The 381,873-nt window shown below is 63.1% G+C and carries 391 protein-coding genes, 8 tRNA genes and 2 pseudogenes (1 of these 401 running past the window's edge); 186 read left to right on the top strand and 215 right to left on the bottom strand.

Annotated features, from left to right (window positions below; all coding sequences use genetic code 11):
* Positions 1-135: 135 nt before the first annotated feature.
* Positions 136-1,191, top strand: a complete 1,056-nt coding sequence (locus tag ACY9XZ_RS09685; RefSeq protein WP_463456842.1) for a glycosyltransferase family 4 protein — start codon at positions 136-138, stop codon at positions 1,189-1,191.
* Positions 1,192-1,206: 15 nt separating this feature from the next.
* Here the strand turns inward: ACY9XZ_RS09685 and ACY9XZ_RS09680 are convergent, their stop codons facing one another.
* The 4 genes from ACY9XZ_RS09680 to malA all read right to left on the bottom strand — a co-directional run bounded on the left by ACY9XZ_RS09680 (position 1,207) and on the right by malA (position 9,312).
* Positions 1,207-1,557, bottom strand: a complete 351-nt coding sequence (locus ACY9XZ_RS09680) for a DUF7510 family protein (RefSeq protein ID WP_463456820.1) — start codon at positions 1,555-1,557, stop codon at positions 1,207-1,209.
* A gap of 104 nt (positions 1,558-1,661) precedes the next feature.
* On the bottom strand, positions 1,662-2,609 hold the full coding sequence (locus ACY9XZ_RS09675; protein WP_463456819.1) for a sugar phosphate nucleotidyltransferase: 948 nt from the start codon (positions 2,607-2,609) through the stop codon (positions 1,662-1,664).
* A 50-nt stretch (positions 2,610-2,659) separates the two neighbouring features.
* Positions 2,660-7,195 (bottom strand): glycoside hydrolase family 15 protein, encoded by a 4,536-nt coding sequence (locus ACY9XZ_RS09670; RefSeq protein WP_463456818.1) that lies wholly within the window; start codon positions 7,193-7,195, stop codon positions 2,660-2,662.
* A gap of 122 nt (positions 7,196-7,317) precedes the next feature.
* Positions 7,318-9,312, bottom strand: coding sequence for an alpha-amylase MalA (gene malA, locus ACY9XZ_RS09665; RefSeq protein WP_463456817.1), 1,995 nt, complete (start codon positions 9,310-9,312; stop codon positions 7,318-7,320).
* A gap of 96 nt (positions 9,313-9,408) precedes the next feature.
* On the opposite strand from malA, the gene ACY9XZ_RS09660 reads away from it, so the two are divergent.
* Entirely contained in the window at positions 9,409-9,744 is a 336-nt protein-coding gene (locus ACY9XZ_RS09660) for a hypothetical protein (protein WP_463456816.1), read from the top strand.
* Positions 9,745-10,722: 978 nt separating this feature from the next.
* Here the strand turns inward: ACY9XZ_RS09660 and ACY9XZ_RS09655 are convergent.
* From ACY9XZ_RS09655 to ACY9XZ_RS09630, 6 genes are all read right to left on the bottom strand, one after another.
* Positions 10,723-11,043 (bottom strand): hypothetical protein, encoded by a 321-nt coding sequence (locus ACY9XZ_RS09655; protein WP_463456815.1) that lies wholly within the window; start codon positions 11,041-11,043, stop codon positions 10,723-10,725.
* Positions 11,044-11,188: 145 nt separating this feature from the next.
* Entirely contained in the window at positions 11,189-11,587 is a 399-nt protein-coding gene (locus ACY9XZ_RS09650; protein ID WP_463456814.1) for a diol dehydratase small subunit, read from the bottom strand.
* Positions 11,588-11,589: 2 nt separating this feature from the next.
* Positions 11,590-12,162 (bottom strand): propanediol/glycerol family dehydratase medium subunit, encoded by a 573-nt coding sequence (locus ACY9XZ_RS09645; RefSeq protein ID WP_463456813.1) that lies wholly within the window; start codon positions 12,160-12,162, stop codon positions 11,590-11,592.
* A gap of 2 nt (positions 12,163-12,164) precedes the next feature.
* Entirely contained in the window at positions 12,165-13,892 is a 1,728-nt protein-coding gene (locus tag ACY9XZ_RS09640; protein WP_463456812.1) for a propanediol/glycerol family dehydratase large subunit, read from the bottom strand.
* A gap of 226 nt (positions 13,893-14,118) precedes the next feature.
* The gene (locus ACY9XZ_RS09635) at positions 14,119-14,529 is read right to left on the bottom strand and encodes a GlcG/HbpS family heme-binding protein (protein ID WP_463456811.1); all 411 of its coding nucleotides are present in this window, start codon (positions 14,527-14,529) and stop codon (positions 14,119-14,121) included.
* Between the two features lie 98 nt (positions 14,530-14,627).
* Positions 14,628-15,053, bottom strand: a complete 426-nt coding sequence (locus ACY9XZ_RS09630; RefSeq protein ID WP_463456810.1) for an OsmC family protein — start codon at positions 15,051-15,053, stop codon at positions 14,628-14,630.
* A 126-nt stretch (positions 15,054-15,179) separates the two neighbouring features.
* Between ACY9XZ_RS09630 and ACY9XZ_RS09625 the strand changes: the two genes are divergently transcribed.
* The 8 genes from ACY9XZ_RS09625 (at position 15,180) to ACY9XZ_RS09590 (ending at position 23,205) form a co-directional block, all read left to right on the top strand.
* Positions 15,180-16,016 carry a universal stress protein gene (locus ACY9XZ_RS09625; protein WP_463456809.1) on the top strand — a complete coding sequence of 279 codons (837 nt, stop codon included), beginning with the start codon at positions 15,180-15,182 and terminating at the stop codon, positions 16,014-16,016.
* Positions 16,017-16,306: 290 nt separating this feature from the next.
* Positions 16,307-18,202 (top strand): diol dehydratase reactivase subunit alpha, encoded by a 1,896-nt coding sequence (locus ACY9XZ_RS09620; protein ID WP_463456808.1) that lies wholly within the window; start codon positions 16,307-16,309, stop codon positions 18,200-18,202.
* Positions 18,203-18,248: 46 nt separating this feature from the next.
* Positions 18,249-18,620: a glycerol dehydratase reactivase beta/small subunit family protein gene (locus ACY9XZ_RS09615; protein ID WP_463456807.1), complete on the top strand. Its 372-nt coding sequence runs from the start codon at positions 18,249-18,251 to the stop codon at positions 18,618-18,620.
* 54 nt (positions 18,621-18,674) lie between these two features.
* Positions 18,675-18,845, top strand: coding sequence for a hypothetical protein (locus ACY9XZ_RS09610; RefSeq protein WP_158600442.1), 171 nt, complete (start codon positions 18,675-18,677; stop codon positions 18,843-18,845).
* Positions 18,846-18,853: 8 nt separating this feature from the next.
* Positions 18,854-19,390 (top strand): cob(I)yrinic acid a,c-diamide adenosyltransferase, encoded by a 537-nt coding sequence (locus ACY9XZ_RS09605; RefSeq protein ID WP_463456806.1) that lies wholly within the window; start codon positions 18,854-18,856, stop codon positions 19,388-19,390.
* Between the two features lie 101 nt (positions 19,391-19,491).
* Positions 19,492-20,433 (top strand): alpha/beta hydrolase, encoded by a 942-nt coding sequence (locus tag ACY9XZ_RS09600; RefSeq protein WP_463456805.1) that lies wholly within the window; start codon positions 19,492-19,494, stop codon positions 20,431-20,433.
* 185 nt (positions 20,434-20,618) lie between these two features.
* A complete protein-coding gene (locus ACY9XZ_RS09595; protein ID WP_463456804.1) occupies positions 20,619-22,004 on the top strand; it encodes an E3 binding domain-containing protein in 1,386 nt (461 codons plus the stop codon).
* Between the two features lie 121 nt (positions 22,005-22,125).
* Positions 22,126-23,205 (top strand): 2,3-butanediol dehydrogenase, encoded by a 1,080-nt coding sequence (locus ACY9XZ_RS09590; protein ID WP_463456803.1) that lies wholly within the window; start codon positions 22,126-22,128, stop codon positions 23,203-23,205.
* 40 nt (positions 23,206-23,245) lie between these two features.
* On the opposite strand, the gene ACY9XZ_RS09585 is transcribed toward ACY9XZ_RS09590, so the two are convergent.
* The 5 genes from ACY9XZ_RS09585 to ACY9XZ_RS09565 form a co-directional block, all read right to left on the bottom strand.
* Entirely contained in the window at positions 23,246-24,265 is a 1,020-nt protein-coding gene (locus tag ACY9XZ_RS09585) for an NAD(+)/NADH kinase (protein ID WP_463456802.1), read from the bottom strand.
* Positions 24,266-24,269: 4 nt separating this feature from the next.
* Positions 24,270-25,274, bottom strand: coding sequence for an alpha-ketoacid dehydrogenase subunit beta (locus tag ACY9XZ_RS09580; protein WP_463456801.1), 1,005 nt, complete (start codon positions 25,272-25,274; stop codon positions 24,270-24,272).
* On the bottom strand, positions 25,271-26,317 hold the full coding sequence (locus tag ACY9XZ_RS09575) for a thiamine pyrophosphate-dependent dehydrogenase E1 component subunit alpha (RefSeq protein WP_463456800.1): 1,047 nt from the start codon (positions 26,315-26,317) through the stop codon (positions 25,271-25,273). The genes ACY9XZ_RS09580 and ACY9XZ_RS09575 overlap by 4 nt, the downstream gene beginning before the upstream one ends.
* A gap of 93 nt (positions 26,318-26,410) precedes the next feature.
* Entirely contained in the window at positions 26,411-26,830 is a 420-nt protein-coding gene (locus ACY9XZ_RS09570) for a hypothetical protein (protein ID WP_463456799.1), read from the bottom strand.
* Positions 26,831-27,224: 394 nt separating this feature from the next.
* Positions 27,225-27,989, bottom strand: coding sequence for an IclR family transcriptional regulator (locus ACY9XZ_RS09565; protein ID WP_463456798.1), 765 nt, complete (start codon positions 27,987-27,989; stop codon positions 27,225-27,227).
* Between the two features lie 412 nt (positions 27,990-28,401).
* On the opposite strand from ACY9XZ_RS09565, the gene aceB reads away from it, so the two are divergent.
* On the top strand, positions 28,402-29,709 hold the full coding sequence (gene aceB, locus ACY9XZ_RS09560; RefSeq protein ID WP_463456797.1) for a malate synthase AceB: 1,308 nt from the start codon (positions 28,402-28,404) through the stop codon (positions 29,707-29,709).
* A 77-nt stretch (positions 29,710-29,786) separates the two neighbouring features.
* Here the strand turns inward: aceB and ACY9XZ_RS09555 are convergent, their stop codons facing one another.
* The gene (locus ACY9XZ_RS09555) at positions 29,787-30,167 is read right to left on the bottom strand and encodes a VOC family protein (RefSeq protein WP_463456796.1); all 381 of its coding nucleotides are present in this window, start codon (positions 30,165-30,167) and stop codon (positions 29,787-29,789) included.
* 100 nt (positions 30,168-30,267) lie between these two features.
* Here ACY9XZ_RS09555 and ACY9XZ_RS09550 point away from each other — a divergent pair, with 100 nt between their 5' ends.
* Together ACY9XZ_RS09550 and ACY9XZ_RS09545 are read left to right on the top strand one after the other, a co-directional pair.
* Positions 30,268-33,291, top strand: coding sequence for an FAD-binding and (Fe-S)-binding domain-containing protein (locus ACY9XZ_RS09550; protein WP_463456795.1), 3,024 nt, complete (start codon positions 30,268-30,270; stop codon positions 33,289-33,291).
* 120 nt (positions 33,292-33,411) lie between these two features.
* On the top strand, positions 33,412-34,296 hold the full coding sequence (locus ACY9XZ_RS09545; RefSeq protein WP_463456794.1) for a VOC family protein: 885 nt from the start codon (positions 33,412-33,414) through the stop codon (positions 34,294-34,296).
* 419 nt (positions 34,297-34,715) lie between these two features.
* Here the strand turns inward: ACY9XZ_RS09545 and ACY9XZ_RS09540 are convergent, their stop codons facing one another.
* From ACY9XZ_RS09540 to ACY9XZ_RS09530, 3 genes are all read right to left on the bottom strand, one after another.
* Positions 34,716-36,014, bottom strand: a complete 1,299-nt coding sequence (locus tag ACY9XZ_RS09540) for a nickel pincer cofactor-dependent isomerase, group 22 (RefSeq protein ID WP_463456793.1) — start codon at positions 36,012-36,014, stop codon at positions 34,716-34,718.
* Between the two features lie 83 nt (positions 36,015-36,097).
* Positions 36,098-37,231 carry a serine hydrolase domain-containing protein gene (locus ACY9XZ_RS09535; RefSeq protein ID WP_463456792.1) on the bottom strand — a complete coding sequence of 378 codons (1,134 nt, stop codon included), beginning with the start codon at positions 37,229-37,231 and terminating at the stop codon, positions 36,098-36,100.
* Between the two features lie 125 nt (positions 37,232-37,356).
* Positions 37,357-38,520 (bottom strand): acyl-CoA dehydrogenase family protein, encoded by a 1,164-nt coding sequence (locus tag ACY9XZ_RS09530; protein ID WP_463456791.1) that lies wholly within the window; start codon positions 38,518-38,520, stop codon positions 37,357-37,359.
* A 682-nt stretch (positions 38,521-39,202) separates the two neighbouring features.
* On the opposite strand from ACY9XZ_RS09530, the gene ACY9XZ_RS09525 reads away from it, so the two are divergent.
* Positions 39,203-39,538 carry a hypothetical protein gene (locus ACY9XZ_RS09525; protein WP_463456790.1) on the top strand — a complete coding sequence of 112 codons (336 nt, stop codon included), beginning with the start codon at positions 39,203-39,205 and terminating at the stop codon, positions 39,536-39,538.
* A 423-nt stretch (positions 39,539-39,961) separates the two neighbouring features.
* On the opposite strand, the gene ACY9XZ_RS09520 is transcribed toward ACY9XZ_RS09525, so the two are convergent.
* The 4 genes from ACY9XZ_RS09520 to ACY9XZ_RS09505 form a co-directional block, all read right to left on the bottom strand.
* Positions 39,962-40,210, bottom strand: coding sequence for a PRC-barrel domain containing protein (locus ACY9XZ_RS09520; protein WP_463456789.1), 249 nt, complete (start codon positions 40,208-40,210; stop codon positions 39,962-39,964).
* A gap of 117 nt (positions 40,211-40,327) precedes the next feature.
* Entirely contained in the window at positions 40,328-41,086 is a 759-nt protein-coding gene (locus tag ACY9XZ_RS09515; RefSeq protein WP_463456788.1) for a YihY/virulence factor BrkB family protein, read from the bottom strand.
* 145 nt (positions 41,087-41,231) lie between these two features.
* Entirely contained in the window at positions 41,232-42,221 is a 990-nt protein-coding gene (locus ACY9XZ_RS09510; protein WP_463456787.1) for an aldo/keto reductase, read from the bottom strand.
* A gap of 119 nt (positions 42,222-42,340) precedes the next feature.
* Positions 42,341-42,490 carry a hypothetical protein gene (locus tag ACY9XZ_RS09505; protein ID WP_463456786.1) on the bottom strand — a complete coding sequence of 50 codons (150 nt, stop codon included), beginning with the start codon at positions 42,488-42,490 and terminating at the stop codon, positions 42,341-42,343.
* A 258-nt stretch (positions 42,491-42,748) separates the two neighbouring features.
* On the opposite strand from ACY9XZ_RS09505, the gene ACY9XZ_RS09500 reads away from it, so the two are divergent.
* Together ACY9XZ_RS09500 and ACY9XZ_RS09495 are read left to right on the top strand one after the other, a co-directional pair.
* Entirely contained in the window at positions 42,749-43,930 is a 1,182-nt protein-coding gene (locus ACY9XZ_RS09500) for a pyridoxal-phosphate-dependent aminotransferase family protein (protein WP_463456785.1), read from the top strand.
* Positions 43,931-44,172: 242 nt separating this feature from the next.
* Positions 44,173-44,991: a universal stress protein gene (locus ACY9XZ_RS09495; protein ID WP_463456784.1), complete on the top strand. Its 819-nt coding sequence runs from the start codon at positions 44,173-44,175 to the stop codon at positions 44,989-44,991.
* 149 nt (positions 44,992-45,140) lie between these two features.
* Here the strand turns inward: ACY9XZ_RS09495 and ACY9XZ_RS09490 are convergent, their stop codons facing one another.
* Entirely contained in the window at positions 45,141-45,647 is a 507-nt protein-coding gene (locus tag ACY9XZ_RS09490; protein ID WP_463456783.1) for a hypothetical protein, read from the bottom strand.
* A gap of 440 nt (positions 45,648-46,087) precedes the next feature.
* Positions 46,088-46,161: transfer RNA gene (locus tag ACY9XZ_RS09485), tRNA-Tyr, on the bottom strand.
* Between the two features lie 265 nt (positions 46,162-46,426).
* Here ACY9XZ_RS09485 and ACY9XZ_RS09480 point away from each other — a divergent pair.
* The 3 genes from ACY9XZ_RS09480 to ftsZ all read left to right on the top strand — a co-directional run bounded on the left by ACY9XZ_RS09480 (position 46,427) and on the right by ftsZ (position 48,702).
* Positions 46,427-47,050, top strand: coding sequence for a double zinc ribbon domain-containing protein (locus ACY9XZ_RS09480; protein ID WP_463456782.1), 624 nt, complete (start codon positions 46,427-46,429; stop codon positions 47,048-47,050).
* Between the two features lie 237 nt (positions 47,051-47,287).
* A complete protein-coding gene (locus tag ACY9XZ_RS09475; RefSeq protein WP_137683894.1) occupies positions 47,288-47,464 on the top strand; it encodes a ribbon-helix-helix domain-containing protein in 177 nt (58 codons plus the stop codon).
* 2 nt (positions 47,465-47,466) lie between these two features.
* Positions 47,467-48,702 carry a cell division protein FtsZ gene (gene ftsZ / locus ACY9XZ_RS09470; protein WP_463456781.1) on the top strand — a complete coding sequence of 412 codons (1,236 nt, stop codon included), beginning with the start codon at positions 47,467-47,469 and terminating at the stop codon, positions 48,700-48,702.
* Between the two features lie 117 nt (positions 48,703-48,819).
* Here ftsZ and ncsA read toward each other — a convergent pair whose 3' ends face one another.
* Positions 48,820-49,815 (bottom strand): tRNA 2-thiolation protein NcsA, encoded by a 996-nt coding sequence (ncsA, locus tag ACY9XZ_RS09465; protein ID WP_463456780.1) that lies wholly within the window; start codon positions 49,813-49,815, stop codon positions 48,820-48,822.
* A 121-nt stretch (positions 49,816-49,936) separates the two neighbouring features.
* Complete coding sequence (locus ACY9XZ_RS09460) at positions 49,937-50,962, bottom strand: DUF2332 domain-containing protein (RefSeq protein WP_463456779.1); 1,026 nt, start codon at positions 50,960-50,962, stop codon at positions 49,937-49,939.
* 88 nt (positions 50,963-51,050) lie between these two features.
* On the opposite strand from ACY9XZ_RS09460, the gene ACY9XZ_RS09455 reads away from it, so the two are divergent.
* From ACY9XZ_RS09455 to ACY9XZ_RS09440, 4 genes are all read left to right on the top strand, one after another.
* A complete protein-coding gene (locus tag ACY9XZ_RS09455) occupies positions 51,051-51,695 on the top strand; it encodes a DUF7095 family protein (protein WP_463456841.1) in 645 nt (214 codons plus the stop codon).
* 348 nt (positions 51,696-52,043) lie between these two features.
* On the top strand, positions 52,044-52,832 hold the full coding sequence (locus tag ACY9XZ_RS09450; RefSeq protein ID WP_463456778.1) for a hypothetical protein: 789 nt from the start codon (positions 52,044-52,046) through the stop codon (positions 52,830-52,832).
* A gap of 39 nt (positions 52,833-52,871) precedes the next feature.
* Positions 52,872-53,300, top strand: coding sequence for a CopD family protein (locus ACY9XZ_RS09445; protein ID WP_463456777.1), 429 nt, complete (start codon positions 52,872-52,874; stop codon positions 53,298-53,300).
* Entirely contained in the window at positions 53,293-53,877 is a 585-nt protein-coding gene (locus ACY9XZ_RS09440; RefSeq protein ID WP_463456776.1) for a hypothetical protein, read from the top strand. Before ACY9XZ_RS09445 ends, ACY9XZ_RS09440 begins: the two co-directional genes overlap by 8 nt.
* Here the strand turns inward: ACY9XZ_RS09440 and ACY9XZ_RS09435 are convergent.
* The 3 genes from ACY9XZ_RS09435 to ACY9XZ_RS09425 form a co-directional block, all read right to left on the bottom strand.
* On the bottom strand, positions 53,855-54,601 hold the full coding sequence (locus tag ACY9XZ_RS09435; RefSeq protein WP_463456840.1) for a class I SAM-dependent methyltransferase: 747 nt from the start codon (positions 54,599-54,601) through the stop codon (positions 53,855-53,857). The two genes, ACY9XZ_RS09440 and ACY9XZ_RS09435, sit on opposite strands and share 23 nt — an antisense overlap.
* 148 nt (positions 54,602-54,749) lie before the next feature.
* Positions 54,750-55,583, bottom strand: coding sequence for a deoxyribonuclease IV (locus ACY9XZ_RS09430; protein WP_463456775.1), 834 nt, complete (start codon positions 55,581-55,583; stop codon positions 54,750-54,752).
* Between the two features lie 40 nt (positions 55,584-55,623).
* Entirely contained in the window at positions 55,624-55,938 is a 315-nt protein-coding gene (locus ACY9XZ_RS09425) for a hypothetical protein (RefSeq protein ID WP_463456774.1), read from the bottom strand.
* Between the two features lie 211 nt (positions 55,939-56,149).
* On the opposite strand from ACY9XZ_RS09425, the gene ACY9XZ_RS09420 reads away from it, so the two are divergent.
* The gene (locus tag ACY9XZ_RS09420; RefSeq protein WP_463456773.1) at positions 56,150-56,899 is read left to right on the top strand and encodes a helix-turn-helix domain-containing protein; all 750 of its coding nucleotides are present in this window, start codon (positions 56,150-56,152) and stop codon (positions 56,897-56,899) included.
* A 75-nt stretch (positions 56,900-56,974) separates the two neighbouring features.
* Here the strand turns inward: ACY9XZ_RS09420 and ACY9XZ_RS09415 are convergent, their stop codons facing one another.
* From ACY9XZ_RS09415 to ACY9XZ_RS09405, 3 genes are all read right to left on the bottom strand, one after another.
* Positions 56,975-57,769: a lipoate--protein ligase family protein gene (locus tag ACY9XZ_RS09415; RefSeq protein ID WP_463456772.1), complete on the bottom strand. Its 795-nt coding sequence runs from the start codon at positions 57,767-57,769 to the stop codon at positions 56,975-56,977.
* Between the two features lie 343 nt (positions 57,770-58,112).
* The gene (locus ACY9XZ_RS09410) at positions 58,113-58,589 is read right to left on the bottom strand and encodes a cupin domain-containing protein (RefSeq protein ID WP_463456771.1); all 477 of its coding nucleotides are present in this window, start codon (positions 58,587-58,589) and stop codon (positions 58,113-58,115) included.
* Between the two features lie 131 nt (positions 58,590-58,720).
* A complete protein-coding gene (locus tag ACY9XZ_RS09405) occupies positions 58,721-59,398 on the bottom strand; it encodes a helix-turn-helix domain-containing protein (protein WP_463456770.1) in 678 nt (225 codons plus the stop codon).
* Positions 59,399-59,487: 89 nt separating this feature from the next.
* Here ACY9XZ_RS09405 and ACY9XZ_RS09400 point away from each other — a divergent pair, with 89 nt between their 5' ends.
* From ACY9XZ_RS09400 to ACY9XZ_RS09385, 4 genes are all read left to right on the top strand, one after another.
* Complete coding sequence (locus ACY9XZ_RS09400) at positions 59,488-61,125, top strand: NADH-quinone oxidoreductase subunit D (protein WP_463456769.1); 1,638 nt, start codon at positions 59,488-59,490, stop codon at positions 61,123-61,125.
* Between the two features lie 64 nt (positions 61,126-61,189).
* Positions 61,190-61,714, top strand: coding sequence for a peptide-methionine (S)-S-oxide reductase MsrA (gene msrA, locus ACY9XZ_RS09395; RefSeq protein WP_463456768.1), 525 nt, complete (start codon positions 61,190-61,192; stop codon positions 61,712-61,714).
* On the top strand, positions 61,711-62,130 hold the full coding sequence (locus ACY9XZ_RS09390) for an acyl-CoA thioesterase (RefSeq protein WP_463456767.1): 420 nt from the start codon (positions 61,711-61,713) through the stop codon (positions 62,128-62,130). The genes msrA and ACY9XZ_RS09390 overlap by 4 nt, the downstream gene beginning before the upstream one ends.
* Before the next feature lie 94 nt (positions 62,131-62,224).
* Positions 62,225-63,409 carry an AI-2E family transporter gene (locus ACY9XZ_RS09385; protein WP_463456766.1) on the top strand — a complete coding sequence of 395 codons (1,185 nt, stop codon included), beginning with the start codon at positions 62,225-62,227 and terminating at the stop codon, positions 63,407-63,409.
* A 4-nt stretch (positions 63,410-63,413) separates the two neighbouring features.
* Here ACY9XZ_RS09385 and ACY9XZ_RS09380 read toward each other — a convergent pair whose 3' ends face one another.
* Entirely contained in the window at positions 63,414-64,646 is a 1,233-nt protein-coding gene (locus ACY9XZ_RS09380; RefSeq protein WP_463456839.1) for a DolP-mannose mannosyltransferase, read from the bottom strand.
* An 839-nt stretch (positions 64,647-65,485) separates the two neighbouring features.
* Here ACY9XZ_RS09380 and ACY9XZ_RS09375 point away from each other — a divergent pair.
* The 3 genes from ACY9XZ_RS09375 (at position 65,486) to ACY9XZ_RS09365 (ending at position 68,014) form a co-directional block, all read left to right on the top strand.
* Positions 65,486-66,394 (top strand): serine/threonine-protein kinase RIO2, encoded by a 909-nt coding sequence (locus ACY9XZ_RS09375; protein ID WP_463456765.1) that lies wholly within the window; start codon positions 65,486-65,488, stop codon positions 66,392-66,394.
* A gap of 702 nt (positions 66,395-67,096) precedes the next feature.
* Complete coding sequence (locus ACY9XZ_RS09370; protein ID WP_463456764.1) at positions 67,097-67,519, top strand: metal-dependent transcriptional regulator; 423 nt, start codon at positions 67,097-67,099, stop codon at positions 67,517-67,519.
* A gap of 168 nt (positions 67,520-67,687) precedes the next feature.
* Positions 67,688-68,014 (top strand): NifU family protein, encoded by a 327-nt coding sequence (locus ACY9XZ_RS09365; protein WP_463456763.1) that lies wholly within the window; start codon positions 67,688-67,690, stop codon positions 68,012-68,014.
* A 155-nt stretch (positions 68,015-68,169) separates the two neighbouring features.
* On the opposite strand, the gene ACY9XZ_RS09360 is transcribed toward ACY9XZ_RS09365, so the two are convergent.
* On the bottom strand, positions 68,170-69,831 hold the full coding sequence (locus ACY9XZ_RS09360; RefSeq protein WP_463456762.1) for an aldehyde ferredoxin oxidoreductase family protein: 1,662 nt from the start codon (positions 69,829-69,831) through the stop codon (positions 68,170-68,172).
* A gap of 331 nt (positions 69,832-70,162) precedes the next feature.
* Here ACY9XZ_RS09360 and ACY9XZ_RS09355 point away from each other — a divergent pair, with 331 nt between their 5' ends.
* The 6 genes from ACY9XZ_RS09355 (at position 70,163) to ACY9XZ_RS09330 (ending at position 77,034) form a co-directional block, all read left to right on the top strand.
* The gene (locus tag ACY9XZ_RS09355) at positions 70,163-72,115 is read left to right on the top strand and encodes an ABC transporter substrate-binding protein (protein WP_463456761.1); all 1,953 of its coding nucleotides are present in this window, start codon (positions 70,163-70,165) and stop codon (positions 72,113-72,115) included.
* Positions 72,112-73,065 (top strand): ABC transporter permease, encoded by a 954-nt coding sequence (locus tag ACY9XZ_RS09350; RefSeq protein WP_463456760.1) that lies wholly within the window; start codon positions 72,112-72,114, stop codon positions 73,063-73,065. The genes ACY9XZ_RS09355 and ACY9XZ_RS09350 overlap by 4 nt, the downstream gene beginning before the upstream one ends.
* A gap of 3 nt (positions 73,066-73,068) precedes the next feature.
* Positions 73,069-74,106 carry an ABC transporter permease gene (locus ACY9XZ_RS09345; RefSeq protein WP_463456759.1) on the top strand — a complete coding sequence of 346 codons (1,038 nt, stop codon included), beginning with the start codon at positions 73,069-73,071 and terminating at the stop codon, positions 74,104-74,106.
* Positions 74,106-75,281, top strand: coding sequence for an ABC transporter ATP-binding protein (locus ACY9XZ_RS09340; protein ID WP_463456758.1), 1,176 nt, complete (start codon positions 74,106-74,108; stop codon positions 75,279-75,281). Before ACY9XZ_RS09345 ends, ACY9XZ_RS09340 begins: the two co-directional genes overlap by 1 nt.
* Entirely contained in the window at positions 75,274-76,590 is a 1,317-nt protein-coding gene (locus ACY9XZ_RS09335; RefSeq protein WP_463456757.1) for an ABC transporter ATP-binding protein, read from the top strand. The genes ACY9XZ_RS09340 and ACY9XZ_RS09335 overlap by 8 nt, the downstream gene beginning before the upstream one ends.
* A 156-nt stretch (positions 76,591-76,746) precedes the next feature.
* On the top strand, positions 76,747-77,034 hold the full coding sequence (locus tag ACY9XZ_RS09330; protein WP_463456756.1) for a HalOD1 output domain-containing protein: 288 nt from the start codon (positions 76,747-76,749) through the stop codon (positions 77,032-77,034).
* Positions 77,035-77,192: 158 nt separating this feature from the next.
* Here the strand turns inward: ACY9XZ_RS09330 and ACY9XZ_RS09325 are convergent, their stop codons facing one another.
* Entirely contained in the window at positions 77,193-79,544 is a 2,352-nt protein-coding gene (locus tag ACY9XZ_RS09325) for a PAS domain-containing protein (RefSeq protein WP_463456755.1), read from the bottom strand.
* 207 nt (positions 79,545-79,751) lie between these two features.
* On the opposite strand from ACY9XZ_RS09325, the gene ACY9XZ_RS09320 reads away from it, so the two are divergent.
* Complete coding sequence (locus tag ACY9XZ_RS09320) at positions 79,752-80,282, top strand: hypothetical protein (protein WP_463456754.1); 531 nt, start codon at positions 79,752-79,754, stop codon at positions 80,280-80,282.
* 33 nt (positions 80,283-80,315) lie between these two features.
* Here ACY9XZ_RS09320 and ACY9XZ_RS09315 read toward each other — a convergent pair whose 3' ends face one another.
* Together ACY9XZ_RS09315 and ACY9XZ_RS09310 are read right to left on the bottom strand one after the other, a co-directional pair.
* Positions 80,316-81,371, bottom strand: coding sequence for a DUF4350 domain-containing protein (locus ACY9XZ_RS09315; protein ID WP_463456753.1), 1,056 nt, complete (start codon positions 81,369-81,371; stop codon positions 80,316-80,318).
* A complete protein-coding gene (locus ACY9XZ_RS09310; RefSeq protein WP_463456752.1) occupies positions 81,364-82,323 on the bottom strand; it encodes a S49 family peptidase in 960 nt (319 codons plus the stop codon). Before ACY9XZ_RS09310 ends, ACY9XZ_RS09315 begins: the two co-directional genes overlap by 8 nt.
* Positions 82,324-82,448: 125 nt before the next feature.
* Between ACY9XZ_RS09310 and ACY9XZ_RS09305 the strand changes: the two genes are divergently transcribed.
* The 4 genes from ACY9XZ_RS09305 to ACY9XZ_RS09290 all read left to right on the top strand — a co-directional run bounded on the left by ACY9XZ_RS09305 (position 82,449) and on the right by ACY9XZ_RS09290 (position 85,386).
* Positions 82,449-83,333, top strand: coding sequence for an aldo/keto reductase (locus ACY9XZ_RS09305; RefSeq protein WP_463456751.1), 885 nt, complete (start codon positions 82,449-82,451; stop codon positions 83,331-83,333).
* On the top strand, positions 83,330-84,064 hold the full coding sequence (locus tag ACY9XZ_RS09300; protein ID WP_463456838.1) for a class I SAM-dependent methyltransferase: 735 nt from the start codon (positions 83,330-83,332) through the stop codon (positions 84,062-84,064). Before ACY9XZ_RS09305 ends, ACY9XZ_RS09300 begins: the two co-directional genes overlap by 4 nt.
* Positions 84,065-84,187: 123 nt before the next feature.
* Positions 84,188-84,514, top strand: coding sequence for a cupin domain-containing protein (locus ACY9XZ_RS09295; protein ID WP_463456750.1), 327 nt, complete (start codon positions 84,188-84,190; stop codon positions 84,512-84,514).
* 77 nt (positions 84,515-84,591) lie between these two features.
* Entirely contained in the window at positions 84,592-85,386 is a 795-nt protein-coding gene (locus tag ACY9XZ_RS09290; RefSeq protein WP_463456749.1) for an HpcH/HpaI aldolase family protein, read from the top strand.
* A 30-nt stretch (positions 85,387-85,416) separates the two neighbouring features.
* Here ACY9XZ_RS09290 and ACY9XZ_RS09285 read toward each other — a convergent pair whose 3' ends face one another.
* Together ACY9XZ_RS09285 and ACY9XZ_RS09280 are read right to left on the bottom strand one after the other, a co-directional pair.
* A complete protein-coding gene (locus ACY9XZ_RS09285) occupies positions 85,417-86,436 on the bottom strand; it encodes a transcription initiation factor IIB (RefSeq protein ID WP_463456748.1) in 1,020 nt (339 codons plus the stop codon).
* Between the two features lie 147 nt (positions 86,437-86,583).
* The gene (locus ACY9XZ_RS09280) at positions 86,584-87,369 is read right to left on the bottom strand and encodes a helix-turn-helix domain-containing protein (RefSeq protein ID WP_463456747.1); all 786 of its coding nucleotides are present in this window, start codon (positions 87,367-87,369) and stop codon (positions 86,584-86,586) included.
* A gap of 95 nt (positions 87,370-87,464) precedes the next feature.
* On the opposite strand from ACY9XZ_RS09280, the gene ACY9XZ_RS09275 reads away from it, so the two are divergent.
* Entirely contained in the window at positions 87,465-87,866 is a 402-nt protein-coding gene (locus tag ACY9XZ_RS09275; protein WP_463456746.1) for a hypothetical protein, read from the top strand.
* Positions 87,867-87,929: 63 nt separating this feature from the next.
* On the opposite strand, the gene ACY9XZ_RS09270 is transcribed toward ACY9XZ_RS09275, so the two are convergent.
* A complete protein-coding gene (locus ACY9XZ_RS09270; protein WP_463456745.1) occupies positions 87,930-88,892 on the bottom strand; it encodes a C-terminal binding protein in 963 nt (320 codons plus the stop codon).
* Between the two features lie 164 nt (positions 88,893-89,056).
* Between ACY9XZ_RS09270 and ACY9XZ_RS09265 the strand changes: the two genes are divergently transcribed.
* Complete coding sequence (locus ACY9XZ_RS09265; RefSeq protein WP_463456744.1) at positions 89,057-89,329, top strand: ubiquitin-like small modifier protein 1; 273 nt, start codon at positions 89,057-89,059, stop codon at positions 89,327-89,329.
* 16 nt (positions 89,330-89,345) lie between these two features.
* On the opposite strand, the gene ACY9XZ_RS09260 is transcribed toward ACY9XZ_RS09265, so the two are convergent.
* Positions 89,346-89,747 (bottom strand): ubiquitin family protein, encoded by a 402-nt coding sequence (locus ACY9XZ_RS09260; RefSeq protein ID WP_463456743.1) that lies wholly within the window; start codon positions 89,745-89,747, stop codon positions 89,346-89,348.
* A 91-nt stretch (positions 89,748-89,838) separates the two neighbouring features.
* On the opposite strand from ACY9XZ_RS09260, the gene ACY9XZ_RS09255 reads away from it, so the two are divergent.
* From ACY9XZ_RS09255 to ACY9XZ_RS09245, 3 genes are all read left to right on the top strand, one after another.
* Positions 89,839-90,207 (top strand): hypothetical protein, encoded by a 369-nt coding sequence (locus tag ACY9XZ_RS09255; RefSeq protein WP_463456742.1) that lies wholly within the window; start codon positions 89,839-89,841, stop codon positions 90,205-90,207.
* A gap of 68 nt (positions 90,208-90,275) precedes the next feature.
* Entirely contained in the window at positions 90,276-90,530 is a 255-nt protein-coding gene (locus tag ACY9XZ_RS09250) for a hypothetical protein (RefSeq protein WP_463456741.1), read from the top strand.
* A 6-nt stretch (positions 90,531-90,536) separates the two neighbouring features.
* Positions 90,537-90,905, top strand: a complete 369-nt coding sequence (locus tag ACY9XZ_RS09245; protein WP_463456740.1) for a hypothetical protein — start codon at positions 90,537-90,539, stop codon at positions 90,903-90,905.
* On the opposite strand, the gene ACY9XZ_RS09240 is transcribed toward ACY9XZ_RS09245, so the two are convergent.
* Positions 90,889-91,254, bottom strand: coding sequence for a hypothetical protein (locus ACY9XZ_RS09240; protein ID WP_463456739.1), 366 nt, complete (start codon positions 91,252-91,254; stop codon positions 90,889-90,891). The two genes, ACY9XZ_RS09245 and ACY9XZ_RS09240, sit on opposite strands and share 17 nt — an antisense overlap.
* Positions 91,255-91,285: 31 nt before the next feature.
* On the bottom strand, positions 91,286-93,232 hold the full coding sequence (locus ACY9XZ_RS09235; RefSeq protein WP_463456738.1) for an aldehyde ferredoxin oxidoreductase family protein: 1,947 nt from the start codon (positions 93,230-93,232) through the stop codon (positions 91,286-91,288).
* 256 nt (positions 93,233-93,488) lie between these two features.
* Between ACY9XZ_RS09235 and ACY9XZ_RS09230 the strand changes: the two genes are divergently transcribed.
* Positions 93,489-94,079 carry a 50S ribosomal protein L15e gene (locus tag ACY9XZ_RS09230; protein WP_463456737.1) on the top strand — a complete coding sequence of 197 codons (591 nt, stop codon included), beginning with the start codon at positions 93,489-93,491 and terminating at the stop codon, positions 94,077-94,079.
* Between the two features lie 180 nt (positions 94,080-94,259).
* Positions 94,260-94,520 carry a hypothetical protein gene (locus ACY9XZ_RS09225; RefSeq protein WP_463456736.1) on the top strand — a complete coding sequence of 87 codons (261 nt, stop codon included), beginning with the start codon at positions 94,260-94,262 and terminating at the stop codon, positions 94,518-94,520.
* Positions 94,521-94,546: 26 nt separating this feature from the next.
* Here ACY9XZ_RS09225 and ACY9XZ_RS09220 read toward each other — a convergent pair whose 3' ends face one another.
* The 4 genes from ACY9XZ_RS09220 to ACY9XZ_RS09205 all read right to left on the bottom strand — a co-directional run bounded on the left by ACY9XZ_RS09220 (position 94,547) and on the right by ACY9XZ_RS09205 (position 99,159).
* Positions 94,547-95,587: a Brp/Blh family beta-carotene 15,15'-dioxygenase gene (locus ACY9XZ_RS09220; protein WP_463456735.1), complete on the bottom strand. Its 1,041-nt coding sequence runs from the start codon at positions 95,585-95,587 to the stop codon at positions 94,547-94,549.
* Positions 95,578-96,303 (bottom strand): lycopene cyclase domain-containing protein, encoded by a 726-nt coding sequence (locus ACY9XZ_RS09215; RefSeq protein WP_463456734.1) that lies wholly within the window; start codon positions 96,301-96,303, stop codon positions 95,578-95,580. Before ACY9XZ_RS09215 ends, ACY9XZ_RS09220 begins: the two co-directional genes overlap by 10 nt.
* A gap of 48 nt (positions 96,304-96,351) precedes the next feature.
* Positions 96,352-97,323, bottom strand: coding sequence for a phytoene/squalene synthase family protein (locus tag ACY9XZ_RS09210; RefSeq protein WP_463456733.1), 972 nt, complete (start codon positions 97,321-97,323; stop codon positions 96,352-96,354).
* Positions 97,324-97,578: 255 nt separating this feature from the next.
* Entirely contained in the window at positions 97,579-99,159 is a 1,581-nt protein-coding gene (locus tag ACY9XZ_RS09205) for a bacterio-opsin activator domain-containing protein (protein ID WP_463456732.1), read from the bottom strand.
* Between the two features lie 128 nt (positions 99,160-99,287).
* On the opposite strand from ACY9XZ_RS09205, the gene ACY9XZ_RS09200 reads away from it, so the two are divergent.
* From ACY9XZ_RS09200 to ACY9XZ_RS09185, 4 genes are all read left to right on the top strand, one after another.
* Positions 99,288-99,572, top strand: coding sequence for a DUF7562 family protein (locus tag ACY9XZ_RS09200; protein ID WP_463456731.1), 285 nt, complete (start codon positions 99,288-99,290; stop codon positions 99,570-99,572).
* A 66-nt stretch (positions 99,573-99,638) separates the two neighbouring features.
* A complete protein-coding gene (locus ACY9XZ_RS09195) occupies positions 99,639-101,009 on the top strand; it encodes an RNB domain-containing ribonuclease (protein ID WP_463456730.1) in 1,371 nt (456 codons plus the stop codon).
* Between the two features lie 305 nt (positions 101,010-101,314).
* Positions 101,315-102,055, top strand: a complete 741-nt coding sequence (locus ACY9XZ_RS09190; RefSeq protein WP_463456729.1) for an ABC transporter ATP-binding protein — start codon at positions 101,315-101,317, stop codon at positions 102,053-102,055.
* Positions 102,052-103,662 (top strand): hypothetical protein, encoded by a 1,611-nt coding sequence (locus tag ACY9XZ_RS09185; RefSeq protein ID WP_463456728.1) that lies wholly within the window; start codon positions 102,052-102,054, stop codon positions 103,660-103,662. The genes ACY9XZ_RS09190 and ACY9XZ_RS09185 overlap by 4 nt, the downstream gene beginning before the upstream one ends.
* On the opposite strand, the gene ACY9XZ_RS09180 is transcribed toward ACY9XZ_RS09185, so the two are convergent.
* Positions 103,659-104,261, bottom strand: coding sequence for a transcription antitermination protein (locus ACY9XZ_RS09180; RefSeq protein ID WP_463456727.1), 603 nt, complete (start codon positions 104,259-104,261; stop codon positions 103,659-103,661). The two genes, ACY9XZ_RS09185 and ACY9XZ_RS09180, sit on opposite strands and share 4 nt — an antisense overlap.
* A 70-nt stretch (positions 104,262-104,331) precedes the next feature.
* On the opposite strand from ACY9XZ_RS09180, the gene ACY9XZ_RS09175 reads away from it, so the two are divergent.
* A complete protein-coding gene (locus ACY9XZ_RS09175; protein WP_463456726.1) occupies positions 104,332-105,510 on the top strand; it encodes an MBL fold metallo-hydrolase in 1,179 nt (392 codons plus the stop codon).
* Positions 105,511-105,532: 22 nt separating this feature from the next.
* Here ACY9XZ_RS09175 and ACY9XZ_RS09170 read toward each other — a convergent pair whose 3' ends face one another.
* The 4 genes from ACY9XZ_RS09170 to ACY9XZ_RS09155 all read right to left on the bottom strand — a co-directional run bounded on the left by ACY9XZ_RS09170 (position 105,533) and on the right by ACY9XZ_RS09155 (position 108,523).
* Positions 105,533-105,826 (bottom strand): DUF6432 family protein, encoded by a 294-nt coding sequence (locus ACY9XZ_RS09170; RefSeq protein WP_463456725.1) that lies wholly within the window; start codon positions 105,824-105,826, stop codon positions 105,533-105,535.
* Between the two features lie 248 nt (positions 105,827-106,074).
* Positions 106,075-106,755 (bottom strand): hypothetical protein, encoded by a 681-nt coding sequence (locus tag ACY9XZ_RS09165; RefSeq protein ID WP_463456724.1) that lies wholly within the window; start codon positions 106,753-106,755, stop codon positions 106,075-106,077.
* The gene (locus ACY9XZ_RS09160; RefSeq protein WP_463456723.1) at positions 106,752-107,159 is read right to left on the bottom strand and encodes a hypothetical protein; all 408 of its coding nucleotides are present in this window, start codon (positions 107,157-107,159) and stop codon (positions 106,752-106,754) included. The genes ACY9XZ_RS09165 and ACY9XZ_RS09160 overlap by 4 nt, the downstream gene beginning before the upstream one ends.
* Positions 107,160-107,218: 59 nt before the next feature.
* Positions 107,219-108,523, bottom strand: coding sequence for a PKD domain-containing protein (locus tag ACY9XZ_RS09155; protein WP_463456722.1), 1,305 nt, complete (start codon positions 108,521-108,523; stop codon positions 107,219-107,221).
* A gap of 148 nt (positions 108,524-108,671) precedes the next feature.
* Between ACY9XZ_RS09155 and ACY9XZ_RS09150 the strand changes: the two genes are divergently transcribed.
* Both ACY9XZ_RS09150 and ACY9XZ_RS09145 read left to right on the top strand, forming a co-directional pair.
* Positions 108,672-109,529, top strand: coding sequence for a DUF7093 family protein (locus ACY9XZ_RS09150; protein WP_463456721.1), 858 nt, complete (start codon positions 108,672-108,674; stop codon positions 109,527-109,529).
* Between the two features lie 38 nt (positions 109,530-109,567).
* On the top strand, positions 109,568-109,960 hold the full coding sequence (locus tag ACY9XZ_RS09145) for a DUF5611 family protein (RefSeq protein WP_137683842.1): 393 nt from the start codon (positions 109,568-109,570) through the stop codon (positions 109,958-109,960).
* A gap of 404 nt (positions 109,961-110,364) precedes the next feature.
* Here the strand turns inward: ACY9XZ_RS09145 and ACY9XZ_RS09140 are convergent, their stop codons facing one another.
* The 3 genes from ACY9XZ_RS09140 to ACY9XZ_RS09130 all read right to left on the bottom strand — a co-directional run bounded on the left by ACY9XZ_RS09140 (position 110,365) and on the right by ACY9XZ_RS09130 (position 112,545).
* The gene (locus ACY9XZ_RS09140) at positions 110,365-111,132 is read right to left on the bottom strand and encodes an ABC transporter permease (protein ID WP_463456720.1); all 768 of its coding nucleotides are present in this window, start codon (positions 111,130-111,132) and stop codon (positions 110,365-110,367) included.
* Entirely contained in the window at positions 111,129-112,073 is a 945-nt protein-coding gene (locus tag ACY9XZ_RS09135) for an ABC transporter ATP-binding protein (protein WP_463456719.1), read from the bottom strand. The genes ACY9XZ_RS09140 and ACY9XZ_RS09135 overlap by 4 nt, the downstream gene beginning before the upstream one ends.
* Positions 112,074-112,185: 112 nt before the next feature.
* The gene (locus tag ACY9XZ_RS09130; protein ID WP_463456718.1) at positions 112,186-112,545 is read right to left on the bottom strand and encodes a cell division protein SepF; all 360 of its coding nucleotides are present in this window, start codon (positions 112,543-112,545) and stop codon (positions 112,186-112,188) included.
* Positions 112,546-112,688: 143 nt separating this feature from the next.
* Here ACY9XZ_RS09130 and ACY9XZ_RS09125 point away from each other — a divergent pair, with 143 nt between their 5' ends.
* A complete protein-coding gene (locus ACY9XZ_RS09125) occupies positions 112,689-113,108 on the top strand; it encodes a hypothetical protein (RefSeq protein ID WP_463456717.1) in 420 nt (139 codons plus the stop codon).
* Between the two features lie 40 nt (positions 113,109-113,148).
* Here ACY9XZ_RS09125 and ACY9XZ_RS09120 read toward each other — a convergent pair whose 3' ends face one another.
* Positions 113,149-113,628, bottom strand: coding sequence for an RNA-binding protein (locus ACY9XZ_RS09120; protein ID WP_463456716.1), 480 nt, complete (start codon positions 113,626-113,628; stop codon positions 113,149-113,151).
* A gap of 95 nt (positions 113,629-113,723) precedes the next feature.
* On the opposite strand from ACY9XZ_RS09120, the gene ACY9XZ_RS09115 reads away from it, so the two are divergent.
* Positions 113,724-114,635 (top strand): cobalamin-binding protein, encoded by a 912-nt coding sequence (locus tag ACY9XZ_RS09115; RefSeq protein WP_463456715.1) that lies wholly within the window; start codon positions 113,724-113,726, stop codon positions 114,633-114,635.
* Here ACY9XZ_RS09115 and ACY9XZ_RS09110 read toward each other — a convergent pair.
* The 6 genes from ACY9XZ_RS09110 to ACY9XZ_RS09085 form a co-directional block, all read right to left on the bottom strand.
* Positions 114,632-115,003, bottom strand: a complete 372-nt coding sequence (locus ACY9XZ_RS09110; RefSeq protein ID WP_463456714.1) for a DUF5658 family protein — start codon at positions 115,001-115,003, stop codon at positions 114,632-114,634. The genes ACY9XZ_RS09115 and ACY9XZ_RS09110 overlap by 4 nt on opposite strands.
* Positions 115,004-115,097: 94 nt before the next feature.
* Positions 115,098-115,913 (bottom strand): SAMP-activating enzyme E1, encoded by an 816-nt coding sequence (gene ubaA / locus ACY9XZ_RS09105; RefSeq protein ID WP_463456713.1) that lies wholly within the window; start codon positions 115,911-115,913, stop codon positions 115,098-115,100.
* A gap of 94 nt (positions 115,914-116,007) precedes the next feature.
* Complete coding sequence (locus ACY9XZ_RS09100; protein ID WP_463456837.1) at positions 116,008-116,760, bottom strand: methyl-accepting chemotaxis protein; 753 nt, start codon at positions 116,758-116,760, stop codon at positions 116,008-116,010.
* Between the two features lie 324 nt (positions 116,761-117,084).
* Positions 117,085-118,587: a carboxypeptidase M32 gene (locus ACY9XZ_RS09095; protein WP_463456712.1), complete on the bottom strand. Its 1,503-nt coding sequence runs from the start codon at positions 118,585-118,587 to the stop codon at positions 117,085-117,087.
* Between the two features lie 108 nt (positions 118,588-118,695).
* On the bottom strand, positions 118,696-119,871 hold the full coding sequence (locus ACY9XZ_RS09090; RefSeq protein ID WP_463456711.1) for an acetamidase/formamidase family protein: 1,176 nt from the start codon (positions 119,869-119,871) through the stop codon (positions 118,696-118,698).
* Between the two features lie 230 nt (positions 119,872-120,101).
* The gene (locus tag ACY9XZ_RS09085; protein WP_463456710.1) at positions 120,102-121,184 is read right to left on the bottom strand and encodes a M20 family metallopeptidase; all 1,083 of its coding nucleotides are present in this window, start codon (positions 121,182-121,184) and stop codon (positions 120,102-120,104) included.
* 137 nt (positions 121,185-121,321) lie between these two features.
* Between ACY9XZ_RS09085 and ACY9XZ_RS09080 the strand changes: the two genes are divergently transcribed.
* Both ACY9XZ_RS09080 and ACY9XZ_RS09075 read left to right on the top strand, forming a co-directional pair.
* On the top strand, positions 121,322-121,576 hold the full coding sequence (locus ACY9XZ_RS09080; protein WP_463456709.1) for a hypothetical protein: 255 nt from the start codon (positions 121,322-121,324) through the stop codon (positions 121,574-121,576).
* Between the two features lie 105 nt (positions 121,577-121,681).
* Positions 121,682-123,559, top strand: coding sequence for an ATPase, T2SS/T4P/T4SS family (locus tag ACY9XZ_RS09075; RefSeq protein ID WP_463456708.1), 1,878 nt, complete (start codon positions 121,682-121,684; stop codon positions 123,557-123,559).
* 138 nt (positions 123,560-123,697) lie between these two features.
* On the opposite strand, the gene ACY9XZ_RS09070 is transcribed toward ACY9XZ_RS09075, so the two are convergent.
* On the bottom strand, positions 123,698-123,961 hold the full coding sequence (locus ACY9XZ_RS09070; protein ID WP_004514919.1) for a winged helix-turn-helix domain-containing protein: 264 nt from the start codon (positions 123,959-123,961) through the stop codon (positions 123,698-123,700).
* 125 nt (positions 123,962-124,086) lie between these two features.
* Between ACY9XZ_RS09070 and ACY9XZ_RS09065 the strand changes: the two genes are divergently transcribed.
* Together ACY9XZ_RS09065 and ACY9XZ_RS09060 are read left to right on the top strand one after the other, a co-directional pair.
* The gene (locus ACY9XZ_RS09065) at positions 124,087-124,383 is read left to right on the top strand and encodes an EMC6-like membrane protein (RefSeq protein ID WP_463456707.1); all 297 of its coding nucleotides are present in this window, start codon (positions 124,087-124,089) and stop codon (positions 124,381-124,383) included.
* A gap of 2 nt (positions 124,384-124,385) precedes the next feature.
* Entirely contained in the window at positions 124,386-126,215 is a 1,830-nt protein-coding gene (locus ACY9XZ_RS09060) for a ribosome biogenesis/translation initiation ATPase RLI (protein ID WP_463456706.1), read from the top strand.
* Positions 126,216-126,238: 23 nt separating this feature from the next.
* Here the strand turns inward: ACY9XZ_RS09060 and ACY9XZ_RS09055 are convergent, their stop codons facing one another.
* The 3 genes from ACY9XZ_RS09055 to ACY9XZ_RS09045 form a co-directional block, all read right to left on the bottom strand.
* On the bottom strand, positions 126,239-127,222 hold the full coding sequence (locus tag ACY9XZ_RS09055; protein ID WP_463456705.1) for a hypothetical protein: 984 nt from the start codon (positions 127,220-127,222) through the stop codon (positions 126,239-126,241).
* 106 nt (positions 127,223-127,328) lie between these two features.
* Complete coding sequence (locus tag ACY9XZ_RS09050) at positions 127,329-127,544, bottom strand: hypothetical protein (protein ID WP_463456704.1); 216 nt, start codon at positions 127,542-127,544, stop codon at positions 127,329-127,331.
* A gap of 68 nt (positions 127,545-127,612) precedes the next feature.
* Positions 127,613-128,134: an archaemetzincin family Zn-dependent metalloprotease gene (locus ACY9XZ_RS09045; RefSeq protein WP_004514915.1), complete on the bottom strand. Its 522-nt coding sequence runs from the start codon at positions 128,132-128,134 to the stop codon at positions 127,613-127,615.
* A 30-nt stretch (positions 128,135-128,164) separates the two neighbouring features.
* On the opposite strand from ACY9XZ_RS09045, the gene ACY9XZ_RS09040 reads away from it, so the two are divergent.
* From ACY9XZ_RS09040 to ACY9XZ_RS09020, 5 genes are all read left to right on the top strand, one after another.
* Entirely contained in the window at positions 128,165-128,578 is a 414-nt protein-coding gene (locus ACY9XZ_RS09040) for a UPF0146 family protein (protein ID WP_463456703.1), read from the top strand.
* Between the two features lie 19 nt (positions 128,579-128,597).
* Positions 128,598-129,470, top strand: a complete 873-nt coding sequence (locus tag ACY9XZ_RS09035) for a TIGR01548 family HAD-type hydrolase (protein ID WP_463456702.1) — start codon at positions 128,598-128,600, stop codon at positions 129,468-129,470.
* 78 nt (positions 129,471-129,548) lie between these two features.
* Positions 129,549-129,938, top strand: a complete 390-nt coding sequence (locus ACY9XZ_RS09030; RefSeq protein WP_463456701.1) for a hypothetical protein — start codon at positions 129,549-129,551, stop codon at positions 129,936-129,938.
* Positions 129,939-129,991: 53 nt separating this feature from the next.
* Positions 129,992-130,660 (top strand): NADPH-dependent F420 reductase, encoded by a 669-nt coding sequence (gene npdG / locus ACY9XZ_RS09025; protein WP_463456700.1) that lies wholly within the window; start codon positions 129,992-129,994, stop codon positions 130,658-130,660.
* Positions 130,661-131,027: 367 nt separating this feature from the next.
* Positions 131,028-131,780: a response regulator gene (locus ACY9XZ_RS09020; RefSeq protein ID WP_463456699.1), complete on the top strand. Its 753-nt coding sequence runs from the start codon at positions 131,028-131,030 to the stop codon at positions 131,778-131,780.
* A 45-nt stretch (positions 131,781-131,825) separates the two neighbouring features.
* Here the strand turns inward: ACY9XZ_RS09020 and ACY9XZ_RS09015 are convergent, their stop codons facing one another.
* Positions 131,826-132,092: a thioredoxin domain-containing protein gene (locus ACY9XZ_RS09015; protein ID WP_121511428.1), complete on the bottom strand. Its 267-nt coding sequence runs from the start codon at positions 132,090-132,092 to the stop codon at positions 131,826-131,828.
* A gap of 115 nt (positions 132,093-132,207) precedes the next feature.
* On the opposite strand from ACY9XZ_RS09015, the gene ACY9XZ_RS09010 reads away from it, so the two are divergent.
* From ACY9XZ_RS09010 to ACY9XZ_RS09000, 3 genes are read left to right on the top strand one after another with little or no spacing between them, the layout of a single operon-like run.
* The gene (locus tag ACY9XZ_RS09010) at positions 132,208-132,369 is read left to right on the top strand and encodes a preprotein translocase subunit Sec61beta (RefSeq protein WP_463456698.1); all 162 of its coding nucleotides are present in this window, start codon (positions 132,208-132,210) and stop codon (positions 132,367-132,369) included.
* Between the two features lie 44 nt (positions 132,370-132,413).
* Positions 132,414-132,788 carry a DUF7532 family protein gene (locus tag ACY9XZ_RS09005; RefSeq protein WP_463456697.1) on the top strand — a complete coding sequence of 125 codons (375 nt, stop codon included), beginning with the start codon at positions 132,414-132,416 and terminating at the stop codon, positions 132,786-132,788.
* The gene (locus ACY9XZ_RS09000; protein WP_463456696.1) at positions 132,785-134,188 is read left to right on the top strand and encodes a ribonuclease FAU-1 family protein; all 1,404 of its coding nucleotides are present in this window, start codon (positions 132,785-132,787) and stop codon (positions 134,186-134,188) included. The genes ACY9XZ_RS09005 and ACY9XZ_RS09000 overlap by 4 nt, the downstream gene beginning before the upstream one ends.
* Positions 134,189-134,217: 29 nt before the next feature.
* Here ACY9XZ_RS09000 and ACY9XZ_RS08995 read toward each other — a convergent pair whose 3' ends face one another.
* Together ACY9XZ_RS08995 and ACY9XZ_RS08990 are read right to left on the bottom strand one after the other, a co-directional pair.
* The gene (locus ACY9XZ_RS08995; RefSeq protein WP_463456695.1) at positions 134,218-135,621 is read right to left on the bottom strand and encodes an LVIVD repeat-containing protein; all 1,404 of its coding nucleotides are present in this window, start codon (positions 135,619-135,621) and stop codon (positions 134,218-134,220) included.
* Between the two features lie 372 nt (positions 135,622-135,993).
* On the bottom strand, positions 135,994-136,575 hold the full coding sequence (locus ACY9XZ_RS08990; RefSeq protein WP_463456694.1) for an LURP-one-related/scramblase family protein: 582 nt from the start codon (positions 136,573-136,575) through the stop codon (positions 135,994-135,996).
* Between the two features lie 115 nt (positions 136,576-136,690).
* Here ACY9XZ_RS08990 and uvrA point away from each other — a divergent pair, with 115 nt between their 5' ends.
* Positions 136,691-139,663: an excinuclease ABC subunit UvrA gene (uvrA, locus tag ACY9XZ_RS08985; RefSeq protein WP_463456693.1), complete on the top strand. Its 2,973-nt coding sequence runs from the start codon at positions 136,691-136,693 to the stop codon at positions 139,661-139,663.
* Here the strand turns inward: uvrA and ACY9XZ_RS08980 are convergent.
* Both ACY9XZ_RS08980 and ACY9XZ_RS08975 read right to left on the bottom strand, forming a co-directional pair.
* On the bottom strand, positions 139,660-140,187 hold the full coding sequence (locus ACY9XZ_RS08980) for a DUF3368 domain-containing protein (RefSeq protein WP_463456692.1): 528 nt from the start codon (positions 140,185-140,187) through the stop codon (positions 139,660-139,662). The genes uvrA and ACY9XZ_RS08980 overlap by 4 nt on opposite strands.
* Positions 140,184-140,480, bottom strand: a complete 297-nt coding sequence (locus ACY9XZ_RS08975; RefSeq protein WP_463456691.1) for a UPF0175 family protein — start codon at positions 140,478-140,480, stop codon at positions 140,184-140,186. Before ACY9XZ_RS08975 ends, ACY9XZ_RS08980 begins: the two co-directional genes overlap by 4 nt.
* A 122-nt stretch (positions 140,481-140,602) precedes the next feature.
* On the opposite strand from ACY9XZ_RS08975, the gene ACY9XZ_RS08970 reads away from it, so the two are divergent.
* From ACY9XZ_RS08970 to ACY9XZ_RS08960, 3 genes are all read left to right on the top strand, one after another.
* Positions 140,603-141,370 (top strand): hypothetical protein, encoded by a 768-nt coding sequence (locus ACY9XZ_RS08970; RefSeq protein ID WP_463456690.1) that lies wholly within the window; start codon positions 140,603-140,605, stop codon positions 141,368-141,370.
* Between the two features lie 67 nt (positions 141,371-141,437).
* Positions 141,438-143,567 carry a pentapeptide repeat-containing protein gene (locus tag ACY9XZ_RS08965; protein WP_463456689.1) on the top strand — a complete coding sequence of 710 codons (2,130 nt, stop codon included), beginning with the start codon at positions 141,438-141,440 and terminating at the stop codon, positions 143,565-143,567.
* A 40-nt stretch (positions 143,568-143,607) separates the two neighbouring features.
* Positions 143,608-144,582, top strand: a complete 975-nt coding sequence (locus ACY9XZ_RS08960; RefSeq protein WP_463456688.1) for a hypothetical protein — start codon at positions 143,608-143,610, stop codon at positions 144,580-144,582.
* 42 nt (positions 144,583-144,624) lie between these two features.
* Here ACY9XZ_RS08960 and ACY9XZ_RS08955 read toward each other — a convergent pair whose 3' ends face one another.
* Entirely contained in the window at positions 144,625-145,011 is a 387-nt protein-coding gene (locus ACY9XZ_RS08955) for a hypothetical protein (protein ID WP_463456687.1), read from the bottom strand.
* 123 nt (positions 145,012-145,134) lie between these two features.
* Between ACY9XZ_RS08955 and ACY9XZ_RS08950 the strand changes: the two genes are divergently transcribed.
* The 3 genes from ACY9XZ_RS08950 to ACY9XZ_RS08940 all read left to right on the top strand — a co-directional run bounded on the left by ACY9XZ_RS08950 (position 145,135) and on the right by ACY9XZ_RS08940 (position 147,787).
* Positions 145,135-145,560 carry a DUF5518 domain-containing protein gene (locus tag ACY9XZ_RS08950; RefSeq protein WP_463456686.1) on the top strand — a complete coding sequence of 142 codons (426 nt, stop codon included), beginning with the start codon at positions 145,135-145,137 and terminating at the stop codon, positions 145,558-145,560.
* Between the two features lie 77 nt (positions 145,561-145,637).
* Complete coding sequence (locus ACY9XZ_RS08945; protein ID WP_463456685.1) at positions 145,638-146,720, top strand: geranylgeranyl reductase family protein; 1,083 nt, start codon at positions 145,638-145,640, stop codon at positions 146,718-146,720.
* Between the two features lie 62 nt (positions 146,721-146,782).
* Entirely contained in the window at positions 146,783-147,787 is a 1,005-nt protein-coding gene (locus tag ACY9XZ_RS08940) for an AI-2E family transporter (RefSeq protein ID WP_463456684.1), read from the top strand.
* 34 nt (positions 147,788-147,821) lie between these two features.
* Here ACY9XZ_RS08940 and ACY9XZ_RS08935 read toward each other — a convergent pair whose 3' ends face one another.
* Complete coding sequence (locus ACY9XZ_RS08935) at positions 147,822-148,616, bottom strand: sulfurtransferase (RefSeq protein WP_463456683.1); 795 nt, start codon at positions 148,614-148,616, stop codon at positions 147,822-147,824.
* Between the two features lie 264 nt (positions 148,617-148,880).
* Here ACY9XZ_RS08935 and ACY9XZ_RS08930 point away from each other — a divergent pair, with 264 nt between their 5' ends.
* Both ACY9XZ_RS08930 and ACY9XZ_RS08925 read left to right on the top strand, forming a co-directional pair.
* On the top strand, positions 148,881-149,741 hold the full coding sequence (locus tag ACY9XZ_RS08930) for a sulfurtransferase (RefSeq protein ID WP_463456682.1): 861 nt from the start codon (positions 148,881-148,883) through the stop codon (positions 149,739-149,741).
* A gap of 305 nt (positions 149,742-150,046) precedes the next feature.
* Entirely contained in the window at positions 150,047-150,352 is a 306-nt protein-coding gene (locus ACY9XZ_RS08925) for a hypothetical protein (RefSeq protein WP_463456681.1), read from the top strand.
* A gap of 529 nt (positions 150,353-150,881) precedes the next feature.
* On the opposite strand, the gene ACY9XZ_RS08920 is transcribed toward ACY9XZ_RS08925, so the two are convergent.
* Positions 150,882-151,922 carry a proline racemase family protein gene (locus ACY9XZ_RS08920; protein WP_463456680.1) on the bottom strand — a complete coding sequence of 347 codons (1,041 nt, stop codon included), beginning with the start codon at positions 151,920-151,922 and terminating at the stop codon, positions 150,882-150,884.
* Between the two features lie 292 nt (positions 151,923-152,214).
* On the opposite strand from ACY9XZ_RS08920, the gene ACY9XZ_RS08915 reads away from it, so the two are divergent.
* On the top strand, positions 152,215-153,447 hold the full coding sequence (locus tag ACY9XZ_RS08915; protein WP_463456679.1) for an MBL fold metallo-hydrolase: 1,233 nt from the start codon (positions 152,215-152,217) through the stop codon (positions 153,445-153,447).
* A 20-nt stretch (positions 153,448-153,467) separates the two neighbouring features.
* On the opposite strand, the gene ACY9XZ_RS08910 is transcribed toward ACY9XZ_RS08915, so the two are convergent.
* Complete coding sequence (locus ACY9XZ_RS08910; RefSeq protein ID WP_004514885.1) at positions 153,468-153,647, bottom strand: ribbon-helix-helix protein, CopG family; 180 nt, start codon at positions 153,645-153,647, stop codon at positions 153,468-153,470.
* A gap of 179 nt (positions 153,648-153,826) precedes the next feature.
* Here ACY9XZ_RS08910 and ACY9XZ_RS08905 point away from each other — a divergent pair, with 179 nt between their 5' ends.
* The gene (locus ACY9XZ_RS08905; RefSeq protein ID WP_463456678.1) at positions 153,827-154,129 is read left to right on the top strand and encodes a cupin domain-containing protein; all 303 of its coding nucleotides are present in this window, start codon (positions 153,827-153,829) and stop codon (positions 154,127-154,129) included.
* 5 nt (positions 154,130-154,134) lie between these two features.
* Here ACY9XZ_RS08905 and ACY9XZ_RS08900 read toward each other — a convergent pair whose 3' ends face one another.
* From ACY9XZ_RS08900 to ACY9XZ_RS08890, 3 genes are all read right to left on the bottom strand, one after another.
* The gene (locus tag ACY9XZ_RS08900) at positions 154,135-154,914 is read right to left on the bottom strand and encodes a hypothetical protein (protein ID WP_463456677.1); all 780 of its coding nucleotides are present in this window, start codon (positions 154,912-154,914) and stop codon (positions 154,135-154,137) included.
* A 39-nt stretch (positions 154,915-154,953) separates the two neighbouring features.
* Positions 154,954-156,030, bottom strand: coding sequence for a CNNM domain-containing protein (locus ACY9XZ_RS08895; protein ID WP_463456676.1), 1,077 nt, complete (start codon positions 156,028-156,030; stop codon positions 154,954-154,956).
* Between the two features lie 82 nt (positions 156,031-156,112).
* Positions 156,113-157,054, bottom strand: coding sequence for an oxidoreductase (locus ACY9XZ_RS08890; RefSeq protein ID WP_463456675.1), 942 nt, complete (start codon positions 157,052-157,054; stop codon positions 156,113-156,115).
* A gap of 85 nt (positions 157,055-157,139) precedes the next feature.
* On the opposite strand from ACY9XZ_RS08890, the gene ACY9XZ_RS08885 reads away from it, so the two are divergent.
* On the top strand, positions 157,140-157,394 hold the full coding sequence (locus ACY9XZ_RS08885; RefSeq protein ID WP_463456674.1) for a glutaredoxin family protein: 255 nt from the start codon (positions 157,140-157,142) through the stop codon (positions 157,392-157,394).
* Here ACY9XZ_RS08885 and ACY9XZ_RS08880 read toward each other — a convergent pair whose 3' ends face one another.
* From ACY9XZ_RS08880 to ACY9XZ_RS08840, 9 genes are all read right to left on the bottom strand, one after another.
* Positions 157,395-157,676: a hypothetical protein gene (locus tag ACY9XZ_RS08880; RefSeq protein WP_463456673.1), complete on the bottom strand. Its 282-nt coding sequence runs from the start codon at positions 157,674-157,676 to the stop codon at positions 157,395-157,397. It lies immediately after the preceding gene.
* A gap of 10 nt (positions 157,677-157,686) precedes the next feature.
* Positions 157,687-158,061 (bottom strand): ArsR/SmtB family transcription factor, encoded by a 375-nt coding sequence (locus tag ACY9XZ_RS08875; protein ID WP_463456672.1) that lies wholly within the window; start codon positions 158,059-158,061, stop codon positions 157,687-157,689.
* 124 nt (positions 158,062-158,185) lie between these two features.
* Entirely contained in the window at positions 158,186-158,821 is a 636-nt protein-coding gene (gene thiE / locus ACY9XZ_RS08870; protein WP_463456671.1) for a thiamine phosphate synthase, read from the bottom strand.
* Positions 158,822-158,859: 38 nt separating this feature from the next.
* Positions 158,860-159,921, bottom strand: coding sequence for a PhoU domain-containing protein (locus ACY9XZ_RS08865; protein WP_463456670.1), 1,062 nt, complete (start codon positions 159,919-159,921; stop codon positions 158,860-158,862).
* A 2-nt stretch (positions 159,922-159,923) separates the two neighbouring features.
* Complete coding sequence (gene phoU / locus ACY9XZ_RS08860) at positions 159,924-160,601, bottom strand: phosphate signaling complex protein PhoU (RefSeq protein WP_463456669.1); 678 nt, start codon at positions 160,599-160,601, stop codon at positions 159,924-159,926.
* Positions 160,602-160,604: 3 nt separating this feature from the next.
* A complete protein-coding gene (pstB, locus tag ACY9XZ_RS08855) occupies positions 160,605-161,477 on the bottom strand; it encodes a phosphate ABC transporter ATP-binding protein PstB (protein WP_463456668.1) in 873 nt (290 codons plus the stop codon).
* Positions 161,477-163,087, bottom strand: coding sequence for a phosphate ABC transporter permease PstA (gene pstA / locus ACY9XZ_RS08850; RefSeq protein WP_463456667.1), 1,611 nt, complete (start codon positions 163,085-163,087; stop codon positions 161,477-161,479). The genes pstB and pstA overlap by 1 nt, the downstream gene beginning before the upstream one ends.
* Positions 163,087-164,025: a phosphate ABC transporter permease subunit PstC gene (gene pstC / locus ACY9XZ_RS08845; RefSeq protein ID WP_463456666.1), complete on the bottom strand. Its 939-nt coding sequence runs from the start codon at positions 164,023-164,025 to the stop codon at positions 163,087-163,089. The genes pstA and pstC overlap by 1 nt, the downstream gene beginning before the upstream one ends.
* Positions 164,026-164,064: 39 nt before the next feature.
* Positions 164,065-165,162, bottom strand: coding sequence for a PstS family phosphate ABC transporter substrate-binding protein (locus ACY9XZ_RS08840; RefSeq protein ID WP_463456665.1), 1,098 nt, complete (start codon positions 165,160-165,162; stop codon positions 164,065-164,067).
* Between the two features lie 330 nt (positions 165,163-165,492).
* Here ACY9XZ_RS08840 and ACY9XZ_RS08835 point away from each other — a divergent pair, with 330 nt between their 5' ends.
* A complete protein-coding gene (locus ACY9XZ_RS08835; RefSeq protein WP_463456664.1) occupies positions 165,493-166,497 on the top strand; it encodes a PhoU domain-containing protein in 1,005 nt (334 codons plus the stop codon).
* 37 nt (positions 166,498-166,534) lie between these two features.
* On the opposite strand, the gene ACY9XZ_RS08830 is transcribed toward ACY9XZ_RS08835, so the two are convergent.
* The 3 genes and pseudogenes from ACY9XZ_RS08830 to ACY9XZ_RS08820 form a co-directional block, all read right to left on the bottom strand.
* The gene (locus ACY9XZ_RS08830; RefSeq protein WP_463456663.1) at positions 166,535-167,320 is read right to left on the bottom strand and encodes a DUF7260 family protein; all 786 of its coding nucleotides are present in this window, start codon (positions 167,318-167,320) and stop codon (positions 166,535-166,537) included.
* Positions 167,321-167,524: 204 nt separating this feature from the next.
* Positions 167,525-168,013 (bottom strand): annotated as a pseudogene (locus ACY9XZ_RS08825) (hypothetical protein).
* The gene (locus ACY9XZ_RS08820; protein ID WP_463456662.1) at positions 168,006-168,689 is read right to left on the bottom strand and encodes a nucleotidyltransferase domain-containing protein; all 684 of its coding nucleotides are present in this window, start codon (positions 168,687-168,689) and stop codon (positions 168,006-168,008) included. Before ACY9XZ_RS08820 ends, ACY9XZ_RS08825 begins: the two are co-directional and overlap by 8 nt.
* 653 nt (positions 168,690-169,342) lie before the next feature.
* Between ACY9XZ_RS08820 and ACY9XZ_RS08815 the strand changes: the two genes are divergently transcribed.
* The gene (locus ACY9XZ_RS08815; RefSeq protein ID WP_463456661.1) at positions 169,343-170,536 is read left to right on the top strand and encodes a pentapeptide repeat-containing protein; all 1,194 of its coding nucleotides are present in this window, start codon (positions 169,343-169,345) and stop codon (positions 170,534-170,536) included.
* A 176-nt stretch (positions 170,537-170,712) separates the two neighbouring features.
* On the opposite strand, the gene ACY9XZ_RS08810 is transcribed toward ACY9XZ_RS08815, so the two are convergent.
* The 3 genes from ACY9XZ_RS08810 to ACY9XZ_RS08800 form a co-directional block, all read right to left on the bottom strand.
* Entirely contained in the window at positions 170,713-171,597 is an 885-nt protein-coding gene (locus ACY9XZ_RS08810) for a DNA adenine methylase (protein WP_463456660.1), read from the bottom strand.
* A gap of 59 nt (positions 171,598-171,656) precedes the next feature.
* Positions 171,657-173,525 (bottom strand): ATP-binding protein, encoded by a 1,869-nt coding sequence (locus ACY9XZ_RS08805; RefSeq protein ID WP_463456659.1) that lies wholly within the window; start codon positions 173,523-173,525, stop codon positions 171,657-171,659.
* Positions 173,526-173,611: 86 nt separating this feature from the next.
* Positions 173,612-174,610 (bottom strand): DNA adenine methylase, encoded by a 999-nt coding sequence (locus ACY9XZ_RS08800; RefSeq protein WP_463456658.1) that lies wholly within the window; start codon positions 174,608-174,610, stop codon positions 173,612-173,614.
* Between the two features lie 252 nt (positions 174,611-174,862).
* On the opposite strand from ACY9XZ_RS08800, the gene dptF reads away from it, so the two are divergent.
* The 3 genes from dptF to ACY9XZ_RS08785 are packed head-to-tail and all read left to right on the top strand — an operon-like array spanning position 174,863 to position 183,454.
* Positions 174,863-176,560, top strand: a complete 1,698-nt coding sequence (gene dptF / locus ACY9XZ_RS08795; protein ID WP_463456657.1) for a DNA phosphorothioation-dependent restriction protein DptF — start codon at positions 174,863-174,865, stop codon at positions 176,558-176,560.
* Positions 176,557-177,987, top strand: a complete 1,431-nt coding sequence (gene dptG, locus ACY9XZ_RS08790) for a DNA phosphorothioation-dependent restriction protein DptG (RefSeq protein WP_463456656.1) — start codon at positions 176,557-176,559, stop codon at positions 177,985-177,987. The genes dptF and dptG overlap by 4 nt, the downstream gene beginning before the upstream one ends.
* Complete coding sequence (locus ACY9XZ_RS08785) at positions 177,971-183,454, top strand: FtsK/SpoIIIE domain-containing protein (RefSeq protein ID WP_463456655.1); 5,484 nt, start codon at positions 177,971-177,973, stop codon at positions 183,452-183,454. The genes dptG and ACY9XZ_RS08785 overlap by 17 nt, the downstream gene beginning before the upstream one ends.
* Before the next feature lie 88 nt (positions 183,455-183,542).
* Here ACY9XZ_RS08785 and ACY9XZ_RS08780 read toward each other — a convergent pair.
* Positions 183,543-184,190: pseudogene (locus ACY9XZ_RS08780) on the bottom strand (transposase); the annotation flags it as partial.
* Positions 184,191-184,328: 138 nt separating this feature from the next.
* Positions 184,329-185,837 carry an AIPR family protein gene (locus ACY9XZ_RS08775; protein ID WP_463456654.1) on the bottom strand — a complete coding sequence of 503 codons (1,509 nt, stop codon included), beginning with the start codon at positions 185,835-185,837 and terminating at the stop codon, positions 184,329-184,331.
* Between the two features lie 133 nt (positions 185,838-185,970).
* Between ACY9XZ_RS08775 and ACY9XZ_RS08770 the strand changes: the two genes are divergently transcribed.
* The gene (locus ACY9XZ_RS08770) at positions 185,971-188,076 is read left to right on the top strand and encodes an AAA family ATPase (RefSeq protein ID WP_463456653.1); all 2,106 of its coding nucleotides are present in this window, start codon (positions 185,971-185,973) and stop codon (positions 188,074-188,076) included.
* Positions 188,077-188,963: 887 nt separating this feature from the next.
* Here ACY9XZ_RS08770 and ACY9XZ_RS08765 read toward each other — a convergent pair.
* Positions 188,964-189,578: a hypothetical protein gene (locus tag ACY9XZ_RS08765; protein ID WP_463456652.1), complete on the bottom strand. Its 615-nt coding sequence runs from the start codon at positions 189,576-189,578 to the stop codon at positions 188,964-188,966.
* Between the two features lie 258 nt (positions 189,579-189,836).
* On the opposite strand from ACY9XZ_RS08765, the gene ACY9XZ_RS08760 reads away from it, so the two are divergent.
* The gene (locus ACY9XZ_RS08760) at positions 189,837-190,709 is read left to right on the top strand and encodes a rhomboid family intramembrane serine protease (RefSeq protein WP_463456651.1); all 873 of its coding nucleotides are present in this window, start codon (positions 189,837-189,839) and stop codon (positions 190,707-190,709) included.
* On the opposite strand, the gene ACY9XZ_RS08755 is transcribed toward ACY9XZ_RS08760, so the two are convergent.
* Positions 190,710-191,294 carry a hypothetical protein gene (locus ACY9XZ_RS08755; RefSeq protein ID WP_463456650.1) on the bottom strand — a complete coding sequence of 195 codons (585 nt, stop codon included), beginning with the start codon at positions 191,292-191,294 and terminating at the stop codon, positions 190,710-190,712. It lies immediately after the preceding gene.
* 209 nt (positions 191,295-191,503) lie between these two features.
* On the opposite strand from ACY9XZ_RS08755, the gene ACY9XZ_RS08750 reads away from it, so the two are divergent.
* Entirely contained in the window at positions 191,504-191,905 is a 402-nt protein-coding gene (locus ACY9XZ_RS08750) for a hypothetical protein (RefSeq protein ID WP_463456649.1), read from the top strand.
* A 708-nt stretch (positions 191,906-192,613) separates the two neighbouring features.
* On the opposite strand, the gene ACY9XZ_RS08745 is transcribed toward ACY9XZ_RS08750, so the two are convergent.
* The 7 genes from ACY9XZ_RS08745 to ACY9XZ_RS08715 all read right to left on the bottom strand — a co-directional run bounded on the left by ACY9XZ_RS08745 (position 192,614) and on the right by ACY9XZ_RS08715 (position 197,970).
* The gene (locus tag ACY9XZ_RS08745) at positions 192,614-193,000 is read right to left on the bottom strand and encodes a rhodanese-like domain-containing protein (protein ID WP_463456648.1); all 387 of its coding nucleotides are present in this window, start codon (positions 192,998-193,000) and stop codon (positions 192,614-192,616) included.
* Positions 193,001-193,038: 38 nt separating this feature from the next.
* Positions 193,039-193,581 carry an NUDIX hydrolase gene (locus ACY9XZ_RS08740; protein WP_463456647.1) on the bottom strand — a complete coding sequence of 181 codons (543 nt, stop codon included), beginning with the start codon at positions 193,579-193,581 and terminating at the stop codon, positions 193,039-193,041.
* On the bottom strand, positions 193,578-193,991 hold the full coding sequence (locus ACY9XZ_RS08735) for a hypothetical protein (protein WP_463456646.1): 414 nt from the start codon (positions 193,989-193,991) through the stop codon (positions 193,578-193,580). The genes ACY9XZ_RS08740 and ACY9XZ_RS08735 overlap by 4 nt, the downstream gene beginning before the upstream one ends.
* The gene (locus ACY9XZ_RS08730; RefSeq protein ID WP_463456645.1) at positions 193,991-194,404 is read right to left on the bottom strand and encodes a DUF5809 family protein; all 414 of its coding nucleotides are present in this window, start codon (positions 194,402-194,404) and stop codon (positions 193,991-193,993) included. The genes ACY9XZ_RS08735 and ACY9XZ_RS08730 overlap by 1 nt, the downstream gene beginning before the upstream one ends.
* 23 nt (positions 194,405-194,427) lie before the next feature.
* Positions 194,428-194,895 (bottom strand): DUF5810 domain-containing protein, encoded by a 468-nt coding sequence (locus ACY9XZ_RS08725; RefSeq protein ID WP_463456644.1) that lies wholly within the window; start codon positions 194,893-194,895, stop codon positions 194,428-194,430.
* A 47-nt stretch (positions 194,896-194,942) separates the two neighbouring features.
* Positions 194,943-195,440, bottom strand: a complete 498-nt coding sequence (rimI, locus tag ACY9XZ_RS08720) for a ribosomal protein S18-alanine N-acetyltransferase (protein ID WP_463456643.1) — start codon at positions 195,438-195,440, stop codon at positions 194,943-194,945.
* Positions 195,441-195,996: 556 nt separating this feature from the next.
* Positions 195,997-197,970, bottom strand: coding sequence for an aconitate hydratase (locus ACY9XZ_RS08715; protein WP_463456642.1), 1,974 nt, complete (start codon positions 197,968-197,970; stop codon positions 195,997-195,999).
* 158 nt (positions 197,971-198,128) lie between these two features.
* Between ACY9XZ_RS08715 and ACY9XZ_RS08710 the strand changes: the two genes are divergently transcribed.
* The 4 genes from ACY9XZ_RS08710 to ACY9XZ_RS08695 all read left to right on the top strand — a co-directional run bounded on the left by ACY9XZ_RS08710 (position 198,129) and on the right by ACY9XZ_RS08695 (position 200,412).
* Complete coding sequence (locus ACY9XZ_RS08710; protein ID WP_463456641.1) at positions 198,129-198,590, top strand: deoxyuridine 5'-triphosphate nucleotidohydrolase; 462 nt, start codon at positions 198,129-198,131, stop codon at positions 198,588-198,590.
* Positions 198,591-198,812: 222 nt separating this feature from the next.
* Positions 198,813-199,472 carry a helix-turn-helix domain-containing protein gene (locus tag ACY9XZ_RS08705; RefSeq protein ID WP_463456640.1) on the top strand — a complete coding sequence of 220 codons (660 nt, stop codon included), beginning with the start codon at positions 198,813-198,815 and terminating at the stop codon, positions 199,470-199,472.
* Between the two features lie 219 nt (positions 199,473-199,691).
* A complete protein-coding gene (locus ACY9XZ_RS08700; RefSeq protein WP_463456639.1) occupies positions 199,692-199,970 on the top strand; it encodes a HalOD1 output domain-containing protein in 279 nt (92 codons plus the stop codon).
* A gap of 58 nt (positions 199,971-200,028) precedes the next feature.
* The gene (locus tag ACY9XZ_RS08695) at positions 200,029-200,412 is read left to right on the top strand and encodes a methylglyoxal synthase (protein WP_463456638.1); all 384 of its coding nucleotides are present in this window, start codon (positions 200,029-200,031) and stop codon (positions 200,410-200,412) included.
* 7 nt (positions 200,413-200,419) lie between these two features.
* On the opposite strand, the gene queC is transcribed toward ACY9XZ_RS08695, so the two are convergent.
* The 4 genes from queC to ACY9XZ_RS08675 form a co-directional block, all read right to left on the bottom strand.
* Positions 200,420-201,118, bottom strand: a complete 699-nt coding sequence (gene queC / locus ACY9XZ_RS08690; RefSeq protein ID WP_463456637.1) for a 7-cyano-7-deazaguanine synthase QueC — start codon at positions 201,116-201,118, stop codon at positions 200,420-200,422.
* Between the two features lie 17 nt (positions 201,119-201,135).
* Positions 201,136-201,918, bottom strand: coding sequence for a 7-carboxy-7-deazaguanine synthase QueE (locus tag ACY9XZ_RS08685; protein ID WP_463456636.1), 783 nt, complete (start codon positions 201,916-201,918; stop codon positions 201,136-201,138).
* Entirely contained in the window at positions 201,918-202,367 is a 450-nt protein-coding gene (locus ACY9XZ_RS08680; protein ID WP_463456635.1) for a 6-pyruvoyl trahydropterin synthase family protein, read from the bottom strand. Before ACY9XZ_RS08680 ends, ACY9XZ_RS08685 begins: the two co-directional genes overlap by 1 nt.
* Before the next feature lie 96 nt (positions 202,368-202,463).
* A complete protein-coding gene (locus tag ACY9XZ_RS08675; RefSeq protein WP_463456634.1) occupies positions 202,464-202,742 on the bottom strand; it encodes a hypothetical protein in 279 nt (92 codons plus the stop codon).
* A gap of 142 nt (positions 202,743-202,884) precedes the next feature.
* Between ACY9XZ_RS08675 and ACY9XZ_RS08670 the strand changes: the two genes are divergently transcribed.
* A complete protein-coding gene (locus ACY9XZ_RS08670) occupies positions 202,885-203,568 on the top strand; it encodes a hypothetical protein (protein ID WP_463456633.1) in 684 nt (227 codons plus the stop codon).
* Positions 203,569-204,029: 461 nt separating this feature from the next.
* On the opposite strand, the gene ACY9XZ_RS08665 is transcribed toward ACY9XZ_RS08670, so the two are convergent.
* Positions 204,030-205,358 carry a M28 family peptidase gene (locus ACY9XZ_RS08665; RefSeq protein ID WP_463456632.1) on the bottom strand — a complete coding sequence of 443 codons (1,329 nt, stop codon included), beginning with the start codon at positions 205,356-205,358 and terminating at the stop codon, positions 204,030-204,032.
* A 60-nt stretch (positions 205,359-205,418) separates the two neighbouring features.
* Positions 205,419-205,751 (bottom strand): hypothetical protein, encoded by a 333-nt coding sequence (locus ACY9XZ_RS08660; protein WP_463456631.1) that lies wholly within the window; start codon positions 205,749-205,751, stop codon positions 205,419-205,421.
* Positions 205,752-205,863: 112 nt separating this feature from the next.
* On the opposite strand from ACY9XZ_RS08660, the gene ACY9XZ_RS08655 reads away from it, so the two are divergent.
* Together ACY9XZ_RS08655 and ACY9XZ_RS08650 are read left to right on the top strand one after the other, a co-directional pair.
* Complete coding sequence (locus tag ACY9XZ_RS08655) at positions 205,864-206,931, top strand: zinc-dependent alcohol dehydrogenase family protein (RefSeq protein WP_463456630.1); 1,068 nt, start codon at positions 205,864-205,866, stop codon at positions 206,929-206,931.
* 38 nt (positions 206,932-206,969) lie between these two features.
* Positions 206,970-207,206, top strand: coding sequence for a hypothetical protein (locus tag ACY9XZ_RS08650; protein WP_463456629.1), 237 nt, complete (start codon positions 206,970-206,972; stop codon positions 207,204-207,206).
* A 10-nt stretch (positions 207,207-207,216) separates the two neighbouring features.
* Here the strand turns inward: ACY9XZ_RS08650 and ACY9XZ_RS08645 are convergent, their stop codons facing one another.
* The 7 genes from ACY9XZ_RS08645 to gnd form a co-directional block, all read right to left on the bottom strand.
* A complete protein-coding gene (locus tag ACY9XZ_RS08645) occupies positions 207,217-207,534 on the bottom strand; it encodes a 2Fe-2S iron-sulfur cluster-binding protein (protein ID WP_463456628.1) in 318 nt (105 codons plus the stop codon).
* Between the two features lie 22 nt (positions 207,535-207,556).
* Positions 207,557-208,954, bottom strand: coding sequence for a selenium-binding family protein (locus tag ACY9XZ_RS08640; RefSeq protein ID WP_463456627.1), 1,398 nt, complete (start codon positions 208,952-208,954; stop codon positions 207,557-207,559).
* 113 nt (positions 208,955-209,067) lie between these two features.
* Positions 209,068-209,967 carry an NAD-dependent epimerase/dehydratase family protein gene (locus ACY9XZ_RS08635; RefSeq protein WP_463456626.1) on the bottom strand — a complete coding sequence of 300 codons (900 nt, stop codon included), beginning with the start codon at positions 209,965-209,967 and terminating at the stop codon, positions 209,068-209,070.
* Between the two features lie 63 nt (positions 209,968-210,030).
* Positions 210,031-210,915 carry an NAD(P)H-binding protein gene (locus ACY9XZ_RS08630; RefSeq protein WP_463456625.1) on the bottom strand — a complete coding sequence of 295 codons (885 nt, stop codon included), beginning with the start codon at positions 210,913-210,915 and terminating at the stop codon, positions 210,031-210,033.
* Between the two features lie 316 nt (positions 210,916-211,231).
* Positions 211,232-211,304, bottom strand: a tRNA-Arg gene (locus ACY9XZ_RS08625).
* 49 nt (positions 211,305-211,353) lie between these two features.
* Positions 211,354-211,938, bottom strand: coding sequence for a 2Fe-2S iron-sulfur cluster-binding protein (locus tag ACY9XZ_RS08620; protein ID WP_463456624.1), 585 nt, complete (start codon positions 211,936-211,938; stop codon positions 211,354-211,356).
* Positions 211,939-212,067: 129 nt separating this feature from the next.
* Positions 212,068-212,967, bottom strand: a complete 900-nt coding sequence (gnd, locus tag ACY9XZ_RS08615) for a phosphogluconate dehydrogenase (NAD(+)-dependent, decarboxylating) (RefSeq protein ID WP_463456623.1) — start codon at positions 212,965-212,967, stop codon at positions 212,068-212,070.
* 317 nt (positions 212,968-213,284) lie between these two features.
* Here gnd and ACY9XZ_RS08610 point away from each other — a divergent pair, with 317 nt between their 5' ends.
* Positions 213,285-214,382: an aminopeptidase gene (locus ACY9XZ_RS08610; RefSeq protein WP_463456622.1), complete on the top strand. Its 1,098-nt coding sequence runs from the start codon at positions 213,285-213,287 to the stop codon at positions 214,380-214,382.
* A gap of 275 nt (positions 214,383-214,657) precedes the next feature.
* Here the strand turns inward: ACY9XZ_RS08610 and flaJ are convergent, their stop codons facing one another.
* The 17 genes from flaJ to ACY9XZ_RS08525 form a co-directional block, all read right to left on the bottom strand.
* The gene (gene flaJ, locus ACY9XZ_RS08605) at positions 214,658-216,406 is read right to left on the bottom strand and encodes an archaellar assembly protein FlaJ (protein ID WP_463456621.1); all 1,749 of its coding nucleotides are present in this window, start codon (positions 216,404-216,406) and stop codon (positions 214,658-214,660) included.
* A 2-nt stretch (positions 216,407-216,408) separates the two neighbouring features.
* On the bottom strand, positions 216,409-218,082 hold the full coding sequence (locus ACY9XZ_RS08600; protein WP_463456620.1) for a type II/IV secretion system ATPase subunit: 1,674 nt from the start codon (positions 218,080-218,082) through the stop codon (positions 216,409-216,411).
* 14 nt (positions 218,083-218,096) lie between these two features.
* Entirely contained in the window at positions 218,097-218,858 is a 762-nt protein-coding gene (gene arlH / locus ACY9XZ_RS08595) for an archaellum protein ArlH (protein WP_463456619.1), read from the bottom strand.
* Complete coding sequence (arlG, locus tag ACY9XZ_RS08590) at positions 218,855-219,310, bottom strand: archaellum stator protein ArlG (RefSeq protein WP_463456618.1); 456 nt, start codon at positions 219,308-219,310, stop codon at positions 218,855-218,857. Before arlG ends, arlH begins: the two co-directional genes overlap by 4 nt.
* A gap of 1 nt (position 219,311) precedes the next feature.
* Complete coding sequence (gene arlF / locus ACY9XZ_RS08585; protein WP_463456617.1) at positions 219,312-219,749, bottom strand: archaellum stator protein ArlF; 438 nt, start codon at positions 219,747-219,749, stop codon at positions 219,312-219,314.
* Positions 219,733-221,403: a FlaD/FlaE family flagellar protein gene (locus tag ACY9XZ_RS08580; RefSeq protein WP_463456616.1), complete on the bottom strand. Its 1,671-nt coding sequence runs from the start codon at positions 221,401-221,403 to the stop codon at positions 219,733-219,735. The genes arlF and ACY9XZ_RS08580 overlap by 17 nt, the downstream gene beginning before the upstream one ends.
* A 271-nt stretch (positions 221,404-221,674) precedes the next feature.
* Positions 221,675-222,196, bottom strand: a complete 522-nt coding sequence (locus ACY9XZ_RS08575) for a chemotaxis protein CheD (RefSeq protein WP_463456615.1) — start codon at positions 222,194-222,196, stop codon at positions 221,675-221,677.
* Positions 222,196-223,413: a chemotaxis protein CheC gene (locus ACY9XZ_RS08570; protein ID WP_463456614.1), complete on the bottom strand. Its 1,218-nt coding sequence runs from the start codon at positions 223,411-223,413 to the stop codon at positions 222,196-222,198. The genes ACY9XZ_RS08575 and ACY9XZ_RS08570 overlap by 1 nt, the downstream gene beginning before the upstream one ends.
* Entirely contained in the window at positions 223,414-223,773 is a 360-nt protein-coding gene (gene cheY / locus ACY9XZ_RS08565; RefSeq protein ID WP_463456613.1) for a chemotaxis protein CheY, read from the bottom strand. It lies immediately after the preceding gene.
* A gap of 86 nt (positions 223,774-223,859) precedes the next feature.
* Positions 223,860-225,905, bottom strand: coding sequence for a hypothetical protein (locus ACY9XZ_RS08560; RefSeq protein ID WP_463456612.1), 2,046 nt, complete (start codon positions 225,903-225,905; stop codon positions 223,860-223,862).
* On the bottom strand, positions 225,902-226,384 hold the full coding sequence (locus ACY9XZ_RS08555; protein WP_463456611.1) for a hypothetical protein: 483 nt from the start codon (positions 226,382-226,384) through the stop codon (positions 225,902-225,904). Before ACY9XZ_RS08555 ends, ACY9XZ_RS08560 begins: the two co-directional genes overlap by 4 nt.
* A 129-nt stretch (positions 226,385-226,513) precedes the next feature.
* Positions 226,514-227,089, bottom strand: coding sequence for a DUF7500 family protein (locus ACY9XZ_RS08550; RefSeq protein ID WP_463456610.1), 576 nt, complete (start codon positions 227,087-227,089; stop codon positions 226,514-226,516).
* A gap of 90 nt (positions 227,090-227,179) precedes the next feature.
* A complete protein-coding gene (locus tag ACY9XZ_RS08545) occupies positions 227,180-227,785 on the bottom strand; it encodes an archaellin/type IV pilin N-terminal domain-containing protein (protein WP_463456609.1) in 606 nt (201 codons plus the stop codon).
* A gap of 312 nt (positions 227,786-228,097) precedes the next feature.
* On the bottom strand, positions 228,098-228,373 hold the full coding sequence (locus ACY9XZ_RS08540) for a DUF7521 family protein (RefSeq protein WP_008307830.1): 276 nt from the start codon (positions 228,371-228,373) through the stop codon (positions 228,098-228,100).
* An 83-nt stretch (positions 228,374-228,456) separates the two neighbouring features.
* A complete protein-coding gene (locus ACY9XZ_RS08535; protein ID WP_004515272.1) occupies positions 228,457-228,792 on the bottom strand; it encodes an ArsR/SmtB family transcription factor in 336 nt (111 codons plus the stop codon).
* Between the two features lie 156 nt (positions 228,793-228,948).
* On the bottom strand, positions 228,949-229,674 hold the full coding sequence (locus ACY9XZ_RS08530) for an RAD55 family ATPase (RefSeq protein ID WP_463456608.1): 726 nt from the start codon (positions 229,672-229,674) through the stop codon (positions 228,949-228,951).
* A gap of 88 nt (positions 229,675-229,762) precedes the next feature.
* The gene (locus ACY9XZ_RS08525; protein ID WP_463456607.1) at positions 229,763-230,197 is read right to left on the bottom strand and encodes a chemotaxis protein CheW; all 435 of its coding nucleotides are present in this window, start codon (positions 230,195-230,197) and stop codon (positions 229,763-229,765) included.
* A gap of 170 nt (positions 230,198-230,367) precedes the next feature.
* Between ACY9XZ_RS08525 and cheB the strand changes: the two genes are divergently transcribed.
* From cheB to ACY9XZ_RS08470, 11 genes are all read left to right on the top strand, one after another.
* Positions 230,368-231,495: a chemotaxis-specific protein-glutamate methyltransferase CheB gene (gene cheB, locus ACY9XZ_RS08520; RefSeq protein ID WP_463456606.1), complete on the top strand. Its 1,128-nt coding sequence runs from the start codon at positions 230,368-230,370 to the stop codon at positions 231,493-231,495.
* Positions 231,496-231,497: 2 nt separating this feature from the next.
* Complete coding sequence (gene cheA, locus ACY9XZ_RS08515) at positions 231,498-233,489, top strand: chemotaxis protein CheA (protein ID WP_463456605.1); 1,992 nt, start codon at positions 231,498-231,500, stop codon at positions 233,487-233,489.
* Complete coding sequence (locus ACY9XZ_RS08510) at positions 233,486-234,295, top strand: CheR family methyltransferase (protein WP_463456604.1); 810 nt, start codon at positions 233,486-233,488, stop codon at positions 234,293-234,295. The genes cheA and ACY9XZ_RS08510 overlap by 4 nt, the downstream gene beginning before the upstream one ends.
* A 6-nt stretch (positions 234,296-234,301) precedes the next feature.
* Complete coding sequence (locus ACY9XZ_RS08505; RefSeq protein ID WP_463456603.1) at positions 234,302-235,534, top strand: HEAT repeat domain-containing protein; 1,233 nt, start codon at positions 234,302-234,304, stop codon at positions 235,532-235,534.
* A gap of 59 nt (positions 235,535-235,593) precedes the next feature.
* Positions 235,594-236,457, top strand: coding sequence for a CheF family chemotaxis protein (locus ACY9XZ_RS08500; protein ID WP_463456602.1), 864 nt, complete (start codon positions 235,594-235,596; stop codon positions 236,455-236,457).
* Between the two features lie 82 nt (positions 236,458-236,539).
* The gene (locus tag ACY9XZ_RS08495; RefSeq protein WP_463456601.1) at positions 236,540-237,814 is read left to right on the top strand and encodes a response regulator; all 1,275 of its coding nucleotides are present in this window, start codon (positions 236,540-236,542) and stop codon (positions 237,812-237,814) included.
* 69 nt (positions 237,815-237,883) lie between these two features.
* A complete protein-coding gene (locus tag ACY9XZ_RS08490; protein WP_463456600.1) occupies positions 237,884-238,273 on the top strand; it encodes a 30S ribosomal protein S6e in 390 nt (129 codons plus the stop codon).
* A gap of 5 nt (positions 238,274-238,278) precedes the next feature.
* Positions 238,279-238,707: a DUF7112 family protein gene (locus ACY9XZ_RS08485; protein ID WP_463456599.1), complete on the top strand. Its 429-nt coding sequence runs from the start codon at positions 238,279-238,281 to the stop codon at positions 238,705-238,707.
* A gap of 100 nt (positions 238,708-238,807) precedes the next feature.
* Complete coding sequence (locus ACY9XZ_RS08480; protein ID WP_463456598.1) at positions 238,808-239,686, top strand: CheF family chemotaxis protein; 879 nt, start codon at positions 238,808-238,810, stop codon at positions 239,684-239,686.
* 105 nt (positions 239,687-239,791) lie between these two features.
* Complete coding sequence (locus ACY9XZ_RS08475; RefSeq protein WP_463456597.1) at positions 239,792-240,274, top strand: hypothetical protein; 483 nt, start codon at positions 239,792-239,794, stop codon at positions 240,272-240,274.
* Positions 240,271-242,184: a hypothetical protein gene (locus ACY9XZ_RS08470; RefSeq protein ID WP_463456596.1), complete on the top strand. Its 1,914-nt coding sequence runs from the start codon at positions 240,271-240,273 to the stop codon at positions 242,182-242,184. Before ACY9XZ_RS08475 ends, ACY9XZ_RS08470 begins: the two co-directional genes overlap by 4 nt.
* 28 nt (positions 242,185-242,212) lie before the next feature.
* Here ACY9XZ_RS08470 and ACY9XZ_RS08465 read toward each other — a convergent pair whose 3' ends face one another.
* Positions 242,213-242,647: a dCTP deaminase/dUTPase family protein gene (locus ACY9XZ_RS08465; RefSeq protein ID WP_463456595.1), complete on the bottom strand. Its 435-nt coding sequence runs from the start codon at positions 242,645-242,647 to the stop codon at positions 242,213-242,215.
* A gap of 86 nt (positions 242,648-242,733) precedes the next feature.
* Here ACY9XZ_RS08465 and ACY9XZ_RS08460 point away from each other — a divergent pair, with 86 nt between their 5' ends.
* Together ACY9XZ_RS08460 and ACY9XZ_RS08455 are read left to right on the top strand one after the other, a co-directional pair.
* Positions 242,734-244,197, top strand: a complete 1,464-nt coding sequence (locus ACY9XZ_RS08460) for a hypothetical protein (protein WP_463456594.1) — start codon at positions 242,734-242,736, stop codon at positions 244,195-244,197.
* Between the two features lie 49 nt (positions 244,198-244,246).
* Positions 244,247-244,678, top strand: coding sequence for a DUF5807 family protein (locus ACY9XZ_RS08455; protein ID WP_463456593.1), 432 nt, complete (start codon positions 244,247-244,249; stop codon positions 244,676-244,678).
* Between the two features lie 47 nt (positions 244,679-244,725).
* On the opposite strand, the gene ACY9XZ_RS08450 is transcribed toward ACY9XZ_RS08455, so the two are convergent.
* Together ACY9XZ_RS08450 and ACY9XZ_RS08445 are read right to left on the bottom strand one after the other, a co-directional pair.
* Positions 244,726-245,817, bottom strand: a complete 1,092-nt coding sequence (locus ACY9XZ_RS08450; protein WP_463456592.1) for a DHH family phosphoesterase — start codon at positions 245,815-245,817, stop codon at positions 244,726-244,728.
* Positions 245,818-245,860: 43 nt separating this feature from the next.
* Positions 245,861-246,325 carry a universal stress protein gene (locus ACY9XZ_RS08445; RefSeq protein WP_463456591.1) on the bottom strand — a complete coding sequence of 155 codons (465 nt, stop codon included), beginning with the start codon at positions 246,323-246,325 and terminating at the stop codon, positions 245,861-245,863.
* A 124-nt stretch (positions 246,326-246,449) separates the two neighbouring features.
* Between ACY9XZ_RS08445 and ACY9XZ_RS08440 the strand changes: the two genes are divergently transcribed.
* Positions 246,450-246,884, top strand: coding sequence for a universal stress protein (locus ACY9XZ_RS08440; protein WP_463456590.1), 435 nt, complete (start codon positions 246,450-246,452; stop codon positions 246,882-246,884).
* Here the strand turns inward: ACY9XZ_RS08440 and ACY9XZ_RS08435 are convergent.
* On the bottom strand, positions 246,881-247,402 hold the full coding sequence (locus ACY9XZ_RS08435) for an N-acetyltransferase family protein (protein WP_463456589.1): 522 nt from the start codon (positions 247,400-247,402) through the stop codon (positions 246,881-246,883). The two genes, ACY9XZ_RS08440 and ACY9XZ_RS08435, sit on opposite strands and share 4 nt — an antisense overlap.
* Positions 247,399-247,770 carry a universal stress protein gene (locus ACY9XZ_RS08430; RefSeq protein ID WP_463456588.1) on the bottom strand — a complete coding sequence of 124 codons (372 nt, stop codon included), beginning with the start codon at positions 247,768-247,770 and terminating at the stop codon, positions 247,399-247,401. The genes ACY9XZ_RS08435 and ACY9XZ_RS08430 overlap by 4 nt, the downstream gene beginning before the upstream one ends.
* Positions 247,771-247,884: 114 nt before the next feature.
* Here ACY9XZ_RS08430 and ACY9XZ_RS08425 point away from each other — a divergent pair, with 114 nt between their 5' ends.
* On the top strand, positions 247,885-248,637 hold the full coding sequence (locus ACY9XZ_RS08425) for a DUF5806 family protein (RefSeq protein ID WP_463456587.1): 753 nt from the start codon (positions 247,885-247,887) through the stop codon (positions 248,635-248,637).
* Between the two features lie 12 nt (positions 248,638-248,649).
* Complete coding sequence (locus ACY9XZ_RS08420; protein ID WP_463456586.1) at positions 248,650-249,075, top strand: hypothetical protein; 426 nt, start codon at positions 248,650-248,652, stop codon at positions 249,073-249,075.
* Positions 249,076-249,108: 33 nt separating this feature from the next.
* On the opposite strand, the gene ACY9XZ_RS08415 is transcribed toward ACY9XZ_RS08420, so the two are convergent.
* Positions 249,109-249,627, bottom strand: a complete 519-nt coding sequence (locus ACY9XZ_RS08415) for a DUF7529 family protein (protein ID WP_463456585.1) — start codon at positions 249,625-249,627, stop codon at positions 249,109-249,111.
* A gap of 86 nt (positions 249,628-249,713) precedes the next feature.
* Here ACY9XZ_RS08415 and ACY9XZ_RS08410 point away from each other — a divergent pair, with 86 nt between their 5' ends.
* The 5 genes from ACY9XZ_RS08410 (at position 249,714) to ACY9XZ_RS08390 (ending at position 256,598) form a co-directional block, all read left to right on the top strand.
* Entirely contained in the window at positions 249,714-252,386 is a 2,673-nt protein-coding gene (locus ACY9XZ_RS08410; protein ID WP_463456584.1) for a dipeptide ABC transporter ATP-binding protein, read from the top strand.
* A 97-nt stretch (positions 252,387-252,483) separates the two neighbouring features.
* Positions 252,484-254,205 carry an ABC transporter substrate-binding protein gene (locus ACY9XZ_RS08405; protein ID WP_463456583.1) on the top strand — a complete coding sequence of 574 codons (1,722 nt, stop codon included), beginning with the start codon at positions 252,484-252,486 and terminating at the stop codon, positions 254,203-254,205.
* Positions 254,206-254,224: 19 nt separating this feature from the next.
* Complete coding sequence (locus tag ACY9XZ_RS08400) at positions 254,225-255,307, top strand: ABC transporter permease (protein WP_463456582.1); 1,083 nt, start codon at positions 254,225-254,227, stop codon at positions 255,305-255,307.
* Positions 255,304-256,233: an ABC transporter permease gene (locus ACY9XZ_RS08395; protein WP_463456581.1), complete on the top strand. Its 930-nt coding sequence runs from the start codon at positions 255,304-255,306 to the stop codon at positions 256,231-256,233. Before ACY9XZ_RS08400 ends, ACY9XZ_RS08395 begins: the two co-directional genes overlap by 4 nt.
* Positions 256,233-256,598: a DUF7268 family protein gene (locus ACY9XZ_RS08390; protein ID WP_463456580.1), complete on the top strand. Its 366-nt coding sequence runs from the start codon at positions 256,233-256,235 to the stop codon at positions 256,596-256,598. Before ACY9XZ_RS08395 ends, ACY9XZ_RS08390 begins: the two co-directional genes overlap by 1 nt.
* Here the strand turns inward: ACY9XZ_RS08390 and ACY9XZ_RS08385 are convergent.
* Both ACY9XZ_RS08385 and ACY9XZ_RS08380 read right to left on the bottom strand, forming a co-directional pair.
* Positions 256,590-257,918 carry a dihydroorotase gene (locus ACY9XZ_RS08385; RefSeq protein WP_463456579.1) on the bottom strand — a complete coding sequence of 443 codons (1,329 nt, stop codon included), beginning with the start codon at positions 257,916-257,918 and terminating at the stop codon, positions 256,590-256,592. The two genes, ACY9XZ_RS08390 and ACY9XZ_RS08385, sit on opposite strands and share 9 nt — an antisense overlap.
* Positions 257,919-257,942: 24 nt before the next feature.
* Entirely contained in the window at positions 257,943-258,626 is a 684-nt protein-coding gene (locus ACY9XZ_RS08380; protein ID WP_463456578.1) for a lipoate--protein ligase family protein, read from the bottom strand.
* A gap of 499 nt (positions 258,627-259,125) precedes the next feature.
* On the opposite strand from ACY9XZ_RS08380, the gene ACY9XZ_RS08375 reads away from it, so the two are divergent.
* On the top strand, positions 259,126-259,968 hold the full coding sequence (locus ACY9XZ_RS08375) for a hypothetical protein (protein WP_463456577.1): 843 nt from the start codon (positions 259,126-259,128) through the stop codon (positions 259,966-259,968).
* A 14-nt stretch (positions 259,969-259,982) separates the two neighbouring features.
* Here ACY9XZ_RS08375 and ACY9XZ_RS08370 read toward each other — a convergent pair whose 3' ends face one another.
* Together ACY9XZ_RS08370 and ACY9XZ_RS08365 are read right to left on the bottom strand one after the other, a co-directional pair.
* Positions 259,983-260,459, bottom strand: coding sequence for a DUF4385 family protein (locus ACY9XZ_RS08370; RefSeq protein ID WP_463456576.1), 477 nt, complete (start codon positions 260,457-260,459; stop codon positions 259,983-259,985).
* A 9-nt stretch (positions 260,460-260,468) separates the two neighbouring features.
* Positions 260,469-261,041, bottom strand: a complete 573-nt coding sequence (locus ACY9XZ_RS08365) for a cysteine hydrolase family protein (protein WP_463456575.1) — start codon at positions 261,039-261,041, stop codon at positions 260,469-260,471.
* Between the two features lie 77 nt (positions 261,042-261,118).
* Here ACY9XZ_RS08365 and ACY9XZ_RS08360 point away from each other — a divergent pair, with 77 nt between their 5' ends.
* The 5 genes from ACY9XZ_RS08360 to ACY9XZ_RS08340 all read left to right on the top strand — a co-directional run bounded on the left by ACY9XZ_RS08360 (position 261,119) and on the right by ACY9XZ_RS08340 (position 265,858).
* Entirely contained in the window at positions 261,119-262,579 is a 1,461-nt protein-coding gene (locus ACY9XZ_RS08360; RefSeq protein ID WP_463456574.1) for an Hvo_1808 family surface protein, read from the top strand.
* Positions 262,572-263,933: an Hvo_1808 family surface protein gene (locus ACY9XZ_RS08355; RefSeq protein WP_463456573.1), complete on the top strand. Its 1,362-nt coding sequence runs from the start codon at positions 262,572-262,574 to the stop codon at positions 263,931-263,933. Before ACY9XZ_RS08360 ends, ACY9XZ_RS08355 begins: the two co-directional genes overlap by 8 nt.
* A gap of 66 nt (positions 263,934-263,999) precedes the next feature.
* A complete protein-coding gene (locus ACY9XZ_RS08350; protein ID WP_463456572.1) occupies positions 264,000-265,163 on the top strand; it encodes a nicotinate phosphoribosyltransferase in 1,164 nt (387 codons plus the stop codon).
* 34 nt (positions 265,164-265,197) lie between these two features.
* Entirely contained in the window at positions 265,198-265,482 is a 285-nt protein-coding gene (locus ACY9XZ_RS08345) for a DUF6360 family protein (RefSeq protein ID WP_463456571.1), read from the top strand.
* Between the two features lie 76 nt (positions 265,483-265,558).
* Positions 265,559-265,858: a CPCC family cysteine-rich protein gene (locus ACY9XZ_RS08340; protein ID WP_463456570.1), complete on the top strand. Its 300-nt coding sequence runs from the start codon at positions 265,559-265,561 to the stop codon at positions 265,856-265,858.
* 9 nt (positions 265,859-265,867) lie between these two features.
* Here the strand turns inward: ACY9XZ_RS08340 and ACY9XZ_RS08335 are convergent, their stop codons facing one another.
* Positions 265,868-266,722 (bottom strand): ZIP family metal transporter, encoded by an 855-nt coding sequence (locus tag ACY9XZ_RS08335; protein WP_463456569.1) that lies wholly within the window; start codon positions 266,720-266,722, stop codon positions 265,868-265,870.
* Between the two features lie 166 nt (positions 266,723-266,888).
* Positions 266,889-268,025, bottom strand: a complete 1,137-nt coding sequence (locus tag ACY9XZ_RS08330) for a site-2 protease family protein (protein WP_463456568.1) — start codon at positions 268,023-268,025, stop codon at positions 266,889-266,891.
* A 94-nt stretch (positions 268,026-268,119) separates the two neighbouring features.
* Here ACY9XZ_RS08330 and ACY9XZ_RS08325 point away from each other — a divergent pair, with 94 nt between their 5' ends.
* Complete coding sequence (locus ACY9XZ_RS08325; RefSeq protein WP_463456567.1) at positions 268,120-268,866, top strand: MBL fold metallo-hydrolase; 747 nt, start codon at positions 268,120-268,122, stop codon at positions 268,864-268,866.
* 24 nt (positions 268,867-268,890) lie between these two features.
* On the opposite strand, the gene ACY9XZ_RS08320 is transcribed toward ACY9XZ_RS08325, so the two are convergent.
* The 4 genes from ACY9XZ_RS08320 to ACY9XZ_RS08305 form a co-directional block, all read right to left on the bottom strand.
* On the bottom strand, positions 268,891-270,186 hold the full coding sequence (locus tag ACY9XZ_RS08320) for an NUDIX domain-containing protein (protein ID WP_463456566.1): 1,296 nt from the start codon (positions 270,184-270,186) through the stop codon (positions 268,891-268,893).
* A gap of 79 nt (positions 270,187-270,265) precedes the next feature.
* Positions 270,266-271,369, bottom strand: a complete 1,104-nt coding sequence (locus ACY9XZ_RS08315) for an aminotransferase class V-fold PLP-dependent enzyme (protein WP_463456565.1) — start codon at positions 271,367-271,369, stop codon at positions 270,266-270,268.
* A 219-nt stretch (positions 271,370-271,588) separates the two neighbouring features.
* On the bottom strand, positions 271,589-272,206 hold the full coding sequence (gene rdfA, locus ACY9XZ_RS08310; RefSeq protein WP_463456564.1) for a rod-determining factor RdfA: 618 nt from the start codon (positions 272,204-272,206) through the stop codon (positions 271,589-271,591).
* Between the two features lie 44 nt (positions 272,207-272,250).
* Positions 272,251-274,212 (bottom strand): archaea-specific SMC-related protein, encoded by a 1,962-nt coding sequence (locus ACY9XZ_RS08305; protein ID WP_463456563.1) that lies wholly within the window; start codon positions 274,210-274,212, stop codon positions 272,251-272,253.
* A gap of 305 nt (positions 274,213-274,517) precedes the next feature.
* Between ACY9XZ_RS08305 and ACY9XZ_RS08300 the strand changes: the two genes are divergently transcribed.
* From ACY9XZ_RS08300 to crcB, 3 genes are read left to right on the top strand one after another with little or no spacing between them, the layout of a single operon-like run.
* Entirely contained in the window at positions 274,518-274,865 is a 348-nt protein-coding gene (locus ACY9XZ_RS08300; protein ID WP_463456562.1) for a hypothetical protein, read from the top strand.
* Between the two features lie 2 nt (positions 274,866-274,867).
* Positions 274,868-275,251: a fluoride efflux transporter FluC gene (locus ACY9XZ_RS08295; RefSeq protein WP_463456561.1), complete on the top strand. Its 384-nt coding sequence runs from the start codon at positions 274,868-274,870 to the stop codon at positions 275,249-275,251.
* Complete coding sequence (gene crcB / locus ACY9XZ_RS08290; RefSeq protein WP_463456560.1) at positions 275,251-275,610, top strand: fluoride efflux transporter CrcB; 360 nt, start codon at positions 275,251-275,253, stop codon at positions 275,608-275,610. The genes ACY9XZ_RS08295 and crcB overlap by 1 nt, the downstream gene beginning before the upstream one ends.
* A 32-nt stretch (positions 275,611-275,642) precedes the next feature.
* Here crcB and ACY9XZ_RS08285 read toward each other — a convergent pair whose 3' ends face one another.
* Positions 275,643-276,698, bottom strand: coding sequence for an ATP-binding protein (locus ACY9XZ_RS08285; RefSeq protein WP_463456559.1), 1,056 nt, complete (start codon positions 276,696-276,698; stop codon positions 275,643-275,645).
* 75 nt (positions 276,699-276,773) lie between these two features.
* Between ACY9XZ_RS08285 and ACY9XZ_RS08280 the strand changes: the two genes are divergently transcribed.
* Positions 276,774-277,220: a DUF7382 domain-containing protein gene (locus ACY9XZ_RS08280; RefSeq protein ID WP_463456558.1), complete on the top strand. Its 447-nt coding sequence runs from the start codon at positions 276,774-276,776 to the stop codon at positions 277,218-277,220.
* On the opposite strand, the gene ACY9XZ_RS08275 is transcribed toward ACY9XZ_RS08280, so the two are convergent.
* From ACY9XZ_RS08275 to ACY9XZ_RS08265, 3 genes are all read right to left on the bottom strand, one after another.
* Positions 277,217-277,948 (bottom strand): protein-L-isoaspartate O-methyltransferase family protein, encoded by a 732-nt coding sequence (locus ACY9XZ_RS08275; RefSeq protein WP_463456557.1) that lies wholly within the window; start codon positions 277,946-277,948, stop codon positions 277,217-277,219. The two genes, ACY9XZ_RS08280 and ACY9XZ_RS08275, sit on opposite strands and share 4 nt — an antisense overlap.
* A 61-nt stretch (positions 277,949-278,009) precedes the next feature.
* Positions 278,010-278,633 (bottom strand): protein-L-isoaspartate(D-aspartate) O-methyltransferase, encoded by a 624-nt coding sequence (locus tag ACY9XZ_RS08270; protein WP_463456556.1) that lies wholly within the window; start codon positions 278,631-278,633, stop codon positions 278,010-278,012.
* A 1-nt stretch (position 278,634) separates the two neighbouring features.
* Positions 278,635-279,288 carry an HVO_0476 family zinc finger protein gene (locus tag ACY9XZ_RS08265; RefSeq protein WP_463456555.1) on the bottom strand — a complete coding sequence of 218 codons (654 nt, stop codon included), beginning with the start codon at positions 279,286-279,288 and terminating at the stop codon, positions 278,635-278,637.
* Between the two features lie 110 nt (positions 279,289-279,398).
* Here ACY9XZ_RS08265 and ACY9XZ_RS08260 point away from each other — a divergent pair, with 110 nt between their 5' ends.
* Entirely contained in the window at positions 279,399-279,815 is a 417-nt protein-coding gene (locus tag ACY9XZ_RS08260) for a DUF1648 domain-containing protein (RefSeq protein ID WP_463456554.1), read from the top strand.
* Positions 279,816-279,891: 76 nt separating this feature from the next.
* Here ACY9XZ_RS08260 and ACY9XZ_RS08255 read toward each other — a convergent pair whose 3' ends face one another.
* The gene (locus ACY9XZ_RS08255) at positions 279,892-280,845 is read right to left on the bottom strand and encodes an aminopeptidase (protein WP_463456553.1); all 954 of its coding nucleotides are present in this window, start codon (positions 280,843-280,845) and stop codon (positions 279,892-279,894) included.
* A gap of 192 nt (positions 280,846-281,037) precedes the next feature.
* Here ACY9XZ_RS08255 and ACY9XZ_RS08250 point away from each other — a divergent pair, with 192 nt between their 5' ends.
* Positions 281,038-282,102, top strand: a complete 1,065-nt coding sequence (locus ACY9XZ_RS08250; protein ID WP_463456552.1) for a type II glyceraldehyde-3-phosphate dehydrogenase — start codon at positions 281,038-281,040, stop codon at positions 282,100-282,102.
* A gap of 2 nt (positions 282,103-282,104) precedes the next feature.
* Here the strand turns inward: ACY9XZ_RS08250 and ACY9XZ_RS08245 are convergent, their stop codons facing one another.
* The gene (locus ACY9XZ_RS08245) at positions 282,105-282,596 is read right to left on the bottom strand and encodes a metallophosphoesterase (RefSeq protein ID WP_463456551.1); all 492 of its coding nucleotides are present in this window, start codon (positions 282,594-282,596) and stop codon (positions 282,105-282,107) included.
* A 105-nt stretch (positions 282,597-282,701) separates the two neighbouring features.
* On the opposite strand from ACY9XZ_RS08245, the gene ACY9XZ_RS08240 reads away from it, so the two are divergent.
* Entirely contained in the window at positions 282,702-282,953 is a 252-nt protein-coding gene (locus ACY9XZ_RS08240; protein ID WP_463456550.1) for a DUF7533 family protein, read from the top strand.
* Here ACY9XZ_RS08240 and ACY9XZ_RS08235 read toward each other — a convergent pair.
* A complete protein-coding gene (locus ACY9XZ_RS08235; protein ID WP_463456549.1) occupies positions 282,950-283,624 on the bottom strand; it encodes an RNA ligase partner protein in 675 nt (224 codons plus the stop codon). The genes ACY9XZ_RS08240 and ACY9XZ_RS08235 overlap by 4 nt on opposite strands.
* 96 nt (positions 283,625-283,720) lie before the next feature.
* Here ACY9XZ_RS08235 and ACY9XZ_RS08230 point away from each other — a divergent pair, with 96 nt between their 5' ends.
* Positions 283,721-284,833, top strand: coding sequence for an RNA ligase (locus tag ACY9XZ_RS08230; protein ID WP_463456548.1), 1,113 nt, complete (start codon positions 283,721-283,723; stop codon positions 284,831-284,833).
* Positions 284,834-284,847: 14 nt separating this feature from the next.
* Here ACY9XZ_RS08230 and ACY9XZ_RS08225 read toward each other — a convergent pair whose 3' ends face one another.
* The 3 genes from ACY9XZ_RS08225 to ACY9XZ_RS08215 all read right to left on the bottom strand — a co-directional run bounded on the left by ACY9XZ_RS08225 (position 284,848) and on the right by ACY9XZ_RS08215 (position 287,449).
* Positions 284,848-286,689, bottom strand: a complete 1,842-nt coding sequence (locus tag ACY9XZ_RS08225; RefSeq protein ID WP_463456547.1) for a UvrD-helicase domain-containing protein — start codon at positions 286,687-286,689, stop codon at positions 284,848-284,850.
* Between the two features lie 81 nt (positions 286,690-286,770).
* Complete coding sequence (locus ACY9XZ_RS08220) at positions 286,771-287,070, bottom strand: DUF7521 family protein (protein WP_463456546.1); 300 nt, start codon at positions 287,068-287,070, stop codon at positions 286,771-286,773.
* 28 nt (positions 287,071-287,098) lie between these two features.
* Complete coding sequence (locus ACY9XZ_RS08215) at positions 287,099-287,449, bottom strand: ArsR/SmtB family transcription factor (protein ID WP_463456545.1); 351 nt, start codon at positions 287,447-287,449, stop codon at positions 287,099-287,101.
* Positions 287,450-287,581: 132 nt separating this feature from the next.
* On the opposite strand from ACY9XZ_RS08215, the gene ACY9XZ_RS08210 reads away from it, so the two are divergent.
* Positions 287,582-288,079, top strand: coding sequence for a PadR family transcriptional regulator (locus ACY9XZ_RS08210; protein WP_463456544.1), 498 nt, complete (start codon positions 287,582-287,584; stop codon positions 288,077-288,079).
* Positions 288,080-288,311: 232 nt separating this feature from the next.
* Here the strand turns inward: ACY9XZ_RS08210 and ACY9XZ_RS08205 are convergent, their stop codons facing one another.
* Together ACY9XZ_RS08205 and ACY9XZ_RS08200 are read right to left on the bottom strand one after the other, a co-directional pair.
* Entirely contained in the window at positions 288,312-288,491 is a 180-nt protein-coding gene (locus tag ACY9XZ_RS08205; RefSeq protein ID WP_004515335.1) for an HVO_0416 family zinc finger protein, read from the bottom strand.
* Positions 288,492-288,677: 186 nt separating this feature from the next.
* On the bottom strand, positions 288,678-289,250 hold the full coding sequence (locus tag ACY9XZ_RS08200; RefSeq protein WP_463456543.1) for a YbhB/YbcL family Raf kinase inhibitor-like protein: 573 nt from the start codon (positions 289,248-289,250) through the stop codon (positions 288,678-288,680).
* 175 nt (positions 289,251-289,425) lie between these two features.
* Here ACY9XZ_RS08200 and ACY9XZ_RS08195 point away from each other — a divergent pair, with 175 nt between their 5' ends.
* A complete protein-coding gene (locus ACY9XZ_RS08195) occupies positions 289,426-291,708 on the top strand; it encodes a nitric-oxide reductase large subunit (protein ID WP_463456542.1) in 2,283 nt (760 codons plus the stop codon).
* Positions 291,709-291,744: 36 nt separating this feature from the next.
* Here the strand turns inward: ACY9XZ_RS08195 and ACY9XZ_RS08190 are convergent, their stop codons facing one another.
* Together ACY9XZ_RS08190 and ACY9XZ_RS08185 are read right to left on the bottom strand one after the other, a co-directional pair.
* On the bottom strand, positions 291,745-292,116 hold the full coding sequence (locus ACY9XZ_RS08190; protein WP_463456541.1) for a hypothetical protein: 372 nt from the start codon (positions 292,114-292,116) through the stop codon (positions 291,745-291,747).
* A gap of 82 nt (positions 292,117-292,198) precedes the next feature.
* Entirely contained in the window at positions 292,199-293,185 is a 987-nt protein-coding gene (locus ACY9XZ_RS08185; protein ID WP_463456540.1) for a ring-cleaving dioxygenase, read from the bottom strand.
* Positions 293,186-293,322: 137 nt separating this feature from the next.
* Here ACY9XZ_RS08185 and ACY9XZ_RS08180 point away from each other — a divergent pair, with 137 nt between their 5' ends.
* Positions 293,323-293,850, top strand: coding sequence for a phosphopantetheine adenylyltransferase (locus ACY9XZ_RS08180; protein WP_463456539.1), 528 nt, complete (start codon positions 293,323-293,325; stop codon positions 293,848-293,850).
* Positions 293,851-293,885: 35 nt separating this feature from the next.
* Here the strand turns inward: ACY9XZ_RS08180 and ACY9XZ_RS08175 are convergent, their stop codons facing one another.
* The 4 genes from ACY9XZ_RS08175 to ACY9XZ_RS08160 are packed head-to-tail and all read right to left on the bottom strand — an operon-like array spanning position 293,886 to position 296,442.
* Positions 293,886-294,698, bottom strand: a complete 813-nt coding sequence (locus ACY9XZ_RS08175; protein WP_463456538.1) for an energy-coupling factor ABC transporter ATP-binding protein — start codon at positions 294,696-294,698, stop codon at positions 293,886-293,888.
* Complete coding sequence (gene cbiQ / locus ACY9XZ_RS08170; RefSeq protein ID WP_463456537.1) at positions 294,695-295,486, bottom strand: cobalt ECF transporter T component CbiQ; 792 nt, start codon at positions 295,484-295,486, stop codon at positions 294,695-294,697. Before cbiQ ends, ACY9XZ_RS08175 begins: the two co-directional genes overlap by 4 nt.
* Before the next feature lie 3 nt (positions 295,487-295,489).
* Positions 295,490-295,804 carry a PDGLE domain-containing protein gene (locus tag ACY9XZ_RS08165; protein ID WP_463456536.1) on the bottom strand — a complete coding sequence of 105 codons (315 nt, stop codon included), beginning with the start codon at positions 295,802-295,804 and terminating at the stop codon, positions 295,490-295,492.
* Positions 295,804-296,442: an energy-coupling factor ABC transporter permease gene (locus tag ACY9XZ_RS08160; protein WP_463456535.1), complete on the bottom strand. Its 639-nt coding sequence runs from the start codon at positions 296,440-296,442 to the stop codon at positions 295,804-295,806. The genes ACY9XZ_RS08165 and ACY9XZ_RS08160 overlap by 1 nt, the downstream gene beginning before the upstream one ends.
* Before the next feature lie 120 nt (positions 296,443-296,562).
* Between ACY9XZ_RS08160 and nikR the strand changes: the two genes are divergently transcribed.
* Positions 296,563-296,973 (top strand): nickel-responsive transcriptional regulator NikR, encoded by a 411-nt coding sequence (nikR, locus tag ACY9XZ_RS08155; protein ID WP_463456534.1) that lies wholly within the window; start codon positions 296,563-296,565, stop codon positions 296,971-296,973.
* A gap of 236 nt (positions 296,974-297,209) precedes the next feature.
* Here nikR and ACY9XZ_RS08150 read toward each other — a convergent pair whose 3' ends face one another.
* The 4 genes from ACY9XZ_RS08150 to ACY9XZ_RS08135 all read right to left on the bottom strand — a co-directional run bounded on the left by ACY9XZ_RS08150 (position 297,210) and on the right by ACY9XZ_RS08135 (position 302,159).
* Complete coding sequence (locus ACY9XZ_RS08150; protein ID WP_463456533.1) at positions 297,210-299,150, bottom strand: COG1361 S-layer family protein; 1,941 nt, start codon at positions 299,148-299,150, stop codon at positions 297,210-297,212.
* 102 nt (positions 299,151-299,252) lie between these two features.
* A complete protein-coding gene (locus ACY9XZ_RS08145; RefSeq protein WP_463456532.1) occupies positions 299,253-300,053 on the bottom strand; it encodes an ABC transporter permease in 801 nt (266 codons plus the stop codon).
* Entirely contained in the window at positions 300,053-300,931 is an 879-nt protein-coding gene (locus ACY9XZ_RS08140) for an ABC transporter ATP-binding protein (protein WP_463456531.1), read from the bottom strand. Before ACY9XZ_RS08140 ends, ACY9XZ_RS08145 begins: the two co-directional genes overlap by 1 nt.
* Before the next feature lie 235 nt (positions 300,932-301,166).
* Complete coding sequence (locus ACY9XZ_RS08135) at positions 301,167-302,159, bottom strand: tyrosine-type recombinase/integrase (RefSeq protein WP_463456836.1); 993 nt, start codon at positions 302,157-302,159, stop codon at positions 301,167-301,169.
* A gap of 460 nt (positions 302,160-302,619) precedes the next feature.
* Between ACY9XZ_RS08135 and ACY9XZ_RS08130 the strand changes: the two genes are divergently transcribed.
* Positions 302,620-302,946, top strand: a complete 327-nt coding sequence (locus ACY9XZ_RS08130; RefSeq protein ID WP_463456530.1) for a MarR family transcriptional regulator — start codon at positions 302,620-302,622, stop codon at positions 302,944-302,946.
* A 664-nt stretch (positions 302,947-303,610) separates the two neighbouring features.
* On the opposite strand, the gene ACY9XZ_RS08125 is transcribed toward ACY9XZ_RS08130, so the two are convergent.
* From ACY9XZ_RS08125 to ACY9XZ_RS08115, 3 genes are all read right to left on the bottom strand, one after another.
* Entirely contained in the window at positions 303,611-304,852 is a 1,242-nt protein-coding gene (locus tag ACY9XZ_RS08125; RefSeq protein WP_463456529.1) for a hypothetical protein, read from the bottom strand.
* Between the two features lie 235 nt (positions 304,853-305,087).
* Entirely contained in the window at positions 305,088-305,342 is a 255-nt protein-coding gene (locus ACY9XZ_RS08120; protein ID WP_463456528.1) for a DUF7692 domain-containing protein, read from the bottom strand.
* Positions 305,343-305,371: 29 nt separating this feature from the next.
* On the bottom strand, positions 305,372-305,899 hold the full coding sequence (locus ACY9XZ_RS08115) for a hypothetical protein (RefSeq protein WP_463456527.1): 528 nt from the start codon (positions 305,897-305,899) through the stop codon (positions 305,372-305,374).
* Between the two features lie 200 nt (positions 305,900-306,099).
* Here ACY9XZ_RS08115 and ACY9XZ_RS08110 point away from each other — a divergent pair, with 200 nt between their 5' ends.
* The 8 genes from ACY9XZ_RS08110 to ACY9XZ_RS08075 all read left to right on the top strand — a co-directional run bounded on the left by ACY9XZ_RS08110 (position 306,100) and on the right by ACY9XZ_RS08075 (position 312,179).
* Positions 306,100-306,345, top strand: coding sequence for a hypothetical protein (locus ACY9XZ_RS08110; RefSeq protein WP_463456526.1), 246 nt, complete (start codon positions 306,100-306,102; stop codon positions 306,343-306,345).
* A gap of 280 nt (positions 306,346-306,625) precedes the next feature.
* Positions 306,626-307,057 (top strand): hypothetical protein, encoded by a 432-nt coding sequence (locus tag ACY9XZ_RS08105; RefSeq protein WP_463456835.1) that lies wholly within the window; start codon positions 306,626-306,628, stop codon positions 307,055-307,057.
* Between the two features lie 3 nt (positions 307,058-307,060).
* Positions 307,061-307,288 (top strand): hypothetical protein, encoded by a 228-nt coding sequence (locus ACY9XZ_RS08100; RefSeq protein WP_463456525.1) that lies wholly within the window; start codon positions 307,061-307,063, stop codon positions 307,286-307,288.
* The gene (locus ACY9XZ_RS08095) at positions 307,285-309,099 is read left to right on the top strand and encodes a hypothetical protein (RefSeq protein ID WP_463456524.1); all 1,815 of its coding nucleotides are present in this window, start codon (positions 307,285-307,287) and stop codon (positions 309,097-309,099) included. Before ACY9XZ_RS08100 ends, ACY9XZ_RS08095 begins: the two co-directional genes overlap by 4 nt.
* A gap of 7 nt (positions 309,100-309,106) precedes the next feature.
* Positions 309,107-309,682 (top strand): hypothetical protein, encoded by a 576-nt coding sequence (locus ACY9XZ_RS08090; RefSeq protein WP_463456523.1) that lies wholly within the window; start codon positions 309,107-309,109, stop codon positions 309,680-309,682.
* Complete coding sequence (locus tag ACY9XZ_RS08085) at positions 309,679-310,473, top strand: hypothetical protein (RefSeq protein WP_463456522.1); 795 nt, start codon at positions 309,679-309,681, stop codon at positions 310,471-310,473. Before ACY9XZ_RS08090 ends, ACY9XZ_RS08085 begins: the two co-directional genes overlap by 4 nt.
* Complete coding sequence (locus tag ACY9XZ_RS08080; protein ID WP_463456521.1) at positions 310,466-311,638, top strand: hypothetical protein; 1,173 nt, start codon at positions 310,466-310,468, stop codon at positions 311,636-311,638. Before ACY9XZ_RS08085 ends, ACY9XZ_RS08080 begins: the two co-directional genes overlap by 8 nt.
* Before the next feature lie 160 nt (positions 311,639-311,798).
* Positions 311,799-312,179, top strand: coding sequence for a hypothetical protein (locus ACY9XZ_RS08075; RefSeq protein ID WP_463456520.1), 381 nt, complete (start codon positions 311,799-311,801; stop codon positions 312,177-312,179).
* A gap of 66 nt (positions 312,180-312,245) precedes the next feature.
* Here the strand turns inward: ACY9XZ_RS08075 and ACY9XZ_RS08070 are convergent, their stop codons facing one another.
* The 6 genes from ACY9XZ_RS08070 to ACY9XZ_RS08045 all read right to left on the bottom strand — a co-directional run bounded on the left by ACY9XZ_RS08070 (position 312,246) and on the right by ACY9XZ_RS08045 (position 317,084).
* Positions 312,246-313,778: a hypothetical protein gene (locus ACY9XZ_RS08070; protein ID WP_463456519.1), complete on the bottom strand. Its 1,533-nt coding sequence runs from the start codon at positions 313,776-313,778 to the stop codon at positions 312,246-312,248.
* Positions 313,779-314,270: 492 nt separating this feature from the next.
* Positions 314,271-316,034, bottom strand: a complete 1,764-nt coding sequence (locus ACY9XZ_RS08065) for a DUF7845 domain-containing protein (protein WP_463456518.1) — start codon at positions 316,032-316,034, stop codon at positions 314,271-314,273.
* Between the two features lie 2 nt (positions 316,035-316,036).
* Positions 316,037-316,180 (bottom strand): hypothetical protein, encoded by a 144-nt coding sequence (locus ACY9XZ_RS08060; protein WP_463456517.1) that lies wholly within the window; start codon positions 316,178-316,180, stop codon positions 316,037-316,039.
* Positions 316,177-316,374, bottom strand: a complete 198-nt coding sequence (locus tag ACY9XZ_RS08055) for a helix-turn-helix transcriptional regulator (protein WP_463456516.1) — start codon at positions 316,372-316,374, stop codon at positions 316,177-316,179. Before ACY9XZ_RS08055 ends, ACY9XZ_RS08060 begins: the two co-directional genes overlap by 4 nt.
* 399 nt (positions 316,375-316,773) lie before the next feature.
* Positions 316,774-316,848: transfer RNA gene (locus ACY9XZ_RS08050), tRNA-Ile, on the bottom strand.
* A gap of 163 nt (positions 316,849-317,011) precedes the next feature.
* A tRNA-Asn gene (locus ACY9XZ_RS08045) sits at positions 317,012-317,084 on the bottom strand.
* 95 nt (positions 317,085-317,179) lie between these two features.
* Between ACY9XZ_RS08045 and cca the strand changes: the two genes are divergently transcribed.
* Positions 317,180-318,610: a CCA tRNA nucleotidyltransferase gene (cca, locus tag ACY9XZ_RS08040; protein ID WP_463456515.1), complete on the top strand. Its 1,431-nt coding sequence runs from the start codon at positions 317,180-317,182 to the stop codon at positions 318,608-318,610.
* Here the strand turns inward: cca and ACY9XZ_RS08035 are convergent.
* From ACY9XZ_RS08035 to ACY9XZ_RS08025, 3 genes are read right to left on the bottom strand one after another with little or no spacing between them, the layout of a single operon-like run.
* Positions 318,589-319,596 carry a histone deacetylase family protein gene (locus ACY9XZ_RS08035; RefSeq protein WP_463456514.1) on the bottom strand — a complete coding sequence of 336 codons (1,008 nt, stop codon included), beginning with the start codon at positions 319,594-319,596 and terminating at the stop codon, positions 318,589-318,591. The two genes, cca and ACY9XZ_RS08035, sit on opposite strands and share 22 nt — an antisense overlap.
* Positions 319,597-320,034, bottom strand: coding sequence for a histone (locus ACY9XZ_RS08030; protein WP_463456513.1), 438 nt, complete (start codon positions 320,032-320,034; stop codon positions 319,597-319,599).
* 55 nt (positions 320,035-320,089) lie between these two features.
* Complete coding sequence (locus ACY9XZ_RS08025) at positions 320,090-321,556, bottom strand: single-stranded DNA binding protein (RefSeq protein WP_463456512.1); 1,467 nt, start codon at positions 321,554-321,556, stop codon at positions 320,090-320,092.
* A gap of 385 nt (positions 321,557-321,941) precedes the next feature.
* On the opposite strand from ACY9XZ_RS08025, the gene ACY9XZ_RS08020 reads away from it, so the two are divergent.
* The 4 genes from ACY9XZ_RS08020 (at position 321,942) to ACY9XZ_RS08005 (ending at position 323,956) form a co-directional block, all read left to right on the top strand.
* Positions 321,942-322,014: transfer RNA gene (locus tag ACY9XZ_RS08020), tRNA-Arg, on the top strand.
* Between the two features lie 327 nt (positions 322,015-322,341).
* Complete coding sequence (locus tag ACY9XZ_RS08015) at positions 322,342-322,953, top strand: DUF309 domain-containing protein (protein WP_463456511.1); 612 nt, start codon at positions 322,342-322,344, stop codon at positions 322,951-322,953.
* Positions 322,954-323,057: 104 nt separating this feature from the next.
* A complete protein-coding gene (locus ACY9XZ_RS08010) occupies positions 323,058-323,618 on the top strand; it encodes a diadenylate cyclase (RefSeq protein WP_463456510.1) in 561 nt (186 codons plus the stop codon).
* A gap of 113 nt (positions 323,619-323,731) precedes the next feature.
* Positions 323,732-323,956, top strand: coding sequence for a hypothetical protein (locus ACY9XZ_RS08005; RefSeq protein WP_463456509.1), 225 nt, complete (start codon positions 323,732-323,734; stop codon positions 323,954-323,956).
* Positions 323,957-324,076: 120 nt separating this feature from the next.
* Here ACY9XZ_RS08005 and azf read toward each other — a convergent pair whose 3' ends face one another.
* Positions 324,077-324,850 (bottom strand): NAD-dependent glucose-6-phosphate dehydrogenase Azf, encoded by a 774-nt coding sequence (gene azf / locus ACY9XZ_RS08000; protein WP_463456508.1) that lies wholly within the window; start codon positions 324,848-324,850, stop codon positions 324,077-324,079.
* Between the two features lie 74 nt (positions 324,851-324,924).
* Here azf and ACY9XZ_RS07995 point away from each other — a divergent pair, with 74 nt between their 5' ends.
* From ACY9XZ_RS07995 to ACY9XZ_RS07985, 3 genes are all read left to right on the top strand, one after another.
* Complete coding sequence (locus ACY9XZ_RS07995; protein WP_463456507.1) at positions 324,925-325,272, top strand: dihydroneopterin aldolase family protein; 348 nt, start codon at positions 324,925-324,927, stop codon at positions 325,270-325,272.
* 73 nt (positions 325,273-325,345) lie between these two features.
* Positions 325,346-326,452: a DUF7544 domain-containing protein gene (locus ACY9XZ_RS07990; RefSeq protein ID WP_463456506.1), complete on the top strand. Its 1,107-nt coding sequence runs from the start codon at positions 325,346-325,348 to the stop codon at positions 326,450-326,452.
* 105 nt (positions 326,453-326,557) lie between these two features.
* Positions 326,558-327,004, top strand: a complete 447-nt coding sequence (locus ACY9XZ_RS07985) for a DUF5790 family protein (RefSeq protein WP_463456505.1) — start codon at positions 326,558-326,560, stop codon at positions 327,002-327,004.
* 201 nt (positions 327,005-327,205) lie between these two features.
* Here the strand turns inward: ACY9XZ_RS07985 and ACY9XZ_RS07980 are convergent, their stop codons facing one another.
* Positions 327,206-327,730: a DUF6789 family protein gene (locus ACY9XZ_RS07980; RefSeq protein ID WP_463456504.1), complete on the bottom strand. Its 525-nt coding sequence runs from the start codon at positions 327,728-327,730 to the stop codon at positions 327,206-327,208.
* A 109-nt stretch (positions 327,731-327,839) separates the two neighbouring features.
* Here ACY9XZ_RS07980 and coxB point away from each other — a divergent pair, with 109 nt between their 5' ends.
* The 3 genes from coxB to ACY9XZ_RS07965 are packed head-to-tail and all read left to right on the top strand — an operon-like array spanning position 327,840 to position 331,499.
* Complete coding sequence (gene coxB, locus ACY9XZ_RS07975) at positions 327,840-328,661, top strand: cytochrome c oxidase subunit II (protein WP_463456503.1); 822 nt, start codon at positions 327,840-327,842, stop codon at positions 328,659-328,661.
* Positions 328,658-331,228: a cbb3-type cytochrome c oxidase subunit I gene (locus ACY9XZ_RS07970; protein ID WP_463456502.1), complete on the top strand. Its 2,571-nt coding sequence runs from the start codon at positions 328,658-328,660 to the stop codon at positions 331,226-331,228. The genes coxB and ACY9XZ_RS07970 overlap by 4 nt, the downstream gene beginning before the upstream one ends.
* A 4-nt stretch (positions 331,229-331,232) precedes the next feature.
* Entirely contained in the window at positions 331,233-331,499 is a 267-nt protein-coding gene (locus tag ACY9XZ_RS07965) for a cytochrome C oxidase subunit IV family protein (RefSeq protein ID WP_463456501.1), read from the top strand.
* 16 nt (positions 331,500-331,515) lie between these two features.
* Here the strand turns inward: ACY9XZ_RS07965 and ACY9XZ_RS07960 are convergent, their stop codons facing one another.
* The 3 genes from ACY9XZ_RS07960 to ACY9XZ_RS07950 form a co-directional block, all read right to left on the bottom strand.
* Positions 331,516-331,956 carry a hypothetical protein gene (locus ACY9XZ_RS07960; protein WP_463456500.1) on the bottom strand — a complete coding sequence of 147 codons (441 nt, stop codon included), beginning with the start codon at positions 331,954-331,956 and terminating at the stop codon, positions 331,516-331,518.
* 127 nt (positions 331,957-332,083) lie between these two features.
* Positions 332,084-334,006, bottom strand: a complete 1,923-nt coding sequence (locus ACY9XZ_RS07955; protein WP_463456499.1) for an ABC transporter ATP-binding protein — start codon at positions 334,004-334,006, stop codon at positions 332,084-332,086.
* Positions 334,007-334,045: 39 nt separating this feature from the next.
* Positions 334,046-334,633, bottom strand: a complete 588-nt coding sequence (locus ACY9XZ_RS07950) for a DUF192 domain-containing protein (RefSeq protein ID WP_463456498.1) — start codon at positions 334,631-334,633, stop codon at positions 334,046-334,048.
* A gap of 97 nt (positions 334,634-334,730) precedes the next feature.
* Between ACY9XZ_RS07950 and ACY9XZ_RS07945 the strand changes: the two genes are divergently transcribed.
* The 6 genes from ACY9XZ_RS07945 to ACY9XZ_RS07920 all read left to right on the top strand — a co-directional run bounded on the left by ACY9XZ_RS07945 (position 334,731) and on the right by ACY9XZ_RS07920 (position 337,969).
* A tRNA-Val gene (locus tag ACY9XZ_RS07945) sits at positions 334,731-334,804 on the top strand.
* 399 nt (positions 334,805-335,203) lie between these two features.
* On the top strand, positions 335,204-335,323 hold the full coding sequence (locus tag ACY9XZ_RS07940; protein WP_463456497.1) for a transposase family protein: 120 nt from the start codon (positions 335,204-335,206) through the stop codon (positions 335,321-335,323).
* An 89-nt stretch (positions 335,324-335,412) separates the two neighbouring features.
* Positions 335,413-335,486: transfer RNA gene (locus tag ACY9XZ_RS07935), tRNA-Phe, on the top strand.
* Between the two features lie 364 nt (positions 335,487-335,850).
* Positions 335,851-336,114 (top strand): hypothetical protein, encoded by a 264-nt coding sequence (locus tag ACY9XZ_RS07930; RefSeq protein ID WP_463456496.1) that lies wholly within the window; start codon positions 335,851-335,853, stop codon positions 336,112-336,114.
* A 497-nt stretch (positions 336,115-336,611) separates the two neighbouring features.
* Positions 336,612-337,175, top strand: coding sequence for a hypothetical protein (locus ACY9XZ_RS07925; RefSeq protein ID WP_463456495.1), 564 nt, complete (start codon positions 336,612-336,614; stop codon positions 337,173-337,175).
* Positions 337,176-337,240: 65 nt separating this feature from the next.
* Positions 337,241-337,969, top strand: a complete 729-nt coding sequence (locus ACY9XZ_RS07920) for an N-acetyltransferase family protein (protein ID WP_463456494.1) — start codon at positions 337,241-337,243, stop codon at positions 337,967-337,969.
* 7 nt (positions 337,970-337,976) lie between these two features.
* On the opposite strand, the gene ACY9XZ_RS07915 is transcribed toward ACY9XZ_RS07920, so the two are convergent.
* Positions 337,977-338,645, bottom strand: a complete 669-nt coding sequence (locus ACY9XZ_RS07915; protein ID WP_463456493.1) for a class I SAM-dependent methyltransferase — start codon at positions 338,643-338,645, stop codon at positions 337,977-337,979.
* A gap of 127 nt (positions 338,646-338,772) precedes the next feature.
* On the bottom strand, positions 338,773-339,273 hold the full coding sequence (locus tag ACY9XZ_RS07910; RefSeq protein ID WP_463456492.1) for an Hsp20/alpha crystallin family protein: 501 nt from the start codon (positions 339,271-339,273) through the stop codon (positions 338,773-338,775).
* 222 nt (positions 339,274-339,495) lie between these two features.
* Between ACY9XZ_RS07910 and ACY9XZ_RS07905 the strand changes: the two genes are divergently transcribed.
* On the top strand, positions 339,496-342,561 hold the full coding sequence (locus tag ACY9XZ_RS07905) for an FAD-binding and (Fe-S)-binding domain-containing protein (protein ID WP_463456491.1): 3,066 nt from the start codon (positions 339,496-339,498) through the stop codon (positions 342,559-342,561).
* On the opposite strand, the gene ACY9XZ_RS07900 is transcribed toward ACY9XZ_RS07905, so the two are convergent.
* Together ACY9XZ_RS07900 and ACY9XZ_RS07895 are read right to left on the bottom strand one after the other, a co-directional pair.
* Complete coding sequence (locus ACY9XZ_RS07900) at positions 342,553-343,080, bottom strand: hypothetical protein (protein WP_463456490.1); 528 nt, start codon at positions 343,078-343,080, stop codon at positions 342,553-342,555. The genes ACY9XZ_RS07905 and ACY9XZ_RS07900 overlap by 9 nt on opposite strands.
* A gap of 52 nt (positions 343,081-343,132) precedes the next feature.
* Positions 343,133-344,329 carry an ATP-binding protein gene (locus ACY9XZ_RS07895; RefSeq protein ID WP_463456489.1) on the bottom strand — a complete coding sequence of 399 codons (1,197 nt, stop codon included), beginning with the start codon at positions 344,327-344,329 and terminating at the stop codon, positions 343,133-343,135.
* A 222-nt stretch (positions 344,330-344,551) separates the two neighbouring features.
* Here ACY9XZ_RS07895 and ACY9XZ_RS07890 point away from each other — a divergent pair, with 222 nt between their 5' ends.
* A complete protein-coding gene (locus tag ACY9XZ_RS07890; RefSeq protein ID WP_004515390.1) occupies positions 344,552-344,746 on the top strand; it encodes a cold-shock protein in 195 nt (64 codons plus the stop codon).
* Between the two features lie 2 nt (positions 344,747-344,748).
* Positions 344,749-344,943, top strand: a complete 195-nt coding sequence (locus ACY9XZ_RS07885) for a cold-shock protein (RefSeq protein WP_004515391.1) — start codon at positions 344,749-344,751, stop codon at positions 344,941-344,943.
* Between the two features lie 128 nt (positions 344,944-345,071).
* Here ACY9XZ_RS07885 and ACY9XZ_RS07880 read toward each other — a convergent pair whose 3' ends face one another.
* The 3 genes from ACY9XZ_RS07880 to ACY9XZ_RS07870 form a co-directional block, all read right to left on the bottom strand.
* Positions 345,072-345,812, bottom strand: a complete 741-nt coding sequence (locus ACY9XZ_RS07880; RefSeq protein ID WP_463456488.1) for a DUF429 domain-containing protein — start codon at positions 345,810-345,812, stop codon at positions 345,072-345,074.
* Between the two features lie 126 nt (positions 345,813-345,938).
* On the bottom strand, positions 345,939-346,124 hold the full coding sequence (locus tag ACY9XZ_RS07875; RefSeq protein WP_463456487.1) for a hypothetical protein: 186 nt from the start codon (positions 346,122-346,124) through the stop codon (positions 345,939-345,941).
* A 41-nt stretch (positions 346,125-346,165) separates the two neighbouring features.
* Positions 346,166-346,324 (bottom strand): hypothetical protein, encoded by a 159-nt coding sequence (locus ACY9XZ_RS07870; RefSeq protein ID WP_463456486.1) that lies wholly within the window; start codon positions 346,322-346,324, stop codon positions 346,166-346,168.
* Positions 346,325-346,399: 75 nt separating this feature from the next.
* Between ACY9XZ_RS07870 and ACY9XZ_RS07865 the strand changes: the two genes are divergently transcribed.
* Positions 346,400-347,122, top strand: coding sequence for a sugar phosphate nucleotidyltransferase (locus ACY9XZ_RS07865; RefSeq protein WP_463456485.1), 723 nt, complete (start codon positions 346,400-346,402; stop codon positions 347,120-347,122).
* A gap of 65 nt (positions 347,123-347,187) precedes the next feature.
* Positions 347,188-347,790 (top strand): DUF4864 domain-containing protein, encoded by a 603-nt coding sequence (locus ACY9XZ_RS07860; RefSeq protein ID WP_463456484.1) that lies wholly within the window; start codon positions 347,188-347,190, stop codon positions 347,788-347,790.
* Here the strand turns inward: ACY9XZ_RS07860 and ACY9XZ_RS07855 are convergent.
* Genes ACY9XZ_RS07855 through ACY9XZ_RS07845 form a run of 3 tightly spaced genes read right to left on the bottom strand, consistent with a single transcriptional unit; the run spans position 347,787 to position 351,118 of the window.
* The gene (locus ACY9XZ_RS07855; protein WP_463456483.1) at positions 347,787-348,866 is read right to left on the bottom strand and encodes a sugar ABC transporter permease; all 1,080 of its coding nucleotides are present in this window, start codon (positions 348,864-348,866) and stop codon (positions 347,787-347,789) included. The two genes, ACY9XZ_RS07860 and ACY9XZ_RS07855, sit on opposite strands and share 4 nt — an antisense overlap.
* The gene (locus ACY9XZ_RS07850) at positions 348,866-349,828 is read right to left on the bottom strand and encodes a carbohydrate ABC transporter permease (RefSeq protein WP_463456482.1); all 963 of its coding nucleotides are present in this window, start codon (positions 349,826-349,828) and stop codon (positions 348,866-348,868) included. Before ACY9XZ_RS07850 ends, ACY9XZ_RS07855 begins: the two co-directional genes overlap by 1 nt.
* A 9-nt stretch (positions 349,829-349,837) precedes the next feature.
* Complete coding sequence (locus ACY9XZ_RS07845; protein ID WP_463456481.1) at positions 349,838-351,118, bottom strand: extracellular solute-binding protein; 1,281 nt, start codon at positions 351,116-351,118, stop codon at positions 349,838-349,840.
* Positions 351,119-351,330: 212 nt separating this feature from the next.
* Between ACY9XZ_RS07845 and ACY9XZ_RS07840 the strand changes: the two genes are divergently transcribed.
* Together ACY9XZ_RS07840 and ACY9XZ_RS07835 are read left to right on the top strand one after the other, a co-directional pair.
* Positions 351,331-353,424: an alpha-amylase family glycosyl hydrolase gene (locus tag ACY9XZ_RS07840; protein ID WP_463456480.1), complete on the top strand. Its 2,094-nt coding sequence runs from the start codon at positions 351,331-351,333 to the stop codon at positions 353,422-353,424.
* Positions 353,425-353,523: 99 nt separating this feature from the next.
* Positions 353,524-354,690 (top strand): ABC transporter ATP-binding protein, encoded by a 1,167-nt coding sequence (locus tag ACY9XZ_RS07835; RefSeq protein WP_463456479.1) that lies wholly within the window; start codon positions 353,524-353,526, stop codon positions 354,688-354,690.
* Between the two features lie 133 nt (positions 354,691-354,823).
* On the opposite strand, the gene ACY9XZ_RS07830 is transcribed toward ACY9XZ_RS07835, so the two are convergent.
* On the bottom strand, positions 354,824-356,842 hold the full coding sequence (locus ACY9XZ_RS07830; RefSeq protein WP_463456478.1) for a glycoside hydrolase family 15 protein: 2,019 nt from the start codon (positions 356,840-356,842) through the stop codon (positions 354,824-354,826).
* A gap of 174 nt (positions 356,843-357,016) precedes the next feature.
* On the opposite strand from ACY9XZ_RS07830, the gene ACY9XZ_RS07825 reads away from it, so the two are divergent.
* Positions 357,017-358,069 (top strand): TrmB family transcriptional regulator, encoded by a 1,053-nt coding sequence (locus ACY9XZ_RS07825; protein ID WP_463456477.1) that lies wholly within the window; start codon positions 357,017-357,019, stop codon positions 358,067-358,069.
* A gap of 41 nt (positions 358,070-358,110) precedes the next feature.
* Here ACY9XZ_RS07825 and ACY9XZ_RS07820 read toward each other — a convergent pair whose 3' ends face one another.
* Both ACY9XZ_RS07820 and ACY9XZ_RS07815 read right to left on the bottom strand, forming a co-directional pair.
* Entirely contained in the window at positions 358,111-358,614 is a 504-nt protein-coding gene (locus ACY9XZ_RS07820) for a type IV pilin domain-containing protein (protein ID WP_463456476.1), read from the bottom strand.
* Between the two features lie 77 nt (positions 358,615-358,691).
* The gene (locus ACY9XZ_RS07815) at positions 358,692-359,690 is read right to left on the bottom strand and encodes a glutathione S-transferase family protein (protein WP_463456475.1); all 999 of its coding nucleotides are present in this window, start codon (positions 359,688-359,690) and stop codon (positions 358,692-358,694) included.
* A 221-nt stretch (positions 359,691-359,911) separates the two neighbouring features.
* Here ACY9XZ_RS07815 and ACY9XZ_RS07810 point away from each other — a divergent pair, with 221 nt between their 5' ends.
* Positions 359,912-360,445 (top strand): 50S ribosomal protein L16, encoded by a 534-nt coding sequence (locus ACY9XZ_RS07810; RefSeq protein ID WP_007189393.1) that lies wholly within the window; start codon positions 359,912-359,914, stop codon positions 360,443-360,445.
* Between the two features lie 249 nt (positions 360,446-360,694).
* A complete protein-coding gene (locus ACY9XZ_RS07805; RefSeq protein ID WP_463456474.1) occupies positions 360,695-360,892 on the top strand; it encodes a hypothetical protein in 198 nt (65 codons plus the stop codon).
* A 54-nt stretch (positions 360,893-360,946) separates the two neighbouring features.
* Here ACY9XZ_RS07805 and ACY9XZ_RS07800 read toward each other — a convergent pair whose 3' ends face one another.
* A complete protein-coding gene (locus ACY9XZ_RS07800; protein WP_463456473.1) occupies positions 360,947-361,378 on the bottom strand; it encodes a universal stress protein in 432 nt (143 codons plus the stop codon).
* A 188-nt stretch (positions 361,379-361,566) separates the two neighbouring features.
* Here ACY9XZ_RS07800 and ACY9XZ_RS07795 point away from each other — a divergent pair, with 188 nt between their 5' ends.
* Complete coding sequence (locus ACY9XZ_RS07795) at positions 361,567-362,430, top strand: ATP-grasp domain-containing protein (RefSeq protein ID WP_463456472.1); 864 nt, start codon at positions 361,567-361,569, stop codon at positions 362,428-362,430.
* Positions 362,431-362,486: 56 nt separating this feature from the next.
* Here the strand turns inward: ACY9XZ_RS07795 and ACY9XZ_RS07790 are convergent, their stop codons facing one another.
* Positions 362,487-362,873, bottom strand: coding sequence for an Hsp20/alpha crystallin family protein (locus tag ACY9XZ_RS07790; protein WP_463456471.1), 387 nt, complete (start codon positions 362,871-362,873; stop codon positions 362,487-362,489).
* Between the two features lie 188 nt (positions 362,874-363,061).
* Here ACY9XZ_RS07790 and gap point away from each other — a divergent pair, with 188 nt between their 5' ends.
* The gene (gene gap, locus ACY9XZ_RS07785; RefSeq protein WP_463456470.1) at positions 363,062-364,066 is read left to right on the top strand and encodes a type I glyceraldehyde-3-phosphate dehydrogenase; all 1,005 of its coding nucleotides are present in this window, start codon (positions 363,062-363,064) and stop codon (positions 364,064-364,066) included.
* A gap of 334 nt (positions 364,067-364,400) precedes the next feature.
* Positions 364,401-365,606 carry a phosphoglycerate kinase gene (locus tag ACY9XZ_RS07780; RefSeq protein ID WP_463456469.1) on the top strand — a complete coding sequence of 402 codons (1,206 nt, stop codon included), beginning with the start codon at positions 364,401-364,403 and terminating at the stop codon, positions 365,604-365,606.
* On the opposite strand, the gene ACY9XZ_RS07775 is transcribed toward ACY9XZ_RS07780, so the two are convergent.
* Entirely contained in the window at positions 365,603-365,746 is a 144-nt protein-coding gene (locus tag ACY9XZ_RS07775; protein WP_463456468.1) for a hypothetical protein, read from the bottom strand. The two genes, ACY9XZ_RS07780 and ACY9XZ_RS07775, sit on opposite strands and share 4 nt — an antisense overlap.
* Positions 365,747-365,874: 128 nt before the next feature.
* Between ACY9XZ_RS07775 and ACY9XZ_RS07770 the strand changes: the two genes are divergently transcribed.
* Positions 365,875-366,453 carry a riboflavin synthase gene (locus ACY9XZ_RS07770; RefSeq protein ID WP_463456467.1) on the top strand — a complete coding sequence of 193 codons (579 nt, stop codon included), beginning with the start codon at positions 365,875-365,877 and terminating at the stop codon, positions 366,451-366,453.
* Here the strand turns inward: ACY9XZ_RS07770 and ACY9XZ_RS07765 are convergent.
* Complete coding sequence (locus ACY9XZ_RS07765; protein WP_463456466.1) at positions 366,450-367,484, bottom strand: PrsW family intramembrane metalloprotease; 1,035 nt, start codon at positions 367,482-367,484, stop codon at positions 366,450-366,452. The genes ACY9XZ_RS07770 and ACY9XZ_RS07765 overlap by 4 nt on opposite strands.
* A gap of 161 nt (positions 367,485-367,645) precedes the next feature.
* Between ACY9XZ_RS07765 and pdxT the strand changes: the two genes are divergently transcribed.
* Positions 367,646-368,239 carry a pyridoxal 5'-phosphate synthase glutaminase subunit PdxT gene (pdxT, locus tag ACY9XZ_RS07760; RefSeq protein WP_463456465.1) on the top strand — a complete coding sequence of 198 codons (594 nt, stop codon included), beginning with the start codon at positions 367,646-367,648 and terminating at the stop codon, positions 368,237-368,239.
* 36 nt (positions 368,240-368,275) lie between these two features.
* The gene (hisE, locus tag ACY9XZ_RS07755; RefSeq protein WP_127014065.1) at positions 368,276-368,572 is read left to right on the top strand and encodes a phosphoribosyl-ATP diphosphatase; all 297 of its coding nucleotides are present in this window, start codon (positions 368,276-368,278) and stop codon (positions 368,570-368,572) included.
* Positions 368,573-368,690: 118 nt separating this feature from the next.
* Here the strand turns inward: hisE and ACY9XZ_RS07750 are convergent, their stop codons facing one another.
* The gene (locus ACY9XZ_RS07750; protein ID WP_463456464.1) at positions 368,691-368,837 is read right to left on the bottom strand and encodes a hypothetical protein; all 147 of its coding nucleotides are present in this window, start codon (positions 368,835-368,837) and stop codon (positions 368,691-368,693) included.
* Between the two features lie 133 nt (positions 368,838-368,970).
* Here ACY9XZ_RS07750 and ACY9XZ_RS07745 point away from each other — a divergent pair, with 133 nt between their 5' ends.
* The gene (locus tag ACY9XZ_RS07745) at positions 368,971-370,158 is read left to right on the top strand and encodes an ATP-binding protein (protein ID WP_463456463.1); all 1,188 of its coding nucleotides are present in this window, start codon (positions 368,971-368,973) and stop codon (positions 370,156-370,158) included.
* A 14-nt stretch (positions 370,159-370,172) separates the two neighbouring features.
* Here ACY9XZ_RS07745 and ACY9XZ_RS07740 read toward each other — a convergent pair whose 3' ends face one another.
* Complete coding sequence (locus ACY9XZ_RS07740) at positions 370,173-370,490, bottom strand: ASCH domain-containing protein (protein ID WP_463456462.1); 318 nt, start codon at positions 370,488-370,490, stop codon at positions 370,173-370,175.
* A 96-nt stretch (positions 370,491-370,586) separates the two neighbouring features.
* Between ACY9XZ_RS07740 and ACY9XZ_RS07735 the strand changes: the two genes are divergently transcribed.
* Positions 370,587-371,582, top strand: coding sequence for an NOG1 family protein (locus ACY9XZ_RS07735; protein WP_463456461.1), 996 nt, complete (start codon positions 370,587-370,589; stop codon positions 371,580-371,582).
* 212 nt (positions 371,583-371,794) lie between these two features.
* On the opposite strand, the gene ACY9XZ_RS07730 is transcribed toward ACY9XZ_RS07735, so the two are convergent.
* Positions 371,795-372,508 carry an SIMPL domain-containing protein gene (locus tag ACY9XZ_RS07730; protein ID WP_463456460.1) on the bottom strand — a complete coding sequence of 238 codons (714 nt, stop codon included), beginning with the start codon at positions 372,506-372,508 and terminating at the stop codon, positions 371,795-371,797.
* A 61-nt stretch (positions 372,509-372,569) separates the two neighbouring features.
* The gene (locus ACY9XZ_RS07725) at positions 372,570-373,850 is read right to left on the bottom strand and encodes a TIGR00341 family protein (RefSeq protein ID WP_463456459.1); all 1,281 of its coding nucleotides are present in this window, start codon (positions 373,848-373,850) and stop codon (positions 372,570-372,572) included.
* A 146-nt stretch (positions 373,851-373,996) separates the two neighbouring features.
* On the opposite strand from ACY9XZ_RS07725, the gene engB reads away from it, so the two are divergent.
* From engB to ACY9XZ_RS07705, 4 genes are all read left to right on the top strand, one after another.
* Complete coding sequence (engB, locus tag ACY9XZ_RS07720) at positions 373,997-374,614, top strand: GTP-binding protein EngB (protein WP_463456458.1); 618 nt, start codon at positions 373,997-373,999, stop codon at positions 374,612-374,614.
* Positions 374,615-374,863: 249 nt separating this feature from the next.
* The gene (locus ACY9XZ_RS07715) at positions 374,864-376,000 is read left to right on the top strand and encodes a hypothetical protein (protein WP_463456457.1); all 1,137 of its coding nucleotides are present in this window, start codon (positions 374,864-374,866) and stop codon (positions 375,998-376,000) included.
* A gap of 345 nt (positions 376,001-376,345) precedes the next feature.
* A complete protein-coding gene (locus tag ACY9XZ_RS07710; RefSeq protein WP_463456456.1) occupies positions 376,346-378,190 on the top strand; it encodes a DNRLRE domain-containing protein in 1,845 nt (614 codons plus the stop codon).
* Complete coding sequence (locus ACY9XZ_RS07705; protein WP_463456455.1) at positions 378,187-379,608, top strand: cohesin domain-containing protein; 1,422 nt, start codon at positions 378,187-378,189, stop codon at positions 379,606-379,608. Before ACY9XZ_RS07710 ends, ACY9XZ_RS07705 begins: the two co-directional genes overlap by 4 nt.
* Before the next feature lie 127 nt (positions 379,609-379,735).
* On the opposite strand, the gene ACY9XZ_RS07700 is transcribed toward ACY9XZ_RS07705, so the two are convergent.
* The 4 genes from ACY9XZ_RS07700 to tuf form a co-directional block, all read right to left on the bottom strand.
* On the bottom strand, positions 379,736-380,185 hold the full coding sequence (locus tag ACY9XZ_RS07700; RefSeq protein WP_463456454.1) for a hypothetical protein: 450 nt from the start codon (positions 380,183-380,185) through the stop codon (positions 379,736-379,738).
* A gap of 339 nt (positions 380,186-380,524) precedes the next feature.
* Positions 380,525-380,596 (bottom strand) — tRNA-Ala (locus tag ACY9XZ_RS07695).
* A 137-nt stretch (positions 380,597-380,733) separates the two neighbouring features.
* Positions 380,734-381,045, bottom strand: coding sequence for a 30S ribosomal protein S10 (gene rpsJ / locus ACY9XZ_RS07690; protein ID WP_004515425.1), 312 nt, complete (start codon positions 381,043-381,045; stop codon positions 380,734-380,736).
* 3 nt (positions 381,046-381,048) lie between these two features.
* Positions 381,049-381,873, bottom strand: the 3' portion of a protein-coding gene (gene tuf, locus ACY9XZ_RS07685; protein ID WP_312616528.1) for a translation elongation factor EF-1 subunit alpha. 441 nt of this gene lie beyond the right edge of the window; the window shows 825 of its 1,266 coding nt (coding positions 442-1,266); its start codon lies off the right edge, out of view; the stop codon is at positions 381,049-381,051.

Below are 381,873 nucleotides of genomic sequence, written 5' to 3'. Positions count from 1 at the left end.
TGAGCGGCCCTCGGCAAAGCGAGCGGGGAGGAACGACCCGTGAGCAGTGAGCGGCCCTCGGCAAAGCGAGCGGGGAGTACGCAAACATATATATTGTATCCATTTGATGCTACGATGAGTGAGCCAGTTCCAGAGATGCCACCGAACGTGCTGATGCTTGGCTGGGGGTTCCCACCCAACATCACCGGCGGGCTTGATACCGCTATCGGGGAGCTGTTCGAGCAGCTCGAACCGAGAGACGACGTCGAGTTCGAGTTGGTGTTGCCCGCGGAGTACGCGCCGCCGGACCGCGACGGCATCCACGGCGTCTCGACGGGCAGCGGCGACATCATCACGCGTATCGGCCGGCTGGCCGGGGAGTTCGCCGACAGGGCGGCCGACGCCGACATCATCCACACGAACGACTGGTTCGGCTACAACCCCGGGTCACGGGCCAAGTCATCCCACGACGTGGAGTGGATCTCGACGTTCCACTCGCTGTCGGCGGACCGGAATGTGACGCCGCCACAGCGGGAAGTCGAAACCGAACAGCGGGTCGCCAACCGCTCGGACCACATCGTCGCGGTGAGCAAGTTCACGCAACGACGGATCCGCGAGCAGTACGACGCCGATTCGACGGTCATCTACAACGGGTTCTCGTCGGTGGAGCCGACGGGCCGGGACATCAAATCGGAACTGGGTATCGACGGAAAGATGCTGTTTTTCGTCGGCCGACACACCGACCAGAAGGGGCTCTCGTACCTGCTGTACGCGCTCTCGAAGCTCGGTCGGGACGACGTCAGCCTGGTGCTCGGTGGCTCGGGCCACCTCACCGAACAGCTCGAACGGTTCGCCGAACTGTTGGGCATCGAAGACCGGGTCTATTTCCCGGGGTATCTCCCACAAGCAGAACTCGGGGACTACTACAACAGCGCGGACCTGTTCGTCTCGCCGTCGCTGGCGGAACCCTTTGGCATCACCATCGTCGAAGCGCTTTCCGTCGGGACGCGCGTCGTCGCCTGCGAGAGCGGGGCCGCGGAACTGCTGAACGAGGACTGCGTTATCGAGGTCGAACCCGATTCGGACTCGATTGCCGACGGGATCGAGCACGCGCTGTCGCTGTCGACGCCCATCGAGTACGACGTGCGAACCTGGGGGGAGGTCGCCGACGAACACGTCGAGTTCTACCACGACGTTCTCACGGAAGCCTGACGGGCGGAGGAACCCTCAGCGGAGAAAGCGAACGTCCGTGACCGGTTCCGGGTGGACGATCAGATACCCGTCGGCGGTCGGCTCCAGACCAGTCACCGATGTGGTGTCGGTCCGGGTCCGGTACGGGCTGTCGGCAGTCCCATCGGCCGACTGGTAGGGACTGTCGTAGGGCGTCTGTCTGTCCTCCGGCGGCCGGTCGAAGTCCTCGGGCGGCAGGTAGATCTTCTCGCCCGATGCCGAACGGACGACGACAGCAGTATCACGGTCGCCCGAGACGTCGATCCTGGTTCGCCCGTCGTCGATTGTCATCTCGAACGTGACTTGCTCAGCCTCCGATTGGCTCGTGTTGTCAGATGACTTGCTCATGGCGAGTAGACGGCGCTGTGTCACTTAGTCCTTCGCCAGCGGTCCGGTGACCGACGGCAGGCCGGGTCGGATCCCACGGCCGAGCGGGAGCGCGGATTACCGACCTAGTTGCGGTTGATGATGAGCGACCCCGACATGTCGAACCCCTCGACGGCCACATCCTCGCCGAGAATCGTCTCGTCGAGGTCGCAGTCGTGGACCTCGGCGTCAGGGAAGACGATAGTCCGGTCGAGGCTGCTGTCGGTCACCTCTGCACCGGCCATCACGTGGACGGTGTCACCGATCTCGGAGTTCTCGACGGTCGCGTCGGGGTGGATGAGCGACCCGCCGTCGAGTTTCCACTCGACGGTTTCGAAATACGACTCGGGCGTCCCGATGTCGAACCAGACGTCGTCGAAGGTGAAGGCGGACACCGGTTCCTGCTGTTGCAGCCAGTCGATGTACCAGCCCGGTTCGTCGGGGTTGTTGTCGCCCGAGAGGTACTCCTCGAAGCGGAGCGACTCGGCCGGGAACGCGTAGCAGGCAATCGACACGAGCGTGCTCTTGGGATGGTCGGGCTTCTCCTGGAAGTCGACGACGCGCTCGCCGTCGAGTTCGACCAGCCCGTAGGACTTGGCTTTCTCCCGTGAGCCGACATCGTAGGCGGCGAGTGCCGGCCCGTCGCGCTCCTCGAAGAAGTCAAGGAACTCCGAGGGGTCGAAGCCGATGAGGTTGTCGCCGCCGATGACGAACAGGTCGTCGTCGATGCCCTCGCGGTCGATGAGTTGCGCGAGCGCGCCGACGACGCCGAACTTCTCGTCTTCGTCCGCCGTGCTCTCGACGGAGAGTTGCACCTTCTCGTACCCCATTTCGTCGACGTGCGCCTCGAACTCGTCGGCGAATGCCTCGTTGGTGCTCAGATACGTCGTCCCGATGCGGTCGTCGTCCTCGAGCGACTGGAGGATCCTGTCGATAACAGTCGTCTCACCGACCGGGAGCAGCATCTTCGGCCGACGCCGAGTGATCGGCCACAGTCGCGTCGCGTAGCCGCCAGCTAGAACTATCGCGTCCATACCCCCACATCAAACCCGAATTATAAAGTGGTTCTCACTTATAAGTGGTGCTACAGGTTGAGCCGCCAGACAGTCGTCCCGGCGGTGACCAGATCCTCGTCGTCCGCGGCGGCGACGATCACCTGATTCTCACCGGGGTCGACGTCGACCGCGACCTCGAACTCGCGGTCTTCGACGGGGATGTACACTATGTCGGCGGGGGTCTTGACGACGACACAGACACCGGTCGTCTCGCCGGAGACGACCAGTTCGTTCCCGCGGAACTGGGTATCGACGCGTAGCGCCGGGCTACGGTCGGGCGTGTGCGCACGCCGCTCGCGGTACCGCTCGTCGACGAACGCGGGCGTCTCGACCGGTTCGCCGGCGCTGATGCCGTGGGCCAGCCGTACGTACTGGGCCATCGACCACGCCAACGGCGTCGCCGAGCCGGTCCCTTCGGCGAACTCCCAGTCGTAGTCGGTCGCGTGGCCGCGGTCCCAGATCTGTTCGGCGATCATCCGCCCCGAGTTCGCCACGTCCTCCATCATCCGGAGGCAGTTCTCGGGCGCGATGTCCGGGTCGTCGCGGTGGAGTTCGTACTCGGCGCGCTCGCCGGTGAGCAGCGGCCAGAGGCGGCCTTTCCCCTTGTGTTCGACCGTCCACGGCGCGCCCTGGTCGTCCCGGCCGCGCTCGCCGTAGCCGTCGCCGTTGTACCGGTAGAACCCGGGCGCGTACTCCGTGTCGACGCTGATCGTGTCGTCGACTTCGACGAGCGAGTTCCGGATGGCTTCGTCGTCGTCCGGCTTGATACCCAGCCGAACGAGTTCGAGGAAGCCGCCGTCGATGATGTTCCGTTCGTCGAGCGTCGGGCCGTCGTTGGCAAGCGTGCGGAGGTGCCCCGTCTCGGGGTTCCCATCGAGCGTGATGCGCGTGTAGTAGGGCGTGTTGGTGTGGCGCTCGGTCCCGGTCTCGGTCGCGGTCCAGGCCTCGACGTTGTTCGCCCACTGGTCGGCAAGCGCCAGCCAGACGAGCGCGTCGGCCTCGTGGCCGGTGTCGAGCGCGAGCTTCGCCGCACACGCGAGGCCGGCGATCTCGGCCGCAATCGAGGACGGCGAGAAGCCCGCTTCCTCCTCCCAGCGCTCCTGAGCGGTCTCGGGGCCGTGGCGGACGACGTACTCGGCCGACCGCCGGACGTTCTCGTAGCTGTATTCCACGTCGTCGAAGCCGACGCCGTTCTCGGCGAGGCGATAGGCCATCACCTGCGGGAACGAGATGTTGTCCATCTGCTCGCCGCCCCAGCGGGTCGTCCCGTTGACGTAGGTGTTCTGTGGAATGAAGCCGGCCTCGTCCTGCTGGTAGTTGTAGATGTACTCCAGTTGGGCGGCGGCGATATCCCAGGAATCGACCGCGTCGAAGACGCTGAACACCTGATAGAGGTCCCGGGACCAGACGAAGTTGTAGCCGTAGCCCTTGGGCTCCTCGGCGTGGACGGCCTCGCCCCACGGCACGGACGGCGAGGCGATGGACGCGCCGCGGTAGGTCTTGTCCTCCACAGCCAGGAGCGTCATCAGCGCGGTTCGGTACTGGTTCGCCAGGTCCTCGTCGTCGGCGACCGACGCCGGGAGTTGCTTGTCCGAGAGGAAGTCGGCCCAGCTGTCGGCGTACTCCGCGCTGACCGTCTCGTAGCCCCGGTCGAGCGCGCCGTCGGCCTCGCCCAGTGCGGCGGCGGTGTCAGCCTGCCGCGCGAAACCGAGCGCGACCGTGTCGCTAACTCTGGTGCCCGAGTCCAGCCGCCCGATGAGGACGAGGTTCGTCCCGTCGAGGGATTCGACCGGGTCCGGAAGCTCGCCGTCGGAGTACAGCGCGTCCAGGCGGGCGCTGCCGGCCGCGCCGACGGTGGCCCAGTCGAAGCGCCCGGCCGCGGCCATCGCCACGGCGATGGAGTAGGCGTCGCCGTTCTCGTCGACGAGCAGGTCGTTGTCCGTCTGGTCGGTGTACGCGCGGGGGTTTCGGCCGACGAGGTGGTAGCTCCCGGGCTGGCCGTATCTGATGGCGCGGTCCTCGGTCACCGTGCTGGTGAGCGCAATGTCGGCGACGGAGAACACGTCGTAGGACTTGCCGTCGTCGGCACTGAACGACACGTCGGCGACGATGGCGTCGTGTTCGGGATCGGTCGCGTAGTCGACGGTCAGCGTCCACTCGTGGCCCCGGCCGTCGCCGGTCTCGGTGAAGACGTGGCGATAGCGGAGCGCCTCGTCGTCGACCGGTTCGACGCGACGCCTGACGGTGTCGTCGGCCCGCCGGTTTTCTCGATGGGTCCGGACGGCGTAGTCCGTCTCGTCCGTACACCGAACCAGGAAATCGAGCGTTCGCAGATTCATCAGATCGACCTGCGGATAGCGGGCCTCCGTCAGCGCGCCCTCGGTGAGCGTGAACCACACGCGCGAGGGATCCTGCTCGTCGTGGTCGGCGACGGTGCCGACGCCGTATTTTTCCCCGGTCGTCCACGTCGGGCGCTCGCTCGGCCCCTCGGTGCCGGCCGATGTCGTCGGGAGCGCGTTCAGTTCACCCAGACGGGCAGTCGCGTGGAGCCGCAGCGCGTGCGACCAGCCAAGCGGCGTCGCGCTGTCGAGGTCCCCGTCGTCGAAGGCCTGTTCGGCGAGGTAGCCGGCGTCGGTCGCGAGCGGGCCGTCGTCGGCAAGCAGTTCGTACAGGTCGCTCGCGCGGTCGAGGTAGGCGTCGCCGCTCTCACCGCGCTCGTTCAGCATGTCGCCGACGCGGGCGGCGGCGAGGGCCCCCATCGCCGTCGTGACGGTCCAGATCTTCTCGCTGTCCTGGTGGCCGGTCCGCCAGCGGTCGCCCTCGTAGCGGGCCAACCCCGCGACCCGGCTTTCGGTGGGGTTCCGGAAGAGCGTATCGAGCGTCGTGCTCACGTGGTCAGCCAGGCGAGTGAGTTGCCGGTCAGTCAGCGCAGTCGACTCGACGCTGTCGTACTCCTGGAAGGCGTCCGCGAGGTGGAGCGCCGCGGCGTCGATGCGGTGATCCGGCGTCCCGTTCGTCAGTCCCATCACGTACACGCTGAGATCCTCGTCCCAGAGCGTCTCCAGCCCGTCGAGCAACTGGTCAGCCGCTTCGAGGCTTCGCTCCCGGACCGACTCACCCATCGGGGCGCGGCCCACCGCGGCGAAGGCCTCGATGAACGTCGCAGTGGTGTGCGTGAACTGGCCGATGGAGTCCTCCCAGACGTTCTGGCAGGGCTCTGGGAGGTTGTTGGCCGCGATGTCTTCGATGAGCGTCTCGACGGCGGCCTCGATGGTCTCCCGAACTGTTGCCGTCAGTTCGGTGTCCATCTTCCCCCGATGTGTTCGCAACAGCGTCGCGAGGAAGGCGGTGACGGTCGCGCTCTGGTCGGCCTGGTACTCCGGCGACTCGGTGTTGTGCTCGACTCTGGCGTTGGCCCAGCCCGGTGCGATGTCCCCGCTGTCGGCCCAGACGCGGTGGGGCCACCGGCCGTCGGAAAGCTGGCTGTCACAGAGGAACTCTGCGCTCTCGGTCAACACGTCCGCGGTGTCGATATCGAGCCGGGACCCGGCTTCGAGCAGGTGGCGAGAGACGGAGGCGTCGTCGCGGAACCAGACGTAGCCGTAGCCGCCGGAGTTCGAGTAGAACGGGTCGAACTCCGGGGCGGCGATGCGACCGCCGGTCGGCGAGGACAGCAGGTCAAGCACCCGCAGATCCATCCGTATCGAGTCCGAACGCGGCATCGACTCGGCCACGTCGATACGCGTTCGCTCCCGCCCGGCCTCCCGGAGGTCGTCAGACGTCGTATGTTCCCGCACGCAGTCGGCGAGATCGAGCAGCGCCGTCTCCCGGTCGACCTCGTCGTGGTTCGAGAGCTGGCTGACGAGCGTCGTGTCCTTGCTGCGCCCGGACCGGTCCAGCGGCGCGGTCACGAGGAAGTCACCGGTGAGCCGCGTTTGATCGCGTCGCTCGACCGGTGCCGACCGCGGGAACGCTATCGGGCTATCTTCGAGTATCTCTGCGAGGCGCTCCGGCCGCTGCCCGGCGACGGCGTCCAGCCCGGTCGACGAGGCGAGGTAATCGTGCTCTCGTCGATGGTACACCTCCAGCACGCGCGAGTCGTCGGGGCCGGCGTCCTCGTGAATCAGCGAGCCGACGCCGCTGTCGCTGCTGTCGGGGGCTAGCGTGACGAACGCCACGAGTTTGGCGTTCTGTGGCACGGCCCCGCGCATCGCGACGTGCGTGACGTGTGCTCGCCCTAGTGTGAGGTCGTACTGGTGGACCGTGAACGACCCCGCGTCGTACTCGGTCTCCACCAGCCGCGTCTCGCGGTAGTAGTGCTGTCTGATTGTCTCCAGGTCGCTGAACCACCGTGTTTCGTCCCCAAGCATAACCCCGAGTCGGGAGCGGTCGATACCGGAGAGCCCGGAGAGCGAATCGGAATAATCTTTCAGCGTGCCGTCTTCGCCGACGTGGACGAGGCGATCACCATGCCCGGAGAAAGAGCCTGAAACAGTCCTGCGTTCCTCTGGAAAGCGCTCATGACGAGTCCGCTTGTAATCGTTGAGCGCTGTCGAAAGCCGCATACATATCAAAGCAGACCAATCTCTATAAACTCCTGTGGTTCGTACAAATTAGTGATATCTCGGTGGCGTGACCGGACACCCGAAGCGAGCAGCGTCACTCCACCGAAACACCCTCCCCGCAACTACTGACGCAGGTCGCTATCGGTGGCCGGGAACACCCCGACGCTGTCGACCGTGACGGTCGTGTTCCCGTCGCCAGCGGCCCCGCGAGATTCGCCGGAGACGAGGTCGGTTTCGCCGGTCTCGGCCGACAGTTCGACCGTCGTCGGCTCGCTGCCGAAGTTGAGCACCACGACGGCCGCCTCGTTCTCGGTCGTCCGCGCGTACGCGACGACACGGTCGGACGGCCCGTCCCGGACCTCGTACGGGATTCGGACGAGGTCCGCCGCAGCCGACAGCGCCGGCTGGTCGTGTCTGACCGCCGAGAGGTCGCTGACGAACGACTGGAGCGACTCGTCGGCGTGGTCCCACGCGAGGTCGTCGCGCCGGCCGCGCTGGCCGAACTCCTGGCCGGCGTACAGCAGCGGCGCGCCGGGGAGCGTGAACAGCGCGCCCGCGGCGGCTTCGGCGGCCTCGCGACCGTAGTCGACGATGTACCGCGTCTCGTCGTGGTTCTCCGCGTACAACATGAACGACGCGTGCTCCGGGAAGCCGATCTCCGCCCGGCCCTCGATAGCACCGAGGACGGCCTCGGCGTCGGCACCGCCACCGACCTGTCGGAGCGCGGCGTAGGTCGTCGAATCGAAGTGCATATCGAACAGCCCGGCCTGGAAGTCGGGGATGTACGGGATAGTCTCATCCAGCAGCAGGAACTCGCTGTCGCGGCCCTTGCAGTAGTCGTGGATCTCGCGCCAGAAGCTGTTCGGGACGGCCCAGGCCATGTCACACCGGAACCCGTCGACCAGTTCGGCCCACTGGGCGACCGCATCGAGTAGATGCCGGCGGACCGGGAGGTGGTCGAAGTCGAAGTTCGCGATGTGCTCCCAGTCGAAGTACGTCTCCGGTTCGGTGTCGGTCCGCCACGCGTACCAGTCCCGGTACTCGCTGTCGGGGTCGTCGACCGCGGCCTCGAAGTAGGGGTGGGTCCGCGCCGAGTGGTTGCAGACGAGGTCGAACAGGACCTTGAACCCACGGTCGTGGGCCGCCTCGATGAACCGCTCGTAGTCCGCGCGGGTCCCGAGGTCCGACGCGATCTCGAAGAAGTCAGTGATGTTGTACCCGTGGGGCGCGTGGTCGTTCTGTAACACCGGCGTGAGCCAGATGACGTCGACGCCGAGCGAGTCGAGGTAGTCCAGGCGGTCGACGATCGCGTCGAAGGGCGATTCGTCGCTGTCGCCGGCGAAGGTGCGGACGTATATCTCGTAGATAACCGAGTCCTCGGCCCAGGCCGGCGCGTCGTAGGGCCGTTCGGCGGCGACGCCCCCGCCGCTCGCGACCGTCTCGACACCGTCCCCGTCGCGAACGAACTCGACGGCGTCGGGCACGCTGTAGCCGTGATCCCCGACCGCAACGGCGTGGATGCGAGCGCGCTCGGGGAGCGCCTCCAGTGGAATCCGGAGGTCTGTCCCGTCCCGGGTCACCGCGTCGCTGTCGATGTCGTCGCGGTCGTCCAGCAGGAACTCGACGGCGAGGTCGGCGGCGGTCTCGGTCCCTTCAGGATGGGGGCTGGAGTCCGCCCGAACCACGGCCTCGTCACCCTCGATTGCCGGCCGCAGGGTCAGCCGCGGGCGGCCGCCACCACCGCTGCCGTCACCGCCGCCCCCTGCCTGGGTGTACTCGCCGCTCCCGCTCCGCCCGGGGCCGCTTTGCCCGCCGGAGACGCCGCCGCTCTGCCCGCCGGAACGCCCCGAGGTCCCCGTTCCACTCGATTCGAGGGTCCCCGGGAACGCGCGGACAGTGAGGTCGTGCTTGCCGTCCGGTGCGCTGAGCCGGACAATGTATCTGCCCGGTGTATCGGGGACGAAGTGTTCGACGGGATCGTCGCCGAGCGTGGCAGTGGACTGTACCGGTGCGCGTGCGACGTGCCAACTGTACGTCGCTGTCGGGTCCGGGTCCCGGGGTGCGAGTTCGATCTCGTCACCCGTCGCCACGAACCGCGGGGGTCCAGGATGGTGCATAGCTTCACTGCGACTGACAGTGTCTTTGTATTTGGGGTCGCGAGCGGGTGCCGCCGCCGGCAGCATCGCTTTCCGGTTGCGGCGCGTACCACTCCTGTGCCCGACTACCGACGCGACGCCGGGTTTGCTCTGCTCTGTGGACTGGCGCTCGTCGTGTATCTGCGGTGGGCCGGTGCAGTCGACACGCTCTGGTCCGCGTCCGCCATCGCCGTCGGCGTGGCCGGCGCACTGGGTGTCGAGGCACTGTTCGTTCTCGATACGCCCGTCGCGTCGCTGTGGGACCGTCGTGGCGTGCGGACGGCCGCGGCAATCACGCTCTTCGTTTGCGCTGTTGGACTCGCAGTCCTCCTGGGTCCGGTTGTCGCCGCCGCTGCGTGCTGGGGGCTCGGAACCTACTTCGTCATGCTCGCTATCGGTCTGTTCTACTGGTAACGGTCCGCCCACAGCGTGAACAGTATCGCCGGATAGACTGAGAGCAGGCGATTCTCCTGGTCTCGCTCCCGTCAACCCAGATATCTGTACTTGAAGTAGCCACACACAGCGGTACAGGTAAATAAACCGCATCTATCTCTTCTGACAGAAAGTGCAAATATCGAAGCCATATATGGGATCTATAACCGCTATAAGGATTTTAATACAGCGAATACGATATTTATCTCCAATTTTTGGTTCCGCTTATAGAAATACAAGATTAGATATTAAATATCGACCAATATAACTGACATAGATGCCACGAAACCGTCATTGTAGAACGGGCCTGAAATTACAGGGGACCCTCAAAAATAGGGTAAAGCGCCCATCAGGACACGTCTCAACCCGGCTTCCGTTGATAGCTCCGGATACAGAAGACGAACTGTGAGTGTACTTCTGATGGCCAGAGGTACTACTCTCACGTTGTACCTTTGTGTGCCGACGGTTCCGCGCGTTCACATCTCAGTCCGGATAACAATCGTACGGCTATTATCCAATCGGGTCGAGATATCACTATGCCCGGTGCCTGGCTATCGAGCCGTTTATTTGGGGTCTTAGGGCTAAAAACAGCAACAGACCTGTGATTAGTTTGTGATGATTCGGTAGTCTCGGTGATTACATTGGCGTCTCAATCGATTGTCGGATCAAATCAATGGATTTTCCGCTACCCGCCTGTATTGCATAATTAATCATGTTTATTTCTGCTATATTTGGCACTCTCTATCAGAAGCCACGGCGAAACATCGTACGAAGGCAATCAGTAAAGAAACGGTTGTTCCGGGGCTTCTCGTGCTGTTGGCTGTAACTTTGTGAAGACAGTCGCTACTCCGATGTGGCAATGCTCTTTACCGACGGTATCAGTACAATCGGTCTCGCAGTCACTCGTGGCCAGGTCAGCCGCCGCCCGCTCGTGCGTGGGCCGAATCAGACAGTGTGCCCTCACAGTCGTGGGTGTGCATCGACCGCGCGCATGTGTCGACAGGACTGCCGGTCGAACGGCCGCTGTGCGACGTGGCAGTTGCAGTCGACGGCCGTCCCGCCGTCGACAGTGACCGTGTGGGTCACTTCCCGCTCGACTGCGGACTCTGTCGTGTCCCCCTCATCGGCCGGTGAGAGCGCCACCGTCCCGTCATCGACGACGGTAAAGGAGAACCGCTCGCGGTAGTCCGCCCAGCCGCGGTCCCGGTTGCGGTCGACCGTCTCCCTGAGCACCTCGATGTGTTCCCGACCCCGGTCGGGGTCCGTGTCTGTATCGGTCATACGCCGCAGTAGGCGAATCCGAGATTTAGGTGTTTTCCCGCCGCTATCAGAACGGAGAAGCGTCGTTTGGCGGGAGCGAGGACCCAGTGGTTTCGACGGCTGGACTGGTAGCGGCGCAGTCCGCGACCGCCGGCAACGGGCCGTCTCAGACGAGGCCGCGCTCCTCGTACACTTCGGCGGCCTCGCGGACGTGTTCGGCGTTGATCTCGGCACCGTACTCGGTCTCCAGTTCGTCCGCGATCTCCTGTAGCGTCTCCTTGTCGGCCCCGCTGGGCCGGAGCGCGTTGTATATTTCGAGAATGCGGTCGTCTGGAACCTCGGTCAGTTCGGCCGCGCGTCGGAAGTTCCGCGCGACCTGGGGTCGCCCCTCTTGTTCGGCGATCTGGGCCTGCTTTTCCAGCGTCTCCGGCGAGATGACGAGCTCTTCGCCGTCGATCTCGCCCTCGACGACCTTTTCGAGGGAGATCTCGGAGAGTTTCGTTCCCTCGGGCGTTTCGACGTCGTCCGGGTTGTCTGCCAGTGGGTAGTGCGTGTCGTCGCTCATTGTTACTCGAAAGTGACTGCCATCTCCATGGGCTCCTTGTCTTCGTCCTTGTACCCCATCTCCTTGATGTGCCACAGGGCCGCGAGCGCCTGGTATTTCGGCCGGGCCATCGGGTCGTTCCCGACCGGGACCGGTTCCGGCGTCTCGCCTTTGGCGTACAGCGCCGCGTTCCTGCCGATTGCGCGGTACGTTTCGAGGTCGATCAGCGGGGCCTGGGGGAACAGCTCCAGGTTGCTGAGCGGGACCAGATCCTCCTGGTGGATGAGCGTCGTCCCGCGGGTCTGGATGCCGATAGAGATGCCTGACCCACAGAGCTTTGCGCCCCTGAGCCCGATGACGCCGAGATCGAGGTTGTCAGTGAAGCGGACCACACGGGCCGTGAGCCCTTCCTCCTCGATGCCGGCCATCATCTCGCGGAGGACCTCGGCGAGTTTGACGCCCGCGAGCGTCTCGTCTTTCATCTCGTTGAACCCCGCGCTGATCGAGATGACGACCTCGTCCGTGTCCGTACCCTCCTGGGCGGGGCCTTTCTCTGTCAGCACCAGTGTCCGCTCCTGCTGTTGTGCTTGTGCCATCGTCAGATGTCCTCCGGGTCGACCGCGAACCGAACCTGTTTCTTTTCCTCCCAGTCCTCACCTTCGAGTCGGTGACCTGTGCCCGGCCCTTCGTAGTCGTTGGGGTCGTTGACGGCGCTGACGACGTCGAAGTCGCCGTCGCCCTCGAAGATACCTGAGGTCTGGATGTAGTCGCCGGCCACGCGGCCTTTGAGGATGCCAAGCAGGTTCTCGGCGATGTCCTCGAAGCCGTTGTCGGCCAGTATCTTCACGATCTCCGCGCCGTTTAGGTCCTCCTCCATCATCTCCTCGGCGGCCTTGATGTCCTCGGCCGTGCTGCGGTCGGGCATGTCCTTGCTGCCGTCGGCGTAGACGGCGGCTTCGACCTCCTCGTCGGAGATCGGTGGGAAGCCGAGTTCCTCGAAGACGGACTGGACGGCCTTGGCGGCCCGCTCGCGGTACTCAAGCACCGTCTCCTCGTCGACGGGTTTCGTGCCGCCTTCGACCTGCAGGTCCCGCTGCATGATGTTGTACTCGTCGAAGTCGTAGGAGTCGAACGTCGACCCGGCGAACATGTTGTCGTAGTTCGGGACGGCGCTGTACCCTGAGAAGATGAAGTCCGTGCCGGCGAGGAACTGCGGCATCATCCGGGCGGTGCGGCGCTTGTCCGAGTGGGTGAACGTCTGGTCGTTCCCGGAGGCGACTTCGAGATCGGCCATCATCGTGATGAGGTTCTCGGCGGCGACCTCTTTGACGCCAGCCGGAACGGACGTCGGGATGGCGATACAACTGATACCGCCGTTCTGGAGGCCCTGGACGCCACAGCCTTTCGTGACGAGGATACACCGGCTCTCCAGGTACAGCATCGACTTGCCTTCGGCCTGGCCCATGTTGAGTTCCGACCCGGCCCCCGACGTGTACCGCATCTTCAGGCCGCGGGAGGCGTACCCCGAGGCGAGGAACGCCTTGGACCACGGCGTGTCGTCGCCGTCCTTGAACACGTCTTCGGTGCCGTAGACGGAGACGGTCTCGGCGTAGCCGGTCATCCCGCGCATGCCGAGTTCGAGTTCGGTCGCCTCCTCGACGGCACACTGGGTGATGACGCCGCCACGGCCACACTGGGCCCCGATCTGCTGGGCGAGGGCGGTCAGCGGGGCCATCCGCGCGACCCCGACTGTGTTCTCGATCTCGTAGAACCCACGGAGCGCGGCCTCCGCGGCGTCCGCGGCGATCTGTGCCACGTTGTCCTCGACGCTAGTGACGTGACACTGGTTGCCCGGCGTCCGGCGCGTCCGCATCTTCTTCATCGCCATGATGATCTCGGCGGTGTCGAGGTGGTTGACGACCGCCGAGAGCTTCGCCGGCGTCATCGCGGTCGTCAGCTCGACGATCTCCTCGCGTGGCACGTTGATGTCGACGAGGTCGCGGGCGACCTGTTCGGAGTCGGTCGCCATCGCCTCCTCGGCCTTCTCGACGTTGATGGCGTAATCGGCGATGAACCGGTCGATGAAGTCGAACTCCTCGCGGTCTTTCCCGTCCATCTCGACGATCTCCCCGTCCTCGACGGTGATGCTCGGATCGGGGTCGTTCGGGCTCTCCATCGCGACGAAACCGACCTCCGGCCACTCGTTGACGAACCCGTCCTCCGTGACGGCCCGTTCGTCCAGCGCCTCGAAACGTTTCGACCGTTTGGGCGCTGCCTCTTCGAGTTCGCCTGAGCCGTCGGCTACAGGTGTGTCATCATCTGTCATACACATATTTCATTGGAGAGTTAGGTTATATAATTTGGTGTTTTTATTACCCGAGAATATAAAGAAAGTATAAGTAAGGCAACTACAGTTGTATTGCAGGTTCGGGACGGCGCTACCGTTCGACTAGCAATAGCGGACAGTGTTGGGGACTAACGAACCGCTGACCGAAGTTACAGCTATGTCGGGGTACTGATGTATCGCTGGCACCGATGACTCATAGCTGGTATTAGCCTTCGAAGGCGTCGACGCCAGCCTGTGCGACTTCCATGTCCTCTTCGGCGCTGCCGCCCGAGACACCGACGCCGCCGACGACGGTTCCGTCGGCGTCCTCCAGCGGGAAGCCACCCCCGAAGGTGACGATGCGCCCGTCGTTCGTGGTTCCCAGTCCGTACAGCGACTCTCCGGGCTGTGACACCTCGTGGATCGTCTTCGTATCCAGTTTCAGCGACACCGACGAGTAGGCCTTGTTCTGTGCGATGTCGATGCTCGCTAGGAGCGCCCCATCCATCCGGTGGAACCCGACGAGGTTCGCCCCCCCGTCCATCACCGCGATGCACATGGGGACGTCTATCTCCCGGGCTTTCTCTTCTGCCGCTGCGATGATCGTCTTTGCGACGTCGAGTGTTACCGCTGTCATGGTGACATCCGTCCGCACAGTCGTCGTGACAGAAAATAAAACTATCCCCGAGATCGGAGTTCTTCCTTCGAACGGAACGTTTCGCTGCCCAGGCACACTCAGGCCGAGATAACCTCGTACTCGACCGAGACCGGGAAATCGACGGACTGGAGGATGAAACAGCGCTCCTGAGTGCGTTTCAACAGCACCTCGGCTTTCCTGCTAGCGGACTCAACATGAAGGCTCACTGTGAGATCGAAGGAGTCGATGGCAGTCGAACCATCGTCCGGTCGCAGTCGGAGCGTCCCGTCGGCGTTCACTTCCTGAAACGAGAAATCGGAGTTGTCGGCCATGACGGTGAAGGTCGCGACGTAGCAGTTCGTGAGCGCGATGGCGTAGTAGTTCTCGGGCGCCGGGCCGTCGAACGACCCACCGAACTCCTGTGGGATGCCGACCTCGAACTGCCCGCGGGATTCAGTCGTCCAGCGGTCGGTGTCGTCCGTCGCCGTGGCCTGTGCGTGGTAGTCTTCGGAGTACTCGACCATACGCTGGCTGAGGACTGTATGGAAAAAAGCGTATGCACGGCAGGGAGACCATCTCTCCAGTTCGAGTATCGGCCCACAGGTCACCGCCGCCAACGGTATATGCCAGTGGCGTGTTATTGACACACAGTGACATACAATCGGGTACTCGTTCTAACAGGGGACGACGCGGTCGCGGCGCGAAACGCCGAGGCGGGCGTCGCGCTCGCGAGGCGGCTGGACGCCGACGTCCACCTCCTGCGCGTCGTCGAGACGGAGTCCTCCCGCCTCTCGCCGGGCGCGAGGGTATCGTCGGCCGCAGCCGAGCAAGTGGTTCCGTCGGACACCGAGGAGCGAGTCTCGGAGACAGCAGTCGACGGACGGATACACACCGGCGACGGTCCCCTGCGGGAACAGGTCCGTGACTACGTGACCGAAGCGGACATCGACCTCGTCGTCATCGGGTCACAGGCGAGCAACAGCGCGTTCGACCGCCTCGTCGAGGGCGTGGGACATGTGGCCGACATACCGATTCTCGCGGTCCCCGACGACACGGCACAGGTCCGGCTCGATCAGTTGGTCGTGCTCAATCTGGAGACGGTCCCCAGCGAAGCGGCGGCCGAACACGCTGTGGCGGTCGCCGAGGCACATGGAGCGACGGTGTGTGTCGTCACCGTCATCGATCTCCAGCGGGCGGCAGGCCCGTTCAACGCCGGCGGAGTCTCGGAAGCGTTCATCGAGCGCAAAGAACGGGAACTGCGGTCGCCGGTCGAAGCCGTGGCCGACACCGACGGCGACCTGACGTTCGAAACGCTCGTCGGGTCCGGCCAGCCAGGTGAGGCGCTCGACGAGTTCGTCGCCGATGCCGGTGCGGACGCCCTGGTCGTCGGCCACGACGAGAGCCCCGCGCTATTCGGGCGACTCCGCCCGACCAGCGTCAGCCGCATTCGGCGGACAGTCGACGTCCCGCTACTGGTCGTCCCGTGAGCGCATCTATTACCGACACGGGCTCCGGACTCACTCGGATAGCCCTTGGCCGTCAGCCCTCACCAGACAGACCCGAATCGCAGGGGACGACCGGCCCGATCCGCGCCGTCCTCGGCCGATAGCTGTTCGAGAGCGCGGTGCCTCACGACTTCGGTGTGAATCACGTCAGTGAGCCGTTCGTGTGCGCCGATGGGCACCGGTGTCACCCTGGGCTGAGTACGCCGAGACCGCCGTTCGGTGGCTATCACCAGCAGGGAAAGCTATTTCATATTTCCCTCGATAGCAGGGGTATGGCGTATCTCGCAGGTGTCGATATCGGTAATTCCAGTACGGAGGTCGCGCTGTTGCGCCAGCGGGACGGGCACCGCCCGGAGTTCTGTGCCAGTGCCCTCTACAGGACGACCGGGCTGAAAGGGACAAAAAAGAACGTCCCGGGCGTGGTGAGCGCGCTCTCCCGGGCCGCGACCGATGCGGGTATCGACGTAGCTGATATCGAGACGGTGCTTCTCAACGAAGCCGCACCTGTCATCGGCGACGTGGCGATGGAGACGATCACCGAGACTGTCATCACGGAGTCGACGATGATCGGCCACGACCCGTCGACGCCGGGCGGTGTCGGTCTCGGGAAAGGGACGGGCATCGAGATAACGGCGGAAATGGACGGCCACGACCCGGACGAACCCGTCGTCTTTCTGGTTCCCGAAACGGTCGATTTCGCCGTCGCTGCCGAAATCATCAACGAGTGGACCGAAGCGGGGTACGAGGTTGCCGGCGCTATCGTTCAGCGGGACGACGCCGTCCTCATCCACAACCGGATCGACATCGACATCCCGATCATCGACGAGGTGTCTGATCTGGGGAAGGTCCCGCGGGGACAGCCCACAGCCGTGGAAGTCGCACCCGAAGCGACGGGCCGGACCATCGACGAACTGTCGAACCCCTACGGCATCGCGACCGTGTTCGATCTCTCGTCCGAGGAGACCCAGAAGATAATCCCCGTCGCTCGTGCCCTCGTGGGTAATAAATCGGCAGTGGTCATCAAGACGCCGGCGGGCGACGTCGAGGAGCGGACGATACCCGCCGGCGAACTCCGTATCATCGACGAGCGCGGGACCACAACCGAGGTGCCGGTCGACGAAGGGGCAAACGTCATCATGGATGCGGTGATGGACAGCTGGCCGATTTCGGACGTGCAGGGTGAGAGCGGGTCGAACATCAGCGGCATGCTGAATCGGGCACGGAGCCAGATGGCCGAAGTCACCGGCCAGTCGGTCGACTCTATCGAGATCCGGGATATCATGGCGGTCGACACGCTCGTCCCGCAGAAAGTCGAGGGCGGGGTAGCCGACGAACACAGTATGGAAAGTGCGGTCGCCCTGGCCGCGATGGTGAAGACCCAGCAGCTCCCGATGCAACAGATCGCGGACGGCATCGAGGACGAGATCGGCGCGGAGGTCATCATCCAGGGCGTCGAGGCGAACATGGCGGTGCTGGGCTCGCTCACGACGCCGGGGACGGACCATCCGTTCGCGATTCTCGACATGGGCGGCGGATCGACCGACGCGGCGTACATGGACGACGACAGGGGTATCGAATCGATCCACCTCTCCGGTGCCGGCGACCTGGTCACGATGCTCATCGACTCCGAACTCGGGCTTGACGACCGCGACCTGGCGGAGGCGATCAAAAAGTACCCCTCGGCGAAGGTCCAGTCCCTCTACAGCATCCGCGAGGAGGACGGGACGGTCGACTTCTTCGACGACCCTGTCGACCCGAGCCTCTACGGCCGGACGGTCGTCCTCGAAGACGGCGGGAGCATGCGACCGGTGCCGGTCGACAAATCCCCCGAGGAGATACGCCGCGTCCGGCGGCGGGCCAAGCGGAACGTATTCGTCGAGAACGCAGAGCGCGCCCTCAATATCATCACGCCGACGGAGAGCATCCGGCAGCTCCCGTTCGTCGTCATGACCGGCCGCTCCGCGCTCGACTTCGAGATCCCGGAGATGATCTCCGACGCGATGGCCGAGTACGGCATCGTCTGCGGTCGGGCGAACGTCCGCGGCGAGATGGGGCCGCGAAACGCCGTCGCGACCGGACTCGTCCTTTCACACGTCGGCGGCGAGGGCTATCTGGACCTGGAGATCCCGTCCGGGCTCTCGACGTCGCTGGAACGGTCCACGGTCTGATACCGCAGCACCTGATTTTATAGTTGTGAGCGCACAAGACAAGCGCATGAGTGGCTGCCGCGGCCCAGTCGATCAGAACGACCAGATCCCGCGCGTGTTCGTGTGGTGCATCGGCGAGGAGCTGTCGGACCCGGTGGAGTACATCGAGCACGGCCTGGAAGAGGAGGGGGTCTCGTGGGCGGTCCAGTCGGGCTTCGATGGCGACAGCGTCCCGGTCGCCTACGACGCCTCTGTCAGTTCCCCCCTAAAAATCGGTGTGAGCGTGACGCCGGACGGGCGAGTGGTCGTCCACCACAAGCAACTGCCCGACGATGACCCACTGTTCGACGTCTCCCGTGTAACGGCCGAGACCGCCCGGAAACTCGGCTCGAACGCCGCTCGGCTCGCGAAGGGGACGCCCCTCAAAACGGTTACCTGACGGGCCGGTCCGGAGACAGTATTTTTTATCAGGGGGTCGCAATCGGGAGCGTGTATGGCACCGGAACACACGGCCTACATCGAGACGTTAGCACACGTGAACTGCGGCGCGTGTGACGGCTACTGGGGACTGAGCGACATCACCAGGACAGACCTGACAGACCGTGACTGGACCTGTCCCCACTGCGGGACGGAGAACCGGATCGGCGAACTCGTCGAGGAGTGACCCCGAGTATGAAAATCTACACCGGACGCGGCGACGAGGGACAGACCGACCTGCGGGACATGAGCCGAGTCTCGAAGGGGAGCCCCCGTATCGAGGCGTACGGCAACGCGGACGAACTGAACTCGCTCATCGGGACGATCCGGCCGACGGGCTACGCGGACATCGACGAGAACCTGGCGGCGATACAGAACCACCTCCATATCGTCCAGGCCGATTTCGCCAACCCAGACCCGGGCCCCGACGACCCGGTCATCGAGGAGCGTCACGTAGACCAGTTAGAGACGTGGATCGACGAGGCGTCGGCGGAGCTCGACCCGCTCGAATCGTTCATCCTCCCCGGCGGGAGCGACGCCGGGGCGGCGCTCCACCACGCGCGCTCGGTCTGCCGCCGCGCCGAGCGGCGAGCGGTCGCGTTCCAGGCCGAGGCTGACGAGGTCAACAAGCAGGCGGTCGCCTATCTGAACCGGCTCTCGGACCTACTGTTCACGCTGGCCCGACTTGTCAACGAGCGCGAGGGCGTCGGTGAGGCACATCCGACGTACTGACCGGCGGATCGTCACTCAGTTTCTGGGCAGTGAGAGCCGGACGCTCGGGCCGTCCGGAGATAGAACTATACGTTCGTGCCGAGATAGCACGGACTGAACCGATGGCGTCGACACTCAATCCGCAAGTCCAGGAGTACCTCCACGGGCTCTCGGAACAGGGGCTGCCGCCGCTGTATCGGTTGCCCCTCGCCGAGGCCCGTGAGACCTACCGCGACCTGAGCGTGTCCGACGAGCCGCCGGAGCCCGTCGGGTCGGTCACGGACAGGACCGTCCCCGGCCCGGACGGTGACGTTCCGATCCGTATCTACCGGCCGACGGCCGAGGGACCGCGACCGGCGCTCGCGTTCTTCCACGGCGGCGGCTGGATGCTCGGCGGCATCGACACCCACGACGCGCTGTGTCGCGCCCTCACCAACGCGAGCGACTGCGTCGTCGTCGCCGTGGACTACCGGCTGGCACCGGAACACCGGTTCCCTGACGGGCTGGAGGACTGCTACGCCGCGACGCAGTGGCTCGCGGAAAACGCCGAGGAGATCGGTGCGACGCCCGGCACGCTGGCCGTCGCCGGGGACAGCGCCGGCGCGACGCTCGCACTCGGCGTGAGCCTCCTTGCCCGCGACAGGGGCGGCCCGTCCATCGACTACCAGGTGCTCGCCTATCCGCCGGCAGCGTTCTCCTTCGAGACGGACTCCTACGAGGAGAACGCACAGGGATACTTCCTGACGCGGAAGGACATGGAGCGGTTCTGGAACGGCTACGTCCGGAGTGAACTGGACGGCGACCACCCGTATGCCGCCCCGCTGCAGGCCGACCGGCTGGAGGGGGTGCCATCCACCTTCCTGCTCACTTGCGGGTTCGACCCGCTCCGCGACGACGGCCGCGCGCTCGCGGACCGCCTCGACGCCGCGGGCGTCCCGACCCGCCACGTCCAGTACGACGACATGATCCACGGGTTCCTGACGATGCTCGCCGACCCGGAACTCGACCGTGCGCGGGAAGCCATCGACGAGATCGGCGACGCGGTTCGGTCGGAGCTGGGGTGAGGCCGTTCGCGGCGTCGCTCCGGGAGTCGTCGGGACGCTGTCGCGGGCAGTCGGGGACAGCGATATCTCGTGGAAGGTCATCTAGGATGAAGCATCGTGACTCAACACCGCCACGGCCGGTCCCGCCACATATTTTTTAGTAACCGCGCAGCGATATGCAGCGTACCGTGTCATATATTATCAAGATGCCGAAGCTCGGACTGGAGATGGAGCAGGGAACGGTGCTCGAATGGACCGTCGAGCAAGGCGACGAAGTCTCTGAGGGAGAGATGATCGCCGAGGTCGAGTCCGAGAAGAGCATCGGGGAAGTCGAGGCGCGCGAGGACGGGACAGTTCGGCGCGTCTACGCCGAAGTGGGAGACGCCGTCCCGCCGGGAACGCCGATCGGAATTTTCGCAGCGCCGGACGCCGATATCGCTGACCTGGAGGCGGAGGCCGAGGCCGAACTGGAGGGTGACGCCGCAGACGAGGCCGAAACAGCCGAAGCGGAATCAGCCGAGGCGGAATCAGCCGAGGCGACCGAAGCGGTCGCCGCAACTCCCGAAACGGCAGGGGGTGGCGGTGACGACGGGGGCCAGGTGGGCGGCGCTGGGGGAAGCAGCGGGGACGTGAAAGCCTCGCCGCGTGCACAGAAGCGCGCCGAGGAACTGGGCGTCGACCTGGCGACCGTCGAGGGGACCGGGTTCGACGGCGCGATCACGGAGGACGACGTCGAAGCGGCAGCCGACGCGGTCGAGAGTGACACGGAGACAGCAGAAGCCACAGAATCGGTGAAGGCCTCACCGCGTGCAGAGCAGCGTGCAGAGGAACTGGGCGTCGACCTGACCACCGTCGACGGGACTGGCTTCGAGGGTGCGATTACCGAGAGTGACGTCGAGGCCGCCGCCGAGGCGGAACCGCCCGTCAAGCGGGCCGAGCGACAGCGCGGTGGCATGGAGTGGCTCCCGGCCGAACGGCCGGAACTGGACCGGTACGAACGGGTCACGGCCACCGCGGACCCGTCCGCCGGCGAGGCGCTGTTCGAGACGATGGAGGCGGTCCGGACGGCCTTCGAGCAGCGCGTGACGATGACCGACGTGGCGCTCGTCCTGGCCTCGGCGACGCTCACCGAATATCCAGTGCTGAACGGCACCTTCACCGAGTCGACCCACCAGGTCACGGAGCCACAGCACATCGCCCTCGTCGCCGACATCAACGGCTCAGTTTCGGGGGTCATCCCCGACGCTGCGAACAAGTCCCTCACCGAGATCGTCGACATCCGCCAGTCGGTCGACGGCGAGAGCGAGCCGTCCCACCAGGCCACCTTCACCGTCACGAACGCCGCCGAGACCGACGGCAGCGGTCGGCTGATCAATCCGCCGGCCGTCGCGGCGCTCGAACTAGATCCGACCGGTGAACGAGCCGTCCCGACGGAGAACGGCGTCACCATCCAGCCGCTCGTGACGGCTAGCCTCACGTACGACACGCGCGCGGTCGGTGCCGGGGAGGCACAGGCGTTCCTCGATGAGTTCTTCGAGCGGGCCGAGCGTGCGTCGGACCTCGTGCTCGGGTCCTATCGCGGGCGGGAGTGAGTGAGAGGGGAGCGTCGCCGACTCCGTGCTTCTGCGGTAGGCTATCGCGGCCGCCAACGGTGTTGCCGATCTACAAAAGAGCTGTACATTCATATACAATGAAAAGAAATCCTAGAAGGCCATGCAAGCCGCAACCTACCACGGCCGGAAAGACATCCGCGTCGAAGAGGTAGAGGAAAGGAGCATAGACGCGGGCGCGGTGCGAATCGACATCAACGCCTGTGGGATCTGTGGGTCTGATCTCCACGAGTACACCGCCGGCCCCATCTTCGTCCCGGAGGGAGAGCCACACCCTGTCTCGGGAGAGCAAGCGCCGATCCGGATGGGACACGAGTACAGCGGCACAGTCACGGAAGTCGGGGAAGGTGTGACAGATCTAGCCGTCGGGGATGCCGTCGCTATCAATCCCATCCTCTACTGCGGCGAGTGTCGGCAGTGTCACGAGGGGAACTACCACATCTGCGAATCGATCGGATTCATCGGCCTCTCCGGCGGAGACGGTGGGTTCGCCGAGAGTGCCGTCGTCGACGCTGAGCGGGCTGTCCCGCTGGGAGACGACGTTCCCGTCGAACACGGTGCGTTGGTCGAGCCGTTGAGCGTCGGCCTCCATGCGGTTCGTCGGTCGGGACTCCAGGCCGGCGACGCGGTCGCCGTGTTCGGGAGCGGCCCCATCGGGCTCTCGGTGATTCAGTGTGCTCGCGCCGCCGGTGCGGGACGGATCTTCGTCTCCGAACCGCGCGACGCCAGACGGGACCGCGCCGCGGATTGCGGTGCCGAGGAACTCATCGATCCGACGACGACCGACCCCGTCGAGCACATCCAGTCGCAGACGGACGGCGGAGCCGACGTTACGTTCGAAGTCGCCGGCGTCGAACCCTCGTTCAACGCGGCGGTCGAGAGCACAGCCCCGAGTGGCCGGACGACCATCGTCAGTATCTGGGAAGAGGAGGTGAGCACCCATCCGAACAGTCTCGTCCTCGGCGAGCGGACGGTGACCGGAACGCTCGCCTACCTCGGCGGGCCGCGGGCGGGCGAGGAGTACGGGATGGTGATCGATATGCTCGCTGACGGTCGCCTGGACCCCGAACCGTTCATCACTGGCCGGATCGGCCTGGAAGAGATCGTCGAGGAAGGGTTCGACCGGCTCATCGACCCCGAGAGCGACCACGTGAAAATCCTGGTCAAACCCGACATGGCGTAGCGGCTCCGGCCGCACTGCCGGGGAAATATTGGTCCACCGATCAGGGGTTCTCGACCGTCGTCGCGTCCTGATGTAACACGCCCGCGTCGGCCGCGGCACCGAGCGCGGCGTCGACTGCCACCAGTCGCGGTCCGTCAGCGACGGGCGTGATCTCGACGGTCGCGTCGGCCAGTTCGAGTTCCCGCTCGCCGTCCGCGCCGACGACACCGTCCTCAACGGCGAACGTCGCGGACTCGTCCCAGTCCAGTGGGTCGTGATCGACGATCCCGACCTCGGTCGTCATCCCCGGTGCGAGGATTCCCCGGACCGTCCGGGACGCGTCCGCGGGGTCGCCCAGGCGGAGCGCCGCGCCACCCGGTTCGTCGGGGGCCAGCGGCTCCAGGCACCCGGCGACGCAACTGAGGCCGATTTCGGACGGGTGCGCCCGCGAGACGACACCGCCCAGCAGTTCCGAGGGGTCGATGACGGCGCGGGTCCCGACGAACGGGCGGTCCGTGATTTCGACGGCGGCCAGTCCCGTGAGCCGCTTCGTGCCGTTGATATCGTCGGCCACCACATCTATTTTTCCGTGGCGGGAGGTGACGGCGTCGGCGTCGACGGCGTCGCTCGCAACGACTGCCGCGGCCGCGCCAGCGGTCGTTCCGTCGACGGGCGTCGGCACGACGTTGTTCGTCCCCGTCGAGACGGAGACGAGCGACACGTCGCCGAGTTCCATCGCCGCGTCGCGGGTGGTCCCGTCGCCGCCCAGCACGACCACGGCGTCGGCGTGCTCGCGGAAGTGGGCGGCCGCGCGCCGCGTGTCAGCCGCCGACTTCTCGACGGGCATGTCCACCTGTTCGATCGCGACGCCGTCGGGAGCCTCCGAAACCGCGTGGGCCGCGATCCCGGCGTTGTCCGGCATGACCGCGACGCTCGGGGTGTCGGGAACGATGGTTAGGCCCGCCAGAACGCACTCGGCGACGCGGCGCTTGGCGTAGTTGTCGACGACGCTCGCGCCGCCGGTGAGACGGCGGATATCGCGACCGGCGGCCGGATTGACGACCAAGCCTACGCGAGCCACGTGTTCAGGTGATCCGCTCGATTGCGTGCTGGACCTCGTCCCCGTCGGGCAGGACCTCCTGTTCGAGCGGCGGGCTGAACGGCATGTGCGTGTCCGGCGTACCGACCCGCTGTATCGGCGCGTCGAGGCTGAAAAAGGCCTCCTCCTGCGCTCTGGCGGCGACTTCGGCGTGGATGCCGTAGGAGAGGGGGCTCTCGTCGGCGACGACGAGGCGACCCGTCTTCTCGACGCTCTCGACGATGGTGTCGGTATCGAGCGGGTACAGCGACCGGGCGTCGATGACCTCGACGTCGACGTCGCCGTCCAGGGTCTCGGCCACGTCCAGGGACTCGCCGACGAGGCGCTGGGTCGCGACGACAGTGACGTCGTCGCCCTCCTGTTCGATGCTCGCCTCGCCGATAGGGACGGTGAAGTCCTCGTCGGTCGGGACCGACCCCTTCTGCTCGTAGATCATCTTGTTCTCGAAGACGAACACGGGATCGTCCGAGCGGATGGCGGCCTTGGTGAGGCCTTTCGCGCTGGCCGCCGTTCCGGGGGCGACCGCTTTCAGGCCGGGGAAGTGAGCGATCCAGGCGTGGACCGTCCCGGAGTGCTGGCTGGCGGCCCCCATACCACCGCCTTCGGTCGTCCGGACGGTGACGGGCATCTCCGTCTTCCCGCCGAACATGTAGCGCATCTTCGCCATCTGGTTCATGATCTGTTCCATCGAGACGCCCATGAAATCGCTGAACATGAGTTCGACGACCGGGCGCGTGCCGGTCGCGGCCGCGCCCGTCGCAGCGCCCATGAACCCCGCCTCGGCGATTGGCGTGTCCCGAACGCGCTCCTCGCCGAACTCCTCGAAGAGGTCACCTGTCACTTCCAGGACGCCACCGAACAGGCCGACGTCTTCGCCCATGACGTACACGTCTTCGTCGCGTTCCATCTCCTCGCGGAGGGCCTGTCTGATGGCCTCCCGAACGGTCATCGTCTCGGTCTGTTCCGCATCGATCTGGGCCTGTGCAGTCATTGTGAGTCACCTCCGCGCGTGCCCCCGTCGGCACGCGGACTGGCCGCGAACTGTTCGATTTCGGGGACTGGTTCGCCGAACATGTCCTCGTAGGCCTCGGACGGGTCGGGCATGTCCGCGTCCTGAGCGTAGTCGACGGCGTCGGCGATAGTCGCCTCGACCTCGGACTGCAGCTCTTCGAACTCCGATTCGGTGAGCTCGCCGCGGTCGATGAGGCGATCCTTGAACGACTCGATGGCGTCGCGCTCCTTCCACTGCTCGATCTCCTCTTTCGTGCGGTAGGGCTGTTCGTCGCCCTCGTAGTGGCCGCGGTAGCGGTACGTCTCGGCTTCGATAAACGTCGGCCCGTCGCCCGCCCGGGCGCGCTTCCGGGCTTCCTCGACGGCCTCGGCGACGGCAGTGACGTCCATCCCGTCGACGGTGACGCCGGGGATGTCGTAGGCCTGGGCCGTGTCGCTGAGGTGCTCGACGTTGTGCTGTTTGTCGACCGGCGTGGCCTCGCCGTACTGGTTGTTCTCGACGAGGAAGATGGCCGGGAGGTCCCACGTCGAGGCCATGTTGATCGCCTCGTGGACCTGCCCCTGTGCGACGGCTCCGTCGCCGAGGAAGCCCAGGGCGACCTTGTCAAGGTCCTTGTAGTCGATGGTGAGCGCCGCACCGGTCGCCATGGGCGGCCCGGCACCGACGATGCCGTTTGCGCCGAGCATCCCGGAGTCGACGTCGGCGATGTGCATCGAGCCCCCCTTGCCGTTGCAGTAGCCGTCCTGCTTGCCGAACAGTTCGGCCATCATCAACTCGGGATCGAGTCCCTTCGCGATGCAGTGGCCGTGACCGCGGTGCGTGCTGGCGATGTAGTCGTCCGGGTCGAGCGCCGCACAGGCACCGACGCCGACCGCCTCCTCACCGATGTACAGGTGGACGAACCCCGGGATTTCCCCGTCGGCGAAGTACTCGCCTGCGGTCGTGTCGAACTCCCGTATCAGGAGCATCCGACGCAGGGCTTCGAGCCGTCCGTCGTCCGTGGCTAGTGTATAGTCTGCCATACTACGTTAACTGATGACACTTAACACGATATTAGTAGTATCGGTATTCTCCGGTGGTATCATCGCATATATACCTTCGACGGTAAGTTCCGGCTATCGGATGAAAACCGAGAGCAGTTCCTCGGGCGTCGGATCGCGAAACCGGTACCGCGTCGGTGCTCGTCGGACCGCAAACAGGTCCAGACGAACGACCAGTCGCCGGCCGTCGCTGAGCGTGCCGCGACAGATCGGGCCGCGGCTCGTGACGGCGAGGTACGGCGGGGCCGGGATCGGTCTGCCCTGTACGTTCTCGTCTATCGCTGCCGTCCCTGTCCGCAGTATTTCGAGGAGGTCCGCCGTCAGTCCCCGCTCTCGAAGAAGGTGCTCCAGCGGTTCCGTCACTGCGCCCGATTCCCGCACGTCGTCGGTGGGCCAGGCGGTGGCTACTGAGCGGCCGGCGTCGATAACCGACTGCAGGGTCTCGCGATGCGATTCGAGGAGCCGCGTTCGAATCGTCGACTCCGGGTGTGTCACAGGCGTGTATTGGAGCGGTACATCTAAAAAGCACACTGATCTATCAGGAATGGCCGACCGAACGAGCTTTCGGCACGGTATTGTCCAATTCGGTGATATTTTCATCCGTTCCAGTGACATATGGAACCGATAGTTGCTCACCTGTCAGCGATAGTTGATAGATGACATAAATCAATCAATAATAATGTGCTATTTGTCAACAGTTGGCGCTTGCATGGAGGGAGATGGGTCGGTGAACACCCTGCTGTCCGTTCAAAGCCAGCAACGGCAACCACCACAGGCAGTGGGTACCCGGCCCGTGAATAACAACTGTACTGGTATTAGATCGCACGTGATACCGGGCAACCGTCCGCGATTGCTCTCGGCTGATCTGTCGATAAAACAAACAGCGCTGTCACTCGTGGGCCAGGTTGACCTCGATGACGTTGGCAGCCTGTTGCACCGTGTCGATGAGGTGCGCTCTGCGGCCCGGCGACTGCAACCGGTTGATGGGTGCGGTGATGCTGATCGCGGCCTCGCGGCGGTCGCCGGTGTCGATGGGGACCCCGACACAGCCGGTGCCGTCGACCCGCTCCTCGGTGTCATCGGCGACGCCGCGCTCCCGGATCGTCTCGAGCTCCGCGAACAGCGTCTCGCGGTCGGTGATGGTGTTCTCCGTCTCGGCCGGTAGCCCGCGGGTGTCGATGATTTCCGCGACCCGGTCGTCATCGAAACTGGACAGGAGCGCCTTGCCGATGGCGGTTTTGTGGAGGTGGATGCGCTTCCCCAGGCGCGTATCGAGCGCGACTGCCTGGTCGCCGCTGGTCGTGTGGATGTAGATGCCGTAGCCCTGCTCTTCGATCATCAGGTTCGCCAGTTCGCCGGTCTCGACGGCCATGCGTCTGACCTCTGGTTTGGCGACTTCGTAGATGCCGTCGTACCGCTGTGCGATGCCGCCGAACTCCAGCCACCGGAGCCCGATCCGGTACTCGCCGTCACGCTCGACCACCAGCCCCTCGTCTTCCAGTGTCACCAGGTGCTTGTATATCGTGCTCTTTGCGGGCTCCAGCGAGTCGGCGAGTTCGACCAGCGTCGCACTTCCACCGAGTTCCTTGATCCCCGAGAGTACCGCCAGCGAAGTCTGTGTCGCCCGGACCGAGTCCGTTTTTGCCCGTGTCATTGGATACCGGTTCTACTGCCGCTCGAATAAAATTGCCGTATCGACTGTGTCACGGCCCCTGATCGGCTGCTGAGACTGAGCGTGCTGCCGGACTTGCGTCACACGTTCCATTGGCCGACGCAGCTATTCGAAAATACGAAACGGAACACCGGCCGCTTGGCACGAAAGCGACAGTCGAAATCGTCGGGACTGCCGTGGCGCGGCGACCGACCAGTCCCGAGATACCGACAGAACGGGACCTCCGGCTAGCCGCTACAGAGCCCGGATGGTCACGGGCTAAAAAGTAATATCGACGATACGTTTCATATATTCGAACACCCGGTAAGACAGTGGAACGGCGATGCTCGCTGGCGTTTCGACAGGCCGTGGACGGTAGATTTAAGCGGGTCCGTCGGGATTTTTGAAACGAGTTATGAGTGTGACGCGACACTACGACCGCGAGTTCGTCAGAACGTTCTTTACCTCGCCGACAGCCGTCGACGGGGAGGACGATTCCGCGAAGATGCTGCGGAGCGCGGGCCAGCTCCGTGGCCTGCAGGCACCGGACGTCTGGGTCCCGGACAACGAGGACGCGACGGCGCCGAACATGCGCGACGAGGGCGTCCAGAACATCATCGAAGTCGTCGCCGAGCATGGCGCCGAGTTCCCCGGCGAGATCCACCCGCGCGTCGTCTGGCACCGCGAATCGCCGACGACCCGCTATCAGGGGTTCCAGCAGATGCTCGAGATCACCGACCCCGACAACGGCGCGGTCGACTACATCGACGGGTTCGTCATTCCGGAGGTCGGCGACATCGACGACTGGAAGAAGGCCGACGAGTTCTTCACCATCATCGAGCACGAGCATGGCCTCGAAGAGGGGAGCCTCTCCATGTCGGTCATCGTCGAGAGCGGCGAGGCCGAACTGGCGATGGGTGACCTGCGCGAGGAGATGGGCAAGCCCTCGAACAACCTTGAACGCATGTTCCTGCTCGTCGACGGCGAGGTCGACTACACGAAGGACATGCGCGCGATGACGCCCACCGGCGAACTGCCGCCGTGGCCCGAACTCCGGCACAACACCTCCCGCGGGGCCAGCGCCGCGGGCCTCATCGCCGTCGACGGCCCCTACGACGACATCCGCGACGTCGAAGGCTACCGCGAGCGGATGAAGGACAACCGTGCGAAGGGGATGACCGGCATCTGGTCGCTGACGCCGGGCCAGGTCGTGGAGGCGAACACGGCCCCGCTCCCGCCCAAAACCGGGAGCTGGCTCCTCGAAGTCGGCGGCCGGGAGGTCGAACTCGAAGCACAGGACGGCACGCAGGTGTACGATGGCGACGACCTCTCGCTGGAAACGGACGGCGATGGCGGCTACGTTCTGCAGGCAGGTGGCGAGCGACTGGAACTGGACGAGGAGGAACTCACCGAGGAACTGCTCGACCGCACCGCGTACATCCCCAGCATGACCGACATCGTCGACTCCATGGAGGAGTTCGAGGCCGCGAAGGAGGCCGGGAAAGGTGCCATCGCGATGACCCAGGCCGCGACGCTGGTCATCGACGGCGTCGAAGTCGACATCAGCAAGGACCGGATGTGGGACGAAGCGACCTACCAGGCCGCCCAGACGCCCATCACGCTGTTCCAGGACGTGTACGAGCACCGCCCGGACCAGCACGAAGAGTTAGAGGAGATGTACGGCGCTGACATCGTCGAACGCGCAACTGCCGTCGGGAACTGACAGTCGGAACCGGTATTTCGTTATTCGAAACACCGTGGGCGCGGTTCGGTTTACGAGTCCTGCAGGCTTCGAATTTTTCAGTCTTCCAGCGGTTCGATGAGTTCGACGTGGTGGCCGTCTGGGTCCGCGACGAAGGCCGTGTACGCGCCGGCTTCCGGCTGTTGCCCCGGCTCTTTGACGACGCCGTGGTGGTCGATACGCTCGACCGTCGCGTCGACGTCGTCCACGCCGAGTGCGAGGTGGTCCCAGCCGGTCCCCATCTCGAAGCTCGTCTCCCCCTCCGTCTCCGAGAGCTGCAGTTCGACGCCGTCGTCGTCGGCCACGTAGTAGTTGGTCGTCTCGCCGTCGGGCGTGGTGAACTGCCAGGACTCCTCGAAGCCGAACTGTTCGTAGAACGCGATCGATTCCGCCTCGTCGGCGACGTTCAGACACATGTGGAGTACGCTTGCGCTGCCCATACACCGCATCAGACGCCCCGTGGCAAATAGCTGGTGGGCCGTCGCGGAAACCGATGGCCGCATGCACAGATTTTAATGATTATTACTCCTGAATACCCGTATGGCCATCGAAAACGTCGAGGATGCCTGGTCAGCAGAGGAACTGGACCTCGACCGACCGGACGTGGACGCGTATCGAGATCTGGCGGAAGCGCTCCGTTCGCGGGTCTCGGGTGGGGTCGAGTTCGACGAGTACGCGCGGGTGCTGTACGCGACGGACGGGAGCGTCTACCGCGCCGAGCCGGCCGGGGTCGTGTATCCGACCGACATCGACGACGTACAGGCGGCCGTCGAGGTGGCGACTGATCACGGCGTCCCGATCATGCCCCGCGGGACCGGATCGTCGCTCGCTGGACAGGCCATCGGGCCGGGCTGTGTCGTCCTGGACATGTCCCGGCACATGGACGGCATTCTCGATGTTCGGCCCGACGAGCAGACGGCGCACATCCAGCCCGGCGTGGTGCAGGACGACCTTGACGACGCGCTGGCCGACTATGGGCTCAAATTCGCCCCGGACCCGGCGTCGTCGAACCGGGCGTCGGTCGGCGGCGGCATCGGGAACAACTCCACCGGCGCACACTCGGTCAGGTACGGCATCACCGACGCCTACACCGACGCCGTGAAAGCCGTCCTCTCGGACGGGTCGCTCATCCACGCCCGCGAGGTCGTCATCGACTCCCCGGAGTGGGACGACATCGTGAACAAGGACGACCGGGAAGCCGACATCTACCGGACGGTCCGCGAGATCGTCGAGGAGAACGCCGAAGAAATCGAAGCGCGGTATCCGGACCTCAAGCGTCGGGTGTCGGGCTACAACCTCGACCGCGTCGTCTACGAGAACGACGACGGGGAACGAGTCATGAACCTCGCGAAGCTGTTCGTCGGCAGCGAGGGTACCCTGGGCGTCATCGTCGAGGCCGAGCTCTCGCTCGTGACCGTCCCCGAGGAGACCGCGCTGGCGCTGTACTGCTTCGACAACCTCACTGACGCGATGAAAGCCGTCCCGGTCGCCCTTGAGTACGACGTCAGCGCGGTGGAGTTGATGGACGACGAGGTGTTCAGGCTCGCGGCCGGCTCCGACGGCTACGCCGAGTACGTCGAGCCGATTCCCGACCGGGCGGCGGCCGCGCTGATGCTGGAATACGACTCGGAACTGCACGACGACTTCGAGGCGGCCATCGCCCGGACCACCGAGCGGTTCGTGGACGAGGGGGCGGCCTTCGAGGTGGTCGAGGCCTACACCGACGCCGACCAGGCCGACCTCTGGAAGCTCCGGAAGGCGGCGATCCCGCTCCTGATGTCCATGGACGGCGACCCCAAGCCGTACCCGTTCATCGAGGACGCGACGGTCCCGCCGGCGGAACTCGCCGAATATGTCGAGAAGTTCGAAGAAGTGCTGGCCGACCACGACACCTCGGCCGCGTACTTCGCCCACGCCGGCTCCGGGACGCTCCACATCCGCCCGATCCTCAATCTGAAGGAAGAGTCGGGCATCGAGGACATGCACTCTATCACCGACGACGTGACCGACCTCGTGCTGGAACACAACGGGTCCTTCTCCGGCGAGCACGGCGATGGGATGGCCCGGACGGAGTTCACTCCCAAGATGTACGGCGAAGATCTCTGGGACGCGTTCAAGCAGGTCAAGACGGCCTTCGATCCGCAGTGGTGGATGCACCCGGGCAACGTCGTCTACCGCGAAGGCCCAGCGGATATCGGCCCCGACGCCGACCGCGGCGTCGGCGCGGACATGCGCGAGAACCTCCGGTACGGCCCGGACTACCAGTCTTTGGAGCCTCAGACGACGCTGGACTTCGAGGACGAGGGCGGCTTCTCGCACCTCGTCGAGCTGTGTAACGGCTGTGGGACCTGCCGCCAGACCGACGGGGACGTGATGTGTCCCACCTACCGCGCCTCGAAGGAGGAGGTGCAGGCGACGCGGGGCCGGGCGAACCTCCTCCGGTCGGCCATCAGCGGCGATCTGGACGAAGAGGAGATCCACTCCGAGCGCTTCCAGCAGGAGGTGCTCGACCTCTGTGTCGGCTGCAAGGGCTGCAAGAGCGACTGCCCGACCGGCGTCGACATGGCGAAGCTCAAGACCGAGCTGAAACACCAGCACCACGAGAAGGATGGAACGAGCCGCCGGGAGCGCCTGTTCGCCAACATCGACACCGCCTCGAAGATCGGGTCGGCGCTGGCTCCGGTTTCGAACTGGGGGACGGACCTCCCGGGCGCGCGGGTCGTCATGCAGAAGCTGTTCGGCATCGCGCCGGAGCGCGACCTCCCCACCTTCCGCCGCGAGACGCTCCAGGACTGGTTCGACGCCCGCGGGGGCTCGGCCGTCTCACCGGGCGAGGCCGACCGGAAGGTCCTGCTGTTCCCCGACACGTACACGAACTACTCGTATCCGGCCGCCGGCAAGGCCGCCGTGGAAACGCTCGAAGCCGCAGGCGTCCACGTGAGTATTCCCGACGACACCGCGCCGTCCGGGCGGGCGGCGTACTCCACCGGCATGCTGGACCTGGCTCGCGAGCGGGCAGCAACGAACGCGACCCGGCTCTCGGGCCGCGTGGCGGACGGCTGGGACGTCGTGTTCGTCGAACCCTCCGACGCGGTGATGTTCCAGGACGAGTACCGCGACCTGCTCGACGGCCCCGAGGTCTCGCAAGTGGCCGACAGCGCCTACGGCGTCCTGGAGTACCTCGACACGTACCGGCTCGACGACGCGCTGCCGATCACGGACCGCTCGTTGGGGGCCGCTGGGTCGGTCAGCTACCACGGCCACTGCAACCAGAAGGGGACCAACAAGGACCACCACGCCGTCGGCGTGATGCGCCGCGTCGGCTACGAGGTGGACCCGCTTGACTCGACGTGCTGTGGCATGGCGGGGAGCTTCGGGTACCACGACGAGCACTACGACCTCTCGAAGATCATCGGCCGCCTGTTGTTCGACAAGGTCGACGAGAGCGACGGCGACCGCGTCGTCGCACCGGGCGGGTCCTGCCGCTCGCAGTTGGGCGACCGCGAGGGCACCGATGAAATCCCGCCCCACCCCATCGAGGTCGTCGCCGAGCGAGTGTCGTAGACGAGAGCCGTCACACGGTTGGTGTGACAGGCGCGGCGACGACGCTCTCGAACGGTTGTACTCCATTTGTATCAAAAAATTATGAAAAATACTATATATAATCTCCTCGTCCATTCGGCCATGGCAGAGAAGAGGATCGTCGACTGCGCGCACCTGCGTGTGCCGGATCTGGAGCGTGGCGTGGGGTTCTACACGGAGACGCTGGGATTCGTCGAGCGGTCCCGAACAGCAGGGCTGAGCCGTCTCGCGACGCCGACACGGCGGGGCAGTCGGTGTGCGCTCACGCTCAGTGAAGGCCAGCGCGGACTCGACCGGCTCGCTATCGGCGTCAGCGAGGCTGAGTTTCGCGATATCGAATCCCGGCTCACCGGACGGGAGACCGACTTCACCCGCCGAAACGGGACCGAGACAGCCGAAGGACGGACGCTACGGGTCACGCTCCCCGGCGGCCTGCCAATCGAGATCCGTAGCCGGGCCTCCGGACAGGCGCGGGGGCAGGCGTCGGTGCCGTCAACGGAAGCGTCGTGTGTGCCACACGGGATCGACCACGTGACACTCACAGCGGCCGATGTGAAAGCTGACGCCGAGTTCCTGCGGGACGAACTCGGCTTCCGGCTGTCGGATATCGCGATGGCTGGACCCGATATATGGGGGCGTGCGTTCGCCCACCGGGGAGACGGGACACACGACGTGGCGCTGGTGATGGAACCGCTGGCACCGTCGACGCGGTTGCACCACGTCGCCTGGCGGACCCCCGATGTCGACAGCCTGACGCGGCTCATCGAACGGGTTCGGACGGCCGGACACGAGGTGGATGTCGACGTGCAGACGGGGATGCACGGCACGCGTGCCGCTGTGTACGTCCGCGACCCTGCCGGAACCCGGCTGGAACTCACGACAGCAGCCACGAGCCAGACACCTACCGCACCGATTGCGCTGTCCCGGGCGGACCCCGACGACATCGATGCCCTCTGGCCGGAGACACACCCACGGCGGACCGGGTAGACCAGACCATCGAGGGGCCCGAGTTCGAGCGGTGGCCGGGCTATCGCTGCCGCAGCAGACCCGTGCTTTTACCATGACCGTCGTCGTCATGTTTCAAATAATGCTAGATATATCCATATATGACATTTTTGTAGTTCACTGTATTTTTCTGTGCTTAAACTCTGACTCATCGTATTTATCATTCGAAATTTAGTAAAGTAAAACGTCAATATGATACTAGAACAATAAATACAGTCAGATACCATCCAGAGCTGGAATATGATTGCACAACCAAGTCACGTTCAGCTTTTGTCCCAGTTCGGACCGGAGCGGCTTCTGTTACTCATTCGAACTCGCCGACACAGCTCGGTCAGAGAAACGAATGTACAGTTGTTAGAAATTGTTCCAGTTACATGACGAGTCCCGTCGGCACCCGAACGTCAGTTTCGGGTGAACGACGCCGTGCCGTCGGTGAACGTCAGCGATTCGCGGTCGGTGACTTCGGCGGCGGTCGGCAGGTCCTCGACGACCGGCTCGGAGACGTGGAGCGGGGACAGGTCCTGCGTGTTCTGGACCCACACGATTCGCACGGTCTCGGGGTCGTAGCCACCGAGCGCGGACAGCGCCGTCCGGACGGCGAACTCGTCGTCCGGCGCGACGAGCGGGAGCTTCGCCTTCGCCGTCGACCCGCTGGTGAGCGCGTTCGCGTACGTTTTCTGGAGGTCCAGTTGATCAACCGCGGCCCGGCGAGTGATGTCCGCCAGGCCGATGCCGTTGCCGTTGCCCTTCGTCGCCTCGGTGAGCCCGCGGGCGTACAGCAGCTTGATCGACGGCTCATCGGGGTCCGGGGCGTTGAGGACGCGGTAGCGGCCGATGACGTTCGTGTCCATCCCCGCGCCGGAGACGTCCTTGCCGAGTTCGTCGACGACGAGCAGGTCGATGTCGTCGACCGGGAGCGTCGCCATCTCGTCGTAAGCTCGCTCCAGCAGGGCTGGTTCGCGGTCGGTGAACGACCCCGCCGGAATCGCTTCGACGCGGGCCGTCTCCTCGTGGAAGTTCTCGACCAGCGCGACACCGCCGACGAGCGGCAGCACCGCATCGGCGACCGGGAGCGCGGCTTCGAGCGTCTCGACGTAGCCCTCCTTGATGGCCGTCGAGTGGAACGCCTTCGCACCGTGTTGCTTGCCCAGCCCGACGACGGTCATCTTCGTCAGGCCGCTCTCGATGCGCCCGCTGTAGTTGGTATGGGGCTTCACTCGATTCACGACGATCACGGCATCCGCATCCAGTGCCGCCGTCGAGACGTGGACCGAAAACTCGGTGTCACCGACGGTGACCGTGTCGACCTGCGTGGTGTCCATCCGGGCGTCGATGGGTGCATCGAGGCGCGGTTCCGTGATGCCTAAACTCTTTAGGACCTCGCGCTGGCCCGCCGGTGTCGCCCCGCCGTGGCTCCCCATCGCCGGGACGACGACCGGCTCGAAGCCCCGGTCGCGAATCGCTGCGACGACAGCCTCGGCGATGTCGTCGATGCGGTGGATGCCGCGGCTGCCGACGGCGACGGCGACAGTCCCACCCGGTTCCAGCCCGTCGAAGTCGAGCCGGTCGAGTTCGGCCCGCGCCGCGGCCGACGGGTCGTCGACGGACTCAGTCTCCGGCTCGTACCGGACGCGAGCGAAGCCCGGCAGCGGTTGTGGGTCGATGAGGTGATCCACGTCACCTCGGTCGGGGAAGTTCATACCGGAGGATGAGGGGCGAGGCATACAAAAACCGGGGTCGCTGGCGACGGTGACAATCGAACCACTCTTCTGAAATTCTGCGCTCACTCCTGTAACAACAGCCGGACCGCATCCGAGAGCTGGCCAACGCGAGCGGGGTGTTCGAAGGACTCCTCGCGGATACCGTTCGTGACGAGCGCGAACCCGACGTTCAGCTCGGGGTCGCCCCAGCCGAACGAACTCCCGAGACCGGCGTGGCCGAACATGCGCTCGCGGCTCGCGGCCCCGAACATGTCGGCGGCCAGCCCGCCGGTCCAGACGCCGAGTCCGTAGCGGGCCGGGCGCGACAGCGTGCCGTCGGACTCAGTTTCGGCGTGGGTCGTGGTCGCCTCGTCGACAGTCGCCTCGGTCAGCAGTTGCGTTCCGTCCAGTGACCCGCCGTTTGCGAGACAGGCGTAGAACCGGGCCATGTCTCGGGCGGTGCCGATACCGTTGGCCGCGGGAATCACCGCTCGGTGAGTCGCTTCCTGATTGAACGCCGCAGCGTACGCTGCGGCGGGGTCTTCGAGCCCTTCGTCGATTTCGCGACAGCGCTCGAACGCCTCGTAGCCCGCCAGGGTCGCCACGTCGTCGGGTTCGTCGTCGCGGAGCCCGATACCGGTGTGGTCCATCCCGAGCGGCTCGAACACGTTCTCCGCGACGTACTCCTCGACCGGCTGGCCGCTACAGCGTCGGATGAGTTCACCGACCAGCCACCCGTAGTTGAGCGTGTGATACGCCGGCGTCGTTCCGGGCTCGAAGACGGGGTCGATGTCTTCCATCGCCGCAACGACGGCGTCCCAGTCGCCCCATCTCTCGGGCTGGTCGTCGAACTCACCGAACGGGATACCGGCGGTGTGGCTGAGCACCTGCTGAACGGTGATTTGTGCCTTTGCCGTGCCGTCGTCGGCAAACTCCGGCCAGTGCTCGACGACGGGATCGTCGTAGTCGAGTTTCCCCTGTTCGACGAGCTGATGCAAGCCTGCACCGACGAACGGCTTCGTACAGGAAAAGAGGAGGTGGCGCGTCTCGGATGTCGTCTCGTCACCGTCGGGACCTGTGGAACCGCCGGCGAAATCGACGACCAGGTCGCCGTCGACGTACACCGCCAACTGTGCGCCGTGATGCAGTCCGACGTCGAGTTGTCGGTCGAACTGCGCCCGGAGCTCATCGATGTCAGCGGGGGTTAGCTGTGGCATGCCCTGCCCTGTGTCCGGCTGCGTAATAGAAGTTAGGCTCGGGTCGAAAAGATCGGCCTTCTGTGCGGTTGCGCAGCGCGGCCTCACGGCGGCGAAACCGTTCTTTGACTTGTCGAACAGCCGCCCTACTCGAATGCCGGAATACCGGTCAGGTCGTGCCCGAGGATTAGCGAGTGGATGTCGTGCGTTCCCTCGTACGTGTAGACGGTTTCGAGGTTCGTCAGGTGCCGCATCGGGGAGTAATCGGCCGTGATGCCGTTGCCGCCGAGCATCTCGCGGGCCACCCGTGACTGCTCGCGGGCCATCCGCGCGTTGTTGCGCTTGGCCATCGACACCTGTTCCGGGCGGAGGTCCCCGCGTTCCTTCAGGTCAGCGAGCCGGTGGGCGAGCAACTGCCCAAGCGATATCTGGGTGGCCATCTCCGCGAGCTTCTCCTGTTGGAGCTGAAAGCCGGCGATGGGCTTGCCGAACTGGTCGCGGTCGGTGGCGTACTCGCGGGCGGTCTCGAAGCAGTCCATCGCGGCCCCGACCGTCCCCCAGGCGATGCCGTAGCGGGCCTGCGTGAGACAGGACAGCGGCCCCTTCATTCCCTCGACGCCCGGCAGGACGTTCTCTTCGGGGACGCGGGCGTTCTGCAGGCTGATCTCGCCCGTGATGGACGCGCGCAGCGAGAGCTTCTCGTCGATCTTGTTCGTCGTGATGCCGTCGCGGTCAGTCTCGACCAGAAAACCCCGAACGGGATTGCCGTTGGCGGAGGTGACCGTCGCCCAGACCAGCGCGAGGTCGCTGATGGGTGCGTTCGTGATCCAGGTCTTCGAGCCGTTCAGGACGTGGCCGTCGGCGTCCCGTTCGGCCGTCGTCTCCATCGCCGAGGGATTCGACCCGTGTTCGGGCTCGGTCAGGCCGAAACAGCCCACCTGCTCGCCGCTGCCCAGCGCCGGCAGCCACTCCTCTTTCTGGGCGTCGCTGCCGTAGGCGTGAATCGGGTACATGACGAGTGCGCCCTGGACGCTTGCCATCGAGCGCAGGCCGCTGTCGCCGGCCTCCAGTTCCTGCATCAGGAGGCCGTACGCCGTTTCGCTGAGCCCCGGCAGCCCGTATCCATCGAGGTTCGGCGCGTAAAAGCCGAGTTCGCCCATCTGGGTGATGAGCTCCGTCGGGAACGTGCCGTCGATCCAGTGCTGTCCGACATCCGGCTTGACTTCCTTCTCGACGAACTCCCGAGCCGTGTCCCGAACCATCCGCTCTTCCTCGCCGAGGTCACCTTCGAGACCGAGGTAATCAATCATATAGGATCTGAGACCGGGATTTAATTAAGCGTTTGCCCGTGCCAAACGGCAGTACTGTGATCGCTGCGGAATGTGGTCCTCAATCCGGGAGAGAGCGGAAACGGTCGCGACGACGATGGGAGTACCACCGACTGGCCGTCGAAGCCGTCACTAAGCGGATGCCGGCCTCGGGAGCACCTGAGTCTGTGAACGGAAAGCCGTGAAATCCGGCGTTCCGTACACTGAAACGAGCGTCCCATCGCACCACCTGGGAGACTCGCAGCGTGTCCGTTCATCTTAGCGGATCCGGAGTCGAGAAGCAGAGTAACCGTCCATCTGCTACCAGTAGTCAGCAGCGTGACCGGCGGTCAATCTGGCTGTGCCCACATACTGAGTCACACGAAGAACAGCGCTCACTGACAGGCAGGAAGGGGTTCAACAACCCTTCAAAAATGAAACCATATCTAAGATTTGAATTCTAAAATTAGTCCATTAAACAAAGAGAATCCGAATTTCTATTCTTATTTTCCCCATTATAGATTTACTTATAGAAACTTCAGATATTTAGTCGCCGCTTTAATCTCTTTTTCGCCATATTTGTAGATATCTGCTGTTCCCTATTTTGAAGAGAAACAACCACCAGATACACACGTTGTTCCATATATGGAAACATATTTCTATAAGTGTGCACATATTCTCTCCTATGGGAGACGAAGAAGACATCGAAGACGAAGCCGTGTCCGTATCGATGGAGATTTCGGGGAATTACGACGAAGTCATGTCGAAACTGGCGACAGAGGACGAGGGGTCGACGTCGCTCGTCTCGCTGCTTGACGACCTCGAACAGTTACTCGACACAGTGGTCCGAATGGACGGTGGGACACGCAGTGCAATCGCCCAGCAACTGCCCGAGGATATGACCGTCTCCTTCGACGCGCAGGCGGTCGTCGACACGCTCCAGGTGCTCGAACGCTACGACCTCGTTATCCTCGAAGGCAACACCTGGAAGCCCGGGCCGAAACTCACGACAGAGGAATAAGCGCCGCCGCGGCACGTCCGCTGTGGGCCGACGCATCCTGTGCCGGGAGAGTGTAGTGGTATCTCACACTGGTGTAGTCCGGTTAGTAGCGGCTGGCTAGGGCGTTGCAAACGGACAGTAACGGCCGACGGTCGACGGACAGCACCCGCCAAAGCACCGGTTGCGGTGTTCAACGGCGATGTACTTCTGTCCTCCGCGAACTGAGTTGGTAGTTTCCGCTTGCCACCCACTCCCTCGAAAGCCACCACGTAAAGAGCTGTATAACAAACATCGGGTAGCTCGGAGCACTGTATGCGAGCACAGTGCGTGCTCGTACTCTCCCGACGTCTACCGTCCCTTGCTCCCCTGTCCGGGACGGTTTCACGCCGGGTTTGCCCACCCGGCATCGGTCCTCGATACGTTCGTCCGACAGCCACAGATCCCTTACAGGCCCGAACTGAGCTGTATCTTGTCTTCGGTGATCGTCTCGACGGCGTCGGCCTGCAGCGGATACCCGTCATCCTCGTCGGTGTCTTCCCAGCCGAGCTTCGTCATGAGTGTCGTCTTCAGTCCAGGGTCCGGGTCGACGTGAGCGGTGCCGTATCTGTACCCGCTAACGATGCCGACCTCGTCGCCGGTACTCGTGACAACTGTCTTGCCGACATCGTCGTCGGTCAGTTGGATCGTTGACATTGCAGTCGTCGCTACCGGCGCGACGGGTATCACCACTATGCTTGCATACACAACAGCCGCGACGGACTCACGACCCAAATGCAAGATCCGACGTGTGACGGGGCCGACCCACCGACGCTACCAGTCCAGCGTCGTATTGACGACGACACCGAGCAGCAACACGACAGCGGCCAGATACAGCGCCGTGACGAACAGGAGCAGCGCGCCGAGGTAGCCGTAGGCCGCGTATCGACCGGCAGCGCCCGTGTAGTAGAAGAACCCGACCTGAATAGTGATCCAGCCCGCTGCGGCTACCAGTGTGCCCGGCACGACGTGCATGAGTGAAATGTCGACCGGCGGCAGCACGTAGTAGATGGGGACGAACGCGACGACGAGAGCGACAAACGCGGCGAGGTTGCCGACCAGCGTCGGATACGGGATCCGAAACTCGACGTACGTGAGCGTGACGCTAGTGGCCGACAGCAGGACGATAGCGCCGAAGAGCATCCCCATCACGACTGCGCTGCGGGCGAGTTGGGCCGGCAACGAGATCTCGGCCACCTCGCCATACACCTCGGTAAAGGCGATTGAAAGGCCACGGAACACCTTGCTGCCGCTCCAGACCACGAACACTAAACTCAGGGTTCCGGTCGCCCCGTGGCCGCGCGTGTTCTCCAGCAGTTCCGTCAGAATCACCTGTCCGTTCTCGGAGAGGACCGCCCGAAGCAGGTCCAGCAGTGTGGCGGTGCCCCCGAACGTCGAGAGCACGGCGAGCGAGAGCGCGAGCAATGGAACGATAGACGCGATCGCATAATAGGCGATACTGGCCGCCATGAACGGCACGTTTTCGTCGCGGACCGTCCGGACGATTTCGCGTCCGGTCGCGACACCACTCATCGACCTCGGGGGCGCGTTCCGGTGACGCGGGTTGTACCCGATAGCTGAACGTGACTCACAATGGCAGGTCACGAGCCACGGGAATAGAACGCCCGCCTGCGATGGCAGGTCCACAAGGGTGGACTACCGACGAGAGACTTGACGACTACCAGCGATGGTGGACGTCGTCGAAGACGTACTCCTCGTAGATGTCACGCACCGCGCCGTGGACCTGATTCGAGAGCGGGTCCATGTCGCTGACCGCTGCGTTCGCTCGGACGTGCTCCGGGTTGGTCGAGCCAGGGATAACCGTCGACACCGCGTCGTGGTCCAGAATCCAGCGCAGCGCCGCCTGGGCCATCGTCATCCGCTCGGGGACGTGGTCCCGGAGTTCGTCGACAGCATCGAAGCCCGCGTCGACCGGGAGGCCGGCGAAGGTCTCGCCGCGGTCAAAGGCCTCGCCCTCGATGTTGAAGTTCCGGTGGTCGTTCTCGGGGAACTCCATGTCCCGAGAGAGCTTGCCCGTCAGGAGCCCGGAGGCCAGCGGGACGCGGACGATGACGCCGATGTCGCGGCGCTTTGCCTCCTCGAAGAACAGCTCCGCGGGTCGCTGGCGGAACATGTTGAAGATTATCTGGACGGTCTCGACCGCCGGGTACTCGATGGCTTTCAGCGCTTCCTCGACGCGTTCGACGCTGACACCGCAGTGAGCCACCTTCCCCTCGTCTTTCAGCCGCGCCAGGGCGTCGAACGTCTCCGGCTGGTAGTAGGCGTCAGTCGGCGGACAGTGCAGTTGCAGGAGTTCGAGCGTGTCGACCCCGAGGTACTCCCGCGAGCGGTCGACGTGTTCGGAGAGGTTGTCGTAGTTGTAGCGCTCGGCCGTATGGGGATCGAGTCGGCGGCCGGCCTTCGTCGCGACGGTCACCTCGTCTCGGACCTCGCGCTCGTCGAGCACTTCGGCGATGCGTTGTTCGCTGAAGCCGTCGCCGTACACGTCGGCGGTGTCGATGAAGTCGACGCCCGCATCGAGCGCGGTCCGGACCGTCTCGCGGCCCTCCTCCTCGGAGACGTCACCCCAGTCACCACCGATGTTCCAGGTGCCCAGTCCGACATCTGTCACGTCATACCCCGTCGTTCCTAGCTGTCGTCGGTTCACAGACGGCTGTACCATCGGCGGTCACTTGGTGGCTGTGGTACGCGGCAACACCTCGAAAAAAGGGCAGTGTAGCCCGATAGCAGGCAGCCCGATGGACGTGCCAACGTGGACGCCGGGGGCTACGTGAGCCACTTCGTCCGGCGGATGTCGTACGCACCGCAGTCCGGACAGGAGTGGTACTGAACGTCGAACGACGCCCGACACACCAGACAGGTGTATCGGCCGCTCGGTTCCTCCCCAGGGGACACGGCGTTATCGAACAATCCCATCGACGACCACACGCTCCCTTGGCAGTACGAGAGTAAAAACAGGGCAGATCGTTCACGCGCTCCGTATCGACGCCGTCTTGCGATTGTGATTATGGGTAGGGGAGATGCCTACTGGTGCCTGATGGAAGGGAATGAAGATTCGTTTATACTTTCGGAGCCGGAGAACTGCCATCCTAGTGGAGCCGTGGGACCGCCCTCGAACTGACCAGAGAGCCCTGACCGCGGCATTTAAAACCCAGTCACCGGGTAACACACGGTATGGACGAACCACCTGCTGTCGGTGAGTTGACACCGCCGGACCGAACGCTGATGGGTCCTGGCCCGAGCGATGTACACCCGCGCGTACTCAAGGCGATGAGCACGCCGCTGGTCGGCCACCTCGACCCCTCGTTCATCGAGATCATGGACGAGGTCCAGGACCTCCTCCGGTACACGTTCCGGACGGACAACAAGTGGACGATTCCGGTTTCGGGCACCGGCTCCGCGGCGATGGAGGCGGCCATCGGCAACGTCGTCGAACCGGGCGATACGATGCTCGTCCCGACGAACGGCTACTTCGGCGACCGGATGGCGAGCATGGCCCGGCGTGCTGGCGGCGACGTGGTCACCGTCGACGCGGCGTGGGGCCAGCCGCTCGATCCCGCGGCGGTCGAAGATGCATTCGCCCAGCACAGCCCGGACGTGTTCGGGTTCGTTCACGCCGAGACCAGCACCGGCGTCCTCCAGCCGTCCGTTCCCGAACTGACGGACATCGCCCACGCGAACGACGCACTGGTCATCGCCGACAGCGTCACCTCGCTGGGCGGCGTCGAACTCCGCGTCGACGAGTGGGGCATCGACGTGGCCTACTCCGGCCCCCAGAAGTGCCTCTCCTGTCCGCCCGGCGCGAGCCCGCTCACGCTCAACGACGACGCGATGGACAAAGTCCTCTCCCGTGAGTCCGAGGCTCGCTCGTGGTATCTGGATATCTCGCTGCTGGAGGGGTACTGGGGTGACGAGCGCGCCTACCACCACACCGCACCCATCACGAACGTCTACGCGCTCCGTGAGGCGCTTCGTCTCGTCGCCGAGGAAGGCATCGAAGACCGCTGGGACCGCCACCTGCACGTCGCTGGCGCGCTGAAAGCCGGCGTCGAGGGGATGGGACTGGAGATGAACGCCCCCGATGACTTCTGGCTCCCGAGCCTGAACACCGTCCGCGTGCCCGACGGCGTCGACGACGGCGCGGTCATCCAGCACTTGCTTGAGGAGTACGACCTCGAAATCGCTAGCGGGCTGGGCGCGCTGGAGGGCGACATCTGGCGCATCGGTTGCATGGGCCACTCGGCCCGACGACAGAACGTCAGCTACCTGCTCGCGGCGCTGGGCAACGCGCTGCGCGAGCAGGGTGCGGCCGTTGACGTGGACGCCGGACTGGCGGCGATGAGCGAGCGGTTCTGACGCCACGCTGAGCCGACACCGGCGGTCCGGTTCGAGACCCTGCCGGGGCCATCGGCAACGGACATCGCACCCCCGTCGCTTCCGCTTTGTTTCGAGAGCCGTGGCATCGACTGCTCCGGACCCGTTCCAGCGGGACGAACCCTGCCGTCCGGGCAGTCGACGTGGCCTGCCGAAGTTGGGTTCTTATTCCGCGGGAATGTATGTCATGCTTTAATTCACTTCAGATAACACTTCCACATGTGATGTACAGTGTACTCATACCCGTTGATAGAGACGAAGCGCGCGCCACGAGTCAGGCGAGATACGTCTCGCGGCTCCCGGATGCCAGTGACACTGTCGAGGCGACGGTCCTCTACGTGATGCCGCCCGACGAATTCGCCGATGCCGACGAGGTGGAGTTCGGTGACGTAGACGCCGCCGTCCAGGCGGCCGACCAACTGGCGGAAGCCGGCGTTCCGGTGACTCGGATGGTTGACGACGGCGGCGTTGCCCAACAGATCGTCCGGACCGCGACTGAACTGGACAGTGATGAGATCGTCGTCGGCGGACGCAAGCGGTCGGGCGTCTCGAAAGTCCTGCTCGGGAGCACTGCACAGGACGTGCTGCTCTCGGCCGACAGGCCGGTCACGATCACGGGCGAGAGCGTCGTGCTCGGGGAGGGGACACGGCAGGTGCTCGTCCCGGTCGATGCGAGCGAAGAGCGAGCACGAAACCAGGCTGAGTACCTGGCCTCTCTTCCCAACGCGCCCGAGTCAGTCGAGGCGACGGTTCTCTTCGTGTTCCCACATCAGGATTACAAAGGGGCACCACCGCACGAGTTCGAGGACGTCGACGCCGCTGTCACTGCCGCCGAGCAACTGGAAGCGGAGGGGATTCCCGTCGAACGCGTCGCTGTCGGCGGCGAGGTCGGACGGAAGATACTCGATGCCGCAACTGACCGCGATGCCGACAGCATCGTCATGGGCGGACGCAAGCGGTCGGGTATCGCGAGTGTCCTCCTCGGGAGCACCACGCAGGACATCATGCTCGCTTCCGACCGCCCGGTCACGCTCACCGGCTGACCGTCTCCAGTCGTCCGGGTTGTGCGGGTCTGAAAACCAGGTCCGTCCTCCCCGATTTGAATGCACAGTACTCTAGTCGGGATATCTCTCGGAGTGGGTCGCTCAAGAAAAGCCCCGAGCGGACGGAGCGCCGACACGCACTCTCACCGTCAGTAGTTACTTCCGTCCTCGTCGGCTTTCTTCGCGGCCTCCTCCCCGGCCTTTTCCGTCGCTTCGGCGGCCTCCTCGCCCTTCATCTGGAGCTCCTTTCCGGCTTCCTGTGACCCCTCCTCGACACGCTCGGCCACCGCCTCGCCGCCTTCCTGGATCGTCTCGGCGGCCTGTTCGGACATCTCTTCGGTCCGATTAGCAGCTCGTTCGGACATCTCTTCGGTCCGATCTGCGGCCTGTTCGGATATCTCCTCGGTCCGACCGGCGGTCTTGTTTTTTGCTCTCCGGAATATCTCCTTTGGCTTCTGTGACTTCCGCATCCAGTAGCTAAGCCCGATCGCAGCGCCGACGAACAACAGCACCCGTGATATCCCCCCGCCTTTCGACTTGTCCGCTGGCCTGATCTCGATGGTCTTGTCGTTTGACTCCTTGATCGCCTCTATCACCGCCTCCTCGACTCGGTCGCTTTCGAATCGTTCCGAGGACTCAGACGTCCCTTTCGGCATTGGAATCTTCATTGTAACCCGGTTTTAGAGTCGGACGACACGGGGAAGTGTATTATCCTTGTGATAGAAAGTGCAGGGGGGTCGTCCGGCACAGACATTTCTTACCTGGACAGCGGAGAAGCCGTGGACAGTGTGCTTTGGACTGTCGTCTCTCGATCGCTGGAAGGGCAAGTCCGCCTTCCCCGATTTGAACGGAGAAAAACGGTCGGCCTCGCCTTGCTCGGCCGCTACGACTTCCAGGCTCAAATCGGCTCAGTTGGCGTGCTTACCGCTCACGGTCTCGTTCGAAGATTCGCGGAAAACCAAGTCCCCTCCCCGATTTGAACGCCGGAAGACGGGCTCGCTCCGATGCGCGCGCCTTCCGAGCCCTCGTTCGCTTCGCTCACGAGGACGGGGGACAAGTCGATCTACAGTCGACTACGATTCGGCTGAAAACCAAGTCCGCCCTCCCCGATTTGAACGGGGGACAAGTCGATCTACAGTCGACTGCTCTACCAGTCTGAGCTAAGGGCGGTCGACACCCGAAAATACCCCGCCGTCCAGACTTAAGGATTGTTATTCGCAGAGGGTGCGCCGGACGGTCACACGACGCGGAGTGACACACCGGCCGGTGTCAGACACGTCTGACCCCCGCTTTCGGTGGTCGATAGACGGGTCAGGGCGGCCTACGGGCGATATTCGACCGGGAAGAGATTGTCGCGTCATGCCGGTAGCTGACGGGCGTCAGACAGCGCGGGAAGATTAAAATACCATCATGTATAATACCTTCACCGAGCCCGATGAGTAAAATAACGTTCCGTGCTGACGATGACCTCATCGACCAACTGGAGGCGTTCGACGCCTCGAAGAGCGAGGTCATGCGCGAGGCGCTCCGGGAGTATCTCGGAGACGCGTCACCGTCAGCGTCGGAATCACCGGCGGCGTCGGAGACCGTGACCGACGCCGAGACGATCGACGAGCTCATCGAGGAACGTGTCGACAGCATCATCGCCGACCGGCTGCAAACGCGACAACGCCGTTCGCAACCGCAGGATGTCAACGTAAACATCTCGTTAGACGGCGTAGGTGCGGGAGCAGCGAACGCCGAAACCGACCGTCAGCGCGCTGCTGACCGTGGGACAAGCGCTGAGGGCGGGCAGACCCGAGCAGACAGTCAAACAGCTGACACGGAACGGCGTAAGACAGAGGCGGAAACACCGGATCGAACCGACACGGAGGAACGTAAGACGTGCGCGCAATGTGGTGAAAACCTGGGATCTGACCACGTTTACTGCCCGAACTGCGGTGAGAAAGCGTCCCGCCGAGTGTTCTGTGACTGCGGCGATGAACTCCGGTCGGACTGGGGGTTCTGCCCCAGTTGTGGCAGACGGACCCCAGCAGCGGATGTGCTCGATCAGACCTAAAGTGGCGTTTACACGCCATACACACCCTGAAACGGAGTAAACGGGCGAGTGTATGACACTGCCCGTAAGTTTTAATACATCAGGGTCAGTGGTTTATTCTGCGTAAGACGGTCGTCTTACACAGCGGCGAACGCGAGGGGATGCCCCCTTCGTACTGCGGTTTCGCTGTGTAAACACTCGGGCGGGTCGTAAACAGCTCCCGTCCGGGCCGTCTTACCCAAGGGGAAACTACCAAACATGGAGCGTGTGACACTACGGATTCCGAAGCAGCAGATTGAAGAGGTCGAACAGATGGTCGAGACGGGCGAGTACCCCAATCGGAGCGAAGCGATTCGCTCGGCGGTTCGGGAGATGCTCGCCGAGGAAGGCTCCGAGCAAACCTCCGAGAAGAAGCGGTCCTGGGCCAAGGTGTAACGATGCAGGATATCGTCAACGAGGCCCTCGAACGCGACGAGCAGGAACAGCAGAAGATGTCCGACGAGGACGTCGACGGGTTCGGAGACCCCCGCATCGTCATCGTCGGCTGTGGTGGCGCCGGCAACAACACGGTCAACCGCCTGTACAACATCGGCGTCGAGGGCGCCGACACCGTGGCCATCAACACGGACAAACAGCACCTCAAGATGATCGAAGCCGACACGAAGATTCTGGTCGGCAAGTCCCTTACCAACGGCCTCGGTGCCGGTGGCGACCCATCCATGGGCGAGCGCGCCACGGAGATGGCACAGGGCACTATCAAGGAAGTGCTGGGCGACGCTGACCTCGTGTTCGTCACCGCCGGTATGGGTGGCGGGACCGGGACGGGTGCCGCCCCCGTCGTCTCGAAGATCGCCAAGGAGCAGGGCGCAATCGTCGTCGGCATGGTGTCGACGCCGTTCAACGTCGAGCGGGCCCGCACGGTCAAGGCCGAGGAAGGCCTGGAGAAGCTCCGCAACGAAGCGGACTCCATCATCGTGCTGGACAACAACCGCCTGCTCGATTACGTCCCGAACCTGCCCATCGGCAAGGCGTTCTCCGTGATGGACCAGATCATCGCCGAGACCGTCAAGGGCATTTCCGAGACCATCACCCAGCCGAGCCTCATCAACCTCGACTACGCCGACATGACATCCATCATGAACCAGGGCGGCGTCGCGGTGATGCTGGTCGGCGAGACCCAGGACAAGAACAAGACCGAAGAGGTCGTCAAGGACGCGATGAACCACCCGCTGCTCGACGTGGACTACCGCGGCGCGAGCGGCGGCCTGGTCCACATCACCGGCGGCCCGGACCTCACACTGAAGGAGGCCGAGGGCATCGCCCAGAACATCACCGAGCGGCTTGAGGCCAACGCCAACGTCATCTGGGGCGCACGGATTCAGGAAGAGTACAAGGGCAAGGTGCGGGTCATGGCCATCATGACCGGCGTCCAGTCCGCTCAGGTGCTCGGTCCGACGACCCAGAAGCAGGCCAACAAGTCCCGCGAGGCGATCCAGGAAGTCGGCGACGACACGTCCTTCGACGCCTCGGACAACGTCGAGAGCTTCGACAGTCCCGATCCGAGCGGCGGTCGGAACAGCGGCGGTCGCAACGCCGGCTACAGCGAGACCGACGGCGGGCAGGACCAGCGCGAGAAGAACAACGGACTCGACGTCATCCGGACGAACAAGTAGCGACGTCCGCGGTTTTTCTTTCGGTTTCTACAGCCACGAGCGACGCGAGACGTGCGCGGTGTGTCCGGTGCGATGGCGGGCAGAACAGATTCGTCGCAGTGTCAGACAACGTACGCGTCAGACCGCTTCCAGCGCGTCCAGCAGATTGCACTTCCGACAGAGGTCCCGCGCCGTCGGCGCGCCGCAGTTGTCACACTCGCCGTAGTCGGTGTCGCTGTTCTCGCCACCGTAGGTGTCGGCGGCCAGCGCAGCGAGCTTCTCGTATCCGGCCATAATCGAGTGGCGCGTGCCGGGGTGATTCTCCTCCAGCCCGAGCATGAGTTCCTGTATCTCCCCGCGGTAGGCCTCCTCGGCGTGGGGACATTCGGTGATGTGTGCCGGGAGGTCCTGAAAGCGGGCGTACAGCGCGACCTCCTTCTCGGGGATGTCACGGAGGGGCTTCGCCCGCGGGATGTGGTGATCCTGAGCATCGCGGGTTTGTTCCGTAGGCGCGTCGGCAGCGGAGTCGAACGGCCCGAGCGACGCCTCGAAGTGTTTGGCGATCTGTGAGATATCGCCTTCGAGGAAGTTCATCAGCGCCGTCTCGGCCTCGTCATCGAGGTTGTGGCCGGTCAGCAGTTTGTCGGCGTCGAGTTCCTCGGCGTACTTCGAGAGCAGATCGCGGCGGAACACGCCGCAGTAGGCGCAGGCGGCCATCCCCTCCGGGTCGTCCTCGACGACATCGTCCATCTGGACGCCGAACTCGTCGGCGTAGGAGACGGTGACGTGTTCGATGCCGAGGTCGTCGGTCAGTTCCTCGCAGGCCTCCAGACTCGCGTCTCGGTAGCCCTCGATACCCTCGTGAATAGAAAGCGCAACCAGTTCGATACGGGGGTCCTCGGCGAACGTGTCATACAGAATCTGCGTGAGGACGACGCTGTCTTTCCCGCCCGAAAGGCCGATGACCCACGTCTCGGGGTCCTCGACAGTGGCGTCGTCGGACACGAGGCCGTCCTCGCGGATGCGACGACGAACCCGTTTCGTGACCGCTCGGCAGAGATGGGACTCACAGAGGTGAAGCCCGGAATAGGCCGCGTGTAACACCGCGTTCTCGCCGCATTTGTCGCACTCCATCGTGACGAGTAGTCGTGGCCGCAGTGGTGAAGGGGTTTCGTCTCGGCTCCGGGACGACAAGTCATAGCGACGCTGTCAGAGGCGGCATCGAGTCGTAACCATCGATGGCTTGGCCGCGAACTCAGGGCCGCCACGACAGCCACGCACCGTGGGGCTCGTAGTCGACGAGGTGTGTCGTCTCGATGTCGTCGCCGGTCCGGCGGTTCCAGTCCAGCGCCACCGACTCGCCGCCGGAGAGATCCCGACGGCCGGTGAGCCAGTGCAGCGGCCGCTCGGCCATCTGGTCTTCGAGGAACGCTGATAACGCTTCGCTCAGTTGCTCCGGCACCTGATAGCGGACGAGCGTATTGAATACGCAGACCGGCACGTCGTCCGGGATACCATCGAGCACCGCCGGCAAGTCATCGAGCATATCGCCCTCGATCAACCGCGGCGGGTCGTCCCGGGCGATTGACAACGCACCGTCCAGCACGGCGCGACGCTCCTCGTGTTCCGGCCAGATGAGCGCGCGGAGCCAGCCACGGTCGCCGTCGTCTGTTACGTCCAGCGGATTGCGGTCGATACCGACCCGAGAGCGAATCTCGGACGGTGTCTCCGGCAGCGGCGGGTCGCCGCCCCGGACGCTGCTCTCGATGATGACCGGCGAGCCGCTGTCGCCGACTACGCGGCCGTCGTAGTCGTAGCGGTAGCGGTCGAACAGGAGATTCAGGCCGGCACTGGGGCCGAGTTCCACCAGCGCGAGCGGCCCGTCAGCGGCGCGGGCCACCTGCGTGATGGCCGGATAGAGGACTGCGCTGCGCCGCACCGCGTTCGTCTGCGTGCGCCGAGTCCGCAGGAGCGGCCGGATGTCGTCGGCGTGGTCGAGACAAAACTCCCGGAAGGCAGGGAGGCACTCGTCATCCGGTTCTCGCGGGTCTCCGACGATGCTCGGGTAGTACTTGGCCAACCGATGGTCGGGGTTCCGGTCGAGCAAATAGTGAACCGCCGCCAGCAGGAGATGGGGTGCCTGGCGACCCTCGGGAACGGTCGCCGCGAGGTCGAGAAGAGCGGGGTCTTCAGCAGCTTCCCGGCAGAGGAGGGCGTACAGCGGGGAGGTGTCTTCGGCCCACGTCGCCAGGTCCCGGAACTGCGTCTGGAGGGCGGGCATGTCGGTCCAGAGACAGCACGACGCCATCAGTGTTTGCCTCCGGAGAGTCAGTGTTTAGGCCGCTCGACTGGTAGAGACGGCAATGAGTATGGACCGTCCGGAGGCAGTCGAGCGGGTCGAAGAAATCGTCACGACGGTCGAGGAGGAGACGATGCCGGTCCCGGTCCGGGAGGTGTGGGTGTACGGCGACGCCGCGCTCGGGCTAGACCCGGTCGAACGACTGGACGTGTACGTCACCAAGGACATCCTGTTCAAGGACGCCCCGGAGCGCGCCGCGGAGTTCCAGCGCAGTCACGGCGTCGACGGCGTCGGCAAGACCGTCCGCGCCGCGTGGGCCGACGAGCATCCCGAGTACATCCGCGCGAACGCCAACGGCCACGCCGCGCCCGAGAAGTGCCTGGCCGCCCACCTCCTGGAGGACGACGAGCCGGTCCATCTGGAAGTGTGCAACGCCTCCTTCGAGGACAACGTCACCCAGCGGCTCAAGGGGGCGAAGCTGCGAAACGACTACGAGCAGATACTGGACCCGCGCGGGGCCTGCCTGTGGATCGACGGCGAGCGGTCGCCGGAGGCCTTCCGGAAACTCCGGGACAACGAGTTCATCTTCCCGACGCTGACCCAGTCGCTGTCGATGCTCGGGATGGACGAGACGGAGGCCGGCGACGCCGCCGACGCGGTCAAGGCGTACCGGGCACAGCAGGAGGGGGCGACGGTTCGAGGCGACGTGGTGTAGGCAGTCACACGCGGAAGCCGGCAGGCCGACCTACTGCAGCCAGGGCGCGTCGACCGTGGCAAACCGGTGTCCGCAGGCGGGACACTCGACGAGCCGCGAGCCACTTTTACCGTCATCCACGGCGGCGAACCGACGGCTCCAGGTCACGTGTCGACATTCGGGACAGCGGCGGACGAGCGGTGGTATCATAGGGAAGCGTGAGTCCGCACGTGTCTTCGTAGCCGCTCCCCTTGCAAGGGTCTGTCGGGGGCGTGGGGCGTTACCTGCGGCGGTTCCACCCGGTGGGCAACTACAACGATGTTTTGAGCGTACAGAAGGGCTACACCCTCGCCAGGAGAAGGCAGTCGTATGAAACGAACGCGACGAGCGACCCTGGGGCTGGTCGGCAGCGTGACGATGGGGGCGCTGACTGGCTGTCTCGCACCGGGTAGGAACGGCAGCGGCGACGGCGGCTCGGAAACACGCACGCATCCGTCGCCCGGAACCGATACCGGCACCGAGACGGAGACGGCCACCGATGACGAAACGCCGACGGACACGCCGGACGGGCTGCCCGACGACCTGGATCGGGTCGATACGCCACCGTACGATATCGAGGACATCGAGTGCGACGTCGACGGCTCCGGCGAGGGCGACCGCGACCCGCTGTATCTCTGTGCGAACATGCCCGCCGAGCCGTCGCTGTCGTTCGAGCAGGTGTCGACCCGAGGGACGCTGTTCGCCGACGAGGGGCTGGAGTTCGCCGACGACAACACCGACGACCAGCTCTACGCGACGCTGCTGACGGACGCCGACGACATCGACCGGTTCGAGGACGACAGCGGTGACGCCTACAGCCTCGCCGCCGACACCGACTTCGGGAGCCACGCCGTCCTCGTCGTCCAGACCGGCTGGGGCTCCGGGTCGATCGTCCCCCACCTGAAACGCATCGAGGAGACAGCGGACGGCGTCCACGCGTTCGGCTGTTACACGCAGCCCTGCGTATACACGGAGGACTTCACCGCCCGGTCGACGGTCACCAGGTTCGAGCGGCCGGCCGCGCTCGACAGCGGCGTCGTCAGCCTGACCGTCGACCCGTCGACGCGGTACAACGTGGCGACGGGCGAGGGCGTCGTGACAATCGACCAGTCTGGCTGACCCCCGTATTCTTTGCGACCTGCGGGTGAAGCGACAGCTATGGCGGCCCTCCCGATTCGGACCCTCCACGTGCTCGCGATGGCAGCCCTCGTCGGCGGCACGACCGTCCTCTGGTACAGTTATCGGAACGGCGCTATCGTCTCGCTCGCGCCCGCGCGACAGTTCGAGTGGCTGTTCTGGGGCGGCGTCGGCGTGCTCGTGTTCACCGGCGTCGGGAACCTCGGCGCGCTCGGGCCACCGGGTCCCGGAACCGACTGGGGACGGACCCTGCTGGTGAAACTCACCGTCGTCGTCGCCCTCGTCGTCGGGTCGGTCGTCCGCACGCTCCTCCTCGTTCAGGCCAGCGACCGCGAGGCGTCCGGCGACCTCTCCGCGGCCCTTCGGCGAACGCTTTCGCGGGCATACGGCGCGACAGCGGCCGTCCTCCTGGGCATCGTCGTCCTCGCGGAGGTTCTCGCACATGGCTGAAGACCGGCGTGATGAAACAGCGGTTAGCAAGCCGGCGACCGAGAGCGAGCCAGTGCGTGACGCCGAACTGGCCGCCACGCGACCGGTGTCGCTCGTGACGTGGACGCTCGCCACGTTCGACACCGCCCTGTTCGTCCTCTTCGGCGTTCTCGCCGCCCACGCGAGCGGTAGCCTCGCCGACCTGCTCGACGGGCTGAACACCCTCGTCGGGGTGGCCGTCTTCTGCTATCTCTGGGCGCTGTTCGTCCTCGCGGTCCGGTGGGTCAACAGCCGGGTCGCACTCGGGGACGCCCCGCTACGGACCCTCGTGCTCCACGGAGTTGCGGCCGGCTGTGTCACCGGCGTCGCGTTCCTGCTGGGACTGTTCGCGGTGGCGCTCGTGCCGACGATCCAGAGCGGCGGGGTCCGTCTCCAGGCGGTGGTCCTCGTCGCGCTCATCGGGGCCGGTGTCGCCGCTGTCGTCGGCGGCGTCGTCGGACTGGTCGCCAGCCTGCTGGATATCGTGGTGTACGGATTGGCGGGCCATCTGCTCCCCGAAGTCGAGACCGAGCGCGTCACGGAACCGCACCAACGGTGACGAAGAACGGTACCGTCTCGCGGCGCTCGTAAGATTCGTCCTGCATCTGCTCGATCACGTCCCGGCCCATCGACCGCCAGCGCTCCCGGAGCGCGTCGTACTCGGCGGGCGTGGCCTCGCCGTTGAGAATCGTCTCGCGGTCGTGGGCCAGCCCGGTCCCGGTCGCTTTCCGCTGGGCGGCCTGCATCGCCGCGTCGTCGTAGGGCGGCTCGATGCGTTGCTCCTGGTCGTACTGCGCCGTCGAGACGACGGACAGCCCCGCGTCGCGGAACACGTCGGCGGCGTCGCTGCCGAGGGTGACGTCCGTCCGGACGCCGTCGAGGAACAGCCGGCGAGCGCGGCGGGCCAGTACCGGCTCCGCGTCGACGGTCGACTCGACGGTGACGGCGGCGTTGTTCGGCTCGATGGCGGCCACCCGGTCGGTGGCGACGCGAGCGAACTCCCGAACCGCGACCTCGGGGTCAGGGAGGTTGATGAGCAGCGCCTGACACACCACCAGGTCGAAGCTGTCGTCGGCAAAGGGGAGCCGCGTGGCGTCGCCGCAGACGGTCGGACCGCCGGCGGCGGCCAGTAGGTCCGTATCGGCGTCGAGACCGACGACGGTCCCGTCGGTCTCCTCGCGGAGGACGCGTGTCAGTTCGCCGGTCCCACAGCCCACGTCGAGGACCCGCTCGCACTCGCCCAGCTGCAGGTCCGAGAGCGCCGCGCGGGAGTCGGCCCACATCCCCCGGCGAGTCGTTTCGAGATAGTCGGCGGAGAACCTGCGCACAGTTCCTCAGAGTCGAGTCGTCCCCAAAAGTACCGCGGTCGAACGCGCTCGAACTTCCCTACAGAGTCGAGAAGATCGGCTACGCCGCAGTTGGTAGCGACGGCTATTCGTCGCGTAGCTCTTTGACGCGCTCGATGTTCCAGGCGAAGCTCTTGCCATTCTCGGTCGGCGTCTCGAGCACCAGCGGCACGTCGCGGATTGCGTCGTGGTTGACGAACGCGCGCATGCCGTCCTCGCCGATCTGGCCCTCGCCGATGTGGGCGTGTTCGTCCTTGTTCGTGCCACACTCGTGTTTGGAGTCGTTGAGGTGGACGCAGGCCAGGTCTTCGAAGCCGACGACCTCGTCGAACGCCGCGAGCGTCTCGTCGACGGCTTCGGGCGTCGAGAGGTCATAGCCCGCGGCGAACATGTGGGCCGTGTCGAGACAGAACTCGATGTCCTGGTCAGTTCGTTCCCGAACCGTCGCCAGGTGCTCGAACTGGCCGCCGAGTTTCGTCCCGCTGCCGGCGTCGGACTCGACCAGCACGGTGACGCCCTCGGGGATGTCGAGGTCGTCCAGCACGCTTGCCGCGTTGTCCAGGCCGCCGTCGACGCCCGCGCCGGTGTGGGCGCCGAGGTGGACGTTGACGTACTCGATGCCCAGCTTCGCGGCGGCGTCGACCTCCTTTTGCATCGAATCGAGGGACTTCTCGCGGAGGTCGTCTTTGGGCGTACAGAGGTTGACCAGGTACGACGAGTGGATGACCCACGGGCCGACGCCGTGGTCGGCCGCGAGGTCACGGAACTGCTCGGCCTCGTCGTCGTCGATGTTCGGGTCCTGCCAGACCTGCGGCGAGTGGGAGAATATCTGCCCGCAGTTGCCGCTGTACTCGACCTGTTCCTCGACGGCGTTGTAGACGCCGCCGGCGATAGAGGTGTGTGCCCCGACTCGTACCATGCACACCGGTCAGTGATGCCCGACAAAAGAGGTTCCGGAGTCAGAGCCACTCGCGGGCGGGCGGAATCACGCCGAGACTCGACGCGACGAGATACGTGCCGAAGCCGATGACCACAACGGAGACGAGCACCGTGACTGGTGTCACAGCCGCCAGCAGCGCGGACGCACCGGTGGCAATCAGAACGAGTCCGATGCCGACCAGCATGAGCGTGCCGAGCGCACCGAGCACCGCGTCCTCGGCTGCGATACGGACAATCGCGTACAGTTCTTCCTCGGAAAGCTGTGCGACGCGGCCGTCGGTTGCCCGGGGGTCGGCGGCGTCGGCAGGGCTGTCATCAGCGGGGGACGAGACCATGTCACTGCTTGGCCGGGTCCCCACAAAACGATGACGTAGCTCTGTTGTCAGGACTGGCCGCTAGTCCGCTTCCGTAGCCCCATTATTAGCGGCGTGCGGTCACAGTCGATCGACTACTGTCGCTTAATCAAAAGCCAACTAAGAAAAGTCGAGTGAACTTGGTGGGCCAGTAACCGACTTATAGCGAGTCTACTAAATTAGTACTAGCCAAATGACTGAGACACAGGCCGCAGTAGACGAAACGCGCGAGTTCGAGTTCGTCTTGGAGTTCGACGCAGGTGCCGATAGCCTGATGGACGTGTTCCGGCAGCACGAAAGTCTCTCCGTGTGGTCGTCGGCCATCTTCGTCGGTGACGACCACATGTGGCGACTCGACCACGCGAAAGGGACGCCCGAGGCCCTGCGTGCGTTCGACGAGGTCTTTCTGGACGAGGACCGCTGTAACGAGTGTTTCGACGTCGTGAGCTGTGAGACGACGCGGACGTACCACGTGCTGGATCGCACAGAGACGTCGCGGACGGTGTACACGCTACGGCGTGAGATCAGCGGCTGTCAGTCACTACCGAGTTTCCTTCACCGGCACGTCAGCGAAGGGACGATCTTCGAATCCCGGCGGACCGGCGATGAGTACCGCTGGCGCGTTCTCTATCCGGGGTCCAATCCCATCGGCGAGGTGTACGATAGAATCGAATCGAGCCTCCGCGATGGCGTCACGCTCTCGGTTTCTCACATCACCAGCGCTGGAAACTGGAAGGCCACCGAACGGGTTGCGACGGACTTCTCACCCCAGCAGTGGCGGGTGCTCAAGGCCGCTGTGACACATGGCTACTACGAGCGGCCCCGAGCGGTCTCGGTCAAGGACCTCGCATCGATACTGGACGAGCCCCGGTCGACCGTGCAGTATCAACTCCGGACTGCCGAGGACCGCATCGTCTCGCAGTTCATCGAGGAAACGCTCTGAAGGCCGATATTTCAGGTTAGTACGCGGCTCGTGGCGGGCCGGTGTGCCCGTCAACGCAGGACCGCACCGCCAGCGTCAGGGCGACCGTCGAATCCACTCGTCTGCGTCGTATCTCTCCCTCGCGTGCTCGCGTGCGCGGGGGAGTTCGTCGTCCGTCCACGAGCCCTCCGTCGCATCGACCCACTCCGCCAGTGTTGAGCGGAGCGTCTCGACGGCCTCGGCGCGGTCGATATCGGCGTACTCGTCTATCGCCCCGACGCGCTCCGCGAACCGCTCCGGATCGGGATCGGCAGTGAAACAGCCGCAGTGCCGCTCCGGGCGTAGCGAAACGGACAACGAACCGTGCTGGATGACAGCGTCTTTCTGGCGGTACTGGGCGTTCCCGCTCAGCTTGCGGCCGTCGGGGCCGACGATATCGTGGGCCGGATGGAGTTGCCGCAGGTAACAGGCCGGCTGGTGGATCGCTGCCCGCTCGTCGTCGGCGAAGGAGGCGTCGACACCCATGCGCTCGAACGCGTCGAGCACCGGCTCGCAGAACTGTTCGTAGCACTCCATGAGGTCGCCCGGAACCGCGTCAGCCGGTGCGATGATGCCGTAGGAGATGTCGGCCACGCTGTCGTGGTAGATCGCACCGCCCCCCGTGGGCCGGCGCGTCACCCCGATGTCCTCGCACTCGCAGAACGCCCAGTCGATCGTGTCCGGGTCCTGTCCGTAGCCAAGCGACAGCGTGTCGGGCCAGGTGTACACCCGCACCGTCGCCGGACCGCCCGCAGCGACGGTTTCGGCAGCGGCCGCTTCCAGCGCCATGGTCATCGGTCCGGGCTGTGTTTCCTCGCCGATGACGCGCCACTCCAGATCGGCCAGTGACATACCCGGGCTTCGTGACGCGATGCGATATGAATTGCGGGCTAGCAGTGGTTGGGATGGCTGACGGCGTTGTTGGTTGTGCCAAGAGCCAGAAAGCCCCGACCGGCTGAACGAAGGCGGGCGACGCAAGCACCACAGGAACGAGCGGAGAGAGTGACGAGGAGCGCAGCGAGCCCCCCGAGTTCAGCCGCCCACCGGGAGACCTGCGGTCTCCCGAGCAGTCGGCGCACAGCGCCGACAACGCCCCTTTCAGTCCCGCCCAACGTTGTTTGCGAAACCGGCTACGGGTGGGGATTTCTGGCCGTTCTCACTCGCCGTTACTTTGCCAAAAACGACCGACTAACTGCTATCCCTGAACGTGCCCGCAGTCGGTACAGGTGAGTTCGAACCGGCCGTCGGCGATGGCGACGCTCTGGGTCGTCTCCGCGTCACACTCCGGGCAGTGCGCTCTCGATTCCAGATCGTCCCAGTCGTGGCTCGCCCCGGGCGCGCCGAAGGCCCAGCCGACGACGCGCTCGTCGCCGGCGTTGTACCCCTGCTGGAACTCGCCGGGCTCGAAGCGAATGAGCTCGCCGCCCGAAACGTCGACCTCCTCGCGGTCGAGGCCGACCTCGAAGGTGGTCTGTCCCTGCTCGATGTAGAACACCTCTTCCTGGTCGTGGTGGCGATGGAGGGCTCCCGAGAAGGAGTCCCCGGGTTCGAGTTCGAAGTAGTTCGCCGCGAAATGCTCGGTCCCGAGTTCGCGGGAAACGGGCTTGCGGATGTCGTGTACCTGCATCGGGTTCCGTTCGATCGGTACGTCGTCGAGAGTTACTGTGTCCATTGTCAGTGTCGTCCTGGGTCGGGCCACAGCGGCCCTGTGGTGTGTTCCCAATCCAGCGTTAAGTGACACTGTTCCGGAGTTTATAGTTTTTCGGGAAGGCAGCCGCGTCGCCGATTCCCGGTGAGTCAGGACTACGCCACTGATACGTTGTGCTGGTCAAGCAAGTCAGCCATCACGCGAGCTTCAGCCTTCCGGAGGTGCTGGGCGGCGGTTCCGGGCGCACAGCCGAGTACGTCGGCGACATCGTCGACACTGCCCTCGCGGGGGTCGCCGTAGTAGCCACAGTCGACGGCCGCGGCGACGGCCTCGAACTGGCGGTCGGTGAGCGCGGCCCCGGTGTCGAGCCGTCGGCTGTCGTACTCGCCGACCTCGCGGACATCGACGGAGACGCTGTCTGGGGCCGTCTCGACGGCCTCCTGAACTGTCTCGCCTGGGCCGACCAGCGTGAGGCCGACCGTTCCGTCGTCGCGGTAGGCGACCGGCGAGACGATGACCAGACCGGCCTGCGTGAACGCGTCGATGAGGTCCGTATCGGAGTCCGTCGGTCGGCCACACACGTACAGGTAAAACGAGTCGTCAGGGCAGGGAGAGAGGGCGTACTCCGTGACCCTCGGGGCGTGTTCCAGGGCTTCCCGGTACGGTTCGACCGGCCAGCCGTCGACGTGAAAGAGGAGGGTCTGGACCGCGGCACCCATGTCGTTCCACCGGAGGAGATAGCTCGCCTCGTAGCCGTCGTGGTCCATCACGAACTGGTGCATCGGGTGGCGTATCTCGGGACCCATCCACAGCGAGAGCGTGACGTATTTCATACCGGACGGGTTCCAGTGGGTATTTAAAATAACCTCGGCCGTGAGGGCACAGGCCGAGGCACCCGGACGGCGAACACGCGGCCACGGAGATGGCCGAGACAGTCCACCGCACCGACGACACCCATCCGCTGATCGAGCCGATTGCCGACCACGTCCTCTCCACCGAGCGCCACGAGAACGCCCCGGCCGTCGTCATCCGTGCCGACGAGGTACAGAACGTCCTCTCGATGCTCCGGAGCGAGGCCGGGCTGGACCACTGTGCCTGTGTCACGGCCCAGGAGTACGCCGACCGGTTCGAGACGATATATCATCTGCGGCGCTACGCCGATCCGACCCAGGAGCTCTCGGTCGTCGTCCCGACACCACGGGAGTCGCCGACCAGCGAGTCGGCCGCATCCGTCTATCCGACCGCGGCGTGGCACGAGCGGGAGGCCTACGACCTGGTCGGTATCGAGTACGAGGACCATCCGGACCTGCGGCGCATCCTCCTGCCCGAGACGTGGCAGGGCCACCCGCTGGGCCGGGACTACAATCAGGACCAGCCACAGATCGTCTCGTTTCGCGAACACGAGCGACTGCTCGAAGACCACCGTGAGGGACCGGAGACGATGCACCTCAACATGGGGCCACACCACCCCTCGACCCACGGCGTCCTCCATCTGAACGTCCAACTGGACGGCGAGCAGGTGGCGGCGGTCGATCCCGATATCGGCTACATCCACCGGTGTGAGGAACAGATGTGCCAGAGGGGCACCTACCGCCACCAGATCATGCCGTACCCGGACCGCTGGGACTGGGGCGGGGCCGGCCTGCTGAACGAGTGGGCCTACGCCCGCGCGGCCGAGGACCTCGCCGACATCGAGGTGCCCGAGTACGCGCAGGTCATCCGGACGATGGGCGGCGAACTCTCGCGCATCCTCTCGCACATGCTCGCGGTCGCGACCTACGCGCTGGACGTGGTCGGGGAGTTCACCGCCACCTTCCAGTGGGGGGTCCGGGATCGCGAACTCGTCCAGGACATCCTCGAAGACCTCACCGGCCAGCGGCTGATGTTCAACTATCTCCGGCTGGGCGGCGTCGCCTGGGACCTGCCCGAGCCTCGCGAGGCGTTCTTCGAGAAGATACGCTCCTTTCTCGACGACCTCCCCCACAAACTCACGGAGTACCACGACATGCTCACCGGCAACGAGATCCTCCAACTGCGGACGGTCGACACGGGCCACCTCTCGGCAGAGACCGCGAAGGCCTACGGCTGTACCGGCCCGGTCGCGCGGGCCTCCGGCATCGACTACGATCTCCGGCGCGACGACCCCTACGGCTACTACGACGAACTCGACTGGTCAGTCGTCACCGAAGAGGGCGGCGACAACTTCGCGCGCCTGCTCGTGCGCCTGCGCGAAGTGGAGGAATCGGCGAAGATCATCGGCCAGTGCGTCGACTTGCTGGAGGACTGGCCGGAGGACGACCGGGAGATACAGGCGAACGTCCCCCGCACGCTCCGGCCCGACGCCGACAAGGAGATCTACCGCGCCGTCGAAGCCGCGAAGGGCGAACTCGGCATCTACATTCGCTCGGACGAGACGGACTCCCCCGCGCGGTTCAAGATCCGCGGCCCCTCCTTCTCGCACGTCCAGGCGCTTTCCGAGATGGCCCGCGGTGAGTACGTTCCAGACCTCGTGGCGACGATAGGCAGTCTGGACACCATCATGGGTGAGGTCGACCGGTAGGCGCAGGGCCGTCCGCGCCACACTCGGCCAGTGAGTTTTGTACGCCGGGCACGTACGTCCGGTGATGACTGAACAAGCGACATTCGCGGGCGGCTGTTTCTGGTGTACGGAATCAGTGTTCAAGCAGATCGACGGCGTGACCGAGGTGGTGTCGGGCTACGCCGGCGGCCACGCCGCCGACCCCAGCTACGAGGCGGTTTGCCGCGAGGAGACAGGCCACGCAGAGTGCGTACAGCTCACCTACGACCCGGATAAAGTGAGCTACGAGGACCTGCTCGCGGTTCATTTCACGACGCACAACCCCACGACGAAGGACCGGCAGGGCAACGACGTTGGCACGCAGTACCGCTCGGCCGTGTTCTACCACGACGAGACCCAGCGCGAAACCGTCGAGGCGCTCATCGAGGAGATCCAGCCCGGCTACGACAGTGACATCGTCACCGAAGTCGAGCCACTGGAGGCGTTCTACCCCGCCGAGGAGTACCACCAGGACTACTTCGAGAAGAACCCGAACCAGAGCTACTGTCAAATGACCATCCCGCCGAAAATCGAGAAGCTCAAACAGAAACACGCGGAGTTGCTCGGATGAGCTTCGAGTACACGACCGACGTCGAGGTCCGGTACACGGACATCGATACGTACGGCCACGTCAACAACGCGACGTACGCGACCTACTTCGAGGAGGCTCGTATCGACTACCTGGACGACGTGGTCAATGCCGGCGAAGCGCTGCTCTCGGGCAGCGAGTCGGGCACAGGCATCGTCATCGCGAACCTCGAAGTCGATTACATCCAGCCGGTCCATATCAGCGACTCCGTCGCCGTTGCTGTCCGAGTCCCCCGTCTGGGCGAGAAGAGCTTCCCCTTCGAGTACGAGGTCCGGACCGAGAACGGTGTGGCTGCGGCCGGTGAGACGACCGTCGTCACGTACGACCGCGACGCGGAATCCTCGCGCCCGATTCCCGAAGACTGGCGGAGCGCGATCACGCAGTTCGAAGGGCTGTAACGGTAGTTCCCGGATACTGACAGCCGGTCTGTCCCGAAATGCACCGCCCTGACCGGTGGTTTTATTTTTCATCCAAATGTTGTATTGAAAACATATGGAATATAGTACCGACCTCGGGCGGCGTGTTCTCCTTGCCCTCGCGGGCGTGGGACTCCTCCTCGTGGTCGGACTCGTCCTGTCCGAGTTCCTCCCGACGCTCGTGTTTACCGTCTTCCTGTACTACGCCAGCCGACCGATTTACCGACGGCTCGCGAAGCTTCCGCTACCCGAGCCACTCGCCAAGCGGGCCCTGCCCTACAAGAAGCAGGTCCACGCGGCCGCGACGATATTCTTTTTCCTGCTGCCGTTCGTCCTCCTGGTGGGCTATACGTTCTTCCTCGTCGTCCCGGAACTGCAGGATTTCTTCGGCGAGGGCGGCCTGGGCGCGGCGTACCTCTCCCAGTTCCAGGACCTTCCGGGAGAGGGGCCGCCCGGACCACTGGCGGGCCTCGGCCTCGGGGACCTGCTGACGATGGGACCGGCCGAGCTGTTCGAGTTGCTGCGAAACGAGACGGTGCAGTCGTGGCTGGGGCGTGTCTCCGATACGCTCGTCGGCTCACTCAGTCTGCTCACGACCGTGCTGTTGCGCGTGTTCATCATGTTCGCCGGAACGTACTACCTGCTCACCGACGGACCGCGGCTCGTCGGCTGGTTCCTCGACACCTTCGACGGGTCGGGTGTCCTCCGTGAGTACGCGGCGGTGGTCGACGATGAACTCTCCTCGATACTGTTCGGCAACATCCTGAACGCCCTGGTAACAGGGGTCATCGGCATCCTCGTGTTCTCGCTGTATAATCTGGTCGCCCCCGACTCGGTACAGATCCCCTTCGCTCCACTCGTCGGCGCGCTGACCGGTGTCGGCAGCCTGATTCCCGTCGTCGGGATGAAGATCGTCTACGTCCCCGTGGCCGCGCTGCTCGCGGTGTCGGCAATCGTCGCGGGACAGACGGTCGCGCTGGTGTGGGTCCTCGCATTCCTCCTTGTCACGCTGGTCGTCGTCGACACGATTCCGGACTTCGTGATTCGACCCTACGTCAGCGGCGATCTGACCCACGTCGGGCTGTTGATGTTCGCGTACATCCTCGGCCCTATCGCGTTCGGGTTCTACGGCATCTTCCTGGGCCCGATTCTGCTGGTGCTGGTCGTTCAGTTCTTCTACATCGTCGTCCCCTACATCATTACGGGCTCGGTCGAAACGACGCAGACGTCGCTCTCCGAATACGACTCCCCGGAGTCGTAACGGGCTACCCGTTCCCAAGTCGGGTTCTGGCGGTCCCGAAGTCGAGGCAGCGACTATCCGGTGTCGCATCGATCCGGTCGAGCCATCGCAGTTCCATCACCGAGAGCCGGTAGTGACACGTCGACGGTTCGATCTGTTGCCAGTAGACGTACCGGACATCGGGTACCGGCTCGATCTCGTCGTAGGCCTGTGGGAGGTCGTGGGTTTCGAGATCCGACATCGGCACCGGCCCCGGCGTCTCCACGGGCGTGAAGACAGCGCCGACGCTGCCGAGGAAGGCGACGTTCACGACGAGAACCAGCGCGAGGGCGGTGCCGAGATACTGCTTCATTCGCCGCTCGCGGAGCGTCGCGGCAGTTATACCGAGACCGATTGCGACGAACGCGAGCCCCGGAATGAGGTCAGTGTAACCGCCGGTCTCGAAATCAACGAAGAGTATCAGAAACGCGAACCACGCCCCACCGACCGGAATCCACCACTCGGTGGGTCCGACAACGTCGTCACGGCCCGTGAGCCAACACCGAGCAGTGTGAGCGAGGCCGAGTCCACCGAGCAAGACGAACGGTGACGCCCATTTGAAGTGGACGACGCCGGCGACGAGGCGAGCGAACAACGACGCCTGCTCCTCCGTTTGTAACGGCACGAGGAAAACCTGAACCAACATCTCCGAGGCCGAGTGCCAGAGGAGAAACACCGGCATCAACATGACGACGGTGAAACCGAGGCCGCCGGCGACGACGCGTTCGAGCGCCCGCGTGTCGCGCTGTTGGATCGCCAGCCCGACCACGATCAGCGGGAAGATGGCCGCGGCCTGCCAGTATCCCACGCTGGCCGCCGCAGCAACACCGCTCAGTGCCGGATACCCGTGCGTATACAGATAGATAGCCAGCAACCCACAGAGGAGAAGGAGATATTTCGCTTTGAATCCATACGCCGGCCGGACGGCGAATCCCGGCAACAGGAACATGGAGAGACCGGCCAGCGGCGCGGCGAAATCGTCGCCAGTGATGTCGTAAACGAGTATCACGACGAGTCCGACGGCTGCACACACCGCAGCGATCATTAGCACAACACTGAGAAGGTGAAGTCGGTACATATCGCCGCCAGACAGCAGTGCCAGTAACCCGGTCGTCTCGTAGGACAACGGGAACTTCGGTTCCCAGGCGTCGGCGTACAACCGACCGCCTCGCGTCAAATACCAGCCGAGATGCTGGAAAATACCGGCGTCGGGCGCCATCGGCGGTCGAGCGAAATCGAGTGTGATCGTCAGGAAAAAGTACAGTTCTGTGCCGACGGCAAACAATACCGGAAACGCGAGCCGTCGATCGCGGGGATGGAGGGCAAGCGAGCGAAGCAGATCTCTGAGTCGGTCTTTATGTCGTCTGCTCACGCGACATGTTTGTGTGCAGGTGACCAAAAGTAGAGAGTAATTTAGAACACATACCGTATTTGAAAGGATTTGCCGTCCGCATTACATATACAGTCACCGTGGTTAGGACCGTGTTTTCAGATTGAGGCTAAACTTACCACACCTTTCAGATACACCGTATGGGGAGGACACAATTGAGGCGTTCGAATCCCGGTTTCCTGCTTAATCAATCGTGTTTTGAGCTACGGAAGCAGCGGTACAACAGTGATACCCAACCAATAATATCACTACAGCAATGTGTGAATATGTGGGTAAATTGTTCCTACTGACCGGGATATCGAGGCGGAACCGATTTTGCCGCGAAATAGCGGAAACACACGGTGCCGAAGTAGTAGTTCGGCTATCCCGCATAGGTTTTGAGTGAAACAGCACCGCAGAAACGTGTGAAATCCGCTCCACTCTACTCAGTGCAACCATACCCGAACCGTGTTCGGAAACGGCAGATCGGCACGAGTAGCTATACGGCCCAAACACCGTCCAGAGCCCGACCCGTTTGACCAGTAGGCATGGGTCGGCACAGTTAGACTCCGAAGCAAATCGACCAACGGCGGAACCGATACAGTAGTTTCGTATAGCGATCACTGATTTATTACTGCCAGCCACCGAACGCGTCGGCCTTTTACCAGTCGGCCGAGTAGAGAAGCCTAATGGTCCAGAACGTGGCTTCAGTGATGGCGGAGCTGGAACCCGAGGACTTCCATCTGCTCTCTGGCGTCGAACAGGGAATGCGGTTCTCGGAGTACGTCGCCCGCGAGAAGTTGACCGAGTTCTCCCGGCTGACGACGGAAGACGTCGACTACCGGCTCGACCGGTGTGCGGACCGGGGGCTGGTCGAACGAAAGACCATCCAGTACGAGGGCTTCAAACTCACTTTCGAGGGGTACGATACGCTCGCGCTGCATACCTTCGCCGAGCGAGACACTATCGAAGGAGTCGGCTCGCCGCTGGGCGTGGGCAAAGAGAGCGACGTGTACGAGGCCCAGTCGTACAAGCCGGTGGCGCTGAAATACCACCGCGAGGGGTACACCAACTTCCGCGAAGTGATGAAAGAGCGGGAGTACACCGCCGACCGCGACCACGTCTCCTGGCTCTACACTGCTCGGAAGGCCGCAGAGCGGGAGTACGACGCCCTCGAAACCCTGTATCCGGACGTATCGGTCCCCCAACCCATCGACACGAACCGGCATGCCATCGTAATGGAGAAAATCGATGGCGTCGAGCTCTCCCGGACGAAACTCGAATCGGAACAGGTGCTACCGATTCTGGATCTCGTGCTCGACGAGATGCAGACGGCCTACCGAGAGGGGTACGTCCACGCGGACATGAGCGAGTACAACGTCTTCGTCACGAACGAGGGCGTGGTCGTCTTCGACTGGCCACAGGCTGTCCCGACCGACCACGAAAACGCCAGGGAACTGTTGACCAGGGACGTCGAGAACATCCTGAGCTATTTCGAGCGGAAGTACCCGCAAGACATCAGGAATGTTGACAGGAAGGCGGTCGCCGAGCGGCTGGCGGCCGACTCGTTCGATTCTATCACTGAATTCGTTGAGTAGTGGCGTGTTAGCCGCTACGGATCGCTTTTTCGCTGTTCGGAACTGAGCCGGGGCTATCCCAGCATTCCAGTCGTAAATCATATATCGCGATATCAAATCCAGTAAATCAGCGTCGGGTACTCCAAAGCAGGGGTGGCGAGGGCGTCTCTGCCAACGGGAAAGCCGACTGTCCGCGTTCTGGGGTCAGTTCACCGGCACACCACGCTGTTCCCGGACCACGGACAGCTCACCTTTCGAATTAGGTCATCCTAAAAATCGCAGGGGTTTTGTATTGTTAGGCAGGCCTAAATCATATGGCAGACGACGGTACTGTGTACAGGACACAGACACGGCGAGCTTCCTATCAGGGACCGGTAATGAACCAGTCCTTTCCCGGGTTGACTACCGATCGACCGTCTCCAGCACGTTCGGGAAACGGCCGCCAGACGCTAGCGGGCCGTCTCCGGAACTGTCCGACGGCATGTAACTGTCCGACCGCTAGTGCGTTGTGGACGACAGTCACGGGGACCGCTGAGTGATGCCCATCAACATCCCGCTGACACGGCAGGAGAGTCCGACGATGGCTGACAGCCCACCACAGGCACGCGCTCAACTGTGGACCTGGGCCGACACGGTAGCCTTCGGCGCCGGCAGGTGCTCGACAGTGGAAGCGACGAGCGATACCGGGTCACGCGGCGGAGACGGCACAGGTGCACCGGAGCGATGAGTTCGGCTCCGCAGTACCTGTTGGCGATCTACATCGCCCAGCACCGGGACGAACCGCCTGTCTCGCCCGGGGACCTGGGAGGGATGGTCGACCGGTCGCCGGCGGCAGTAACAGAGATGTGTCAGCGGCTCGCAGACGAGGGTCTCGTCTCCTACGAGCCATACGAGGGGGTGACGCTGACCGAATCTGGGCGCGAGGAGGCCGCGGAGTTACACGAGACCTACGTGACTGTCTCGTGGTTCTTTCGGGGTGTGCTGGACCTCGACGATCACGAGTCGGAAGCGATGGAGCTGGCCGGTCTGGTCAGCCCGGTGGTCGCAGAGCGGCTAGCGGCTACGCTGCCGTGTGAAGGCGGAGCGGAGAGTATACAGGAGGCTGCCGGTTCAGGTTCGAGACCCGGCGATGGGGACACCGCTTGAACGGGGTGCCCGAGCATGGCCTGTTTTAGGCTATGCGAAAAATACCAGAAGAAGTATACTAAACATTCGGTTGGCCAAAAAATAGGCTTCCTACGGCCTAGATGCCGATATTTTAGGCCCTCCGAAAACCACAGATTTATGATATGATGGCGCGTAGATGGAACTGTCATGAGCGCTGAAAGCCTCGAACGACAGACGCGGAATTACTTGAGCAACAACGTCCCGCAGATCCAGCAGCACGGCGGCAACTTCGAAGTGCGTGAGGTTGACGAGAGCGACGGCACAGCTACCGTTGCTATCGGCGGTGCGTGTTCGGGGTGTGGCATCGCGCCGATGACGATGAAGGCGATCAAGCGACAGCTCCCCGAGAGCGTTGACGGGCTTGAAAACGTGGAAGTGGTCCGATCCGGTGGCCCCCGTGCCGCTGTCATGCCCTCGAAGACCGAGGACATGGAAGAGATGGACGAGTACGAGGATTACAGCCCGCCGTTCTGAAGCCCCCTCGTCACGGAGGTCACCGTTGTAGCCCCGTTTTCCCGATGTCTTGACCGGGACTTCTCGGCCCACCGACCACACTCCCTGTCAGTCCAAAGTGGTCTAATGCTCGAATCGAGCCACGCAGCTCCCCCGAGCGAGTTCCGACACCGAAATTAGACCGGTAGCGCACTCTCGGGAACGACGCCGTCCGCGGACCAGCCCCGCGCGTCGTAGTACTCGTCCAGCGCTGCCTCGAACGACGGGAGATCGTACGGCAGCGTGTCGTCCCCCCGGTCGAAGCCGCGCTGATTGTTGAAGTGGCGTTCGAGCGTCACGGTGCGAGCGCCGACGGCCAGCAGGTCCCTGAAATCGGCATCGAAGAGCTGCTCGTAGCGCTCGGGCGTCATGAAGTCCCGGGAGAACTTGCAGACGACGCCGCTGTCGTTCAGTGCCATCAGGTTCTCCCGCTCGACCAGTACGTCGGCTTTCCCGAGCGTCCCCTCCGGAGCGACCGCCTGATCGTCGGGGACGAGCGGATACTCGACGGAGTAAAACGTCGCGTACATGTGGTCTGCGCCGCGGTTGGCGACGGCATAGGAGAGGCCCTGCCCGTGGAGCACCCGGCCCTCGTGGGCCGCGAAGTCCATCCCCTTGACCGTCCAGTTCTCGACGCCGAGGTCGTCGTAACAGCGGTCGATGCCCTCGGCGAGCGTGTCGCCGATGCCCTCCCGGTGAGCGATTTTCTCGACGGTCTCGTGAATCATCTCGGTGTCGCCGAAAGCGTCCGCGCTGTCGAGGTAGGCCGCGACGGTGTTGCCGGCGGAGATGGCGTCCATCCCGAGGCGGTCACACAGTTCGTTTGACTGCATCACGTCCACGATGTCGTCGACGCCGGCGTTCGAGCCAAAGGCCATCGCCACTTCGAACTCGGGACCCTCAGTTTCGACGCCGCGCTCCTCGTCCCGCGTCGGAAGCTTGCAGGCGAAGGCACACGCCGAGCAGGTCCCTTTCTTGTACTTCTTCGATTCGACGGCGTCGCCGTTGATCCCCTCGACACCGTCGAAGGACTGCTCGGAGAAGTAGTAGGAGGGGAGGCCGTTGACCTCGTTGGCGAGGTCCATCACCGAGACAGTGCCCTGTCGCTTCATGATGTGGTCCTCCGTCGCGGCCTCCCGGTGGATGTCCATCTGCATCGCCGAGATCTCGATGTCCGGCGGGGAGTCGCCCGCGAACGTGAGTCCCTTGACGTTTTTCGCACCCATGACCGCGCCGAGGCCGCCGCGGCCGAAGGCCCGCTCCGCGCTCGTCATGATGGACGCGAATCGAACTTGGTTCTCGCCGGCCGGACCGATAACGGCCGTCTGATCCGACTCGATACCGTGTTCAGCGTCGAGGTAGTCCAGCGTCTCGGGGACGGTCGCGCCGGCAAGGTCCGGGACGGCCTCGAACTCGACCCCGTCGTCGCGCACGTGGACGATGACGAGGTCGTCGCTCTGGCCGGTGAGTTCGACGGCACTGTACCCCGTGTCGGCGAAGTTCCGGGACATGAAGCCGCCGGCGTTCGAGGAGAGCAAGCCGTCGGTCAGCGGCGAGACGCCGGTGCAGTTCATCCGACCGGTGAAGCTCATCTGTGCGGCCTGCATCGGCCCCGTGGAGAACACCAGTCGGTTCTCCGCACCCAGCGGATCCACGTCGAAGGGGATACGCTCGTGGGCCAGCCGCGTGCCGACGCCGCGGCCGCCGAGATACTGTTCGAGGATGCTGTCGATTTCCGCCGTGGTGGCTTCGCCGGCAGTGAGGTCAACCGTCAACAGCGGCCCCGCTGAATGTATCATTAACATTTCTCATGCATACACGGACTTAGCGGTTGTGCCGGCTGCCGGTACCGGCGGATTAATCAAGGGACGGCGACGGGATATTGCTATGGTTTCACTGCGGCCGATACCGCCGAGTGTGCGCGGCTGGCTGGATTTGCGCTCTCCGACTGAGAGCGCCCGCGTTTCCGGTCAGTCGAGCAGGGACAGATCCCCACGTGGACAGTCGACCGAAAACCACACACAGACCGCCGCTGTCCGGTGGTACCGCCGAGTTTCTGAACCACCGGCGTCGTCATGCTATAAGTGTGTGGGAAGCCAACACAGTACATAAGTTTCGAGGTAGATGTGAATGTCTGATGACGCAGATGCCGATACGGGTACAGTATCGCGACGCCGCGTCCTCAAGACGGCGGGCGCGTCGACGGTAGTGGCGCTCGCCGGCTGTAACACCGGAAGCGACGGTACAGGGGACGGCGAAAGCGGAGGCGGCCAGAGCCTCGACCCGGTTCGAGAACGGGCGGAGGTCGCCGTCGACGACATTCAGGAGGGTGGGACACTCAGGTTCGGCCTCGGCGCGGGCATCGACTCCTTCGACCCGTCCTACAGCACCAGCGCGCCGGCCGGGAACGTCCACGGGCTTATCTACGAGAGCATTATCACGCAGGACGCAGCGGGGACCGTGTACCCGTGGCTGGCGCGAACGTGGGAGCGGGTAGACGTTCAGGAGGTCGAGGACGGAGCCTACGAGCCGTACATGGTGTCGGCGGAGACGGACGACGAGGGGAACCTCGTCGCCGACGACCAGATCATCATCAGGAACCCCGAGGCCGGCGAAGTGCTGACCGTCAACGAAGCGCCCGATGCCGTCGAAGACGGAACCTACGGGATTCAGTATCAGGCCGAACTCCACGAGGGTGTCACGTTCCACAACGGGGAGGAGATGACCGCAGAGCACGTCGCCCGCTCCTACGAAGTGCTTGAGAACTCCGCCATCTCCGCACAGACCTTCGACTCCTTTCTCTATGCCGAAGCGGTCGACGAGTACACCGTCAACATCTACGGGCAGGAGCCCGACGCCGAGGCCGACAGTCAGCTCCCGACGACGGTGTACCCGATGGAGCACATCGAGGGGTACCCCGACAGCGGCGCGGACCCGCGCAACGACCTGACGCCCATCGGGACCGGCCCCTTCGAGTTCGAGTCCTACGAGGCCGAACAGCGCGCCCAGTTCAGCACGTTCGACAACTACTGGCTGGACGACCTGGGCCTCGACGCCTTGGAGTGGTGGGACGGGCCCGAGGGATTCCCGACGAGCCCGGTCGTCGACGAGGTCACTGTCTCCATCGTCACCGACGACGCGACCCGCGCGGCCGCGCTCAACAACAACGAGATCGACCTCACCTACGGGCTCACGAGCGACACGTACAGCGAGTACCGGAGTTCGGAGGACTACCGGCTCAGCGTGACCAACGCCGGGGCGTACAACTTCCTCCAGTACCCCGTCACAGTCCCGCCGTGGGACGACCCGCGCATCCGCCGGGGGGTCAATCAGCTGATTCCCCGCGCACAGATCGCGGAGAACATCTACAACGGGTACCGGAACCCGGCCTACACGCCGCTGCCCGAACTGGCCGCCGAAGAGGGGTCAGCGGACTACGAGGCGCTGGTCGAGGAACTGCGCCCGCAAACGGAACAGGACACCGAGGCCGCGACCGAACTGCTGGGGGAGGCCGTCGACGACCTCGGCGTCGAGACGCCCATCGAGGCGACCATCGAGACCAACACCTCCGACGACCGCGTGCGCGAGGCCGAACTCATCGCGCAGGTGATGAGCAACACGGAGTTTTTCGACATCGACGTCGAGACCTTCGAGTTCACGACCTTCATCCAGCGCATTCTCGGCCCGGAGTACTACCAGCAGGGCAACATCGTCCTCATCGGCCTCTCGGGGACGTTCAACCCCGGGAGCTTCTACGACGCCGTGAACTCCATCGACAACTTCGGCCAGTGCTGTAACTTCCAGCGGGTCGACACGCCCGACTTGGACGAAATCGCGACGGAGGCGCGGTTCTCGGTCGAGGCCGTCGAGGACCCGCAGTTCCGCGGCGAGCAGTACGACCAGGTATGGCGCGGGCTCGTCGAGCAGGCCCCCAACAGCTACACCGTCTTCGGGACGAACGTGTCGTCGCTGTCGACCGACTACGTCGGGCACAACACGTACACGTTCTCCAGCGGGATTCTCCCGTACGGCCTTCACGACCCGACGGACCAGCAGGTCGCGTACCTGGACCGGGAGTCATGAGCCTCAGACGCTTCATCGCAGTTCGCGTGGCCGCGACGGTGCCGATACTGTTCGGCGTCTCGGTGTTCACCTTCGCGCTGGTCCACCTGACGCCGGGGGACCCCATCGACCAGATGGTCGCGCTGAACCCGCAGATCTCGGCGGCCGAGGAGGCGGCGATACGCGCCAGGTACGGCCTCGATGGCCCCGTCTGGCAGCAGTACCTCACGTGGATGGGCAACGTCCTGCAGGGCGACCTCGGCACGGTCATCAGCGTCGACCAGCCGGTCCTGCCCTACATCATGGCCCGGCTGCCCGAAACCGTCGCGCTGGGGCTGTTCGGCTGGGCTGTGGCGCTGCTCATCGCCATCCCGACCGGCATCTACGCCGCGGTGAACAAGGACACGCTGGGCGACGACCTCTCGCGGGTGTTCGCCCTCTCGGGCATCTCCCTGCCGAACTTCTGGCTCGGCCTGATGCTCATCCTCGTGTTCGCGCTCTGGCTGGACCTGTGGCCGGTGCTGGCCCCGGACAAGCCGCTGCTCTCGGCCGAGATGCTGTGGTATCTCGTCCTCCCGGGCGTCACCATCGGGACGGCGTCGTCGGCGACGCTGATGCGCGTGATGCGGTCGTCGATGGCCGAGGAGATGAACAAGGAGTACGTCACGGCGGCGCGGGCGAAGGGGCTGCCAGAGCGGACGGTCGTGTTGAAACACGTCCTGCGGAACTCGCTCATCTCGGTGACCACCATCGCCGCGTTCCTGACCGCGAGTATCTTCGCCGGGGCCGTCGTCGTCGAGCAGGTGTTCGCCTGGCCCGGGCTGGGGCGGGCCTTCGTCGGCGCTATCGTCGGCCGCGAGGTCGATCTGATTATGGCGATCACGCTGTTTACCGGCGTGACGATCATCCTCGCGAACCTACTCGCAGACATCATGTACGCCGTGTTAGATCCGCGGATCCGCTATGACTAATCTATGAGCACTGACCGAGGACGCATCCGGATAACGGGGTTCGACGCCGACGCCGTCGAGCGCCGCGAACCGCTGTCTGACTGGACAGAGACGAGAGACACCGAGACCGAGCGCCGCTGGGAGCGCGCCTGGGGCGAGTTCCGCCGGAACCGCAGCGCGATGCTCGGGCTGTACGTCGTCGCCGCGATGTCGCTGCTGGCGCTGTTCGCTCGCCCGGTCACGATTGCGGGCGTGACGGTCCAGCCGTTCTCGCTCGCGCCGTACGACCCGAGTGCGATCCTGTACGCCCAGGGCCTGGACGTGAGCGCCTACGAGGCCCCGTCGCTGGCCCACCCTTTTGGCACCGACGGCTCCGCGCGGGACGTGTTCTCCCGCGTGCTGTACGGCGGCCGGTTCAGCCTCTCTATCGGCTTCATCGTCGTCTTCGTCACCGCCGCAATCGGCCTCGTGTACGGCGCGATTGCCGGCTACTACGGCGGCTGGGTCGACGAGGTGATGATGCGGCTACTGGACCTCATCTTCGCGTTCCCCGGCCTCCTGCTGGCGCTGATTATCGTCGCCGTGCTCGGGAAGGGGTACTGGGAGCTGGTGCTCGCCTTTACCGCCATCGGCTGGGCGGGCTACGCCCGGCTGATACGCGGCGAGGTTCTCAAAGTCAAGGAAAACGAGTACGTGATGGCGGCGAAGGCACTGGGGGCGCGGGACCGCCGTGTCATCTTCAGGCACGTCGTGCCAAACGCCATCGCGCCGCTCATCGTCCAGGCCTCGCTCTCCATCGGCACCGTCGTCATCGGCGTGGCGGCGCTTGGCTTCCTGGGTCTGGGCCTCCCGCCCAGTTCCGCCGAGTGGGGCACGATGCTGGACCAGACCCGCGAGACCATCGTTCAGGGGCCGGGCGGGTCGATCCCCTGGTGGGTCACCGTCTTCCCCGGCGGCGCCATCTTCCTGTTCGTGATGTCGATGAACCTCATCGGCGACGGCATCAACGACGCACTCAACGCACAGGAGGGCGAGGACGTGGCCCGCGGGGGCGAGGTCTGATGGCCCTGCTCGAAGTCGAGGACCTCACGGTGAATTTCTACACGGAGGAGGGCGTCGTCACCGCCGTCGACGACCTCTCCTTTCGCATCGAACGCGGCGAGAAGTTCGGCGTCGTCGGCGAGAGCGGGGCGGGCAAGAGCGTCACCGCGCTGTCGGTGATGGGCCTCATCGAGGAGCCCGGTCGCATCGAGAGCGGGACCGTCCGGTTCGACGGCCAGGACCTGCTGTCGATGTCCGAGTCCGACGTGCGCGACGTGCGGGGTAACGACATCGCGATGATCTTCCAGGACGCGGGGACCGCGCTCAACCCCGTCTACACCGTCGGCGAGCAGATCGCCGAGGCGATCCGCCACCACCTCGACTACGGCGACGCGGCCGCCCGCGAGCGGGCTATCCGCCTGCTCGACGACGTGGGTATCCCGGAACCGGCGGCCCGCTACGACGACTACCCCCACGAGTTCTCCGGCGGCATGCAACAGCGGGTCGTCATCGCGATGGCGCTGTCCTGTGACCCCGACCTCCTCATCGCCGACGAGCCGACGACGGCGCTCGACGTGACCATCGAGGCGAAGATCCTGGACCGCCTCGAACGCCTCGCCGACGAGTACGACACGGCGATTCAACTCATCACCCACGACCTGGGGGTCATCGCGGAGCTATGTGACCGAGTGATGGTGATGTACGCCGGCCGCGCCGTCGAGAAGGCGTCCGTCGAGGAGCTGTACTACGACCCGAAACATCCCTACACCGTCGGGCTGATGAGCGCTATCCCCCGTATCGGCGACGGGCAGGACCGGCTCCAGACGATTCCGGGGACCATGCCGGACCTCGTCGAGGTCCCCTCTGGCTGTAGCTTCCACCCGCGGTGTCCCTTCGCCGAAGAGGTGTGTACGCGCAAGCAGCCGCCGCTCGTCGACCCCGACACCGGCGACGGCGTTGGCCTCTCCGACCGAGCGGCGGCCTGTCTGGCATACACCGGCGACCTCGACGGCGATCTGGATTACGAGGTCGAGGTGCGGGGTCGCGACGCGCCGCCTGACAACAGCCAGCCCGACCCCCGCAGCGGGCGCACAGATTCGGAACCGCTCCGCGCTGACTCGGACCCACTCCAGACCGACGCAGACCTGCTGGATCAGGACGACAGCGACGATACGGGAGGGCAACAGGATGGCTAAACCGGCCGACTCCCCGATTCTGGCGGTCGAGAACCTCACGAAGTACTACGAGTCCGGCGGGAGCATCGTCGATACGTTGCTGGGCCGGAGCCGGGAAGTCAAGGCGCTCGACGGCGTCGATCTGGAACTGTACCCTGGCGAGACACTTGGCATCGTCGGCGAATCCGGCTGTGGCAAGACCACGCTCGCCCAGACACTGCTCCGGCTCATCGAACCGACTGCCGGAACGGTCCGCTACAAGGGGGAGGACCTGACGGCGGCCTCCGACAGCCGACTGCGGGCGCTCCGGAAAGACATCCAGTACATCTTTCAGGACCCCTTCGCCAGCCTCAACCCGCGGCTGACGGTCGGCGACATCGTCGGCGAGCCGCTGGATATCCACGACATCGCCGAGGGCGAGGCCCGGACCGAACGGGTCAAAGACCTGCTGGAAACCGTGGGACTCAACCAACGGCACGCCCACCGCTACCCCCACGAGTTCTCCGGCGGCCAGCGCCAGCGCATCGGCATCGCCCGCGCGCTCGCCGTCAACCCCGAAGTCATCGTCTGTGACGAACCCGTCTCGGCGCTTGACGTGAGCGTCCAGGCCCAGATTCTGAACCTGCTGGAGGACCTGCAGGACGAGTTCGGCCTCTCGTACATCGTCATCGCTCACGACCTCTCCGTCGTCGAACACATCTCCGACCGCGTGGGCGTCCTCTACTTAGGTGAGTTCGCCGAGGTCGGTCCCACTGAGGACGTGTTCCAGCCGCCGTACCACCCCTACGCCGAGGCACTGCTGTCGGCCATCCCGGAACCGGACCCCGGCTGGGAGGGCGACCGGATCTTCCTCTCCGGCGAGGTCCCGTCGCCGCTTGACCCCCCGTCCGGCTGTCGGTTCCACACCCGCTGTCCCGAAATCATCCAGCCTGAAGGGACTGATATGGCCCAGTCGGAGTGGCGCGCGCTCATGGACCTGAAACAGCGGCTCCGGAGCGCCGACTCGCTGAAAGCGGTGACCGCAGTGCAGGAGGGCGTCGAGGACGAGGACCTCGGCCAACTCTCGCGGTCGGCCCTCGACACGCGGGTCCGCGCGGAGTTCGGCCTCCCGGATCCGATCGGCGACCCTGGGGCCGAAGAAGTGTTCGGGACGGTGATCGACCGCCTCCGCGACGACGCCTTCGAGGCTGCGCGGGCGGCGCTGGACGATGCCTTCGAATCCCCCTGTGAGCGGACCGACCCCGCGTTGTTCGACGTCGGCGAGGGCCACCGCATCGCCTGCCTGCTGTACGATGATGCCCACCCGGATTCGCCGACGCGGGGCCACTAGTCGGTGGCAGCTTCGAGTCCCCGAGGCCGCTTCCGAGTCGTGTCGCGTGGACAGTATCGAAAGGTCCGCTCCGCCGCTTTTTGCGTTATAATTTACATACTAACTACATATGTCTGACGTAAATTTATTTGCGTTTAGTTACCAGATGCAAAGGAAATGTCATCACAGGGGGAGGATATGTCCGCCGGACTGACCACGCAGTCTCAGTTAGGGGAACCGAATGAAACTGTTCTGACGGTTATAAAAGCGGTCGCTGCCGCGACCGAGACAGCGCCGGCGGAACTGCCACCGTTGGCCGACGCTGTCGACCCGGATGCACTGGACGCGCTCTTTGCGGGCCGCCAGACGAGCGGACGAGTCAGTTTCCTGTACGCGGGCCGGTCCGTGACTATCGCCACGGACGGGACGGTGACAGTCTCACCGAGCGGTGACCCGTCCGTGTGAGTTACGGCCCACAGGGCTACGGCGGTACCACGTGATACCGGAGGGAGTCGCGTCCGTTGGCGGTGGCGAGTCGACCGTCGACGTTTGTCGCCGTGGCGCGACCGGTGCCGGAACCGGTCCCTGTGAGCCGCGCCAGAGGCGGCACGTCCGCGGTCCAGTCACTCGAACTCGACGCCGGTAATCTCGAAGCGTGCGCCGCCGTCGGCGCTTTCTGCCACGTCGACCGACCAGCCGTGGGCCGCTGCGATGCGGTCGACGATCGCCAGCCCGAACCCGGAGCCGTCCTCGGAAGTCGAGTAGCCCGCCTCGAACAGCGACTCGCGCTCGTCGGCCGGAATCCCGGGACCGTCGTCGGCGACGTAGAAGCCGTCCGCCGTGGCCCCGACGGTGACGGTCACGCCCTCCTCATTGGCGGCATCAGCGTCCCCCGGCTTCGTCTGGCTGCTCGTCACACCGTGGTTCACGCTCGGTTGTGCCTGCGAACCCGACTCCGTCGATCGGTGTTCGACACTGTTGTCGGCCCCCGTCCGACTGTCCGTGGAACCGTGTTCCACACTGTTCCGGAGCAGGTTCTCGAGCAGTTGCAGCAGGCGCGGCCGGTCGGCGATAATCGTCACGTCCCGGTCGCCGGTGCCGGCGAAGGTGAGTTCCCCGTCCGGGGTGTCCTGAGACACCATCTCCCAGGCATCCGCGACTGCGTCACGGAGCGAGACCGGTTCCGTCTCCTGGATGTCCCGTCCCTGGCGTGCCAGGAGTAACACGTCGTCGATGATGCGCTCCATCCGGTCGAGCGCGGTTTCGATCTGTTCCAGATGGCTCTCGTCACCGGTCGTACGGGCGAGTTTCAGTCGCCCCTGTGCTACGCTCAGGGGACTGCGGAGATCGTGGCTGACGACGCTCGCAAACTCCGCAAGCCGGTCGCGCTCGCGCTGTAGTTCCTGCTCCTGATTGCGGATGTCGGTGATATCGCTTGCGACGCCGAACACGGCGACCGGGCTGTCCGGGTCAGACCGTTCGCCGGTATCGTGTATCGGGACCTTCGTCGAGAGGTATTGGTGTGGCTCGCCGTCAATGACGATTCGCTCCTCGACCTCCAGCGGTTGCCCGGTTTGTATGACGGCACGGTCGTTCGCCCACACCGTGTCAGCCATCTCTTCGGGGAACAACTCGTAGTCGGTTCGGCCAACGACGTCCTCGTCCGCGAGCCCGAACAACTCCCGGTAGCCATTGTTCACAAATATGTACCGCCCCTCGCAGTCTTTCATGAACATCGGGGTCGTGGTGTTTTCCAGGATCGCGTCGAGCCGCCGCTCCATCGCCTCCAGATCGCGTTCGCGTTCCTTCCGCTCAGTGATATCGTGATGGACGCCGACCATCAGCGTACTGCCGTCGTACTCGACGGGCTGCCCTCGAACGGAGCCCCACTGCACGTTGCCGTCACGATCAATGAACCGGAACTCCCCGTCGTAGATGCTGTCCGTCTCAACTGCGCGCTCTATCTGCTCACGGACTTCGGGAAGGTCTTCCGGATGAATCAGGTCGAACACGGCCGACAGCGTGCCGTCGAACTCCCCGGGCTCGAACCCCATGAGCCGTTCGAGCGTGTCGCTCCAGATGACCTCGTTCGTCTCGCAGTTCCACTCCCAGACACCTGTTTCGCTGGCCTCAAGCGCCAGTTGCAGTCGCCGCTCGATTTCCTGTAGATCGCGTTTCCGTTCGCGCTGCCCGGTGATGTCTGTCAGCGTGAACACGACGCTCTCGACAGCGCCGTCGTCGTCGAACAACGGCGCGCCGTTTACCGAGAGCACCTTCTCGGTGCCGTCCGGCCAGCGGATCTTGTGTCGGATGTCGTATAGGGTCTCACCGGTGTCTAACACCTGCCGAAAGGGGAGTTCCGCGTCCGGTATCGGGTCGCCATCGAGGTCGCGAATTTCCCACGCTGGGTCGTTGTACGCGCGGTCTTTCACCTCCGATTGCGACAGGCCGAGGACGTCCACGGCGCGCTGGTTGGCGAAGATGAACTGTCCGTCGCGATCGAGTTGTACGACACACGATGGGACGGTCTTGAGGATCTGTTCGAGGCGATGCCGCCGCCGCTTGGCCTCAGTCGCCGACTGCCTCGCCGACACCGCGTTTTCGATTCGATTGGCAAGCAGTGTGTACTGGTCCGTCCCGCCTTCCTTCTGCAGGTAGTCGGTAACACCGGCCGAGATGGCGTCACTCGCGACTTCTTCGCTCCCTTTCCCGGTGAACAGAATGAGCGGGAGGTCGGGGTACTCCTCGCGGACGGCTTCAAGGAACTCGATGCCGTCGCGGCCGGGCATGTCGTAGTCCGACACGATGCAGTCAAACCCTGACGCTTCGAGCCGGTCCAGCGCCTCGTCCGCGTTCGACGCCGTCTCAACGCAGAGACAGTCGTTCTCGCGTTCGAGGAACGCGGCAGCCGTCTCCGCGAAGTCCGGCTCGTCGTCGACGTGCAGCAGCCGAATCGTGTCGCTTGTCGAGGTCATCGGGACAGATGGCTTGCTGATATCTCAGGGGGCAGGCCACTTATGATGTTTGGCTGTGTGTCACATGCACGGTGTAGTACCGACAGACGAACGGGAACGGTCCGTCGATTCTCACCGCTCTACTGCCTGCTCCGCATGGCCAAACACGACAGCACAGTCGTACCGGCCCAGACAACACTTTTGAGCGCGCCAGCCCATCGTCAGACAATGCGTCGCATCTACGAGTCGGGGGCGCTCCACCGCGACGACGAGGAGCCACAGGCCCCCACAGAGCACGGGGCGCAGCCACAGGCCGCACGCAGCATCGACGGCGGGGCCTGGAGCGACCTGCTGGTGCCGACGTGGCTCCGCTATCGCGCCGTGTCGGTCGATATCGAGGTCCCGCAGACGGTATCTCCGGCGGGAACCGCGGTGCCGTTCGTCGTGACGATGAAAAACGCCCTCCCGGTACCGATAACGCTACCGACGGACTCGCCGCGGCCGTGGACGTGGTACGTCGACGGCGTGCCCGAGGCGTCCCACGTCGACAGCGTCCCCAGCGAGGACGGCAGCCTGCGGTTCGACCGGGGCGAGCGAAAGCGGTTCAGGCGGCGGTGGAACCGGATGTTCCGGGTCAGCGACGACGAGTGGGAGCCCGCGCCGGCCGGGGAGTACACCATCGGTGCGGGGCTGAGTGTGGCCGACGCCGCCGAGCGTGGCCTGTACAGCGAGACGACGGTCAGCATTAGCGATCAGTGAAGACGCGAGCGATCACGTGCCGCGCGGTCCCGGTCAGGACCCGGTCGGGGTGGGAGCAGGCGTCGGCGTGGGAGTCGGGGTCGACTCCGACGGTGTTTCGGCCGGGGTGTCGGGACTACTGCCGGTCCCGAATCCGGCGTCTGGGGTCGCGCCACCGCCCGGATCGGGAGCCTCACCGTCGAGCAGGAACGAGAGCAGGTTCCCGATGAACACCTCGTTGTCGGCGTCGTACACCTCGGAACTCCCGATGAACGTCGCGTCGGTGACAAACACCATGTTGTCGTTGCGGACGACCGTCGGATACGTGCCGGTGCGCCGCGTCTCCAGCGTCCGGGTGCCCTCGGCGGCAGTGAACTTCGTCTCGGCGTCACCGTTCACGACCGCGTAGCCGGCGGTGTCGAACGTGATCGTCTCGACGCCGTCGGTCAGTTCGCCGTCGTCGCTGGGCGACGCGTAGATGGCTTTGAAGTTGTTGTCGTTGGCCGCGTCATCGATATTGTACAGCTGTTCGGCCCCCATCCGGACACCGTAGCGCTCGGTGGCGTTGTTGGCCCCGAACGACACTGTCGTCGTCGACTGGGTGAACCCGGTCGAGAGGCGGGTCTGTGTCGGTTCGGCGAGGATGACAACGCGCCCGCCGTCCTCGGTGTATTCCTGCAGCGCTTCGCGTTCCGCCGGCGAATAGCTTCCGAGCGGCTGGACGATGAGCACACCGTCGTACTGGCCCAGCGAATCGGCGAACGCGCCGGTGCTGGACGTGCCGTACTCGATGGTGTGGCCCGCCTCGAACACCGCCTCGGTAATCGGTTCGAGTTCGGATTCGGACACCTGATTCCCGTGGCTCGTGTCGACGAGGATCCGCTTGTCACTCCCGTCGGTGTCGATCGATATCTCCCCGTCCTCCGGATCGACGGGTGCGTTGACGGCGTCGGGCTGGTACTGCGACGGCGACTGGCCGTCGATAGACTGGCCGTCGGGCGGCCCCGACGACCCGGGATTGACGACTGCGAGGAGGAACGTCCCGCCCAGTATCACGACGAGAACGACGATGAACACGGCGAGCGGCTTGACGATGCGACCCTCAGTCATTGCGGATCACCGTCGCGTTGTTGCCTTCGGCGGGAATTCCCCAGACGGCGTAGTACTTCACCGGCTCCCGGAACGTCGTCTCGCTGTCGTCGGGGTGGACGAGATAGGTCACGTTGTTCGCACCCTGGACGGTTTCAGCGCCAGCAGGGACGATGATGACGTTGAACTCTGCACCGCCGCTGCCCAGATACGCCACGTCGTACTCGTCGCCCTCGATTCCCTCCGAGAGCGCGGCGGCCCGCTCGATGGCCAGTTCGGTGTCGCCGATACGGTCGGCGAAGCCGTTCTGGGTCGCCTCTGCCCCGAGATACGTGTTTCCGTTAGCGACTTCCTCGCGGGAGATATCCAGGTCATCGCCACGGTGGCGCATGACCGTCCCGACGAAGGAGCGCTGGAGCACCTCGATGTCCTCGCGGAGGCCGTCCTTGCTTACCTGTGCCTTGTCCGGCCCCGAGCGGACGAACGTCTCGCCCTGTCGTTCGACCTGTTCGATGAGGCTCAGCGGGGCCTGGACGATGACGCCGATGCTGCCGACGTTGGAACTGGGCTTGACGACGATCTCGTCGGCCGGCGTGATGCCGTAGTAGCCGCCCGAGGCCGCGGTCCCCTCGACGTAGGCCACGACTGGCATCTCGCTGGCGGTCCGGTTGACTTCGAGGTAGAACTCCTCGCTTGCGTCGACGGGACCGCCGGGGCTGTCGACCCGGAGGACGACCGCCTCGATGGACTCGTTGTTGCGTGCCTCGCGGAGGTCCTGTTTGACGGCGTTGACGTTGGCGTCGGTCGTCCCGCCGCGAAGGGTGACGACGGCGACGCTCGGATCGTCGTCGCCGGCGCTTGGCACGCCGTTCCAGATGACCGGCGCGAATATTGCGGCGATGACGAGGGCGAGCGTGACCGCGATCACGTACGACGCCGTCATCGCCGAGAACAGTTGTTCTCTCCCAAACATCTATACGCCCCGTTCGGACTGAGAGAGTAATAAACCCCGGTCGGCTCCCTGTCGCAGTCCGGTGCAGTGGGTTGACTGGGGCAGCAGCGACCAACGGTTATTGGGCTCCGAGCAGTACACCCAATATGGAAACCCGAGCGCTGGGCGACACTGGACAGGAGAGCACGGTGCTGACGTTCGGCTCGATAGCACTCAACTGGCTCGAACAGGAGGGAGCGAACCAGCTTGTCGAACTCGTGTTGGACCACGGGGTCAACCACTTCGACGTGGCACCGACCTACGGCGACGCGGAGCTGAAACTGGGGCCGAAGCTGCGTCAGTACCGCGAGGAGATCTTCCTCGGCTGTAAGACCCAGGAGCGCGAGTACGAGGGAGCCGCCCGGAAGATCGACCGGTCGCTGGACCGACTGGGCATCGACACCATCGACCTCTACCAGATCCACGGCCTGGAGTACGAGGACGAACTGGACACCATCACCGCCGACGGCGGCGCGCTGGACGCGATACGGGAGGCGAAGGCGGCGGGGAAAATCGACCACATCGGGCTGACGAGCCACGGCAACCCCCAACTGATTCTCGACGCCATCGACCGCATCGATGACCTGGAGACGGTGATGTTCCCGCTCAACCCCGTCGTCGCCGGCAAGGACGGCGACGAGTACGACTACGAGGCCGTGCTGGAACGCTGCGAGGCGGAAGACATCGGTACGCTGGGCATCAAGGCGTTCGCGAAAGGGTCGTGGCCGCCGACCGACGAACTGGCCGAAGCTGACCGCCCGTACGCGAACTGGTACGAGCCGGTCGACACGCCGGAGGGCATCCGCGAGCGGTTCGACTTCGCCGCCGCCCAGGGCCTCGACACCGTCGTCAGCCCCGGCGACCCGAAGCTCGTCAAAATGGTGCTCGACGCCGCCAGCCGCGCTGCGGGAATGGACGAGGCCCGCCAGCGCGCGCTCATCGAGGAAGCGCGACACGACGATAGCCCGGTACCCGAGCAGCTCCACCACTGAGTGTGGACACAGACGTTCCGGAGACGGTGGCGGCCGCCCTCGCCGACCGGCAGGTCGAGGGGCAGGCCTGTCTCGAAGCCGGAGCCGGCGTCGGCAACACGACGGCCGGGCTGCTAGCCGCGGGGGCGAAGCGGGTGTACGCGGTGACGAACGACGCCGACCACGCCGCGACGGTCCGCGAGCGCGTCGGCGACGGGAACGCCGACCGGCTGGTCGTCGTTGAGGCCGACCTCCGGGCGACGCCGCTTGCGACCGACAGCGTCGACCTCGTCACCGCCCACGGGCTCTGTAACGTCCTGCCGCCTGCCGACTTGGACGCCATCGCGGCCGAACTGGCACGGGTGGCGAAACCCGGTGGGCGTCTCGTTGTCGACGACTACGCGGTGCCACCAGCCGGTGCAGCAGTCACCCGACTGTTCGCCCTAGAGAACGCCGCCGCGCGGGTGGTCGACGGTCGACCGGCGCTAACGTTCTACCCCGCCGCCGTACTGGCTGCGGTGTTCGCCGACCACGGTTGGATTGTCGAGCGAAAGAAGCCGCTGCTCGATCCCGTTCCTTGGACCGAGGCGCATCTGGCGGCACATGGCGATGTGGTGCGTGGGTACGCAGACGAACTTCCAGACGTGGTTGGGGGACCGCTGGCCGCGATGGCTGACGACCTCGTTTCTGCTATCGGCTCCGAGCGAACCGGGTCTATGTACAGTCTCGCGTTCCGGCTAGCAGATGGGTGAGACGTTTAGAGACACTGCAGCGCGAGTGCGTAGTCTAACAGCCACACGTACTCACAAGACTCCAACGAGCACATCTGTTCATAACAACCGAACGGCTAAGGACGCCCCGACCCACGAGCAAATATGACACTCGACCGCTTGTCCGAGTTCGATGCCGAGCCGACAGAGGGCGAAGTCATCGACGGGGAACTGGCAGTAACCGACGACGTACTCGTAAAGGCGTTCGCGCTGGGGCCGGACGCGAGGATCGACCCGCACGAGCACGACGACGCGACGAACGTGTTCCACGTCATCAGTGGCGAGGTGACGGTCCAGCAGGACGACACCGAGGAAGTCATCACTGCGCCGGGGGTCGCCCTCAACGAGCGGGGGCAGGCCCACGGCGCGCACAACCACACCGACGAAGTCGCCGTCTTGACCGCGAGCCTCTGTCCGCTGCCGGGACAGTAAGGGTTGCCGCCGAGACAGCAGTGCCAGCCAGACGGTTCCGCACCACGCTTATCGGTGTTGCAGTTCACTGACATGCTATGGCCGAACCACTGCCGACGAATGGCCTTCGCAAGAGAGTCGATAGCGGGGGCGTCGCGCTGGGCGTCCTCGACAACACGTACAGTCCGACGCTAGTAGAGTTCTACGGCGACCTCGGCGTCGATTTCGTTTGGCTCGATTTCGAACACGGCGGGCCGGACCCGTGGGACGCGGCGACAGTCGAGAACCTCCTGCGGGCGGCCGACGGCACCGGGACGGAGCTACTGGTTCGCCTGCCGGATACGTCGCCGACGCTGGTGCGGAAGGCGCTGGACCTGGGGGTCAAGAACGTCTTCCTGCCGCGGGTCGAGAGTGCCGAGGAGGTCCGGGAGGCTGTCAAGTCCGGCCGGTTCCGGTACGACGGCGAGGCGGGCGACCGGGGACTGGCCGCGCCCCGAGCGCGTCGCTGGGGCCTGGGCGAGAACTACATCGATGCGTCGGACGAGGAGACGTTGATCGGGACCACTATCGAGACGAAAGCGGCGGTCGAGAACATCGACGCCATCCTGGACGTGCCCGAGCTCGGCTTCGTGTTCATCGGGCCCTTTGACCTCTCGGTGTCGCTGGGTCATCCCGGCGAAATCGACCATCCAGAAGTGGAGGAGGCGGTGGAGACGGTCCGCTCGGCGGCCGTCGAGGCGGGCGTCACCGTCGGCGGGCTCGGCTTCGGGATGGACGACGTAAACGAGAAGGCCGAGTCGGGGTACCAGATACTGCACGTCGGGAGTACGACCGGCGCGGTACAGAGCGCCGTGCGTGAGTGGCTGGAGAACTTCGACGGGGAACGGAGCTAAGACGGAGAACGGAAGCGCCAGCGTGGCCGCTCAGGCGCTCGCGCCGGATTCAGGACAGTTCGTCGCGTCGACGGCGCTGTCGTCGAGTTCCGCCTCGGCTTCCAGCAGTTCGCGGTAGCGCTCGCGGATGGTCACGGTGCTGATGTCGGTCGCCTCGCTGACGGTCTCCTGGGTCATCTCCTCGCCGAGCAGCAGGCCGGCGGCGTAGATGGCCGCGGCGGCGAGGCCGACGGGGCTCTTGCCGCTGTGGACGTTCGCTTCCTTCCCCGCCTCGATGAGGGCGCGGGCCTGGCGTTCCAGCGCGTCGTCGGCATCGAGTTCGGAGATGAACTTGCTGAGGTAGGTCGCGGGGTCCGGCGGGCCGACCTGCAGGGAGAGTTCGCGGTTGAGATAGCGGTACGCGCGGGTGAACTCCATCTCGTCGACGCGGCTGACGACGGCCATGTCGTCGAGCGTCTGCGGGAGGTTCGCCTGCCTGACGGCGGCGTACAGCGCGGCCGTCGCCATCCCTTCGATGGAGCGGCCGGGCAGCATCCCCTCGTCGAGCGCGCGGCGGTAGATGACGCTGGCCGTCTCGCGGGCGCTCTCGGGAACGCCGAGGGCACTGCCCATCCGGTCGATCTCGCCCAGCGCCTGCTTGAGGTTGCGCTCGGCGTGGTCGCGGGTGCGGAACCGCTCGTCCCAGGTGCGCAGGCGCTGCATCTTCTCGCGCTGGCGGGTCGACAGGGAGTTGCCGTAGGCGTCCTTGTTCTGCCAGCCGATGTTGGTCGAGAGGCCCTTGTCGTGTTTCATTTCGGTCGTCGGCGCGCCGACGCGGCGCTTGGCGTCCCGTTCCTGGCTGTCGAAGGCGCGCCACTCCGGCCCGTGGTCGATCTCGTCCTCGTCGACGACGAGGCCGCAGGATTCACAGACCGTTTCGCCGCGGCTGTCGTCGGTGACGAGGCTTCCGCCACAGTCCGGACAGGCGTGGCCGGTACTCGCCTCGGAGTCGGCCTGTTCGTCCACACTGTCACCGCGTTCGTCGGGGGAATAGATGCTGCGTGTCGTCATAGTGTGTGTGCGAGCGCGTGGGACGCCCGCGGTCGTACCCAATTGTAGGGGTGCATCCTGCATGAGAACTCGTTTGGCATATGCCGAACTTCGCTCAGTGAGTCCGTGGCAGCAGCGGCGAATCGGCTAAAAAGCGCCCCTTAGCGGTTATACGCCCGACCGACCGATGCGGAGCCGTCCGCCCTCGGCGACCTCCTCGTCGGCCTGGACCGGTCCCATCGACCGCGTGACGAACGACCGGACGATCCACGCTTCGGCCCGCTGGAGGCGGTACTGGAGCGTCGACCGCGACACGTCGAGCGTCTCTGCGAGGTCGGTGAGTGAGGTGTCCCGGGGCGTCCGGTAGTAGCCGTGTTCGACGGCGGCCTCGACGGCGGCCTGTTGCTCGGGGGGGAGCTCCGCCAGCGTCACCGCCTCGTCGACCCAGTACGACGGCGAACTGAGCTGCCGGAACTCCACGGTGAGTCCCTCCCGGAGTTCGGATTTCATCTCCTCGAACAGCCCGTCGACGCCGGCGTCGCTGCACAGGAGCAGCCGCCACTCACACCGGCTTCCGCGGCGCTCGGTCTCGACGAGGACGCCGCGGCCGACGTGGTCGATCGCCAGCCGCGGAATCGAGTGACAGTCGCCGGCTTCGGACCGGTAGCTGTACACCGTCCGGACGCCGGGGTCCGAGCCAATGACCTCGTAGGTCCAGTCGGTCTTGCAGTTTCGGGTCCCGATGCACTCGGTGCACTGGACCGGATCGTCGTACACGTCGTCAAGCTGTTCGAGGGCCGCCTCCGGGCCAGCGACCCGTTCGAGCCGCCACATCCCGTCTCGGGTGACGTTACACGCGATTGTCCGGGAGTGCGTCTCCGGATAGTCGATGAACACGTCCATCACGGGGTCGACGTTGCGCTCGTAGTCGATAGTGAAGATGAACTCTCGCATATGCGTCCCGTTGCGTGTCGAGCGGCTTATACGCACTGTCTCGTTCGGCGTATGCCAAACCAGCCGTGATTATGACGGGAGGCCACGGAAAGCGTATGTCCTGTCCCGTTTCTCCATCTACTGCTGAGTCGCCCGACGGCGCAGCCACCGGCGACACGCCGGACGACGCGTCATCGGGTGCCCGCGGATACGGATTGCCGGCGCACAACTGGCGACACACCGTCGTCTACGGGGTGGTGTCCTGGACGGTCGTGACCGCCGCGTGGCTCACCGTGCCGGCCGGCCACCCGTTCCAGTTGGGTATCACGCTCTCCGGCCTGTTCGCGGCCCCGCTGTTGCCGGTCGCGCTCTGCTGTGATTACCGCCAGGCCAGGCGTGTCGGGACATGTGACCCCGGACCCCGCGCGTATTGCTCGAATCTCGTCCGGGACATCAAAACGGCAGTCATCGGTCAGAGCGCCCTCGGCGACCAGCGTCGGGAGTTCATCCGCTGTTGAGATCGGTTACGCCACCCGCCGGAAACGGTTTGCCGGCAGCAGTGACCGAGTGTCACTGCCTATTTACAGCCAGTCCGTCTCGGGGTCGATCCGGTTCGGCGGCGTCTCACCGGCCAGCCCGGCCTCGACGCTCGCGGCGACGGCGGCGTTCAGGTCGTCGCGGGCCTCCTCGGAGTACCACGCCGCATGCGGCGTGACGATACAGTTGTCGAGCCCGATCAGCGGGTGGTCCGCCGTCGGCGGCTCCTCGGCCAGGACGTCGAGGCCGGCGGCCGCAATCGTTCCGTCGGCAAGCGCCGCCCGAAGCGCCCCCTCGTCGACGAGGCCGCCGCGGCCGGTGTTGACGAGGATAGCGTCGTCACGCATCGCCGCCAGCGCGTCAGCGTCTATCATCTCCGCCGTGCTCTCGGTCAACGGCGCGTGGAGGGAGACGTAGTCGGCCCGCTCGTACAGCGTCTCCAGCGTGACCTTCTCGACATCGGCGTCAGCCATCTCCTCGGCGTCGACATAGGGGTCGTAGGCGATCACGTCCAGATCGAAGCCCCGTAGCTGGTCGCGGACTCGCTGCGCGATGGGGCCGAAGGAGACGAGGCCCAGCGTCCCGCCGCGGACGCGGTGCACCGGGCGGGTCCGCTCCCAGCCCCAGCCGCCGTCACGAACGTCGCGGTCGTAAGCGGTGAGCGTCCGAACGCAGTCCAGCAGTAGCGTCACCGTGTGGGTGGCGACCTCGTCCGTGCAGTACTCGGGGACGTTCGTGACGGCCACACCGTTGTCCGCCGCCGCGGACACGTCGATGTTGTCGATACCGACACCCGCTCGCGCGACGATCTGAAGGTCGTCCAGCGCGTCGAGCACCGCGGCAGTGACCGGCGTGTTCACGTCTACGACAAGCGCCGCTGCACCGGCGGCAGCCTCCCGGAGCGCCTCCTCGTCGCCCGTCTCCGCGACAACGACATCGGCGTCGAGTTCCGCCCGCAGCCGGTCGACATCTATCATCGGGTCATCGCTCGCGACTACACGTTTCATATCCGGAGTGAGGGACTGGGACGGTAAAACCGGTCGAAGCCGTTCCCGCCGAATAGGAATTCGAGGTCAATGATAGATTGAATACAACGTGCAAACCCGCTGGCTGTTCGAGCCACGGTGTCCGAGCGCTGTGATTTAAGCCGCTCGACCGCCAACCCAGCGGTATGCAAATCGAACTGCGGTTTTTCGCCAACTTCCGGGAAGCCGTAGGGCAGAAAACGGTCCAGCGCGAGTACGAAAGCGGCCTGCAGGCGGGTGACCTGCTCCGACAACTCTCCGAGGAGTTCACCGAGATGGACCTGTTCGAGGACGGCGAACTGCGGGAGTACCTGACGATTCTCCTCAACGGCACGGATATCACGCATCTCGACGGACTGGAGACCCCACTGGAAGACGGGGACGAACTCAGCGTGTTCCCGCCGGTCGCCGGGGGGTAGGTCCCGCCGGACCGACTCAGCAACAGAAGATGAACGGGAACATCAGGCCGACACGGTCGCCGGCTTCCAGTTGCGTGTCCAGTCCGTCGAGGTGTTCGTTGAATTCGCCGTTGACCGCGACTCGCGCGTAGCACCTGGTCTGCTCGCCCTCGGGGTTTTTCGCCCAGTCGCCCGGCAGATCAGCCATCTCCGGGGCCCAGCCCTCGGTGGTGGCGTCGGCTTCGGTTTCCGCGATGAGCATGTCGCTCACGTCGTACTCCCGGAAGAACGCATCGAGGAAGTCACGCAGCGTGTCCCCTTCGAACGTGTATGACAGCGACGGCTCGCCGACGACCCGGCGAACGTGGCCGGTACACCTGACCTCGACAGTGGTCAGGTCCGGAGCCGACGACTGTCGCTCTACTGTCTCACTGCTCATACGGACACTACAACCCGCCGACACAAATCAGTAGAGACGAACATGTTCGCCCACCGCTGGGGTTTATTGGCTGCGAACTCTGTGTGGCGGTATGGACAACATCGAACTGGGGATTCCGTCCGGGATCGTCGACTCGCTGCCGCCGGACAGCGAGGACACGAAACGCGACATGGAACAGGCCGTCGGCGGTTGGGAGCGGGAGCTCAACGCCGCACTCGATTCCGAGGAACCGGCCAGCGCCGTCGTCGACCGCATCGAACAGTTCGAGAACCGGTGGGAGGCCTACGACGAGTACGTCGTCGAACTCCGGGCCTGGGGCCAATCGCCCATCTACGCGATGGCCTGGCGCGACCTCCACGCCGCCGTTATCGCCCAGATATACGACCACGGGGACTTAGACGAGCGCATCAACCGCGAACGCAACGCCCGTATCGTCGATGACGGTATCCGGCCCGGCTAAGGCGGTTGTGCCGACCGAGCGTCGGACCGCCGATAGGTTTAGACGACAGCACCCGTAACACCCACGCAATGGAGCGTGAACGGAGTTTTCGCGGCATCTCGGTGCGGGCTGCTATCGGCTACCTAGAGAACCTCGGTGGCGAGCAACGCGGCGAAGCGACCGTCGAAGGCGACGGCTGGGCGGCGACGCTCTCAGAGGAAAAAGTCGCAATCGGCCCCAGCCTCCAGCTCAACGAGGTGACGATCCGGTTCGACGGCGAGCCGGAGACGCTGGAGCCGCTCATCGAGCAGTTTGCACAGAAAGCGATGCGGGCGGGCGGCTGACCGGGGATGGCCGACCCGGAGTACCCCATCGAGGGACAGATCGTCCTGCTGGCCGGCACGCAGGCCAGCGTCCCGCTCGACCAACTCCCCGATCTGCTCGGACAGGTCCAGAGGTATCTCCACGCGAATCGTGCGACCTACGACAGGGAGTACGAGCGCATTGACGGCCCCAGAGCGGCCGATTACGTCTGTGCCGAGGCGGGCCACTGGGACAGTATCGGGGCGGAACTGGGACTGAGCGACCGCGAACAGGACGCGGTTCGGCGGGCCCACGCCGCCCAGTTCGAGCGCGACGGCCGGCGGCTGGACAGGAGCGAAGAGTTCGAAGCGACGCTCGAAATCAGGGACGTGCTGGCGGTCAGCTCCGAACCGTGATCGTCTCGATGACGCGTTGAGAGAAGGCCGTCTCCGAGAGGTCGCCGTTTTCGAGGTCGTCGATCCACTCGCTGTCGACCGACCAGTAGCCGAGTTCGGTGCCCTCGAGGTCCGTCACGGTCGCCTCGACGTCGACCCCGGACCAGTCGTCGGCGTGGAGGTCCCGGAAGACGTTGATCACGCGGCCGATCTCCCGGTGGGGGATGACGGCCGCCTCGTCGGCCGAGATCGATTCGTAGGTGAGCCGGTACGTATCGCCCTCGTCGTCGAACTCGGTGACGTACACGCCGTGGCTGGTCAGTCGGGACTCTACCTGGAATTCGAAGTCGTCGATGTCTTGCTTGCGCATTAGAAAATTGGAGTCGGCAGTCGGCGCTGTCTCAGTCGTCGCTCGGTGCCGCTGCGCCGCCGGAACTGACGCCGGTACCGGGGCCAATGTCGATACCCAGTTCGTCGAGCTTTTCGTCGGTGACGACGCCGTCCTCCCAGTCGCGCACCTCGTAGTACTCCGCTTTCATCTTCGAGAGCTCCGCGAGTTCGCCCTCGGAGCCACCCTGGGCCGGCATCGCGTGTTCGTCGCCCTCCACGAACCGGTTCGGGAGGTCGTCGTCGCTCCCGTCGAAGCCCGCGAGGTTGTTGTAGTACCGTTCGAGGTTGTAGATGCGCTCGCCGGCTTCCATCAGTTCCTCCTCACTCACGTCCAGTCCGGTCATGCCGTTGTACTGCAGGACGTACTCCTCGATGCCCTCCGCGAAGGCGTTGAACTTGCAGATGTCGAAGGAGTCGCTGATGGCGTGGAGGTCCTGGAAGGTGGCACACAGCTCGCCTTTGCCCTCCCACTCTCGCGGGTCGACCTTCTCCGGAATGCCCAGAATCTCGGCCGCCGGCGTGTACCCGCGCAGGTGGCACGCGCCGCGGTTCGAGGTGGCGTACCCGATTGCCATCCCCTTCATGCAGCGGGGGTCGTAGGCGGCCATCGTCTGGCCCTTGACGGCGAGGGAGTTGGTGTGGGCGTCGAACTCCTCGGCGAGGTGGTCCGGCCCCTCGGCGAGGTGGTCCGCGAGCTCCGTCTCGCGGGTGGCGATCATGTCGATCATGTCGATCATCTCGTCGGCGTCGCCCCAGTCGATGCCGTCGCCGAGGTCGTCGAACTTGCCCTCCTCGGTCATCTCCATCGCCATCGCCATGGTGTTACCCACGTCGATGGTGTCGACGCCGACGTCGTTGCACCGTTCGAGCATCACGGCGATCTTGTCCCGTTCGACGTGGCCGGAGTTCGGTCCCAGCGCCCACGCGGACTCGTACTCGTAGGATTCGGTGCGGACGTTCATCTCCTCGCCCTTGTGCATGGCCTGCACTTCGACTTCCTTCTTGCAGGCGACCGGACAGGAGTGACAGGTCGGCTCGTCGACCAGGATGTTCTCCCGGACGTTCTCGCCCGAGACGTTCTCCGAGTCGATGATGCGCTCGCCGTCGCCCTCGGCGTCGGACATCGACCGCGTCGAGGAGTACTTCGCGTTCTTGGTCGGGAGGCCGTCCATCTCCTCCGTGAGGTTCATCAGGACGTTGGTCCCGTACATCGAGAGCCCGCCCTCGTTAGGCGCGGTCACGTCGGACTCTTGGATGACCTGCATCGCCTGCTTGTGGCCCTCCTGGAACGTCTCCTGATCCTTCGGTTTGGGCATCCGGGTGCTGGACTTGACGACGACGGCTTTGAGGTTCTTGTTGCCCATCACACAGCCGGTGCCACCGCGACCCGACGCGCGGTCGTCTTCGTTGATGATACAGGCGTACTTGACCTCGTTTTCCCCGCCCTGTCCGATGGCCATCACCGAGAGGTTCTTGCCCAGCGAGCCGCCCTCGATCTCGCCTTCGAGGTCGTCGATGGTGTCGTGGACGCCCTGGCCCCAGAGATGGGAGGCATCGCGGAGTTCCACTTCGCCGTCTTCGACGAGCGCGTACACCGGCTCGTCGGCCTGCCCCTCGAAGAGGAGGCCGTCGAAGCCCGACCACTTCAGCCGCGCACCCGACCAGCCGCCGTGGTGGGAGTCCGTGACCGTCCCCGTCAGCGGCGACTTCGTGCAGATGGCGATACGACCGCTCATCGTCACCTGCGTCCCCGTCAGCGGCCCGTTCATGAACGCCAGCAGGTTGTCCGGTCCCAGCGGGTCCACGTCCGGCCCCTGATCGAAGACGTACTTCACGCCGAGTCCGCGCGCACCGATGTACTTTTTCGCGTCTTCCTCGTCAATACCTTCGTAGGCTACGTCCCCGTCCCCAAGGTCGATTCGCGCCACGTGGTCCTGAAAACCACCAAGGTCTGTCATGGTAATACATGACTCTCCGGCTGGGAACAACTTAACGATTTGTGTTGGATACCCCAGATACCCGAGGTGTTTCATCGGGCACTGTCCCCGCGTGAGCGGGTCACACTCACGAGTCTGGTCCGAACCGCTTAAGAGTCCGAACGGCAAACTCCGGGTAACTCGCTGGACGACGGGCACCAGCGGGCACCTGCGTGTGCAGGTCGGGATGTGAGTTACGCGCGTGACTTGAACCACGCAACGCCCGTGGTGAATACATATGGCACGAAGCGCATATTCGTACATTCGAGACGCCTGGAAGAACCCAGGTGACGGACAGCTCGCAGAACTACAGTGGCAGCGCCAGCAGGAATGGCGCGACGAAGGGGCCGTCGAGCGCATCGAGCGCCCGACCCGCCTCGACAAGGCCCGTTCGCAGGGCTACAAGGCGAAACAGGGCGTCGTCGTCGCTCGCGTCTCCGTCCGCAAGGGCAGCGCGCGCAAGCGCCGACACAAGGCCGGCCGCCGCTCCAAGCGCCAGGGCGTCACGCGCATCACCCGCCGGAAGGACATCCAGCGCGTCGCCGAGGAACGCGCCTCCCGCACCTTCCCGAACCTGCGCGTGCTCAACAGCTACTCCGTCGGCCAGGACGGCCGCCAGAAGTGGCACGAGGTCATCCTCATCGACCCGAACCACCCGGCCATCCAGAACGACGACGACCTGTCGTGGATCTGTGCCGACGACCAGGCCGACCGCGTCTTCCGCGGTCTGACCGGTGCCGGCCGCCGCAACCGCGGCCTCGGCGGCAAGGGCAAGGGCAGTGAGAAGACCCGGCCGTCGCTGCGCAGCAACCGCGGCAAGGGCAAGTAACGCCGACATAGCGGTTCTAACCGACATTTTTGCGGCTAGGGGTTCGTTCCGAAGAACAGTGAGTCCGGCAGGACCGGATGGGTCCAACCACAGGCCGAGAAAAGGACTAATGCCGTCCGTGTCTCCGACTCTCGCCGTTCGGAACAGAACGGTCTTATCACTGTAGTGTCACCCGGAGGTATGGACGCGTCGCGACTCCACCACTTCTCGTTGCTGCTCATCGGCATCTCGCTGGGAGTCAGTGGGTTCACCACGATACGGACCGCCGGTAGTGCTGTCGGTGGGGTCGCCATGGCAGCCGGTGGAGCACTCCTGGCTGGCGTGAGCGTTTACAGTCTCGTGACCGGCACGGCGTCGGACATCAAAAAACGGGTCGCGATGTTCACCGCCTTCGGCGCGGTACTCGCGGTTTCCGGAACACTACTCCTGCTTTTCACGTAACGCCAGCAACGCCGACCGTCGAGAGATTACACCCAGACGCCCTGTTCGCGGTCCATGATGCTGACGACGACGACGTGGGGCAGCGTGACGACGGCGATGAACACCAGATACAGCGCGACCCACTCCGGCACCGTTCCGGGCGGGTTCGGAACCACGAAATACAGCCCGCCGAGCAGGGCGAGCGAGGCGACAGTCAGCGGTGCGGCGTCGCGGGCGAACCGCGCCAGGGCGGCTGTCGAGTCACGATTTTCGAGCGCGGCAGTGGCGTCGTCGTCGACCAGCAAGAGGCGGGCGACGTGGCGCAGCGAGTGCCACAGACAGAAGTAGACGCCGATAGCGAGTACCGGCGGGACGAGGGCGAAGTACGCAAGCAGCCCCAGCGTCTCACCGGCGTCGAGCAGCCACGGTCGGCGGGCGTCAGCGCGGGTGAACCCCACGGCCAGCGTCACCACGACGAGCGCGCCGTAGGCGATTGCGAGCGCGGTTCGCACGTCTGTCCGGAACGCCCAGCCGATAGCGGCCACGGCGTCGGGCGCGAACAGCGAGACGAGGTCCGTCGCCACGCGGCGGTACCAGTCGGGGAACGCGAGCAGCGGGACCAGCATCGGCATGCCGCCGCGAACGAGGACGGTCCCGACTCGCTGGGGGAGCGACCGGAGGTGGTCGGCGTCGGCCAGCGCACGCAGCGCGTACAGGTCGCCCTGGCCCCAGTGGAACCACGTTACCGCGATGAACAGGACGAAGGCCGCCGCGGGCGCGAGGAACCAGGCGACGGCGTAGGCTCCGCCGACGACGCCGTAGAGCGCAAAGATTCGGGCGATAGCGGCCAGGTCCGGGCGCTCGCCCCGTGTGCGTGCGACCGCGAGGTGGTCGACCGCGCCGTGGGGGAGGCCGAGCAGGACGGCGCTGACGACCAGCGGCGCGTACTGGAGCGCGGGGGGTATCGAAACCCCGGCGAGGAACGGAGCGACGACGACGGCACTGGCGACCCAGCCGGGGGCCAGCGCAACGCGATAGAGGGTCGCGCGAACCGACGGCTCGGCGGCACTGCGGTAGCTCACTCCCATCTGTCCATGAGCCAGACGTATAACACGACCCCTTGCACGACGAACAGCGTCGTCAGGAAGAAGAACACGGCTTCCTCTATCGGCAGGTCGAGCAGGGGAATCGCGTAGCCGGTCGTGTACTGTTTCGAGATGGTCCAGACACCGAGTCGGATGGCGACGCTATCGATACCACAGAGATACAGCGTCGGGACCAGCGTCGCGCCGCCGACGGTTCGCCACTCCCCGACGAGGAACTGCCAGCCGAACAGCCACTGAATGGCGAGGATCGGCCCGCTCCAGACCAGCAGTGACCCGAGGTACAGCCCCGAGTCGGAGCGAAGGAGCGCGAGGCCAGCGAGGACAACGATGAGCGCGGCGGCAAGCCCGACGAGCCGCGTTCGTAACGGCGTCGCCAGTGGCCGGTCCGTGTCCACCCGAAACCGGGCCACCCACAGCCCCACCATCGCGGTCTGCAGGAGGAAAAAAAGGTACTCGCCGAGGGGGATCGACCAGAACCGCGCCAGCACGGTGCCGTCGCCGTACCACCAGACACCGCGTCGGATGAGCGCACCGTCCCACGGCGTCGTGTAGACGAGCGCCAGCCCCGCGAGGATTGCCGTCCCTGTAAGGACATCGCGGCGGCTCCCGAGGCGGTAGGTGGCCGTCAGCGCCAGTCCAGCCACGACCGGCACCACGAACAGGGCGTGGAACTGGAGATACGTGAGCGTGGGCAACATTAGTTCAGGTACGACAGGGGGTCAGAAACGGTGCCCGACCCGTGGCTGTCATCCACGCCACGCAGGCTGGCCGTGGCCGTGTGCGTCTGTCGGCGTCTCACCGGGGCCGCGCTCGGAGACGGCACTCACAGTGTAGAACGTCGCCTCCGGGTCGCCGTTGCGCCGCCAGTGCCACCACGTGCGGGCGAGGAGCCACAGCCGCCGGCGTCGAGTGAGCTCCGGCGTCTCCGTCAGCACGTCGTAGCCGCTGTCGCGGATAAGTCGGTGGTGGTCGGCGTACAGGACTGCGGCCAGCAGCACGCCGAACTGGCAGTCCTCGGGGAGATACCGGATGCCGGCGACCCCCTCGCGGTACAGTTCGTCGGTCCGGGCCAGTTCCTCCTGCATCACCGCGCGGAACGCGTCGTCGACCTCGGCGTCGGCCAGTTGCGCCTCGGTGACGCCGTGGCGGTCGAGCGTCTCCTGTGGGAGGTACACCCGCCCGTAGTCGTGGATGTCCTCGCGGACGTCCCGCAGGAAATTCGAGAGCTGGAACGCTTCGGCCAGTGCCGTCGCGTGGGGCAGGGCCTCCGCCTTCTGTGGCGGGTCCATCACCTCGGTCATCATGTGGCCGACGGCGACCGCGGAGCCGCGCATGTACTCACGGAGGTCCTCGAAGGTCTCGTAGCGGGCCTGTGCGATGTCCATCTCCATCGCGTCGATGAAGACGTTGATCGTCTCCTCGGAGATGTCGTGGCGCTCGGCGAGGTCCTGAAACGCCGCCAGAACAGCCTCGTGGTCGGTTTCGGCGGGGTCGACGTTGCCGAGCGCGGCCTCACGGATCACCTCCAGTTGCTCGTGCTGGACGGTCGGCGGTGGCCCGTCCGTCTGGTCGACGACCTCGTCTGCCACCCGAAAAAACGCGTACATGACGTACGTCGGGTGGCGGATACGCTCCGGAAGCAGACGTGTCGCGAGATGGAACGTCCGTCCGGTCTCCTGCTGTATCGATTTGCTGGTTTGGATGTTATCGGAGTGCATTGAAAGCTATCGGGCGGTCATTCGGCGGGCGATGCGTCGCGCGTTTGCCGGCAGGCTGTCCGTATCGTCCGGTTGACCCGTGGGTGCGCCGCTGTCATGGGGGCCTGTGTCCCGTCGGTTCGCCGGCACCAAACGGGACACTGGTTCCGTATCACTACATGAATATACGGTTGTTATCGGGATAAGCGGACTACCAAACTGCTTCGGGAACCGCGCCAGGCATCCGCTGCCGGCAAGGGGGTTCGCAAGCACTGGTTACCAGTTTTCGAACACTTCTTCCAATAACTTTCGCTCACCCGCACGGAGGTGCTGGTGGAACGTCGACGGGCAGATATCCATCGACTCGGCCAGTTGCTCGCCGGACACGTCGCGGGGCCAGTCGAAGAAGCCGCCGAGAAACCCCTTCCGGAGGGCCGTTAGCTGGCGGTTGGTCAATCGGTCCTCGACGTTCGCGATAAAGGCCTGCCGGGAGACGGGCGGTTCGTCCCGTTCCCGCACGGAGAGCAGTTCCGTCTCCGGATACCGGTCGCGGACCTGCTCGACTACGCTTCGGGTCTCCATCGAGGCCGGGAGCGCGACAGTAACCGTCGCCTGCCCCGGTTCGACGAGAATATCGCCCGTCTGGGCCCCGCGGTCGGCGACGACGGAGACGACCGGCGGGTCCGAGACGGTGAACTCGAACAGGGCCGAGGAGTCCGCCGTCGAGACGTGCGAGACGCCCGAAACCTGGGGGTGGTCGGCGGCGACGGCACAGACCGCCGAGGGGTCGTCCGTCTCGACGAGGAAGAACATCACCGTCTCCTCGCCGTCGGGGACACTCCCGCCGTACTCCATCGAGCAGCCGAGTTCGCTCGCCACGTCGATGTAGAACACGTCGGGGTCTGTGACCTGTAGTTCGAGCTCGGTGACGTTGTCCGCGGTCAACAGCCGGCTGGTCTCGCGGGCGTCGATAGCCGCCGCGGTCGCCCGGCCGATGGTCCCCAGCACCGCCTGCTCGCGGGGGTCGAACACGTCGTCGCTGTCGGCGTAGACGGTGAGGACGCCATACAGCGACTCGCCGGAGACGAGCGGGACTGCCGCGACCGACGCGACATCGGAGTCGGCGAGTCGGCTGTGTTGCTCGTCGATGTCACCGGTCACGACCTGCATCTCCTCGGTGCGGGCCGCCTCAGCGACCGGGTCGTCGGCGTCAAGCGGGATGGACAGCGTGGTCGGGTGGTCGGCGGACAGCGCCGTCGACGACAGCGTCTCGTCGCGCAGGTCCAGTTCGGACACCCAGGCGAACTGGTAGGAATCGACCGTGGCCAGCCGGTCACAGACGGTCTGTTGGATCGCCTCGCGCGAGTCGACGGTCAGCACGTCGCCCATCACCGCCTTCAGCAGGCCGTCGACCCGGTCGACGAGCTGTTTGAGGTTCTGGCGCTCGGCCTTGAGTTCCTCGCTCCGGCGCTCGGCCGCCAGTTCGGCGAGCTTCCGCTGGGTGATATCGATGTGTGCGACCACGGCGCTCCCGGCCTCGTCCTCCGGAAGCGGCGCGACCCGCATCATGAACCACTGTTTCTCCTCCGGTGAGTGACACGGGTACTCCATCGTAAACAGGTCCTGCTCACCGTCGATAACCGACTCGATGCCGCCGAGCGCCTGCCCGGCGTACTCGTCGGCGTCGACGTCGGTCGTCGCGAAGTAGTTCGTCCCCTCCATCTCCCCGTCCTCGTCGCCCGCGAACTCCCGCCAGGCGCGGTTGGTAAACAGGATCGTCCCCTCGTCGTCGAGGACAGCGATATTGATGGGCAGCGTGTCCAACGTCGAGTGAGCGAGTGTCTCTGGTGGCTTCATTCAGTGTCCCTGGCTCCGAATAGCCGATACCCTGTGTAATAGCGGCTGGTGAATAAACGTGTGGCCCGGAACGGAGAACTGTTGCCTGTGCGAAAACCTCTAAACGCTGTCGTCCGCAATCGGTAGGTATGTTCGGGTCCCGGCGTTCCCGGGGGGAATCGGTCACCTGTATCGCGTGTGGCGAGTCCATCCCACGCTCCGAGGCCCGCGAGTACGACAAACACGGCGACCGGTGGGACCGCCGGAACAAGACGTTCGAACACTTCTGTAAGGACTGCTTTGCCGAACTGTGCCGGCAGCCCCGCGACGGCCTCGAAACGACGCTCGACGCGGCCGGGGCCGGCGAGGCCGACCGAGAGACCTTTCTGAGGCGGTTCCGGGAGCTCTCCGAAGGCGGCGCTCGCGGGGAGTGAGACGGGACAGACACGGTCCGATCCCACCCCGACAGCCCTAACTACGCCCTGTTCGTACCGGGTGACATGACTACAGAGGACGCGCAAGCGGCCGCCGGGACCGCCGAGGGGCAAGGCCCCGTCGAGATCGACCCGGAGATGGCGCGACATCTGGAGAACAAGCGCGAGGAACTGTTCGAGAAGTTCGGCATCCCCGACGAGTTCCCGCCGGAGGTACTGGAGGAGGCCAAGGAGCGCACGCAGGGCGTCCAGGCCGAAATCGAGGACGAGGTCGACGAGCGGCGGGACCTCCGGGAGATGACGACCTGGACGACCGACCCCATCGACGCCCAGGACTTCGACGACGCCATCTCCATCGAGGAGCGCGAGGACGAGATCGTCCTCTGGGTCCACATCGCCGACGTGACTCACTACGTCAACCCCGACACGAAGATGTGGGAGCAGGCCGTCGAGCGCGGGAACACCGTCTATCTCCCGGCCTACACCGTCCACATGCTGCCGCCCGTCCTCGCCGAGACCGTCTGTTCGCTGGTCCCCAACGAGGACCGCCTGGCCCACACCGTCGAGATGCACCTCGACAAGGAGAACCTCGGCTACGAGGAGATCAACATCTACAAGTCGGTCATCCGCTCTGACGCCCGGCTGACCTACACCGAGGCCGAGCGCCTGCTGGACGAGCCAGAGACCGCCGAAGACGTGCTGGAGGACCAGAGTGTCGACCTCGCGGAGAAGACCGAGCGGGTCTGGGAGCTGGCCGACCGGATGCACGAACAGCGCAAGGAGGAGGGGTCGCTCGTCCTCAACCCCGCCCGGGACCGCGCTCACACCATCATCGAGGAGTGCATGCTGAAGGCCAACAAGGCCGTCACGCACGAGCTGATGTGGAACCGCGGCGTCGAGGCGATGTACCGGGTCCACCCACAGCCAAGCCCCGACGAGTGGGACGAGGCCCTCGTGGAGATCCAGGAACTGGACGGCGTGTCCATCCCCGGCGACGCCTGGGACGACCCGCGGAAGGCCGTCAACGCAACGCTCGAACAGGCCCCCGGTCGCCAGCTCGATAAGATCCAGTGGGCCGTGATGAAGGTGATGCCCCGCGCGAAGTACATGAACGACCCGTTCGGCGGCCACCACGCCCTGAACTTCGAGATTTACGGGCACTTCACCTCGCCGATCCGCCGCCTGTCGGACCTCATTAACCACTGGATCGTCTACACCAACGACGTGCCCGAGGACCTCGTCGCGCTGTGTGATCGCGCCAGCGACCGCCAGAAAGACGCCGAGCAATGCGAACGGGAGTACAAGAACTTCCTGCAGGAGGTCGGGCTGGACCCGTCGGCGGTCAACAACCGCGGCATCGAAGTGGTGGAGAATCCTGACGACGATGACGAGGACGATGCCGACGTGGATGCGGCTGACGCAGCGGTCGAGGAGTAACGGCTAGTCCGTTTTTCTGCGAGTGGTTCAGCAGTTACCGTCACAAACAGCCAGAAAGCCCCCGCGTTCTCAGCTCCCACGATTCGCTGCGCCCTTCACTCACTCCGTTCGCTCCAGTGCTTGCGTCGTCGAGGGTCGCTGAGAACGCGGCCCCTTTCAGTCCCACCCAGCCTGGATTGGGCAACCGGCCGGGGCTTTCTGGCTGTTCAAACTCCAGCTCCAAGTCGAAACAGTACCAGCCGACCATCCCAGAGGGTCGCGTATCAACAGGAAGACCTTTTCCCAATCGGCGTGGCAGTGCCCGTATGTGCCCTCCAGCACCCGCAATCGTCACCGAGGGGTTGACGAAACGCTACGGCGGCGTCTCGGCGATAGAGGACCTCGACCTGACGGTCCCACGTGGCAGCGTTTTCGGCTTTCTCGGCCCGAACGGCGCGGGCAAGACATCGACGATTCGTATTCTGACGACGCTGACGAACCCAACACGCGGCACCGCGAGGGTCGCGGGCGAGTCGGTCGCCGACCGAGCCGCGGTGGTCGAACACATCGGCTTCCTCCCCGAAGAGCCGCCGCTGTACGACGAACTCACCGGTCGGGAGCAACTGGAGTACGTCGCCGGCCTGCGCGGCCACAAGGACTGGGGCCGCGTGGAATCGCTGCTTGACCGGTTCGACCTCGACAAGGATGCCGACCGGCGCGTCGAGACGTACTCGAAAGGGATGAAACAGAAGCTCGGGCTGGTCCAGGCGCTGTTGCACGACCCCGACGTGCTCTTTCTGGACGAACCGACCTCGGGGCTGGACCCGCGGGCGGCCCGGACGGTGCGTGACACCATCAGCGAGGTCGCGGCCGCGGAGACGACGGTCTTTCTCTCGACACACATCTTGCCTGTCGTCGAGGAGTTGGCCGACACCGTCGGCGTCCTGTACGACGGGGACCTCGTCGCAGAGGGGTCGCCGGCCGAACTGACAGAGGGCGTCGAGACGGGGAGCACGCTCGAAGACGTGTTCCTCGACGTGACCAGCGAGCAGCCGGAAGCACCATGAGGCGGCCGGACGGAGGGCGAACGCGCCTGATAGCCCGGACGGAACTGCGGCGCACCTGGCGCAGACTCATGGGCACGACGCGCGGGACGCTCATGCTGGTCGGCGGCGGGTTGGGGATCATGATCTACAGTCTCGCTATCGGCGCAGCGGCCTTCTTTCTCGGCGGTGTCCTGGCCGACAGCGACCCGCACACGGTCAGGCTTGCGACGACGGCAGGCATCGTCGGGCTGCTCGGGCTCGTCGGTTTCTTCACGCTCCAGCACACGGTGAAGTCGGCCGGCGAGCCCGACGCTGCAGACGGCCTGCTGACGACGGTCCCCTACGAGGACGCGGCGGCCGGGCTGTTGGTCGCTGAGGCCGGTCGCGTGTCACTCGCGCTCGCCGGCCCGATTCTGGCGCTGGTGGGCGGGCTCGCAGCCGGTAGCGCCGGGGTACTCGTCGCTGTCGTGGCCCTCGTCGGGTCAGTGGCGACTGCCCTGCTCGGGACGGTCCTCGGCTTCGGTCTGGGGCTGGTGACGAAACTGGTGGCGAACCGCTCGGCCTTCGTCGCCAGTCACCGCGCAAGCGTCGGGGCCGCCGTCTCGCTCATACTCCCGATTGGCTGGGTCGCGATAACGGTCGTTCCGACGATACAGCTCCGCGTGCTCCAGTTGGCGACCCAGTCCCCGCTCTCGTGGCCCGCCGACGTGGTCCTGCTCGTGCTGGGGAACGGCGGCAATCCGGTCGCGGCCGCCGTCGCCACAGTGGGACTCCTCGCAGCGTTCCCGGTGGGCGCAGTCGCGTGTCTGTGGCTGGCCGGCCGGGCCTGGTATGCCGATCCGGTCCAGCCCGACCACGAGTTCGACGCCGACGAGCGAACGCTTTCGGACCGCCTCCTGGCTGGACGGGTCCCAACCGCGACCCGCGTGGTCGCACAGAAGTCCTGGCTCCGGGCCAAGCGAGCCCCCGTCACTGTCCAGTTCGCGGTTATGCCGTTTTTCTTCCTCGTGTATCACCTCCAGATCGTTATTCTGGAGCGGGTGGTGCCGCCGACGCTCCCGCTCACCGCCGGCCTCGCCAGCGCGGCGGCGTTCGGTGCCGCGTTCTCGCTCAATCCGCTCGGGGGCGAGGAGGGCGTACTGCCACTGACGCTGACTGCCAACGTCTCCGGCCGGGCGTTCGTCACCGGGCTCGTCCTCGCGGGCGCGCTCCCCGGTGTCGTTGTCACGACGCTACTGGTCGTCGGCCTCGGCGTCGCGGCCGGGACACCGCCGGTCACGCTCGCCGCCGGACTCACAATCGCACTCGTCGCAACCGTCACCGCGCCGGCGGTCGCCGTCGGAACCGGCGTCGTGTTCCCGAAGTTCGAGTCCTCGTCGGTGCAGGGCCACGAAGTTGTGGTCCCCAGCGGCTGGGCGTTCGGGCTGTACTTCCTCGTCTTCGGTGTGGCCGTCGCCCCGGCCAGTCTGGCGTACCTGCTCGCCGTCCGTGACCTGTTCTCGCTCCCGGTCGACACAGCGTGGCTCCTCGGCGGCGGGCTGGTGACGACCGTCGGGATCGCCGTCGCTGGCGCTGTCGCCGGCTTCCTCTATGCCGCCAACCGCGTGGCGACCTACCGGCTCGACTAGCAGATGGGCTTCGGGTCCAGTCCCATCGCCTCCAGCGTTTCCGCGTAGTCGTCGTACGCCGCTTCGATGGCCTCGGTGGCGGCCGCCGCTGCCGTCTCACGCTCGGATTCCGAGAGGCGTTCGAGTGCGGTTTCGCCATCGGCGAGCGCAGACGCCTCCTGTCGAATCTCTCGGAACGTGTCGGCCCGCCCTTCGTCCGCCTCGTTGATGAAGAAGCTCACCACCTGCAGGTAGAACCGGTCGGCGACCAGCGGCGCGGCGACGAGGCCGGCACCCACCCGCCGGGCGGTTCCATCGACGGTTTCGAGGTAGCCGATGAAACCATCGGCGTCCCCAGCGGCCACGTCGAGACGGTCCGCCCGCTCCGCCGCAGCCGTAGCGGCCGCCTCGAACTGCGTCGCCACGTCGCTGCCAGCCTCGGTGGCCCACTGATCGAGAGTGGTCGCGACCCCGGACTCGCGCGCCGCGGCCGCCGCGAGCACTGCGTCCGCCTCCAATGTCGCATCCGTCGCTGCGATGAGTGCCTTGTCCGAGCCCAGTCTGTTCCGTTCTGTCTCGGTTCGGTCGCGGACGGCGTCGATAGTGGCTCCAGCGTCCATACGTCCGCTGGGCGCGGCACGGGCTTGAAATCCCCGCCCGACTTATCCGCCGGGCAGCGCTACAGCCAGTATGGCCGAGGACTACCCCGAACCGCCGACGGACCCGCCCTCCCTGTCTGTGGCAGCGTTGCAGGCGAAACTGGACGACAACGAGTCGCTCCGGTTGCTCGACGTTCGCGACCGCGACGAGTACGAGCAGTGGCGGATTCGCGGCGAGTCGGTGACGGCGACACAGCTCCCATTTACGAAGTTCCTCCAGGCGAAGGTGACCGGCGAGGTGGACGACATCGTCGCCGACGTGGCCGGCACCGGCCCGATAACGGTCGTCTGTGGCCGCGGCGAGGCCAGCGCCTTCGTCGCCGGCTTGCTGACTGAACACGGCTTCGAGGCACGGAACCTCAGCGACGGCATGGAGGGGTGGGCGCGGCTCTACGAGGCCCAAGAGATCACCTGCGACGCCGCGACCGTCCTCCAGTACCGCCGCCCGTCGTCGGGCTGTCTCGGCTACATGGTCGTCAGCGACGGTTCGGCCGCCGTCGTCGACCCGCTCCGAGCGTTTACCGACCGGTACGTCGCCGACGCCGCCGACCGCGACGCCTCGCTCACGTACGCCATCGACACGCACGTCCACGCCGACCACGTCAGCGGAATCCGCCGCCTCGCCGCCGAGACCGACGCCGAACCGGTTCTCTCCGAACAGGCGGCCGCACGCGGCGTCGACGACGTAACCGAACTGGCTGACAGCGAGACGCTACGGGTCGGGTCGGCCACGCTGGAGCCCCACCCGCTGCCCGGCCACACGACCGGCATGACGGGCTTCACTGTCGGCGACGTGCTCCTAGCCGGCGACAGCGTCTTCCTCGACAGCGTCGCCCGCCCGGATCTGGAAGCCGGCGCCGACGGCGCTCGTGATCTCGCCCGCGACCTCCACCGCACGCTGACTGACCGACTCAGAGCACTCCCCGACGAGACACGCGTCGCACCGGGTCACTACAGCGAATCGACCACACCGGCAAACGATGGGACGTTCACAGCCACCCTCGGTACCCTCCGCGACCGACTCCCGGGGTTCGGGATGGACCGCGAGGCGTTTGTCGAGTACGTCTGTGACGACATCCCGCCGCGCCCAGCTAACTTCGAGCGGATACTTGCGATCAATCTCGGAACAGCGACGGTCGAAGACGATACCGCGTTCGAACTCGAACTCGGCCCGAACAACTGTGCGGCTGCGCCATCGGACGTGGCGTGACGACGCTACGGAACCCGCTCCGTTAAAACGGGAGCCGTTTTCGAATCTGATCGAGAATCGATTCGTCTTCGTCCGGTTTTGACTCTCCCACCACGCCCTCTCCCGGGAGGATGACGGTCCGCTCCCCGTTGTCCTCGACCTCGATGAGGCCGTCCGCCTTGAGAGCGGCGAGCGCGTCCTCAATCCGGTCGATGTTCTCCTCCGTCCGCGACCGAAGCTCGAAGACGGTCATCCCCTCATCGCGGCGGTCAGCGAGCGCATCGAGCACCGCAACCTCCGTGTCGTCCCGGTCGCGATACTCCGGCTTCGCTCTCATATGTCCCCCTAAAACCGGCTGGGTCTAATCTTTGTCCCTCGGAATTCTGATATGTACGCCCCGTGCAGCGAATTGTACAACAACGGTGTCGAGGACAGGACGTGCCGGTTCGCTCGACCGTTCTTCTTAGAGTCTGTAACCGGCTCTGTCTGACAATCGTCGACAGAAATACATCTAACTGATTCCTAGGCGGTGTGGTCGTCACCGACAACTGCGCTGTCGCTCCTAATATTGAAATGGCTGACCCTCTATTTCCACTTTTCATGGTAGCCAGGACCCTTCTCGACGGTCCCGGCATATTTTCCGGCATACACCATCATCGACCAATCACCAGTGGAATACTTCCACGCCCAGACGTACTTGATGTACCGCGTCTCGAACACCTCACCGTCCTCTGTAACGAACGTAACGTTGACCGTATTAGGTATGTACGTATGGTCCTCTTCTTCAAACCCTCTTGTGTTCTCATTGTAATTAGCCACAAGGGCATAATAATTCAAGAGCGGGTCACGCCGGTCGGTTACGGTTTTAGTCCGGTTCGTGGTATCCCGCATTTCAACAGTCATATGATAAGTGCCGTTCTCAGGGAAGGTTTCGGTTTCTTCAAGCGCGCCGCTTCTATTAGTTACACGATATATTCGGTGCATATCCTCATCGAACTCTGCAAACTTCTCTGCCTTCGTTAGCTCTTCCCTATCGGATTCGGTTTCTATTGGCTCAGGCTTTGAGGTTTCAGTAGCTTCGGCCGCTGGCTCGGACGTTAGCGTTTCAGTAGCCTCGGGAGTTGGATCAGGAGTAGCTTCTGGCGTCTGGGTTGGTACAGCTGTCTGTTCGGTTGGCCCACTCCCTCCCAGGAAGCCGGAACATCCGGCAGACATAATCAGGAGAGCGATGGCGGCAACACTATATGGTGTGTTAGTTTTTATCATGCATACTGAATCTCGTTGTTGGGGTCTGTATCCCTGTCATCTTCCTCAACGGGCAGAAGGATCGGGATTTCAGTCGAGGTCGGCATTAGTTTTGAAGTCGAACTAACTGCTGACCCGGTATCGTCCAATTTCGCTGACGAGGCACACCCGGTCCCACTGCCAGAGGTGAAAATCGAAATAGCACGAATAGGGGCAACGAAGATAACCACGAAAATAAATGGAGTCAAGCCGCTGGCAAGTTCATTACAAGATTGCATATCGGACAGCCATGGGTCTTTGTCTGTATAACCATGCCCGTTCCTCCACATGAAAGTCGGCGCAACGACTGGAAGCAGGAGAGCGCCTGCGACTGTCGTTAGTATGTAAATAACAATCTCCCCACCCTTGTGCTTTCGGTTCATCACATCTTGAAATCAACTGCTATTTCTTATAAATCCTATGTTAAAAGGAAAGACTATAACGCCTACCAAAGACTCCAGCCGTCATCGTCATCGCTACCATCGTCACTACTGTCATCGTCGCTTCCACCGCCAAACCAACCGCCGCTGTCATCTTCATCATCACCCCCACCACCGAACCAACCACCGTCGTTATCATCATCGTCGTTACTAGAACTACTGTCATCGTCACTACTTCCGCTATCGTCATCATCATAGCTCCAGTCATAGCCACCATCATCATCGTCATTACTACTGGAACCTCCACCTAGACCGTTAGGTACGCTAGAGCCTGGACGAGTACTACCGCCGGAATTAGAGTTACTGGCAGTGCTATCGGTGCTGCAGTAACTGCATTCATCATTATTACTACCGTTACCACCGCCAACATCGTCATCATCAGAAACTGAGCGTTTCCTCTCTTCCGCCTCATCCGTTAGCTCATCAACAGTCTCCTTGCTGAACACTCCACCATAACCGTCTTCGGAGAGCGAGTTCAGTTCATCTTCGTCTGCTATCTTAGTGAGTTCATTATCAACGTACACATGCAGACCATCTCGACCATCAGTATCGACGAAAGTGTCGTCGATCCGCATGGCAGCGCTCGTACAGCCCTGGTTCTGACCGTCCACGTAGTAGTTCCCGCTGTTTGCCCCACAGCTATTCCCACCACCGCCACCACCGTTGCCGGACGAGTCGACGACCCGAACCGTCTGATTAGAGACGCCACGCCGTCCAGCGGCGTCGTAGGCGACTGCACGCACGGACACGGAGCCGGAGTCGTTGAACGCGTGCGTGATAGTCGAGGTCCCGTTCTCGCCAGTGAGCCGCGTCTGATTCCGCGTGGTGCCGTTGACGACCCAGGCGAGCGTTCGGAGGTCGGCATCGCCGGCGGTCGCGTTGGCAGTCAGATTCCGCCGGGAGTCAGTTGGGAGCGCGGTCGGGGCCGACACCGAGACTGACGGCCCGCCAGCCGCGACCACGTCGACCTGGAGCGTGTCCGATCGCGACACGCCGGCGTCGTCAGTAACGGTAACCGTGACGTTGTACTGGCCGGTCTCTGTCGGTGAGAACGTCGTCTGGACGCAGGTGGGGCAATCGGGCGTGCGTGTCGAGCCGTCCGGGGTTTCGATAGCCCACTCGACGCGCTCGACCGTGCCGTCCGGGTCGCGCGAGCCGTTGGCGTCCAACTGGACCATCGCCCCTCGCTCGACGGACTGGTCCAGCCCGGCATCGGCAAGCGGCGGCTGGTTCCCGGTCGCCACCGCTGTCCCACCGAGAAGCGCCGAGAGGGCAAGGACCGACACCACGAGCGTCGTCGTCCGCTGCATTGGCGTAGCGTAGCACCGGTACTGGTTATAAAATTTCGTAAACCGAAGTGAAATTAATAACGTGGCGTCGCGAAACAGGTGGCTGCCTGTCACGAATCGTCGAGCCAACGGGCAGGGTTTAAGTACGCCACGGTGGGAAGTTCTGGCAATGGGTCTCAAATGTTCCGTCCTCGGGCACAAGTACGGTGAGACCACCGTCGAGCGCGAGCGCGAAGAGCAGGGTAGCGAAGTCGTCATCACCATCCAGGAACGGGAGACCTGTGAGCGGTGTGGAAATACGCGGATCGTCTCGGAAAACAAGGAGGTCACGGCTATCGAGACGCCGTCGGATATCGCTAGCGACCTCGTCGACGACGAGTCCGAATCCGAGTCCGAAACGCCGGCGACAGCGTCGACGCCGGAAGACGAACCGACCCCCGGCACAGCCGAGCCCACTGACGAGGGAACGGACCGGTCGGACGGCTGGGACAGCGTCGACGACCCGGTCGAAACGCCGGACGACGCGGGAATCGGCGACGACAGTGTCGACGACGGGGAACCGGTCGATCCGTCGGCCGACGACGCCGAGATTATCGACGACAGCGACGAGAGGGAAGAAGAAAGCGGCGACGTGGAACTGGACGAGCCGACGACGACAGTCGACGTCCCCGATGCCGAAGGCGAGGAGCCGGTAACCGAAGACGAGACCGATCCGGAGAAAGACGACGGACTCATTCTCGGCGAGGAAGCGGAGTCAGAGTCGACCGGCGACGACCGCCAGCCCGGCGAGTGGCCCGATGAGCCGGGAGACGACGGGGACGACTGGTCGCCGGAGACGATGCCAGTCGACACCGACGACGATTCGAGTGTCGAGCCGACCAGCGACAGCGCCGTGACGGTTCCGGAAGGCGAGTTCGCCTGTCCGGAGTGCGGATTCACCACCGAGGTGGAGTCGACCTCCTTGCGCGAGGGTGACTTCTGTCCGGAGTGTCACAAGGGGTCACTTATCACCCGCGGCGAGGAGTGAACGCAAAGGGTAAGACAGCCCCTCGCAAAAACTCGCCCATGCGAGAGTACAAGATGCGACGGGGCGAGCATCTCGAGGACCGCGTCCCTGACATGGAAGCGTTCGTCGAGGAGTACTTCGGCGAAGTAACGGACACAGAAGAGTACGAAGGCAACGACCTGCTAGTCGTCGACGACCCCGACAACCCCGTGTTCGACCGGGTCGTCGCGGGCCGCGTCGAGTACGGTTCGAAAAAGGACAAGCTCGCGCTCCACATCGACGAGCGACCGGCAGAGGATGTCATCGCCGAGGGCAACGTCGACGCCGCCGAAGACGCCGTCGCCATCAAGAACGACTTCCTAGAGGAAGCGACCGACCGCGACGCGAAGGCGCGACGTGACTCGCTGAAGCGCTCAGTCGAGGACGACGCCGACGCCCCGGACAACGTCTAACGACGGCCATCGGGCGCGCGCAGTCCGTGAGCGCCGGCAGACAGAGACGGCGCTCCCGTCTTCGGCACGGCCCGCGTAGCCGTTCGGAAATGATTCGACACCGACACAGAACCGCCAGTATCACGCAGCGTCAGACGGGCGTCACATCTAAATACGCTTGTGGCATACATTCACATACGCCTCGCCCGGAGGCGCGCACAAGTATCCGGGGCACGAGACACCCCTCGTGTTGCCACGGAGCCAGCTCCGGGGCAGCCTGTCATAGTTTGTCCGCCCGCCGGAGCGGATCCAATCCGGCATTCGGACCGCGGCCAGGGCAGTTACCGAGCCAGCAGTCCCGTTTTACCGGCGTGATATTGCCAATAAATACCGCCAGTGACTGGAAAGTCGAGATCCAGAGGGCGTTATTCGGCGAGGCCGTAGCCGCGCTTGAACAGCACGTAGTCGACTGACAGCACGACAATGGTCGTCCCGGTCAGGACAGCCAGCGACGTGTTCGGGTCGATCTCGGTAACGCCGATCATGCCGTAGCGGACGCCGTTAACCATGTACACCATGGGATTGAGCAGCGAGACGTTCCGCCAGAACGCCGGCAGGACTTCGAGTGAGTAGAACACTGCGCCGAAAAACACCAGCGGCCGGAGGATGAACTGGTTCATCACCGTCAGGTAGTCGAAGTCACTCGCCCAGAGACCGCCGATGACGCCGAGGCCGCCAAACAGCGTAGTAATCACCAGTAGGAACGAGACGAGATACAGGGGGTTAGCGACGGGGACCGAGGTAAATATCAGCCCCACGCCGACGATAAGCAGCGACGTGACGATTCCCCGGAGTGCGCTTGCAGAGACGTAGGCGGCCACCATACTCCGGTTCGACATCGGCGAGGTGAGGACGGCCTGGATGTAGTCGTTCCAACGGCCGTGGAAGATGGTGAAGGAGGCGTTCTCGAAGCTGTCGGAGATGGCCCCCAGGACGACCAGGCCGGGCAGGACGAACTGGAGATAGCTCACGCCAGCGATCTCGCCGATTCGGCTCCCCAGAATCACGCCGAACACGGAGAAATACAGCGCGTTCGTGATGATCGGCGGGAGGAAGGTGTTGTACGGCCGGCGAACGAACCGGAGGATTTCCCGCCGGACGAGCGTCAGGAACTGCGTCGCGTTCGCGTTCATGCGGACACCTCCGCGTACTCGCGATCGTCGCGGGTCATGTCGACGAACACCTCTTCGAGGGACGCACGGCGGATATCCAGCGAGGTGACGGTGTGGCCCTGTGCTTCGAGCTCGCGCATGATCGCCGGTGCGGTCTGGCTCCCACCCATCGCGGTGACGGCCAGCCCCTCGTCGGTCAGTTCGACGTCGGTGATCCCCTCCACGTCGAGTCGCGGGGCCGTTCGCGGCATCTCGGCGAGGTCGAGAACGATGGTGTCCGTGCCGCGGGCCATCAGGTCGTCGGGGGTCGCCACCTCGACCTTCTGCCCGTCGTCCATGATGGCGACCCGGTCACAGAGGCGTTCGGCCTCCTCGATGTAGTGGGTCGTCAGCAGGATCGTCGTCCCGGCGTCGTTCATCCGGTTGATAATCTCCCAGAGGTCGTGGCGGAGTTGAACGTCGACCCCGGCTGTCGGCTCGTCGAGAATGAGCAGGTCCGGGTCGGAGACGAGCGCACGCGCGAGGACGAACCGCCGTTTCATGCCGCCGGAGAGCCAGTCGAAGCGCGTGTCGCGCTTGTCCCAGATACCGACCGTCTTCAGCGCGTCTTCGGCACGCTCTCTAGCTTCAGCCCTGCCAATGCCATGGTAGCCCGCCTTGTGTTCCAGCACCTCGATGATCGGGAAGAAGCGGTCGACGTTGAACTCCTGGGGCGCGACGCCGATGCGGTCGCGGGCCTCCCGGTAGTCCTCTTCGACGTCGAAGCCGAACACCTCGGCGGTTCCCCGGTCCTTGTGGACGAGGCCGACCAGCGTGTTGATAAACGTCGTCTTGCCGGCCCCGTTTGGCCCGAGCAGCCCGAAGAACTCGCCCTGCTGGACTGTCAGTTCCAGGTCCTCAAGCGCCTGGACGTCGCCGTAGCGCTTCCCTAACCCACTGGCACGTATCGCCGGTTCAGTCATTGCCGCCCTTAGCGTGGCGACACCGAAAAACGCATTGAAGCCCCCGAAAACCGGCAGTTAGACTGATACAGACTGACACGATCGACCGGACAGCGAGGTCCCTAGTCAGGCCCTACCGACCGAGGCGTTCCCGGGCGATGCCGACGCCAGCCGGCGTGATGATGAGCTGGTCGTCGTCCTTCTGGACGATGTCGCCGCCGACCTCGTTGGCGACCTGCTTGAGTTCGTCGCTGATGTGTTCCATCGTGCGGTCCTGCGTGGAGTGGCGCGTGATATCCGCGACGACCACGTCACCGTCGTAGACGGCGTCTTTGATCTCGATGACGTCCTGTTTGTCGCTGATACGGGCGATCCGGACCTGGCGTTCGAGTTCCGTCCCGGTCATCTCGAATTCGTTCGCGTCCAGTTCGACGTAATCCTCGGTGTTCCGAGAGGATCCAGACTCCCCGAGGATCTTGCTCATCAGTCCCATGTCACTCACGGCGTGCGCTACCCGTTTCAACTTTTCGTCCATCGAATGTATCGCCGCGCACGCCCTGCCCAGTCGTGGTGGCGGTCGGACACAGCGTGTACTGCACAAAGCATTATTCAGCGGCAGAACAAGTATCGATAGCGATGCGCCCGCCCTCCGTCAGGACGACTTCCAGCACCGTCGCGGCCGTCGGCGGCGTCCTCTATGCCCTCGGCGTGCTGTCGTGGCTGTTCACGAACGGCGTCCACTTCACGTCCGAAGAGCCGGCGACCGTCGCGTTCGGAGCCACCTACGCCGTCGTCGGAATGTTTCTCGTCGCCGCCGTCCCGCTGTATCTCTGTAGCCGACTCTCACTGGTCACGCCAGTGTTCGTGACGCTCTGGCTGCTCGGCGACACGGTGTACGAGTGGCTGTACGGGACGCATCTCCACCCGCTGTCGTCGTATCTCATCGTCTGGCCACTGCTCCTCGGGGTTGCCGTCGGAGCAGGCGTCATCGAAGCGGCAATCAGAATCGGTTTGGACCGCGGCGTCGGCCGGTTCGGTCTCCGACCGCTGGTGTGAAGTCACGAACTCACAGCACGGACAGCGGACACCGTCGATCCTACACCGAGAACTCGAACAGATCGTCGCCGACGTGATGGAGCGATTTGACGACTTTCCCGCTGTCGCCGACCATGTCGTCGCCGTCGGTCTGTGCGCGGCCGACGGCGAGGAACTTCCCATGGGACTCCTCGTTGATGACGACGAGGTCGCCCTCGCTGATGTCGTCGTCGGCCTCGGTGATGCCCGGCCGCATGATGTCAGCGCCGTCCGAGACAAAGGAGACGGCCCCGGCGTCGACGGTGACGATGTGTTTCTGGGGCGGGTACTGATTGGCTCCCTGGACGGTCAGGAACGGTTCGCCATTCAAATACAGGACGAGCGGGTCGCCATCGACGAGAACGACGTCCCAGTCGCTGTCGTCGAACTCGACCTTCTCGAAGCTGTCCGCGTCGAGTTCGACACCGAGGTTGTCCGCCAGCGCCGTCGTGATGGTGTCGACCTCGTCCGAACGGAGGTGGTGTCGCGACTTGACTTCCATACCCGCGTCTCCTCGGCGACAGAGGGTAAGCGTAACGAAGCGTCCGGGCGGTGTGGCGGACGCAGGTTTTTGTCCGCGCGGGCCAAGGTCGGGGTATGCGAGTCGTCACGCTGCTGCCCTCGGCGACGGAAATCGTCTACGCGCTCGGCGTCGAGCCGGTCGGCGTCTCACACGAGTGTGACCATCCGCCGGCGGCCCGCGAGAAGGCGTCAGTCAACCGCTCGCGCGTCGATCCGACAGCGTCAAGCGGCGAGATCAACGAGCAGGTCGCGGCCGCCGAGGAGAGCGACGGCGTCTACGCCATCGACCGCGAGACGCTGGCGGCGCTTGACCCGGACCTCATCGTCACCCAGGGTGTCTGTGACGTGTGTGCCGTCGACCACGTGCTGGTCGCCGACGCCGTCGCGGAACTGGGGCTGGACGCCGACGTGCTGACGCTCGATGTCCACAGCCTCGATGACTTGTTCGAGTCCATCCACCGGGTCGGCGCGGCGGTCGGGCACGACGACCGCGCCGCCGAACTCGTCGCGGACCTCCGGGACCGCGTCGCGGCGGTTGAGACAACGGCGGCGCGGGCCGAGACGACGCCCCGCGTGGCGGTGCTTGACTGGCTCGATCCGGTGATGGTCGCCGGGCACTGGGTCCCCGAGATGGTCGAGACGGCCGGCGGTACCTACGGGATGGAAGCGCCGGGCGCACACTCCCGCCCTCGCGAGTGGGAGGAGGTCCGCGAATACGACCCCGAGGTACTGGTCGCCGCACCCTGTGGCTTCGACGTGGCACAGACCCGCAAGAACCTCGCCGACCTGACCGGACGACCGGGCTTCGACGATCTGACTGCGGTCCGTGAGGGACGGGCGTACGTGATGGACGGCCACCACTACGTCAACCGGTCGGGGCCGCGGCTGGTGGACACACTGGAGTTCCTGGCGGCGCTGTGCCATCCGGACTTGTTCGAGACGCCGCCGCGGGACGCTGTGGTCGAACTCGGGACCGTTCGGGCCTAAGCGGCGGCCGCAGCCAGGCCGACGTAGGTGTTGCCGACCACGACTGCCGCACCGAGCGCGACGACCAACAGGAGCCAGGCCCGCCACAGCGGGACCCGCTCGACGAGGTCGCGACACTCAAGCAGGACGACGCCGACGTAGAGGACGACGGCCATCTTCAGTGCAATCACGAGCAGTGGCTCGTGGATAAGGAGCGTCCGTATCCAGGGATTCGCTTCCAGCCCGGGGCCGGCGAACCGGGCGGCAAACAGCGTCGACAGCGCGTCGCCGAAGCCCCAGACGAGCACCAGCGAGAACACCAGTTCGACGTAGCCGGGCTTCTGGAGGCGAATCGAGAGGAGATGAGGGGCGTGGTCAGGGCGTGGCATGCGAGACGATACCGTTACTCTCGGCTGTTGGTGCATAAAGCTCGGTTCCACAGTATCAGCCGTGAAAATTGACCGGCGGTCCGGAGCGAACCGGTCAGTCCTCGGCGAGCGAGCAGCGCCCCTCGTAGCTGGCGTCGGCGACGTTCGCGATGGCCGGGTCCTCGCCACAGACCGGACAGTCGGGGCTGGCGGCGACGGGGATTTCCTCGAAGGACATCTCTGCGGCGTCGTAGGCGATGAGCCGCCCCTCCAGCGTCTCGCCGTAGTCCATGGCGAGCTTGACGACTTCTGTCGCTTGCATGCAGCCGATGGTGCCCGGCAACACGCCGAGGACGCCCGCGGTCGCGCAATCGGGGACGGTCCCCTCCGGCGGCGCTTCGGGGAACAGACAGCGGTAACACGGGCTGTCGCCCGAAAAGGTCGTCACCTGCCCCTCGAACTGGAAGATCGCGCCGTGCGAAAAGGGCGTGCCCGAGAGCGTGCAGGCGTCGTTGACGAGGAACCGCGTGGCGAAGTTGTCGGAGGCGTCGACGACGATGTCGTAGTCGGCCACCAGGTCAGTCGCGTTCTCCCGCGCCAGCCGCAGTTCGTGGCGGTCGACGGTCACGTCGGGATTGAGGCCAGTGACGAACTCGGCGGCGCTGTCGACCTTCGGTCGCCCGATGTCGTCGTCGCGGTGAATGACCTGTCGCTGGAGGTTCGACCGCTCGACCACGTCGTCGTCGACGATGCCGAGTCGCCCGATGCCCGCGGCCGCGAGGTACTGGAGCACCGGTGCGCCGAGGCCGCCGGCCCCGACGACCAGCACGTCGGTGTCGAGCAGGGCCGCCTGGCCCTCCGGCCCCACGTCGTTCATGATGATGTGCCGGGAGTACCGGTCGAGCTGTTCGGGATCCAGATCCGGTCGCATAGTGGCCGTACGTTACCCGGAGAAATAAACGGCGGGTTCGTCTCGGGCGTTTCAGGCCGGGTAGCCGAGACGAACGGGCGGCCGGTCGGGCCGCTCAACTGTTGCGCTGGAGATCCGCAACGAGGTCGTCTATCGCCTGGTTGATATCGCTGAGCAGGTCTGTTTGCTGGTCCGACTCGTCGGCGATGTCAGCCGTGCTGTCAGCGATCTCCTTGGCCGCATCCGTGGACTGGTCGATCATACTGGCCACTTCCTCGGTCGAAGCGGCCTGCTGGTCCGTGGCCGTGGCGACCTCCTCGATACCGTTGTTGACCTCGCGGACGGTGTCGTCGATCTCTTCGAGGATCTCGGTCGACTCCTCGACGGTGTCGATCCCCTCGTCGATCTCCTCGTTGCTCTCTTCGAGGCTTTCGACGGCGTTTTCGGTGTCGTCCTGGATGCCGTCGATCATCCCCTCGATGGTCGTCGCCTGCTCCTGTGACTCCTCGGCGAGGCTCTTGACCTCGTCGGCGACGACGGCGAACCCTTCACCCGCTTCACCCGCGCGGGCGGCCTCGATAGACGCGTTCAGCGCCAGCATGTTCGTCTGGTCGGCGATGTCGTTGATCACGTCGACGATCTCGTCGATCTCCTCGACGCTTTGCTGGATCGTCTTGACGTCCTCGGCGACGCTGTCGGCCGCCTGCTGGATGTTCTCCATCGCCTCGTGGACCTCGTCGGCGTTGCCTTGCCCGCGTTCGGCGAGTTCCTTCGCTTCGCGGGAGGCCGCGGAGACCTCCTCGGACGACGAGGCGATCTGCTCGACAGATGCCGAGAGGTTCGACACCTCGTTGGCGATGTCCGTCATCCCCTCGTACTGCTCGGCGGCCTGCTCGCGGATGTCGTCAGTCTCCTCGGCGATCCCGACCGACGAGTCCTCCAGTTCGGCCAGCATCGTCTGAATCTCGCTCGCCACGTCGTGGCTGTAGCCGGCCTCCGTGTCGATGTTCTCCGCGATGTCGTCCTCGATATCCGCATCGATATCGTCGTCGATACCCGTTCCTGTTTGATCCGCGACGTTCTCTACCGGTCTCTCGGCCATAGTAGTCACAAAATTGGGACGGGGATATAAAAACGGGATACCCAATAGTATCACAGACGATAGCTGGATCAGGGGCCGCCGGCAGTCGTGTTAGCAGTCGTACAGCGCGCGGTACTTCTCGTCCACATAATCGAGGAAGTGGGCTGCGGTGAACGACTCGCCAGTCGCTTCCCGAACGAGGTCGTCAGTCCGGTATCGAGCGCCGTGCTGGTGGACGTGCTCGGTGAGCCAGTCGTGGATCGGGTCGAACTCGCCGGCGCGGACGTGGTCGTCGAAGCCGTCGATATCCTGGCGAGCGTGGTGGTCCAGTTGCGCGGCCAGCACCGAGCCGAGCGTGTAGGTCGGGAAGTAGCCGAAAGCCCCGTTCGTCCAGTGGATGTCCTGCAGACAGCCCTCGGCGTCGGTGTCGGGACGGATACCGAGATACTCCTCCATCTTGTCGTTCCAGACCCCTGGCACGTCCGCCACGTCGAGGTCGCCGCGGATGAGGTCCCGCTCAATCTCGAAACGGACGATGATATGCATGTGATACGTTAGCTCGTCCGCTTCGACCCGGATGAGGTTGTCGTCGTACACTTTGTTGGACGCTTCGTAGAACTGCTGGGCGGTGGCGTCGGTCCCGAGGTGGTCGTTGGCCGTCTCAGTGAAGAAGTCCCAGAACGGACGCGAGCGGCCCACGTGGTTCTCCCAGAAGCGGGACTGTGACTCGTGGACCGAAAGGTCGCGGTTGTCGCCAAGCGGCGTGCCGTAGTGGTCCTGCGGGAGGCCGAGCGTGTACGTCGCGTGGCCGAACTCGTGGATGGTCGACCCCAGCGCGTCCAGCGGATCCTCGGGGGTGAAGCGGGTGGTGACGCGGGCGTCGAACTGCGTCCCCATCGAGAACGGATGGGGCGCGGTATCGAGGCGGCCGCGGTCCCAGTCATAGCCCAGCGTGTCAAGCGCCGTCTCGACGAGGGCGTGCTGGGTGTCGTCGTCGTACGTGCCCTCGAACGGATCGGCGAGCGTCACGTCGCTGTCGGCGATATCGTCGATGAGCGGGACGAGCGCGTCGCGGAGTTCTGTCAGTACTTCCTCGGCGGTGTCGATACCGAGATACGGCTCGTACTCCTCGAACAGCACCTCGTAGGGATCGCGGTCGGGGTCGATGGCCTCGGCGTACTCCCGGCGGAGTTCCACGAGTTCTTCGAGCGTGTCGGCGAAGGCGTCGAAGTCGTCCTCGGCCTTGGCCTCCTTCCAGACCGGCAGCGCGTTCGAGGATGCTTCGGAGAGTCGTTCGACGAGGTCGGCGGGGACCCTGGTCGCCCGCTCGTGGTCCCGCCGGACCTCCCGAACGACGGCCTCCTGTTCGGGATCGAGGTCGGCGTCGTCGAGTTCGTCCAGCCAGTCGGCTAAGTCGTCGTCGGTCAGCAGTTCGTGATGGAGCGTCGAGATGGCGGAGGTCTGCTTCGCCCGGGCGGGCGTCCCGGCGTCGGGCATCATCACCTGCTGGTCCCAGTTGAGGACGCCACCGGCGTCCCCGACGTAGTGGAGGCGGCGGACGTGATCCAGGAACTGCTCGTACGTGGACTCGGTGTCCTCGCTCGCTGTTGCCATACGGCGTGGTTAGGCCGGCGACCCTAAAGGCCCGATGCCGCCGGTAAGGAATGCAACGGGTGGCCGGACCGACCCGTCGACGGTGCTACTGACGTGGGCAGTGCCCCTTCAGAAGCTTTCTCCGAGGGTCTGTGGGTCGATTTCGAACCCGTCGGTGAAGATTCCCTTCGGGATTTTGCCGTGAATCCCCTTGTTGATGTCGACGATCTGTGAGACGTTGAAGTCGCCGGCGAGACTCAGCAGCCGGTAGGCCTCCGTCGGCGTCATGTCTTTCTGGTGGACGAGCAAGGAGATCGCCTCACGAAGGGCCTGCTCCATCGCGTTGTCGAGGTCGTCGTTGATGCCCATGACGTAGACGTCCTCGTCTGTCTCGGCGATGGGCCAGTCCATCTGCTGGGCGTCCTTGTGCAGGGTGAACCGGAACGTCGGCGTCAGCGACGTCTCCAGCGCGGTGAGGTCAACCTCGCCGTTGCCCTGCAATGCATGCCCGTCGCCGGTGAAAAACAGCGCACCCGGGGCGAACACCGGGAAGTAGACTGTCGTACCGATTCCGGTCCCCTGGATATCGATGTTGCCGCCGAACGGCCCCGGCGGGACCGAGTTTACTCGGCCTGTCGTCGCCGTCGGGCCGACAGCCATGATTCCCTGGAACGGTTCCAGCGGTATCTCAGTCGTCTCGCTGAGTTCGGCCACGCCCCGGTCAAGGTCGAACTCGATCACCTCGCTGTCGTTCCAGGTGAACTCCGAGGGGAGGCCACCTTTCCGCTGTCGCATCGTGTTCGCACCGTAGGGAACGCGGAAGTCGATATCCAGCACTTCGACCTCCAGTACGTCGCCTGGTTCGGCGTCCTCGATGTACACCGGCCCGGTGACGACGTGTGGCCCGGCCCCGTCGTGGGGGACCTCCTCGTAGACTCTGACCTGGTCCTCCAGAATTTCGGATTCCGGAATTCCAGCGTTTGTGAAGAACTCCTCGGGCCCCGGTTGGTCCTCCAGGATTCCTTCGTGTGATATCGTCTCGATCTGGACGACCGAATCGGACTCAACGCGCTCTACCGGTTCCTTCGTCGGGTCGATTGCGCCCCAGACCACGTTCTCGGGCGTCGATTCGACGACCGTATCGACTTCGTAGGAGTCAGTAGAATCGTCCTCTTGTCCGTTCTCTGTTTCTCCGTCTTCCTGTGCTGCCGCAAGGTCGATGTTTTCGCCGAGGAACTGTGAGCCAGCTCCGGCACCCAGGACACCTAATGCGCCTGCCGCTTTCATGAGTCGTCTTCGTTTCATCGCTCCACGTCTCCCGATGTGTCAGATTGGAATAAGCATAGATGAATATACAATTATTTCGTGTTTTCTATATAAATACCTACTACTGATAGATTAGTTTGTACGTGTATATTTTTTACTGAGGTATTTTCTAAATATCATCATCAGTTTTTCCGGGCCCTTTGTGGGAACTCCGGGCGGACAGTTCGGTCAACAATACAGCGGCTGTAAAAGTGTGTGACGTGGGATACTCAGCGCGACGGCCACGCTTCGGTGACGCGCCCGTAGATGTCCCGACACCGCTCTAGGACGGCCAGCGACACGCTCTCGTCAGCCGTATGTGCCTCGCCGGGTTCGGCTGCGCCGACGATAACGCAGTCCGTGCCAGCCTGGGCGAGCCACCCGGCGTCGGTCGCGTGCGGTTTGACGACCTGCTCCGGAGTGCTGTCCTGAGCTGCCGTCGCCGCGTCCAGCACCGCATTCGCGAAATCGGCGTCGCCACAGGCCATCGGTGGGAGGTCCTGGTCGACGCGCCAAGTCACACCGTCGATGGCTTCGGTTCTATCCAGCGGCGCGCGCTCGCCCGGGACCGTCCGCTCGTCGACGGTGACCTCGCATCGCTCGGGGATGACGTTCCAGGCCGAGCCGCCGTCGATTTCCGTGACGGCGACGCTCCCGCTCAATTCGTGACCGAGAACTGTAGTCTCAGGGAAATCGAGGTCCCGAACCACGTCGACGGCGTCGGTCGCGCGGTAGATGGCGTTCGCGCCGGCACCGGGCTCGCTGGCGTGGGCCGCCGCGCCCTCGGCGACCAGCGTCGACCCGCGCCGGCCCTTGTGAGCGACGGCCACGTCCGTCGTTCCGGGCGCGGAGTAGCCGGTTGATCCCTCGCCGACGACGGCGTAGTCGGGCGCGAAGCCGTCCGCGATGGCGGCCTGGCAGCCGATCCCGCCCTGTTCCTCGCCGACGAAGGAGGCGAAGACGAGTTCACCAGCGGAGTCGGCGTCCCGGAAGGCCAGCATCGCCGCGGCGACACAGCCCTTCATGTCCGCCGTCCCGCGGCCGTAGAGGCGGCCGTCGCGTTCCTCGACGACATACTCGCCGTCGGCGTCGACCTGCGACTCGTCCGGCGGGACCACGTCGTGGTGGCCGACGAGTGCGAGCGACTTCTCACCCCGCCCTTTGCGAGCGATGACGTTCCCGTGGTCGTCGCGAGTGACCCGCGCGTCGGTGTCGGTTTCGAGCCACTGTCGGATGTGATCCCCCGCGGTCGCTTCGTCGTCGTGACTGGCTATCGAAACGAGGTCGCGGGTCAGCGACGCGAGCGTGTCCATACCGAAAGTCGGGAACCGGGACGGCAAAAAATCCGGGGCGGGCTCGCTGGTCCGTGTCTCAGAGCGGGGAAACAGGCAGAAAATACCGAAACAGTTCGGTAGTGCCCCAATACATTCCAAATACGTATCTATAGGTGATGCGTTCCGAAATAGCGGTCGAAGCGGCCACAGCCGAGGAAGTTAGCGAGCTACGGCGGGCACTGCGGGGTAACCGGCGCGTCGACCTCGTTGCGACGAACGCCGAAACGGTCGAACTCACCGGCGAGCGGCGCGGCCTCCGAGAGCTGACCCGGACGCTCCTGGTTCGCGAACGGAGCGCGCGGCAGTTCGGCCAGACGGCGCTCGCCGCAGCCGACCGGAATGTCCGAACGCGGTTACAAAAGGCCGTCTGAGGCGGTTGCAGTACAGCGTTTGTCCGTATTCGCAGTGTCGGTGAACGGAGATAGGGAGCGTGCGGACTCCACACCCTTATCAACGCCAGTCTCCAACGGTCAGATATGGAAATCGTACCGGACACGAGCGTGGTCATCGACGGCCGCGTGTCCGACCAAGTGAAGGCCGATGCCGACCCCGACACGGACGTCGACGGTATGGGCTTTGCCGGCGCGACGGTCGTCGTTCCCGAAGCCGTCGTCGGCGAACTCGAAGCACAGGCGAACGACGGCCGCGAGACGGGGTGGGAGGGGCTCGAAGAGCTCCAGACCCTCGTCGACCTGGCCGAGGAAGGGACAATCGACGTGGAGTACGTGGGCCGGCGGCCGGACGCCATCGAGAAGCGCGAGGCCGGCGAAGGCCAGATCGACGCGCTCATCCGAGATATCGCCGGTGACCGCGACGCCACGCTCGTGACCAGCGACGACGTGCAGGCACAGGTAGCCCGCGCGAAGGGGCTCAAAGTTGAGTTCGTCGAGCCGATCAAACGGACCGTCGACCGCCTCCAGATCGAGAACTTCTTCGACGAGGGGACGATGAGCGTCCACCTCAAGGTCGGCGTCCAGCCCTACGCCAAGAAGGGCTCTATCGGCGACATGCAGTACACGCCGATCCGCGACGACCCCGCGACCGAGAGCGAACTCCGTGAGTACGCCGCCGACATCGAGGAGAGCGCTCGCGACTCGCCGGACGGGTTCCTCGAACTCGACGAGCCCGGGATGACCATCACCCAGTTCCGGGACTTCCGGATCGCCATCGCACGGCCGCCCTTTTCCGACGCACTCGAAATCACGGCCGTCCGACCTATCGTCAAGACCGATCTGGACGACTACGAGTACGCCGACCAGCTTCGGGACCGCTTCACCGAACACCAGCGCGGCGTCCTCATCTCCGGTTCACCCGGGGCCGGGAAGTCGACGTTCGCCCAGGCCGTCGGGGAGTTCCTCGTCGACGCCGACTACGCGGTCAAGACGATGGAGAAGCCCCGGGACCTCCAGGTCGGCCCGAACATCACGCAGTACACCGAACTCGGCGGCTCGATGGAGAAGACCGCCGACTCGCTGCTGATGGTCCGACCGGACTACACCATCTACGACGAGGTGCGCAAGACCGACGACTTCGAGGTGTTCGCCGACATGCGCCTGGCCGGCGTCGGCATGGTCGGCGTCGTCCACGCGACCCGCGCCATCGACGCGCTCCAGCGGCTCATCGGTCGCGTCGAGCTGGGACTCATCCCACAGATCGTCGACACCGTCGTCTACATCGAAGCCGGGGAGGTCGACACGGTCTACGACGTGACGACCGAAGTCAAGGTCCCGCAGGGACTCATGGAAGAGGACCTCGCGCGACCGGTGATCATGGTCAAAGACTTCGAGACCGGGCGGCCGGAGTTCGAGATCTACACGTTCAACAACCAGGTCGTCACGGTGCCGCTTGGCGACGACGAGGACGAGCAGGACTCCGGCGTCGACCGTCTCGCCAAGCAGGAGGTCGAACGCGAGATCCGCTCCATCGCCCGCGGCCACGTCGAGGTCGAACTCCGCGGCCCGAACACCGCCGTGGTCTGGGTCGAGGACGACGACATCTCGCAGGTCATCGGCAAGGGCGGCGGCCGCATCTCAGACGTGGAAAACCGCCTCGGCATCGATATCGACGTGCGGACTTTCGAGGAGCGACCCTCCGGACCGTCGGGCGGCCCCCAGACCGAATCCGGCGGCAAGCAGGGCGAGATCGTCCAGCCGGAAGTCACCTCACGACACGTCATCGTGCCGCTCGACGGGCACGCCGGGGATACCGTCGAACTCCAAGCCGACGGCGAATACCTCTTTACCGCGACGGTGTCACGGGGCGGCGAGATTCAGGTCTCGCGCGGATCGGGTATCGCCGAGGAACTAGAGCGAGCAATCGACCGTGGCAGCACGATTACCGTCGTACCGTCGTAATCCGAACGCGAGCGAAGCGAGCGTCTTTTTCCCCAGTCGCGGGCGGATTGTCCTACGGCGTTCCGACGACAACAGATGTGTCACAGGCAGCGGTAGCTATCTGACCGCGGTTGCTACACAGCCGAGAGAGAAGGCGAATCAGTCCGAGACGGCGGCGTCCGCTTCGGCCGGTTGGTCGATGATCTCGTAGAGGTTCTGCCGTGCGTCGGCGAAGTACACGTCTTCTTCGATGACACCGACCTCGTCGAGTCGTTCCAGAGCGTAGCGAACGGTCCGTGCCGAGAGCATCGACTCCTCGACGATGCCTTTCTGTGTCAGCGGGCCGTCGTACTCCAGAACCTTGTATACGAGCTTTGCGCTCGGCGGAAGGTCTGCGATGGCCTCCCCATCAGAGTCCGTCATTACCCGTAATCACAAGCGCCGGGCGCATAAAGATTGAGGAGTCCGTCTCGCCGGCGCACGCGCTCGCGGCCGCGTCACAGTACCGAACCGCGCACCTTTTGGTTGCGGGTAGTGGAACGTGTGGTATGGCTACGGAAACGGCGGACGGGATGAGCTCCCATATGCGAGGGCTCACTGTCACGACGCTGACGGCCGTCGCTGGCATCGCCGCCGCGTTCGGTTCCAACGCGTTAGCGGCCGCGCCGAACGACCCGCAAGGCGTGCTGGTCGTCGCGGTCGCGATTGCAGCACAGTTCCCGATTCTGCGGGTGATCGGCATCGACACGGACGACCTCTCGGCGAAGGACGTGCTCTACATCGGCTTCATGACCTTCTCGCTGTGGTTCGTCTCGTGGGGCATTCTTCTCACGGCGGGAGCGTAACAATGGCCGAAGACAGTATCGCCGTCGTCGACCTGGAGCGGTGCCAGCCCGACCGCTGTAACTACGAGTGCATGAACTACTGCCCGCCCAACCGCAGCGGGAAGGAGTGCATCGTCAAGCGGGAAGACGAGTACGAAGAGGACGAACCCTTCGAGGGCCAGCCCGACCAGGTCCGCATCTCCGAGGAGATCTGTCTGGGCGAGTCCTGTGGGATCTGCGTGAACAAATGCCCGTTCGACGCGATCGAGATTATCAATCTCCCACAAGAGCTGACTGACGAACCGGTCCACCGCTACGGGGAGAACGCCTTCGCGCTGTACGGGCTGCCCAGTCCCGCCGAGGGCCAAGTCACCGGGATTCTCGGCCCGAACGGCATCGGGAAGACAACGGCCGTCCGTATCCTCGCCGACGAGATGCAGCCCAACCTGGGCCGCTACGACGAGGAACCGGACTGGGACGAAATCTTAGACGAGTACCGCGGGACCGCCCTGCAGGAGTACCTCGAACAGATGCGCGACGGCGACGTGACCGTCGCTCGCAAGCCCCAGTACGTCGACCGGATCCCGGACCAGTTCGACGGGAAAGCCATCGAACTGCTGGACCGGACCGACGAACGCGGGGACCTCGATTACCTCATCGAGCGGACGGGGATCGAACCGGTCGTGGACAACCACATCGACGACCTCTCTGGGGGAGAGCTCCAGCGGGTCGCGCTCGTCGCCACGCTGGCGCGGGACGCGGACTTCTACTTCCTCGACGAGATCACGCCGTATCTGGACATCGGCCAGCGGATGACCGCCGCGCGGCTCATCCGTGAACTCGCCGAAGAAGAGGACCGCTCGATGCTCGTCGTCGAGCACGATCTCGCCATCCTGGACCTGCTCGCCGACAACATCAACGTCGCCTACGGGACCCCCGGCGCGTTCGGTATCATCACGCCGCCCAAGTCGACGAAGAAGGGCATCAACGAGTACCTCTCGGGCTACCTCGAGAACGAGAACATGCGGGTCCGCCAGACGGAAATCGAGTTCGAGGAACACGCGCCACGCAGCGCCTCGAATGGCGACGTGGTCATCGAGTACCCCGAACTACAGAAGAGCTACGGCGACGGCGAGTTCTCGCTTGACGTCGAGGCCGGCACGATCCGCGAGAGCGAAGTCCTGGGCGTCGTCGGCCCGAACGGCATCGGGAAGTCGACGTTCGCCAAGATGCTCGCCGGGCGGCTGGAACCGACCGCCGGCGACATCGACACGAGCCTCGACATCGCTTACAAGCCACAGTACATCGAGATCGACCAGCCGATGCGGGTCGACGCCTTCCTCGCGTCGATCACGGACGACTTCGGCAGTTCCTACTGGAACACCGAGATCGCACAGCCGCTCCAGCTCGAATCGGTGATGGAGCAGCAGCTCACCGACCTCTCCGGCGGGGAGCGCCAGCGAGTCGCCATCGCGGCCTGTCTCTCGAAGGACGCCGACCTCTACCTGCTGGACGAGCCCTCGGCCCACCTGGACGTCGAACAGCGCGTCATGGCGACCTCCGCCATCCGGCGCTACGCCGAGAACCACGACGCGACGGCGATGGTCATCGACCACGACATCTACATGATCGATCTGCTGGCCGACCGGCTGCTCGTCTTCGACGGCGAGCCCGCCCGGAACGGCCACGCCGCGCCGCCACAGGGCATGCGCGAGGGGATGAACGAGTTCCTCCAGAACCTCGACATCACCTTCCGCCGCGACGAGCGAACCTCCCGTCCCCGCATCAACAAGCCCGACTCGCAACTGGACCGCGAACAGAAGAACGCCGGCGAGTACTACTACGCGCCGTAAGCGCAGGCGGAAACGCGGGCGTGCTACACCGGCAGTGCCGCCGGCGAGAGCCGGACGGCGAGCGCCTGTCCGCCGAGTACCATCGCGAGTCCGAGGCCACCGACGACGAAGAGTCGCTTTTTCAAGAGCCACCGAGCCTCGTCGACGGTCCCACGGACCAGAATCGGCTCAGTCTCGTCAGCCTCCGTCCGGCTGTGGTCCGTATGGGTTCCGAACACCCGGTCTGGCGGGGCGTCGGCGATCCGGACCTGGCCGGGACGTTCGCCCTGAGCCGGCTCGCCGACGACGGTAACCGGGTCCGAACTGGGGATGGACTCCTCGATGAATCGCATTCTGGAGTCACGCGTCTCGGGGTCGGGCAGGGCCGGATCGTTCCGCATGAACTCGGCTACAGCGCCCGGGAGCGGGTCGTCTGCGCCAACGGTCATGTGGCGCTCGGCGTTCGAGAACACGCGGTGGCGGCCCGAGTCGACCGCCACGGCACCCTCGCCGAGCGTGAACGGGACGCTCTCGACGCCGGTGGCCACATTGGACCAGACTTTGCGGAACCCGACCCTGGTTCGTTGCTGTGCAATCCAGTCCGTGTGGACCGACGGCTCGCCTGAAATCGGGGCCACCGCTGCATCCGGGTCGGCCACAGTCGGAACCCCTGACGTTGCGACGACACCGTCAGCGGTGTGTGCCGACAGGTCCGCCGGCGGGACGGCCGTAGCACCGGAGAGAATCCGGTACTCGTCCAGTGAGGTGAGTGCGATAGTCACGAGGTAGCAGCCGACGCCGCTGATAGCCGCACCGATGACCCACGGATGCCCGTCACCGACCGGTGCGCCGGCCAATACGGGGAGAAACATCCAGGCGAGCGCGACCAGCAGTACCGCCCAGCCGCGGGCACCAGTGAGCCCCGTCCGGCGTGACAGTTGCGCCACGATTGCGGGGTCGAACCACTTGATGCCAACCGCGACAGCGACCGATAATCCAAGGAACCCGACGTAGCCGACAACACCCATACGCCCGGATTCACGTCGGTTTTGAAAAGTCCACGGGTCGGTTCAGTCACCGATACGCACGGAGACAGAAACGACTCGAACTGCGCTGTCGGGACAATGTAGCGATTCAGGCCGCGGGGTCACCGCTTGTTCCGGTTTCGGACCCGGCGACGGCGTCGTCGAGGCCGTCGGCGACTTCCTCGGGGTCGAACTCCTCGTTGGGGTCGAGTTCGCGGTCGGTCTGGTCGTCGGCCTGGGATTCGGTGATCGATTCGTCGCCGGTGACCGTCACGAAGATGTCTCGCAGTTCCGCGACGCGCTCGGGGGACTCACTCTTGCTCATCGCGTATGTGGACAAGTACCACAGAAGAATGTGCTTCGTTCCCAAACAGTTTGGTATCCGTTCGCAAACTACAGCACGTTTCGCTGGCAGGAACCACACAGCGAGACTTCCTTTACGTCGACCTGTCGGACGGTGGGGGAGAAGTTCATCACGCAGCGCTTGTTGTCACAGTGTTCGAGACCGAGCGTGTGGCCGACCTCGTGGACGACCTCCTTGCGGACCCGCTGTGAGAAGATTTCGCCGGCCGAGCGGTTCGAGAACCCGCCGTCGGAGGATGTCTGGAGCCGGTACGTGGAGATGACGCTGCCGGAGCCACCGAGGTACGCGAGCCCGAAAACGTAGTTCCGGCGGCGGTAAAAGAGATCTTTCGGCGTGATAGCGATGTTCTTGCCACCGGAGCCGACACGGCGGGCCAGGTCGATAAACTCCTCTGCGCGGTACTGGTCGCGGTCCCCATCGTACGCGCCGGCGGGAATGGACTGTGGCTCGTGCATCGAGACCTCACAGTCGTAGACGGAGCGAAGCCCGTCCGAGGCCTCGCGTTTGACCTGGGCCGAGACCTCGCCCACCGGCACGATGTCGACGTGCATGGGAACGCATATGCGCCCGCATCTCATAAATTGTACGACGTGACCGACACCACCGACCCGCTCGTCGACCGACTGGCGTCCGTCGATTCTGTCGTCGAGGTCGGCGTCGGAAACCACCCTGACATAGCCGGCCGACTGGCCGAACGGGGCGTGGATGTGACCGCGACGGACATCGTCGAACGGGAGGTCCCCGAGGGCGTGCGGTTCGTCGTCGACGATATCCTCAACCCCGATGAATCCGTGTATGCAGAAGCGGATATCGTATTCGCCCGGAACCTCCCGCCGGAACTACACCGACCGGCGCTGGCTGTTGCCGACGCCGTCGGTGCAGCCCTCTGGTTCACGACGCTTGGCGGCGATCAGCCGACGGTCGGCGTCGACCGGGAACAGCTCCCGGGCGGGGAGACGCTGTACCGGGCGAAAGATAGCAAAGCGCTTGAATGAGGACCCCTTTCGCTCGCTCATGCAAGTCGACGCGGTCGTCCTCGACATCGACGGCGTGCTGGTGGACGTGGCCGACTCCTATCGCCGAGCCATCGTCGAATCAATCGACCGGGTGTACGGCGACACGATTTCGAAGTCGGCGGTCCAGCAGTTCAAGGACGCCGGCGGGTTCAACAACGACTGGGAGCTGACGTACGCAGCGGCGCTGTTCGTCCTCAGTAGTCGTGAGTCCGCCGTCTCCGATCTGGCGGCCTTTACCGACGCCATCGGCGAGCGCGGCGGCGGCCTCGACGCGGCCGAAGCAGTGGTTCGCGACCTACTCGATGAGCCGGCCGAAAAACGGGTGTTCGATTTCTGGGACCGTGAACAGCTCCGGGACGTGTTCCAGGCGCTGTATCTCGGCACAGACCTCTACCGTGATATCGAAGGCGGCGAACCGCCGTTTGACGCGCCGGGATACATCCACGATGAACCGCTGCTTGTCGACGACGAAACGCTGTCAGCCCTGCGTGAGCGCTTCGCCGTCGGCGTCGTCACCGGCCGCCCCGCCGCTGAGGCCGACATCGCGCTGGAGCGCGTCGGCCTCGACCTGTCGCCGGAACACCGCTTCACCATGGACGACTGGGAGGAGGGCAAGCCCCACCCCGCCGCCCTGCGGACGCTGGCCGAGCGGTTCGACGCCGAGCGGATCGCCTTCGCCGGGGACACCCTCGACGACGTGGCGACGGCGGTCAACGCCGACGCGGCCGACGACGACCGCGTGTACTACGGCATCGGCGTCTTGACCGGCGGGCTGACCGGGGACGCCGGCCGCCGGACGTTCGCTAACAACGGCGCGAGCGCCGTCATCGAGTCGGTCACCGATCTCCCCGAGCTGCTCGACACTGCGTAGTCGACATGAGCGGATCGCCAGCAGCGCCCGCCGACCGCAAGCGGCAACGGTTTCACCGCCGGGACAGAGACCCCGAGTATGCGACGACTGCCGACGTTTGGCTGGGCCTTCCTCGTGAGCATCTGGGCCGGGCTCGTCGGGGGCGCGATCATCCGCGAGCCGTCGGTCGACCTGGTGCCGCTGTACGCCATCACCTGCCAGCTAATCGGCCTGGGCGCGACGTACTGGACGATGCGGGAGTACAGCGAGGTCCTCGACGCCTCGCATCGGCCGGGCCGCGTCGGGATGTTCATCATCGTCCTGTTTTTCGTGACGGTCCCGCTCTCGACGGTGTTCGACCTCGCGCTCGGGCACACGTCCCCACTCGGCATCGGCACCCAGTGGCTCAGCTATCTGGCGGGGCTCGGCGGTGCACTGTATGTCACCTTCGCCGGCGGGTTCGACCGGGCCTGGGAAAAGTACACCTGAGCGGGTGAACCTGTCACACAACGTTTATTCAGTGGTCGGCCTACGCCGTAGATATGGACATCGCGTTGCTTGGCGGTACCGGAGACATCGGCCAAGGCCTCGCCCTCCGCTGGGCCGACGACACGAACCACACGATCATCATCGGCTCGCGGAAAGCCGAGAAGGCCGCGAACAAGGCCGAGGAGTACGAGGCGGAACTGCGCAGCCGCGGCCACGACGACGTAGACATCGCCGGCCTGGCGAACGAGGACGCCGCCGCCCGCGCCGACGTGGTCGTCGCCGCCGTCCCGGCCTACCACCTCACGGACACCATCGACGCCGTCGCGGACGAACTCGACGACACCACGCTCGTCGCCCCCGCCGTCGGGATGCAGCGCGACGAGGACGGTTTCCACTACAACCGCCCCGGAGCCGGCAGCGTCACGCAACTGGCCGCCAACGCCGCCCCCGACGACACCCCCGTCGTCGGCGCGTTCCACAACCTCGCGGCCGGTCGCCTCGCCAACCTCGATGCCGACCTCGACTGGGACACCATCGTCGTCGGCGACGACACCGACGCCAAGGACACCGTCTGTGAACTCGCCGAAGGCATCGAGGGGCTTCGTGCGCTGGACGGCGGTCCGCTCGCTAACGCCGCCGAAATCGAGGGACTGACGCCGCTGCTCATCAACGTCGCCCGGCACAACGACGGCCTGCACGACCTGGGCGTCCGCTTCCAATAGTACCTTTTTACGTCACCCCCTCTCCTCGCGCGCTCACAGAGCGCGCTGCGGGGAGCGGGTTCGCAAAAATCTACGCTAAAAACGACCGCCGAGTCGCGCTCTGCGAGCGCGCTCGGAGTGAAACCGCTCGCCGACGGCGAGCGGTATGCCTGCCGCGACCGCTCAACCGCCGACAGTCATACCGCGACTGCCCAACCGCCGACAGTAACATTCGTACTGATCTTGCGTCGGCGGCAGCCCTGCCCTTCCCCGACGCCAGCGACGAGACGCTGGCGCGGCCCGGCGTGGGGGGTGGAATTCCAGGTAGTTATCAGATAGCTCCAAACGGTGGCAAAATACTTGCGTACTCCAGCCGTAACAACGCAGGATGGAGACGGAAGATTTACTCTCAATACTCCATGTCGACGACGACGCGGCGTTGGGAGCCCTCGTCGAATTATATCTCGAACGGGAAGACAGCGGCCTCGATTGTACCGTCACGACGGAGACGAACCCCGAAACCGCGCTCACGATGATCCGGTCGTCGGAAACGGACTTCGACTGTGTCGTCAGCGACTACAACATGCCGGAGATGAGCGGCATCGACTTCCTCGAAGCGATCCGTGAGACTCACCAGGAGCTGCCGGTGTTACTGTTCTCCGGGGAGGAGACCGGCGACGTCGCCGCCGAAATCATTCAGGCGGGCGTGACCGACTATCTCAAGAAATCCGTCGGGACGGACCAGTACACGTCGCTCATCCGCCGGGTCGAACACGCCGTCGATTCGGACGGCAGTTTCGAGACGGGCAACGAGGTCAAACTCAGTGGTGTCGGCGTCATCGGTACGGACGAACGCTTCGAGCGGGTCGACGAGACTTACGCCTCGTATTACGGCTACGAGTCGGAGGAACTCGTGGGCAAGCACTGGTCGGAACTCCACCCGAGCGACGAGGTCCAGCACATCAGAACGCACGTCATCCCCGTCGTCGAACGCGGCGGGAAGTGGACCGGCCAGAGTGAGGGGCTGCGGGCCGACGAAACCACCTTCACCGAGTCGAAGATGGTGACGGCGCTCGACGGCGGACGGATGCTGATCGCTGTCGACGAAATAGACGACTCCGGACTGGCCGGGCAAAAGTGAGCCAGCGGCCGCTACTGGCCGGTGTGACGAACCGCGAAAACCGCGTTACGCCGAGGCCTGCTGCAGCGCGTCGTCGATATCGTCGGCCTGTGTGACGCCGACGAAGCGCTCGACGATGCCGTCGTCGTTCTCGATGATGAGCGTCGGCAGGGAGCGTACCTGGTACTCGTTGGCGACATCCTGTTCCTCGTCGACGTTGATCTTCTCGAACTCGACGTCGGTCCACTCCTCTTCGAGGTCTTCGAGGATCGGGTCCTGCGTTTTGCAAGGGCCGCACCAGTCCGCGTAGAAGTCCTTCAGTGTAACCGTCATAGTACTCTGTTCGTGTTAGCCCGCGGTATCTGATAAGGGTTATCCATGTGTACTCGGCGCATGCAACCGCGGGCGACCCGAAAGGCTTACTGTCGGTGGTACGCCACCCTGAAGTATGAGTGGCAGCGACAGCGGCGGACTGATGTCCAGTGCGGGACTGGTCCGGTATTTCGACGCTGAAGACCAGAACACGATCCGTATCGACCCGCGAACAATCGTCGCCACCGGCGTCCTGTTCGGGCTGTTGATGCTCGTGCTGAACGCGATGATCGTGTAGGCGATTCCGCACTGTTTTCCTCTCCCCGCCACTGACTCGCGGGTATGCACTTCACGCAACGCGAACAGCAGGCGCTGCGCGACGCCGGCGTCGACCAGGACACCATCGAAGTAGCCTCCGAGGCGGTCGTCGCGGCCACCGACGACGCGGCCGCAGAGTTAGAAGCCTTCTTCGACGGCCACGAGACGGTGTACTCGGATATGGACATCGCCCACAGTTCCAGCGAGATTCAGGAACACACCGTCGAGTACTGCGACCTGTTCACCCACGCTGACGACATCCGGGGCTATCTCCGGTTTGATACCTGGGGCGTCCCCGTCGAGGGCGGGCGGGTCCTGACCGACGAGAAAGTCGAGTTGTCGCTGGGGCCGACGGTTCACGGTCGGGTCCGCTTTGCCGCCGACGAGGACGCGCTATGACCGTCCGGGTCAGGGGCATCTACGCGACGGCGCTGACCCAGTTACTACGCGGGGCGGGCCACGAGGTCGTCCAGGCGTCGGGTCCAATCGAGGACCGCTTCGACGGCGAGTTCGCCGACGAGCGGGCGGCGGTCACCGTGGCGACGACGGACGACCAGCAGGGCGTCGGCGTCGTCGGCGATCACGAGGTTGCCGAACCGATCACCGACCGCCTGACCGAAATCAGTCGGGACACGCTCCGCTGGGACGACCCGACGCCAGAAGGTGCTGTCTACGCTGGTACGGTGACCGAGGCGCTGGGCAGCGGAGCCGTCGTCGACCTCGGCGACAGCGAGGGGTTTCTCCCGTATTCGTCATCGGACGAGCGCGTCGAGACGGGCGACACAGTTCGAGTCCAGGTCGTCGAAGCGAGCGCGCCGTGGACCGACGGCCGGCCCGTGCTGGATACCACCGTCGCGGTCCGCGGGTCGCTGCTGACACTGATCCGTGGTAGGAGCGCCAGCTCGCCCGGAACCGGCGGCCCGGCGATGCTGGACCTCATCGCCGCGGACCCGCGAGAGGGCTGGGGCGTCTCGTGGGAGTCGGCGAGCGAGGACGCGAGCTTCGACGCGCTAGCCGAGGCCCTCGACGCCGCCAACGACCGGGCAGCGGTCATCGACGACGCGCTTGCGGGAGCCGACGCCCCCGCGGACTGCGCCCCCACCCGCTACGACGAGGGGATTTCGACGGCATGGCTGTGGTTCGGCCGCGAAAGCCGCTTCGCGCTCGACGAGGTCCGCCGCGAGGTGACGGCGACGATGCCGGGTCACCACCGCGTGAAGGCTGGGGACCGCGCGGCCAGCGCCGCCGTCGACTACGTCGAGGCGCTGTGTGACGACGTCGCGGCCGACGGCGAGACGGATTTCCCCTTTGCCGTGACGGCCCGGCAGTTCGGCCCGCATGTCGGCGGGTCGCTCTCGCTTGGCCACGGCAAGCCAGATGGGCGGCTCATCACGCTGGGCGACGGCGAGGTCCAGTCGGTCGACGACGACGGGACGGTGACCATCGAGCGAGAGATGTCCGCCGGCGGTTCTTACGACGCCCTCGGCGTCCCGAAGGAGGCCGGCGACATCGCGGAGACGAAGGTCAAGGAGGGGCGCTGGTGGTATCCGACGGTGTACCGCGACAGCGACGGCGAAAAGAAGGGAACGTACGTCAACGTCTGCACGCCCGTCGAGATATTCCCCGATACCGCCCGGTACGTCGACCTCCACGTCGACGTGGTGAAACACGCGGACGGGACCGTCGAGCGGGTCGACGACGACGAACTCGACGCGGCCGTCGAACGCGGTCACGTCCCCGAACAACTGGCCGAGCGCGCCCGGAGCGTCGCCGCCGCCGTCCAGAGCGCATTGGAGTGACCGAGTGAGGGCAGTCACGCTGTGCGGCGTCAGTCCTGTCGGTGGCGGGCGCGCCAGGCTGCCAGCCCGACCGCTACGACCGCCGAGCCGATGCCGAAGCCGGGACCGCCGACGCCGAGTGACGTCCCGTCAGTTCCGTTAGCGCTGGCTTCGTCGTCCGTGGCCGTCGGCGTCCGTATCTGCGGGTCCGGGAACGTGTACAGCCCGGGCTGGACATCCGTCCCCTGGCTCGCGTTCGTGCTCCCGGCGACGAAACAGCCGGCGGCCCGCTGTGCGGTCCAGAACGAGGTCGCTTCGGTGTCGCGCCACTCGAAGGCGAGATCGGGTGCGGCCGGGTCCGTCAGGTCGTGGACCCGGACGCCGCCGTTGTACCACGCCGAGTAACAGCGGTTGTCGGTCAGTTCGAAGTTGTGCGCCGTCGTGAGGATCCCGCCCGGCGACGGGTCCGAGGTCGGCGGCGGGTCGAGCGTGGACAGCAGTTCGGCGTCGGTCGGGTCGCTGATGTCGTACAGTTCGATGCCGCTCGGACCGCCGCTGTCGTCGTCAGCGAGGTCCCACGATTCGCCGCCGACGCCCAGCAGCGACGCGTCCTCGTCGACCGTCACGAAGTGGTCGTTGCCTGGCGGTTCGCTCCGTTCGGTGCCGGGGTCCTCGACGGCGGCCAGTTCCTCTGGAGCGCGTCCGCGCACCTTCGCCACCAACGAGATGTCACTCGGGTCCGACACGTCGACGATCCACGTCCCGCCGTCCCAGTAGGCCAGATACGCCCGGTCGTCCTGGACCCACACGTCGTGCAGCGGCCAAAGGCTCGTCGGCACGTCGGTCCAGGCGTCGCCGGCGTCGAGCAGCGACCACTCGCCGACCTCCTGCTCGGCGTCGACATCAACGACGAGCAGGGGGTTGCCGTCGCGGTCGTTCGCGGTCAGGTAGGCGTAACGGCCGTCGAAGTGGCAGTTGTGGATGCGCGTGTCCAGTTCGACGCCTGCAATTCGCTCCGGGTCCTGGCGGTCGCGCACGTCGAAGACGACGAGGCCGTGGGCCCCGTCGGCGGGGTGGGCCGGCCCGGCGGCCAGCAGTCGGCCGTCGCTGACGGCGAGGTCTTGCACGCGCTGTATCGGTCCGCTGTCGCTCTCAGCAAGCAGGTCCGTCCGCCGGCTGAGCAGCCGCGGACTGGTCGGCGTGACGAGATCGACGAGCGCGATACCGTCCCCCGTTGCGACGTAGGCCGTGTGTCCGTCGGGGCTGGTGACGACCTCGTACACCGTCTCCATCTCCAGCACGCCAAGCGGGTCCCCGCCGGTCGGCGTGTCGGAGGCCGCGGGCTCGGCCGTTCCGTCACCCGTCGGGGTCGGGTGGCCGTGGGCTGCCCCCGTCGCCAGCCCGACACCTGTGCCTGCGAGGACGAATCGTCGGAGGACCGTCCGGCGGCGCATAGCGGTCCCTGGGGGAGCCAGGGCAAGAAGGATTCCGGTGCCCCAATGGGTGGTGTTTAGTTGGTGTGCAGAATCCCAGAACAGCCAGAAAGCCCCCGCGTTCTCAGCTCCCGCGGCTCGCTGTGCTCCAGTAGGTGCTTGCGTCGCCGGGGTTCGCTGAGAACGCGGCCCCTTTCAGTCCCACCTAATGTCGCTTGTCCAACCAGCTACGGGCGGGACTGAAAGGGGCGGCTGGCTGAACGATGGCGGACGACGCAAGGACCGCAACGTAGTGAGGACCGCAGCGAGTCCCCCGAGTTCAGCCAGCCGGGGCTTTCTGGCTCTCTGCATTGCGTTCATGCTTGTCAAACAGTATCCCAATTATGAAGTCGGTCAGTTCCCCTGGATGGCGTCGATGACCATCGCCGCGGCGATGATCGGCTCCTTGGGGACCGTGGTGGCGTCGTCGATGGTGATCTCGTAGCGGTCTTTCAGGGAGAACTGGCCGTCGATGTTGCCGACGTGGTTGCCGTCCTGGTCGGTGATCTCGTACTTGTGGGGAATCCACCCGCCAAAGGGGACGACGTTGCGGGCGATGGTCACGAGCGCGCCCTGGGAGTTGATCTCGGCGATTTTCGCTTCAGTGCTGGCGTCCCGAATCTTCCACGTGTCCTGGAAGATGGAGTAGTCGTTGTCGAGGATGACGATATCCTCGCCGGTCTCAGAGTCGCTGAGGACGTAGTTGCCGGCCACGTCGATGATGCCGCCGGCCTTGACCTCGAACACCTCGTCGCCGTTCGCGTCGACGAACGGGAACTGCTCTTTCATCTTCAGCATCTTCTGTTTCCCGCGGAGGACGACGTTCCCGGCGGCGTCCATCGCCTTGTACTTGTTGCGGACCAGACTCTGTTCGACGGTGTAGCTGTCATCAGAGAGGTCGATCCCCTTGATATCGTACGTGGAGGGCGTACTCATATTATTTACCATAGAATACGCCGTAATCAAGCTTTCGACAGACCAGTACCAGTCAGGCACGGCGTCGAACACAACCGACAGGGTTTCCCCCCTGCCGGCCAAGTAAAACCCAAGGATGAGCAAGGATATAATCGAGGTCCGAGGGGCCGAGGAACACAACCTCAAGGACGTCGACGTGGAGATTCCACGCGAGGAACTGACAGTCGTCACCGGGCTGTCGGGGTCGGGCAAATCCTCGCTCGCATTCGAGACGGTGTACGCCGAGGGCCAGCGGCGCTACATCGAATCGCTCTCCGCCTACGCACGGAACTTCCTGGGGCAGATGGACAAGCCACAGGTCGAGAACGTCGAGGGGCTCTCCCCGGCGATCTCTATCGACCAGAAGAACGCCGCCAACAACCCCCGCTCGACGGTCGGGACCGTCACCGAACTGCACGACTACCTCCGCCTGCTGTACGCCCGCGTCGGCACGCCACACTGCCCGGAGTGTGGCCGCGAGGTCGGCGAGCAGTCCGCTCAGAACATGGTCTCCCGGCTGCTGGAACTCCCCGAGGGGACCCGCGCCAAGCTGTGTGCGCCGGTCGTCCGCGACCAGAAGGGGGCCTTCGAGGACCTCTTCGACGACCTCGTGGGCGAGGGGTACAGCCGCGTCGAGGTCGACGGCGAGGAGTTCGACCTCACGCTGGACCGCCCCGACCTGGACGAGAACTACGACCACACCGTCGACGTGGTCGTGGACCGCGTGAAGATCTCGCCGGACGCCCGCTCGCGCATCACAGATTCCGTCGAGACCGCGCTCGACGAGGCCGACGGAACGCTGAAGGTCATCCTGCCGGACCCGCCCGAGGGTGCAGCCGAGACACTCGGTGGGTCGGACGCCCGGGCAACCGGAGACCTCGCCGACGGAGACGAGGACGACGGTGCCGCCACGGACCGCCTCGTCGTCGAGCTCTCCGAGGACCTCGCCTGTACCCACTGTGGCATCGACATCTCCGAGATCGAAACGCGGTCGTTCTCGTTCAATTCACCCCACGGGGCCTGCCCGGAGTGTGAGGGACTGGGCGAGACGAAGGAGGTCAGCGAGGACCTGGTCATTACCGACCCGACGAAGCCGCTCAAGCACGTCTTCGAGCCTTGGAGCTACGACCGGACGTACTACTCGCGGCAACTGGACAACGTCGCCGAGCACTTCGGCGTGGACCTCTCGACGCCGTTCGAGGAACTGGACGAGTCCATCCAGCGGCAGTTCCTCTACGGCACCGACCGCATCGTCGACTTCCAGTGGCGGACCAAGAACGGGACCCGCGAGAAGAGCGAGCGCTTCGAGGGCGTCATCCCCAACCTGGAACGGCGACACGTCGAGACGGATTCGGACCGCGCCCGCGAGCATATCGAGGAGTTCATGGCCACGACGACGTGTCCGGCCTGTGAGGGGACGCGACTCAAGGCGGAGTCGCGGGCGGTGCTCGTCGACGGCACCTCGATCACCGAGGTCAACGAGATGTCCATCAGCGACGCGCTGGCCCACTTCGAGGGGATGGAGGAGAACCTCTCGGCCCGCGACCGGAAGATCGCCGAGGAGATCCTCAAGGAGATCCGGGCCCGCCTGGGCTTCATGACAGAGGTCGGTCTGGACTACCTGACGCTGGACCGCGAGGCCTCGACACTGTCGGGCGGGGAGAGCCAGCGGATTCGCCTGGCGACCCAAATCGGTAGCGGTCTGGTCGGTGTTCTCTACGTCCTCGACGAGCCCTCCATCGGCCTCCACCAGCGGGACAACGACCGCCTCCTCAACACGCTCGAAGAGCTCCGTGACCTCGGGAACACCCTGCTCGTCGTCGAACACGACACCGAGACGATGCGCCGGGCCGATCAGATAATCGACATGGGGCCCGGGCCGGGCAAGCGCGGCGGCGAGGTCGTCGTCAACGGCCCGATGGACGAGGTCATCGATACCGAGGCGTCGGTGACCGGGGAGTACCTCTCGGGCGAGCGGACGATTCCGGTGCCCGACAGCCGCCGCGAGGCCGACGGCGAACTCACGGTTCGGGGCGCTCGCCAGCACAACCTCGCCGATTTGGACGTGTCCATCCCGCTGGGGACCTTCACCGCCATCACGGGCGTCTCCGGCTCCGGGAAGTCGACGCTGATGCACGACGTGCTGTACAAGGGGCTGGTCCGGCGGATGAACGACACCGACGTCAACCCCGGCAAGCACGACGCCATCGACGGCCTCGACGACATCGAGACGGTGCGGCTCATCGACCAGTCGCCCATCGGTCGCACCCCCCGCTCGAACCCGGCGACCTACACCAACGTCTTCGACCACATCCGCGAGCTGTTCGCCGAGACGAGCCTCTCGAAACAGCGCGGCTACGAGGTCGGCCGGTTCTCGTTCAACGTCAAGGGCGGGCGCTGTGAGGGCTGTGGCGGCCAGGGAACGGTCACCATCGACATGAACTTCCTCTCGGACGTAACCGTGCCCTGCGAGGAGTGTGGCGGCGCACGCTACAACGACGAGACGCTGGACGTGACCTACAAGGGCGCGACCATCGCCGACGTGCTCGACATGACCGTCGAGGAAGCATACGACTTCTTCGAGAGCCACGGCGGCATCCGCCGCCGGCTGGAACTCCTGAAGGACGTGGGCCTTGACTACATGCGCCTCGGCCAGCCCTCGACCACCCTGTCGGGCGGCGAGGCCCAGCGCGTCAAGCTCGCCGAGGAACTGGGTAAGAAAGACTCCGGCGAGACGCTGTACCTGCTGGACGAGCCGACGACCGGGCTCCACCCCGAGGACGAGCGCAAGCTCATCGACGTGCTCCACCGGCTCACCGACGACGGCAACACCGTGGTCGTCATCGAGCACGAACTCGACCTGGTGAAAAACGCCGACCACATCATCGACCTCGGGCCGGAGGGCGGCGAGAACGGCGGCGAACTCGTCGCCGAGGGGACGCCGGAGAACGTGGCCCGGACTGAGGCCTCCTACACCGGGCAGTACCTCCGTGACCTGCTGCCGAACGTCGAGCTGGAGGGGCCGCGAGCGGACCGCGACGTGGCACAGCCGGCCGCTGACGACGACTAATCGGCCGCATCGTCGATTAGCCGTTCCGCTTTTCTCACGAGACTCGCACTGAATCGCGCGCCGACTTCGTCCATTGCGTAGAGTGTGTCCGTCGCGTCAGCAGGGTCAATATCGCCCCGCTCGACGGCCCGTACGAGAACGCCAATCGATCCAGATACCGGTATCGACAGCGCCTTACAGGTCTGTCTGAGGGGTTTGTCGTCGGTGATAACGACGGGGTCATCCGCAACCAGCGCGTGAGCCAACAACACAGCATCCCCCCGAAATTCGTCGTCAGATCGGCCGAGGTGGCTGGCCGCATCTTCGACGGCAGTATCGGGGACACTCTGTGGGCAAGTGACCCAGCCGTCAGCGATGGCGTCGGACAGCGTTTTCGCTGCCGGGTCGCTGGTAATCTCTCGGCGAACGAGGTCGGGAACAACAACCGAGCCGTCGAGTCCGGTGAGCAGGTCGGCACTCCCGGTATCGGCCAGCGTGATGAAGACGCTCGCGTCTACCAGGACCGTTCGGTCGTCGCCGGTCATCGAAGCGCGTCGACGTCGTCGGCCAGGTCGGCCTCGTCGTAGTTCGTCATGACGCCGCGCTCGTTCGCCTCGGCCATCATCTCCGCGATGGTGAGGCCGGCGATGTCGGCAGCCCCACGCATCCCGACCTCTCCCTCTCGATACCGTTGGAGTGCAGTCCGAATCAGCTCCTCTCTGGCCCCCCGTTGGATGGCCTGTCGGATTGCATCACTGCGGCTCGCCCCAGTGACATCGGCGAGTCGCGCCACCAGATCGAGTTCCTCGTCGCTCATGCGAGTGGTGACGTTTTCCATGTGTAATACAACGCATTGCAATGCATTAAACGTGCGGTCGAGCGAATCGGTTCACAGTTTTGCGGCGATATCCGAAGCAGCCACCAACGCTTTTGATGCTAGCGAAACCTGATATAGCAGACATGGCGCAGTCGACAGCGGACCGCATCGAGCGGAAACGGGGTATCGGTGGGCTGGCGAAGCAGGCGAACCCGGCCTTTGCGGTGGGCGCGGTCGCCGTCCCGCTCATCGCCTTTGCGGGGGCACTCGCCAGTGGCAACATCCGGGCGCTGACCTACGTCCACGTGATGGCCGGGGTGCTGTGGACCGGCATCGACCTGTTTATGGGGCTCGTGCTGGGGCCGGTGCTTGGCGGCCAAAAACCAGAGGCACGGGCCGACTTCTTCGCGTCGTTCACGCCCAAGATGACGTTCCTGATGCCGACGCTAGCGACGGTGACCATCGCCGGCGGCATCCTGCTGGCGCTTCGCCTCGGGAAGTTCCCGAACGCCGACCCATGGCTGGCGATCCTGACCGCCGTGACGCTCATCCCCGTTATTCTCCTCATCGGCTATCAGTTCGACGCGCTGACCGACCCGAAGACGCTGGGCGTCCTCGGCGTGGCCGTCCTCGGCTCCGGCGCGTACCTCGCCACGACGCTGCCGGCCTTCGCGATGACCACGTGGTGGATCGTCGCCACGCTCGCCATCGTGACGTTGCTTTCGGTCCAGGGCTTCGGCGTCATCCTCCCGGGCGAGGTCCGAATCTACCGGCAAGTCGTCTCCGAGAACCCGGACGTGGACCTCGTCTCCGACATCGGGATGCGAAACGCCAAACTCGGGGGCCTGCAGGGGCTGATGCAACTGGCCATCGTGTTCGTGATGGTCGGGCTGCGCTGGTGGACGCCGTAGGACGTATCACGACGGCAGCGGGTGTAGAAGCGCTTATCACCCTACCTGTCGACCGGTTCTGGTAACGATGGGCTGGTCGGGGCGCGCCGAGAGCCGCTGTACGTTCACGTACGACCCCAGAGAGTGGGACGGCGAGCCCGAACAGGAGTGGCACTGTCCACACGAGGCACTCGAAGACAGAGACCGCTGTCCGTTCCACTGCCAGCCCGAGGACGTCCCCGACGGCGTGAACGTGTCCGAAGCGTTTCTGGACGCGGTAGCCGGTGACACTGCCGAGAGCCGAGAGGACCGCAAGCGGTCGAAGCAGTTCCTCGGAGCCACGTTCGACACCCTCGACCTGTCGAACGCGGTCGTCGACAGCGCCGACAACCATCCAGTCGACCTTCGGAGCGCGACAATCGCTCGGTTAGACTGCACTGACAGCGAGTTCGGCCAGCGCCTCGACCTCCGGGGCGCGACAGTCACGGGGACCGCGCGGTTCGATGGCGCGTACCACGATATTGATGCGAGGGACGCGACGATTGCCGAGGCGGTGTTCACTGGGGTGACAGCGGATCGAGTCGACCTCCGAGAGGCCCAGGTGGACGCTGCCGAGTTCGAGAGCGCGGTGCTCTCGGAGATTGATGCGCGTGACGCGACCGTCGGAACCGCGAACTTCGACCGGGCGTCGGTCACCGACGCCGCCTTCGACCGGGCGACCGTCGACGACGGGTCGTTCCAGCACGCCACGCTGGAGATGGCCGACTTCGACGACGCGACGTTCGGAACAGGGGACTTCTACCACGCGACTTTCGACGAGGCGGACTTCCGGTGGGCGGCGTTCGGGACGGCGCGGTTCTACGGAGCGACGTTCAGCGGCGGCTACTTCAACGAAACCAGCTACGACGAGGCCGTCTTCGAGCGGGTCGAGGCCGAGCGGCTCTACCTCCCGGACGTGCGGTTCACCGACGCGACGTTCGCCGACGCGGCCGTCTCGATGAAGCTGGTGGTCCACGACTCGGTGTTCGTCGACACCGACTTCTCGGGGGCGGACATCGAGCGACTCGACGCCACGGACACGACGATGATCGGCTCGTCGTTCGTCGACGCAGATGTCGCGGACCTCCAGCTGGACGGGGCGACGTTAGCGAGCCCGCGCTTCGAGGACAGCGCAATCGAGCGGCTACGCGCGGCGGACGTGACCTGTCTTGGCACTGTCCGAATCCGCGACTGTACCGTCGGCACGGTCGACCTGCGACCGGCAGCCGTCGGGCCGGCCGAAGCCGCAGTCGTCTCGCTCGCCGAGACGACGGTCGAGGACGGCGTGTTCGGCCAGCCGAACGCGGGAGCCGCCGTGTACGACCTGGTACGGGCGACGCTGGGAACGGTCCGGTTCGAGGGCAACGCAGACAGCGTCCTCGACAGGGTCGCGTTCTACCGGACGCGGTTCGCCGGGTTCGACTTCCGTGACGACGACGACCTCGACCTGGAGGGGGCGAACTACCGCCTGCACGAACTCGACAGCGCGCTGCGGAGCGGACTGCGGACGGCACTGGCGTACCCGGCCGCACTCGACGACGCGGTCGAAACCGTAGCCGACAGCGCGGACCCGTTGGTCGACGAAACGCCGACAGCAACCGATATTGTGGCCGAACAGGCCAATGACCGAGCGCTCGAACCGGACGCCGACGCGACCTTCGAGCGCCTGTCGACAGCCACGAAGGGGCGAATCGAGGCCGCCGCCGGCGAGGTGACGTACCTCCGGGCGAAAAACGGCGCGAACGACATCGCCGACAACACCGCGGCCTCGGAGTTCTTCATGTCGCAGTTGGCGTACCGGCGGCGCTGTCAGTCCAGGCGGGTCCGCGACAGCGACGCGTCCCTATGGGAGCGCGGCCGGGCGCTCGCCCGCTGGAGCATGAACGCCTTCCTGTTCGTGACGACCGGCTACGGCGAGCGGGCGTCGTACACGCTCGCGGCGTCGGCGGTACTCATCGCCGCCTACGCGGGCCTGTACTTCGCTATCGCGCCGGACCTGTTCGGGAGCGTGGGCCAGTACGCCCAGCTCAGCCTCGGGTCGTTCATCGCCTTCTTCCTCGGCGGCGTCGGCAAGGTGAGCGATCCGACCGTGAGCCTTCTCGCCCAGTCCGAGGCGTTCCTCGGCGGCTTCTTCGTCGCGCTGTACGTCTTCGCACTGACGCGCTCGGTCAGTCGCTGACACCGGTATCTTTCTTCGCCCGGACGACGTACCACCAGCCATGCACACCGTCTACGCTGCGCTCGGTGACCGCATCCTCGTCGGGGACAGCGACAGCGGCTGGGAGGACCGCTTGCTCGGCCACGACATCGAGTGCGTCGCCGCGGGAGCGGCCGAACCGGAGCGTGCCTTCGTGGGAACCGTGGACGCTGGCCTCCAGCGGACGACCGACGGCGGCGCGACGTGGGAGGAAGTCCTCGATGCCGGGAACCGCGTGACGAGCGTCACGGTCAGCCCCCAGAACGCCGACGTGGTCTGGGCCGGGACCGAGCCGAGTTCTGTCTACCGGTCGAACGACGGCGGGAAGACGTGGACGGAACGGCCGGGACTGACCGATCTGAACTCGGCGTCGCGGTGGTCGTTCCCGCCGCGGCCCCATACTCACCACGTCCGCTGGATCGCCCTCGCGCCGGACGACCCCGAGCAGGTGTACGTCGCCATCGAGGCCGGCGCGTTCGTCCGCAGTCCCGACGGCGGCGAGACGTGGGTCGACCACCCCGCCGGCGCACGGCGGGACAACCACACGCTGGCAACCCACCCCGACGCCCCGGACCGGGTGTACTCTGCTGCCGGCGACGGCTACGCGCTGTCGACCGACCGCGGTGAGACGTGGACGCACCCGCAGGAGGGACTGAAGCATCGGTACGTCTGGGGGCTGGCCGTCCATCCCGACGACCCGAATCGTGTACTCGTCTCGGCGGCCAGCGGGCCGCGGTCGGCACACAGCACCAGCGGCGAGAGCTATGTATACCGGTGGGACGGCGACCGGTGGAGACAGTCGATGGACGGCCTGCCGGGACCGGCAGGGCTGGCCCGGCCAGTTCTCGCCGCCGGCCCAGATGGCGGCTTCCTCGCGCTGACGAACCACAGCCTGTTCCAGTCGAAGCGCGGGGAGACGTGGACCCGGAACGTACCCGTCGACGGGGACTGGTCGGCCGACTACGAGCAGGTCCCGAGCGGGCTAGCTGTCGTGTGAGATGCGGCCGAGCGGGTGGCCGGCGTCGGAGTCCGTCCGCAGCTACGCCAGTCGGAGCAAAACGGCTCCAAGGCCGCTCGTCAGGGCCGTCCCAACGGCCGCGAGCAAGAGAATCTTCGCCGCCTGTCGCCGGTCGGCGCGGACAGCCTCGGTCGCGTCGACGCGCCCGCTTCCCCCACCGGACCCGGAGAGGTCGTAGCGGGCGAGCGCACCGAAGGCGACGCAGAACCGGAAGTAGTCCTGCAGCGTCCCGACCCAGCCACCGAAGACGAACGGGACGGTCGCCCACAGCGACAGACCGGGGACCGCGCCGACCGCCACAGCGAGCGCGATACCGATAGCGACTGCGAACGAGGCGAGAGCCGACAGTCTGCGGGCACGGCGCTGGTTCGCACCGATGTTACACACTCCTGGCTGGTACTCTGCCATAGCCGTCTAGAGGGGCGACACCGACAAATGAATCCTGATTGGATCATCGGTACGGCGACCGCTGGTGGCTGGTTGTGTCATCAAGGATCCATTTTTTTCAGTCCGGCGACCCACAGCCCGACTATGTCCCTCCAGTTCGAGTTATCGAAGACGTGGAAGTACGCCCTCATCGGCGGCCTCGTCCCCGCACTGTTCACGATTGCGGAAGTGTTGCGGTCGTCATCAAACATCACGTTTCACGGGTTGTTCCTCGGCGGCGCCATCGCGGGGTATCTGATCAAGCGTCACGGTGGAACGGGGACCGCCGCCGGGGTCAGAGCCGGACTCATCGGCGGCATCCCGGCGCTCTGGTCGCTCAAAGAGCTGCTGGTGGCTATTCCGACGGTGCCGAACCCGCTGTGGTTCAAGGTCGTCGGCGTCGGTATGGCGCTGGTGGTGGGTGTACTACTGTTAGTGCTCCCGATGGTGGTCGGTGGCCTGGCCGGCCGTTTCGGCGGCTGGCTGGCCGAGCGACAGGGCCACCCGCGAGTTCCTGCTGCGGGTAGCTGACTCGGCAGTCGTCGGAATATCACAGCGGCCCGCCTGAATCGAGAAGCTATTTGGTTCGTGACACCGAGAGAACGTGTATGCACGACGTTGTGGTGGTCGGCGCGGGTCCGGCTGGGTCCCGGTATGCGCGCCGGGCGGCGAGTCGGGGGCTTGACGTGGTGGTGTTCGAGCAGGGGGAGATCGGGAAGCCGCTGGCCTGCTCGGGCCACGTGAGCACAGATATCTGGGTGTTCACCGAGGACGCCCGCGAGGAGCTGTTCCAGAACGAGATTTCGGGCGCGCGGTTCCACACGGGCGGTCCCGGCAGCCAGGACCACCCCTTCTACAAGGACGAGGTCATCTCGAACGTCATCGACCGCGTCGGGCTGGACAAACACCTCGCGGGGCTGGCCCGCGACGCCGGTGCAGACGTTCGCGAGGGGCACTCGGTCGTCGGCGTCACCGAGGACAGGGACGGCGTCACCGTGGAGGTCCGGGGCGACGACGGCGTCGAGACGCACCGAGCGAAGATGGTCGCGGGCTGTGACGGCCCCAAAAGCCGCGTCCGGCGGGAGCTGGACCTCCCGGAGCCCGACGAACTGCTCCACGGCGTCCTCGGGTTCAGCGACGAGGTAGACCACGGCGACTTCGTCGACGTGCACCTCACCGTCCCGCGGTTTTTCGCCTGGCGCATCCCGCGGGGCGAGGCCGGCGTCGAGTACGGGCTGGCCGTACCGCCGGGGGACGACGCCCGCGGTCGCTTCGAAGAATTCGTCGACGGCTACGGGGTCGAAACCGACCGTCGCTGTTCGGGGCTCATCCCGATCGGTCCGCCGAAGCGGGTCACCGGCCGACGGTCGTTCCTCGTCGGCGACGCCGCGGCCCAGACCAAGCCCTTCACCGGCGGCGGCATCCGCTACGGCATGACCGCGGCCGACCACGCAGCCCGAGAGATCGACCCCGAGGACCCGGCGACGCTGGGCGAGTACGAGCGAGCGTGGCGCGACGACCTCCGGCAGGAGATCCGCCTGGGCCACGCGGTTCGAGCGGGCTACTCCGCGCCGGAGCCGATACAGAAAGCCGGGATGAAAGCCTTCGAGGGCGAGATCGGCGTCCACATGGACCGGCCGACGACGCTGTTCTCCCGCGAGCAGTTGGCGGCGCTGTTCTCCCGGTCGTAGGGACGTGTTAGCTGCCTGGCGTGTGCAGGTAACGTTTTTACCGGCCGACGGAAAGGACGAGCGTGATGACACGTCGACGGACCTACGTCCTCGCTGGCCTGCTCGTTCTCACCGGCTGCCTGACGACAGTGCTGCTGGCGCGGGTCCTGTCGACGATTTTCTTCGCGATCACGGTCGCGTACGTGCTGTTTCCCGTCTCGGAGTGGCTCGGACACCACGGGCTCAACAAGCGGCTGTCAGCGGCGTTGACGACGGGTATCGCCTTTATCAGCGGGACGCTCATCGTCATCCCGCTCGGGGCCGTGCTGTACCTGCGTCGCCGCGATCTGTTTACGTTCTTCCAGCAGCTTCCGTCCACGGTGACCGTCGAACTAGGTGAGTTCAGCTACCTGATCGAAATCGACCCCACACTGGCGGCCGCACGGGAGACGGTCACCGCCGTTGCGGTGGGTCTGGCCGCTGAATCGCCAGTGCTCGCGTTGAAAGCGGTGCTGTTTACGATTCTCGTCTACGCGATGCTCTGGCAGCCACAGGCTCCGAAGAAAGCCGTCTATCGGACGGTGCCGGCGTCGTATCACGAGGTCGTCAACCGCCTGCACCAGCGGCTCCGGGGAACGCTGTACGCGATTTACGTGCTCCAGGCGGCGACGGCGTTCGGGACCTTCCTCGTGGCGTGGGTCGTGTTCTGGCTACTGGGCTACCAGGGAGCGTTCGCGCTGGCGGTGCTCGCCGGCGTCCTGCAGTTCGTCCCAGTCATCGGTCCAAGCGTCGTCGTCCTCACCATCGCTGTCGCGGACGTCATCAACGGCGACATCACCGGGGCGATACTGGTCACCGTGTTCGGCCTCGTCTTCGTCGGTTTCCTCCCCGACGCGGTCATCAGACCGAAGCTCGCCCGCTACACCACTGGGCTCCCGGCCAGTCTCTACTTCGTCGGGTTCACCGGCGGGGTGTTGACCCTGGGCGTCATCGGCTTCATCGCCGGCCCGGTCGTTATCGCGTTGCTGGTCGAGCTGTCGTCGTTGCTGACAAGCGAGCGGCTGGGGGACCAACAGAAACTGAGCTGAGACAGCGGTCCGTCTGTCGGCGGAGTTGCACGGTTCAGTTCGTCTCCAGCGGCCGCCCCTGTGCCTCCCATTCGGTGAGACTCCCCTCGTAGAAGTCCACCCGCTCGAAGCCGAGATGCCGGAGAACGACGTACGTGTGGCTGATTCGCCGGGCGGTGTTACAGTAGAGAACGATGCGTTTCTCGGGGACGATCCCCGCGTCTTCGAGAACGGACAGCGCCTCGTCCCGGGGCAACAGGCCCCGAGTCTCGTCGTCGACGAGGTCCCGCCAGTCCAGCAGAACTGCTCCGGGGATGTGACCTGCGTCGTACTCCTCGTCCTCACGGGTGTCCACCAGCACCGCGTCGGGATCGTCCGCCGCGTCGGCGACCGCGTCCGGGCCGACCAGCGGCGTCGAAGCGGGACGGCGAACCTCGTAGTCGGTCGGCTCGACGGCCGGCACTTCGCCCGTCGTCTCCCGTTCGAGCTGCCAACTGGAGAAGTCGCCGTCCAGCAGGTGGAGCCGGTCGGGGTCGTGGCCGAACAGTTCCGCGGTGACCAGGAACCGCGCGGCGAAGACGCCGTGGTGGTCGTCGTAGGCGACGATCTCGCTCTCCGGCGTGATGCCGGCCGCCGAGAGCAACCCCGCCCACTCGTCCTCGTCGGGGAGCATCCCCTCGCCAGCATCGGACTCAGCGCCGTGTTCGTCCGCCCGGAACGAATCGAAGGGGACGTTCACCGCGCCCGGGAGGTGTCCGAGGCCGTCGTACTCCCACGCGTCCCGCACGTCGACCAGACCGAGGTCGTCACCCCGGCTCGACACCCACTCCGCAGAAACGAAATCAGTCATCGTGCTGGCGTTACCGCTCCGCCCGCTTGAAAACTCCCATCGCGCCCGGTCGAAGGTGGTTGCAAATACTGCCGATTCTCGTGAGCGAGCGCCCCGGCTCACATCCAGACATGGCACACCATGGCCCGTGTCCGCCCGGCTGCTGAAGCAGTGTCTATCGATACGTTCCAGTAGAGGCAACATATGCCGCCACGGTGGACGAGTGGCCGAACATGCCGAAAGTCGTGGTAATATATGTTTGGTAGACTTACGCTTCGATGCATTATGACTGAATACGCTAACGACGTGCTCGTCTCGGCCGATTGGGTCAGCGAGCACCTGGACGAGTTCCAGAGCGACGACCCCGCCCACCGACTGGTAGAGGTGGACGTCGACACGGAACTGTACGACGAGAGCCACGCGCCCGGCGCGATCGGCTTCAACTGGGAGACGGACCTGCAGGACCAGACCACGCGGGACATCCTCGACAAGGACGACTTCGAGGACCTGCTCGGGTCACACGGCATCAGCGAGGACTCGACGGTCGTCCTCTACGGTGACAACTCCAACTGGTTCGCCGCCTACACATACTGGCAGTTCAAGTACTACGGCCACGACGACGTGAAGCTGCTCGACGGCGGCCGCGAGTACTGGGTCGAAAACGACTACGAACTCACCGACGAAGTCCCCGAGTTCTCCGCCGTCGACTACGAGGCCTCCGGCCCGCGCGAGTCCATCCGCGCCTACCGCGAGGACGTCGAGAACGCCATCGAGCGCGAACTGCCGCTCGTCGACGTTCGCTCGCCCGAGGAGTTCTCCGGCGAGATCCTCGCACCCCCTGGACTCCAGGAGACGGCCCAGCGCGGCGGCCACGTGCCCGGCGCACAGAACATCTCCTGGGCGGCCGTCACCAACGACGACGGCACCTTCAAGGATTACGACGAACTCGAAGAGCTCTACGCCGAGTACGGCATCGACGGCGACTCCACGACGGTCGCCTACTGCCGCATTGGCGAGCGCTCCTCTGTCGCCTGGTTCGCCCTGCACGAACTGCTGGGCTACGACGACACCATCAACTACGACGGCTCCTGGACCGAATGGGGTAATCTGGTTGGTGCGCCCATCGAGAAGGGCGAAGCTGAGTAAGCGCAGTGCACGAAGCTTCGAATCGGAGCGGGGAGGCATAGCCGACCCGCGGAGAAGGGCGAGGCCGAGTAAGCGGTAGCGCACGAGGCCTCGAATCGAAGCGGCGACCGCACGGGAGCCGCAGAGAAAGGCGAAGCTGAGTAAGCGCAGCGCACGAAACTCCGCTTCGGAGCGGCGACGGCCTACATTCGACTTTTTCAGCACTGTTCGGGAACGATAGCAGAGCCGGGACAGTGGCCACCGTTCCGAACAGCTGTCTTCTGCCTCCGGAATCGACGTTGTCCCCAACCGTACATTCAAGTCAGATGCGGGTCGTACACCCGGATGTGGACCGAAAGGAACTCGAACGGGAACTCCGCGATGCCTTCGACGCCGACCCCGACATCGTCACGGTCGTGGCCAGACAGGCGCGGGACCTCTCGGAATCAGACCAGTTCGTGACCGACTTCGGGGCGGAGCTAACGGTGGGGGACGTCATCGACAACCTCGCGGACGCGCCCGAGGACTATCAGCTCGCCGAGCGATGGAACTGGTGGCTGGGGGCACTCGATCTCTCACACGGCGGCTACGCGCGGTTCAGCGTGCGACAGGACATCGATAAGACATCCTGATCTGCCGCTGTTGGAGTCTCAAAGCGCGAAAACCGGGGGCGACGCCAGTCAGTGTACGCTAAGCCCGTGTGCCTCTCGTGCGTGTTCGAGGAGTTCCTCCGTCGTGTCGAACTCCTCACCGCAACTGCACGTGTGGTACGTCGTCGGGGTTTGCTGGCGTGTCGCCATGACATCTGAACTATGGGTGCCGAGTATAATAATTGTTTATGCTAGCATGGTAACACTGCTCAGTAGATGTGTTAGCTACACACAACACAGAAGCCGTAACTGGCGAGTTAGCCCCCCACAGCAGCTAACGCTTCGAGTCTCGTCGTGTTCCAGTCTGTAGATTTTCTCTCGACCATACTGCGGTCGGGATATCAGCCGTTCGCGGCGTGAGTCCGTCATCCCCGTTTGCGACACCGTTTCACAGGGCCCGCTAGTCACGGTGCAGTCGGTTTCGAACACCGAAGGTTCGCTGGTTTGAACAGCGGACGACAGTGAGGCGAGGGTCCTCGGAACAGGTGGCGGCTGCAGCGTCTCTCGCTCGTCAGGACCGGAGCGAGAACCCGCCAAGGTCGTCGCGTTCGTCGCGCATGAACGTGTGGCGACCGGTGATGTACGCCGACCCGGTCACCTCCGGCGTCCCGACGTCGATACCGTTGCGCCGCTCGATATCGACCAGTCGACCGGTGAAGCGCGTGCCGATGACGCTCTCGTAGCGGTACGGCTCGTCGACACCGAGGTCGCCCTCGCGGTGCAGCAGCATCATCTTCGCACAGGTGCCGGTGCCACAGGGGGAACGGTCGACCTGTCCGTCGCCGAAAACGACGACGTTGCGGTCGGCCTCGGCACCGTGCTCGTAGAACTCGACAATCGAAACCGCTCTCGCCTCGTCAGTGAAGGGGTCGACAACGTCGAATCGCTCGTTGACCGCGCGCCGGATGGCTCTGCCGTACTCGACAAACGCGTCGACCGACGCCGTCCCGACCGACAGGCCGACCGCGTCGGCCTCGACCATCGCGAAGACGTTGCCGGCCGAAACGATATCCACCGGCACCGAGAGCGAATCGTCGGTCGGGTCGGCAGCGTCGAGTGAGGTGACACCGCCGGGACGGTGGTCGATGGAGACAGTCACTGTGTCACAGACGAACGATTCGACGTTTCGAACCGTGACGGCTTCGACACGACCGTCAGAAACGGTCGGGCGGGTTTCGACAAGCCCGGCCGGCGTCTCGACGACGACGGTCTCCGCGGGCGAGAGCTGGCCCGTCTCGATCAGGGCGGTTACGGCACCGATAGTCCCGTGGCCGCACATATCGAGGTAGCCTCGGCTGTCCATGAAGAACAGCCCGAGGTCGGCGTTGTCAGCGGCCGGTTCGACCGGCACAGCGCCGAACATATCGTCGTGGCCGCGCGGTTCACAGAGGAGCAGTTCGCGCAACCAGTCCAGCGCGTCGGCGAACCGGTCGCGCTGGGCGGCGACGCTGCCGCCCCGGATCGTCGAACGGTCGAACCCGCTGGTAACGATTCTGGTCGGTTCGCCGGCGGTGTGGGTATCGAGTGTCTCGACGAGGGTGTCAGTTGGCATCGGTGAGCGGATATGGTGCGAGTGACTGCACTACAGTCGTTCTAGTTCTTCTATCTGTTGCTCGCTCCAGTCGTAAAACGGTTCGTCGATCTCCCGGAGCGTGTCGACACAGTCGTTGTATCGTTCCGAGACCGAGCGTGAACACGACGGGGAACCGCTCGCTCGTGATGGTCCACTAGTCTGTCCATCAGGGGCCACCCGGAACGGGGATAGCATCAGCAGCAGGGTACTCCGTCGGGTCCGGTGTCCGCGAACCGACGACGGAAAGCGTCTGCGGATTCTACCCTCGACAATGAACGTTCAGTTTCTCGGCGGCGCTCGTGAGATCGGTCGGAGTGCCGTGCTCGTAAACGATTCCCTGCTTCTTGATTTCGGGTTGCTAACGGACAACCCACCCCAGTTTCCGGTCGAGACGCCGGAACCCGATGCGGTCGTCGTCTCCCATGGCCACCTCGACCACGTCGGCACGGTTCCGTCGCTCCTCTCGGGTGACGCTCGGCCCCCGATTCACTGGACGCCACCGACCTACGAGTTGGCCCTCACGCTCGCACGGGACACGCTCAAGCTTCACGGCGGGTCATACGGCTGTCCGTTCACCGAAACCGACCTCAAGCGAGTTACGGAGGTCTCAGAGACCCACGGGTACCGGGAGACGTTCGAGGCCGCGGGCCATACAGTCACCTTCTACAACGCCGGCCACATCCCGGGGAGCGCGCACGTCCTCGTCGACGACGGCGACACCCGCCTCCTCTACACAGGTGACTTCCACACCGAGGACCAGCGCCTCGTCTCGGGGACGACGGCTCGCCCCGACGCGGACGCGCTCATCTGCGAGAGTACCTACGCCGATGTCGACCACGAACCGCGAGCGACAGTCGAGGAGCGGTTCGCCGAGAGCGTCGAGACGACACTCTGGGAGGGTGGGACAGTGGTCGTGCCCGCCTTCGCTATCGGTCGAACGCAGGAGATGCTGCTCATCTGTGAAGCACACGACATCCCCTGTTACGTCGACGGGATGGGGAAGCAAGTCACGGAGATGCTCGGGCAGTACCCCGAGTTCGTCCGCGACGCGGACGCGCTCCAGCGGGCGAAGTCCCACGCGCGGTTCGTCACCGGCAAGGACGGCCAGCGCAAGCGCATCACCGACCAGAAGGCGGCTATCGTCACCACCAGCGGGATGCTCTCCGGCGGTCCCGCGATGACGTACATCCCCGAGATCCGCGGGAATCCGATGAACAAGATCACCATGACCGGCTACCAGGTCGAAGGGACGCCGGGACGGGACCTCATCGAGACTGGCAGCGCCGAGATAGACGGCCGGATTATGCCGGTCAGCGCACGCGTCGAGCAGTACGACTTCTCGGCACACGCCGACCGCGATGGGCTGTTTTCATACCTCGACAGCTATCGTGACACGCCGGTACTGGTCAACCACGGCGACCGCTGTGAGGCCTTTGCAACCACGCTCCGCGAGGACGGCTACGACGCAACAGCGCCCGAATTAGGCGCGACCGTTACCGTTTGATAGGCGATGAGCGAGCGGTCTCAGCCGCTCTCGTCCGTGTCCTCGGCGGCACGCTGTTTCAGCCACTCGTCGAGCAGATCACGGATCGCGGCGTCCCGGTTGTCGCGGTGGTCGGCGAACGCTTTGTCGTCAATCGCGTCGAGCAGCTCCTCGTCCAGTTCGACCTCAATCGATTCGAGGTCCAGAAACGCTTCGTCCATTGATTACGGGAAGTGGGGCAGCCAGAGAAATATATCCTCGTCAGACGGCCGTCAGTCACCCGCGTGACAGGGGGTCGCGACGGCGTCTCGGCGCGATGTGGGAGAACCGGAACGCCGGCAGTCCGGGGCTGGGCGGCTCTGCCCGAAAACGACTCGGAGGCACGGCCAGATGGATACGTATGGAGCGGGCACAGCTCGGTTTCGACCGCTACTTCGAAGTCGTCATGGAGACCGAAGCGGCGCAGGCCGCGGAGATGACCGTCGAGTCGGGCCGGTCCGTCGGCGGGCCGGAGAACTACCACGCCGACAGCGACCAGTGGCTGTTCGTGGTCAGCGGTACCGGCGTCGTCACTGTCGACGGTGACACACACCGTGTCAACGCTGGCGATCTCGTCCGCATCGAGGCTGGCGAGCGACACGGCATCGAAAACGACGGCGACGAGCCGCTAGAAACAGTCAACTTCTACACGCCGCCGCGGTAGCCAGCTCAGCTTTCGGTCCCGTCGGTCGGGGTGGTCAGTTCGTAGCAGTCCCCGTCCCGGATGACGTATCCCGCGTCCGATTCGGTCAGCATACGGGCCGCCGTACCGGTGACAGTCGACCCCTCGCCCGACCGGAGCGCCGAATCGAGCGCCTCGGCCTGCTCGTCGTCGAGCGACAGCGGTTCGAGCGTCACACACCGGTCGCCGTCCGTCGTTTCGACCGCATACGTCACCGCGACGGGTTTGTCAGCATGGACTTCCCACGAGAACACGTAGTACGACCCGTTGTAGACGTACACCGAGCTATTCGGCTCGAAGCCGCCCGCGTCGGAGTCGTATCTGTGTTCGCCCGCCGCTATCGCGTCGATGACAGCGCGTCGGTCGCTGTCGGGGAGGTCGGCGACCCGTACCGTCGACTCGTTTCCGGGCTCGTCGACTTCGCTCACGCTGTACTCGTTGACGTACCCGCCAGACCCGCTCGTTTGCTCGGCAATTTCGTACGTCGCGCCGTCGAACGCGAAACAGTCGAATTCGTGAACGACGTGGGCCCACTCGTAGTTAGTCACATCTGTCGAGTCGTCACGGAGAGCCGCTTTGAGTTGGTCGACTGCCCCGGAAGGGAGGCCGACGGTCGCCGTTTCGGGCACCGCCGCAGCGTCGACCGGTGACAGCACTACCGGGGTCGGACTCGGCGTAACCGCCGTCGAAGGGTCGTCGCTGAATCCGGCACAGCCGGCAGTGAGCGTACAGGCAACGGTACCGAGGACGGTCCGGCGGGAGGGCATAGTCGCCGGTTTCCGGCCGAGCGGTAAATGCTTTCAGCGTCAGGCGACGCCGGCCGCGGCGTCCATCGGGTCCTGGATGTCGCCGACGACCTCTTCGAGCAGGTCCGTGACCGTCACCAGCCCGACGACTGCGCCGTCATCAAACACGAGCGCGAGTTCCTGACGCTCGGCCTGAAACTGGTCGATAGCGTCGCTGACGGTCGTGTCAGGGGACATCGTCATCGGCGGCGAGGCGACGGTTTCGAGATCGATACCGTCAAGCAGACCGCCGCTACCGGCCTGTTCCTCGCGCTCGTCGACGAGGGCGGGGATGTAGACGATGCCGAGGAACTCTTCGAGCGTCTCGCCGACGAGCGGGTAGCGGGTGTGGGGCGTCTCGGCGATTCGCTCGGCGTTGGTCGCATCGTCGTCGGTCGGCGACAGCGCGACGATATCCGCCCGGGGCACCATCACCTCGCCGACCTCGCGGTCGCCAACCCGAAACGCAGCGAGCACCTCCTCGCGGCGCTCGTCGGACACGTCACCGCGGTCCAAGACAGAGCCGAGTTCGTTGCGCAGTTCCGCGCGGGACTCGATGCTATCGACTTCGGTTTCGAGCCACGCGCCGGACATCTCGACGCCAAACAGCCCAAGCGTCCACTTGGCGACTCCGTCGCCGACGGCGATAATCGGCGAGATGAGCCACGCGAAGTAGTACAGCGGCGTCGCGCCGTATCGACAGACGAACTTCGCACGCTCGACGCCGAGGTACGTCGGCGTCTGCTCGCCGTGGGTCAGGTGGACGAGGTTGATGAGGAGGAAGGCGATAGCGCCGCCGAGGCCGACGCCGGCCAAGACCGACGACTCGAAGTAGGGCTCGAAGATGGCTGCCAGCGCCGGCTCGGCGATGATACCGACGGCGATGCTGGAAGCCGTAATTCCCACCTGACAGCTCGTCAGGTAGATCTCGAGGTCGTCGGTCATCTCCCAGGCGCGCCGGAGGCCGGGCTCGTCGAACTCCGACTCCGTGTACTGTCTGGCTCGCGTCAGCGCGAACTCGATGGCGACGAAGAAGCCGTTCGCGAGGATCAGGGCGAGTCCTGCAAGCAGCCTGACCGCGATCTCGACTGGTTGCATGTGCCGGCGAGGTTCACGTTCCGGCGGTGAAAAAGTGGGGATCGCAGGCCCCGCTCGTGTCGCGACAGCACCGTGGTCGTTCTCAGATGCTCTCGAAGTCGTACTCCACGCCGGTGAGGTCGGTCGAGACCGCCCAGAGCCGTTCGGCGGTTTCCTCGTCCCGGGAGGCCTCGTTCGACTGCTGGAACTCGGGCGAGCCGCGCATGTCGAACAGCCCGCCGGGGCCGACGTACTCGCCGCCGATGACGTCGTCGGCGGTGGCGGCGTACAGCATCGGGAGCGCACCTCGTTCAGCAGATTGGGCGAGCACGGCGTTGGCGATGCCCATCGCCGCGGTTCGCAGCGTCGACCCCATCTCTCGGGGGCCACGGAACTGGAGGTCCGTGTCGGCGTAGCCGGGATGGCAGGCGACGCTTATCACGTCGTCCCAGCCGTGGTTACCGAGGCGGCGCTGGAGTTCGTAGGCGAAGAGGAGGTTGGCGAGCTTGCTCTGGCCGTAGGCGGACCACTTCCCGTAGGAGCGCTCGCCCTGGAGGTCGTCGAAGTCGATCTCGCCCATTTCGTGGGCGCCGCTGGACTGCGTGACGATTCGGGACTCGCCCTCAGCGGCCCCGAGCAGGTCAAGCAGGTGTCCGGTCAGGGCGAAATGGCCCAGATGGTTGACGCCGAACTGCGTCTCGAAGCCGTCGGCCGTCTCGCTCCGGGGAATCGCCATGACGCCGGCGTTGTTACAGAGGACATCGACGGCGTCGTAGTCCTCGTGGAGGCCCTCGGCGAACGACGCGACGTTCGACAGATCGGCCAGGTCACACTCGCGGACATCGAGCGTCGCGTTCGGAACGGCTTCGCGGATCTCCGCGGCGGCCGATTCGCCCCGCTCGACGCTCCGGCACGCCATTACCACCGTCGCGGCCCTGCGAGCGAACGCCTTCGAGCCTTCGAGTCCCAGTCCGCTGTTCGCACCAGTCACGACCACGGTTCGGTCCGTCAGCGGGGGCATGTCTTCGATAGTCCAGCCTGGCATTGGCGCGGTTACGGGCGCGAGACACTGAAACCCATCGACAGCGAGAGAGTGAGAGTCTTATGCCGTCGCCCCCGTGGTTCCGGTGATGAGCGACGTGTCGGTCACCGTGTACACGCGCGAGGACTGCCATCTCTGTGAACAGGCCATCGGGACAATCGAGCAGGTCGCCGACGACGAGGGGGTCGCCGTCGCGCTGGACCTCGTCGACGTCGACGAGGACCCGGCCCTCCGCGAGGAGTACGGCGAGCGCGTTCCGTACGTCTTCATCGAGGGGTCGCCGGCGTTCAAGTATCACGTCGACGAGCGGCAGTTGCGCGAGAAATTACAGCAGTCGTCGTAGTCAGTTCGGGTGCTCGACCTGACGAATCGTGATGCTGACGCTCCCGAACGGTCTGAGCGTGAGGGCGTCGCAGGCGTAGAAACAGCGCCGCAGTCTCGCGGCCCGTCTCGCACTGACGACCAGACCAGCGAGCGCCGCGAGCGCACCGAGACCGACCAGCGGCTGGCTGATCGCCCACAGCAGCAGGAAAAACGCGAGCACCAGCGCGTAGCTCGCCGCGATTCGCCGCCACGTGGGATTCAGACCGGCGCGGTCACGCGGAGCGGATGGTGGTTGTTGCATTGACTTCGTATCAGTCGCTCGCTACCGCTCTCGTCCCGTCGAGGACTTCGAGGAGTCGGTCGGCACGCGGCGTCGCGGTGTAGTACCGCCAGCGGCCCTCCTTCCGTCGCTCGACCAGGCCTGCGCTGAACAGCCGCGAGAGCGCCTGGCTGACCGCACCCTGGCTCACGCCGAGAGCCGGTTCGAGCTCGCAGACGCACACTGCCTCGTCGGCGTCGGCGATGAGCCGGAGCGCCTCGTAGCGGGTATCGGTTCCGAGCGTCGCAAGCGTCTGTACGTCCGCGGCGAGTTCGGCTTCCGACAGGGACTGGCTGACTGACGGACAGCAGTCCGATTGCGGGCCGTCCCCCTCTGGTGGTCGTGTCTCTGACTGGTCTGAAGACATATTAGTGTATTCTAATATTAGCGTGTGCTAATATAATACTTTCGCACCGACCAGTCAGTGTCAGCATTCCGCGGGAGAGATGTGCGAAGGCGTGAGCCGCGTAGTCCGAGCGAAATAAAACCGGTTAGCGCCCGTGCTCGACAGCATCGGCCAGCGCCGCCGTCGCCGCTTCCGGGTCGTCGGCACGCGTGATAGCGGTGATAACAGCGACACCGTCGGCTCCCGCCTGGACGACTTCAGCGGCGTTTTCGGCCGTGATGCCGCCGATTCCGACGAAGGGAATGTCCACGGCCTCAGCGATGGCGGCGACGCGGTCGGTACCGACGGCGTACTCCTCGTCGTCGATGTCGTCTTTCGACCCGGTGGCGAACACCGCGCCGACGCCGAGGTAGTCCGCACCGGCTGCCTCGGCCGCTTCGGCGTCTTCGACGGTCGAAACAGAGCGGCCGATGAGCGCGTCGTCGCCCAGAAGGTCCCGAGCGACAGAAACGGGGAGGTCGTCGTCGCCGAGGTGGACCCCGTCGGCATCGAGTGCCTGCGCCAGATCAACGCGGTCGTTGACGACGAACGTGACGCCGGCCTCACGGGTCAGTTCCCGTAGGTCCCGGCCGAGTTCGTAGCGTTCGCGCGCGGTCCGGTCCTTCTCGCGGAGTTGGACGACGCCGACGCCGCCGTCGATTGCGTCCCCGACGATGTCGTCGGTCGTCCGGCCCGCCGAGAGCGACGCCTGCGTGACGAGATATACGTCCCAGTCGACCATAGCGGGTCTCCGGACCGACGGGTCTTGTGTGCTGTGCGTTACGACTCCGTCTCGGCCGCCGACCCCGCTGTATCCGCGTCGTCGGTGCCGGTGCTGGCGTCGGCCAGCACGCCGTCGCGGACGGCCATCCGAAGGCCGAACTCGGCGATGTTGCCGCCGTGTTCGGCGGTTCTGGAGAGACTGTCGAGGGCGCGCGTGAGCCGGTAGTCGGCGTCACCGGCTTCGAACAGCTGTCGGTCGAGGTCAGTTATCCGCTGGCGCACGGCTCGGCGCTTGGCGAGGGTCTCTCGGGCGGTCGTGACGCAGGCATCGCCGATGATGACGCGGACGGCGTCCTCGACGACAGTGCGGACCTCATCGGCGATGTCGTCGAGATCTGTAACGATGGCGCTGGGAGGCTGGCCGTCGAGCCGGTCGGCGACGGTACCGATGCGCTCGGCGTGGTCGGCCACGCGTTCGAGTTCGTTCGCGGTCACCCAGAGGCTGAACAGTTCGGGCCGTGTCAGCCCGAGGGCGTCGATCTCGTCGAGCCGCGCCAGCCCGCGCTCGAAGTAGCGGTCGATCATGGCGTACAGCCGGTCTGCCTGGTCGTCCCGGTCGGCCCACCGGTCGCTGGTCGTCCCGTTCGTGAGCGCGGCCATCGCGTCCCGGTGCATCGACAGCGCGACGAACTGGAGCTGGCGAACCGACTGCCTGACGGACACCTCGCCGGCGTCGAGCAGCGTCTGAACCGTCACCTGCGAGTCGGTCTCCTCGGCGACAGTCACGCCAGTCAGGTTCCGGGTGACCCGCTCGATGGCCCGGTGTTGCTCGTCGGAGTAGCCGTCGGGGACTTCGAGGACGACGGACTCGACGCCGGCGGCGTATGCCGCCCGGAGCAACTGCTCTATCTCCGCCGGGTCGTCGTTTCCGACTGCCAGTGTGACGCGGTTCCGCGGCGTCGTCCGGGAGTCGGGGGTCTGAATCACCAGCAGGCCGTCGATGTGCGTGTGGAGGTTGACCGTCGTCCCGGCCGTACAGCCCTCCGATTCGGCCCACTCTTTCGGCAGCGAAACGGTGTAGGTCCCGCCGCCGACGGTCTGTATCTTTCGGGTGTCCATGCTTAGTAGATGAGCTCCGAGTCGGTTTCGACCATGTACAGCGTCCGCGCTGCGATGTTGACGGCGTGGTCGCCGACGCGTTCGAGGTCCCGAACCGTCAACAGGAGCCGGGACACGTCGTCGAGAAGCCCCTCGACCGCCCAACCGTCGTCGGTGTCGGCCTCCCGTTCGATGAGGTCCCGAGCGACGGTCTCGCTGGCCCGCTGACAGAGCGCGTCGAGCGCGTCGTCGTCGGCCGCGATGGCGCGACACTCCGCGATGTCCGCCCGCTCGTAGGCGTCGATGCTGCGCTCGACCATCTCGGTGGCTTCCCGGCCGATCGTGTCGACGTCGATCTCGGGACCGAGTCGCTGGTCGGCCGACTGTGCGTAGGCTGCGAGGTTCGTCGCGAGGTCGCCGATGCGTTCGAGGTCGGTGATGATTTTGAACGAGGCCGCGACGAATCTGAGGTCGCTCGCGACCGGCTGCTGGAGGGCAAAGAGGTGGATACAGTCTGTTTCGAGCGCCAGATACAGCTCGTTTATGTCGTCGTCGCCGTCGATGACCGCCTGCGCCATGTCCTGGTCGACGGTCCGGAGCGCGGTCAGCGCGGCTTCGAGTCGCTCGACGACGAGGTCGCCCATCTCGACGACGTTCTCCCGGAGTTCGTCCAGTTGTTGCTGGTACGACTCGCGTGACATAGGTCACCCGAACTTGCCGGTGATGTAGTCCTCGACGCGTTGACTCTCGGGGTTCTCGAAGATCTTGTCCGTATCGTCGAACTCGACGAGTTCGCCGCCGGTGAGGAACACGGCCGTCTTGTCGGAGATGCGAGCCGCCTGCTGCATGTTGTGGGTGACGATGACGACCGTGTACTCCTCGGCCAGTTCCTCGATGAGGTCCTCGATCTGGGAGGTGGCGATGGGGTCCAGCGCCGAGGCCGGCTCGTCCATCAGGATGACTTCGGGGTCGACAGCGATGGCGCGGGCGATGCAGAGCCGCTGTTGCTGACCGCCCGAGAGGTCAAGCGCGGAGTCATCCAGGCGGTCCTTGACTTCGTCCCACAGGGCGGCCCGTTTCAGCGACTGCTCGACTTTTGCGTCTAAATTCTCGGTGTTACCCTGGATTCGGAGCCCGTAGGCGACGTTGTCGTAGATGCTCTTCGGGAAGGGGTTGGGGTGCTGGAACACCATCCCGATGCGTCGCCGAAGCGCGACAGGGTCGACGTAGTCGTCGTAGACGTTCTGGCCGTGGAAGTACAGATCCCCTTCGACGCGGGCGATATCGACGAGATCGTTCATCCGGTTGATACACCGGAGGAACGTCGACTTCCCACAGCCCGACGGACCGATCATCGCGGTGACGCGGTTCGAGGGAATCTCTATCGTGATCTCCTGCAGCGCCTGCGTATCGCCGTAGTATACATCTAGACTCTGGGATTGAACCACCGACTCAGTCTCGGAATCCGCTAATTGGGTGTCGGATCGTTCCGAGAGACCACCACCACCGGGGTCCGTCGAGATGAGCTGGTCAGTGTCGCTTTGCTGTGCCGTCGCGGATTGGTTTTCGTTTGCCATTATAGCTCCTCCGTTTCGAACTTGTTTCGCAGTAGAATGGCGATAGAGTTCATCGTCAGTAGGACGACGAGCAGCGTCACGACGCCCGCCGCGACGACGCCGTGCTGGAACTCCGCCGACGGGTACGACGACCACGCGAAGATCTGCATCGGCATCGCCGTCGTCTTGCTGAACAGGCCCGAGGGCGGACTGAACTTCGTCGTTGCGACCCCGATCATGATCAGCGGGGCCGTCTCGCCGATAGCCCGGCCGAGCGCCAGAATCGTCCCGGTCAAAATTCCGGGAATCGCGCGCGGCAACACGATGTTTCGCGTCGTCTGCCACTTGGTCGCCCCCATGCCGTAGGACGCCTTCCTGATCGAATCCGGGACCGCGCGGATCGCCTCGCGGGCGGAGATGATGACAATCGGGAGGATGAGTAGCGAAAGCGTCAGCGCGGCAGTGATGACGGTCCCGAAGCCCAGCCCGACGAGGTTCGCGAACACGGCCAGGCCGAGGATGCCGTACACCACCGACGGAACGCCGGCGAGGTTCGAGATATTGATCCGGATGAGTCGAGCGACCGAACCGCCGAGTCCGCTGTCCGGCGCGTATTCTTCGAGGAAGACCGCCGCTCCCACACCCAGCAGGAGAGTCAGGAGCGCCACCAGTACGATCATGAACACGGACCCGATAATCGCCGGGTACAGGCCGGCCTGTTCGGCGGTCTGGGACGGAGCCGACGTGAGATACTGCCAGTCGAACCACGGTGTCGGCCCGTTCAGGCCAAGCAGGTCAGTCACGATCAGCAACAGCGCAACGCCGCCGACGAAGACGCCGGGTCCGACGAACCCGACCCGGTTTTCGGGGATAGCGAGATTCTTCCAGACGATGACGCCGAGCGGGGCAAACAGCGTCGAGAGGAAGATCAGCCAGACGGAGCGGCTGACCAGCGGCAGCGAATCGACGAGCGGGACAACGGCAAAGGCAACGGCGATAAGCAGGCCGGCGGCGAAGTTCCCGTTGCCCAGTTCTAGATAGTCCTCGACGACGTACCGGACCACTATCGCGGTCGGGACGACCATCGAGAACAGATAGACGAACGGGCCACCGATGACGGCCTCTATCTGTGAGAGCGTGTCCAGCGTCAGCGTGCCGACCGCTGGCCCGAGGAACATCACCCCGAGCATGGCCAGTCCGATCCAGGCGGCCTCGGAGTACACGCGACCGTAAAAATACAGGCCAGCCAGCGGCACGACGACCGTGAGGAAGTACGCGAACCAGACCGCCGGTCCGGCGATGACCTCGACGACCGCGACGATACCGAACCCGGCGAGGACACCGCCCATCACCGTCGACGCCAGTTCAAGCGCAACCGTTCCGGCGACGGTGTTCCGGCGAGCATAGGCGATGAATCCAAGCGTCGGAACGACGACACAGACCACCAGTGCGCCATACCACGCGAGTTCGGCCGAGGCGAGGCCGAAGGCGTCCCAGAAGACGTACAGCAATAGGACGCCCAGCGCGACCAGGCCAAAGAGCGATGCGCCCAGCGTCAGATACTCGAAGACGGCCCCTTTCGTCCGGCTAACGGATTCGAATGCAGTGTCTCCCGATGTCGGTGTCGCCATTACTCGTAATCCTCCTGGTATCGCAGCGTAATCGCATCGCTCACGAGGTTCAGCGCGAACGTCATCACGAACAGCGTCAGGCCGATGGCGAACAGCGCCCGGTAGGCGGTCGTCCCGCCGGCGAGGTCGCTGGTGCCTAACTGCACAATCGCCGACGTCATCGTCTGTGTCGACTGGAAGAAACTCGTCAGCAGGTCCGGGACGGTGTCAGGAAAGCGAGCCGTCTGGCCGGCCGCCACAACGACGATCATCGTCTCACCGATGGCGCGGGACAGCGCGAGGATGTACGACGACGCGATGCCCGACACCGCCGACGGGACGACGACGCTCGTCGACACCCGGTACTTCGTCGCACCGAGGCCGTACGCCGCGTTCCGTATCGAGTCGGGGACGGCGCTCATACTGTCCTCGCTGATGGAGGACACCATCGGGATGATCATGATGCCCATCACCAGCGAGGCCGAGAGGGCGTTGAACGTCCCGAGATCCAGCCCCGGAATCGCATCGAGCAGCGGCGTCACGTAGACGAGCGCGAAGTAGCCGTACACGACTGTCGGCACGCCAGCGAGGACCTCCAGCAACGGCTTGAGTACTGCACGCCGTCGCTGGCTCGCGTACTCGCTCAGATAGATTGCGGTGAGCAGTCCCACGGGGAGAGCCACCGCCGCTGCACCCACCGTGATCAGAATCGTTCCGAACACGAGCGGGAGCACGCCGAAGACGGTTGGCTGGATGGCTGGGCTGAACTGCGTCCCCAAGAGGAATTCACTGAACGAGATGTCGTTGAAAAACGTAAACGTCGGGAGAACCAGCGCGAGGATGATGCCGGCCGTCGTGAGGACCGAGATCGCTGCACAGACGAAAAAGACGACCCCGTAGATGGACTCACGGATGTCTTGGAAGCCTCGGTCCCCGGATAAATCAACTGTATTTGACATGTGTGGTCTGTGTAGCGTATAAAAACGGTAACGTGGGGTCTACGCGTTCGCCTCTTCGATTGCGGCGTTGAGGTCTTCGAGGGCCGTCTCCATCTGCTCCTGCGTCCGCGGAACGTAGCCGACCTGCCCAGCGACGACGTCCTCGTTTCCGGACTGTTCGACGAAGTACCGGCAGAACTCGGCGATGTGGTCCTGTTCGAGCGCGCTCATCGCCGGGTAAGTGTAGAGGTCACGCGCCAGCGGGGTGTACTCGCCGTTGGCTGCCGTATCGAGGCCTGGTTCGACCGGCCCGTCGCCGTCGTCGACAGCGACAGCCGTCACGGCATCGGGGTTGTTGTAGTAGTAGGAGAACCCGAAGTAGCCGATGGCGTACTGGCTGCCCTGCACACCCTGAACGATTGTCCGGTCGTTCTCGGTGGGCTCGTAGTCCTGCGTGTGAGCGCCCTCCTCACCCATGATGTTCTCGGTGAAGTAGTCGAAGGTTCCGGAGGTTTCGGCCGCACCGAAGCGCTCGATCTCCTCGTCGGGCCACTCGGAGTTGATGTCGGCCCAGGTCTGTCCGGATTCCGCTTCCGGACCCCAGATCTGTGCGAGCTCGTCGACGGTCATCTCGGTCGCCCAGTCGTTCTCGTTGTTGATGACGACCGTCAGCGCGTCAGTTGCGACCGTGATTTCGTGGGCGGTGATACCCTGGTCGGCACAGTTCTCCTTCTCGCCGTCCTTCATCGGGCGCGAGGCGTTGTTGATGTCGGACTCGCCGGGACAGAAGAAGTTCTCGAAGCCGCCACCGGAGCCGGTCGACTGGATGCTGATATCGACATCACCGTGCATCTTCTGGAACTCTTCCGCAACAGCTGTCGCGAGCGGGAACACCGTCGACGAACCCGTAATGTCGATCGTACCCGAGAGGCTCTGGCTCTCCGTTGCGGTGTCCTCGGACATCCCGTCGCTGCTCTCGCCGTCACTCCCTCCACTGCTTCCGTCACCGCTGCTTCCGTCGCCGCTTCCCCCGTCACTGTCACCACTGCTACTGCCCTCGCTGCACCCGGCGATTGCAGCGATGCCGGTCGCGCCTGTCGTTGCGATAAATTTCCGCCGCGATACGCGGTCTGACAGCCCGTTTGAGTCGTGCGCCATCACCAGAGTCCAGCGGGACAGCCAATAAGTAACCTGCTAAGAGAGATATATCGTCTGTGGTATTACTATATAGATATAGTGTGGTAAACACCCGCAAACGAGCGGACATATATCAACATAACCGTCGATTTGAGCCGCCAAAGCTCCGAATACGTTACGTATGAATACCTGCTCAGGTACAGGTGTTTTAGCCGTCTGTACTACCTATACTCACGAATACCGTCGCCGAGTTGTCGTTTATCCGGCGAATATGTCCCCGAATATTAGACATCCAATATAGTATATAGATATGAGTGGATTTATATCATCCCGTGAAAGAGTGCCAGTCACATGGAGACACGCAAGGTCCAGGTGACGGGCGGGTCGACATACACTGTCTCACTACCCAAAGAGTGGGCGACAGAGAACGACGTGAGCGCGGGCAGCGTCGTCGAGTTCCACGCCGAGCGGGACCTGCTGTTGCTCGCTCCACAGCGTGACAACGGCCGCGTGGAGGGGTGTCTCGACGTGGAGGGACTGGAAAACAGGCACGAACTCACGCGGGCCGTGATGACGATGTACGTCAGCGGCTTCGACATCATCCAGCTCGAAGCCTCGCGGATCACGGCTGAACAGCGACGGATCATCCGCGACGCGACGCAGGGACTGGTCGGCCTGGAGATGATCGAGGAGACGACCGACCGGGTCGTCCTGCAGGACTTGCTAGATTCGTCGGAGCTGTCGGTCCACAACGCCATCACGCGCATGCGACTGGTCTCGCTGACGATGCTTTCCGACGCCGTCGAGGCGCTCATCGAGGACGACGACGACCTCGCAGCGGACGTGATGCAACGCGACGACGACGTGGACCGCCTCTGGTACATGGTCTCGCGCGTGTTCCGAACCGTCCTCCGCAATCCGACGGCTGCCAACGAGATCGGCTTCCCGCGTGAGACCGTGTTCGATTTCCAGTCCAGCGCCCGCCAGCTCGAACGCATCGCCGACCACGCCACCAAGATCGCCAGCCTCTCCCAGGAGATCGGGGAGATCACCGGCGAAACCGCCGACCTGCTCGACCAACTGGAATCCGAGGCCGTCGCCGTCCCCGAAACCGCCATGGACGCCCTGTTGACCGAGGACTCCGACGAGGCCGTCGAACTGGCAAACGAGGCCCGCAGCCAGATTCCCGACGTGGACGGGACCGCCCGCGAAGTCGACGGCCAGATCCGCGAGTTCGACCCACAGAGTGCGCAGGTACTGGGCCTCGTTGTTGACTCGCTGTCACGGACCGCCGACTACGGCGGCAACATCGCCGAGAGCGCGCTCCAGAAAGCCGCGCCGCGACCACAGTCCTGACAACAGGAGAAGAACGCTAGACAGTCGTCCTGCGACCTCAGCTCGTCGACACCAGACAGTGACGGCGGTGTCGCCTGATCGTGTCGAGGCAGGCGACGATGTCGGCAAGCGCCGGACACGTCACTGAACAGTCTCCGTAGAGATACCGGACGAGACTGGTCCCGTCGATGCCCGAGAGAGCAGCGGCCGACCGGCTGTGGAGTTGGCGTTGGCGGGTCGCTGCCACCGCCTCGCAATCGGCTTCGATTTCGGCTAACTGGTCGTCGATGCTGTCGAGACGAGCGGGATCGGTCGTCCGGCGTGCGTTCGCACCGAGTGCGGCCCCGCGGCGTTCACAGTCGTCAAGCGTTGCTCGTACTGACTGTAGCGACTCCTGCTCGCGTTCGAGTTCCGGGAGCAGCGTCTCGCGTTCGTCGCGTGCCCCCTCGCTCGCAGTCAGGAGTGCCTCGTACAACTGCGGCGTCAGGCGCGTGCCCGTGGCGATCTGGGTGCCGAGTTCCGGCCCGAACTCCATCGACATGTTCGCTTCCAGCGAATCGTCGTACTCGGCTTCGAAGTGTGGCACAGCCATGACTGTCTCTCGGTAGGCCTCCCGGACGGCACGCAGGCTGGTATCGGGTTTCGGCTGCCGCGCGCTGAGCACTGACGCCCCACCCGCTGACGTGTCGACGGTGCCCGCGGGCTGTGCCGTCGGTTCGATAGACACGATGCGGGCCCGAAAGCGTCTGAAGGCCGTCAGTTCGGCCTCGATACAGTCCCTCTCTCGCTGGACGACGGCGAGTGCCTGCTCGACTCGCGGCTGGCTTGTCTCGGTGTCAGACACGGGATGTTCGACCGGAGAATCGGAGATCGTCGTATAGGTATTTTATATGTTCGATATATAGTCGACTGTACCGCTACCGTCGAATGAACAGCATCGTCAACGGATGCACTTTGATAGGGGTGCGAGTACCGCTCGGTGGTGGCAATGACGAGATGGTGCCCCCGCTGAGTCTAATAATACCTGTGCCGAAGGATAGCGGCCGCTCTACTCACACAGACACTCGTGTCCCTGTGAAGACCGACCGACGACGAATGCATGGAGCTCCTGTGCGAGTTCGTACATCGTCTCGGCACGTTCCCCAGCGGCGAGTCCATCCTGATAGTACGTCTTTGCACGGTGGTCGCGCCACAGTTCCGCGAGGTCGTCCGCTATCGATTCCGAAAAGATACCCGCCGTCGCTGCTTCTCGATAGACGCCCGGATGCGTCCCGGGCAGGTCAGCCGGATCCATCGTCCCTCGTTCGAGGAGTCTGAACTCGACTGTCCGTTCTATCGCGACGAACGACGCTTCGATGACGAGCGTGTAGTAGCTCTGCTCTCGAAGCGACCTCCCACCGGCAAGTAATCGACACGCCTTCCGAAGCTGGAGCAGAGCGGCGTCGGACACGTTGAGCCCCGTTTCGATGTCGGTCGGACGCCGGTCGAACGCGGCCTGTGCGTCGTTGAGGAGTTACTCGATACGCGTACTACTCATCGGCAAACACCGCCTTGCGAATCGACTGGAGTCGCTCGCCACCAACCACGGTGATACCCTCTTCGAATATCTCTCTCAACTTCGATCCCGCTCGGGTTGCACTGTCGACGGATTCGACGTAGGGCTCGAACGCGAAACGGTCGCCGTCGAAGCGCTCCTTGGAGAGATCAGCCACCACGTCGGTCACGAGTCTTCTGGCTGTCGTTCGATCACCGTCGACGACGACGAACAGGTCGATGTCGCTCCGTCTATCTGCCTCGCCACGAGCGACACTACCGAAAACGAGGATGCCGACGAGGTCCTGAACGTCGTCGCTCTCGCCGATTTTGTCCCGGACGCGCTCGACGAACGCACGGACCGGATCGTGAAACTCGGTCTGTTCGATAGTCAGTACCGGGTCGTTCTTCTGCAGGCGCTCGGGGTCGATAGAGACGTAGTTGCGCTGTGGCGTCTCGCGCACTCGAACGACGCCGAGGCTATCGAGCAGGTCGACTGCACGCCAAACCGTCGAGCGGGCGGCACCCGTCGTATCGACGAGTTCGGGAATCGTAAACTCCGTCTCGTGGGCGTCAACCAACAGGTCGAGTATATCGTCGGCCGCACTGATACGGAACGTGTCGGTCCCAGTATCGACGTCGATACAGACCGTGGTTCGCTGTTTCGTTACCTCGGACACTGTCCGATAGTGCGCAACGAGGTATAAAATAAGTTGTGCAACTGTCAGCCCATGGCTGTCTGAGTTACTGGCTGGATCAACGTCTGTCCCACTCGTCCGTCAACAAACGAGTTTTTCACAGAGAGGAGTCTACACCGTGATGGTGGCGATGACGAGATGTTACCCCCGCTGAGCCCCGGTTTCTATTAATAGATTAGCAACCTGTCGAAACCGTGGGCACTACTGGCTATGCAGACTCGCGGCCAAACCTAATTGAGAGTGGTGATGGAACCGCCTGTTGATATTGTAGGCATCTGCTGAATATCCGTCTCAATTTAGTACTCCACTCAGAATCCGCGTGACTTGATCTGAACTGACATAAGAATAATACTGAAGGCAAGTTAGCTTGGAATTGATATCGTGTGTGAATTTGTCTTTGATCCCAAGCTCTGGCCGAAACAGGTAGAAATGATGGATGAGCCGTGGGAATGCCCTTATCCTGAGTTGGATGGATTTGACTATTGCGTCTTCCATATCCACCCACTAACAAGAGAGCTTATTTTGACACACAAACCGAGGTGAGGATTGAGCAGGTTAGAGCGGTCAGATCAACTGGCTTAGTCCAAATCATATGTACCGCACTCAGAAGCATAGACCTATCTATACTCTCGAAGATGGTCTTGGAAAATTCTCAGATTCAAATTGGATATTCGACCATAGGACAAGTCAACGCCTCCAAATCCACATTTACTAATTATATTGCAATTGAAGACTGTCGCGTGAGCCAGTTTGTATCTGATTATTCTACCTTCAATTCTGGATTGAGAATTCAAGAATCTGCCATATCAGACTTTCAACTGTCGGAAGCCGAAATCAATCGAAAAGCAACATTTGCTGGTACGATGTTTCGAGAAAGTAAGTTTACAGATACTTGTTTTAATGAAACAGTTTCATTCTGCGAAAGAATTCCTGATGAAACACCATTGATTGAAGCTAATGATTTTCTTGGAAAACAAGCCTGTGTGTTCCTGACCACGCCACTATTTATGGGAACTGAATTTAACGCAGGAGCCATATTCAATAAGGTTAAATTCCAGACTGGGGCCAATTTTAATCATGCTGAATTCAATAGTGGCTGTTCATTTGAGGATGCCGAGTTTCAGATTGGATGCCACTTCGGATTTGCAGAATTCAACGAGGAAACGTCTTTTGTAGGTGCTGAACTGGGGACGGCAAATTTCGAAAAGACAGACTTTCACGGTCCAGCAATCTTTGACCAAGCGAGTATCGGTTCTGGCCGGACCTACTCTAAGCGACACAACGTTCGAAACCACGCATTAGCCGAAGGTGTTTCATCAAACGAAGTAGAGTGTAGCTCAAATCTATTAGATGATTTTGTGTTTGGCGATGGAATCGTATCTGTAGCTGGCAAAGCAGCCTCTTTCGACAACACACAAGCTGAAGATCTGATGAAAGCCCGTAAGGTGGATTCCGAAGGCATGATCACCGCGTTTAGCGCCCATTTCTATTTTCTCAACTTAGGTTTGATATTTGAATCTTCGTCACCCACAATCAGTTTCTATGGCTCAGAAATCGATGGCGGAATAATCCGTATTTCTGATGAAAGCAGCTTCTATGAATGGGTCAATACAACTGTGGGTGATGTCTCTATAGTGTCTAGTATTGACAAGAATCCATTTAAAAACATCCTAATTGAGAATACCCGATTCAACGGGTTTGAGTTCTCAGACTATCGGGAGGAACTGAGAGACCTGGACTGGAATATCGATGGCTACGTTCACGATGGTGAACATGAGCATTCTGATCGGAGGGAAACAACATACGCCAAAGCCAAGTCTGGTGCTTGAAATCCGGGAAATGTTGCAACAACTCAGAAGCAGCAATAACGAATCTCTCAGTCGATATCAGAGAACCATGCCAACCGTTCTATGACACCCTGAGTATTGGCTGTCAATGCAGTGTATTCTGGGAAGTTGTTTACATATATAGAAACGGGTAACTAAACTGCGCCCATTTATTAATTCTACAATAAATCAAGGATATTGTCTTCATCTAAATCAAAGGGAGATATGTTAGTCACTATAATCTCAGAAGCAACGGTTCGGTGTGCTGAGTCACTGTTGATTACTCTATCTGCGGTCACATCTATGACCCGAAATGACTCTGGGACCTTGTCATCATTATACAACGATTTAGCTGTTCTTGAATTCGTGATTAAGAGATTTACTCCTTTTTTATCGAGTCGGACTGCAAGATTACGAAGGTCATCTTGTTCTTCGGACTCATATGGTTTCTTATTGTATTTATTAAAGCTTTGAGCCCCAGACAATTTCTGATACGGTGGATCAAAGTATACCAGATCGTTCTGCTCTACGATACTCTCGATGTGCATAAAGTCATCTGCAGCAAGCGTTGCTGATTGTAAGACCTCATATGTACGACGGATATGATCTGGTTCTACGCTTGGATCTGTTTTTTGTCGTCCATATGGAACGTTGAAATCGCCTTGTTCATTTTCTCGATATAGGCCATTGAAGCAAGTCTGATTCAAATAATAAAAGAGCCCGGCTTCCCTGAGTAAAGAGCCTGTAATCTCATCGTTGTTCCGTATATCATTAAATTCCTCTCGGCGTTGGTAGTATAGTTCCTCGGAATGGTTGCGAACTAATTCGCCGATGACCCCAATCAGCTCTTCCGGTCGTTGTTGTACTTGGGTATAGAAGTTGATCAGCCGTTCATTGACATCACTAATATAGGCCTCAGTGGGTTCAAGTTCGAAGAATACTGCACCCCCTCCGACAAACGGTTCGAAGTAACGGTTATATTGAGATTCTTTAGGTATCCGATCCAGAATTTTGTCCAGTATCTGTCTCTTCCCCCCCGCCCATTTCAATATTGGTGTAACCATGATTTAGGTTTGATTTTGAAGTACAATCTTTTGTTGTAAGAGTCAAAAATAGCGATCTATTATTCGTCGACGAGAGACTCGAGATGATCTTTGAGTTCTTCCCAGACGACCTCGTCTGCGGTGTCTGATGACAAATCTAAGCCTTTGCTAATCACTCTTCGTTCACACTCCATGAGTTTTGCAACTTTCTGTTCATCGGTATCTCGACCGAGTACTAAATAGATCTCTGCTTTATCATCGGTTCGTTCCTTCGAGACTGTCTTCTTCGATGTCGCTACCGTACTCGAATAATTACTGGACAAGCTTTCTTGATCATCAGAAGTACTGAGTTTTTCAAATGTACCCGGGACTTCCTCTGGGAGTGTACCTACCTTTTCTAAGCTCTTCTCCGTATTTTGTTCGATGTACTGCTTGTATATCGGTTCCTCCCAGTCTTCCAACTCCTCAGTATAGACAAGACCCGCACTGATGTGGGTCCGTGCAAGTTCTTTGATTTTACCGATTGTTTGGAATGGCTCACTAACGACCTCATCTGGTGGCGTCGACGCCGGAGTGAGTGTATCCGTATCTGTTTCACATTCCGTCTGTAGCTGCAATTCGTAAGCTGGTAATTGCCATTCCTCGAATGAATCTTCGCAATTGATTCGTAGGGCAGCATGTGCAATAGCAGCATCAATCGTCGATTGAATTTCTGGAAGATCTGTGTTCGGCTTATGATTTGTCCCCACCTGCTTTCGATCCTCGTAATTGTGGACGATCGGGGACCCACCATTCGGTGCCTGAGTATGATCCGAGTGATACGGTTCAACAAAGGCTCTTGGCACCTTATCTGCATCCAAGATGTAATAGGGTTCAACGGTACGGCGCAGCCAATTGTATACTCCACGCGTAGATTCTGTCCCCCGCATAATCGGATTATATCTGTCTATTGCAGACTTTTGAGTATCCCAGGGGAGCAAGCGGCCGTCTGCTTCTGTTTTGAGTTCTACGATTACTTTCAAACGTTCATGTCGGGCCATAAACTTCCCAATGCCTTCGGGTCCGGTTCCAAACCCACCCACTTCATTGCGAAGACCAGATGCAATTTTCCGTTGCTGAATATAGATATCTGTACCGACGTTATCTGCTGTTTTCTTCCTAAGAAGACCAACAGTGATCGACAGAGAAATTGGCTCATTCGATTCGGGATGCTCAATTTTGATGTCCTCGTAGCGTCGAGGTGCCAGCCCGTCAAATGGAGTGTATGACCACTCTGGGAGACCCTCTGCCTCGACAGGCTTTCCATTGACTGTTATGTCGAGATCATATGTTGTCCCTCGAATTTGCTGGAGCTCATCACTTAAAAAGAAGTTATAAGCTCTACCCAACGCTGAACACAAACTATCTGTATTTTTTTCAGTCCAATTATAATTCAAATCCTCAATTCGAATCTCAGTCGTCCCTGACTCTATGTCTTCATCTTCATAAATTGGCACAGACCAATCAGTATCGTTTTCGAACCACTCTTCCGTGATCCTATACATCCAGCCCTCATTCTCATCTATATGACGAGAGCGGATCCGAAACGGAATTCCAAGATTAACTAAACTCTTCTTTGCGCCTACACCAAACGTACCAATAAGTCCTTGTGAATTATTTTTAGCTGTTTGGCCTAAGCCAAAGAGCATCGATGACTCGTCACGTGGCACTCCACCAGTATCGTCTCGTATGACTAATTCCGTCCTGTCGCCGTCTTCTACAGTGAAAATCTCAAGATTGGCTTGTCCAGACTGATTATTATTTCTCTTCCACGCATCAATCGAGTTATCGCAAAGCTCCAGGCAGGCCGATTCCAAAGTAACATCTGATTTCAACGCTTTCAGAGTGTCTTTTGTCGGAAGAAGTTGTGCTCGTTCCCGACTTAGGTCCTGCGCTGTCTGCTGAGTCACGTACTATCTGCTCGATCCTAGGCAAATAAATATATCGGGGTAGAGTAAGCCCTATACTAGAACATTGTATAATATTACCCCAGTGGTTACGTGGGAGTGAATATATCGACTGTGTCTGACTGCTCGTAATTTGTTAGGATGATATCTGTGTCACCAATATCTGTGCGTTCATCAAATGTACTACTTATCATTCGAGCTCCCTCGAGATTGTATTGCTCAAACTCTTCTGAGACACCTACCTCGTCATAGATGTCTATAATTTCATCTGAAGGCTCATTTGTTATCACAACGTAAGCACCCTTAGAATCTAATTCGACTGCTAATTCGGCTAGCTCTCGTTGTTGATCCAAGCTAAACCGACTCGGATGATAGTCTTGGAAACTATCTTTCTCTGGGCCTGCAGGATATGGTGGATCAAGAAATACCAAGTCGTTTTCACCCGCCGATTCTAGACAGTCTCTATAATCTCCTACATCCAGCTCTGCATTAGTCAAGCATTTTTGTGCCTCATGGATTCGTCTCTCGAGGATTCGCATTTTTGTCCATTGGCGACCAATTGGAACATTAAAATCTCCATCCTGATTGGTTCTATATAATCCATTCCAGCAGGTTCGATTAAGGAAAAAGAAGAGAATAGCTTCACGTTCGAGATCCGAACAATTCCCTTCCGAATCTCGGAGGCTATTGAATTCCTCCCGCTTGCGCTCGTAGAACTCGACTCGCAACTTATCAGTGTTTTTAGGATCCTCTGGAATTTGATCTAAGCTCTCCTTGTGATCAAAGTTTTTAAACTCGCTGAGCTTACGCTGTTGTTGGGATACAATCCCTTCGAGCTGTTTATCGAGTTCCTTGTTTCGGTTTATAATTCTGTTTGGGTTGTCTCTTAGCTGTCGATAGAAATTAATCAGTTTAGGATTAATGTCACTAATTTTAGCTTGTTGTGGCTCATAAGCAAAGAAGACACTCCCGCCTCCGAAGAATGGCTCGTAATATGTGTCTATTTCAGATTTGGGTGGGATATGTTGGTATATTTCATCCAAATGCTGTCTTTTCCCACCTGCCCATCTTAGGACGGGTTCAGCCATAAGTGACGATTAGAGGCCAGCAGTAAAACTCGTCTGTTGTAAGATTTATTGTGTAGTTGTACCATGACTACGATTTTCAGTACTCGACATACTATGTCGTAATTGTTGTCTGAGTTTTGATTTATTATGCCCTGCTATTTTCCATAATGCGCTAAGTTTATTGAGTTCGGATCCACTTATTGACTTAGTTACTACCACATGGTTTCAGTGGATTCCAGTCACACTCTGTTTGAACTTCTTCGGTCATGTAAGATGGGGGAAGCAGGAGCAATTGTTGGTGGCCACATCGATCGCAATGACCTCCGTCAGGGGCTTTATATCTCTACAGAAGAAGATGATTTTGTCAATTCTTTCTTCGTGGATGATTACGCCAAAGATGGAAAATTATTGCTCATTACGGGGAGTGCAGGTGATGGAAAAAGTGCTCTTCTCTCTCGTGCGTTTTTAGAAGCACAGCAACAGGGGATAAACTCGCTAACGGAAGACCAAATTCACATGGATGCTACTGCATCCACAGAGAAAACAGAGACCTACGATAAGACTCTCGACCAGTTCTTTGATCGCGTCAAGGCAAATCTGGACTCGGGGACTGGCCCTCGCTCCGGTGTCGCGATCAATCTCGGTCTCGCTATCGACTTCTTCGAACGGAAGGGATACAAGCAAAAATACCCTGATCTGTGGGATGCTATCGAGCACGCAAAGTCACGGGGGAAGTATGAGACTGAATCGATAAAAGTGCTTAATCTTAGTCATCGGACTCTCTTTGAGACACATCCTGATCACTTCGGAGATGGCTTGCTTCGAGATATCGTCGACAAATTTGACGCAAGCGATCCTAAAAGCCCCTTCCACGAAGCGTATCAGAGTGAGAAAGAGGCCTGTCCGGCGGGTATGAAGTGTCCTTTACATTATAATGTCGCGCGGTTCACCGACGATAACGTTCGGAAACATGTTACACAACTCCTTGCAGCCAAGAGTATCATAGAAAATTCATACCTGAACCCTCGACGAATCCTTGATCATTTAGCCTCTATACTACTTCCTGTCCCCCTAGAAAAGGCTGCAAAGACGGACTCTGCTTGTCCTATCGGGGCTGCTGTACAATCTAACAAAAAAATAACTGCTGAGATGTTGCTCTGGAATAGTGCGTTCGAAATTATTGACAACCACGATAGTGATCACAGCGGCAACCTGGATCCTTCAGCGCAAGCAAACCGAGAGATTGATCTCGAAATTCTTGAATGGGTTGCTAACCCTACGACGATGGACGAATTGATCGGCGAGCATCCTCAGCTCCACAATTTCGAGAGAGAAACAAAAGTCCAAACGACCCTTCGAAAGCTGTATTTGGAAGGTGACAAACGCAATGATATTCGAACAGCTATCGACTGGTCTTGGTTCAATGACTTCTTAGGTGCCTATACATTCTTCAACCGGGGTGACGTATCTGATGGCCCAGTCGATGAAGCGTTGCGAGAGAGCGCACGCAGTATGAATTCCACTCTAAAACAGGCTCTCAAATCCTGGAGCGGAAGACATGCCGACGGAGAGTTCATAGAGTTCATAGATGGGATCAAAACCCCAGAGTACCGGTTTCTCGCTCAGTGGTCGAATCCATCGCCTGACTTGGAAAAGTCCCGCAAGAGAACAAAACGCGAAACACTACCGGGACAGCTTTGGTTTGTTCTGCAACCCCAACAATCAGATAACGAGGTACCAGTACCCATATCCTTCGAACTGTATATCCTTATGAAACGTATTAGTAAAGGTTACAATCCAAACGTCAGAGATCTCGAGCGATCAGAGGGAATTCGACTCATCCACTCTCGACTCTCCGAGTTCACTAAAAAAGAGAAGTCGGTAAAAGTAATCGACAAGAATGGTTCAACGCTACTCACCGTGACAGAAGATGCATTCGATGGAATCAGCGTGAAAGGGGGCAACCAATGACTGACCGATCGATTCGTGAGATTCCATCGATCGAATCAACCAGTAGTCGCGTGATTCAAGATGGACTGTTTCCGACTTCACCCGCCCCAACTGTCCGTGAGACCATCTTCTCCGAAATCCTAGCGAATGTATTGGGTGCTAATCCACCGATTGATACGGTCGATGAATTCCACAATAATGTCCAGGAGTATGGACCATTTGACTCTGAGCAAGATGTCGAAACTGCATGGAATATCTTTACTTCAACGTACACAACGACCGGAAAGCAAGGCTCTAACCGTGGAAAGAAGGCAAAACAGTATATGGTCCCTTTTCACCCATCTATCGCGAAATGCATCAAGCCCAAGGAGTCTCGAAATTGGGGTAAATGGTACACGATGTTGATGACAACGGAGGATGGTAGCTTCAATTCCTCACTACATGAGTCATTCGTCAACCGACTCAATCAACAGTCACCTTCGAATATATTTGAGCAGGTGTTTGTCGACGTCGCGGATAAAATCACTGAAGACTCAGAAAACACGGGCGAACCAGATCCTATTCGGCCCTATGTCGCAGACCTATCTGACTCGTTCCAAGAGGATCTACAGGCTTGGCTGACTGACGAACATGACTCGCCGTCTAACTGGTTGCAGTCCGCTCGTGATCTTTTTAGTTTGCACTTCATGAACTACTACTTGCAACTTGCAGTCAATCTCAGGAAGGAATTCTCACAATTAGGAGATGATCCAGAGAACTCGTTTACTCCGGAGATTGTCGATATTCATTTTGGATTGTGGAATGAGACCGCCAGCCAAGATCGCCGCTTTACCAAGGAGTATAGAGAGCGTGACGGTGATGGGATCGAACGGGATATCTATGATTCGTGGGGTCGACTTACAGCACTTAGTATCATTGCCAAGACTGTTGAAGAGAGTGAATACGAATACTCAAAGAAAGCCTACACGCTGTCCGAAGCAGTACAGCTACCAGATGACATCAAACAGCAATGTGTTGAAAACATAGAGGCCCACTTTCCTGAAAGCGAGCGCAACTTAGAGGTCGACCTCGTTACTTCTGCCCGACGACTTGCTATGGGTGTTCAGCAACACTACGAGGAAAGGCCTCGATCGAATCAAACTCCTATCACTGCCGGTATTAATGTTATCCGGCAGTTGGGTGATGGTAAAGAGCGAAAATACTGGAGAACTCAGCGAGGGATTGGCCCAACTCTGCGCCTAAATCAAGCCGCATTGCGTTTCCTCGCACGGCTCTTCATACTTGCCGAAAACGATAATCACTACGATATGTTCATACAATATTTAAAAAACCGTGGTATATACCTCGATTCAGAAAGCCAGAGCATCGCACTCAATGAACTCGAAGACATGGGTATGATCGATCGCCAGAGCGATAGTGGAGGTGCCGTATATGTCCGGACAATTTGAACGCTACTTAGTTGAGCATCTTAGGGAATTCTTGGTTTCCCGGCCCCCAAATCCAGGACAAATCCTGCTTGCCAAATTCGATAGTACGTCTATAACAGATCAATTTGCAAACATCTTGGTTGAAGAGCTTGCTGGTGATGGGCCTTCTGTAGAGGTCGACGGCAATGAAATCTCGTTACCAGTCTATATGCCTGATAATGGCGTTCCGACATATATTCTCCGAGTCAAACCGGAAATCACCGATGATGATCCAGACGATCATGAAGTCGTTCAGGGCTTTGCTACCCAAATGCGGAATCTGATCTCTAAGTCAGCCAATTCTTCGGAGCCCCGTGCTATGCTAATGATATTAGATACTGACTCGAGCTTGGATACATTGGAAGCCTCTGAGGATCTTTTCGCCGAAGACGGCCCAATAAATCTCGAATCCTTCAAAAGAAGCTTGCTAGATCCAAGTGGTATTGATTCTATACAGGGTAGAGCCTTCCTCAAAGGAATAGATCAGGTCATTAGCAGCAAATCGATTCAAACCAGTAATACTGATATACTCGATGCTCTCTGTGAGATTAGAGAGGCAGCAGAGAACGAAGAGTTTGATAAATTCTCTGAACTAATTGGTCGTCTCCCTCAGTTCTTGCATGATGATATGCTGACCGAGCAGTTCCTTAGTGACAAAGAAAATGAGGAAGATCTCGTCGATGCTATTGAGCAAACACTGAATAGCAACTACCAGCACGCAGATAACCTTCGCCGTGCACACAGAGCAGGAGTTGACACAGAAACTCGGCTCAACAAAAATTACGACGATACATTCACTCAAGAAGTCATCGAGTTAGGCGAGTGGTCACGAGCTAAGCATTCAAAAGCTCGCAAATATGAAACAAGTGATAATATCCGCCGGTTTTTAGACTTGGAGATTACTGCCAAACGAGAACGGATCTATACACCACAAAACGATTCTTCGAAAACGCAACAAGCACTTCTCTTGGTTGCCAAAGACGGCGATGTAAGTATTACTGCAGAATTCACCGGAGATCTAGGAAACACTCCATACGAGTGTATTGATTCAAATGGGGATGATATCGGTAGAGTATCAAAGCGTAAAGAGCGTGTTACAGCCTCAATTGAGGGTTTAGACCCAGATATCCCTCACTTTGCTACGTTCAATTTCTATGTGGGGAAAAAAACTACAAGCGGAAAGCCAACACACCAATTCGATCTTGCGATTGTCCCAGAATGGTTTTTCCTTGCCACAGATGGTGACAGTTTCAATATCGATGTGTCAGAAGAGTTGTTGTTACTACCTCGAGATCAGGAACTGCACCTCGATCAACTGGAGCGAATCGATTTCAACTTCGAATCTAAAGAAGTAGAAATTACAGAAACCGGCCAGACAGTTCGCTTCAATAGTGAACTCACGATAAAATCGAACCCCTCTGAGGTAACGGATCGCCTACCATTCTACGTCGCTCGCCCGGAGGGTGTGCCTGTCAAAGTTGCCTTCCTTACTGAACCGGAATTAGTGGAAACTGAGGAGATTGTCCTCCCACTAATGTTGAGTTCCATCGTAAACCCGACCCGATGGACTGGCGAACCGTTGATGCTGCCAGACCAGTTTACTATTGACTCTAGTCGTGGCGAAATATATCAGACATCCGGTGAGAGTGTCCGATTAGAAGACTCAGACTTAGAGCTCTTACAAATTGAAGAGCAGTTCTTGGATGGCGGCTCTCCCCTTGGACGAGAAGTCCAAGAGGATTCTCTTGGCTATGGACAAGAAATCGAGCACTCCACACCTATTCCTGAGCCGCTGTTAGAGGCTTATCAAAACCTATTTGATCATTTCAGCGACCGCAAGCGAACTCCGTCGACAGATAAATGGGACAAGCCAACCCAAGAATTGGTTCAGAAAGTACTGGAAGCTTATATCGATGCAGCCGAGGAGAAAGGCTCAAGCAAGACGTTCAGCCCATCAGCCCCATTACGATCACTTGGCACGATCCAATCGACAACCAGTCAAAAAATCTGGTTGACTCCGTTCCATCCAGTGCTCTTGGCATACGGGCTCCGAATTGCTGAGTGGCGGGATACCGAGCTCCAAGGAACAGTCGAGAAAGGGTTCCGACGCAATGAGTTTGTCGACAAGTTTAGCCCGTCGGGGATCTTACCATATAGAAATTCCGACAATTCTGAGACACTCCTGCGGGGCCTAAGATACCGTGACAACCCACTCTGGCAAATCTACTCACCAGTTGAGGCACCTGGGGCGGTAACACCGTCTTATATGGAGCGAGTGATCCGCGATAAGCTATTTACATTCGTGCAAGCGTTCCCCACTCTCTTCTCGCTGCACTCCGAGCGACACATGGTGATCAATCTGATCAATATGGGCGACTTGGAGTCAGTCATTAAAGGCCTGTTTAAATTCTACAAGAAAATTGCGTCCTCAGAATTTGACTCTCCGACAATCCTGCTCCGGATCTATGGGGGCGATGGAGAAGGTGAATCTCTCGATCAGTTCTTCAATAATTCCTCTGAGTCACGTCTTCGATCAACCTTGGAAAATAAGGACGACCAGCTTGTGGATACACTTCGACGGAAAGTCCACTACATCCATGCTGGTGAATATAAGGAAGACAATCAAAAGCCAGCCCACATTACGTTCTTTAGAGGGCTCTTGGAAGAACGGGCAGGCATTAACACTGAACTCGGTGATTTGCCGTCTGGAATGCTTAAGCAAGGGCTCTTCTCACAGGAGTCGATTGATGTTGGAGACTCACCAGAAGGTATGGTCTACACTGTCGGGTTTAGTTGTGATGATGATGAAAAGGAATTGATCCACAATGTGGCCCGTGTTGCGAACGCGCTGGAGGCAGGCGTGGCTCAAGATTCCTACCAATTAGGACAGGCACCAAAGAAGCGGATTGAGTCTTCCCAGGATACGAACCTTTCGAAACTGTGGGAAAACTCACTGTGGGTGGCTCACGTTCAGCCGAATGTGGGAATTGAGTTTTATCTTCGGTCTGAAGCGGAGATGCAACGCGAGACTGGACAGCTGATGATCCATTACAGCGACCAATACGACCAATCATCCCCGAACTACGATGTCATCACTTCGACTAACAAACGGGATCCATACCTGATGTCACTGAGACGTGTCCTCAAGGAGTCTGAGTTATCTGGACAACTGGATGCTGAGGATGTTTTGTCTACTCTTGTCGGGATTGACGGTGATCTCGCACTCAAGCTCCAACGAGCAAAAGACACTGAAATCGTGGAGTTCATCGGGTTTGTAGGTGGGCTTGCGCTCAGCCAGGAACTCCTGGAGCGGGACCTACCTGACCATGTGTGGGTTCCAATTAGTCTGAATGAGCTGGCACGACACGATCGGTCATACCAAGGTGATGGTACTGGCCTCCTCCAGTTCGATGCACGCGGCAAGGCAAGTGATGATCTCTGCTTTGTCGGAGTCCCGGAGGATCCAACAAACTCCACGCTAAAATTATGGCTTGTCGAAACAAAGGGTGGGACCTCGAAAATCAAGACCGGGCGTGAACAGATCAAAGGTGCACTTGAAAATCTACGTGAGTGGCTTCAGCCAGAGTCACAGCCGGCAGACGAACAGATCCTACTCAGCCAGTTCGGAAAAATAATTCTCGATGTCGCACATCGACTCTATAACTACGAAATATTCTCTGATGAGGACTTGACCAATCTTGAAAATCGAAAGCGAGATCTCCTAGAAGGAGAGTTCGATATATCATTCCTAACGGATATGCAGGGCCACATCGGCGAAGTCATCCGAATCCGACAAAACACATTCCAATCAGATTTCGATACAGACGGTGAAGTGAGATCTATTGAAGCTCCGATCGAAGCTCTTGGTGTTCTTTCTGGAGATGCTATTGAGGAGGTCTTACCGGATCTCAATTTAGCCGATCTCCAGTTCAATACTAACGAATCCAGTATAAATCGAGATCGTAGTGGTGGTTCTGAATCAGAAACAGATGTAGCTGAATCGGATACAGATATCGTCACAGAACCTCATACACAAGACTCTGGTTCTGATAATCTGGAGGCCGTGAGTACCTCGTCCGAAGCAAAACAGAAACCCTCCACTAGTAAGGGTTCCCGGCCAGAACAGACGAAAGACGACAAACCTGAAGAGAGTACAACAGACTCGGATAAAACACGAGATAAGCCAGATACACGTGAAGAATCAAAAGACGATGAGAGTACTGAGGCTACAGTAGACTCAACTGAGCAGAAAGCCGATCAGGATGAACCAGAGGGTTCGACTGCTACTGAGGCCCAAACTACAGATTCAACCGATATCATCACTGATCTCGAGGATAGCCCGACGCCTGAGACAAATATCGATCCTAGTAGTTTGGTTAGTGATCTCAAACGCGCGTTTGATTCTCTTGATATCGATATTCACCCACCGAATCCTGCTTCTGTATCTGTGGGTCCTCGAAAGGTCGGAGTCAATGTTATCCCAAAAGAAAGCCAGAAGACTGGCGGCATCCTCCGTAATTTGGATACTCTGAGTGTTCAGATACAATCACACGGGGATATTGTGGGCACGAGAGTTCCTGAAAAGGGAGCCGTGCGTCTTGAAATACCACACGGCGATCCGCGGGACATCTACCTTTCTGAGGGTCTCGAATCCCTTGGAGACCGTATTAACGATCCCTTGGTCTTCCCGATTGGTGTCGACACTGACAACGAACATCATCTGCTGTCCTTAGTCGACGAGAGGCATGCGCTAATCGGGGGTGCCACAGGATCCGGCAAATCTAATTTCCTTATGACGGTTGTAACCGCTCTGGCCGCCACCCACAATCCAGACGAACTCAATATTAGCCTGATTGATCCGAAGGGCGTCGACTTTGGAGCCTTTGCATCTCTCCCTCATGTACAGCAGGGCGGCTATTTCAATACGCCCGAGGAAGGGACAAACCACCTGCTAAATCTGGTCGAAGAAGAACTACAGCGGCGGCGTGAATATCTCGCAGAGACAGGGGCTTCTTCGTTGGCTGAACTCTACGAAAATAAAGAGGAGTTTGAAGCTGATCTGTTGCCCTTCCATGTGGTTGTCATCGATGAGTACGCAGACCTTCTGATGTCGGTCGACGACAAGAATGCATTCGAGAAGTCGGTGACTCGCCTCGCTCAAATCGGACGAGCACTCGGGATAGTCATTCTGTTAGCGACACAACGGCCGTCTGCAGATATTGTGTCTGGGAAAATCAAAACCAACTTCCCATGTCGAATCAGCTTCCGTCTCCCATCGAATACGGATTCTCGAGTCATTCTGGATGAGCCAGGAGCTGAGGATCTCCAGGGTGCCGGCGATATGATCGTTCATTCACAGTCTGGTACGAAACTCAACCTACAAGGATACTATTTAACACCCGCAGATAGAATGACGCTCATCAATAGCATCTCTGAAAAATACGAGTGATTCACAAAACCAATCACATCCAAACTCGATAATCTCTGTTCAAATTGCAATTGATGGACAGTAGTGAATCACCAGGTGTAACTTAATTTCACGGTTTCAGGGACTGCTTGATGTTGTGAACCGGACACTTCAGGACTAGTTTGCGAAATTCACTGTATCCAAGTTTGCGCACACACTGTGTCGCCGAGCGTGAGCTTGATCGTGGAGGTGCGGTTTCACACAACGCCCATTGGCAGTATCGAGGCCCATCGATCCGAGCGTTATGACCGTGATCGGTGGGCTGGAACTCAAAGTGCTTAATCAGTGGTTTTACACCCTGTTCGCGGAGTTTTTCGCGTTAATCTACCCAGCCGGGTTGTATGTCGTGACGTTTCTTAGTCGTACAGTGAACGTCGAGAACCACTTGGATTTCTGTGTCGACAAGAGCTTCGCTTTGAACGTCTGAACCCGGTAGTTCGTCCGGCGGCAGTAAGTTTGCTAGCATTTTCGCAGTCGAAGAACGTCGCGTCAATGGCGGCATGACCGGATGGCTCATGCTCTTGCTCTGAGAGACGCAAGTACACCCGCCAGAGAGCTGTCTTAATTTTGCTAAATCACTTGACTAGCGTGGAATGATTAGGGATATCTGCTTTGATGCACCCGATCTCCCCACGAATATGTGGCATCCCGCTCAGCAAATCAAGTCCTTTTCAGTAGGATTTCCCAGGTACACTCGCAGACAGTGCAGCGACACCACCGGCTACTAGGCTTCGTCTCGCTAATCAACAGCATTTTTAGCTAACTGGACCGTTTTACTCGTGAGGCAGGAAATTCTATACTTGAACCATTGCCAGTCCCCCGCTTCATTCAACTAGTTCTAACAATCGACAACCAGTCACTCTGTAGCATCAGAATACAAGGCGGCATTCTGCGGCGGTTCCTCGTTGACGATTGGTTTTAATGTCACTTCTGTTGGTTTGCCGCATTTTTCCAGCCAGTAGTCTGCTGCTTCTACAGATTCAACTTTTGTATAGTGATTTTGATCGTCATCGTTGTAATCGTAGAGATGCTGTGGAGGTCTGAAATCTCTACTCATTCCAAATTCATACAGGTCAAAATTGAATGGTGCACTGATCCTAATGAACTGTTTGGGGTCCTTATCAAGATCAGAGAACAGATCACCCATATTCTCTAAGATATCTGGCGCCCGCTTTTCCCAGAGGTCTCGAGGATTCATTATCCAGCCAATGTAGGGATCAGAGTCCTCATGGCTCCCAGACGACCTGAAGAGATTTGATCGAAAAAGGCCCATAAATAGAACATCTAATGTGCTGGGTAGATCTACACCTTCTTGTGCAGGAAAATCACCTGATAATAGTGGCCTGAACGATCTGGTTGGCTCCCCATCTTCATCCACCTTCATAATGTAGTCTTTATATAGCCGGGTTTTACGAAACGTTCCCAAATGGACCTGTTCAGTATCTCTTTGTGGGAACGAATACGAGAACAAATCACGAAGAAACATAATATCATCAGCCAACGGCAACAAGTACTCTAATGGTCGATTGCCCTGTTCATCATCCTGGGCTTGCTCTACTTGGTTGATCCAGGAATTGTGGAAGCGGCTTCGTGAGGTGGCTAAGGATTTGTGGCTGTTTCCATTCTCGTTGTAAAGCGGATGCTGATACGCTTCTATGTCAATCGACTTCAACAGCCGCAAGAATTGTATCGCATTAATTGGGCTTGCTTCGGAATTTGCATTTGAGTCATTCTCATGCCACTCTACCAGCTCCGGACGATTAAGGGATTCTTGGAACGGCTCATAATACCCCAGGAAATCCGCTTCTGACCGGCGCTCTAACTGATTACTGTTGTTCCTTGCCTTTGCGATATCAGTAATGACGGCTTTACGCTCGTCCAGGGAAAGGTCGGGAATAGTTATAATTTCTAAGTGGAGCCGAGCATCGTCCAACACTTCATTAGCAGTCATGATCGCGAAGTACGTGTGACCTCCGTTACATATACCTTCCCCACCTGAGAACTTGATAGAAATCCCCGACTCTGTCTCTTCAATATCAGAAGAAATCACCACTACTCCGTTGTTCTTTTTTACAAAATCGCTGGGAGCCTCTTTCAAAGTTCGATTCATGGCCTTAACCTGTCGCGTCTCGGCAGGCTCTCGGGGATTTGCGTCGAGAGGGAATCCCTTGTCAGCAATCTCCTGGCAATCAATATAGACGTGATGGATTTCATAGTCTTCTTCGAGAGCTTCATTACCGACATGATCCGCAGTTTCATACTCAAGAGACAACGAGTCCGCTTCTGGAAGATCGATATACATATACGAAACCCCGTCACCTGATTCGCGGTGGGCTTGGAATTTCTCAAAGTTGGATGAAGACATTTTGAGATCTCGTTAGGTGTCTATTTTCCTCCCCCCGTAATAACTTAATTGTCGTCCGAAACATGACGCAAAACAAAATAGCCAGAATTGATGCACTAACATTTATAATACTATTGTGTCGTTGGTGAGTATAATGGGGTTGATCCAATCAGTTGACGTGCGTAACTATCGGTCTGCCTATGATATTACTGATGTCGCCCTGGACCCTGAGGTAACGGTATTAGTTGGCCCAAACGGGGCTGGGAAATCTAATTTCTTGAGTGGGCTATCGATGTTTAGCCCATCTGAAGTTATACAAGAAGAGGATTTCAGTGTGTATGATGAGTCGCTCATCAGTAAATCAAACTCACAAATTCCAATTACGACGTTCCACCTCGATCCAGAACACGATCGCCTCGGCACATTACAGGTACTGCACGAGCGACCATCGTACAAAAGTGTGGTCGTCGACAACAACGAGTTACGAACCGTTGAAGGCGGTTTTGAAACCCTTAGTAATGCGATATCGACTGGGAAGCACCTTGAGATAACAGTGTTTTCAGACGGAACATACCGTGTCAAAACAAATAGCAATCATGATGAGTTACAGACAGTAGTTGCAAGCCGTAAATCAGATTTACTCACCGTCGGCAGAGAGATCATTCATCAAGTAGAATCAATTGGGTTTGCAAATCTTATCCCAGAAGCTGAAGAATACACCTCAGTCGATATTAGTACTATTCTTGATTCTATTGAACAAGAACTAAGTGAAACAGATAAAACGGACCCAGAACTGAATGATGAAGAAGATGAGAGTGAGCAGTTCTTGGAAGATATATATCAAGACCTGAACACTGTCTCTGGGCAACTCGGAGACGTAGAAATTCTCCAACAAAATATCGAGGAGGAATTACCCACAATTGCGTATTTTGACACGATTCAGGCATTAACAGATGGCATTCCACTTTCAGAAATACCGGACCACCAAGCGTGGCGGGCGTTCCTTCAATGGGGTGGTTTAACCCCAGAAGGCCTTCAATCTGTAAACCAACGACGGCTCGAATCCATCTGTGATGAAGCCGAAGACGAATTGACACGGTTTCTCAATAGTTATATCGACTTAGAAGAACCGGTCGAAGAACAGGTCACAAATGCTGTGAAGGATCCTCTTCGGGGACGATTTTCCGTTACTTTACATCTTGAATCTGAGACCATTGGTATCGAGATCGAAGACGGAGAGGAAGGGACAACTGTCAGACTGGCTCAGAAGAGTACAGGCTTCCGATGGTTGGTCGCATGTATATTGACCGTATTTGCAGGGGGGAGTGGCTCCAGAAATTTTGATTTATTTGTCGTGGATGATATCGGGATCCACTTACACCCAGACTGGAAAATCAAACTTCGTCATGCCCTGCATGAATTGACTACTGATGCTCAAATTGTTTATTCTACTCATTCTCCGTTCTTGATTGAAAACAATACTCTCGATCGAACGCGAATCATCTCACACGATTCGCCCCCTGGAAGTCAAATACAGACTGTTGCCGAAGCCCGTGGCAGCGACTATGTTCATGACTTCTTAGAACCACTTCGGTCATCCTTAGGTGCCAGGGCAGCGGAATTCCTGTACGGCGGAGATGCGATAGTGGTGGTTGAAGGTAAGACAGACAAAGAATATCTACAACGGTTTTCAGAGTTATTCGAATCAGAGGCCGAGTTCCCAAGCTTAGACGAGTCTATTGAGATTATGATCGCCAAAGGCTCAAATCAGAATGTGCTGGCGAATTTCCTTGAAATAGAACAGCCAAATTTCGTCGTACTCATGGATAAAGACGAATCAGGCGATGTTCAAAAAAGCAAAATATTGGAGAATGGTATTGATGAATCCAAGATTATCCAACTTAATGAACTCCCAAATCATTCTACTAACTCAAAAGTCGAAATTGAAGACCTCTTTCCCAGAAGCATGGTCTGTGACGGAGTAGCCCAAGAGTATCCTAGTGCAGTAACTCCGCAGGGTTTGGAAACGAGAGTGACTAGTACGAATGGGGGTGATATCCTCGGAGATATACGAGGTCGGTTACAGCAGTACAAGGGTCAAGGAGAGATCACAGATATAGATGACATTCCAAAAAAAGAGCTCATGAATCATATATTGAATCAAATTGAAGAATCTTGGATGAGGGCTACAGATGAAAGAGAGGACTCTGTGAATGATTTCAAGTGGCTGATAAATGAATTAAACTCGCGTTTAACCTGATGTAGATCTTACAGCTAACATTCAATTTGAAACACTGTGTTTGCTCCTTTATGTGTTCGGGGTGTGGTACTGGTGTGATATGCATCATACCCGATCCGGATTGCTTAGGAACACACTGTATTTGTTGACGATCCGTGGTGGCTGGATCAGCCAGAAAAAATCTGGACTGTTTTGAACTACTTTGGTGATCCTCCGGACAGCGAATACGGTGACATAATCCAGAAAGTGATGAAAGAAGAAGGAGAAACCGGGCTAAATCTGATTTTGATAGAGACTGGCTGAAATTATTTCTGGTGCCAACACAAAGTTCGAGGTGCTTCAAGAGAGATCTTCCGAGATTCCGCTATGATCACTGAGAGCCGTTCACCCGGTTCAGTGTTTTCTCGACGTCGTTCTGACTTCGGATTAAGGTCCTGTTTGAGTGCATCACGCTATTTTAGAGTTGATTGAAACTCTCGATACGATCCTCCTCCACTTCATGGAGGTCATCGAAGCCGAAATTGTCAACTTAGGAGATACTAGATTCAACTAACACCAAAACACCGACTTCTAGTCCCCAATCTGTATTGCCGAAACAGAAGATGCCAAGCAAATTCTGGTCGTGATTATCTAGCTCATCTGAATCAGATGTACTCAACATCCCAGTCTGGACTCGAAATCGGAGAACTCAATGGACGTAAATACTGTCCCCCACTGAATATCTACTAGTAGTTCTCCGATTTTGTCGGGCTACACTCATTTCTGGACTCACTACTAGTAGTTCTCAGGTATAGGCGTTCCAAATCGAGCGACTACGAGTATGCCCGCGATCGACCATCGGCTCCCCTGTTGTCGGCACTCGATAATAACCCTCTGCGGGAGTTCCTTAGAGGCAACCGAGTTAACCGCTACTTCTTGTCGCGCTGGTCATCGCGGACGTGTCCAGTAACCCAGTTTAGGCCACGAGTGAGTACTCGGTCCAGAATATACGCGAGTGGGATGAACACGAGCAACAGCGACGCGCACACTGTCACAGCGCCGGTCAGCACCAACGCATCGGTCACGGTGACCCCCAGTATAGAGTCCCACGGCGAGTACAACACGAAGAGGAAGAAGAGCCCGGTCAAGATGCCGCTCACCCACAGTAGGCCTGCGAACAGCGTGATCGGGTACGCACCGCCGAGGACATCGAGTGTGAACAGCGGGCGAACCTCTTGACCAGCACGCCATACCCGCTCGGGAAACACCTGTCGAAGTCGGTATTCGAGCCCACCAGCACCGGGGCCGTCCCACCTAACCATGCGCCGCCCCTGTTCGTCGTGTCGACTCTGGACGAAGCTATCTTCGTGGACATCATCGAGGTGGCGTCCAACGACGCTTTCGTCAAGGTCAAACTCCGTGACGAGTTGCTGTTTCGGAATCCAGCGCCCTGGTCGGTCGTGGATGTATTTCCCTATTGCACGCTTCGTTTCCTGATTCGCCTGGTCGTACTCCTCTCGGAGTCGAATCAGTCGTTCAGTCATCGGTTTCACCGCCAAGACGGCCCCTGCAGACGCCTCTGCAGAACCCCTCATCACCGCTGCAGGTTCTGCAGACCTGCCTGCAAGCCATAATCAACTTGAAACGTCTCGCATTTATATAGTTGTTCCTGCACTGTACTCTGCCGACCATGTTCGGTCATCCCGATGTACCAGCAAGTCCTGACAGGACACGCTGGTCGTTGTTGGTGTATCGACCCTCGATTGTCATTCCGAACAGGCCTGGGAGACTTGATGAGACCAATGTCCACTGAGATTGTCGGTGTACCAGTCCGAGAGTGGCTTCCATCACGCGCGGCGATCATCGATAGCCTGCTGCTCGGGTCCGTCGCAACCCTCCTCGTGGGGATTCACTATCTGTTGCGACCCTCAATTCACGCCTTGCTGGCATTCGATCATCAAGCAGTCAATCTCTGGGGCTTACTGACGGCCGCGTATGTTCACCACGATGCACAGCATCTCTTCGGAAACGTTGCTACGTTCCTCATCGCCGGCTCGCTCGCGTCGGGGCTCTATCGGATGGCCGGCCAGCGCCGGTTGTTCCACTTGCTGTTGGGACCACTGCTTGTCGTGCTCCCGGTGTTGGTCTTGGCCACGAGTTTCGTCGTGGTCAGTATCGTCGCTCCGGAAGCAGCACCTACAGAGCGTGGCTTCTCGGGCGTGACATCCGGTGTCATCGGTGTCGCACTCGCCGCACTCTTCGGACTGGTCGCACGCTGGTACTCTCCCCGGAGTGCCTGGCGACTCGGCGTTGGCACCTTCATCACCTTGGAGGCTACTGTCGGCCTCATCTACAGCGGGGGGCAGAGCTTCAAGGTGCTCGGACTTGCAATCCTCGGTGCGTCTCTGATTGGCTGGGATTTGGCCCGGGTTACAGAGTGGCCAACCTCTCGTGAGGCGTGGATTGACTGGGGAGTGCACGCGGGATTCGTCGGACTCGTGGTGGTGCTGCTAGTCCTGTTCATGTTTGTTATGTTCCCAGCGCAGGTGGTGACTGATGACTCGACGGTCAACATCGTTGCTCACGGCGTCGGGTTCCTGTACGGTATCGGGTTCGCGCTCGGCGGCTGGTTGCTAGTGCGTGGTGAGCACCCAATCTGGGAGCGGTTCTTGTAATCAGTGTAGCAACCGGGCGCCGACTTTGTCGACAACCCACTGGACACCCAGCAAGGGATACACGGAGATGAGGAGAAGGAACGCGGCGGTCACATAGCTGTTCGAACTACTGATTGGAGCACTAACCCCGATGATGTCGATTAGGACACCAAGAAAGATGAGATAGACTGCCAACAGGCCGGCAAAGGAGACTCCGGTTCTCAGCGCCTCCGGGGCGCGGAACGTGGCGATGTCGTGCCACGTTACCTGCTCGTTGTACTCGCCCACAAGGTCACCCGGGACAGGCCACTCCGAGCGAGCATCGTTAATTCCGTACAGGTTCTTGCCCTGGAATTCCAAGGTCTGGATGACATCGAGTTCGGTGAGCTCTTTCAGCCGCCGTCTGACGGTTTGCCTCGATGGATCACTATCAAGCCGACTCTTGATTTGACGATCAGACAGCACAGGATTGTCGGCTTGCAGCAGTACCTCGACAACGTGTCGTTGCTGGAGGCCGTACTCTGGATTCAGTTCGAGTGATACCTCCGGGTTGGCTAACTCTTTTCGACTTTCGATATCCTCCAGCGAGGTCTGGTCAGCGCTCATCGGTCGTTGGTCGGTCTTTGCTTTAGATTGCGATGACATCTTCGGTACAGGAGATGTCTTCAGACCGGTTGATGACAACCTAGTCGCTGTCGTGTGTGTTTCACGGCCCGAGATGGCTGTGTAACGGACGTTACACGCTTCAGTCAACGGACCTCTAAGCCAGTCTCTCCCCTTGACTCAGTTGATTCACAGTTATGATGAGTTCAGAGATGCTTGGACCAACCACTACCGGTGTTCCGGCTGTCATTGTACAGGGACTGTCGATCCTTCTGGTCGCATTGGCACTCGATTACATCAAGGACGGCATCCTCGACACGGGCGAGACGTATGCGAGCATCTTTGGACGCTTCGCCACGAAACGGAAGATGGCACTCGCGATTGTGGCCTTCACCCTCGGTGGCTCCTACGTCTCTGCCCAGGTGCAGAACCAACTAGTTGGTATCCTCACCCAGGGCGACAATCTCCAAGTGGCGCTCGGTGTGGCACTGCTAGGGCTACTGGTGATGACGAACCGCCAGGTGGATAGCTGGCAGACGTTCAGCGGCCGAGACCCAGTAATGACGCTGTTGGGCGTTATCGGTATCCTGTTCATCCTTACCGGAATCTTCTAAGCTGTCAGTCTTCTATTGTCGCAGCTGGTGAAAGCCCTCGGCTGCCCGATGCTCTGCGACCCGCACTGCACTCCTAGTGCCTGCTGTGCTTACGGGGTCGGAGGCCAGTCGCGCCAGCCTCGCCCTTCCATAGTCCAATTGGGGTAGTCTGACCGACCGAACGACTCGGCCGGACTGGTCGGTTGTGTATGTACTAGCCCGCCCCGCTCGCCGCGTGCCGACTTCCGGTGAGCAAGCTCACCGGCGTCCCGTTCGCTCCGGCTCCTGCTGTGTATGCAGCATTTCGCTCAGGGCGTATCAGCTGCCTGTATTATCCTAGCTGACACTTGTCAATGAATTCGGTGACGGGGGCTCGTCCAAACTACTAGTAAATTCAGATGAGCGGACTCAAACCGGCAGAGGGCACACGACGCTGGGCTGGCACGGTACAAATCACACAATTAGGACAGTTTAGGGCACTTCACAAATAGTGTGAGTCCAACCGAGTCAATCATTCGATGAACGAGTTTTTTACCGGTGACGGGCTACTCAATTCTGGTGGCAATGACGAAATGTTACCCCCGCAGAGCCCTTTGTGAAGATAGCTAAACCCGAGCCACCAACTTTCCGAAACGCCGCAATAATCTATTAATAGATGCTGGGTCTCCCCCGCTGAGCCCCTTGTGACGATGGACTTTTCCTGAGCCACCATTTCGATCCGAACAGCGGCTAAAACGGTGCGGCAGGGCCTTCGTCGGTATCTCCGTCAGCGGCCGCAGTATCCGCCGGCGTCTCTCCGCCAGCGTCACCGCGCTCCAGCGGCCCGTCCCAGCCGTCGAGTCCGGGTGCGAGGCTCACGGCGTCACCGTCGAATCCCTCGTACGAAGCGATGAGCCGGGCGGCCTGGACGCTGGATTTCCCGTGCGGACAGACCGTTACGATCTCGTCGTCACCATCGAACCGTTCGACTTCGTCGACGAGCGACGGAAACGGGACGTTCTCGCTCCCGGGGATGTGGCCCCGCTCGAACGCGCCGGGCGAGCGGATATCGACCACCCGGACCGACCCGTCTTCGAGTTTCGACCGTAGCTCGTCGGCGTCGATTTCGCCGTCCATATCCAGCCGCTAGCGGGCGATACCTAAACCTTCACCGGCTACAGCAAGCCGTCAGCCTGCGCGAGCAGGATGCCCTCGATGGTGGCGTCGTTGGCCGGTTCGCGCCGGGCGACCTGCAGCGCCTCGTCGATGGGCACCGTCGTCACCGAGAGGAACTCGTTGTCGTCGAGCTCCCGGTCGACGGGTTCGAGGCCCTCGGCGAAGACGATGCCGCGACGGTGCCGGAGCACGCCGGTCGAGCACGAGAACTCCTCGATGAGCGAGACGCCGGCAGCCTCGAAGCCGGTCTCCTCGCGGAGTTCGCGCGCCCCGGCGGCTGTGTAGGACTCGTCGTCTTCGACGATGCCCGCCGGGAGTTCGAGGCACTGCTCGCGAATGGTCGGGCGGTACTGGTCGACCATGACGAGTTCGTCGCCGGTCGTGGCAACCACGACGGCCGCCGCGGGCAGTTCAGCCCAGTAGTAGTCCTTCTCCGAGCCGTCGGGCTGGCGGACTCGGTCGTAGCCGCCGGTGTACCAGCCGGTCTCGTACTCGCGCTTGCTCTCGATAACGGGCCACTCGTGGGCCGGTTCGCGGGTCATACGCCCTGTCGGACCGCGACGTGGTAAAACGTGCCGTTGTGCCTGACGACGACACCGTCATCGGTCACTGCGCCGTCGTACTGCTGTCGTAAGGCGTCTCGCTCGTCGAACGGCGAGTGGGTGAACGCGCCCTTGAATCCGAGCGGCCCGCGCCAGTACGGTTCGGACTGCCCGGCGGCCGACGGAGAGGCGTCGGCCAGCGCCGCGCTCGTGTACGGGAACCGCCGTTCGGACTGGGTGCTCCAGTTGATCGCCGTGCCGTTGTCGACGCTGTACTCGCCGTCGGTCGGCGTGGCGACGACGTAGTAGGGGTCGCCGCTTTTGAGGAGCCCCGGCAACGCACCCAGGGCCAGCAACAGAACGACGACGGCGATGATGCCGAGCAGGGTGTTCCGCGTGACCGGCCGCATCAGACGACCTCGCGGTAGATGCGACCGAACGCCTGCCGGCGGAGGGTGCCGATGGCGGCCCGGCGTTTGTCCTGGAACGTCGCCGCGACGGCCGCCTCGGCGAACGGCGCGGCGTGCCAGACCACGTTGTCGACGTTCTCCGCGCCCACCAGCGTCACCTCGCAGTCAGTATCGGCGCGCCACTCCTCGAACTCCGCCATCGAACCAATCTGGACCGCGAGCGATTCCGCGAACAGCACGTCGCGGGCGGTTTCGACCACCTCGCTGGTGACCCGTTCCTCGTAGGCCTCGGCGTCGAGGCCCATCGCCTTCGCGACTTCCTTGACGACGACCTGTGCCGTCGGCCCGAGCGCCTCGTAGCGCTCGCTGGCCTCGGCTGCCGATGCCGGCGCGAGCTGCCCCTCGGTCTCCATACCACCCCTTGCCGCCGGCGGGACTACTCGGTTTCGTCTCCGGAGTCGGCCGCGTCTTCAGCATCGGCGTCCGAACCGTCGTCCGCCGTGTCGCCGTCGTCGCTGTCGCGCAACATCTCCCGTGTCAGGTCCCGAGCCTCGGCCAGCACCTCGCTGTCGTGATCGCTGAGCGCGTTCGATCCCCGGTGGCGGTCCGCGCCCTGCGGGAGGTCACCGTGGCCGTGGCCCGTACCATGGTCGTGTTCATGGCTGTGGCCATCATCGCTGCGGTCGACGGTGTCCTCGAACACCTGCGGGAACTCCGTTTCCTCGGCGTACTCGACGACCTCGGTTGACAGTTCGTCTTCGCCAAGTTGGCCCCAGTCGGGGACGCGCTCGTCGAGCCAGGCCTCGTGGTCGTCGCCGCCGGTCATCGCCGTGAACGCGAGGTGGTTCGCCAGATGCACGTCGTCGGCTTGCGGATCGTCACACACTGGACAGGCGTATCCCATCGGTATCGGGGGAAGGGCGCGAAGCCGTATATGGTGTCGGGGTCCGGTTACAGCAGACGGACCATCACGAGCGCATCCTCGCCGTTGCTGTAGTAGTTCGGGATCGTCTTGCGGTGCTCGAACCCGAAGCGCCGGTAGAGCTGTCGTGCCCCGCCGTTGTCGGCCCGGACCTCCAGTTTGACCGAGCCGGCACCCGTCTGGTCGATGACCTCTATCGCACGGCGCAGCAACGCACTCGCGACGCCCTGCCGTCGGTAGGCCGGTCGAACCGCGAGGTCTTTGATGTGGCCGAGCGGCGTGCCGTGGTTGGGCACCGTATCCGCGATGACGTAGCCCGCGACAGCGGGCGGGTCACCATCGTCGTTGCCGGTTTCGGCGACGAGAAACCCCGGTTCGCCGAGATAGCTCTCCAGCGCCGAAAACGGCCACGGCTGTGGAAACGCCGCCTGCTCGATGCGGTGGACCTCGATCAGATCCGCGCGGACGGCGCGCCGAACCGATGGTGTGTCCGGCGTCTCCGGTCCGTCAGGAGCGACCGTTGTCACGTGCGTTCTTCGGTGCGGACCTACATATGTGTTATCGCCGACCGAAGATACCCCGGTTTCTGACTGTTTGTCGATAGGTACTGATAATTCATGCATCGATACGACCGAGACAGGGATAGAACGCCGGAAGGTTCTTTAGCCCGACGAACCTACTTATAGTCGCACCCGTTTTGGGTGCCACCACCCCCACCCCCACCCCTCTTTCCAAATCTTTCCATCGTTGCCAGGTTTTACTAGAGATACTGTCGTGTCAGCACCGATTGCACACGTCGGAGCGTAGCAGGATCAGCCACAGCGAGAACTAAAAACGGGATGAGGCTATTGCAAGGCAGATTCTGAACGACACCGTTTGGCTTGCGGCAACCGTGGCACGGAGCCCGGGTTCACTGCTCGAAAAAATCGCGATCACGGGGTGACCGCGCTACGTTCGGAGTCGCTCCGTCGCGGGTCGTTCCTCCCCGGTCCGGAATTCGAGGTCGCGGTGCGACCTCGCGTGTCTCACGGCGCGACGCGCCGTTCGACCTGTAAGAGACTCCTCACTACGTTCGGAGTCTCTCTAGTCGTCTGCAGGTGCAGCGCCGCCGTCGTCGTGCTGCTGCTTGGTGTGCGATAGCTTGCCACCGGCGGCGAGGATCTCGCGTTCGCGCTCGGAGGCGTCGAGCTGGCCGGTCGCTTCCCAGTCGTCGTTCACGCGGATGGTGAACTCTTCCTGGCCGGAGCGGACGGCTTCGGCTGCGTCGTCGACGATCTCGATGTCGTCGCCCTGCTCGATCTTCTCGTAGGTCTCCTCGTCGATGGTGAGCGGGACGATCCCGAAGTTGAACAAGTTAGCCTTGTGGATGCGGGCGAAGCTCTGTGCGAGGACGGTTTCGATACCCAGGTACATCGGGCACAGGGCCGCGTGTTCGCGCGAGGAGCCCTGACCGTAGTTCTCGCCGGCGACGAGGACGCCGCCGTCGGCTTCGAGTGCGCGCTCCGCGAACGTGTCGTCGACGCGCGAGAGCGTGAACTCGGAGAGCTTCGGGACGTTCGACCGGTACATCAGGATGTCCTGTGTGGCCGGAATGATGTGGTCCGTCGTGATGTTGTCCTCCATCTTCAGGAGGGCTTCACCACCGACTTCGGTCTCCAGCGGGTCCTTCAGCGGCACGTCGCCGATGTTCGGGCCCTTGATGAGTTCGTCGTCGACGGCGTTTTCCGGCGCGATGAGGTCCGATTCGGAGTTGCCGATGTACTGGTCGGGCATCTCCAGACCGGGGGCCTCCAGATCGCCGAGTTCGTCGGCGAGGTTGCGCGGGTCGACGATCTCGCCCTTGATGGCCGCCGCGGTGGCGACCTCCGGCGAGCAGAGGTAGACGTTGTCGTCCTCGATACCGGAGCGGCCCTCGAAGTTGCGGTTGAACGTCCGCAGCGAGACGGAGTCGGAGGCCGGGACGTGGCCGATGCCGATACAGGCACCACACGTCGCCTCGGAGAAGTTGACGCCAGCGGCCATCATCTCCGCGGTCCAGCCCTCGCGGGCCAGCATCTCGGAGGCCTGCTTGGAGCCGGGGGCGACGATCATCTCGGTCTTCTTGTCGATGTTGCGCCCTTCCAGCATCTTCGCGGCCGGGAGGATGTCCTCGTAGGCGCCGTTCGTACAGGAGCCGATCATGACCTGCTCGACGTCGACGCCCTCGACCTCGGAGACGGGGACGACGTTGTCGGGCATGGACGGCTCGGCGATGAGCGGTTCCAGATCCGAGAGGTCGACGACGATCTCGTCGGCGTACTCGGCGTCCTCGTCGGGGCCGATCTCCTCGAAGACGTCCTCGCGGCCGAGGCGTTCGAGGTAGTCCTTGGTCTGGTCGTCCGTCGGGAAGATCGAGGACGTCGCACCGAGTTCGGTCCCCATGTTGGTGATGGTGGTCCGCTCGGGGACGGTCAGCGTCTCGACGCCGGGACCGGTGTATTCCAGCACCTTGCCGACGCCGCCCTTGACCGAAAGCCGGCGGAGCAGCTCCAAGATGACGTCCTTGGCGGTGGCCCATTCGGGCAGCTCGCCTTCGAGGCGGACGTTGACGACTTCCGGCATTTCGATATAGTACGCGCCGCCACCCATCGCGACGGCGACGTCGAGCCCACCGGACCCGATAGCGAGTTCGCCGAGGCCACCGGGGGTCGGCGTGTGGGAGTCAGAGCCGAGCATCGTCTTGCCGGGCTCTGCGAAGTTCTCCTTGTGGACGTTGTGACAGATACCGTTGCCGGGGCGCGAGAAGTGGGCCCCGAACGTGCCTGCGGCCGAGCGGAGGAAGCGGTGGTCGTCAGTGTTCTTGAAGTCGAACTGGTAGGTCTGGTGATCACAGTACTGGGCGGCGAGCTCCGTCTGGACCTCTTCGAGGCCCAGCGCTTCGAACTGCAGCCAGACGAGCGTCCCGGTCGTGTCCTGTGTCAGCACCTGATCGATCTCGATCCCGATCTCTTCTCCGGGTGTCAGCTCCCCTTCGACGAGATGGTCGTCGAGAATTTTTTCCGTAAGCGTCTGTCCCATAACGTGCGTCAATCGATGGCGCGGCGGTATAAATCCCGCGTATTCCGTCGTATTTTTCATATAAAAACCCGTTCCGTCCGTCACTCAGAAGCGAGTCAACCGGTCGGGGGGCCGACAAGACCGGCAGGTCTTTCCACGACACTCGCACAGAACCTCGTATGTTCAAAAGCGGGCGATTCGTCGCCGATGCCCTCGGCGACCTGCGCGAGTCGCAAGTGCAACCCAACGGCGTCGATCTCACGCTCGGAGCCGTCTACGAACAGGTCGAGCCGGGACGCATCGAGCGGGGCGGCAAGACTGTCGGCGACCGACAGGAGATCGAGCCCAGCGACGGCATCTATCACCTCGACCGCGGCGGCTACATCGTCGAGTACGCCGACCGCGTCGTCATTCCGGATGGTCACATCGGCTTTCTCCTCCCGCGGTCGTCGTTGCTCCGCAACTCCTGCATGCTCGATACGGCCGTCTGGGACGCCGGCTACGAGGGACGGGGCGAGGGGCTACTGGAGGTCCACCATCCGATAGAACTCGAAGCGGGCGCGCGGATCGCACAGCTCGTACTCGCCGACGCCGCCCACGAAGGGACCTACGAAGGGACGTATCAGGGCGAAAATCTCTGATCCGTAACCGCAATCCGAAGAGTGTCCCACGACCCTGGACATGGTAGGCCATGCTGGGAATTTAAGTGGATTTCCCGAGTGCTATCGATTGGTGCTTGAAGCAACTATACCCCGGTCCATACCGCCGTCAGCCTTCAGTACCCGGAAATTACACAAGCACCGTTTTCAGGTACGACAACTGTCTGACTGGGGTTTATCATTGTTGCTGCGTGACAGTGAGACATGATAGTAGAATTTCACATCGACGCCCCCCTCTTGCAGCGAACAGCTGAAACGCTGAGTAAAGCAGCGATACGGATACAGCGACTGCACTGCGAGAGCGGCGACTGCCGTGCCGTCGCCTGGATCGGCCCCGTCGAGCGGCCCGCCATCGAAGCGAATCTGGCCCAGGACGAGAGTATTACCGACTACGCCCACGTCGCGGCTGAAGGAGATGGTCACTGGTACACACTGCATACAACTGACACGACAATCGATACGATCGGAGAGGCGTTGTTGAACGCGGACGGGTTTCTGCTCGGTGCCGCACAGACCGGCGACGACTGGGTGTTTCGAGCCCGGTTCCCCGAGAAGAGTTCGGTGCTGTCGTTCCGGGATGCGCTCGTCTCCAACGATATCAACATCGACATTCAAACCATCACCGACGACACGGAAGCCTCCCCCCAGTTCGGCGTGACGGACCCACAGCAGGAAGTCCTGTTGCTCGCGCTCAACCGCGGGTACTTCACCGTCCCGCGGGAGTCCTCCCTCTCGGACCTCGCCGCGGAGCTCGGGATCTCCAGTCAGGCCGCCTCGGAACGGCTCCGTCGCGGGACGCGAACGCTGGTCCAGAACACGCTGGCGGCCCCTGAACGGCCGCTTGTCGGCTCACCGCCGGAGTAACCGGCATACGTGCTGATTCCGGTCGGAAGACAACGGGGGGTATGGAACACCGAATCGCCTGAAACACGGCGATTTGGGGGGAGATATTCCGAATCGCTGCGTTCTGCGGTGGGCCGACAGTATACTGACACGAGAGGGTTCGTGTCTCACCGATGCGGTTACTTCAGACAGTGAAACAGCCCATCCGCTGTTATAAGAGACGGAAGCGTACACTGGAGTATGAGCTCTGACGAGGGGACCGTGTATATGCTGCGGAACCGGGCCATGAAAGGGTCCGACGACTGGGTTAGCCCCGAACCCGCAAGCGATGTAATTACTGATGCCGTAGTCGAAGCGACGGATCTTGGTGCGGGCGATATTGACGCTCTAGAGACGTACGTCGACAGCGAGTCACTCCGTGCGGTCGTCACAGAGCGGACGACGGAATCGCTGACGTTCGCTGTCGAGGGACACGACGTGACGATTACCGCAGACGGGGACGTTTCAGTCGACGGGTGACGCGCCCTCGAACTGTCCCCTCCAAATGACATAAGACGATGGCCCGAGAGCCCCAGGTATGACCCGCGTCGCACTCATCGCACACGACGACGAGAAGCCCGAGATGATCGACCTGGCACAGAGCTACGAAGCCACGCTGTCGGAGTTCGACCTTGTCGGGACCGGCACCACGAGCAAGCGCATCATGGCCGAAACCGATCTCACGGTCGAACGCAAGGAGAGCGGCCCGATGGGGGGCGACACCCAGATCGGCGCGGAGGTCGCCGAGGGCCGGATGGACGGCATCGTCTTCCTCCGGGACCCGCTGACGGCACAACCCCACGAGCCGGACATCTCCGCGCTCCTACGCATCTGTGACGTCCACGACGTGCCGCTGGCGACGACGCGGACCTCGGCGGAGTACATTCTGGATGGGCTTGTGCGGGACGAGTCGGACGACTAAGCGGGCGTCAGTCCGCGTACGTGGGTCGCTCCGCGTACTCGATGGGATCCCGCTCGCCGATGCGCTGGAAGGCTTCGAGCCGGAACGCGCAGGCGTCACACGTCCCACAGGCCGGTTCGTCGTCCCGGTAGCAGCTCCAGGTGTCCGCGTAGGGGACGCCGAGTTCGACGCCGCGCTCGGCGATGTCGGTCTTGGACCACTCGACGAAGGGCGCGACGAGGTCGATGTCGGTCTCGGGTTTCGTGCCGGCGTCGATGACATCCTGAAAGGCGTCGAAGAAGGCGGGCCGACAGTCCGGATACCCCGAGAAGTCCTCGCTGTGTGCGCCGATGAAAACGGCCCCGCAGTCGTTGGCCTCGGCGTAGGAGACCGCCATCGACAGCAGGTTCGCGTTCCGGAACGGGACGTACGAACTCGGAATCTCGTCGCTGTCGGTGTCGGCGTCGGCCACATCCATCGTGTCGTCGGTCAGCGACGACGCGCCGATCTGGGTGAGGTGGCCGGTCTCGACGTGGAGGAAGTCCGCCGCGTCGACGTGGTCTGCCAGCGCGCTGGCGCATTCGTACTCCCGGTCCTCGGTGTTTTGCCCGTAGCTCGTATGGAGGAGATACAGGTGGTCGTAGCCGCGTGTCTGTGCTTCGTACGCCGCCGTGGCGCTGTCCATGCCGCCGGAGGCGAGCACGACAGCGCGGGTGTCGTCAGTCATCTGTTGTGTTTGAGCGATCAGGTGCCCGGTGCGTCGTTCCAGAGGTCGACGTGGAGCCGCGGCGTGTACCGGTAGCCGTACTCCAGCGCGAGGTCAGCGACCGTCTCCCGGGTCGCTTCGAGCTGGTCGCGCGTCTGGCCCTCCGGCATCAGTAACACGTCGTCGTCGCGCACGCGGGCGGACGCAACGTCGCGAACGCGCTCAACGAGGCGCTCGATTTCGGCCATGTCCTCACGGCCGGTGACGACGAACTTCAGTTGCGTGTCGTAGCTCTCGACGAGTTCGGCCAGCGCCGGCACGTCGAGTCGGCGCTCCTCGTGGCGGTCCGCCCACTCGCCGTCGCCGTCGGGGTCGCGTTCGGCCGTCGGCGTGCTAGAGGCCAGTTTCGGGCTGACGCTGGCGAGGTCGATCGGGGCGTCCGGGACGACGGTCCCGTTGGTCTCGATCGTCGTGTGGTAGCCCCGGTCGGCCAGGCGTTCCAGCAAGGCCTCGCTCGAATCGTGAACGAGCGGTTCGCCGCCGGTGAGGACGACGTGGTCGGCGTCGTACTCCGCGATAGCTGCCAGCACGTCGTCGACGGCGAACCAGTCGTGGGTCGGCTCCCAGGAGGTGTGATAGGAGTCACAGAACCAGCACCGCAGATTACAGCCGCTGGTCCGGACGAACACGCTCGGGACGCCGGCCAGTCGACCCTCGCCCTGGAGGGACTGGAACAGTTCGTTGATCGGGAGGTCACCCGACTCCGCATCGGCGTCGGTTCGCTCGATATCGGCTCCGGATGTGTCGTTTGCGACCGGCATCAGCGGACGCAGAGTTCGCTGGTCTCGCGGACGGAGACAGCGATATCCGACACCGTTGCCGGGAGGCGGTCGGCGAGGCGCTGTTCCAGTATCGCGGCCATGACCTCGGCTGTCGGCGGGTGGTCGAGGACGACCACGGCGTCGCCGTCGCCGCTGGCGTCGAAGGCTTCGACCAGCGGGTCACCGGCCTCCAGCAGGAAGCGGTGGTCCCACTCGTCGATTACGTCCGTAATTTCGCCTTTGTCGACGACCCACCCCTCGTCGGTGAGGTCGCCGGTGACGCGGACGGTGACCTCGTAGTTGTGTCCGTGCGGACGCGAACACTTCCCGTCGTGGTGGAGCAATCGATGGCCAGCAGAGATACGGAGCGGCCGGTCGCCGCCGACGACGAGTTCGCGTTCGCCCGCGTCGGCGAGCGTGTCCTCGGCCTTCGATAGTCGCTGAGACATATCACGGTATTATCGGTGGGTGGCTTAACTCTCACGGGAGCGGGCCAGCCTGTGTCTCTGTATCACGAAGCTGAGAGGGGAGTTCAATAGCCGGTATCAGCAGTCGTCGACTGCCGCGAGCCGCCGCCCCACTGCCCTGAGATACTCGGCAGCAGCGTCGGGACGGTCGTTGTTCAGTGCGGTGTGGACTTGCTCGCAGCCGTGAAGCAACTGCGCCCGGAGATCACACTCCGGGAGCTTGTTCCGACTGACCGTCTCGGCCGTCGTAACGGTTTGTCGGGCCGTATCGAACTCCGCTGAAGTGACCGCTGTTTCCCCCTCTTCGACGAGTTGTGTCAGCACCGCGTGTACGTCGCTGGGCAAGTCGCTGGGCACACGTGGCATTAGGTATGCGCAATAATAACGGCCGTGTTGGCCACGTAGCGGTTCAGTGGCGTGGATCGGTCGTGCTACGCCCCTACTGTCACCGGCGGTTATCGGCGTAAGGGATAGGTCACTGCAGTCCACAGAGTCGAGTGTGACACGACGTGCCGTCGAACGGGAGTTCGAGCGCTACCTCTCGGAGTTCGTCGACGAGACGTACGCGGCCTTCGACGTGGCGGCCGTGCTACGCGGGTCAAGCGGGGGCCGCGTCGCGGGCAAACTGCTGAACAACAGCCGCCCACTGGAACGCCACGTCGTCCGGCCGAAGCTCCAGTCCTACCAGCAACAGATACTCGCCCAGTTGGAGCCGGTGTTGGATTACGCCGCCACCGACGCGGCGTTCGACGACTTCGCCGACGACGTGCTGGACCGTGACATCTACTGGAACGCACTCCGGGACACCGTCCGCGGCGACCGCCGGGACCGGATTCGGGAGCGGCTACTGGCCCGCCAGCGCTCGTTCGGTGACGACCTCGCACCGCTGGTCGCTGCCGACAGCGACGATTTCTGGACGGCTGTCACCGAGTCCTACGATCAAGAGCGAGCGACAGAGATCGTCCAGACGCATTTCGAGTTCTCCGTCCCATTGCGGGACGACCGGAACGCCTTCGCTTTCGAACTCACTATCGACCCCGGCGAGGTGCTGGGCGGTCTCGCACGGGCCCTGCCCACGCTCGACGTCGAGTTCACGGACGAGGCGCTGCGCTCGATGCGACAGGCCGAACAGCAGGTGATTCCGGCGGCGAAAGCCGACGTAGAACGGGCATACGAATCGTAGTCGGCGCCGCCGCTCGTTGCTGTTTTGCACAGCACCGACTACTGGTCGGTGTTCCTCACGAGTTCAGTCCGAAAGTGGACACGGCGGCCGTCTTGGCACGTGGACGGCCGCGGTGTCAGGTATTGGTGTTGGTGTTGACTGACGACGGCAGGCGTGGTTCTCACGTCGACTCGGCCTCGGACTCCGCGAGACCGGTTAGCATGGGAGCTTGGCAGCGAACGCCGGTGACGGCATTCACGTGTGGGCTTCAGTACGTAGACCAATCGACCTGCCATCGGTTTCCATGTACCCATATGGTAAATAACCTACGAAATATGTTACTTCTATACCGAGTAAATCATTATAGCCCATCGTCAGTGACCAGAGCCCCGGAACACAGGAGGGGAGAAAAGTACTAGAAATCTGGTACTTGTTCGCTATCCGGGAGCCACACGATGAGGCCACAGGGACAACAGTCCAGCTCAGTCGTCGAAGGGCCAGTCACCCGTGATCCGCATACCCTCAGCAAGACCCTGTGCGTCGAGGGCGTCGGCTATCTCCGCAGGGTCGCTGTGGTCGGGCCGCACCGAGCCATCTGCGAGCGTCACGGCGAGTTCGGTCAGGAGAACGGCCTGTTCGCGGAACGTCCGGGGCTCCAGTTTGTCGAGCGTATCGGCGTGAGTGTGACCCCAGCCCCGCCCCTCGCCGCCGGTTTCGCTGGTCACGTGATAGCCTGGGACGCCGCGCTGTACGAACGGCCAGTGGTCGCTGTGAGGCCCCTGTTCCGGCGTGAGCGAGACAGGGTGGTCGAAGCGGGCGGCCACGTCTTCGGCGGCGGCCGAAAGCGCGTCGAAGCCGTGGGTGTAACACTTCAGCGTGCGGCCCTGGACGACGCCGTCGAAGTTGAGCACGGCCGTCACGTCGTCGAGGTCGGTTCCGTCGGCCAGCCGGTGCGAACCGACCAGGCCGACCTCCTCGGCACCGAAGGCGACGAACTCCACGCGGGTTTCCAGTTCGTCCTCACGGCCAGCCAGCGCGCGGGCTACTTCGACGACCATCGCCGTCCCGGCCCCGTTGTCCATCGCTCCCTCCGCGATGTCGTGGGCGTCGACGTGGCTGGTCACCAGCAGTCGCTCGTCGGTGTCCGGCCCTAGTTCAGCGTGGACGTTCTGACTCGTCGCTTCGGGCGTCTCGCAGTCGACGCTGACGATGATATCGTCGCCCGCGTAGCGACGCGACAGCCGCGCGCCCGTCTCGCTGGCGACGCCGACGGCCGGAATCTCGCCGATTGGTGCGTCCGCCGTCCCGACGCTTCCGGTCGGGGGCAACACGCCTTCGACGTGGTTGCGGTAAATGAACCCGACGGCCCCGGCTTCGACGGCGTGGTAGTACTTCTCCCGCCGGTGGATGTACCGGTCGTACCAGTCGGGCACGTCCGAGCGAGCCATCACGACGCGGCCCTCGCAGTCGGCGTCCGCGAACTCCTCCGGGAGGCCGTGACCGACATCGACCAGTTCGCCGCTCGCCTCGCCGGCCGGCGACCGCGGCAGGGCGATACACTCGTGGGCCCGCGCCGCGACCGGCGACCCGTCGGCGCGGACGGCGCTGTCGCCCCGTTCCCAGCCCTGGATCTCGAACTCCGAGAGCCGAGCGTCGCGGGCGTACTCCGCGAGTGCGTCCCGGGTCGCTTCTGCGGCCGCCCGTTCGCCGTCGCTGCCCGCCATCCGGTTCCCGATGTCGACCAGCGTCTCCAGGTGGTCCCACCCGACCATGCTGGTGAAGGTCTCGCCGATCCAGTCGGTGTCGTCCATACCTCGCGGTGGGGCCGTGTCGAGTTGAAATTAGGGGTCGTCGGGCGACCGACACGGCGGTCACGCGGGTGCGAGCGGGCCGTACCGACTGGCGAACCCGTATCCCAGAAGCGCCAGTGCAGTGCTAGCGAGGCCGAAGAGGAGCAAGGAGAGAAGGAGATCAAGCGGCGTGACGGCTACGACTGGCCGCTCCAAGAGACGGTAGAACGCCGAAAAAAGCCCACTGCCGAAGACGGCCGCGGCGAGAAACCCGCTGAAACTGGCGAGGCCGACAGCGACGGCGGCGACAGTGCAGTACCGCCTGGACAGGTCGCGCCGCGTGGCGTCAACGTACACCAGCGCGGCGGCGGCCGGCGACACGAACAGGGCGACAACAACCGGGAGGAGGGTCATATCCGGATATATAGCCGATGAGAGGATAAAAACAGCCCTCTGTAGCTGGCCGGCCATCCTCCCGAGGTCGCCGTCCTCCGATGTTTTTGTCAGGGGCGCGCGAAGCCGACCTATGCGCGCCGCAGTGTTAGAGGCGTACGGCGAACCGCTCGCGATCCGGGACCGAGACGCTCCGATGCCGGACCCGGACGGGGCCGTCGTCGAAGTCGAGGCGTGTGGGATCTGCCGGAGCGACTGGCACGCCTGGCAGGGCCACGGCGACTGGGCCGACGACGACGTGCCGCTGGGGCAGGTGCTTGGCCACGAGCCAGCGGGTCGCGTCGTCGCGACCGGTGACCAAGTGACGGCGGTATCGCCGGGCGACCGCGTCGTCGTGCCGTTCAACCTCGGGGACGGGACCTGTGGCTACTGCCGGAACGGCCACGGTAACGTCTGTCCGGACGGGTGGGCGCTAGGGTTCGAGCCGTCGGTCCCGGGCGCGTTCGCCGAGCAGGTGGCCGTCCCGCGGGCCGACTATAACCTCGTTGAACTGCCCGAGGACGTCGGGTTCGACGCCGCGGCGGCGCTTGGCTGTCGCTACGTCACGGCATTCCACGCGCTGGCCCACCGGGCCGACATCGCCGCCGGGGACCGCGTCGCGGTCCATGGCTGTGGCGGCCTCGGACTGGCCGCAATTCAAATCGCGTCAGCGCTGGGTGCGAGCGTCATCGCGGTCGACATCCGGGACGAACCGCTGACGATGGCCCGTGAGGTGGGTGCGAGTACCGTCGTCGACGCCAGCGCCGTCGATGACGTGCCGGTGGCTATCGAGAGCGAAACCGGTGGCGGTGCTGAGGTGTCCGTCGACGCGCTGGGCCGGGCCGAAACCTGCCGGAACAGCGTCCGGAGCCTCCGGCCCCGGGGCACGCATGTCCAGGTCGGGCTGACGACTGACGCCGAGCGCGGCGAGGTGGCGCTGCCGACGGACTGGATCACCCGCTGGGACATCGACGTACTGGGGTCCCGGGGAATGCCGCCATCGCGGTACGACGAGCTTCTCCGGCTGGTCGCTGACGGGACGCTCGATCCCGGCGCACTCGTCACCCGGCGGGTCAGCCTCGGGATGGCTTCAGAGCGACTGGCGGCGATGACCGACTACGGAACCCACGGCATCGAACTGGTGACTGAGTTCGGGCCATAGCGGACACGCTTTTCCCGGTTCCGCCTGACGGTTCGGGTATGTCCGGCATACTGCGCGAAGCCGTCACCGAACCGATCCGGAACGCCGTCCCGTTTCTGGTCATCACCGTCCTGTGGGTCGTCGTGATGCTCGTCCTCTACGGCCTCTTTCTCGTGACCAAGCCGAGCGATATCACCTACGATGCCTGGGTCCACGCGACGGTGTTCGTCGTCCCTGCCATCGGGTTTTTCGGACAGATACTCCAGCAAGCGCTGTCGGGCCAACACCGGGCGTGAGCGGCCGCCGTCACTTCCAGGGGTTGGGAACCAGGTCGGCCTGCACTGTCGCGCCGACGGCGAGATGCGTGTCGGTCGTCGGTTCAGCGATACAGAGCAGGACGTAGCCGTCCCGCAGATGCCGCTCCTTGAGCGCCCGCGGCGGACGGCAGTGTATCACGTCGCCGGACAGCAGGCGAGCGGTACAGGTCCCGCACGCACCGGTTCGACAGCCGAAGGGGAGCCCGATATCGGCGGCTTCGGCAGCATCGAGTATCGTCTCGCCGTCCGGCACCGAAATCGTCTCCGTTCGGTCGCTGTCCCGCCAGTCCAGCAGGACCTCGGTCATCGGCCGACTGGTCGCGTTGCCCTCATTGCCAGACGTCGCTGGTACAGTCGCCGTCGGGCCACCGGATCTCGTGGGCGCGGGCGGGGCCTTCGGGCAGGTCCCCGAAGTCCACGAGGAAGTCACGGTCCAGCGACATCGTCCCCTTTCGCGGGTCCACGTCGGCTTTGAGCATCACCGACCCCTGCTCGGCCTCCTCGGGGAAGAACTGGTTGTCCCACGAGGAAAACAGCGACGTGGTCCAGTACAGCCGCTCGCCGTCGAGCGAGAGCTGCAGCATCTGCGGGCCGGCGACGATATCGCGGCCCTGGACCTCCTGGATGTCGCCGAAGTAACCGCCGATGGAGATGGAATCGGCCTTTCTGGGGTTGGATGGGTCCGAGATGTCGTACATCCACACCTCGCCGTGGAGCCAGTTCGACCCGAACAGGTAGCGGTCGTCCATCGAGAGGAGGATGTCCGTCAACAGTGCTGGCACCGGCATGTCCCACCCCTCGTGCTCGCGGTCCTCGAACTCGATGACCGGCTCAGCGTGGTACTCGCCATCCGATTCATGGAAGTGAATGATGTTCGAGGACAGCGCCGCACCGACGTAGCCGTGCGTGCTCTCGGGCGTGTGCAGGAAGCGGGCCTCAAGAGGAATCAGACCGTCTTCGCCGAGATCGATGGTCTGCTCGACGACGCCGTCCTCCCAGTCCCAGAAGTTGAGCCGCTGGCCGTAATTGCCGTCCTCGACGTCCTCCAGGTCGAAGCCGGGGTAGTACGTCTTCGGGGCCGCCCACTCCGTCGACAGCATCACGTTCTGGCGGGGCTGGTACCAGTAGTCGTAGTTCATCTCGATCTCGCCGGGTGGGTCCCACCGCCCCTGCACCTCGAAGTCGTCGTTCAGTTCGAGGAAACCACCGGGGAGGTCGCCGTCGGCGTCGCCAAGCATGCTGATGAGGATCTCGCCGTCAGGGATACAGTGGACGGTGTGGGGTGCAGAGAGGTCATGCTCGTACACCTCCTCCGGTTCGATAACCTTCGTCAGTTCGGGGTCGCGGCGCTCCTTGGTGTCGACGATGTGAATGCGCGAGGAACGCTGGCCGGGGATGACGAGGTGCCGGCGCTCCAGCCCGTCCATGTGACACGAGGAGGAGCAGGCGTTCCACCCGAAGTGGTGGAGTTCGTCTCCCTTGTTGGGCATCTGGACCCGATTGACGATTTCGCCGTAGGTGTCTGAATCGGGGTCCACGTCGACGACGGCGAGGAAGTCCGGCGCGTCGACGTCCTGCCCGACGTGGAGGCCCATCACGTACGCGGTCTGTTCGGGTTCGGCCTCCTCGATGGCCGCCTGCGGGGTGGCATACCCCGGCCCTTCGTGGTCGTGGTGCTCGTGGTGGTCGTGTGTCCCGCTCTCGACTGGCTGTTCTGCGTCACTCATGCTAGTTTATCACACCCACATTACATTTTACCAACGTGTTCCGGAGGAAACGGCCGCTACATGCGGCGTGGTAATTGCAGCGTCCCGGTGGATGCACGTCCGGCTGACCGGCTTCAGACCAGTTGTCGCCAGCTCCAGGTCGGCTCCCAGCCGAGTACCCGCTTGGCCTTCGCCGTGTCGATCAGCGCCGCGTGGGGCTTCGCCTCGTCCGTCGGCCCCCGATAGTCAGCGTCGGGATACAACTCCGCCGCGAGTTCGGCGCTCGGCGTCTCGGCGCTCGTGTCCGGGGCGGACACCCAGACCCGCTCGTGGCCGGCAAACGACGCCTCGACGGCCGCCTCGACGAGCGTGACGGCGTCGGTGGCGTGGACGTAGCCACAGAGGGTGTTGCGCTGGGTGTGAAAGTGCGCCGAGTCCCGGAGCCCGGCGAGCGTGCGGTCGGCCTCGACGAACGTCTCCCGGGCCATGTCGTCATCAACGACCCAGGGAAACCGCAAGGACGTGATGGTGTCCGGGGCGTTCTCGCTCCGGCGTGCGAACCCGTCGGCGGCGATTTCGAGCGCCTGCTTGCCCATAGCGTACGGGTTCGACGGCGTGAGCCTGTGATCCTCGTCAATCGGGAGATAGTCGACCGTGATCGGGTCCGGTTCGAACCCGCCACCGATGGCGCTGAAACTCGACGCCAGGGCGACCGTCTCGATTCCCAGTTCGCCAGCGGCCTCCAGCACGTGGTAGCTGGACATGACGTTGCTCTCGTAGGTCCGGTACCCCGGCGTGTGGTCGGGCGAGGGAACCATCCCGAGGTGGACGACCGCGTCGGCGTCGCTCCGTGCGAGTGCGCCGTACACCTCGCCCGCGTCGAGCAGGTCCGTCCTGACGTAGGCGTCCGAGTACGCTTCGTCCCGTTTGCCACGCGAAAGATTGGTCGTTCGATACCCCTCCGAAGCCAGGTGTTCGAGGACGTGCTGGCCGACGCGGCCGTTTCCGCCGGTGACGGCGACCGATTCGGGCATACGTGCGTCTGCAGCCCACAACTCCAAAACAGTCCCGCAGCCGGGACGCGTCGAGTCCGGCGATCACGCCGCAGTGAGCGCTTTCCGAACAGCGTCCTTGATCGGCGTCTGGTCGATTGGCACGACGTTCTGCAGATCCATCGCCGGGTCGACCGTGACCGGGTTCCGCATGCTCTCGGCCAGCGGCCGGGCGATGGCGTACTGCACGTCAGTCGTCAGACGAAGCCAGTGGGAGGACAGACCGGGCGTCATCACCGGAACCGGGACGATGAACACCCGCTTGCCCTTCTCTGCCGCAGTGAGTTTCAGCAGCGACTCGTATGACCACACCGACGGCCCGCCGATGTCGTAGGTTTCGCCGCGGGTCTCCTCGGCATCCAGGAGCGCCACGAGATACGTGATCGCGTCGTCGACGCCGATGGGCTGACAGGGCGTCCGGACCCACTTCGGGACGAGCATCAGCGGCAGGCGGTCGGTCAGGTCGTCGACGATCCGGAAGCTCGCGCTTTCCGGGCCGATGATGACCGCCGCCCGGAGCACCGTTAGGTCGAACGACCCCTCGGCCAGCACCGATTCGACTTCGCGCCGCGATGCCAGATGCGGCGAGAGGTTCTTCTCGTCACCGCTGATGCCGCTCAGATAGACGACCCTGTCGACGCCCGCAGCCGACGCCAGGTCGGCGAACCGGCGGGCGTAGCGCCGGTCCAGCTCGGCGAAGTTCTCGGAGGTGAGCGAGTGAATGAGGTAGTACGCGACATCGACATCCTCACAGAGCCCGTCGAGGGAGTCCGGGTCGCCAAGGTCACCCTCAAACGGCTCGACGCCGTCGGGAAAGGATTCCTCGCTTGCGCTCCGGGAGAAAGCAACCACCTCGTGGTCCGCTTCGGCCAGGGTATGAACCAGTCGCTGTCCGATGAATCCGGTCGCACCCACGACGAGGACACGCATGTGTTCGTACCTTGTGTCGAAACCCCAAGGACGTTGCGGCGATTCCCGGAACGGGATCTCCCAGTCGAGTCGTTTCTAGGTGGTGAAAACGGGCGGCGAGGGATTTGAACCGAAGCCAGACGTGCTCGCTCCGCTGTGCGCGACTGGCAGGGTTCAGAATCCCTCGCATGGCGTATTTACTGCTCACAGTTTGCTCGCAGCAAAATACTACGGGCGGCGAGGGATTTGAACCACGGTCGTTCCGCGCCGCTACACTCCCTGATTCAAATCCTCGCTGCCGGTTCGCTCACCGCTCGTAAAACTCGGGTTCGCTGTACGGGCGGCGAGGGATTTGAACCCCCGACCATCTGGTCCGGAACCAGGCGTTCTGTCCGCTGAACTAGCCGCCCACAGGAGATGGTATCAGACTGTCCGTCTTAACGGTTGTGAACCCCGAAGTCAGGGCGACTCGCCGGTTTCGATTGTGAACTCGCTGGTCGGGTACGCGACACAGGTCAGGCAGTACCCCTCCTCCATGTCGTCGTCCATCAGCGAGTCGTTGTTGCTGTGTCGGATGTAGTCTTCAGCTGGACCGTCCTCGATGTGGCCGGCACAGGAGATACACTGGCCCTCGCGGCAGGCGTAGGGGAGGTCCCACCCTTCCTCTTCGCCGGCGTCGAGAATCGTCTCGTTGTTGGCGACCTCGATCGTCTCGCCCTCCTTGGCGAATTCGATCTCGTAATACTCGACCTCGTCGTCGGCGATGTCGTCGGGGTCGAAGCCTTCGTCTTCTTCCTCGGCCTCTTCACCTTCGCCGAGTTCGCCTTCGGCCTCACCAGCCGGAATCGCTGTGGCACCGCCACCGCCGATAGAGCGGTTGTACGGCTCCGGAAAGTCCGTCTCGGGGACTGTCGCGGCCCGCTGCTCGAGGACCTCCTGGGAGATGTCTTCCGGTGCCTCCCAACCGGTCCCTTTGGCGTAGTGGAGCGCGACCACTATCAGGGTGAGCGTGGCCCCGGCGGCGAGTCCAACGAGTTCTACCATGTGCACGGCTATGGAATACTGGTTTAATTAGCTGTTGTTTCAGCGCTCGAACGCCGCCGACACCGCTGGACGGGGCAGCCCTCGGCCCCGAACGGCGGCAGCAGAACCGGGCAGCTATCCGTCGTATTCCTAGTCGCGACGCGGGACGTCGTGGCGACCAAACCCGTACCGGAGGCGGCTGGCGAGGCGGCGCGAGAAGCGACCGTCGTCGGCCCGCGAACCGAACCGCTCCGCCAGGGCCTGGTAGATGAGCGGCACCGGGACCTCCTGTTCGAGCGCTTCCTGCACCGTCCAAGTTCCGGTGGACCCGCCCTCGACGCGGTCGGCCACGTCACCGAGGTCGTTGCCCTCCTCGCGGAACGCCTCCTCGCAGAGTTCTAGCAGCCACGAGCGGATGACGGCCCCGTTGTTCCAAGTGTTGGCGACTGACTCCAGATCGAGGTCGTAGCGGCCGTTGGCGAGCAGTTCGAAGCCCTCGCCGTAGGTCTGCATCAGCGCGTACTCGACGCCGTTGTGGACCATCTTGACGTAGTGGCCGGAGCCCGCCGGTCCCATCCGGTCGTGACCGTCGGGGCCGGTCGCGACGGCGTCGAAGACGGGGACCAGTTCGTCGTAGGCCCACTGCGGGCCACCGACCATCAGCGAGAAGCCCAGTTCCGCGCCGGCGGGGCCGCCAGAAGTACCACAGTCGAGGTAGGCTGCGTCGGTCGACTCGGCGCGCCGCACCGAGTCCTCGAAGTAGGAGTTCCCGCCGTCGACCACGATGTCGTCATCGCCCAGTGATGGGGCCAGTTCGTCCAGCGCGGCGTCGACCGGGTCTCCGGCAGGGACCATCAGCCAGATCCGTTTCTCCGAGCCGAGTTTCTCCGCGAGGTCGGCGATAGACGACGCCGGTCGAGCCCCGGCGTCGGCCGCGTCGGCGACGCTCGCCTCGTCGATGTCGAAGACGACGACTTCGTGGCCGGCTTCGAGTACGCGGTCGACGACGATGCGGCCCATGCGTCCGAGTCCGATGACGCCAAGTTCCATACCGGGGGGTCGCCGACCGAACAGGTAGGGGTTGCGGTTCGTCATACCGCTGGTTCACTGTTCGTCACGCGAGTACCCCCGACAGTGCCAGAAAGAGCGTCGCACGGACACCACCCGTGCCGTCGTCAGTCATGGCGCCGTCACCAACCGGCTGTCTCGGAAGCGGTCGTGGGAAGCGACCAGTTGCCACAACTCCTGTCCCGTGCTGCACTTGGCAGTCCGGTTCTGGAACGCAAAAAATCAACGGAATACAATCACATCATCCGTTATAGTTCGGGGACCATCGCCGTTTTGTTCCGGCTGCCCGTGAAGCGAATATGGACGACCGCATCCGCGAACACGCCCGAACCCTCGTCGACTGGAGCGCTCGCATCGAAGCGGGCGACGACGTGGTCGTGGCCGTCGAGGACGGTGCCCACGACCTCGGGGTCGCCGTGGCCGAGCAACTCGGCGACCGCGGCGCGAACCTGCTGTCGACGTACCAGTCCGACGAACTCACGCGAGCCTACCTGCAGGCCCACGACGGGTCATTTCCCGAGGACCCCGAGTACGAACTGGCGCTGTACGAACGGGCCGACAGCGTGCTGTTTCTGAAAGGGTCACGAAACACCACCGAGACGGCTGACGTGGACAGCGACCAGCGACAGGCGTATTCAACGGCCCGGCAGGCAATCAGAGAGGCCCGCCTGGACACCGACTGGGTGTCCACCCAGCACCCGACGCGGGCGATGGCCCAGCAGGCCGGGATGGCCTACGCCGACTACAAGGACTTCGTCTACGACGCGACGCTGCGCGACTGGGAGGCCCTGGCTGCAGAACAGGCTCGACTGAAAGAGATTCTCGACGACGGCGAGAAGGTCCGTATCGTCGCCGACGGTACAGACATCACGCTGTTCATCGACGGTCGGGTCGCCGTCAACTCCGCCGCCAGCGTGGCCTACGACTCGCACAACCTCCCCTCGGGCGAGGTGTTCACCGCGCCCTACGACACTGCCGGCGTCGTCACCTTCGACGTGCCGATGACGATCCAGGGCCGCCGCGTGAAAAACGTCGAGCTGACGTTCAAGGACGGCGTCGTCGTCGACTGGTCAGCCGAGCAGGGCGAGTCGGTCATCGACGATATCATCGGGACCGGCGGTGGGTCCCGCAAACTGGGCGAACTCGGCATCGGGATGAACCGCGGCGTCGACCGGATCACCGACAACATCCTCTTCGACGAGAAGATGGGCGGGACCGTTCACCTTGCGCTCGGGCGCGCGTACGACGCCTGCCTGCCGGAGGGCGAGTCCGGCAACGACAGCGCCGTCCACGAGGATCTCATCACGACGATGGGCGAGGGGTCACGCCTCGAAGTCGACGGCGAGGTCGTCCAGAGAGACGGCCTGTTCCGGTGGGAAGACGGGTTCGAAGGGTAGCTGTCGCAGTACCGCCGTGCGGCAGGCCGGGAGTCGCTGTCGCAGTGCTGGGGGCCGGGAGCGCCCTCCGTGGCGCTCCCCGGGGAAGGGCAGGTCTGCCGAGGGCTGTGCTGATGCTGTTGTGATGTACCGCGAGCGGAGCGAGCGGTTTCACTCCGAGCGCGGCCAGCGGCCGCGACTCGGAGGTCGTTTTTAGCGTAGATTTTTACAAGGAGAGGTGCCCACAGCGCGCTCGAAGAGCGCGCGAGGACACCCGACGCAGTAAAAAGGTACTCTCAGATTGAGAGGAACTGCGACACCAGCCACTTCGTGAACGTCCCGGTAACCGCGCCGATCCACGTGAGCATGACGAAGTGCATGTACGTGTTGGCGTTGTGGCCGCCGTCGACGGTCCGGATCATCAGCGACGACAGCATCGCGCCGAACATGATAATGATGATGAGCAGGAACTCGATGAGCGGGATGTTGTAGACGCTCGTGTTGATGAGCGAGGCGGCGTCGAGCCGACTGCCGGTGCTCAGATTGAGCGACATGCCGGCGAGGATGTTGACGACCTGCAGGCCGATGAAGAACGCAAAGGTCGAGGCGGCGGTCATCCCGTACAGCAGGCCGACGAGGGTCGTCGTCGCCTGCTTGCGCTTCTGGCGCAGTTGCAGCACCTGGTTCATGTTCTCGGAGATGAGTTCGCCCAGTTGCTTGGGCGACCCACCCATCTCGCGGCCGATGAGGTACATCTCGGAGAAGGTCTGGATGAGGTAGGAGCGACAGTCCGCGGTGAAAAAGCGCCAGGCGGACGTCGGCTCGATCCGCATGTTCAGTCGCTTGTAGAGGTTATCGATGTTGGGCGATAGCGCGCCGAAGTCCTTCTTGCGGAGGGTGCGAAGCACCGCGCCGGTCGTCGACTGCTTCGCACCCTCAGTCGCCCCCAGTGCGCGGATGAAGTTCGGGAACTCCGAGTCGCGGTCCTTGATGCGCTGTTCTTCCTGCCGGAAGACGATGCCGGGGATGAGCATCGGGGTTATCGGCGCGGCGGCGTACAGCGGTAGCGGCACTTCATCGAACATGAAAAAGAGGTCGTTCAGCGTGATCGGCGAGACGCCGAGCATGCCGCCCAGCGTGATGAAGATGAGCACCATCGACAGTCCCACGCCGGCGACCATCGATTTGTTGAGTTTGGACTCGACCGGCGAGGGGTAGTCGACCGGGTGGAACCACACCGGGTCGTAGGGGGCCATCGAGCGGATGGCGAGGTAGAAGCCGGTCTGGACGAAGACGAACATCACGATGACGGCGCTGACAGTCATCGTCGGGTTCGTGCCGGTCAGCACCGGCAGCACGACGGCGAACACCAGCGCGAACGTCATCGAGAGAATCATCGACAGGTAGAGGTCCTTCATGACTTCCAGGCTGTCGAGCGAGCTCTTGTACACCGTCGAGTAGTGCTGGATGATCTGTTCCTGTTCGGTCAGGAGGTAGTCGTCCAGTCCCTGGCCGGCCCCGAGCGTGTACGCGAGGCGGTCGAAGAAGTCCGACACGGCGCGGCTCGGCACCTGTTTCGCCCGGCGGCGGCAGGCGTCGTCGAGGCTCAGGTTCCAGGTGTCGACCAGCTGGACGATGCGGTGCATCTCCATGGCGAGTTCGCCGTACTCGTCTTCCTCGGCCAGCGTTCGGAACACCTCCATCCTGTCGATCTTTGTCGTCGCCAGCACGGTCATGTGCGTGATGAGCAGGTGAAACCGGTTGTTGAGCTCGCGCTTGCGCTGGCTCAGGAGGATTTTCGGGTAGAAAATCGCCGAGGCCATCACCAGGAAGCCGAGCAGTGGGATCGGTGCTCGGACCGCAAGGGGCTGATCCAACAGCAAGGCCACGACCGTCGAAATGATGAAGAAGGCGACGGCCGGCAGGAGGATGAGAAAGAGATACCGCTCCAGCGGGATCGTCATCTGGCGGTAGGACTCGACGAGCGACTGGATCGTCTCGGAAATCGTCAGATCGAGGTCGCTCTCGGCTTCGCCCTGTGCCATCGTCAGTCGGGTCTGGCCATGTTGAACGGAATCCCTTCGACCCCGTCGCGCTGGAAGTCCGAGATGAAGTCGTTGACCTCGTGATACCCCAGAATCCCCTCCTGGATGGCTCGCTCGATGAGGTTTGCGCGGAACTGGAGGTCGTCGTAGATGTCGCGCGTGTCCTCGTACCCCAGGAGGGTCGCGATCTGCTCTTCGAGGACGAAGGAGTTGTTCATTCCCTGGAAGATTATCTCGTCTTCGACAGGGTCCCAGTTGAACACCTGCCGGGTAACGACGCCGTCCATCTCCTTGGAGTACCCCTCGATCTCCTGGACGCTCGTCACACGGCGCAGGACCTGATCGCCCTGCTTGACGCGGTTCTGGAACAGCGCCACGTCGGCCACGTCCATGAACGTCTCGGGGACGTTGATCGGTTCTCCGGTGAAGCGCTGAATCATCGAGACGATGTCGCTCGCGTGGAAGGTCAGCATCACCGGGTGACCGGTCTGGGCGGCCTGGAACGCCATCCGGCCCTCTTCGCCACGAACCTCCCCCACGATGATGTAGTCCGGGCGGGAACGAAGCGCGGCCGCAACGAGGTCGAACATGTCGATACTGGTCCCCTCGTCTTCGCCCTCGCGAGTGAGGAGTTGCTGCCAGGTGTTGTGCGGGGGGAGCACCTCGGCGGTGTCCTCCGCGGTGTAGATCTTCGCGTCGTCGGGGATGAACGAGGTGATGGCGTTCAGCGTCGTCGTCTTCCCCGACGCCGTCTCCCCGACCACGAACACGGTCTGTTCGTTCTCCAGACAGAGCCAGAGATACGCGGCCAACTGCGGCGACAGCGTCATCCACTTGGTAATCTGGAAGATTGAGAGTGGGACCTCGTCGCCCTGACGGATCGTGAGCGAGGGGCCTTTGAGGCTCACGTCGTCGGAGTAGATGAGGTTCAGACGCGACCCGTCCGGGAGCGTCGAGTCGACGATGGGGTCCGAGTCGGAAACCGGATCGCCCATCCGTTCGCCCATGTTGCGGAGCCACTGGTCGAACGATTCCTCGCTCTCCCACTCGACGGTGGTTTCGAGCATGCCGTACACCCCGTGGTCGACGTGGCACTCGCTGCGGCCGATGACGTGGATGTCCTCGTTGGCCGGGTCGCGCATGACCGGTTCGAGCGGGCCGAGCCCGACGATGTCGCGGTTCAGCCGATAGAGGATGTTCTCGTAGGTCTCCTGTGTCACCTCGACGCTGCTCACGTCGGTGAGATTCGACAGGCGCGTGAGGACGCCGCTGTCGCTGTCCTCGTCCCGGACTTTCGTGGTCTCCTGCAGGAGTTCCTCGATGCGGTCGTCGAACTGAGCCTCGTTTTCCGGTGCGGGCTTGTTGACGCTGCGCTGGAGCAGACGGTTGCGGACCTTGCTGAACACCGTTCGCTCGTCCTCGTCGAGCTCCGGCTCGATGGCGTAGTACTTCATGTCCTGGCCCACGTCGCCGTAGATATGACAGAAGATGGGGCCGCCGACGGGATAGAGCACGTTCGGCCGGTTCGTCTCGTACTCGTCGTCGGCCTCGTCGATGAGCATCGGGAACTCACCGGTGATCTGCTTGAACTTCTTCAGGTGGTCCCGCAGGTGGGGCCGCCGCGCTGCCATCTGTCGAAGTTCGTCCGACGGTTTCGCACGTCCGTGGTCTGTCATATCTTATGTCACCTCTAAGCGACGCTCCGCGATTCGATGACGATGCCGGTTCCCGAACGCACCGAGAACCCGATGGTGTCACCGACCTGTTCGCCCATGCCGGCAAAGCGGAGGACGTTGATCTGCCGGCGCACGTCGTTGCCGACCTCGATCATCTCCAGTTCGATGAACACGTCGGCGATGGCCCGGAACGGGCCGATTGCCTCCTCGTCCAGGGTCGATGGGTCGACGGTGAGCATGATGCATTTGCCCTGCGAGATGACGTCCCGGAAGTACGAGATGACTTCCAGTGCGGCCTGTCGCTCCTCGTTTTGCCGGACGAGGGCCTCGAACTTGGGGTCGTTCCGGAGGATGGCATCGAACGTGTCGATGACGACCACGTCGGCGTCCCACATCACCTCGGCCTCCATCAGCCGCTTGAGGAGTTCTTTCCGGTCGGTCTCGTCGTCACCGCCGGTGAGCGCGTTCGACTCACCGATATCGGCGTGCAGGAACAGCACGTCCTCGTCGAGGATGTGGTCCACCATGTCGTAGGACAGCGAGTGCATCTGGTCGAGGAAGCTGCCGACGGTGAGCTCCGTCGAGAGATAGGTCACCTCGTGGCCCTCTTCACAGAGGCCGTAGGTGAACCGCTGGCTCATGGCGGATTTGCCGGCTCCGTAGTCACCCTCGACGAGGATGATACTCCCCGGCGGGATACCGCCGCCCAGTTCCTTGTTCAGTCGGTCGTGATCGTCCAGTCCAAGGGAGAATAGGTCAGTACTTGCGATACTCATGTGTTGAACTCGAACACCTCCTCGTCGCCGTTGACGATGAGCTTGAGACGGTGGTCGCTATCGAGGTTGAGGTTGCGGTTGATATCGATGCGGACGACCCCGCCCGGCCGCCAGCTATTGCCGCCGTCGGGCTCCAGCGTCACCGTGTAGTCACTGACGAAGGTTCCGTCCACGAACACGTCTATCTGTCCGGGGACTGGCGACAGCGTCTCCGAACCGGTGTTTTTGACGTGGATAGTGATCGTGTCACTGCTGTCGTCGTATATGTTGTCGCTACCGCTGTCAGAGATGATTTCGACATCACTCCGCACGTCGCTGCTCACGTCCAGCCCCTGCTCCGAAACGGCGTTGCTCAGTTCGCCGATACTGCTCGTGAACACGCCGGCCACGCTCGCGGCGATGGCCATCGATGCGATGAACAGGATCAGGTGTGAGACGGAGACGCTCGCCATGTTAGCTCACCACCATCGTTTCGGCCACGCCGTTCCCGGTGACGACTTTCACCCGGGCAGGCTGACTACTGAGCGAACTGACGGTGATCGTCAACCGCTCCTGTGACGCCCAGATATCCGTCGAACTGTCGCTTTCGACGGTCGTGTCATAGCCCGTTCGGTAGTCGTTGTCGACCAGCAGGTCGGTTGCTTCGACCGACAGCGTCTCGGAGCCGGTGTTGTCGACGGTCACAACGAGATCGTCGTTCCCGCTGCTGTTCCACGTCGCCGACACGAGCGAGATGTCGGTGTTCTGCTGATCGAGCAGCCGGTCCTGCTGGTCCTCACGGGCGTCCGCGACCCGCTCGAAGCTGTTAGCAGTCGCGGAGTAGAACATCCCGAAGCCGATGAACGCAGCCACGAAAATGACGGCTGCCGAGCCGCTAACGCTGAATCCCATCGGAACCACCTCCCACCAGTTTCGAGAGCGCAACGGCGTCAGCGCCGCTGTCACTGTCAAGCTGCGAGATGTAGTGCAGGCTCTCCGTGTGGTGGTCGATAGATAGCCCGTCCCCGGTGTCGCTCACGTCGTCGAAGCCGCGGAGGTACTCCTTGAGCTGGTCCGCGACCGACTCGTCGATCCAGTCGATGGTCTCGTAGTAGTCGATGGCGCGGGCCGTCTCGCGATAGCCCGAGTGCTGGACCAGGAACTCCAGCCACTCGACGATGATGAGGTCCGCCGCGAACCCTTCCGGCATCGTCGACAGGTACGGCTTGCCGTCGTCTGAGCCCGCGTCTGCGTCCGCCTCCGACGCCGTATCGGTGTCGGCGGTTGCCGTCGTCTCGGATTGTGTCGCGCTCGTCGGTTCCGGTTCCGGTTCCGGTTCGGGCTCCGTGACTGGTTCGGGCTCGGGTTCCGGTTCTGGTTCCGGTTCCGGCTCCGTCTCGGCCACTGGTTCAGGTTCTGGCTCTGTTTCGGCTTCCGTAGCCGCCTCGGCCTCGTCGATCCCGTCGTCTTCGATGACCTCGTCGAAGAGGTCGTCGTCTTCCAAGCCACCCGTATCGCCGCCTTCATCGTCCTCGGCCAGCAGGTCGTCGTCCTCATCGGCCAGCAGGTCGTCATCGTCTCCGCCAAGCGGGTCGTCGTCGGCTTCGTCCTCGGGTTCCTCGCCCTCGGCCCACTCGGCGTCGCCGGACTCGTACTCGTCTTTGAGCTCTGCGAACGATTTGCCGCCGTCGCCGTCGTCGCTGTCCTCGTCCATACTCTCCCCGTCATCCATGCTCATCCCATCGTCCATGCTCATGTCCTCCTCCGTGTCGTCGAAATCGTCGAACTCCTCGTCGAACGACCCGCCGTCGTCCTCGAAGCCGCCCATGTCGTCGCCGTCGTCGGGGAACATGTCGTCGACACCGCCGTCGTCCATCGACATGTCACCGCCGGTGTCCTCCGTCAGGTCTTCGTCGAAAAAGCCCTCCGCGTCGGCGTTGGCAACGTCGTCGTCGATGTCCTCCTCGGTATCGTCGCTCCCGTCGTCGTCGAACAGGCCGAATGAGCCGCCGCCGGCGTCCATGCCGCCCATACCGCCGTCGACGTCGTCGGCGAAGGGGTTGACGCCGCGGGTGACCATCTCGTAGATATCGAGCAGCTTCCGGACGTTCTCCTCGGTCTCTTCGACGGACTCGGAGATGCTCTCGTTTTCCGTCCGGACCGTGTTGACCGTCGAGGAGAGGCTCCCGACTTCGTTTTCCAGTTCGTCGAGTCGGTGTTCCAGTTCGTCTGTGTCGGGCCCGCTGGCGTCCTCCATGTCGCCGAACTCGTCGTCACCGAACCCGCCCATGTCGTCGCCGCCATCGTCGAGCCCGCCGAGGCCCCCGAGGTCGTCGCCGCCGCCACCGCCGTCGTCAGCCATCAGGCCACCGCCGTCGGCCATCTCGCCGCCACCGCCGTCCTCGCTCGCGTCCCCGCTCTCGTCGTCCGACAGAATCGAATCGAACATGTTCTTGATGCTCATACCGACCAGCCCGCCGGTCAGCAGAACTAAGAGGGCTGGTGCCAGTCCAACCAGTTCCGGTGAGACGGCTGGAGCCAGCGGCACGAGAGCGAGACTACTCATCTCTTGTATCTCATGCTATTTCTACTCTTGAATATTCCCCTTAGCGTATCATATTTGATAATAATATCCCATTTTCCCGGCTCAGATAGAGTAAATTAACGTTTCAAGTACTAGCCTGTTACATTTCATTTTAATTTCAGACCGTAACAGAGAGAACAGAGCGTATCAGTGCGCCCCCGGCAGACGAGCGGCTGTCGCCCGTCTGACGCCCGGTTCACGCACGACGACTGTTGCTCGTACAGGCCACAGCGTTATCGAATGCTCGTGCAGGTCACAGCGTTATCGAATCCGTGTTCGCGCTCTTGACGACGAGGTTGCCGGTGTCCGCTTCGAGCTTGACGGACCGACCGTGATCACCGCCAAGGTCCTCGGCGACAACGGGCACCCCGTACTCATCGAGCGTCTCGCGCACTTTCTCCGCGTTGCGCGAGCCGATAGAGGACCCGTTCTCGGAGAAGTCGAGCATGTCGCTCCCGCCGGCGATTTTGGCTTCCATGGTGTCCGTCGACGCACCGTCGTCCTCCATGGCCTCGATGAGCGCTTCGATGCCCGTATCCGCGAACTTCGCGCGGTTGCCGCCATCGATATCAGCTGCGGACGGGAGCATCACGTGAACGAGCCCGGCCACCGTGTTACGGGTGTCGTAGATCGCGATCCCGATACAGGAACCCAGTCCACTCGTGGTCAGCAGCGCCGACTCCGTGGTCACCCTGTACTCAGCGATACCGACTTTGATGCGCTCCGGCGTGCTCTGGTCGGGGCTCTCTGTTTGGCTGCCATCGTATACTTTCATTATTCGAATATCTGTTCCACGTCCGCGCTCGTCTCGGTCGCCCGGTCGACGTCGAGGTCGTTGAGGGCGGCGCGTAACTCCTTCTCGTTGGGTAGCGCGTGAATCTCGGCCTGGAACTCGATATCGTCGGTCTGCATCTGGGAGTCGATGATGAACGCGTGCTCCTGGTACTGCCCGACCTGCGCCGCCAGCGGGTCCATGATCGCCCGCCCCATGTCGTGGACGACCCGCGGCGGCGTGTGTTCGACGGAGGTCTGGAGGACGTTCGCCCAGCCGTCGACGAACCCGCTCGTCATGATGTTCCCCAGCTCCTCGATGGCGGCCTTGTGCTGGTCGGTCAGCTCCTCGCTGTCCATCTCGATCGGCATCATCGCCTCCGCGACGTTGATAGCCGAGATTTCGTCGAACAGCACCATGAGGTAGCCACTGGGCGTCCCGGTGAACTCGACGACCGTCCCGACGAACGTGTCCGTCCCGATCTGTTTCGGCACGTCCTCGATGGGGGCGAAACTGATCTGTGTTACCTCCGCCGCCGTCGGGATACCGGTCATCATCTCGACGTTGTCGGCGGCTTTCTGGGTGCCGCTGGTCGTCATCTCGTTGAACGTCTGGAGCTTGTCGATGGGGATGGCGTCGCCGTCCGTATCGACGTGCTCCACCATCATCTCCGTGAGCGATTCGTACTCAGGGAGCATGTAGATGTAGAAGTTCACCGACTCGTCGATCCACTCGATCTCCGATTTGAACACGAACACCTGCTGATGATCGCCGTTCTCGGGTGCATCGGGAAGCACGTCACCGCCGGACTCCTCGATGTACTCCGGCGGCGAGTGGTCGATGGTCGCACCGACGTAGTCGGCCCACCCGTCGATGAACCCGCTCATCATGATGTTGCCGATCTCCTCGATGCCGCTTCGGGCCATCGCCTCGTCGTCGCCGCTGCCAGGCATCATCTCCTCGGTGATCGTCCCGGCGCTGTCCACGTCGAAAGCGAGGACGGTATCGCCTTCCAGTACGCCGTCAAAGGAGAACTGGACGCCGACGAAATCCCGGCCCACCAGCTCCTCGCCGACGTCTGCTCTATCGAGTAGCGTGATCTTGGTCACGTCGACGACGGCGTCGATACCCGTCATCTGGCCCATCGACTGCGTGGCCTGTTCCGCCCCCTCGTGAGCGAGTTGGTTGAACGTGCCGAGCGACTGGATATCGACGTTCATCTATGAGGGGACGACGTCCTCGATGGCCTCCATCACGCTGGGTTTCTGGAACGGCTTGGTGATGTACCCGTCAGCCCCAGCTTTCACCGCCTCCTTCATCTTCTCTTCCTGGCCGACACTCGTACACATGATAACGTTCGCGTCGGGGCTGGAGGATTTGATCTCGTCCGTGGCCTCGATGCCGTCGCGGATGGGCATCACGATGTCCATCATCACCAGATCCGGACTTTTTTCCTTGAATACTTCGACTGCTTCGACTCCGTTCTCGACCTCCCCGACGATCTCGTGATCTTCTTCGAGAATCTCGCGGAGGAGGTTACGCATAAACTCTGAATCGTCGGCGATCAGTACGTCTGGCATGCCTATCAAGGCTACATATCCCGATGAGTTAGATAAAGGTGTCCCGTAAATTATCGCGTGTGATATCGGTGGGCTCCGAAACCCGGTTACACCGCCGGGAGATGTGTGACGAGAACACGAACGAAATCGAGCGCGAAGGGGCCATACTGGAAGTACACAGACCCCGAGAGCAGGACGTACGCTGTCGTCAATCCGGCCGGAAGTGCCAGACCGACCGCGACGGCTTTGGAGGAGACGTAATCGGGAGCAACGGTACGGCCCAGCACGGCCCCGGCACAGACCGCTGCAGCGCCGAGATTGAGGAGCGCGTGGAACTGTACCGCCTCCCCGAGCGCCAGGTCGAGTCCGGCAACGACACCCAACCCGAGGATGAGACCGCCGACAGTGCTCGCAGCGTATCCACCAGTCAGCCATCGCTTTGCATCCCCAGCGGCCTCGTGTACCGCTGGAATCCGAACGACGCCGTACATGATGAGCGGAACAGTCGGCAGTATATACCGAACAGTGAGCTGTGTGTGCAATGGTAGACGGCTCAGATAGATGAGCGTGAACACGACCGTGAGAGCCGCGACGAACAGATCTGTCTGCGTTCGAGGCGGGTACCGCGAGGGGAAAACGTTCCATTGCCGTATCCGCTGACTGGCTGCTCGAATCAAGACCACAGGGAGCGCCGCTACTGCACCAAAAAGCGGGACGGACTCAAGCATTGTCAGTTCGATTGCCTCGTAGCTATTTGGGGCGTAATTGATACCTGAGGCTGTACCGCTCCGGAGGAAAATCTGAGACATCCTATCGGGGGTGGTCAGTACGTTGAGTCCGCTGTAAACGGCATCCAAGACGAACGATATCGCGGGTGTCGCAGGATCTACTAGCCGCTCAAACAGACCGAGTAGCGGTGTCACAATCGGTAGTCCGGAATCACCACGCCCGTCATCACCACGCCCGTCATCACCACCACCGCTCCCACCATCACTCCCATCAGAGCCCGCGCTTGTACCGCCACCCGTGCCACCGTCAGTTCTACCTCCCTCAGTCCCACCCGCGCCACTGCCACTACCTGTTCCGCCGTCACCGCCGGTATCGGGTGTGAACTCGACGTTCGCACCGCCGACAGACGGCAGGAGCCGCGGTGGTTCAACCGGGTTGCCGGATAGCAGGAAGTTCGTCACGAGCATCGGGAGCGAACCGGCGAACAGCCCGAGCCCGACGACAGCGAGATGCAGCAGGGAGTTCCGTCTGGCGGTGACGAGGTCCACGAAAGCCAGCGTCGCCACCAGGAAGAACCCCTCGAAGGCGTGCGTCCAGGTAACCAGTCCGGCTGTCAGATACGCACCGGCACGAAAGCCCAGTCCGAGCCGGAACCTGGCGTCGGCGTACGCGACTCGGCTTCGGGCGAACAGGTACACCGTTGCCAGTGTCAGCAGCCCCACCAAGACGTGGCGTTTCGGGAGCGAGGCCCAGAACCCGACAGACGACGCGATTCCGATTGCGACACCGGCCGCCAGCGCAACAGAACGGTCGTGCCAGATGGCGACAAGCCGGTAGAGGACGAGAGCCGTCGTCGCTGCTGCGAGCATCGTCGAGAGCTGAAACGCAGCAATCGGAAGCGGCGTGTCGGGAAGGGCTGTCGCCGTCAACACACCGCTCAGGAACAGGATCGCAACAACAATGCTGCCGGCCCATAGAATCGTTCGCCTGGCGGTGTCGGTATGACGCTGTCCGAGCACACCGAGTTGGGAGACGAAAGCGAGGACGGTACCCGACCAGAGGCCGAGGAGCAGCAACCGCGGCGTGACGAGCGTTGATAGGGCCTGAAGCGCCCATACGAGCGGAACAGCCAGGACGACCTGGCCGTAGTTGCGCCCGTAGAGTCTGCCGCCGGACTCGTGCAGTCCCGGCTGCGAGCCGAGCGTCAGGGAGTACGGCGTCTCCGTGATGTGAAGCTTGCCGTTCGAAACAGCGACAAGTGTGTTGGCGGTCGTGTACGTGTCGGTGATGAAGATGCCAACGCGCCAGTACAGTCCGAACGTCACGAGCAGGCCGAGCCAGAGGGCGTAGCCGTAGCGGTCGCCGAAGACAGCTTTTCCGATCCGTCGACAGCGATCCCTGAAACGGCCGAGATTTCGGCTCATCGCGCCACCCGAACCGTCACGTTTTCAGCGACTATCGTCTGGTCAGCTTCGAAGCTCTGGACTCGGATCCGAACACTTCCAGTGTACGTGTCCCGGTCCAGTGACGACGGCGAAATCGCCCTGTCGCCGGGTGCGAGCCGGTACGTCCCGGACTGCCCCGCCGAGAGCACTCTCTCGTCTTCGAGGGAAATATCGAGCGCAGGCACGTCGACTTGGTACAGTAACCGTGGGCGACCGGAGACGGAGTCGACGGTCACGCCGGCATCGGGCACTCGGAGATACGCCACGTCCGTTCCGAATCTGCCGTCTGTGATCCGTATCTCGGAAGTCGTCACCTGGACAGAACTGACAGCCGCCGTCCCATCACCGATAGTCGTCGGTTCTGTCCTGACGGCGTCGACGCCGATGAGTGGTCCCGTCACGACGAGCGTCACCAGAACGAACAGGGCAACGACCGTCGGCGGATGGCGGGGGACCATGATATACCCTACACACTGCCGTGCCCGGATTTAAATCCCTCGTCAGTCGAGCAGGCTGTTGTAACTGCTTACCGGGACCACTGCCCGATTACAGACGATCGGTGTGAGAATGACATACAGCGGTTCACATCAAAGTTCGGCACCGTCAGCGTCTTCGACAGCCTGCAAGAGATCAGCGATAGAGTCGTCGGGCGTCAGTTGCGTCGACCGAACTAGCTGTTTGATAACTGCCGGCGGATAGCGAACCGGGACGTTCGATTCTGAGAGGAGAATCCCGAGGACTTCCTCGACCGGCGTTGAACCGTCCATCTGACGACCGTACCAGAGCATAAAGCTCTCGAAGACCGTGACGATATCGTTGGAGGCGAGTTGTTGCTGGTCGACGTCACCGTCGAACTTCGCGGTCACGTCGAAGCCGTATCTGGCGTTCGAGTCTGCCATCTGTTCGGCGAGCCACTCGTGGACGTTCGCATCGGAGAACTCGGGAGTCGACGGCTCCGGGTCAGGCGCTGGAGATGGCGGGGATTCAGACGCCGAATCCGACGAGACCTGATTCCCGTAGGAGTCGTCAGTGCGGACGTCCGACGAGACGACGTAGCGGCCCTCGTCGATCTCGGTGACGTGCTCGTCGTCGGCGATATCGAGCTCTTCGGGCGAGAGTACCTTGCCCTCTTCCGGATTCGGTTCGTCTGACCGCCGAGCCATACGTGCTATTGTGTGTGGCTATCGTATAACTCCGTCGCTGGTCAGAGTGGGTGAGAAAAGATACGCGTCGAAACGAAAATATCCGAGAGCTTAGAGGCTGACTGCGGAGTTACCAGACAGGGTCTCCGGAACGACCAGGCGGACGGTCGTCGTCCCACCGGACTGGGTGTTCAGTCGGACAGTTGCCGTTGAACCTTCCGCGAGATTGCTGCCGCGGATGGCGGATGTATCGAACTCGAGACGGGCACGGTCAGACGGGTCGTTCAGCACTTGGCTCTCAGAGATGGAGCCGTCGTCGTCCTGAACCTGCGTGACGCCGAAGTTCTCTCCGTCTGCCGTCCTTTCAGCACCGTCCTCGACAGTCAGATCGTATGAGCCGGAGGAGTCGACCCACTGGGCGATCGTACTTCCGATATCGATGTTAGCTGCACCGGGGGCACGCTTGACCGTTAGGTTCACCGTACCAACACCACCACTTGTGATGTCTTCACCGACAGCGTTGACGAGCTGCAGCCGGTTGGTCACTTGGTCACTGCTCTGTTGTCCGGTCTCCTCCGCACTGCTCTGGAGGAAGCCAGCCGTATTGATCAGGACGCCCGCGGCAATTGCGGCGACCAGCACCATCGCGATGAACACGATGAGGGTGCCGATACCGACCTGCCCGCGGTCGTCGTCGTTCGTTAGTTCCGTTAGCATTGTTGATCCGGGTCTGTCTGACCCTACCCTACCGTTCTTTTCGTTAGTAATAATACCTCCCCCCAAATTATATATCCTGATAACACTGGTTTGAGTGGGCTTAGGTCCTATTCTGGCAGCAGAACGGTCGTAATTCGACTTGAAGCAGACAGTGATATCGTTGCGCAACTGAGAATCAGATTTGATGTAACTCGACAGTGGATATCAGCGATAGAAATCAGTGCTTACTGGACTGTAAGCAGCGGATATCGCGTCAGGTGTAAACCGAGGAGTGGCCCCCGCTGAGAGACTGGGTTGGGAAGCGGCAGATGCTCACTCGTACGTGACGAGACTGTACATCACGAACAGATAGCCAAAGGTCGTGAGGCCGCTGTTGACCAGCAGCAGCGACCGCACGCCCTCGAAGTCGTTGATGAACGCGCTAATCATCGTGGCGGCCGCCCCCGCAATCGCCAGCGAGAACCCGACCGAGAGGTGCAGCATCGCCTGCCGGGATGTCTGGACGTACGCCCGCATGGCCATCCCGACCATCGTCAGTCCGGCCACGACGAACACCAGCGTCGAGATGGCGTAGAGAAGTTCTATCATCGGCACTGTACAGTGCTACAGCGAACCCGTTATTAAATCCATGCTCGAAAATATCTCTCGTGATAACGTCGGTTTGAGCTGTTCTACCGCTCGGACAGGGTCCGCCACGCTTCGTCGAGCTTGTTGGTCACTTCCGACCGCTCTTCGATGTGAACAGTCAGTTCGTCGTCGAAGTCGACCCGGACCTCGTCGACGTTCCGCCGGTACACCTTGATGCGGCGCCGGTCGTCAGAGAGGATGTTGTCGTGCAGTTCCAGGAGATCGTGCTCGGTCAGCTCGTCGATCCGTCGGTAACACGTCGCGATGGGGATGCCGAGTTCGTCGCTGAGTTCCTGTGCGGAGACCGGTTCGTCCGTTGCGTCGAGGATTTCGGCGCTGTATTTATTGCCAAGCGTCTGAAGAATCTCCCCTGAATCCATCGTTATCAAATCATAAATTCAGTCGATAATAAAGCTATCGCCTGTGATATCGAGTGCATGAGAGACGAACACGCGTTACGGGACGTTCGTACGAAAACAGGGCTCTGTGTGGCTGTATCCGTCGTTCTACGGAGTAATAATGACTCTATCCTGTCCCTAAATTGGTGATTCTTCCTCGCTCATCATCGAGAAGGCGCTGGCGTTCTGGTGGACATCGATTCCGCCGTGGTCGATCTCCATCGGGTAGATATCGGTCTCGATGTTCTGCTTTCGCATCTTGGCGACCCAGACGTATCTGTTCACGCCGGTGTCGGTCGGCGTCTGGATGAGGTAAATGTTACCGTCAGTCAGGTAGTTCTCCAGCCCGATCTCGGTGTCCGGGAAGACGGCCCCCTGTTCGTTGGTCATCAGCGTCGTGAGGCCGCTGTCGCTGAGGATGTCAGTGAACTTCAGGAGATACGTCCGTTTCTCCTTCTCGTTTTCGAAGAACAGTTCGAACATGGCAAGCGAGTCCAGCACCAGCCGGTCGTAGTCGCCGTCTTCGAGCTCTTCCAGCAGAATATCCAGCGAGGAGGTGAAGTCGTTCTCCCGCAGGAGCACCTGCTTGTCGTACACCTTGATGTCGCCGTTGTCGACGTGGTCCTGCCAGTTTTCGAAGCCGATGGATTCGGCGGCCTCCCGGAGGTCCGACGCGTCTTCCTCGAAAGAGAGGTAAATTCCCTTCTCGTCGTACTTTTCGACGCCGTTGTAGATGTACTGGAGACAGAGGATCGATTTCCCGGCCCCGGGGTTGCCGCTCACCAGTGTCGTCGAGTTCTTCACAATGCCGCCGTTCAGAATGTCGTCGAGGCCCTCGATCCCCGTTTTGGTTTGCTCAATCATAGTTTCGGAAGGAACTGGAAGTTGATTAGATACTTCTCTGTCGGGAATGTTAAAAAGTCTTGCTGGTATGTCGCTCAACGAACCGGAATCAGTCACCAGCGTGGACGACGGCGGGGTCCACCCAGATAACAAAACTGTCATCTCGCTTGATGACGCCCCGAATCGAGCCGGCGTCGTTCGCGGGGGACCGATCGACCTGCTCCGACGTGACCTGGACCACCTGATACACCTCGTCGACGAGCCAGCCGGCCGCGCCCTGTTCCTCGACGATTTCGGGATCGAACACGATGATGCGCTTCTCCGCGCCCTCGTCCTCGATGCCGAAGACGACCTTGGGGTCGACGATAGATGTCGTGCGCCCGCGGAGATCCATGACGCCACGGACGTGCGGTGGGGCGTTCGGGACGGACGTGAGTTCGCCGATGTCGACGATCTCAGTCACGTAGTCGATGCTCACGCAGTACGTCTCCGAGCCGAGTTGGAATTCAAGTACCTGGCCGGTGGTGGCTGACTGGGCTGCCATAGCGGTTCTTATCCACACTGTCGCGGACAGGGGCGCATAAAGGTGCCTGCTGGGCTATCAACTTTGATTACGTGGGCGGAGTATTTATTTCGGGGCCGAACGGGAGTTGGAAGTAGGTATGAGGATGTCTCGTTCGCCGATGCCTCCTGTCGGACGGGAGCGTCGGTGATATGGCAGACGGTGTCCGCGCCGTGGTCGCAGACGACTCTCATTTCATGCGGAGTGTCATCTCTGATATCCTCAGCGATGGCGGTATCGATGTCGTCGCGCAGGCGCGTGATGGCGAGGAAGCGGTGTCAGCCGTTATCGAACACGAACCGGACGTCGTGACGATGGACGTCGAGATGCCGGTCATGAACGGCATCGAGGCGACCGAGCGCATCATGTCGGAGTGTCCGACGCCGGTGTTGATGCTGTCGGCCCACACCGACGAAAACGCCGACGTGACCTTCGAGGCACTCGACAGGGGGGCGGTCGACTTCTTCACCAAGCCCGGTGGCGAGGTGTCGATGGAGATGTCTCGCCTGAAAGACCAGCTGGTCGAGATGGTCAGCTCAGTCGCGGCGGTCGATGTCGGCGCGACGACCAAGGGCGTCGGGACGAGCAGCGCCAGTGGGGCAAGCAGTAGCGGCGGAACGGCTCCGACAACAGCCGGCGGGTCGGCCACGGACCCCAGCACCGGCGGAACCGCGTCGAGCCAGACGACCTACGTTGCGAACCCGACACTGGTCATCGGCTCCTCGACCGGCGGCCCGAAGATGGTAGAGCAGGTGATGGAGAGTCTCCCTATCGAAGCCGACCTCCGGGTGCTCATCATCCAGCACATGCCGGAGGGGTTCACCGGTCGCTTTGCCGAACGGATCAACACGCGAAGCGACTACGAGGTCCGGGAGGCCACAGACGGGGCGCGTATCGGCGGCGGCGAGGGGCTCGTCGCCGCCGGCGACCGGCACATGGTCGTCAAGAACTACCGGAACGGCCGACTGCGGACGAAGCTGACACAGGACGACCCGGTCAACAGCGTCCGTCCGGCAGTCGACGTGACGATGCGGACAGCCGCAGAGACGATCGACGACCCGCTCGTCGGCCTCATTCTCACCGGAATGGGTGAGGACGGCGCGGATGGGATCCGGCAGATCAAGCAGGCCGGCGGCAAGACCATCGCACAGGACGAAGCCACGTCCGCGGTGTACGGCATGCCAAAGCGTGCCGTCGAGACGGGCTGTGTGGACACTGTCTTGCCGATCGACGACATCGCGGACGGCATTATCGACACGATTACCACTGAGGTGACCTGACAATGGACGACCAGTATCTAGACGCATTCATCCGTGAAAGCGAAGAAGCGATTACCGAACTCAACAACTCACTGCTCGAACTCGAATCCGACCCCTCCGACACGGAGGCGATGGATTCGATCTTCCGGACAGCCCACACGCTGAAGGGCAACTTCGGTGCGATGGGCTTTGACAACGCGGCGAACCTCGCGCACGCGATGGAGGATCTGCTCGACGAGATGCGCCAGGGCGAGATGGAGGTCACACCGGAGCTGATGGACCTCGTCTTCGCCGGCGTCGACCAGATAGAGGTCATCGTCGGGGAGATCGAAGAGCACGGCGAATCGGGGACAGAGACCGACGATATGGTCGAAGAGCTCCGAGCCGTCCTCGAAGAGGGGGCTGCCGCCGCGGGCGACACCGAGACGGCAGACGACGGCGACTCCTCGGACAGCAACGAGTCGCTCACCACGGATGCCAACATCGCCGATGCCGACATCGACGGCGACGCCGTCGCCGACCGGGTCCTCCAGGCCGAAATCAGCGTTGGAGAGTCTGATATGCTCGGCGTCGACTCGATGCTGGCCGTCGAATCCATCGAGGGGCGGTTCGATATTCTCGATTCGAGCCCGAGCCGTGCCGATATCGAGGACGGCGAGTTCGAGGACACGTTCGTCCTGTATCTCGACGGCCCCGACGCGGCGACCGTCGACGCCGAACTGGGAACGACCGGCAAGGTCGAGCACTTCGACGTGACCGACGTGACCGACGAACTGGCAAGCGGGGGAGACACCGGTTCCGACGCCATCGACGACTCCGACACGGATTCGGATTCCGATTCGGACCCAGACCCGGGTGCCGAAGAGGAACACAGCGTCGACGAGATCAAGTCCGTCCGCGTCGACGTGGACCAGCTCGACGACCTCCACGGGCTCGTCGAGCAGCTGGTCACCAGCCGGATCAAACTGCGGCGCGGCGTCGAGCAGAACAACCTCGACTCGACCAGCGAGACGCTGAACGAACTGGACAAGATCACGGCGAACCTCCAGAACACCGTGATGGACATGCGGCTCATCCCGCTGAAGAAGGTCGTCGGGAAGTTCCCGCGGCTCGTCCGGGACCTCGCGCGCGAACTCGACAAGGACATCGAGTTCGAGATCGAGGGCGAGGACATCGAGCTCGACCGGACCATCCTCACCGAGATCTCGGACCCGCTGATGCACATCCTGCGGAACGCCGTCGACCACGGGATCGAGTCGCCCGAGGAGCGCGAACAGGCGGGCAAGCCACGCACCGGCCACATCACGCTCCGGGCCTCCCGCGAGCGCGACCACGTCATCATCGAAGTCGAAGACGACGGGGCCGGACTCGACGTGGAAGGGATCAGGGAGAAGGCCATCGAGAAGGGCGTCCGCTCGCCGGAGGAACTGGACGCAATGGACGACTCTGCGGTGTATGACCTCGTGTTCCACCCGGGCTTCTCGACGGCCGACGAAGTGACCGATACCAGCGGACGCGGCGTCGGCATGGACGTCGTCCACGACACGGTCTCCCAGCTCGACGGGTCGGTCAACGTCGACTCGGAGCCGGGTGAAGGGACCACCGTCTCGCTGCGCCTGCCGGTGACGATGGCTATCGTCAAGGTGCTGTTCGTCAAGGTCGGCGGCGAGGAGTACGGCGTCCCCATCAAGAACGTCGACGAGATCACCGGGACGGAGGAGGCAAAGCAGGTCAACGGCCAGGAGGTCATCAAGCACAACGACGAGATCTACCCCGTAATTCACCTGGACGATACCTTCGACATCGAGGGTGAGACGGCCAACGGCGACGGGATGCTCGTCCGCATCCGGGAGTCAGAGCGCCAGGTCGCGCTCCACTGCGACTCGGTCAATAGCCAAGAAGAGGTCGTCGTCAAGCCCCTGGAGGGTATCCTCTCGGGCACGCCCGGCCTCTCGGGCACGGCCGTGCTGGGCGACGGAAACATCGTCCACATCCTCGACGTGGTGACCCTATGAACAAAGGCAGCGAACGCACCTTCGAGGACCTCGTGGAGTTCATCGGCGCGGAGATGGACTTCGAGTCGGGCTTTTACAACGACTCGTATCTCGACCGCCGCATCACCGCGCGGATGCGCCGAACCGACACCGAGGACTACCAGTCCTATCAGCGGCTGCTGGAACGGGACGACGGCGAGCGCGAGGAACTGCTCGACTCACTGTCGATCAACGTCACCGGCTTCTTCCGGAACCCGGACGCGTGGGAGCGACTGCGGCCGGTGCTCCGAGAACTGACGGAGAACAACCGTCGGGTACGGCTCTGGTCAGCCCCGAGTGCCGACGGCCGGGAACCGTATTCGGCGGCGATGCTGTCGCTTGACGACCCCGACATCGACGCCCGCAAGATCGAGATCACGGCGACCGACATCAACGCCGATATCCTCGAAGAGGCCCGCGACGGGACGTACGCGACCTCCCAGACGACTGATATCGCCGCGGAACTGGAACCGCTGGACGATTACACGAAATACATCCAACAGGACGGCGACACGTTCCAGGTTCGGGACCGGGTCAAGGAGATGGTCACGTTCGAACAACACGACCTCATCCGGGGCGACCCCAAGCGCGATTTCGACCTCGTGTTCTGCCGGAACCTCCTCATCTACATCGATTCGGAGTTCAAGGTCCCCATCTTCGAGACCATCCGCGGGTCGCTCCGCGAGGGCGGCTACCTCATGATCGGCATGACCGAGACGCTGCCAGCGGAGTGTCGGGACTCCTTCGAAGCGGTCGACAAACGACACCGGATCTACCGGCGAGTGTAGCGACCAATGAGCCTCTACGAACTGGAACGGGACGGCAAGGCACAGGAACTCATCCGCCTCCTCAGGGAGAGCGACAACGAGCGGGTCAAGGCCCGCGCCGCCGAGTTACTGGGGAACTTCGACGACCACGACGACCGGCGCGACGTGGTCAACGCGCTCGTAGACGCGGCCCAGAGCGACAGCGACGCGATCACCGGCGCGGCCATCGACTCGCTGGACGAACTCGGCGACGACGCCATCACGCAACTCATCGGGAGCATGGCCGGGGTCGACCTCGAAGACGACGCCGCCGACTGGGTGAAGGCGAAGGCGTACATGCAGGTGCTCGACGCCGACGTGCCGGAACTGCGGATGGCAGCAGCCAACGGGCTCGGGAACTTGGATCAGGCCGACGCAGTCCCGAAGCTGGCTGAGCGCTTCGAGGACCCCGACCCGCGCGTGCGGGCGCGAGCGGCCCGGTCGGCCGGGAAGATCGGTGACTCGCGGGCGACGAACCCGCTCGAAAACGTCCTGTCGGACCCAAAAGCCGCCGTGCGGCGCGAGGCCGCGGACGCGCTGGGGAACATCGGGAACCGGCAGGCGCTCCAGGCACTGTTGCCGCTGTACGAGGACGACGACGAGCGGGTCCGGCGCATCGCCGTCGGGGCGTTCGGGAACTTCGGCAACGACCGGCCGGTCGACTATCTCATCGAGGCGCTCTCGGACGACTCGGCCGCCGTCCGGCGGACGGCCGTCTACTCGCTCATCGAACTCCTGTCGAACGTCCCGACCGACCAGAGCCACCAGATCCGCGATACCGTCGTGGAGAAGCTCTCGAACACGGACGACCGGAGCGTCGTCGTGCCGCTGGTCGAGATTCTCGAAGAGAGCACGCAGGCCGCCCAGCGGCGCAACACCGCCTGGATGCTGGGCCGGGTCACCAGCCAGGAGGAGCGGGACCGGGTCATCGAGTCGCTCGTCGACGCACTTGGCGACGACGACCAGATGCTCCGGCAGTTCGCCGCCACCAGTCTCGCCGAACTCGGCGACGACGACAACATGGTAGAGCGGCGGCTGCTCAAAATCGTCCAGGACGACGGCGTCGACCCCGAGGTTCGGGGCCAGGCCATCTTCACGCTCGGCAAGGTCGGTGGCGAGCGCTCCCGGAAGACGCTTGACAAACTCATCGACGAGACCGAACACGACGTGGTCCGGAAGAAAGCCTTCTCGGCCATCTCGAAGCTCGGTGGCCGCGGATGAATCGTCCGGATGGATTAAGACCGGGCATCGCGTACACGAGAGCGATAGCTGGCTAACCGATGAGCGACGGAGAACACGCACTGGTCGATACGAAGGGGAAGTTCGTCCAGGTCGTCTCGGACGGGCGCAAGCGAAACGACATCGAGTGGCTACCCGGCCGGATTCTCCTCTCGAACAAGCGCCTCGTCCTCGCGACCAACGACGGCAAACAGACCATCCCGCTGTCGAAAGTCAGCAGCGTCACGGCTAGCCAGATGAACCAGCCCCTCGCGCAGGTGGACAGCTATATCAAGATTCAGGCCGGCCGTGACGTGACGCTCATCTCGGCGAAGAAAGACGAGGAGTTCCAGGAGAACCTCTACAGCACGCTGCTTGACCAGACCGTCGTGCTCGTCAACCATCCGGCAGTCAAGGGCGGCGTCGTCCAGGACGGCGGCTGGGAGAAGGGGCGGCTCAAACTCGACGGCGACTGCATCAATCTGGCCATCGCCAGCGGGACGTTCGTCGAACTGGACATCGACGACGTTGGGACCGTCGAAACCAAAGAAAAAACGATTCGCGGGGACGAGCGGCCGCTGTTGGAGGTCGAACACACCATCGAGGGAACCAGCGTCGAGACTCACATCTCGGGGACGCCCCGGCACGTCTCGCTCATCGAGGGGCTGGTCCGACAGGGCGAGCAGCGCAACACCGCCGACGACGTGGATCTCTCGGACAAGGAGACGCAGGTTCTGATGGCGCTGTACTCCGGCATCTCGCCGTTCAAAATCCCGGAGTTCGTCGACATGGAGATCGAGGAGGTCGAGGACGTGTACGACCGGCTGATGGAAGCCGACATCCTCGAACCGGTCCGGACCCGCCGCGAGGTGCAACTGGAGGCCCGCGGGCGGTCCATCGCGAGCGACGCGATGGCCGACCAGTAACAGCACTGAACCCCTTATTTAGCGTGGTCGAAGAGCCGGTGTACCGCAAGAGCGACATACCCTCGACCTGTCATACAGTATCATGGAAGGGCCCGACAGCCCCCGAATCTCGGTGCTGCACGTCGACGACGAGCCGGGATTCGCGGAGACAGCGGCTGAACTCCTCCGGCACGAGAGCGATGGTTTCACCGTCGAGACGGCGACCAGTGCCAGCGAGGGACTCGACCGGCTCGCCGAAGCTGCGTTCGACTGCGTTGTCTCCGACTACGACATGCCGGAGATGGACGGCATCGAATTCCTCGAAGCCGTCCGGGCGGCGTATCCGGATCTCCCGTTCGTACTGTTCACTGGCAAAGGGAGCGAGGAGATCGCTAGCGACGCGGTTTCAGCGGGTGTGAGCGACTATCTCCAGAAGCGGGGCGGGACAGAGCGGTACACGCTGCTTGCGAACCGGATCGAAAACCTCGTCGCACAGCACCGTGCCGAGGAAGGGCTCCAGACCCGGATACGACAGCAAGCGGCCGTGGCAAACCTTGGCCAGTACGCCTTGAGGGAGTGTGATCTCGACGCGTTGTTCGAGCGGGCAGTCGAATCAGTTTCGGAGGGCCTCGATACGGAGTACAGCAAGGTGCTGGAGTACCGGCCAGCGAGCGATGACCTACTGTTGCGAGCCGGCGTCGGCTGGCAGTCGGGGCTGGTCGGCGAGGCGTCGGTCGGGGCTGGCGACGAGTCCCAGGCCGGCTACACGCTGCAAACGGAGGAGCCGGTCGTTGTCGAGGACCTGCGTACGGAGTCGCGGTTCAGCGGGCCGCCGCTGTTGCTGGACCACGGTGTCGTGAGCGGTATCAGCGTCATCATCGGGACGCCCGCGGAGCCGTGGGGCGTGCTCGGGACGCATACGAGTGAGCGACGGCGTTTCACCGAAGACGATATCACGTTCGTCAGAGGCGTCGCGAACACCCTCACGGACGCTATCGAGCGGGAGCAACTCGAGCGAAACCTCCGACAGGCGGAACAGCGGTACAAGACCCTGCTGGAGAACTTCCCCGACGGCGGCGTGTTCCTGTTCGACGAGGACCTGCGATACCTCGTCGCCCGCGGCGAGGGACTGACCATACTCGGCCTCTCGCCGGAAGACGTGGAGGGGAAAACACTTGACGAGGTGTTCCCGCCGGAGGTCGCAGAGGTACAGCGGCCCAAATATCGTGCCGCACTGGACGGAACCCAACAGGACTGGATACAGGAGTACAGCGGCAGACGGTATCGAGTGCGTGCGCTGCCGGTCACGACCGATGACAGTGGGCAGCGCGGCATGATCGTCTCCGAGGACGTTACCGACATGCCCGCGAGCGTGTGACCGTCGGCACGACTCCGACGAGCGGGGCAGTTCGACGCGTTTTTGAAGCGCGGTTGATTGAGAACAGGTATGGCAGAATTCACGGTCGCCGTCTCCGACCCGGAGGACGGCCACACCTACCAGATCGACGTGGACGGACAGGACGCAAACCGCTTCATTGGCCGCGAACTCGGCGACGAGGTCGACGGCGGCGCTGTCGGCCTTGAGGGCTACACGCTGGAACTGACCGGCGGCTCTGACACCTCCGGCCGACCGATGCGACCCGACGTCCGCGGCGTCGCGACGAAGGAGATCATGTCCGACGGCGGCGTCGGCTTCAAGCCGACCACCGACGGCGAGCGCAAGCGCATCACCGTCCGCGGCCGCGAGGTCAGCGACGACACGCGCCAGATCAACGCGAAGATCACGGCCCGCGGCAGCGACGACGTGGCCGACCTCCTCGGCGACGACGACGAGTAAGTCACGTGCCGGACCGCGTTCCCAGTGACCACGACACCGTCGAGACGCATCGCGTTCCCGTCGAGTCGGTCGGCCGAACCGACCGACCGCGGGTCGTGCTCCCGGCGGAACTGGAGTTCGAGGACGGTGACACCATCCGTCTCGCATTGGACGGTGACCAGTATCACGCCGTCGTCGAGACGAATCTCGAGGGCGAGCCGGTGCTCTCACACGTCGCCGACAACCGCCGGCTGGCCCGCGAACGGGACGGGACGAACCGCCTGGCGGAGTGGGTCGCCGAGGGCGACGTCTCGCTCGGCGGCTCGGCACACCTCGACGTGGTCACCGACGGGACCGAGTACGGCCTCCGAACGCCGGGCAAGCGCGTCGTCTATACAGCGACCGACGGGCCGGACTCCTCGCTGTCAGATATCGCTCGAAATCTCGATAGCTGACACCGTTTGCCTCCGTTCTTCTGAATGAATCCGATTTTTGCTGCTGATACTCGCGCGAAACGCTCAATATCGGTGCTGATGTACATCGGGTAACGGACGAATGTCGGAATCAGTGATCGCGGATTTCGTCGGCAAATTCAACTCCGAAGTGGCCGGTCGGGGCGACCCCATCAAGGGTCGGATCGTCCTCTCGCAAAAGCGGCTGGTACTGGCCGCGAGCGAGGACGACAAGCTGACGATCCCGCTGGATTCCATTTTCGACATCGCCATCGGACAGGTGCCGCCCGACCTGGGGGATTTCTTCGACTCGACGGTGACGATCGCCTTCGAGCACAAGGGAAAGCGGCTCGTCGCAGCCATCGAGGCCGGTGACGAGAAGATCGAGAAGTTCGGCACGGTGCTTTTCAAGGCCGTCATCAACGGCACCGAAACGACGGTTAAGGAGCGCGCCCGCGTCGGTGGCCGCGTCACCGACGAGTCGTTCAAGACCGCGAAACTGTTCCTCGCGCCCGGCAGCGTCGAGTTCCGGCGCAGCGACGGGTCGTTCACTATCGACCTGAAGACGGTGTCGGACTTCGACCGGAACACGCGGGAGATCAACGGCAAGGGCCGGCCGGTGCTGACAGTCCGGCACATGAAAGACGGGACGGCCATGACGACGCTGGCCGCGATGGCTTCGAGTCGCAAGATGTCCATCCTCGGGCGCTATCTCCGGCGCGAGTACGCCGAACTCATGGAAGAGCTCAAAGACGTCGAGCTCACGAAGGACAAAAAGGAAGTGCTGGTCGCCATGTACTCGACCGGCGACATGGACGGGATGCCGCTGGCGAGTATTCTCGGCAAGGACTCCTCACAGGTGTCGATGATTCTCCAGGACCTCGCCGAGGACGGCCTCGTTCAGGACGGGGCTGACGGGCCGACGCTCACGCCGACTGGCAAGGTCGTCGCCAGCCGCCACCTCGAAGACGTGAACGCCTGACCGGCGGAACGGTCTCGTCACCGGCTCCCGTCCCTGCCGCGCGTTATCCGAACCGATAATCGCTACCGTAGAGTGATATACGGCGGTTGCCAACTCCGGACACATATGACTAACGGGGTGGTGCCGGCCACGTTCGCGCTCTTCGTCGCGATTCTCGCCGTCGCGTCGGGACCGCTCGTCGGTGCCGTGGATGTCACCCAGCAGGAGACGCCGACCGGCGACGGGAGTGCCGCCCTGTCTGTCGACTCGGTCCCGACGGGACAGGTAACGCTCGAACGAGGACGGTTCGGGTCCGGTCGGTACCATCTGGCGGCACCGCCGGCAGCGGTCACCGTCGACCGCGTTGCGGGGAACCCTGCAGTCAGGTACACTATCGATATCCCGTCGCTCTGGATCACCGCGACGAGCCGGTACGAACTGGCCGGGGCCGAGGGGACGCAGATGGAACTCCGGCCGGAACCCATCGGTATCAGTCCACAGCGGGTCGACCGTGACAGCTACGACGCGATTCTGACGATATGGGTCCGGGAAGGCGACAGAGAGAGACAGGTCCTGCTGGAGCGGATTACTATCGAGGTCGAACGATGAGCGTTCGTGACCGCGTTTCACGCAGCGTCGACTTCGATACCGACGAACTCGGAATCACGGTGCTCCGAGCAGTGTTCGGGAACTACCTCGGGGCGACGCTCTTTCTCACTGCGCTCGCGTGGTTCGGCCTCTACTGGCGGCTGGGGTTCTTCTCGAACGACCAGTTCACGTTCGCGAACGCGCTGGTCGGCGTCGCCGACGGACACCTGTTCATCGACCGGGCAGTGTACGGCCCCGCCTCCGGTGCGTCGCCGGGAACGTATCTCGTCGACGGTCGCGTGTACGGCCGGAACTACGGGATCGTGATCGTCTCCGCCGCCTGGTTGGTCGCGCTCGAAGCCGTCTCGCTGGTGGCCGACGTCCGGGTGGTCGCGATGGGCCTGTGGTCGTTCACCGTCATCGGGGCCGCGGCCGGGGTCGGCGTCTGGCTCGACCGGCGACGGCTGTGCGTCCTTGCCGGGACCGCAGTCGGAGCGGCTGTCTTCGTCGGGAACCTCCTCGTTGCGACGCCGCTATCGACGTACTGGTACCCCCTGCTGGCGTTGCAGGTTACGACCGCACTGGCGGCAGCGTTCACCGCGGTCGTCCTCTACCGGCTTGTCAGTCGGCTCTACACCGGCCGACTGGGCGTGGCCGTCGGACTGACAGCCGTACTCGCAACGCCGCTTGGGTTCTGGGCGAGCCTGCCGAAACGCCACAGCGTCACCGCGCTGTTCGTCGTCTGTGTGTGCTACACACTCTACCGAAGCCGTGAGACAGAGTCCTCCGTCGTTGCCAGACGGTTCAGGGCGCTCACCTACGCGTGGATCGGCCCTGTGACCTGGGTGCACGCGCCCGAGGGATTCTTTCTGCTGGTGGCTATCGCGGCCGTCGACCTGCCGACCGCTCGGTCTAACGGCATCCGAGACCTGTTCGTCGTCGGGCTCGTCCTGTTCGTCTCGCTGGTGCCGTTTTTCCTGACGAACCTGGCGATCTCCGGCCAACCGCTGCAGCCGCCCCGGTTACTCCCGGGATACAGCGGCGACGTGCTCAGCGGCGATGGCACAGCAGGCGGTTCGGCGGGCGGAAGTTCGACGGGCGGGAGTGTAGCCGACGGCGGGCTGTCCGCCTCCGGAGGAAGTATACTGTCGCGGATTCTCGGCCAGTTCGTGGGGTCCTACGCCGTACTCCTCGATCCCGAGCGAGTCGTCCGGATATTCCTCCGGCACGGATACGTCGACAGCCTGACGGCGTCACAGGACGCCGCGGTCAATCTCAGCGTCCTCGAATCGATGCCGCTGCTCGGTGCCGTCGTGGTCTATCCTCTGCTCGCCGCACGTCGGCTCGCTCGCGGAGTCGGCCTTCCCCGTCCGGATCGTCCCGGACGGACGGCCCCCGTCACTGTCGTCGATTCGTTCTCGGTTCTGTACGTCGTATTGCTGTTTGGATTGGCCCTCACGACGCTTCCGCTGCATCACATGTTCACGATGCGGTATCTCCACCCGCTCTACGCGGTCGGCATCTACTGGGTGATACGGATACCGGCGGTCCGTCGCGCCATCGAAACGGCCGGACGGTCGGCCGTGGCGGGGTTCGGTACAACAGTACTGGTCGGCGGCCCTCTGTATCTCGGCGTCATCGCCGCTGGCGACCTAGTTCTCGGTGAAGCAGTCCAGCTATACGCGCTCGCGGCGCTGGCAGTCGCCGGCGCTGTGGGATGCTGGGTGCTCCTCGATACAGCGGTCGGCGGGTTCGAACCGGTCGGTGCGATGATACTCGGTACCGCCGCGGGAATAACGGCCGTTTACGTTCTCGTTTCCGGGGTCACGCTGTTCCCCGATACCGGCGAGTTTCTCCTGCCGCTCTCGCGGGCCGTGAGCGAGCGACTCCACTTCATGCGGCTGTACGGGAGTACCCCGTCGTACTGGTAGTGGATCTCTGCGGGCTGACGGAGGCGCGTCACCGCTCGGCTGGCTCGTCGGCCGCCACAATCGTACTGACTCGGGCGTTCTCCTTGAGCTGCAGTCCCGCACCGCCGACCGACAGCGGCACGCGGGGGAGCGCGTCGACGTGCAGCGTCGGGTGGGTCGCCCCGCGTTCGAGCAGTTCCGTCCGGGGCTGGAGGGTCACCGTCGCCTCACCGGTCAGCGATTCGTTGTACTCGATGAGGTACTGGCCGCCCCGCAGCGTCCACCACTCGTAGTCGTCGTCCGGGTTCCGCTTCTCGCTTGCGTGGGGCGTGACGCCGGCGGGATCGAGTTCGCCGCCGCCGAAGTCGATCCGCCCCGGCTCGACGACCTCGTACACCTCGGCGACGGTCAGGTCGAACCCCGGGCTGTCGGTCTGGGTCGGTTCGTGGACGATATCCGTGACGTACTCGCTGAAGTCGGTCATGGACGACTATACCGGACGAGTGGGCCTAAATGTGGGGCCGGAATGGGCGGCACAACGCGTATTGGTCTCGGTTGCGAAGCACGGCTGTGGCGTACTCGTGGCCGCTTTCGCCGAAGGTGACGCTGGTCGCCGCGATTCTCGTCGTGTTGCTCGCCGGCGCGGTGACGATGGTCGAGCCGGGATCACCGGGAGCGGCGGCCGAGCGCGGGCAGACGCCGACGAAACTGGTCGAACCCAAGCCCGGCGAGAACGTGTTCTGGCCCTACACCAGCCGGTCGCGGTCGGCGTCCGGACGGACGCTGGCGATTAACGTCGTCGTGTACGGCGACACAGCGACCGTTCGCGGCTACCTGACCCGTGGCCGAGACCCAGCCTGGAACCGGACCGAAGCCGACGAGCAGGACATCGATCCCGGCGAGGGACCGATAACGGAGGGCAACGCTACCAACGGCACGCTCGTCGAGTGGGGGGCCGCCACGGGGTCGACGCGCTACCTCTACGTCCACGACCGGACGCTCACCGAAGACCGGGCCGGCGAGGTAACCCGGCGGCCGTACCGTGCGGTTTCATACACCGAGCCGCTGGAGAGGGAGGCCGCCGGGACCTGGATCGAGGAGACCGACCAGCTCCACGACGGTACGTACCTGGGGGCACGTCACCACATCCGCCTGTACGAATCGCCCTACGAGTCGGACAACTGGGTCGCTATCCAGGCCCACAGCGAGCACTGGGACTGGTTCCGGCTCCGGCACACGGTCCATGGCACCGAAGCGGCCCAGAACCGGGTGGAACGCGAGTTCATGGGCGAGCCGTTCGCCGACGGCGTCTGGCGGCTCTACCTGGATAACGCCGGAGGGGGCGGCTCCGACGGCTGGGCGACGGTCATCGACCTCGTCGGGGAGCGTGAGCCCAGTGGGTCCGGCCCGATGGCACTCGGCGCTGCCGGACTGGTCTTAGGAACGGCGGTCCGGCGACACCAGCGACGGAGGCACCGAAAGCGGGACCGACGACGAACTGACACCACGCAACCGCCGCCGCTGTCGGGCACGCCGCTGCCGCGATGGCTCCGGTCGCTGGACCGGCTAGACCCGCGGTTGGTCGGCCGCCTCGTGCGCGGTCTCTCGTACCTGCTGTTGTTCGCCGTCCTCCTCGGGCTCTACCTTGGCGTCCGATTCAGCGGCGTCGCGCTCGAACAAACGTTTCCCGCGGCGGACCCGAAGTTCCTCGCCGCGCTCCTGTATCCGGTGCTCGCCTTCGGTCTCCCCGGTGGGGCGTACCTCGCCGGCCGGAACCTCGACCCGGTCCGGAGCTTCGCGGCGGCGGCGACCGGCATCGGGACCGCGTTCGTACTGGACTACCAGTACGTCGCCGTCACGGCGCTGCCGCTGAACGTGGTACTCCATCGACTCGGTCTGGCCGTCGCGCTCGGTGCGGTCGCCGCCGGGGCGGTGACCCGCAGTGCACCGGTCGAGACGGTCAACCGGACGCTCAGTGCCGGTGTCGTCCTGTGGGTGTACCTCCTCGTCGCGGCGCTGGTGGGCTGGCTGTAGTGATTAGAAGAGCGCGGCACTTTTGACCGGCGAGCGAGTCCCTCCCTGCATGACCAAACACGAGGAGTTCCTGGCCGGCGAGCGGCCTGAAGACGTACTCTTCTTCCTGCACGAGGACGCCGTCTCGAACCCCGGCGCACTGGCCGAGTACGCCGACGAAGTCGAGGACGGCCACGTCCTCGTCCTGCCGGGCGACGACGGCCGCAGCGCGTTCCAATCGGCAACCGGTATCGACCCGATGGGACTGGCCCAGCAGGCGATGGGCACCGAGGGCGACATCGACGACGACCTAACCGGCGCGGTCTGTCCGGTCGCCGAGGAAGAACCTGAGAGTGACCACACGACCCGCTTTGTCTTCGCCTTCGCCGAGGAACAGAACGAGGACGTGGGCGGGCTCTACGCCGAGGGCGACGTTGTCCACGCCTACGCGGTGTGTGCCTGCGGCGAACGGTACAGCGACAAGTGGGTCGTCGGGGAGTAGCGTAGAACCGCATCGCGGAAACCGCGGTCTCGGTCGCGGAGTCTGTCTTACCGCTCGGTGTCCATCCCTTCGTCCGCTTCCTCGGGCAGCCGCCGGAACGCGTCCACGATAGCCTGCTTCGCAACGGCCCCTTGTGTCGTCCAATGGTGCGCGTAGTCCATCATGTCGTCGTAGATGTCGGGCTTGCAGCCCGCGGCTTTCGGGTGGCCGCCGCCGTTTACCTGCTGGGCGACCTCGTGGGCGCGCTCGAAGCTGTCCGTCCCGCGGATCGAGGCGGAGCCGGCGGGCTTGACGATGACGGCGGCGTCTGCGCCCTGCTCGCGGAGCGCCTCGGCGACCTCGTTCTGGGAGCAGCGGCCGTAGGTGACGCCGACCGTCCACTCGCCGACCTCGCGGAGTTCGGCCCGGTCGACGGCCTTCTCGATGAGCGCCTCCTTCTCGACGCGCTTCTCTTCGAGGAACTCGTGGAACTCCGGGGAGAGGTCGGGGCCGTGTTCGCGGACCGCCTCGATGTACTCCTCGGGTTCGCTCCAGTACGAGAGGTCCGCGAGGTCGTCACTGCGGGGGTCGTCTCGGATCCAGAGATCGTGGTCGCGGGTGACGGCGGCGAGGTCGGCCCACTGCTCGTCGAAGTCGTAGTCGAGTTCCGACAGCGCCACGTCGGCGGTACACACTTCCTCGCTGTCCCCGACGGTGCGCTCGACGCCGGCCGCGTCCACGTCGGCGGCGAGGTCGTCGGGCCACTGGTGGTGGTCGAACCAGACGACGCGTTCGACGCGCTCGATCAGCGAATCGAGGGGGGCGATGTCGGACTCGCGGTCGGGACAGAGATCGCAGATAAAGACGGTCGCGTCGGGGTCGGCGTACTCGGCGGTCCATTCGAGCGCCTCCGTGAGTTCGTGTGGCCCAGCGGGCAACAGCGCGCCCTCGCCGTGGGCCTCGCGGATCAGCGCGGTACAGGCCAGGCCGTCGGCGTCCGGATCGGCGATAACGATGACGCCGGCGTTCTGTAGTGTCTCGGCGGCTTCGGCTTCGGCTTGCTCTTCCTCGTAGGAATCCGGGATAAAGAACCCCTCACCGGGGAGTACGGATTTGCGGCCGATAGAGAGGCGGTCGTCGTCGATGAGCCAATCGTCCATGCCCGAGCAAGCGGGCGCGGCGTCAAGAAGCCGTCGGGTTCCGTTACACGTCCTCGCGCTCGGGGTTGGGTTCGCCTTCGAGCTGGCGGACCGTCAGCACCGGCATCGGGGCCTCCCGGACGAGTTCCTCGGCGACGCTTCCCAGCAGGAACCCGTGTTCGCCGTGACGGCCGCGGGTCCCGCTGACGACGACATCGGCGTCGTGTTCCTCGGCGTAGTTGATAATCTCGTCGGCCGGGTCGCCCTCCCGGACAGCAGTGACGAGCTCCTCGTCGGCCTCGGCGTCAGCGGCCTCCAGAATGAACGAGAGGGCGCGGCCGCCAGTGGTCGCCAGCGCGCGCTCCAGCGCTTCACGAACCTCTTCGGGCGTCGTCTCAACCTCGCCGGTGTCGACGACGTACAGCCCGTGGACAGTTGCGTCGAAGCGCGCTGCCAGGTCCAGCGCTGCTTCGACGGCCCGCTCTGCGCTGCCGGAGCCGTCCGTGGCGATGACCACCGTATCGAACATACACCACGCATCGAAGCCGCGACTAAATACACTGTTGGTCACGGCGAGGGAATCTTCGTACGACACCACAGTGCCGGCTCGAACCTCGGTGGCTTTTTGCCGACCGGGGTCACAGTGGCGAGTGATGGACATCGACCTCGTACTCGCGCCGGTCGACGGCAGCGACCAGTCGGAACGAGCGGCCGAGTACGCGATCGCCGTCGCGGAGCGGTACGACGCCGACCTCCACCTGCTGTTCGTCATCGACGAACGGCTCCACCGAGATATCGACAACGGCGACGTGAGTGCGGCCGCGATCGCCGAGGAGCACCGGGCGTTCACCGAGCGTATCCAATCGGCGTTCCGCGACGTTCACGACGGCGCGTTCGAAACGTCGTCCGCGACCGCGTTCTCCGAGACGCGACTGATGCAGACACCGGGCAGCGTCGTCCTCGACGTGGCGGAGGACATCGACGCGGATTTCATCGTCGTCCCGCGCGAGGAAGACAGCGAAGAGGCCGTCGGGCGCGCGGCGATCTACGTCATCGAGTACGCCAGCCAGCCAGTGCTCACCGTCTAGAGGCGGATCGCCATCTCGATCTCGAAACTCTCGGCGCTACTGATCTCGAACCCGACTTTCTCGTACAGCGATATCGCCGGATCGTTCCACCGTTCGACGGTGAGCCAGACGTGGTCGATACCCTCGGCCTGGCCGTGGCCCAGCAGCGTCTCGACCAGCGCCGTCCCGATACCGGCTCCCTGGTAGGCCTGTAACACGAAGATTGCGAGTTCGTGCTCGCCTTCGTTGTCCGGGACCAGCGTCGCGTGGCCGGCGACGGTGTCGTCGTGTTTGGCGACGACGTTGACACAGTCGTCGTCGAGTATCGTGTCGAGCCACTCGCGGATGGCTTCCTCTTTGACCGGTGGGATGCCCTGCGCCCGGTCGGCGGGGTCGAAGTCGAGATACATCTCGACGAGGCTCTCGGTGTCGGCGTCGTCGGCAGGGATGACATCGATGGTGCGGCCCTCGCGGTCGGTGATCGTCCGCGGCGGCTGTGGGAATTCCTCAGCGGGTTCGTCTGGGTACGTGCGAGTCATCGGATGAGAGTCACCGGCGTCTGTGCGTTCAACAGGACAAACTCGACGACGGGGCCGAGCTGTATCTTCCCGAGCGGCGAGCGACCGCCACCGCCGAGGACGATTCTATCGAACTCCTCGCTTTCGGCGATATTCACTAGTTCGCTGCCCGGCGACGTGCCATCGATGTGTCGGAGCGGCGGCTCAAGTCCGCTTTCGTTGATCCGCTCCTGTACCCGCTGTTGGACCGTGTCGAGGTCGGCGTCGCTGTCCTCGTTTTCGAAGATAACGACGGTCAGTTCATCGCCTGTTTCCGATACGCGCTCGAGTGTTTCGGTCAGTGCCTGGTAGGACAGTTCGCTGCCCCCGACACCGAGCAGTAGTTTCATAATCGGGCCATGCATGCCAGCGGTGAAAAAGCCACCTGGCGGACGTGTCACCAATGAGCAATGATCGCGGGCGGCGGCGATACCCTTTTTCACCGCGGGCACGCATTCTCGGCTATGACTGAGGGCGCACCGCCGGACGAGACGGATGTCGAAGCGGCAGACGACGGGTCGGCCGGACACCAGCCGGACGAGCCGGCGGCCACGGATGCGGGGACCGACGACGCCGACGCCTCGGTAGGCGACACCGACGACGCAGGGAGCGACCCTGCCGATCCGGCCACCGAAGAGACGGCACCGGCCGAGTCAGCCAGCGAGGCGACGGCCGCCACAGCCAGTGATGTCCCGTCCGACGTCCAGAAGTACGACCGCTTCAAGAAGATCGAAGGCGGGACCTACGACCGCGCGAACGACTTCCTGCGGGACCGGACCTACATCACTGCCCGCGAGTGGGCCATCGCCCGCCTCTGTGCCGACTTCCGGACCGAAACGGGCGTCGAGATGACCAAAATCGGGGAGAACCTCCCCGAACTCGTCCCGTTCATGACGGACACGTACACGCCACAGGCGGTCAATCAGGCCCGCTCGGCCTTCGAGGATAAAGTCAGGAAGGCCGGGGCAACGTTCCTCTACGGCGCGATGTGTGACTTCTTCACTGCCGAGGACCTCGACGACGTGATGTACGAGGCCACCGAAGTCGCGAAGTTCCTGCTCGAAGTCGAGGGGGTCGACCTCGCCGTCGAGGACGAGATGGAGGCCGAAGACCGGATCTCCTCGGTGATGCGGGAGGTCAGAGAGCAGTCGGCCGCGTTGCGACACGACGAGGTGTGTTGTCCGGAGTGTGGCAACGAATTCCAGGTCGACGAGTGAGCCGCGACTGAGATGAGCGACATCGATCCCGACGCACAGCCGTCGATGTCGGTCCACGAAGCGACACAGAAAGTACTACGGACGGATCTGGCCGTCGGCATCGGCGGGGCGGTGCTTGGCTACGCGGAGGCGGGGACAGCTCTGTTCGATTTGCTACCGGTGGTCGTCGGGTTCGGACTCCTGACGGGCGTCGCGGTGGCTGTCGTCGAACACAACGCGGTCCCGGGCGTGTATCCGGAGGTCGCCGCGCTCGCGTCGTTCATCGTGCTTGTCGGGGCCGTTGCCGGGCTCGTAACGCTTTCCGGGGCGTCGATGTCGGTCGTGCTCGCGGCCGTGCTCTCGGGCTTTGGGGTCGGTGTCATCGGCAACCGGCTCCTCTATGGCATCGTCTTCGACGTGCCGGCGTACCGGCTCACGAGAGTGCGGGAGGAGTCGTAGCCGAGCAGTCGGTGCCCCATCCGACACTGGATTTCAGTCGGGGAAGAACGGCTCGGGGTCCTCGTGGGAGACGGTGACCACCTCGTCGTCGGTGAGCGGTCGGATATGTGAGGACAGTCCGTGGTCGGCGGCAATCTGCGAAAGGTCTTCACGGTCGGTCTGGTCGTAGTACAGCGGCACGAGCACGGCAAGTTCGTCGCCACACTCCAGCGCCACGAGCAGGAACACCATCCCGTCGCCGGTCGCCCGGAACACTTCGGAGCGGTCGACAGTGCGGTCCGCAAGGGCATCGGCGACCCGCCGGAACTCGTCGCCGGGAACCACGACGTCGAAGCCGAGCCGCCGGGTTTCCGGCTCGTACTCGCCGGTCTGTTCGGCCACCGTTTGGGGCTCGCCGGTCAGGACCGTCACGTCGCCGGGGTGGAGTTCGATCGTCTCGCGGCCGTCGTCGCGGTACTGTGACGCCGTGGCCGCCATGTCGTCGATGACCTGCTCCCAGTGACCGACGACGCGGTCGAAGGGGTTCGATTCGGGGTCGGCAGGGTCGTCCATACGCCGAGTGTGGCGGCGGCCCGGATAAATTGTTGGTGGGACAGTGGCACAACAGTTTTACTGGTATTTCGAGAAGAAGCCGACAGATGCGCGACCTCCTAACATTATCTGCTCTCCGGACCCAGTTCGAGACGGACCGCGGAACCGTCAAAGCCGTCGACGGCATCGACCTCACAGTCAGGGAGGGCGAAACCGTCGGGTTGGTCGGAGAGTCGGGCTCAGGGAAATCCGTCACAGCGTTATCGGCAATGGATATTGTCGACGATCCCGGACACATCGCCGGCGGGGAGGTGCGGTTCGGCGCACTCGAGACAGTCACGCGACTGGCTCGGCAGTATCCGGACGCGGTGCGAACAGCCGACGACGATAGCTGGTTCGTCACCATCGACGCGGCAACGGTCGACCGGAGCCGTCTTCCCGAATCGCTTGAGACGACAGCCGACGACACCACGCTGGCCACACAGTTCATCCGGGAAGCCCCGAAGAAGGCCCTGCCAGAGCACGGTGACGCGCCGATCACGATTACGGACGGCTACGTCGATCTGACGGCAGCCCCGGAGCGGGTGATGCGGGACATCCGCGGCGGCGACATGGGGATGATCTTCCAGGACCCGATGACGTCGCTGAACCCCGCGATAACGGTCGGCGAGCAGGTCGCGGAGAGCCTGCGGCTCCACCGCTACGGAAGCAAGCGAAACGACTCGTGGTTCAACGCCGTCCGGGAGATCACGCCCTCGCTGAGTCGCGACAGCGAAATGGACGAGGAGATCCGGTCGGACGTTATCTCGCTGCTGGAAGAGGTCGGCATCCCGGAGCCGGCCGACCGCGTCGACGAGTACCCCCACGAGTTCTCCGGCGGGATGCGCCAGCGTGTGCTCATCGCCATCGCGCTGGCGTGCCGTCCGAAGCTGCTGGTCGCCGACGAGCCGACGACGGCGCTTGACGTGACTATCCAGGCACAGATCCTGGACCTCATCGACGACCTCCAGGCGGACCTCGGGATGTCGGTGCTGTTCATCACGCACGACCTCGGCGTCGTCGCGGAGACCTGCGACCGCGTCGCCGTGATGTACGCCGGCGAAATCGTCGAGGAGGGGCCGGTCGAGGAAATCTTCGGGAACCCCTCGCATCCGTACACGTACACGCTGCTTGAGTCGATACCGGGCGAGGGAACGGAGCGGTTGACTCCCATCGAGGGAAACGTCCCCAGTCTCGTCGACATGCCGGACGGGTGCCACTTTGCCGACCGGTGTCCGTGGGCCAAACCCGAGTGCCGCGAGGGTGAGATTCCGTATCTCCAGCACGGCCCGGACGACGTCACCCACCGCTCGAAGTGCATCCTCGAATCGTTCGACACGAGCGAGTACGGCACCGGCGACGCGGGCGTCGCCGCGACGGAGACGACGCGAACGGACAGGCGGCTCATGGAAGTCGACGGGCTGAAGAAACACTTCTCGCGGGCCGACGACCTGCTGGACAAGTACATCGGGCGCGAGCCGGAGTCGGTCAAGGCCGTCGACGGTGTCTCGATGGACATCTACGAGGGCGAGACGCTGGGGCTCGTCGGCGAGTCCGGCTGTGGGAAATCGACGACCGGCCGGACCATCCTCAGATTGCTGGAACCGACAGACGGGACGGTAGTGTTCGCCGGACAGGACCTTTCTGAGCTCGATAAGGGTGGCCTGCGGGACGTCCGTCGGGACCTGCAGATGATCTTCCAGGACCCGATGTCAAGCCTCGACCCACGGATGACCGTCGGCCAGACGATCATGGAGCCACTGAAGATCCACGACCTCCCGGAAGACACCGGCGACGGCTCCCGCCGCGAGCAACGGGTCGAGCGAGTGGCTGACCTCATGGAGGCGGTGGGGCTCGACCCCGACCAGTACGATCGCTACCCGCACGAACTCTCGGGTGGACAGCGCCAGCGGGTCGGCATCGCCCGCGCGCTCGCCGTCGATCCCGACTTCATCGTCTGTGACGAACCCGTTTCGGCGCTGGACGTGAGCGTGCAGGCCCAGATAATCAATCTCCTGGAGGACCTCCAGGGGGAGTTCGGGCTGACGTATCTGTTCATCGCCCACGACCTCTCCGTGGTGCGGCACATCTGTGACCGGGTCGCGGTGATGTATCTCGGCGAGGTGGTCGAAGTCGCCGACACGCCGGACCTGTTCGCCGACCCGAAACATCCCTACACGCGGGCGCTGATGTCGGCGATCCCGGAGCCGGACCCGACCGTGGAGGCCGACCGGATACTGCTGAAAGGCGACGTCCCGTCGCCGATCGACCCGCCGTCAGGCTGTCACTTTCGGACTCGCTGCCCGGAGATCATCCCGCCGGATATCGATATCGAGCAGGAGACGTACCGAGAGGTGATGGACTACCGACAGCGGGTCGAGGACGAGGCCATCGCCATCGATGCCGTCCGGGAGCAGGCCAGCGAAACCGACAGTACCACGGCGGCGACGGACGGCGGTGCGGACCTCACCGAACCGCCGAGCGGCCGGGGACAGGTGTCGATGTCAGCGTTCGTTCAGACAATGCTCGACCGGTTCTTCGAAACGAATCTGACCGGAGCGAACCGCCGCGTCGTCGAAGAATCGATTGGGCATCTGGCGGACGACGACTGGGACGCTGCCGCGTCGGTGCTGCGGGACCGATTCGAGAGCGTCTGTGAGACACAACACCCCGAACTGGGGTCGGGCTCACACCCGGCAGCGTGCCATCTCTACGACCGGGAAGACGAGGGCCGGAACTGAGCAGTATTATTTAGCTGCACATAACTCTCAGGATATATATCACAGAATCATTGTTCTATCCGGTACAATTATAATATATCTGTTTGAACAAAGTCCCATGTCATCCGGCGATTCTATCGACAGACGGAGCTTCCTTACGGCAGCCGGCAGTGCCGCGGCAGCTGCAACGCTCGCAGGCTGTTCCGGTGATGGCGGTGACGGAACCGAAGGTGGTGACGACGAAGACGGCGCCGATAGCGACGGGGGTGACGGCGGGAGCGATCAGACGCTCGTGTACGCCCGCGGGGACCACCCCGAGAACTACGACCCGCAACAGTCGACTAGTGGCGAGGTCGCGAAAGTCACGAACCAGGTGTTCGATACGCTCATCCAGTTTGCACCCGGGAGCGGCGGCCAACTGGAAGACGCGCTCGCGACTGACTTCTCTCTCGACGGAAGCACGGCGACGCTGACGCTCAGAGAGGGCGTGACGTTTCATAACGGGGAGGAGTTCACCGCGTCGGACTTCAGGGCGACCTGGCAGCGGTTCACCCAGAGCGACTACGAGTACTACCTCGGCGACGAGACCCGATCCGGGTACGGTCCGTTCACGCTTGGCGACTGGATCGAGAGCGTCGACGCGAGCCAGGACTACGAACTGACGATCGAACTCACACAGCAGTACGCGCCGTTCCTCCGGAACCTCGCGATGTTCGCCGCGGCGGTCCTCTCGGAGGCCCAGATCGAAGCGATGGGGGACAGCCAGGCGGATCTCGGAGACGAACCCGCAGGGACCAGTGCCTTCCAGTTCGACACGCTCGACAACCCGAACGAACGCATCCGACTGACAGCCAACGACGACTACTGGGGTGACGGACCGAACGTCGGAGCGGTCATCTTCAAGACCATCACGGAAAACAGCACCCGGGTACAGGACGTCATCAACGGGGCTTCACACATCACGGACAACCTCGATTCCTCCGGGTTCCAGCGCGCCGAGGAGAGCGAGACGGCGACGCTGTTGCGGAAGGACGGTATCAACCACGGCTATATGGCGATGAACATGGCCCGGTTCGAACCGTTCCGGGACCGACAGGTGCGCCAGGCTATCGCCCACGCGGTCAACACCGAGGCGATCGTCAACCAGATCTACCAGGGCTTTGCGACGCAGGCCTCCCAGCCGCTCCCGCCGGACGTGCTCGGGCACAACGACGACCTCGACCCGTATCCGACGGACAAGGACCAGGCCCGGTCGATGCTCGAAGACGCGGGCTACGGCGACGGCTTCGAGTTCGAACTCGCGACGTTCTCGAACCCCCGCGGATACAACCCCAGCCCGGTCCAGACCGCGAACCAGGTGAAGTCAGACCTGGAGGACATCGGCCTGACGGTCAACATCAACCAGTTCTCCAACTTCGGGCCGTACCTGGATTACACGTCCGCCGGCCGACACGACGCCTGTTTCCTCGGCTGGTACACCGACAACGCCGACCCGGACAACTTCCTGTACGTCCTGCTCGACCCCCAGGTTGAGATGGACGCCGTTCCCGATGGGCAGGACTGGGTCAGTTTCGACGCCGACGGGTACAACACGCTCAACGTCTCCGGGTGGGCCAACACCGAGTACATGGAACTCGTCCGGGAAGCCCAGCGGACCTACGCCGAGGGGGACCGTGAGACGATGTACGAGGAGGCCAGCCAGATAGCCTACGACGAGTCCCCGTGGGTGTTCCTCGATTACGCCGAGACCCTCCGGGCGGTCAACGAGGCCGTCGTCGAAGATTCCTACACCATCAGCTCCGTCGGTGGCCCGTATCTCAACACGGTCGAACTGCAGTAGCGTTCGAGGGAACTTCCGAATGAACTGGACACAGTCCCTTTTCAAGCTGATCGAGCCAGTGGTGCCGCCACGCTTTGTCATCAAGCGGCTGCTGTTGCTCGTCCCGGTCCTGTTCGGCGTGGCATCAGTGGTGTTCGCGATTCTCCACCTCGCTCCGGGCGACCCGGCTATCGTCATCGCCGGGCAGCGGGCCTCAGCCGAGCAACTCGAACAGATACGGCAGGAGCTCGGGCTGCGACGCCCGCTGTGGGAGCAGTACCTGAACTTCCTGTGGGACGCAGCGCGGTTCGACTTCGGCCAGTCCTACAGCATCAGCCGCGGGAACAGCGTCCGCTCGGTCATCGCCGACCGGCTCCCCATCACGCTCGAACTGGCGATTTACGGCCAGGCGGCGGGCATCCTGCTCGGGCTGCCGCTGGGCATCATCTCCGCAGTCAAGCAGGACTCGCTGACGGATCACGTCACCCGAATCGGGGCGCTGACGGGTATCTCGGTCCCGATCTTCTGGTCCGGACCGCTGCTCATCCTGCTGTTCTCGACGTACCTCGACGTGTTCCCGACCAGCGGTCGCATCGAATCGACGCTGTTCCTCCCCGACACGTGGACGCTGTTCGGCCGTGAGCTACCCCTCACCGGGATGATAACTATCGATACGATTCTACTCGGGAACACCGAGGCGTTCCTCTCGGCGGCCCATCACCTGTTCCTGCCGGCGGTGGTCATCGGCGTCTACTCGACGGCGCTCATCTCGCGGATGATGCGCTCTTCGATGCTTGAGGTCATCCGCCAGGACTACATCCGGACCGCGCGGGCGAAAGGCCAGGGCGCGAAGATCACGCTGATGAAACACGGGTTCCGGAACGCGCTGATCCCGGTCGTCACCGTCATCGGCATCCAGTTCGGCACGCTGCTTGGCGGGGCCGTCCTGACCGAGACCGTCTTTGGCATCAACGGGATGGGGCTGACCATCGTTACCGCCATCGGCGTCTCAGATTACCCGGTCGTTCAGGGGACAGTTCTCACCTTCGCCTTGCTGTTCACGCTCGTGAACCTCTTCGTCGATGTCACCTACAGCTACCTCGACCCACGGATTCAACAATGAGTACGGACACCGAGACACGAGGCACGCTGGGACGCCTGCGTGCGTCCCCGTTCCTCGCCGACCTGCTGACGAACCGCCTCGCCGTCGTCGGGCTGACGATTATCTTCGGGATGGCCGCGGTCGCCGTCTACGCCCGTGTGACATACGACCTCGGCGCGCTTGCCAGCTCACAGCTCGGCACCGAGGTCGCTGACCGCGCGCCGCCCGGCTGGCTCGGCCCCGCGCCCGCGAACCAGCAGCTGTTCGGGACGGACGCGGCGGCACGGGACATCTACAAGCGGTGTCTGTACGGCGCGTGGCTGGCACTGAAGTTCGGGACGATCACGGTTGGCCTCTCGACCACCGTGGGGGTCGGCCTGGGTATCATCGCGGCGTACTACGGCGATGTGACGGATAACGTCATCATGCGGACGATGGACGTGCTACTGGCATTCCCGCCGCTGTTGCTCGCGCTCGCGCTGGTCGCTATCTTCCCGCGGGACCTCGGGCTCTGGCGGGCCGTGGTGGCGCTCGTGCTGGTGTACACGCCGCGGTTCGCCCGGGTCGTCCGCGGGGCCGCGCTCAAAGTGCTCGAAGACGAGTACGTCGACGCCACGGTCGCGCTGGGCGCGACCGACCCGCGGGTTCTCGTCCGGCACATCCTGCCGAACACGCTCGCGCCAATCACCGTCCAGTCGACGCTGAACTTCGGGCTCGCAATCATCGACCTCGCGGCGCTGTCCTTCCTCGGGTTCGGCGCGCAGGCCGGGACGCCGTCGTGGGGCCTGATGCTGTCCCGCGGCGTCGAGAACGGCCTCCTGACCGGCGAGTGGTGGCTCTCCTTCTTCCCGGGGCTGTTCCTCGCAATCACCGTGCTGGGGTTCAATCTGCTCGGCGACGGGATGCGCGACGCGCTCGACCCGCGAATGCGCGAAGCGGTCGACTGATGGCCCAGAGCGGTTCCCCACCCCGGCTTCGGCAGTACGTCGTGGTCCGGGCACGATTGGTGGGGAGCGGGCTGGTGGTCGGTCTGGTCCTGGGTGCGTCCGGAATGGCGGCCTGGACGCTCTACACCGGTGATGCCCGAGGCAGTGAGGCGACGGTGTTCGCCCTCGGCGCGCTCGTGTTCGGCTTCGGCCTGCTGGGCTGGTCCGGGTCGATACTCGCGGGCCGCGGCATCGAAGCCATGCAGGAGCATATGGGCACGCGAAGCAACTGGACCGAACGCGACTCGCGGCGGGCGATGGCCCGACTGTGTGGCGGCGGCGGCGGTATAATGGTCGGCACGTCCGTCGTCGCGGCGCTACTCTAACCGTTCGCTGTCCGCACCGCGGACGTTCTCGCCATGGTGATCGTAGAACACGTCTTCCTGCGGCGTTGCATCGTCAGCCAGCGCGTCACCGCGCTCGTAGACGACCGTTCCCCGGACCATCGTCCACTCGGGAAACACTGCGTCGCGCCCTTCGAACGGCGTCCAGTCGCACTTGGAGTGCAGGGCCTCACCGCGGATTTCGGTCGTTTCGGTCGTGTCGACGAGGACGAGGTCGGCATCCTTGCCGGCCTCGATAGCCCCCTTCTGTGGCAGGCCGAACACGTCGGCTGGGTTCCGTGCGGTGAGGTCCCGAACGCGCCCGTAGGTGAGGCCGCTGTCCGAGTCTCGGGCTTCAGTCAGCAGGAGCGGGAGAACGGTTTCGACGCCGGGGACCCCGGACGGTGCGTCCCAGATGCTGGCGTCTTTCTCCTCACGGGTGTGTGGCGCGTGGTCGGTCGCTATCATATCGACGGTGCCGTCGACGACCCGCTCGTAGAGCTTCTGGCGGCGCTTCTCGCGACGCAGGGGCGGGTTCATCCGCCCGAACGTCCTCAGCTCGGAGAGGTCGCGCCGGGAGAGCAGCAGGTGATGGGGCGTCACCTCGGTCGTCATTCCGGCCTCGCTCGCGATGTCGACGCCCTCCGGTGTCGAGGTGTGGGCGATGTGTATCGTCGTGTCGTGGTCCTGAGCGACGGCACACGCCCGCTCGACGGCCTTCGCTTCGGCTTTCGCGGTCCGGAACGCGCTCCAGGCATCGGCGTCGTCGCGGGCCTTGGCGTCGTCGTTGAAGTAGTCGGCGTCCTCGGCGTGAACAGTGACCGGCACGTCGTTGTCAGCAGCGGCCTCCAGCGCGTCGGCGAACAGGTCGGCCTCGATACCCATGTCACCGGTGGAGTCCGCGAGGAACACCTCGCCGAGCGCGAACAGACGACGGCGAAGGAGGACGTTCGGAATCCAGTCGGCCGTGACGCCGCCGTTGATGCCCCAGTCAACGACCGAATCGGCGGCGAAGTCGACCTTCTGGTCGAACGCCTCGCCGTCGATTGTTGGCGGGTCGGTGTTGGGCTGGTCGACGACGGTTGTGACGCCGCCGGCCGCCGCAGCCCGCGAGCCGCTCTCCCACGTCTCCTTGTGCGGGTAGCCGGGCTGGCGGAAGTGGACGTGCGCGTCGACCATTCCCGGAAAGAGGCGTTTGCCGGTCGCTTCGATGACGTGCTGGTCGGTCGCGTCGAGGTCGCGGCCGACCTCGACGATAGATTCGCCACGCACCCGGACGTCGCGTTGGTGACCGTCCGGCAGCGTCGCGTTACGGATGAGCATACCCCCAGTCGGCCGGGCGCGCCCCTAAGTCTCTCGGATGGTCGTCACCGACACGTCGCGGCCGTCGGCCAGCGAGCGTTCCAGCGCCGCGATAACCTGGTCGGGGTCGTCGGTCCCGCCGGCGCGGGCGACGCTCCCGACGCTCCGTGGGTCAAACGGGACGTCAAGCGCCTCGTAGACGGGAGCCAGCACCTCGGCGATGGCCTCGTGGTCCCGAACGACGACGATGCCGCCGACCACGGCCATGGACCGGCGGACGCGCTGTGCGAGTCCGGCGATTTTCCCGTTGGCCTGGAGCGAGTGGGACCCCGGACAGAACGCGGCGTCCGGTTCGCCCTCCCGTGCGGTGATACCGCAGTCGTCGAGCGCGCGCTTCAGGGCGGCTTTCGCCCATTCGTAGCGGTCGTCGATGGTCCCCCGCGGATCCTCTGTCGGGACCGCGAGCGAGAACGAGACGGTCGACCCGGAGTAGGCGACAGCGCGACCCCCCACGGCGCGCTCGATAACGGTGTACCCCCGGTCGCGAGCGCCAGCGCGCGCCCGGTCGTAGCCGTCGCTGTTCGCGTCACGGCGGCCGAACGCGACCTGCCTGTGCGGTCGCCAGACGCGCAGGGCCGGCTCGCGATCCTCGGCGACGCGGTCAGCCATCCGACGGGTCCGCTCGAAGTCGGTTTCCGGGTCGGCGGCGCGGCCCCGTAGCAGACGCATACCCGAGCGGTAGGGACTCGCGGGGCTAAAACCGTCCGCCGGTCAAGCAGATGACAAGCCCGTCAGCGACGAAAGGCGAACAGGCGACACACAACCGTCGCGGCGGGACGTGTCGCGCTCCCGCTGCCCCCGCCGCGGTCGTCGTCAGGTCACGGAGGTGGCTGGTCCCGGCATGGGTCTTGAAACCATGGACGACCGTTGTCAGAGAGCGAAGGGTACAGATCGATACCAACCCACAGCCAGTGTTTGGTGTACCGCGCTCGAACCCTGTGAGAGCGCGGCTTTTTCGCCACCGTCAGAGCGGCGCTCTGACGAGCCTTGCGAAGCAAGGCTCAGCAAGACCACGTTTTTCAAGTCGAGCGGAACCAAAGGTTCCGCTGACCATGCGAACGGCGACGAAGTCGCCGTGAGCGGAGAGTGGTGGCAAGCATCGCGAGCCACCCGACGCCGAAAAAGGTGGGACGACAGAGCCATACCGATACACCCCTAACCGCCGTCGATGGCCGTCACGATACCGCGAGACGTGCTCGTCCAGTACTACCGGTTCTCCCTGTACAACTCGCCGTTCGACGCCCACGACGAGGGGTGTGCCATCGACCTCTACCCCGACGGCGAGCGCGCGCCGTCGCCGGTCGCCGGCGAAGTGCTGGACACGAAGACGGTTCGAGCGCCGCCGAAAGCCTACGCCGCCGAACACGACTATCTCATCCTGATCGACACCGGCGGTGTCGTCGCTCGGACGCTCCACGTCGACCCGACCGTCGAACCCGGCGACACGGTCGCAGTGGGCGACGACCTCGGAGAGCTGGTCCGGGCTGGCTTTTTCGCGCCGTGGGTGCCGAACCACATCCACCTCGGGTTCCGGGAGCTCGACGCGAACCCGTATCGTGCGTCGGGGTCGCTGCCGGTCGACGTGGGCGTCGACGTGACGCCGCTGTCCTGGGACGGGACCGGCACCGTCGTCGACGGCGGCGAGACGTGGGTCCGGCTTGACGAGCCCGCTCATCCAGAGCCAGGGGAATCCTTTGTTGGTATCGCTAACGATATCGACGGCGATTCGGGGGTTCTCGATGGCGGGCTCCCACACTATTCCGGCGGTGGGCTACTGGGCGGTGACGGGATCGAAGAAGCAGCTATCGCCGGACAGCGGGTCGGGACGGCCGACGACCGCACGGTCACGTGGGACGAACTGACCGTGCTAGCAAACAGTGAGCCGATTACCGGCATCGCGCTGTTCTGTGGCCGCGAGCGCTTCGGCGCGAAGCTCGTCGGCGAAGGTATCGATCTTTCTGTCGGCGACGAGGTGCGAGTGACCATCGAGCGGGATGTCGGCTCCGCGTAGGACGGTCCGTCCGCCTACGACTCCCCGTATTGCTCGGCGTGGGCCCGCTTCGCCCGCCCGTAGTCCGGATCCGACCGGACCGCGTCGAGGTGCTCCTTGTACGTCAGGGCTATCTCGCGTTTCTCCGGATCGTACCACTCCTGGGGCTCTCTCTGCTCGCCGTCTTCGTACTTTTGTCCACCCGGATATTTCGCGTAGCGCATCGCCCGCGTCCACCCCATCTGGAGGTACTTGCGGGCCATATCCATCCCGACGAAATCTCCCGCGTCGCGGTACTCGCGATAGCGGTCGCGAATCGTTTCGGTGGCCGCGGCAGCGTCCTCGCTGTTTTTGATGGTCCACTCGGGCAGGAGTTCGCTCTTGTACGGCTCTATCTTGAACGCGCCCTGCTCGTCGGCGGTGTGCCGGTAGCGCTCGGGGTGCTCGCGGAAGTCCAGATCGTACTCGGGGCCGTCCTCGACTTCGGTCACGTCGCCGCGAACGGGGTCCACAGCCATCCGTCAGCCGAAGGTGAGTTCGTCTCGCTCGGTCAGTTCGCCGAACAGCCAGTCGGCGTGCTCTAAGGCGTACTCGCGGTGGTCGTCCTCGATGTAGCCGACGGCGTCCTCGACGAGGACCGGGCGGTAATCCCGCAAGCCGGCGCTGGAGGCCGTGTGGAGCACGCAGACGTTCGCGAGCGTCCCACAGATCGCCAGGTCTTTGATACCGTGGGCGTCGAGCCAGCCCGCCAGTTCCGTCTGGTAGAAGGCGTCGTAGGTGTGTTTGACTACCACGAAGTCCTCGTCTTGGGGGTCCAGCCCGTCAACGAGTTCGGCCTCCCACGAGCCCTCGACGACGTGTTCGCCCCAGCGGTCGAACTCGTCGTAGTAGTGGTTCCCGTCGAACTGGTCGGGCGGGTGGACGTCGCGAGTGAACACGACACTTGCGCCGGCCTCGCGGGCGCGGTCCACCAGGTCGGCGCAGGGCTCGACGGCCGCTTCGCTGTCCGGTGCGTAGAGGCTCCCGTCGGGGTGACAGAAGCCGTTCTGCATGTCGACGACGACCAGGGCGGTCTGTGCTGGGTCGAGTTCCATGCGCGAGCGTTGGCGCGGATCGACTACGAAAGTTACCCCGTGTGACTTTTCCCTGTGGTGGCCTACCGTAGAGGTAGATGCGCCGCCCGTTCGCTCTCACCGTTCTCTGTGTCGCCGTGCTGTTACTGGCAGGCTGTCAAGCGCCCGGCTCGCCGGCCAGCCAGACGGAACCCGGCGGTACCGATCTGACGCCGAGCGAGCCCGCGACCGACTACGGGACCAACGGCTCCGCCCCGCCGGCACCAAACGAAGACCGCCTGGGCTACGAGAACGGCTACTGGTACAACGAGTCGCTGTCGGTGACGACCGACGACGGGCTGAACGAGAGCGAGCGGGAGGCCGTCGTCGCCCGAACGATGGCTCGCGTCGAGGTGATTCGGGGGCTGGAGTTCGAAGAGACAGTGCCAGTGTCCGTCGTCTCCCGGGCCGAGTACCGCAACGGGACGGGCGGCGGCGAGGCCGGCGAGTCCCTGCGCCGGTTCGACAACGCGAAGTTCGAGGCGCTGTTTTTCATCGGCGAGGACCGCGACTCCATCGCCGTCCAGAACAGCAACCGCGGCGAGAGCGTGCTGGGCTACTACAGCAGCCGGCGCGGCGAGATCGTCATCGTCAGCGACTCCGAGACGCCGACGATAAGCCGGGGGACGCTGGCCCACGAACTCGTCCACGCCTTACAGGACCAGCAGTTCGGGCTGGACAGCGACGCGCGGACGCGTGACCAGGTCCAGGGTCGGAACGGCCTCGTCGAAGGCGACGCCGTCGCCGTCACCCAGACCTACACCGCACGCTGTGGCGGCGAGTGGCGCTGTATCGACAGGCCCGATACGTCGAGCGGTGGTGGCGGCGACCGCCACTTCGGCATCAACTTCATGCAGTATTTCCCCTACAGCGACGGTCCCGGGCTGATCGCGGATCTCCAGGAGCGCGGCGGCTGGAGCGCCGTCAACGATGCCTACGACGAGTACCCCGACGGGGCCGCCGAAGTGACCTACGCCGGGCGCTACCCCGAATGGGAGCCCGAATCGGTCTCGCTTGCGGACCGGTCCAGCGACGACTGGGAGCGGGTCAGACCGTCCCGGGACCGTGACCGGCCGGACTACGGCGTCGTCGGCCCGTCGGCCATCGCCGGGTCGATGGCACACACTCTCGCCGACGACTACAACGAGTCGAGCGTCGTACAGACTCGCGATGTCATCAACTACGAGGACGGGTCCCTGGACGCCGACGACCCGTACAACTACGACCTGCCCGCAACTGACGGCTGGCAGGGCGGTCGGATGCACGTCTACGACAACGGCGAGGAGACGGCCTACGTCTGGAAAACGACGTGGGCCAGCGAGGCCGACGCCCGCGAGTTCGCCGACGCGTGGGAAGCGATCATCGACCACTGGGGTGGCACCAGAACCGCAGAAGGGCACTGGATCGTCGAGGAAGACAGTCCCTACACCGACGCTATCGCCGTCAGGGTCGACGGGGTGACGGTCACCGTCGTGAACGCCCCGACGGCCGACGAACTCGACGAGGTCCACGATGCGTAAGGAGCTGCTCGTCGTCGTCGCGGTCGTCCTCGCGGGCTGTACGGTCCCGTCCTTCAGCGGCAGCGACCACCCGGAGACGCCGGCCGGTGAGGACGCAATCGGCTACGAGAACGGCTACTGGTACGACGATTCGGTGTCGGTGACGACCGACGACGGGCTGAACGAGACGGAACGGGAGGCCGTCGTCGCCCGGACGATGGCCCGGGTCGAGCGGGTCCGCGGCCTGGAGTTCAAAGAGTCGGTGCCGGTGTCTGTCATCTCCCGGGCCGAGTACCAGAACCGGTCGCAAGGGAACAGCAGCGGCGGCAGCGGCCGCCCACAGGACCCCTGGAACGACCAGGTGTGGGAAGCGCTCCTGCTCATCGGCGAGGATTCGGGGAGCAGCGAGTCGATAGACGACACGCTCTCGACGACGGTCCAGGGCTACTACTCGTCGAGTCGAGACGAGATCGTCATCGTCAGCCCGACGGAGACGCCACAGATCGACCGACGCACGCTGTCTCACGAACTCGTCCACGCCCTGCAGGACCAGCACTTCGGGCTGAACGGCTCCGCGAAAACCCAGGACACGCAGCTGTCCCGGCAGGGCGTCACCGAGGGCGAGGCCAACTACGTCCGCGTCCTCTACGAGCGCCGCTGTGGGGATGACTGGGGCTGTGTCGCGCTCCCGGATCGGACCGACGACGGGGGAAGCGGCAGCGACGGAGACGGTGACAGCCAGCAGCCGAGCTACAACGAGGGGCTGTTCACCGTCCTCTACCAGCCCTACGTCACCGGGCCGCGGTTCATCGACCAGGTGCGCTCGGAGGGCGGCTGGGACGCCGTCGACGCGCTCCACGACGACTTCCCCGACAGCACCGAGCAGGTACTCCACCCGGAGACATACCCGGACGAGAAACCCGTGAACGTCAGCGTCGCGGACCGCTCCAGTAGTGACTGGAGCCGCTTCGACCACGACCCGGTCGGTGACACGGTCGGTGAGACGTCGATTTACGCGACGATGTACCACAATGGCCAGACCGAGGGGGACCGCTACAGCTACGAGAGCGACATCTCGGCAGGCTGGGGCGGTGACCTCGTCGTGCCCTACCGCAACGGCTCGGGCGGCTACGGCTACGTCTGGGAGACGCGCTGGGACACCGACGAAGACGCCAGGGAGTTCGAACAGGCGTATCGGGCGGCCCTGACCGAAGAACACGACGCCAGCCAGCCCCGCGCCAACGTCTACGTCGTCCCCGAGGGATCGCAGTTCAGCGACGCCTTCCGCGTCGTCCGGTCGGGCAAGACCGTCCGCATCGTCAACGGACCGACCGTGAGCGACCTCGATGAGATTCACCGACCGGCAGGGTCCTGACGGTGGGCGGGCCGCTGTGAGTCGCCGACCGGACCGCTTTTTTTAGTACCCTGAGAACAACGTGCCATGACCGAGGAGTTCGATATCGTCTCGCCAGAGGCGATTCGCGAGGGGCGGGCGACCGACGCCTACTTCGACCGGACGATGGAGGCGCTGGAACATGCAGGTAAGAACCCGGACGTGGTCGCCGAAGTGACGGCAAACCAGTTCGCGACGGGGCAGTGGAAACTGCTGGCGGGGCTGAAAGACGCCGCCGCGTTGCTTGAGGGCCGGCCCGTCGACGTGGACGCGCTCCCGGAGGGCCAGCTGTTCGACGGCGGCCCGGTAATGCGCATTGAGGGGTCGTACCGGGAGTTCTGTCGGCTGGAAACGGCGCTTTTGGGCTTTCTCTCGCATCCGACCGGCGCCGCGACGCGGGCGCTGGAAGCTCGGTACGCCGCCCCGGAGTCGACGGTGCTGTCCTTCGGCTCGCGGCACGTCCACCCGTCGATAGCGGCGATGGTCGAGCGGTCGGCGCTGCTTGGCGGCCTCGACGGCATCTCGAACGTCGCCGCGGGCGAGATCATCGGCCACGACGCCGGCGGGACGATGCCACATGCACTCATGATCTGCTTCGGACGGGGCAACCAGGAGGCGGCGTGGCAGGCCTTCGATGCCGCCGTCCCCGAGGAGACGCCCCGCATCGCCCTGACAGACACCTACAGTGACGAGACCGACGAAGCGCTCCGCGCGGCGGAAGCTGTCGACGATCTCGCTGGCGTCCGACTGGATACGACCGGGTCCCGCCGCGGGGACTTCCGCCACATCGTTCGCGAGGTGCGCTGGACGCTGGACGCCCACGGCCACGAGGACGTGGACCTGTTCCTCTCCGGCGGACTTACTCCGACGACGCTCCGGGAGCTACAGGACGTGGCCGACGGCTTCGGCGTCGGGGGGTACGTCGCCAACGCCGACCCGCTGGATTTCGCGCTGGATATCGTCGAACTGGACGGCGAACCGGCCGCCAAGCGGGGGAAACTCACCGGGACGAAGTCGGTGTACCGCACCGCCGACGGCGGCCACCACATCGGCCTGGCCGACCGCGACGGGCCGGACAACGCCGAGGCGCTGCTGGAACCACTGATTCGGGACGGGGAGATCGTCCGGGAATTCGATCTCGACGCGGCCATCGACCGTGCGGCGGCCGACGCCGAGCGGGTCGGCTACGAGGGCGTGACTGGCGACGAGTAACTGGCGTTAAGTCTCCGGCCCACAAAACTGCGGTATGGTCGACCGCATCATGAAGGTCAACGCGTACACGACCTTCGACCTGCTCGACGGTGAGATAGAGGGCCACGGCTTCGAGGAGGAGGCCCTGGCCGTGCTGAACGTGACCGCGCCGCGCAAGAACCCGGACCACGTCGAACTCCAGCTGGAGATGGACAACACCGACATTGACTCGGTGAAGCCACACGCGGACTCGGTGACGCTGTCGGCGGCCCAGGCCCGCGAGCTGGCCGCCGAACTGGAGGAGTACGCGGGGAAGGTCGAGGACGCACAGCCGGAGTAGCGACTCACTCAGAACTGTAGTTTGATCGTCATTAACAGTCGATAATTCTATGATGTGAAGACACATACCACGAAATATGTCAACCGAGACGCCAGGGAATCCAGCCGCACGGGAACTGGGATACTGCCCGTGCTGTGGCTACCAGACGCTCCCTGAGGGGCGACCCGGATCATACGAGATGTGTCCGGTGTGTCACTGGCTCGACGACCCGATCCAGTTCGGCGACGCGGAGTTCGTCAGCGATACGAACCACGTGTCGCTGACGGAGGCGCGAGAGAACTTCCGCGAACACGGGGCCTGCTCCCCCGACGAGGCCGGGGATTGCGAGGAGCCGACAGATCTCGACCGCGACCCGAACTGGCCCTACGAGAGGTAGTGCTCGGATTCAGGCCGCGAGCGCGATATCAAGGTACAGCATGACGATGACGCCGGCCATCAGGCCGAGCGTCGCGATGCGCTCGTAGCCGCGCTGGTGCGTCTCGGGAATTATCTCGTCGGAGATCACGAACAGCATCGCGCCCGCCGCAAAGCCCATCGCGTACGGCAAGAGCGGTTCGACGGTCACGACGGCGACAGCGCCAAGCACCGCAAGGGGGATCTCCACGACGCCGGAGCGAATCCCGGAGAAGACGGCGTACAGCCGGCGGTCCAGGCCCGCGTTCATCGCCGCGACGGAGACGGCCAGCCCCTCCGGGATGTTCTGGATACCGATGGCGAGCATCAGCGAGAGCGCACCCCCGATCTGGAGCGGGTCGCCGGCGGCCGCGCCGAAGCCGACGCCGACGGCCAGCCCCTCGGGAATGTTGTGCAGCGTGATCGCGAGGATGAACAGGATGACGCCTGTCAGTTTCGACTCGTCGACTGAGAGGTCCTGACTGGGGTTGGCGGCGTCGGACCGCCGACTTCCCGTCAGCAGGTAGTGGGCGTGGGGAACGAGGCCGTCGGCACGGTCCAGAAACAGGCCCCCGAGCGCGACGCCGACGAGCGTCGGAATCGGGTTGCCGCCGGAGTACTCCTCGATACCAGGGATGATGAGGCTCGTGAACGCGGCGGCCAACATCACGCCGGCGGCAAAGCCCAGCGCCGTGTCCAGCGCCCGCTCCGAGGGATCACGCCAGACCAGCACGAGCGACGCGCCGAAGAGGTTCATCGTCGCGATAATGATCCCACCGACGAGGCCGTTTATCAGTGGGTCGGTGCCGACGGTATCGACGAACAGGTCGACGAACCCGGATTGCATTGTCCAGTAGTGTACGTCGCCCCCTCTTGGGTGTACCGACAGTCAGGGAAGATCGTCTCCGGTTCCAGTTTGGTCCCACACAGAACGGAAGCCACGCTCATTTTTTAGCGTTTCAAGTAGTGCTTTCAGGCTGGTAGAGCGCGTATTCGGGCGATTACACGCTGTTTTAGAACGGTTCCGGCGACCCGACGAGCCGTCGCATCTCCATCGCGCTGGAGAAGTCGTCCCGGGAGACCACGCGGGTACCCTCGGGGCCCTCAACAAAGGCGGCGGAAGCCCGGGCCGTGTCGAGTTCGACGAGCGCGTCGAAGGCGGTCATGTCGGAGACGAACCGCGGGAGGTCGGTCTCCATCAGGTCGGCGACGGTATCGGCCTCGCGTTCGGCCTTCGAGAGTTCCCTGAAGTCGGCGACAGTGACGACGCCGACTACGTCGCCGTTGCGTGTGACGGCGAACTCCGTCCGGCGGTCCGCGAACATCCGGTCGACCAGGTCCTCGACGCTGGCGTCGGCGTCGATGGTCGCTTCGAGCGGGCTGGCGACATCGTCGACGGTCAGGCCCTCAAGCAAGGCCGCGAGCGCGACCGTGCGGGACTCGCTGGAGGCGGCGGCGTAGACGAACAGCGCGAGCAACAGGAGCATCGGGGCGAAGAAGATGATACCGACGCCAGCGAACACAATCGCGAACGCGGTGCCGATCCGGGCGGCGATACGTGTCGCCTGGGCGTAGGGTCGTTTCCGCGCAAGCAGCGCCCGAAGGATGCGGCCGCCGTCCATCGGGAACGCTGGGAGCATGTTGAACACGGCGAGAAAGAGGTTCGTGACGGCCAGCCAGCCGACGACAAACAGTGTCACCTGCGCGCTCGCGGGCAGGGCAAACAGCGCGGCGTAACAAGCGATACCGGTCAACACGCTCACTGCCGGGCCGGCCAGTGCGATAACCAGTTCTCGGTTCCACTCCTTGGGCATAGATTCGAGGCTGGCGAGGCCGCCCAGAATCCAGAGCGTAATCGATTCGACCCGGAGTCCGTAGCGCATCGCCGCCCAGGCGTGCCCGAGTTCGTGGAGGGCGACACTGGCAAACAGGCCGACGGCCGCGGCGGACCCGATAACCCACGGCGTCTGGCCCGCAGTCAGGATCGTAAGATCGAGCGCCGTGCCGGAGAGGGCGCTTACGATGCCCGCGTACAGCTCGATCTGGGCCCCGCTGCCGATAATCCAGGCCAGCACCGGCAGGAAAATCAGCAGCGAGACGTTGACTCGTATCGGAATCCCCCAGACCGTCGTGATGTGGAAGTTTCGCACGGCCAAGCAAACGGACAGTGGTCGGGTATATCTTCTGCCTGGGGACGGCGACGAGTAGCGGCCTTATTCAGGGTGTAGCGCGTATGGGTACCCAATGACTGTTCGACACGACGGGCTAACCGTCGACTGGCTGGGGTATGCCACGCTCCGCTTCGCCGGCGAGGACACGGTGGTGTACGTCGATCCGGGCCGATACGGCGTGCTCACCGGCGAGTGGGAGCCCCACACGGCCGGTATCGGCCATCCGCCAAGCAGCGACTACCGCGAAGAAGACGGGGACGTGGTGTGTGTGACCCACGTCCATCACTACGATCCGGACGGTATCGAGCGCGTCGCGAGCGAGGACGCCACCATTGTCGCCTACGAAGGTATCGACGAGCGGGTCGGTGACCGGGACCTCCCGCCGCTGTCCTCGCTGCCCTACGACGTCGTCGAAGTCGGGATGAAATCACAGACGACGGTCAAGGACGTGCCGATCTGGTCGACGCCGGCGTACAACGAACCGGACGGCCCGCATACGCTCCCCGATGGTTCTCCCTACCACCCGGAGGGTTTCGGCTGTGGCTTCATGGTCGCCGTCGAGGGAACCAGAGCATTCTATCCGGGCGATTCTGACGTGTTACCGGGCCACCGGACGCTTGAGGTGTCGCTGCTGTGTCCACCCATCGGGCCGCGGGCGACGATGGACCGCCACGAGGCCGCCGCCCTCGCCGCGACCATCGAACCGGACCTCGTGTTGCCGGTCCACTACAACACCTTTTCCAATCTCGAAGCCGATTCCCGCGAGTTCGCCGCCGACGTGGCCGAAGCCGGCGTCCCGGTCGTGTTGGACGAGCAGTGAGCGAGCGCCCGCGCATCTCGAATTTTACCCGCGTTCGGCCCATTCGCTCCGGTCCCGGTGGGCGTCAGCTATCTCCCTGATTTCGTCCGTCTCCAGCACGCCGCGCTCGGTGACGACCGACACCGCCGACGCCGGCGTCAGGTCGAACGTTGGGTTCGACACGGAGACATCGGCGTTACCGTCGTACACCTCCCCAGAGTCACGTTCCTCCCGGTCCCACTCAGCCCGTGGCGCGATCTTGTCCGTGGCACACACGGCGTAGCAGTCCACGTCCGCGGCGGCGGCCGACAGGGCTGCCGGACGGGTCCCGACCTTGTTAACCACGCGACCGTCCGGGAGGACACGGTCGGCCCCGACGACCAGTGTGTCGGCGTTCCACGCGTCCAGTTCGTGGCCGAAGGCCGCGTCGGTCGTCAGCGTCACCGCGACGCCGTCGGCGAACGTCTCGGCGACCCCGACGCCTTCACCGCCCGGTCGTGATTCGGCGACGAGAACAGCCTCGGGCGCGGCAGCGTCGACTGCCGCACGGACTGTTCCCGAACGCGATAGCGTGGCGAGGCGGTCGCCGACGCGCTCGGCGGCGACGGCGGCAGCGACCCGGTCGGCGGTTACTGCGTGGTTCAGCGTCTCGGTCGCGGCCCGCTCGATTGCCGCCGGCGTCGCCTCGGTAGCGGCGGCCATCGCTCGGTTGATGCGGTTGGCGACGACGACCATCGAGGGGCGCGCCTCGCGGAGTTCGACGGCGAGTGCAGCGATCGCGTCCCAGCCATCGCCGTCCCGCTCGGCGGCCTCCAGGTCGTCAGTCCGTCCGGCCTCCGCAAGGGCGGCCTCGTCGCGTAGCACTTCAAGCGCCCGGAGCGAGAGCCACGCTGACCCGTGGGTCCGGTCCTCGCGGACGGTCGCCACCCGCGGGCGAACGCGGTCCCAGGAGGTCCACAGTCGCGGGACTGTCTCACGGGTCAGTATCTCCGGTGGATGGACCCACGCCGTCTCGGTCGTCTCCGCGTTGGCAGTGACTGTGCGGGCCTCGCAATCGAACAGGAACGGGTGGACGACCCACCGGATGCCCCGCTCTGCGTCGTCGACCTGAAACGAATCACCCCGTCGGACCAGCGTCACCGCATCGGCCAGCCCGGTCTCCTCGTCGATTTCGGCCAGCGCGGCCGTCTCCGGGTCCCGGTCGCGACCAGCATCGTCAGCGACGTGTCCCGCGACCCCGCTCCACTGGCCCCGATACGAGCCGACCGCGTCGCTCCGGCGCAACAGCAGCACCTCGCCCTCGCTGCGCAGGAAGCACGTCACGACGGGGCGTGTCTCCATGCGGGAGGAAACGTTCGGCCAGGACAAGAAAGTCCGGGCGCGGGGGAGAGGAGCAGTGAGGACTCGGGCGCCGTCGGAGCTACAGCGCGTCGAGCAGGCGGTCGATGTCGTCGGCGGTGTTGAACGCGTGGACCGACGCGCGGACGGCCTCGGGGTGCGGTAATGACCTGATAACTATCCCCTCCGACGCGAGTCGCTCGACGGTCGCCGCGGGATCGGCTGCGGTAAACGTCACCAGCCCCGATTCGTATTCGCGCGGGCTCAGCAGTCGGTCGCCGAGGCTGCTCTTGAGGCGGTCGGTCAGTCGTTCGACGCGGGCCTGAATCGTGTCCAGCCCGATGTCTTCGACCGTCTCGATGGCCTCCGCGAGCGCGACGTAGGGGACCGGCGAGGTGGTACCGACCTCGAAGCGGCGTGCACCAGCGTAGTATTCGTATCCATCTGCACTGGGGTCCTCGACGCTCCGGTAGCCGATGCGAGTCTGGCGCAGTCGGTCGTAGGCGTCCGGATTGACGTAGAGGAACCCGCCACCCCAGATTCCCAGCAGCCACTTGTGGCCCGCCGCGGCGACGAAGTCCGCGCCCCACTCGGTCACGTCGACGGAGTGTTGCCCGACGGACTGGACGGCATCGACGAGCACCTGCGCGCCGGCGTCGTGCGCGACGTCGACGACATCCGCGACCGGGAGTCTGGTCCCGTGTGTCCAGGTGAGCGAGCTCAGTGCCACCAGTCTGGCGTCGGCCACGGCGTCTTTCACATCTGCCATGTCCAGCCGTCCGCTGTCGGTCTCCAGCACGCGGACCTCGATGTCGTGGGTGTCGGCCAGTCGGTCCCAGGGAAGCGTGCCGGCGGGGTGTTCGAGGTCGGTCCGGACGACCACGTCACCGGGCTGCCAGTCGATAGCCCCGGCGACCATGTTGACCCCATCGGCGGTGCTACGGGTGAACGCGACGGTTTCGGCCTCGGTTCCGAGGTGGCCGGCGACGACTTCACGAGCCGCCGCGATGGCGTCCCACGCGACCGTGTAGGGGCCGTCGCCGGCCGGCGCGTCGAAGGCGTGGCGTTCGAGAAACGACGTCGCAGCGTCGACCACGGGGCGCGGTGTCGGTCCGCTCGCACCCGTGTTGAAGTACGTACACCGTTCGAGCGCCGGAATCGACGCCCGCAGTTCGGCTGGGTTCATATCCGCCCCGACGGTCCCTGGCGTCTTCAGCCCTGTGTGAGCCAGCAGGCGGCTGGGACGGCGGGTTTCCGAGGCAGCAGTGCGGAATTATTTCCGCGGCCGTCTATTCCCACCATATAGTGTATTCTGTTGCGTTTCACAACGATATTCGATTGTTCTATATTCTCGTATCGTTGCGGTTCCCCTCATCACAGGTCAGATAGAACAAAAGCGTCCGATTCAGTCCTGCTGACACGTACAGCCGCCCTGCTCGAAGAACTCCGCGACGGCGTACTGGCTGCCACATGACTGGCACAGCACCTGCGCGTCCAGGAACACCTCGAAGTCATCGATGTCGATCCGGCCCGTGTCGCGCAGTTTCTCGATGCGCTGGTCGGTGACCGACAGCGTTCGGGTCAGTAGTCGCTGGATGCTTTCGAGGTCCTTCTCGATCTTCTCGTCGTCCGAGAGCCCCTGGTACTCCGCGCCGCGCCACTCCTTCAGATACGACCGGATAGCCTGATACGTGACGAAATCGGTTTCGAGGCTCTCGACGTCGACGCCGTTGCGTTCGAGTCGATTGACAGTGTCCGTCCGAACACCGGTGCTGATATCGTCGCCGGTGAGGTTCTCGTAGGTCGACTCCACGTCGCTTTCGAGCGCGCTCAGGCCAGCATCGACCAGCGCGCGTTCGAGCAGTCGCTTGTTGAAAAACTCTGCGAGATCCCGGAGGCTCATACGCTCTTCGCCGTCACCGGTCCAGCGAGCCTCCATCTCCGCACCGAGTCCGTCGAGTTCGTACTCGTCGATGAGTCGAGCGACCTTGCTCGACGGCCGGCCGTCTGTCGTATTCGCCATTTGTTGTTCCCACGTACGGTAACCGGAACTAAAAGACTACGGGGTTAGATCGAGGTGATACGGTTGAAGTCGTCGTCGAGCGCCTGGGCGTCCTCCGGCAGGAGGGCGACGACCAGATGCTCGGCGTAGTCGGCGAAATACTCGACGAGTTCGGCGATCCGGGCCGAGTCGATGGCCTCCAGCGAGTCCAGCAACATGAACGGAACGCTCTCGTGGAGGTCATGCACCAGATACCCCGCCAGCGCGAAGATGAGGCCGGTCACTTCCCGCTCGCTTTCGCTGAGATGTTCGATGGTGTCCTCGTAGGCCGCGCCGTTCTCGGTAGTCCGGACGATGTGGAGTTCGAACACCGTTCGGTCGACCTTCTGTCGGCCCTCGCGGACGGTCTGCTCGACGCGCTCGATCCAGATGCGTTCGAGGTTCTCGTACTCCAGGATGCCGAGGATGGCGTCCATGTGCTCGTTGAACTCGTCGACCGCGTTAGCCTCGATCTGGTCGATCTTCGTCCGCTTGTCGGTGAGTTCATCGACCAGCGCGTCGCGCTCGTCGCGGAGGTCGTCGGCCCGCTCGACCATCTCCTCGATCTCCTCGATCTCGGCCGACACGTCGTCGAGGTCGGACTCCAGGCTGTCGATCTCGAACTCAAGCTGGTTGGCCTCCCGGTGCAGCGAGAGGATCTCGTCGAAGTCCTCGGATTCGAGGTTGTCGACCTCGTCTTCAAGCGACTCGACGTCCGCGGTCAGCTCCTCACGTCGCTCCTTCAGAGAGGTGATCTGCTCCTCGCGGCGGTCGATCTCGGTTTCGGTCTCCTGGATCTTTCGCTCGACGTTCTCGCGGCGGCGCTGCTTCTTTTCGGCCTCGCGCTGATCGGCCTTGAGATCGTCGAGCTCCGATTTGATGTCGTTGAGGTCCTCGACCTTCTCCCGGCGGAGGTCCTGCAGGCGGTCGACGGTGTCTTCGATCTGCTCGCGGTCGACCGTCGAGCCACACGTCCAGCAGACGACGGATTCGCCATCGTCGCCTTCAAGGAGTTGTTCCGTGACATCGCCATCGGACCCTTCGGGCGCGTCTTCGAGCGACTGGATGACGTCGTAGTCTTCCTCTTCGAGGCGCTCCTCGTTGTACTGGATGAGGCTCTGGAGGTCGGAAATCTCACTGTTGAGCCGCTGGCGCTGGTCGCGCAGGCTCGCGATCTCGTCTTCGAGGTGCTGCTGGTCACCCATCGGCGTCTCCGGCAGTTCGTCCAGTTCGTCGTTGAGCTCGGACCGTTCGCGTTTCAGCGAGGAGATGCTCTCCTCCTGGGCCTCGATGTCCCGGCGGACGGATTCGAGGTCCGACCGCGTCGAGCGGAGTTCGTCGAGCTTCTCTTCGAGAGCGTCCTGTTCCTGGCGGCTCTCCTCGATATCTCGGCTGCTGTTGTCGATCTCCTCCTCGTGCTCGGCCAGTTCTTCGCGTTTGTCCTCGATCTGCTCGCGGAGCTCGGTCCGGCGCTGTTCGAGGTCCGGGAGGTCACGCTGTCGGGATTCAATAGTGGCGAGTTCGTCGTTGATGTCGCCTTTCTCCGCTTCTAGCCGTTCGACCTCCGAGCGGATCGCGTCGATGTCGACCGGCCGCATTATGATCTCGCGGAGGTCGTCGCCACGAGCCACGGACCGGCGCGCTTCGTTGGTTTCCAGCAGGAACGCGAACAGGTCGGCGACCTCGGGGTCGTCGAGGTACCCCTCGCCGTCGAACTGGACGGTGTCACCCGCCCGCGCGAGCGTCCGTTCATACACCTCGTCCCCGTAGGTGAGGGCAACGCTTCCCTCGTCGGCGTCACCTTTCAGCGTTGCCTGCGTGCTCCCCATCGCCGCCATGATAGACTGCAGAAACGACGTCCGATTGGTCGCGTTCTTGCCCGTCAGGACCGTCACGCCCGGTGGAATGTCGACTGCCGTCTCGTCGATCCCACCGATATTGGTTACATCGAAATGGGCGACACTAGCTTCTTGCTTTGATTCTGGCATTGGTCTGCTGTTGTCGGAGAGGATATAAAAATAATTTCATTCCCGAAAACGAAATTACGTAGTGCTGTCCCAGATGTGGGTCGACGCGTCAGACGCAGTAGCGGTGTTTTTCGGCAGACAGCGCACGAAGCGGTAGCCAGCGCCGGAATAACACCTGTACCAATATTATTCCTATACAAAGTCGTCCTCAGAAGGATCGTTCACTATTCTTTGATTCTTTAGCTTTGTTGTGTTTGGCAATTTTTTTCGCTTGTGTAGATCACTACATGCCAACCTATAAGTCGGCGTGATTGGAACCAGATCGTATGACTCGCTACGAGACGTTACTTGAGGTCGAACTGGATGAGTGGGAGAGCGGGTACGGCGTCTTACAGATCGTCGACCCGGACGACAGCGACACCGCCGAGCTACGGTTCTGCTACTTCAATGAAAACGGCAAATTCACGAACCGACCGCTGACGCTCCGCCCCGACGAAGAGACGCTGGACCGGACGACGCGGATGGTGGAGAACCTCGGCTACGTCGCCCGGACGTTCGATCCGGCAGAGATCCGTGAACTCGTCGATACGCTCGGCGAGGAACGGGTTATCGAGCTCGCACAGCTCGTCGACACGCTCGGCGAAGCGCGGCTGGCGGAGATACTCGGGGAGTAAGGATGGCAGATACCCACCCGCTGGTAACTGTCGAAACTGTCGTCCTCGTAGCTCTCGGAGGCTTTGCCGGCTCGAACCTCCGGTACTTCGTCGGCCTCTTTTTGCCGGGCTTACAGGGGACGCTGCTGGTCAACGTCCTCGGCAGTTTCGCGCTCGGCGTGCTCGTGTACGAGGGGCTGCAGGTCGGTGCGCTGGCGAGCGAGACGAAACTGGCCGCCTCGACCGGGTTCATCTCGTCGTTTACCACCTACAGTACGTTCGCGGTGGAGACAGTGCTGACGCCCCGATGGGCTGTCGCGAACATCGTCGGAAGTTACGCCCTGGGTTTTGCCGGCGTCCTTGTCGGTCGTGCGGCCGTCCGTCTGTCCGCCGGGGGTGAGCGTTGATGATCACTGTCGAGCCGGCGCACTTGGTCGGGACCGGTGGCGCTGTCGGCGCCCTCTGTCGCCATTACCTGGTGCAGGTGGTCGGGACGGAGACGTTCCCGCTCGGGACACTCGCGGTGAATGTCGTCGGCAGTTTCGTCCTCGGACTGGTGACGTTTGCCGGTGTGACCGGCGACGCGGCACTACTGGTCGGCGTCGGTGCTTGTGGATCGTTCACGACGTTTTCCTCGTTTTCTGTCGAAACAGTCCGGCTGTGGGAGGACGGCTACGTGGCGCTGGCCGCCCTCAACGCCGTCGGAAACCTCGTCTGTGCGCTCGCCGGGATCGGGCTGGCCTGGGGTATCGCCCAGGTCCTGTGAGTGCTGTCGCGTTGGTAGCGCCAGGCACAGCATCAGACCTCATCGTTGACACGGTCTCCGTCGGCTCCCGCGAAATCGCTAGCCTGCGGTGTCTCGCCGCCGTGGGGCGTCCGCCGCTCGCGGACCGTCACGTGGTGGACGGACTCGGTGCCGTCGTCGACGACGAGCGCGTCACCGGTCGTGTCCGGTAGCCGGGCCGCGAAATTGCCGTCGAGATACGTCGGCTGGGCCGCCTGCAGCGCATCGATATCAGCAGTGCTCGTCAATCGGTGGGCGACGAGCAGGTCCGCCTGCGAGACGGTCGTCGGCGGGACGGCGCTGGGTCGCTGTGTTGCCAGCACGCAACTCACGCCGGGCTGGCGGCCCCGAGTGACGAGCCGGCGGAGCGGACGCTTGGCGACCCCGTCAGTGAACGCGTGGGCCTCGTCGACCAGCAGCCACGGCAGTCGACTCGTCCGTCCGGCCACCCGAGCGTCGTACAGCACAGTCGCGACAGCGGCGAGGACCGCCCCGGCCGACCGCGAAGCGAATCCCGACATATCGAGGACCGTCAGGCCATCGCTGCACAGCATCCCTGTGTCGAAACCTGCGGGATCGAACACGTTCCAGGACGCAGCGAGGGCAAGATGGTTCGCCGCCGCTCGAACAGAACTCGCTGCCGCATCCGAATCGGCCACCCACGAGCGCATCCCATCGAGGGTCGAACACTCACTCGCGGCCCGCCACACAAGTGCGCCAGCGCCCCGTTCCGGATCGAGGCCGAGCACCGTACACCACTGACGCGGGCCGAGCGCGTCCGCGCGAACGCTGGGGTCGACCACGGTCGCCGTCACGTCCGCAGTATCCAGCGGCGTGAACGCCCCCATCGGGTCGACAACGACCGGTGCGACGCCCTCCGCGGCCAGCAACCCCTCGGCGAGGACACCGAGCGCGTACGTCTTCCCCGACCCGCGCTTGCCGACGATGAGACCGACGTGTGGCCGGTCGACATCGAAGTCGACCGTAGCCCCGTGGCTCCCGTCGCGAGCCCGGTAGTGGCCCAGTCGGGCTGTCTCCCCCGTCGTACCCTCGCGTCCGATAACGACCATGCCGGCGGTTGACCCGTTCCGGTATTTGAACGTTCGTCCGAGGGTTCAAGTGCGAATCCGGGACCACCCCTGCCCATGTCAGATTCGCTGTGGCGCGACGAACGCGCCATCGAGGGACTCCCGATTCGACTGGTCATCGCGCTGGTGGTCGGCGTCGCCTGCCTCTCCGTGATGATGAGTACGATCTCCGGAATCGAGACGCTGCAGGTAACGGAAGTCGACGTCGAGCCACAGCCCGAAGTGACCGACCCGGGGACACAGGACGTGGACGTCACCGTCGTCGACTCGAAAGGGTCGCCCGTGTCCGGCGCGACGGTGGTCGCGAAAAGCGGCACGGCGACGCTCTCGTCGGTCACGACGGGGGAGACGGACAGCGCGGGGAACGTGACCCTCTCGCTGTCGCCGTCGCTCGGACCGAACCAACAGGACGGCACAGTGATCTTCGAGGTGAAACCGCCCGCGGGCAGTAGCTACGAGGACGCCCGGTCGAACACCGATATGCTCGTCGTCGAGTCGCCCTAGCCGTCCCAGTCGATCCAGTCCTGCTCCCACCCAGCGCGGGACTCGGCCGCCCGCCGGGCGCGCTCGCGGTCCTCGCGGTGGGTCCGGTTGCGCTCGACGGTGTCGGCCTGCTCGCCCTCGACGAGCATCGGCTGGAAGGCGACGGTGCCGTGTCGCGTGACCGATCCGTCGGCCTCAACGACAGCCAGCGACTGTTCACCGGTGCCCAGGGGCATCACCAGCCGCCCGTCCTCTGCCAGTTGCTGGAGGAGCGCCCTGGGCGGGTCGATAGCGGCGGCCTCAAGCAGGATGCGGTCGTACGGGGCGTACTCTGGGAGGCCATCAGCCCCGTCACGGCGATCCACGAGAACGGCGTCGTAGCCCGCTTCCGCGAGGTTCTGCCGCGCTTCGACGACGAGCCGGCGCGTGATGTCTATCGCATGAACGTTCGCCGCGCCGACGTGTTCTGCCAGCACTGCGGCCGTATAGCCGACGCCGGCACCGACCACGAGCACGTCGTCGTCTTCCTCGGGTGAGAGGGGTTCGAGCATCCGGCCGGCGGTGCTGGGCGAGAGCACGCGCGTCCCCAGACGTTCGAACGGGCGGTCGGAGTAGGCCTGTTGCTCGCCGACGAAGGCCTCCCGGGGGACGGCACGCATCGCTGTCGACAGCCACGCGCTCCGGACGACACCCTTACTTTCGTGTTGCAGGCTGTCGACCATGTCGTCCCGCAGTACCGCCGGGTCCATACCAGTGTATTCGGCCGGAGCTATATCAATGGCGCGACACCGGCCACGTCCCTCGAAAAGCCTACTGGAGTGGGACGAACCGGACGGCGCCGTGGTCGTTCTTGTCGAGCGTCCCGTCGGCCCGCTTCTCCGCCCGGATGAGGCGCTGTCGCCCGTCGCCGATTGGAGCTAGAAGGACGCCACCGTCGCGGGTCTGCGCGACGAACGGGGCGGGGAAATCCGGCGCGGCACAGGTCAGATACGCCCGGTCGTAGGGCGCGTGTTCTGGCCACCCCTCCTTGCCGTCGCCGACCCGAACCGAAACGTCGCCGTAGCCGGTCGCGTCCAGCGTCTCACGTGCCTCCTCGGCCAGCGTCGCGTGGTACTCCACGCTGTAGACGTTCTCGGGGCCGACCAGTTCGGCGGTCACCGCGGCGTGGTAGCCACAGCCCGTGCCGATTTCGAGTACCTGGTCTCCCAGAGACAGATCGAGTAGCTCGGCCATGATCGCGACCATGTGCGGCGCGGAAATCGTCTGGCCCGACCCGATCGGGAGCGGGCGGTCGGCGTAGGCGTCGCGTCGCTTGTCAGCCGGAACAAACCGGTGACGGGGAACCGTCGCTATCGCGTCGAGAACCGACTCGTTAGAGACGCGTCTGCGCAGGCGGTCGACCAGTTGCGACCGCTCCCGGTCCCAGTCGGCCATCCTACCACGCCGACCACGCCGTGGTCGACTCGTCCCTGACGTACAGTCGGTTGATATCCTTCGCGATGCCCATGTCGCCGTCGTGGTCCATGTTCTCGTGGTCGTAGCCGTGCGCGTCGTCGCGGACGTGGATCCCCTCGACAGTGAACTCCTCCTCGCCGAACGCCTCGGTCTCACCGACGACGAACTCGTAGTCGCCGGGGACGTGGAGCTTGAAGCTCTCGGTCTCGTCGTGGGTCCCGTCTTTCGGGTGCATCGTCACGTTGACCGAGACGTTTCCGACGGCCCGCGACCAGATGGTCTCGACGTCCTCGGCGGCCGCGTCGTCCTCGCGGCCATCGGCGGTCTCCAGGCTGGTGATGCGCGCGGTGACGACGGCCTCCTCGGTCTCCAGCAGGAACTCCTCGCCGACGGAGAGTTCCTCGTCAGCCGGCACGTCGACTTCCGCGGTGAAGGAATCCCCGTCCTGGGAGACGACGACGCTTCGCTCCAGCGTCTCCTCCTCGGGGAGTTGTTCCTTGTGGACGTGGTCACAGTCCGTACAGCGGACCGTCACGTGGCCGCCCGGCTTCAGCACCTCGTGAACCGTTTCCAAGTCCGGCGAGCAGGCCGGACACGGGAGGGCGATACGGTCGCCCGGTGTAGCGTCTGTCATATACCGGATTTGACCGTGCTCCCGTAAATGGTCGTCGCCACGGCGTTGCTCGTGGTTCTCACTCGCACAGTCACGCCGACTTTCTTGCGTCGTCGGAACAAACGCCGGGTATGGCCCGCCGACAGAGCCGTGCCGATATCGCAAGCGGTGCCCTCATCGCACTGACAGCCCTGGCCGGCTTCGCGGTCTGGTCGCGCCTCCCCGCCGAAGTCGCGATTCACTTCTCCGCGTCGGGCATGCCCGATAGCTACGTCTCGAAGTCGGTCGGAGTCGTTCTCATGCCGGTGCTGATGCTCGCAACCCTCATTGTGCTGAAAGGGGCGTTTCGCTACGACCCGCCGGAAGTGCCGCAGGTGGCGGCCACCATCACCATCGCGACGATGGCGTTCATGGGTGGGATACACGGACTCGTGCTCGCGTGGAACCTCGGTTACCCGGTGCCGTTCGACCTCGTTCTCGTCGGGTCGCTCGTCTGGGCGGTTTTCGTCGTCGGATACGCGGTGAAGATGGAATACGCACGGGGATAGCGGAGACCGCCGGCAATCGGCGTGCGCTACCCAGGCTTCCATTTTTTGTCGCAAATCCGTTCTGACCTCGGTTCGATCACTCTACCCGAGGAAGTTCCACTTCCTCGCCGTCCGCATACACGGTCGGTTCCGTCAGAATTCCGTCCAGATGAATCGGTGCGTGCACATCGCCGCCCATCGCGTGGTCGTCGCCGATAGCGATGTGGACCGTGCCGCCGGCTTTCTCGTCCAACAAGACGGAGCCGACGAGTTCGGTCACCGCGACGTTCGTCCCGATGCCGAGTTCGGCGAGGTTGTAGGCATCCCGGCCGACTTCTTCGGCAGCGTCCTCGACTTGTGTCCGGATATCGGGATCGTCGATATCCGTGACGTATCCGTCCTCGACCTCGAACGTGAGGCGCTTGCCGTCGAGTTTGCCGTGGGGCCGCATCGTCCCGTCGACGACGAACGTGCCGTCGGCCGTCTCCGGGGCGAGGAACACCTCGCCGGCGGGGAGGTTCGACATCTCGCCGGCCTCGTGGACGATGCCGGTGTCCATGTGCCATTCGCGGGTTCCGATGCCGAACGTGATATCCGTTCCCTGTGGCGACGTGACCCGGATTTCCTCGGCGTCTTCGACCTGTGCCAGCACGTCCTCGCAGTGCTGTTTGATGAGGCGGTAGTCGGCGTCTAATCCCATCAGGAACACGCCCTCGCTGATGCCGGGCAGTGTTGCAACGCGAGCGCCAGCCTCGTTAGCGTCGGTCCGAGCCTCTGTGTGGCTCAGGCTCTTGGTCGTCGGCGCGAGCACGACATCGGCGGTTTCCATCGCGCCAGCGACCGGCGCAGGCGGTTCCGCGCCGTGTTGCTCACCCGGCGGGTACCGAACGAAAACGGCGTCGTCGGTGATTTCGGCGGCGACGCGGTACAGCGCCTCGCCGATCGCTTTCCGCTGGTCGTCAGTGACGACTGCACATGACTCGTCGGGCTGGAGGTTCAGGCACTGTTTGACGGCGGTCTCTGCGGGCGCGCGAAGCGACGAGTTGTCCATACAACTGGCTGCGTACTCCGGCTGAATAACTCTTGATAGACTGCCGGCATACGCTGTGGAAACGCGCGACACCTCGGTCTTTTCGGGTATTCCGTGGCAAAAGTTGACATTCGTCAGAGGTACAACTTTCTGAGTTAATTTCTCCAAATTTTAATCACAAAGAATATACTCTCCCCGAAGGTATGGACGTGCATGCTCCACGTGGGCATCAACGGCTTCGGCACCATCGGGAAACGCGTCGCTGACGCGGTGCGTGTCCAGCCAGATATGACAGTTGCGGGCGTCGCAAAGCGCTCGCCGAACTTCGAGGCAACTATCGCAGACGACCGCGGCTACGATCTCTACGCCGCGGACGGCCGCGAACCGTTCGACGAAGCCGATCTCGCGACGGCCGGCACAGTCCATGACCTCATTGAAACGAGTGACGTGGTCGTCGACACCACGCCGGGTGGCGTCGGTGCGACCAACGCGCCGCTGTACGCCGAACACGACACGCCGGCCATCTTCCAGGGTGGGGAAGACGCTGACTTGGCAGACGTGAGCTTCAACGCCCGCGCCAACTACGAGCAGGCAGTCGGCGCGGACACCGCCCGCGTCGTCTCCTGCAATACAACCGGGCTTTCGCGTCTGCTCGCGCCGCTCAAGGAATCCTACGGCGTCGAGAAATCGCGCGTGACACTGGTCCGGCGCGGTGCCGATCCAGGCCAGACCGGTCGCGGTCCCATCAACGACACGCTGCCCGACCCCGTCGAAATCCCCTCCCACCACGGTCCTGACGTCCAGACGATTTTCCCCGACCTCGACATCGATACGATGGGGATGAAGGTCCCGACGACGCAGATGCACACCCACAGCGTCAACGTCACGCTGGAGAGTGAACCGACCACAGAGGAAGTCACGTCACTGCTGACCGACGAGTCGCGCCTGTTCCTCATCCCGGAGACGCTCGGGATCGACGGCGCGGGCAAACTCAAAGAGTATACTCGCGACGCCGGTCGCCCGCGCGGTGACGTGTGGGAGAACTGCATCTGGGCCGAATCCATCACTGTCGAGGGGCGAGACCTCTACCTGTTCCAAGCGATCCACCAGGAAGCCGATGTCGTGCCGGAGAACATCGACGCCGTCCGCGCGCTCTCAGAGCGGACCGCAAGTGCCGAGAAGAGCATCCGACGCACCGACGAAGCCCTCGGCGTCGGCCGCGGACTCGTCGAACACGACGGCAGCCCACAGCGCGTCGACAGCCACGCAGACGACTAATTTCACCCTAATTCGTGGAATTCGACTTTGCCGGTGTCCGTCGAGAGCGTCGCCACCGAGAACGGTTCGGGGGCCGGCGGGATCGAGATACCGCCGGGGTTGATCCGTTCCGTGTCCCCGCGCTCCTCATGCCCGCGTTCGTGCGTGTGACCGTGGAAAACGTAGTCGTAGTTTCCACAGTCGACCAGCGCGTCGACGATCTCCCCGCTGGTCCCGTGATACACCGCGATGGTGTGGCCGTCGATGGTCAACTCGCCCATCTCGCCGAAGTACGTGCCGAACTCCTCGACAGTGGACTGGAGTGCCCACTCGCCGTCGTTGTTGCCGCGGACGGCGTAAAACGACCAGTCGCCGTCGAACGGCGTCACAGAGAACGGGGCGACGAAGTCGCCACAATGGATGACCGTCTCACAGCCCGCGTCCGCGAACCGCTCGACTGCGGCTTCGACCTGCGACGCGTTGTCGTGCGTGTCCGAGACGATGCCGACTTGCATACCGACGACGTTCAGCCGGCAGCGACTTGAGCGTGTTCCCCTCGTCGGAAGCGCGGTCGCCCCGCAGGCGCGACGCTTTTATTTAGTCGCCGCCTACGACGGCCGATGGCACGGGGACTCATCGGGACGATCGAGCTGATGGTCGCGGTCGTACTCGCCGCGCGGGTCACCCTCCTCGGATTCGACAACCTCGCTCGCGGCCAGACGGCGGTCGGTGCGGTCTTTCTCGGGTTAGCCGTCGCCTTACTGGCCATCGAGTGGGTCGCGCCCTCCCCGACGGACATTCCCGGTGCAATCGCCGGGCGGGCACGCAGTGCGCTCCCCGGCGGGAAACCACCGGACAAGGACGACAACTAACTCTCGTCGCGCCAGCGGTCCGGGTCGTCGGCCGCGAGATACTCCCTGAGCAGCGGGGGGAAGTTCCGGCCCTTGAGATACCGCAGTCCGAAGTCCTCCGCCCAGTTGATGATGCCCTGGTCCTCCGTGACGACGCCGGCGTCCAGTTCCTGTGCGAGTATCAGGAGGTCGAAGTCCTCGCGGGAGTCAAGCACGCCCTGCCGGAGCGTGTCCCGGTACTCGTCGCGCAGATCCGAGATCACCTTGTCTACCTCGGTCATGTGGTCGTGTTCCTCGACCGTTTCGGCCCGCGACTCCTCGGCTTTCCGGACGGCCTTCTCCGAGACGCGGAGGCCGCGGTCGACCCGCTCTGACATCTCGTCGATGAACTCGTACACCAGGTCCGCCGGAATCATCACCTCGTAGTGGGCCGGTGACTTCGTAATGACCCACGTATCCAGCTTCGTCAGCACGTCGTCACTGATGTCCCGGTCCGCTAACATCGTCGTCAGTTCGGCCTGTATCGACGGGGGCATGTAACAGGAGATGTTGTGGACCAGTTTCGCCTCCGAGATGAGATCGAGCAGGTCCAGACAGGCCGCCTCCAGGTCCTCGTCGCCGCTTCTGATTTCCGGGGTGAGAAACAGCGACGTATCGAGGACGAACCGTTGTTTGAGCGGGCGGTCGACCATACTGGCGCTACGATAGCCTGCCACTAATTCCCTCTGGCAGTTCCGGTAGTGACCTGCGCCAGCAGAACTTTGGTGTCATGTCAACAAGGCACACGTATGTCGAGAGACTGGGGGTCGCTGTTCGGCGTCGACACCGACCCCGAAGACCTGCTGGAGCACTTCGATACCGAGTGGTTTCGCGGACAGCGATACCGACACCTCAGCGACGAACGCCACGGTATCGAACGCGGGACTGCAGTTATCGGCGACGTGGTCGTTCGCGGCTATCCGTCGATGCCGCGCGCGCTCGTCCTCGAACCGGCGATCCGGGAAACGTTCGACGGCCCCATCGCCATCGAAGAGAAGCTCAACGGCTACAACGTCAGGGTCGCGCGGATCGACGGCGACCTCCTGGCGTTCACCCGGAGCGGGTTCGTCTGTCCGTACACCACGCGGAAGGTCGAGGCGTTACTGGACGCCGAGGCGTTCTTCGACGACCACCCGGAGCACATGCTGTGTGGGGAACTCGTCGGGCCGGAGAACCCCTACACCGACCACGATTACGGCGGAATCGAGGAAGTCGGGTTCTACGTGTTCGGCATCCGTCACCGCGAGAGCGGGACGCCGATGGGCGTGGAACGGCGACTCGACCGATGTGCGACCTACGGCCTCGACAGCGTCGACCACTACGGGACATTCACCCCGGCGGCGGCCGTCGACGCCGCCCGTGAGCGGATCGACGATCTGAACGCCCGCGGTCGGGAGGGCGTTGTCCTCAAATCGACGGACGGTGATACGGCATTAAAGTACACGACGAGCGCCATCCACCGGGCCGATCTCGAACACGCGTTCGAACTGCCCTTCGACTACGGCCGGGACTTCGTTTTTACGCGGGTCATTCGAGAGGCCTTCCAAGCCGTCGAGTATGGTGAGTCCCCGAATGTTGTCCGCGAGCGGGCACGAGAACTGGGCGAGGCTATCCTCCGGCCAGCAGTCGAGACGATACGGGCGGTGGAGAAGGGTGAACCGGTCGGCGAAACGCACACCGTTCGCGGCGATCCGAAAACGATCGATGACCTGCTGTCGTACTTCCGCGAGAAGGGGCTGGAACTACACGTCGAGCGCGACGAGACAGACGGCAGCCAGCGGGTCGTTACGTTCACCAAAGTCGCCCAGTCGACGCGTGACAAGACGAGATACTACCTAGAAGGTGGGACAATCGACGAGTGAGAAAATCGACCGCGTCAGTCGGCAGCGATGGTCTCGCTGGCGTCGTCGAGCAGTTGCTCGATTGAACGGTCGCTGGGTTCGTTCTCCAGCAACACGTCGATGGGTAGCGTCGGTGCACCGTCGACAAGGTTCTCCAGCAGGACGAGCCGTTCGCGGGCTCGGGACATCCCGACGTAGAACACGCGCCGCTCGTTGTCGGTCAGCGTCGGCACGGGGCTGGTGTGTTTGGTGAACTCCTCAACCCCGGGCACTTCGATGCCCTGCTGGTCGACGGTCGCGGCCATCTGCTCGACGACCTTCTCCGTGAGGTCGGTCGCGACGAACACGTGGTCGGCCTCGCGACCTTTGGCGGAGTGGATGGTCCCGACGCGGACCCGGTCGGCGTCCATCCCGGTGTAGTCGCCGTTGAAATAGGCGTCGACGGTCCGTTCCTGGAAGTTGGTCACTTTCCGGAGCATGTCGCCCGCCGAGGCCGCGTCGGGGAGGAAGGGAACGTGGTCGCGGACCACGTCGGGGTCGATTTCGATATCGGCGATGTCCTTGTCCTCGTGCGATTCGTCGATCTCTTCGAGCGCGTCGAAGAGGTCGTCGCGCTCGCCGGTCCCGAAAGCGGAGTCGACGAGCATGTCGGCGAGGCGGCGCGCTTCAAGCACCGTGAGCGGCTCGTCGGCTTCGACGGCCTCCAGCCCGTTGACGTACTGGGTGAGCCGGTCGGTCCACATCCGCTGGTCGGTGAGACAGGAGAAGGGGATCCCGTTGTCGATGAACTCGTCGATGAACTGGAACATCTGGTAGCGGGCCCGGAACAGCACCATCACCGTCTCGTCGGACTGCTCGATGGTTCGCGTGACGTTCCGGGAGAGGTCGAACATCGAGGGGTTCTGGACCGCCTCGACGCGGCCGCCCTCCTTGCGCGGATTGAGGTCTTTCTCCTGGCGCTTCTCGATGTGGCGTACCTCGCGGTTGACGACGTTGAGGATGCGCGATGGGAGCCGGTAGGAGTTCGGCAGCACCTCGTCCTGGGTAACGACTTCCTCGAGCAGGAGATCGGGGTCCGCGCCCTGCCAGGCGTAGACGACCTGGTCGTCGTCGCCGGCGATGAGCACCCGCTCCATGTGGGGCTTCCACTCGTCGTACACGTCGTACTGCAGCGTCGTGATGTCCTGAAACTCGTCGATGATAAGGTAGTCGACGTTGGGAAGCAGCGAGCGCTGGGCGACCCGTTCGAGCATGTCTGCGAAACCGGTCAGGTCGTTCTCGCCCTTGTAACTACGCCAGCCGCGGATGGCGGCGGGCACGTCAACGCGGTCGTCGTCTGTCGGCCAGGTCGGCGTGTACTTGTTGCCGGTCTGGGCGTTGTCGTCGATCTCCGGCGGCAGTCGGACCTCCTCGTCGTCCCACTTGAACGGCACGTCGTACCAGTCGGCCACGTCACGGCGGGTCCGCTGGAGCCACTGGCTCGTCGCGATGATCTTGTTGCCGAGGGTCGTCGAGCGGGCAGAGCGGCGACGCGAGCCCTCGTACTCGTCCTCGTAGTCGATGCCGAACTCCTCACAGAAGGCTTCCTTGTCGTCTTCACCGACAACGTCACCGCGGGAAAGGTTCAGCAGTTCGTACGCCTTCGCGTGCATCGTACAGACGTTTCCACGGAGTGCACGGGGGGACAGGCCGAGTCGGTCCGCGAGCCGCTCGCGGATCTCGGCGGCCGCCGCACGCGTGTATGAGACAACCAGTACGTCGCGGAAATCGACGTCGTCGTCTTCCAGCAGTTCGTCGACGCGGTCGAGCAGCGCCGTCGTCTTCCCGCTTCCGGGCCCACCGAACAGGCGGACAACCTCGGTGGTCGAATCAGTCATTGAACATGTAGTGGGACCGCGGCCAAATAAACAACGTGCTTTAGCGGGACGACAACTGACAGGCGCATCCAAACGGGTTTCTCATCGGTACAGCGACACGTACAACATTGCGAACCCGATGATGAACGGGATCGTCTCCGACATCTGGAAGAAGACGCGGACGATGGCACCGGTCTCACCGGCGCTCAGCTGTGTGATCACGCTGGAGATGGCGACGCCCATACTGATGAACGCGAAACCGACGAACGCGTACTGGAGGCGTTCTGAGGGGCGTTTCCGGTAGGCCTGGAAGCTGATCAGGGTAATACCGAGTGTCAGCCCGAACACGATCATCCGCATCAGGATGAGCGCGCCACGTGCGATAGCCACGCCAGTCGTCATACGGTCACTCCTCCGCTGGAGGGCGAACTCATTCCGGGTTCAGCTCGTCCCAGAGCTGACTGAACCGGTCCGGGAGGTTCTCTTCCCGATAGATGCGCACTTTGTACTCCTCGTCTTCGAGCGAGATGACCGTCGACTCGAAGTTGGACTCGTACACTTTGTAGTGGTTCCCGTCCTCGGCGACGAGCGTCCGGTCGGTGACGAGATCGTACTCGTCAAGTAGTTCGATACGTCGATACACTGTCGGCAGCGAGAGGTCACACTCCTCGGCGAGTTCCTTCGCCGACTGCGGTTCCCGACTGATCGCGGCGAGCACGCGGCGAGCGTGCTTATCGCCGATAGTATCGAGAATCTCCTCGATGCTCTGTTCCTCAGCCACTACACCAAAATTCGCGTCATATTATATAAGCGTTTTCGAGCACTGTGGTGGTTTCACGTTCAGAAAACACTGCCCCGTTTATATGACGATAGCCACTGTACCAGTCAGTGCGGATCCCGTTCAGGTGAGACGATGTCCGGAGACAACCTCCGTCGCGTGACGACGGGCAAGAGGCAGGGCCAGACAGCCGATGAGCGAGTGACCCCGCTCGGCGGTACAGAGCGCCCGGAATCGCATGACCCACCCAGTCGTGACGCCATCACGGAGTCGCTGTTGGATCCGGTCATTGACGACGTCGTCGACGGCGATATCGCGGTCGATGACGGCCTGGTCACACAGAGTCTGGAAGAGATCCTCCTGGCGATGATCGCAGTCGCCGATGGTGGCACCCACGGCACCGGACTTATGGAGGCACTCGAAGACCAGTTCGGTGCCGAACTGAGTCCGGGGACTGTGTACCCCCGGCTGCACGATTTAGAGGCAGACGGCACGCTCCAGATGCACGAACTCATCCAGACGAAGCAGTACGGAATCGCGGACGACGCGGCTGCAAAGGAGCAGATCGCGACGTCCGCGTACCAACATCTCGCGCTCGGGCTGTTTCTCCATGGATCGCTCGATGCGCTGTAACCATCACTAATCGGTCGGTCAACCGGCACACGACCCCCCAGCCGTTGGCTGGCTGACCGAACATTCCCACTTCCGTTCGTGATAACGTAATGCAGTCCCTACTGTCTACGCCGTTGTGGCTCGACATTGCGCGTAGCGGAGCGCATCGCCGGCAGAGTGTTCGCTGTCCGTTCTGCAGGTCGGTACCGCCACTACCGGATGGAGCACAGAAGAGCGAAAAAGCGGAGTATCCTTACCGTACCGGTGTCCAGCCACACACCGAGCACTGTGCCGCTGTCGACTCGTGAAGACCGCCACAGTCAGGGCACTGCTTCTTGTTATAGCTCTCTTCCCAACCACTCTGGTCCACGTCGTGGCCACGCTGGGAGAGGAACTCGTCGAACATATCGTCACTACTCGGTGCGGACGCCATACATGCTATGGTATATCACACCAGTATATAGGTTTAATGGTATTGTGAAACATTGCCATGAGTAACGATACATCACGCGCGACGAGACAGCCACTCACAGCGGGCCGCGCCATTCAGGAGCCGGATTCCAAGCAGTCGCTACCGAAGAAACGGTCGTACAGCACACTCGTGGCCGGGGTCCTCCCGTTAGCCGTCTGTCGAAGCCGGGTGAGTGTACTCGACAGTGATGCGGGTGCTCGCGATGAGCGCGTTCGCGATGGCCTCTGTCGCCGTCTCCTGTTCCGTCCCGCCCTCGACGGACAGCGCCTCGCCGAGCGCGAACACCTGAAACCGGTGTTCGTAGGGTTGGCCGGCCGGCGGACACGGCGGTTCGTATCCCGGCTCTCCGGGGGGCTGTTTCCCCTGTCGAGCGCCCCCGAGCGTATCGAGGGACGGCTCGCGGGGGAGCCCGGCGGGGATCCGCTCTGTCCCCGGTGGAACGTTCCACAGCGTCCAGAACACCGGCTGGCTGAACACGCCGCCGTCGTACTCGGCGGTGACGGCAAGCGCCGCCGTCGGTTCCGGCACGCGCTCGATCACAAAGGGCGGCGAAACACCGTCGCCGTCGCAGGTGAACCGGGCCGGGAGCTCGTCCCCGGAACTGAACGCGGGGCTCGACACGTCGAAGGCCGATGTTGTGTCGTCCGATTGCCCAGTACAGCCCGCGTTCCCGACCAGTGCTGACACACCGAGCGTCTGGACGAAGTGGCGACGGCGCATGCCACAGTGGGAGGGACAGGTAGTAATTTGCCTTGTGATACCGCGCCACGCACTGCTACGAATCCGGGGACGGGACACCACTGGTCCCTATCAGGGCGAACATGTTCCCTCGCGTCGCCAGCGACTGGGAACGTCTTACCCCCTTCTTATTTTGGGATGACTGAATTCCAACCACATGGAGCTCAAACGAAAAACGATCGCGAAGGTGATCGCCGCCGCGTTCGTCTTCAACCTCGTCGTCATGGGGGCCGGCGCGTGGGTGGCGTACCAGGAAGCGCCACCCATCCCGGAGCAGGTCGTCGGACCCGACGGCGAGACGCTCGTCACGGGTGAGGATATCCGCGACGGAAAGAAGGCGTTCCAGAAGAACGGACTGATGAACCACGGTTCGATTCTCGGTAACGGCGCGTATTACGGCGCGGACTACACCGCCGACTCGCTGGAGTTGAAAACCCAGCACATGCGGACCTACTACGCCGAAGAGCGCTACGGCACCGAGTACGAGTCGCTGTCGACGGCCGAACAGGCCGCCGTCGACGATGACGTCAAACAAGATCTCAGTGGGGAGTACCAGGGCGGGAACATCGAGTACTCCGCCGCGGAGCTGTACGCCCACCAGCAGGTCCGTCAGGAGTACGTCGAGCGATACCACGAGGGGAGCCACGAGCGCGGCGTCCCCGAGGGGATGATCGATTCCGAGGCCGACGCCCGGCAGTTCGCCGACTTCGCCATGTGGACGGCGTGGTTCTCCCACACCGACCGCCCGGACGGCGACCACTCCTACACGAACGACTGGCCATACGAGCCCGCCGCCGGGAACGACGCGACCGGCGCGGCGATGACCTGGAGCGTCATCGCGATGGTCCTCCTCGTCGCCGCCGCCGGTGGCGGCATCTGGCTGTACCAGTCCGTCAGGCTCCCGGAGCCGTCCGCCGACTCCCTCTCGGTTCCCGAGCCGGGCGACGTGAGCATCTTCCCCAGCCAGCGGGCCGCCCTGCGGTTCATCCCGGTCGCCGCCGGGTTGTTCCTCGCGCAGGTGTTGCTCGGCGGGTTGCTCGCGCACTTCTACATCGAACGGGCCGGGTTCTTCGGCATCGAGGAGATCTTCGGTGTCCACATCCTCCAGCTACTGCCCTTTGCGATGGCGAAGACCTGGCACATCGACCTTGGTATTCTCTGGATCGCCGCGACGTGGCTCGGTGCGGGACTGTTCCTCCCGCCGCTTTTGACCGGCCACGAGCCAAAACGCCAGTCGACGTACATCGACGTGCTGCTCGGGGCCATCGTCGTCGTCACCGTCGGCGGCCTCGGCGGCATCTGGCTCGGCTCCCACGGCTACTTCGGTGACCTCTGGTGGCTGTTCGGCAACGAAGGGCTAGAGTACCTCGAAGTCGGGAAGGTCTGGCAGGTCGGACTACTCGTCGGCTTCGGCCTGTGGGCCGTCCTCTCCATCCGGGGCCTGAAGCCGCTGCTGGACCGCGAGCCGGTGTTCGGTCTCGCACACATGATCCTGTACGCCGGCGGCTCCATCGCCCTGCTGTTCACCGCAGGGTTCTTCTTCACCCCGGAGACCAACATCGCCGTCACGGAGTTCTGGCGCTGGTGGGTCGTCCACATGTGGGTCGAAGGGGCCTTCGAGTTCTTCATCGTCGCCATCATCGGGCTGACGCTGGTGTCGATGAACCTGCTCAGCCGCCGCAGCGCCGAGAAGGCGGTCATGCTCCAGGCGCTGCTGGTGATGAGTACGGGCGTCATCGGCGTCTCCCACCACTACTGGTGGGTCGGCATGCCCGACATGTGGGTCCCCATCGGGAGCGTGTTCTCGACGCTCGAGCTGCTCCCGCTGGTGTTCATCCTCTACGAGGCGCTGGGCCAGTACCGGGCGATGTCCGAGACCGGCGGGTTCCCCTACAAGCTCCCGTTCATGTTCATCATCGCCAGCGGAGTCTGGAACTTCGTCGGAGCCGGCGTGCTCGGCTTCTTCATCAACCTCCCGCTCATCAACTACTACGAGCACGGCACCTACCTCACGGTCGGCCACGCCCACGCCGCGATGTTCGGGGCCTTCGGCTTCCTCGCGCTGGGGATGGTCACCTACATGCTCCAGCTCGCCATCGAGCCCGGTCGCTGGGACGGCTCCTGGCTCCGGGCGGCGTTCTGGTGCTGGAACGTCGGCCTGGCGCTGATGGTGTTCGTCTCCGTGCTACCCGTTGGCTTCCTCCAGCTGGAGGCGGCCTTTACCGGCAGCTACGCCGCGGCCCGGAGCGTGGCGTTCTACAACCAGCCGCTCGTCCAGACGCTGTTCTGGGCGCGCCTGCCCGGTGACACGCTCATCATCCTCGGGACGGCCATCTACGCGGCCGACCTGGTCCGCAAGCGGTTCGTCCTCCGGGCGTCCGAGGACGACCCCACGGTCGAAGACATGGCCGTCGCGGAGGGCGTGATGAGCGACGACTAACGACGGCGTTCCGGGCAGAGCGCGTTCGGACCCCGATCAAACGCTCCCGAGTTCGTTCGTCCAGAGGTGTTCGATGTCGGCCTCCAGATCGGCCGTATCGAGCGCCTCGACGCCGGACAGGTACTCGCGGGCGTCAGTGAGATGCTGCTGGACAGCGGCCACGTCCTCGACCGACTTCGCGGCACAGAGCGAGATCCGCGCCCGGTTGATCTCCAGTCGCTCTCCAAGGGCCTGCGTCACCGGGATATCGTGGTCGTCACTAAGCTGTGCCATGCGGTCCAGCACGCTCGTCGGAACTTCCAGTTGAGCTGCAAGGTCTCGCGACGGCAAGTCGACCGTAACGTCGGTCGTCTCACACTCACCCTCCCCCCACGGCGCGATAACGTACTCCTGTCCCTCTGTGGACATGTACCACTGGACATTCCGGGCACCCATATTTACTCACAGGCTAACAGGAAGAATGAAGCGTATACCGGTCGGTTCGCCGGCGTTAGTCGTCGGCTTCGGCCGACTCCGCCCGGGGGATCGTCACGTCCGTGAGCCCCGCTTCGATTTCTTCGCGCCGGTCCTCGAACTTCCCGGGCAGCACCAGTCGGCCGCCGAGGTCGTCGAGCGGCTCGTCGCTGTCGTAGCCGGGGTCGCTCGTGGCGAGTTCGAACAGGATACCGCCGAACTCCCGGAAGTAGACCGACCGGAACCAGTGGCGGTCGATCTGTGAGGTGGGTCGCAGTCCCGCACCGCGGACGGCCTCGCGCATCGCCTGCTGGTCCTCGTCGGTCGGCGTCTGGAAGGCGACGTGGTGGACCGTGCCGTGGCCCTGTCGGCCGCCCTCAATAGTCGGCAACACGTCGACGTACTTCCCGACGGACCCGGGCGCGGCGAAGCGGGTCCGCTCGTCGCCGGGCGTGTCGCCCTGTGCCTGCTCGGTGCCGACTTCTTCCAGTCCCATCTTCTGGAGCAGGTCTTCGGTCGGTTCGGGGTCGGCGAGCCACAGCGTCACGGAGTGGAAGCCACGGATTGCGGCGTCTTCGGGGACGAACTCCGTCCACGGCTCGGTCGGGTCGTCGTCAGGAATCTCGACCTCGACCAGTTCGACCGGTAGCCCGTCCGGGTCGCGAAACGGGAGGACGGTCTCGCCGAACCGCTCGACGCGGTCGTCGTAGTCGACGCCGTACTCGTCGAAGCGGTCCTCCCAGTAGTCGAGGCTGCCCTCAGGAACGCGGAACGCAGTGCGTGAGACCTGTCCGGAGCCGACCTTCCCCTGTGCGTGGTCTTCCCACGGGAAGAACGTCATGCTCGTGCCCGGGTTCCCCGCGGCGTCGGCGAAGAAGAAGTGGTACGTGCTCGGGTCGTCCTGGTTGATCGAGCGCTTGACGAGCCTGAGACCGAGCGTCTCGACCCAGAAGTCCATGTTCTGCTGTGGGTCGCTCGCGATGCACGTGACGTGATGAATTCCCGGTGTGGTGACTTCAGTCATGACTACGGATACGCACCGGAGCTACTTGAGTTACTGCTGACGCGAGTGTTACCGGGTCACGGTCGGTAGAAGCCGATAACACTGGGGCGTCTCGTGATGGACAGCAGCTATATATGACACTGGTGGGACATTCGCGTATGGCAGACGCGGACCGGACAGCGATTCTCGGCGGGACGTTCACACCGATACACAACGGTCACCGGGCGCTACTGCACAAAGCGTTTCAGACCGCGAGCCACGACGGCCCCGGCGATGGCCACGTCATCGTCGGACTCACCAGTTCCGAACTGGCCACGGAGACGCGTAGCGACCCGGCACACGTCGAGCAGTTGGGTGCGTACGACGACCGCCGGAACGCGCTCGATGCCGAGTTAGACCAGTTAGGTGAGTCGTACACCGCCTCCTACGAGATTCTCCGGTTAGACGACACGCAGGGGCCGGCCGCGACACGAGCGGACGTGGACGCGCTCGTCGCCTCGCCGGAAGCAAAGGCGCAGCGCCGAGCCTACGAACTCAATCAACAGCGGCGGGAGGCGGGGCTCCACCCGCTGGAAATCCACACGCCGCCGTTCGTCGTCGCCGAGGACGGCACGCGAATCAGCAGCACCCGGATTCGGAACGGCGAGATCGACGTGCACGGTCGGCTGCTCGACGGATCGGAGTGACGTAGCGGTCGGTCGTCTCCCTCGCGATCAAAACGTCACTCCCCATTATCCAAGCTGGCTGCGTCCAGCCGTCCGGCGGCACCGTCGACGGTCAGTGGCACGTCCGCCGTTCGGCCGTCGAACAGTCTGACGACCTGGGGCGGGCGCAGGTCACAGTCCGCCAGCAGGTCAGTGTCGGTCAAGATGTTTCGGGCGGTGTCCTTCGCGGCAATCGTGCCGGTGTCGTCGAGCAGCACCACCCGGTCCGCGACGTGGGGGACGAGTTCGGTGTCCGGCGTCGAGACGACGAGCGTGACGCCGTCGGCCGCGAGTTCGTCGAGCAGGTCGAGGATCGTCTCCCGGTTCGCGGCGTCGACGTTGCTCACCGGTTCATCGAGCAGGAGCACGTCCGGTTCGACGGTGAGTGCGCTGGCGAGGGCCGCCCGTCGCTGTTCGCCGCCGCTGAGACGGAACGGCGGTTTCGACAGGAGGCCGTCGAGATCGAGGCGGTCGGCGACGCGCGCAACGCGGCGGTCGACTTCCTCGCGCGAGCAGTCCAGTTGCGCCGGCCCGTATGCGAGGTCCTCGCGGACAGTCGGATTGAACAGGTAGTCGGCGGGGTTCTGCGTCAGGACGCTCAGTCGACTGCGGACAGTGTCGGCGTCGGTCGTCTCCCCGAAGTACCGAACCTGTCCGCTGTCAGGGTCGACCAGGCCGCCCAGCAGTTCCAGCAGCGTCGACTTGCCGGCTCCATTGGGACCGAGCAACGCGACGCGCTCGCCGCGTTCGATGGATACGTCGACCCCGTCGACGGCCAGCGTGTCGTCAGGATAGGCATACCGGAGAGCGGTGGCCTCGATAGCAGTCACGCGACCACCACCACGACGGCGAGCGCGACGACTAGTCCGAAGGCGAGGTCGGCCCGCCCGAGCGGTTCCCGGGGCTGTGTCGGCGTCGAGCCAGTGCCGCCACGGGCGCGGGCGGCGCGCTGGACCCGCTCGCCGCGTTCCAGGCTCCGGACGAGAAACGAGCCCACGAAGTGCCCCGAGTCGCGCCAGTTCCGGCGGAGGCTCGGCTCGGCGATAGTCCGACTCCGGCGAGCGCGGACCATCCGTTCGAGTTCGGCGAAAAAGAGGAGGAGATAGCGGTACGTGATCCCGAGCAGCGAGACGGCAATCGTCGGAGCTCGGAGCCGACGGAACGCCGCCAGCAGGTCTGCGAAACGAGTCGTCAACAGCAACACGGACAGGAAGCCGACACACGCCGTGACGCGGACAGCGAACGTGAGCACGTAGTCGACGCCAGCGGCCGAGAGTGGGAGCGAACCCAGCGAGGGGCCGCCCATCAGGACGGCCTGTGGCGCGACGACGACGAGCGCGAACGCCGGCGGGCCGGTCAGCCGACCCAGGAACGTACGGATGGGGACCCGCGACAGCGCCGCGAGCACCATAGCGAACAGCGCGAGCGCGACGACCGTCGACAGCGTCCGCTGTGTCACGGTGAGCGTGACGAGCGCAGCGATGCCGACGAGCTTGACAGTCGGCGTGACAGCCTGGAGAAACCCGTCTCGATCCGGCAGCTCCTCTGCGAGCAGGAACCACTGGGCGCTGGCCGCGATGGCTGCGACAGTCCGGTCGAGCAGGTCGCTGCCGGTCATGCGCTACTGCTGCCCGTCGGTATCCGCCCCGAGTGCGCGACCGATAGCGGCACCGACGAGAAGCGTCAGCGCGGTGCCGACGACGGCCGACACGAACGTCCCGGTCGCCCCGCCGAGGCCGGGGACGCCGTAGTCCGGGAACAGCGCCGTCCCGACCGCGGTGGCGTGTTCCGTCGCGCCCGTCGCCTCGGCGGCGTTCTCAAGCGGTTCCGCGTAGCCGACCTGGCCGGCCGCCCACCCGAACGCCGGCGCGAGCAGCGTTAGAATCACCAGCGCGGCGAGCGCACGGGGCAGCCAGTCGGGACGGTCCCAGGCCATCAGGCGCTCACCTCCGGCGCGGCGTTCGGTCGGAGGTCGGGTCGAGCGCGGGCCAGGTACCGATACACCGAGGCGGTGATGGCCCCCTCGATCAGCCCCAGCGCGAGGTGTCCGACACCCATGATCGACAGCGTCGTCAGCAACTGGTACTGGAACGCCGAGGAGAGGCCGAGCTGGAGCGCGGCGGTCAGCGCGCCAGCCGTGATTCCCAGCCACCCAGCGGCGAAGGCGGCCCGGAACTCGCCGTAGGGAACGAGCAGCCGATAGATCCCGTAACCGACGTACACCTCGACGACGGCCATGTTGAACACGTTCGCGCCAAGCACCACGAGCCCGCCGTCACCGAAGACGAGCGCCTGAATCGTGACGACAGTGGCGACACAGAGCGCGCCCAGGTGCGGGCCGAGGAGAATCGCCGCGAACGCGCCCCCGACGAAGTGGGCGCTGGTCCCGCCCGGGATCGGCCAGTCGAGCATCTGTGCGGCGAAGATACTCGCCGCGACAACGCCGAGCAGCGGTGCGCGCGCATCGGAGATGTCGCCGTTGACACGCTTCGCAGCGACGCTCAGAACGACGACCGCAAGCGCACCGAACAGCAACGCAAGCGGTAGATCGATATACCCGTCGGGAATGTGCATGCTACCCGGGTCTGGCCCGCGCGCGGTAATAATACTTTTTCATCAAGCAGTATTACCGCCGGCGAGTGAGTATTACCGAAGCCCAGGTATCCATATGCCAGCCCGCACCTATCGACACACATGAGTGAGGATCTCGACCGGATCAGCCTGACACTCCCGTCGTCAATGGTCGACCGGCTCGACGGCATCGTCGACGAGTGGGAGTACGCGAGCCGGTCGGAGGCGATACGGGACTCGCTACGTGACTTCTTTGCGACCTACGAGTGGGAGTCCGGAGACGAGCAACACCACCACGGGACCATCGTCATCGTCCACGACCACCACGTCTCAGGCATCGCTGACGACCTGCAGACGGTCCAACACGAGATGGCCGATATCATCACCTCCGTCCAGCATATCCATCTCTCTCACGACACCTGCATGGAGACGCTGGTCGTCGAGGGCGCGGGCGGCAAAATCACAGAGTTAGCTAATCGTCTCCGGGCGATTGGCGGCGTCCAGCAGGTCAAGGTCGTCGTTGTGGACGAGTGAGCGGCGGTGTGGGAGAGCGCCCTCGAATGTACACAACCCCTCGGCGTGGTAGAGTGCGTGACGGGTTCGACTGCGCGCTGACGATGGGGCGAAGGCCACTCTCAACTGCAGCCGGTGGTTCGTGAAAATGCCTCTCCTGCGTATGTGGTTCTGGAAGGCAGCCGACACGGAACCCGATACCACCCAGTTCGGTGTTCCGATGGGCAAAAGTACGACCCAGACGACACCAGTGGCGCTCACTGGCGGAGCCACCACCACCCGCTCACAACTACGACCGCCGCGAGTATGGCCGCGCCGACGACGAGAGCGGTGTCGCCGCCCGGCCCCGGCGGTTCCGCGATGGTTACTGACACGAGTGACGGTTCGGTCCGAACCGCGTCACCGTTGGTCGTCTCGGCGGTCGCGTTGAGTGTGACGGCGTGCGTGCTCTCGACCGCGTCCTCCGAGACAGTGAGTTCGAAGCCGAGCAGCGTGGTCTCTCCAGGATCGAGGGCGCTGACGAACGCGGTCGGGGACTCGCTGGTGAGCGGCGGGGCCGTCGCGAGCCTGACCCGCACGTCTTCGAGGCGCGTGTCGCCGACGTTCGTGGCTCGCACGCGAAGCCTGTTGCTCGTATCGATGCCGTAGCTGGCGTTCACCGTCTCGAACGCGAGGCGGTCGGGCTGTGGCGCGACGTCGCCTCGGAGTTGGAGCGGCGTGCTCTGTCTGTCGTCACCGCTCTCCCCCTCGTAGCGGACAGTCACGTCGAACGGGCGAGGGCCGGCCTCAGCCGTCGGGGTGACTGCCGCGTCGAACGAGAAATCAGCCGTGGCGTCCGTTTCGATATCGCCGAGGGCGTACGTCGTCTCCGCGAACCGGACGTTCGTCGATGGAGAGGAGATGACGACCACGGCATTGCGTGCCGGCGTGGGGCCGCGGTTAACGACCGTCCCGCGCACCTGCCCCTCCTCACCGACAGTCAGCGAGACGTCGGGGTCGCGGACGGCGAAGTCAGGGTCGGGCGCGACGGCCACACCGATGCTCGCGGGCCTGGCCGACGCGTCGGCACCCCGGTCGGTCCGGTAGTCGACGGCCGCGTCGAGTGTGTAGGTCCCGCCCTCCGTGCTGGGCGGCGCGGTCACGTCGAAGGTGAACGTCCGCTCGGCCTCAGACGGCCAGTCCCCGACGAACCGAGTGCTCGCATCCCCTCCGTCAACGGCGAGTGCCCCGCCGGCCGATCGGAGGGCGAGCGTGGCCTCGTTCGTCCGCGACCCGTCGTTCCGGAGGGTGACGGCGAGCGTTCCCGACCCGCCGGCCGCGACGTCGCTTTCGACGTCGGTGACGGCGAACCGTCGGTCGGTCTGTGGCTCAACGCCGACGACGCTGGACTCGTCGGTCTGCCGGACACCGCGGTCGTCGTCGAACGCCGTGGTCACCCGAAACGGGTACGTCGCGTTCGTCGCCGTCTCGGTCGCCGCAACTACGTATGTGAGCGTCCGTCGTTGCCCGGGGTCCCACGCGCCGGCGTACTGGCTTGACGTTCCTGACGACCCGACGCGGACGTCGGGGTCCAGCGAGCCCAGCGAGACGGCCGTCTCGTTCGCCGCCTCGCTGCCGACGTTTTCGAGGGTCACGGAGACCGTACCGACGCTTGCCGGCCCCACGTCCGCCTCGGTGTCGACGACGGCGAACCGGGCCTGCTCAACGACCCGGACTGTCACGGACAGCGTCCGCTCGACTGTCTGCGATCGGGAGAATCCCCCGCCTTCGTCGATCTCAGACGTGTGCGTGTACGCCACGCGCAGGGGGAGACGATAGGTCCCGGGCGAGGCGTCCTCGTCGACCGAGATGGTGAACGGGACGGCCCGCTCACCGCCGTCAGCAATACTCCCGACGCTCTGCCGGCCAGTGGTGATGGAGAGGGGCGCGTCGCCCGCCCGAAGCCGGGTACTGACGCCGGTCGCCGTGAGGACGCGCCGGTTCAGCTCCGGGTTCGTCGTCGACATGGTCTCCAGTTCGCCCGCGTTCGTGAGCGTCACCGCAAGGGTCGCCTCCTCGCCGGCGACGACGCGATTCTCGGCGAGTGAAGCGGAGAGCTCCGGTTCCCCCCTGACGAATCCCACGACTACGCCGGAGACAAGCAGCGAACAGATGACCACGACGGTGAGCAGCTTCGCGCCGGTGGCGAGTCGGCTCATGCGCCCTCCGTCGATCGGTCCGTCTCAGTGGCGATTCCGCCGTCGCGAAGTGTGGTAGGGTCGTTCATTGGGTATCGGTGGATCGGCAGTCGGTGGCATCGGTCACGCCATCAGATGTCCCGCCGTTCGAACAGGACGACGCTCACGCCGACGCAGGCGATGGCCCCCGCCGAGCAGGAGCAGCGCGCCGGCCATGTCGTAGGTCCCCTCGTTGAGGATGTCTACAGGGCTGAAGTACCGCGTCGGGCTGACGGCCCCGAGCCATTCGAAATCGGTGTCGCTGCTCACCGTGTCCAGCAGGAACAGTCCGAACACCGCACCGATCCCGCCGCGCTGGGCGATGTCGGCGCGGTCTAGGCGGACCGACAGCAGCAGGCCGACGGCGGCACACATCAGCAGATACGGGATCGAAAGCAGGTGGAGGGCGAACAGCGACACCGGGTCGATCGTCTCATCGATAGCGAGGAGGCCGACATAGACCACGAACGGCGTCACCAGGTTGACGCCGAGGACGGGGACCAGCAGCGAGAGGTACTTCTCGACCGCGACCCGCGAGCGCGATATTGGCGTCGCGAGCAGCATGTCCAGTTTCCCGGTCTCGACGTCCGCCGCAACGAGCGCGCCCCCGCTGTAGGCGACGTACAGCCCGAGCAACAGGAGCCAGAGGAACTGGTACATCTCGATCGAGAGGAACCCCTCGACGGTCGAGAAGTTCGCCGACCCGATGAACCCCTCCTGGAGTGCCGGCGGGAGGCTCTCGACGTACTCGTCGAAGTCGACGCTCGACTCGGCGATGGACGGATACAGGAAGACGATGAGCAGCGCGTAGATCGCAAGCAGGACGGTGAGGACGGCCGTCCCTCGCATCCGTCGGCGGCCCTCGTAGCGGGTCACTTCGAACATCAGTCCTCTCCATAGAAGTGCATGAACACATCTTCGAGCGGCGGTTCCTCGATATCGAGATCGACGATGTCGTAGTCTGCAAGCAGCGACACGAGGGTGTTGTAATCCCCAGTGAACGTGAACTGGACGCCGTCGTCGAACGTCTCTCGGTCGAGGATGCCGTCACCGCTTAGCCTGGCGAGATCGGCGTCGGACCGCGTGTGGACCCGGACGCGCTTCCCACCGCGCCGGAGCAGTGTGTCGATCTCCTCGAGGGTCACAAGTTTCCCCTCACGGATGACCCCGACTCTGTCACAGACTCGTCGGACCTCGCCGAGAACGTGCGACGAGAAGAACACCGTCTTGCCCTCCGCTCGCTCTCCCCGGATAAACTCGTTGAACGCCTCCTGTTTCAGTGGGTCCAGCCCGGAAGTCGGTTCGTCCATAATCACCAGTTCCGGGTCGTGCATGAACGCCTGAACGATGCCGACCATCTGTTTGTTGCCCCGGGAGTACTCCCTTATCTTCCGGTCGAGCGGCGGATCGAACAGCTCCAGCAATTCCTCGCGCCGCTCGTCGCCCTTCAGCGACGCCTGGTAGTCGAGGTACTCGCGGCCCGTGACCTGTTCGTCGAGACCCGGATCACCCGGTAGATACCCGATGTCGGCCTTCGCTTCGAGGAGTTCGTCTTCGTCGCGAACGTCGCGGCCGAGCACCGTCGCGGTTCCCTCGGTCGGCGACTGGAAACCGAGCAAACTGCGGATCGTCGTCGTCTTCCCCGCACCGTTCGGCCCGAGGTAACCGAAAATCTCGCCCTCCCGAACGGTGAACGTCAGGTCGTCGTTGGCCCGAACGTCACCATACTGTTTGCTCAGCCCCGAGACCTCGATTGCCGCCATAGCCGCATGTGATGACAAGAGTACATAATATTTCGTACCTTTTGACGGCCGAACCCGCGATTCGTCGGCGCGTTTCCGGCGGACAGATTTGCGAAATAGAACACGCCTGGTGGAGGCCCTGAATCGCCTAAATATGCTAGCCCACAACCCTGCTATCTGTCGATGAGCCGCCATGGGCCCTGCCGGTTTCGCGGTTCCGTCATGCGGTTGCTGAAAGTAAGTCGGTTAGTCATTGTTACACCTCAGGGAGATAATCACGGCGCTGTTCGGACTTCTCTCGCTCGCCACGGCGGTCGTAATGCTTGTCGAGAATCTGGTCGCTCGCGTTCAACCGGTCTGACACCACACGGCGCGGGACATCCTCACGCCGATACGCTGTCACCCTGCCACTCCGAACATCGTGCGGTGACCGGGCGGATGGGCACGTTGAAGCCTTCACGGTCTCCGTAGCTTCGCATTCCTCCGGGTCGCGGTCGTGCGGGCATTCGGCTCCGCGCCAACATGGGCGGGTTACCCTGTACATCGTCGTCCGGAACGTCGATGTAGAGGCACGACCCTGCGAAGTCGTAATGAGCGGCCGACGCCCGTGTTCGTCGAAAACCGGTTCACGGGGACCGTCAATGTAGTCCTGCACCACAGTGGCAACATGCTCACTGATTGCGTTCCAGCGCTGGCCCTTCTCGCCGTTCTTTAGCGGCGTGTCGGACTGTGGGCGATGGACAAATTCGACACCTGGATTGTCCTGTTCGAGTTCACAGTCATCGATATCCAGGCCACGAATCGCACCCATGCGGGCCCCGGTATGCCACAACAGCAGGACGATGACATGGACCCGTGATGCGTACTTGTACATCTGGAGGTAGTCGAGAATCACATCGGCGCGCTCGGGGTCGAGCGTAGACGCACTCACCTCGCCAGCGCTGTTGATTGTCGGGAGCGGGACTTTCGTCCGAAGGTCTTCGGGAACTGCATCCACCTCAGCAGCGAATCGAAGGAACGAACGAACTGTCGCCAGCTGGCCCCGTAGAGTTATGGGCTCGATTCCCTCGCGGCCCTTCCCGTTCCCCTCTCGACGCCAGACCCGATAGGCGTACAGGTCCCGCCCCGACAGATCGTTCAGATTCTCAATCCCCTCTTCGCGGCAGAACTGCTCGAAGGCTTCCAGACGATACTCTTGTGACTGGATCGTGGATTCGGTGAGTTCGTCCTGTCGGGCTTTGAGATACATGTTGACGGCCCTGCCGGGTTCCAGCGGTTGGAGGTCATCACTCACGCTTTCCCACCCCCGCGCCCCAATCCCCCAATATCATAGCTCCGGGTTGCGCAGTTTGAACAAGTCGGCTCGCGGGTTCGTGCATCGATCCCGTCAGCGTCAGCTCGACAGGTGGCGCAACTGCCGTCGTCAGAACTATTCGATTGCGATGCTTCGGTGTTCGTGCGGGGCTGTAGCCCCGTAATGGTGGATTCGCTCATATTGCACAGAGTGCGAAGCCACCTTTTCGGGCGGTGTACCAGACCGCCCGTTCTTCACGAACCAAGGAGAGTCATCTTCAACCGAGTTGGGAGCTTCGCATATCGACAAACTGGCCAGTAATGCATAAATGCATTGCCAACTATAATTTTAATATAATAAGTAAAATTGGGTTATCAGTGAGACATAAGATACTCTATACCGATGTTGGAATTGAATGCGTCAATCGGGCTCCTGGATGACTATCTGGGATGATCGGATACTGGAAATCATCCACGAAGAAGAGTCAGGCACATCAACTGAGCTCGCAGAGCGGGATGAAATTCACATAGCCCAGTCTACCGTCTCCCGACGTCTCCAGAAGCTTGCCGACCATGAACTCCTCCGTTCCCTCGGAAACGGTGTTTATATTCTCACTGACGAGGGTGACGCATATCTTGAAGAGGAATACGACGCCGAAAAAGAGCGGTACATCAACGGCGGCGGATCTTCTAACGAGGAAGATGGAGCAGATGCAGCTGACGGTCCCGGAGTCAATAGCTGAAGACGTTGCCCTGAATCATGTCACGCAAGCCCGCCAAATGGATGGTCCCGTTAGATGAACGGATACTCGAAATACTGAAGGCTGAAGGCTGGTCATCGCCAAGCTATATTGCACAGAAGGTATCGCTCCAAGCCTCTGTGGGCCGTGTGCGTGAGCGCTGTCGGATGCTTACGTACGCACAGATGATCGAACCGCTAACCCGTCAGTTCCAGAACTACGATATCACGGGGTACGGACTGCGGTATCTGGAAGGACGGTTAGATGCGAGTGATCAGCCACGACCATCAGCTAAGAAAGTTTTGTGAGGGAACGGTCCTGTAATTAAGTCTATTACCAAGGCCACTAACGGTCAGAGAGAAAATTAGGTGATAAGGATGAGTAGTCACGCTGTGGCGTGTAAAATAATAGTTTTCAACGTATATTATTCACACCCCAAAAGTAAAACATAGCCAACAGTCGATGAAACTACCAGGTTTTGATAATTGTATAATTGTCAAGTAGAGGGTCTGAAGTATCTCATGATACACTGTAACAAGTTCTTTCAAATACAAGACGTGAGGAGAGTAATCTGCTGAATACAGAACGCGTTTCTCACACGAAACCCAAAATGGATTTGATGCCGTCGAATCGTTTAATACAGTATACAAATGCTAAGATTCCCGATCTAGGTTTTGCTGGACCGTTCGATGTTTTTTATTCCAGAGTCTGGGTGCAATGGAGTGACACTAACAAATAGATCTTCAGCCTCAAGCCGTAATATTAGTTGGCAGTTGTCAAGTTTATTTAATTCACTTGGGAGATTTATCCGATGATATCCTCGATTAACATCCCATAATTTTATTTTTCCTATAGATCCTTTTCCGCCGAATGTTAATATACGCTTTCCCGACTCTGAGAAAAATAGCGCTTGTTGGTCTTGGAAAAAGACGGAAGGATCAATCAAGCATTGAAGTGTAAAATTACCGTTTACACTGATTGCACGCTCAACGTATTCGGGCCCTGAACCGACTCCGATGGCATCGTCAAGCACTTGATGTGCGCCTACCGCGTTTTGAGCATCAAAACCTAATATTTTGAAGTCGTCAGGTTGGTCGAAGTAATGAGGTATGAAATCACTAGAGTAATCCAATATAGTAGTATCACCTCTGGGCCCGTTGACTCCGACAATTGCCCCCGGATTGCCATCTTCTTCTCTTTGACCAATTTGTTGAAGGAAAACTCCGTTGATAACATCGTTTCTTTGAACAATCTCGCCAGCTACTTCGTTTTTTAATTGTTCGTTTTGATTCGGGGTTAGGCGAATTTGCTGAGGGACCTCAATATGTATAATATTTTGTCGATCATTTTCGAACTTTTCGCTCACATCCTGTATTATACCCGCCAATTTGCTCGGTAAATTAACGGACTTCTTGTTGGCTACTTTAGGACTCGGGCGTTTACATTCCACATCCATAACTGGCTCAGTGTCCGTGACCCTAAACTCTGGAACTTTCTGATTGGACGAATTTTCGTCTATTAAAGAAATATTGTGACCGTCATCAACATAGGCAGATGCGGTTCGCAGTTCGTGGATAAAATCAAGCGGTTTGTCAATCAGATCTGACTTATATAAGTCCTTGATTGATTTTTTAACACTATCCCCCTCAAAATCAATTATTTCGGCGCTGGATAGATTGCGCACATGATATCCGAGTTCAAAAAATCGGATTGCCTGACTAACCTCGGCGCTGCTCAGATCTTCTACTTCCTTTCCTTCGTTTATAATTAGCCGGCTCGACTCGTAGTAATCCCCCAACTCTGTCGATATGACTTCCTCTTTGTTGAATTCCTGTTTACCGATTATATTCAGAACTGCACTGTAGTCTTGCTGAATATTTTCTTCCGATAGTGGGCCCCAGAGTGGCATATCAATTTGATTCGTTTTGTTATAGAATAAAGTTGTATGGCTGCATCTGCAGACAGGTTTTATTCACTTACTCACAATTTATTTGGAGGAGACAATAGCCCTCCATGTAGACTAAGTCCTCTATATTTCACACGGTTTTCCTGACAGGTGGCGAGCAAGTTAGTGAATCGATCAAGGCTTGAGTTCCCTTATTGAGTTATTTCCAAGGGAAAGCTTGGAAATCAGCTAACGACTTTCACATATCAACTACAACAGTCTCCTCAATTTTGATTTCATACGTACCAGGAACACGTAACGTCTCGGCGATTTCTCGTTTCTGCTGAACCGTCAAATCGTCACGGGCCAATACTTCTCGGATTCGCTCGTCGATTCGCCAGGAGAATTCAGCAGAGCGCATGAGTGCCTTCGTTTTGTTGCAGTCCCAGAACTCGGCAGCTTGCTCAATGGTATCCGTACGATGCGCGTGCTTACCGTCTTCCCGGATTCGCATACCTTTGAATTGATGTTGGAGATAATAAGTCAGGCAAACAGCTTAAAAAGAGAAATAATTCCAAAGGAAATCCAAACGACTACTCCGCCAACGAGCATAATTTCCCCAATTAGCCGAGCAGACTTCACACGATCTATCCAACGATCAGCCTCTTCCAGTTCGCCTGTTTCAAGATTGAATTTCGAACTCTGTCCTAACACTCTCTTCTGAATTCTGAGGGTGTTAATCCCCTCACGGTGAAATCTTGTTTCTATATCAGTTCGAAGCGACCACGCTGAATGTCGTTTCGATTCGTGCGCCAGAATAACACCACCCAGAAATAGTGCTACTGCTCCTCCAATCGACATTAGAACAGATAATCGAAGATACTCTGAACCGCTCCATAATCGGAATATTTGAGAGAGAAAAGCCGCCCCGACGATAACCGTCAAATAGTATGTGTTATGTATCATCCTATCTCGATATCGGCCTTCCTCACCGGCTTGCTCATATTCTGTAACCCATATGTCAAAATTATCCTGTTCAACCCCCGAATCTTCCTCAGATTTATCCGACATACACATTCACTCGTACACACGAGCCTCATATTTTGTGTTGAGTGAGTTGTGAAAACCCCCTATATCAGGTAAACTGAGAGTTCAATGTGGTTCTGTGGTGCTATGATCTCAAAACGACTGGTTTATTCTGTAGATATGCACACGTTTAGATTCGCCTCGTGTGCATATCGTATCGAAGATGATCTCCGAGCTGCGACCCCATGGTTGGAGCAGACTATCAAGTAGTCCAATCCCAGTCAGATTTCGAATACTGGTACATCTTCCAAATCATGATTCCGAATGAGGATAGAGAAAACAGAATTAATATTGAACCTACTGCTAAGAAAAAACTCAATCCGATAATCCAGATTACTCCAATAAGTAGTACAAATCCACTCATTACCAGTGCTGCGACGGAGATATGTGCAAATTTCAATACGGGATTTATTCCTTTGAATGTTCCCTGAGACGAGTCTTTTTTCAGATTTTCTTGGTATTCAAATATACCAGATACATTACTCATATACAAGTCTAATGCTATGAGGATTGCGGGCAATGTTAGGGCAACCAGCTGTAATAATGTAAGAATTGCTCGTAGTCGGTTTGAGACCATGTTCTGGCGATAGTGTCGTATGAATAATAAATCACAGTCCAATACGCACATGTAGTTCAAAATTCTCTTCCTCCTCACTTTTACCGAACCTCCCCAGACCGGCAGATATGGCCGCACTCGCGGCCAGTCCTACTATGTTCGGAAAGATAGACATCGAAGACGCCCTGGCCGGTGTGATTTTCACCGCCAGCGCGTTCGTCACCAACGGTATCGCTTCGATCAGCATGCTCGGTTACGACCTTGGCGCGGCCGTGTTCACCGCCCAAGGCACGAGTATCGACCTCGCGTTTCTGTTGTCGCTCACCGCCCTGGCAATGGCCTACGCCACCAACCGGGTGAACGAGAGTCGTGCCAAAAACTACGAGCTGGAAACCGACCTCGTTGAAATCGCCAAGGGGTCGGCCACCGTCGAGACATATCTTGCGCTCGGGACACTCGTGATTGTCCTGTTCACCGGGCTGAACATCCTTGGCGCGCAGGATATCGTAGTTGGGTCGGCCGCAATTGGCCTCACCGTCGTTGGCATCGAAGCGGCCGGCTATTACGTCATCAGCTACCTGGGGTGAACGATGGATCGAATACTCAGCTATGGGCTTGTGGGCTGTATGGGCGTCTCCGCGGCCACGATCTCCGCGGCTATCGTCGGGGACCCGATTCCTGTCGTCACGCCCGCGGTCGTCGCAGGTGCCGCTATCGCCGGCCACCACGTCCGACAGCAGGGCAGCAGCGAAGCGGACGACCAGGACGTTCGCGCCAGCGTCGAGCAGGTGGAGACTGACGGGGGGCGTCAGCAGTGACCCGCGCAGGCTCGGTCCTGCTCGCCGCGCTCGTCCTGGTGTCCACGGTCGCCGTGGGCTTTGGGCCGGGACTCGCCAGCGCGCAGACTGACACGTACGCGCAGCAGTTCACAACCGGCCCGCACAAAGTCGCTATCGACCTCTCGAACGTCACCACCGAGACGACCATCTCGGTAATCACCTCAGAATCGCCCGCTGGTGATAACGCCACCATCATGAAGAAGACAGTCAGCGGGTCCGAACCGTCCGCTCACTTTCGCAACGCTGGGGCCTACCAGACCTTCACCGTGCAGGTGTCCGGTGCTGACGCCAAACCCAGCTTCAGCAAGGGCGGTCCCAGCGCTGCATGGACACCGGGAAGCTCCGGCAAATTCTTGGGGGACACCGGCGGTGACCCCGGTTTTACCTACGACATGAGCGAGCGCATTGGTGAGTCGGTAATGCCCCAGATTGTCCAGTTGGACCGGACTGGGCTGCCGGGCAGCACAACTGTCAACACGACCGGAACGGACGCCAAGCAAACCAAAATCGACCTGTACCAATCCTTCCAGAACCAGCAGGCGAGCGGAGAGAACTATCAGACGACGCTCGACAACTACTTGCAGGACACACAGACTCAGGCCCGAATCATCGGCAAGAACGCGTATATTCGGGCACTGAACAACGGCAGTAGCAAAGCGGCGGCCAAGAGTCAGGCAAAACAGGCAGTAGCAGACTACTATGCCGTCAAACAGGCGAATCTCATCACCCAGTGGGAGTTGTCAATGTCGCAAGCCGAGTATTCGCGCTCGGTGGCCGCAAACGAATCTGGAATCAGCCAGAGAGATGTTGTAGACCCGATTATTGATGATGCGGGCTCAGACTACAATGCGTATCTCACCGGGTCCGAATATGGGGCCCAAGAGACTGTTACGCTGGTAAACGGGACAGCGGCCACCTCCGCGACAATGAGGTTTGAAATCAAGTCGAAGAACGCCAATACTGGCTCCGACTACGGGACTGGATGGACACCGTACATCGGTGTGACGGAAACATCCACCGCCGTCAAGGATAACAACGGCTACGGCTCCCACGTCGAGCGAGTCGAAGCCCCCGCGCCGACGCAGACCTATTCGGCCCAGACGGTGCTTCCGTGGTGGGAATACGGCCAGAGGTGGAATACCATCCAGACACAGAACCAGCAGGTTCAGAACGACATGGACACGCTGGTAAACAACACCTATAGCGCCTACCGGAGTGGTGAAATCAACAGTAGCGACCTCGTTGACCCCTACGTCCTGGCGAACCAGCAGTCGGCCGGCGACGACTTCCAGGGCTGGACTGCCGCGCAGCTCACCCTGCTGGGACAGAACTCCCCGGAGAACTTCGACCAGATCGGGAGCTTCAACGTTACCACCGAATCCGGCACCCAGTACGAGGGCGTGCTGTTCTCCCAGGAGAACCCCGCCAGCGGTCAATTCGAGACGAACACGACGTACAACCCGAACCAGATTGGCGGCACTCAGTACGTCGTTACCAGTGACCGCATCGTTGAACTGAAATCGAACTTCACGGTGGACGATATCACCACAACCGACGGCAAGAACGTCCAGAACGTTACGATAGAGAAAACACAGTACAAGACCACGAACGTCTCAGAACTCAAACAGCAGTACGAGGACTTGGCGTACAAGCGCGCACAGATAGAAGCCCGTGAGAAGGCCTTGAAACAGTCTGCAGGCGGTGGCCTACTCGGTGGCGGCAGCGTCTCGCCCGTCGTGGCACTGGCCGTCATCGGCACGCTGCTTGCCGTCGTCGTCCTGCAGGACTAATCCACCCATGCGTTCCCTATTCTTCGTCGCGCTGCTCGTGGTCAGCCTCGGCTGCGTCAGCGCCCCGGCCGTCGCACAGTCCGCGGGGAACCTACCCGCCGAAACTCCCAGCCCACAGCCCACAGCCCAACGCTCAGACTCGACGAACGTCTCGGAATCACAGACAACTCGCATCGACGGGCAGACCGAACTCGTTTCTTCCGAGTACCTACCGAACGAGGGTATCGCCCGCATCACCGTCCGGTCGAGCGCGGTACAAACAGTGACCGTCTCCGACGCCGGCCGGTTCCAAGAGGGCGGGAAGATTCCCGTCCGCTCGGTCGCACTGAAATCTGATGACACCGCGACTGTCGAGATTCCGGTGACCGAAAAAGACGGGTACGTCGGTGTCGCTATTTCCACCGGCAAAACACCGCTATACGCCGAAATCGTTCAGCAGCCCTCCGGAAACGGCCTGGACATCCTGCGCGCGCTGTCGTCGCTCCAGGCGTGGCTGGCCGGCGCTGCTGTCGCATTCGTCTGGATGATTATCGCCGGCTACAACGTCATTCGCAGTGAGAACGGCCGGCCGGAGGTGGCATGATGCCCGCACCGACCTTCGCGGACAACCGCGACCGACTCACCTACCTGCTGGCCGAGTACAAGCTACTCGTCTCGGGGATGTTTGTCGGCGCGGTCGTGCTCTTCGCCTACTACCAGCCCCAACTTCCGACCCTGCCGACGTGGGTTCCCGCTGTTGCCGTCGGCTGGCTCGTGCTGGCAATTCCCTGCTATCTCGTCGGTGCGAAAATCGCCCGCTGGCTCCGTCGCCGCAACTGGGTCGAAGTCCATCATATCAACGCCGTCGAGGACACCACCGAGAAGTATTACGTCCCGCCGGAACTCTGGCGTGAGAAGGAAATCGACGGCCCGGACCCCTATCCTGTCAACGGCGGCAGTGCGTGGGCCGTCCGCGAGTACGAGTACCTGGAAGACATCGGCCAGCTCCGTGTCGAAGGCGTCTGGCTGGAAGGCTGTCAGGATACCCAACTGATGACCAGCAAGAAGCAGATGCAGGATATTCACGGTTGGCTCATAGACCGTGCTGAAGAACTCGCCGCAATCCGTGGCCGGTGGAGTCGTGGCAGTGTCGAGCTGCAAAAGAAGCTCGTCACTGCCGACGCCGAAGCCAACGAGCGCGGCCAGATGATCCAGAAGACAGCAGCCAAGGAGACCTTCGGCGATCTTATCGAAGACGGCGAAAATCCCGAAGACGCACCGACCATCCACGACCTCACCGACGCGCCCGACCCCACAGCAGACGCCGCTATGGGCTATGGGCAGGACGAACCGGCCAGCGAGCAACCGCAGGACCCACAACTAAACGATGACTGACGACGGTAACGACCTCTACACACCTGCCCAGTTCCGCGAGTATCAGGACGGCTACGGTCAGCGGGAATCCGACGTGCATCAACACGCGGGCATCGTCCGCGACGAGGAGCTATCCCGCTACCTCTCGATCCTCGAAACTCACTACGACCCGCAGGAGTGTGACCGGCCCGAAAAGATGCCGGGACAGGCTAAAGACCTCTCTCATGTTCGGGATATCGTTCGGATTGAAGGAACCGAAACAGCCCGGCAAGCCATGGCGAATGGCGATATGCAGTCGCTCAAGCACTTCACCGGAGACGCCGGCCAGCGGGCCGATATCTCCGGAATCAAGGCTATCGACCAGCTTCGCGCGCAGATGACTGGCCCCGCGCCAATGTTCTACGAGTGGGCCGAACCCGGTACAGGGAAGTCGAACTTCGCCTGTCTACTCGGACAACTCTGGAAGGAACAACAGCCCTCGGACGCCTTGGTCGCATCGAACATCCGAACGCTCGAAGAGACTGACGAGTGGACGGACTCGGACGGCGACCGTCGTGACGGCTGGCTCGCCAACTACGGCGAGCTGAACGAGTGGCTGAAACAGGACGGTGACCCGATGCACAACGAACAGGTCCCGAAACTGTTCATCTTCGACGAGGCCAGCAGCAACGCGGGCGGGAGTGGGTCGGACGGCTACGAAACGAAAACGAAGCTCGGACCGCTCACCTACAAGATCCGGAAGTACGGCGGTTCGCTCATCATCATCGGCCACGACGGCCGCGACGTGCATCCACTGGTTCGGGAACTCGGTGTGTGCGTCCACAAAGAGGGGCTGAAAGAAGCGACGTTCTACGAAGACGTACGAAACCGGAAGGGCGTCAACCCGATCTTCTCAGTATCGGGCATCCCCGAAACGGACTGGCGATATGACGACAAGGAACCGACTACGTGGTCGTGGTCGAGCGGCGAGGATGACGGTGACGAGGTGGACCCGGAAGACCTCTCGCGGAAGCTTGCGATCTACACGGCCATCACGGCCAAGGAATCTGAACCGGACAGACCAAACCACGAGATTGCCGATTTCGTGCCGTACAGCGCCGAATGGGTCCGCCAGCGCTGGAACGAGTATCAGGACGACGGCAAGCACCGAAACGTAATTGGTGAGGTGACGGAGCTAACCGCATGACAGCGATAGGATTCGAGCAACCCAACAACAACCAACCCCCCGGCGTAGCCCTGTTGTTGGCCCATGGCGTACGCTCGCGGTGCGAGCACGCGCGAGCTATGGGCAACGGCCGCGAACAGTCTGGAGGAGTATCTATATATGACGCACGCGAGGTGCGCGAATGAGTCGAAGCCACAAGGCCAATCACTACGGCACGCTCGTCGAGCGGAAAGCCGCCGAGCGGTACGACCTCGAATTAGATCGGTGCAGCTGGCACGACGCGAAGCGACCCGATGGGACGCCAGTGGAAATTAAGTCCGCTATGCACCGGCACGCAGATGGGCAGCCTGGTACGTTCAAACTCTACGACCAGTATCACGAGAAGCTACGGGCGGCGAATGGATGGTACGTGTTCGGCGTCTATCGGGTTCGTGGGCAAGGTGTGGAAATATTCGGATGGGAGATGCGACATTCATCTCGATTACCGACACTGGACTGGCATGGTGGAGGTGAGCATCGCAACGCGGAGCAGGCGAAATTAGGTATTCAGCGTTTATTGTGAATATAGATATTACAAATAGGAAATGATCTACCGCCACAGATCAACTATAACATTTGTCCCCTGATGTCAGCCAAGAAGTTCGAGGCCAGCGTTGTCGTCACCTTCTCTGACAGTGAAAGCGAATACAAGACATTTCCCATTGCTTAGGGGCATTGGTTGGATTGTTATTGAGTCGTGATTTCCGTTCATGTCACGAACAGATTCCTGTATTTGCTCATTCCGTTCTGGCTTCCATCTACCCTTGTTGAGTGGTTGAATCTGCTGTTCATCTTCATCTATACCACCAATCACCAGTCTCGTTTTACCCTGGATCTCTTTGGTAAACCGACTGGCAAGCTCTTCGTTGTCCTCAACTGCAAACCAATCTCTTGCCTTGAATTCCAGAATTTCATCTTCATCTCTCAGGACTAATCCATCTGCACTGAGACGATTCCCATATTTTTCCGCAACTTGTCGGAAAAAGTGACAGATTGGCGAGCCAGTCCAATTAGAGGCTACAGAGAAGATCACGTAAGAGAGGACGTTAGACAACACATCACCAGTCCTCGCTTCTTGAGTGATTGCGTAAAGATTGTTCAAATGGGATTGGTGGGGGATGTCAATTTCATTATGGATTTTGAAAGGCCCCAGTTCAACAGGCTCCTTAGAAAAAGGATGGCCGGCATGAAAGAGATATACTTCTGAATTATCGTCAAAAGAATTCACCAAGTCTACCCTCCACTTTGCGGAGAGCTTTATATGCTTATCAGCAAACACCACCTCGAAGTTCTCATGTTCTTTGCGTCTTAACCTCGGACCTTGCTTCCCCTCAGTTATCTCATTTTTCTGATCAAAAACTGTTGATTGATACACTTCCATAGAGCTTGCAATGCTGGCATAATGCTCCCTGAAGGATTCAACATCATAGTAGATACTATAGAAACTTTGTAGAAATTCATCAGGGTCTTGGAAAATCCGCCTACCAAATTTGATTTGCTCAATAGGATATTCGTTTCCTGAGGGTGTCAAGAATAGCTCATCGACAATTTCATAGTCCTCACCTTGTTGAAATTTTTCAATGAATTCATCTTTGGTAAATTGGAATGCACAAGGTGCCCCGTCAACTGTCGTCTGAATCTTTATATCTCCGGCATCTCCGTAGGATATTTCATGTTTTTGAACCCCCAACCAGCCAGAAAGTGACTTAGTAGGTTGGCTTTCGTAATGCCTCACCTGGATCTCATCATTATCCTCAGGAGACCGGAACTCCGCATACTTATCTACGTTATCTGTATCGAGAAGACGTTCTATGACATTTGCGTCCTTGGTGATCGTCTTTTCAGCAGAATCCGCGTGACAGAGGAAAATAGAATCACCCATCACTACGAGAACTGCATACTTTCCTGATTGACGAGCACTAGTTTCCATATTATTACAGAAGTTATTTAATAACATCGTGCCCGCCATCTCATCCCGGTCAGGATATGAATCAAATAAGCCCTCAATCAGCATCTTCGGGTTGTCATCTAAATCTAGGTCTGAGATTTGATGTAATCCTGTCTGTCTATCAAATTCATCAATAACAGCCCTGAAATTCTGAACTTCAGTGCTATCCGTCAAGGTCCGAGATTTCAGATTTTCTTCTTGTATCTCTCTATAATAGATATATACCGGGCCTGGCGTTCGGTCTACCAGTTTATCCTGTTTTCCTTTTTATCTCTGAAATGGCATAAATTAGAACTGATTGGAACTCATCTCGCGTCCAATTTTTGTGTTATAAGCATATGTAGCCAGCCCTTACTAAAAGAATGGCATTGTTTTAGGGCCAGTGCATACTGAGGTTAAGTCTCAGAGTGAAACAAATTGATATAGCTCAAAACCCCGAAGTGGCGAGCTTTCTGCGTAGTGCGGTGTATTTTGGAGAAGTGGCCTTAGCCACACGACTAAGGGGAACCCGGAAGCTTGCGCACCGGGTTTCCCCTGGTCGCGCGGCTGGGTGATGTGACCAGCGGGAACGAACCCAGCCGCGCGACGTGCGATTTTCGGGGAAAGAACACAGTATTGCCGCAAAATCAGTGTGTTGGACAGTGATGCCTCTATGCAGTTGGCATGCTACCCGCCGCGCCACTTGTCAGCTGGCGGGCAACCGGCCGCCCGCCATGCCTCGAAGTCGAATCCCTTGCGGGCCTTCTCGGCCGCCCGCGTTTCTCGCAGGTAATCGCCGGAGCGGTATGCCGTCTCGAAGACTTTCGAGAGGTCACGGAACCGCTCACGGCCGGTCTCTACGGTCTCCACGACGACGTGGACACCGTAGGTGTTCTCCTCGACGCACTCGGTGTACGCCGTCTGGATTTCCCGCATGATGGTCTGTGCTTCCTCGAAGTCGGCAGGCGTGTAGCCCACCTTCAGCAGTTTCCGGCAGTCGTCAGCGTCGGTTTCCGTGATTGCATACTCACGGCGGATTCGCGCCCATCGTGACCGGGAGCGTTCTTCGGCCGCGTCGGCCAGTTCCATCGTGGCGCTCCCGATCTCCTGCTCGAACCGCTCGCCCGCTGCGCGAACTCGCTTCAGTAGCTCCTGCTGGACCTTCTTCGAGGACAGTTCCATCTCGCCGTAGGTGTGCTCGATCAGCCCCTCCATCCGGTCGATCACCGTCCGAATTGTCCGGTACGTGTAGCCGGTCTTCTCGGCCGCCTTCTGTGGCGAGACCTTCCCACCGTCGGTGAGTAGCAGTTCCGTCACGTCGCGGTCGGCAGTGGTCATTTCTCCCCAGAGCTGCATCACGCGGTGTTCCTGATCGTCTTCGATCTTCGGCAGGGGACACTGGACGAACTTCCGGGCTTCCGTCGTATCCCGGATGTTCCAGAACGGGTCAAAATCGACGAACACACTGCTCTCGGCACTCGTCGCCAGCCCACACCAGTCCAGACAGTTCAAGATCGTCTCTTCGAGTTCACGCCGAGCGTCGTCGAGGTCGTCCCACCGAACGGTCCCCTCGGTTCGGCTGGTCTGGTAGGACACTTCGAATTTCGGATGGTAGGGGGCCTGGTCCGGTTCGTAGTTGTCCGGGTGGTTCGGATAGTAGTGTTTGAGTTCCTTCCCCAGCCCATGCCCACGGACCAGCTGGTCGGCTTTCTCGTCTTCGACCGTGGCCGTGACGTAGTAGCCGGGCAGTTTCGTGTTGTCTTCGACGTGCTTGCGATACCCCGAGCGGTCGCCCTGAATGAGTGTGTGACAGCGCGCTATCGGTCCATCCGGCGCGTACAGCGGCCCGCTGTCTTCGCGGTGTAACCGGACGTAGTAGGCCAGATCGTTGATGTGGCTGTCAGGGTGTGGGTTGTCGAAATATCGCGCGGCAATTCCGTAGTCATCCATCACGCGCTTCACGAGAGACAGATACCGTTCGTGGGGAATGTTGGACGCCTGTACCTGCACGTCGATGTAGGGCTCGCCGTACTGGGGCACCGAGACAGGTTCCCCATCGGCTGTTAGATTCGGCCACCGTGGCCGGATGGTGATCGTTCCGCCCTTCACGCGCTTGTCCCGATCTGCCCGCTTTCCCTCGTAGGTCGGCGAGTCCTTCGAGACAACGTAGAACTGGAACTCACGGACGTTCTGAATCTGGAACTCCGGATTGTCCCAGGCATCCAGCCCGCTCTCGGAGTAGTCGAAACAGGTGGCCCATGTCTCGCCCGCGAGTTCGATATCTCGCGTGGGTTTGCCTTCGGTCTCCCAGCGATCACCCCACTCCTTGATGAGCGAATCCATCGCGTAGTAGGGTTTCAGCCCGTAGTCCGGAACACCGGGATCAGGATGCACGCCAATCGTAAAGCGCACGTCGCCCTCATGAGGGGCGCACTTGAGGTACCGCGACATCCCTACCTCCCGTCCTCTATCTCCGCGACGGCCTGCTCGACTTCGGCCTGACTCTCCGTGAGGGGTCGGCGATTTGTCCAGTCGAACTGAAGGGGTTCGCCCGCTTCTACGTCGTACAGTTTCGAGGCGCGAACGAACCCCATCATGCCGAAGTCACCTCCACTTTCTCGCGGGCTCGACGGAGCAGGTTGCCGACAGTGCCGGGCGAGCGGCCAGTCTGGCGGGCATACTCGCGCGGCCCATACTGGCCCATGCCCACAGCCTGGTACACCTCTCGTTCGGCGTCAGTCAGTGGCGATAGGTCCGGTTCGTAGTCGAACAGCGACGACTGAGGGCTCACCGCCAGTCACCTCCGAAACACTCCGGGTTCCCACAGAGTTTGTAGTGGGGTCGATACGCGGCAATGGGAACCTCCGTGAAGTCCGCGTCACTTCGGTAATCCGCTTCGGGACAGGCGGGTTTTGGCTCATCAGCGTCCGGATCGGGGCGGTGTAGCGTATCGGCGTACTGCGAACGGTTCCGTACGCCCGTTTCAGGCAGCCTCGCGGGCGCTGACGCCTTACTCATCGCTCGCACCTCCGGATCGCAAAATCGCCAGACAGCGGCGACTCCCAACAAGATGCTTGTTGAACTCAGGATTTAGCGGGGGTATCTCCGGACCCCTATTCTGCCGCTCTCCGCCCGCTCGGACACCTATCGCTGCCGATTCGTGTGGGATACGGTTCGGGCAGAAACTGGATGGGCCCTGCCGGATTTGAACCAGCGCTCAATCGGTTATGAGCCGATCGCTTTAACCAGACTAAGCTAAGGGCCCTCAGAGTGGTGTTGATGAGTCCGCATCTTTAGCCTGTCGGGTTGGAGTGGGACGGTTTCGAAGCTGCTGGCGGGCTAGTACGGAAAATTCCAGCCACCGCTTGTGTACTCGATGGTTCAGTGCGTGACTCCCGGCGCTCATCGGTTTACGCGTGAAAGAACGACGCCACCGCCAGGGCTCGAACCTGGGACAACCTGGGTAACAACCAGGTGCTCTACCAACTGAGCTACGGCGGCGCGAACGCATCTATTGATTGCCAGAGTTGGTAATTAGGGCTTTCGTTTCAAGCCGGCATCGACACGCTTTCACGCACTTGTGCGCAAGCGGCGGTATGAGCGATGAGTTCGACGCCGTCGTCGAGGAGATGCGAGCGCGGGCCTCGCCGACCGACGACGAGCGAGCGCAGTTACAGCGGGTCGCCGACGCGGTGATGGCCGACGCCGAGGCGGCCGTCGCCGACCTGCCGGTCGATGCGGAGGTCGTTCAGGTCGGGTCGACGGCCCGTGGAACGTGGACAGCCGGCGACCGGGACGTGGACGTGTTCGTCTGTTTTTCACCGTCACTCGACCGCGACCAGTTAGAGAAGTACGGGCTGACAGTCGGGCACGAAGTCTTGCCCGATGGACGTGAAGAATACGCCGAGCACCCCTACGTCGTCGGCGAGCGCGAGGGGTACGCCGTGGATCTGGTGCCCTGTTATGCGGTCGAGAACGCCACGGAAATCCAGTCCGCGGTCGACCGGACGCCGTTTCACACCAGATATCTGCAGGCGCGACTGGACGACGATAGCGCCGGCGAGGTTCGAGTGGCGAAGCAGTTCCTGAAAGGCATCGGCGTCTACGGGAGCGACCTCCGGACACAGGGGTTCTCGGGCTACTTGACGGAACTGTTGGTGCTCGAGTACGGTGGGTTCCGGGCATTCGTCGAGACAGTAGCGGACTGGCACCCGCCGGTTCGGCTGGACCCTGAGGACCACGGGACCGAGACGTTCGACGACCCGCTGGTCGTCATCGACCCAACCGATCCGGAGCGCAACGTCGCGGCGGTGCTGTCCGCCACGAACGTCGCCACGCTCCAGCACTACGCCCGGGACCTGCTCGCCGAACCCCGGGCGTCGCTGTTCACCGAGCGCGAGCCGGACCCGTTCACAGCGGAGGATATCGAAGCCGCAGTGTCACGGCGGGAAACGACGCCGGTGGCGCTCCGCTTCGCCGCTCCGGACGTGGTCGACGACCAGCTCTGGCCGCAACTTCGGAAGTCCCTCGATGGACTCTGCAGCGAGTTCGACCGACGGGGGTTCGAAGTACTGCGGTCGGCCGCGTTCGTCGAGGACGGCAGCGGCGACGACGAGAGCCGTGCTGTCGAAGGCGTGACGGCCAGCGGCGACGGTGACCCGCCAGCACAGCGGGACGCCGTCCTGCTGCTCGAATTTGCCGTCGCCGAGCGGCCGGCCGTCGAGCGCCACGAGGGGCCGCCAGTCCACGTCCGCGAACACGCGAGCGGGTTCTTCGAGAAGTACGACGACGACCCCGAGGTGGCCGGTCCCTTCATCGACGGCGACCGGTACGTGGTTGAGCGACCGCGGGCGGTCACCACGGCTACTGGGTTCCTGTCGAGTGACGCTGTCTTCGACGTGGGACTCGGGCCGCGAATCGAGTCGGCACTGAACGACGGCTACGAGGTACTGGTCGGAACAGAGCTTGCGGCGCTTGCTGACGGCTTCGGCATCGATCTGGCCGACTACTTCGATCCGAAGCCCTGAGCGGCGAGTTCATCGAGGACCTCGCGGGCGTCGTCGCTGACGTCGTCATCGGGTTCCATGGGCTGGTAGCCGTCGAACACCTCGTGGACGGTCGTGATCGAATCAGCGAGCGTGTCCAGTCCGTAGCCGCCTTCGAGAATGATCCCCAGCGCGGCGTCACAGGCGTCTGTGAGCGAGCGCATACGGTCAGTCATCGCACCGTACCCTTCCGTCGAGACGCGCATCCGCGAGATAGGGTCGTGTTCGTGCGCGTCGAAGCCGGCGCTGATGAGCAGCAGGTCGGGGTCGTAGTCCTTGATCGCCGGCGCGATGCACTCGTCGATGGCGGCGAGGTAGTCGGCGGTGTCGGCACCGGGTTTGTACTTGACGTTGAGGTTCGTACCGTCGGCGTCACCCGTGCCGGTCTCCGAGATGTCGCCCGTTCCGGGGTAGAGCCCGTCCTCGTGTATCGAGGCGTAGAACACATCTGAGCGGTCATAGAAGATGTCCTGTGTGCCGTTCCCGTGATGGACGTCCCAGTCGAAGACGGCGACGCGCTCGGCGTCGGCCTCGAGGGCCGCCTGTGCGGCGACGGCTGCGTTGTTGATGAAACAAAAGCCCATGGCATCGTCGCCCACGGCGTGATGGCCGGGCGGACGGCCGAGTGAGAACGGCGTATCTCGGCCGGAGTTGCCGTCAAGCGCGGCTTCCGCCGCCCAGACAGCGAGGCCGGCCGAGGCGAAGGCGGCGTCCCACGTCTCCGCAACTGCGACGGTGTCAGCGTCCCAGTTCCCGCCGCCGTCGTCACAGAACTCGCGGAACTCCGCGATGTAGTCGGTGTCGTGGACCTCGTGCACGAGGTCGATGTCGGCGTCGTCAGCGGCGACGTACTCGACGCTATGGTGCTCTTTGAGCGCTCGCCGTATCGCTCGAAGTCTGTCGGGACTCTCCGGATGTCGCGGCCCGGTGTCGTGGTCCAGACAGACCTCGCGGTAGCCGAAGTTCATTCAATAGTACTGTGCGAGTTCGAAGTACGTTTCCACGTCAGCTGCCTTGATCGTCCGGCGGTCAGCGTGACGCGCCAACGTGGCGGCGGCGGCGGCCGTATCGTCGGCGTACGTTTCGAGGATAGATGCGAGAGCGACGCGGGCATCCATTGCGACGCGGTAGTCGTCGTCGATGTCGAGCCGTGCGATACGGTCGACCGGTGCGACAGGGAGTTCGAGCCCGTCCTTCTCCGGGACCTGCTCGATGCCGAAGTCGGCCGGCATCAGCGTCTTCCGCCCGTCCGTGGTGGCCTCCGTGGCTGCCGTGACGGCCAGCGAGGCGCCGTGGTCCTGTATTCGACGAGCCAGTTCCTCCGCAGCGTCGGCACTCACCCGGAGTCCGTCCGCGTTCCGCCGAATGACAGCATCCACCGGTGCGAACGGTAGCTCGACACTCATACCCAAACCGGGGAGTGTTGCGGTCTTAAGAGTTTCCGTAGCGTCGCTCGGCGATTCAGAACACGTCCTCAGCGTGGAGCCGGTCCTCGCGGAGTTCGCCACGGACCGTGATCTCCTGTCCTAACTGGACGCGCTCGCCGGTTTCGACGCTCATGGTCTGCTCGCCGTCATCAAGCACCACGGGGTCGCCGGTCTGGACGACGGTGCCGGTGAACTCTACTTGCTGGCCGGCGCTCTGTGCGCCACCGTCCGACGAAGTGTCGCCGGTACTGGCGCTGACGGCGGCTGTCCCGTCCCCGCCGGTGTCCGCTTCCGTACCGTCCCCACCGTCGCCGAAGGAGGATAGGCCGGCGTGTTCGGCATCAGTCGTCTCGGCGCTGGCCCCCCCGCCTGCGCCACCAGTCGCCAGATCAGCGCCGTCATCGAGCACGACAATCGTTGAGTTCCAGCTTGCCGAGGCCTCCTTGTCGTCCTGCCAGCCGTCCTGTATTTCGACGTCGGCCGCGAGGACCTCGTCACCTGGCGCGATGTCCTTGTCGGCCTTGTCGCCCCACAGCGCCACGCGGATATCCCCCGTTGCATCCTGAATGCGAACGTTCCGGACCTGGCCCTCGCTGCCGTCGTCGCGGTCGAACGTCCGTTTCGGGTCAGCCGAGCGGACGACGCCGGCGATATCGACCGTCGCTTCGAGTTCGACTTCGGCGATGGGATCGGCGTCGGGCTCGAAGGCCACATCGTCCTCGACTTCGTCGACGGCACCCTGGTCGCCGACGTGAAGCTCGAGCGAGCCGTCCCGCTCCCGGACGTACCCGTCGACGACTTCGACGGCCGCGCCCGCGTCGAGTTCCTCGGCCCGGTCGGCCCGGTCGTCCCACAGCGTCACGCGGATGCGTCCCGTCTCGTCGCCGAGCGTGAGATTCGAGACGCGGCCCTCGCTGCCGTCGTCGCGATCGAAGGTCCGAATCGTGTCGGTGTCGAGGACGAGCCCGCGTAGCGTCACGTCGGACTGGCCCATCGTCAGCGCGTCGATGGAGGAGCCAGCGCCCGGCTCAACGTCAATTGTCGCGTCCTCGTCGGGTTCGGCCTTGTCGACGGACACCTCCAGCCCGTTGTAGCCGTCCTTCGGCCGACCCTTGACCCGGAGCACGTCGCCGACCTCCAGTTGCCCCTCGTCGATGTCGACGGCCTGGCCGTCCCAGAAGGCGAGCCTGACGCTGCCGCTCTCGTCGGCGGCCTCGACGTTGATGACCCGGCCGTCCTCGTCCTCGTCGTCGCGTTCGAAGGTCTTCAGGTCGCCGATGGCCATCACTTTCGCGAGGAACTTCACCTCGTTCATGCCGGGTTCGATATCGGCGATGGCGTTGACCTCGTTCTCGTTGAGTTCGTGGGCCAACAGCATCGCGGCCGTCTCCTCGTCGGCGAGCCCACCCATCTGCTCGACCTTCTCCTCGACGGCCTCGCGGAACTCCGCCTCGGAGACGTCCGTCTCTAAGTCCTCGTAAATGTCCTCTATCGCACCCATCTATCTATGGGACGCTGGGCTGGGGCGCGCTTAAGCGTTGTCGTTGGGCGAGCGAGCGGGCGCTGTCGGTCGATTTCGGTTGTGTCCCGTCCATGATTCGAGGGTTGTCGCGTGATGGATTATAAACCCTCGTCGCGAGCGCTGTCAGTTCGGACTCCCGCACCACCGCGCCGCTCGGAGGGTCCCCCACCACCGCATAGCCGCCAAGGTGGCGGTCAGTGCGTCGCCGTCGCCACATCCACCGGGCCATCGCCGTAGTTGCGGGTAGTCAGTTCCGCTTCCTCCGGTGAGTCGAACGCCCTCTTTCAGCGCGGTATGTCGACCCACCGCGTGACGGCACGCGAACCGTCACCCTTTTTAGATGCACCACCCTCTCTGGAGATGAGTCCGGATAGGGTAGTGGACTATCCTCTTGGCTTGCGGAGCCAGGGACCGGAGTTCAAATCTCCGTCCGGACGTTTCTCTGCAGCACAACACCGCGAGCATCGCGAGCGGTCAGTGCTGCAGGAAACTCCGCGAGGAGATTTGAGCAGACGAGGAACGCGCAGCGAAGCGAGCATTTCTCGGCGAGTTCAAATCGCCGTCCGGACGTTCACTTCGTTCACGACCGGCGAGCTCCACGCTCGCTTTGCTCGCGTGGAACTCCGTCCGGACGTTTCTGCCGACACCAAACCGCGAGCGACGGCGAGCGGTCACTGCGTCACGCCGTTGCGACAGACACCGCACCGTCCGTCGCCTGGCCGAAACGTCGATGTAGTTTTCCGACCTCGAATCCAACCCAGCGTGTGCGCGACCATCTCCGCGCTGGCATCGCAGTGTTCAACGAGGGCCGCTACCACGCCGCCCACGATGCGTGGGAGGAATACTGGCTGGACCTCGATGATGGCGACGACGAGCGGTTCCTGCACGGCCTCATCCAGTTCACGGCGGTCGTCCACCACGCAAGCGAGGGGAACTGGTCGGGCGCGGAAGGCTTGGCCGAGAGCGCGGCGGAGTACCTCGATGGGCTGCCCGATCCCTATCGGGGCGTCGAACTGGGCGAGGTGCGGTCGTTTCTCGGCGCAGTGGCGGCTGCCCCACACCACGCTGCAGAGACAGATCCACCGGCGCTGACCCACAAAGGAGACGCCATCGGTTACGACGATCTCGACTTCGATGCAACGGCAGTCGCCGCCGAAGTACTGGCAGAGGCCGGGCGCTACGACGAGGCCGTCATCGAATCGGCCGTAGAGTACGCCCGCTCGGAACTCGACACCGCCGGCGGCTCGCAGTTCGTCGGCATGCTGTTCTCGTTCGTGCGCGAGCGCGACCAGCGCCCGGTCGTGTATCAGCGGCTCCGTGACCACGTCGAACTGGAACAGCAGAAAGACGACGACGTTCGGGGCCTGTTCGAGTAGTCCAGCGTCGCCGACGTGCCGAGTCACTCGCTTAATCAGTACAACGGTTTTCCAGGAATTTCGCACCGACTATGCCTGCGAAGGCCCAACTGACACGTACCCGAATGAGCGATTCGACCGAACGTCCGAGGCCCGCGGACACAGAGGGAGACGCCGTCCCGAAGAGTGCCGTCCTCGACAGAATCAGGTGCTGTGCCGAGAGCGTGAGCGTGGCCTTCGAGCGGTGGGACGACCCTCACGTGCGGGGGCCGGGCCTGTACGTCGTCGTCGAGCGCGACTCGACTGCTGCGTTTACCGATCCGATAGGATCGAACCGGTGGCCGGTGGAGGACTGTTCGAGTGTGTTCGCCCCTGCTGGTGTGCTGTCCGAGACGGCCCGGTCGGTTGCGGTTACGTGTGACGGCGCAGTGGTCGTCCACAGCGACGGGACAATCCGTCCGGAGATGGTTCGGCTACGGCAGTTGACCGCCGCGGAGGAAGAGACTGCGGACCCGCTCCCATACGCGGACTGGATGGGGACACGGCACATGAGTGCGCTGGAGACCTCCACTCGCGAAGCGGTGTTTGCGGTGGTGACGCTGAGCGAGGAGAACGGGCGGGTAACCGTGTTCAGAGACGGGACCTACGACGACCGACAGCACGGCGCACTCGGCGAGGAGTGGTAGGCCTACGCAGTCCCGCTACGGCTGGTTCGGCGATACCGTCCTCCCAAGGGCGTGTTCGCCGATTTTGTGTGCCGACCCACGTATTTATGTCAATCCTTGGAGAATGAGGACGCATGAAGTCCCGTCTCATCCGCGCGTGGAGTCGTGCCAGACACGCTGCCATCTTCGCTGCCGCTGGTGCCGGAGTCGGCGGACTGTTCAGTAAACGTGCTGCGAGTAGCGGCGCCGCTCTCGGCGCACTCGTCGGAGCCACGATCGGCGAGAAGCGAGCGAGCATCGGTCCCATCTCCGAGAAAGTAACGGACGAAGCGAGTGGTATCGTTTCGGCCGACGAATAGGGTCCTGACTGGTGATAGACGAACGGCGGCTGACAGCCTGGGTGAACCGTACCCGCTTGTCGCTCGAAGCTGCCCCTGTATCGGCGCAAGTGATGAAATCTCAGGGGGCCGGCAACAGACTCAGGCGTCCGGTTCCGCCACCCGCTCCTCACCCTCGAAGTGCGCGGAGTTGTCCATCGGCTCGTAGCCCAGCACGTCCTTGGCGCGCTCGATGGAGTAGTACTTCCGGTCGTTGTCGGAGATGCCGTAGACGATCTCGTACTCGTAGTCGGCTCGGAGCGCGCAGTCGTGGATGTGGGCGCAGTCGCGGTAGGAGAGCCACATCGCCTGGCCGCGCTCGTAGTCGATTGGCGGGTGGCCCCGCGTGAGGTTCCCGATGCGGATGTTACAGACGGAGAGTCCGTACTGGTCGTGGTAGTAGCGGCCCAGCACCTCGCCGGTGGCTTTCGAGACGCCGTAGAGGTTGCCGGGGCGGGGGAGTTCCGTCCCGTCGAGGCGGTACTGGTCGTCCGGGCGGTACATCTCGGGCGTGCGCTCGTCCGTTTCGAAGGAGCCGACGGCGTGGTTCGAGGACGCGAAGACGAACTTCTCGACGCCCTCGTCGACGGCGGCTTCGTACATCTTCTGGGTGCCGTCGATGTTGTTTTCGAGGACGGAGTCCCAGGGGGCCTCCGGCCGGGGGTCGCCGGCCAGGTGGATGACAGCGCCGACGCCGTCCATCGCCGCGGCCACGTCGCCCTCGCTGGATACGTCCCCGACGAGGTACTCGTGGTCGGGCTCCTCGGCGGGTGGGCTGTGGAACATGAGTTTCCACTCGTAGGCGTCCTCGAGGCCTTCGAGGATGGCCGCCCCGACAGCGCCGCCAGCGCCGGTGAGCAGAACCGGGTCGTCCATTCGTATGAGAGGATACGTCGCACGCAATAGGTAGCTTGCGGTTCGCTTTTGTGTCGCCCAACCGGACCGATCGTATGGAACCCACAACCCCACAGGAGGCGTGTTTCGAAGCGGGTATCAAGTTCGGGTCGCTGTACCACCAGTTCGCGGGGACGCCAGTCAGCCCCGACAGCGCCGATTCGCTCGCGGCGGCGATGGAGGAGGCCATCGAGAACCAGCCGTTCTGTGAGGCGGTCACCGTCAGCGTCCGTACGGCGGCACTCGAAGACGCTATCGCCGAGGGAGGTGCGGACTACACGGAACTCACCGGGCGGCTCATCGACGTCGAGATGCGCATCGAGTACGAGGACGTGACGGTCGAGACGAGCATGGCGATGGAGGACGGCTATCCGCTGATGCAGGTCGACGCAGTGCAGGAGTGAATGGCCCGAGGGCAGCCTGAATCCCTGTCACAGCCCCGAAAATTTTACCAGAGGGGGCTGTGAGACTACCGACATGGCCCTCCACGCAGTCGACGATATCGACGACGCGATAGACGCGACGAAGTCGTTCCTGTTTCCGGTCGAGAAGGGGACGTGGCTCCGAATGGCGTTCGTCGTGTTCTTCATCGGTGGCGGTGGCGTCGGACTGAACAACGTCCAGTCGTTCAGCAACTTCGGCGATTTCGGCGGGAGCGGCGGTCCCGGCGGCCCCGGTGGCCCGGGTAGCGACTTCCAGCTGGCCGCGCCACTCGAAAGCGTGGCATCCCTGCCGGGGAGCCTTCCCTTGCAAGTTTCTGAGCCCGGTGTCCCGTCCGGTGCTCCGGACGAACTGCTCGCCGGGGCCGGGCTCCTCGTGTTCGCCGTCATCGGCCTGGTCGTCCTGTTGGCGCTCGCGTACGGCATCCTGAGCAACTTCATGGAGTTCGTGCTGACCCAGGCGCTTATCGACCGCGAGATACACGTCCGGCAGTACTTCAGCGACCACGTCGGGAACGGACTACGGCTGTTCCTGTTCCGGCTTGCCCTCGGGGTCATCTGGCTCGGCATCGCGCTCGTGATCGGTGGGGCCGTGTTCTTCCTGGCGCTCGGCGGCGAGGCCGCAAACGTCGGCACGTCGAGCGTTCTCGCACTGTCGGGACTGCTCATCGCCGTGTTCGCAGTACTCGCGATAAGCTACGGGATCGTCTTCGGTTTCACGACGGTGTTCGTCGTCCCGCTGATGACAGCGGACGATAACGGCGTCCTCGCCGGCTGGTCGCGGCTCTGGAGCTCGATCAAAAGCGAGCCGAAACAGTACCTCGCCTACCTGTTTTTTTCCATCGTCCTCCAGATCGGCGTCGGTATCATCAGCGCGATTCTCGGTATCGTCGCGCTCCTGGTCGTCATGATCCCGTTCGGCCTCGGTGCGGCCGCGCTGTATCTCGCCCTGCAGAACACCATCGGAATCGCCTTGGCCGGGGTTGTCGGGCTGCTGGGGCTGCTGGTCTTGATCGTCGTCAGCGCGCTGATTCAGGTGCCGCTGACGACGTTCCTGCGGTACTACGCGATGCTCGTGCTGGGTGACATCGACGCCGACATGGACCCGATTCCCGAGGTACGCTCGGACATCCGAACCGAGTAGTCACAACGGCTTTTCGGTTTCAAAAATTTCCGACCGGTCGCGTCCTGCGGTTTCACTTTCACTTTCAGGCGGGCTTTTAATCCCTCACCGTACCAACGACTCCGTATGAGTCAGTCAAGCCTGGACGACGACGAACTGTTCGGCGAAGCCGCAAACGAGATGCGCACCGACGTCGAGGAGTCGCTCGCGAAGGCCCGCGACGCGCTTCCCGAGGCCGATTCGGTCTGGGACGTGGAGGCCGACAACACGCTCGGCGTCCTCAACTCGCTGAAGACGGCACTCGATGTGGGAGACGCGGAGGATCACCTCCGCGATGCGAAGAAGTGGTACACGATGGGCGAACGTGCCGACGCATTCGAGGACGCCGACGACCTCGCCGAAGAGATCGAGACCATCGCGGACCTCATCGACGACGTCGACGACGCCCGCGAGCAGGTCGGGGACCTCACGGCGACGATTCCGCAACTGCGCAGCACGCTAGAGGAGTTCGAGGGCGAAGACGGTGCGGACGCTGATGCGGAGGCGGACGCCGACGCGGAAGCCGAAGCCTGAGCACGAGGGATCCACCCACGTCGGACGCCCGCCGCGTTCGCCAGTGCGACCAGCGCGTCGCTCACGTCGTCCAGCGGTATTTGTCCCACAAGCCGATCCGTTCCGTCGTGAAAGGGTGCAGGGACGGCTGGCGGCTGACTGCTGACCGTTGCTGCAGAGACGAAGGGCTGTTCTACCGCAGAAATACGACAGGAGTCCGTCTCAGACGATTGAATCCGGCCGCGTCGAGAAGTAGTGAAACACCGCGCCGAGGCCGATCCCGTAGACGACGTGAGCCACGAGCGTCAGCACCACGTACAGCACCAGCGCCAGTCCGGACTGACCGGTGTAGAAGGCCAACACGAACCCGGTCCACATCGCGGCGCCGAAGAAGGCCCCGCTGATGTGGTCCGACTGACCGGGGAGATACGCCTTCAGCGAGGCAAACAGCAGCGGCCACGGGAACATCCCGCCACCGAGGAAGATGAAGAAGCCAAACAGCACCTCGGGGACGTAGCCGGTCAGACCTACGAGTTCGGTGAGGATGGCGAAGTCGTCGAGGTTGAACGCGCCCAGCGACTGCGCGATGAGGAAGACGACGGTCATCATCGCCGTCCCGACCAAACCGCCGGCCGCGCCGACGACACCATCGGCGAGAATCCCAGCCAGGCTATCGAACTCCTCGACCTCTGTGAGCCCGTCGTCGCTGATGGACGGGTCCTCGACGCCGGGTGGCGTGTCTTCCATGGTGTGTTGTAACATGCCAGTAGATAAAAAAGTTCCCGCACACGTTAGGTCTGAGAACGTTCTATGTCAGATTCCTGTCCATAATGCCTAATACATGGTGGAAAAAATCATGAGGGAAATGGTGGGAGTCGTGATAACACGCACCGCGTTTGTGTTCCCCTTACACGGCGGCGACGTGCGCGCACCGAGCGCGGTGTTCGACCAGATCTTCGAGGTGTTCCTCCTGCTGGGAACGGCCGTCGGGGTTGTCGTCGTGGCCTACACGATGTACCACGCGCTCAAGTACCGCGACGACGGCGGCGGAACGGACCCGTACGCCGACAAGGTCGAGCGGCCGCAGATGGGCGAGATGCCGACCGGCGGTTCGGGCGGTCGGAAGGTGTTCTACTCGTTTAGCATCAGTGCCATCATCGTCGTCTCGCTCATCGCCTGGACGTACTCGCAACTCCTGTACATCGAGGAAGGGCCGGACCCGGCCCAGGAGGAGGCGCTTGAAATCGACGTCGAGGGCTACCGCTTCGGCTGGGACTTCATCTACCCGAACGGGCACACGACCAACACGCTCTACGTGCCACAGGACCGGGTGGTCAGATTACGGGTGACCGCGACGGACGTGTTCCACAACTTCGGCATCCCGGAGTTACGGGTCAAGACCGACGCAGTCCCGGGCCAGTACACGTCGGCCTGGTTCACGGCCAACGAAACCGGGACCTACGCCGCCAAGTGCTACGAGCTGTGTGGCAGCGGCCACTCGCTGATGACGACGGAAGTCGTCGTGATGCCACAGGACGAGTACGAGGAGTGGTACGCGGAAACCGAGGGGACGGGCGAGACGGCCGAAGGCGCCAACGAAACGGCGACCCACGGGAACGAAACCGGCGGCAGTGACCACCGGATCGCACCCGCCACCGGCGGAGGTGTCCCGGCATGAGCCACGACCACGAACACGGCCTGCCGCCCAAGTCGTCGGTCAGCCGGTGGTTCCTCACGACGAACCACAAGGACATCGGCGTGCTGTATCTCATCACCGCGCTGTTTTTCCTGGTTTTCGGTGGCGTCCTCGCGCTCCTGTTCCGTCTCGAACTGATCTCTTCGGGCGCTGACCTGCTTGGATCGATGGGGTACAACCAGGCGGTGTCGACCCACGGACTGTTGATGGTGTTCTGGTTCATCTCGCCGTTTGCCTTCGGCTTCGCGAACTACCTCGTTCCGCTCCAGATCGGCGCGGACGACCTCGCCTTCCCGCGGCTGAACGCCCTGTCGTACTGGCTCTACCTGTTCTCTGGCATCCTGATGGGTGTCTCCTTCTTCCAGGGGACCACCTTTGCGGGCGGGTGGACGATGTACGCCCCGCTGAACACGCCGGCGTACATCCCCGGCGAGGGGTTGGGGGCGACTTCGGTCGTCCTGGCGCTCATCATGTTCACCGCCGCGGTGACGCTGGGGTCGGTGAACTTCCTGACGACGATGTACCGCATGCGTGCCGAAGGGCTCCGGATGCGGGACATCCCCATCTTCTCGCTGTCGATCAACCTCACCGTCTGGATGATGCTGTTTGCCTTCGCGGCCCTGCTTGCGGCGCTGATGATACTCGCCTCCGATCACATCCTCGGGACGACCTACTTCCAGTACTCTATCGACGGCACCACGATGGCAACCGACGCCGACAACCCGGGTGCGTCGCTGTTGTGGGCGCACCTGTTCTGGTTCTTCGGCCATCCGGAGGTGTACATCGTCTTCTTCCCCGCGCTCGGTGTGATGGCCGAGTGCTTCCAGACCTTCACCGGCCGTCGGTTAGTCGGCCGGAAGTGGTTCATCATCTCGATGGTGCTGGTGGCGCTCCAGAGCTTCGTCGTCTGGATGCATCACATGTTCCTGACCGGCATCAACCTCCCAATCAAGACCATCTTCATGGCGACGACCATCGGGATATCACTGCCCTTCGACCTGATGGTGTTCTCGCTCATCTACACGATGGCGAAGGGCCGGGTCCGGTTCACCACGCCGTTCCTGTTCTCGCTCGGCGCGCTCATCCTGTTCATCATCGGCGGCATCACCGGCGTGTTCCTCGGTGCGATCGTGCTCGACTACCAGTTCCGCGGGACCTACTGGGTCGTCGCGCACTTCCACTACGTGATGGTCGCGGGCGCGACGGCGCTGTTCGGCGGCCTCTACTACTGGTATCCCAAGATAACGGGGAAGATGTACAACGAAACGCTGGGGAAGATACAGTTCGGCGTCTACTTCCTCGGGTTCAATCTGCTGTACTTCCCGATGTTCATCGCCTGGGAGACGCCGCGGCGAGTGTTCGTCTACCCCGACGGCCTGCAGATCTGGCACTCGATGGCGACCGCCGGCGGCTTCATCCTCGGAGCGAGCTTCCTCCTCATGTTCTACAACCTCTTCGTGAGCCTCTGGCGCGGCGAGGACGTCGGCCCGAACCCCTGGGAGTACGCCACCTCCGCCGAGTGGGCCGTCTCCTCGCCGCCGCCGCTGGAGAACTTCCCCGGCGTGCCGAGCTACGCCACCGGCAAGCTGGAGTTCCTCGACGAGGAGACGGTCGTCGAACGGACCGAACGCGCGCCCGGAGCCGCAGCACACGGCCACGCGGCGACGGACGGCGGGACGGCAACCGACGGTGGCGCGGTCACACCGAGAGCTGCAGTGACGGCCGCCGCGATGGAGCCGGCCCACGAAACCGCCGGCGAGGAACACGCCAGCCACGCGAGCTTCTGGCCGTTCCTCGTCAGCCTCGGCGGGTTCATCGCCTTCCTCGGGCTCTCGGGCGTGCGAACAGGGAGCGTGTTCTACCTGTCGATGGCGGCCGTCGGCGGGGTGACGACGTTCGGCTCGCTCGTCGGGATGACCCGCGAGCCGTTCCACGCGCCGGAGATGGCTATCGCCGAACGGTGGCCCTTCGACAAGGTCGAGAAGATGAAACTCGGGATGTGGACATTCCTCGCCAGCGACATCGTCCTCTTTGGCGCGTTCATCGGCTCCTACGCATTCGTCCGGGTCGCGTACGGCTGGACGGCCTGGCACCACGACCTCATCCCCGCCGAGCACGTGACGATGCCCGGCCTCATCAACACGTACCTGCTGCTCACGTCGAGTTTCCTCGTCGTGCTGGCGATGGTCGCCGCCGAGCGCGAGAGCAAGCGCGGGACCGTCGCCGCGCTGGTCGGGACGTTCGCGCTCGGCGTCGGCTTCCTCATCAACAAGGGGATCGAGTGGAACCACCTGTTCCACATCAGCACGGAGGCGTTCCCGAACGGCTGGAACCTCTCGACGAACATCGCGTCGTCGACGTTCTACCTGACGACTGGGCTCCACGGGGCCCACGTCATCATCGGGCTCATCATCTGTGCGTACATGACCGTCAGGGCCTGGAACGGGGCCTACCAGGGCGACGACAGGGCCATCGAGTACTTCGGCCTGTACTGGCACTTCGTCGACATCGTTTGGCTGTTCCTGTTCCCCCTCTTCTACATCCTCTAGAACAATGGACTGGAAAGGCTACACCGCGATATACGTCGTGTTGTTCGTGTTCGCAACCGCACAGGCCGTCGTCGAGTTCGCCGGCCTCGTCGACAGCGCATACTGGACCGCCTTCGCACTCATCATGGTGCTGTCGGTCATCAAGGCTGTCGGCGTCGCCGCGTACTACCAGCACCTCCGCTGGGAACCACGCGCCGTCACGTACCTCGTACTGGGCGGGACTGTCGCCGCGCTCGCGCTGACCGGCGCGGCGGCGTACTCGATACTGTGACCAAGCAACCTGAGAGTCAGGCCAGCAACTGGAAGCCGATGGCGATGAGGAAGAGCACGCCGGCGACGGTCGCTGATTCGGCGACGGCCAGCGAACGGGGGTGTCCCCGGCGCGTCGCCGACAGGTAGACGCCAAACAGCAGGTAGCCACAGAGGCCCGCCCCGCCGACGACGGCGACCGCCAGCCCGGCTATCGACTGGGTCTCGACGGGACCGGAGATAGACGCGACGACGCCGATGAGGAGCCCGACGACCAGCACCGCGAACGCGGCGACCCAGACCATTGGCTCGTCAGCGTACGTCTCGAACCGACTCTCAAGGTCGCCCGCCGGGGACTGGGCGCTCGTCGACGCCCCCGGACTGTACTGATACCAGCCGCGCCCGCGGACCATCCATGCGACCACCGCCATCACCAACACGCCCATCAGTGCCGTGCTAGCGAGGTACGCGGTTGCCATGTGATAGCATTACAACACAATGCGTAATAATCGTTTGTGCCCGGCCGACCGGAAAACGGCGTTCTCACCGCTTCAGTCGTCGGCAACTGCTGATCACTGACGGCTCGGACACGGAGTCCTCGCTGATTCAGTCATCAGCATCCGTCCGCGCCCGTCGCTGAATCGCCCGCTCGACGAACTCCTCGGGAAGCTCGTCGATTTCGCCGGCCTGAACCGCCCAGAGGTTGGCGTAGAGGCCGTCCGCAGCGAGCAGGTCGTCGTGGGACCCCCGTTCGACGATGCGGCCGTCCTCGACGACCAGAATCGTGTCGGCGTCTTTCACCGTCGAGAGGCGGTGGGCGATGGCGAACGTGGTCCGATCGGCAGTCAGGTCGTCGAGCGAGCGCTGGATGAGCATCTCCGTCTCCGTATCCACATCGCTGGTCGCCTCGTCGAGAATCAGGATGTCCGGGTCTTTCAGAATCGCCCGGGCGATGGCGATGCGCTGGCGCTGACCGCCCGAGAGCTTGACGCCGCGTTCGCCGACCATCGTGTCGTAGCCGTCGGGGAGGTTGCGGACGAACTGGTCGGCCTCGGCAGCCCTCGCAGCAGCGACGATCTCCTCGTCGGTGGCGTCGAACGTCCCGTAGGCGATGTTCTCGCGGACGGTGCCGTAGAAGAGGAACGTCTCCTGGCTGACGTAGCCGATGGCGCGGCGGATGCTCTGAATCTGGACGTCCCGGACGTTCTGGCCGTCGATGCGGACCGCGCCGGCGTCCACGTCGTACATCCGGAGCAGGAGCTTCAGGACGGTTGATTTCCCCGCGCCGGTCGGGCCGACGAGAGCGACCGTCTCACCGCCGTCGGCCTGGAAGGAGATATCTGAGAGCACCGGGTCGTCGTCGCTGTCGTAGCTGAAGGACACGTCCTCGTACTCGACTCGCCCTTCGGTCACGGCAAGCGGCGGCGCGTCCTCGGCCTCTTCGAGGCGACCGGGCGTGTCCATCAGCCCGAACACGCGCTCGGCGGAGGCGTAGGCCCGCTGGTACATGTTGATGATCTGCCCGAACTGCGCCATCGGCCAGACGAAGCGCTGGGTGTAGATGATGAAGGCGACGAACTGCCCGGGCGAGAGACTCGCCGTCAGCGGCCCCGGCGGCTGGCCGACGACCATGAGGCCGCCGACGACAAACGTCGCGACGAACCCCAGCCCGGACACCAGCCTGAGCCCGGGGAAGAAGGTGATGCGCGTCTCGATAGCATCCCAGTTAGCGTCGAGGTAGTCCTCCGAGGTGTCTTCGACCCGGTCGGCCTCGTACGGTTCGGTGTTTGCCGTCTTGATTATCTGGATGCCGCTGAGATTGTTTTCGAGCCTGGAGTTGAGTTTCCCGACGGTCGACCGCACGTCGGCGTATTTTGGCTGAATCGTTTCGATGAACCGCTTGGTGAACACGGCGATGATCGGCACTGGAAGGAGGGCCACGAGTGCCAACTGCCAGTTCATGTAGAACAGGTACGCAGCGATGCCGACGACCATGATAATCATCCGCGAGGCGGAGTTCAGGCCGTCGTTCAGGAACTTCTCCAGCCGGTTCACGTCGTTCGACAGAACGGACATCATTTCCCCGGTCTGCTTGTCGGCGAAGAAGTCCATGTTCAGCCGCTGCATCGTCTCGTAGGTGTCCGTCCGCAGGGCGTGCTGGACGTGCTGGGCGAACTTGTTCCAGCCCCAGTTGCGACTCCAGTGGAAGACGGCTCCGAGGCCAAAGGACGCGGCGATAATGCCTGCCGTGAGCCACAACTGTGCCCCTTGCTCGCTGGGAAGGAGGCCGTCGGGCACCAGAAAGAGACTGTAGGCGGTTTGCTGCTGAATGACGGCGTCGATAGCTAGCGCCAGGAGGAGCGGCGGCAGCAGGTCCAGCATCCGGGCCACGATAGAACTGAACAGGCCGACGACGAACGCAATCCACTGGCCCCGACCGTAGCCGGTGAACAGTCGGAGCATCGGCCGGTCGACGCGTTCCCTGGCGTCCTCGAACACGTCGTCGTCCGAACCCGCGTCGAAATCCATTATCGAATCCAGGGGCCGAATCCGCAAAAGGCCGTCGGGCTACGTGGCTTCGGGCGGCAGGTCGACACGGTCACCGACCTCGACGCCGGTCCGGTTCGTCCACCCGCGGTTCACTTCGAGGACGTACTTGCCCTGCCCCTCGTAGCCCGTCAGGTTACTCTCGCTGGTCCCCTCCGGCGGGAGCGGCGCGTGGTGGATAGTGGTGATGGTGCCGTTGGCGTCGATGAAGATGATGTCGAGCGGAAACGACATGTTCCGCATGACGTAGGTGTGCTGGCCTTCCTCGTCGTGGACGAACAGCATCCCCTCGTCGGGTCCCAGCGACTCCGTCTCGCTCAGTCCGACGTACCGCTGATTGAACGTCTGTGCGATGCGGACCTCGACCGTGCCAAGCGGTTCCCCTGCCTCTTTTTCACGGACCGCGACGGTCGTTCCCGGCGTCGAAGTATCCGTCTCGGGCTGTGTGGCGGTCGTCACCCCTTCCTCCGACCCCTCCCGGACCGTCACCGTGCCCTCCTCGTACTCACCGGTCCCGAGCACCTCGACCCAGAGTCCGGTCTGGAGGACCACAGCGGCGGCGACGAGAAGACCGACGAGTCCGAGTACGACCACAGCAGGGCGCTGCATACTCCGTGTGAAGGGCAGGCCGTGGGTAATACTGTCGGTACCCACTGTCGGCCGAGAGAGAAAGCGTTATTCCTGCCGATGGAAAACGGTGGGATACGGGTCCGTGGTCTAGTTGGTTATGACGTGGCCTTTACAAGGCCGAGGCCGGTGGTTCGAATCCGCCCGGACCCACTTCTGACACCGACTGCGACGAGTGTAACGAGGAGCCAGCGGTGTCTGTGTGGGAGATGGTGGTTCGAACCCTGGAAGACGAGCGCAGTGAGTCTTCCTTCGGTTCGAATCCGCCCGGACCTATCCTGCGACGAACGGACGTGAGGAGCGGATGGTCCCTGCGGATTCGATTCCTGCCAGTCGCGCGCAACGTAGTGAGCACGTCTGGCTTCGGTTCGAATCCGCCGGGAGAGCACTGCTCTCCCGAGCCCTCGTTCGCTTCGCTCACAAGGACGTCCGGACCGATAAATTCTATCGCGGCCACTCGTGAGCGGCGAGTCTAACTCCAGATATCAGGGCCTCTATCTCGATTGATAGTCGCCCGTAATTCATATATCCGGAGTGGTGGTAGTGCGTGGCATGATAGATGGCTCGACGTGTCCGGCCTGTAGCGGGCACGTCTCGACGACCAATGGCACTGAGTACGAATGCGACAACTGCGGCGAGACGTTCGACAGCGCCGACCTGTTCCTCCCGTAATCGGCGGTCGACCGTCCCGACTGATGCCACAGAACCTGCGCCGGCTTTCGAAATGCTTTTTTCTACCCTCGTCATCGCTTGGAGTGCACGCCGCCTTAGCTCAGACTGGGAGAGCACTCGACTGAAGATCGAGCTGTCCCCGGTTCAAATCCGGGAGGCGGCATTTTCCCGAATCTGACTGACGAGAGGAAACCTTTGGTTTCTCGCTCTCAAAGGGTATCACCGTGTAATCCAGTCTACTCGCCAGATCGAAGCGGCCGCTCCGATACGTGATGTGCCTTTTGTATGTTTTCGCGGGAGGTCCCCACTTCGTCGCCCCGAAGATGTACGAACGGATCGTACCGCTGCAGTTCCCGCGGCCGCGGCTACTCGTGTATTTGTCCAGAACCGCAGAAATCGTGCTCGGCATCGGTGTACTGTTCGAATGGACGCGTCACCAGCTCGGACCCCTGTCGCTCCATGGTGGTCGACGGGCTTGCAAGGGACGGCAGAACAGACACAAGCGACCCAGCCGATTGAAGAATGCAATGACTCTATTCCAGCAAGAGGAGTCGAAGGTCGAGGAAAATGTCGACAATATGGTTGATTCGACTCCGATGTCGGTCGGCGATCCCGTCGCAACTCTCGCAGGAGGATCGGTACTGTACGCGTGGTACAAGTTCTATATGAAGGGCGACAAGGAGGGCGGCCTCTTCGTGGGTCTGTGGGCACCGACGTTGCTCGCAGCCGCGAGTTACCTCCAGCAGAAGGACATCATCCAGAAGTTCAAGAAAGGAATCACCTCGTTCTGAGGCCGGCAGACGCGGAACGGCACGTGAGAAGCAGTTCGGAGCGGTCCGTATCCGAACGTCCCCGAGGACCCCCGACGAGGAATCGGCGACGGAAGCGGAGTTGCCGGTCTGTCAGGTAGACTATTCTGTCGCGCGGGTCCGGGGCTCGACGTCAATGGGTGAGAGGCCACGCCTGATCCGAAATCTTACGTTTGGTCGACCGGCGGGCTTTGTGACGCTCCCTGGCTCGGACTGGGACAGCACTCGACCGACGCGAACTGTCCCCGTTTCCGCGAGCGTAGCGAGTCTTCCTTTGGTTCACAATCCAGGAGGCGGCAGTTTCCTCCGAACCACACTACCAGCGGTAGAACCGGATCCGAGTAGGATTCGTCAATGGTGTAATTCACCAAACCGCCGGCCAAGCGCCGAACAGTTGAACAGAACGGACGGCACGTGTTAATCCGGTCGAGAGAGACGGTGGCCGGAACAATAATTCCCTGGCGACGAATGGCAGGGATATGACAGAGGAGCCGGCCCACGAGGAGATGGACCGCCACGCGGCGCTGACCGACGAAATCGCGGCGCTCAGTGCGGAGCGGGATGCCGTCGCGGCGTCAGTACAGGACCGTCTTGCCGACGCGGTTTCGGAGGCGATAGCAGAAGCAGGTACGAACGTCGGGAGTCTCGGGCAGTCCAGGGACGGCAAGCGGTTCCGGTTCGAGGCGCGGCTCGACCGGGCGGCGCTGGTAGCGGCGGTCACGGAGACGCTGCCGGATGGGTTCGTCGTCTCGCACGTCAACGAGGACGGGACGCTGAGCGTGGACTGGACCGGCGACGGCACCACGCCGTCGAAGCGGGAACACGGGGCCGTCCTGAAAGCCATCATCGCCGAGGAGACCGAGACAGACAGCGACGGCTTCATCGAATCCGTGCCCAGCCGTGACCGGGTACTGGCGCGGGCGGTGGAGCTGGGCGTCGACGAGAGTGACGCGGCAGACCGCCTCAGTCGACTGGCGACGCTGGACGTGGTTGATATCACCGACGAGGGAGTCTACCCCGACGAGAACTTCTCGCGGTACTAGCAAATCGTTTGGTACATGGTATCTATTAACAAGAAATAAGTCGACACCAGTCCCTACCTGAACGTATGATACTCGAACAGCCGGGGTTCAAGTCGGCTGACAGCAAGCGGGTGTATCAGTACGTCGAGCGGAACGGAACGGTCGAAACGGCGTCAGTGCGAGATGCGCTCGATATGCCGGCGTCCGAGTTCCGGTCGGCGGTCGACGAACTGACCGAACAGGAGTATCTCACGGAGCAGAACGGGACGCTGGCGCTACGGCTCGATATCGGTGCGGAGCGTGAGTACGAAGCCGACGACATCACATACGTTGTCCGACCAGCGCGCGACGAGGACTTCGAGCAGCTGGTCGATACAATTCAGGAGATTACAGACAGGCGCACCTACGCCGTCGGGGAGGAACTCGCCGACGAACTCCGGTACGAGGACACGGTGACCCGACATAACAGCGTCTGGTCGCGGGTGTTCTTCGTCGCCACCGTCGACGGCTACGTCGTCGGGTGGTCACACCTCGACCTACCACATTCGGACAAGCTCCGGGAGACGGCACGGCTCACGGTCGGGGTCCGCGAGGAGTACCGCGGCTACGGGGTCGGTAAGCGCCTGCTCGACCGCGCGCTGTCGTGGGCAGAGACGAACGGCTACCGGAAAGTGTACAACAGCGTTGCGCGGACAAACATGAACGCGGTCACGTTCCTCGAACGGCAGGGCTGGCACCGGGAGGCCGTGCGGGAGAACCACTTCACCATCGACGGCGAACCGGTCGACGAAGTGATGCTGGCGTACACGTTCTGAGGGACGCTCACTGGTCGGGCCGCTCACCAACCACGAACGTCCACCATTTGACGAACTGCGTCCGTTCGTAGAGATCGAGGAGCCGCGCCGACGCGTCCGACTCGGAGATGCTCGCGAGCATCAGCGGCGAGCCGAGCGTCTGTTTCTCGACGACGTCGAACGGGCCGGAGACGAGGTCGGTGACGGCGTCTTCCGAGAGGTGGCCGTAGATGTCGGTGTCTTCCTCCAGCAGGCCCAGTCGGAACGCGGCCCCCTTGGTGAGTCGCCGGTACAGCCCCGGCGTCCCTTCGAGCAGGACGACGCAGCCGCCGGGGCGGAGCACGCGGGCGGTTTCCCGGAGGATTTCGGGGCGGTCGGCGGGCGGAACGTGATGGAGGAACCGACGGCCGATGACGGCGTCGAAGGAGCCGTCGGCAAACGGTAGCGCCCGGGCATCACCAGCAAGCGCCGGTTTGTGAACGGTTTCGGCGTTCGATGGCCAGCCTTCCAGTCCGATATCGGCCCGGGGGTGCATGTGCTGGCCGAACGCTATTTCCAGTGTCCGGCCGGCCGGAAGCTGCTCGGCGATCAGGGCGTCGTGTCGCTCGTAGATTCGGTGCAACAGCGGGTGTTTCCGGACGTTTCGCGGCCGCTCGACGATAGCGCCGTCCTGAACGTCCCAGGTCGCTTCGGACATGTTACGGCCTCATGACGTACAGTCGACGGCGGCTCTACGAGACTATGGAGGGGGTAAGGACGTTTATAACGGAAGTAAGCAGCTGGTGATAACAGATTAATAGCCTGATAAACCACGGCCGCGAACCCTATTCGATATCGATTCGGTGCGAGTCGTCAGCGTCGTCCGCGCGCGGCAGCGTTATTTCGAGGACGCCGTTGTGGTAGGTGGCGGTGATGTCCTCGTCCACGACCGGCTCGGGGACGGTGACGCGTTCGGCGACCCGGCGGCTGTGTCGGCGAGCGCCGTCGCTGGTCTCCTCGGCGACCGTGCTCTCGCCCTGGATGGTGAGGACGCCGTCCTCGAAGCGGACGACGAGGTCGTCCCGCTCGAAGCCCGGGAGGTCGACCATCACGGCGTATCCGTCGTCGGTCTCGTCGACGTGGAGGTTCGTGTCGATGCCGTGGCGGTGGTGGTGGCTTCGGGGCGTGTCCGAGGCCGGTCGGTCGGCGCGGCGTTCCGAACCGTCGTCCATCCGGCGGCGCGAACTGGTGTCCATCAGGTGGCTCGGACTGTCGTCCAGCATTGTCCGTCGCGTCTGGGCGAAGAGTCGGAGCATCGTCTCGAACGGGTCGTTGCTGTGTGTCATAATCACCTTATATACGCTAGTACAGGTAGTAACAGTTGCGTAACACGTGCTATCACGGTCGGGCAGTTGAACGCGGGACGCCGGACGGCAGACAGCCGGATCGAAAGTGCGTGATGGGATACCGTAGCGGAACTGTTTTGACAGGCGTACAGCTAGAACAGCCATAGATAACCGCCGAGTGCCCGGTCCGTCGGTGGCCGGGCGAACGGTACGAAATACACCATGGCAACCGATTCCGGCACCCGAACAGACCCGTCGGCCGACGAGGTATCGAACTACGACTACCAGAACGACAGCGTCGCTCGGTCGGGGCTCGTCGACGACCTGCAGGCGCGCGTCGATGGCGAGGTCCGGTTCGACGAGTACTCCCGGCAGTTGTACGCGACCGACGCCAGCCTCTACGAGGTACTGCCTATCGGTGTCGTCTACCCGCGGTCGACCGAGGATGTGGCCGCCGTCATGTCCTACTGCGCCCGGCGCGAGATACCGGTCCTACCCCGAGGCGGCGGGACGAGCCTCGCCGGGCAGACCGTCAACGAGGCCGTCGTGCTGGATTTCTCGCGGTACATGAACGACCTCGTCGAATCCCGGCCGTCCGACCGGCGGGCGCGGGCACAGCCGGGCATCAAGCTCGGCGACCTGAACGGGAAGCTGGCCGAGCACGGGCTGAAGTTCGCGCCGGACCCCGCGTGGGGCGACAAGAGCGTCCTCGGCGGTGCTATCGGCAACAACTCCACCGGGGCCCACTCCCTGCAGTACGGCAAGACGGACGCCTACATCGAGGAATGCGAAGTCGTTCTCGCGGACGGTACCGTCACCACCTTCGGCGAGGTCACCCGCGAGGAACTGCGCGACCGGGCGGACCCCGACGGCGACCTCGAAGCCCGGATCTACGCCGAAATCGAGCGGATACTCGCCGAGGAGGGCGAGGAGATACGCAGCCACTACCCCGACCTGAAGCGCAACGTATCGGGGTACAACCTCGACTGGGTTCTGGAAGACGCAGAGGACGGAACCGTCAACGTCGCGTCACTGCTGGCCGGCAGCGAAGGGACGCTGGCCATCGTCACCGAGGCCGAGGTGTCCCTGGAGCCGATTCCCGAGACCAAGTCGATGGCCCTGCTCGCCTACGAGGGGCTCATCGAGGCGATGGAAGACGTCGCCGACATCCTCGAACACGACCCGGCGGCCGTGGAGGTGCTGGACGACGTGCTCATCGACCTGGCCCGGGACACCGCCGAGTTCGAGGACGTGGTCGGCATGTTGCCCGACGGGACCCGTGCAGTCCTCATCGTGGAGTTCTACGCCGACGACGAGGAAGCCGGCCGGCGGAAGGTCGCCGACCTGCTGGCGGATCGGACCGAGGGCGTCGATTCGGTCGCCGAGCCGACGGCGGGACGGACCGTTGTCGATGCGCCGGTTCGGGCCTTCAACGCCATGGAAGCGCACGACGAGGCAAAGCGCGAGAAGTTCTGGAAGATGCGCAAGTCCGGCCTCCCGATACTGCTCTCGCGAACCACCGACGAGAAACACGGCTCGTTCATCGAGGACACCGCTATCCCGCCGGAAAATCTACCGGAGTACGTCGCCGACTTCCAGGAAATCCTCGAAGACCACGACACCTTCGCCTCCTTCTACGCCCACGCCGGCCCCGGCGTGCTCCACATCCGCCCGCTCATCAACACCAAGACGGTCGAGGGTGTCGAGACGATGGAGTCCATCGCCGATGCGGTGACCGACCTCGTGGTCAAATACGGGGGCAGCGTCTCTGGCGAACACGGCGACGGCCGCGCCCGCACGCAGTGGAACAAGAAACTCTACGGTCCGGACCTCTGGAAGACGTTCCAGGGGCTGAAATCGACGTTCGACCCCGACTGGCTGCTCAACCCCGGCCAGGTCGTCGGGGTCGACGCCGCCGACATCGAATCCGGCGCGAAGCCCGAGCGAGCACGCACGGTCGACATGACCGAGCATCTCCGTTTCGACCCCGAGTACGAGTTCGACGCGGGCTTCGACGCCGCGCTGGAATGGGACAACGACAACGGGATGCAGGGGATGGTCGAACTCTGTCACGGCTGTGGCGGCTGTCGCGGCCCGCAGGAGACCACCGGCGGCGTGATGTGTCCGACCTACCGCGCCTCAGAAGAAGAGATCACCGCGACCCGCGGCCGCGCGAACATGCTCCGGCAGGCGATGAGCGGTGACCTTCCGGACGACCCCACTGATGAGGAGTTCATGCACGAGGTGCTCGACCTCTGTATCGGCTGCAAGGGGTGTGCGAAGGACTGCCCGAGCGAGGTCGACATGGCGAAGCTCAAAGCGGAGGTAACCCACGCCTATCATCAGGAACACGGCTCCAGCCTTCGCGACAAAATATTCGCCAACGTCGACGCGCTGGCCGGTCTCGGCAGCACGTTCGCGCCGCTGTCGAACCTTGCGACGAAGGTGCCGGGTGCCCGCACCGTCCTCGAAAAGACGGTCGGTATCGCCCCGGACCGCACCCTACCGAGCTTCCAGCGGACGACGCTGCAGGACTGGTTCGACGAGCGTGGTCCGCAGGTCCCGGCAGAGGAGGCCGAACGGCAAGCGCTGCTGTTTCCCGACACGTACACGAACTACAGCCACCCCGAGGTCGGGAAAGCCGCCGTCCGTGTCCTCGAAGCCGCAGGGGTTCACGTCCGGCTCGCCAACCGAACCGACAGCGGGCGACCCGCTCACTCGAAGGGCTTTCTGGACCAGTCCCGGGCCACTGCGCGGGAGAACGTGGACGCGCTCGTTCCCGCTGTCGAGGAGGGCTGGGACGTGGTTCTGGTCGAACCCTCTGATGCCGTGATGTTCCAGTCGGACTACCTGGACCTGCTGTCGGGCGCGGACGTGGAGACGCTTGCGGCCAACGCCTACGGCGTCTGTGAGTACCTCGATACCTTCCGGCTGGACGAGGGGGTCGACTGGGATGCGCTGGGCGAGACGCTGACCTACCACGGGCACTGCCACCAGAAGGCGACGAAGAAGGACCACCACGCCGTCGGCGTCCTCCGGCGGGCCGGCTACGACGTCGACCCGCTCGATTCGGGCTGCTGCGGGATGGCCGGCTCCTTCGGCTACGAGACCGAGCACTTCTCGATGAGCAAGGCCATCGGCGAGATACTGTTCGACCAGATAGCGGACAGTCGTGGCGACACCGTCGTCGCGCCCGGCGCGTCCTGTCGCACCCAGCTAGAGGACTGGGACGAAAGCGACGGCGAACCACCCCACCCGGTCGAGAAACTCGACGCAGCTCTAGCCTGAGTCGGTCTCGCCCGGCTGGCGGACCGCTTGGACGATGCCGACCGTCTGGCCGACCAGCGCGAGCCCGATGCCGGCGAGCAGCGCGGATTGCGCCGCTGGGAACAGCCCGCCGGCGTAGACCGCTGCACCGATACCGCTCAGCGCCGCCCCGACCGTGTACGCCCGCTGACCCGCCGGAACGCGCTTGCCGGTGTAGTAGAGACCGATTCCCGGAACGACCATCCACCCCAGTATCGTCGTCGTCAGGAACGGGTCCCGGAGCGGGGAGTAGAGCAGACCGACGATACCACCGACGGTCAACAGGAGTCCGACGAGCAGGATATCGCGCCAGATCCGGAGGATACCGGTCTCCATCTCGTCCCACGAGAGGGCTGCGAAGGCAGCGATGAGGACAGCGGCGACGGCGTGAAAGACCAGCACCGGGTGGTTAGTGACCGCATCGAGATGGGCCAGTCCCACGACCGTCCAGGCGAGCGGGACGAGCACGGCCGGTCCCTGAGCACGCAAGCGAGGGAACATACCCCCCACTGTGCCCGCCACAGTCAAGAAACGTCGGTCGTGCGGATAGCTGTCACGCCTTGGGGAGTTCGACGACGAAATGCGCGCCGTCGAGACCGGAGTCGGGGACGGCTGTGTCAGCCCCGGCAGTGCCGGCAGCGAGGTAGATATCGCCCCCGAAGCTTTCGACGAGTGTCTGTACGAGATGGAGCCCGCCGCCGTGCGTGTCGCCCGCCCGCGGGTCGAAGATGCTGTAACGCCGGTCGTCGGGAATCCCCGGTCCGTCGTCGACGACGTGGACCTCGACGGCGTCGTCGGTCTCGCGGATCGCGACGAGCACTGATGGGTGGTCGTCCCCGTCTGCCGCCGGCCGGCTTGTGCCTGCCCGTTGTGCGTCGTTCTGTAACACGGAGCCGTCTGTCGCGGTTCCCCCGGCGGCGAGTTCGGCTGCCGGCGTCCCGTGTTCGACAGCGTTTTCCAAGAGATTCCGGAGGATCGGGCGGGCGGCTTCGTTGGCGTAGGCCATCGCGCTGTCCGGGGCTTGGAACTCGATAGCGACGGTGTGTGTTTGCTCGATTCGCTGGATCACCGTCTCGGCGATCCCGACGATATCAATCGGCTCGAACTCCGGCTCCGAGCCGAGTGTTTCGACGACGGTCCCGGCATTGTCGACCAAACTGTCGAGTTCGGTCACCTGTTCATGGATCGCGTCCGCCGCGGCCTCTACTGTCTCGGAGTCGGCGTTACGCTGGATGATCGTCGCCCGGCCGTCGATGACGACCAGTCCGTTCGAGATATCGTGTCGGAACAGGTCGTTGACGAACGACAGCGTGCTCGCGGTTCGGGCCGCGCGGCTGGCGTCCTGACGGGCTCGAACCGCAAGCGTGCCCGCGACGAGGCCCGTGACAGCGCCCGTATCCATCGCCAACAGAGTGACGAACGCCGGTTCGGCGATTGCTCGACCCTCCATCGAGCGGATAGGGACGCTCAATCCGATGATAGCCCCGACCGCGACACTCCCGACAACGCTCCAGACGAAAACCGTCCAGATCTGCGCTCCGGGCGTCGACGACGAGACGAGCCGATAGCTGCCATACACCAGTGCCAGCGGGAGTAGCCCGTCGAGGACCAGTGCGAGCGCGGGGCCACTGAGTTGCCCGATGCGCTGTGTCTCGAGACCGAGGTGCCAGACGACGGCCGCACCCGAGAGGGCGAGACCGAAGCCAGCGAGCAGCCAGGGCGCGAGCCGGGCCCGCACGCCACGGTACATAGTTACGACTCGGTTTCAGGCGTCTAATTATATTTGGTTAGCGAGACGGTAAACCGGACACATCATCGGGGAGTCTACAGCCAGATGGGAGTTCCGGCGGCGTGTGTGGCATGCCACTGTTACACAGTGCATAACCGCCAGACTGCAGTCGATTCGGTCCGCTAGCCACCCGATAGTCGTACCGACACTGTTATCCGTGGTGCTGGCTTCTCTTTGGTTGCAATGGCGAAAGGAACGGTTGATTTCTTCAACGACACTGGCGGTTACGGTTTCATCGACACTGAGGACGCGGACGAAGACGTCTTCTTCCACATGGAAGACATCGGCGGCCCGGACCTCGAGGAAGGACAAGAGCTCGAATTTGACATCGAGCAGGCGGACAAGGGTCCGCGCGCCAACAACGTCACACGGCTCTAACAATGGCGGAAGGCACTGTCGACTTCTTCAACGACACTGGTGGTTACGGCTTCATCGAAACCGACGATGCGGACGAAGACGTCTTCTTCCACATGGAAGACGTCGGCGGCCCTGACCTCGAAGAGGGGCAGGAAGTCGAGTTCGACATCGAGCAAGCGGACAAGGGTCCGCGAGCGACCAATCTCACGCGACTGTAAGACGGCTTCTGTCTACAGTCTAGCACTATAATCACTTGTCAGCGGTCGCGGTGTACCATAGCGTACACGGCAGTGTCGCTGGCATGCACATAACTCACGACGAGCGATGGCGCTCGCTGGGACACGCATTATTCGAGCAGTGGCGCCGCCGCCCGGTAGACGATCTCCATCGGGAGACCTGCCCCGTCCCGCGGCGGCTCGGGCGGCAACGTATATAGCTCTCCGTCGCCGGGCTGGGCCGTGTATGCGAGCGCGACGGCGTCGAGCACGTCGTGGACGGCCACCGCCGTCCCACCGGTCGCTTCGGCGGCTTTCTGGACTGTCGGCGCGGCATCGCGGTCGTAGTGTGCGAGAATCCGCATCCGCTCGGCGTACCCCCCAGCAGTGCGCTTCGAGTAGCTGAGCGGCTCGCCGGCGAAGGCCCGGAAACAGACCTCCGGGTGGGATTCCCGGATGACCGCGGCGGCCTCGGGCAGTTCCTGCAGGAGTTCGTCGATCCGGGCGAGGCTGTCGCTGCGGGCAAACGCCTGCTCGGAGAGTTCCGCACCGCTCTTGCGCTTGTGAACGCGGTTGGCCGTCGAGTAGCGCTGTTTCCGGGTCGCCTCTCGCACCGGCGGCGTGCGAACCGCCCCACTCCGTTCACCGAGCACCGACCGGGCGAGTTCGTCACACCGGCGGTCCGGTTCGCCCGACTCCACGAGTCCGATCGGGACGCCTACGAGTATCCGGCGGGCGCGCTCGTCGTAGGCTGACCAGCACTCGCCGATCCCGTCGAACACCGACGCGTGATCGAAGCCGTCGCCGGTGAACGCGACGGCGACCCAGGACTCGTCGCTCCGGTCGACACCGACGTACAGCGGTTCGGCCATTATCGATACTCGGTCGGACGGGCGCAAAAATGTATCCCGAGGTGTCTCCTGACCGAATAGTCCCAGTCCCAGGGCTGTCAGTCGAAGTCCCGACGATCCCGGCGGTCGGATACGTGTCGGAACTGCCTACGACCGCCCGAACTTCGTGAGATCCTCGAGCGGTACCAACCGGTGTTCCATCGCCGGCTTCGTGTAGCCGGCCGATTCCTCGGAGACGCCGCTGGTGTACACCAGCATCTTCTGCTGGAGGACGTGGGGCACGCCGTCAGTATCCCGGATGATCTCGACCGAGCGCCACGCTTCGTCTTCCATGCGTCAGAGTCACACGCTGCTGGCACCTGTCTCTTTCCCCGTCAGGAGTCCGGCCCGACGAAGATAGTCCGGAGCCGTGTACCACAGTCCGGACAGCACAGCGTCTGCCAGCGGTCGCTGTCGAGGTCACCGAACGTCTCCCGGCGGATCGCCTCGTCGACGGTGACCGACCGCCCACAGGTCTCACACTCCTCGGCCATACATCGGGATTGGTGATCTAGAACCAAAGGCCGCTCGCCCACAGGCATTTAGCCGGCGCGAGCGTGGGGCCGGACATGGACGGCGTCGTACTCGCTGCCGGCGAAGGGACGCGGATGCGACCCCTGACCGCCGACAAACCGAAAGGGCTGGTCGAAGTGGACGGCACACCACTGCTAACACATTGTTTCGACACGCTGCTTTCTATCGGCGTCGACCGCCTGGTCGTCGTCATCGGCTACCGCGGCGACGACATCGTGGCCCACTACGGCGAGCAGTACCGGGACACGCCGATAGCGTACGTCCGGCAGCACGAACAGTTGGGACTGGCCCACGCGCTCGAACAGGCCCGCTCCGCCGTCGACGGAACCTTCGTCGTGCTGAACGGCGACAACGTCTGTCAGGCGAACCTGAGCGACGCGATTGAGCGCCACCGCGAGACCGACGCCAGCGCGACACTACTCGTCGAGGACGTGTCGCGGGCCGAGGCCCGGCAGACCGGCGTGGTCACGACGGACGACGACGGACGGGTGACCGGCCTCGTCGAGAAGCCGTCGGCCCCGCCGTCGACGCTGGTCACGCGGGGCTTTTTCGTCTTTGAACCAGCCATCGGCCACGCCTGCGCGCTGACACAGCCCTCTGACCGAGGTGAGTACGAACTCCCCGACGCAATCGACCTGTTGCTGAGTGCAGGCCACCGCGTCGAGGCGGTCGAACTCGACGGCTGGTGTCACAACGTCAACGAACCGAGCGACATCGAGGCGGTCGAAGACCGACTCGGCGAGGGCGTGGACCGCTGACGAGCGAACCGACGCCCGGTACGCAGCGACAGAACACCGAAGGGACTCCACCCCAATACAGGGGTATGACAACCGTTCGGCCGCTGGCACTCGTCGTGCTCGCTGTCCTCGTCTCGCTGGCGGGCTGTGGGGCACTGTTCGGAAGCGGCGGGCAGGCAGCGTCCGAGGCGACAGTGACGCCCGCCGAAGTACCTACGGAGGACACACAATCGGTTGAATCGGCGGCGGCCGAGCGGGAGTACTGGGGGAACGTCTCCGTCGACGCCAACCGGTCGGCGGTGACACAGCCGCGGGTCCTCGAACTGCGACCGAACTGCGAGCGCCCGCCAGGGCTGGTCGTCCACATCCAGGTGCTGGCGCTCCAGAACAACGATCCGGCGACAAACGAGGGGATCAACACGACCTGGCAGTTCGCGTCGCCGTCGAACCGGGATCTGACGGGACCGTACTCGAACTTCGTCCGGACTATCGAGAGCGGGTTCGGGCCGCTGCTGAACGCGACGGGGGTGCGGTACGGGCCGCTGGAACGGGACGGCGACACCGCGTCACAGCCGGTGACGGTCGTCGACGCGAACGGGACGACGACGAGCTACCGGTGGACGGTCGAAAAGCAGTCCGAAGCGTCCTACGAGGGCTGCTGGATGACGGCGGGCGTCGCGCCGGCCTAGCCTTCCATCCCGCTGAAGGAGAGGCCGCCCTCGATGTAGCGCTGGGCGAACAGATACGCCAGCATGATCGGCGAGGCGAAAGTGAGCGCGAACGCGGAGAAGCGCGCCCACGGGATGGAGTACTCGTCGACCATGGCGTAGAGGCCGACCGGCAGCGTGTAGTTCTCCGTCCCCAGCAGCGTCTGGGCGACGACGAACTCCGTCCATCCGGTAAGGAAGACGAAGATGAACACCGTCGCCAGCCCGGCCGTCGACATCGGGATGATGACCTCCGTCACCACGCGCCATGGGGGCGCGCCATCGACGACGGCGGCCTCCTCGTAGGAGACCGGGATACCGTCCATGTACGTCTTCAGCAGCCAGGTGTTGAACGGGACGGCAGTCGCGGCGTAGTACACCGCAAGCGCCAGCTTGCTGTCGTTGATACCGAACTGGACGTACAGCGCGTACATCCCGATGAGCAGGGCGACCCCCAGGCCACCACCGACCTGCGTCATCAGGACGTAGACGAACAAGATCTTCCGGCGGAAGAGGAACTTTCGCCGCGAGAGCGCATAGGCCGCCGGAACGATGAGCGACATCGCGATCAGCACGGTGGGGATCGCCACCATGAGGCTGTTCCAGAGGAAGCGCTTGAACTCCGACGGGCGGTCGACGCCGTAGTCGGAGGCGTCGAGAATCTCGACGCCCGGCGTCTGGAACACGAAGGCGAGGTCGGTGAACGGAATGGCCGCTGAGATCGTGTACGACGGGACGATGAGATCACCGATAACCCAGATGAACGGCTGTATCGTCGGGTCAGACGGGAGCAGCGAGAAGCTCTCGGAGGTGTACAGCGAGCTTCCGGAGCCGGAGAGGGCCGCCATCAGAATCCAGTAGATGGGAAAGAGGAGTGCCAGCACCACCAGCGTCGCCCCGATAGTCGAGAGGATGACCTTCAGAACTTCCGAGGCGGGCAGCTCGCCCCGACGAACCGCCTGCACGGTGTAGGACCACTTGCGGACCGTCCGTGCGGGCATCGTGGCGACCCTTTTCGCGTCCTCGGAGAGTTTCCGTACGATTGCGCCGAGCAGCATCAGTCGTTCACCCCGTCGGCGAGCTTGCCTTTCTTGACGTTGAGCCACATGAACGCGCCGATGAACACGAGCGCGATGATGCTGATCGCCGCCCCGCGGCCGTACTGCTGGAACGACAGCGCCTCACGGTACCCGTAGACGACGATGAGTTCGTTCGCCCGCGCCGGGCCGCCCTGGTTGAACACGAACGGGATGAGGAACTGCTGGAACGACGCCGCCGAGGTCAGGATGGACGCGAACAGCACCGGGCGTTTGATCGACGGGAGCGTGATGTGGGCAAAGCGTGCGAGAAAGCCCGCGCCGTCGACGACGGCCGCCTCGTGGAGCTCATCGGGCACGTCCTGCAGCGCGCTGACGGTGATGATGACCATGAACGGGTACGCCAGCCACGCCTCCGTGACGTTGTACGCGACGAAGGCGGTCCAGCGGCCCGACAGCCACGCGACCGAACTCGCTCCGAACGCGGTCAGTAGTTGGTTCATCAGCCCGAACTCGGCGGAGCTGAAGATGCCGCGCCACACGGTGATGGTGAAAATCGGCGGCAGTCCCATCGGGAAGATGATGAGCGCGCGCAGGACGCGCTTGCCACGGACGAGCTCGCTGGTCACGACGAGCGCGATAGCCAGGCTCGCCCCGATTTTGAGCGTGACGCTCGTGGCGACGAACAGCCAGGTGATCCCGAAGGAGTTCCAGAACTGGCCGTCGGTCAGCACGTCGGCGTAGTTCTCTAGCCCGACAAACAGCGCGTCGCCGAACGTGAGCACGGCGACGACGCCCTCGCCAGCGAACAGGTTCGCCGGTTCGGCGTTGGTAAAGGAGATGCCGAGCAGATAGAAGACCGGGAACAGCATGAACGCCGAGAAGACGAACAGTCCCGGAAGCACCAGCAGTAACGACGCGTCGTCCCGCGTCAGAAACGGGACCGACTCGATGCGGTCCGCCGCTCGTGAAACCGTGCTCATGGGCGTTTCTCACCCCCAGTTACTGCGGATTTCCTCGGCGGCGGTCGTCAGCGCATCCTCGGCGCTCGCATCGCCGTTGAACGCCTCGATGAGAGCGTTCTCCAGCGGCGACCACACCTTGTTCATGCGCGGGTCGGTCGGCATCGGGACCCCCTGGCTGACGGTCTGGGAGTACGTCTGGACGTGGTCCGGGAGTTCGTCGCTGCCGACGAGGCTGTCGAGCACCGGGATCGCGCCCTGCTCCTCGGCGAGTCGCGTCGCGTGGTCCTCGTTGGTGGCGAACCACTCGACGAAGTTCCGAGCGGCCGTGGCGTCGGCCCCGCCCTCGCTCATTGCGTCCGCGAAGTACCACATCGAGATGCCGGTGTACGGCGTCACCTCGCCGCCGTCGATGGCAGGGAACGTCGCCACTTCGTAGTTCACGTCGTTCTGGTTCAGCGTCGCCAGATACCACGGGCCGTTGACCGCGAAGGCGGCGTTCCCTTCCGAGAACGTCGCGGCCTGCGGTTCGTAGGTCGGGTCGTCCGGCATATACGGACGGAGAGTGTCGAGCGCGAACTGGAGTCCGTCGATGGCTTCGTCGGCATCCAGGCCGAGCGCTGGATCCCGGTTCGGGTCGAAGATGTAGCCGCCGAAAGCCTGGATCCAGCCGCTCGTAAAGTACGGAACGAAGGGCGAAGCGAGGCCGTACTGGCTGCTACCCGGGTCGTGGTACTCCTCCATCGCCGCTACCATGTCGTCGACGGTCTCGGGCGCTTCGTCGACGATGTCCGCGTTGTAGATGAGCGTCACCGTCTCCGCCGAGTGCGGGAGGCCGACGACGGCGTCGTCGAACTGGACGGCGGAGGCGGCGGCGTCCGTGAACTGGTCGAGGCTCACGGAGAGGTCGTCGGACTGGTCGACGACGAACTCCCGCTGGTAGTAGTCGCCGACCCAGTCGTGTGCCCACTCGAAGATCTCCGGCCCCTGGCCCGCCGGAATCGCGCTCGTGGTCTTCTTTTCCATGTCGGAGATGTCCGACCCCTCGACGCCGAACTCCGTCTCGCTCTCGAAGGTCTCGATTGCGGCCTCACGGGCTGGCATCTCCGAATCTTGAAGCTGATACCACGCTGTTGCGATCCCGCCGGACTGCTGGCTCCCGCTGCCGGACCCATCGCCCGAACCGTTGCCGGTTGCCGTTCCCCCCTCCGAGCCGCCGCTGCCCTGCTCTTGCACGCTACAGCCAGCCAAGGCCGCAGCCGCCCCGACACCGCCGATCCGTTTGAGCACCGCCCGTCGTTCCATTGTCATGGATAGATATAGGATGAAATAGTCTTTCACAACTTAAATCATTCGGAAATAGAAGGAGACAATGATGATAGATTCCTGGGATCGGCCTGTGATAGCGCCGCTGTGTGTCGGTTGCAACGATGTCGAACAACGCGGCATAAATGAGGTAATAGTCATTCTCAAATTCAACTGGAAGCGTAACACTCACGGCACCAACCCCGCACCGTAGGCGTATGCATCACCCAGGTCCGCCGCGGTTCCTTACCGTCGGCGAATCGGTCGAACTGGCACCGCGCCAGCCCGACCCCGACATGACTGCCGAGTGGCGGCTGGTCGAACGACCGGAATCGAGCACGGCGACACTTGGCGACGGTCCAGTCTGTCACCTCGAACCCGACACGCCCGGCGTCTACCGGGCCGAGCTAACCGCCCCGGACGGGACACACGAGCAGGTCGTCCGGGCGTTCCCGGGCGTCACCGAGACAGCCCGGTTCAGCGTCACCGAAGAGGACTTCGGGCACGACGGCGACACCGATGCCCTCGCCGTTGCCGACCGTGCCATTGTCATCGGGAAGTTCAACGATTTCACGATGGGGACACACTGGGCCGAGCGCGAGGGCGACGAGTGGGTCATCGAGACCGACCTGCCGCCGGGAACCCACCACGCCATCTTCAGCTTCGACGGCTCCTTCGAGTCGACCGCGACCGACGAGGTCACTATCGAAGGTCCCGGCCGGCCGCGGGTCGAACTCACCGGCAGGACGGTGGACGGGGACCTCGTCGTCTCGGCGGACGCCCGCGCGGCTCCGTCGGGGAGGGAGCCGGACATCGAATTCTATCTCGACGGCCGCGACGCGTTAGCGGAGTCGGCCGTGACCATCGACGGCGACGAACTCAAAGTGCCACGCGAAGCGCTGCCGGAGACGGCCCGGATTCACGCGGTCGCCGTCGCCGAGCGTCACAGCGTCGCGGACACGCTGGTCGTGGAACGGGGCGACGGGACCGAAGATGTCGCCGCAGACGACACAGTGACCGTCTCGCGGCCGGCCGATCCGCCGGCCTGGGTCGGCGACGCCACCATCTACGAGATATTCGTCCGGTCGTTCGCCGGCGAGACCGTCAACACCACCTTCGAGGCCATCGAGCGGCGGGTCCCGTACATCGAGTCGCTGGGCGTCGACGTGGTGTGGCTCACGCCCGTCCAGGCGAGTCCGACCCGGCACGGCTACCACATCACGGACTTCTTCGACACCGCTGCGGACCTGGGGACGCGCGAGGAGTTCGAATCGCTGGTCGACCGGCTCCACGAGGCCGATATCCGCGTGGTCTTCGACCTGGTCATCAACCACAGCTCGCGGGACCACCCGGCCTTCCAGCTCCACCGGGCCGGCGTCCCCGAGTACGCCGACTACTACGAGCGGATCCCGGCGTCACAGGACGTCTCTGACATCGACTGGGCGGGTGAGGACGCGCCGGGGCACTACTTCAACTGGACGCGGATCCCGAATCTCAACTACGATTCGCTCGCCGTCCGGCGCTGGATGCTCGACGTGGTCGCGGAGTGGCATGACGTTGTCGACGGGTTCCGCTGTGACGTGGCCTGGGGTGTACCACACGGGTTCTGGAAAGAGGTTCGGGAGCGGGTGAAAGCCGACGATCCCGGATTCTTGCTGCTGGACGAGACGGTCCCGCGCGATGCCGCCTTCGCCGAAAACGAATTCGATCTCCACTACGACACGGACCTGTTCGACGCGCTCCGCGACATCGGGACCGGCGAGGAACCCGCGTCGGCGCTGTTCGGGGCGCTCGACGCCGCGGTCGAGCACGGCTACCCCGACCGCGCCGGCCACATGCGATACGTCGACAACCACGACGAGGACCGCTACCTCAACGAGTGCGGAGAGGCGTCACTGCGGGCGGCTGTCGGAGCCACGTTCACGCTCCCCGGAACGCCGATGATATACGCCGGGCAGGAGCGTGGCGTCGAAAAGCAGCGCGGGACGATGCGCTGGCACGACGGCGACAACGCGCTGACCGACTTCCACCGACGACTGGTGGAGCTGCGAGCGGACCACGCCGCGTTGCGCGCGCCAGCGGTCCGCCCCGTTTCCCACACCGTCGAGACGGGCGATGCGGACAGGATTGTCGCCTACGAGCGCACGGACGGAAACGAGACGCTGGTAGTCCTTCTGTACTTTGGCGACGGGACGGCAACAGTGTCGCTCGATACCCCAGTGGGAGACACCGACCTTCTCAGCGGCGACCTGATCGACGGCGAAACGGTCGAGGTCGGAGATCTCGTCGTGGTACCGGCGACCGATAGCTGACGACCCTCCGTTTCACGATCCTCAGTGTATCCGTGGTTGTACAAACTTCTATGAAAAATCCCATCAAACTTATTATCGAGGGGTGTGAGACTTCGTGTAATGGCGAGTCTCGAACTAGACGGTCTCCGCAAGGAGTTCGACGGTGGCTCCATCGTGGCGGTCGACGACATCGATCTGTCCATCGACGACGGGGAGTTCGTTACGGTGGTCGGCCCGTCGGGGTGTGGGAAATCGACGACGTTGCGGATGATTGCCGGGCTTGAGCGGCCGACGAGCGGGCGCATCCGCATCGGCGACGAGGACGTGACGGACGTTCACGCCCGCAAGCGCGACGTGGCGATGGTGTTCCAGAACTACGCGCTGTACCCGCACAAGTCGATCCGGCAAAACATGGCGTTTGGCCTCCGGATGAGCACTGACCTCTCGAAGGAGGAGCGCGAAAAGCGGGTCACCGAGACGGCCGAGATGATGGGTATCGGCGACTTGCTCGATGACACGCCGGACCAGCTCTCGGGCGGCCAGAAACAGCGGGTCGCGCTCGGGCGCGCTATCGTCCGCGAGCCCGACGTGTTCCTCTTCGACGAGCCGCTCAGCAACCTCGACGCGAAGCTCCGGACGACGATGCGGACGGAGATCCAGCGCCTGCAGGAGGAACTCGGGATCACGGCCGTCTACGTCACCCACGACCAGGAGGAGGCGATGACGATGGGCGACCGCATCGTCATCCTCAACGACGGGCAACTCCAGCAGGCCGGCCGGCCGAAGACGGTGTATAACAATCCGACGAACCAGTTCGTCGGCGGCTTCGTCGGCTCGCCCTCGATGAACTTCCTCGACGTGACCGCGGAGCCACTCGGCGACGGCGTGCGGCTCACCGGCGCGAACGACGACTTCGCCTATGATCTCACGGGCGGCCGCGCCAGTTCTTTCGGCGATATCCAGCGCGGCTCCTACGTGCTGGGGGTCCGGCCAGAACACGTCTCCGTCAGCGATGGCGGCGACCAGAACGCCGTCCCGGCGACGGTCGACGTACTCGAACCCGTCGGCAGCGACAACTACCTCTATCTCGACCTGGGCGAGTCGAAAACCGGGTTTGAGGGCGACGGTGCGCCGGACTTCATCGCCAGGGTGAGCACCGACGTGGAGCCGGCCATCGGCGACCGTGTGCAGGTGTCGTTCGACGAATCCGCCGTCCACCTGTTCGACCCGGAGACCGGTGAGACGGTTACGGCCGGCGAGGACGCGCCTGTCGCAACGCCGCAGTAGGGAAGCAGTCAATGGTCCGGTCCCGGTCGTAGTCGCTGTTTTCGACCAATTATACAGTTCCTACCGTTTCGAGCTGCGAGCAGTGGGGCCCGGATAAATGGATTACTCGCGGATTCCCAGTGGCTCAGCAACGTTACTCGCGGACGCGCAGCGGCTCGGTGGTGAGCTCCCCGGCGTCAGCGAGGTGGGCGACCGTCGCTAGCCGGAGTGCGTGGGGCCAGCCAAGCGGCGTGCCACAGTCCGGCGTGCCGTCGTCGAACAGTTGCTCGGGGAGGTAGCCGCTGGACTGGACGAGCGAGCCACCGGGAAGGATCTCACTCAACAGGTCCCGGGACCGGGCGTAGGCCGCCGCCGCTCGACTGTCGTCGGCGTCACGCAGGAGCGCGCCCAGTTGGGCGGCCCCGTTCGCCCCCCACGCCGTCGAGACGGTCCAGATTTTCTCACGGTCCTGCGAGCCGCGTCGCCAGTCGTCGCCCTCGAAGCGGACGAGCCCGCGGATATCGCCGGTGTCCCGCTCCAGCCCGTCGAGCGTCGTCTCGACGTGGGTCCGGAGCCGTTCGCGGGTCTCAGTCGGCAGGTCGACAGCCCCGGCGGCCACGCGACAGGCTTCAGGGAGGGCCAGCGTCGCGGAGTCCAGTCGGTCGTCGATGGCCCCGTCGTGTTCACGGAGGGCGTAGCGGTCACCAGTCCATAGCGTGTCGAGCGCCGACAGGACTGTTTTGGCCTGTGACCGGGCATGGTCCCGGAGAGTTGCACAAACGGGTGCGCGGGCGACGGATGCGTAGGCGTGCAGGAGGGTCGCGGCGGTATGCGTGAACCGGCCCTGCATGTTCTCCCAGGCGTTCTGGCAGGCTATGGGGAGGCCGTCATCGGCCAGCGTGTCGTCGATGCTCTCGACGGCGCGTCCAAGCGTGGCTTCGATGCGTTCCGGGTCGGCTGGCTCGCCGGTCCGGAGATACGTCGCCAGGAAGCTGGTGACGCTCGCGGTCTGGTCGGCCTGATAGTCGGCGTCAGAGCCGCTTTCGAGCCGGGCGTTCGCCCAGCCCGGGGCGAGCGTTTCGTCGCCGGGCCAGACCCGGTGGGGCCAACTGCCGTCCGGTTGCTGGGTGCGACAGTAGAAATCGGCGGAGCGCTGGTGCCACGACGCCAATCCGAGGTCGAAGGTCTCGTCGGCTTCGAGCACGAACGACGAGATCTCGGCGTCGTCGCGGAACCAGGTGTAGCCGTAGCCGCCGGAGGTGACGTAGTACGGGTCGAAGTCGGGCGCGGCGATTCTGGCCCCGTTCGCGGCCGAAAGCAGCGAGAGGACCCGGAGGTCGGCGACGACGCTCTCGCGACTCGGCATATCCGCGGGCACGCTCCATCGATGCTGTGCCCCGCCCACTTCGAGCAGTGTCTCCGGGGTGAAGTGGTCGCTCACGAGGCGGTCAATGGTCGACAGCGCCGCGTCGCGGTCGGTGTCAGCCGTGTCCGTCAACAGAGTCGTCAGCGTGACGCTACCGTCGACGAACGGCGCGGACAACAGGACCCCGGCGGTCAGCGTCGTGTCCTCGTACCGGCGCTCCCCGGTCGCTCGGGGGAACGAAACCGGGTCGTCGTCGACGAGTTCGGGGAACCGCTCGGGGATCTGGCCCTCGATAGTGTCGAGTTCGGTAGAGACGCCGACGAAATCGTGTTCGGAGCGATGGTAGGCCTCGACGGTGTTTCCGTGCATCAACAGGCTCTGTTGGCCGTCCCGCCCATCAGGTGCGAAATCGACGAACGCCCGCAGCGACACGTCGGCGGGCGCGTCGCCGCGGAGTTCGAACCGAGTGACGTGAGCCTGTTCGATGGTACAGTCCGTCTGGACGACAGCCCAACCGCCGCAGTCGTGGACCGTCTCGACGACACCGGCGTCGCCGCGATACCGCTGGTCGGCGTCGGCGCTGAACCACGTCGTCGAACCCGTTTCGACGCCGAACCGCGAGCGGTCGATCCCCGTGAGCCCACACAGCGGATAGGAGTAGTCCCGTAATGAGCCGTCGCTGTCAACGTGTACCAATCGACTGTCGAATCCGGAGAAAACCCCCGTCGTCGAGCGGAACTCTCCCGGGAACTGGTGGCGGCGGTCCCGCGTCCGTTTGAAGTCGTTAAGTGCCGTCCGGAGCGTCATTGGAGAGAGACACCACTGCAGGGGATATAAAATATGGTGTAATAGTTTTTCATTCTTATAACTGACTGTGGCGAGACAGTCGGCGGCACGCCCCCGTGGCGGCGACTTCGAGGGTGCTGACGGCTACACAGCACCGAAACACAGTTATCCGCCGCCGTTACCAGATGTGAACAGATGGACGACTCGACTCTCAGGGACAGGCTGGGGCAACTGGGCCTGTCGGAGAAGGAAGTCGACACGTACCTGTCGATCCTCGGCAGCGGCGAGGCCACGGCCAGCGAAATAGCCGACGACACCGGCGTCTCCAAACGGTACGTCTACAGCATCAGCGAATCGCTCGAAGACCGCGGGTTCGTCGAGGTCAACGACCACGTCGTGCCGACGACGATCCGCGCCCGGCCGCCCGAGGAAGTCATCGACGCCCTGACCGACCAACTCGAAGAGATGGGCGGGGCGCTCGATTCCAGATACTCGGCGAGCGCGCGGGAACCCCAGCAGTTCGACGTCATCAAGTCGCGGGTGACGGTCATCAAACGGCTCACGGAGTACATCCGAAACGCGGAACGGGAGATCATGCTGTCGGTTCCCCAGCAGTACCTCCCCGAGATATCGGAGGAACTGGCGGCGGCCGTCGACCGCGGCGTGCTCGTCATGCTGGTCGTCAGCAGCGCCGACGACCTGCGCGCCGAGGAGCTGACCGGGCTGGCCTCCGTCATCCGGTCCTGGGACCGGGCGATGCCGATCATGCTCACCGTCGACGCCCAGTTCGGCCTCGTCTCCCCGGCCGAGATGGTGACGCGCACCAACTCCGATCAGCGGGCCATCGCCTTCGTCCAGCAACAGCTCGTCCCAGTGCTGTCGGGGTCGTTCCTCGGGAACTACTGGCTGATGGCCACCGAGGTGAGCGTCACCGACCCGGCCACGCTCCCGGCGACTTACCACGACTTCCGCCACGCCGTCCTCCAGGCGACGCTCCACCTGCGCGCCGGCCACGACGTCCACGTCTCCGCGGAAGTGCGGGCTGTCCAGGCCGACGACGACATCACCACTATCGAAGGGACCATCGTCGAGACGAAACAGGGGGTGGCCGAGCCAGAGACCAACTCCTACCCCATCGAACACACGCTGGTCGTCGACATCGGCGACCGGACTGTCTCGCTTGGCGGCTCCGGATCGTTCATCGAGGACTACGAGACCGACGCGGTCACGCTCTCGCTGGCCGAGTGAGGCGGGACGCCCCGTCGGCGGGGCCAGAACAACCGGCGGTGTCAGTTGCGCTGGCTCGGGTCCGGCCACCGATAGATGACGTACGTTTCAGACTCCGGTTCGTCTGCCGGGTTCCAGACGAGGCGAAGCGTCGCGTCGCTCAGGTCCAGGTGCTCCCCGCTATTGATGCCGGTGAACTGTCCCTGGTGTATCGAAACCCGGGTGCCCGACGTAATCCGCGTCGGGGCCTGTGCCCGTACCGGGTCGGTGTCCAGCGTCGCGGCGGTTCCGTCGGAGCTTTTCGCCCCCGACACAACGACCGTGAGGTTGTCCCTGTAGACGGTCTCGCCGCTTTCGAAGCTGAGATTCAGATATTCCCCGTTGCCAGCGGTCCGCTCGCTGTAGTCGGCCACGATAGCGACCTGGGGGGCCTGCGTGGGCTGTTGCTCGCTGAATCCGAGCGCGAACACGCCGATAGTTGCGGCGAGAATCGCGGTAATGCCGATCAGGATGACGACGCCGATGACCGGACTGAGCCCCCGATTTCGCTCCCACACCCGATTCATTACACGCAAGTGAGAACTGGGTATATAAAAGACACAGCGTCGACTCAGCGTTCGATATCCGACGGCGAGACGCCCGGTTACGCCGTCGGGAAGAGCGTCTCTGGGAGGTCACCCGGCAGTTCGTCCCGGTCGTGATCGGCCTCGAAGTCGGGGTCGGGACCCATCGGAACGATGCGCTTCGGGCTCACGTCGGGGTGGGTGGTGTAGTAGTGCTCCGTGATGTGGTCCATATCGACCGTCTCGGCGACGCCGGGGAGCTGATAGAGGTCCCGGAGGTACGGCCAGAGGTTGTCGTACTCGCGGATGAGCTTGTGGTTGCACATGAAGTGGGTGTGGTACACCTCGTCGAAGCGCACCAGCGTCGTGAACATGCAGATGTCCGCCTCGGTCAGGCGGTCGCCGGCGAGGAAGCGCTGGTCTTCGAGCACGGCGTCCCAGTGGTCCAGCGCGTCGAACAGCTCCTCGGCGGCCTCGTCGTAGGCCGACTGACTGTTCGCGAAGCCACAGCGATAGACGCCGTTGTTGATCGGTTCGTAGATGTCGTCGATGATTCGGTCGACCTCGTCCTGGTAGCCCTCGGGGTAGAGGTCAACGTCGTTGGTCGACACGTCGTCGAACTCCGTGTCGAGCATCCGGAGGATCTCCTTGGACTCGTTGTTGACGATGGTCTCTTCCTGCTTGTCCCACAGCACCGGCACCGTCACGCGACAGGTCGCGTCGGGGTCGGCTTCGACGTAGACCTCGCGGAGGTAGTCCGACCCGTTGACCGTATCCGGCGTACAGCCCTCTTTGTCGGGCGTGAACTGCCAGCCGTCCTCGGCACGGAACGGGTCGACGTAGTCGACGGTGATGGCGTCTTCGAGCCCCAGCAGCTTCCGGGCGACCAGAATCCGGTGGGCCCACGGACAGGCCCGGCAGGCGTACAGGTGATACCGGCCGGCCTCGGGCTGGAACCGAGCGTCGGGGTCGTCCTCGACCCTGTCCCGGAAGGTCGTGTCCTGCCGGTCGAAGGCTCCGTCCTCGTTCGTGGTTTCGTACGCGTCGGTCCGCCACTCGCCGTCGACGAGCATGTTCATGGGTAGTGTTTGTACGCGTGCAAAGCGTAAAAGAGCGCGGTGACAGCGGTGTTACCGGAACAGTACGGACCGCCGTCCGCACAACCGAGAACGGTGCTCCAGCCACCACAGCCACGGTCAGTTTGCGGGCGTTCGCGGCTGTGTGGGACACCGAGACATGCCGCCGGGCGGGTTCGAAGCCCTTATTGGGCCGCTCGGCGACGTATTCTCCAAGAGTACCTATGTCGGACAAACCCGCCTCAATGTACCGGGACATCGACAAGCCCGCGTACACCCGACGCGAATACATTACGGGCATTCCCGGTTCGAAGATCGCACAGCACAAGATGGGCCGCAAACAGAAGGACGCCGACGACTACCCCGTCCAGATCAGCCTCATCGTCGAAGAGACTGTCCAGCTCCGCCACGGCTCGCTGGAGGCCTCCCGTCTGTCGGCCAACCGCCACCTCATCAAGGAGCTCGGCGAAGAGGGTGACTACAAGATGACGCTGCGGAAGTTCCCCCACCAGGTCCTGCGCGAGAACAAGCAGGCGACCGGTGCCGGGGCCGACCGTGTCTCCGACGGGATGCGCGCCGCCTTCGGGAAGATCGTCGGCACCGCCGCCCGCGTCCAGGCCGGCGAGCAGCTGTTCACCGCCTACTGCAACGTCGAGGATGCGGAGCACGTCAAGGAAGCGTTCCGCCGCGCCTACAACAAGATCACGCCCTCTTGCCGCATCAAGGTCGAACGCGGCGAAGAACTGCTGATCGCGTAAATCGGTCAAAACGACTTCTGGCCGTTCGCAGAACGCGACGAAGACCTGCTGGTCGCGTACGTCACCAGTGTTCGCTCGCCGTTCGCAGGGCGAGACGGCCGCAACTCGCGCCCTCAGCCGTGTTTTCCGCGCCGCTCCGTAGGATGCTGGGCCGTGTCTCGATCGCGAACCCATACACTCGGGCACACTTCTTGACCCATGATACCACTACCCACAATGTTCTTGCACCCGTTCCGCGTACCAGCAAGTATGGTACCCCGAGCCGTACTCCTGGCCCTCGGTGTCCTCGAACTGCTCTGGCCCCGGAAGGTCGTTGACTTCTGGATGGGGCTCGCGGCGACGAACGGCGACGAGATAGACCTGCGCCCGTGGGTGTACAGCGCCGCCCGCGTCGAGGGTGTCCTCCTCGTACTGTGGGCGCTCCAGCGAGGGCGCGGCGGCGAGTGAGCTATGTGGTGACTCACCGCGCCACACGGACCGGGGCTGACAGCAGTCGCTCCGCTACGCCTCGTCGGACAGTCGGACCGTCAACACCGGCGCGTCCGCCGTCCGGACGACCTTCTCGGTGACGCTCCCCAGCAGAAACCGGTCCAGGCCGCTCCGGCCGTGGGTGCCCATGACGATCATGTCGACGCCTTCGGTCTCGGCGTAGTCGATGATTTCCTCGTACGGGTCGCCCATTCGGCGCTCGGCGACGACGCCCGCGCCGTGGGCAGTGATATCGTCGACTGTCTCGTCGACGACCTGCTCGGTCCGCGCCTGCAGTGATTCGATAGTCGTTGCTTCCGCTGCTGCGCTCCCGAGATACGTCGAATCGACGACAGAGAGCACGTGAATCGTGGAGCCGTGCGTCTCCGCCAGTTCGAGCGCGTGTGAAAGCGCCTCGTCCGCCCCGTCACTCCCGTCGGTCGGAAAGAGGATGTCGTCGTACATATGTAATCTATATTCCCCAATTCACTTAGTATTTATCCGGTAATTTCTCTAATAATTTCGCATCCATTCATTATACACCGCTATTCTGTGGCCGGCAACGGTGAGTACACGACGCACAGTAGGGCCCGACCACGGGCTGCCGAGGGTGGCTGCGAGCGTGTTTTATCCCTCCAAGACAACTGAAAGCCATGCACAGGCTGGCCGTCGCCACGAACGCCGAGACCTTCGAGCGGATGCAGGCCCCGCTTTCGGCCCGTGACATCGAGGTGGGCCACGTCGAGACGGCCGAGCGGACGCTGCCGCTCGAGGAGAGCCCCTTCGACGAGTACGACGTTGGCTTCGTCTATCCCTCTCGAATCATGGAGGGGGCGGTCGCCGATGCCATGCTGGACGTACCGTGGGTCAACGACCGCGAGGCCATCCTCCGCTCGCGGAACAAGGCCGACGTGCTGGCGCGGTTGGGCCGGGCGGATATCCCCGTCCCCGAGACCGTCGTCGTATCGAACCCGGCGAGCGAGGCCGAGCTGACCGCGGCCTTCGAGCGCTTCGACCCGCCGGTGGTCGTCAAGCCGAACTCGACGACGCGGGGCGTCGGCGTGACGACGGCCCACGACCTGGATTCGTTTCTCGGCATCGTCGACTACCTGGATCTGGTCCACGACTACCGCGCGGTCGGCGACCAGTCGTTTCTCGTCCAGGAGTACCTCCCCGACGCCGCCGACTACCGCGTGATGGTCGTCGACGGCGAGTACGTCGGCGCGGTCGAGCGCCGCCTCCCCGAAGCGAGCCGCGAGCGGGGCCGGTGGAAGCACAATGTCCATCGCGGGGCCGAAGCCAAGGGGAAAGAACTGCCGTCTGAGTTGCGCGAGCTGGCCGAAGACGCGGCCGAGACGCTGGAGATTCCGTATCTGGGCGTCGACTTGCTAGTGACCGGGGACCGCGCAGTCGTCAACGAGACGAACGCCCGGCCGACCATCGACTCGGCGACGAAGTACGAGGACGGCTTCTGGGACGATCTGGCGGCGTTGATACGGCAAACGGCGGAGCGGTAGTTCGGAAGCGCGGGCGCCGTAGCGGAACAGTGAGTCCCACAGAAAGCGAGGGCGCGCTACAGTTCGATGTCGGCGGAGTCCTCTTCGGGGTCGAAGGTGACTTCGAGGATGCCGTTGTTGTACGTCGCGGCGGCGGAGTGTTCGTCGACGCGGGTCGGCAGCGTCAGTCGCTCGTGGTACTCGCGCTCCGGGCTCTCGGCGTTGATCGTGAGGACAGAGCCGTCGCATTTGAGGTCGATCGCGTCCTTGTCGACGCCCGGAACGTCGGCGACGACTCGGATCTCCTCGTCGGTTTCGTGAACGTCGACGTGGAGGTCAGCCCCACCGCCACCGGCGTCCCGGTCGATGTGGACGTCGCCTTCGGCCCCCATCATCTCGTCCATCATCCGCTCTATTTCCCGGAAGAACTCGTCGAACGGGTCGTCACTGTCATCGCGTCTCATTCCTACCGGTCAGTACGTCCGTCCGTTTCAAAAGCCTTCGGACCAGTCCAGTATCCGTCTCAGTGGTGTCGTCAAGCGAGGAGTCACTGTCACTATTAATCGTTCGTGCTCGAACGCGCATAAACAAACACAAATTTACAACAGATCCGAAAACACTTTACACTGACCGAGTGCCTCTCTAGACACCAATGAGTGAGCCAGTTCGCGTCGGCCTCAACGGCTTCGGCCGTATCGGCCGCAACGTATTCCGCGCATCGTTACACAACGACGACGTCGAAATCGTCGGTATCAACGACGTAATGGACGATTCGGAGATCGACTACTTCGCCCAGTACGACACCGTCATGGGTGAACTCGAAGGGGCAAGCGTCGACGACGGCGTCCTCACGGTCGAGGGCACCGACTTCGAGGCGGGCGTCTTCCACGAGACCGACCCCACACAGCTCCCGTGGGACGACCTCGACGTGGACGTGGCCTTCGAGGCGACCGGCATCTTCCGCACCAAGGAGGACGCGAGCCAGCACCTCGATGCCGGGGCCGACAAGGTCCTCATCTCCGCGCCGCCGAAGGGCGACGAGCCGGTCAAACAGCTCGTCTACGGCGTCAACCACGACGAGTACGACGGCGAAGACGTCGTCTCGAATGCTTCCTGTACGACCAACTCCATCACGCCGGTCGCCAAGGTACTGGACGAGGAGTTCGGCATCAACGCCGGCCAGCTGACGACCGTCCACGCCTACACCGGCTCCCAGAACCTGATGGACGGCCCGAACGGCAAGCCCCGCCGTCGCCGCGCGGCCGCCGAGAACATCATTCCGACCTCGACCGGTGCTGCGCAGGCGACGACCGAGGTCCTGCCCGAGCTCGAGGGCAAGCTCGACGGGATGGCCATCCGCGTCCCGGTACCCAACGGCTCCATCACCGAGTTCGTCGTCGACCTCGACGAAGAGGTGACGGAGAGCGACGTCAACGCCGCCTTCGAAGAGGCCGCCGCCGGCGAACTCGAAGGCGTGCTGGGCGTCACGAGCGACAACGTCGTCTCCTCTGACATCCTCGGGGACCCCTACTCCACGCAGGTCGACCTGCAGTCGACGAATATCGTCTCCGGAATGACGAAGATCCTCACCTGGTACGACAACGAGTACGGCTTCTCGAACCGGATGCTCGACGTGGCCGAGTACATCACAGAGTAGTCGTCGTCGACCAGCCGTTTCGTTCAGAAACTGGTCGCAACAGCAGAAAAATTTATACTGATCGTTCGCAAAACGCTCGAATACACACAGAGTGTGAATCAGCCCCACACGACTGGCAGGCTCTGTGTGTCGGCGCAGTCAGCCGTATCCGCAGTCGACAGCCCGTGACCCGCAGTTGGGAACGGCGGACGAGGGACCCCCACCCCATCCCTTCTCTCCCTCTCCGAGTCAGCAGCCGAGACAGACGGTGTAGTGGCGGTATGGCTCGGCCGGGCGACCGTCCGCTGTTCGGACTCGGAAACCGTTAAGCGGCCGGCAGGTAACCTCTCGAGTGATGACTTTCCAGACGCTCGATGACCTCGACGACGGACAGCGCGTTCTCGTCCGACTCGATCTCAACTCACCGGTCGAGGACGGCGAGGTACAGGACAACCGGCGGTTCGACCGCCACGCGGAGACGATCAGCGAACTCGTCGACCGCGGGTTCGAGATCGCGGTGCTGGCCCACCAGGGCCGTCCCGGCCGCGACGATTTCGTCTCGCTCGACCAGCACGCGGACATCCTCGCGGAGCACATCGATCACGACGTGGACTTCGTCGGCGAGACATACGGCCCACAGGCGATTCACGACATCGCCGACCTCGACGGCGGCGACGTGCTCGTCCTGGAAAACACCCGGATGTGTGACGACGAACTGCCCGAGGAGGATCCGGAGATCAAGTCACAGACGGAGTTCGTCCAGACGCTCAAAGACGAGTTCGACGCCTATATCAACGACGCCTACTCGGCGGCCCACCGCTCGCACGCCTCGCTGGTGGGCTTCCCGCTCGTGATGGACGCCTACGCCGGCCGCGTGATGGAGACCGAGTACGAGGCCAACACCGCCATCGCCGAGAAGGAGTTCGACGGGCAAGTGACGATGGTCGTCGGCGGGACGAAGGCCACCGACGTCATCGACGTGATGACCCACCTCGACGAGAAGGTCGACGACTTCCTGCTCGGCGGTATCGCCGGGGAACTGTTCCTGCGGGCCGCGGGCTACCCGGTCGGCTACGACATCGACGACGCGAACCTCTACGACGAGCAGTGGGAGCAAAACAGCGAGAAGATCGAGACCATGCTCGAAGACCACCGCGACCAGATCACGCTCGCGGTCGACCTGGCCTACGAGGACGAGAACGGCGACCGCGCCGAGCAGGCTGTCGACGACATCGAAGAGAAGTCCGTTTCCTACCTCGACGTCGGCAGCGAGACCGTCATGGAGTACTCACCGATCATCCGTGACTCAGAGGCCGTCTTCGTGAAGGGCGCACTGGGGATGTTCGAAGACGAGCGCTTCTCGGTCGGGACTGCTGGCGTGCTCGAAGCCATCGCCGACACCGACTGCTTCTCAGTCGTCGGCGGCGGCGACACCTCACGCGCTATCGAGATGTACGGGATGGAAGAAAACGAGTTCGGCCACGTCTCCATCGCTGGTGGGGCCTACATCCGGGCGTTGACCGGCGCACAACTGGTCGGCGTCGAAGCCCTCCAGCGCTAACTGCGGCCTTTCGTCTCCGCGTGTCGCAGGTCCCAGTCGTTGCGTTCGTCGGGAACGTCGACGATCCGCCGCGTCTCGGTCGGGGCCGTCCGTGCGTGCCGGGCGGTCCAGTCGTGATCAGCGTCGGTCGTGGCTGCCATACACCGCGGTACCAGCGGTGAGGGTAAATTCCTTGTGCATACTGTTTGGAAATAATTACTCGGTTTCGAGTCTATATTACGCCGTCGGGAAGCGAAGTGCTTTCCGCGGGCCGCGCCGTATCTGGGGTATGTTCACCGGAATCGTCGAGGCGACCGGCGAGGTGCAGGCAGTCATCGATGACGAGGGCGGGCGACGGATGCGGATCGGCGCGCCGTTCGAGGGGCTCGACCAGGGCCAGTCGATCAGCGTCAGCGGCGTCTGTCTCACCGTCGAGAAGGCGGCCGACGGCGAGTGGTTCGAGGTGTTTCTCGCGCAGGAGACCCTCGCCCGGACGTTCTTCGACGACCTCGACGGCGGAGACCGGGTGAACCTCGAACGGGCGATGCCCGCCGACGGCCGGTTCGACGGCCACATCGTGCAGGGCCACGTCGATACGACGGCCGAGATCGTCGGTATCGAACAGGAGGGGGAGGACTGGACGTTCACGTTCTCCCTGCCCGAGGCCCACCGGGACTACCTTGTCGGGAAGGGGTCGATAACGGTCGACGGGATCAGTCTGACCGTCGCCGACCGTCGTCCCGACGAGTTCGACGTTGCGATCATCCCGACGACCTACGCCGAGACGACACTGTCGGAGAAGTCGGTCGGCGATCCGGTGCATCTGGAGGTCGACGTGGTCGCGAAATACGTCGAGCAGTTGGTTTAGGGGTCGAACTCGGTCTGTTCCGGGCGAAGCTCGGTCTCGTCCGGGTCGGCGTGCGCGCGGTTGTACGCCTGCCGGTAGGCGTGAACCTTCTTGAGCAACAGCAGGCCGAAGATCGAGTCGTACACGATAACGAACCCGAAGAACGCGACGAGGAAGTCGACGTTGTATATCGTGGCCGCGACGGCTGTGACCGGGCCGGCCAGCGTGTTGTAGACGGCGTGGATGAGCGAAGCAATGATCAGTCCCTTCAGGACGATCGGGCCGGCGTCATCGGGGTTGAACTTGGCCAGCCCGAGGTAGTAGCCGGCGAACGCCGAGTAGATCACGTGGCCCGGCCCCGCGAGCGCTCTGACCGCGGTGATGTCGCTGCTCGCGGCGAGTAACTCGACCGTTCCGCCGACCATCTCGGTGTTCTGGGTGATGTACAGCGCGTTCTCGATTGTCGCAAAGCCCAGGCCGGCAACGGCCCCGTACACCGCGCCGTCCACGACGGCGTCGAAGCGGTTGTCGCGGAAGGCGTACAGGCGCACCGCAAGCAGCTTCACGGTCTCCTCGACGGGGCCGACGATGAGGAAGAAAAAGAACACCTGGCCGAGAAACGGCACCAGGCCGAACCCGGATCCGATAGCCTGGATCGGTGCGCCGAAGACGTCGTTGAGCACGCCTGCGAAGCCTGCGAACAGCACGCCCAGGAGAAAGGTGCCGACGAGCAGCGTCAGCGGCTCCTGCGTGGTCACGTCGGCGTAGTAAATGTAGGCCGCAAGGCCGAGCGCCGGCACGGCGGAGAGAATGGCCATCCCGGCAAACAGCGGCTGGTCCCCGAGCGCACCGAGGCTCCCGAACGCCACCTGTAGGAGGAGAATCGCAATCGCTGCGAGAACGACCAGATACCGCAGCGTACGTATCCCAATGTGGTAGAGCCAGTGGGCGAACCGATCGAGGACAGACCGGGGTTCCCAGCTCGATATCTCGTAGAGGTCCTCCGACCCGTCCGCGTTCAGTTCGACCGGGTCCCGCCGTCGCTTTCCCATGTCCCACGTCTACAGTCCGTCTCACCTAACCGTTTGGTTCGGTTGCACCGGAGCGAGCACTGGACAGAGTGGAAATACCGGACACGTCAGGACAGCCCTGACGGAACCGGACACTTGCAGGAGACGAGAGGCTTTTCGCACGGGCACACCAACGGTAGCGTATGACGCTACGCGCGGGTGTACTCGCGGTTCAGGGCGACGTCTCTGAACACGGGGACGCAATCAGGCGGGCGGCAGCGGCCCACGATCAGACCGCAGAGGTCGTCGAGATACGCGAATCAGGACTGGTCCCCGACTGTGACGTGCTGTTGTTACCGGGCGGGGAGTCCACCACGATTTCCCGGCTCATCCACCGAGAGAGGATCGCCGACGAAATCCAGGCCCACGTCGAGGCCGGCAAGCCGGTGTTGGCGACGTGTGCCGGCCTCATCGTCAGTGCGAGCGACGCACAGGACGACCGCGTCGACACGCTGAACGTCATCGACGTCTCCGTCGAGCGCAACGCCTTCGGGCGACAGAAGGACAGTTTCGAGGCCCCGCTCGACGTGGACGGTCTCGATGAACCGTTCCCGGCGGTGTTCATCCGCGCGCCGGTCATCGACTACGTCGGCAGGGACGTCGAAGTGCTGGCGACGTGGGACGACCGCCCGGTCGCGGTCCGCGACGGCCCGGTCGTCGGCACCTCCTTCCACCCCGAACTGACCGAGGACCCGCGAATCCACGACCTGGCTTTCTTCGACTCGGTGGAGTCGTAGCGACGGCCTGAAGGCCCCGCTGACCGAACGGCGGCTATGAGCGACGACACCGGCGACGTCATCGACGAACTGTTCGCTGTCATCGAGGACCGCAAGGCGAACCTCCCCGAGGACTCCTACACGGCGTCGCTGTTTACCCACGAGAAGGGCGAAAACGCCGTCCTGGAGAAGCTCGGCGAGGAGACAACGGAACTGATTCTGGCGGCCAAAGACGACGACACCGAGGAACTCGCCCACGAGTCAGCCGACATCGTCTATCACCTGCTCGTCCTGCTGTCGATGAAGGAGATGGACGTGGACGATCTACGGGCGGAACTGGCCAAGCGGCGGTGATTCACTGAGAAACCAGGGGAACGCGCTTATAACCGGAAAGCGAGCAGTTCATCGACGCGTTTGTTCCGTTTCATCGAGCGACGTTCCGCCGTATACTCACTGGCGGCGACACGCCGAACTACGCAGCGGGCTCCTCGCTGTCGGCCGCGTCGCGGTTCTCGCTCATGTGCTCCCAGATCTCGGTGCAGCCACAGCCGTCCTCGACGTCCGCGAGATGCGCCCGCTCCGGGTCGTCCGCCTTCGACTTCGATACCGTCTCTGTCATGTAGTTACTGATGGTTACCGAAGTTCATAAGGGTTGTCTGCGACGCGGTGGCAGTCGACTCGGCTGGTGGGTGGCCGTTGTCGTCACGTGAATAGTATAACTCCGTGAAAACAACTGACACTATATGTGACTGATGATTAGTCTCACTGTGGAGCAGAACACAGAGAGTGCGGATTCCCCCGCTCTACGGCGGCGAGCGGAATCGGTCACAGACCTCGCTGCTTTGCCGTTCGTCGTATTCGTCGCGGGTGGGCTATTGCTCCTAATCGCGGTCGTGCAGGCGGCACTGGCGCTTCGATCCGGCGGGTCGATACTGCTTGTGGTGCTCGACCTGGTGTTCATCGGCGGGCCCGGCGTCACGCTCATGTACACAGGCTACTGGTTGCCACAGTCCGAAATCACCAAGCACTATTATCCGCGGATTATCGCGTGGATGCTCGGCGGTATCACCGTGATGTTCGGGTTTATCGTCCTGCGAGACATCCACCCCGGCGTCACCGTCGAGTGGACGATCGGGACCCAGGCCATCGCGCTGATGATCGGCTCAATCGGTGGGCTGTTGATCGGCCTCGAAGAGACGAGGGCGACGATACGGACGACCCAACTCGAAGCGTACACGCAGCGACTCGAAACACAGGAGCGGGAACTCAAGCGACAGAACGGACAGTTGGAGCGGTTCGCCGGCGTTCTCTCGCACGACCTCCGGAACCCGCTCGGCGTCGCTCGCGGCCGTCTCACGCTGGTACAGGGCGAGTACGACAGCGAGCACCTCGACGCGATTGAGACGGCCCACGAGCGGATCGACACGCTCATCGAGGACCTGCTGACGCTTGCCCAGCAGGGCGAGCAGATCAGTGACATCGAACTGGTCGACATCGGGCCGCTGAGCACGGACTGCTGGTCGACTGTCGGAACGGCGAACGCGGCGCTGGAGACCGGTGCGATGCGGCCGATTGTGGCCGACCGGGACCGGCTGCGACAGCTCCTCGAAAACCTGTTTCGGAACAGTGTGGAACATGGTTCCACAAGCAGTCGGCCGGAGGCCGACGACGGCACAGACCGCGACGTTGAGGTGACGATTACGGTCGGCGAACTCGACGACGGCACCGGCTTTTACGTCGCAGACGACGGCCCCGGGATTCCCGAGGGCGACCGCGAAACGGTGTTCGAGAGCGGCTACTCGACGGGCGAGGGCGGGACGGGCTTCGGACTCGCGATAGTCCAAGAAATTGCCGGAGCGCACGGCTGGACGATTCATGCGACAAACGGTTCGGACGGCGGCGCGCGGTTCGAAATAACTGCCGTCGAGTTCGCTCCCTGACGGGCTGGCCGCGGTTACTCTTCGACCGGCTCGAACCGGTGGCGAACGACCTCGCTGTCGTCGTCCCACTCGAAGCTGCCGTGGACTTTCTTCATCCGCTCCTTGTAGGCGTCGAGGTCCGCCGACCCCTCTCGCTGTGCGTCCTCGTCGGTCATATCGCCAAGCGTCCGGTGGGTGACGTCCGTCACCTCGAACTCGGTGCCGTCGATCTCGAACGTGTCGCCCTCGTCGGCGTACTGGTGGCCGCGGTGCATCTGGGTGACCCGTCCGTCGGCGGCCATCTGCTGGACGTGGTCGTTGGGCAGAATCTCGCCGGCGTCGATGTGTGCCATACCGCTACTGGGACCGGGACGCTCAAAAACGTGTCTCGCAACAGTTTGGGGAGCGATTGAACGCGCTTTTACGCTCCGGCCGTCTACAGTGGGGTAATGAGTCATCCCTTCGAGGGTCTGCCGACGACGCCCACCGCCGAGGAGCTCGTGGACAAAGCCTTCTCGCGGGCGTCGCGCGCCGGCGGGGCCAAGGACGGGAACGAAGCCCAGCAGTCGATGCTGATGACGGCGTCAAACATCGCCTCCGACAACATGGAGAACGTGGTGACGGCGTGGCCGACGATCGACGATCTGGACCCCTTCTACATCGAACTCGCCGACGCGGTCATCGGCGAAGCCTATCCCGCTGACGACGACCCCGGTATCGACGCGCTGAAACAGCACCTCGCAGAGGTTTCGTGGGCCGCGGACAAGGTCGTCGAGATCCGCCAGGAGTACGAGAGCCGCGTCGCCCGCGGCGACATCGACACCGCCCGGAAGCTCCGCAAGCAGGCCTTTGCCCGTATCGCCGACGTTGTCGAGGAGGTCGAAGACAACCTCGCCGCCATCTCGACGGCGCACAACGCCCTCAAAGACATCCCCGATATCCGGCCGGACGAGCCGGCCATCGTCGTCGCCGGCTACCCCAACGTCGGCAAGTCGTCCTTCGTCAACCGCGTCACCCGCGCCGACAACGAGATCGCCTCGTACCCGTTCACGACGACGCAGATCCGCGTCGGGCACTTCGAGGACCAGCGCATCCGCTACCAGCTCGTCGACACGCCCGGCCTGCTCGACCGGCCGCCGGAGGACCGCAATGAGATCGAGTCACAGGCCGTGAGCGCGCTCGAACACCTCGCCGACGCCGTCCTCGTGTTCGTGGACCCCTCCGGCGAGTGTGGCTACCCGCTGGCCGACCAGCTTGAACTGCGAAACGACATCGAGGCCCGCTTCGACGTGCCGGTGTTGACCATCGCGAACAAGAGCGACCTCTCGACGGACGTCGAGGCCGACCACTACATGAGCGTCACCGAAGACGACAACGTCGATGGCGTCCTGCAGGCCGCTATCGACGCGGTGGGGTACGAGATCGAACTGCCGTTTGACGAGTAGCGAGACGCCGACCACCGGGAGGCGTCTCGATTACTCCGAGCGGGGAGCGCAGCGACCCGCGAGGAACGCGGTCATCGGGAGGCGTCTCGCTTACGCCGAGCGGGGAGCGTAGCGACCCGCGAGGAACGCGGTCACTGACAGGACTAGCTGCGGATAGCGGTCATAGCACGCAACGTTTTGAAAACGCCCGATTGAGGGTGAGTAAGGCCGACTTATTCTAACTCGTAGGTGACGCTCACGGAGGCGTCGACAGTGACATCGCCGGGTTCGATGTTCGTCCGCCCGCCGGCATCGCCGGCGTAGGCGGCCGTCTCGTACACGACGGGCCGGCCGTGGTCGCTGGTCTGGACCGTGACGGCGTCACCGACGGACCGATCCTCCGCGGCCGCGACGACTGCAGCGTCCGTCCGGGCGTTGTCCATCGCGGTCGTCAGGGCCTCCTCTCGGGCATCCTGTCGGGTCTCCTCGCTCAGTGAGTAGCGCACACCCTCGACGCGGTCCGCGCCGGCATCGACCGCGGCGTCGATGAGCGTCCCGGCGGCTTGAACGTCGCTCGTTTCGGCTTCGACGGTGTGGATCGCCACGTAGCCGACCTGCTCGCGGCCTTCCCTACTCTCTTCGTACTCGGGTCGGATCTGGAACCGCGAGGAGGTGACGTTCGCGCCCTCGTCTTCCAGCGCCGAGGTGATGGCGTCGGCGTCGCCGGTGAGGTTGTTGCGTGCCGCTTCGGCCGTCTCACCGCGGCCGACCGCGGCCACGGTGACGGTTGCACGGTCGGGTGCGCGTTCGACGGTCGCGTCGGCGTTGACGCTCACGGTCGAATTCGTCGACGGCGCGACGGCGCCGGTGTCCGCGAGTGCGAACCCGACGCCGCCGGCGACGAGCAGTGCCAGTACGCCAGCGATTGCGAGTGGTCGTGAAACCATATCGTCCCCAACACGCCCGACGGTATTTATGTCATCGAACGGTCAAAGTCGGCTTTGAGCGTCAGTCTTCCCGTTCGACAGTGACGTAGTGAACCTCCGTCGCGACGTCTCGGCCGGCCGCGTCGTCGGCCACGGCATCGAGTTGTTCGGCAAGCAGTGGCTGCTCCGCGTCCGGCGGCAGGCCGACGGTGACGATGACGCGGCGCGGCCGTTGGAAGATCGCAGTGTTGGTGGACTCGACTTCGACCGACAGCACGCGGGCCGGCGGACCGACGCTCCCTTTGATGTCCTCGCGGATGTCCGATTCCGTCGTCGCCCGCTGGTAGGAGTCGATGGTGACGCCGCCCAGGAACGCCGAAAGGATGAGTATCGACAGGACGAGGACGCCGACTCGTGTGACAGTTGCTGACCGTGCATCGTCCTCCTTGAACCAGTGTTCCGGGCGGTAGCCCTGATACCAGAGGCCGGCGAGCACTGCGAGGTTGATCGAGAGGACGTTAACAAGCAGGAGCACGGTGGACCCGAGGCTGACGAGCGGTTGGCCCCAGGCGATGCCGATACCGACCGTGGCTGCCGGTGGAATGAGTGCGACGGCGATCATGACGCCGACCAGCGCCGTCGAGACGCCGCTGGTGAGGCTAACGACGCCGGCCGCGCCGGCCCCGAGTGCGACGATCAGCGAGAGGAAGTCGGGGGCGACCCGCTCGCGGATCTGACCGACCAAGGTCACGTCAGCAAGCGGTGGGATGACGTTGGCGTACCGGACGAGCAGGGCAAATACCGTCGCGCTTGCCACAGCGAGTCCGAGCCCGATAGCCTGGAGTTTGACGCCGCGGACGAACATCTCGTGGTCGTCGACGACGGTCCCGACGTTGGCAGTCATCGCCGGCCCGATAAGCGGCGCGATGACCATCGAGCCGACGACGACAGCCGGGGAGTCGAGCAGGAGCCCCGCAGTCGCGATAATCGCACTGATGACGGTCATCAGCGAGTAGTTCGACAGCGAGGGCGCGAGGTCGTTTGCTTTCGAGGTGAGCTCCTCGCGCGCGATGCGGTCCTCGTCTTCCTCCTCGGCGTACTTCTCCTCTAGCTCGTCGAACTGGCTGGAGATGACGGTGTTCGCGTCCACGACGACCGTGTAGCCGTCGTCGTTGATACCGACATCACGCAGCGCTTCGAGGACTGGTTCGAGCGCGTTGGTCGGGACCGGAAAGGTGACCACAGCGGTGAACTCCCGCCCGCTCGTCTCGTCAGTAAGCACGTAGTCGATGCCCTCGTCGGCCAACACGCCCAGGACGGCGTCGCGCTTCCCAGTCGGAATCAGTACTTGTACCAGCCGCACGGCTCCGGGTGGGACCCCCGACAATAAAAAGGCGGCTAGTCAGTGGGTCCCAGGCCCAGGGGGAGGTCGAAGTGTGACCGTGTATCCGAAACGGTCGGTCCCCGCGAAACGGACGCGCTTTTCCCCGCCGGCGGAGTATACGGGGTATGTTCGAATCACGACCGGACCGGGACGCCGAGGTGGTGCTCGTCGGCCGGTCAAACGTCGGGAAATCGACGTTGATGCGCGAAATAACGGGTCATACGTTCGACACGGGCCAGCGACCCGGCGTCACACGTTCGCCCAACCACTTCGACTGGGCCAGCGCCGACTTCGTTATCAGTGACCTCCCCGGCTTCGGGTTCATGAAGGGTGTGCCCGAGGAGGTCCGGGAAGAGATCAAAACTGACGTCGTCCAATACGTCGAGCGAAACGCCGAGCACATCCTCGTCGGCATTCTCGTCGTGGACGGCAAGTCGGTCATCGACATCATCGACCGCCACTCCGGTCCCGACGAGATACCCCACGACGTGGAGATGTTTCACTTCCTCCGGGAGGTCGGCGTCGAACCGGTCGTCGCTGTCAACAAGATGGACAAGGTCGACGACAAGGACGAACGGCTGAACGAACTCTGTGACCGACTCGGACTGCACCCGCCGTGGCAGCAGTGGCAGGAGACTATCGCACCGATCAGTGCAAAGCGCGGTGCCATCGAGCCGCTGAACGAGGCCGTCCGGCACCACCTCCACGAGGCCCAGCGGGACGACCTGTTCCAGTTTTTCTAGGGAGCTAAACCGTTCATAAGCCCGCCTTACCCGGAAATCGTCCGCGTAACGGCAGGACACTAGCGTTTCGCATCATGCAACATCCCGGGATGGATGTGCCCCGATCCATCACTAGTTATACATTGAGAGTGAAGAGTGATATATTGTCGCATATATAACAATATGCAGTATTCGCGTACGCATAAAAACGATGAGTCAGATAACTGTATCTCTCGGTCCGGCGCTGGACCGATATCTGTCGAGATGACGATGAATCAACGTTCATACAGCTTCTTCGGCGACCTCGTCGTGACGGTTCTCGGGAACGGCGGGCGAACAAGCCGGCAGTACCGCAGGATGTACGATCAGTTCGAAACCGACACGCCCGCGGGCGATCCCGATATCGTCATCGAGGAGACGACCGAATCGGTCCAGCCAGCGGTCGTTCTCGGCGATCCCGACGACCACTACGCCTGGACCGGCGACGAGTTCGTCGTCCGAAACGGGCGGGACTTCATGGCGGTCACGCCGGGCTGGCAGCACGTTCGGGTGACACGCGGCTTCGAACCGTTTTACTCCATCTATCCGGTCGAATTCCGCATCCGACAACAGCGGGCCGCGCGACAGCAGGCACTGATACACGCCTCGGGCGTGCGGCTCGACGGCCAGACGACGCTGTTCCCGGCCTGGCGCGGAGCCGGGAAGACGAACACCTTGCTGTCACTGTTGCGCGAGGGCGCTGACTTCCTTGCCGACGACCGGCTCTGGGTCGGTGCGGACGGCACAGCCGTCGGCTACCCGCTCGGTGTGAACCTCCAGCCGTTCAATATCGAGTCGTTCCCGGAAATACGACGACAGTACGACACAGAACGGGACCGCCTGCGTAGCGAGCTCCACGAATTCATCGACAGGCGAGTCGACCGCTCCCAGTCGTTCCCGGAAGCGGCGCTCAGCTTCGTGAACGACAGGTTTCTCGGCGACGACAGCCGGGATTTCACGGACATCTCGGACCTGTATCCGCGTGCGGAGTACATCGAACAGTCGACCGTCGACAACGTGGTATTCCTCCAGGCCGCACCGGACGCCGACACGGTTTCCGTGGAAGGTATCTCGACTGAAACCGCGATGGCGGCCACATCGTCGATCTGTAACTTCGAGTGGGACGGGCGGCTCAGGGAGTACTTCCACGCCTACGATTCCCTCGTCGACGGTGGCTCGATGGTCGCCGCCCTCGATGCGGTCGTCGAACAGGAGCGGGCGACGTTCCGGGACCTGTTCGACGACGTAGCGATCTACCGCGCGCACATCCCCAGAAAGCGGGACTGGGGCGAACACAACCTCGACACAGCCATCGTCGAGGCCGTCGAATCGCTCGACTCACCGCGTGTGATACAGGCGATGGACTGAGCCGGTTACCGAACTTCCCTCGGGCAGACTGCGTTAAGCTACTATATAAACGGCGCGTGTCGCTGAAACCACTGAATACGTGTCGAAGAGCGGTTGTTGTAAGCGGTTCCTATCGCGATACTGGGGGAAAATCACGGCATACTCGCGGTAACGGAGCTATAACTAATCGCCATCCGGCGAACGGGTTCGTGTTTGAGAGCCCAGCAATGTATCTAACATCTGCCGAGACGACCAGTCGATTACGGACGTGGGGTTGTTATCTTGGCGGCCGGGGCGACGAGTGTCTCACAGGGAGACGACCGAGGCATGACCTGGCTCACCGCCGGACGCCTCCCAGGTGTGAGTATGGACAGTAGGAGCGACAGCTCCAGGTGCCCGGCCACCACGACCAGACGGGGGCTGCTCACGGCCATCGGCGCTGGCGTTAGCGTCACAGCGTTGGGAACAACCGCCAGTACCGGCCAGCAGCCGGACTACTGGACGGTCGTCGCACTGCCGGATACGCAGGTGTACGCGGACGAGCAGACGCCCTACGCCACGGACCAGACGCAGTGGATCGCCGACAACGCCGACGCGGAGAACATCGCGTTCGTCAGCCACGAGGGCGACGTGGTCGACCACGGCGACGACGACGCGGAGTGGCGGTACATGGACGAGGCCATGTCCACGCTCGACGGGGTGGTCCCCTACGCCACCGTGACGGGCAATCACGACTACGCGACCCTGTGGGACCGCCAGTCATCGGTGGCCAAGTACACGGAGTACTTCGGCCCCTCGCGCTACGACGGGCGGGAGTGGTTCGGCGGGGCAGGCCCGACCAACGGTGACGAGGATCGAGATACTCTCAGCACCTACCAGCTGTTTTCGGCCGGCGGCTACGACTTCCTCCACCTCGCCTTGGAGTGGGAACCGCCGGGAACGGTGGACGATCCGTCGACGGCACTGGGATGGGCCCAGAGCGTCCTCGATCAGTATCCCGACCGAGCAACGATGCTCACGACACACTCGTATCTCCGCGACGAGCCACAGCGACGGACACAGGAGTTGCAGGAAGCGAACGGCATCGGGAACACGGGCCAGACCGTCTGGGAAGAACTCGTCTCGCCGAACGACCAGATATTCATGATCCTCTGTGGCCACTGGCACGAGGGGACGGGAGAGAGTGGCGGAGAGGCCCATCAGGTGTCGACGAACGAAAGCGGGTCGTCGGTGTACGAGCTGCTCGCGAACTACCAGTTCCGGCCCAACGGCGGGCACGGGCTGCTGCGACGCATCGAGTTCCGTCCCGGGGACGGGTCGGACGCGCCGGACCGGCTTCAGGTACGGACGTACTCGCCGAGTACAGCGGAAGAGAAGACCGACGACGACTCACAGTTCGGGTTCGACCTCGACTTCGACGACCGGTTCGGATCGGCAGCGGCCGGGACGCCGGAACCGACGGCGACACCGGACGGACCGACGGCAACGTTCCAGCAGGGGTCGGACGACTACAGCGGGACGGTTGACACGATGATACGCGCCGCCGATCCGGAGACGAGCTTCGGTTCCGCCGAGAGACTGTCTATCGATCCGAACGATTCGGAAGGGTCGGGCAGTAGCTCGCAAGTCCTCCTTCGATTCGACGGCATCATCGGCACTGACGCCAGGCAGATACCGCCCGGTTCGGACGTGGAACAGGCCACGATAGTGCTTGAAACAGCGGACGAGGGTGACGGCGCGGCGCTTCACCGACTGCGCACGGGCTGGAGCGCCGACTCGACGTGGGCGTCGCTGGACGGCGGCATCCAGACGGACGGCTCCGAGGCCGTATCGGATGCAGTCGCACGGACCGAGCCAGTCGGGACGGGCGAGACAATGATTGATGTGACGGCGAGCGTGCAGGCGTGGGTCACCGGCGCACAGAACAGCGGGTGGGTGTTGCGCCCGCTCGGGACCGACGGCTGGGTCATCCAGAGCGCTGACAGCGCCACACCGCCGACGCTGACCGTCAGTTACACCCCCGGCGAGACCCTGGCCGGCGACGCCGACAGCGACGGTGACGTCGATAGCGACGACGTGGAGGCGATCCAGCGGTCGGTCACCGGCGAGGACATCGGCATCAACCGGGACGCAGCGGACGTCGACGGCGACGGTGATGTCGACATCGGCGATGCCGTTTCTGCCCGGAATCTGGCGGAGGACAGTCAATGAGAAACAGTCGAGCAATCGTCGTCGCCGTTGCCCTCGCGGTCGTGGTCGGGACGTTCCCGATGGCGGTCGCCGCGCTGGCCCCAGGGTCGGCGAGCGCGATTTCGCTCGGTGACACTGTCTCGGGAGAGTCTGGCGACCCCGTCGCTGTTGCCTCCGGTGAGACAGTCACCGTGCAGGTCTGGGCCAACGCAACGGCGGTGCGTGGCTACCAGACCAACGTCACGTTCGACCCCACCATCGCGGAAGTCGACAGCGTTACCGGCAGCGACGACTTTGACGACCCGGTCGCGAACGTGAACAACGACGCCGGCTGGGTCGCGTTCAATCAGCTTCGGTCCGGGGAGACGGACGATCCCCTTCTCGCCGAAATCACGCTGACAGTCCCGGATGATGCGGCTGGGTCCACACAGCTCACCTTCGTCGAAGCGGACACCAAACTGTCGGACGGCGACGGTGAGACCGTCGCACCCGAAGCGTTCAACAGCGTCGAGTTGCGCGTCGACACTGGTTCGGCAACCACGACGGACACGGCGACTCCGACGGACACTGACACCACCACACCGACGGACACGTCGACCGATGATGGTGGCGGCGACGGCGATGAGAGCGACGGATCCAACGATAGCGACGACGGAGATAGCAGCGGCAGCGACGACAACGACGGTAGCGATAACGACAGCAACGACGATAGCAACGAGAACGACGACAACGACGGCAACGAGAACGACGACAACGACGACAACGACAACAGCGGTGGCGGAGGCGGCGGTGGTGGCGGTGGCGGTGGCGGTGCGATCTCCCCGCCCGAACCGTCGTTTGCGATCATAAACACGTCGCTTAACAGAACGGCAGTCGCGCCCGGACAGCCGGTGATGGTGTCCGGGACCATCGAGAACCACGGTGACGATGACGGGACGTTCGAAGCGCGCGTCTACAACAACGGAACGGCGATGGGCTCGAACATGACTGTGGAAATTCCCGACGGAGAGCGGCGGCAGGTGAACCTCACCGTCCGATTCAATTCGTCCGGCGTCCACGCCGTGGGACTCAACTCGACGGCCGTCGGGAACGTGACCGTTCGAGCGGCCAACGGCACAACGAACGGGACGACGAACACGACCGGAAACGGGACGGCTAACAGCACCGCCAACGAGACGACAGACGCCACCGCGATGGCGACCCCAGAGCCGACGGCGACAGCGACGGGAACCGCGACCGAGACGCAGACGGTAACCGAAGTACAGACTGACGCATCGACGACGCCAGCGACTGCTACAGACGCCGAGACGACACCAAAGTCCGGTATCCAGACAACAACGACGGACGGGTCCGGCCCCGGCTTCGGAACCGCTGCAGTCGTCGTTTCGCTGTCGCTGCTGTTAACCTGGCTCGGGTATCGACGAGAGGGAGACTCGTAGCTGGGGAGCACCGACCAGAGGGCAGTGCGTCAAGTACTCACTCCCGACAGTGGGGAACTGAGAGACATCTCGGCGAGAGTAGTTCACGAACGACGTGAAACTGCGAAGGTCAGCTGCGTGTGCCCGTTTACTTCTCAGAAGACTCAACGGTGTGTTCAGCGACTGCCTGTTCGGCGTACCAAAACACCGAGAAGTCCTGTGGACTCGGGATCGCACAGGCCAGCCACCCGATAGTCCAGGCGCTGAGACGCGGATCACCTGCCTGCAGGGGGTCCGGCACAACGCCAAGAACAACCGTCACAAACGGAACGACAAGAACCAGAGGCGCAACGGCGGACAGGCGCAGTGCCCACGGAGACGTTTCCGGGGGTATCTCGCGAGGGGTGACCGACGCCCACGTCCCGGGGATGTTCGCACCAAACTGGCTCGCTCCGTCCCGCTCCGGTCCGATGGCGATGTCACACTGAATCCCGAGGAGAGACAGGACTGCCGCGTGTGAGAGTTCGTGCACTACGATGCCCACACTGATCGTCAAGAGAAGTACCATTCCGGCCCCGGCCAACACCACGATCTCCATATACCCATCTAAGGGACACAGCCACATATCTACGTTCTCGTCCGATTATCACGTTCGATTACGCGATGCCGTCGCGGCCATCCCCTCCGTCTGGACCGGTATTCCAGCCGCTCCGATAGCTATAGATACCCTCCCGGGGCCAGCACAACAGGACGGCGTACCTGCGACGTTGGTCACGGCTGCCAGAAAGTCATCAACAGCTCCAACCGGTTTTTGTGAATTGCCACGCGGACTGTGGGATTTCAGTTCGTACTGACTTCTACCCGGACGAAGCAGACACAAACGGTTTTGCGAAGGTCGAAGAATGACTAACGGAGCGAAACGACGGCAGGAAACGAATGGACTCGCCGGGATTTGAACCCGGGGCCTCTTCCTTGCGAAGGAAGCGATCTGCCACTGATCTACGAGCCCGCGTGGTCTGCCACTCGAACGCGGAGTTGTAAAAACCCTGCGCGTGAGAGCGGCCTTCGATAGCGATTCACACTGTCCCGGCCAGCGGTTCGGACGGGTGGCACACCGACGCTGTCGCGAAGCGACAGCCCCGAGGCTTAGTCCTCGAGGACGATCTCGATGGAGACGTCGTTGGGAACCTGGATGCGCATCAGCTGGCGCAGTGCCCGTTCGTCGGCGTCGATATCGATGAGCCGCTTGTGGACGCGCATCTCCCAGTGTTCCCACGTCGCGGTCCCCTCACCGTCGGGGGACTTGCGGGTGGGAACCTCAAGCGTCTTGGTGGGGAGCGGAACCGGACCGGAGAGTTCGACGCCGGTCTTGTTCGCGATCTCCCGCACGTCGGCGCAGATGTCGTCGAGGTCCTCGGGGCTTGTGCCCGCGAGCCGAACGCGTGCCTGCTGGGACATACGTTATCGCTCGTTGACGCTGAGGACTTTGCCGGCGGCGATGGTCTGACCCATGTCGCGGATGGCGAAGGAGCCCAGTTCCGGAATCTCAGAGGACGGCTCGATGCTGAGCGGCTTCTGTGGGCGGACCGTCACGACGGCAGCGTCCCCGTTCTGGATGAAGTCGGGGTTCTCCTCGGCGACCTCGCCGGAGGACGGGTCGATCTTCTTGTCGATGGACTCGACAGTACAGGCGACCTGTGCCGTGTGGGCGTGGAAGACCGGCGTGTACCCTTCCGTGATGACGGACGGGTGCTGCATCACGACGATCTGGGCCTGGAAGGTCTCAGCGACCGACGGCGGGTCGTCGGCCGGACCACAGACGTCACCGCGTCGGATGTCGTCCTTGCCGACGCCGCGGACGTTGAACCCGACGTTGTCACCGGGCTCGGCCTTCGGGACTTCCTCGTGGTGCATCTCGACGGTCTTCACTTCACCGGAGACGTCAGACGGCTGGAAGCTGACGTTGTCGCCCGTGTTCAGGATACCCGTCTCGACACGGCCAACCGGGACCGTACCGATGCCGGAGATGGTGTAGACGTCCTGGATCGGCAGTCGGAGCGGCGCGTCCGTCGGCGGCTCCGGAGCCGGCAGTTCGTTGAGTGCTTCGAGCAGGATTTCGCCGTCGTACCAGCCCGTGTGCTCGGACTCGCTGGCGATGTTGTCGCCCTCGAAAGCCGAGACCGGGATGAACTTGGCGTTCTCGGAGTCGAAGCGGACCTGGGTGAGGAGGTCCTTGACCTCTTCGACGACCTGCTTGTACTCGGACTCGCCGTAGTCGACGAGGTC

The organism is Haloarcula sp. HT12, assembly GCF_055271655.1.
This window is presented reverse-complemented; position numbering and strand designations above follow the sequence as displayed.

What these genes read in the sequence shown, in the direction of transcription:
- ACY9XZ_RS08360 (WP_463456574.1), top strand. Translation starts at nt 261,119, where the DNA reads ATGCGCCGCCCGTTCGCTCTCACCGTTCTCTGTGTCGCCGTGCTGTTA.
- ACY9XZ_RS09675 (WP_463456819.1), bottom strand. Translation starts at nt 2,609, where the DNA reads ATGGACGCGATAGTTCTAGCTGGCGGCTACGCGACGCGACTGTGGCCG.
- ACY9XZ_RS09145 (WP_137683842.1), top strand. Translation starts at nt 109,568, where the DNA reads ATGCGAGAGTACAAGATGCGACGGGGCGAGCATCTCGAGGACCGCGTC.
- ACY9XZ_RS09240 (WP_463456739.1), bottom strand. Translation starts at nt 91,254, where the DNA reads ATGCGCAAGCAAGACATCGACGACTTCGAATTCCAGGTAGAGTCCCGA.
- ACY9XZ_RS08740 (WP_463456647.1), bottom strand. Translation starts at nt 193,581, where the DNA reads ATGACCCGCGAACCGGCCCACGAGTGGCCCGTTATCGAGAGCAAGCGC.
- ACY9XZ_RS09055 (WP_463456705.1), bottom strand. Translation starts at nt 127,222, where the DNA reads ATGGGTGTTGTCGGCTACGTCGGGTTCCTTGGATTATCGGTCGCTGTC.
- ACY9XZ_RS09670 (WP_463456818.1), bottom strand. Translation starts at nt 7,195, where the DNA reads ATGCGGCTTTCGACAGCGCTCAACGATTACAAGCGGACTCGTCATGAG.
- ACY9XZ_RS09600 (WP_463456805.1), top strand. Translation starts at nt 19,492, where the DNA reads ATGGCGTCGACACTCAATCCGCAAGTCCAGGAGTACCTCCACGGGCTC.
- ACY9XZ_RS09610 (WP_158600442.1), top strand. Translation starts at nt 18,675, where the DNA reads ATGGCACCGGAACACACGGCCTACATCGAGACGTTAGCACACGTGAAC.
- ACY9XZ_RS08030 (WP_463456513.1), bottom strand. Translation starts at nt 320,034, where the DNA reads ATGAGTGTCGAGCTACCGTTCGCACCGGTGGATGCTGTCATTCGGCGG.
- ACY9XZ_RS08275 (WP_463456557.1), bottom strand. Translation starts at nt 277,948, where the DNA reads ATGGACCCGGCGGTACTGCGGGACGACATGGTCGACAGCCTGCAACAC.
- ACY9XZ_RS08945 (WP_463456685.1), top strand. Translation starts at nt 145,638, where the DNA reads ATGCACGACGTTGTGGTGGTCGGCGCGGGTCCGGCTGGGTCCCGGTAT.
- ACY9XZ_RS09000 (WP_463456696.1), top strand. Translation starts at nt 132,785, where the DNA reads ATGACCGTCCGGGTCAGGGGCATCTACGCGACGGCGCTGACCCAGTTA.
- ACY9XZ_RS08995 (WP_463456695.1), bottom strand. Translation starts at nt 135,621, where the DNA reads ATGCGCCGCCGGACGGTCCTCCGACGATTCGTCCTCGCAGGCACAGGT.
- ACY9XZ_RS08025 (WP_463456512.1), bottom strand. Translation starts at nt 321,556, where the DNA reads ATGGGTGCGATAGAGGACATTTACGAGGACTTAGAGACGGACGTCTCC.
- crcB (WP_463456560.1), top strand. Translation starts at nt 275,251, where the DNA reads ATGATCACTGTCGAGCCGGCGCACTTGGTCGGGACCGGTGGCGCTGTC.
- ACY9XZ_RS09340 (WP_463456758.1), top strand. Translation starts at nt 74,106, where the DNA reads ATGGCCCTGCTCGAAGTCGAGGACCTCACGGTGAATTTCTACACGGAG.
- ACY9XZ_RS08530 (WP_463456608.1), bottom strand. Translation starts at nt 229,674, where the DNA reads ATGATTGAGCAAACCAAAACGGGGATCGAGGGCCTCGACGACATTCTG.
- ACY9XZ_RS09375 (WP_463456765.1), top strand. Translation starts at nt 65,486, where the DNA reads ATGGTCCAGAACGTGGCTTCAGTGATGGCGGAGCTGGAACCCGAGGAC.
- ACY9XZ_RS08405 (WP_463456583.1), top strand. Translation starts at nt 252,484, where the DNA reads ATGTCATCCGGCGATTCTATCGACAGACGGAGCTTCCTTACGGCAGCC.
- ACY9XZ_RS09325 (WP_463456755.1), bottom strand. Translation starts at nt 79,544, where the DNA reads ATGACCTCGACAAGCGACACGATTCGGCTGCTGCACGTCGACGACGAG.
- ACY9XZ_RS08965 (WP_463456689.1), top strand. Translation starts at nt 141,438, where the DNA reads ATGGGCTGGTCGGGGCGCGCCGAGAGCCGCTGTACGTTCACGTACGAC.
- ACY9XZ_RS07715 (WP_463456457.1), top strand. Translation starts at nt 374,864, where the DNA reads ATGAATCAACGTTCATACAGCTTCTTCGGCGACCTCGTCGTGACGGTT.
- ACY9XZ_RS08500 (WP_463456602.1), top strand. Translation starts at nt 235,594, where the DNA reads ATGAGCGACGGAGAACACGCACTGGTCGATACGAAGGGGAAGTTCGTC.
- ACY9XZ_RS07845 (WP_463456481.1), bottom strand. Translation starts at nt 351,118, where the DNA reads ATGACAATGGAACGACGGGCGGTGCTCAAACGGATCGGCGGTGTCGGG.
- ACY9XZ_RS08665 (WP_463456632.1), bottom strand. Translation starts at nt 205,358, where the DNA reads ATGGACGACACCGACTGGATCGGCGAGACCTTCACCAGCATGGTCGGG.
- ACY9XZ_RS09155 (WP_463456722.1), bottom strand. Translation starts at nt 108,523, where the DNA reads ATGCAGCGGACGACGACGCTCGTGGTGTCGGTCCTTGCCCTCTCGGCG.
- ACY9XZ_RS09635 (WP_463456811.1), bottom strand. Translation starts at nt 14,529, where the DNA reads ATGACAGCGGTAACACTCGACGTCGCAAAGACGATCATCGCAGCGGCA.
- ACY9XZ_RS08210 (WP_463456544.1), top strand. Translation starts at nt 287,582, where the DNA reads ATGTCCGGAGACAACCTCCGTCGCGTGACGACGGGCAAGAGGCAGGGC.
- ACY9XZ_RS08255 (WP_463456553.1), bottom strand. Translation starts at nt 280,845, where the DNA reads ATGGACAACTCGTCGCTTCGCGCGCCCGCAGAGACCGCCGTCAAACAG.
- ACY9XZ_RS09310 (WP_463456752.1), bottom strand. Translation starts at nt 82,323, where the DNA reads ATGTTTGGGAGAGAACAACTGTTCTCGGCGATGACGGCGTCGTACGTG.
- ACY9XZ_RS08465 (WP_463456595.1), bottom strand. Translation starts at nt 242,647, where the DNA reads ATGACCGACTTCAGCGAGTACGTCACGGATATCGTCCACGAACCGACC.
- ACY9XZ_RS09335 (WP_463456757.1), top strand. Translation starts at nt 75,274, where the DNA reads ATGGCTAAACCGGCCGACTCCCCGATTCTGGCGGTCGAGAACCTCACG.
- cca (WP_463456515.1), top strand. Translation starts at nt 317,180, where the DNA reads ATGAGCGATGAGTTCGACGCCGTCGTCGAGGAGATGCGAGCGCGGGCC.
- ACY9XZ_RS09435 (WP_463456840.1), bottom strand. Translation starts at nt 54,601, where the DNA reads ATGTGGGCCGACTCCCGCGCGGCGCTCTCGGACCTGCAGCTGGGCGAG.
- ACY9XZ_RS09130 (WP_463456718.1), bottom strand. Translation starts at nt 112,545, where the DNA reads ATGGGACTGATGAGCAAGATCCTCGGGGAGTCTGGATCCTCTCGGAAC.
- ACY9XZ_RS08905 (WP_463456678.1), top strand. Translation starts at nt 153,827, where the DNA reads ATGGAGCGGGCACAGCTCGGTTTCGACCGCTACTTCGAAGTCGTCATG.
- ACY9XZ_RS09280 (WP_463456747.1), bottom strand. Translation starts at nt 87,369, where the DNA reads ATGCGAGAGTTCATCTTCACTATCGACTACGAGCGCAACGTCGACCCC.
- ACY9XZ_RS09500 (WP_463456785.1), top strand. Translation starts at nt 42,749, where the DNA reads ATGGACGAACCACCTGCTGTCGGTGAGTTGACACCGCCGGACCGAACG.
- ACY9XZ_RS08735 (WP_463456646.1), bottom strand. Translation starts at nt 193,991, where the DNA reads ATGCGGCCGGTCACGCGGAACACCCTGCTCGGCATCATCGCCGTCGTC.
- ACY9XZ_RS07780 (WP_463456469.1), top strand. Translation starts at nt 364,401, where the DNA reads ATGACTTTCCAGACGCTCGATGACCTCGACGACGGACAGCGCGTTCTC.
- ACY9XZ_RS08990 (WP_463456694.1), bottom strand. Translation starts at nt 136,575, where the DNA reads ATGAGTACGCCCTCCACGTACGATATCAAGGGGATCGACCTCTCTGAT.
- ACY9XZ_RS07770 (WP_463456467.1), top strand. Translation starts at nt 365,875, where the DNA reads ATGTTCACCGGAATCGTCGAGGCGACCGGCGAGGTGCAGGCAGTCATC.
- ACY9XZ_RS08890 (WP_463456675.1), bottom strand. Translation starts at nt 157,054, where the DNA reads ATGCCAGGCTGGACTATCGAAGACATGCCCCCGCTGACGGACCGAACC.
- cheY (WP_463456613.1), bottom strand. Translation starts at nt 223,773, where the DNA reads ATGCCAGACGTACTGATCGCCGACGATTCAGAGTTTATGCGTAACCTC.
- ACY9XZ_RS07790 (WP_463456471.1), bottom strand. Translation starts at nt 362,873, where the DNA reads ATGAGACGCGATGACAGTGACGACCCGTTCGACGAGTTCTTCCGGGAA.
- ACY9XZ_RS08910 (WP_004514885.1), bottom strand. Translation starts at nt 153,647, where the DNA reads ATGGACGAAGCGTTTCTGGACCTCGAATCGATTGAGGTCGAACTGGAC.
- ACY9XZ_RS08035 (WP_463456514.1), bottom strand. Translation starts at nt 319,596, where the DNA reads ATGAACTTCGGCTACCGCGAGGTCTGTCTGGACCACGACACCGGGCCG.
- flaJ (WP_463456621.1), bottom strand. Translation starts at nt 216,406, where the DNA reads ATGGCACAGGGCGAAGCCGAGAGCGACCTCGATCTGACGATTTCCGAG.
- ACY9XZ_RS08490 (WP_463456600.1), top strand. Translation starts at nt 237,884, where the DNA reads ATGGCAGAATTCACGGTCGCCGTCTCCGACCCGGAGGACGGCCACACC.
- ACY9XZ_RS08160 (WP_463456535.1), bottom strand. Translation starts at nt 296,442, where the DNA reads ATGCACATTCCCGACGGGTATATCGATCTACCGCTTGCGTTGCTGTTC.
- ACY9XZ_RS09125 (WP_463456717.1), top strand. Translation starts at nt 112,689, where the DNA reads ATGCGCCCGCCCTCCGTCAGGACGACTTCCAGCACCGTCGCGGCCGTC.
- ACY9XZ_RS09520 (WP_463456789.1), bottom strand. Translation starts at nt 40,210, where the DNA reads ATGTCAACGATCCAACTGACCGACGACGATGTCGGCAAGACAGTTGTC.
- ACY9XZ_RS08525 (WP_463456607.1), bottom strand. Translation starts at nt 230,197, where the DNA reads ATGGCAGCCCAGTCAGCCACCACCGGCCAGGTACTTGAATTCCAACTC.
- ACY9XZ_RS09345 (WP_463456759.1), top strand. Translation starts at nt 73,069, where the DNA reads ATGAGCACTGACCGAGGACGCATCCGGATAACGGGGTTCGACGCCGAC.
- ACY9XZ_RS08900 (WP_463456677.1), bottom strand. Translation starts at nt 154,914, where the DNA reads ATGCCCTCCCGCCGGACCGTCCTCGGTACCGTTGCCTGTACGCTCACT.
- ACY9XZ_RS09285 (WP_463456748.1), bottom strand. Translation starts at nt 86,436, where the DNA reads ATGACGACACGCAGCATCTATTCCCCCGACGAACGCGGTGACAGTGTG.
- ACY9XZ_RS09620 (WP_463456808.1), top strand. Translation starts at nt 16,307, where the DNA reads ATGGCGTATCTCGCAGGTGTCGATATCGGTAATTCCAGTACGGAGGTC.
- ACY9XZ_RS09530 (WP_463456791.1), bottom strand. Translation starts at nt 38,520, where the DNA reads ATGATTGATTACCTCGGTCTCGAAGGTGACCTCGGCGAGGAAGAGCGG.
- ACY9XZ_RS08505 (WP_463456603.1), top strand. Translation starts at nt 234,302, where the DNA reads ATGAGCCTCTACGAACTGGAACGGGACGGCAAGGCACAGGAACTCATC.
- ACY9XZ_RS08285 (WP_463456559.1), bottom strand. Translation starts at nt 276,698, where the DNA reads ATGGTCGTTATCGGACGCGAGGGTACGACGGGGGAGACAGCCCGACTG.
- queC (WP_463456637.1), bottom strand. Translation starts at nt 201,118, where the DNA reads ATGACTGACGACACCCGCGCTGTCGTGCTCGCCTCCGGCGGCATGGAC.
- ACY9XZ_RS07830 (WP_463456478.1), bottom strand. Translation starts at nt 356,842, where the DNA reads ATGACGCTCCGGACGGCACTTAACGACTTCAAACGGACGCGGGACCGC.
- ACY9XZ_RS08400 (WP_463456582.1), top strand. Translation starts at nt 254,225, where the DNA reads ATGAACTGGACACAGTCCCTTTTCAAGCTGATCGAGCCAGTGGTGCCG.
- ACY9XZ_RS08950 (WP_463456686.1), top strand. Translation starts at nt 145,135, where the DNA reads ATGTCCCTCCAGTTCGAGTTATCGAAGACGTGGAAGTACGCCCTCATC.
- ACY9XZ_RS08980 (WP_463456692.1), bottom strand. Translation starts at nt 140,187, where the DNA reads ATGACCGGCGACGACCGAACGGTCCTGGTAGACGCGAGCGTCTTCATC.
- ACY9XZ_RS08265 (WP_463456555.1), bottom strand. Translation starts at nt 279,288, where the DNA reads ATGACAGACGCTACACCGGGCGACCGTATCGCCCTCCCGTGTCCGGCC.
- ACY9XZ_RS09650 (WP_463456814.1), bottom strand. Translation starts at nt 11,587, where the DNA reads ATGAGCGACGACACGCACTACCCACTGGCAGACAACCCGGACGACGTC.
- ACY9XZ_RS09255 (WP_463456742.1), top strand. Translation starts at nt 89,839, where the DNA reads ATGGACAACATCGAACTGGGGATTCCGTCCGGGATCGTCGACTCGCTG.
- ACY9XZ_RS08920 (WP_463456680.1), bottom strand. Translation starts at nt 151,922, where the DNA reads ATGCCAACTGACACCCTCGTCGAGACACTCGATACCCACACCGCCGGC.
- ACY9XZ_RS08470 (WP_463456596.1), top strand. Translation starts at nt 240,271, where the DNA reads ATGAGCGTTCGTGACCGCGTTTCACGCAGCGTCGACTTCGATACCGAC.
- coxB (WP_463456503.1), top strand. Translation starts at nt 327,840, where the DNA reads ATGAGGGAAATGGTGGGAGTCGTGATAACACGCACCGCGTTTGTGTTC.
- ACY9XZ_RS09215 (WP_463456734.1), bottom strand. Translation starts at nt 96,303, where the DNA reads ATGTTGCCCACGCTCACGTATCTCCAGTTCCACGCCCTGTTCGTGGTG.
- ACY9XZ_RS08765 (WP_463456652.1), bottom strand. Translation starts at nt 189,578, where the DNA reads ATGACTGAACGACTGATTCGACTCCGAGAGGAGTACGACCAGGCGAAT.
- ACY9XZ_RS08630 (WP_463456625.1), bottom strand. Translation starts at nt 210,915, where the DNA reads ATGCGTGTCCTCGTCGTGGGTGCGACCGGATTCATCGGACAGCGACTG.
- ACY9XZ_RS09525 (WP_463456790.1), top strand. Translation starts at nt 39,203, where the DNA reads ATGGGAGACGAAGAAGACATCGAAGACGAAGCCGTGTCCGTATCGATG.
- ACY9XZ_RS09295 (WP_463456750.1), top strand. Translation starts at nt 84,188, where the DNA reads ATGACACTCGACCGCTTGTCCGAGTTCGATGCCGAGCCGACAGAGGGC.
- ACY9XZ_RS09045 (WP_004514915.1), bottom strand. Translation starts at nt 128,134, where the DNA reads ATGCACGTCGACATCGTGCCGGTGGGCGAGGTCTCGGCCCAGGTCAAA.
- ACY9XZ_RS08760 (WP_463456651.1), top strand. Translation starts at nt 189,837, where the DNA reads ATGTCCACTGAGATTGTCGGTGTACCAGTCCGAGAGTGGCTTCCATCA.
- ACY9XZ_RS08225 (WP_463456547.1), bottom strand. Translation starts at nt 286,689, where the DNA reads ATGACTGATTCGACCACCGAGGTTGTCCGCCTGTTCGGTGGGCCCGGA.
- npdG (WP_463456700.1), top strand. Translation starts at nt 129,992, where the DNA reads ATGGACATCGCGTTGCTTGGCGGTACCGGAGACATCGGCCAAGGCCTC.
- ACY9XZ_RS08440 (WP_463456590.1), top strand. Translation starts at nt 246,450, where the DNA reads ATGGACATCGACCTCGTACTCGCGCCGGTCGACGGCAGCGACCAGTCG.
- ACY9XZ_RS09480 (WP_463456782.1), top strand. Translation starts at nt 46,427, where the DNA reads ATGAGTAAAATAACGTTCCGTGCTGACGATGACCTCATCGACCAACTG.
- arlG (WP_463456618.1), bottom strand. Translation starts at nt 219,310, where the DNA reads ATGGCGAGCGTCTCCGTCTCACACCTGATCCTGTTCATCGCATCGATG.
- ACY9XZ_RS09030 (WP_463456701.1), top strand. Translation starts at nt 129,549, where the DNA reads ATGCGACGACTGCCGACGTTTGGCTGGGCCTTCCTCGTGAGCATCTGG.
- ACY9XZ_RS09200 (WP_463456731.1), top strand. Translation starts at nt 99,288, where the DNA reads ATGTTCGGGTCCCGGCGTTCCCGGGGGGAATCGGTCACCTGTATCGCG.
- ACY9XZ_RS08385 (WP_463456579.1), bottom strand. Translation starts at nt 257,918, where the DNA reads ATGCTCATCCGTAACGCGACGCTGCCGGACGGTCACCAACGCGACGTC.
- ACY9XZ_RS09410 (WP_463456771.1), bottom strand. Translation starts at nt 58,589, where the DNA reads ATGGACACAGTAACTCTCGACGACGTACCGATCGAACGGAACCCGATG.
- ACY9XZ_RS09590 (WP_463456803.1), top strand. Translation starts at nt 22,126, where the DNA reads ATGCAAGCCGCAACCTACCACGGCCGGAAAGACATCCGCGTCGAAGAG.
- ACY9XZ_RS08115 (WP_463456527.1), bottom strand. Translation starts at nt 305,899, where the DNA reads ATGTCGGATAAATCTGAGGAAGATTCGGGGGTTGAACAGGATAATTTT.
- ACY9XZ_RS09565 (WP_463456798.1), bottom strand. Translation starts at nt 27,989, where the DNA reads ATGACACGGGCAAAAACGGACTCGGTCCGGGCGACACAGACTTCGCTG.
- ACY9XZ_RS07910 (WP_463456492.1), bottom strand. Translation starts at nt 339,273, where the DNA reads ATGACACACAGCAACGACCCGTTCGAGACGATGCTCCGACTCTTCGCC.
- ACY9XZ_RS09615 (WP_463456807.1), top strand. Translation starts at nt 18,249, where the DNA reads ATGAGTGGCTGCCGCGGCCCAGTCGATCAGAACGACCAGATCCCGCGC.
- ACY9XZ_RS07850 (WP_463456482.1), bottom strand. Translation starts at nt 349,828, where the DNA reads ATGAGCACGGTTTCACGAGCGGCGGACCGCATCGAGTCGGTCCCGTTT.
- ACY9XZ_RS08810 (WP_463456660.1), bottom strand. Translation starts at nt 171,597, where the DNA reads ATGGTTACACCAATATTGAAATGGGCGGGGGGGAAGAGACAGATACTG.
- ACY9XZ_RS07750 (WP_463456464.1), bottom strand. Translation starts at nt 368,837, where the DNA reads ATGACAGAGACGGTATCGAAGTCGAAGGCGGACGACCCGGAGCGGGCG.
- ACY9XZ_RS09495 (WP_463456784.1), top strand. Translation starts at nt 44,173, where the DNA reads ATGTACAGTGTACTCATACCCGTTGATAGAGACGAAGCGCGCGCCACG.
- ACY9XZ_RS09015 (WP_121511428.1), bottom strand. Translation starts at nt 132,092, where the DNA reads ATGACGGTTACACTGAAGGACTTCTACGCGGACTGGTGCGGCCCTTGC.
- ACY9XZ_RS08075 (WP_463456520.1), top strand. Translation starts at nt 311,799, where the DNA reads ATGAGTCGAAGCCACAAGGCCAATCACTACGGCACGCTCGTCGAGCGG.
- ACY9XZ_RS09275 (WP_463456746.1), top strand. Translation starts at nt 87,465, where the DNA reads ATGTCCTGTCCCGTTTCTCCATCTACTGCTGAGTCGCCCGACGGCGCA.
- ACY9XZ_RS07835 (WP_463456479.1), top strand. Translation starts at nt 353,524, where the DNA reads ATGGCGAGTCTCGAACTAGACGGTCTCCGCAAGGAGTTCGACGGTGGC.
- ACY9XZ_RS08715 (WP_463456642.1), bottom strand. Translation starts at nt 197,970, where the DNA reads ATGGGACAGACGCTTACGGAAAAAATTCTCGACGACCATCTCGTCGAA.
- ACY9XZ_RS08815 (WP_463456661.1), top strand. Translation starts at nt 169,343, where the DNA reads ATGGTCTTGGAAAATTCTCAGATTCAAATTGGATATTCGACCATAGGA.
- ACY9XZ_RS08975 (WP_463456691.1), bottom strand. Translation starts at nt 140,480, where the DNA reads ATGGAAAACGTCACCACTCGCATGAGCGACGAGGAACTCGATCTGGTG.
- ACY9XZ_RS07820 (WP_463456476.1), bottom strand. Translation starts at nt 358,614, where the DNA reads ATGAATCGGGTGTGGGAGCGAAATCGGGGGCTCAGTCCGGTCATCGGC.
- ACY9XZ_RS08775 (WP_463456654.1), bottom strand. Translation starts at nt 185,837, where the DNA reads ATGTCTTCATCCAACTTTGAGAAATTCCAAGCCCACCGCGAATCAGGT.
- ACY9XZ_RS09085 (WP_463456710.1), bottom strand. Translation starts at nt 121,184, where the DNA reads ATGGACACGCTCGCGTCGCTGACCCGCGACCTCGTTTCGATAGCCAGT.
- ACY9XZ_RS09265 (WP_463456744.1), top strand. Translation starts at nt 89,057, where the DNA reads ATGCAAATCGAACTGCGGTTTTTCGCCAACTTCCGGGAAGCCGTAGGG.
- ACY9XZ_RS08915 (WP_463456679.1), top strand. Translation starts at nt 152,215, where the DNA reads ATGAACGTTCAGTTTCTCGGCGGCGCTCGTGAGATCGGTCGGAGTGCC.
- ACY9XZ_RS08725 (WP_463456644.1), bottom strand. Translation starts at nt 194,895, where the DNA reads ATGGGATACGCCTGTCCAGTGTGTGACGATCCGCAAGCCGACGACGTG.
- ACY9XZ_RS08270 (WP_463456556.1), bottom strand. Translation starts at nt 278,633, where the DNA reads ATGGCCGACTGGGACCGGGAGCGGTCGCAACTGGTCGACCGCCTGCGC.
- ftsZ (WP_463456781.1), top strand. Translation starts at nt 47,467, where the DNA reads ATGCAGGATATCGTCAACGAGGCCCTCGAACGCGACGAGCAGGAACAG.
- ACY9XZ_RS09400 (WP_463456769.1), top strand. Translation starts at nt 59,488, where the DNA reads ATGGCCGAGACAGTCCACCGCACCGACGACACCCATCCGCTGATCGAG.
- ACY9XZ_RS07800 (WP_463456473.1), bottom strand. Translation starts at nt 361,378, where the DNA reads ATGTACGACGACATCCTCTTTCCGACCGACGGGAGTGACGGGGCGGAC.
- ACY9XZ_RS08110 (WP_463456526.1), top strand. Translation starts at nt 306,100, where the DNA reads ATGGTTGGAGCAGACTATCAAGTAGTCCAATCCCAGTCAGATTTCGAA.
- ACY9XZ_RS07905 (WP_463456491.1), top strand. Translation starts at nt 339,496, where the DNA reads ATGGCAACCGATTCCGGCACCCGAACAGACCCGTCGGCCGACGAGGTA.
- ACY9XZ_RS07805 (WP_463456474.1), top strand. Translation starts at nt 360,695, where the DNA reads ATGGTACCCCGAGCCGTACTCCTGGCCCTCGGTGTCCTCGAACTGCTC.
- uvrA (WP_463456693.1), top strand. Translation starts at nt 136,691, where the DNA reads ATGAGCAAGGATATAATCGAGGTCCGAGGGGCCGAGGAACACAACCTC.
- ACY9XZ_RS09150 (WP_463456721.1), top strand. Translation starts at nt 108,672, where the DNA reads ATGGGTCTCAAATGTTCCGTCCTCGGGCACAAGTACGGTGAGACCACC.
- ACY9XZ_RS07895 (WP_463456489.1), bottom strand. Translation starts at nt 344,329, where the DNA reads ATGTACCGTGGCGTGCGGGCCCGGCTCGCGCCCTGGCTGCTCGCTGGC.
- ACY9XZ_RS08425 (WP_463456587.1), top strand. Translation starts at nt 247,885, where the DNA reads ATGACTGAGGGCGCACCGCCGGACGAGACGGATGTCGAAGCGGCAGAC.
- ACY9XZ_RS09460 (WP_463456779.1), bottom strand. Translation starts at nt 50,962, where the DNA reads ATGCCCGCCCTCCAGACGCAGTTCCGGGACCTGGCGACGTGGGCCGAA.
- ACY9XZ_RS07740 (WP_463456462.1), bottom strand. Translation starts at nt 370,490, where the DNA reads ATGGCACACATCGACGCCGGCGAGATTCTGCCCAACGACCACGTCCAG.
- ACY9XZ_RS09205 (WP_463456732.1), bottom strand. Translation starts at nt 99,159, where the DNA reads ATGAAGCCACCAGAGACACTCGCTCACTCGACGTTGGACACGCTGCCC.
- ACY9XZ_RS08235 (WP_463456549.1), bottom strand. Translation starts at nt 283,624, where the DNA reads ATGGTCGACCGCCCGCTCAAACAACGGTTCGTCCTCGATACGTCGCTG.
- ACY9XZ_RS08180 (WP_463456539.1), top strand. Translation starts at nt 293,323, where the DNA reads ATGGCAGACGCGGACCGGACAGCGATTCTCGGCGGGACGTTCACACCG.
- ACY9XZ_RS07875 (WP_463456487.1), bottom strand. Translation starts at nt 346,124, where the DNA reads ATGGAAGACGAAGCGTGGCGCTCGGTCGAGATCATCCGGGATACTGAC.
- pstA (WP_463456667.1), bottom strand. Translation starts at nt 163,087, where the DNA reads ATGGCGACACCGACATCGGGAGACACTGCATTCGAATCCGTTAGCCGG.
- ACY9XZ_RS07980 (WP_463456504.1), bottom strand. Translation starts at nt 327,730, where the DNA reads ATGGAAGACACGCCACCCGGCGTCGAGGACCCGTCCATCAGCGACGAC.
- ACY9XZ_RS08540 (WP_008307830.1), bottom strand. Translation starts at nt 228,373, where the DNA reads ATGATAGAACTTCTCTACGCCATCTCGACGCTGGTGTTCGTCGTGGCC.
- ACY9XZ_RS09195 (WP_463456730.1), top strand. Translation starts at nt 99,639, where the DNA reads ATGACTACAGAGGACGCGCAAGCGGCCGCCGGGACCGCCGAGGGGCAA.
- ACY9XZ_RS07810 (WP_007189393.1), top strand. Translation starts at nt 359,912, where the DNA reads ATGTCGGACAAACCCGCCTCAATGTACCGGGACATCGACAAGCCCGCG.
- dptG (WP_463456656.1), top strand. Translation starts at nt 176,557, where the DNA reads ATGACTGACCGATCGATTCGTGAGATTCCATCGATCGAATCAACCAGT.
- ACY9XZ_RS08260 (WP_463456554.1), top strand. Translation starts at nt 279,399, where the DNA reads ATGGCCCGCCGACAGAGCCGTGCCGATATCGCAAGCGGTGCCCTCATC.
- ACY9XZ_RS08395 (WP_463456581.1), top strand. Translation starts at nt 255,304, where the DNA reads ATGAGTACGGACACCGAGACACGAGGCACGCTGGGACGCCTGCGTGCG.
- ACY9XZ_RS08450 (WP_463456592.1), bottom strand. Translation starts at nt 245,817, where the DNA reads ATGGACGATTGGCTCATCGACGACGACCGCCTCTCTATCGGCCGCAAA.
- ACY9XZ_RS09050 (WP_463456704.1), bottom strand. Translation starts at nt 127,544, where the DNA reads ATGAGCAAGAGTGAGTCCCCCGAGCGCGTCGCGGAACTGCGAGACATC.
- pstC (WP_463456666.1), bottom strand. Translation starts at nt 164,025, where the DNA reads ATGTCAAATACAGTTGATTTATCCGGGGACCGAGGCTTCCAAGACATC.
- ACY9XZ_RS09515 (WP_463456788.1), bottom strand. Translation starts at nt 41,086, where the DNA reads ATGAGTGGTGTCGCGACCGGACGCGAAATCGTCCGGACGGTCCGCGAC.
- ACY9XZ_RS08705 (WP_463456640.1), top strand. Translation starts at nt 198,813, where the DNA reads ATGATAGTAGAATTTCACATCGACGCCCCCCTCTTGCAGCGAACAGCT.
- ACY9XZ_RS09450 (WP_463456778.1), top strand. Translation starts at nt 52,044, where the DNA reads ATGAAACGAACGCGACGAGCGACCCTGGGGCTGGTCGGCAGCGTGACG.
- ACY9XZ_RS09655 (WP_463456815.1), bottom strand. Translation starts at nt 11,043, where the DNA reads ATGACCGATACAGACACGGACCCCGACCGGGGTCGGGAACACATCGAG.
- ACY9XZ_RS08430 (WP_463456588.1), bottom strand. Translation starts at nt 247,770, where the DNA reads ATGAAACTACTGCTCGGTGTCGGGGGCAGCGAACTGTCCTACCAGGCA.
- ACY9XZ_RS09440 (WP_463456776.1), top strand. Translation starts at nt 53,293, where the DNA reads ATGGCTGAAGACCGGCGTGATGAAACAGCGGTTAGCAAGCCGGCGACC.
- ACY9XZ_RS09305 (WP_463456751.1), top strand. Translation starts at nt 82,449, where the DNA reads ATGGAAACCCGAGCGCTGGGCGACACTGGACAGGAGAGCACGGTGCTG.
- ACY9XZ_RS09185 (WP_463456728.1), top strand. Translation starts at nt 102,052, where the DNA reads ATGAGGCGGCCGGACGGAGGGCGAACGCGCCTGATAGCCCGGACGGAA.
- ACY9XZ_RS07965 (WP_463456501.1), top strand. Translation starts at nt 331,233, where the DNA reads ATGGACTGGAAAGGCTACACCGCGATATACGTCGTGTTGTTCGTGTTC.
- ACY9XZ_RS08785 (WP_463456655.1), top strand. Translation starts at nt 177,971, where the DNA reads ATGTCCGGACAATTTGAACGCTACTTAGTTGAGCATCTTAGGGAATTC.
- ACY9XZ_RS07865 (WP_463456485.1), top strand. Translation starts at nt 346,400, where the DNA reads ATGGACGGCGTCGTACTCGCTGCCGGCGAAGGGACGCGGATGCGACCC.
- ACY9XZ_RS09135 (WP_463456719.1), bottom strand. Translation starts at nt 112,073, where the DNA reads ATGACTGAACCGGCGATACGTGCCAGTGGGTTAGGGAAGCGCTACGGC.
- ACY9XZ_RS08930 (WP_463456682.1), top strand. Translation starts at nt 148,881, where the DNA reads ATGACTGAATACGCTAACGACGTGCTCGTCTCGGCCGATTGGGTCAGC.
- ACY9XZ_RS08340 (WP_463456570.1), top strand. Translation starts at nt 265,559, where the DNA reads ATGTCAACCGAGACGCCAGGGAATCCAGCCGCACGGGAACTGGGATAC.
- ACY9XZ_RS08695 (WP_463456638.1), top strand. Translation starts at nt 200,029, where the DNA reads ATGACCCGCGTCGCACTCATCGCACACGACGACGAGAAGCCCGAGATG.
- ACY9XZ_RS07985 (WP_463456505.1), top strand. Translation starts at nt 326,558, where the DNA reads ATGAGTCAGTCAAGCCTGGACGACGACGAACTGTTCGGCGAAGCCGCA.
- ACY9XZ_RS08335 (WP_463456569.1), bottom strand. Translation starts at nt 266,722, where the DNA reads ATGCAATCCGGGTTCGTCGACCTGTTCGTCGATACCGTCGGCACCGAC.
- ACY9XZ_RS09420 (WP_463456773.1), top strand. Translation starts at nt 56,150, where the DNA reads ATGACTGAGACACAGGCCGCAGTAGACGAAACGCGCGAGTTCGAGTTC.
- ACY9XZ_RS09115 (WP_463456715.1), top strand. Translation starts at nt 113,724, where the DNA reads ATGCGAGTCGTCACGCTGCTGCCCTCGGCGACGGAAATCGTCTACGCG.
- ACY9XZ_RS08480 (WP_463456598.1), top strand. Translation starts at nt 238,808, where the DNA reads ATGTCGGAATCAGTGATCGCGGATTTCGTCGGCAAATTCAACTCCGAA.
- ACY9XZ_RS09385 (WP_463456766.1), top strand. Translation starts at nt 62,225, where the DNA reads ATGGAATATAGTACCGACCTCGGGCGGCGTGTTCTCCTTGCCCTCGCG.
- ACY9XZ_RS08120 (WP_463456528.1), bottom strand. Translation starts at nt 305,342, where the DNA reads ATGCGAATCCGGGAAGACGGTAAGCACGCGCATCGTACGGATACCATT.
- arlH (WP_463456619.1), bottom strand. Translation starts at nt 218,858, where the DNA reads ATGAGTATCGCAAGTACTGACCTATTCTCCCTTGGACTGGACGATCAC.
- ACY9XZ_RS08135 (WP_463456836.1), bottom strand. Translation starts at nt 302,159, where the DNA reads ATGTATCTCAAAGCCCGACAGGACGAACTCACCGAATCCACGATCCAG.
- engB (WP_463456458.1), top strand. Translation starts at nt 373,997, where the DNA reads ATGTTCGAATCACGACCGGACCGGGACGCCGAGGTGGTGCTCGTCGGC.
- ACY9XZ_RS09595 (WP_463456804.1), top strand. Translation starts at nt 20,619, where the DNA reads ATGCCGAAGCTCGGACTGGAGATGGAGCAGGGAACGGTGCTCGAATGG.
- ACY9XZ_RS08600 (WP_463456620.1), bottom strand. Translation starts at nt 218,082, where the DNA reads ATGACAGACCACGGACGTGCGAAACCGTCGGACGAACTTCGACAGATG.
- ACY9XZ_RS07730 (WP_463456460.1), bottom strand. Translation starts at nt 372,508, where the DNA reads ATGGTTTCACGACCACTCGCAATCGCTGGCGTACTGGCACTGCTCGTC.
- cheB (WP_463456606.1), top strand. Translation starts at nt 230,368, where the DNA reads ATGGCAGACGGTGTCCGCGCCGTGGTCGCAGACGACTCTCATTTCATG.
- ACY9XZ_RS08150 (WP_463456533.1), bottom strand. Translation starts at nt 299,150, where the DNA reads ATGAGCCGACTCGCCACCGGCGCGAAGCTGCTCACCGTCGTGGTCATC.
- ACY9XZ_RS09245 (WP_463456740.1), top strand. Translation starts at nt 90,537, where the DNA reads ATGGCCGACCCGGAGTACCCCATCGAGGGACAGATCGTCCTGCTGGCC.
- ACY9XZ_RS08495 (WP_463456601.1), top strand. Translation starts at nt 236,540, where the DNA reads ATGGAAGGGCCCGACAGCCCCCGAATCTCGGTGCTGCACGTCGACGAC.
- ACY9XZ_RS09415 (WP_463456772.1), bottom strand. Translation starts at nt 57,769, where the DNA reads ATGTCACTGGCCGATCTGGAGTGGCGCGTCATCGGCGAGGAAACACAG.
- ACY9XZ_RS09100 (WP_463456837.1), bottom strand. Translation starts at nt 116,760, where the DNA reads ATGACGGACATCGCCAACGAGGTGTCGAACCTCTCGGCATCTGTCGAG.
- ACY9XZ_RS08445 (WP_463456591.1), bottom strand. Translation starts at nt 246,325, where the DNA reads ATGTTCGATACGGTGGTCATCGCCACGGACGGCTCCGGCAGCGCAGAG.
- ACY9XZ_RS08655 (WP_463456630.1), top strand. Translation starts at nt 205,864, where the DNA reads ATGCGCGCCGCAGTGTTAGAGGCGTACGGCGAACCGCTCGCGATCCGG.
- ACY9XZ_RS08145 (WP_463456532.1), bottom strand. Translation starts at nt 300,053, where the DNA reads ATGTTCGAAGTGACCCGCTACGAGGGCCGCCGACGGATGCGAGGGACG.
- ACY9XZ_RS07925 (WP_463456495.1), top strand. Translation starts at nt 336,612, where the DNA reads ATGACAGAGGAGCCGGCCCACGAGGAGATGGACCGCCACGCGGCGCTG.
- ACY9XZ_RS09430 (WP_463456775.1), bottom strand. Translation starts at nt 55,583, where the DNA reads ATGGTACGAGTCGGGGCACACACCTCTATCGCCGGCGGCGTCTACAAC.
- ACY9XZ_RS08105 (WP_463456835.1), top strand. Translation starts at nt 306,626, where the DNA reads ATGTTCGGAAAGATAGACATCGAAGACGCCCTGGCCGGTGTGATTTTC.
- ACY9XZ_RS09165 (WP_463456724.1), bottom strand. Translation starts at nt 106,755, where the DNA reads ATGATAAAAACTAACACACCATATAGTGTTGCCGCCATCGCTCTCCTG.
- ACY9XZ_RS08960 (WP_463456688.1), top strand. Translation starts at nt 143,608, where the DNA reads ATGCACACCGTCTACGCTGCGCTCGGTGACCGCATCCTCGTCGGGGAC.
- gap (WP_463456470.1), top strand. Translation starts at nt 363,062, where the DNA reads ATGAGTGAGCCAGTTCGCGTCGGCCTCAACGGCTTCGGCCGTATCGGC.
- phoU (WP_463456669.1), bottom strand. Translation starts at nt 160,601, where the DNA reads ATGTCACGCGAGTCGTACCAGCAACAACTGGACGAACTCCGGGAGAAC.
- ACY9XZ_RS09455 (WP_463456841.1), top strand. Translation starts at nt 51,051, where the DNA reads ATGGACCGTCCGGAGGCAGTCGAGCGGGTCGAAGAAATCGTCACGACG.
- ACY9XZ_RS09220 (WP_463456735.1), bottom strand. Translation starts at nt 95,587, where the DNA reads ATGGGAGTGAGCTACCGCAGTGCCGCCGAGCCGTCGGTTCGCGCGACC.
- ACY9XZ_RS08685 (WP_463456636.1), bottom strand. Translation starts at nt 201,918, where the DNA reads ATGCCGGTCGCAAACGACACATCCGGAGCCGATATCGAGCGAACCGAC.
- ACY9XZ_RS08245 (WP_463456551.1), bottom strand. Translation starts at nt 282,596, where the DNA reads ATGCAAGTCGGCATCGTCTCGGACACGCACGACAACGCGTCGCAGGTC.
- ACY9XZ_RS09080 (WP_463456709.1), top strand. Translation starts at nt 121,322, where the DNA reads ATGCGTTCCGAAATAGCGGTCGAAGCGGCCACAGCCGAGGAAGTTAGC.
- ACY9XZ_RS08005 (WP_463456509.1), top strand. Translation starts at nt 323,732, where the DNA reads ATGAAGTCCCGTCTCATCCGCGCGTGGAGTCGTGCCAGACACGCTGCC.
- ACY9XZ_RS09170 (WP_463456725.1), bottom strand. Translation starts at nt 105,826, where the DNA reads ATGAGAGCGAAGCCGGAGTATCGCGACCGGGACGACACGGAGGTTGCG.
- ACY9XZ_RS08100 (WP_463456525.1), top strand. Translation starts at nt 307,061, where the DNA reads ATGGATCGAATACTCAGCTATGGGCTTGTGGGCTGTATGGGCGTCTCC.
- ACY9XZ_RS09180 (WP_463456727.1), bottom strand. Translation starts at nt 104,261, where the DNA reads ATGGACGCTGGAGCCACTATCGACGCCGTCCGCGACCGAACCGAGACA.
- ACY9XZ_RS08875 (WP_463456672.1), bottom strand. Translation starts at nt 158,061, where the DNA reads ATGTCTTCAGACCAGTCAGAGACACGACCACCAGAGGGGGACGGCCCG.
- ACY9XZ_RS08935 (WP_463456683.1), bottom strand. Translation starts at nt 148,616, where the DNA reads ATGACTGATTTCGTTTCTGCGGAGTGGGTGTCGAGCCGGGGTGACGAC.
- ACY9XZ_RS08390 (WP_463456580.1), top strand. Translation starts at nt 256,233, where the DNA reads ATGGCCCAGAGCGGTTCCCCACCCCGGCTTCGGCAGTACGTCGTGGTC.
- ACY9XZ_RS08420 (WP_463456586.1), top strand. Translation starts at nt 248,650, where the DNA reads ATGAGCGACATCGATCCCGACGCACAGCCGTCGATGTCGGTCCACGAA.
- ACY9XZ_RS08770 (WP_463456653.1), top strand. Translation starts at nt 185,971, where the DNA reads ATGGGGTTGATCCAATCAGTTGACGTGCGTAACTATCGGTCTGCCTAT.
- ACY9XZ_RS09490 (WP_463456783.1), bottom strand. Translation starts at nt 45,647, where the DNA reads ATGCCGAAAGGGACGTCTGAGTCCTCGGAACGATTCGAAAGCGACCGA.
- cbiQ (WP_463456537.1), bottom strand. Translation starts at nt 295,486, where the DNA reads ATGACCGGCAGCGACCTGCTCGACCGGACTGTCGCAGCCATCGCGGCC.
- rdfA (WP_463456564.1), bottom strand. Translation starts at nt 272,206, where the DNA reads ATGGCGAATACGACAGACGGCCGGCCGTCGAGCAAGGTCGCTCGACTC.
- rpsJ (WP_004515425.1), bottom strand. Translation starts at nt 381,045, where the DNA reads ATGTCCCAGCAGGCACGCGTTCGGCTCGCGGGCACAAGCCCCGAGGAC.
- ACY9XZ_RS07735 (WP_463456461.1), top strand. Translation starts at nt 370,587, where the DNA reads ATGAGTCATCCCTTCGAGGGTCTGCCGACGACGCCCACCGCCGAGGAG.
- aceB (WP_463456797.1), top strand. Translation starts at nt 28,402, where the DNA reads ATGAGTGTGACGCGACACTACGACCGCGAGTTCGTCAGAACGTTCTTT.
- ACY9XZ_RS08680 (WP_463456635.1), bottom strand. Translation starts at nt 202,367, where the DNA reads ATGTCTCAGCGACTATCGAAGGCCGAGGACACGCTCGCCGACGCGGGC.
- ACY9XZ_RS09260 (WP_463456743.1), bottom strand. Translation starts at nt 89,747, where the DNA reads ATGAGCAGTGAGACAGTAGAGCGACAGTCGTCGGCTCCGGACCTGACC.
- ACY9XZ_RS09445 (WP_463456777.1), top strand. Translation starts at nt 52,872, where the DNA reads ATGGCGGCCCTCCCGATTCGGACCCTCCACGTGCTCGCGATGGCAGCC.
- ACY9XZ_RS08745 (WP_463456648.1), bottom strand. Translation starts at nt 193,000, where the DNA reads ATGGACGGCGAAATCGACGCCGACGAGCTACGGTCGAAACTCGAAGAC.
- ACY9XZ_RS09250 (WP_463456741.1), top strand. Translation starts at nt 90,276, where the DNA reads ATGGAGCGTGAACGGAGTTTTCGCGGCATCTCGGTGCGGGCTGCTATC.
- dptF (WP_463456657.1), top strand. Translation starts at nt 174,863, where the DNA reads ATGGGGGAAGCAGGAGCAATTGTTGGTGGCCACATCGATCGCAATGAC.
- ACY9XZ_RS08925 (WP_463456681.1), top strand. Translation starts at nt 150,047, where the DNA reads ATGCGGGTCGTACACCCGGATGTGGACCGAAAGGAACTCGAACGGGAA.
- ACY9XZ_RS07885 (WP_004515391.1), top strand. Translation starts at nt 344,749, where the DNA reads ATGGCGGAAGGCACTGTCGACTTCTTCAACGACACTGGTGGTTACGGC.
- ACY9XZ_RS08320 (WP_463456566.1), bottom strand. Translation starts at nt 270,186, where the DNA reads ATGGAGACACGCCCCGTCGTGACGTGCTTCCTGCGCAGCGAGGGCGAG.
- ACY9XZ_RS08205 (WP_004515335.1), bottom strand. Translation starts at nt 288,491, where the DNA reads ATGGCGTCCGCACCGAGTAGTGACGATATGTTCGACGAGTTCCTCTCC.
- ACY9XZ_RS07870 (WP_463456486.1), bottom strand. Translation starts at nt 346,324, where the DNA reads ATGGCCGAGGAGTGTGAGACCTGTGGGCGGTCGGTCACCGTCGACGAG.
- ACY9XZ_RS09235 (WP_463456738.1), bottom strand. Translation starts at nt 93,232, where the DNA reads ATGACAGACCTTGGTGGTTTTCAGGACCACGTGGCGCGAATCGACCTT.
- cheA (WP_463456605.1), top strand. Translation starts at nt 231,498, where the DNA reads ATGGACGACCAGTATCTAGACGCATTCATCCGTGAAAGCGAAGAAGCG.
- ACY9XZ_RS08125 (WP_463456529.1), bottom strand. Translation starts at nt 304,852, where the DNA reads ATGCCACTCTGGGGCCCACTATCGGAAGAAAATATTCAGCAAGACTAC.
- ACY9XZ_RS09225 (WP_463456736.1), top strand. Translation starts at nt 94,260, where the DNA reads ATGGACGCGTCGCGACTCCACCACTTCTCGTTGCTGCTCATCGGCATC.
- ACY9XZ_RS09270 (WP_463456745.1), bottom strand. Translation starts at nt 88,892, where the DNA reads ATGAAACGTGTAGTCGCGAGCGATGACCCGATGATAGATGTCGACCGG.
- ACY9XZ_RS09010 (WP_463456698.1), top strand. Translation starts at nt 132,208, where the DNA reads ATGAGTGGCAGCGACAGCGGCGGACTGATGTCCAGTGCGGGACTGGTC.
- ACY9XZ_RS08835 (WP_463456664.1), top strand. Translation starts at nt 165,493, where the DNA reads ATGGAGACACGCAAGGTCCAGGTGACGGGCGGGTCGACATACACTGTC.
- ACY9XZ_RS08750 (WP_463456649.1), top strand. Translation starts at nt 191,504, where the DNA reads ATGCTTGGACCAACCACTACCGGTGTTCCGGCTGTCATTGTACAGGGA.
- ACY9XZ_RS07710 (WP_463456456.1), top strand. Translation starts at nt 376,346, where the DNA reads ATGGACAGTAGGAGCGACAGCTCCAGGTGCCCGGCCACCACGACCAGA.
- ACY9XZ_RS09070 (WP_004514919.1), bottom strand. Translation starts at nt 123,961, where the DNA reads ATGACGGACTCTGATGGGGAGGCCATCGCAGACCTTCCGCCGAGCGCA.
- ACY9XZ_RS08195 (WP_463456542.1), top strand. Translation starts at nt 289,426, where the DNA reads ATGGAGCTCAAACGAAAAACGATCGCGAAGGTGATCGCCGCCGCGTTC.
- ACY9XZ_RS09645 (WP_463456813.1), bottom strand. Translation starts at nt 12,162, where the DNA reads ATGGCACAAGCACAACAGCAGGAGCGGACACTGGTGCTGACAGAGAAA.
- ncsA (WP_463456780.1), bottom strand. Translation starts at nt 49,815, where the DNA reads ATGGAGTGCGACAAATGCGGCGAGAACGCGGTGTTACACGCGGCCTAT.
- ACY9XZ_RS08575 (WP_463456615.1), bottom strand. Translation starts at nt 222,196, where the DNA reads ATGAAAGTATACGATGGCAGCCAAACAGAGAGCCCCGACCAGAGCACG.
- ACY9XZ_RS08080 (WP_463456521.1), top strand. Translation starts at nt 310,466, where the DNA reads ATGACTGACGACGGTAACGACCTCTACACACCTGCCCAGTTCCGCGAG.
- ACY9XZ_RS08305 (WP_463456563.1), bottom strand. Translation starts at nt 274,212, where the DNA reads ATGCCAGAATCAAAGCAAGAAGCTAGTGTCGCCCATTTCGATGTAACC.
- ACY9XZ_RS07840 (WP_463456480.1), top strand. Translation starts at nt 351,331, where the DNA reads ATGCATCACCCAGGTCCGCCGCGGTTCCTTACCGTCGGCGAATCGGTC.
- ACY9XZ_RS08085 (WP_463456522.1), top strand. Translation starts at nt 309,679, where the DNA reads ATGATGCCCGCACCGACCTTCGCGGACAACCGCGACCGACTCACCTAC.
- ACY9XZ_RS08380 (WP_463456578.1), bottom strand. Translation starts at nt 258,626, where the DNA reads ATGCGTCTGCTACGGGGCCGCGCCGCCGACCCGGAAACCGACTTCGAG.
- ACY9XZ_RS07990 (WP_463456506.1), top strand. Translation starts at nt 325,346, where the DNA reads ATGGCCCTCCACGCAGTCGACGATATCGACGACGCGATAGACGCGACG.
- ACY9XZ_RS08755 (WP_463456650.1), bottom strand. Translation starts at nt 191,294, where the DNA reads ATGAGCGCTGACCAGACCTCGCTGGAGGATATCGAAAGTCGAAAAGAG.
- nikR (WP_463456534.1), top strand. Translation starts at nt 296,563, where the DNA reads ATGAGTGAGGATCTCGACCGGATCAGCCTGACACTCCCGTCGTCAATG.
- msrA (WP_463456768.1), top strand. Translation starts at nt 61,190, where the DNA reads ATGACTGAACAAGCGACATTCGCGGGCGGCTGTTTCTGGTGTACGGAA.
- ACY9XZ_RS09475 (WP_137683894.1), top strand. Translation starts at nt 47,288, where the DNA reads ATGGAGCGTGTGACACTACGGATTCCGAAGCAGCAGATTGAAGAGGTC.
- ACY9XZ_RS08250 (WP_463456552.1), top strand. Translation starts at nt 281,038, where the DNA reads ATGCTCCACGTGGGCATCAACGGCTTCGGCACCATCGGGAAACGCGTC.
- ACY9XZ_RS08300 (WP_463456562.1), top strand. Translation starts at nt 274,518, where the DNA reads ATGACTCGCTACGAGACGTTACTTGAGGTCGAACTGGATGAGTGGGAG.
- ACY9XZ_RS09380 (WP_463456839.1), bottom strand. Translation starts at nt 64,646, where the DNA reads ATGGCGCCCGACGCCGGTATTTTCCAGCATCTCGGCTGGTATTTGACG.
- ACY9XZ_RS08295 (WP_463456561.1), top strand. Translation starts at nt 274,868, where the DNA reads ATGGCAGATACCCACCCGCTGGTAACTGTCGAAACTGTCGTCCTCGTA.
- ACY9XZ_RS08710 (WP_463456641.1), top strand. Translation starts at nt 198,129, where the DNA reads ATGTTCAAAAGCGGGCGATTCGTCGCCGATGCCCTCGGCGACCTGCGC.
- ACY9XZ_RS07795 (WP_463456472.1), top strand. Translation starts at nt 361,567, where the DNA reads ATGCACAGGCTGGCCGTCGCCACGAACGCCGAGACCTTCGAGCGGATG.
- ACY9XZ_RS08415 (WP_463456585.1), bottom strand. Translation starts at nt 249,627, where the DNA reads ATGGACGACCCTGCCGACCCCGAATCGAACCCCTTCGACCGCGTCGTC.
- ACY9XZ_RS07900 (WP_463456490.1), bottom strand. Translation starts at nt 343,080, where the DNA reads ATGTTCCCTCGCTTGCGTGCTCAGGGACCGGCCGTGCTCGTCCCGCTC.
- ACY9XZ_RS07855 (WP_463456483.1), bottom strand. Translation starts at nt 348,866, where the DNA reads ATGCTGCTCGGCGCAATCGTACGGAAACTCTCCGAGGACGCGAAAAGG.
- ACY9XZ_RS09390 (WP_463456767.1), top strand. Translation starts at nt 61,711, where the DNA reads ATGAGCTTCGAGTACACGACCGACGTCGAGGTCCGGTACACGGACATC.
- ACY9XZ_RS09550 (WP_463456795.1), top strand. Translation starts at nt 30,268, where the DNA reads ATGGCCATCGAAAACGTCGAGGATGCCTGGTCAGCAGAGGAACTGGAC.
- ACY9XZ_RS08660 (WP_463456631.1), bottom strand. Translation starts at nt 205,751, where the DNA reads ATGACCCTCCTCCCGGTTGTTGTCGCCCTGTTCGTGTCGCCGGCCGCC.
- ACY9XZ_RS09110 (WP_463456714.1), bottom strand. Translation starts at nt 115,003, where the DNA reads ATGCCACGCCCTGACCACGCCCCTCATCTCCTCTCGATTCGCCTCCAG.
- ACY9XZ_RS08880 (WP_463456673.1), bottom strand. Translation starts at nt 157,676, where the DNA reads ATGCAACAACCACCATCCGCTCCGCGTGACCGCGCCGGTCTGAATCCC.
- ACY9XZ_RS09350 (WP_463456760.1), top strand. Translation starts at nt 72,112, where the DNA reads ATGAGCCTCAGACGCTTCATCGCAGTTCGCGTGGCCGCGACGGTGCCG.
- ACY9XZ_RS08650 (WP_463456629.1), top strand. Translation starts at nt 206,970, where the DNA reads ATGTCCGGCATACTGCGCGAAGCCGTCACCGAACCGATCCGGAACGCC.
- ACY9XZ_RS08510 (WP_463456604.1), top strand. Translation starts at nt 233,486, where the DNA reads ATGAACAAAGGCAGCGAACGCACCTTCGAGGACCTCGTGGAGTTCATC.
- ACY9XZ_RS08970 (WP_463456690.1), top strand. Translation starts at nt 140,603, where the DNA reads ATGGCGCAGTCGACAGCGGACCGCATCGAGCGGAAACGGGGTATCGGT.
- ACY9XZ_RS08350 (WP_463456572.1), top strand. Translation starts at nt 264,000, where the DNA reads ATGACCGAGGAGTTCGATATCGTCTCGCCAGAGGCGATTCGCGAGGGG.
- ACY9XZ_RS09630 (WP_463456810.1), bottom strand. Translation starts at nt 15,053, where the DNA reads ATGGTCGAGTACTCCGAAGACTACCACGCACAGGCCACGGCGACGGAC.
- thiE (WP_463456671.1), bottom strand. Translation starts at nt 158,821, where the DNA reads ATGGTCGACTGGGACGTATATCTCGTCACGCAGGCGTCGCTCTCGGCG.
- ACY9XZ_RS07950 (WP_463456498.1), bottom strand. Translation starts at nt 334,633, where the DNA reads ATGCAGCGCCCTGCTGTGGTCGTACTCGGACTCGTCGGTCTTCTCGTC.
- ACY9XZ_RS08315 (WP_463456565.1), bottom strand. Translation starts at nt 271,369, where the DNA reads ATGAACCCAGCCGAACTGCGGGCGTCGATTCCGGCGCTCGAACGGTGT.
- ACY9XZ_RS08240 (WP_463456550.1), top strand. Translation starts at nt 282,702, where the DNA reads ATGGCACGGGGACTCATCGGGACGATCGAGCTGATGGTCGCGGTCGTA.
- ACY9XZ_RS08645 (WP_463456628.1), bottom strand. Translation starts at nt 207,534, where the DNA reads ATGACCGAGGTCCTGCTGGACTGGCGGGACAGCGACCGAACGGAGACG.
- ACY9XZ_RS07940 (WP_463456497.1), top strand. Translation starts at nt 335,204, where the DNA reads ATGATAGATGGCTCGACGTGTCCGGCCTGTAGCGGGCACGTCTCGACG.
- ACY9XZ_RS07955 (WP_463456499.1), bottom strand. Translation starts at nt 334,006, where the DNA reads ATGGATTTCGACGCGGGTTCGGACGACGACGTGTTCGAGGACGCCAGG.
- ACY9XZ_RS09540 (WP_463456793.1), bottom strand. Translation starts at nt 36,014, where the DNA reads ATGAACTTCCCCGACCGAGGTGACGTGGATCACCTCATCGACCCACAA.
- ACY9XZ_RS08620 (WP_463456624.1), bottom strand. Translation starts at nt 211,938, where the DNA reads ATGGTAGAACTCGTTGGACTCGCCGCCGGGGCCACGCTCACCCTGATA.
- ACY9XZ_RS09140 (WP_463456720.1), bottom strand. Translation starts at nt 111,132, where the DNA reads ATGAACGCGAACGCGACGCAGTTCCTGACGCTCGTCCGGCGGGAAATC.
- ACY9XZ_RS08435 (WP_463456589.1), bottom strand. Translation starts at nt 247,402, where the DNA reads ATGACTCGCACGTACCCAGACGAACCCGCTGAGGAATTCCCACAGCCG.
- ACY9XZ_RS09230 (WP_463456737.1), top strand. Translation starts at nt 93,489, where the DNA reads ATGGCACGAAGCGCATATTCGTACATTCGAGACGCCTGGAAGAACCCA.
- ACY9XZ_RS09315 (WP_463456753.1), bottom strand. Translation starts at nt 81,371, where the DNA reads ATGACTGAGGGTCGCATCGTCAAGCCGCTCGCCGTGTTCATCGTCGTT.
- ACY9XZ_RS08840 (WP_463456665.1), bottom strand. Translation starts at nt 165,162, where the DNA reads ATGGCGCACGACTCAAACGGGCTGTCAGACCGCGTATCGCGGCGGAAA.
- ACY9XZ_RS09640 (WP_463456812.1), bottom strand. Translation starts at nt 13,892, where the DNA reads ATGACAGATGATGACACACCTGTAGCCGACGGCTCAGGCGAACTCGAA.
- ACY9XZ_RS08545 (WP_463456609.1), bottom strand. Translation starts at nt 227,785, where the DNA reads ATGCTAACGGAACTAACGAACGACGACGACCGCGGGCAGGTCGGTATC.
- ACY9XZ_RS09090 (WP_463456711.1), bottom strand. Translation starts at nt 119,871, where the DNA reads ATGAAACGAAGACGACTCATGAAAGCGGCAGGCGCATTAGGTGTCCTG.
- ACY9XZ_RS09685 (WP_463456842.1), top strand. Translation starts at nt 136, where the DNA reads ATGCCACCGAACGTGCTGATGCTTGGCTGGGGGTTCCCACCCAACATC.
- ACY9XZ_RS08375 (WP_463456577.1), top strand. Translation starts at nt 259,126, where the DNA reads ATGGCCGTCACGATACCGCGAGACGTGCTCGTCCAGTACTACCGGTTC.
- ACY9XZ_RS07775 (WP_463456468.1), bottom strand. Translation starts at nt 365,746, where the DNA reads ATGGCAGCCACGACCGACGCTGATCACGACTGGACCGCCCGGCACGCA.
- ACY9XZ_RS09360 (WP_463456762.1), bottom strand. Translation starts at nt 69,831, where the DNA reads ATGATACATTCAGCGGGGCCGCTGTTGACGGTTGACCTCACTGCCGGC.
- ACY9XZ_RS07915 (WP_463456493.1), bottom strand. Translation starts at nt 338,645, where the DNA reads ATGTCCGAAGCGACCTGGGACGTTCAGGACGGCGCTATCGTCGAGCGG.
- ACY9XZ_RS08475 (WP_463456597.1), top strand. Translation starts at nt 239,792, where the DNA reads ATGACTAACGGGGTGGTGCCGGCCACGTTCGCGCTCTTCGTCGCGATT.
- malA (WP_463456817.1), bottom strand. Translation starts at nt 9,312, where the DNA reads ATGCACCATCCTGGACCCCCGCGGTTCGTGGCGACGGGTGACGAGATC.
- ACY9XZ_RS09120 (WP_463456716.1), bottom strand. Translation starts at nt 113,628, where the DNA reads ATGGAAGTCAAGTCGCGACACCACCTCCGTTCGGACGAGGTCGACACC.
- ACY9XZ_RS08200 (WP_463456543.1), bottom strand. Translation starts at nt 289,250, where the DNA reads ATGCGCCGTCGCCACTTCGTCCAGACGCTCGGTGTGTCAGCACTGGTC.
- ACY9XZ_RS08555 (WP_463456611.1), bottom strand. Translation starts at nt 226,384, where the DNA reads ATGGTCCCCCGCCATCCGCCGACGGTCGTTGCCCTGTTCGTTCTGGTG.
- ACY9XZ_RS09210 (WP_463456733.1), bottom strand. Translation starts at nt 97,323, where the DNA reads ATGCACTCCGATAACATCCAAACCAGCAAATCGATACAGCAGGAGACC.
- ACY9XZ_RS09060 (WP_463456706.1), top strand. Translation starts at nt 124,386, where the DNA reads ATGGCCGAAGACAGTATCGCCGTCGTCGACCTGGAGCGGTGCCAGCCC.
- ACY9XZ_RS08325 (WP_463456567.1), top strand. Translation starts at nt 268,120, where the DNA reads ATGACTGTTCGACACGACGGGCTAACCGTCGACTGGCTGGGGTATGCC.
- pstB (WP_463456668.1), bottom strand. Translation starts at nt 161,477, where the DNA reads ATGGCAAACGAAAACCAATCCGCGACGGCACAGCAAAGCGACACTGAC.
- ACY9XZ_RS08550 (WP_463456610.1), bottom strand. Translation starts at nt 227,089, where the DNA reads ATGGCTCGGCGGTCAGACGAACCGAATCCGGAAGAGGGCAAGGTACTC.
- ACY9XZ_RS09580 (WP_463456801.1), bottom strand. Translation starts at nt 25,274, where the DNA reads ATGACTGCACAGGCCCAGATCGATGCGGAACAGACCGAGACGATGACC.
- ACY9XZ_RS08065 (WP_463456518.1), bottom strand. Translation starts at nt 316,034, where the DNA reads ATGTCGCGGTACCTCAAGTGCGCCCCTCATGAGGGCGACGTGCGCTTT.
- pdxT (WP_463456465.1), top strand. Translation starts at nt 367,646, where the DNA reads ATGACGCTACGCGCGGGTGTACTCGCGGTTCAGGGCGACGTCTCTGAA.
- ACY9XZ_RS09555 (WP_463456796.1), bottom strand. Translation starts at nt 30,167, where the DNA reads ATGGGCAGCGCAAGCGTACTCCACATGTGTCTGAACGTCGCCGACGAG.
- ACY9XZ_RS09005 (WP_463456697.1), top strand. Translation starts at nt 132,414, where the DNA reads ATGCACTTCACGCAACGCGAACAGCAGGCGCTGCGCGACGCCGGCGTC.
- ACY9XZ_RS07930 (WP_463456496.1), top strand. Translation starts at nt 335,851, where the DNA reads ATGACTCTATTCCAGCAAGAGGAGTCGAAGGTCGAGGAAAATGTCGAC.
- ACY9XZ_RS07815 (WP_463456475.1), bottom strand. Translation starts at nt 359,690, where the DNA reads ATGAACATGCTCGTCGACGGCGAGTGGCGGACCGACGCGTACGAAACC.
- ACY9XZ_RS08455 (WP_463456593.1), top strand. Translation starts at nt 244,247, where the DNA reads ATGACCAAACACGAGGAGTTCCTGGCCGGCGAGCGGCCTGAAGACGTA.
- ACY9XZ_RS08130 (WP_463456530.1), top strand. Translation starts at nt 302,620, where the DNA reads ATGCGTCAATCGGGCTCCTGGATGACTATCTGGGATGATCGGATACTG.
- ACY9XZ_RS07995 (WP_463456507.1), top strand. Translation starts at nt 324,925, where the DNA reads ATGGAACCCACAACCCCACAGGAGGCGTGTTTCGAAGCGGGTATCAAG.
- azf (WP_463456508.1), bottom strand. Translation starts at nt 324,850, where the DNA reads ATGGACGACCCGGTTCTGCTCACCGGCGCTGGCGGCGCTGTCGGGGCG.
- ACY9XZ_RS07920 (WP_463456494.1), top strand. Translation starts at nt 337,241, where the DNA reads ATGATACTCGAACAGCCGGGGTTCAAGTCGGCTGACAGCAAGCGGGTG.
- ACY9XZ_RS08635 (WP_463456626.1), bottom strand. Translation starts at nt 209,967, where the DNA reads ATGCCCGAATCGGTCGCCGTCACCGGCGGAAACGGCCGCGTCGGCCAG.
- ACY9XZ_RS08010 (WP_463456510.1), top strand. Translation starts at nt 323,058, where the DNA reads ATGAGCGATTCGACCGAACGTCCGAGGCCCGCGGACACAGAGGGAGAC.
- ACY9XZ_RS08580 (WP_463456616.1), bottom strand. Translation starts at nt 221,403, where the DNA reads ATGAGTAGTCTCGCTCTCGTGCCGCTGGCTCCAGCCGTCTCACCGGAA.
- ACY9XZ_RS08865 (WP_463456670.1), bottom strand. Translation starts at nt 159,921, where the DNA reads ATGGACACCCGAAAGATACAGACCGTCGGCGGCGGGACCTACACCGTT.
- ACY9XZ_RS07765 (WP_463456466.1), bottom strand. Translation starts at nt 367,484, where the DNA reads ATGGGAAAGCGACGGCGGGACCCGGTCGAACTGAACGCGGACGGGTCG.
- ACY9XZ_RS08165 (WP_463456536.1), bottom strand. Translation starts at nt 295,804, where the DNA reads ATGGCCTGGGACCGTCCCGACTGGCTGCCCCGTGCGCTCGCCGCGCTG.
- ACY9XZ_RS09370 (WP_463456764.1), top strand. Translation starts at nt 67,097, where the DNA reads ATGAGTTCGGCTCCGCAGTACCTGTTGGCGATCTACATCGCCCAGCAC.
- ACY9XZ_RS07880 (WP_463456488.1), bottom strand. Translation starts at nt 345,812, where the DNA reads ATGGCCGAACCGCTGTACGTCGGTGTCGACCGGAGCGACGAGTCCTGG.
- ACY9XZ_RS09330 (WP_463456756.1), top strand. Translation starts at nt 76,747, where the DNA reads ATGTCATCACAGGGGGAGGATATGTCCGCCGGACTGACCACGCAGTCT.
- ACY9XZ_RS09405 (WP_463456770.1), bottom strand. Translation starts at nt 59,398, where the DNA reads ATGAAATACGTCACGCTCTCGCTGTGGATGGGTCCCGAGATACGCCAC.
- ACY9XZ_RS08730 (WP_463456645.1), bottom strand. Translation starts at nt 194,404, where the DNA reads ATGGAGACCGAGGGGCAGCTCGCGCCGGCATCGGCAGCCGAGGCCAGC.
- ACY9XZ_RS07860 (WP_463456484.1), top strand. Translation starts at nt 347,188, where the DNA reads ATGACAACCGTTCGGCCGCTGGCACTCGTCGTGCTCGCTGTCCTCGTC.
- ACY9XZ_RS08355 (WP_463456573.1), top strand. Translation starts at nt 262,572, where the DNA reads ATGCGTAAGGAGCTGCTCGTCGTCGTCGCGGTCGTCCTCGCGGGCTGT.
- ACY9XZ_RS08190 (WP_463456541.1), bottom strand. Translation starts at nt 292,116, where the DNA reads ATGTCCACAGAGGGACAGGAGTACGTTATCGCGCCGTGGGGGGAGGGT.
- ACY9XZ_RS08800 (WP_463456658.1), bottom strand. Translation starts at nt 174,610, where the DNA reads ATGGCTGAACCCGTCCTAAGATGGGCAGGTGGGAAAAGACAGCATTTG.
- ACY9XZ_RS08060 (WP_463456517.1), bottom strand. Translation starts at nt 316,180, where the DNA reads ATGATGGGGTTCGTTCGCGCCTCGAAACTGTACGACGTAGAAGCGGGC.
- ACY9XZ_RS07705 (WP_463456455.1), top strand. Translation starts at nt 378,187, where the DNA reads ATGAGAAACAGTCGAGCAATCGTCGTCGCCGTTGCCCTCGCGGTCGTG.
- ACY9XZ_RS09605 (WP_463456806.1), top strand. Translation starts at nt 18,854, where the DNA reads ATGAAAATCTACACCGGACGCGGCGACGAGGGACAGACCGACCTGCGG.
- ACY9XZ_RS09535 (WP_463456792.1), bottom strand. Translation starts at nt 37,231, where the DNA reads ATGCCACAGCTAACCCCCGCTGACATCGATGAGCTCCGGGCGCAGTTC.
- ACY9XZ_RS08570 (WP_463456614.1), bottom strand. Translation starts at nt 223,413, where the DNA reads ATGAACGTCGATATCCAGTCGCTCGGCACGTTCAACCAACTCGCTCAC.
- ACY9XZ_RS09425 (WP_463456774.1), bottom strand. Translation starts at nt 55,938, where the DNA reads ATGGTCTCGTCCCCCGCTGATGACAGCCCTGCCGACGCCGCCGACCCC.
- ACY9XZ_RS08365 (WP_463456575.1), bottom strand. Translation starts at nt 261,041, where the DNA reads ATGGAACTCGACCCAGCACAGACCGCCCTGGTCGTCGTCGACATGCAG.
- ACY9XZ_RS09505 (WP_463456786.1), bottom strand. Translation starts at nt 42,490, where the DNA reads ATGGGATTGTTCGATAACGCCGTGTCCCCTGGGGAGGAACCGAGCGGC.
- ACY9XZ_RS09365 (WP_463456763.1), top strand. Translation starts at nt 67,688, where the DNA reads ATGAGCGCTGAAAGCCTCGAACGACAGACGCGGAATTACTTGAGCAAC.
- ACY9XZ_RS08090 (WP_463456523.1), top strand. Translation starts at nt 309,107, where the DNA reads ATGCGTTCCCTATTCTTCGTCGCGCTGCTCGTGGTCAGCCTCGGCTGC.
- ACY9XZ_RS08230 (WP_463456548.1), top strand. Translation starts at nt 283,721, where the DNA reads ATGTCGAGAGACTGGGGGTCGCTGTTCGGCGTCGACACCGACCCCGAA.
- hisE (WP_127014065.1), top strand. Translation starts at nt 368,276, where the DNA reads ATGAGCGACGACACCGGCGACGTCATCGACGAACTGTTCGCTGTCATC.
- ACY9XZ_RS09320 (WP_463456754.1), top strand. Translation starts at nt 79,752, where the DNA reads ATGCGTCGCATCTACGAGTCGGGGGCGCTCCACCGCGACGACGAGGAG.
- ACY9XZ_RS08345 (WP_463456571.1), top strand. Translation starts at nt 265,198, where the DNA reads ATGGTCGACCGCATCATGAAGGTCAACGCGTACACGACCTTCGACCTG.
- ACY9XZ_RS07825 (WP_463456477.1), top strand. Translation starts at nt 357,017, where the DNA reads ATGGACGACTCGACTCTCAGGGACAGGCTGGGGCAACTGGGCCTGTCG.
- ACY9XZ_RS07890 (WP_004515390.1), top strand. Translation starts at nt 344,552, where the DNA reads ATGGCGAAAGGAACGGTTGATTTCTTCAACGACACTGGCGGTTACGGT.
- ACY9XZ_RS08885 (WP_463456674.1), top strand. Translation starts at nt 157,140, where the DNA reads ATGAGCGACGTGTCGGTCACCGTGTACACGCGCGAGGACTGCCATCTC.
- ACY9XZ_RS08560 (WP_463456612.1), bottom strand. Translation starts at nt 225,905, where the DNA reads ATGAGCCGAAATCTCGGCCGTTTCAGGGATCGCTGTCGACGGATCGGA.
- ACY9XZ_RS09680 (WP_463456820.1), bottom strand. Translation starts at nt 1,557, where the DNA reads ATGAGCAAGTCATCTGACAACACGAGCCAATCGGAGGCTGAGCAAGTC.
- ACY9XZ_RS07745 (WP_463456463.1), top strand. Translation starts at nt 368,971, where the DNA reads ATGATTAGTCTCACTGTGGAGCAGAACACAGAGAGTGCGGATTCCCCC.
- ACY9XZ_RS09035 (WP_463456702.1), top strand. Translation starts at nt 128,598, where the DNA reads ATGCAAGTCGACGCGGTCGTCCTCGACATCGACGGCGTGCTGGTGGAC.
- ACY9XZ_RS08640 (WP_463456627.1), bottom strand. Translation starts at nt 208,954, where the DNA reads ATGAGTGACGCAGAACAGCCAGTCGAGAGCGGGACACACGACCACCAC.
- ACY9XZ_RS08140 (WP_463456531.1), bottom strand. Translation starts at nt 300,931, where the DNA reads ATGGCGGCAATCGAGGTCTCGGGGCTGAGCAAACAGTATGGTGACGTT.
- ubaA (WP_463456713.1), bottom strand. Translation starts at nt 115,913, where the DNA reads ATGCGACCGGATCTGGATCCCGAACAGCTCGACCGGTACTCCCGGCAC.
- ACY9XZ_RS09175 (WP_463456726.1), top strand. Translation starts at nt 104,332, where the DNA reads ATGGCCGAGGACTACCCCGAACCGCCGACGGACCCGCCCTCCCTGTCT.
- ACY9XZ_RS09290 (WP_463456749.1), top strand. Translation starts at nt 84,592, where the DNA reads ATGGCCGAACCACTGCCGACGAATGGCCTTCGCAAGAGAGTCGATAGC.
- ACY9XZ_RS09355 (WP_463456761.1), top strand. Translation starts at nt 70,163, where the DNA reads ATGTCTGATGACGCAGATGCCGATACGGGTACAGTATCGCGACGCCGC.
- ACY9XZ_RS08610 (WP_463456622.1), top strand. Translation starts at nt 213,285, where the DNA reads ATGGACGACCGCATCCGCGAACACGCCCGAACCCTCGTCGACTGGAGC.
- ACY9XZ_RS08700 (WP_463456639.1), top strand. Translation starts at nt 199,692, where the DNA reads ATGAGCTCTGACGAGGGGACCGTGTATATGCTGCGGAACCGGGCCATG.
- ACY9XZ_RS08535 (WP_004515272.1), bottom strand. Translation starts at nt 228,792, where the DNA reads ATGGATTCAGGGGAGATTCTTCAGACGCTTGGCAATAAATACAGCGCC.
- ACY9XZ_RS07970 (WP_463456502.1), top strand. Translation starts at nt 328,658, where the DNA reads ATGAGCCACGACCACGAACACGGCCTGCCGCCCAAGTCGTCGGTCAGC.
- ACY9XZ_RS07700 (WP_463456454.1), bottom strand. Translation starts at nt 380,185, where the DNA reads ATGGAGATCGTGGTGTTGGCCGGGGCCGGAATGGTACTTCTCTTGACG.
- ACY9XZ_RS09190 (WP_463456729.1), top strand. Translation starts at nt 101,315, where the DNA reads ATGTGCCCTCCAGCACCCGCAATCGTCACCGAGGGGTTGACGAAACGC.
- ACY9XZ_RS08895 (WP_463456676.1), bottom strand. Translation starts at nt 156,030, where the DNA reads ATGCAACCAGTCGAGATCGCGGTCAGGCTGCTTGCAGGACTCGCCCTG.
- gnd (WP_463456623.1), bottom strand. Translation starts at nt 212,967, where the DNA reads ATGGAACTTGGCGTCATCGGACTCGGACGCATGGGCCGCATCGTCGTC.
- ACY9XZ_RS08185 (WP_463456540.1), bottom strand. Translation starts at nt 293,185, where the DNA reads ATGACTGAAGTCACCACACCGGGAATTCATCACGTCACGTGCATCGCG.
- ACY9XZ_RS09020 (WP_463456699.1), top strand. Translation starts at nt 131,028, where the DNA reads ATGGAGACGGAAGATTTACTCTCAATACTCCATGTCGACGACGACGCG.
- ACY9XZ_RS09065 (WP_463456707.1), top strand. Translation starts at nt 124,087, where the DNA reads ATGGCTACGGAAACGGCGGACGGGATGAGCTCCCATATGCGAGGGCTC.
- ACY9XZ_RS08410 (WP_463456584.1), top strand. Translation starts at nt 249,714, where the DNA reads ATGCGCGACCTCCTAACATTATCTGCTCTCCGGACCCAGTTCGAGACG.
- arlF (WP_463456617.1), bottom strand. Translation starts at nt 219,749, where the DNA reads ATGGGATTCAGCGTTAGCGGCTCGGCAGCCGTCATTTTCGTGGCTGCG.
- ACY9XZ_RS09075 (WP_463456708.1), top strand. Translation starts at nt 121,682, where the DNA reads ATGGAAATCGTACCGGACACGAGCGTGGTCATCGACGGCCGCGTGTCC.
- ACY9XZ_RS08280 (WP_463456558.1), top strand. Translation starts at nt 276,774, where the DNA reads ATGTCAGATTCGCTGTGGCGCGACGAACGCGCCATCGAGGGACTCCCG.
- ACY9XZ_RS09545 (WP_463456794.1), top strand. Translation starts at nt 33,412, where the DNA reads ATGGCAGAGAAGAGGATCGTCGACTGCGCGCACCTGCGTGTGCCGGAT.
- ACY9XZ_RS09095 (WP_463456712.1), bottom strand. Translation starts at nt 118,587, where the DNA reads ATGGCAACAGCGAGCGAGGACACCGAGTCCACGTACGAGCAGTTCCTG.
- ACY9XZ_RS09575 (WP_463456800.1), bottom strand. Translation starts at nt 26,317, where the DNA reads ATGGCAGACTATACACTAGCCACGGACGACGGACGGCTCGAAGCCCTG.
- ACY9XZ_RS07960 (WP_463456500.1), bottom strand. Translation starts at nt 331,956, where the DNA reads ATGGCAACCGCGTACCTCGCTAGCACGGCACTGATGGGCGTGTTGGTG.
- ACY9XZ_RS08955 (WP_463456687.1), bottom strand. Translation starts at nt 145,011, where the DNA reads ATGGCAGAGTACCAGCCAGGAGTGTGTAACATCGGTGCGAACCAGCGC.
- ACY9XZ_RS08220 (WP_463456546.1), bottom strand. Translation starts at nt 287,070, where the DNA reads ATGACGACTGGCGTGGCTATCGCACGTGGCGCGCTCATCCTGATGCGG.